The following is a 362,193-nucleotide window of genomic DNA, read 5'->3' on the forward strand; positions in this document are numbered from 1 at the left end:
AGGTCCTGGAAACGTCCTTTCAATGCGTAGATCGACACGATCTGAACCCGCTAATCCTTGGCAGTGCGGGCACAGCCTACCTGATTGCGACAGCGCCACATATCGAATTGCGCCCAATGCCGGCCCATGCAGGTGCTGCCGGGCGGACCAGGACAGGAGTCGGCACCGGCCAATTTCCCCCACCAGCGCCCGCCACCGGCCCCCACCGCCTACAATATCGGCCCCGCTCCGCTGCCGATTGCCCTGTCCCCATGACCGCTGATCTGTTGCCCGTCCGCCGGGCCCTCCTCTCCGTTTCCGACAAGACCGGCCTGGTCGAGCTGGCCACCGCGCTGGCTGCACGCGGCGTGGAGCTGCTGTCCACCGGCGGTACCGCCAGGGCGATCCGCGATGCGGGCCTGGCCGTGAAGGACGTCGCCGAGGTCACCGGCTTCCCGGAAATGATGGATGGCCGGGTCAAGACCCTGCATCCCATGGTGCATGGCGGCCTGCTGGGCCGCTCCGGCCTGGACGACGCGGTGATGGCCGAGCACGGTATCGGTGCCATCGACCTGCTGGTGCTGAACCTGTACCCGTTCGAATCGGTCACTGCCAAGGCCGACTGCACCCTGGCCGACGCGGTGGAGAACATCGACATCGGCGGCCCGGCGATGCTGCGCTCGGCGGCCAAGAACTTCGCCCGCGTGGCGGTGGCCACCGACCCGTCGCAGTACGCCGAACTGCTGGCCTCGCTGGATGCCAACGACGGCCAGCTGTCGGCCGGCACCCGTTTCGCATTCTCGGTGGCCGCATTCAACCGCGTTGCCCAGTACGACGCGGCGATCAGCAACTACCTGTCGGCGGTCACCGCCACCGACGCCGCCGTGCCGGTGCGTGCCGAGTACCCGGCGCAGATGAATTCCACCTTCGTGAAGGTGATGGACCTGCGCTACGGCGAAAACCCCCACCAGAGCGGCGCGTTCTACCGCGACCTGCATCCGGTGCCGGGCACGCTGGCCACCTTCCAGCAGCTGCAGGGCAAGGAGCTGAGCTACAACAACCTGGCCGATGCCGATGCAGCCTGGGAATGCGTGCGCCAGTTCGACGCGCCGGCCTGTGTCATCGTCAAGCATGCCAACCCGTGCGGCGTGGCCGTTGGCGCCGGCAACGGCGATGCCTACGAGCTGGCCTACGCCACCGACCCGACCAGCGCCTTCGGCGGCATCATCGCCTTCAACAAGCCGCTCGATGCAGCCACCGCGCAGGTGATCCTGGACCGCCAGTTCGTTGAAGTCCTGATTGCGCCGGACTACGAGCCGGCCGCGCTGGAATACGCGCAGAAGAAGGCCAACGTGCGCGTGCTGCGCATCCCGCACGGCGACGGCCTGAACAACTTCGACAACAAGCGCGTGGGCTCGGGCCTGCTGCTGCAGTCGTCGGACAACCGCGGCATGACCCGCGACGAACTGAAGGTGGTCAGCAAGCTTGCACCGACCGACAAGCAGTTCACCGACCTGCTGTTCGCCTGGAAGGCCGCCAAGTTCGTCAAGTCCAACGCAATCGTCTACGCCAAGGACAACCGCACCATCGGCGTGGGTGCCGGCCAGATGAGCCGCGTGTACTCCGCACGCATTGCCGGTATCAAGGCGGCCGATGCGAACCTGGTGGTCGAAGGTTCGGTGATGGCCTCCGATGCGTTCTTCCCGTTCCGCGATGGCATCGATGCCGCTGCCGCCGCCGGCATCAAGGCAGTGATCCAGCCGGGCGGTTCTATGCGCGATGCTGAAGTGATCGCCGCCGCCGACGAACATGGCCTGGCCATGGTGTTCACCGGCGTCCGCCACTTCCGCCACTGATTGCTGGAGCGACACGGATGTCTGCCGTCTCTTTGAAACCGCTTGCCGTGCTCGCCTTCGCTGGCACGACCCTGCTGGCCGGCTGCAGGCCGGCTGCCGAGCCCGCACCTGCCCCGCAGGCAGATGCGGCAAAGCCCGCCGCCAGCGAACCGGCGGCGCATGTCAGTCGCACCGCGCGTCTGCAGGCCTTCCTGACCGGGCGTTACGGCAAGGACGCCAAGCTTTCCGGCCAATGGCGCGGCAGCTGGACCCAGGACGATGAAACGCGCGCGATCGACTGGCAGGTCTGCGCCGAGCAGCCGGTGGTGACCGGCGACAGCTGGCAGCAGCTGCTGGCGGTGTGTGGTGCGCTGGTCGATGGCGCGCATATCGACCCGGGAACGATCGAGTTCTTCGTGCTGCAGCCCAGGGGCGATGGCTTCGGGGTGACCAGCGAGCTGACCGGCGAGCGCTTCGGCAGTGGTGGCCAGCCCGGCACCGCCAGCATCATCCGCGCCGGCAGCGATTTCTACGGCTTCCGCGTCGAGGATGGCTGGTTCGGCCAGGGCTTCTCGCTGCTCTCGCAGACCCTGGTGCTGCCGGGCCCGAAAGGCCTGACCAGCACCGGCAACGTGCGCAGCCACATCGACAACGACGCCCAGTACGAATGCGAGAACGTCGATGCGGCCGCCGATCCCGATGCCGCCGAAGACTGCCGCACCCGCCGCTTCAGCATCGATTTCGCGCTGCGTTTCGACGACAGCGACCGCAGTGCGCGCATCTGGCCACTGCTGATCGAGGAATCCGGCAACACCTGCGGCGGCAAGCGGGTGCGTCAGGAGCACCGCTTCACCCTGGACCCGAAGTCCTGGACCTACTCCTTCCCCGAATCACTGCGACGCGAAGGCTGCGAATGACGCACACGCGCCGCCGGGGACCTCGAACTTCCCTTCCCACGCAATCTGGAATCTCGTGATGAACGTACTTGTCATCGGCTCTGGCGGCCGCGAACACGCCCTGGCATGGAAGCTGGCCCAGTCCTCCCGTGTCACTGAAGTGCTCGTGGCGCCCGGCAATGCCGGCACCGCCAACGAAGACAAGTGCCGCAACGTGGCGGTGAAGGTCACCGACATCGATGGCCTGCTCGCCCTGGCCCAGGCCGAAAGCGTGGCGCTGACCGTGGTCGGCCCGGAAGTGCCGCTGGTGGCCGGCGTGGTCGACCGCTTCCGCGCTGCCGGCCTGCGCATCTTCGGGCCGACGGCGGCGGCCGCGCAGCTGGAAGGCAGCAAGGCCTACGCCAAGGATTTCCTGGCACGCCACAACATCCCCACCGCGTTCTATTCGGTGCACACCGAGATCGAGCCGGCACTGGCCTACCTGCGCGAGAAGGGCGCACCGATCGTGGTCAAGGCCGACGGCCTGGCCGCCGGCAAGGGCGTGATCGTGGCCATGACCCTGGCCGAGGCTGAAGACGCAGTGCGCGACATGCTCTCGGGCAACGCCTTCGGCGATGCCGGCGCACGCGTGGTGATCGAGGAATTCCTCGACGGCGAGGAAGCCAGCTTCATTTCGATGGTCGATGGCGTGCATGCACTGCCGATGGCCACCTCGCAGGATCACAAGCGCGTCGGCGACGGCGACACCGGCCCGAACACCGGCGGCATGGGTGCGTACTCGCCGGCCCCGGTGGTCACCCCGGACGTGCACGCCCGCGTGATGCGCGAGGTGGTGAACCCGACCGTGCAGGGCATGATCGCCGACGGCATCCCGTTCACTGGCTTCCTCTACGCCGGCCTGATGATCGATGCCAGCGGCGCGCCGAAGGTGATCGAGTTCAACGTGCGTTTCGGCGACCCGGAAACCCAGCCGGTGATGCTGCGCCTGCAGTCGGACCTGGTCGACCTGGTGGACGCGGCGATCGATGGCCGCCTGGACCAGGTGGACGCGCAATGGGATCCGCGCCCGTCGCTCGGCGTGGTGCTGGCCGCCAGGCCGTATCCGGAAACGCCGATCACCGGTGAGGTGATCTCCGGCCTGGATGATGTGCCGGCAACGGCCAAGGTATTCCATGCAGGAACGACGCTGGATGCGCAGGGCCAGGTGCTCAGCGCCGGTGGCCGCGTGCTGTGCGTGGCAGCACTGGGTGACAGCGTGCGCGAGGCGCAGGCGAACGCGTACGCGGGCGTGGCGAAGGTGACCTGGGCCAACGAGTTCCACCGCACCGACATCGGCTGGCGCGCGATCGCGCGGGAAATCTGAGACCGCGCTGATCCACGCGTGGCGTGGATCTACTGGATCGCGAAGTAGATCCACGCCATGCGTGGATCCAGCAGGAAAAAAAAGGCCCGGCAATGCCGGGCCTTTCCATTACTCAAACGCTTCGCCGCCTTATGCGGTGAACAGCGCCTTCATCTTCTTCAGCGCGTTCGCTTCAACCTGGCGGATACGCTCGGCCGATACGCCGTACTCGTCCGCCAGCTCCTGCAGCGTCACCTTGCTGTCCGCATCCAGCCAACGGCGGCGGATGATGTCGCGCGAACGCGCATCCAGTTCCGCCAGGCCTTCGCGCAGCAGCTGCATCTGGTTGTCTTCGCTGTCCTCGCGCTCGTAGGCCATCGACGGATCTTCGTCATCGGCCACCAGATACGCAGCCGGCGACGGCGGCGCGTGGTCGTTGTCTTCATCGGTGGGGGCATCGAAACCGATATCGCGGCCGGACAGGCGCGATTCCATTTCCAGCACCTCGCGCTCGGACACGTTCAGGTCCTTGGCCACCGCACTGACTTCGGCCGCGTTCATCCAGCCCAGGCGCTTCTTCGACTTGCGCAGGTTGAAGAACAGCTTGCGCTGCGCCTTGGTCGTGGCGACCTTCACGATGCGCCAGTTCTTCAGGATGAACTCGTGCATCTCGGCACGGATCCAATGCACGGCGAAGGACACCAGGCGCACGCCCATGTCGGGGTCGAAGCGCTTGACCGCCTTCATCAGGCCGATGTTGCCTTCCTGGATCAGGTCGCCCAGCGCAAGGCCGTAGCCGTTGTAACCGCGGGCCACGTGCACCACGAAGCGAAGGTGCGAGTGCACCAGCTCACGGGCAGCGTCCAGATCGTTGCCGTCGCGGAAGCGACGGGCCAGGTCCTGTTCGTTATCGACCGACAGCACCGGGATCTGGTGCACGGCACCGATATAGGCGTCCAGCGAACCGAGCGCACTGGGAATCGGCAGATTGTTTGCCACAAGGGCAGTAGAGGTGTTCTGGCTCATAGGCACCCATCTTAGCAGTCCGGGATTTGGACTGCTAAAGGAGGAAAAAGTTCCAGCATTCCACTGATGAAACACTGGTCCCAAACAGAAGCCTACCGTAGCGCGATTTGATGACAGTGGCGAGCGCGCTTTTCGGGATACACAATCCCTTGCAATTCAACCCACTAGCCAGGAAAACCGGGCCTTTCCAGGTCAAAGGCAGCTGAACGGGCGGTGGTTTTACCCGTTCGACACCGGGCAGCGTTGCCCGCCGTTCAGGCCGATGGCGCCAGCGTCGCCCGCGGCGGCAGCGACCAGTCGATCGGCGCCTGGCCACGGCGCTGCAGGTACTCGTTGGCCATCGAGAAATGACGGCAGCCGAGGAAGCCACGGTGGGCCGACAGCGGCGAAGGATGCGGTGCTTTCAGCACCCGATGGCGGCCGCTATCGATCACCTTGCCCTTCTGCTGCGCGTAGGCGCCCCAGAGCATGAACACCAGGCCCTCGCGCTCACGGTTCAACACGTCCACCACATGGTCGGTGAAGCCTTCCCACCCGCGCCCCTGGTGCGCACCGGCCTTGCCCTCTTCCACCGTCAGCACCGCGTTGAGCAGCAGCACGCCGCGCCGCGCCCACGGGATCAGGCAGCCGTGGTCCGGGCGGGCTATACCGAGGTCACCCTCGATTTCCTTGTAGATGTTCAACAACGACGGCGGCACCGGCACGCCCGGCTGCACCGAGAAACTCAGGCCATGGGCCTGCCCACGGCCGTGGTACGGGTCCTGGCCGAGGATGACCACTTTCACCTGATCGAACGGGGTCGCATCAAAGGCGGCGAAGATCTGCGGTCCAGGCGGGAACACCGCCGCACCGCTGGCCTTGCGCTGCCGCAGGAAGCTGGACAGCTCGCGCATCTGCGGCTGCAGCAGGTAATCGCCCACACGCTGCTTCCAGCTCGGTTCCAGCTGGATCGCCGGGGTGTCCACTACTTCATCGATCATCGCAACACGTCATCGCAACAGGGGTCCATCATTCAACCGGGCCAGCCGCAGCTGGAACAGCACCTTGGTGATCAGCAGGCGCTCTTCGATCGGCTTCAGCACCAGATCGTTGGCGCCAGCCTGCAGCAGGCCGGTCTGGTTGTGCGGATTGCCATCGCCGGTCATCACCAGCACCGGCAGGCGACGCTTGCCGTAGCCGAAGTCCACGCGCACGCGCTGCACCACGTCGCGGCCGCTCAGCTCTCCCTTCAGGGTCACATCGGTCAGCACCAAGTCGATGCGATGGCGGCTGCGCCCCAGCGATTCGGCGGTGAGCAGGGTAAACGCTTCTTCGGCGCTGACCACATGCATCACGTTGAGCTGCTGGCGCTCGAGCATGCGCTTGGTCGCCTCGGCCACCACCCGGCTGTCCTCGATGTAGAGGATGGTCGCGCCGGGAATGGTCTGCGGCTGCACGTAGCCGCGCACGAAGGTCGCCAGGGCCTCGTGGCCCAGCGATTTGTCGAAGTAGTCGGTGACGTACTCGGTGAAGCGGCGCTGCTCCAGGTGCTGCTGGGCGTCGCCGGAGACCACGATCACCGGCACATAGGCCTGCCCTGCCGCTTCGCGCACCATCCGCGCCAGCGCCAGGCCGTCGCCATCGCGCAGGGTCAACGAGGTGGTGACCAGATCGACCGGCCCCTGCGCCAGCGCATGCTGTGCGTCTTCGATGCTGTCGCAGCCGATCACCTCCACGCCCGGCAGATCGCGCTGCAGGACGTCGGCGATCAGCTTGCGCACCAGCTTGGAGCCGTCAACCACCATCACCCGCGTCGCGGGCCCTTCAAGGTGCTTCAGCGCTTGCGGTTGCATGCCGGTCTCAGGTGTCGGTCGGGCGGGTCTGGCGGAGGAAGTGGCCGGTCACCAGCCATGCACCCAGCCAGCCCAGCAACAAAGTGCCAAGCAGCACCAGGCTGCCATGCAGCAGGTCCAGGCCATGCAGCACGAACGGGCTGCCGTAGCTGCGCGACAGCTCGGCCAGCGGCGCGCGCAGGGCGGCACCGGCAATGCCGATCAGGCCCAGCGCAACCGCACCGGCGCCCAGGCCATACCAGGCGCCCAGATACAGGAACGGGCGGCGGATGAAACCATCGCTGGCGCCGAGCAGCTGCAGCACGCCGATTTCCTCGCGGCGGGCCTGGATGTCCAGGCGCACGGTGTTGCCGACCACCAGCGCGGCACCGGCGCCGAGCAGCGCCGACAGCACCTGCACCAGCCGCGCACCGAAGGCCAGCCAGGCATCCAGGCGTTGCCGCCACAGGGCGTCGTGCTGCACCAGGTCGGCACCGGGCAGGCTTTCCAGCGCGCGTGCCAGCCGTGCATCGTCCTGGCCCTGGCCGGGGGTGACCACCAGCAACGAGGGCAACGGGTTGTCGTTGAGTGCGTCGATGGCTTCGCCGAGGCCGGCCTGGCGCAGTTCCTCCAGGCCCTGTTCCGGCGTGCGCACGGTGACACTGGCCACGTCCGGGCGATCGCGCAGCTCCCCGGCCAGGCGCAGCGCACCCGGGCCGTCGACGTCCGCCTTCAGGAAGACGTTGATGTCGCGCGACTGCTGCACGCTGCCGGCAAACTGCTTGAGGTTGTCCAGCGCGATCGACAGGCCCAGCGGCAGCGCCAGGGCCAGGGCCATGACCATCACGGTCAGCAGCGTCGCCCACGGTTTGCGGCAGGCGCGGCCGAGGCTGAACACCACGCTGTGCACGTGATGCTGGAACCACACGCCCAGGCGTGACGGCGCAGCGGCTTCGGTGTTTTCGTTCTTGGCCATGGTTACTCCGCCAGATCCTGCGGCGAGATGTCGTCCACCAGCCGGCCGTGGTCGAGGATCAGCACACGCTTGCGCATGTGGCGCAGCAGCGGCAGGTCATGGCTGACCACCAGCACGCTGGTGCCGCGTGCGGGCAGCTCGGCGAACAGGGACATGATCTCGGCCGCCAGGGTGGGATCGAGGTTGCCGGTCGGCTCGTCGGCCACCAGCAGCTTGGGCTCGCCGACGATGGCCCGGGCGATGCCGACGCGCTGCTGCTCACCGGCCGACAGCTGCGAGGGCAGCGCCTTCTCGCGGTGACCAAGGCCCATGCGCTCGAGCACCGAACGCACGCGCTTGTTGATGTCGCCACGGCGGGTACCGCGCAGGATCAGCGGCAGGGCCACGTTCTCGGCGATGGAGCGGTCCATCAGCAGGCGGTGGTCCTGGTAGACCGCGCCAACCGCGCGACGATGCCGCGGCACATCACCGCCGCGCACCTTCAGCAGGTTGCGCTCGTCGAACATCACCGCGCCGCGGCTGGGCCGCTCATCGAGGTGGATCAACTTGAGCAGGGTGCTCTTGCCCGCCCCGGAGTGACCGGTGACGAACAGCATTTCGCCCGGCGCGACCTCGAAGCTGACATCGGTCAGGGCTTCGTGGCCACCGGCGTACTGTTTGCTGACATTGTCGAAGCGCAGGACACTCATGCCCCGATTATGCAGGACCGGCGCGACGGATCGGTAGCGCCGGGTCATGCCCGGCGAAAACCTTCCGGCATCGCGGCCCCGGACGGAGGCCGCTGCGCTCGCCGGGCATGGCCCGGCGCTACCGGCTTAATTGCCCGACAGCATCCGGCGGATCTTGCGGCCGATACGGGTCAGGAACGAGTCGCCGGCATCGGCGCTGGTACGCACCGGCTTGGCCACCACCTGCACCGGGGTAACCGGGCTGGCGCCGTTGCCGGCGTTGCTTGCCACAGCTTCGGCGCCCTCGACCGGACGGCCGTGGCGACGACGACGGCGCTTGCGCGGCTTGCGCTCGCCATCCACCGCACCTTCCGGCGCAGCTTCGGCGCGCGGCGGACGCGGGGCCTGCACGGCAGCAGCTTCAGCCGTCACCGCACCCTCGGCTGCGGCGGCAGCAACCTGCTCACCTTCCACACGCGGCTTGCGCGGGCCACGCGGACGGCGTTCGCCGCTGCGCTCGCCATCGCGGCCGCCACGGCCACCACCGCCACTGCCGGAACGACCGCCACTACGGCCGCCGCCACGACGCTCTTCCTCGGCGGCGCGCGCTTCGCGTGCTTCGCGGAAGATCTGGCCGACGCTTTCGTTCTCGTCGCCTTCCTCGCCCGGTGCCGGGGCGGCACGCTCAGGGCGCGGCAGCGACGTCAGGATCTCGCTGGTGACCGCTTCGACCGGGATCTTCTGTTCGATGTAGGCCTCGATGTCCGGCAGGCCCATCGCATAGCGCTCGCAGGCGAAGCTGATGGCATCGCCTTCCTCGCCCAGGCGGGCGGTACGGCCGATGCGGTGCACGTAGTCTTCGGCGTCGAACGGCAGGTCGTAGTTGTAGACGTACTTGATGCCGTCGATGTGCAGGCCGCGGGCGGCCACATCGGTGGCCACCAGGATTTCCAGCTGGCCCTTCTGGAAGCGGTTGAGCAGGCTCTCGCGCTTCTTCTGCGGCACGTCACCGGACAGCACGCCGACGCGGTAGCCGGCACGCTCCAGCGAACGGGCCACGCGCTCGACGAACACCTTGGTGTTGACGAAGACCATGGTGCGCGCGCCTTCGCTGCGCGACAGCAGGCCCAGCAGCAACGGGATCTTCTCTTCGTCGGCCGGGAAGTAGATGCGCTGGCGCACGCGCGCGGCGGTGATGGTCTCGGCTTCGACCACCAGCTTCTGCGGCTCGTTCATGTGCTCATAGGCCAGCTCGAGCACGCGGTGGCTCAGGGTGGCGCTGAACAGCAGGGTCTGCCGGGTGGAGCGCTCGGGCATGCGGCGCAGCAGGAAGCGGATGTCCTTGATGAAGCCCAGGTCGAACATGCGGTCGGCTTCGTCCAGCACGCAGATCTCGCAGGCGTGCAGCGACACCACCTTGTGCTGCTTGACATAGTCGATCAGGCGGCCGGGGGTGGCGATGATCACGTCCACGCCCTGCTGCAGCAGCTCGCGCTGCTTGTCGTAATCCACGCCGCCATAGACCAGCGCGAAGCGCAGGCCAAGCTCGGAACCGAACTTCACCGCATCCTTGTGGATCTGGATGGCCAGTTCGCGGGTCGGCGCCAGGATCAGTGCGCGCGGGTCTTCCGGCTTGCGGTCGGCCAGTGCCGGGCGGGTCAGCAGGCGGTTCACGACAGCGACCAGGAAGGCCAGCGTCTTGCCGGTGCCGGTCTGGGCCTGGCCGGCGACATCGCCACCGGGCAGCGCGACCGGCAGGGTCAGCGCCTGGATGGGCGTGCAGCGGGTGAATCCGGCTCCTTCAAGACCGGCCTGCAGGGCCGGATGCAGATCAAAGGAGGAAAAAGTCAAATCGGTCAGCGGTTTGTCGCTCATGTGTCCGTCTTGGTATGGCCACGCGCCTGCGGGCGGCGGCACTGGAATCTGTCTGGGGCTCCGTCGCAAACTGCGGCCCCTGCGGCGGGTCGGGCTGGCCGGGACCCCTCGGGTCCGCGCGCCGCACAATGCCCCAGTTTACCGCACTCGGGCCGGCAAACCGGAACCCAGCGTCTCACACCAGAGGGAGACGCCCCTCTTCACACCGCAGTACCGCGCTTGAACAGCGGCGCTGGCCTCCATGGCCTATCGCACCGGCACCCCCATTTCAGGCAGGGACAGTGAAACCGGAGACCTACCGTGCTCACCCCCGATCACGATACGCTGGGTTCCAGCCAGCACCTGTCCCCGCCCTGCGATAGGGGTACACTGCCGGCCGTGAGCGTCCAGGCATCCCGCCGAACGCACCGTGGCAGTCGGCCGCGAGGCAACGACGAGGGTCACGCCACCGGGCATGGCCCAGTTCACCCACCTCCGGCCTGGCCGGGTGCAATCCAAGACGAGAAACCAAGATGAGCGACAAGGTTGTACACGTCGGCGATGCCGACTTTGATAGCGCCGTACTGAATTCCAAGGAACCGGTGCTGGTCGATTTCTGGGCCGAATGGTGTGGCCCGTGCAAGATGATCGCCCCGGCACTGGATGAACTGGCCGATGCCTACCAGGGCCGCGCCAAGATCGCCAAGGTCAACGTGGACAACAACCGCGCCCTGGCCGCCAAGTACCACGTGCGTTCGATTCCCTACCTGGTCGTCTTCAAGGACGGCGAAAAGGTTGGCGAGCAGATCGGTGCCGTTGGCAAGGCCCAGCTGGCCGGCCTGCTGGACAAGGCCCTGGCCTGATCCCGCATGTTACCGGCAGCCGTTTTCCACGGCTGCCGGGCGGGCGCCCCCGCGCCTGACTGAATACCGTACCCGGCGACCCTTGCGTGGCGCCGCAGGCCGATGATAGTGTCGGCATATCCGGCCGCGTTCGCGTGCCGCATCTTCTGGACGCAGTCTCTTCCAGACCCATTCCCAATGTTCGCCGCCCCAGCCGGGCGCTCGCACCTTCAAGCGAGGAATAACGCTCTTGTCCGATAACACTTCCGAAACCGGTAGCGCTGAAGCGCCCGCCGAAAAGCGCGTGCGCAAAGCCCGCGTGACCAAGGCTGCCGCTCCGGCCGCCGCCGAAACCAGCGCCGCCCCGGCGCAACCTGCCCTGCCGCTGGCAACCGCGCCCGAAGCGCCGGCACCGGCTGCAGCGCCTTCCGCGCCGAGCGCACCCGCCGCCGAGGCCCTGCCAGCAGTGGCGGCGGCGAAGGGAGCGAGGGCCGCGAATCCGGCCAGCCACGGCAGTCGCAGCAGAACAACCAGGGTGGCGGGCAGAACCAGAACCAGAACCCCTACAACCAGGGCGGCCAGCAGGGCCAGCAGGGCCAGGGCAACCGCCGTGACCGTTTCCGCAACCGCCGCGACCGTGATCGCAATGGTGGCGGCGGCGGTGGCAACGGTGGTCGCTTCCGCGACGACGGCATGCCCAACGACAACGGCGAACAGCAGCCATTCGTACCGCGCCCGCACGCCAACGTGCCCGAAGGCTTCCCGGTCTATTCGCTGAGCGACCTCAAGCGCATGCCGGCCCAGAAGCTGCTGGAGATCGCCGAGCAGCTGCAGATTTCCGAAGGCGTGGCCCGTGCCCGCAAGCAGGACGTGATCTTCGCACTGCTGAAGGTGCTGACCCGCCACGGCGACGGCGTTGCCGCCGACGGCGTGCTGGAAATCCTGCCGGACGGCTTCGGCTTCCTGCGCGCGGCCGAGGCCAGCTACCTGGCCGGCCCGGACGACACCTACATTTCGCCCAGCCAGATCCGCCGCTTCAACCTGCGTACCGGCGACCACCTGTCCGGCCGCATCCGCTTCCCGAAGGACGGCGAGCGCTACTTCGCGCTGTCGATCGTGGACACCATCAACGGTGAGCCGCTGGAAGCGTCGAAGAACAAGGTGCTGTTCGAGAACCTGACCCCCCTGTTCCCGCGTCGCCGCTTCACCCTGGAGCGTGGCAACGGTTCGTCGGAAGACATCACCGGCCGCATCCTCGACCTGATGGCGCCGCAGGGCAAGGGCCAGCGCTCGCTCATCGTGTCCCAGCCGAAGGCCGGCAAGACGATGATGATGCAGCAGGTGGCCACGGCCATCACCACCAACCATCCGGACGTGCACCTGATCGTGCTGCTGATCGACGAGCGCCCGGAAGAAGTGACCGAAATGCAACGCACCGTGCGCGGCGAGGTCATCAGCTCGACCTTCGACGAACCGGCCGCGCGCCACGTGCAGGTGGCCGAAATGGTCATCGAGCGAGCCAAGCGCCTGGTCGAGCACAAGAAGGACGTGGTGATCCTGCTCGACTCGATCACCCGCCTGGCGCGCGCCTACAACAACGTCGTGCCGAGCTCGGGCAAGGTGCTGACCGGCGGTGTGGACGCCAACGCCCTGCATCGCCCCAAGCGCTTCTTCGGTGCCGCGCGCAACGTGGAAGAAGGTGGCAGCCTGACCATCATCGCCACCGCGCTGGTCGATACCGGCTCGAAGATGGACGAGGTGATCTACGAAGAGTTCAAGGGCACCGGCAACAGCGAAGTGCACCTGAGCCGTCGCATCGCTGAAAAGCGCGTGTTCCCGGCCATCGACATCAACCGTTCCGGCACCCGTCGCGAAGACCTGCTGATCGAGCCGGAGCTGCTGCAGAAGATCTGGATCCTGCGCAAGCTGCTGCATCCGATGGATGAGATGACGGCGATGGAATTCCTGCTGGACAAGATGAAGAACACCAAGTCCAACGACGAGTTCTTCGGTTCGATGAAGCGCTGATCGCGCGGCATTGATGGAATACGGAAAGGCCCCGCAATGCGGGGCTTTTTCTTTGGGTGGCGGCAGGACAAGCGGCTTCACTTCGCGGCCCTGTGATTTGGCGATAATCTGCGGGACAAATGCCTGACTCTCCGTCCCGACCGCGCTGGCCGGGCCGCCGATTTCCGCTGTTGCCCCATCCGGAGGATCCGGCGGGTCCAGCCCTGCACGATTCTTCAACCGCATGCGCACGCTGTCCCCCCGCCTCAACCTGGGCAAGCTGATCCTTGCCCTGGCCCTGCTCAGCGCCGTCATCGCCCTGGCCAACACGCTGCTTGCCAGCTATCGCGTACAGCGCGACCAGCTGGTGGGCAACACCCTGGAAGCCAACCGCGTTTACGCCACCAAACTGGCCGAAACCACGCAGGACTTTCTGCTGGCCGCGCAGCAGCAGCTTGCCTACGCCGCCACCCGGCTTGGCAACAGCGACATGGATCCGGCCCAGGCGCAGGATGAGGCCCGTCGCCTGCAGCTGCAGTCCAGCAGTTTCAACTCTTCGCTGGTGGTGGCCAATGACGGGCGGGTGATCGCGACCTCGCCGCAGAGCCTGCAGCTGCAGGGCGAGATCCTGCGCAGCGCTGGCAACCAGGCAGCATTGGAACGGCGCCAGCCGATGATCAGCGATCCCTACCAGTCGGCCACCGGCAAGCTGCTGATCTCGATCTCGCACCCGGTATTCGACCGCAGCGGCCAGTACCGCGGCTATGTCAGCGGCACGCTGTACCTGCGCCAGCGAAGTGCGCTCAATACCCTGCTGGGTACGCACTACTACCGCGACGGTTCCTACCTGTATGTGGTGGACCGCCATGGCCGCCTGATCTACCACATCAATCCCCAGGAAGTGGGCACGTATGCGCTCAGCAACCCGGCCGTGAAAGCGGTGATGCGCGGCCAGCGTGGTGCGCAGCAGGTGCGCAACAACCACCGGGTAGCGATGCTGGCCGGTTACGCGCCCGTCGCGGCAACCGGCTGGGGCATCGTCGCGCAGCGCCCGACCGAGGCGACGCTGCAGCCGCTGTCACGGCTGATGTCGGCGGTGATCTGGAATGCCATTCCGCTGGGCGTGTTGTCGCTGCTGATCACCTGGTGGTTCGCCCGCCGCATTTCGTTGCCGCTGTGGCAGCTGGCGCGCAACGTGCAGGACGGCGAAGATACCGGCAACGCGATCAGCCACGTCAATGGCATCCGCGCTTGGTACTTCGAGGTGGCGCAGCTGAAACAGGCGGTGCTGTACAGCTTCAATGCGCTGCAGGACCGGATCGGCACGCTCAACCGCGCCAGCCGCACCGATCCGCTGACCGGACTGCTCAACCGCCGCGGGTTGCAGCAGGCGCTCGACGTGCTGCAGGCGCAGGGCCTGCCGTTCGCGATCCTGGCGCTGGACATCGACCGTTTCAAGTCGATCAATGACGGCCACGGTCATGACATCGGAGATGCGGCCATCGTGCACATCGCCGAACAGATGCGCCGCCATTCGCGCGAGACCGATGTGCTGTGCCGTGCCGGTGGCGAAGAGTTCCTGGTACTGCTGCCGGGCGTTGGCATCGAAGCGGCCCGGCAGACCGGCGAGCGCCTGCGCCAGGCCATCGCCGGCGAACCGTTCGCTCCGGTGGGCACCATCACCGTGTCACTGGGCGTGGCCCACTTCCCCAGTTTCCACACCGATCCGGAACAGGCACTGCGCTTGGCCGACAAGGCCCTGTACCTGGCCAAGGAACAGGGCCGCAACCGGGTGGTGGTGTACCCGCACGCCGATTGAGCACATCGATTCAAGCGGGATGCGCCCGGCAGGCCCGGTGCATCCCGCAGCCACGCATCAGCCCAGCGGGGTGAGCAGGCGCGGGCCTTCCTGCGCACGACCCACCATGTACACCCCGCCTTCGGGCAGCAGGTCGGTTCCGGCGACCAGGGTTTCCTCGCCGGTCTTCCACGGCGCCTGCTGGCGCGGGCCGGGAATGTACGCGGTCCAGCGGCCGTAACGCTCACGCGAATCCTGGAAGGCGTAGCGCACCGGTACGCGCACGGTCCAGAAATCGCGATTCTTGTCCTCGCCGGTAGGGGGCGGGGTGAACGTCCAACGCTTGGCGCTATTGACGCTGGCCTTGGCCAGGATATCGCGCAGCTGGTTCATCGCGCGCGCGGTGCCAATCACGGTCAGATTGGTCTGCTCGGCGATCACATCAGCCACCCTGCCATCGCGGCCGACATTGACCAGCAGCATGACCGTGCCCTCCCCCTGCATGGTCACCGCCTGCGGTGGGTAATCCGGTCCCCGCAGTCCATTGCTGGTCACCCTGTCGGTGCTGACCTCACGCTCGCCACCCACCTTGCTGAAACTGGCATCGACCAGGCGGACCCGCATGGTCCCTTCGGCAGCACTGTCGGCCATAAGCCGCAGGCGCACCGCAGTGCGTGCCTGCACGGCGCGCCATTGACCAGCACCGGTTCGAAACGCCAGCCCTGCACGGCCTTGTCCACGAAATCGGCAATACCCGCGTCGATTTTCTCGCGACGATCAAGCTGGAACCCTTCAACCTGGCCTTCGCCGCCGATGTCGATGACACCGCTGAGGGTCATGCTGGCCTCGGCCTGCCTGCGTACCTCGCGCGCGGTCTGCGCATCGGCGCTATCGATCAGGGCGGCACCGCCAGACACCGCAAAGGCCAGTGCCATGAAAAGGGAAGAACGCATCACAGCCACTCCTTGTGCATGAAGATGATGACGTCTGCCCCCCGGGCGGGGGCCGATGAAACGTGGCGGCGGTTGACCGGCATCATTGCTCGGCAAGCGGCGTCAACAGGCGCAGCCCGCGGCTGGCGCTGTCGACCATGTACACACCACCGGCCGGCAGCAGGTCGCTGCCGACCTGCGCGGCATCCTCCGCAGTGCGCCACGGTGCCCGCTGGCGAGGGCCGGGAATATGGGCCTGCCAGCGACCATAGGGTGTGGGGGGCAGCCTGCTGCTGTTGCTCAGCGCGAAGGTGACCGGCACGCGCACGGTCCAGAACAGGTCGCCTTCATCCTGCCCGGAGGTCGGTGGCGTGAACGTCCACTTGCGCGCCTGGTTGATGCTGGCCTTGGCCAGAATGTCGCGCATCTTCTGCATGTCCCGCTCGGGTGCGACCACGCCCATGTTCACCTGCTCGGCAATGACATCGCCGACCGAACCATCACGCTCGACCTTGACCAGCAGCATCACCTCGCCCTGTGCGCCGATGCGGAACGCTGCCTCCGGATAGCGCGGAGGCCTGATGCCGCTGGCGGTTACCGCGTCGGTGGCCTTGTCGTCATACTCGCTGAAGTCGACGCTGGTCATGCGCACCTGCATGCTGCCATCGGCGCCGGGCCTGCCCAGCAGGCGTACGCGCAACGGTGCATGTTTTGCCACAGGCCTGCCATCCACCAGGGTGGGTTCGAACAGCCACTTGCGGATGGTGCCGTCCACGAACGCGGCGATGGCCGGTGTGATCGACGCCCGCTGGTCAAGCACCAGGCCGCTGACCGTACCATCTGCGGCAACATCGATGGTACCGGTCAAGACCATGCTGGCTTCGGCAGTGGCACGCACCTCGCGCACGGTCTGCGCTGCGGCGTCGGCGCTGGGCAGGGGACCGGCCGTACCGATCACCAGCGCGAAGGCGAGAAACAGGGAGGAGCGCATCATTGTCCAGTCCTTGGTGATGAAAGCACCGAGATTACCCGAGTTCTTCGCCGTCGGCGCGGTCGATCACGCCAATCGCTGCGCAGCCGAGTACGGTGGTGTGTCCGGATAGTCGCCCGCCGCAAAGCGCGCCTGCAGCCCCTGCCACCAGGCGGGATCGAACAGGTGGCGATAGTGCTCGCGCACCGCCGCCAGTTCCTGCGCGGGCAAGCCCATGAACGGTCCGAACCGCTCAGGGAAAACATCGCGCGGCCCCACATGGAACCAGGGCTCATCGGCCATCGCTTCCTCTGCGGAGCTTGGCTTGGGCCAGGCCCGGAAGACGCAGTCGCTGACCAGACACAATTCGTCGTAGTCGTAGAACACGGCACGGCCGTGGCGCGACACGCCGAAGTTCTTCGGCAGCATGTCACCGGGGAAGATGTTGTTGCGCGCCATGTCGGTGATCGCCTGCGCGTAGTCGAGTACGGCTGCACGCACCGCCTCGCCAGCCTGTTCGCGCAGATAGAGATTCAGTGGCCGGAAGCGGCGCTGCACGTAGCACAACGCGATCTCCACCTCGTCGCCATCCACGCGCACGCTCTGCGCGCACTGCTGCAGCAGTTCGTCCAGCAACGCCGGAGCGAAGCGTTCGCGCGGGAAACGCAGGTGCCGGTAGGGTTGTGCGTCAAGCAGGCGACCGACGCGGTCGAGGTTGAACACCAGGGCGTACTTTTCCTCCACCTGCTGACGCGACATCGCCTTGGGCCAGGCGAAACGGTCGCGGATCAGCTTGAACACCAGCGGGTAGCTGGGCAGGGTGAACACCGCCATGACCATGCCCGGCGTGCCTTCGGCATGCGCCAGACGCTCGTTGGGGTGTTCATTGAAGTGGCGGAAGAACGTCCGGTAGCGCTCGGTCTTGCCCTGTTTGGCGCGTCCGAGCACGGTATAGATCTCGTCGATCGGCTTGCCCGGCAGCAGGCTGCGCAGGAACACCACCGCATCGCCAACCGTGCCCAGATCGGCCTGGAAATAGCTGCGCGACACGCCGAACAGATGGGCCACATCGCGCCGCCGGGTCAGCACGGCATCGGCGCGCAGGCCCTGGTCGTCGTTGACCAGCGCGATCACGCACGGCGAGAAACGGTGTTCACCGAACACGCGCCCGACCAGATAGGCGCGACGCTCGCGGTAGAACACGGTGTCGAGCAGTTCGATGCTGCGTACCGGCGTGTCGCCCCAGTGCGCCAGGTCATCCTGCAGGCGCACGGCAATGGCGGCGGCACAGCGCAGCTGGTGCGCATACGGAACATCGAAGCGGTAGTCGGCCAGCACCCGTTGCAGCGCCTCTACCGGCCGCGTCGGCGATACCGCGTAGGTGTGCCGCGCCACCGGATGGGTGATCGCATCGGAGGGCTCGACATCGAAGGCGATGAACTCCACTTCCGGGTCCACACCGCGGATGGCGAACAGCCGCCGCGACAGCGTGTTGTAGAAGGTCTTGTAGAGCTCGGCGTCGATCAGGCCCGGCAGCAGGGCACTGAAGTGCGCGTGCACCTGCAGCCACAGCGCGCGTTCGCTGATGGCGTCACCGGCCAGCCGCCGCAGCGCATCCATCTGCTCGGCGATGCACTGGTCGTACAGGGCGATGCGCTCGACCGCATCGTGGCGCGCCGCCGCCCAGTCGCGCTGCTGGAAACGCACCCGGGCACGCGCCGTGATCGCGGCGAAGCGGGCGTGATACTGCTCGAAACCATCGCGGATGGCCTCGGCGATGCGCGGTGCCAGTTCGGTTGCAGTGACAGGATCGGACATGCACGACGTATCCGGGGGAACCGACCTCACCATACGCTGGCGTGTGTGATGTCGTCGAGCGTGCAGACGGCGCCGGCCGCTGGCCGGCACCGTCTGGGCACCCCGAGGATGCAGGCAGTTGCCGGCAAGCGGCCGGCACTACCCTTCAGATCGCCAGTTCGGCCTCCACGTCCTGCACCTTGCGCCGCGCCAGGGCAAGGTTGGACTTGGCGCGGTCCAGTACGATGTAGAAGAACAGGCCCTTCTTCTTCGCCACCGGGCGCATGATGTGGTACGCCTTGCCGAGCGAGATCAGGATGTCCTCGATGCCATCGTTGAGGTTGAGCGAGGCGGCGGTTTTCATCTTCGCGCGGATCACTTCAGTGTTGCCGGCCGCCGCCACTTCCATGTCCATGCCCGAACCGGCCTCGCCCAGCAGCATGCCGCTTTCGTAGTCGACCAGCGCCACGGCCTGCGCGCCATCGATACCCATCAGTGCAGTCAACGAATCATTCAATCCAGCCACGTTGCACCCCTTTCAATGTTGGTTCGAGCCCCTCGTTCCCCCGCGGCCGGGCTCACGATCCGCTGAGTTCGGCCAGGATCGCCTGGCCACATTCCCTGCTCTGCCACAGCACCTGGCCGATCACGCTGCGCTGGTCGCAGGCGGCCATCAGCAGCAGCGGCGCGCGCGCCTCGGCCTGGATGGCCAGCATCAGCACCTTGCCGCCGGCGGCCTCCAGCATCAGTGTCTGCAGATCGCCCAGTGCCAGTTCGCGCCCCACTGCTGCGGCCAGGGCCAGCATCGCGCTGGTCATCGCCGCCAGGCGTTCGCCACGCCCCTCCGCACCTGCGCTGACCAGGGCAAAGCCATCGACGCTGGCCAGCACCACGGTGCGCACCCCTTCCACCCGCTGCTGCAGGTCCTGCAGCAGCGGCCGCAGGCGCTCGCGCTGCTGCGCGTCCGGCAACGGCGTGCCTTGTCCATCAGCCATGTGCGGCCACCAGTGCATGCGCTTCCATTTCGCTCATCAGTACGTCCATCAGCAGCAGTCCTTGTTCGCGATCACGGGCATCCACCGCCAGCAGCGGCAGCGGCTGGCCATCGAGCCGGGCACGCTCGGCCCAGTCATCCAGTGCCGCTGCCGGCACCTGGTCAAGATGGGTCACCGCCACCACCAGGGCCAATGCAGGGCCGAACGGGCGCAGCACCTGCAGGTAGGCGTCCAGCTCAGCGGCCACCCCGGCGCGGCGCGCGTCCAGCAGCAACACCGCGCCGCGCGCACCCTGCAGCAGGATCGGCCACAGGAAATCAAAGCGCTGCTGGCCAGGCGTGCCATACAGGCGCAGCCTCTCGCCGTTGGGCAGGTCGATATCGGCGTAGTCCAGCGCCACCGTGGTCGAAGCCTTGTCGGCACCCGCGCGGTCGCTGTTGGCTACGTCGGTGTCGACCACCGCACCGGCGGCGATGCTGCGTACCAATGTCGACTTGCCGCTGCCCATGCCACCGAGCACCACCACTTTGTGCTCACGCATCGCGATCACTCCCGCGCAGCGTGCGCCACAGGCGTGCGAGCAGGCCGTTGTCAGCAGTGTTGGCACGCGCACCCGCCAGCGGTACTGCAGGTGCGACCTGCAGCTGCGCATAACCGCACAGGTAGGCGGCATGGATGAAATCGCGCACGGCGGCGGCGGGAAGATCCAGCAGCATCGCGCATTCGTCCACCGTGCAGGCACGCTTGAGCAGCAGCGAACAGAGACGGAAGCCATCGTGATCGTGGCCGAGCACGCGGAAGTCCGGCCAGCGCAGCAGCTTCACCGACGCCCCGCGCAGGCGCTCATCCAACGCCTGCCAGTGACGGCTGCGCTGCGCCCATTGCCACAGCAACGGACGCAACGGCAGTCGCGTGCGGTCACCCGCCAGGGCCTGCAGCTGCGCCGGCAGCAGCGCATCCAGATACAGGTGCTCGAAGCCCTGCGCCAGCCGTTCCACCAGCACCGTAGCCGGCTCGTGCAGCAGCACCGCCTGGTCCTGTTCCAGATCCAGCAGCAGCAGCGGCTCTGCGCCCTCGCCCAGCAGCGCCTGGCCCTGCCGCGATGGCAGCCGCTCGCGCAGCAGGCGGGTGATGGCGTGCGCGCCGTCAGCCAGGCGGATCGGTGTCGCTTCGGTGCCGGTCTGCATGCCGCGCAGCGCCCGTCCTATCGCGCCATCATCCAGTACGTCCTGGCCGCCATCGCCTTCGCGCAACTGGCCGCCGAGGTCCTCGATCCAGCAGTGCAGGCGGGGGCGCTGCTGGCGCATGCGCAGTGCCGCGTTGCGCAGCGCCGGCGTATCGCGGATCACCAGCAGATCGCAGTCGTCCAGGTCCTGGCTGCGGCGGATCTGCCCGTCCGGCAGCGCCGAGGCCAGCCGCAGCCTCTGCAGCAGGGCCTGTTCGCCCTGGATGTCGGTCCCCACTACGAGCACGCGTGCCATCCGTGTTCCCCGTGCGACCACCTCCCCGGCGGTCTCGCATCGCCAAGGCTAGGCCATGGCTTGCCGCCATCGTCGTGATCGACTGCTCATATTGGTGGCAGTGGTGAACATGCATGCATCCGTTCTGCGACGGCCATCGCGGGCAAATTTCATGCCGTGTTGACAGCATTCCGACAGCCGATGGATTTCACGGTTTTGTGCAGCTCCCGCCCGCGCGTGGACGGGCATCGGCCGCATACGGGCAAAAAGAAACCCGCGCCGAGGCGCGGGTTCCTTCCAGGTCTCAACCGGGCGGCGATGAATCAGCCGCGCAGCTGCTCCAGCGCGGCATTGAAGGTCGCGCTCGGACGCATCGCGGCAGCGGCCTTGGCCACGTCCGGACGGTAGTAGCCGCCGATGTCCACGGCCTTGCCCTGCACCGCGATCAGCTCGTCAACGATCTTCTGCTCGTTGTCGGCCAGCGCCTTGGCCAGCGGAGCGAAGCGTGCCTGCAGTGCGGCATCTTCGTTCTGCGCTGCCAGGGCCTGCGCCCAGTACAGGGCGATATAGAAGTGGCTGCCACGGTTGTCGATGCCACCGAGCTTGCGCGACGGCGACTTGTCGTTGTCCAGGAACTGGCCGTTGGCCTCGTCCAGCGCCTTGGCCAGCACGCGGGCGGCAGCGTTGTCGTAGCGGTTGCCCAGATGCTCCAGCGACGCGGCCAGGGCCAGGAACTCACCCAGCGAATCCCAGCGCAGGTAGTCCTCTTCGACGAACTGCTGCACGTGCTTCGGCGCCGAACCGCCAGCACCGGTCTCGAACAGGCCGCCACCGGCCATCAGCGGCACGATCGACAGCATCTTGGCGCTGGTGCCCAGCTCCATGATCGGGAACAGATCGGTGAGGTAATCGCGCAGCACGTTGCCGGTCACCGAAATGGTGTCCTCGCCCTTGCGGATGCGGGCCAGCGAGAAGGTGGTCGCTTCCACCGGCGGCAGGATGCGGATGTCCAGGCCGGTGGTGTCGTGGTCCTTCAGGTACGTCTCGACCTTGGCGATGACCTGCGCATCGTGGGCGCGGGCGGCGTCCAGCCAGAACACGGCCGGGGTGCTGCTCAGGCGCGCGCGTTCGACGGCCAGCTTGACCCAGTCCTGGATCGGCGCGTCCTTGGTCTGGCACATGCGCCAGATGTCACCGGCTTCCACGGCGTGTTCGAACACCACGTTGCCGGCCTCGTCGGTGACCTTGACCACGCCGTCGGCAGCGATCTGGAAGGTCTTGTCGTGCGAGCCGTACTCTTCGGCCTTCTGCGCCATCAGGCCGACGTTGGGCACCGAGCCCATGGTGGCCGGGTTGAAGGCACCGTTGCTGCGGCAGTCGTCGATGACAGCCTGGTACACGCCGGCATAGCAGCGGTCCGGAATGACCGCCTTGGTGTCCTGCAGCTTGCCTTCGGCATTCCACATCTTGCCGGAGTCGCGGATCATCGCCGGCATCGAGGCGTCGACGATCACGTCGCTCGGCACGTGCAGGTTGGTGATGCCCTTGTCCGAGTTGACCATGGCCAGGCCCGGACGCTGCGCGTACTCGGCCTGCAGGTCGGCTTCGATGGCGGCACGGGTGGCTTCGGGCAGCGACGGCAGGCGCGCGACCAGGTCGCCGATGCCGTTGTTGGCATCGAAACCGGCCTGCTTGAGCGTGTCGGCGTGCTTGGCGAGCACGTCCTTGTAGAACTCGTTGACGACCACGCCGAACATGATCGGGTCGGAGACCTTCATCATGGTCGCCTTCAGGTGCAGCGAGAACAGTACGCCCTGCGACCTGGCGTCTTCGATCTGCGCATTGATGAAGGCGGCCAGCGCCTTGCGGCTCATCACTGCCGCGTCGACGATCTCACCGGCCTTGACCGCTGTCTTTTCCTTCAGCACGACGGTGCTGCCGTCCTTGCCGTGCAGGGTGATCTTCAGCGCGCCGGCGTTGGCCAGGGTGGCCGACTTCTCGCTGCCGTAGAAATCACCCGCGTCCATGTGCGCAACGTGCGACTTCGAATCGGACGCCCAGGCGCCCATGCGGTGCGGGTGCTTGCGGGCGTAGTTCTTCACCGACAGCGGCGCGCGCCGGTCGGAGTTGCCTTCGCGCAGCACCGGATTGACTGCGCTGCCCTTGACCTTGTCGTAGCGCGCCTTGTAGTCGCGCTGCTGGTCGTCGGCCGGGGTTTCCGGGTAATCGGGCAGCGGATAGCCCTGGTCCTGCAGTTCCTTGATGGCGGCCTTCAGCTGCGGCACCGAGGCGGAGATGTTCGGCAGCTTGATGATGTTGGCGTCGGGGGTGGTCGCCAGCTGGCCCAGCTCGGCCAGGTCATCGTTGACCTTCTGCGCATCGCTCAGCAGTTCCGGGAACAGCGACAGGATGCGGCCGGACAACGAGATGTCACGGGTTTCCACTGCGATGCCCGCGGTGGAGGTATAGGCGTCGACGATCGGCAGCAGCGACTGGGTGGCCAGGAACGGTGCTTCGTCGGTCAGCGTGTAGAGGATCTTGGACATGGGGGACTTGGACTCTGTAGCAGTGCTCAGGGGAAGGCCGGCGCCAGCGCCGGGCCACGTGCAACCGTGTCACTTTCCCCGCCGCCGTCAGGGTGGGCGCGCGCCGGGGAAACCCCTGCATTGTCGCGTTTTCAGCCGCGCGGGGCAAAGCCGTGCCATACGCGGCGGTACTGCATGCCGGCAACGCTGTGATCCATCCACGCATGGCGTGGGTCTGCGGAAACATCCCCGCGCGAGGATCGGCCAGGTATCCGCACCCGTAGATCCACGCCATGCGTGGATGAGGCCTTCCCGCAAAGCCGCCAACAAAAAAGGACGCAGCCTCGCGGCTGCGTCCATCGTGAGTCCAACCGGGAGAGAGTCGGCGGGACTTACTTGACCTCGAACTCCTGCGGCGTTCCGGCCGCCTTGCCATCAACCATGACTTCGGCGCGGTACTTGCCGGCCGGCCAGCCGTTGGCATTCTTGAAGGTGATGTTGGTGGTCTCTGCACCGCTGGTGTTCAGGGTCGCGTTCTGCTCGCCGGCCACCTGGCCATCCTGGAAGGTCAGCTTGGCGCCGACGGTGACATTGTTGGCCGCGCCATCGGTCTTCACCGAGACGATGACATCGTCCTTCGGCGCGAACAGGGCGGCGGTGGTCACCGACTTGTCAGCTGCGGCAGTCTTGCCGACAGTGACCGCCGATACCGCTACGGCCGATGCAGCCATCGGCGGCGGTGCGCCGGTCATCGGAGCGGGCGCCTCGGCCGGCGTGGTTGCCGCCGGAGCCGCGTTGTTGTCAGCGGTTTCTTCCTTCTTCTTGCAGCCCACCAGGGCGACGCTGCCCAGCAGCGCGGCCAGCAGGGCATTCTGAAGCGGGGTCGTCTTGATCATGCGGGGTTCCTCCAAGGATTGTTCGGACGGCGATGGGATCGCCGGTATTACTTCGGCGGCAGTTTCAGGGTCTGGCCCGGGAAGATCTTGTCCGGGTCGTCGAGTACATCGCGGTTGGCTTCGAAGATCTTCTTCCAGGCGTTGGCATCGCCCAGGTGCTGCTTGGCGATCTTCGACAGCGAATCCCCCTTCTGCACGGTGTAGGTGCCACCGCTGACCACCTCGGCGGTACTGTCCACCGAAGCACTGACGCCGGAAAAGTCCGCCTTGGGGACCTGCTGGGCGGTACTCTCGACGCTGCCACTGACGCCGGAGAAATCGGCTTTCTTCTCGGTACTCATCCACACACTCCCGTCTGTATGACTACATGGCTGGCACGGTGTCATAGAGGTTGTTAAATGGGGATGGTGCCGATGTGAAGCCGCCCCCCGGGGTGGCTGAACAATCGGGGCCCAACCGGTAGCGCCGGGCCATGGCGGGCGGCTCTGCATATGGCCGCTGCGCTCGCCGGGCATGGCCCGGCGCTACCTGTAAGGGCCGCTGCGCTCGCCGGGCATGGCCCGGCGCTACCTGTAACCGCCTGCGGCGGTTACTGCCGCAGTTCGCGGTAGGTCGCGGCCGGGGCGGCGATGCCGGGGCTGGCGCGCCACGGGTTGATGTCCAGGCCACCGCGACGGGTATAGCGGGCTTCGACTTCCAGCCACTGCGGCCGGCAGCGCGCGGACACTTCACTGAAGATGCGCTCAACGCACTGCTCATGGAACTCGGCGTGCTCGCGGTAGCTGACCAGGTAGCGCAGCAGGCCGGCACGATCGATCTGCGGGCCGCGGTAGCGCAGGCTGACGGTGGCCCAGTCCGGCTGGCCGGTGACCGGGCAGTTGGACTTCAGCAGCGCCGAGACCAGGGTCTCCTCCACCAGCGCATCGGCGTTGGCCGACAGGTAGTCCGCCTGCGGCGGGCCATAGCAGTCGATGTCCACCTCGAGGCCGTCGATCGACTCGCCCAGCGGTGATTCGCGCAACGCCGGCAGGCCGAACGTGACCTGGACCGGGGCGCCGGCGCAGGCCGACAGGTCGGCGACGAGGCGCTCGCGCAGGGCTTGGGCACTGTCGATGCGGGTGCTGTTGAGGGAGTTCAGGTACAGCTTGAACGACTTCGACTCGATCAGCCGCGGCGAGGTGCACGGCACCTGCACGGTGGCGACGGCGACCTGCGGTTTGCCACGCAGGTCGAGCCAGCTCAGTTCGAAGGCGTGCCAGCGGTCATGGCCGACGAAGGGCAGCGCGGCCTCGTCCAGACCGATCTCGGCGCGGGCGCCGACGCGCGGGATGGGAAACAGCAGGCCGGGATCGTACTGCGACGGGTAACTGACCTCGCGACCGAGGCTGGAATCCTGTGGGGTGTTCATGGTGCTTATTGTATCGCGCGCAGAGCGGGCCTTCGGCCGGGTCGGCCAACGGCGGAGCCCCTCCGTGGTGGGTGGGTTGGTCGGCAGAGCGGTCTATCGGGTTGGCCGGGAAGGTGGGTTGGCTGGGGGGACGCCGTGAATACGTCCTTGTAGGCTCGGGCGCCGCTTGCTCGTGTGCGCTGTCCTGCGCACACGGCAAGACCGGGGTTGGGCGTCCTGCCCAACCCGCCCGAGGCATGCCTCGGGCCCATGGCGCTTACGCCCCCAGCCAACCCACCCTCCCGGCCACGGTCAATTTCCCGCGCCACCACGGGAAAGATCAGGAAAGAATCAAAATCAAAAACAGGATCAAAAACCGATCCTTCAGCCATTCATGGCATCTGCCATCCACGCATGGCGTGGATCTACCGTGTCGACCAAGGGCGACACCCACCAACAGCCGCACAGAACGCCGTTCCGACAGATTGCGCAAACCTGTCGAAGGCGGGGTGGGTCCGGTTGCGGGGGTGTCCGCGGCATGGATGCCGCGGCCAAGCCCCCAGGGATGGGTTTACGGCGTCCCCCGCAACCGGACCCACCCCGCCGTCCCACGGATAGCCCGCTTCTGCTGTTGCTGTTGCTGTTGCTGTTGCTGTTGCCGGCCAGCGGCCGGCACTACCGCTTCGGCGGGCGCAGGGCGCAGCCCTGCCGGAAACCCTCAACCCGCCGGGGTGCCCGCACCATGCAGATAATCCAGGCTCACCTGCAGCAGCGCGCGGAATCCGACATCCAGCGCCTTCTCATCCAGCAGGAACTTCGGCGAATGGTTGGCCGGCGCCGTCGCCGGGTCGATGCCCACGCTGGTGGAGCCGACGAAGAAGAACATGCCCGGCACTTCCTTGGCATACAGCGAGAAATCCTCCGCGCCCATCTGCAGCGGCGGCTCGTACACGTTGTCCTTGCCCACCACCGCCTGCAGGCTCGGCAGCATCTTCGCGGTCAGCGCCGGGTCGTTCACCGTGGCCGGGTTGCCTTCCGATTCGTAGATGTCGGTCACCGCCTTGGCCCCATGCGCGGCAGCGGTGTGGTCGGCCACGTTGCGCAGGTCGGCGAAGATCTGCTGGCGCATGCCTTCGTCGAAGGTGCGGATGGTGCCGACCATCTCCACTTCATCGGGAATGATGTTGTAGCGGATGCCGCCGTTGATCGCGCCGAAGGTCAGCACCGCCGGCTGCTTGGACAGGTTGGCGCGGCGGCTGACGATGGTCTGTGCGGTGCCGATCAGGTCGGCAGTGGCAACAATCGGGTCTACGCCGTTCCATGGGGCCGAGCCATGGGTCTGGCGGCCGATCACCTTGATGCCGAAACGATCGGATGCGGCCATCAGCGGCCCACCACGCACTGCGATCTGCCCTGCCTGCACGCTGGAGAACACATGCAGGCCGAACACCGCCTCGGGCTTGAAGTCGGCAAACAGGCCTTCCTTCAGCATCAGCGCCGCCCCACCCTCTTCCGGCGGCGGTGCACCTTCTTCGGACGGCTGGAAGATCAGCATCACCTGGCCCGGCAGGTCCTTCTTCATCGCCACCAGCGCTTCGGCCACGCCCAGCAGGGTGGCGGTGTGCGCGTCATGGCCACAGGCGTGCATCACACCCACGGTCTGCCCGCGGTACTGCGCGGTGGCCTTGGAGGCGAACGGCAGGCCGGTCTGCTCGGTCACCGGCAGTGCGTCCATGTCCGCGCGCAGGGCGATCTTCGGGCCCGGCTTGCCGCCTTCGATGATCGCCACCACGCCGTGGTGGGCGATGCCGGTCTTCGGCTTCAGGCCCATCGCGCGCAGCCGCTTGGCAACCTCGGCGGAGGTGCGTTCCTCACGGTTGGACAGTTCCGGGTGCTGGTGGAAATCGCGGCGCCATTCAACCACCTTGGCCTGCAGGCGTTGTGCTGCGGCGGTCACTTCCGGGCGCTGCGCGTCCTCGGCGTGGGCAAGGGCCGGCAGGGCCAGCAGCAGGGCGGACAGCAGCAACGAACGGCGCATCTCGATCTCCACGGAAGGGGTCTGCACCTGAATGTAGGGCAACCTTGCCGTTACGGGAACCTCCAGCGTCGTCCATCTGTCTGAGCGCCCGTCCCATCCGTCATGCAGGAAACCCGGTGGGCCACAGGTATGCTTTGCGCATTGTCACCCGGGGTCTGCCCCGGCCAGCCCTCTTGGAGTCTTGAATGTCACGTGTTTGGAAGATCGTGCTGCTGGTCGTGGCGGTACTGGTGCTGGCCGTGGTGGGCCTGCGCGTACTCGGTGGCGGCAAGGACAAGGCTGCCGGGCAGCAGGCAGGCGCCGGCCAGGGGGGTGAAGATCCCGATGCCGGCCCGGTGCCGGTGACCGTGGTCGAGGCCGCGCGCCAGGACGTGCCGGTGTATGCCAGCGCACTGGGCACGGTGACCGCGATGAACACCGTGACGGTCAGCCCGCAGGTGGGTGGCCAGCTGATGAGCCTCAATTTCCGCGAAGGCCAGGAAGTGAAGAAGGGCGACGTGCTGGCGGTGATCGACCCGCGCACCGCCCAGGCCAGCTATGACCAGGCCGTTGCATCCAAGCGCCAGAACGAAGCCCTGCTGGCCACCGCACGTTCGAACTACCAGCGCTCGAACGCGCCGGAGTACCGCCAGTTCGTGGCCAAGACCGATCTGGATACACAACGAAACCAGGTGGCACAGTACGAAAGCGCAGTGGCAGCCAATGAAGCCAGCATGCGTTCGGCGCAGGTGCAGCTGCAGTACACCAAGGTCACCGCGCCGATCACCGGTATCGCCGGCATCCGCGCGGTCGACGCCGGCAACGTGGTCAGCGCCGGTACCGCACTGGTCACCCTGACCCAGATCCATCCGATCCACGTGCTGTTCAACCTGCCCGAACGCCAGCTCGGCGACGTGCGCCAGGCGCAGGCCGCCGGCAGCGTGCCGGTCGCAGCGCTGGACCGCGCCGATTCGCACGTGCTCAGCGGCGACGGCAAGCTGGATGTGGTCGACAACCTGATCAGCGCCGACAGCGGCACCTTCAAGGCGCGTGCGGTGTTCGACAACACCGACAACGGCCTGTGGCCGGGCCAGTTCGTCAATGTGCGCATGCAGCTGCGCACCATCGGCGGCGGCGTGGTGATCCCGACCCAGGCAGTGCTGCGTGGCCCGGACGGCGAGTACGTCTACGTCGTGCAGGGCGACAACACGGTGAAGATGCAGACCGTGCGCAGTGGCGTGGAAGTGGGCGACAGCCAGGTGCAGATCGCCGAAGGCCTGAAGGGCGGCGAGCGCGTGGTCAGCGAAGGCCAGTTCCGCCTGAAGCCGGGCAGCAAGGTGACCGCGCTGAAGCCGGGTGAAACCCCGGCCGCACCGACCGAGGCCGAACTGAAGGCCGCCGAACAGAAGAGTGGCGGCGGCCGCCGCGGTGGTGGCCCGCGCTGAGCGCAGGCCCCTGCTCTTCCCCGCGCCGGCGATCCCGCCGGCGCTGCCATTGAAGTGCCAGCAAGGATCAGTCCGTGGGCTTTTCGACGATCTTCATCCGCCGCCCGATTGCCACCTCGCTGTTGATGGCGGGCTTGTTGCTGCTGGGCATTCTCGGTTACCGCAAGCTGCCGGTGTCGGCGCTGCCGGAAATCGATGCGCCCAGCCTGGTGGTGACCACGCAGTACCCCGGTGCCAACGCCACCACCATGGCCTCGCTGGTGACTACGCCGCTGGAGCGCCAGTTCGGGCAGATCTCCGGGCTGGAACTGATGACCTCCGATTCCTCGGCGGGGTTGTCGACGATCATCCTGCAGTTCTCGATGGACCGCGACATCGACATCGCCGCACAGGACGTGCAGGCGGCGATCCGCCAGGCCACCCTGCCCTCGTCGCTGCCGTACCAGCCGGTCTACAACCGGGTGAACCCGGCCGACGCGGCCATCGTCACCCTCAAGCTGACCTCCGATACGCGGCCACTGCGCGACGTCAACAACTACGCTGACTCGATCCTCGCCCAGCGCCTGTCGCAGGTGCAGGGCGTGGGCCTGGTGTCGATCGCCGGCAACGTGCGTCCGGCCGTGCGCATCCAGGTCAATCCGGCGCAGCTGTCCAACATGGGCTTGACCCTGGAAGAGCTGCGCAGCGCGCTCACCCAGGCCAACGTCAATGCGCCGAAGGGCTCGCTGAACGGCAAGACCCAGTCCTACAGCATCGGCACCAACGACCAGCTGGCCAGCGCCGCCGAGTACCGCGACACCATCATCAGCTACAAGAACGGCCGCCCGGTGCGGCTGTCCGACGTGGCCGAAGTGATCGATGGCGTGGAGAACGACCAGCTGGCGGCATGGGCCGACGGCAAGCCGGCCGTGCTGCTGGAAGTGCGCCGGCAGCCGGGCGCCAACATCGTGCAGACCGTCGAGCGCATCCGCGCGCTGCTGCCGCAGCTGCAGGGCGTACTGCCGGCCGACGTGCACCTGGAGGTGTTCTCCGACCGTACCGAAACCATCCGCGCCTCGGTGCATGAAGTGCAGTTCACCCTGATCCTGACCATCGGCCTGGTGGTGGCGGTGATCTTCGTGTTCCTGCGCCGGTTCTGGGCCACCATCATTCCCTCGGTGGCGGTGCCGTTGTCGCTGGCCGGCACCTTCGCGGTGATGGCGTTTACCGGCATGTCGCTGGACAACCTCTCGCTGATGGCGCTGGTGGTGGCCACCGGCTTCGTGGTCGACGATGCGATCGTGATGATCGAGAACATCGTGCGCTACATCGAACAAGGCAAGAGCGGCAAGGAGGCGGCCGAGATCGGTGCGCGCCAGATCGGCTTCACCGTGCTGTCGCTGACGGTTTCACTGGTGGCGGTGTTCCTGCCGCTGCTGCTGATGCCCGGCGTCACCGGCCGCCTGTTCCACGAGTTCGCCTGGGTGCTGAGCATCGCCGTGGTGCTGTCGATGCTGATCTCGCTGACGCTCACCCCGATGATGTGCGCCTACCTGCTCAAGCCCGATGCACTGCCCGAGGGCGAAGACGCGCACGAACGTGCGGCCGCGGCCGGCAAGCAGAACCTGTGGACGCGCACCGTCGGCCTGTATGAGCGCAGCCTGGACTGGGTGCTGGAACACCAGCCCCTCACCTTGGCCGTGGCCGCTGCCGCGCTGGTACTGACCGTGCTGCTGTACGTGCTGATTCCCAAGGGCCTGCTGCCCGAACAGGACACCGGCCTGATCACCGCCGTGGTCCAGGCCGACCAGAACATCGCCTTCCCGCAGATGGAGCAACGCACCCAGCAGGTGGCCGAAGCGCTGCGCAGGGATCCGGACGTGACCGGCGTATCGGCCTTCATCGGTGCCGGCAGCATGAACCCCACGCTCAACCAGGGCCAGCTGTCGATCGTGCTGAAAGAGCGCGGCGAACGTGACGGGCTGGAAGACATCCTGCCGCGCCTGCAGAAATCCGTCGCCGGCATCCCCGGCGTGGCGCTGTACCTGAAGCCGGTACAGGACGTGACCCTGGACACCCGCGTGGCCGCCACCGAGTACCAGTACTCGCTGTCGGACGTGGACAGCGCGGAAGTCGCGCTGCAGGCCAACCGCCTGACCCAGGCGCTGCGCCAGCGCCCGGAACTGGCCGACGTCGACAACAACCTGTCCAACCAGGGCCGCGCACTGGAACTGAACATCGACCGCGACAAGGCCAGCGTGCTGGGCGTGCCGATGCAGACCATCGACGACACCCTCTACGATGCGTTCGGCCAGCGCCAGATCTCGACCATCTTCACCGAGCTCAACCAGTACCGCGTGGTGCTGGAAGTGGCGCCGCAGTTCCGCACCAGCACCGCGCTGATGGAACAGCTGGCGGTCGCCTCCAACGGCGCCGGCGCCCTCACCGGCACCAACGCGACCAGCTTCGGCCAGGTCACCTCGTCCAACTCGTCCACCGCCACCGGTATCGGTGCGCAGAACACCGGCATCACCGTCGGTGCGGGCGGCATCATCCCGTTGTCGGCGCTGGCCGAGGCGAAGGTCTCCAGCGCGCCGCTGCTGGTCAGCCACCAGCAGCAGCTTCCTGCGGTGACGGTCTCCTTCAACGTCGCGGCGGGCTATTCGCTGTCCGATGCGGTCAAGGCCATCGAAGAGACCAAGGCCAGCCTGGACATGCCGGCGCACGTGCATGCGCAGTTCATCGGCAAGGCCGCTGAATTCACCGGCAGCCAGACCGACGTGGTGTGGCTGCTGCTGGCCTCGCTGGTGGTGATCTACATCGTGCTGGGCGTGCTGTACGAGAGCTACATCCACCCGATCACGATCATCTCGACCCTGCCGCCGGCCGGCGTCGGTGCGCTGCTGGCATTGATGGTCTGTGGCCTGAGCCTGTCGGTGGACGGCATCGTCGGCATCGTGCTGCTGATCGGCATCGTCAAGAAGAACGGCATCATGATGGTCGACTTCGCCATCGAGGCGCGGCGCACCGGCGCCAACGCGCGCGAAGCCATCCGCCGCGCCTGCCTGCTGCGCTTCCGCCCGATCATGATGACCACCGCTGCAGCCATGCTTGGCGCGTTGCCGCTGGCGCTGGGCACCGGCATCGGCTCGGAACTGCGTCGGCCGCTGGGCATCGCCATCGTCGGCGGCCTGCTGCTGTCGCAGCTGGTAACCCTGTACACCACGCCGGTGATCTACCTGTACATGGAACGCTTCTCGGAATGGCTTGCCCGTCGCCGTGAACAGCGTGCGCTGCGCGATGGCACGGTGCAGGAGCCGCAGGCATGACCCTGGCCCCGCACCTTCGGGGGGCTGCACGATGAACCTGTCCGGCCCCTTCATCCGCCGCCCGATCGGCACCGCCCTGCTGGCCATCGGCTTGTTCATGGTCGGCGTGATCTGTTACCTGCGGCTCGGCGTGTCGGCACTGCCGAACATCGAGATCCCGGTGATCTTCGTGCACGCCAGCCAGTCCGGTGCGGATGCGGCGACCATGGCCTCCACGGTGACCGCGCCGCTGGAGCGCCACCTCGGCCAGCTGCCGGGCATCGACCGCATGCGTTCGTCGAGCTCGGAAGGCAGCTCGCTGGTGTTCATGATCTTCCAGAGCGACCGCGACATCGATTCGGCCGCGCTGGACGTACAGACCGCGATCAATTCGGCGCAGGCCGACCTGCCCTCGGGCATGGGCTCGCCGATGTACCAGAAGGCGAACCCGAACGACGACCCGGTGATCGCCATCGCGCTGACCTCGCAGACGCAGTCCGCCGATGAGCTGTACAACGTCGCCGATTCGCTGCTGGCCCAGCGCATCCGCCAGATCGGCGGCGTCGCCTCGGTGGATATCGCCGGTGCCTCGACGCCGGCGGTGCGTGTGGACGTCAACCTGCGCCTGATGAACGCGCTGGGACTGACCGCCGACGACCTGCGCAATGCCGTACGCGCGGCCAACGTGACCTCGCCCACCGGCTTCCTCAGCGATGGCAACACCACCACGGCGATCATCGCCAACGATTCGGTTGCACGCGCCGCCGACTTCGCCGATCTGGTGGTCAAGACCCAGGGCGATGGCCGGGTGATCCGCCTGAAGGACATCGCCAACGTCTACGACGGCCAGCAGGACGCCTACCAGGCCGCGTGGTTCGACCACAAACCGGCCGTGGTGATGTATGTGTTCACCCGCGCCGGCGCCAACATCGTCGAGACCGTGGACCGGGTGAAAGCGCAGATTCCCGCGTTGCGCGACTACCTGCAGCCGGGCACCACGATGACGCCCTACTTCGACCGCACCCCGACCATCCGGTCGTCGCTGCATGAAGTGCAGATCACCCTGCTGATCAGCCTGGCGATGGTGGTGCTGACCATGGCGCTGTTCCTGCGCCGGTTGGCGCCGACGCTGATCGCGGCGGTCACCGTGCCGCTGTCGCTGGCCGGCGCCGCGCTGGTGATGTACGTGATGGGCTTCACCCTGAACAACCTGAGCCTGCTGGCGCTGGTGATCGCGATCGGCTTCGTGGTCGACGATGCGATCGTGGTGATCGAGAACATCATGCGCCACCTCGACGAGGGCATGCCGCGGATGCAGGCGGCCTTCGCCGGTGCGCGCGAAATCGGCTTCACCATCGTCTCGATCACCGCCTCGCTGGTGGCGGTGTTCATCCCGCTGCTGTTCGCCAGCGGCATGATGGGCGCGTTCTTCCGCGAATTCACCGTCACCCTGGTGGCGGCGATCGTGGTGTCGATGATCGTTTCGCTGACGCTGACCCCGGCGCTGTGCAGCCGCTTCCTCAGCGCGCACGACCACACGGCGGCACCGTCGCGCATCGGCCGCTGGCTCGATGCCGGTCACGAGCGGATGCTGCGCATCTACACCGTGTTCCTTGATTTTTCGCTGCGCCATGCGCTGCTGCTGTCGTTGACGCCGTTGATCCTGATCGGCGTCACCATCTTCCTGTTCGGTGCGGTGAAGAAGGGCGCGTTCCCGCCGCAGGACACCGGCCTGATCTGGGGCCGCGCCAATTCCAGTGCGACGGTGTCCTTCGAGGACATGGTCAGCCGCCAGCGCCGCATCACCGACATGCTGATGGCCGACCCGGCAGTGAAGACCGTGGGCGTACGCCTGGGCAGCGGCCGCCAGGGCTCCAGCGCGCAGTTCAACGTGGAACTGAAGTCGCGCAAGGAAGGCCGCCGCGAAACCACCGCACACGCACTGGCACGGCTGAGTGCGAAGGCCGACCGCTACCCGGACCTGCAGCTGCGCCTGCGCGCGATCCAGGACCTGCCCAGCAACGATGGCGGTGGCAACAGCCAGGGCGCGCAGTACCGCGTCTCGCTGCAGGGCAACGACCTGGCCGCACTGCAGGAATGGCTGCCCAAACTGCAGGCGGCATTGAAGAAGAACCCGAAGCTGCGTGATGTCGGCACCGACGTCGACAACGCCGGCCTGCGCCAGAACATCGAGATCGACCGGGCCAAGGCCGCGCGCCTGGGCATCTCGGTCGGCGCCATCGACGGTGCGCTGTACGGCGCCTTCGGCCAGCGCCAGATCTCCACCATCTACTCGGACATCAACCAGTACAGTGTGGTGGTCAACGCGCTGCCGTCGCAGACCGCTACGCCTGCGGCGCTGGACGAAGTGCATGTGCGCGCACGCAACGGCGAGATGGTGCCGATCACGGCGGTGGCCCGCCAGGCGCCGGGCCTGGCGCCCTCGCAGATCACCCATGAAAACCAGTACACGACGATGGACCTGAGCTACAACCTCGCCCCCGGCGTCAGCATGGGCGAGGCCAAGGCCATCATCGACAGCACCGTGGCCGGCATGCGCATGCCCGGCGACATCCGCTTGGCCGACGACGCCGGCTTCGGCTTCAACTCCGACCCCAGCGACATGCTGATCCTGGTGCTGGCAGCCATCCTCACCGTCTACCTGGTGCTGGGCATCCTGTACGAAAGCCTGATCCACCCGGTGACGATCCTGTCCACCCTGCCGGCCGCCGGCGTCGGTGCGTTGCTGGCGCTGTTCGGCACCAACACCGAACTGTCGGTGATCTCGATGATCGCGCTGGTGCTGCTGATCGGCATCGTCAAGAAGAACGCGATCATGATGATCGACTTCGCCCTGGTGGCGCAGCGCGAACATGGGCTGACTCCGCGCGATGCTGCCCGTGAAGCCAGCATCGTGCGTTTCCGGCCGATCATGATGACCACGATGGTGGCGATCCTGGCGGCGGTGCCGCTGGCGATCGGCCTGGGCGAAGGTTCAGAGCTGCGTCGCCCGCTGGGCATCGCGATGATCGGCGGCCTGCTGTTCTCGCAGAGCCTGACCCTGCTCAGCACGCCGGCGCTGTACGTGATCTTCTCGTGCCTGGCCGAGCGCTGGAAGGCGCGGCGCGCGCGCAGGCGTGAAGCGAAGCTGCTCAGGCGCGCACAGCGGGCCTGACTTCGGTAGCGCCGGGCCATGCCCGGCGGCCTTTCAGCAGTCCGCGCTGCGCGCTCGCCGGGCATGGCCCGGCGCCACCGGCCTCTGGTGGGTGCGGACCGTTCGTCCGCATACCGTTGCCATTTGACGCGCTGTAACGAAAAGAGAACAATTCTCATCCAGCCATGGTCCTGCGCCCCCTTGTGGCGCCCCGCTGCCGTTCCCGGCACGCCTGCGTGATCCCAGCCACCGACCTTTCCCCCTGCATGGGCGGATGGCCCGTGGCCGCCCGCCGAGGATCTCCAACGATGTTGCCGATTCGCTCCCCCCGCCTGGCCGTACTGGCCGTCGCGCTGTCCGCCGCCTGCACTGCACACGCCGAAGCCCCGGCCGGATCCCGCAGCGCCACCGATCTGGACGCGGTCAAGGTCATCGCCGAGCGTACCCACACCGAGGCTGGCGCCCTCGGCGATCGCGCCCTGCGTGATACCCCGTTCGCGATCACCGCCGTCGGCCGTGAGCAGATCGAACAGCGCCAGGTCGTGTCGCTGGGCGAAGCCTTCCTGCTCGACCCCTCGGTCACCACCCAGGTCAGCGCCTATGCCAGTGGCTGGAGCTCGCCGATCCGCAACCGTGGCATCGACCTGAATTTCGACAGCTACCGGGTCAACGGTCTGCAGGTCTCGTCCTGGGGCACCGAATGGCCGCTGGAAGTGATGGAACAGGTCGACCTGCTGAAGGGTCCGGGAGGTTTCCTGTACGGCTTCGGCGCGCCGGGCGGCATCGTCAACTACATCACCAGGAAACCGACCGACGTACCGACCTTCTCCGCCCAGCTCGGCTGGCGCGAGCAGGGCATCGTCAGCGGCGGCATCGACGTCGGCGGCCGCTTCGGCAACGCGCAGATGTTCGGCTACCGCTTCAACGCATACCAGGAAAAGGGCGAAACCTTCAACGGTGGCCATGTCGATCGCAAGGTCGGTGCACTGTCGCTGGACGCGCGCCTGAGCGATGCGCTCACCTGGACCTTCGACGGCGTGTTCCAGTCGCGCGACCTGCGCGAGGAATCACCGCAGTACTACTTCCGTGGCCTGACCTCACTGCCGCGGCCGATCGCCGGCGATGTCGACAACAGCGTGCCCGGCACCTACTACGACACCCGCTCCAGCCTGCTGTCCACCGCACTGGACTGGCAGATCAACAGCGACTGGAAGGCCAGCCTGAGCTATGGCGTCACCACCTCGTGGAACGACGTCAACAAGATCTTCGCCTACATCGACGACACCAACGGCGACTACGCCGTCAACGTCTATGAGCTCGGCGGCAAGAGCGAGTGGAAGCTGGCACAGGCACTGGTGCAGGGCCGCTTCGGCACCGGCCCACTGCAGCACCAGCTGGTGGCCGGTGTCAGCCACCAGACCGGGCTGGGCTGGGACCGTCCCTACGAGTTCAGCCTGATCGGCCGCGCCAACCTCTACCAGCGCCATGGCATCCGTCACGACGCGGTGGGTTCCCGGGTGATGACCCGCGGTGACGAGACCGTGCAGCAGGCGGTGTTCGTCAGCGATACCGTCGATCTCGGCCATGGCTGGTCGGTGCTGGCCGGTTGGCGCTACAACGACTTCGAGACCAAGGGCGCCTACCACACCTATCCGGTCACCCCGACCTATGCGGTCATGTTCAAGCCCAGCGAGGCCGTCACCCTGTATGCCAGCTACATCGAGTCGCTGGAAGCAGGCAGCCGCGTAGGCAACAGCTACATCAATGCCGGCGATGTGCTCGACCCCACCATCAGCAAGCAGTACGAGATCGGCGCCAAGGTGGAAGCGAATCGCTGGAACGCGAATGTCGCTGCGTTCCGCTTGGAACGTGGCGCCAACATCGATCAGCTGACCGATGCAGGCAAGCGCCTGGTGCAGGACGGCATCACCCTGTACGAAGGCGTCGAAGCCAGCGCCGACCTGCACCTGACCGATGCGCTGACCGTGGGCGGTGGCGTGACCTGGCTGGACCCGACCTACGACAAGCTGTCACCGGGCAGCGCGGCGCAGGAAGGCAACCGTACCGTCGGTGCTGCGCGCTGGAGCGGCGTGCTGCACGCCACCTGCCAGCTGCCGTGGGTGGAAGGGCTGGAGACCTATGCCGCCGTGCGCTACTACGGCGATGTCTGGTACAACGCCGACAACACCCTGAAGCTGCCCGACTACACCCTCGTCAACGCCGGCGTCGGTTACCGCCTGCTGGCCTCCGGCCATCCGGTGACCCTGCGTGCCAGCGTGGAGAACCTGGCCAACCGCAGGTACTGGTCCAATGCCGGCGTCGGCCTGCCGCGCACCTTCGCGCTCAGCGTGCGGTTCGACATGTAACGGGCCTCGGTAGCGCCGGGCCATGCCCGGCGGCTGCATGCCACGCCGCGCCGCGCGCTCGCCGCGCATGGCGCGGTGCTACCGGATTTCACGCGTGGCCCGTAATAATGGTGGCCGATCCTTTCGCCGAGCCTGCATGTCCGCACGCGAATCCCGCCTCAGCCGCCTGTGGGCCCACGAGAAGGCCAGCTATGGCCTGCGGGTGTTCATTGCCCTGACCGCGGCCCTGGCCGTGTGCTGGCACCTGGATGCGCTGACCGCGCTGCCCGGCGTGTTCCTCGGCATCATCGCCAGTGCGATTGCCGAGACCGATGACAACTGGTGGGGCCGGACCAAGGCCGTGCTGCTGTCGCTGTTGTGCTTCTGCCTGGCGGCGGCCTCGGTGATCTGGCTGTTCCCCTGGCCGTGGATATTCATCGCGGCCCTGGCGCTGTCCACGTTCGGCCTGACACTGCTCGGTGCACTGGGCGAGCGCTACGCGTCCATCGCCCAGGCGACCGTCACGCTGGCCATCTACACCATGATCGGCCTGGAACAGCATGGCGCCCATGACCTGCACAGTGCGCTGGATGCGGTCAGCCACCTGCTTGCGGGTGCGGTCTGGTACGGGCTGCTGTCGATCCTGTGGACCACGTTGTTCGCCAACCGGCCGGTGCGCGAGCGCGTGGCCCGCCTGTACGTGGAACTGGGCCGTTACCTGCAGCTCAAGGCCGCGCTGTTCGAACCCGTACGCGAGGCGGACCTGCAGCGCCGCCAGCTCGACCTGGCCGAGCAGAACCGCCGCGTGGTCGGCGCGCTGAACGAAGCGAAGACGGCAATCCTGGCGCGCTTTGGCCGCTCCGGACGGCCCGGCGTCAACTCCGGCCTGTACCTGCGCCTGTACTACATGGCACAGGATTTCCATGAGCGCGCCAGCTCCTCGCATTACCCGTACGGCGCGCTGGTCGACGCGTTCTTCCATAGCGACGTGCTGTACCGCTGCCAGCGCCTGCTCGACCTGCAGGGCCAGGCCTGCGCACGGCTGGGCGAAGCGATCCGGCTGCGTCGTCCGTTCGTCTACGGCGAGAGCAACCAGCAGGCGGGGCGCGATCTGGCCGATGCCCTGGCCTACCTGCGCGACCAGCAACGCCCGCAGTGGCAGCGCCTGCTCGGCTCGCTGGACCTGCTGGTGCACAACCTGCGCAGCATCGAGCGCCGCCTGCTCGATGCCGAACGATCCGACGCCAGCCTGGACAACGTCGACACCCGCCTGCGCGACAGCAACCCGCACACGCTGCGCGAAATGGGCGTGCGCCTGCGCCAGCAGCTCACCCCGGGCTCGGTGCTGTTCCGCCATGGCCTGCGCATGGCGCTGGCACTGATCGCCGGTTTCGTTGCCATCCGTCTGTTCAATGCACAGAACGGCTCGTGGGTCCTGCTGACCATCGTATTCGTGTGCCGGCCCAGCTTCGGTGCCACCCGCCAGCGCCTGGCCCAGCGCATCGTCGGTACGCTCGCCGGCCTGGTGCTGACCTGGGCGCTGCTGCAGCTGTTCCCAACGCTGGAGATCCAGCTGCTGATCGCACTGCTGTCGGCACTGCTGTTCTTCTTCACCCGTACCGACCGCTATCTGGTCGCCTCGGCCGCCATCACGGTGATGGCGCTGACCTGCTTCAACCTGATCGGCGACGGCTTCGTGCTGATCGTGCCGCGCATGGTCGATACGATTCTGGGGTGCGCGATCGCCGCAGCGGCCGCGTTCCTGATCCTGCCGGACTGGCAGGGTCGACAGCTGCACCGCGTGCTGGCGCGGGTGCTGGATACCGCCGCCCGTTATCTGGAATCGGTGCTGGGCCAGTACCGCAGCGGCATGCGCGACGACCTGGCCTACCGCATCGCCCGCCGCGACATGCACAACGCCGATGCCGCACTGTCCACCGCATTGTCGAACATGCTGCGCGAACCGGGCCACGTGCGCCGCAACCTCGATTCGGGTTTCCACTTCCTGGCGTTGTCCAACACTCTGCTCGGGCATCTGTCGGCGCTGGGTGCGCACCGCGACCAGGTCGATAGCTACGCGGGCGATCCACTCGCGCTGGCCGCCGGCGAGCGGGTGCGTAAAGCGCTGCAGCAGCTGGTGTCGGCATTGACGGCGCAGCAGCCGGTGCCAGAGGAAGACAACGACGCCGATCGTGCGGTGGCTGCGGAACTGGAGCAGCTCGATGAGACGATGCCGCCGAAGCTGCAGTTGATCCGCACGCAGATGGCGCTGGTGCTGCGGATGCTGCCGAAGGTGAGGGCAGCGGCCAATGGCGCGGTGCGCGGCCTGGCTTGAGCGGACGGCATCCACGCATGGCGTGGATCTACTGCAGCGGCATCCACGCATGGCGTGATCTGCTGGAGCGGCGTGCGTCCACGGCGGCATCCAATACCCCCCGGAACGACGGTCCCGTCGTCCCTGCATACGGGCAGGAATGCTAGGCTGCGCCGGTCCAAGGAGGTTCCATGTCCGGTCACAACCAGTTCGCCCTGCTGCGCCAGCGCCGTTTCCTGCCGTTCTTCATCGTGCAGGGCTTGGGTGCCTTCAACGACAACGTGTACCGGCAGGCGATCATCGGCCTGCTGTTCTATCTGGGCGTGGCCGAGAGCGAGCGCACGCTCTACACCAACCTGGCGCCGGCGCTGTTCATCCTGCCCTACTTCCTGTTCTCTGCCTTGGCCGGGCAGATCGCCGAAAAGCTGGAGAAGTCGCGGCTGATCGTGATCACCACCACCATGGAGATCGTGATCATGACGCTGGCTGCGGTGGGCTTCCTCACCGAGAGCCTGCCGGTGCTGCTGGTGGCCCTGTTCTGTACCGGCCTGCAGTCCACCCTGTTCGGCCCGGTGAAGTACTCGGTGCTGCCCTCGGTGCTGCGCCCGGAAGAACTGACCGGTGGCAATGGCCTGGTCGAGATGGGCACGTCGATGTCGATCCTGACCGGCATGATCGTCGGCGGCCTGGTGTTCACCCTGGCCGGCAGCCATGGCCCGATCGTGGCCGCCACTGCGGTCATCGCGCTGGCGATCTGCGGCAACCTGGCCGCGCGCATGATCCCCAAGGTGGATGCCGGCGCCCCGGACCTGAAGATCAACTGGAACCCGGTCCCCGAATCGCTGGCCGTGCTGCGCATGGCCAGGAAGCAGAAGGCGGTCCGCAACGCCATCCTCGGCGTGTCCTGGTTCTGGTTCGTCGGCACCATCCTGACCGCGCAGCTGCCGTCCTATGCGGTCACCAACCTCGGTGGCGAGCCCACCCTGTACATCTTCGCCCTGGCGCTGTTCTCGATCGGCACCGGCGTCGGTTCGCTGCTGTGCGAAAAGCTGTCGGCGCGCACCGTGGAGATCGGCCTGGTACCGCTGGGTGCGTTCGGCATGACTGCCTTCCTGCTGGACCTGTACTTCGCACGCGCCGGTGAAGCCACCGCGCAGGGCCTGTCGGTCACCCAGTTCGTGCACCAGGCCGGCAGCATCCGCATCATCATCGACCTGCTCGGCATCGGCCTGTTCACCGGCTTCTTCGTGGTGCCGCTGTTTGCGTTGATCCAGAGCCGCACGCCGAAATCGGAGATGTCGCGCGTATTCGCCGCGCTGAACATCCAGAACTCCGGCTTCATCGTCGCTGCGGCCGTACTCGGCCTGCTCACCCAGCGGCTGCTCGGCTGGACCATCCCGCAGCTGTTCCTGGCACTGGCCATCGCCAATGCCGTGGTGGCGATCTACATCTTCACCATCGTCCCCGAATTCCTGATGCGCTTCCTCAGCTGGGTGATGGTACGCACGCTGTACCGGCTGCGCCCGCACGGCATCGAAGCGAACGTGCCCGATGAGGGACCCGCGCTGCTGGTCTGCAACCACGTCAGCTACATGGACGCGCTGATCCTGTCGGCGACGATTCCGCGCCCGGTGCGCTTCGTCATGTACTACAGGATCTTCAACATCCCGGTGATGCGCTGGATCTTCCGCACCGCCAAGGCGATTCCAATCGCCGGTGCGCGCGAAGACCCGGCCCTGATGCAGCGCGCGTTCGATGAAGTCGATGCCGCACTCGCCGAGGGCGAGCTGGTGTGCATCTTCCCGGAAGGCGCACTGACCCGGGACGGCACGATGGCACCGTTCAAATCCGGCGTGGAGAAGATACTTGAACGCCGCCCGGTGCCGGTGGTGCCGATGGCGCTGCGCGGCATGTGGTCAAGCATGTGGAGCCGCCGCGATACCCGTCTGGGGCGCATGCGCGTACCGCGCCGGTTCCGGGCGACAGTGGAGGTGGTCGCCGCCCCGGCGGTGGATGGCCGTTCAACCGATGCCGCCGCCCTGGAAGCGCAGGTCCGCACCCTGCGCGGCGACCTCGCCTGACGCAATCGCCCCCTTCCGCGGGCGATGACGGGTCGCCGCATACGCCGCCGTCCAGAGGCGATGCACGACCCAACGGGGCTGAAAACGCATACATGCGTCGTCGGTTGCGGTAGATTACGCACCCACAGGGGGGAGGTTCGGCCCGTTCACACGGCCGGCCACCAAGGAATGGAGTCTTGCTTTGAATCAACCGCCACCGCTCAGCCGTCCGGTCTACATCCCCAACCATCTGGTCTGGGCGATCCTGACGACGCTGTTCTGCTGCCTGCCGTTGGGCGTGGTGTCGATCGTGTATGCCGCCCAGGTCGATGGTCGCCGCGCGGCCGGAGACCTGCCGGGGGCCTATAGCGCGTCGCGCAAGGCGGGCTGGTGGGCGGTGGCTTCGGCCGTCGCCCTGCCGGTCCTGTTGCTGTTGTGGTTCGGGCTGTTCGGCGGCTTGGCCGCGCTGGGCGCTCTATCCGACCTTTGATTCACCACCACCACCCATCGAGGAGCTTGAACCATGAACACCACCACTGCGCAGGTCCCCAACAATCTGGTCTGGGCCATCCTGTCCACCCTGTTCTGCTGCCTGCCGGCCGGCATCGTGTCGATCGTCTACGCCGCCCAGGTCAACGGCAAGCTGGCTGCCGGCGACGTCGCCGGTGCCCGTGAGTCGGCCGACAAGGCCAAGAAGTGGGCCATCTGGTCGGCTATCGCCGCCGTCGTCGTCATGGTGCTGTACTTCATCATCATCATGGCCGTTGGCGGCCTGGGCGCCCTGAGCGGCGGCAACGGCAGCTACTGATGCCCGCGACGGGGTCCGGCCATGCGCCGGATCCCGCCCCCGCATGTCCGCACTTCCTGCTCGATCCCGACTCAGCCGCTGGGCTCCGCTGCTGGCCGCATCCGGTCTGGCTGCGGGTGCCGCCGTGGTCCTGCGCCACGTCAATCCGTATGTCTCCGGCAATCCGCTGCCGGGTTGTCCGCTGTACGCACTGACTGGCTTCTACTGCCCCGGCTGCGGCAGCACGCGCTGCCTGTATTCACTGGTCCACTTCGACCTGCCCGGCGCGATGGCGATGAACCCGTTGCTGGTCATCAGCCTGCCCTTCCTGTTCCTGATGCTGCTCAACACCGCCGGCGTGCGCCCGCGCGTGCTTGATCCACTGATGCGGGTACTGGCCAGCCCCACGTTCTGGCTGTGGCTGCTGCCCGGCTATGCCGTGCTGCGCAACCTGCCGTGGGCACCGTTCACCGCGCTGGCCCCGGTGTAGGTTTCCCGCCAACGGCGCAGCCCCTCGTGGTGGGCGGCAGAAGCTGGGGTTGGCCGGGCGGGTGGGCTGCGCAGGGGCCGCTGCAAGTACGTCCATGTAAGCTCGGTCGCGCCATCCATGGCGCTTACGCCCCTGCGCAACCCCCCGCCCGGCCACGGACAATTTCCGTGCGCGTCCACCACGGAAAAGAAGGAGAAGATCAAAAGCCGAAGCGGGTCGCTCCGCTCGGCATCCACGCATGGCGTGGATCTACTGTCCGTCATCGGAAACTGTCGGGGGGGCGGTGTGGGGCTGCAGGACCGTTGGCGCCATGGGCCCGAGGCATGCCTCGGGCGGGTTGGGCAGGACGCCCAACCCCGGTCTTGCCGTGTGCGCAGGACAGCGCACACGAGCAAGGCGCCATCGAGCCCCCATGGATGGGTTAACGGCGTGTCCTGCAGCCCCACACCGCCCCGCCAAACCCACAGAAATCCAGAGCCGCTGTTGCAGTTGCTGTTGCAGTTGCGGTTGCGGTTGCGGTTGCAGTTGCTTCCAGCGGGTGCAGGGCAGCAAGCCCTGCAGAAAGAACAACTAAGTCACCCAGCCCGCGATCACCAGCAGGGCCAGCACCGCCAGCCACAGCAGCAGCATCCGCCACACCAGGCTCATCGCATCCCGCAGGTCCGGCAACCGCTGCCACACCGGCAGCAGGCCGGCTTCGGTGTAATCGTGAGCGTCTTCGCGAAGCTCGGCATTGACGCTGGCACGCGCCACCGCGCCCAGGAAACCAATGCCACCGGCCAAGCGCTCACCATGCGCCTGGCGCCATGCCTTCCAGGCCGTGTCGAAGTTGCCGACCAGGGCCATCGAGAACGCCATCAATTGTGCCACCGGCCACTCGATCCAGCCCAGCAGCCGCTGTGCCAGCGCCAGCGGCTCCACCGGCACGCGCGCACGCATCGGGCTTTCCGCCATCAGTGCCAGCAGGCGATAACCGAGAGCCCCCACCGGGCCCAGCAGCAGGAACCAGAACAGCACCGCGAACCAGCGCCGCAGGGCGTTGAGCACGGTCGCCTCGACCAGTGAAGGAACATCCTCGCGCAGGCTGCCACCGGCCGACTGCAGGTTGCGTACCGCCGCCTGCCGGGACGGCGCATCGTCGGCATCGATGATCGCCTCGATGTCGCGGTCCAGATCGCGCGGGCCCCAGCACCAGGCCAGCACGGCCACGCCCAGCAGCAGCGCCGGAAGGCCGAACAGCACCCCGCGCAGCAGCCAGGCGACCAGCGCCATCAGCAGCAGTGGCGGTACGATCGCCAGCGCCACGCCGGCGGGCCCCTGCCAGGCCCGACCACCGCGCGCGTCCAGCCAGCCCAGCCAGCGCCGGAAGCCGTCGAAACGGCGCAGCGACGCGGCAGCGGCCGGGGCGACATGGCCAAGGGCCAGTGCCACCAACACGGCGACCAGGGTGGTGAACATGGCAGGTCTCCCTACGAGCAAGCGTTCGGCGTCGCTACCTTACCTGTCGCAGCGTCGCCGTCAGCGGTGAACCGTACTGTAACCGGCAGCGTGTTCAGGTGGCGGCAATGCTGGCGCCGCCGGATGCCGGTTGCTGGCGGTACCAATGCTCGATCAGGCCCCGCGAAATGGAAATCGGCGGTGACAGACGGATGCCTTCACCATCGTCCTCGACGTCACGCGCGAGGGCCGCGCCAACTTCCTCGGCGCTGAACCAGCGCGCGTCTTCCAGCTCGCCATCCACGGTCGGCACGTCATCGTGTGCCTGCGCGCGGAAACCGACCATCAAGGCGCCGGGGAACGGCCAGGGCTGCGAGCCCAGGTACTGGCAGGCGGTCACCCGCACCTTGCTCTCTTCGTGCACTTCGCGCGCTACGGTCTGTTCGAAGGTCTCGCCCGGCTCGACAAAGCCGGCCAGCACCGAATAGCGGCGCGGCGCCCAGTTGGACTGGCGGCCCAGCAACAGCCGGCCCTGGTTTTCCACCGCGACGATCACCGCCGGGTCGACGCGCGGATAGTGCTCGGTCCCGCACTGCGGGCAGCGGCCGACGAAGCCACCCCGAGCGAACGTCACGGCGCTGCCGCAGACACCGCAGAAGCGGGTACGCGATTGCCAGTAGGACATGCCACGGGCGTAGCTGAAGGCGGTCGCATCGGCCACGGTCCACAGCAGCGCGGCCTGGCGCAGGTCGAGCCGGCGTGGCGCGGTGACGGTCACGCTGGCCGCTTCCACCGAGAACCACGCCTGCTCGCCACGCAGGCCGAGGAAGATCGCCACACCCGGCCCGCCACCGACATCGGCGCCGGTCAACGCCAGCGGCTGGTCGTCATCACCGGTGAAGGCGGTGCCGTCCTGGTCCAGGACAAGAATGCGCGCATCGGGCCACAGGCGCGCCAGGGCATCGGCGTCTTCGCGCATGGCATCAGCGCGCTCCAACGGTTCACCCACGAAGGCAAAACCGGAAAGCGGCGAAGGAGGATTGAGCATCCAGCTAGCCTGCCGCCAATCACGGCAAGTGGCAAGCCGCAGACTGTGCAGAAACCCGCCTGTGGTTGCAGCAACGGTCATCCACGCATGGCGTGGATCCAGCGAAGGCAGCGCGCGGGGGCATGCCCCACGCCCTGCAATTACATGCTGAAACTGCTGCCGCAGCCGCAGGTGGTCTTGGCGTTCGGATTGCGGATCACGAACTGCGCACCGGTCAGGCTCTCGGTGTAATCCACTTCAGCACCCATCAGGTACTGCAGGCTGAGCGGATCGACCAGCAGGGTGACCCCGCTGGTCTGCACCGCCAGGTCATCGCCGGCACGGTTCTCGTCGAACTCGAACCCGTACTGGAAGCCCGAACAGCCGCCACCCTCGATGTACACACGCAATGACAGGTCGGGGTTGCCCTCGTCCTGGATCAGTTCCTTGACCTTGGCCGCAGCGGCCTCGGTGAAGTTCAGCGGCCGATCCAGCGACTGGTAGTCGGGCGCGGCGGCCGGCGTGGCGCCGGGGAGGGAGACGAGCGTGTTCATGGGCTCAGCATGGGGGCGCCGGCGCTGGCTTTCAAGCCATCGCCTCGGCCAGCTTGCGACGGGCGGCGGTGTCGCCCTTGCCGTCAGCGGACGCTTCGCCTTCCGGCGCCGGCAGGGCCTGCATCGGGGCGCTGGCATGGATCAGCCGGCCGTTCAGCTGGGCACCCGCATTCATTTCCACCACCTGGTAGTGAACATTGCCGTTGACCCGCGCACTCGGGGTCAGTTCGACCTTTTCGGTGGCATGGACATCGCCGTCCAGGCGGCCACTGATGACCACCACCTGGGCGCGGATCTCGCCTTCGATCACGCCATGCTCGGCGAGGGTCAGGGTCGCCGCGCTGGCGCCCTCCTGGGCAATCACCTTGCCGTGGATGCGACCTTCCACGTACAGGCCACCACTGAATTCCACATCGCCACGGATCACCACCTGGTTGCCGATCAGGGCATCCACCACCAGTTGGCCATCACGGCTGGATTTGCTGCTTCCGAACATCTGCCTACTCCCCTTTGCTGGCCGGTGCGCCGGCCTGTTTCCAGTCGAATACCTGCGTGGTGCCCCCCGCACCACTCCCCAATGTCACCTTCACCCGTTGCGGGGTGAAGTCAGCCGGCAGCATCACGCTGCCGGTGAGCTGCTGGAAGTACCGGAACGAGTAATCCTGTCCCGGCACCTTGCTGCGCTGGTGCAGCTCGTCCCAGCTGATGGTGGCCAGCTTGCCGTTCTTCACGCCTTCCACCGTGAAACGCATCTGCCCTTGGCTGATCGCTCCGCGGTTGAGGTTCTGCGTCAGCACCACGCTGTACTGCCAGGTGCCGGCCGATTCCGGGCTGAATTCAATCGAATGGGTGTTCAGGCCCTTGCGCTGGCTGGTCGAGCCCACCAAGCGTTCGTAGAAGGCGACGTCAGCGCGCAGGCCGGCGATCTCTTCATCGCGCTCGGCCAGAGAGGACTGCACTTCGTTGTTGGCGGCGCGGCTGATGCGGTCCGACGCTTCCAGCGTGGCCTGCTTCTGGCGCAGCTCGGTCAGCTGCGTCTGCAGCGTATCGGCGCGCTTCTCGGCAGCCTGCACGCGCTGGCCCTGTTCACCGCGCGGCGTGCCCAGCCAGCAGCCACCCAGCACCGCAAGCACCAGGCTCAGCAGCCAGATGCCGGCGATCACCAGCAGGCGACGGCGGTCGGCGGGTGGTTGCGCCGCACCGGGAAGGCGGACCTGCACGCGCATGGGAGGGCGGTTGTTCATGGGTAGTCTCCGTGGCAGCGCCGAAGCGCCGCCAGTACGGCCCCTGGGGCAAACGACGGGCTAGTGTATGACAGGAACGGCAGGTTTCCCCGGTGCCGGCCGGTACCGGGCGGTGGCATTCAGCCACTCCATGGTCGATAGTGTGGCACCCCGCACAGTTCCGCCGCCGGAGCCCGCCATGACCGAAGCCCACCTGTTCGTGATCGGCATCCTGCTGGCCTGGCTGGCCGGCATCCGCGTCTACCTCACCGTATTCGGCGTCGGCATCGCCGGCCTGCTCGGCTGGGTCGACCTGCCACCGGCGCTGCAGGCCACCGAGTCGTGGTGGGTGCTCGGCACGTCGGCGGCGCTGGCCATTGCCGAATTCTTCGCCGACAAGATTCCCGGCGTGGATTCAGCCTGGGACCTGGTGCAGACCCTGGCGCGCGTGCCCGCCGGCGCTTTCCTCGCGGCAGCGACACTGTCGCCCGATGGCGACCTGGGCACCGGTGCACTGGTCGCCGGCGCGGGCGTTGCGCTGGCCAGCCATGGCCTGAAGGCCGGCACCCGCGCCCTGCTCAATACCTCACCGGAACCGGCCAGCAACTGGGTCGCCTCTGCGGCCGAAGATACCGTGGTGATCGGCGGCTTGGCGCTCGCGCTGGCGCATCCATGGATCGCGCTGGTGGTGGTGCTGGCCTGCAGCCTGGCCGGCGCATTGCTGGTCTGGCTGGTCTGGCGCACCCTGTGGAAAAGCGTGCGCTGGTTGGCACGTGGCGGCAGCCACGACGGACAACGGCAACCGCGTACCGGCTGATCGGCAGGCTTGTCGCATAATGGCCGCGAACACCAGGAGCATCGATGGCCGCAAACGAATCCGCCGCGGGCCCCCGCCCGGGACGCGCTGAAACCCCTCCGGCCGATCATTGGCAACGTTGGGCCGCCCCCTTGGCTGCGGCAACGCCTGCCGAAGCAGTACCGGCGGTGTCAGAGACACCCGCCCTGTCGGTGCCCGGCGACGGCGCCCGACTGGCGGCTCCGCCGCCCCTGCCCTCCACCGCGGCACTGCCCGAGGCGGGCAACAGTGACATCCCGCCTGTCGATGCCGACTCGCCCTACCGCGTGCTGATCGTCGAAGACGATCGTGCCCAGGCGCTGTTCGCACAGAGCGTGCTGCATGGCGCCGGCATGCAGGCGATCGTGCTCGGCGATGCCGATGGCGTGCAGCAGGCCATCCGCGAGCAACGCCCTGACCTGATCCTGATGGATCTGCACCTGCCCGGGCTGGATGGCATGCGGCTGACCGCGATGATCCGCCAGCAGCCCGGCATGCAGCTGCTGCCGATCGTCTTCCTCAGCGGCGACCCGGATCCGGAGCGCCAGTTCGAAGTGCTCGACTGCGGTGCCGACGATTACCTGAGCAAGCCGATCCGGCCGCGCCACCTGATTGCCGCGGTGGCCAACCGTATCCGCCGCGCACGCGCGCAGGCAGCGACCCTGCCCGGTGCCAACGGTGCACCGGCCACCAGCAACCCGGAAACCGGGCTGCCCACGCGCCACCACGTGCTGCAGCAACTCAACGCGACGCTGGCGCAGCACGACCGCGGTGGCGTGTTCTTCGTGGAAATCTCCAGCGCGCTGGGCCTGCGCGAGCGCTATGGCTATGCGGCCTTCGAGCGGCTGATGGTGCAGGCCGGGCAACGCCTTGCAGAGGCTGGCCATCCGCACCTGCTGGCGCGCCTGAACGACAACAGCTTCCTGTTGCTGGCGCGCAACGCCGATGAGGACAGCCTGGAAGCGATCGCCGGCACCCTGCGCGAGCAGCTGTCGGCGCGTGCCTTCGTGATCCGCGACGACGAATCGGTACACCTGCGTGGCGTGGTCGGCTACGCGCCGCTGTCGCCGGGTTTCGACGATGCCAGCAGCGCCCTGGAAGCAGTCGAACGTACCACCCTGCAGGCACGCCTGCTCAGCGCCGGCGTGGCCGGCCACGTGCATCGCCAGGTCACCACCGAGCAGGAGCACCTGGCGTTGCTGGAAGGCCAGCTCGAGCTCGCTTACCAGCCGATCGTCGCCGTCGCCGGCGGCAGCAGCGCGCAGTACCAGTTGCTGCTGCGCCTGCGCCGGACCGATGGCAGCGTACTGACCGCCGGCCAGGTGATTCCGGCCGCCGAGGCGGCCGGCCGCATTGCCGACCTCGACCAGCAGGTGCTGGAGCATGCGATGGGCCTGCTGGACCTGTATCGCCACGCCACCCAGCCGCTGAACCTGTTCGTCTCGCAGTCGCTGCGTACCCTGCAGCGCGATGCCTTCGCCGACTGGCTGCTGGAGTCACTGCAGCAACGCCGGCTGCCCGGCAGCGCGCTGGTGATCGACGTGCGCCTGCCCGATGCACTGATCCACACCGTGCCGTTGCAGCAGTTCTGCCAGCGCATGGCCAGCGTCGGCGTGCGCTTCTGCCTGAGCCAGTTCGAACCGGGCAGCGAAGCCCTGGCCCTGCTCACCCAGCTGCCACTGTCGTTCGTGCGCATGGCCGCACGCTTTTCCAGCAGCCACTCCAACCCCGATACGCGCGAAGAACTGCGCCGATCGATCGAGCAGGCGCATGCAGCCGGCCTGCAGATCATCGGCCAGCAGATCGAGGACCCGCAGGCAGCGGCCGCGATGTGGGTCGGCGGTGTCGATTACATCCAGGGCAACATGGTGCAGTCGGCCGGCAGCGACCTGAACTTCGACTTCCACAACGCGGTGCTCTGAGTGTCACCGACGGTCGCGCTGTTGGCGGTACTGGTGCTGGCCATCGTCGCCCTGCTGGTACTGGGCCTGCGATTGCGTTCGCGCAATCGCGCGCTGGCGACACTGCAGCGCGAACGCATCACCCTGACCAGTGAACGCGACCAGCTGCGCCGCACCACCGAGCGCCAGGGCCAGCTGGAACATCAGCTGCTGCAGGCCAAGCAGGCTGCAGAAGCAGCCGTGCTGGCCAAGGGCGAATTCCTGGCCACCATGAGCCATGAAATCCGCACCCCGCTCAACGGCATCCTGCCGATGCTGGAGCTGATTGCCCGCGGCCCGCTCGGCGAAGACCAGCGGCAGATGCTGGCCACCGCCTCGGCCAGCTCGCAGCAGCTGCTGCGCATCGTCGATGACATCCTCGATTACTCGCGCCTGGAAGCCCAGGCGCTGGAGCTGGAGATCACCAGCTTCAACCTGCGCGAACTGCTCGACGGCGTGGTGCAGCTGCTGCAGCGTGCCGCCGAAGCCAAGGGCCTGACGCTGAGCCTGCAACTGGATCCGGCCGTGCGCCTGCCGGTACGCGGCGACCCGGTTCGCCTGCGCCAGGTCCTGGGCAACCTGCTGGCCAATGCCATCAAGTTCACCGCACGCGGCCAGGTGCAGTTGCGCGTGCAGCGGCTGGGCGAAGGCCCCGCCCAGCACCAGCTGCGCTTCGAAGTGATCGACACCGGCATCGGCATCGATGAGGCCCTGCAGGCGCGGCTGTTCCAGTCCTTCAGCCAGGCCGACGCGTCCACCACCCGCATCTACGGGGGCACCGGCCTGGGGCTGGCCATCTGCAAGCGCATCACCGACCTGATGCATGGCGACATCGGCGTGCATTCCACCCCAGGCCAGGGCGCGACCTTCTGGTTTGAAATACCGCTGCTGAAGGTTCCCGGCGACCTGCCGGCGCTGGCCCGCTCACCGGCAGCGCTGCTGCTGTACACCGCCGATGCGCAGCTGCAGCCACGCGTCGAACGCATCGCCGCGCACCACGGCCTGCAGGTGCAGCCGCTGGCCAGCATTGATGAGGCAATGGAACGCCTGCGCGCAGCACCACGCCCGGGCCAGAGCACACCGGCATGGCTGCTGGTCGACGCGCGCCACCGCCGCAATGGCGAGGCAGCCCTGCAGCGGGCCTTGGCCGAGCGCGGTGCCGACGACGCACTGCAGGTGCTGTGGCTGCAGGATGATCCGGTTGCTGCCCGGCCGCGCCAGCAGCAGCTGCACAGCACCTTCAACGATGCCGACCTGCACGCGCTGCTGGCACAGCCAACCGCCACCGCGCGCCCCGCAGCGCTGCTGGCCAACGCCGAAGACGCCAAGCCAGCCGCCGCGCTGCCGCCACTGGATCTGCAGGTGCTGCTGGTCGAAGACAATACTGTCAACCGGATGGTGGCCGAGCACCTGCTGCGGGTCTTCCAGTGCCAGGTGCGCAACGCGGCCGATGGCGAGCAGGCCCTCGCACTGCTGCGCGAAGGTGGAATCGACGTGGTGCTGATGGATTGCCAGATGCCGGTGCTCGACGGCTACAGCGCGACACAGCGCTGGCGCACGGAGGAAGCCGAAGCCGGGCGCACGCGGTTGCCGATCATCGCGATGACCGCCAACGCCATGGCCGGTGATCGCGAACGCTGCCTGCAGGCGGGCATGGACGACTATCTTTCCAAGCCGATCACGCGTGAAGCGCTGCATGCGCTGCTGCAGCGCTGGGGCCGGGTTTCCGTGGATCGCGGACATGCACCGCTGCCGGACCCCGTGCAACCTGCCGCAACCCCGGGCGTGCCCGACGGCGAAGGCCTGGACGATGAACGAACGCGCGCGATCCCGATTCCACAGCCGGTGCTTGATCGCAGCGTGCTGGATGAACTGCAGGCGGTGATCGGCGATGCCGCCGCGCAGATCGTAACGGTGTTCCTGGAAGACGCACCGCAGCTGGTGCAGCAGCTGCAGCAGGCGGCGCAGGGCAACGACATCGAACGCCTGCAGGCGCTGTCGCACAGCCTGAAATCCTCCAGCGCCAACGTCGGCGCGCTGTCGCTGTCAGCGGTGGCGCGACGGATCGAACTCGAAGCCCGCAGTGGCAGCCTGCAGCGCCCTGCCGTGGCAGTGGCGCTGCTGGTGGCGGAGTTCGCCCGCGCGCGCGTAGCGCTGACCGGCTACCTCGCCGGCCAGGCCCGTTGAATCACTCTTCGAGCTTGCTCAGCAGGTACTTCGGCTCACCGATGCGCTCGATCAGCTCCAGCTGGGTTTCCAGCCAGTCGATGTGTTCTTCCTCGGAATCGAGGATCTTCACGAACAGCTGGCGGCTGACGTAGTCACCGACCGAGTCGGCATAGGCCACGGCCTCGCGCAGGGTGACCACGCCATCGCGTTCCAGCGACAGATCGCACTGCAGGATCTCGGTCGGGTTCTCACCGATGCGCAGCTTGCCCAGCGCCTGGAAATTCGGCAGGCCTTCAAGGAACAGGATGCGATCGGCAAGCATGTCGGCATGCTTCATTTCCTCGATCGATTCCTTGTACTCGTGTTCGGCCAGTTCCTTGATGCCCCAGTTCTTGAGCATCTTGGCGTGCAGGAAGTACTGGTTGATCGCGGTCAGCTCGTTGTAGAGGACCTTGTTGAGGAATTCGATGACCTTGGTGTCGCCCTTCATGGGGATGCTCCTGCACGCTGAAATCGCGGGCACTGTAACGCCTTGCGCCTGCGCGTGAAGGAACGCGAATCGTGTGCATTGACCACTGCGGCCAGCAATGAAGACCAGGAGAGCGCGGCGTCAACGCGCCGCGAAACGACTCAAGCGACCTGCGCCAAGCCCAGTACCGGCAACGGCAGATCGTGGGTGGCACGCGCCTTGGCCAGCAGCTCGCCGGCCATGTCCAGGCAGGAACCGCAGGTGGCGCCGCATCCGGTGCGCATGGTCAGCTCGGCCACCGACGTGACGCCATGGCTGGCGGCTTCGCGGATCTGGTGGTCGGTAACACCATTGCAGATGCAGACGTACACGGGCAGGAACCAAGGCAGCAGGCCAGTAGCGGCCTGGGCACTATTCCAATGGAAACGAGAATGGTTGTCAATCAGGGACCTGAACCATTCTCGATAAGGTTCAGCCTCCAGTCCAACCGGCCCGCCGTAGGGCGGCTACAGATACAACAGCGCCAGCACCGGCGTGCCAAAGAAGACGATCAGCCAGCAGCGCTCGCCGCCTGCTGCCCTCCGCCGAATCAGGTGATCCGCCAGGAACAGGGCACCGGCACCGGTGGCCAGAGCCAGGACCACCCCCAGCGCAAGCGGCATCCATGCGATGTCGGCGAGGATCACCACGCACAACAGCAGCCAGGGCAGGCTTGCCAGACGGACAGCCAGTTGCTGACGGAAACAACCGGCAGGGGGACGTTGTGACAGCTCGCTCCGCGCTTTGCGCAGCTTCCCCGTCAAACGGCCCCCGGCTCACCCTTCGCCTTGCGCGGCCAGTATCCGCCGCGCTTGGGCGTGCGCTTGCGTGGCCTGTCATGGCCAGCGGCATGGCCGGGCATCCAGGCCTCGGCAGCGCTCTTGGGCATGGCGCTGATGCCCTGCCCGGCCACTCCCTGGGCCAACGGCGCCAGATGTCGCAGGGCGCGCGCGTAGACGCCACGCTTGAACACCACCACATGCTCCACCGGGTACCAGAAGTCCACCCAGCGCCAATGATCGAACTCGGGCGAGTCGGTATGGTCCAGGCTGACGTGGGCCTCATCACCGGTCAGGCGCAGCAGGAACCAGACCTGCTTCTGGCCGATGCAGACCTGGCGTTCGTTGCGGCGGATGGCACGCGCCGGCAGCTTGTAGCGCAGCCAGCCCGGTGTCGCCCCAAGCACTTCAACGTGCTCCGGCAACAGCCCGGTCTCTTCCTGCAGTTCACGATACATGGCCTCGACAGGCGTCTCGTCGGTGTTCATGCCACCCTGCGGGAACTGCCAGCCATCCCGGCGCACACGTCGTGCCCAGAACACCTGCCCGTCCTGCCGCATCAGCACGATGCCGACGTTCGGTCGATAGCCGTCCGGATCGATCACGATGCGGACTCCTAAGAAAATCTACTGGTTGGGACTATCCCATGCCGTCTGTCGGGCCACAAGCACGATACAAAGGTGTTGACAGTCCTCGTACACATCAGCAGAATAGCGGGCTCACCAAGGCTATGTAGCTCAGCCGGTTAGAGCACAGCACTCATAATGCTGGGGTCGGTGGTTCGAGTCCACCCATAGCCACCACGTTGAAGTTGTTTTTCAACGTGAAAAGTGAGAAAATGGTTACACGCGACATTGCCCCGTCGCCAAGCGGTAAGGCACCTGACTCTGACTCAGGCATTCGGTGGTTCGAATCCATCCGGGGCAGCCAAACAAAAAAGAAAAAAGCCTGATCGAAAGATCAGGCTTTTTTCTTTTTTGTCTGGTCACGCATCCCACCTTATCCCCGCGCCTGTCGGCGTGCCCCCTTGAACAACAAGGGGGCTCTTCTCCAGAAAGGGATCCGGGGGCGGATCCTTTTCCAAAGGAAAAGGCCCTGACCCCACCCCATCGCCAGCCACTGGCCGGCAACCTGGAAATGCATGGCCCCGGAACGACAAAAGCCCGGCCGAAGCCGGGCTTTTGCTTTTCCATCCAGCGGGCTCCCGAAGGAGCCCAACCAGGCGCGGTAAATCAGCGCTTGGAGAACTGGGTGGCGCGGCGGGCCTTGTGCAGACCGACCTTCTTACGTTCGACTTCGCGGGCGTCGCGGGTCATGAAGCCAGCCTTGCGCAGCTCGGACTTCAGGGTCTCGTCGTACTCGACCAGAGCACGGGCGATGCCCAGACGGATCGCACCGGCCTGGCCGGTGGTGCCGCCGCCAGCGGCGGTGACCAGGATGTCGAAGCTCTCGGTGTTCTTGGTCAGCTCGAGCGGCTGGCGCACGATCATGCGAGCGGTCTCACGGCCGAAGAACTCGTCCAGCGGACGGCCATTGACGGTGATGTTGCCCGAACCCTTGCGCAGGAACACGCGAGCGGTGGAGGACTTGCGGCGGCCAGTGCCGTAGTTTTGAGTGATAGCCATGATTAGATATCCAGAACCTGCGGCTGCTGTGCGGCGTGCGGATGCTCAGTGCCGGCGTAGACCTTGAGCTTGCGGTACATCTGGCGACCCAGCGTGCCCTTCGGCAGCATGCCCTTGACGGCGGTCTCGATCACGCGCTCCGGGTGGCGCTCAAGCGCCTGGGCGAGGGATTCGGTCTTCAGGTTGCCGATGTAACCGGTGAAACGGTGATACATCTTGTCCTGCAGCTTCTTGCCGGTGACGACAATCTTTTCTGCATTGATGACGACCAGGTAGTCGCCGGTATCAACGTGCGGGGTGTAGACCGGCTTGTGCTTGCCACGCAGACGGCGGGCCAGCTCGGTGCAGAGACGGCCCAGGGTCTTGCCCTCGGCGTCGACGAGGTACCAGTCGCGCTGGACGGTCTCGTTCTTGGCAGTGAAAGTGCTCATGAAGAACTCTTGGTTAGGTCGGGCTCATTGCGGCGAAGGACTCGCCGGAACTCTGCCACGCGTTGTGAAAGGTGGAGCGTAAGGGGCGGCATTGTACGCAGCTTGGCTGGCGGGTGCAACCTGGCTCCTGCCCCGGGTTGGCAGGGGACCGGGGCCGGGCGAGAATCGGGCCTCCCCCGCTCCACGCCGTGCCGCCATGACCGTGCTTCGCCAGACCACTCCGCTGGACCACCTGCTGACCGAGGCGCAGCGCGCCCTGGACACGGTGTTCGGCAACCCGCCGGCCAGCCGCCCCTATCCGGCCGCGGACACCGGCGAGCCCGGGATGGACCGCGCCCAGCGGCGCCACGCGGCCGGGCTGATGCGCATCAACCATGTCGGTGAGGTCTGCGCCCAGGGCCTGTACTTCGGCCAGGCCGCGGTGGCGCGCGATCCGGCGACCCGCGAACATCTGCTGGAGGCGGCCCAGGAAGAAACCGACCACCTGGCCTGGTGCGCCACCCGCCTGGGCGAACTGGACAGCCGCCCGAGCCTGTTCAATCCGCTGTGGTACGCCGGCAGCTACACCATCGGCACCCTGGCCGGTCTGCGCGGCGACGGCTGGAACCTGGGTTTCGTGGTCGAGACCGAGCGCCAGGTGGAAGCCCATCTGGACGAACACCTGGTCGACCTGCCGGCCGGCGACCTGCGCAGCCGCGCGGTCATCCGGGTGATGAAGGAAGACGAGGCCCGGCATGCCGAGCATGCCGAACAGGCCGGCGCACGCCGCCTGCCGTTCCCGATCCCGGGCGCGATGGCGCTGGCCTCCCGGGTGATGAAGACCATTGCCTACCGGCTGTGAGGCCAACTGACGGTAGTGCCGGCCGCTGGCCGGCAGCCCCGCATGGGTCGCCGCAGGTCATGAGGTTGCCGGCCAGCGGCCGGCACTACCAGGGCTTAGTTGGGTGACACCAGCTTCAGGCCGATCACGCCGGCCACAATCAGGCCCACGCAGGCCAGGCGCGCCGGGGAAGCGCTGTCGTTGAACAGGTAGATGCCCAGCACCGTCACGCCCATGGCGCCGATGCCGGTCCAGATCGCATAGGCCGTGCCGACCGGAATGTTCTTCATCGCCTGGCTCATCAGGTACAGGCTGATCAGGGCCGACACCACCGTCAGGGCGGTCGGCACGGGTTTGCTGAAACCTTCGGAGTACTTCATTCCAAGGGCGAATCCGATCTCGAACAGACCGGCCAGCAGCAGATAGATCCAGGGCATGGGTGGGGGCTCCTTACCTTTTTGGGAAAAACGAAACGGCCCGGTGTTTTCACACCGGGCCGTAAGTCGGTACATCGCCGTGGAACTGAATATTGCGCAGCGCGCCTGTTCCACGGGGCGGGACGTCCCGCCTGGGTGGCGATGCCTGCCGGCATCGCGCATGGGTTACTCGGCCAGGTTCCGCCCGTGGAACAGCTCTTCGATCTCACGACGCAGCAGCGCCTCGATCTTCATGCGTTCCTTGAACGAGATGTTCTTGGCCTTCTCTTCGAACAGGTACTGGTCCAGGTCGAAGTCCTTCAGGTGCATCTTCGTGTGGAAGATGTTTTCCTGGTAGACGTTGACGTCGAACATCTCGTAACGCGACTTGATGTTCTTGGCCAGGAAGTTCTGGATCGAGTTGATCTTGTGATCGATGTAGTGCTTCTTGCCCTTCACGTCACGGGTGAAGCCACGGACGCGGTAGTCCATGATCACGATGTCCGATTCCAGGCTCTCGATCAGGTAGTTCAGCGCCTTCAACGGCGAAATGACGCCGCAGGTAGCCACGTCGATGTCGGCGCGGAAGGTGGCAATGCCTTCCTGCGGGTGCGTTTCCGGATAGGTGTGCACGGTGATGTGCGACTTGTCCATGTGCGCGACCACGGCATCGGAGATCAGCTCCTTGCCGGCCTGCTTCTTGTCGATCACCGGTTCTTCGGAGATCAGGATCGTCACCGAGGCACCCTGCGGATCGTAATCCTGGCGGGCCACGTTGAGGATGTTGGCGCCGATGATCTCAGCGACATCGGTCAAGATCTGAGTCAGCCTGTCGGCGTTGTACTCTTCATCGATGTATTCAATGTAACGCTGACGCTCCTCTTCGGTGCGCGCGTAACACACGTCATAGATGTTGAAGCTCAGCGCCTTGGTGAGGTTGTTGAAACCCTGCAACCTCAGGCGAGGCAACGGCTTGACCACGGCGGTCGATTCCTGTGTAAGAAGGGAAAGGGGGAATTATGCGGCATAAGTGTCTCCAGGGGGAACGTGAAGACGCTCAGGTTCTGGCACACTGTTTGCCCTTAACAATTGCGCTGGTTAAGCTCCGCTATCGACCCCGTGAATCCGTTCATGCGCAGAGGGAGCGCCCCTATCGTGTCAACCGTGCGCCTAGCTAGCAGCCCATTGGCCTTGGACATCGCAACAATCGACCGCTTCCTGGCACACAGCCACCGGCGGCGCTATCCCACCCGTACCGACGTCTTCCGACCCGGTGACCCGGCGGGAACCCTGTATTACGTGATCAGCGGCTCGGTTTCGATCATGGCCGAGGAGGAAGAGGACCGCGAGCTGGTACTGGGCTATTTCGGCGCCGGTGAGTTCGTCGGCGAGATGGGCCTGTTCGTGGAGTCGGACCGCCGCGAGGTGATCCTGCGCACCCGCACCGCCTGTGAGCTGGCCGAAATCAGCTATGAGCGCCTGCACCAACTGTTCCTCGGCCCGCTGTCGGCCGATGCCCCGCGCCTGCTGTACGCGCTGGGCCAGCAGATCTCCAAGCGCCTGCTGGACACCAGTCGCAAGGCCAGCCGCCTGGCGTTCCTGGATGTCACCGACCGGATCGTGCGCACCCTGCACGATCTGGCGCAGGAGCCGGAGTCGATGAGCCATCCGCAGGGCAGCCAGCTGCGCGTCTCGCGCCAGGAACTGGCCCGTCTGGTTGGCTGCTCGCGCGAAATGGCCGGCCGGGTGCTGAAGAAGCTGCAGACCGACGGCCTGCTGCACGCCCGCGGCAAGACCGTGGTGCTGTACGGCACCCGTTGACCACCCGGCGTCCGCCGGGCATGGCCCGGCGCTGCCACACGACCTGGGCCGGTAGCGCCGGGCCATGCCCGGCGGATCGCCGTACGTGCGACGTACCATCGCATGTTCCGCACACCCGCTTCCGCTAGGCTCGATCCATGGAACTGAGCAGCGAATTCTGGTGGTTCATCCTCATCGGCCTTGGCGCACAGCTGGTCGATGGTGCGCTGGGCATGGCATTCGGGCTGGTTTCTTCTTCGGTGCTGCTCAGCATGGGGCTGCCTCCCGCACAGGTCAGCGCCAGCGTCCATACCGCTGAAGTGTTCACCACCGGCGCGTCCGGTGTGTCGCATCTGGTTGCGGGAAATGTCGACAAACGCCTGTTCTTTCGTCTCGCTCTGCCCGGCGCTCTAGGCGGTGCACTCGGCGCGTACGTCCTGACACAGGTCCCTGGCGACCTGATCCGCCCGCTGATCTACCTGTACCTGCTGGTGCTGGCCATCATCATCCTGGCGCGCGCGGCCGGCCGCTGGATGCCCAAGGGCGAGATCCGCCGGGTGCCGGTGCTGGGATTCTTCGCTGGCCTGCTCGATGCCAGCGGCGGCGGCGGCTGGGGTCCGGTGGCCACCTCCACCCTGCTCGCCCGCGGCGGCCAGGCCAGGACCACGATCGGCACCGTCAACGCGGCCGAGTTCGTGGTCACCTTGACCATTTCGGCCACGTTCCTGCTGTCGATGGGGGTGCAGCACCTGCAGATCGTCGCCGGCCTGCTGATCGGCGGCATGATGGCCGCGCCGGTGGCGGCGGTGCTGGTGAAGCGGGTGAAGGAACGCTGGGTGCTGGTCGCGGTGGGCGTGCTGGTGCTGGGCATCAGCCTGTTCCAGGTGGGCCATGCGCTGTTCGGGTACCTGCACCGCTGACCGCTCGCCGAGCGTGGCCCGGCGCTACCCGCGTGGGATCCGGTAGTGCCGGCCGCTGGCCGGCAACCTCATGAACTCCGGAAACGCGTGCAAGGTTGCCGGCCAGCGGCCGGCACTACCGGGTCCCTGCCCGGCGGGCAGGCGGGATCGATTACGCCTTGTCGCCGCCGCGGTCCACGCAGCCCCAGTTGAGAATGCGGGTGCCGGCCGGCAGCACGCGGCGGAAAAACTCCACCTTGGCCGGCTTCGGGTTGACCACCACCGGCGCTTTCGCCGCCAGCAGCAGCGGAAGGTCGGCGGTGCTGTCGGAATAGGCGATGTCGATGTCGCCGTAGCCGCGCTCGCGCAGCATGCGCATCTTCTCTTCGTTATGGCAGTGGCGGGTCGGCCCTACCCCGCCCAGACGCGGCCCCACCTCGGTTCCGATCACCGGCACGTCCTGGTGAGCGACGAAGGCCAGGATCGCGCGCGCCAGCTCCGGCGGCGCACCGGTGGCCACCACCACGCGGTCGCCCCTGGCACGGTGCGCGGCGAACACCTCCAGCGCCTGCGGCAGCAGCTTGGCGCGCATCTGCGCCTCGTTGCGCAGCACGTAGGCATCGATCACCTTGTTGAACTCACGCGCGCGGTGCAGCCCGAAACTGCCGATCCAGACATAGACCGAGATGCCGGCACGGCGGGTCGGCAGCATCGCCACCATCGGCCCGGCGATCGGGGTGACCAGCAGCGCCGCCAGCATCCGCAGCGGGTTGCGCTTGATCAGCGAGGCGAACAGGTGGGTGCCCGAATCGCCGTCATACAGGGTGTGGTCGAAGTCGAAGACCACCAGCGGCGCATCCTCGCGCGGCGTTGGATAGTGCGTTTTCATGCCGCGAAGAATAGCTGACGCAGACCCTCGCCCGGCTCTTCCACGCGCATGAACGCCTCGCCGACCAGGAACGCGTGAATGCCGGCATCGCGCATCAATGCCACGTCCTGAGGCCCGAGGATGCCACTCTCGGTGACCAGCAGGCGGTCGCGCGGCACGGCCAGGCGCATGTCCAGCGTGGTCTGCAGCGACACCTCGAAGGTGCGCAGGTTGCGGTTGTTGATGCCGATCATCGGCGCCGGCACCTGCAGCGCACGCTCCAGTTCGTCGATGTCGTGCACTTCCACCAGCACGTCCATGCCCAGCGACATCGCCAGTTCGGACAGCGTGGCCAGCTGCGTATCGTCCAGCGCGGCGACGATCAACAGGATGCAGTCGGCACCGAGCACTCGCGCCTCATACACCTGGTAGGCGTCGATCACGAAGTCCTTGCGCAGCACCGGCAGCGTGCAGGCGTCGCGGGCCTGCTGCAGGTAGGCGTCGGCCCCTTGGAAGAAATCCACGTCGGTCAGCACCGACAGGCAGCTGGCGCCGCCGAACTCATAGCTGACCGCGATGTCGGCCGGGCGGAAGTCGGGGCGGATCACGCCCTTGGACGGACTGGCCTTCTTCACTTCGGCAATCACCGCCGGATCGCCATTGGCCACGGCGGCCTGCAGCGCGCGCACGAAACCGCGCACCGGTGGCGCATCGGCCAGCGCGGCCTGCAGCTCCTCAAGCGGCCGCTGGGCGCGGCGCTGGGCTACTTCTTCGGCCTTGCGGGCCAGGATCGTCTGCAGGATATCGCTCATCGTCGTCGGGTCGGTGCTGGGGCGGTGAGGACGACCATTATCGGCCATCGGGTGGGTCAGGCTGAACCGCGCGCTCAGGCAACCAGCGCGCGGGTGGTATCGACGTACTGCTGCAGGCGGGCACGGGCGCTGCCGTCGGCGATGACCGCGCGGGCACGGGCCAGGCCGTCGCCGATATCGCTGGCTACGCCGGCCACGTACAACGCTGCGCCCGCATTCAGGGCGACGATGTCCAGCGCCGGACCCGGCTCGTTGTCGAGCACCGCGCGCAGCATGGCAATGGATTGCTCCGGGCCGTCCACGCGCAGGTTGCGGCTGGCCGACATGGCGATGCCGAAGTCTTCCGGATGGATCTCGTACTCGCGCACCTTGCCGTCGCGCAGTTCACCCACCAGGGTGCCGGCGCCCAGCGAGATCTCGTCCATGTTGTCGCGGCCCCAGACCACCATGGCACGCTCGGTGCCCAGCTCGCGCAGCACGCGCGCCTGGATGCCCACCAGGTCGGGATGGAACACGCCCATCAGCACCGACGGTGCGCTGGCCGGGTTGGTCAGCGGGCCGAGGATGTTGAAGATGGTGCGCACCCCCATCTCGCGACGGACCGGCGCCACCACCTTCATCGATGGATGGTGGATCGGCGCGAACATGAAACCGATGCCGGTCTGTTCGATGGCTGCGGCCACCTGCGCCGGCTGCAGCTCGATGGCCGCACCCAGTGCCTCGACCGCATCGGCGCTGCCCGACTTGGACGACACGCTGCGGTTGCCATGCTTGGCCACGCGCGCGCCGGCGGCAGCGGCGACGAACATCGCGCAGGTGGAGATGTTGAAGGTATGCGAGCCATCGCCACCGGTGCCGACGATGTCGACCAGGTGGGTGGTATCGGCTACCGGCACGGCCAGCGCGAATTCGCGCATCACTGTCGCCGCGGCGGCGATCTCGTCGATGGTTTCCTTCTTCACGCGCAGGCCGGTGAGGATGGCGGCGGTCATCATCGGCGAGACATCGCCGCGCATGATCTGCCGCATCAGGTCGACCATTTCGTCGAAGAAGATCTCGCGGTGTTCGATGGTGCGTTGCAGGGCTTCCTGGGGGGAGAAGCTCATCGGAATACTCCTTGGATCAGGCAGCCGGGCGCTGCAGGAAATTGCGCAGCAGCGCGTGACCATGCTCGGTGAGGATCGATTCGGGATGGAACTGCACGCCCTCCACCGGGAACTGGCGGTGGCGCAGGCCCATGATCTCTTCGATCGAGCCATCCTCGTTCTCGGTCCAGGCGGTCACTTCCAGCGCGTCGGGCAGGCTGTTCTTGTCCACCACCAGCGAGTGGTAGCGGGTGGCCTGGTAACCGTCCGGCAGCCCGGCGAACACGCCCTTGCCTTCATGCCGGATGGGCGAGGTCTTGCCATGCATGATGTTGCCGGCGCGGATGACCGTGCCGCCGTAGACCTGGCCGATGCCCTGGTGGCCCAGGCACACGCCGAGGATCGGCGTGGTCGGGCCCAGGCGCTGGATCAGCTCCAACGACACGCCCGCTTCGTTGGGCGTGCACGGGCCGGGCGAAATGACGATGCGTTCGGGCTTCTGCGCGGCGATCTCGTCCACGCTCATCGCATCGTTGCGCACCACCTTCACTTCGGCACCCAGCGTCTGCAGGTACTGCACGAGGTTGTAGGTGAAGCTGTCGTAGTTGTCGATCATCCACAACATGGTCAGGTTCCGTCGCTTATCAGGAAAATGGCGTACACGTTTTCGGTGTAGGTGATGGGGCCGGCTTCGATGGATTCGCGGCCGCGCGAGCCGGTTGCCTCGACGCTCGTCTGTGCCGGAGCTGGCGGGCTGGGCGGGGTGACCATGTCAGCGCTGCGCGGCCAGCTGCCTGCCTGCACGCCGTAGGCGAAGTTCGGGGCCACGTCGGAGATGCTGTAGAGGCCGGTGATGCGCGCGCCATAGGCCCCGGCAAGCTGCTTGGCGGAGGCGCGTGTCTGCATTGCCGCTTCAGCCTTGAGTTCGCCACGCAGTGCTGCCTCCTTCGAATAGCCGGGCCGCATGCTGCTGATCTGCAGGTCATCGCTGGCATCGACCGCGCGCAGGAAGGCCTGCAGGTCGCCGGTGGTGCCGAAGCTGCCTTTCAGGCGCCGGCTCACCCGCGTGCCGAGGTACTCCTGCTTGCCCTGCACGCTGTAGCGGTAGTCCGGCTGGATGGTCAGGTTGTCCGCCACCACGCTTGCCGGCAGTGCATGGTTGCGCTTGAACGCAGCCAGCACCGCCTCGACATTGCCCTGCACGCGCGAGCGCGCTGTATCCGGCTGAAGATCGGTGGACTTGACCAGCAGTTCAACGGTGAACCGGTCCGGCATCACCGTTCGCGCGCCCTCGCCCTTCACCAGCAGGTGCGGCTGCGAGGGAATGGTGTTGGCCTGCGCCCAGGCAGCCGGGGCGGCTGGCAACAGCAGCGACAACCACAGCGATGCACTCAGCAGCTTCATCGTCTACTCCTTGCTGGAAATGGGCTCGGGCAGGCCGGCGGCAACCAGGTCGGCGGCATGCCGCTTGGCCAGTTGCTGGCCCATGTAGCGCGCGTAGCCCAGCGACAGGTGATGCTGGTCATAGAAGGCCGGCTCGCCGTTGGCCTCCATCACGCAGCCCTCCATCGCATTGCCACCGCACAGCAGTTCGTACTTGCTGATGTACAGGTACGGCAGCGACTTCACCTGCGGGATGGTCGACTTGGCGCGCTCATCCGGGTTGAAGTAGTTCACCAGGTCAGGGCGTTTGCATGCATCGAAGCTTCCGTAGCGGTTGTAGAGCGACGCACAGTCGGACGTGGTCTGCAGGAAGGAGCCGATCGCAATGATCTTCAGCTGCGGGTTGCGCGTCTTCAGGATCTCCAGGATCCGCCACAGATCGGCGGCAACCGGGTCAAAGCCCTGGTGCGTGTTGTAGACGACCACGTCCAGCGCCTGTACCAGACGATCATCGTCGAGTGCGGCGAAGCGGGTATCGCACGCCAGCTCGGGCGTGGGCGATGCAATGCGATCCCGCTCCAGCACGACCTTGCAGTCATTGACCGTGCCGAAATTGATCAGGTTGACGCGACGGTCATGCCCGTAGATCTGCGCGAAGGCGTTGAAGCCATCGGGCTCATGCGAATTGCCGAACAGCAGCACCTGCACCGGTCGATCCATGGGGCAGCGCGCTGGATCCTGCAGCGACTGCACGTTGCAGGCCGCGGCAAGGCCTTCGAACCGGCGTCCCTTGCCGGCTTCGATGTCGGCGGCCGCCAGCGGCTGGAACACCGGCGCCTGGGCGTGTGCTACAGCGCCCTGGCCAAGGGCGCTGGCCGTCGTGCCCGGCCCCACCCTGCCGGGGGTGAAGTACTGGTAGCGCCAGACCATGCCGTTGGATGCCAGTACCGTCACACCCAGCGCACAGCAGAACAACGAGACGCCGAGCGTACGGCCCACCAGCGCCCCCTTGGGCGCTGCCGGATCGACATAGCGGAAACGCACTTCGACCCAATGATGCAGCGCCACCGCCGTCAGCAGCGACAACACCACCATCAGGCCGAACTGCACCGGCCACGGCGAGTGCGGCATGAACTGGGTGACGAAAACCACCACCGGCCAATGGGTCAGGTACAGCGAGTAGCTGATCTTGCCGAACCATACCGCCAGCGGGTTGGCCAGCAGCAATGTGGTAGCGCGCGAGCGGTTCGATGCGATGACCAGCAGCGTGCCCACGCAGGGCGCGATGGCGTTGGTGTACGGGAACACATCGCCTTCCACCAGGGTGATGATCGAATGGACGATCAGCGCCGCGCCGACAGCGAACATGCCTTCATGCAGCCAGCGCGACGACGGCAGCCGCGCGGCGATGAAACAGCCGGCTGCGCCGATGGCGAACTCGAACACGCGGAACTGCGGCAGGAAGAACAGATCCGACGCGAACCCCAGGCTCTGCCCGGCCACGGCCAGGTGGTTGGCCAGAAAACTGACGACCCCTGCGACGACGATGCCCCAGGCGATGCCGCGGCGGCCGCCGAACCGGTAGCAGAGGAACAGGAACGCGGGCCAGACCAGGTAGAACTGCTCTTCCACGCTCAGCGACCAGGTGTGCAGCAGGGGCTTGGTCTGCGAGGCCGCATCGAAGTAGCCGCTTTCCGACCAGAACAGCAGATTGGATACCGACAGCGCCGAGGCCAACAGGGACTTGCCGTACGCGACCAGATCGGCAGGAGTGAGGCTGAGCACGGCCAGCACGGTGGTCGCCAGCAGGGTGGCGATCAGCGCGGGCAGGATGCGCCGGACCCGACGCGCGTAGAAATTGCCGAAGCGGAAACCACCGGTCTCCACCAGCTCACTGCGGATGATGGAGGTGATCAGGTAACCGCTGATCACGAAGAAGATGTCCACGCCGACATAGCCACCGCCCAGTCCAGGCACGCCGAAGTGGAAGAGCAGGACCGCCAGCACTGCGACGCAGCGCAGTCCATCGATGTGCGGCATGTACCGGGAAGTGGCGCTTTTCATGATCTGCAGAAACCCATTCAAGTGGGCGCGGCGCATCCCATGCACCGCGTGACGGACAGCCTTGGACGACGGGGAGAGGTTACAGGCCCTTGGCGGCCTGGGCGACGGCACGGAACAGCGCGCGGCCCTTGTTCATCGTCTCGTCCCACTCCTTGTCGGGGTCCGAGTCGTAGACGATGCCGGCGCCGGCCTGCACGTACAGGCGGCCGTCCTTGATCACGGCGGTGCGGATCGCGATCGCGGTATCGGCATCGCCGTGCCAGCCGATGTAGCCGATGCTGCCGGCGTAGACATTGCGCTTGATCGGTTCCAGTTCGCGGATCACTTCCAGCGCGCGGATCTTCGGCGCGCCGCTGACCGTACCGGCCGGGAAGGTGGCGCGCAGCACGTCGGCGTAGCTCAGGCCCGGCTGCAGCTGCCCGGTCACTTCGCTGACGATGTGCATGACGTGGCTGTAGCGTTCGATCACGAACTGCTCGCCCACTTCCACGGTACCGGCTTTGGACACGCGGCCGGCGTCATTGCGGCCCAGGTCGATCAGCATCAGGTGCTCGGCGCGTTCCTTCGGATCGGCCAGCAGTTCGGCCTCCAGCGCCTGATCCAGCTCCGGCGTGGCGCCGCGCGGGCGCGTGCCGGCGATCGGGCGCACGGTCACTTCGCCCACGCCTTCATGGGTATGCTGCAGACGCACCAGGATTTCCGGCGACGAGCCGACCACCTGCAGGTCGCCGACATCGAGGAAATACATGTACGGCGACGGGTTCAGTGCCCGCAGCGCGCGGTAGACATCCACCGGCCGCGCCTTGAACGGCACGCTCAGGCGCTGGCTGAGCACCACCTGGAAGATGTCGCCGGCACGGATGTACTCCTTGCTGCGCTGGACCGCATCGACAAAGCCCTCGCGGGTGAAACCGGAAACGAAGTCGGACTCGTCCAGCACATCGCTGGTGAGCGGTGCCGGATAGCCTGCCCCCGGCGCGCGCAGCCTGGCCGCCAGCGCGTCCAGGCGCGCCTGCGCCTGCTCGAAGGCGCCCGCTTGGCGCGGGTCGGCGTGCACGATCAGGTACAGCCGGCCCTTCAGGTTGTCGAACACCGCCAGCTCATCGGAGTGCAGCAGCAGGATGTCCGGCGTGCCCAGTTCGTCGCGGCCGGCCGGCGACGCCAGGCGCGGCTCGATGTAGCCGATGCACTCGAACCCGAACCAGCCGACCAGGCCACCGGTGAAGCCCGGCAGGCCTTCCAGCTTCGGCACCGAGTGGGCGCTGCGCAGCGCCTCGACCTCGGCAAACGGATCGGCCACCTCGCGGGTTTCCACCACCTGGCCGTGCTCGCGCACCGTCAGGGTGTGGCCGTGGAAGGCGTACACACGGCGTGCCGGCAGGCCGATGATCGAGTAACGACCAAAGCGCTCGCCGCCTTCGACGGATTCAAACAGGTAGGTATTGGGGCCGTCGGCGAGCTTCAGATAGACCGAAAGCGGCGTGTCCAGGTCGGACAGCACTTCGCGGACAACGGGAATATGGGTGTGGCCTTCAGCGGCCTGCTGCTGAAACTGGGCGTGCGAGATCAAGACGACTTTCCTTCCGGGACACAGCGTTATGGGAGCGGACGACGGCAACAGGCCACCATCGCCACCAACGGCGTGCGGAAGAAAGGGTATGCGGGGTCGTCAGGCTGGACACGCCTTGACTGTATCGCAGCTTTGGCCGCAGGGAAACCCTTTGGCGACGGGCGGTTTGTCTTCCCCCTGGCCCATCCGCCGTGCCTGCCCCCGGATTTCCTGTACCTGCTGCGGGACCGCGATCTCCCCGCTCCTGCTTGCGACCGGCGTCGATCGCGTCCCTCGGCCGGTCCTCGCGCGCTCAGCGTTCCGACAGCAACGCACAGTCATCGGGCAGATGCATCCGCACCCTGCCCGCCACGCAGTCGATGCGGAAGCGGCGTGCCTGCACCGGTTCGCCGTCCAGGTTCAACGTCAACGGCTGCGGTGCGTCGATCTGCAGCCACGGCAGCTGCGCGCGCGTGGCGACACGTTCAAGCGCCGCTTCCTTGCCGCCGGTCAGCATCTGTCCAAGGGTGGCTGCGACTTCACCCTCCAGTTCCGGCACCACGGTGACATCCAGCAGGCCATCATCGATCAGTGCCTGAGGGCACAGCTGCTGGCCACCACCCGCCTGACGGCCATTGCCGACGCCCAGTGCGATGAACCCGCCTTCCCACTGGAAGTCCGGCCCGCTCAGGCGCGCGATGATCGGCTCGATACGCCCGAGCTTGGCGATACCGGTGATGACATAGGCCAGTCCGCCAAGCATCTTCTTCAAGCCGGCATCGGTTTCCACCGTGACCTGGGTGCCGAAGCCACCGCTGGCGAGGTTGGCGCACCACCATGGCTTGCCGTCGGCATCGACGCGCAGCAGATCCATCGGGCGTGGGTGGCCGCTGGCAACCAGTGCGAAGGCCTCCTGCGGCTCCACCGGAATGCCGGCAGCAGTGGCGAAATCGTTGGCGGTGCCCATCGGCACCAGCGCCAGCGAAGGCAGCGCCTCAGCCGGCTCGTCGCGATGGGCCAGCGTCTCGGCCACCGCGCTCAGCGTTCCGTCGCCACCGGCCGCCACGATCACGTCCACGCCGTGATCGATGGCCTCGGCGACGTAGCGCTCGGCATCACCGTCTTCCCAGGTCACCCGCACTTCCAGCTGCACACCGCGTTCGCGCCAGTGGCCCACGGCCTCGCGCAGGTCATCGTTGCCTGCGGACTTGCCGTTGAGGATCAGGCGCCAGCGCGGTGTGCTCATGCGGTGCTTCCAGGTAAGGGCGGCACAGGCTAGCAACCGCGCGTTCGGGGCCAGTGAAAGGCAGCGGCCACCGTTCAGGTCAGGGCGCTGGGCTCGCCCGCGCGGCATGTCATGCAGGTGTCATCGGCCACCGGGAGAATGGAAGGCCATAGCAGGGACGACGGATGGAGGCAGGATCAGCCTCCCACGCATGCAGCAAAGCCACGCCAGTGTTTGGCGTGGCTTTTTTTTACCCATCGCGCGGGTGTAGATGCCGGCTTACAGGTAAGCCTCGATGGGACCGTGCAGGAGGCAGCTGTCGAAGGCATCGATGCTGCACAATATCGCCTCATCAATTGCGTACTCCTGCAACAGAAGCTTGAGCGCCGGAATTCCGGTCACGAACCTGCGTTCCACCCGCGTCTGCGCGTCCTGCATGGCGTAGTCGTAGTCGAAGCCATAGGCGGTCTCGGTGAAGCGTACGGCATGGGTGATCAAGCGCAGCTCGTAGGTGTCTTGTTCGCCAGGAATGACATGGGCGAAGCAGCGCAACCCGGCGCCCACCGAAGCCAGCTCCGCTGCCAGCGCCCATCCCTTTTCAAGCGCCGCAAATGGCCGCGGCGGCGGCGATGGGTGGCGGCGACGCCAAAGCATCATGGCGCGTTCCACGTCATGGCCAGCGGCCTGCAGCTCGATGGCGGCCTCGGCGGCACCCAACCCTGTGCGGTGCCCGTAATCGGCCACGAGCTGATCAACCACCAAGGCGTGCGCCTGTGACAGGTCACCGCCGGAAGCCTCCAGCGCCTGCCTGCAGACAGCAATCGAGGCCGGCAGCCGCTGTCGGAGTGCGGCAATGGCGTATTTCATCGGCACACCAGTCACCAGGACACGGACTACCCGGCGAATGCCTTCAGCGCCTCACCTTCCAACCGGTACACCGTCCACTCGTCCTGCGGTCTGGCGCCAGCTGCGGTGTAGAACGCGATGGCCGGCGTGTTCCAGTCCAGCACCGACCACTCGAAGCGCCCACAACCTTCAGCTACCGCCTGGCGGGCGATGTACTTCAGCAGCGCTTTGCCCGCGCCGGAGCCGCGTTTTTCCGGGCTCACGTACAGGTCTTCCAGGTAGATGCCCTTGCGCCCCAGCCAAGTGGAATAGTTGTAGAAATACACCGCGTAGCCGATGGCTTCGCCGTTGGCCTCGCAGACCAGCGCGCGGGCGGTGGCGTCGGCGCCGAACAGGCTTTCGGCGATGCCGATCTCATCGGTCTGCACCGACTGCTCGGCCTTCTCGTAGATCGCCAGTTCGCGGATGAAGCGAAGGATCAGGCCGGCGTCGGCGACGGTGGCCGGGCGGATGTTCAGGAGTGCCATGAGCGGAAAAAAGGGGACGGAGGGGGATTAAGCGAGCTTAATCCCCTCCGTCCGCATTTTGTCAGCGTGCCGCAGCGACGTTGGCGCGCATCTGCGCGATCACGTCCTGGTAGCTGGTCTTGGCGTTGAAGATGGCCGAGCCGGCCACGAAGGTGTCGGCACCGGCAGCAGCGATCTCGCCGATGTTGTCGGCCTTCACGCCACCGTCGATCTCCAGGCGGATGTCACGGCCGCTGGCATCGATCTTCTGGCGCACCACGCGCAGCTTGTCCAAGGCCGACGGAATGAAGGCCTGGCCGCCGAAGCCCGGGTTGACCGACATCAGCAGCACCAGGTCGAGGTCGTCCAGCACCCAGTCGAGGATGTCCACCGGGGTGGCCGGGTTGAGCACGATGCCCGGCTTGCAGCCCAGCGAGCGGATCAGCTGGATGGTGCGGTGTACGTGGCGGCTGGCCTCCGGGTGGAAGCTGATGTAGGTGGCACCGGCCTCGGCGAAGTCCGGGATGATGCGGTCGACCGGCTCGACCATCAGGTGCACGTCGATCGGCGCGGTGACGCCGTGCTTGCGCAGCGCCTGGCAGACCATCGGGCCGATGGTCAGGTTGGGCACGTAGTGGTTGTCCATCACATCGAAATGGACCCAGTCGGCACCCGCGGCCAGGACGTTGTCGACTTCCTCGCCCAGGCGGGCGAAGTTGGCCGAGAGGATGGAAGGAGCGATGAGGCAGTTGGACATGGCCGGGGCCTTCGGAACGGGGAAAGGGGTCTCCCGCCCGCAGGCGGGGCAATGGGGTCAGCGCTTGCGCAGGGTCTTGATGCGGTCGTAGGCGGCGTTGATGCGCCGCGACTTCTGCTCGGCCTGCTGCTGCAGCTCGGGGGCGGCGCCGCCCAGCTTGTCGGGGTGGTACTGGGAGATCAGCTTGCGGTAGGCGCGCTCGACCTCGGCATCGGTGGCCTCGGAGGTCAGCCCCAGCTCGCGGTACGGGTTCTCCTTGTTCAGGCGGAACCAGTCGCTGTCGAAGGCATGCCCCAGCAACAGGCCGACCACCGCGCCGAACAGCGGATTGGGCCGGAACAGCAGGGCGCCGGCGATGAAACCGAGCAGTTTTCCGTACCAGCGCATGGCGCTCCGGGGTCGGCCGACGAAATGGACGCTCATTTTACGTCACAGCGGGCCCGGACCGCTTTACACTAGGCCGCCCGCTGACCAGTTGCGGGCCCGCCGGGTCCCCTGGGCAGCCGTCTCGACGAAGCCCCAGGAGTGCCCGTGCCAACCACGCTGTTGCAATCCGATCTCCCCGGCCTGCCCTTGCGCCACCGCGGCAAGGTGCGTGATGTGTTCGATATCCCGCGCGAGCGGCTGCCGGCCGGTACCCCACCGGGGGACTACCTCTTGATGGTCGCCACCGATCGCCTGTCGGCGTTCGATGTGGTCCTGCCCGACCCGATCCCGGGCAAGGGCGAGATGCTCTGCCAGGTGTCCAACTTCTGGTTCGCCAAGACCGCGCACCTGATGCCCAACCACCTGACCGGCATCGATGTGGCCAGCGTGCTGCCCGAGGGCGTGGACGCGGCCCTGTACGCCAAGCGCGCGGTGGTCACCCGCAAGCTGAAGCCGGTACCGGTGGAAGCCATCGCCCGTGGCTACCTGATCGGCAGCGGCTGGAAGGACTACCAGCGCACCGGCAAGGTCAGCGGCATCGAGCTGCCCGACGGCCTGCGCCAGGCCGAGCAGCTGCCCGAGCCGATCTTCACCCCCTCGACCAAGGCCGCCGTTGGCGACCATGACGAGAACATCGACTTCGACGCGATGGTGAAGACGGTCGGTGCGGAAATGGCCGAGCGGGTGCGCGACGCGACGCTGCGCATCTACAAGTTCGCGGCCGATTACGCACGCGAGCACGGCATCATCCTGGCCGACACCAAGTTCGAGTTCGGTACCGACGCCGACGGTCGCCTGTACATCATGGACGAGATGCTGACGCCGGATTCCTCGCGCTACTGGCCTGCCGACGAGTACGAAGTGGGCACCAGCCCGCCGAGCTACGACAAGCAGTTCGTGCGTGACTACCTGGAGACGCTGGACTGGGGCAAGACCGCCCCAGGCCCGAGCATCCCGGCGGAGATCATCGAGCGCACCCGCGCCAAGTACGCCGAGGCGCTGCAGCGCCTGGCCGGGATCAGCATCGACTGAATCCCCTGCGCCCCCTGCCCGCGTGGCGGGGGCGTTCTGAGTGCGGTAGTGCCGGTCGCTGGCCGGCAACCCCGCGAACCTGCAGCCGGGCATGGCCTGGCTCTACTGACGGTTGATGGGGCCGGCCGCTGGCCGGCAACCCCGGCGAAACTGCAGCCAGGCACGGCCTGACTACTGCCGGTTGGTAGTGCCGGCCGCTGGCCGGCAACCTCGGCGAACCTGCAGCCAGGCATGGTCTGGCTCTACTGCCGGTTGGTAGTGCCGGCCGCTGGCCGGCAACCCCGCGAACCTGCAGCCAAGCATGGCCTGGCTCTACTGCCGGCCCCGGCCGGGGTATGCTGGCCACATGCAGACCAGCACCCAGCTTGCGCGTCCGATCGACCGCTATTTCGCCAGCTACTCCGACGACCACCGCAATGTGGTCAACCAGCGCATCCACGTGGTGGCGGTGCCGGCGATCCTGTGGTCGGTGGTGGCCCTGCTGTGGTGCGTGCCGCCGCTGATCACCTGGTTCCAGTACGGCATCTGGTCGGCGTTCGCGATGTTCAGCGCGTGGTGCTTCTACAACAAGCTGTCGCGCCCGCTGGGCATCGGCATGCTCATCCAGTTCTTCGTGTTCGGCTGCCTGTGCCGGCTGTTGGAAGCGGAAATCGGCCTGCACAACCTGCGCTCGCTGGCCATCGGCGTCTTCGTCGTCGCCTGGATCGCGCAGTTCATCGGCCACAAGTTCGAAGGCCGCAAGCCCAGCTTCCTGACCGACCTGACCTACCTGCTGATCGGCCCGGCGTGGGTGATGGCCAAGGCCTATCGCAAGCTCGACTGGCGCTACTGACCAGCGTCGCCGCGTCGACGCCTTCGTTTCCTGAACGGGCAGATCCCGTCACCGACACTGCACGGCGAGCCTGCCAGCCTGCCGCGGTGACCTCCTCACCTTGCCCCGCCCAGCGGCGGCGGTCCCTGTGCGACAGGGGCTGCGCTGTCCCTGCGTGGGCGTAGGGTGGACCTGCCCACCGGGCCCTGATGGGTCATCCGCGCGGCATGCTGCATCGCAGAAAAAATGAATCAGCGCACGTTACATGCAATTGATCGCTGTTCAATGGGTTTCGGCGACATTTGGCAGCCTGTTATGCTCCCTGACCTGCTCGTGAATCATGGATTCCCTGCATGCTCCCCAGCCTGCCCCTGTTGCTGGCCCTGCCGTTCCTGATGGCAGTGGCTGTCGCAGCCTTCCCCCGTAGTTCGCGCTCGACTGCTGCCTGGCTGGCGGCGCTGGCGCCGTTGGGCGGGCTGGCGATCCTCGCCTGGCTGACCCCATCGGTGCTCGATGGCCAGGTGGTGCGCACGATGGTGCCGTGGCTGCCGCAGATCGGCCTGGACTTCACCTTACGCCTGGATGGCCTGGCCTGGATGTTCGCCGGGCTGGTGCTGGGCATCGGCGCGCTGGTGGTGCTGTATGCGCGCTACTACCTCAGCAGCCAGGACAACGCGCACCGCTTCTATACCTACCTGTTGCTGTTCATGGGCGCCATGCTGGGCATGGTGCTGTCGGGCAACCTGTTGCTGCTGATGGTCTTCTGGGAAATGACCAGCATCAGCTCGTTCCTGCTGATCGGTTTCTGGTCGCACCGCCAGGACGCGCGCGAGGGCGCGCGGATGGCGCTGGTGATCACCGGTGGCGGCGGCCTGGCGCTGCTGGCCGGCGTGCTGCTGATCGGCCGCATCGTCGGCAGCTTCGACCTGGACGTGGTGCTGGCCGCCGGCGAGCAGATCCGCGCCAGCGCGCTGTACCCCTATGCCCTGTTCCTGGTGCTGGCGGGCATCTTCACCAAGAGCGCGCAGTTCCCGTTCCACTTCTGGCTGCCGCATGCGATGGCCGCGCCCACCCCGGTGTCGGCCTACCTGCACTCGGCCACCATGGTGAAGGCGGGGGTGTTCCTGCTGGCGCGCCTGCATCCGGCATTGGCCGGCAGCGATCTGTTCTTCTACACGGTCAGCGGCATCGGTGCGATCACCCTGCTGATCGGTGCCTGGAACGCGATCTTCCAGCATGACCTGAAGGGCCTGCTGGCCTATTCGACGATCTCGCACCTGGGCCTGATCACCCTGCTGTTCGGCCTGTCCACGCCGATGGCGGTGGTCGCTGGCGTGTTCCACATCATCAACCACGCCACCTTCAAGGCCTCGCTGTTCATGGCCGCCGGCATCATCGACCACGAGACCGGCACCCGTGACATGCGCAAGCTGGGTGGCCTGCGCAGGCTGATGCCGTTCACCAGCGCGCTGGCGATCATCGCCTCGCTGGCGATGGCCGGCATCCCGCTGCTCAATGGCTTCCTGTCCAAGGAAATGCTGTTCGCCGAAGCGCTTTCGGCGGGCGGCACCGACACCATGCGCACGGCGGTGTCGATCGCCGCGCTGCTGGCCGGTGTGTTCGGCGTGGCCTACAGCCTGCGCTTCGTGCACGACACGTTCTTCGGCAAGGGCCCGCATGGCCTGGACCGCGTGCCGCACGAGCCGCCGCGCTGGATGAAGGTGCCGGTGGAGATCCTGGTGGTGATCTGCGTGGCGGTGGGTATCGCCCCGGCCGTGACCGTGGCCCCGGTATTGCACGCGGCAGCCGCCTCGATCCTCGGCAGCGCGATGCCCGAATACAACCTGTCGATCTGGCATGGCTTCAACCTGCCGCTGGCGATGAGCGCCGCTGGCGTGGTTGGTGGCGTGCTCCTCTACTTCGGCCTGCGCAAGCTGATCGATCTGCACGCGGTAACCAACACCACGCCGGGACGCAACGTCTTCCACCACCAGCTGGACCTGCTGTCGGCCGGTGCGCAGCGGTTGACCGCCGGCATCGCCAACGGCAGCCTGCAGCGCATGCTGCTGGGCCTGGTGCTGGTGGCGATCGTGGTCGCCGCCGCGCCCTACATCGCCAACCCGGCCTCGCCGGAATGGACCAGACCGCAGCCGATACCGCTGCTGGGCTGGGCGCTGTGGCTGGTGATGATGTCCTGCGCGGTGGCGACCCTGCGCATGTACAAGCAGCGCCTGCTGGCCGTGCTGCTGGTCGGCGGCGTCGGCCTGATGGTGGCGCTGACCTTCGTGTTCCTGTCCGCACCGGACCTGGCGCTGACCCAGCTGCTGGTGGAGATGGTGACCCTGGTGCTGATGCTGCTGGGCATGAACTACCTGCCGGCACAGTCCAGCCCGGAGCGGCCACGCTGGCGCAAGCGCCGTGATGCGCTGATCGCTATCTTGGCCGGTGCCGGCCTGGGTGCGCTGGCCTACAGCGCGATGACCCTGCCGCCGAACACCATGGCCGGCGAGCTGCTTGCCCGCGCCCTGCCCGAGGCGTACGGCCAGAACGTGGTCAACGTGATCCTGGTCGACTTCCGCGGCTTCGATACCTTCGGCGAGATCACCGTGTTCGGCATTGCCGCATTGGTCGTGCATGCGCTGCTGCGTCGCACGCGGATGGCGCCGGAGCAGATCATGCCCGGTCCGCCGATCAAGCTGCCGGTGCCGGCCGATCTGGCCCAGATCATGTTCCCGCTGACCCTGACGGTCTCCATCTTCCTGTTCCTGCGCGGCCACAACGCGCCGGGCGGCGGCTTCATCGCCGGCCTGGTGCTGGCGGTGCCGCTGCTGATCCAGTACGTGATCCAGGGCACCGCTTCGGTGGAGTCACGCTTCGGCTTCGACTACATCCGCTGCATCGGGACCGGCCTGCTGATCGCCATCCTCAGTGGCGCCGCGTCGATGCTGTTCGGCGTGCCGTTCCTGACCAGCGGCCACCTGGACCTGCACCTGCCGTTGATCGGCGATGTACCGCTGGCCAGCGCGATTGGTTTTGATATCGGCGTGTACCTGGTGGTGTTCGGTGGCGCGATGCTGATGCTGTCGATGATGGCCACCGTCAAACCCTCGCGGACGCGCACCGCGCGCAAGGGCGAGATCGACCTGCAACGCCGCTCGGCACGAACGGGGGAGATGCACTGATGGAACTGGCCCTGGCCTCTGCGATCGGCGTGCTGACCGCCATCGGCATCTACCTGCTGCTGCGCGCGCGCAGCTTCGATGTGATCCTCGGCATGACCTTCCTGTCCTACGCCACCAACCTGCTGATCTTCGCCGGTGGCCGCGTGGTGCAGGGCAAGGCGCCGGTGCTGCAGGAAGGCGTGGAAAGCCACCTGGGCAATTACACCGATCCGCTGCCACAGGCGCTGGTGCTGACCGCCATCGTCATTGCCTTTGCGATGACCGCCGTCAGCATCGTGCTGGCCATGCGCAGCCGCAGCGACAACCACAGTGACCACGTGGACGCGCACGAGCCGGACGACGATGCACCGCCGCGCCGGGGCGAGGACCGCGCATGAATCATCTGGTGATCCTGCCGATCCTGGTACCGCTGCTCGGCGCTGCGCTGTCGCTGTTCGTTGAACACCGCCGCTATGGGCCGAAGGTGCAGCGCGCCGTGGCGTGGACCGCGCTGGGCGCGCTGGCGGTGGTGGTCGGCCTGTTGTTCGCCGACACCGCTGGCGGCGACATCCGCGTGTACCTGCTGGGTGACTGGCCGTCGCGCCTGGGCATCGCACTGGTGGCCGACCGGCTGTCGGCGTGGATGCTGCTGACCACCCTGCTGCTGGCCATCCCCTGCCTGCTGCATGCGTGTTCGGGTTGGGACCGGCGCGCGCCGCACTTCCATGCGCTGTTCCAGTTCCAGCTGGTCGGCCTCAACGGCGCCTTCCTGACCGGCGACATCTTCAACCTGTTCGTATTCTTCGAGGTGATGCTGATCGCCTCTTACGGCCTGCTGCTCAGTGGCGGCCGTGGCCTGCGCATGCGCATCGGCCTGCACTACGTGGTGTTCAACGTCACCGCCTCGACCCTGTTCCTGATCGCACTGGGCCTGCTGTACGCCTCGCTGGGTTCATTGAACATGGCCGAGCTGTCGCAGCGCATCGCCGAAGTGCCGCCTGCGCAGCTGACCCTGGTGAAGGCGACCATGGGCCTGTTGCTGCTGGTGTTCTGTGCCAAGGCCGCGCTGATGCCGCTGTACCTGTGGCTGCCCGAATCGTATGCGCGTGCGCCGGCTGCGGTGGCGGCGCTGTTTGCGATCATGACCAAGGTGGGCCTGTATGCCGTGCTGCGCATCCAGATGCTGTGGTTCGGCGAGGATGCGGGGGCGATGGCCGGCTATGGCCGCGACTGGCTGCTGTGGGCCGGCGTAGCGACGCTGGTGCTGGGTGGCCTGGGCGCGTTGGCTGCCGCGCGCCTGCGCGTGCTGATTTCGTATCTGGTGATCGTCTCGGCGGCCACGTTGTTCATCGCCTTTTCGGTGGGCACCCCTGAGGTGCTGTCGGCCGGCCTGTACTACCTGCCGCACAGCAGCTTCGTCGCCGCCGCACTGTTCCTGGTCGCCGACCTGATCCGACGCCGCCGTGGCGGCGCCAGCGACCGCAAGGAAGTGATCGCACCGATGCCCGGCAAGGAGACCCCGGCCGTGCTGTTCCTGATCGCAGCGGTGTCGGTGGCCGGCCTGCCGCCGCTGTCCGGCTTCCTGGCCAAGGCCGCGCTGTTGGCCGGCATGCCGGCGCAGTACACCGGCGCGGTGTGGACCGCCGTGCTGGTCAGCAGCCTGCTGGTCATCATAGGCCTGACCCGCGGCGGCATCCGCCTGTTCTGGCGCGTGCCGCTGCCCGATCCCGATGCACCGCCATCGCGCAAGGCACCACTGCGCCGTGTGGAGCTGTTTGCCGCCTGCGCCCTGCTGGCCTACGGCATCGGCATGACCTTGTTCGCTGCCCCGCTGATGCAGCACACCGACGCCATCGCCACCCAGCTGCTGCAGCCGGGCGACTACGTGCAGCAGCTGCGCGCGACCACGCCGGAGATCCGCCAGCCATGACCGCCAAGCGTTCCCCGATCCGCCGCCTGCTGCCCTCACCCGCGCTGAGCGTGATGGTGGTGGTGTTCTGGCTGTTGATGTCCGACAGCTTCACGCTCGGCCAGTTCCTGCTGGGCCTGCTGCTGGGCGTGGTCATTCCGCTGTTCGCCGCGCGCCTGGACCGCGAGTTCGCCCGCATCGGCACCCTGCGGCCGCTGCCGAAGCTGCTGTTGGTGACCCTGTGGGACATCCTGATGTCCAACATCCGCGTGGCCATCCAGGTACTGGGCCCGGAAAAGAACATCCACCCTGGTTTCATCTGGCTGCCGCTGGACATCGCCAACATCCACGGCATCGCCGCGCTGACCAGCATGATCACCCTGACCCCCGGCACGGTGTCGGCTGCCCTCAGCGACGACCGCAAATTCCTGCTGGTGCACGTGCTGCACCTGGACGACCCGCAGGAGCTGATCGATACGATCAAGCGCCGTTATGAAGCCCCGTTGATGGAGATCTTCCCATGACTGGATTCCAGATCATCCAGACCACCCTGGTGGTGTGCATGCACGTGGTCGGCCTGGCCATGCTGCTGGCCACCTGGCGCCTGCTGCGCGGGCCGACCGTGCCCGACCGCATCCTTGCACTGGATACGCTGTCGGTGACCGCCATCGCCGAGCTGATGCTGTTCGGCATGTACCTCAATTCGGCGATCTACTTCGAGGCGGCCCTGATCATCGCCATGCTCGGCTTCGGCAGCACCGTGGTGCTGAGCAAGTTCGTGCTGCGCCGGGACATCGTCGAATGATCACCTTCATCCAGATCGCGCTGTCGATCCTGCTGCTGTTCGGCTGCTTCTTCATCCTGGTCGGCGCGCTGGGCCTGGTGAAGCTGTCCACCTTCTTCAAGCGCCTGCACGCACCGACCAAGGCCAGCACGCTGGGCGTGGGCTGCGTGCTGGTGTGCTCGGTGTGCTACCACATCTTCCTGGGCCAGGACCCGCAGCCGCGCGAGCTGCTGATCACCGTGTTCCTGTTCATCACCGCACCGATCAGCGCGCACCTGATGGCCAAGGCCGCGCTGTCGCTGCTGATGGAAACGCGCCCCAGCCTGCCGGGCAACGAGCGGGCCGAAGACGAGCAGCTGCCCCCGCCGGAACCGGAGCGGGAAGAGGAAACCACCGCGCGTTGACGGTGGGTGCCGACCGTTGCTCGGCACGACCCCGGATAACCGCCAGTAGAGCCAGGCCATGCCTGGCTGCGAGTTCGCCCAGGTTGCCGGCCAGCGGCCGGCACCACCTCAGACCGGTGTGACCAGCGCGATTTCCAGCCCCAGCCAAGCCACGAACGCGCCCAGCAGTACCGCACCTTCGATGCGGCTGATGCGCAGGTCGCCGCGCAGCATCGGGTACAGCACCAGTGCGAAGGCCAGCACCGCCGGCAGTTCCAGGCGCACGAACGAGGCCGGCAACGCCAACGGCTGCAGCAACCCCATCGCACCGATCACCAGCATCAGGTTGACCACGCTGGAGCCGAGCACGTGGCCCAGCACCATGTCGCCGTGACCACGGCGTGCTGCCACGACCGCGGCCGCCACCTCCGGCAACGCAGTGCCGATCGCCACCGGCAGCAGCCCCACCAGCAGCGGCGTCCAGCCCAGCGCGGCGCCGAAATCAGCGGCGGCACCGACCACCAGGCGAGCGCCCCAGTACAGCGCGAGCGCGGCAACCAGCAGGCGCAGCACGTTCAATGGCAGGCTGGTGCGGCTCAGCGCCGACTCGGCGATGATCGCCTGTACTTCGGCGCCCTCATGGCGTCCGCGACGCAGCAGCAGCAACTGCACCACCACGAACCCGGCCACCAGCACGCCGGCCTCCCAGCGCAGCAGGCGGCCATCGAGTCCGAACACTATCAGCAGCAGGCCCGCGGCCAGCAGCCCCCACCACAGCACGGCCTGCAGGCGCGCGCGCAGCAGCAACGGCGCGACCATCGCGGCCACCGCCAGGGTCAGGCCGAGGTTGACCACGCTGCTGCCGACGGCATTGCCCAAGGCCAGCTCCGGCTGGCCCACCACCAGCGCGCGGGCGTTGACCGCCAGCTCCGGCAGCGAGGTGGTGATGCCCAGCAACAGCAGGCCTGCGGTGAATGCACTGGCGCCGAAACGCTGCGCCAGGCCGGACACGGCTTTGACGATGGAGTCCCCACCCAGGGCCAGCAACAGCAGGCCGAGCAGGAACCAGGCAATGGCAATAGCGATCATCGGGCGCTCCCCAGCGGTCGTGGCGCGATTCTACGCTCGGCCCACCCGCGGCGGGTGAGCCGAGGATGGCCGATCAGCCGCAACCTTCGGCGTAGTCCACCTGCGGGGTCCTGCCGACCCGCCAGGCGCCGACCTTGCCGTCAGCGCCGAGGGCGAAATCGATGATCGCCGCTCCCTCCTGCGCCGGGCGCACGCGCAGGTGCTGGGCCTTGTCGTCGTACTTGTCAGGACCGACGTCGGCGCGCTCGGGATAGAGCACCTGCAGCTCGCCCAGGGTCATGCCGACCCGGCCGCCACCGGGAGCGACGATGGACGGGCTGCGTACGTCGTAGCGGACCAGCTTGCGCGCCTCGAACATCAGGCGCGGGTCTTCGGCCCCCTGCGGGCGCAGGAAGTAGCAGCCTTCATTGGCATCGTCGGCAGGCAGCGGCTTGCCCGTGGCGTCGGTACCCAGACCCTGCAAGGGGGTGCCGAAGCCACTGCGGACCTCGGCGATGCCTGCGCCCAGCGTGGCGCCGCCGAAGCCATCCAGGCGTGCCGGGCTGTCGCTGCGCGGATCCACCGGCGAAGCGGTGGCCAGGTCGGCGTCGGCGGGAACGGAGGCATCCTTCGCCGGTGCGGTGGCCGCGGGCGGCGCTGCCGGTGCGGCGGTGTCGGGACTACGGTTGCAGGCGGCCAACGACAACAGCAGCAGGCCGGCCATCGGGAGATGCTTCATCGGTGCGGATCCTTGGCACAGGGTGGGTGCACGCTACCGCAGCCGGCGTGCAGGCGCTGCATTGTCATCGCGGTTTCATCGCCCTCATTCAGGCTGGGCGAGCACCGACTTGGCTGTCCTCCCCATGCAACCGCGCAAGACCGACCTCGCCCGAACCGCGCTGCAGGCCCACCGCGCACCGCTGGACATGCGCCAGCGACGCCTGCTGATCCTGTGTGATGGCCAGCGCAGCATCGCCGAGCTGACCGCACTGCTTGGGCAGGATGCGGCAGCGATGGTGATCCAGCTGATCCAGGGCGGCTACCTGGTGACCGCTGCGGACGCACCCGCCTCCTCGCCACCTGCGCCGGTTGCGATGACGGCTCCACTGGCGCCGTCAGTCACGCCAGCGTCTGCCGCACCGGTCGAGCGCCGCCGCTCGCTGGTCGCCGCGCGCATCTATGTGCTGGGAATCCTGGAGATGCAGCGGCATCCCAACGCAGCGGCGCTGTTCCGCGACCTGCAGCAGGCGCGTGCCGAAGGCGAGGTGCTGCGGGTGATGCAATCGGCGCTGCAGGTGCTGCCGGCGCTGACCTCGGAAGGGTACTGCCAGCGCGTGCGGCAGCGGCTGATGGAGGCGCTGCCGGTGGAGCATTGCAGCGCGTTCGCGGCCATTGCCTGAACCGGTGAACAGCATCCACGCATGGCGTGGATCTACTACATCACGTGCCCGGATGGATCCACGTCACGCGTGCACGCGATATCGCGCTTTCCGGTAGATCCACGCCATGCGTGGATGCGGTATCGCGCTTCCCGGTAGATCCACGCCATGCGTGGATGCGGACGATCAACGGAAATTGTTGCGCAGGCCGTTCCAGCACTGCTGGTAATCGCCCTGCCGGTGGCTTGCTGCCAGCGCCTGCGCGGTCGGGCGGATCACCCCGCGGGTCTCGAACATGAAGGCCATGGTGTCCTTGATCACATCCGGCTTGGACAGGTCCGCATTGGAGGCCTTGTCGAAGGTCGGGGCATCCGGACCGTGGCCGCTCATGCAGTTGTGCAGCGACGCACCGCCCGGCACGAAGCCTTCGGCCTTGGCGTCGTAGGCACCATGCACCAGGCCCATGAATTCGCTGGCGATGTTGCGGTGGAACCACGGCGGGCGGAACGTGTTCTGCGCCACCAGCCAGCGCGGCGGGAAGATCGCAAAGTCCATGTTGCTGGTGCCCGGGGTGTCGCTGGGCGAGTGCAGCACCAGGAAGATCGACGGATCCGGGTGGTCGTGGCTGATCGAGCCGATGGTGTTGAAGCGGCGCAGATCATAGCGGTACGGCGCGTAGTTGCCGTGCCAGGCGACCACGTCCAGCGGCGAATGATTGATCGGCGCACGCCACAGGCGTCCGTCGAACTTGGCAATCAGTTCGAAATCACCGTCGACGTCTTCGAACGCGGCATGCGGGGTCTCGAAATCGCGCGGATTGGCCAGGCCGTTGGAACCGATCGGGCCCAGGTCGGGCAGCTTCAGCAGTGCGCCGAAGTTCTCGCAGATGTAGCCGCGGCTCGGGCCATCCGGCAGTTCGACGCGGAAGCGCACGCCGCGCGGAATCACCGCGATCTGCTGCGGTTCGATCTCGATCACGCCCAGCTCGGTCAGCAGGCGCAGGCTGCCCAGCTGCGGCACGATCAGCAGTTCGCCGTCGGCGTCGTAGAAGTAGCGGCCGACCATGTCACGGTTGGCTGCGTACAGATGGATGCCGACACCGGCATGCGCGTCGGGCGAACCGTTGCCGCCCATGGTGTACAGGCCTTCGACGAAATCGGTGGGCAGTTCCGGCAGCGGCAGCGGGCTCCAGCGCAGCTGGTTCGGCGACGCCGGCTGTGCACTGAAATCGCACTGCAGCTGCGATTGCGCGAAGGGAGTGAACTCGCCGTGGGTAACCGCCGGACGGATCCGGTACAGCCAGCTGCGGCGATTGCTGCCGCGCGGTGCGGTGAATGCGGTACCGGTCAGCTGCTCGGCATACAGGCCATGGGCCGCCTTCTGCGGCGAGTTCTGGCCGACGGGCAGCGCACCGGGCACGGCCTCGCTGGCGAACTCGTTGCCGAAACCGGACTGGTAGCCGCGGGCGGTGATGGAGGAAGACATGGAGGTTCCTGGAAGCCTGGGGAAAGCCGCCGGGCATGGCCCGGCGCTACCGGTGGAGAAGGTGCCGTTGTGGAAACCTTACAGCACGCCGCGGCGGATCTGGTCGCGTTCGATGCTCTCGAACAGCGCGGTGAAGTTGCCTTCGCCGAAGCCTTCGTTGCCCTTGCGCTGGATGATCTCGAAGAAGATCGGGCCGATGCAGTTCTGGGTGAAGATCTGCAGCAGCTTGCGCTGGTGGGTTTCCGGGTCGGCGTCGATCAGGATCTTGTTCTTCGCTAGGCGGGCGACGTCCTCACCGTGGTTGGGCACGCGCTGGTCGATCACATCGAAGTAGGTCTCCGGCGTGTCGAGGAAATCCACGCCCTGCGCGCGCATGGCTTCGACCGTTTCGTAGATGTTCTCGGTGAAGCAGGCGATGTGCTGGATGCCCTCGCCCTTGTACGCATCCAGGTACTCGTTGATCTGGCTCTTCGGGTCGGACGATTCGTTCAGCGGAATGCGCACGATGCCATCCGGCGCGGTCATCGCCTTGGACACCAGGCCGGTCTTCAGGCCCTTGATGTCGAAGTAGCGGATCTCGCGGAAGTTGAACAGGCGCTCGTAATAGTCCGACCACTGCTGCATGTTGCCGAAGTACAGGTTGTGGGTCAGGTGGTCGATGAAGGTCAGGCCGAAGCCCTTCGGGCGCAGCTCGGCGCCGGCGATCAGCTCGTAGTCGCCATCGAAGATGCTGCCGGCGTCGCCGTAGCGGTCCACCAGGTACAGCATGCAGTCACCGATGCCCTTGATGACCGGCGCGTTGACCGCCTTGCTCTCCGGCTTGAAGGCGATGGCTTCGGCGCCATTGCCCAGCGCGGTCTGGTAGACCTCCGCGCCCGGCTTCTTGAAGCGGATGGCGAAGCCGCAGGCGCACGGGCCGTGCTTTTCAGCGAAGTCGGCGGCGAACGAATCGGGGTCTTCATTGACCAGGAAGTTGACGTCGCCCTGGCGATAGACGGTAATCGGACGCTGCTTGTGCTTGAGCACCGCGCTGAAGCCCATCTTGCGGAAGTACTCGTGCAGCTCGGCACCACGGCCGGCCGGTGCGGCGAATTCGACGAACTCGAAGCCGTCGATGCCCATCGGGTTTTCGAAGGTGGTGACCTGCATGCCGGGGTTGGGATGCGAGGCGGAGGGGACTGCGGTATTCATGGCGTGGCTCCGAATCGGTGCCGCATCGGCACAAACCAGGTGCGGGCGGGGTTGGACCCGGCGAGAATGCAGGGTACGGACCCGACACTTATAGTTACACTTGAAACCACCAGCAAGGTGCACCGCAACATGAGCCCCGCCGATCCCGTTTCCACCCGCCTGCGTGCCACCCACGTCCTGCTCGACCTGGAACAGTTCCTGCCGTACCGGCTGAGCGTGCTGTCCAACCGGGTCAGCGGCAACATCGCCAAGCTGTACGGCGACCGCTATGGCCTGGCCATTCCGGAGTGGCGGGTGATCACCATCCTGGCGCTGTACCCCGGGTCGTCGGCCAGCGAGGTCTCCGACCGCACGGCGATGGACAAGGTGGCGGTCAGCCGCGCCGTGGCCCGCCTGCTGGAGCGCGGTTTCATCAAGCGTGAGACGCATGGCGATGACCGCCGCCGTTCGGTGTTGGCGCTGTCGGCGGCGGGGTTCGAGGTGTACGAGACGATCGCGCCGATGGTGATCGAGATCACCCGCAAGTTGATGTCGGTGCTGAGCGAGGAAGAGGAGCAGGTGCTGGAGAAACTGATCCTGCGCCTGGCCGGCGATGGCCTGGAGCGGATGGGCGAAGGGGTCTGACCCCTTCGGGGCGGCGCCCTCGCCGCCCTTGGTAGGTGTCGACCTTGGTCGACACATGGATCCACGCCACGCGTGGATGATGTCGCGGGCTGCGCTGTGAGGGATCCGGCGCAGGCCATTGATGACGTGCAACGCGCGGTGTTCATGGCCCGCCGACGAACGGTCTTTCGGCCGGGTTCGACTCAACGTGTCGCGTTTACCACCTGATGTTTCGGCATCGGGCCGGTAGAGTCCTGACCGACAGAGCGGCTGTATCGACATTCGCGTATCGAGTGGCATTGCCTATTGGACTACCGGTCCCATCGGTCCGAGGGTAGGCGCGCAGCGGAGCACCGCTGCCGGGGTTGAAAGCCCGTCACTCAAACGCGTAACGACGCTGCACCCATGGTGCCCATCTTACGGTGGGCGCCATTCTGCAGCCGGGTCTGCCTTATGGCGGGCGGTGCGTGGGGCCTGGTGCCCACCGTTTTCGCGTTTGAGCGGTCTTTCAACCACGCATCGCCTGCCGCCTTCCCGGCGGCCCGCTACGGAGCTTCGCCATGACACGCCCCCATCACCCCACCACCGGGCCCATCGACCGCGATGCCGACCTGCAGCGCATCGATGAGGCCTTGGCCACATTGGAAACCGTCACCGAGGCCTGGCTTGAGCATCATCGCCTGAAGGCCTGCCAGCCAGGCCTGCTGCTGTCGTTGAACCGGCTGCTTGACCTGACCAGTCTCGCCAAGGGCTATGCCAGTGCGTTGCGGGTGATTGCCGAGCCCTGAACCTGCTGGAAAGCACCTCATGGATGACACACCGCGCCCCACCCTGCCGCATACCAACGACCTGCTGGCTGATATCCGGACACTGATATCCACGGCCCGCGCCGGAATGGTCAGGGCCGTCAATGCCGAACTGACGCTGCTTTACTGGCGTATAGGACGTCGCATCCATGTCGATCAGATGGGTGGACATCGGGCACGCTATGGGGAGGTCCTGTTCAAGCGCATCGCCAGAACGCTGTCTGCCGAGTTCGGCGGCTCGTTCGGTGAAAAAAGCCTGCGCAGGATGGTGCAGTTCTCCATCGCATTTGCCGACGAGCAGATTGTCGTATCACTGCTACGACAATTGAGCTGGACCCATTTCATCGCGCTGATTCCGCTGTCTGATCCACTCAAACGCGACTTCTACGCCCAGATGGCCAGCACGGAAGGCTGGAGTGTCCGCATGTTGCGCCAGCGCATCGATTCGATGCTGTACGAACGCACAGCACTCTCCAGCCAGCCCGAACAGACAATCGCCAATGAGCTGTCGGCGTTGCGCAGGAACCAGCAGCTCTCCCCGGGCCTGGTCCTGCGCGACCCGCACGTACTGGATTTTCTCGGGTTGAAGGACTGCTGGGACGAACAGGAACTGGAAGGCGCCATCCTGGGTGAAATGCAGGGGTTCCTGCTTGAACTCGGGGCAGGCTTCAGTTTCGTCGCCCGCCAGAAACGCATCCAGATCGACGACGATGACTTCCATCTCGACCTGTTGTTCTACAACCGCCGCCTGCGCAGGCTGGTGGCTGTCGAATTGAAGATCGGTGACTTCAAGCCAGCGTACAAGGGCCAGATGGAGCTCTATCTGCGTTGGCTGGATCGTTATGAACGAGAGGAAGGGGAAGAGGCGCCGCTGGGCATCATCCTTTGCACAGGCAAGAAGGCAGGCCAGATCGAGTTGCTGGAGCTGGACCGCTCAGGCATCCATGTGGCGGAGTACCTGACCTCCCTTCCCTCCCGGGAAGTCCTCAAGCAACGACTGCAGGCCGCCACCGAGCGTGCCCGGCAACGCATGGAACTCACTGCTGAAGACATCGATCCCTAGCCTCCACTCAGCAAGGATCGACAGATCCTCGCCATGCGGGGATGACCCACTCGATCAGCTCAGATGCTTGCGCCGCGCATGGATCCACGGCACCGCAAGCGCGCCGATGGCGCCACCTGCAAAGCCCAGCGATGCGGCGACAGTGGCCGCTTCGACTGCCCCGGGCAACGCCAGTGCAGCAGTAACCAGCAGCAGCGACGGCAGGCCGACGAACGTCCCCAGGAAGAACGGCCAGCGCGGCGACCAGGTGTTGAGCTGCAGCAGGCTGACCGGCTGCCACGCTTCGGAAGAGGCATCTTCGGCGATCTTCGCCACCACTCTGCCCAGATCCACTTCCGGCAGCAGCTTGCCCGGACGCGCGGCGGCAATCGCCTCGGCCACGGCCTCGACGGGCGGGAAGCTGCCCGGCCACGCCACCGGTGCCGGCACGCCATAGGCGGTCAGCAGCGGCACGCTCAGCCATGGCGCCACCAGCGGACGCAGCCTGCGCCGCCCATGCACACACCAGATCTGCGGCTGGCCGTGTGCGGTCACGCTGTACAACGCCAGCTCGCTCGGCGGCGGGTAGCCCAGCATGGTCACCCGGGCCGCCAGGCTATCCTGGTCCATCGCACGCAGGAAGCCGGGACGGCTGCGCCCTTCCTGCATCCAAGCCAGGCCAAGCGCGCCGACCAGGTAAGCCTCGGCGACATCCTTGCTGCCCGCGTTGGCGCGGTCATCACTGGCCAGGTACCAGGCCAGTGACTTCGGCTCGGGTACGTCGGCCAGGCCCCAGCGGCTGTCGTCGCCCAGCACATGGCGCACCGGCAGGCGGGCCGGTGCGGTTTCACCGCGCTCAGCGGGCTGCAGGAACGGCAGCACGCCCTGCACGAAACTGGACAGGTCGATCGCACGCACGCCGTTGCCGTGCCATTCCGGCGGCAGCAGGCCGGCCAGCTGTCCTTCGGCGGCGAGTCGATCCAGCCGCGCCTTCTGTTCCACCAGCTTCTGCACCGCGCCTTTCAGCACCACGTTGTCGGGCAGGGCGATCTGCGGCAGCCGATGCCGCGGCGGTGCCAACTCCAGCGTGTCGTCGCCGGTGCCGGCGTCATCCAGCAGGGCTTCCTGCGCAGGCAGGCTCACGCCATCGGGCGCCTCTCCTTCGGCCAACGGGCTGGCAGGTTCGGGCAGGCGTTCGGCGTGGTCGCTGTGCATGGGCGCTCCGGTCGCGCCGGGTGGCGCAGTGAGGTCCTTGCCATTAACGGCCGAAGGGTAATGATCTGTAGATCCACGCCACGCGTGGATGTCCGGGCAGCGGGCGGGAAACGCCGGGTGCTACCGGTCAGGCGCCCACTGCTTGAGGAACGCCATCACGCGTGCGGTCTGCACGGCATTGCCCTTGCGCATCGCTTCGCTGGGCTGCGGCGCCAGCAGGGTGCCGTCGGCATCGATCACCAGCAGGCGCGGGTACTCGCCCTCGAACGGCGGGAACTGGCCCAGGAAGGCCGCGTTCGGGTTCTCGGCGCTGTCGTTGACCTTCACCCACACGTAGTGGGCATCACGGAAGCGGCGCAGATCGCCATTGCCTTCCACGGCTTCATCCAGCGCATGGCAAGGTTCGCACGCGGCGTTGCCCACTTCCAGGAGGATGCGCTTGTTGCCGCGCTGGGCCTCGACCTTGGCCGTTTCCAGGTCGGCAACGGGGTCGCGGGCCGGGTCGAACTGTGCGCCAAGCCCGGCAATGGCGGCGATATCGGCCGCCGCCGGGGTGTTGCCCGAGACCACCGGTTCGCTGGGGTCAGCGACCGGTGGCTCGGTGGGGCGGGTATCGAGGGGCTGCGTGGGCTCAGGGGCCGCGGGAGGTTGAGGCTGCGAACAGGCGCCGATCAGCGCCGCACACACCACTGCCACCACTGCACCACCGAACGTTGTACGCATGCCCACTGCCCTCTCATTACTTCACGCCATGCATCAGCTTGTTGATCAGCGGCGCGACCAGGAACAGGACCACACCCGAACCGATCAAGGCCCAGAAGCCGAAGGTATACCCCTTCAGGGCCGATTCGACCGTCATGCCGCCTTCACCGCTGACCGCACCAGCGAAGATGCCCGACAGGTTGTTGCCGATGCCGGTGGACAGGAACCAGCCGCCCATGCCGAAGCCGACCAGGCGCACCGGGGCCAGCTTGGTCACCATCGACAGGCCGATCGGCGACAGGCACAGCTCACCGACGGACTGGATGACGTAGACCATGAACAGGGTCCAGAACGGGATCTTTCCGTCCACGACCATGGTCGACAGGGCGAACATCAGCAGGGCGAAGGCCGCGCCGTTGAACAGCAGGCCGAGGCCGAACTTGCGCGGAATGGACGGATTGGCGCGGCCCAGGGCCACCCAGATCCAGGCGATGATCGGCGCCAGGGTGATGATCGCCACCGAGTTGACCGACTGGAACCACGCGGTCGGGAAGGTCCAATCACCCAGCTGGCGGTTGACGATGTTCTCGGCCAGGAAGGTGAAGGAACTGCCGGCCTGTTCGAAGAACATCCAGAACATGACGTTGAAGGCGAAGATGATCAGCATGGCGATCACGCGGTCGCGCTGCACCTTGCCCTCGCGGATGCCTTCCACCAGCAGCAGCACGGCCAGCGCGGCAAACATCACGCCGAGGATCCACGCCAGCGCGGTGGCGCCGGTGGCGAGCAGGAAGTAGGCCACCGGAATGGCCACGACCGAGCCGGCCAGCACCATCACGATGCGGCCGAAACCTTCGGCACCGGCCGGCGGTGCGCCGATGCCCTTCAGGCCGGCACGACCGATGTAGAACCACACCAGCGAGATCAGCATGCCCACGCCGGAAGCGATGAACACGACCTTGTACGACGGCATTTCCGAGGTGCCGAAGACCTTGCGGGCCAGGTACTCGGTCAGCACCGGAGCGATCATCGCGCCGATGTTGATGCCCATGTAGAAGATGGTGAAGCCCGAGTCGCGGCGTTCGTCCTTCAGGCCGTACAGCTTGCCGACCATGGTCGAGATGTTGGGCTTGAACAGACCGTTGCCGACGATGATCGTGGCCAGGCCGAGCTTAAAGATGTGCTCCTGCGGCAGCGAGATCATGAACAGGCCGACGGCCATGATGATCGCGCCGGTCAGGATCGAGCGCTGGTACCCCAGAACGCGGTCGGCCACATAACCGCCGAAGATGGCTGCGGCGTACACCAGCGCCAGGTAGGCGCCGTAGATGCGGCTGGCGTCGCCTTCACCGGCGGCGTTGCCGTTGTAGAACTGGGCAACGATGTACAGCACCAACGCCCAGCGGATGCCGTAGAACGCAAAGCGCTCCCAGAACTCGGTCATGAACAGCATCCACAACGGGCGCGGGTGGCCCATCGTGGTGTTGAAGTCCGGCAGCGCCGGCTCTGGGGTGTTCGCAGTGGCGTTTACGCTCATGCGGAATTCCTGGTTCGGTGGATGGAGGCACGTCCGATGTGCGGTGAAGCAACGCGCGAGGATCACCGAATTCTGGCGTTCACGTCAAATACACGCCGTTTGAGGCAGGTCGCAGCCTGCTCGCTGAACTTGCATCTGAAACGATCCAGCCAGCCGCGGGCGGCCAAGCTGAATGGGGATCAGGCCAGATCCGGCGGGGGCGCGGCCTGCAGGGTGGTGCGTACCTGGAACAATTCAGGGAAGAAGGTCAGTTCCAGCGCCTTGGCCAGGAAGCCCACGCCGGACGAGCCGCCGGTGCCGCGCTTGAAGCCGATCACCCGCATCACCGTGCGCATGTGGCGGAACCGCCACAGCTGGAAAGCCGTTTCCAGGTCCACCAGGTCCTCGCACAGCGCGTACTCGCGCCAGTAGCGGTCGGTGTCCTGGTAGATGCGTTCGAAGACCGGCTGCAGGCTGTCGTCGGCCACGTGCGGCTGGGTCCAGTCGTGCGCCTCGTACACCGCCGGTACGGCGTGGCCGAAGCGGGCCAGGTACTTCAGGAATTCCTCGTACAGGCTCGGCGCCTCCAGCACGGTGCGCAGCTGCGCCTGCCCGGCCGTGTCGTGCTCGAACACCTGCAGCATCTGCGCGTTCTTGTTGCCCAGCAGGAACTCGATGTAGCGGTACTGCAGCGACTGGAAGCCCGAGGACGGACCCAGCACGTCGCGGAAGCCCATGTACTCGGACGGGGTGAGCGTTTCCAGCACCGACCACTGCTCGGTCAGCTGGCGCAGCACCTGCTTGCTGCGCGCCAGCACCTTGCGGCACTGCCAGACCTCATCGCGCTGCAGGAAGCCGATCGCCGCACCCAGCTCGTGGCCCAGCAGCTTCAACCACAGCTCGGAGGTCTGGTGCTGGATGATGAAGAGCATCTCGTCGTGATGCGGCGGGTTGGACAGCGGCTGCTGCGCGCTGAGCAGCTGGTCCAGCCGCAGGTAGCCGCCGTAGGTCAGCCGCCCCTGCAGATCGGTGTGGATACCGGCTTCGAGATCGCGTTGGTTGTTGTCGACGGACATGGGCGGGACCAGATCGGGGGCGGCAAGGGTAGCGCGTTGCCGCCGCGCTGGCAGCCGCGATGACCGTACCGGGGCGTGCGGTTCGGGCTGTGGAACGGTGGTTGCGCGTGGAACCGTTTGCGCCGTTCTACTGGCGCTCAGCCCAGGGTCGCTTGTGATGCTTTGCAGCAATGGCTGAATACGTTGAAGTTATTGGCATCATGCACCTGGAAGGGGGTACAAAGGCCGGTGGGCCGTGCTGCGCCGCAGGACGGCTTTTTCGTACGCATTCCTTAACATGGCGATTCATATCATTTGTAACTTCTCTGTCGAAGGTGCAGTACGCAATGACGGTTGCCGCTGAGTTCAAGATCGAATACCTGCAGTATCTGGACACGGACGGCACGCTCGTCCGCGATGACCTGCCCGAAGCCCTGCGCGACCCACGCGCGTTGCTGCCGATGTTCAAGCAGATGCTGTTCGTGCGCGTGTTCGACGGCAAGTCGATCGCGCTGCAGCGCACCGGCAAGCTGGGCACCTACGCGGCCTGCCTCGGCCACGAAGCCGCGCATGTGGGCATCGGCGCCTCGATGCAGAAGGACGACGTGTTCGCACCGTCCTACCGCGAGTACGGCGCGATGTTCATGCGTGGCGTGCGCCCGCACGACGTGCTGATGTACTGGGGCGGCGACGAGCGCGGCAACGACTACGGCGGCAACGCCGCCAAGGACTTCCCGTTCTGCGTGCCGATTTCCACCCAGTGCCTGCACGCCGCAGGCGCTGCGCTGAAGTTCAAGCTCAACAAGGAACCGCAGATCGCGGTGGCCGTATGCGGCGACGGTGGCAGTTCCAAGACCGACTTCTACGCGGCCTTGAATTCGGCCGGTGCCTACAAGCTGCCGCTGATCCTGTGCATCGTCAACAACGGCTGGGCCATCTCGGTTCCGCGTTCGGCCCAGACCGGTGCCGAGACGCTGGCACAGAAGGGCCTGGCCGGCGGCCTGCACTGCCTGCAGGTGGACGGCAACGACCTGATCGCGGTGATGGCCGCCATGCTGCAGGCGCGCGAGCGTGCGCTGGCCGGCGACGGCGGCACCGTGCTGGAACTGATGACCTACCGCCTGTCCGACCACACCACCGCCGATGACGCCCGCCGCTACCGCGACGACGCCGAAGTGAAGGATGCCTGGCAGCGCGAGCCGATGCTGCGCCTGCGCAAGTACCTGACCAACGCCGGTGTCTGGAGCGAGGAAGAAGAAGCTGCCTGGACCGCCGAGTGCGGCAAGCGCGTGGACGAGGAAGTGAACCTGTACCTCAACACGCCGGTGCAGCCGGTCGAGGCGATGTTCGATTTCCTCTACGCCGACCCGCCGCAGGACCTGCTGGCCCAGCGTGCCCAGGCCATCGCCCTGGAGCAGCGCCATGGATGAGATCAAGAACGGCGCGTCCAGCGCGCATACCAACGCCGCCGACAGCGCTGCCGTCGCGCGCGGAGAACAGAACATGACCGACACCCCGATCACCCTCATCGAAGCCATCACCCAGGCGCTGGCCTGGGAGCTGGAGCACGACAAGTCGGTGCTGGTGCTGGGCGAAGACGTGGGCGTCAACGGCGGCGTGTTCCGCGCCACCGCCGGCCTGCAGCAGCGCTTCGGCGCCGACCGCATCCTCGACACCCCGCTGGATGAAACCACCATCGCCGGCCTCACCATCGGCCTGGCCGCACAGGGCATGAAGCCGGTGGCCGAAGCGCAGTTCGATGGCTTCATGTACCCGATGGTCGACCACATCATCTGCCACGCCGCGCGCCTGCGTTACCGCACCCGTGGCCGCCTGCACTGCCCGATGGTGCTGCGCGTGCCGTGGGGTGGCGGCATCCGTGCGCCGGAGCACCACAGCGAGGCCAACGAAGCGATCTTCACCAACGTGCCGGGCCTGCGCGTGGTGCTGCCGTCCTCGCCGCAGCGTGCCTATGGCCTGCTGCTGGCCGCGATCCGCGAGCCGGATCCGGTGATCTACATGGAGCCCAAGCGCATCTACCGCCAGTACAAGGAAGTGGTCGTCAACGACGGCGAAGCCCTGCCGCTGGACGTGTGCTTCGTGCTGCGCGATGGCACCGACGTGACCCTGGTGACCTGGGGTGCGCAGGTGAAGGAAGCGCTGGAAGCGGCCGACAAGCTGGCCGGCGAAGGCATCAGTGCCGAAGTCATCGACGTAGCCACGCTGCGTCCGCTGGACTTTGCCACCATCGCCGAGTCGGTGGCCAAGACCGGCCGCTGCGTGATCGTGCAGGAGGCCCCGAAGACCGCGGGCTTCGGCGCGGAAATCGCCGCACGCCTGGCCGAGGAATCGATCTACGACCTGCTGGCTCCGGTCGAGCGCGTCACCGGTTACGACACCCACATTCCGCTGTTCCGCCTGGAGATGAAGTATCTGCCGAGCGTGGAGCGGATCGTGGCGGCGGCCAAGCGCGCGGTGGCGGCAGGCTGACATGCGGGCCCGCCTTCTCGGGGCTTACCGCAGCCAGTATCCCAACCCGCTCCGGTTCCGCACCGGCCAGATCGTCGAAGTAGGTGTACGTGACGAGGAATGGCCGGCGTTTGCCTGGGTGCGCACCAGCGATGGGCGCGCCGGATGGGCACCGGTAGCGTGGTTGCAGCTGTTGGACGATGGTCGCGCCGAAGCCCTGCGCGACTACGACGCCCGCGAGCTGGATGTGGAGAACGGCGAGATGGTCAAGCTTCATCACGAACACGGCGGGTGGTGGTGGTCCGAGCGCGCCAATGGCGCGACGGGCTGGTTGCCTGCCCGCGAACTGGAACTGCTGGAAGAGAACTGCAAATGAGCCAGACCAAGAACTTCAACCTGCCCGACCTGGGCGAAGGCCTGCCGGACGCGACCATCGTCGAGTGGTTCGTCAAGGAAGGCGATGTGATCAAGCTGGACGAGCCGCTGGTCTCGATGGAGACCGCCAAGGCCGTCGTCGAAGTGCCCTCGCCGTTCTCCGGCACGGTGCTGAAGCTGTCCGGCGCTGCCGGCGACATCATCCCGACCGGCGCGGTGCTGGCCAGCTTCGCGCTGGACCCGAACCTGCCGCAGCGTGCTGACGGCCAGGACACCGGCCACAGCCACGGCCATGCCGCTCCGGCTGCCGCCGCAGCTCCGACGCCGCCGCCGCTGCCGACCGCAGCCGCCCCGGTGGCCGCTGAAGAAGCCAAGCCGGCTGCCGCAGAGCGTGATGACGCCGGCACCGTGGTCGGCGCGATGCAGAGCTCCAACGCTGTGCATGCCGAACAGGCGCTGGCCGTGGGCGGCGTCAAGGCCGTGCCGGCGGTGCGGGCCACCGCGCGCAAGCTGGGCGTGGACCTGAGCCGCGTACGTGCCACCGGCGCCGATGGCGCGGTGACCATGGCCGACGTCAAGCAGGCCGCAGCCGACGGCAGCGCGAAGATCGGCGCGACTCCGGCAGCGGTTGCTGCACCGGCTGCCGCCGCACCGGCGCCGGCCCAGGTGGCCGCACCGGTACAGTCCGACGCACGCACCCCGCTGTCCGCTGCCGGCAAGCCGATGCGCACCCAGCCGCCGGGCGTGGTCGCCAAGGGCCAGCCGGAACCGCTGAAGGGCGTGCGCCGCAACATGGCCCGCGTTATGGCCGATGCGCACAGCAAGGTCGTGCCGACCACGCTGAACGACGACGCCGACATCCACGCCTGGCTGCCGGGCAACGACGTCACCGCGCGCTTGGTGCGCTCGATCGTGGTCGCCGCGCAGAAGGTGCCGGCGATGAACGCCTGGTTCGACGGTGAAGCGCTGACCCGCACCCTGCACGCGCAGGTGGACATCGGCATCGCCGTGGATACCGACGACGGCCTGTTCGTGCCGGCCCTGCGCAACGCCGACATGCTCGACGCGCGTGGCATCCGTGAAGGCGTGAACCGTCTGCGCGAGCAGGTGGAAGCGCGTTCGATCGCGGCCTCGGAACTGAGCGGCTACACCATCTCGCTGTCCAACTTCGGCATGTTCGCCGGCCGCTACGCGACCCCGGTCGTGGTGCCGCCGTGCGTGGCCATCGTCGGTGCCGGCCGTGCCCGCCACCAGATGACCCCGGTGATGGGCGGCGTGGAAGCGCACAAGGTCATTCCGCTGTCGGTGACCTTCGACCACCGCGCGGCCACCGGCGGCGAAGCGGCCCGCTTCCTGCGCGCGATGATGGACGATCTGGCGCTGGCCAGCTGATCGGCCACCACCTCTGAAACACAAGAAACGCCGGGCAATGCCCGGCGTTTTTTTGTGCATGCTCCACTATGTCGCCTAGCCATGCTCGGCTGCTTTTCAGTAGATCCACGCCATGCGTGGATGAAGGCATGAAGCAAGCCGAGCTTGGGCTCTGCTATACGAAATTCCTGGATCAATCGCGCGCGACCATGCCCTCGGCCCGGCTGTAGACACGCAGCCGGTGGCCATCGGGGTCGACACCGACGAAGGTGTGGCCGAATTCCAGCGTTACCGGCGCCTGGGCGATGCGCACGCCAAGCCCGCGCCACTCGTCGTGCATGCGCTGCACCGTTGCTGCATCTGCCACCACCATCGCCAGCTCGGCTGCACCGCCTTCCGCATCCACCGGCGGCTGCACGTCATCGCGCTGCCACAGGCCAAGCGCGGCGCCATCGCCGAGCAGGAACAGGGCAAAGCCGGGTGACTGTTCGACCGGTGACGTGCCGAGGATGCCGCTGTAGAAGGTGGCGCTGGTGGCAACGTCGCGCACGTACTGCAGCAGGGTGCTTGGCTTGAACATGGGAAAGCTCCGTGGTTGGGAGCGGTCATGGTGGCCTCGCCCTGCTGACAGATCCTGTCAGCAGTGTCGACCCTGCTCGACTGCTGCTGCTTCCGCTTTGGTAGATGTCGAGCTTGCTCGACTGCTCTCCGCGAAGAGCAAGAGCGTCGAGCAAGCTCGACACCTACCAAAGCCAGAGCAACGACCAGAAGCGGTCGAGCAAGCTCGACCTCGTCACGAACGATCCAGCCAGTCCGGGGCGATGCCCTGCGCCTTCTGCCAGCGCCGCAGCAAGGTCGCACGTGGCACCAGGTAGTGCTCTTCCAACGCACGCGCATGGCGAATGCGATCCAGGCGGAAATGACGGAAGTCCTCGCGGCCCTCGCACCACGCCGCCAGCATGGGCACTTCATCGAAGTACCCCAGTGCGAACGGCCAGACCACGCGCTCGCTGCGCCTGCCCTGCGCATCTTCATAGGCGAACTGCAGCCGCTGCTGCGTGCCCACCGCTTCGCGTACAGCCTGCAGCCGCGCCGGGGGTACCTTGGCCGTCGTACGCGATGGCCCCACCCGCAGGCCGCTGTCACGCAGCGCATCGCGTCGCGCCGCCGGAAGCACATGCGCAATGCGCGCCAAGGCATCACGTGCGGCCTCGGCCAGGGCCGGCTCGGTGCGTGCCGCCACCCAGCGCAGGCCCAGCACCAGCGCGTCGATCTCGGCCGGTGGCAAGGTCAGCGGCGGCAGCACATCGCCCGGTTCCAGCTGGTAGCCGACACCGGCTTCCCCGCGCAGGTCGGCGCCCTGCTCGCGCAGCGTTTCAATATCGCGGTACAGCGTACGCAGGCTGATGCCCAGTTCCTCGGCCAGCGCCTGCCCGGCCACCGGCCGGCGATGGCGGCGCAGCACCTGCAGCAGCTGGTTCAGGCGCAGCGCGCGCGACATCAGCCGACCAGATCGCGCGACGGCACCACGTGCTCGCCCGGCTTTGCCGCCAGCGCCGCATCCACCAGCGCGTGGGCAATCACCGGTGCCGGATTGATCCGCCAGGCACGTGGCAACACCGGCCCCAGCACACCCAGCACCTGCAGCGCGAAGTGTTCGCCACGGCGGACCTCCTGCCGCTCACCGCCGATCAGCCCCGGCCGCACCAGCGTCAGCGACGGGAAACCCAACGCGCGCAGGTCGCGCTCCAGCTCGCCTTTGACCCGGCTGTAGAAGATCGACGAACGCGGGTTGGCGCCAGCGGCCGAGTTCAGCGCGAAGGCCTGGGCACCCTGCGCAAGGGCCAGGCGGGCGAAGGCCAGCGGGTAATCGTGGTCGATGCGATGGAACGCCTCGCGGCTGCCGGCTTGGGCGATGGTGCTGCCCAGGGCGCAGATCACCGCGTCCACCCGGGCCCAGTCCGGCGCATCGGGCAGCCGGGCGAAGTCGAGCACCGGGTTGTGCAGTTTCCCGTGCGGCGCAGCCAGCGGGCGACGGCTGGGCGCGACCACGGCGCTGCAGCGGGGGTCGGCCAACAGCTGCGACAGGGCGTGGCCTCCGACCAGTCCCGTCGCCCCCAGCAACATCACACGCATACCCACCTCCACTGCGGCATCCTGTCGCCCATCCTATCGGTTCAAGCCACCGCCGGTTGCGCCGATATGCTGTGACCAGCCCCCCTGCCATCCCAGGATGCGTTCCATGACGGACCAGCCCGACCCCCGCCCTGCCCCCGGCACCGCCATCGGGCCGCCTGCGCGCGTGCGCGCGGTGGTCGATGACGGGCGCGGCGATCGGGTGGTACCGCAGGGTGGTGGCACCGTGGCGCTGCAGCAGCTGTTTGCCGGGGCCGATGCCCCCGAGCCGCTGCTGGCCGCCTTCGCCAATGGCATGGCCACCCTGCCGGGTGAGCTGGGCGACATGGGTGATCGCCTGCAATCGGCGCAGGCCAGTGCCGACTGGCCGCGCTATGGCCGGGCGATGCGGCAGCTGATCGATAAATACATCCGCACCATCGACCAGCACTCGCCCGATGGGCAGCCCGACAGCCTGCGCCTGTCCGAGCAGCTGCGGTTGCTGCTGGGCGGCGCGGTGGTCGCGCTGCTGCAGCACGATCCCGACCTGCGCGAGCAGGCCCAGGCCTTGGCCGTACGCCTGCGCCAATGGCAACCGGGCGCGGCACTGGAACCGATCGAACAGGGCGCGCGCGAGCTGGGCCACCAGATCGGCGTGCGCGCCGAAAGCTGGCAGGAACAGCAGGCGTTGCTGCTTGAGTTGTTCGCCCTACTGCTGGAGAACGTCAGCGAGCTGCTGGATGACCGCAGTTGGCTGCAGGGCCAGATCGCGGCCGTGCGCCAGTTGCTGGCCGGGCCGCTGGAAGCCGAATCGGTCGAGCGCACCCGCGCCGAGCTGCGCGAAGTGATCTACAAGCAGGGCCTGCTGCGGCAGGGAATCGACGATTCGAAAGCGGCCATGCGCAGCTTGATGGGCGAGTTCATCGAGCGCATGGATGGCATGGCTGCCAGCACCGGTGAATACCACGACCGCATCGGCAGCTACGCGCTGCAGTTGCGCGAGGCGCGCAGCATCGCCGACCTCAACCACCTGCTGCAGGAAGTGATGCAGGACACCGGCAAAGTGCAGCAGCAGGCGGCGCAGGCGCGCGATCACCTGGCCAGCGCGCGGCAGGAAGTGGAGCGCGCCGAACAGCGCATCAACCAGCTGGAACAGGATCTGCGCGCGGCCGGCGATCTGGCGCGTATCGATCCGTTGACCCAGGCCCTGAACCGGCGTGGCCTGGATGAACTGCTGCAGCGCGAGCTGGCCCGCGCCGCACGCAACCACTCGCCGCTCGGACTGGCGGTGATCGACCTGGATGATTTCCACCGGACCAACGACGAACACGGCCATGCCGGCGGCGACGCGCTGCTGCAGCACCTGGTGGCAGTGTGCCGCCTGCTGCTGCGTGCCACCGATGGCATCGCCCGGCTGGGTGGCGACGAATTCGTGCTGGTGCTTCCCGAAACCCCCGGCGCGGACAGCATGGCCACGGTGCAGCGGCTGCAGCGCTCACTGGCGCATCGCGTGCTGACCCTGCAGGAGCGGCGCATCCCCGTGCATTTCAGCGCGGGCCTGGCGCAATGGCAGCCGGGAGACGATGCCGATACGCTGCTGCGGCGCGCCGATGACGCGCTCTACGCGGCCAAGCGCCAAGGCAAGAACCGGGTACACGCGGGCTAGCTCGCCGGTGGGTGCCAACCTTGGTTGGCGCTTGCGGGAACAAAACCGCCGACCAAGGTCGGCGTCTACCGGGCAAAGCGCCGGAAACCGCTGGGTAGGTGCCAACCTTGGTTGGCACGTGCGGGCAACAAACCGCCGACCAAGGTCGGCCTCCGGGCAACGCGCCGGCGCTTACTTGCCGCGCAGCTTCTGGAACCCGGTCACCGCCGCCAGCACGATGGCACCGGCGATGATGCCGACCACCATGTTGCCCAGCGCGTTGACCAGCCAGCCCCACTGGCCCTCACCGCCCAGCGCCTGCACCGCGTGGTGCAGCGCCGGCACGTTGTGCACCAGGATGCCGCCACCAACCAGGAACATCGCTGCGGTACCGGCCACCGACAGGAACTTCATCAGCCACGGTGCCGACACCAGCAGGCCACGGCCGACTGCCGCCAGCGCCGCGCCCTTGCGCGACAGGTACAGGCCCAGGTCGTCCAGCTTGACGATGCCGGCTACCAGCCCGTAGACGAACACCGTCATCGCCAGCGCGATCACCACCAGGGTACTGACCTGGTTGATGAACGACGCCGTCGCAACCACGCCCAGCGACAGCACGATGATTTCGGCGGAGAGAATGAAGTCGGTGCGGATCGCGCCCTTCACCTTGTCCTTTTCCCACGCGACCATGTCCACCTGCGCATCGGCCAGCGCCTTGCGCAGCTCGGCCTGGTGTTCGGCGTCCTCATCGGCCGAATGCAGGAACCGGTGCGCCAGCTTCTCCACGCCCTCGAAGCACAGGAAGGCGCCGCCGATCATCATCAGCGGCACGATCAGCGGCACGTTCCAGCCGCGGCTGTGCAGCCAGGCTTCCAGCGCGCTGATCGCCAGCGCCGCCGGCACCAGGATCACCTTGTTCACCAGCGAGCCCTTGGCCACCGCCCATACCACCGGCAGTTCACGGTTGGCGTTGACGCCGGTTACCTGCTGCGCGTTCAGCGCCAGGTCGTCGCCCAGCACGCCAGCGGTCTTCTTGGCAGCGACCTTGGTCAGCACCGAGACGTCGTCGAGCAGGGAGGCGATATCGTCGAGCAGGGCAAACAGGCTGGCACCGGCCATGGGGGATCCAGTAAAGGGAATGAGCGGATTCTGACCGATCCGGTGCCACCTGCGGTAGCGGGTTCACCGCGCGCCCACCGGGCGGCAGGGACACTGGAAGCGTAATCCGGTCCCGCCAGCGGCGGGATCACGGACATCGGGTCGTCGTCTTCGAGGAGTGTCGTTTGAGCAATCCGTCCACCGCCACAGGCAATCCGCCGCTGATCAGGGGCATGAACCGGCGCAGCCAGATCCTGCGCCTGCTGATGCGCTACCGGCACTCCGGGGTGTTCTCCGGCATGAACCTGGACGCTGCCGGCAGCCACACCGACGTGCCACCGGACGGCAATCCGGAGCAGTTCGTCAGTGACCTGGAAGCGCTGGGGCCCACCTTCGTCAAACTCGGACAGATGCTGTCGACCCGCCCGGACATGGTGCCGGTCGAGTTCGCCACCGCACTGGAGCGCATGCAGGAGAAGGTGGCGCCGATTCCGGTCGAACGCATCCACGCCATCGTCGAGCAGGAGCTGGGGGCGCCGGTGAACAAGCTGTTCGCCGCATTCGATCCGCAGCCGCTGGGCTGTGCGTCGATTGCCCAGGTGCACCGCGCGGTGCTGCATGACGGCCGCGAGGTGGCGGTGAAAGTGCAGAAACCGGAGGTAGCCGCGCAGCTGCGCTCGGACCTGGAAGTACTGCGCAGCTTCGCCCTGGCCGCCGACCACCTGACCCAGATCGGCCGCCGCGTGCGCCTGCGCGACTGGCTCAATGAATTCGCCAAGACGCTGATGCAGGAACTGGACTACCACGCCGAGGCCGAGAACCTGTCGCGCTTCGGCCGCCATCTGAAGCCGTTCCGGCGCCTGTGGATTCCGCAGCCGCTGTGGGACTACAGCAGCCATCGCGTGCTGACCATGGAACTGGCCACCGGCGTGCGCGTGGATGCCATTCCCGATGTGCGCCGCACCGAACAGGCGATGGACCCGCTGGCGGCGGCGCTGATCCGCGGCTATCTGGACCAGATTTTCGTGCACGGCGAAATCCACGCCGACCCGCACCCCGGCAACCTGCGGGTGATGCCTGATGGGCGCTTGGCCATCTTCGACCTGGGCATGGTCGCGCACATGCCGCCGCGGCTGCGCGAGCGCCTGCTGAAGATCCTGTTTGCCGCCGTCGATGGCCGCGGCGAGGAAGTGGCCGACGACCTGATCAGCATCAGCACGCGGCTGGAGGCGTTTGACGAGGAGCGCTACCTGCGCGAGACCGGACAACTGATCGCACGCTATGCCGCCAGCGCGAATTTCTCCGAAGGGCGTGTGGTGCTGGACATGGTACGCATCGCCACCTCGTCCGGATTGCGTACACCGCCGGAGCTGAGCCTGCTGGGCAAGGCGCTGCTCAACCTTGAAGCCGTATGCCGCCTGCTGGCACCGGACCTGGACACGCGCCGCATCGTCGAGCGCCAGCTGCAGCACGTGATGCGCGCGCGCCTGAAGAAGTCCCTGTCGGCCGCCAATCTGGCCAGCGAAGCAATGGAAATGCAGCAGCTGTTGCGCGACGGACCGCGCAAGCTGTCGGACATCATGGCGCTGCTGGCCGAGAACCGCCTGCAGATGAAGGTGACCGGGCTGGAAGAATCGCGGCTGATGGAGAACCTGCAGAAGATCGCCAACCGCGTGGCGGCCGGCATCATCAGCGCCGCGTTGATCATGGCGGCGGCAATGATGATGAAGATCGACACCGGCTGGCATGTGCTGGGCTATCCCGCCATCGCACTGGTGCTGTTGCTGATCGGCGTGGTGCTTGGGCTGGGCATCGTGACCAGCGCATTGTTGTTCGATCGCCGTGCGCGTTCGCGCGAGGAACGCGGGCATCGATAGTGTCGCATCCACGCTCGACGTGGATCAGCGAAAACAGTGCATTCATGCAGGTTTTTAATGCAATCGAGCGTGAGTTTTCACGCTCGATTTACGTTCGCAGCGTGATATCGCGCGCACGATTTCAACAAACATTTCAGTCAGGTTCGTGCATGCACTATCGGGTCATCGGCCTGTCATGCAGATGTGCTTGCAGCAGCGCCGGTCGGATGGACACGCGTCGGTACGACGTCCATCGCCACCCCGTCACTGCCGAAGCTGCCTATGCTCTGGATTCTGCTGCTGTCGCTGTTGCTGCTGTCCTGGTTGTTCCTCGCCTCCGCAAAGTGGGTGTGGTGGAAAGCAGGCTTGTTCTCGCTGTTGCTGCTGGCGCTCAGTGCCTGGTGGCTGATCGACAAGCTGTCCGGTGACGGACTCAACGCCGCCACCCTGTACCACCTGGGTGCGGACATGGAAGGCGCCGGTGTCGCCGACTTCAAGGGCTATATCGCCGGCTTCATCGTGCTGGCCGCCGTGTCGCTGCTGCCGCTGTTCGCTACGCGGGTGAAGCGCTGGCGCCGTCCCACGGCCGGTGGTGCGTGGTTTGCCGGTTTCGCCGTGCTGTGGGTGGCCACGATCATGATCAGTCCATTGGCACGTGACGGGCAGCGCCTCTATCAGCAGCTGCGCCCGGTGGATTTCGCCCGTATCGCCCCCGAATACCAGGTGCCCACGCAGGCCCTGCAGCGCCCACGCAACATCGTCTGGATCTACGGCGAGAGCCTGGAGCGCACCTATCTGGATGAGGCCGTGTTTCCCGGCCTGATGCCCAATCTCAACCGCTTGGCGGCCAGGTCGCTGGATGTACGCGGCCTGGCCTCGGCCGAAGGCGGTGGCTGGACCATCGCCGGCCTGGTGTCGTCGATGTGCGGCGTGCCGCTGACCACCTCGCAGGGTGATGAGAACAGCATGGACCGCATGGGCAGCTTCCTGCCCAAGGCCGTGTGCCTGGGCGATTACCTCAAGCAGCAGGGCTACACCAACCATTACCTGGGTGGTGCCAACGGCCAGTTCGCCGGCAAGGGCCAGTTCCTGGCCAGCCACGGCTTCGATGAAGTGCATGACCTGGCGTGGTTCAAGCAGCAGAAGAAGATCGGCCGCATCCACTACTCGGCGTGGGGCGTGCATGACGACGTGCTGCTGGACACCGCCTACCAGCGCTTCGAGCAGCTGTCGCGGCAGGATGCGCCGTTCATGCTGACCACGCTGACCATGGACACGCACCACCCCGCCGGGCACCTGCCGGTGGCCTGCAAGGGCGAGCGCTACCAGAGCCAGTACGGCAACATCGGCATGCTCAATGCGCTCAAGTGCACCGACCGCCTGATCTCGCAGCTGGTCGAACGCATCCAGGCCAGCCCCTACGGCAAGGACACGTTGATCGTGATCGCCTCCGATCACCTGGCCATGCCCAATGACCTCAGCCATATCCTGACCAGGCAGAAGCGCGAGAACCTGCTGTTGTTCCTCGGTGATGGCGTCGCCCCGCGCCAGCTGGCCGCTGAAGACGGCTCGACCCTGGATTCCGGGGCCACCCTGCTCAGCCTGCTCGATCCGAACCTGCAGACGATGGGCTTTGGCCGTTCGCTGCTGGACGACAAGCGCGCGCCGAGTGCCAGCGCCGCGGCACGCCGCGATGGCGGCCGCGACTATCCGCAGTACCTGGCCTTCGCCCGCTCGCTGTGGCTGGGTGAGCCGACGCGGCAGCTGAAGATCGACGGCGACGACCAGGTGGTGGTGGGCCTGCAGCACGTGCAGCCGCCGGTGCTGCTGGAATACGACAAGGACTGGGACCTGAAATCGGTGTATCTGGAAAACACCTCGCGCCAGTTCGACGATGCCGACCCGGACAACACGCTCGCCTACGTTGATCGCTGCACCGCGTTCGAGGATGGCTCGGCCGACGGCGACTGGTGCGCGCTGCTGGTGAACCGCGACAACGGCATCAAGCTGTACCGCGATGGCCAGCTGCGCAACGGCATCGACGTGGATGCACCACTGGATGCCTTCCAGGGCCCCCGCCCCAGCGTGCGCCAGGCACACATGATCACGCAGAAGGGCCGCCGTACCCGCGCCGGCCAGTACATGCTGCAGCTGGTGGCGAGCACGCGCCCGGATCGCGGTTTCTGGATCGAAGCGGTGTCCTCGCAGCGCAAGGTGGTGCTGGCCCAGCAGTGGGTGCAGCCCGATGCCGATGGCAAGATCAACGTGTCATTCGGGCTCGACCACGAAGTGGATGATCTGGAAATCCGCGCGTGGTTGAACCATGCCGAGAAGCTGGCGGTGGATACCTTCGCACTGGTGCCCTCGCGCGGCCGACCGCGGGGGTAAAGGGGTTCGGCAGGGCTGCGCCCTGCACCTGCTACGAGCCGAAGCGACAGCGACAGCAACAGCTGGTGTTCCGTGGGATGGCGGGGCGGTGTCGGATTGCGGGGACGCCGCAAGTACGTCCTTGCAGGCTTGGCAGCCGCATCCATGCGGCTGACACCCCGCAATCCGACACCGCCCCACCTCCGACGGATTTCCGCGATCTTCAGTAGATCCACGCCATGCGTGGATGAATCTCTGTCAGATATCGAATCAATCGTGGGGTCAGATCCGTGTCGGCCAAGGTCGACACCCACCAACAGCAACACAGACGCCATTCCGACAGATCGCGGGAATCTGTCGAAGGCGGGGTGGGTCCGGTTGTGGGGCGTGAGCGCCATGGATGGCGCGACCGAGCTTACAGGGACGTACTTGCAGCGTCCCCCGCAACCGGACCCACCCCGCCATCCCTCAGGAAACCCGCTTTTGCTTTTGCTGTTGCTGTTGCTGTTGCTCCTGAGGTTGCCGGCCAGCGGCCGGCACTACCGCTTCGGCGGGTGCAGGGCGCAGCCCTGCCGACCCACCCTCTTACTGCGGCGGATCGCGGGTGATGTGGATGTCGGTCGGCGTGGACAGCGGGATGTGCCGCTCGGCCAGGATCTGCAGCAGGCTGAAATACAGATCGCTGCGCGTGCCGTACACCTGCCGTGGGCTGGCCACGTAGGCGAAACTGTTGATGGTGATCTGGCCACCAGCGATGCCGTCGATGTACACCGCCGGCGCCGGCTGCGGCAGCACCGTGTCGTGGGCTCCATAGGCGTCCAGCAGCGCCTGTCGCAGCCCCGCCACATCGGTGCTGGCCGGCACCGCGAACTGGATCTGGATGCGGCCCTGGTTGTTGCCCATCGTCATGTTGCGGATGGTCTTGGTGATCAGTTCCGAATTGGGCACGATCAACGTCGACTTGTCCCCCACCTGGATCTCGGTGGAGCGCACGTTGATGCGGCGGATGTCGCCTTCCTGATCGCCCAGCTTCACCCAGTCACCGATCTTCACCGGCCGTTCGGCCAGCAGGATCAGGCCGGAGACGAAGTTCTGGATGATCGCCTGCAGGCCGAAACCGATACCTACCGACAGCGCACTGACCAGCAACGCCAGGTTCTTCAGGTTCAGGCCCATCGCGGTCAGTGCCCACAACCCCACCAGGATGATGCCCACGTAGCGGGTGATGGTGCTGATTGAATTGCGCGCGCCCAGGTCCAGCTCGGTCTTGGGCAGGTAGGTGTCGGTCAACCAGCGCTGCAGCAGCTGCGTCAGCCCCAACCCGACCAGCATCACCAGCAGCGCGATGGCGATACGTGCGGGCTTGAGAGTGATGTCGCCGATGGGAATGCCGTTGGCCAGCGAAGCGACGCGCTCGACCACCGAGCCGATGTTGCCGAACGGCGCCGCCAGCGCCAGCAACGCGATCAGCACCACGAACGTGCGCAGCACGGCAGACAGCAGCACACCGGCCTGCTCCAGCCGCGACACGCTCAGGCCGGTGCTGAGCAGGATGGTCTGGCCGACCTTGCTGTCGGCGTTGAGCAGCCAGGTGGAGAAATCGTCGACGAACTTGAACAGCAGCGTCGCCGCCAGCACCACGATGCTGCCGCCGATCAGCTGCTGGTTGACGAACTTGGCGAAGTTCACATAGCCCATCAGGGTGGCGATGATCGCGGCCACCACGGCGATGTTGCCAGCCACACGTGCCAGCACCAGCCAGCTGCTGCGCCGCACCGGAACGGCCGCGCCCTGGCCGTCGGCCTGCGCTTCCAGCTTCGCCTCGGCCTCGGCGGTCTGGCGGCGGTGCAGGCGCGCCAGGGTGACCAGCATGGCCATGATCAGGCCCAGATAGGTCAGCGCGATCACGCCGTCCAGCGCCACCGTAGTGACGTCGCTGGTGCGGGTGGCTTGGTCGACAGCCACCAGCACCGTGCTCAACCAGGCCAGGGCCGCCGCACCCCAAGCGTATTTGCGCAGCTTCAGCGCGGCGGTGTCATCGAGATTCAACAGGCGCCATGACGGGCGCTGGGGCACCAACATGCAGGCACTGAGCGCGGCAATGAAGGCCGCGCGGAAGGTGGCAGTCTCAATTCCCTCGGCCACCACCTGCAGGCGCGGTGCGATCGCATTGATCGCATCCAGTGCCGCCATCAGCACCACCACGGCGTAGCCGGGCAGCAGCGTACCGACCAGCAGCAGCCACATGGCGAGCCCGGAACGGCGCAGTCGGCCGTCAGGCGCACGTTCGGATGCAGCAAACCGCCGACCCAGCGCGCGCAGCCACAGGCGCAGCGGGAACATCATCACCAGTGCAGCTGCCACGCCCAGCAGCAGGGTGCCCCAACCATGGGTACGGATGCCGGCGACCAGCGCGTCCCGGCCCATCTGCGCCAGCGGGGCGACGCGTGCGATATCGATCGGCAAGCGCTCGGCCACCTTGGTCCACAGCGCAGGAGACAGCGGCGAGGCCACCTTCTGCCCCAGTTCCTCCGTGCGCTGTGCCGTGCGTTGCTGGTCGATGTCGGCCGCCATCTGCTGGGCGCGCACCGCGCTGGCCTTTGCCTGCGCCATTGAGGCCATCAGGCCATCGCGCTGGCGGGTAATGGTCCGCCGTTGCGTCACCAGCTCCGGCGGCTCGGTGGTTCCCTCGGCGGGCGTACCCAACTGCGCCAGCTGTTCGTCGAGCCGATCCAGCTGCGGCTGCAGCGCCTTCTCCAGGGCTTCAGCATCGCGTCGCGCCTGCGAAGCCTCCTCGGACAGCATCGACAGGGTTTCCACCGCTGCAGCATCAACGCGCTTGCGCTCGATATCCTTCAGCGTGCTGTCGATCTGGGCCAGCTGCTGCTTGGGCGTGGGGTCGTCATCCTGGGCCAGCGCCGGCACAGCCAGCAGCAGCGTGCAGCACAACAGCAGGGCCAACCACGGGCCACGCACCAGGATCGTTCGGAAGAAGGAAGACAAGCCAGCCATACCGTTTTGCGCGGACCACCGCGCCTGCGCGCGACTATACGGCAGGTACCGTAAACGGCGGATGCGCGGGCGCTGGCCGCTGGCTGCGGCTCAGTACTTCAGGCGCAGCTCTTCAACCTGCGGCTGCTGCAGCGCGTACCAGTCCTGGAATTCTTCCTCGGTGATCTCATCCGGCGCATACACCGCGATCGGGTGCCAGGCGTGGTCGGTCGGCAACGGCTGGCGCGGCCCGGCGCGCAGGCTGTAGGCCACGCCTTCGTAGTCCACCAGATCGTCGACCTGCGGCCACTGCTCGCGGGCGAACTGGGTTTCACTCTTCAACAGGATCACCTGGTACATCGGCACCTCCACTTCGGTTGGATCGAAAAAACGCGGCGCTGGCCGAAGCATACCGCTGCGCCGATGACGGTACGCGCTCCGCCCGGGCGACGGATTGTTCTGGACATGGCCCTCGCCCCGGCTTCACCCGCCCGTGGCAGTGTCCTCGGCATCGTGGAGTTCCTCTCCTGCCACGCCTGACAATGACCGACCTGCCTCCCCTGAAGACCGTCACCGACCTCAAGCTGCCCCGCTACCTGGGCACCTGGTACGAGATCGCCCGCCTGCCGATGCGCCACGAGCCGGAGGGCTGCACCGACGTGTCGGCCCATTACCGGCTGCTGGACAACGGCAACGTCGGCGTCACCAACCGCTGCCGCATGGACGGCGAGATCGAGGAAGCCACCGGCGAGGCCTGCGCGATCGACAATGACAGCGCGCGGCTGGAAGTCAGCTTCCTGCCCAAGGGCCTGCGCTGGCTGCCCTTCGCCAAGGGTGACTACTGGGTGATACAGGTGGCGCCGGACTACAGCGTTGCCCTGGTCGGCAGCCCGGATCGCAAGTACCTGTGGCTGCTGGCACGTGAGCCCCGGCTCGATGCCACCGTGCAGGAACATTATCTGGCCAGCGCACGCCTGCAGGGCTTCGATCTGTCCGAACTGATCCTGACCCCGCATACCGGCAAGCCCACGGCCTGAGCACGACCCCGAATGGACCTGAAGAGTGGTTACCCGTGGTGGGCGGTGCGCAACGGCCTGATCCAGGCCTTTCCGCCGCTGGAACAGGATCTGCAGTGCGATGTGCTGGTGGTCGGTGGCGGCATCACCGGCGCGCTGATCGCCGATGAGCTGTCGGCCCATGGCCACGACGTTGCGCTGATCGAACAGCGTGACATCGGCTGGGGCAGCACCGCAGCCAGTACCGCGCTGCTGCAGTACGAGATCGATACCCATCTGCTGGAGCTGGCCTCGCAGTATGGGCAGGACGCTGCGGCGCTGGCCTACCAGGCCTGTGCGGATGCGATCCCTGCATTGGGCGAGGTCGCGCGCGGCCTGAAGGACGTCGACTTCAGGCAGATGGACAGCCTGTACCTGGCCAGCCGCCGCCGTGACGTACCGCGGCTGATGGCCGAAGGCGAGGCGCGCCGTGGCATCGGCCTGGACGCGCGCTGGCTGGACCGGGATGCGCTGCAGGAACGCTTCAGCGTCGATGCCGGAGGCGCGCTGCTGACCCGCCAGGCCGCACGGGTTGATCCCTACTGCTTCACTTACGGACTGCTGCGGCGGTTGCAGCGGCGCGGCGGCGTGGCGCATGACCGCACCGTGCTGCATGCCCTCACCCCCACCGCGCGCGGCGTAACCGCGCGCACCGAATCCGGCATGCAGATCCGCGCCCGCCACGTGATGCTGGCGATGGGCTATGCCAACCAGCAGTGGCTGGACCCGCGCGTGGCCCGCAACCGCAGCAGCTATGCCTTCATCACCGACCCGATCAACGCCGACGAGCTGGGCTGGCTGCAGCGCACGATGGTCTGGGAGAGCGCACGCCCCTACCTGTACCTGCGTGCCACCGGCGACCGCAGGCTGTTGGTGGGCGGGCTGGACGATGCCATCGATATTCCCGCCCGCCGCGATGGCCGGGTGGACAGCAAGGCCCGCAAACTGATGAAGCAGCTGCTGCAGTGGTTCCCGCACCTGCAGCCGACCCCGGCGTTTTCATGGGCGGGCACCTTTGCCGAGACCGCTGACGGCCTGCCGTTCTTCGGGCCGCATGCGCAATGGGGTCCACGGGTACAGTTCGCCATGGCCTATGGTGGCAACGGCATCACCTATTCGATGATCGGCGCCGGGCTGCTGCGGGCGCGGATCGAGCGGCGCCGGCACCCGCTGCAGGACCTGTTCGGGTTCGCGCGGTTGTAGCGTGAAGCCAGGCATGGCCTGGCTCTACCGCAAACGGGCGCCGACAGGCATCATTCAAGCAACGCCTGCTAGCGTCGGCCTGTACCGCCGCGTGCTGCGCGGCCCCTCTGCGCTGGAGTGCCGTCATGATCCGCCCCCTGACCCTGCTGCTGTGCCTGGCCGCCCTGCCCGGGACCGCGTTGGCGCAGTCCGCCGCCGGCGCCACCGCGCCGCAGGCGTCCGGCCTGGACCTGTCCGTACCACAGACGCCTATGCGCTATCTCAACGATCCGACGCTGCAACAGGATCCGCCCGGCACGTTCTACGGCGACAAGACCGGCCCGCGCGTGCACGGCGACGGCAGGATCGCCGATGTGCAGGACGACAAGGTCAAGGTCTCCGGCAGCTTCACCACCGGCATCGGCTACGCCAAGAACTACGGCAACACCCACTACAACGCCGCCACGCTCAATCTCAGCAAGAACTACACCAACGATGAAGGCAAGACCCGCGGGGTCAACGTCAACATCCACGTGAGCGAAGGCAAGGGCCCGGGCTTCTTCGGGCCGTACGGCGGTGGTGGGTATTACGGTGGTGGCCCGGGCTATTGGGATTACCCGCCGCCTTACGGCTGGTAAGCGCACGGTAGGGCCGGCCGCTGGCCGGGTACCTCCTGATCCCGGAAACACCGTGCAGCAGCCGGCCAGCGGCCGGCTCTACCAGGTAGGTGTCGACCTTGGTCGACACACCTTCCCGAGCAGGCGTCAATCCAGCCAGCCATCGCGCTCGCTGTGCAGGATGCGGCCGTCATGACCGCTCAGGCGCACGTCCACCTTCTGGTTGCGGGCATTGCGCGCTTCCAGCGACCACGTCGCGCCATCGCGTTCCAGCGAATGGATCTCGCGCAGCCCCTGCGCCTGCGCCTTGGCCAGCACCTGCTCGGTGCTCAGCTGCGCACGCCCATCGTGCTCATCGAAGATCTCGCCGGTCTTCGGGTCCACGTAGACCTCGCTGAAGCGACCATCGGCACGGCTGACATCGGCTTCCCACAGGCCATCATCCCGCTCGATTTCATGGATCTGGGTGTAGCCGGCCTTGCGCAGGGTCTGTTCGACCTGGGCCATGCCCAGCGGTGCGGCCTGTACGGTGGGGGCCACGGCCAGGGCGACAACGGTGGCGAGGGTGAGCGACTTCAACATGGGGGTTCTCCTGTTCGTTGCCGGACCATCCCGGCAACGCCACGATGCACGGCGCGGTTAACAGCGGCCTAGCCGGCGCTGTTAGCCAACCGTTAGTCGGCCGCGGCACACTCGCGCCTGTCACTTGTTCCCATGCTCGATGCCACTCACGTGCCGATCCTGCCCTCCCTGTCCCTGCTGCTGGCCCTGGCCAGCGCCCCGACCGCCACCGGCCCTGCCCAGGACCCGGCGCAGCAGGTTGCACGCCGCGCGGTGCAGCAGGGCCGCTACGTGCCGCTGGAAGGCGTGGTGCGCGATGCGCTCAAGCGCCACCCCGGCCAGCTGCTGGAAGTGGAACTGGATGACGGCGTGTACGAGGTGGAGATCCTGCGGGGCGACGGCGTGGTGGTGGAGCTGGACTATGATGCGCGGAGTGGAAAGCTGCTGAAGACGGAACTGGACGACTGATGCGCATCCTGTTGGCCGAAGACGATGCCGCGCTGGCCGAGCGCCTGCAACCGCTGTTGGAACAGGCCGGTTACGTGGTCGAGGTGGTGGCCGATGGTCGCCAGGCCGAGGAGATCGGCCAGGTTGAAGACCTGCAGGCCGCCATCGTCGATCTGGGCCTGCCCGGGCTGGACGGCCTGAGCGTGATCGAGCGCTGGCGCGGCAATGGCCGCGACTTTCCGGTGCTGGTGCTGACCGCGCGCGGACGCTGGCACGACAAGCTGGCCGGCTTTGATGCCGGTGCCGACGACTACCTGACCAAACCCTTCCAGCCCGATGAACTGGTGCTGCGCCTGCGCGCGCTGATCCGTCGCAGCCACGGCCATGCCAGTCCACGGCTGCAGTGCGGTCCGCTGCAATTGGACGTCAATGCCGGCCGATTTGAACTGGAGGGACAGGCGTTGTCGCTGAGCCCGCAGGAGTTCCGCGTATTGAGTTACTTCATCCACCACGCTGGCAGCGTGATCAGCCGCGACCGTCTGGGTGAGCAGGTCTTCGAAGGCGGCTACGACCCCGACTCGAATGCACTGGACATGCTGCTGGGACGGGTGCGCCGCAAACTGGGCATTGACCTCATCCATACCGTGCGCGGCCAGGGCTGGCGGCTGGCCGAGGCATGAGCGCGCGTCAACCTTCACTGCGCCGGCGGCTGCTGCTGGTAGCCGGCATCGGGTTGGTGCTGGTCTCTTTACTGGCCAGCATCCTGCTGGGCGAGCTGTTCGAGCGCAGCGCACGCGACCGCCTGGATGGCGAGCTGCAGCAGGCCATGTTGACCCTGCTGGCGCAGGCCGAGGTGGATCCGGAAGGACAGCTGCGCCTGCGCCAGGAACCGAATGACGCTCGCTTCCAGCGGGTGTTCTCCGGTGCGTACTGGCAGATCGCCGACAGCCACGGCAAGGTGCTGCTGCAATCACGCTCGCTGTGGGACCAGACCCTTGCGACCGCCGCCGCTGGCCCGGCCGAGCGCAACCTGCCCGGACCGATGCAGCAATCGCTGCGCGCCCGCGTTCAGCAGGTACGCCTGCCCCGCGCAGCACAGTCCTATGTCGCCGTGGTCGCCACCGACCGCAGTGCACTGGATGCGGACGTCGCCGCGTTCCGCCAACGCAGCGCAATGGCGTTGGCCGTGCTGGTGGCGGCGTGGCTGGCGGTACTGGCCAGCCAGGTGCATTTCGGTCTGCGCCCGCTGCGTGGGCTGGGCAAGCAGTTGGAGCGCATCCGCCGTGGCGACGCCGAACGCATCGACCGCCGCCAGCTGGATCGGGAAATCGCGCCGCTGGCCGATGAGCTCGACGCACTGCTGGACCACCACCAGCGCATGGTGGCGCGTGCGCGCAGCAGCGCCGAGGACCTGGCACATGCGCTGAAGACGCCATTGAGCGTACTGGCCGCCGAGGCGCAGGGCGAAGGCCGCGATTGGCGCCGCACCCTGCACGAACAGGGCGCACGCATGCGGGCCAGCATCGACCGCTACCTGGCCGCGGGACTGGCCGTGGATCATCGCCAGCGCAGTGAGGTGGCCCCGGCTGCCGAGGCGCTGTGCCGGCTGATGACCCGCGTGCATGCAGGCCGTCGCATCCGCTTCCAGATGGATGTCGCCCCGGGCCTGGCCTTTGCCGGCGCCAGCACCGACCTGGAGGAAATGCTGGGCAACCTGCTGGACAACGCCGGCAAGTGGGCACACAGCGAAGTCCGCCTGCGCGCCTTGGCCCAGAACGACCGGCTGCACATCGAAGTGCGCGATGACGGCCCCGGGCTGGACAAGGCCAAGCTGGAAAGCGTCCTGCAGCGCGGCGTGCGCCTGGACGAACGGGTGGAAGGCAGTGGCCTGGGCCTGGCGATTGCAGCCGACATCGCGGCCAGCCACGGCGGGTCACTGCGCCTGTCGAACGAGAATCCGGGGTTGCGCGCGCGGCTGGAACTGCCGCTGGCACCGGCTGACTGAGTAAAGACGGGGCAGCCCCAAGCGCAGCCGACGTGGGCTCGGCGCTACACAGGGCGCAGGGCGGCCCCCATCAGCGGTGATGCATCCACCAGCAGTCGATGGCATCGAGCACGATGTGGATCATCAGGCCGATGCCCACCAGTCGTGTCTTCTTCGGTACGCACAGCCCGGCATACACGGCAATCGCCGGTGCGGTATGCAGCGGGTGGAAGCCGATGCTGCAGCGGTTCGGGGCGTAGATCGGATCGGCCAGCAGATGGTCCAGGTCGATGATCCAGCCCAGCAGCAGCAACAGCCACGCCGAGGCGAAGCGCTTGCGCCAGAACAGCCATGCCAGCAGGGCTGGCACGGCGGCATGCAGGAACAGATGAAAGATCGCGCGGGCGCTCATCAGCACCGGTAGCGCCGGGCCATGCCCGGCGTTCCCGTCCCCCTTAGATCAGCGGTTCATCGGACAGGTAGGTGTAGCCGGTCAGGCCCGCTTCCAGCGCTTCGGACAGCTCCTGCGCGCGTTCCGGCGACAGGTCCGCCGATGCCACGCGTTCGGCGTAGGCCGCACGCAGGTCATCCAGCCTGTAGCCCACGTAGTCCAGCATCACGTCGGTGGTATCGCCGCGGCGCTGCTGGGTGATGGCATAGCCATCGGCATCGGCCAGCACTTCCACCGCGTCGGTATCACCGAACAGGTTGTGGATGTCGCCGAGGATTTCCTGGTAGGCACCGACCATGAAGAAACCGATGCGATAGCTTTCGCCGTGCTTGATCGCGTGCAGCGGCAGCGAGCTGTCCAGGCTTTCGTTCTCGACGTAGGTCTTGACCATGCCATCGGAATCGCAGGTCATGTCGGCGATGATGCCGCGGCGATCCGGCACCTCGTTCAAGCGCTCGATCGGCACGATCGGGAACACCTGGTCGATCGCCCACGCATCGGGAATCGACTCGAACACGCTGAAGTTGACGAAGTACTTGTCGACCAGGCGCTCGTTCAGTTCATCCAGCGCCGGGCGATGGCTCTTCTCGTCGTAGCTCAGGCGCGCACGCACGCCATGGGCGATGGCATAGAACAGATCGTCGATGCGCGCACGCTGCGGCAGATCGATCTGGCCCAGCGCATAGCTGGCCAGGCCTTCGGCGTGGAAGTGCTGTGCTTCCTGGAACAGCTCCACCGCCGGACGCACGTCCAGTTCTTCGTGGATCTCGCGCAGGTGGCGGATCGAGGCCGGCTCGTCGTCGTGCTGGTCCGGCACGCGGCCTTCCTGCGCCTGTTCCACTTCGGACACGTTGGCGATCAGCACCGCGTGGTGCGCGGTCATCGCGCGGCCGCACTCGGTGACGATGCGCGGCGGGGTCAGGCCGTGTTCTTCGCAGGCATTGGCCAGCGGCTGCACGATGTTGCTGGCGTACGAATTGAGGCCGTAGTTGATCGAGCAGAAGCTGCGCGAACGGGTGCCTTCGTAGTCCACGCCCAGGCCACCGCCCACGTCGACGTGGGTGATCTTCGCACCCAGCTGTGACAGCTCGACGAAGTAACGGGTGGCTTCGCGCATGCCGTTGGCGATGTCGCGCACGTTGGAGATCTGCGAGCCCATGTGGAAGTGCAGCAGGCTCAGGCAATCGGCGTATTCGGTATCGCGCAGCGACTTCCACAGGTCCAGCAGCTGGCGCGGCGACAGCCCGAACTTGGCCTTGTCGCCGCCACTGTTCTGCCACTTGCCGGCGCCCAGCGAGGCCAGGCGCATGCGCACGCCCAGGCCCGGCTTCACGTCCAGCGCCTTGGATTCTTCCAGCACCAGCTTCAGCTCGGACGGCTTCTCGATGACGATGAAGGTCTGCAGGCCCAGCTTGCGGCCGATCAGGGCCAGGCGGATGTACTCGCGGTCCTTGTAGCCGTTGCAGACGATCAGGCCACCCGGGCGCGACATGGCCAGCACGGCCATCAGTTCCGGCTTGCTGCCCGCTTCCAGGCCGAAGCCCTCACCGTGGTGGCTGGCCAGGGTGCCGGCCACGCCGCGGTGCTGGTTCACCTTGATCGGGTACACGGCGGTGTAGCCGCCCGGGTAGTCCCAATCCTGCTGGGCCTGGGCGAACGCCGCCTGCAGCTTGCCCAGGCGCTGGCCGAGGATGTCCGGGAAGCGCACCAGCAGCGGCAGCTTGGCACCGGCCGCGCGCGCGGCATCGACCACCTTGGGCAGCGACACCACCGGGCCATCCGCCCCGGTCGGTCTCACCACCATGTGCCCGGCCTGATCCACGTCGAAATAGCCATCCGCCCAGTGCGGGATCGAGTAGGTCTTGCGGGCTTGGTCGAGGGACCAATCGGTCATTGCAGTCGGCCTTGTGGCAAATAAAAGGGGGGGCATGATAACGCCTATATGCCCACAGGTTCGTTATCATGCGCGCCCGCGCCCGTGGCAGGTCTGAACCTGAACGGGCCGATCCGTCCGGATGCGTGGCACCCCGCCTTCAGCCCGGCTCCATCCCCTCCGAACAGGAATGCTTTCCCATGACTGACAACAGCAACTGGTACATCGAACACTTCGAGCGCACCGGCTCGGCCATCGGCTACCGCATCACCGGCAAGCTGGACGAAGTGCAGTCGCCGTTCCAGAAGATCGAGATCTTCCAGACCACCGACTGGGGCAACCTGATGACCATCGATGGGGCCATCATGCTGACCAGCAAGGACAACTTCTTCTACCACGAGATGATCAGCCACCCGGTGCTGTTCACCCACGCCGCGCCCAAGCGCGTGGTGATCATCGGCGGCGGCGACTGCGGCACCCTGCGCGAAGTGCTCAAGCACAAGGGCGTGGAGAGCGTGACCCAGTGCGACATCGACGAGCAGGTGACGGTGATGGCGCGCAAGCACTTCCCGGAACTGTGCGATTCCAACGACGACCCGCGCGCCGAGCTGATGTTCGACGACGGCGTGGCCTACATGGCCAACTGCCCGGCCGGCAGCGTGGACGTGGTGATCGTCGATTCGACCGATCCGGTCGGCCCGGGTGAAGGCCTGTTCAACAAGGCGTTCTACGAGAGCTGCTTCAAGGCCCTGAAGGACGACGGCATCCTGGTGCAGCAGTCCGAGTCGCCGCTGATGCAGCTGGAGCTGATCAACGAAATGCGCACCGAAATGGGCAAGGCCGGCTTCGGCTCGTTCAAGACCCTGCCGTTCCCGCAGCCGTGCTACCCCACCGGCTGGTGGAGCGTGACCCTGGCGCGCAAGGGCGACAGCAGCTTCGACTTCCGCCAGGCCGATTCGGCCGCCAAGACCTTCGATACCCTGTACTACACCGCCGCGCTGCACACCGGCGTGCTGGTGACCCCGCCGTTCGTGAAGGCGGCGCTGAAGGGTTGACCGGAAAGCGTGCCAACCAAGGTTGGCACCTACCAAAGCAAAAACCCGCGCTGGCGACAGCGCGGGTTTTTTCGTTTTCCGGTAGCGCCGGGCCATGCCCGGCGGCGGTCCGCTTACAGCGCCCAGATACCGGCGATCACCGCCACCACCAGGCCCCACTTGATCACCTGGTAGGCCACCACGCTGCGCTCGCGCAGCGCCTTGGCCTTCAGCCGCACCTTGTACACGCTGCCGAAGGCCTTGTTGACGCCACCGGTCGGGTCGCCCGGCAGGTTCGGCGAGGCGCCACCGGCCAGCAGCGTGGACGCCACCAGACGGTTGAACAGGCCCGGCAGGCCGAAGCGCAGCGGGCGGGCGATATCGCAGAACAGGATCACCCGGTCATCGGGCGTCTCGTTGTGCGCATGGTGGATGTAGGTTTCGTCGAACATCATCCACTCACCGTCGCGCCAGCTCTTCTTGATGCCGTCCACTTCGATGTAGCAGGCATCGTTGTTGGGCGTGGCCAGGCCCAGGTGCAGGCGCAGCGAACCGGCGAACGGGTCGCGGTGCGGGCGCAGCTCGCTGCCTGACGGCAGCTGCGCGAACATCGCTGCGCGCACGTCCGGCAGCGATTCCAGCAGCGCGGTGGTCTTTGGGCACATCGCCTTGGCCGACGGGTGCGAGGGGCCGTACCACTTCAGGTAGAAGCGCTTCCAGCCGCGGCGGAAGAATGAATTGAAACCCGCATCGTTGAACGTGCTGGACGCGGCGATCGCCTGCGCATCGCGCAGTGCCAGTGCCTCGTCGCGGATCATCTGCCAGTTCTGCCGCAACGGCTCCAGCTGTGGAAATTCCTTGCCCGGGTCCAGGAACGGCGTGGTCGGCACCTTGGAGAACATGTACATGACCACGTTGATCGGGGCCATGAAGCTGGAGTGGTCCAGCAGCTGGCGCGACCAGCGCGCACGGACCTTGCCACGGAAGTGGATGTACAGCACGCAGGACACGAACAGCGCCGCAAGTACGATTTTGATGATCAAAGCACTTTCCTCCAGCACGCGCCGGACAGGGAAACAGGGCGATGCGGCCGCAGGGCCGGCATCAGTGGGGGAACGCGGCAGGAGACGGGGACGTGCCGGGTGGGTGCGGCCGTCGATGTCGCGTGTAACAGCTTATGGTCGGCAGGCCGTGCGCCGGGGTCAAGCCAGGCGTGCGTGGGCCGCAGCGCTGCGCCGCGAGCGCTGCCGGCCGCATTTGCAAGCTATTGAAATCAAATTGCTTTTCGAAAAGTGAGACAAAATTGTCCGAAAAAGCGCGACGAACTGTTCCAGCCACGACGCCGACATTTCTCCGACAAATCGTGGAATAGCGAACTTGCCGGTACTAAAATTGGCTTAACGAAAGTTTAGCCAGTTCCCCCCCGTCGTACCGGTTCGCTTGACGCTTCAGCGCCGCCCACCGGGTCGCCCGAGACCCCACATGATCCCTTCCATCACCCCCTCCCCGTCCTGCGGCGATGACGCCGTGGCGCCGCTGCTGCTCAAGCGCGGCGAGCGCTTCCTCGCCCCCGATGTCTACCGCACCTGCCTGGACGGCCGTCCGGCGGTGGTGAAGGACTACTCCCGCTACCGTGGCACCCCGGTGTCGCCGATCGCCCGGCTGATGGTGCGCCGCGAGGCACGCATGCTGGAGCGGCTGGGCGGTTGGAAGCACGCACCGGCCCTGCTCGGCACCCTTGGTGGCCTCGCACTGGGCATGGAATTCATCCCCGGCCAGACCCTCAGCACCGCGCAGGCCGTGGGCAATGAAGTGTTCGAACAGCTGCAGCACGCGCTGAGCCGCCTGCATGCCGCCGGCATCACCCACAACGACCTGCATGGCACCAACGTGGTGGTCAGCGCCGGCGTGCCGGTACTGCTGGATTTCACCTCGGCCTGGCGCGTACCGCGCTGGCTGCGCCGCAACCCGCTGAGCCGGCAGCTGAGCCGCAGCGACATGAAGAACCTGCTGAAGATACGCCAGCGCGTGACCGGGCAGGCGCCGAGCCCTGCGCAGGCGGCGCTGGTGGCCGACCCCGGTTGGGTGGCGGCTGTGCGCCAAGGCTGGAAGCGGTTCTACAAGTGGGCCAAGCGTCGGTAGGCGCTTCGCTTCACCCGCTTTACCGGTAGAGGTCGGGCTTGCTCGACCGCTCTTCGTTCCGGTGACACAAACCCCGCCCTACGCGCGCAACCGGCTTACAACGCGTCCGCGTCCAGCTCACCGGTACGAATACGTACCACGCTGCCCAGGTCGTACACGAACACCTTGCCGTCGCCGATCTTGCCGGTGCCCGCCGCTTTCACGATGGCTTCCACCACCACGTCCACCTGATCGTCGGTCACCGCCACTTCCAGCTTCACCTTCGGCAGGAAGTCGACCACGTACTCGGCGCCACGGTACAGCTCGGTATGGCCCTTCTGGCGACCGAAGCCCTTCACTTCCGTCACCGTGATCCCGGTAACCCCGCGCTCGGCCAGCGCTTCGCGCACGTCGTCGAGCTTGAACGGCTTGATCACCGCCATGACCATCTTCATCGTCTATCTCCTGTATTCCGGCGTGGAGGATAGCGCCTGAACGCGGCCGGTGCGAAACCCGCCGCGCCTGTCCGGCGGCCCGGGGCCGGCAGTATCCTTAGCGCCGAACCGCCGTGGCCGCGCCGGATGCGCAGGCCCACCACCCCACGGAGCACCCCATGATCGACCTGAACCAAATCGATGACCTCGCCCGTCGCCTCAGCGACCTGGTGCCGCCAGGCCTGCGCGAATCGCGCGAGGAACTGCAGGCCACCTTCAAGAGTGCACTGCAGGCCGGCCTGGCCAAGCTGGACCTGGTGACGCGCGAGGAGTTTGAAGTGCAGCGCGCAGTGCTGCTGAAGACCCGCGAGAAGCTGGATGCGCTGGAAACGGCGGTGCGTGAGCTTGAAGGCCGCGGCACGGCAGAATAAAAAAGGAGGCGCACCGCGCCTCCCACTTACAGATTATTTCCTTGATGGGGCCTTGCCGCAAGGCCCGCCCGGCGCCCTAGACTCGCCAGCCTGTCGATCCGGCAGGACAGGTAGGGGCAGTGCCGATGGCACAGCACACCGAATGGACACCCGTATCGCATGACACCTGCGACCAGGTTGCCGGGCCGTTCTATCACGGCACCCGCGCTGACCTCGCGGTGGGCGAGTTATTGAGCGCGGGGTTCCGCTCCAACTATCGCCACAGCGTGGTGATGAACCACATCTATTTCACGGCGATTGCCAAGGGCGCCGGGCTGGCTGCGGTGATGGCCAAGGGTGAGGGGCGACCGCGTGTGTATGTGGTGGAGCCGACCGGGCCATTCGAGGACGATCCGAATGTGACCAACAAGAAGTTTCCTGGGAATCCGACACGGTCGTATCGGAGTGCGGAGCCGTTGCGGGTTGTTGGGGAGATTACGGAGTGGGAGACCTACGACGCGGAGTTCGTTCGGCAGTTGAGGGAGTTCGTTGCGTCGGGAAATGGCGAGATCATCAACTGACCGCCGACCCAACACCTACTTGTGCTCGGCCCCTGCACGCTCGCGCAGGTAACAACGCAATGGACCGACCTCAGTCGTCGAGCTTCGCAACGCCGAACGCATGGCGATACTCACCGCTACGGACCAATTCATGGACGGCCTCCCGAATGGTTTCCTCCCGAAGATCCTCAACGATGACCATGTCTTTCGACCAGAAGAATCTTCCGGCCAGACATTCGCCACTCGACCTATATCTGGCAATGATTGATTCAATATTCTTCATGGTGAAGAACGTCGATGTCCTCACCTCGCCCTGAGGAAATTTGATGACTACATCAACATTGTCATCGAGAACATCGTCCACTTCACCGAGCAGAACCACTTCGACGTCTTCCAGCTTATTTTCCATAGATATCGCGCACCCTCTTGATCACCTGCTCCTGGTTGTCCTTTGAGCTCTTCGCAAGGATTTCCACCGAATTCTCCGACTGCCCCAATTAGACCGAGCGGGCAACTCGGGGCATGGTTCCGCGCGGCCTGATGAGGCATTTCTACCAGAAAGTGCCATGCGTGCACTGTTCGCGTCAGGCCAGTGGATGCCGTCACCGACTGCGTGATGTCGCATCTGACGCTCTTAGCGCCCTTGGCTGAAGGATTTGACGACTCGGTTCCAGAAGCGCTGTTCCTCCCGCAGCACAAGGCTCTCGCACCAACCCGCGCTATGCCAAAATGCCAAAAACGTCTCAGGCTTTGGCGGCTTTGGCCCCAACCCCTTGGCATTCCAAACAACATCAGGCAACTCTGGTAGGGCCACCGAAAAGGGGTGGCCGGGCGTCGAAAACCCGATTGCTGTTGTTGTTTACGCTTGTCAGCCGGCACCACCACGCGTGGTGCCGGCTGGCAATCCGTCTGCCGGCTATGGCGGGCGGTGCGTGGGGTCTTGTACCCGCCGGCCTTACAACAGCAACCGGTTTTCGAGCCACGCATCGTCCGCCACCCTTATCGGTGGCGGCTTCTGCCTGCTTGCACGGAGCCTGCCATGACCAAGCCGCACTCCCCTCCCCGCGCCCCATCCAGGAAGCGCCCTCGCCCGCCCCTGCTCTGGAACCCAACAGCCTCATCGCCATCCTGCACAGCATCGGCGCTGGTGCTGCCGCCGATGGCCAGCCGTGGCCCGAACGCCACCACCTGCGCAGCCGACAGATGGCGTTGTCCGACGCCGACTGCGCGCTGACGGGCCAGCGCATCGTGCAGGAGATCCTGCTGGCGGCCGAGCGCACGCGCCAGAACGGCGAGCCCGACCAGTACGTGGGCGACCGGGTGATGGAGGGACTGGTAATGGCCGACATCGCACTCACGGCCTTCATCCACGAGCGGGTGCGGCCACAGGACTGAGGGCGCACTTGTGGGCGTGACGTTCTGTTTTTGTGCGGAGTGATGAATGAAGAAGCGTGGGCTTGCCGCGGCGGCGGTGTGCATCGTGGTGATCGGCGCGGTATGGGCGGGGTGGCCGGAGCCAGCGGGCGATCAGGTGTGGGCCTACCAGAAGCTGCAGCCAGTCGACTACCGGCTGCTGCACAGTGATGCACTCGGCTTCGTGACCGCCAAAGCAGATGAGGGATTTGAACTGCACACGCGCTATGCCGGGGTGACGTCCTTCGAGATCCGCTGCAAGGGCGTCCTGGTGATGGACGTGGAGAACGCCCCCTCACGCGTGCTGATCCGGGTGCCCGCCGATGCACTTACGCGGGCACCGGATATCGAGCGCCTGCGCCTCAGTTTCGAGCGATGGTTGGACTACCACCAGAGCCAGGGCGCGTTGCTGGTGGAGAGTGCAGGAACATCGTGGATCGAAGCGCTGTTTGGGCGCTTCAGTGGGGCGGTCCCTGATGGGCAGCGGTGTCCAACTAGAGCTTGAACTCCAAATCGCCCTGCTACTCAAAATCGGGGGGACGTCGCTCCATTCATTCATCAAACACGAAGGAGCGAACCTCTTCCAGGTCGAAAAGCGTCCGGTCCTTATCCAGCCTGATCCTCCCACGCATTCTTACATCAGCCGAGGTGTTGCACAGACTGCGTGCGCCGCGCATTAGACAGATACGCTTCTGATCCGAATAGAACCGCCTGACTGAGTCAGAGCCGCCGTGTCTGCCGATATCAAGAATTCGCATTCCCTCGGCGCAACGATGATTGCGAAGGACCTCCTCGTGCGCATTGTCCGTTACATAGCGCGCCGCCAGCTCCACCTCCGCTCCCTCATACTGCGCTGGAACGCTGGCGATGGCGCACAGCAACGCGTCGCCTGGTCCTGCATCCGCCACTCGCCGCGGCGTGGACACCGCACATCCTGCCGACGCCAACAGCACAAGCAAAGCGCAACCGATGGCAGCAGGCATTGTGTTCATGATGTTCTCTCCCCTGAGACAGGATTGGCCAACGCGTAGGCGATGCATCGTCTCCGCTTGCGCGCCGTCGTGCCACGCCAGCGCGCAACAGCATTACCAGCAATCAGCGGCAGTAGTACGGTATTACGGGGAAGTGCAGTTCCTTCCGGGGTTCCGCTGCAATTGCGTTGGCATCCGCAAATTCCCCATAGGTAATGAATCCGCGCAGCACTCCGTGCGGCGCAACACGATGCTCACCGCAGCCCCCCGGGCAATAGATGCTGGAGAGTGCGCTCCTGACCGGTAGCCTGTCAGAGCCGACCTGCAGATATGTGTAGTCCTGCGGTCCGGCAAAGCCGCCTGATTCGCCCGGCCAGCTCTCCTTCGAGACACATATCGCATGATCGTCGAGGGAAGCCAGTGACACATCAAAACGTCGCTCATCGAGGTTGTCGATGATCTCCACCCTGAAGTTCTCCGGGGAAGGACGCGTGACGGCTGTTGAGCACGAACTCTGCAATGCGACCACCAGGAAAAGTACGCACAAGCCGAAGGACGCTCCCAGAGTTCCATTGAAGATGTGCCTGCGTGGCGTAGCCGGACGCATATCCTCTCCTCGTTGATCCCTGCGTTCCTGCGCGAGGCCCTGGCGTCGGCCCCTTCGCGCCATCATGCCACGGACGCGCGGGCTCCGATTCTGCCGGCCGGAATCTCCCTAGTCACTTCACCTGCAAACCCCGATGGTGGCCCGAATGTCGCCCCCTCACCATCAAGCGCCCCTCCGCAGGAATCCACACATGAGCCTGGCGCTGGTCCACAGCCGTGCCCGTGCCGGGGTCGACGCCCCGCTGGTGCGGATCGAGGTGCATCTCTCTGGCGGCCTGCCGGTCACCCAGATTGTCGGCCTGGCCGAGACCAGCGTGCGCGAATCACGCGAGCGCGTGCGTGCTGCCCTGCTCTGCGCGCGCTTCGATTTCCCGCAGCGGCGCATCACCCTCAACCTCGCCCCCGCCGATCTTCCCAAGGAAGGCGGACGCTACGATCTGGCGATTGCCTTGGGCATCCTCGCTGCCAGTGGCCAGGTCGATCCGCAGTCGCTGCTGCAGTACGAGTTCCTCGGCGAACTTGGCCTGACCGGCGAGCTGCGCCCGGTGTCCGGCGCGCTACCCGCCGCCATTGCCGCCGCCGAAGCGGGGCGAATCCTGATCGTGCCGCCTGGCAACGCTGCCGAAGCCGCGCTGGCCCAGCACGCCGATGTGCGCGTGGCGCGTACCCTGCTGGAATGCTGTGCCGGGCTGGGCAATCCACGCCTGCTGCCACAGGTGGAACGCGTGGGCACCACGCCGCTGCCATTGCCGGATCTGGCCGACGTACGCGGGCAGGCGCTCGCACGCCGCGCGTTGGAGGTTGCCGCCGCCGGTGGCCATCATCTGCTGCTGATCGGCAGCCCCGGCTGCGGCAAGACCCTGCTGGCCTCGCGCCTGCCCAGCCTGCTGCCGGACAGCGAAGAAATCGATGCCCTGCAGTTGGCGGCCATCACCTCGGTCAGTGGCGAAGGGCTGGACCCGAAGCGTTGGCGACAGCGGCCGTTCCGGGCGCCGCACCACAGCGCAAGCGCGGCGGCATTGGTGGGCGGCGGTAATCCACCTTGCCCAGGCGAGATCTCGCTGGCGCATCACGGCGTGCTGTTCCTGGATGAACTGCCGGAGTGGAACCGCAGCGCATTGGAAACCCTGCGCGAACCGCTGGAGTCCGGCCATATCCGCATCTCCCGCGCGGCGCGCAGCGTGGTCTACCCGGCACGTTTTCAACTGGTGGCGGCGATGAACCCGTGCCCCTGTGGTTGGGCAGGCGACCGCAGCAACCGCTGCCTGTGCAGCGACGAGCGCATCACCCGCTACCGCGCGCGGGTATCGGGGCCGCTGCTGGACCGCATCGACCTGCACATCAGCGTGAGCCGCATGGATGCGGTGGAGCTGCGCGAGAGCACGCCGCTGGGCGAACCCAGCGCCAGCGTGCGTTCGCGGGTGGAAGCGGCACAGGCGCGGCAACAGGCGCGCGGTGGTCTCAACGCGCACCTGCCGCCTGCTGCCCTGCGTGCGAGCACGCGCTTGAGCGAAGCCGACCAGGATCTGCTGGAACAAGCCATCGAGCGCCTGCAGCTGTCGGCGCGGGCGATGCATCGCATCCTGCGCGTGGCACGCACCATTGCCGATCTTGCCGAAAGCGAGACCATCCAGACCGCGCACCTGGCCGAGGCCATCGGCTATCGGCAGCTGGACCGGGGCAAGCCGGGCACCTAGCGCGCTGCTGCTTGCACGAACGAATCAGATTCATCTGATCTCCGTCACGGCAGCGGGCACGGGCCCCCTCCCCGCCGTGGGCGACGCGTGCGACCATGCAGGGCCCAGTCCCTAGCGGTGCCTGTCTTGCCAGGTGCCCGCCCAGCCATACATGAGCACTCCCCAGCCGCCGCACTTGCCGACCTCCGATGCGTCCACCCCGCTGACACCTGCGGCAACCGGCGGCGGCGGGCCTCTGGGTGAAACGAAGATGCGCGAAATCGCCGTGCGGATCTCGCAGTACTTCCGCGATTTCCTTGAATCGGATTTCAAGCGCGCGCAGGCACCGCGGCGCCGCATCGTGCTGACCAGCGATTCCGGTTTCCGCGCGGGCATGCGCACCGCGCCGTACCCGGCGTTGGACAAGGAGCTGTGGAAGCTGCTCAGCCGGCCCTCCGGCGAGGAGCTGTCGTTCACCATCGGCCCGCGCAGCTATACCCGGCCGATCAGCGCGACGCTGCGCCGCATCGTCGAAGAGCAAGTGAACGCCATCACCGAGACCGCCATCGCCACGGTGCGCGTGGCCGTGCTGGACAAGGCGCGCGCCAGCATGGCCGGTGCGCTGGAAGACCCGGAAGCCTGGGTGGAATCGGTGCAGGGCACCTTGGTGGATGCGATGTGCGTGCAGGTGGTGCGGCCGCTGATCGCGCATCTGGCCGGTCCACTGCAGGGCCAGGCGTACTGGGTGATGGATTCGCTGCACGCGGCTGAGTCGGACCTGGTCACCCGCTCCGTTGTGGATCTGTACCAGACCCTGCCGGAGGTGCTGGCGCGCTTGCTGGCCACCGGTGACGAGCTGCCGCTGCAGCAGGCCTGCGAGCATCAGCTGACCCGCGACGGCACGATCAGCGCGCTGATGGCGTTCTTCGAGAACTTCGTGGCGGCCGATGCCTTCCACGAGTTCCGCGACCTGGAGACCTATGTCGCCACCGGCGATGGTCTGCAGCTGTATCTCTACGTGGGCACGCTCAAGTACGCGGGCGTGCAGTACCCGGTGTTCTACCTGCCGCTGGACGTGGTGCGGGCCAAGGATGGATCGGGTTACACCCTGACCCTCAGCAACCGGCTGTTCGCCAACCGCCGCGCGATCGATTTCGTGCTGCAGGAACTGGCCGTGGGCATGGCCCGCGAGTGGGTGTCGCCGATCCAGGAGCGCATCCAGTACCTCGACCCGGCGCAGAGCCTGTTCGAAGTGGCAGCGTCGCTGTTCCGGCAGGTGGCCAACGCGGTGGATCTGGGCGGCGACGTCTCGCTATCCTCGTCTGCCAGCGAGGCATCCACCGCCACCGTTGCGCTGTCGCCTGCCCTGCACCTGGCTGCGTTCGAGCGTGCCGACGAGGCGCTGTTGAATGATTTCGAGGAGATCATCGACCAGGCCCGCAATGGGGGGTCGAAGCTGGTGGATCTGTTCCACGGCATGGTGGAAGGCGTGCTGATGCGCAACCCCGAGCCCATCGGGGAACGGGTGGAATCGGCCTGGGATGCGCTGCCGCTGGTGGAGCGCATGGTGTTCGATTCGCCCATTCCGTTGAACGAGGAGCAGCGCAAGATCCTGCTGGCCGTGCGCGAGCCACAGGGTCGTATCGTGGTGGTCGAAGGCCCGCCCGGCACCGGCAAGTCGCACACCATCACCGCCATCGCTGCGGACTGCGCGTTCAACAAGAAGAGCTGCCTGGTGCTGTCGGACAAGACCGAAGCGCTGGACGTGGTGTACGACAAGCTGTCCGATGCGATGAGCCGGGTTCGCCATGATCGTGATTTTCCCAACCCCATCCTGCGGCTCGGCCAGCAGGCGGCCAACTTCAAGCGCCTGACCTCCACCGGCACGATCAGCCAGATCTCGGCCTTCGCCAAGGCCATGAAGGCCAACCAGCCCGCCCTTGAGAGCGAGCGCCAGGACACGGCGCAGACACTGCGGCAGGCCATCTCCACTACCGTGCAGACGCTGGGGCGTGTATCGCTTGCTGCAGTGAAGGTCATGCACGAGCAGGAAGCAGAGCTGGGCGAGCGCGCCCCCGCGGTGCTGCAGCAGGTACACGCGGTGATGGATGCCAACGTGCTGACCGAGCTGGAAGCAGTGACCGCGCAGGCGGACGCACTGGAAGCCTATCTTGCCGACCTGTTCGGCAGCACCGACTACACGCCGGCCTCGCTGGACGAACGTATCCGCCGCGATGCGGTGACCACCGCCTTCCTTGCCAACCGACCGGTTGACGGCTGGGCGCTGTTCGAGTCGTTGGATGCCGGGCAGATACGGCTGCTGGGTACGCTGTTGCTGCAGCACCAGCAGCTGAAGATGCCGCTGCTGGGCTATCTGCTGCGCGGCAATGCGGTGCGCGGGCTGGAGCTTCAGCTCAACCAGCTGGGTACCACCCGCCCGCTGCTGCTCAAGCAGGATGCAGCTGCCCTGCAGGACATCGTGCAGGGCGCAAACGCGCTGCGCATGAAACTGGAGGCCGAAGGCCTGGGCACGCAGCTGGCGGCCAGCTACCGGCAGATTGCCCACGGCGCCGCGCCGGGGCCGGGTGCGGCGGTTGCACGGCAGGCGATGACCCTGCTGGCGCGGCTCAATCCGGCCATCGTCGAGGCCCTGCTGGCCGAGCCGAAGGACGACCCCGCGCTGTGGGCGCTGACCCTGCGCTTCCTGCAGGGCTGGATGGCCACGCGCAAGGCCTTCGTCGACGCGCCGCAGTATGACTATGTGGGCACCAAGACCAAGCTGGAACGCTTGAACACCTCGGTGATGAATGCCCATGTGGATGGGCGCCTGATCAGCTTCATGGATCATCACCGCGCCGATGCGCGGGCATTGGCGGGCGTGATCGCCAACCGGCAGAAATTCCCGGTGGACAAGTTCGAGAGCGTGCGCGAGTCGTTCCCGGTGATGATCGCCAGCATCCGCGAGTTCGGCGAGTACATGCCGCTGGCGCCGGACCTGTTCGATGTGCTGGTGATCGACGAAGGCTCGCAGGTCTCGGTGGCGCAGGCGCTGCCGGCGCTGCTGCGCGCGCGCAAGGTGGTGGTACTGGGCGACTCAAAGCAGTTCTCCAACGTCAAGGCCGCCAACGCCAGCATCGCGCTGAACGACAAGTACCGCTCGGACCTGGTCAACTATTTCCGCACCCACGTCAGCCAGCAGGCCGACGTGCTGGAACGGTTGGCCATGTTCGATGTGAAGCGCTCGGTGCTGGAGTTCTGCTCCCTCTCGGCCTCGTACTCGGTGATGCTGCGCAAGCATTTCCGCAGCTATGCGGAACTGATCGGGTTCTCGTCCTCCACCTTCTACAACCACCAGCTGCAGGCGCTGAAGATCCGCAGCCGGCCGCTGCAGGAAGTGATCCGCTTCAGCCAGGTGGATGCCAGCGGGCACCGCACCAGCCGCAGCACCAACGACGCCGAAGCGGCCTTCATCGCCGAGCGCCTGGTGGAACTGCTGGACACGGATGCGCCGCCCACGGTGGGCATCATCACCCCGTTCCGCGAGCAGCAGACGCTGTTGTCCAAGACGCTGTTCAACCATCCGCGCGGCCGCGAGTTCGAAGAGCGGCTTCGCCTGAAGGTGATGACGGTCGACTCCTGCCAGGGTGAGGAACGCGGGCTGATCTTCTATTCGATGGTGGCGACTGCCGGCCAGGATGCGCTGAACTACATCTTCCCGGTCAGCCTGAGCGGCGCGGAGGATGCGGTGGAAGACAAGCTGAAAGTGCAGCGCCTGAATGTCGGCTTCTCCCGTGCGCAGGAGGCGATCTGGTTCGTCCATTCGATGCCGGTGGATGCGTTCCGCGGCGCGATTGGTCATGCGCTGCGTTACTACGCCAGCCAGCTGGACCGTCCCGCGCCCAACGCCGCGCAGACCGATGCGCGCAGCCCGATGGAATCGAAGGTGCTGCAGTGGCTGCAGCAGACGCCGTTCGTGCTTGCCCATGGCGATGCGGTCGAGATCATTCCGCAGTTCCCGGTGGGTGACTACCTGCGCCAGCTTGACCCGACCTATCAGCACCCGGCGTGGCGGGTGGACTTCCTGGTGACCGTGCAGACCGTGCGCGGCGCGCTGCAGATCGTGATCGAGTACGACGGCTTCGAATTCCATTTCCGCCGCGACAAGCCGGTGCATGTGGGCAACCACGAGCGCTATCTGGTGGAGGCCGACGTCGAGCGCCAGCTGACCCTGGAAAGCTACGGCTACCGCTTCCTGCGCATCAACCGGTTCAACCTCGGCAGCGACCCGGTACAGACACTGTCCGACCGCCTCTATCGCCTGATTGAAGTGGCCGGCACGGAGATCCGCTCGGCAGCGGTCGATCAGGTGATCGAGCAGGTGCAGGGGCTGGAATCGAAGGAGAAGAAGGTCTGCAGCCGCTGTGGGCAGATCCGCAGCCACGAAGAGTTCTTCGACCCTGACCTGCGCGCCGGTGCCGGCGGGGTGGGACGGATCTGCATGCCCTGCAAGGCGGGCTAGGCGGTGCTGCCGGGTGCCAGCGTGCGCACGGCCACCGCCGCCAGCCTGCGGCTGACCAGCCCGTAGAGTTCTTCCAGTTCGGCCGCGCGCGCCTCGGTCATGTTGGTACCGAACAGTACCCGCGACAGCGCCGCCTTGTGGGTGTCGGCGGGATAGCGCGCCCGCGCCCGGTACACGGCCTGCAGCACCAGCCAGGCCAGGCGGAACCCGCCCCCGGGCAGGGGGCGGACCACGCGGTCATAGACCTGCCAGAACTGGTATTCGGCCTCCAGGTCGACCGCCGGTGCTGCGAACGGCACCGGACGCGCACGTCCATGGGCGCGCCTGCGGACCGGAGGGAAACGGGGGTTGAGCTGTGCCATGCCTACAGGATGACCCAGCAACATTGTGGGAACCTTGCGTTGGTGCCGGAATATCAGTGCTGATTGTGCAAAGTGCGGCGAAGGGCCCCCGCTTGGGTAGATGCCAACCTTGGTTGGCAAGGCGCGTCGGCGCCGGAGGGATTTCGCCGGGCATGGCCCGGCGCTACCCAGCCTGCCGCGAAGTGCATCCACGCATGGCGTGGATCTACTTAGAAGGTCATCGAGGTGCTGAACATCACCTGCCGGGGGCGCTGCGCTGCAGGGTCTGGTAGTCGCCCGAGAACGACGAGCCGGCGATGGTGGCGGTGCCGATGTTATTGCGGTTGAACAGGTTGCTTACGTCCAGCCGCAGCTCCAGCCCCGGCAGCAGGCTGTCCGGGCCCAGGGTGTAGGCCGTGTACGCGTTGACCTGCCAGAACGTCGGCACGCGGATGTCGTTTTCATAGGTGAAGGGCTGGCGCAGGTACGAGGTGCTGGTGGCACCGAAACGCCAGTCGCCGAAATGCGCGGACAGGTCGCTGACCAGCGACAGCTGCGGGTAGCCCGGCTGCGCGTTGCCCTTGATCGCGTACACGGTATCGCCCACCACGAAATCGCTGTCGTAGTACGAACGCGCCAGTGCGATGCCCTGGTAGAACTGCAGGTGGTCGGTCAGGTCGGCGGTGATGCCGAGGTCGGCGCCGATCACGTGCATCTTCGGCATCAAGCGCACCGTGTTGATCTGCGCGAATTGTGTGCCGATGGCCGCCGACAGCAGGCGGTTGCGGATATCGTTGTAGAACACATCACCGGTCACGGTCAGGCGGTCAAAGCGGTGGCTGGCGCCCACGGTCAGGTTCCAGTTCTTCTCTGGGCGCAGGGTGCCGGCCACGCGGTCGAACTCTTTCTGGTCACTGATGGTCCAGGCCGACGCGGTGTAGCCGATGTTGCCGCGCTGGGCCACGCGATAGCCGTTCATGGTGTTGACCAGGTCGATGAAGGCATCGGTCCGCTCGGTCGGGCTCCAGTACAGCGACACGTGTGGCAGGAAGTTGCTCTTGGCGCGCAGCGTGCCGGACACCGGGCGCTCCGCTGCGTCGCCGATGCCGCCACCGGTGGTAGTGAAGTCCACGGCCTTGAAGCCCAGCCCCAGCACCAGCGTGTCGGTGAGGGCGTAGTTGTCATGCAGGTAGAACTGCCGCGAGCGGGTCACCCAGCTGGATGCGTTGTCGGTCTGGAACGCCGGCCCGTACACATCGAACGGCCCGGTCGCCTTCAGTGGTTTGCCCTGCCCCAGCAGCGGCTGCTGGTACCACTCGGTCTTCGCGGCCGCCTTGCTCTTCTCCTGCCAGAAGCCGGTGGTGAGGGTGTGTGCACCCGTCTCGAACTGCAGGTTGAACATGCCCCCCAAGCGATTGAGGTGCGGCGTCTGCACCTGTTCGGAGAAGGGCGCGCCGTTGGGCGAGGGCACGGTCGGGTCGGTCAAGGTGGCCTGGGTGTGGCTGTTGGCGTTGTACAGCTGCACGTTGCCGCTGAGCGCGGGCGTGATCTGGAAGCGATGGTTGATCGACGCGACACGGTCGCGCGTCACCTGGCCGGTGTCGTAGGGAATCAGCTCGGACAGCTCACCGCAGGTGTAGTCGCCGCAGGACTTTTCGGCGTTCTCCGGCGAGGCCACGTAGTACGCCCACGCATAATCCGGATAGAAGCTGTCGGCCTTCCAGCCCAGCTTGCGGATCATGTCGAAGGAGATGTTGTTGTAGCCCCACACCGCGGCCTTGCTGTCGGACAGGAACACGGTGAAGTCACCCCACGCCACATCCTGCTGCGCCTTCAGGTCACCGCGCAGGAACTTCTGGGTGCCGGCGCCCTGGTACTTGTCGGCCGACACGCGCTGCAGGTCGACCAGCAGCTTCGGGCCGTGCTCGCCCAGCTGGCCGCTCTGGCCCGAGACCGTGGTGACCTGCGTGTTGTTGCTGCCCACGCCCTGCTTGATGCGCAGGCTGGGGGTGTCCTGCAGGTCGCGAAGGCGGTACTCGAGGCTGCCGCCATTGACGCTGCTGGAGAACACACTGACCGGTGCACCACCCGGGCTGACCGTGATCGAGCCGATGCCATCGGGCACGCCGACGTTGACCACGCTGGTGCCGGTAAGCGAGAGGAAGCCGTTGTCGTTCAGCGGCACGCCTTCGAAGGTGATGCCCATTTCATTCATGCGGAACCCGCGCACGAACAGGCTGGTAGCCGAGATGTCCAGGCCGAGACCGTCGGTGGCGGTGTAGCTGGCGCCCGGCACGTTCTTCAGCATCGACAGGCCGTTGTTGCCGGTCACCATCGCATCCAGGTCGGTGGCATTGATGACGTAGCGGTTCGGGCCGACCACCTGGGTGGGCGCGACGGCTGCACCGCGTGGGGTGGCGATGACCTGCAGCGCGTTCAAGGTGGTGGGGGTGTCGTGGGCCGCGTCGGTGGACTCGGCAGCGTGCAGCGGTGCAACGAGGGCGATGCCGATTGCCAGGGCAAGAAGCGTAGGTGGAGTGTTCATGGCCAGATCCAGGGTGCAGGGAGAGGAGGACGCAGGCGTACGCCCAGCGCGATGCAGCGCCGGATGGCGATGCAGTGGCTGGTGACGCGATTGCGTTGAAGGCGGGAACGGCGCAGCGCGCGCCGGTCAGCGGCAGACGAAGACGATCAGCTGCCGAACGATTCGATGGCGTGATTTCGACGTGCGGAAGTGTTGCATCGGACCGCCACATCCGCCATTGCACCGTGGGAAAGCGCGGTTATACGCAGGTATCGCTTTCGATGCCGCGCTATCACCTGCACGTTGCAGCGTGATGTCTGTGCGCTCGGTCAGCCTTTCGACTATTCGTGCCTGGCTCGACTTGCGCCACCCTGGATGCTGAATGATCATGTCGGCGGCGGCCGCGCGGATATCTGCGATGCCTTCCGCACGCACTGCCATGCAAGGCTCCGACGCGTTAACTCGACACTTCAAAGGACGAACGTCATGTTGAATGGATTGAAACCGCTCGCCGCAACTGCACTTTGCCTGCTCGGCCTGTCCGCCTTCGCCGAAAATGCCGCCGCCGCGCAATGGGTCGACAGCGGCCGCACTGCGTACTTCAAGCAAAGCCCCTTCTCCAGCGCATGGGAACACACCTGCACGACCGGCGGCACGCCGATCCAGGACTTCCCGGGCACCTGCGCCAACGATCCGTTCAGCGGTTGGACGACCAACTACAATGCCGCCAGCGCATCGGCCAACAACCAGCTCAATGCCTGCCACTTCGACTCGCAGAAGCTCGGCTCGGCCTGCTACGGCCTGGCGTATGCGATCAATGGGCAGGTCTACGCTGGCGGCCTGCCTGCCGGCTGCAACGTCGGTGCCCGTGCGGTGGTTGTTTCGACCCGCATGGAAACCATCGAGATCCAGAACCATGAGCTCGATGTGGAGAGTGTCCAGTCGGGCAACGAGTACGTCTGCCAGTAAAACCGTTGATGGGACGCCGCCACGGTGCGCGGCGGCGTCCTTCTTCGTATTGCCGGATTCCTACTGCAGCACGAAGCGCTCGATCGCCCTGGCCACGCCTTCATCGGCGTTGGTGGCGGTCTCGAAGCGCGCCACGGCCTTTACCGCATCGATGGCATTGCCCATCGCCACGCTGGTGCCGGCGTACTGCAGCATGGTCAGGTCGTTCTCCTGGTCGCCGATGGCCATCACATTGGCGCGGTCGATGCCCAGGTGCTCGGCAAGCTTCTGCAGGCTCGGCCCCTTGCCGGCGCGGTGGTCGAATACTTCCAGGAAGAACGGCGCGCTCTTCAGCACTGCGAAGCGCTCGGTCAGCGCGGCCGGCAGGCGCGCGATGGCGGCGTCCAGCACGTCCGGTTCGTCGATCATCATCAGCTTGATGAAGGACATGCCCGGGTCCATGTCGGCCACGCGGCGGTACGACAGTGGCATGCGCGAAAGATGCGAGTCGGCCACGGTGTAGATGCTGATGTCCTGGTTGGGCGTGTACATGCGCTGCGCGTCCAGTGCCTGGAAGTGCACGCCGATCTCGCGGGCGACCTGTTCGCAGTACACGAAATCGTCGAAGCTGAGCGGATACTCGACCACGGTTTCGCGCGGGCCGATGCGCTGCACCAGGCCACCGTTGCAGGCGATGCAGTAGTCATCGTCGCCATCGATGCCAAGCTCATGCAGGAACGGCGCCAGCCCTGGAACCGGACGGCCGCTGGTCAGCACGATGTGCACGCCCAGCGTGCGCGCCCGGGCGATGGCCTGCTTCACGCGCGCGGTGAGCTTGTGGGCGGGATCCAGCAGGGTGCCATCCATATCGATGGCGACCAGTTCGATGGTCGATTGCCTGCGACCCATGTCCATCATCTTCAGCCAGTGCGGGGGACGCCCATTTTAGGCCAGGCCGCCTGGCAACGCCGGCCTCATGCATCGTTCACCTCTGCGCGGCGCTGGCCGGGGATACTCGTGGGGCCTGTGCGTCCCCCACCGCAGGACGGCCCTATCGACCGCCCTTCCCTGGACACTACTTTCGACGCATGACCTACCAAGCGCCCGACGCCACTGACACCGCCCCGCTCGCCCAGCAGATTGAAGACCTGATCGACGGCCTGCCCGGCGACCATATCCGCGTCGGCACGCTGCTGCATGCGCTGGGCGACGAAGGCCTGATGCTGGTAGTGATCCTGCTGTCGGCGATCTTCCTGATTCCGGTATCGATTCCCGGGCTGAGCACGGTGTTCGGTGCGTCCATCCTGCTGATCGGCCTGAGCCGCGTGCGCGACCGTCCGTTGTGGGTGCCGCAGCGGTTGGCCGACAAGCAGATCGCCACCGACAAGCTGAAAGCCAATCTGGGCCGTGCGCTGAAATGGGTGCGTCGGATGGAGCGGTTGTCCCGGCCGATGCGGCTGGCGGCAATGGTGCGCTCGAAGAAGATGATGCGGTTGAACAACCTGGCGCTGGTGTTCGCCACGATCCTGCTGATGCTGCCGGCCGGGCCGATTCCCTTCAGCAACACCCTGCCGGCGCTGGCGCTGATGTCCTTCGCCATCGGCTTCATCCAGCGTGATGGCGCGGCAGTGGCGGCCGGCTACGGCTTCGTGGTGGCGTCGGTGGTGTACTTCGGTGTGCTGCTGGGCGGCGTGGGCTTTGCGGCCGAATCGGTGTTCAGTGGGCTGCGCGCGGGCTGGGTCGGCTCAGGGCGTTGGTCGGCACTGGTCTGACCCGTGGATACCCCTGCATCTCATCTGCAATCGGGGAATCGCGCGCCCGTCCACAGCGACGCGGCGATGGGCCGCAGGCTGCCTTCCGGTGAATCCTGCTGGCCGTCCAGGTAACGGATGCGCAACCGGGTGTGCTCGCGCGTCAGGCGGATGACCGGCGGCATGCCCTCCGCTGCAGAGGCGGTGATGATGCCGTCCTGCTCACGCAGGATCAGCAGCTGCGGGGCCAACGCTTCCCCTTCGAACCGCTGCAGCAGCACCGCCGTCCCTCCCGCATAGGGGATGAAGGACAGCGCATGGCCGAGCAGGTCACCCGATTCGGGATGCATGCAGACATTGGAGTAGCTGCCCTGCCAATGCGCGGCTTCGACAGCAACCGCAGCAACCGGGAAGATGAGCGCAGCGGTAGCCAGCACGATCCGTCGGTACATCCTTGTGTCTCCTCAGGTGGGCCATGAAGACCGAGGCGATGCCGCCGGCAGCGGCACCGCAGTACAGTAGCGCAGGTCCGCCCTACTTCGTCGACACCCGCCACACCACGTCGCCGACATCATCGGCGACCAGCAGCGCGCCCTCCGCATCGATGGCCATGCCCACCGGCGCGCCCATCAGCGTCTTCTCATCCTTGGACGCGAACCCGCTCACCACCGCTTCCGGGCGGCCGGCCGGCTTGCCGTCCTTGAACGGCACGTACACCACTTCGTAGCCGCTCAATGGCGAGCGGTCCCAGCTGCCGTGCTCGCCGATGAAGGCACCGCCGTGGTACTTCGCCGGCAACGCCTGGCCGGTGTAGAACAGCAGGCCCAGCGGTGCCACGTGCGAGCCGATGGCGAAGTCCGGGCGGATTGCCTTGGCCACCAGGTCCGGCCGCTGCGGCTGCACGCGCTCGTCCACATGCTGGCCGTAGTAGCTGTAGGGCCAGCCGTAGAAGCCGTGCTCCTGCACCGAGGTGAGGTAATCGGGCACCAGGTCGGCACCGATCTCGTCGCGTTCGTTCACCACCGCCCACAGCTTGCCGGTGCTCGGCTCCCAGTCCAGGCCGGTGGGGTTGCGCAGGCCCGAGGCGTAGATGCGGCTGCCGCTGGTGGCCACGTCCACTTCCAGCACCACCGCACGGCGGTACTCGACGGCCAGGCCGTTCTCGGTGATGTTGCTGTTGGAGCCCACGCCCACGTACAGCTTGCTGCCGTCGCGGCTGGCCAGCAGTTCCTTGGTCCAGTGGTGGTTGATGGTGCTGGGCAGGTCGGTGAACTCGCTGCCCTTGTCGGACATGCGGGTTTCGCCCGGCACGTAGTGGTATTTCATGATGTTGCCGGTGTTGGCCACATACAGCGTGTCACCGATCAGCTGGATGCCGAACGGCGAGTGCAGGTTTTCGATGTACACGTGCTGGGTCCAGGTGCCGGTGCCCGGCGTGCGCCGCAGCAACGTGACCCGGTTGCCGCCCTTGCCGGCCTTGCCCGAGCGCGCCTTCACCTTGCCGGCGATCCACTGCTTGGGCGTGGTGACCGGCTCTTCGCCGGGACCGTTGCCTTCCACTACCAGCACATCACCATTGGGCAGCGACAGCAGCCGGCGCGGGTGCTGCAGGTTGGCAGCGATGCGTTCGATCTTCAGGCCGTCGGCCACCGACGGTGCCTGGCCCTCGGCCCAGCCCACGCCCTTGGGCACCTGCATCGGCGGCAACAGGTAGTTCTCGGGTTTGGGCAACGGCGGTTGCGCGCCGGACTGGTCGGCCGGGTGGTACTCGGCCTTGCCGGCACACGCGGCCAGCGCCAATGCCAGCGAAAGCACGCCCACGGCGGACAGGAAGCGCTTAGCCATGACGGGCTCCTTGCAGCACCGGCTGCTGCAGCGAAAGCACGATGAAGCCGAGCGCGATCAGTGCCACCGTCAGCGCGGAGAGGATGGTGCCCGGGACGGCCGCCGCATAGGCGTCGCGGCTGTGCACGAAGGCGTTCCAGACGGCCAGCACGATGGCGACCAGGTTGAGCAGGAAGTCCAGTCGGTCGGCGCCGGTGGCGGTGCCGTTGCGGCGCCAGACCGCGAACAGGTTGATCAGCCGCGGCAGGATGGCGATCAGCAGGCCGAAGGTGATCAGCCACGCCGCCGACTTGCCCCACATCACTTCAGCGGTGTTGAGGTAGAGGATGTCGAAGATGAGGCCGGCCACGAAGAAGCCGAACGGTATCGGATTCAACAGGCTGAAGAGTGTTGTGCCGAGGCCGCGGTGGGCCTGGGCGACGGGGTTGACCATGGTCGTGCTCCGGGACGGGAAGGGTGCACGGCCTGTAGTAGCACAGGGGGGCGGGAGGGAGTGCGACGGCGCCCGTTGGATCCGTGCCGTGCGTGGATGCGCGGTGACAGCCTACGGTCGGCGCCGGCCGAAGCACATGCCATAGCGGCGTAGTCGTCATTACCGGGCGGAATAAGTGTTTGTGACGCGCTTTGCACATCTGCAGATCGCCTCCGTCAACAGGTAGGGGGTTGTTCGTTGTGTCGCGTTTGGCTCGTTGCGATGGGGCAGATCCGCCCCGCCGTCCTGCCATGCCGATTCACAACAGAAGGATTCGTGTATGAAGCGACACACGCAACGCTCCGCGCCACCGCGCTCTGCGCGCCTGGCCCTGGCCACTGCCCTGGTACTGGGCAGCCTGACCGTTACCGCCCAGGCGCAACAGGCCGACCCACTGGCGGGTATTCAGTGGCATCTGCTCAATACCGGGCAGACGGTGCCGGCCGATACGCTGCCGGTGGCCGGCAACGATCTCAACGTCGATGGCCTGTTCCGCAATGGCATCCGTGGCCAGGGCGTGGTGATCGGCATCGTCGATGACGGCCTGCAGATCGCCCACCCGGACCTGGCCGCGAACGTGGCGGCGGTGGCGGGCAAGAACTTCGCCAACGGCTCCAACAATCCCACGCCGTCCAATCCCGATGCCGACAACCACGGCACGATGGTGGGCGGCATCGCCGGTGCAGTGGGCGCCAACAACCTGGGCGTGCGTGGCGTGGCCCCGGCGGCAACGCTGAAGGGCTTCAACGTGCTGGCCTCCAATGCGCAGGGCAACCAGCAGAGCAACATCGAATACGCCTGGTGGGATGGCGCCGAGTCGGCCGATGTTCAGGTGTTCAACAACAGCTGGGGCGCTGGCCCGGGCAACCCCAACCTGCCCGTGGCCTACAGCCAGAACACGGTGAGTTCGTACGAGCAGGCACTGTCGGGCACGCGCGGTGGCCGCGGCGGCATCTACGTGAAGTCAGCCGGCAACAACTTCAACAACGCCTCGATCAGCCAGACCCAGGACGTCTGCACCACCGATACCAAGAACCGCAACACCGGCTGTGTGCCGGCTGGCCGCGATCCACGCAACAACCTGTTCAACGTGATCACCGTGGGTGCAGTGCGCGCCGATGGCGTGCGTTCGTCGTACTCGTCCACCGGTTCGGCACTGTGGGTGTCGGCCTTTGGTGGCGAGTACGGCCTGCAGGCGCAGTACGCCCCGAACCTGGTGGCACGTGCGTACGATCCGGCCATCGTCACCACCGACGTGACCGGCTGCACGCAGGGCAGCAACAAGAACACCAACCGCCAGAACACGCTGGACAGCAACCTGTCGGCGATCGACAGCACCTGCAACTACACCGCGAAGATGAACGGTACGTCGGCGTCGGCGCCGATGGTGTCGGGCGTGGCGGCGCTGGTGCTGGAGGCCAACCCGAACCTGTCCTACCGCGATGTGAAGTACATCCTCGCCACGACGGCCACCCGCAACCATCCGAACCAGCCGGCGGTGACGCTGGCCGACGGCCGCACGCTGGTGCCGGGCTGGACGGTGAATGCAGCCAACCGCGCTTACAGCAACTGGTACGGCTTCGGTGTGGTCAACGCGGCGCGCGCCGTGCAGGTCGCCGAGAACTTCCAGTCGTTGGGCCCGCTGCTGGATACGGGCTGGCGCACCACCACGCGCACGGTGGCCATCGGCAACACCTCCGCCGCCGCCGCGCGGTTGACCTTCCAGCTGGCCAATGGCGCACGCAACATCGAGTCGGTGCAGCTGGGCTTCCGGGTGAACCACAGCAATACCCGCCAGCTGCAGTTCGTGCTTGTTTCGCCCAGTGGTACGCGCAGCGTGGTGCAGCCGGCCTTCACCGCCATCGGTTCGGGTACCAATGGCGTGCAGCGCAACTTCACCAACTGGGATCTGCTGTCCAGCAATGCCTTCCTGGATGAAAGTGCCACCGGCACCTGGACGCTGGAAGTGACCGACATGGGGCAGGCCGCGAATGCTGCATCGCGCGGCAACCTCGAATTCTTCAAGATCCGCGTTCTGGGGCACTGATGATGAAAACGACCATTCTGTTGAGCACGCTCGCCTTCGCGGCGATGACCTCCCCTGCCTGGGCACAGAGCTCGGGGCAGACCCCACCGGCACGGAGCCTGTCCACCGTGGATGCGCAGGAGCTGAAAGCTTCGGCCACCGGCCGTTCGTTCGACGTGGGCGGCACGCGTTTCCAGCTGTCCCCGTCGACCACGGTGCAGCAGGCTGCGGGCGGCCAGTTCCGGATCACGCCGCAGGCAGCGGCCACCACCAGCTCGCGCAGCAAGCGTTCGCTGGATGGCGCGGCAGCAGCTGGCGCTGATGCCGGCGCCGGCAAGTTCGCCGCTGCGGTGTCCCACGATGGTGCGCCGGTGGTGGCGACCTCGCGGGTGAAGGTGTTCTTTACCGATGCGGCATCTGCACAGCGCGCGGCAAAGGCCACGGGCGGCACCGTGGTGAAGGTGTCCAGGGCTGCCGGTCTGGCCATCGTGGAATACCCGTCGGTGAACGCGGCGCTGGATGCGAGTACCCGGCTGCTGTCGACTGCGGGCGTGCGCGCAGCCGAGCCGGACGTGGTGCAGTGGGAAGAGAAGAAGTGATCTAGGGCGTTGCGTGGTGCCCCCGGCCGGTTGGCTCTCCTGGCCGGCCGGGGGATTGGCGAGCGGGAGGGCGTGCCGACCAACGATCGGCACCCACCACAATCCAATGGCACCCGCCAGATTCACTCATCGCGTGTCGACCAAGATCAACACCTACCAGGGCGATGCATCGTTCAGCGTGCGGCAACGCTCGCGCTGTGTGGCTGCTTGCATGCCGCCAGCGCTTCACTGCCTGCGGCCGGATGTTCCGGCTCCAGCAGCAACCGCTGCACGTCCGAGAACAGCTGCTCCACCGGCATGCCGTAGGGCGCGAACAGGCGCAGGCGGCCCTGTCGGTCGAACACGTAGCCGCCAGCGATGTGGCTCATCGTGTAGGTGTCCGGCAGCTGTCCGGGCTCTTTCTCGTAGAACGCCTTGAAGTCGCTGGCCATCGCCGAGAGCTGTGCCTCGTCACCGACCAGTGCCATCGCCTTCGGGTCGAACGCGTGCACATAGGTGTGCGCGACTTCGGGGGTGTCGCGCGCCGGATCCACGCTGACGAACACCACCTGCAACTGGTCGGCATCCTTGCCCATCAGGTGCTTGACCTGGCTCAGTTCGACCATCGTGGTCGGGCACACGTCCGGGCAGCTGGTGAAGCCGAAGAACAGGTAGGTCACCTGCCCCTGCAGGTCCTTCGGGCCACGCAGGGTGCCGGCGCTGTCAGGCATGGTCCAGTGCTGGCCCAGCTCCTCGCAGGCGATGTCCTTGGAATGGAAATCCATGCGCGACTGCGCGCTGCAGCCGGCCAGCAGACCGAGTGCGAGGCCTGCGGCAAGCAGCGGCAGGCGCAGGGAACGAACAACGGAAGCAACACGCATCACGGGTACCACCAACACGAGGTGGGCGCGGTCTCGGTCAGGCCTGCCCTGGGGGGGAGAGAGGGCTGAGGTGCCAGGGCGATCGCGCACTCCTTGCCGATCGCCCCGGCCACGGTCAGTTGATCATCATGTGGTAGTGCATGCTCCAGATGATCCAGATCGACAACGCGACCACGATGAACAGGATCACCAGGGTGAACACGAAGCTGGCGAGGTTCCAGCCACCTTCGGACTTGCGGTCCATGTGCAGGAAGTACACCAGCTGCACCAGGATCTGCGCGACCGCGAAGCCGACCAGCAGGAACAGGGTGACCGGCCGCGACAGCACCGGGTTCATCACCAGCGCGAACGGCACCACCGTCAGCAGCGCGCACAGCACGAAGCCGATCAGGTAGGACTTGGTGGAACCGTGCGCATTGCCGGCGCGCGAGGTTTCGACGTGGGCCATGTCAGAAGGCTCCGATCAGGTAGACGAAGGTGAAGACGCAGATCCAGACCAGGTCCAGGAAGTGCCAGAACAGGCTCAGGCAGGACACGCGGGTGATGTTGGTCGGGGTGAGGCCGCGGCGATACACCTGGTGCATCACCACCGCCATCCAGATCAGGCCGCTGGCCACGTGCAGGCCGTGGGTGGCAACCAGGGCGAAGAACGCCGACAGGTAGGCACTGGTGCTGGGGCCGGCGCCTTCATGGATGAGGTGCGAGAACTCGTACAGCTCCATGCCGATGAACGAGGCACCGAGCACGAAGGTCACGCCCAGCCAGCGCAGCACCGCCGCCTGGTCCAGGCGATGCATGGCCAGCACGGCCTGGCCATAGGTGATGCTGGACACCAGCAGGATGAAGGTCTCGGCCATCACGAACGGCAGCGAGAACAGTTCCTTGCCGGTCGGGCCGCCGGCGTAGGCGGTGCTGAGCACCGCGTACGAGGCGAACAGCGAGCCGAACAGCACCAGGTCGGACATGAGGTACACCCACATGCCGAACACCTTCATGCCGCCCTGTTCGTGGGCGGGATCGTGCTCGTGATGGTCGTCGTGGACCAGCACATCGCTGTCCAGTTGCGGACGGGTCAACAGGTTCATGCGCCTGCCTCCTGCAGCTTGGCGTGGTTGGCCGCTTCGGTACGCGCCACCTCTTCGGAGCTGACGTAGTAATCCACGTCCTCGTTGTAGGAGCGCGCGATCAGGGTGACGATCATCGCGATGAAGCTGGCACCGGCCATCCACCAGATGTGCCACACCAGGGCGAAGCACAGCACCAGGATCCAGACGTTGAGGATCAGCGGCACACCGGTGTTCTTCGGCATGTGGATCGGTGCGTACTTCTTCGGCGGCGGCGGCAGGCCGCGCTTCTTCGCTTCGTGGAAGGCGTCCAGCTCATCGGCCTTGGGCACCACGGCGAAGTTGTAGAACGGCGGCGGCGACGGCGTGGCCCATTCCAGCGTGCGTGCATTCCACGGGTCGCCGGTGAGGTCGAGGTTGCGCTTGCGGTCGCGCACGCTGACGTAGATCTGCACCAGCATCAGGATGATGCCCGCGAACACGAACAGCGCACCGATGAAGGCGGCGATCAGGTACGGCGTCCACGCCGGGTTGTCGTACTGGTTCATGCGCCGGGTCATGCCCATGAAGCCCAGCATGTACAGCGGCATGAAGGCCAGGTAGAAGCCGATCACCCAGCAGGCGAAGGACCACTTGCCCAGGCGCTCGTTGAGGGTGAAGCCGAACACCTTCGGGAACCAGTAGACGAAGCCGGCCAGGTAGCCGAACAGCGCACCGCCGATGATGGTGTTGTGGAAGTGCGCGACCAGGAACAGGCTGTTGTGCAGCAGGAAGTCCGCGCCCGGGATGGCCAGCAGCACGCCGGTCATGCCACCGATGGTGAAGGTGACCAGGAAGGCGATGGTCCACAGCATCGGCACGTTGAACTCCACGCGGCCGCCGTACATGGTGAACAGCCAGGTGAAGATCTTCACGCCGGTGGGGATGGCGATGATCATCGTCATGATGCCGAAGAAGGCATTGACGCTGGCACCGGAGCCCATGGTGAAGAAGTGGTGCAGCCAGACGATGAAGGACAGGATGCCGATCGCCAGGGTGGCGCCGACCATCGACTTGTAGCCGAACAGCTTCTTGCGCGAGAACGTGGCGGTCACTTCAGAGAAGATGCCGAACGCCGGCAGCACCAGGATGTACACCTCCGGGTGGCCCCAGGCCCACACCAGGTTCACGTACATCATCGGGTTGCCACCCAACGTGTTGGTGTAGAAGTTGAAGTCCAGGTAGCGGTCCAGGGTGAGCGCACCCAGGGCCACGGTCAGGATCGGGAAGGCGGCGATGATGATCACGCTGGTGACCAGCACGGTCCAGGTGAACACCGGCATCTTCATCAGGGTCATGCCCGGCGCACGCATGCGCAGGATGGTGATGAACAGGTTGACGCCGGTCAGCAGGGTACCGATGCCGGAGGCCTGCAACGCCCAGATGTAGTAATCGACACCGACCCCGGGACTGAACTCGATGCCCGACAGCGGCGGATAGGCGACCCAGCCGGTCATCGCGAATTCGCCAACACCCAGCGAGATCATCATCAGCGCAGCGCCGACCACGAAGATCCAGAAGCTGAAGGCGTTGAGGAACGGGAACGCCATGTCGCGCGCGCCGATCTGCAGCGGCACGATGATGTTCATCAGGCCGACCACGAACGGGGTAGCCACGAAGAAGATCATGATCACGCCGTGCGCGGTGAAGATCTGGTCGTAGTGTTCCGGTGGCAGGAAGCCATCGCTGCCCGGCCCGGCCGCCGCCAGCTGTGCGCGCATCATCAGTGCATCGGCGAAGCCGCGCACCAGCATGACCAGCGCGACGACCACGTACATGATGCCGATCTTCTTGTGGTCCACCGTGGTGAACCAGTCGCGCCAGAGCACGCCCCACAGCTTGAAATAGCTCACCGCGCCGAGCAGCGCGAGGCCGCCCAGCACCATGGCCGCCAACGTGACCACGACGATCGGCTCGTGCAGCGGCACGGCCTCCCACGTCAATTTACCCAACATGTTCGTTACTCCTGGGAAACCTGGGCACCGCCGGCAGCGCCCGCCGGGGTTGCAGCAGCGGTGTTCTCACCGACGCCGATGAACTGGTCGATGACCTTCTTGAACAGCAGCGGTTCGACGCTGGAGAAGTGCTGCACCGGCGCGTTCTTCGACGGTGCGGCCAGCGCCTTGAACTGCTTGAAGCTGAGTGCATCCGGCGCGCTGCGCACCTCGGCCACCCAGCGATCGAAGTCTTCGTTGCTGCTGGCGGTGGCGATGAACTTCATGTTCGAGAAGCCATGGCCGCTGTAGTTGCCGGACATGCCACGGAACTGGCCGGGTTCGTTGGCGATCAGGTGCAGCTGCGTGCGCATGCCGGCCATCGCGTAGATCTGTCCACCCAGCTGCGGGATGAAAAAGGTGTTCATCGTCGAGTTGGAGGTGATGTTGAACGCCAGCGCGCGGTTGGCCGGGAAGTTGAGCTGGTTGACGGTGGCGATGCCCAGGTCCGGGTACACGAACACCCACTTCCAGTCGGTGGCGATCACGTCCACGTGCAGCGGTTCGCCGACCACGTCCAGCGGCTTATACGGATCGAGCTCGTGGGTGGACTTCCACACGATCACCGCCAGCACCGCGATGATCAGCAACGGCACGCCCCAGACCACCACTTCCACCTTGGTGGAGTGCGACCAGTCCGGCGTGTACTTCGCCTTGGTATTGCCGGCGCGGAAGCGCCAGGCGAACACGAAGGTCAGCACAATGGCCGGCACGACGACGATCAGCATCAGGCCGATGCAGATCAGGATCAGGTCGCGCTGTGCGATCCCGACCATGCCCTTCGAATCCAGCAGCACCCAATCGCAGCCCGTCAGGGCGATGCAGGCCAGGGCGACCAGCGCCAGGCGGATGCGGTTCCAGCAGATATTCATTGGTGGTCAACCCTGTTGAAGATGCGCGCTTGACCGGCTCGCCTGCGCGCAGCGCCCGGGCGTGGAGCGGCTACACTGTGGGTACGAGGTCGCCTACAAACAGGCGGGCCACTCCAATCAAGCCCATACAAGATAAAGCATTGTATGGACTTGTGCATCTGCACGTATGGAAAAATCCGACCGATGACGCCTCCTGCTGCCGGCCGCCGCCTGAAACACCCCAACCGGACCTGGGTCCGCCCCTTCCGTGAGGGCGCAGGACCGCTGTACCTGCAGATCGCCCAGCAGGTGCGCGAGGCGGTGGACGATGGCGTGCTGCGCCCGGGCGATCGCCTGCCGCCGCAGCGCGACCTGGCCCAGCAGGTGGGGGTGGACCTGACCACGGTCACCCGCGCCTTCGCCGAACTGCGCCAGGCCGGCCTGCTGGACGCGCAGGGCGCGGGCGGCACCTTCATTGCGATGTCCGCCGGCAACCGCAGCACCTCGGTCGACTTGAGCATGAACATCCCGCCGCTGCTCGGCAGCGCGCCGTTCGCACAGGGCATGGAGGCCGGTTTCCAGCACCTGGGCCAGCAGCTGGGCCAGGGCGAGCTGATGAGCTACCACGTCGGTGCCGGCAGCCGCGACGACCGCGCTGCGGCCGTGCAATGGCTGGCGCCGGTGCTCGGCCCGGTGGGCGCCGAGCGGGTGGTGATCTGCCCCGGCGCGCAGACTGCGCTGTGCGCACTGATCCTGGCCCGCACCCAGCCGGGCGAACTGATCGCCGCCGAGCAACTGACCTATCCGGGCCTGCTGGCCGCTGCGCGCGTGCTGCAGCGGGGCGTGGTGCCGGTGGCGATGGACGCCGAGGGCATGCTGCCCGATGCCCTGGACGAAGCCTGCCAGCAGCGCCGGCCGCGCCTGCTGTACCTGGTGCCGACCATCCAGAACCCGACCACGGCGACGATGTCGGCGCAGCGCCGGCAGGCCCTGCTGGCGGTGGCAAGGCGGCACGAACTGACCGTGGTCGAGGACGATCCCTACTGGCTGCTGGCCGGCGATGCCGCCCCGCCGCTGGCCGCGCTGGCCGACGGTGGCTGCCCGGTCTACTACATCTCCACCCTGTCCAAGTGCCTGGCCCCCGGCCTGCGCACGGCCTACCTGGTGGTGCCGGGCGGCGAGCCGATGGAGCCGGTGCTGGACGCCCTGCGTGCGATCGCGCTGATGCCCACCCAGTCGATGGTGGCCGTGGCCTCGCACTGGATCCGCACCGGCCAGGCGCAGGCGATGGTGCAGCGCTTCCAGCAGGAACTGCGCGAGCGCCAGGCCATTGCTGCCCGCTACCTGCCCGCCCGCCGCCAGGCCCACCCGGCCGGCCTGCATGTGTGGCTGCCGTTGCCGCCACGGCTGGACCAGTACCGGCTGATCCAGGCGGCACAGGAACAGGGCCTGGGCATTGCCAGCTCCGACGCGTTCAGCGTGGAGGAACCGCCACCGGGCAACGCCATCCGGCTGTCGCTGGGCGGTGCTGTGGACCAGGAGGCACTGGCCGGCGCGCTGGCCAAGCTGAACGAGATCCTGTCCGAGGCGCCCGACGCGCGGCATTCGGCGATCGTCTGAGCCATCCCGTGGGCCATACCCATACAAGATGATATCTTGTATGCAATGTATGGACGAAGGATATGCCGAAGATGGCCGCCGACAAACTGAAGTTCCACCTGGTGATGGCCGGCTGCGGCGGGTTCGTCGTGCTGATGCTGGCCGCCCTGGCCTGGGTCTGCCTGCAACCGCAGACCGTGGATGTGCAGGCCGCCGAACGCCACGCCATTGAACAGTGCCTGCAACGCAGCGAGGACGCGGCGCGCAGCGAGATCCAGCGCCGCGCCCAGGCCGACTCCTGCCGCGAGATGCGCAAGCAGTACGTGCACAAGTTCGGCGCGGACGGCTCCTGATGGGCGCAGCGGCGCCGCGTCCACGCCGTTCGATGCTGCCGGTGATGATCGCCCTCGCCTGCCTGTTCATGGCCGGCGTGGCGGCGGCACTGTGGCAGTACTTCGGCTATGGCGAGCAGTCCACGTTTGCCGAACAGGCCATCGTCTTCGATGACTCGCAGCTGCGGTTGCCGGCGGAACTGGCCGGCGACACCGGCCGCATCCGCGTGGTGCATTTCTGGGACCCGGCCTGCGGCGTGTGCAACCGCGAAACCGGTGCGCACCTGAGTTACCTGATCAGCATGTATCGCCGCGCCGGCATCGACTTCTATGCCATCCGCCGCCCCGGCACCCAGGGTGAACTGCCCGAGCCGCTGCGCAGCAAGGTGATCACCCTGCCGACCATCGACGGCATCGGGAACATTCCGGCCAGCCCGGCGGTGGCGATCTGGGACCGCCACGGCCACCTGGCCTATGCCGGCCCTTACAGCATCGGCATGGTCTGCAATTCGGCCAACAGCTTCGTCGAACCGTTGCTGGACAAACTGGTGCGCGGGGAAACCGTGCGCCCGAAAGGACTGCTTGCCGTGGGCTGCTACTGCCCCTGGCAGGCCCAGCGCTGAGGACACGCGATGACATCACCGACGGTGGCCGGCGCAGCCGCCACAAACAACAACGGCGGTCACCTGTCCGAACCGACCGATGGTTATGGACAGGCTCCCGCCGTTGGAAGCAACGATACGCCCCGACATCCTCCGTACATGCCGCGACCCGATGTCGCAGGGCCTGGCGTTGCAGGGCTGGGCTGGGTGCAGGACGTGCACGTGCACAGCGGCCCGATCTACCTGCGCATCGTCAACACGCTGGAACGCACCATCAATCGCGGTGGCCTTGCGCCCGGGCAACGGCTGCCCTCGCAGCGCGCGTTGGCGCAGCAGCTCGGCGTGGATCTGACCACGGTGACCCGCGCCTTCGATGAAGCACGCAAGCGTGGGCTGATCGAAGCACGCGGGCCACAGGGCAGCTTCATCGCGCCGCCCAAGGCGGGCTTTGACCAGGCCGTCGATCTCAGCATGAACGTGCCACCGGTACCCGACGCCGATGCACTGGCGGAAATGCTGCGTCGAGGCGCGGCGGCGGTGCTTGCGCGCAGCAATGCGCCGAACCTGATGACCTATCACCTGGGCGGTGGCAACCCGACCGATCGCCACGCGGCGGCGCGCTGGCTGCAGCCGATGCTGGGCACGGTGGACGATGCTCGCCTGCTGCTGACCGAAGGCGCACAGGTGGCGCTGGCGGCGATCCTGCTCAGCCAGGGGCGCGAGGGCGATTCGATCCTCTGCGACCGGTTGGTGTATCCGGGTCTGCTGCAGGCCGCCGCCGCGCTGGGACGGCGGCTGGTCACGGTGGAGGGCGACGAACACGGCATGTGCCCGGAGGCGCTGGCCCGCCGGGCGCGGGAATGTGGCGCGCGATTGGTCTACCTCAACCCCACCTGCCAGAACCCGACGGCGCTGACCGTGCCCACCACGCGGCGCGAAGCGCTGGCGCGGGTGCTGGAGCGCGAAGGCCTGCTGGCGATCGAGGACGATCCGTACTGGCACCTGGCCGTCACCGCGCCCATTCCGCTGGCGACGCTGGCACCGCGACACGTGTTCCATGTCGCCACGCTTTCAAAGGTGATCAGCCCTGGCCTGCGTACCGCGTTCGTGCAATGCCCGGGCGCCGCCCATGCCGAGGCGATGGCCACCGCACTGCGTGCCACGCGGTTGATGGGTCACCCGCTGGTATCCGCACTGGCCAGCCAGCTGCTGCTGGATGGCTCGGCGCAGGCGCTGCTGGCGCAGGTGCGCGAGGAAGCGCGCGAGCGCACGCGGATGGCGCGGTATCTGCTGGCACCCTCGTTGCTGGAGCGCGCCGATGGGCTGCATGCGTGGTGCCGGGTGCCAGCGCCGTGGACCGACGCCACGCTGGTGCGTACGGCGCAGCTGCAGGGCTTGGCGATCGCGCCTTCATCGGCGTTCTGTCCGCCGGGCGCGCCATTCGCGAGCGGGGTGCGGCTGTCGTTGGGATTGGCTGCGGACCGGCGGCAACTGGAAAACGCGCTGCGGCGGATCGATCGGTTGCTGTTGTCCGATGCGTTGCCGGCGATTGACCGCTAGTGGAAGGACATCCACGCATGGCGTGGATCTACTGGTCCCGTTCCGTTCACGCCATGCGTGGATGGGTGTTGCGCCTGGTAGTGCCGGCCGCTGGCCGGCAACATGCACACTACGGTCATGAGGTTGTCGGCCAGCGGCCGGCACTACCCCAGCGCGGCCAACGCCTGCACCAGCGCATCCATCTGCGCGGGGCGGGTGAACACCGATGGTGTCACCCGCACACAGGCGCCGGAGTCCAGGCCATCGCGATGGGTGGTGAATATCCGGTGTTCATCCAGCAGCCGTTTCTGCAGCGCCAGGTTGTCTTCCACCGAGGCATGGCCACGCAGGCGGAAGCTGGCCAGTGCACTGGCCAGCGCCGGATCCGGCGACGACAGCACCTCGATATGCGCCATCTGCCGCGCCGCCACCGTCCAACGCTCACGCAGGTAGCGCAGCCGCGCCTGCTTGTTCGCTGCGCCGATGCGCTGATGCAGCGCGATGGCCTCCGGCAGCGCCAGATAGGCGGCGAAGTTGACCGTGCCGGTGTGCACGCGACTGCCCACGCGGCCGTCGTCGGTCTCACCCATGTACGGATCCAGGTCGGCCACGCGTCCTTTGCGCACGTACATCGCGCCCACGCCCACCGGTGCGCCGATCCACTTGTGCAGGTTGATGCCAACGAAATCGGCCTTCAGGTCCGGCACCGCGTAGTCGATCTGGCCAAAGCCATGTGCGGCATCGACAATCACATCGATGCCGCGCGCACGCGCACGCTCGGCGAGCTCGGCCACCGGCAGCACCAGCCCATGGCGGTGGCTGACCTGGGTCAGCAGTACCAGTTTCAGGCGCGGCAGGCGCGCGAACGCCTCATCGTAGGCCTGCAGGATCTGCTCATGGGTGGGCACCACCGGCAGTGCGATGCGCTCGACCTGCACGCCACGACGCAGCTGCAGCCAGCGCATCGCGTTGATCATGCTGTCGTAGTCGATGTCGGCGTACAGCACCTGGTCGCCCGCGGCCAACCGGTTGTAGCCGCCGATCAGCGCGAGCATCGCTTCGGTGGCGCCACGGGTCAGCGCGATCTCGTCGGCGCCGACGCCAAGCATGTCGGCCACCTGCCGATGCACGGCCAGGTACTGCGCCGGGAACGCGTGGCGACCGTACCAGGCATTGCCCCGGTTCACTTCGGCGGTATGCCGCTGGTAGCTGGCCAGGGTCTGCTTGCCCATCGCGCCCCAGTAGCCGTTCTCCAGGTGGTTCACTTCATCGGTGATGTCGAAGTGGCTGGCGACGGCGGACCAGTACGACTCGTCACGGGCCAGCACATCCGGCGTCGTGGAAGGTGCAGGAATGTCCATCGGCACAGCGTAGCGCGCGGCTGCCGGAGCAGCCAGCGCGGCAAGCGCCGCACTGGCCGGCAGCAGCGCACCTGCGCGCAGCAGGGAGCGGCGGCTGCGGTCCATCAGAAGCTCAGCCGGTACTGCGCGTACACGTTGGCGCCGTCGGTGTCGTACGGCGCGTTGCGCGAATAGATCAGGCCACGGCTGGCCTGGAAGGTGGCTTCGTCCGGGTAGCGGTCGAACACGTTGTCGGCACCCACGCGCAGGATGTGGTGTTCGTTGATGCGATAGCCCACGGCCAGGTCGAGGAAGGTCATCGCACCGAACTGCTGGTAGATGTCGCCGGTGGCATTGCCGGTGGAGTCGGTCCACTTGCCGTAATAACGCACGCGTGCCATCAACGACCAGGCACCGACGTCCCAGCTGCCGGTGAAGCTGCCCTTGTGCTCGGGCAGGCGGTCTTCGAACAGCACGCGCTGGGTTTCGTTGGTGGCCACCGAGGTGCTGCCGTTATCGACGCGGGTCTGGTTGTAGTTATATGCCAGGGTCAGCGTCATCCGCCCTGCGCCGAGGTCGCGCAGGTAGTTGCCGACCACATCCACGCCGGTGGTGGTGGTGTCGAAATCGTTGGTGAAGTAGTTCACCGAGGTATAGCCCAGCGGGTTCGGTGTGCCGGCCGGAATGGCGAAGCTGGCCGACTGGCTGAAGCGGTCGCTGAGCGTGATCCGGTAGACATCGACCGACCCGGACAGGCCCAGCTCGGTGCGCCAGGTCAGGCCCAGCGAGGCCGTGCGCGATTCTTCCGGGGTGAGCGGCTTGGCACCCAGCAGCTGCGCCAACGGATCGCTGGGCGACAGGCGGCCGCTGGTGAAGATCTGCAGCGTGCGCGTGTCCAGGCCCTGGGTGGTGCTGGTGGTGTTGAGCTGGGCCGGCGTGGGCGCGCGGAAGCCGGTGGAGAGCGTGCCGCGCAGCGCCACGTCCGGGGTGATCGCAAAACGTGCCGACAGCTTGCCATCCACCGTGCTGCCGAAGCTGGAGAAGTCTTCATAGCGACCGGCCGCGCCGATGCTCCAGCGCTCGCCCAGCGGCACTTCCATGTCCACGTAGGCGGCCTTGCTGCGCTGGCTCCACTGCCCGGCCTGGCTGGCCGAGAAGCCCGGCGCGCCATTGGAATTGGCTTCCAGGCCCGCCGCAGCGCCACGGCCGACCGCATACGAGGCCGGGTCGCCGGCGCGCACCTGGTAGGTCTCCTGGCGGAACTCGGCACCGAAGGCGACGTTGACCGGTTTCGACAGCGCAGCCACGTCCCATTCGTAGTTGAAGTCCGCATTGGCGTTCTTCTCGGTCTGGGTCAGCCGGCCGAGGTCGAAGGAGGTCGGGCTGTCCGGGCCCAGCGAGGCGTTGATGGAGTTGTCCAGGCTGTAGTCGATGGCATTGCGGCCATACGAGGCGCTCAGGTCCCAGCGCAGCCTAGGGGTGATCTCACCCCGCAGGCCCGCGACCAGCTGCAGGTCGTTCTGGGTGTTGCCGTACTGCGGGCTGAAGCCCAACGGATACAGCGAGCGCAGGTTCCAGCCCGGGAAGATGCTGGTCGTACGGTACGCACCGGTGGTGGTATCGGGGTTGCGCCAGTTGAAATCGCTGACGCCGTCGCTGTGGCTGTACAGGCCGAAGGCATACAACTCCAGGGTGTCGCTGGCATTGGCCTTCAGGTTGAAGCCCACGCGGCGGCTTTCCAGCTCCGGCTGGCCCCAGCGCTGCACCGGGTTGGGCACGTCCAGTTCGGGATGCGCGGCCTGGAAGGCGATGGCGTCGGGACGCTGGCGCGTGCGTGAGGTCGCATCGGAGTTGGACGATTCGGCGAACAGGGCGAGGCTGCCGTAGTCGCCCAGCGCCCAGCCGGTGCGCGCACTGAAGTCGCGCGAGCCGCCATCGCCCTGCGCGTACTGCGAATAGCCCGCAGTGATCTCGGTGCCCGGGCTGTCCTCCAGGATGATGTTGATGACACCGGCGATGGCATCCGAGCCGTACTGCGCCGACGCGCCATCGCGCAGCACTTCGATGCGCTTGATGGCGCTGGTCGGAATCTGCGCCAGGTCGGCGGCCTGTGCGCCGCGGTTGCCAAGCAAGGCACTGCGATGGAAGCGGCGGCCGTTGACCAGCACCAGCGTCTGGTCCGGCGACAGGCCACGCAGCGTAGCTGGGCGTACGAACACCTGGCCATCGGCCATCGGCAGGCGCTGCACCACGAACGAAGGCACCAGCTGCGCCAGCACGTCCTTCAGGTCGGTGGAGTCGACCGACTGGATGTCCTGCTTGGTGAACACGTCCACCGGCGCCAGGGTTTCAAACTGGGTGCGGTTGGAGGCACGGGTACCGGTGACCAGCATCGCATCGAGCTGGGTGGGCGCAGCGGCGTTGCCACTGCTGCTGGTGCCTGCCGTTCCGGCCTCTGCAGCGATCGCGCCTCCTGCGCTGACCAGACCAAGGGCGAGGAGGATGGAACGCGACAGCTTCGAACGATGCACGGCAGGACTCCGGGAAGGCACGACAGGGCCAGGTGGGACCTGGACAAGGCGCGCAGTCTCGGGGCGGGATGTGAAGCAGCGATGACGTGGAGACGACAGTTGACGCCGGCAGGCACGGCCGGAAGTGCGCGGGCAAGGGCGGGTTCCCGTCAGGGCTAAGGCCTGCGCTTTGCAGCAGTGCTGCAGAATCGATGTCCCGCCACCGCAAGAACTGCTAAGCGCCCCACCGCGTCGATCCGGTACGCTGCCCGGCATTCGAACGAGGGACAGCGCGATGAGCGCAGCCGGCAAAGCGTTGTGGTACATCGAAAGCCATGCCGACAAGCCGCTGGCGCTGGCCGACATCGCGGCAGCCGCCGGATTGTCCCCCTTCCACCTGTCACGCCTGTTCCAGGCCCGCACCGGCACCTCGGTGGTGCGCTACCTGCGCGGACGTCGCCTGACCGCCGCCGCGCAGCAGCTGGCCAACGGTGCCGGCGACATCCTGCAGGTGGCGTTGGCAGCCGGCTACAGCACGCATGCCGCGTTCACCCGTGCCTTCTGCGAGCAGTTCGGGCAGACCCCGGAGCGCGTGCGCGAGCGGGGCCTGCAGGAACTGGCACTGGTGCACGCGATCCGCCTCGACGACGCGCCACAGGCCAGCACCGAGGCGCCCAGGCTGATCGACTGCACGCCCTTCCAGGTGGCCGGAATCGGCATGCGGCACAGTCGCGACAGCGGCGGTGCGATTCCCGGGCAGTGGGCACAGCTCAATCGCGAATGGCCAACACCGGCGCCGGTCAGTTTCGGTGTGTGCTGCAACAGCGACGACGAGGGTGGCTTCGACTACATCGCAGCCTTGCCGGTGCATGCACTGCCATCGGTGCCTGCACACTGGCAGCGGGTGGATGTGCCTGCGCGCCGTTACCTGGTGGCCTGGCATGGCGGCCATATCTCCACGCTCCGCTCGACCTGGTTCTGGCTGCTGGACCAGTACCTGCCGGCAAGCGACCTCCACCTGGCCAACGCGCCGGATCTTGAACGCTACGACACCCGCTTCGACGAGCATACCGGCCATGGCGGCGTGGAGATCTGGCTGCCGGTCGATCACCGTCCTGACTGACCCGGAGAAACCGATGATGCGCGCGACACGATGGATGCTGACCCTGCTGCTGGCTGCTCTGGCGCCGATGGCGATGGCGGCCACTGCCAACATTGCCGGTGAACGTCATGGCGTGACAACGCTGAACAGCGCAGCGATCCGCGATGGTGCTCGGCGCGACGTGCTGCGCTTCACCGTGTGGTACCCGGCAATGCCAGGCAGCAAAGAAATGCCGCTGACCATCGGGCCACCGGATGCGCCGCTGTTCGAGGTGGGGCGCGCGGCGAAGGATGCCCCCATTGCCGGCGGGCGCCTGCCAACCCTGTTGCTGTCGCATGGCAATGGCGGCACCGCGCGCATGATGGGGTGGCTGGGCACCGCGCTGGCGCGGTCTGGCTACCTGGTGATCGCCGTGGACCACCCCGGCAACAACGGCGCCGATGAGATGACGCTGGCCGGCAGCGTGCTGACCTGGCTGCGCGCCGACGACCTGAAGGCGGCGCTGGCGGCCGTGCAGGCCGACCCACAGCTGGGGCCACATGTTGATGCGTCGCGGCTGGGCGTGGTGGGTTATTCCGCTGGCGGCTTCACCGCACTGCTCAGCGCCGGCGCACGGCCGGACCTGACGCGGCTGCTGGCGTTCTGCCAGGCGCACCCGGACGACGGCGTGTGCAGGCCGCAGCAGGAAGCGGCCGCGCATACGATGGCGGCGCGTCTTGCTGCGGCGGCGTCACCACAGCTGCAACCGTACGTGCAGCATGCGCAGGATGATCGTTCGATTGCCGGCGTGCGCGCGGTGTTCGTGCTGGCGCCCGCCATCGTGCAGGCGTTTGCACCGAAGCAGCTGAAGGCGTTGCGGCAGCCGGTGATGATCGTGCTGGGTTCAGCGGATGAGGTGGCGTCGCCAGTGACCAACGGTGATGTGGCGGCGGCACTGATTCCGAAAGCAACGCTGCACGCGCTGCCCGGTGTCGGCCACTACGATTTCCTGTCTGCCTGCACGCCGCTGGCAGATGAGCGGCTGCAGGCGCTGTGCATGACTGCGGTACCGAAGGAGCAGACGCATGCCGTGGCGGTGGAAGACGCGGTGCGCTTTTTCGGGGAAGCCTTGCGCTGAAGACAGTCGAGCACGGCTCGATGCCAGGGCTGGCAACAACGATTCGTTGCACAGGTGATGACGCGGCGCAAAGGTGCGCGCGACTACACTGCTCCCAACGCTCCACGGAGGATCGATCATGCGCCTGTTGCATCTTTCTCTGCCGGTATCCGATGTCGCCAGCGTTGCCGCGTACTTCCGCGACGTGCTGCAGCTGGAGGTGGCCGGCGACCAGGTCCGCGTTGGCTGGAGCACGATCCAGCTGCAACCGGCCAATGGCCGTCCGGTAGGCGGCGTGCACCTGGCCTTCAATGTGCCGGACAACCGCTTCGCCGAGGCCATGAGCTGGCTGCGTGCGCGCACGCCGTTGCAATGCAATCCGCAAGGACTGGATTACTTCGCACTGGAAAGCAGCTGGCAGTCGCAGTCGGTGTATTTCACCGGACCCGATGGCCTGATCCTGGAACTGATCGGCCGCAGGCGCTTGCCGGCCAGCGACCGCAGTGGCGCCTTCCATGGCAGCGAACTGACCTGCCTGAGCGAGGTTGGCCTGCCCAGCCATGATGTCGATGCGGTGCGCGAACAAGCCAGCCAACGCTTCGGCCTGCGGCCGATCAGCCCGCCGTCACCCCAGTTCGCGCCGATGGGCGATGACGAGGGCCTGCTGATCGTGGTCGCTGCCGATCGCCGTTGGTTCCCCGAGCAGAGGGACCTGCCCAATGCGCAGGGACTGCAGTTGCAGGTGGGTGATGTGAGCGGCAGCGGTGAACTGCACGATGCTGCGCTGGGCTGGCGGGTACAGGCGGCCTGAGCTACCAGCTGCCCGAGGCGCCACCGCCTCCGCTGCGGCCGCCACCACCGGACCAGTCGCTGGAACTGCTCGAGGACGAACTGGACGAGGAGCTGCTGGACGAGGAGCGGTAGCCTCTGGACGACCTCCGGCCGCCGCGGGCTTTTTCGCCGGGCAGCAGAGTGAACACCCAGATGAAGTACAGGAACAGCGTGCCCATGCTGGACACGATCGTCGCCAGCACGCGGGCGTTCTCGTCGCCGGCACGGTCGATGGCCAGCAGCGCGCCCAGCGCATAGCCACCGGTCAGCAGCACCAGCACCACCAGGCGGATGGCGAAGCTGTTGCGGTTCTTCCGCCAACGCGCGCGGCCGGCCTGCACCAGGAAGAACACCAGCATGGCGGCGATGCCGACCGCCAGGTTCAGCAGCGCGTGCAGCGCAAGGCTGGGCGGCAACTGGCCGCGCACCAGCATCACCGCGAAGAAGCCGGTGCTGACGGCCAGCATGCCGTACAGCACGATGCGTACGCCGCCGCTGCGACGCCAGCACCAGCCCAGCAGGGTTGCCACCGGTACGGCGGGCAGCAGCACGAAGACCAACGCCGGCAGCACGTGGCGCGGCAGCAGCAGCGACGCAGAAAGCCCCCCCGCGGCGATCACCGCCGTCACCAGCAGCGGCCTTCCCCACGCAGGCAATGTCGGCCACGTTGACCTGGGCATCGCCGCATTGGCTGCCAGTGCCTTGCGCCGCCGCTCGCGGCGGTTACCGATGAAATCAGCTTCGGTCCTCGTCGCCAGCAGACGCGGTGGCGATCGCCACAGACCGGCCAGGAAGCCCGCCAGCAACGTCAGCGCGACGACCGAATCCCCCGTGCGCCAGTCCGCGGGCAACACGTTGCGTGCCGACGTATCTTCCCAGGGCGGCAGTTGCTCGCCGTCGACCAGCGCCACCAGCACGTGGGTGCCGTCCAGCACGCCCTGGTCCAGGTCTCCCTCGCGCAGCTGCGGCACGATCGCCTTGTCGATGATGCGCGCGGCATAGGCATCGGGAATGGTGCCTTCCAGGCCATAGCCGGTCTGGATGCGTACACGCCGATCCTGCACCGCCACCAGCAGCAGCACGCCGTCATCGACACCGGCGCGGCCCAGCTGCCATTGGTCGAAGACCCGCTGCGCATAGGCTTCGATGCCTTCCTCGCCAACGCTGGGCACCACCAGCACCTGCAGCTGCGCGCCCTTGCGTGCCTGCAGCTGCAATGCCTGCTCGCGCAGCGCGGCGCGGGTGCTGGCGGACAGCGCATTGGCGGTGTCCACCACCGGGTCATTCAACGCTGGGACCGGGGCTGCCGCCAGCGCCAGCAGCGGCAGCAGGCAGAGCAGCAGTGCAAGCCATGCCCACGGCCTGGCAACGCGCGCCTGCGGCACCGGGCTCATGTGCCCTGCCCAGCCTCTATCCGCGCATACAGCGCCTGCAGCCGGGCAGCGTTCTGCGCGAACACCTGCAGGTCCGCGTCGACCAGTGCCGGCCAGTCCGGCGCATGTCCCAGCAACTGCGCCACCTGTTCCTGCGGTGCGCGATCAAAGCCCTCGCCCAGCACGGTCAGATAGCGCTGGCGGAAACCCTCCGGGTCCTGCTGGTCCTGCACATACAGCTGCACCGCCAGCAGACCGGCGTAGAGGTAGTTGACCAGGTACTGCGGGTCCTCATACATCAGTCGCTTGCTGACCCAGGTACTGCGCAGCTGCGGGTAACGTTGCGGTTGCTGGCCATAGCGCGCCAGCACCCGGCCGGTGAGCGCATCCAGATCGTCGGCGGTGCCCAGGGTGTTGCCCGCCACGCCCTGGTAGATCGACTGCTCCAGCTGCGCTTCCTCGGAGGAGGTGAACAGCTGCATCACCATGTCATCCAGCAGCGATTTCAGGTAGTACGCCTTGGCGCGAGGATCCTGTGCCTGCTGGTACAGCTGGTCACGGAAACGCAGTTCGTTGTAGATGGCGAAGGCCTCGGTCATCCACGCACTGCCATTGAGATGCAATGGCGAGGCATGCCCGTGCAGCATCCACTGCCCATGCATGGCGTGACCTGCTTCATGGGCGATCTCCACGTCGCTCTCCAGCTCCCCGCTGCGCAGCCCCACGAACAGCAGCGCCGGCGTGTCCGGTGCGAACACATGGAATGCGTCTTGGCTGCGGCTGCCCAGTTCTGTGGCCAGGTCCATGCGCTTGTGCGCAGGGTCCAGCAGCGCGCGCAGCTCGGCGACATACTCCGGGCCCAGGTGCTGCATGGCGTCGGCGGCGGTATCGCGCAGCTGCGCCAGCGTCAGCACCGGTGGCGTATAGCCGGCATCCGGTACGGTGGTATCCCAGATCTGCGGCGACGTGATGCCGCTGCGCCCGGCATGCTGCAGCAGCATGTCCTGGTAGGCACGACGGTCTTCCGCGTGGCGCTCGATCGCCGCCAGCGTCGCGTCGACGGTCGCCGCATCCATGCCCATGCGGCGGTAGCCACGTGCGGTGGCCGAGCCATCTCCCTGCAGGCGCGCGGCGGCGTCATTCACCTGCACCAGGCCCAGCAGCACTGAAGCCATCGGCTCGCGGCGCGACTGCAGGCCCTGCCAGTATCCCTTCCAGCCGGCCTCACGCAGCGCACGTTCGGAGTGCTGGGCCAGCGCCTGCTTGTCGGCGCCGGTATCCCAGCTGCGGCCAGCCCCCTCGACGCGTGGAAATGCGGCGCTGTGGAAAATCTGCCGATGCAGGCGCGCGAAGGTATCCAGCGCCGGGTCGGCCAGCGTATCCACGGCATCATCCAGCTGCGCATTGGCCGGCGCCGCACCTTCCTGCAGCGCACGGTCGCGCAGGAACCGGTAGGGCGCCAACCAGGGTGCATCCGCCGGTGCCTCACGCAGAGCGGCCCTGCCAGCGCGGGCGATACGGCCGCACAGCCCCATCACCTGGTCCAGCGCCTGCGCCGGGCGACGATCGCGTGCGTTGCGGGCAGCCTGCAGATGCAGATACGCATGGTGGCGTACGCACTGTGCCTGCAACGCTTCGGCCTGGCGGAAGCGCGTGGCCGGCGCGCTCGCCGTGGCGCCCTGCAACGCCTCAACGCGCTGGCCCAGGGCAATGCGTGCCGTCTGTTCGGCGGCGGCGCTGGGAAAGTAGGCGCGATCGTCAGCGTGCAGCGATTGCGCGTGGGCGCCGAGGGACGTGGTCATCGCCCACAGCGTGGCGATGACCAGGGTAACGGTGGTGGTGCGCATCCTGCGGGCCTGCATCGGCGTCTCCGTGCCTTGAACGTGTCTGGAGCCTAGCAGCCGCCGACGGCCCGCGCCTGTCCCGATCGGGCCTCAGATCGACTCGTCTTCGCGCTTGACCAGCGTCCAGCACGGCCTCTGCGCGAAGGTATAGGTCTGCTGGTCGCTGCTGTCCGGTGTGCGGATCTGCACCTGCATCTGCCCGTCAGCCACGGCCGTCACCTGCATCTGCCGGCCCTGCCCGGCCAACCCTGCCGGATCAGGCATCACCGGCCATTCGACATCGGCCAGTGCCAGCGGGCGTTGTACGGTGCGCGGCTCAGGCTCGGCGCCGGCGTCGACGTAGCTGTCCAGCAGCGGATCGGCCGTGGCCTTTTCCTGCAGGGTGATCTCGTTGCCGAAGTGCTTCAGGAAAGTATCGAACGCGGCATGGGGGCACGCTGCGGTCGCTACTGCGGGTGCGGGCGCCGGTTCCACCGCCGTCGCTGTGCTGGCAGGTGCCGCTGCAGGCGCCGGGGCTTCAGCCAGCGCGGGCTGCGGCGCAGGCGTGCAGGCGGACAACACAAGGCCAAGGACGGGTGCCAACAGCACAGGGGAACGGCGGGGCTTCATGGGATCGTCCTGATTCCGGTTCGGTCGCGCCATCCTACCCTGCCGCCTACAATCGCGGTTTTCCTGCTGTCCGAGATGCCCATGCGCCGCCTTCTGCTCCTGATCGGCCTGCTGCTGCCTGCCCTGTGGCCAGCCATGGCGATGGGCGTCGACGTCCGCGACGGCGACCTGCTGTTCGTCACCGCCGGCCATGGCGGCCTGAGTGCGGCCATCGACGATGCGACCGGAAAACAAGGCGCGCCGAGTTTCGACCATGTCGCGCTGGTGGCTTCCGCACCGCAGGGCTGGGAGGTGCTGCACGCCGATGAGAAAGGCTCGCGCCGGCAGACGCTGGAACAGTTCCGCGAGGACGCGAAAGGCAAGCAGCGGCAGATCGTGGTCTATCGCCTGCGTGCGCCGCCGGACAATGCCATCGCCGATGCCGTCGCCACCGCGCGCACCATGCTGGGCAAACCATACAATACTGCCTACGTGTTGGACGACGACAGCTACTACTGCTCGGATTTCATCGAGCGCGCGTTCCGTGCGCACCATGTGTTCGCACTGCAGCCGATGAACTTCCGCAACCCGCAGACCGGTGAGATCTCCCGGCACTGGGTTGATCTGTATCGCGGCATGGGCATGGAGGTGCCGCAGGGCCTGCCCGGTACCAACCCCAACGACATGGCTGCAGCACCGGTGCTGCAGCGGATCGGCGTGCTGGAATAAGCGAAGCCCCGCGCGGGGCGGGGCTTCGTCGGTGATGGATGGCGGCTGCCAGGATCACTCTTCCTCGTCCTGCCCGCCCTGCTGCTGGTTCTGGTTGCGCTTCTGCTGTTCCTGCTGCTGTTGCTGCTGCTGGTCGCGGCCGCGCCCCTGCTGCTGATCCTGCTGGTTCTGCTGGTTCTGCTGGTTCTGCTGGCCCTGCTGCTTCTGGTTCGGGTTCTGGTTCTGCTGTGCCATGTCCGATCTCCAAATGCCACGCGCGGAATGCGGTGGACGGGGCCATCGTCGGCAGCGATGGGTTAACCATGCGTTGTGAGCGGGCTACACCCATGTGTACGTGCGTGAATGAACCGGCGCCAGCCCTTGCGGCACAAGCGACTGAAGGATTCATGCGGGTTTGGCATGTCGTCATGCTGCAGCCGGAAACGAACGCATTCAGCGTGCCTGCCCGCCGCGGCGCGCGCAGCGGCGGCCTACGCCCATGGTCCCATTTGCAGCATGCAGGGCCGCCGCCTATCGTCGGAATGACGTCACCCCGGAGATGCGCATGGCCCGCGACACTGCAGCACGCCCCAGCTACGAACAGGCACTGGCCGATTTCAGCATCGAGCGCGGACAGCGACAGTTGCACGGTGACCTGCAGACCGGCATCAACGCCTGCGTGGAGTGCTGCGACCGCCACTGCGGCCGCAATGCGCTGGCGCTGCGCTGGGTGGACGCCCACGGTGCCCTGCATCGGTACACCTTCGAGGACCTGCGCGATGCCTCTGCGCGTGTTGCCCAGGTGCTGGCCGCGCAGGGCATCGGCAAGGGCGATGTGGTGGCCGGCCTGCTGCCGCGTACACCGGACCTGCTGGCGACCATCCTCGGCACCTGGCGGGTGGGTGCGATCTACCAGCCGCTGTTCACTGCGTTCGGCCCCAAGGCCATCGAAACACGGTTGAAAACCGGGCGCACCGCATTGGTGGTGACCGACAGCGCAAACCGCAGCAAGCTGGACGAGGTCGATGGCTGCCCGCCGGTCGCCACCCTCCTGGCACCGGAGCAGACACTACGTGTCGGCGACATCGACTGGACCGCACGCACCGCCGATGCCACACCTGATTTCGCGCCGGTGATGCTGCGCGGAGAAGAGCTGATGGCACTGCTGTCCACCTCCGGCACCACCGGCAGCCCCAAGGGCGTGCCGGTGCCGCTGCGCGCATTGCTGGCCTTTGCCAGTTACATGCAGTTGGCCGTGGACCTGCGCCCAGAGGACGTGTTCTGGAACATCGCCGATCCCGGCTGGGCCTATGGGCTGTATTACGCCGTGATCGGCCCGCTGCTGCTGGGCCAGGCCACCACCTTCAGCGAAGCCGGTTTCAGCGTGCAGGGGCTGAACGACATCGTCGCGCGGCTGGGTGTCACCAATCTTGCCGGCTCGCCCACAGCGTACCGGCAGATCATCGCCGCCGGGCCCGAGGCCAGTGCGGCCATCAACGGCAAGCTGCGGGTGGTGAGCAGCGCCGGCGAACCGCTGAACCCGGAGATCGCCCGTTGGTTCGCCGCCCATCTGGGCACCACGGTGCTCGACCACTACGGCCAGACCGAGACCGGCATGGTGATCAACAACCACCACGCACTGGACCACGCCGTGCGGCCGGGATCATCGGGCTTTGCGATGCCCGGTTACCGCGTGGCGGTACTGGATGATGCCGGCAACGAACTGCCGCCGCGCACGCCCGGCATCCTCGCCGTGGACCTTCAGCAGTCGCCGATCATGTGGTTCACCGGCTACTACGGTGCCGACACACCGGCGCTGGGCGATCGCTACTACCTCACCGGTGATTCGGTGGAATGCGAGGACGACGGCTCGATCAGTTTCATCGGCCGCTCGGACGACCTGATCACCTCGTCGGGCTATCGCATCGGTCCATTCGATGTGGAGAGCGTGCTGATGGAACACCCTGCGGTGGCGGAAACGGCGGTGATCGGCGTACCCGATCCAGAGCGCACCGAGATCGTCAAAGCGTTCGTGATCCTGCGCGCTGGGTTCAGCGGCAGCGACACGCTGGCGCAGGAACTGCAGCAGCATGTGCGACGCCGGCTGTCCGCCCATGCGTACCCGCGCCAAGTGGCGTTCGTCGCGGAACTACCGAAAACGCCCAGCGGCAAGCTGCAGCGCTTCCTGCTGCGCAAGGCCGAGATCGAAAAACTGGCGCCGGCTGGCTGAGGGTCTCCGGGGTCAGAGCCCTTCCTTCGAAAGGGATCTGACCCCGGGGTCGGATCCTCTCCAGCGGAGAGGCTCTGACCCCACATGACCCCGTGCTTGCGCTACGGCATCACCGGCGGCACGTAGGCCAGGGTCATGCCCAGCAGCCACAGCAACCCCAGCACCAGCGGGATGTGCACCAGCAGCTGGATGAACGTGAAGCCGACGATGTCGCGGGCCTTCAGGCCGAGCACGCCCAGCAGTGGCAGCATCCAGAACGGATTGATCAGGTTCGGCAGCGCTTCGGCCGCGTTGTAGACCTGCACCGCCCAGCCCAGGTGCGCCTTCAGTTCGTTCGCGGCCTGCATCACGTACGGCGCTTCGATGATCCACTTGCCGCCACCGGACGGTACGAAGAAGCCCAGCACCGCCGAGTACACGCCCATCACCAATGCGAACGTATCGGTGCTGGCCACGTGCACGAACAGGCTCGACAGCCGGTGCGCCAGCGTCTCACCGTCGCCACCGGCAGCGTGGGTGAGGATCATCGCGATGCCGCCGTACAGCGGGAACTGGATCAGCACACCGGTGGTGCTCGGTACCGCCTTGGCCACCGCGTTGAGGAAGCTGCGCGGGCGCCAGTGCAGCAGCAGGCCCAGCGAGATGAACATGAAGTTGTAGGTGTTGAGGTTGGCGATCGCGCTGACCAATGGCTTGTTGGCGAACTCGTTGAACAGCCAGCCGAAGGCCAGCAGCGAAAGCAGCACGGTCAACAACGGGCTGTACTCCAGCCACTCGCCCGGACGGGTACGGCGCTGCAGCGGCTCCGGTTCGGCCTGCGCCGCGCCGGGGAAATCTTCGGCGGTACGCGCACTGCCGGCGGCCGGCGCGGTCAGCCAGGCGATCAGCAGCGAGACCACGATCAACACCGAGGTCAGCGCGATCGACTGCCACAGGAAGATGGTTTCGGTGAACGGCAGCACGCCGGTGATCTCCACCAGCCCCGGCGGCATGCTGGCCGGGTTGGCCTGCAGCTGTGCCGCCGACGAACTCAGGCCCATCGCCCACACCGCGCCCAGGCCCAGGTAGGCCGAGGCACCGGCAGCCCGATAGTCCATGCGCAGCTCGGTGCGGCGGGCCAGCGCGCGCACCAGCAGGCCGCCGAACACCAGCGAGAAGCCCCAGCTGAGCAGCGAGGCCAGCATGCTGACCAGGCCGACGTACACCACGGCACCACGACCGGTGCGTGGCACCCGGGCCAGGTAGTCGATGAAGCGCGCGACCACCGGTGCAGTGGCTACCGCATAACCACCGATGACCACGAAGGCCATCTGCATGGTGAAGGGAATCAGGCTCCAGAAGCCGTCGCCGAAGGCGCTGGCGGTGGCCTGCGGAGTGGCGCCGAAGCCCATCGCCGCCAGCGCGACGATGACCACGCCGAGCACCGCGAATACATACGCATCGGGGAACCACTTTTCCGCCCAGGCGGCCGAGCGCAGCGCGGCGCGCGCCATCCAGCCGTCCTGTACTGCTGCCGTCGAGGCCATCACCTACCCTCCCAGGTTCGATGGCCTGATTCTGGGCGGTGGGGTACGGGCTGTCAGCCACCTATTGGTCGTAGGTGACCGCCCGCCGGGCATGGCCCGGCGCTACCAGTTCGGCCGAGGATTCCGACCCGTGCACATGGCGCGGGGTAGCGCCGGGCCATGCCCGGCGGCCTTCTCAACGCAGCGCCAGATCCACGGCGATACCGGCAAACAGCGCGGCACCCACCCAGTTGTTGTGCAGGAAGGCCTTGAAGCACGGCCCACGCTCGCGGTTGCGGCAGATCCAGAACTCGTACACCACCAGCAGCGTCGCCACTGCGACGCCGGCCAGGTAGTACCCACCCAGCCCGCCGCGCACGCCCACCAGCGCCATCGTGGCCAGGAACAGCGCGTACAGCACGCCCTGGATGACCAGGTCCAGATCGCCGAACAGGATCGCAGTGGAGTGCGAACCCATCTTCAGGTCGTCTTCGCGGTCGACCATGGCGTACCACGTGTCGTAGGCGGTGGACCACAGGATGTTGCCGGCATACAGCAGCCAGCCCAGCATCGGCACCTCGCCCTGCACGGCGGCGAAGGCCATCGGGATGCCCCAGCCGAAGGACATGCCCAGGTAGACCTGCGGCAGATGGGTGTAGCGCTTCAGGTAGGGATAGCTGGCCGCCAGGAACACGCCGATGAAGCTCAGGGCGATGGTCAGGCCGTTCAGGGTCAGCACCAGGCCGAAGGCCACCAGCATCAGCACCGCAAACAGCACCAGCGCCGCCCGGCCGCTGATTGCGCCGGTCGCCAGCGGTCGCGCCTTGGTGCGCTCTACGTGCGGGTCGAGCCAGCGGTCGGCATAGTCGTTGATGACGCAACCGGCCGAGCGGGTCAGCCAGACGCCAGCGGTGAACACGAACAGGGTCCACAGCGGCGGCAGGCCGCCAGCGGCCAGCCACAACGCCCACCAGGTGGGCCACAGCAACAGCAGCGTGCCGATCGGACGATCGGCGCGCATCAGGGACCAGTAATGCCGCCAACGCGGCGTCGGCGCCGGATGCGGCGCGGAAAGGGGGGTATCAGCCATGACACTAGGATACTCCTGTGCCTTCGGACCGACTTTGCCGGCGGGGGGAGATTTGTGCGGCGAAACTGGATAGAATGCCCATCCCGCACCGCCTCATTGCGTTGCGATGCCCGCCCCGGCCCTGGCCGACGGCGCGGCGGTTCCACCACGCGCTCGTAGCTCAGCCGGATAGAGTAGTGGCTTCCGAAGCCATTGGTCGGGGGTTCGAATCCCTCCGGGCGCGCCATCTTCCTGTCGGCTACGGCCTGCCAATCACCGGGCAGATTGGCCCGCGCATGTCTCCGTTCTCAGTTTATGAGTCCCGCAGGGCGCAGAATGTGATTCTGTACTCCAGCTCCATTCGGATTGAGTAGACTCGGCGCCATGGGTATCGCCTTGCCAGCACAGGACAGCCTCGGCGTCGGTCTCTATTCCTACGCCGATGCTGCGCGCTTCATTGGCGGCAGTTCGTCGGAACTGCGCCGATGGCTGAAGGGCTACCAGGGTCGGAAGCACGGGAATCCGGAAGCCCGCCCTCCCCTGTGGAAGTCGCAATGGGCCGATTCAGAGATTGACGGCATTGGCTTTCGCGATCTGATCGAGCTGCGCTTCGTCCGCACATTCGTCGCATGTGGCGTGCCACTCAACCTGGTGCGGCGAACCATTGTCGAGCTGAACGAGCGGCTCGGTAAGGAGTACCCCTTCACCAGCACGAGCTTCAAGACCGATGGGCGCCGCATTTTCATGGAGCTCGTGGGCGACAGCGGCGATGCCGCACTGGTGGATGTGGTGAAGCGCCAGGACGTGATGCGCAAGGTCATCGCACCTTCGCTGCGTGACGGCATCGAACTGGGCATCGATGATCGTGCCGAACGATGGTTCCCACTGAAGGGATCCCGTGCGGTGGTATTTGATCCACAGCGCAGTTTTGGTCAGCCCATCCTTGCCGAATCGGGCGTTCCTACCATCGCCATTGTCGAGGCGCTGCGCGCCGAAGGTGGCGACGAGCGTCGCGTGGCCAGGCTGTATGACCTACCTCTGACTGCAGTGAAGAAAGCACTGCAGTTCGAGAATCGAGCCGCGCCTTGAAGGCGCAGATCGATGAGAATCTTCCGCCCGCGCTGGCCCGGGCCATCGACGCCATTGCAGGAACGGACGAACACGAAGTCTTCCACGTAAGGGAGTTCGTGATGCCCGGCACTACTGACCTGGAGCTCTTCGACGCGGCCACCCAGCGTGGCATCCGCGTACACGTTACACAAGATCATCATCATCGCAAGCCCGCAGAGCGCGAGGCGATCGCACGCCTCGGCCTGACCGTATTCGTTCTGGCCAAGGGCTGGAGCACGCTCAACCACTACGAGCGCGCAGCGCGGCTTCTGGAGTGGTGGCCCAAGATGATGCAGCAGGCCGAACTCGTGCAACCTGGTGCAATGTTCCGCGTACCGCATGCCAGGGCGTCCGGGGGACGGCTGACGCAAATCAAGGTGTCACGGTAACCGCTTCGCGCGTCAACCCTCATCATCCGTGAAACCATGCTGTGCACGCAGCATCGGGTCGGTCTCGATCATGAACATATGGAACAGGTGTTTATGGTCCCGCGACCAGCTCCCCTGCAACAGACGCCACGACGCCACATCCACGCGCGGCAGCTTCCGTTCCAAGTAGTAGACACGGCTGCCATCGCCCGAGAAGTGTCCGCCCAGCAGCCGCCAGCGCGCGTGATCCACGCCGGGCAGAGGCTTCCCGTCGCAGTAGACGCTGCTGTCGTCAACGGCGTACAGCGGGTCCTGCGGGATTGTCTGCAGCAGGTCGCCGCGCCGACAGTGCTTCATCCGCCGGCCGCAGTACCAGCCGCCCTGGTCATCGGCCCCATAGCCGCCGCCGAGATCGCGGAACGTCGTGCAATCCGCCTCGGGTAGCGCTTTCAGCGACGTCTCGTACTGGAAGTACACGTGGTGCTTGTCCACCCAGTAGTCGCCGCACTCACCGAAGCTTTCGCGGTCGATGGCGGTCAGCCGGGTCCACGCGTGGTAGACCGCATGCGCGTCGCGGCCGATGAAATAGTGGGCTGGATTGAACTCGAAACTCGCTGCATCGGCCCTGCGCAGCAATCGGCCCTGGTGGAAGACCTGGCCCTCGTGGATGCGCCAGAACTCGATGCCATACGGACCGATGAACCGCTGGTCCGGCAGGTCGCTGATCTTCTGCCATGCCATGGTCTGGGGCTCCGCCGGTGATGGGGGCCCTAGTGTAGGCGGTAGGAGAAGCAGCCGAGCATGGCTCGGCTCCATGGGTTCGAATGCGCTGGTGCGGGCAGCAACGCCGGGCATGGCCCGGCGCTACCGTTGGTGTACAGGTCAGTACTTGCCGTCGAAGGCGAAGATCGGCTTGCGCTTCTGCCACAGGCCCGCCGTGAAGTCCGGGAACTCCAGCGTCTGGAAACTGTTGGCGATCGACTGCTCGCTCAACGGGGTAATCGCGCTCCACGTCACTGCGTCGTAGATGTCGATCGGCATCGGCGCCTTGGCCTTCAGCGCTTCCACGAACGCATGGATCACGAACCAGTCCATGCCGCCATGGCCGGCGCTGGCAGCGGTGTCGGCATTCTGCTTCCACAGCGGATGTTCGTACTGGTCCTGGTACTTCTTGAACTCTTCCCACTGGTGCGGTGGGCTGCGGCCTTCGATGTGGATCGAATGGTTCACGTCCATCCACAGGCCCTTGGTGCCCTGCACGCGGAAACCCATCGAATACGGGCGCGGCAGCGAGGTGTCGTGCTGCAGCAGGATGGTCTCGCCGTTCTCGCAGGCCAGCGTGGTGGTGACGATGTCGCCGAGCTTGAACTTCACCCTGGTGCTCGGATGGGTGGTGCCGCCGCTCTTGGCTACGGTGTATTCGTGCAGGCCACGCGCCTTGGTGGCGAATGCGTTGATGTGGGTGAAACGGTTGCCGCGGTTGATGCCGGTATACATCGCGCACGGGCCGATGCCGTGGCTGGGGTAGAGCTCACCATTGCGCTCCACCGAGTGTTCGGTGCGCCAGCGTGCTTCGCTCCAGCCCTTGGGGCCGAACTCGACGCCGCTGTCGTAGGGCTGGTTCGGGTCGCCGGAGTTGAACTTCACCCCGCGCAGGTCGTGCTGGTAACCGGCCTGCAGGTGCACCAGTTCGCCGAACAGACCCTGCCGCACCATCTGCAGGGCCGCCATCACGTCACGGCGGTAACAGACGTTTTCCAGCAGCATGTACGGGGTGCCGGTGCTCAGCTGGGTCTTCAGCACGTCCCAGTGGTCCTGCAGGGTGATGCCGGCCACCACTTCGCAGCCCACGGCCACGCCGGCCTGCATCGCGGCAATGGCCATCGGTGCGTGGTACTCCCACGGCGTGGCGATGATCACGCCATCGATGCCCTTCTGCTCCAGCAGGCGTTTCCACGCGTTGATGTCGCGGTCCTGGCCGTAGGTCTTCGGCGCGGGCTTGCCCGCCTTGCTGACCATCTCCACGGCGCGGCCAAGCATGATCGGCTCGATATCGCACAGGGCAACGACCTCCACGTCGTCGCGGCGCACCAGTTCCTTCAGCAGCACCAGGCCACGCATGCCGGTACCGATCACGGCCAGGCGTACCTTGCGGCCACGTGCCCATGCCGGGGTCTGCGGCAGCAGGCTGCTGGCGGCGACAGCGGCGCTGGCCGCGATGAATTCCCTACGCTTCATGGCAAACACTCTCCTCTTGAAGGCGCGCCAGCCTTGGCCGGCGCGCCTGGTCACGCAAACGGAATTACTTGAACCGGTAGCCGATGGTCACACTGTAACCACGACCGAAGATGGTGGCGTAGTCACTGGAGTCACCCAGGAAGCTGTTGGGATCGTAGAACGGCAGGCGGTTGAACAGGTTCTTGACGGTGAAGCTCAGGTTCCACGCATCGTCCGGGCGCCAGGTGACGCTCATGTTGGCGGTCCACCACGACGGTGCACCATCGCATTTGCTCTTTTCCAGGGCCAGGTAACCGCCGGTGCAGGTTTCCTTGTTGTTGTCCTCTTCGTCGATCTGATCGGTGGCCCACTTGGTGCCGCCCACGTAGTTGACGAACATGCTGGTGGTGACCTGCTTGTAGGTCCAGTCGGCATTCAGCGTCGCGCGCAGGCGCGGGTTGTTGTAGTAGCCCACCACGTCGCCGTAGTACCAGCCGTTCTGTTCATCCATGTAGAAGCGGTTGCGGTTGGCGATGGTGGCGGCCAGGCCGATGTTCAGCCCGCCCCACTCACCCAGCGAGAAACGGCTGCGCGCATCGATGTCGAAGCCATCGATCAGGGTCTTGCCGCGGTTCTTGTACTGGCCCACCACGCTGGCCACGTTGCCGGCCGAGTAGCCCGGCAGCGTTCCCGGGCAGCTCACACCGCTGGCCGGGTCGGCGCACATCGCCGCCAGCTGCGCCAGGTTGGCGCGGTCGCTGTCGGTGATCGGCGAGCGGGTGGACGAGATGATGTCCTCGGCGCGGCGGTAGTCCGGGGCAACGATTTCGTTGTCGCGGTAGATGAACCAGTAGTCGGCCGACACCGACAGCCAGGTGGCCGGCTCGTAGACGAAGCCCAGCGTGGCGATCTTCGCCTTCTCCGGCTTCAGGTCCTGGTTCGGCTGGGTCATGCGGGCCACGGTGCGGCTGCAGTCCACGTTGAGCAGGCTCTTGCCCAGGTCGACATCGCCGCCGCGCTGCGATTTCAGCAGCAGGTTGGCGATGGCGTTGGTCTCGGCGCAGCGCAGTTCATCACGGTAGCCGCCCAGCTGCGCGTACACGCCGCCGTTGCCGGACTCGGCCAGGCTGGGGGCGCGGAAGCCGGTGGAATAGGTACCGCGCAGCATCAGCTGGTCGAATGCCTGGTACTTGAAGCCGATCTTCGGCGCGACGTTGGCGCTGAAGTTCGGGTACTTGTCCACGCGCACGGCCGCATCCAGCTCCAGCTTCTCGGTGATCGGTGCCACCGTTTCAGCAAACAGCGCATAGGTGTTGCGCGCGCCATCGAACCACGAGCCACCCTGCTGGGTGATCAGGCCGGCGGCCGCGTCGGCGTTGCCGGGGGTGTAGAAGGTTTCGCGGCTGGCGTTGAAACCGAACGCGGCGCGCATGTCACCGGCCGGCAGCTGGAAAAGCGGGCCTTCGATCTTGCCGTCCAGGGTATGCAGGCGCGTCCACGACTGGATGTCGAAGGTCGGGAACGCTTCGCGGATCAGCGCGGCGTTGGCCTCGCTGATCTGGCCGAACTTGTACGCCGGATGATCGGAGATGATCACACGGCCCGTGCCCGGGTCGATGCTGTAAGGACCGAAGGCCTTCTCGAAGCCCTTCACGTTGACGTTGATCGTCTGGTAGGTGGTCGAGTGCGTGCCGGCGGTGGCGAACGCGGTCTCCCAGTTCCAGTCACCAAAGTTGCCACGCGCGCCGGTCAGCACGCGGTAGCTCTTGTCGGTGTTGCGCTGGCCGAAGTAGTTGGCGCCGGCATCCTGCAGCAGATACTGCAGGCCGACCACGCCACCCATCATGGCCTTCAGCTCGGGGCTGGCGTGGTTGTACTCGTTGTTCGGGCCCAGGAACGGATACAGGAACTGGTTGACGTTGTTGCCGGTATCGCGCGAGAACCAGCTGGTCGGGTTGCCGGTGGTGGTGCCATAGCTGCGCGGGGTACCGCCGTTGGCACGCAGGTCGATATCGGTATAGGTGGCCTCGGCGAAGATCTCGGTGCTGTCGCCCACCAGGAAGGTGCCGTTGAGGTAGGCGGTGTTGCGTTCGGATTTGGCGCCGGCGTCGATCTCGTTGTTCATCCAGGTTTCCCAGACGCAACGCGGGCCGGCCGCTTCAGTGGTCAGCACGTTCCTGCAGCCCGGCGCGGCTTCCTGCACGCGGCGGCCGGTGACCGGATCGAACGCGAAATAGCTGCCCGGGTTGAACTCACCCGGCTTGCTGCCCACGCCCAGGCGCAGGTTGTTCAGGTAGTTGGGGTTGTTGACGTAGTACTGGTCCGGGCGCTTGTCATAGAAGTCGGCCAGCGGAATCGCGTCGCGGCGGTACATGTTCACCGCGCCGTAGATGTTGAAGCGGTTCTCGGTGAGGTCACCGAAGCCGGCGGTGATGCTGGCCTGGCGCTCGCCGTAGGAATCGATGCGCGAGGAGGTGTCGTTGGTGAAGCTGATCTCCGCGCCCTGGAAGTTGCGCTTGGTGATCACGTTGATCACGCCGGCCACTGCGTCGGTGCCGTACACGGCCGAGGCGCCGTCGGTCAGCACTTCCATGCGTTCGATGGCGGCGGCGGGAATCGCGTCGATGTTGACGAACTGGGTCTGGAAGCCCGCCGGCGCACCGTAGTACGACAGGCGACGGCCATTCAACAGCACCAGCGTGCCCTGTGCGCCGAGGCCGCGCAGGTTGGCCTGCGACGCGCCGTCGGAGCCGGTGAACAGCGAGCGCGAATCCTGCTGCGCTGGCCGGGCGGCCGGCAGGTTGTCGAGTACCTGCAGCAGCGTGCGCGCACCCATGTTCTGGATGTCCTGCTTGCTGATCACCTGCACCGGCGAGGCGGTTTCAACGTCGGTGCGGCGGATGTTGGAACCGGTGACCTCGATGCGGGCCAGGTCGGTGGCCTTGTCCTTGCTCTCCTGGGCGAAGGCAGGAACGGCGACCGACAGCAGCACGCCGGCGATGGCCAGCGACAACGGTGCGATCGAACGACAGGGGGGGCGGTGGTGGCGGGCGGGCAACATCGGGGTTCTCTCCTGGCAGGGGTGCGGCGCGAATGGTGGATCGGCGGGCAAAACGCTCCCGGGCCACGGCTCCCACCGTCGTGGTGAAGCCGTAGTCGGAATGGGCGGGGGAGGAGCGGTGTTACGTGGCGGTCATGGGGCGACGATGCTGGCGGAGTCGCCCTCCTGTCCGATCAGCACGGCGTTGGCCCAGTTGGCACAGACCTGTGCGGGTTGGCTGCCCTGCGCACCCAGCGTGCGCAGGCTCAGGGTGGAAAGGCCACGGATGTCCAGCTCCGGCTTGACCACGCCGGGCGCCTTCACCAGGCCACTGTCATACAGCAGGCGGTTGTCGCCCCAGACCTGGAACTGCAGGCCACCGGCCGTGCGGCAGGCGTCGTCAATGCCGAGGTCGGCACGCAGCAGGCGCCAGCCCCCCTGCAGGCGCAGGTCGATGCGGCTGTTGGCGGACACGCCCAGGCCGCGGCGGAACTGCAGGCCGTTCATGCGCATGCCGGCGTCGCCGCTGAACGCCTTGTCGGCGTGCACCTGGCTGGCCAGCGCGGCCGGCACCGGCAGCTCGGAGAGATAGCGCTGCCGGGCCGGTCGCTCCGGTTCCTGGTGTTCGAGGATGTGGAAGGTGGACAGCGCAATCGGGCCGACGTCGCGCGGTTGCAGCGCGTCGAAGGCACGCGCACTGCCCTGTGCAGCGGTCACCATCGGATCGGTGCTGGAGGCACCGTCACCTTCGGGGTTCTGCACGCTCAACACGCGGAAGCGCAGCAGGCGGCCGGCGTGGGCCGGGAAGTCGATGCGCTGCGTGCCTTCCTTCAGCTGCAGGTGGCCGCGGGCAATCGGTTCACCCCACTCGCCATTGCTGTCGCCCAGGTACACCTCGTAGTCGCGCACCTGGCCGTGCTTCCAGTTCTTGTCGTTGCGCGGCGCGATGTCGATGCCATCGATCATCTTCCGTTCGCCGAAACCGATCACCCACTCATGGGCACCGGTGCGCACGGCCTGGTTGCGCACGCTGCGGAACCAGGTGGCCGGATCATCATCGAAGGCATTTTCCAGCGCATGGCCGGGTTCTTCGGCCGGGCGGTTGACCACCAGCAGGCTGTCGGCCGGCAGTTCGCGGCCCAGCACCGGTGCGGCCGGATAGGCATCGTCGGCGGCCGCTGCGGTGACGGCGAAGTCCAGCTGCAGCTGCAGCGGCTGGCGGATGTCCTGCGCCGCGGTGCGTACATGCAGGGTGCCGCGACGCTCCTTGGCATCGAAGTACCAGCCCTCGCTGGCGTTGTTGAATGCGGTCGCGTCGGCCAGCGCCGGCAGCGCGCGGCCAGCGGCCTGCACCGCGCGCGGCGCCTGCCGGCTGAGCACGCGCAGGCCATAGCGGCGCTGTGCCAGCTGGCCGTTGTACTGGCCCTGCACCGCATCGACCTGCACCTGCACCGGGCCACTGCCCTGTGCCGGCGCCTGCACACTGATCCGCTGCGTGCTCGATTCGCCCTGCTGGTAGCGGCGGGTGTTGCCGTCATCTTCGTACAGCGTGTACTGAGAATCACCCTGCGGGTACAGGTCGAAGGTCACTTCATCGAGCGGTTTCTCGCCGTCGAACAGCATCGACGGGTACATCGGCAGGATCGCACCGGCACGCACGAACACCGGCAGCGTGGCCAGGTCCACCTGGCGGTCCAGCTGGCGGCCATCGGCGGCGGCCTGCACGCGGCGGCCATCCCAGTAGTCGATCCAGCCGCCGGCGGGCAGGTGGATGTCGCGGCGCCAACCACGGCTGGCAGCCTGGCTGCGGTACACCGGTGCAACCAGCAGGTCGCGGCCGAGCAGGAACTGGTACTTGTAGGTTTCATCCTGCGCGTGCGGATCGCGCGGGTTGTCCCACATCAGGCCACGCACCGGCGGTGCACCGGTCTGCGCAGCCTCATGCACCAGCCCATACATGTACGGGGTCAGGCGCATCTTCAACTTCAGGTAATCGCGGTTGATGCTGCGGTAGGGCTCGTCGTACCACCACGGGTGCTTGCGCGCATTCGACGACCAGCCGCTCATGCCCATCAGCACCGGGGTGAACGCCTTCCACTGCAGGTCGCGGGTGAAGGTCTCGGCGCTGCCGCCGAAGATCGCGTCCACATCGCCGCTGGCGTAGGCCATGCCGGAAAGGCCCGAACCCACCAGGGTCGGCACATGCCAGCGGATGTAGTCCCAGCTGCTGCTCTGGTCGCCGGTCCACGCCACGGCATAGCGCTGGATGCCGGCCCAGCCCATCACCGTCCACAGGAACGGGCGCGAATCGGAATTGTCGAGGATGCCGTTGAATGCTTGGCGGTTGGCATCCATCGCGAACTGGTAGCCCTTGCCGGTCCAGGCCACGTCCAGTTTCTGCACGCGGCTGCCGGCCTTGCCCACTTCCCAGGCGATCTTGTCGACGCCGTTCTCGGTCCACAGGCCGGTGCGGAAGCCGTACCCGGCCAGGCCCTTCACCGTCTCCGGCAACTGCTTGTAGCCGCAGCCATAGCCATCGTTGGGCAGGATCCAGCCGCCGGGCATGTCGTTGGCCCGGTACTGCTTGGCCACGCTGTTGATCACATCGGGGGTGGTGCCAGTCGGGCCGTCGCTCCAGCCCTCGGGCACGGTGCCGGGCTTCTTGCTGTTGTCGCCGTCGTTGTAGCAATCGGCATCGCCGTAGGACAGCGCCCAGCGCGCGACCATGTTCGGGCGGCCGGTCAGCTGGGTGTAGCGCTCGATCAGCTTCGGCAGGTCAGCGCCAACGAAGTAGTACGCATCGAAGCGGTCTTCGCGATGCAGCAGGGTGGCCTGGTCGCTCTGCCGCAGGTCGTAGCTGCCATCGCTCCACGTATTGCGCAGCATGCCCCAGCCACGGCTGCTCAGCAGCATCGGTGCCGGGCTCGGGCGATCCCCCTCTTCCCAGCCGCCGGAGTACGAGACGTCCAGTTCGCGGCCCTTGAACTGGTAGCGGCCGTTCTGCTGGCCACCGCCGTAATAGCCTTCATCGGCCTGCGAGGACAGCACCTGCACGCTCTGCGCGGCATCCAGGTCCAGCGGCTGCAGTTCCTGCCACAGCGCGGTGGGCTGGCCGTTGTCCAGGCGCTCCAGGCGCAGGCGCAACGGCTGCCGCTGCACATGCAGCACGAGTGCAGCGGTACGCACGCGGATCTCCTGCGCGTCTTCTTCCAGCTGTGCCTGCACGTTGGCCTTGGGCTGCGGCAGCACGATCGGCGCGGCCTTGTCACCGGCGCCGGTCAGCTTGCCGTTGCGGCCGGCCTGTACGCGGATGATGTCGGTGGCCGGCAGTTCAATGCGGATGCGCGTGCCGTTGTCGGTCTGCAGGTCCCAGCCATTTACACCGTCGGTGCTGGCACTGGCGCTGACCGAGCGCAGGTTGCCGACCGGCGCGGCCTGGGCCGACAGGGACGCCGACAGCAGTGCCGGCAACAGGGCCAGCAGCAGTGGCGAACGACGAACGCAGATTTCCACACGGACTCCCAACCCGTTCACCGGGCGTTTCGAAAGCGGTTGGGCCGACTCTAGGGCAGCGATTCGAAAGATGTCAACAAATTGAAAGGAAAAAGGAAGATATATTTAGATGAAACGAAAGTTGTTGCGGCGCAATACTTTGTGTAACCGCTTGCAGGCGCCTGTTAAGCATTGTGCGATACGGCATCCGGCGGTTTCTTTCGTTTCCGGAGTGATGCCGCACGAGGAAAGTCATCACCGCGATATCTTTCTTTTTACTTTCGGTATTTGACATTTCGAAAGAAAACGCAGATGGTGCGCTGGCCCAACTGGAACCTCCGAATGGACGTCACCCTGCTTTCCGATGTGTCCGCCTGGCAGCGCCGCGGCGGAGCCGATACCGCTACCGAAATCGCCCAGCAGCCGGCGCTGTGGGAAGCCCTTGCACAGGATCTGTCGCGTGCCCGCGACCGCCTGCAGGCCTTCCTCGGCGACAGCCTCAACGACCCGAACCAGCGCGTGCTGTTCACCGGCGCCGGCAGTTCCGGCTTCATCGCTGAAATGGTGGCCGATGCCATCAACGCGCAGTGGTCGGCCGAGGTGCGCGTGGTGCATACCACCAGCCTGCTCACCCATCCTGCGCTGTACCTGCAGCGCGATCGTCCGACCCTGCTGGTGTCGTTCGGCCGCAGCGGCTCCAGCCCCGAAAGCGTTGCCGCCGTCGACCGCGTGCGCAGTGACGTGGACGACGCGCGCTTCCTGGACATCACCTGCAATGCCGAGGGCGAGCTGGCCCGCCGTGGCGCCGGCCGTGCCGACACCTGCACCCTGCTGATGCCGTCGGCCAGCTGCGACCGTGCATTCGCCATGACCAGCAGCCTGACCTGCATGCTGCTGGCGGCATTGACCGTGTTCGACCGTTCGCCGTGGGATGCGCGCATCGCGCGCCTGCAGCAGATTGCCGGTCTGGCCCGCGAAGGCCAGGCGCAATGGGATGCAGCTGTGGCCGCGCTGGCGCAGCGCCCGTTCAACCGGGTCATCTACCTTGGCAGCGGCCCGCTGGAAGCACTGGCGCGCGAGGCTGCGCTGAAGGTGCTGGAGCTCACCGCCGGCCGCGTGCTGGCGCTGGCCAACACCCCGCTCGGCTTCCGCCATGGACCGAAGTCCACGCTGGACGGCAGCACCCTGGTGGTCGTGCTGCGCAGCGTGCAGCCGCTGGCGCGCCGCTATGAGCAGGACCTGCTGGAAGAACTGCGCCGCGACGGCGTGGCCGGCCAGGTGCTGTCGATCGGCCCGCATTCGGATATCGGCGCCGACGATGACTACACCCTCACCGTGCCTGCCCTGGATGACCCGTGGCTGGCGCCGGTGTGGCTGGGCTTTGCGCAGCTGTACGCGCTGCAGCGTTCGGCCGCACTCGGCCTGACCCCCGACAATCCGTTCCCGGACGGCACCGTCAACCGCGTGGTCAAGGGTGTCACCATCCACCATGGCTGAACTGATCGCCAACGCCTGCTACGGCATCGACATCGGCGGCACCAAGATCGAGCTGGTGGTGTGCGATGCGGCGATGCAGGTCACCTGGCGCCGCCGCGTGGCTACCCCGCAGGGCGACTACGACGGCTTCCTGCAGGCGGTGGTGACATTGGTTGCTGAAGCCGATGCTGCGCTGGGTCGCAGCGATGCAGCCATCGGCATCGCCCTGCCCGGCGTGCGTGATCGTCGCAACGGCCGCCAGCTCAGCGCCAATGTGCCTGCGCTGACCGGTCAATGCGTGGCGGCTGATCTGCAGGCACGCTTGCAGCGCCCGCTGCATTTCGGCAACGACCTGCAGTGTTTTGCGCTCTCCGAGGCGCACGGTGGCGCCGCCGATGGCTATCCCAGCATGTTCGGCGCCATCCTCGGCACCGGTGCCGGGGGCGGCTTCTGCCTGCAGGGGCGCCTGCTGTCCGGCTTCAACGGCCTGGCCGGCGAATGGGGCCACTGGAGCGTGCCGGGTCACCTGCTGCAGCGTCATGGCCTGCCGCTCATCGATTGCGCCTGTGGCCTGCAAGGCTGCGTGGAGCGCTACGTGTCCGGCAGTGGCCTGGCGATGATCGAGCGCCACCTCGGTGGCAGCGCTGCCGATGCCAGCGCGGTGGTCGCCCTGGCCGAGGCCGGCGATGCACGTGCACGGCAGGCACTGGACATCCATCGCGACCTGCTTGGCCACAGCCTGGCCGCCCTGGTGCTGGCACTGGACCCGCACGTGATCGTGCTCGGTGGCGGCCTGTCCCAGTACGCACCGCTGTACCAGCTGTTGCCGGCGGCCATCGCCGCGCATCTGTTCAACGGCGTGCAGGTGCCGCCCATCGTGCCGCCGCGCTTCGGCGATGCCGGTGGTGCACGCGGTGCCGCCCTGCTGGCCTGCCAACCCTCGTTTTCCTGATGTCCGGAGCTTGACCATGTCCCCGTTGCAGACCCTGCTTGCCTCCCACCGCGCCGGCCACAACGTCGGCCTGTACAGCGTCTGCTGCAGCAACGAACAGGTGCTGCGCGCGGCCATGCACGTGGCGTTGGCGCACGATACCGTGCTGCTGATCGAAGCCACCTCCAACCAGGTCGACCAGTTCGGCGGCTACACCGGCATGACCCCGCCGCAATACCGCGACTACGTCGGCACCCTGGCCGATGAGGAAGGCTTCCCGCGCGAGCGCTTGATCCTCGGCGGTGACCACCTTGGCCCGAACGCCTGGCAGAAGCGCCCGGCCGCCGAAGCGATGACCCATGCGCGCGTGCTGATCGAGGCCTACGTCGCCGCGGGTTTCCACAAGATCCACCTGGACTGCAGCATGTCCTGCGCCGATGACCCGGTGCCGCTGCCCGATGCCATCGTTGCTGCACGTTCGGCCGAGCTGGCCGAGATCGCCGAGCGCACCGCCGCCGAGCACGGCCTGCCGCCGCCGGTCTATGTCATCGGTACCGAAGTGCCGATTCCCGGTGGCGAAGCCTCGCTGGCCGGTGGCCTGCAGGTGACCACCCCGGCCGCCGCTGCGCAGACCCTGGCCATCCACCGGCAGGCCTTCGACACCCCGCTGCTGCGCGATGCATGGCAGCGTGTACTGGCCATGGTGGTGCAGCCGGGCGTGGACTTCGACCACAGCAGCGTGCACGAGTACGACGCGGCCGCCGCCAGCGAGCTGGCCGACTTCCTCGAACAGCAGCCGCGCATCGTGTTCGAAGCACATTCGACCGACTACCAGCGCGAAAGCGGCCTGCATGCGCTGGTGCGCGACCATTTCGCCATCCTCAAGGTCGGCCCCGCGGCCACCTTCGCCTACCGCGAAGCGCTGTTCGCACTCGCTGCCATCGAAGCCGAGCTGCTGCCGGCCGCGCAGTGCTCGCGCCTGCCGCAGGTGCTGGACGAGGTGATGGTGGCGCAGCCGAAGTCCTGGCAGTCCTATTACCAGGGCGACGAAGCGACCCTGCGCCTGCTGCGCAGCTATTCCTTCAGCGACCGCTGCCGCTACTACTGGGGCGAGCCGGCGCTGGTGCAGGCCGTGCACACCCTGTTCGCCAACCTGGAACAGCACGCGCCGCCGCTGGTGCTGCTCAGCCAGTACCTGCCGGAGCAGTACCGCGCCGTGCGCGAGGGCACCCTGGCCAATACGCCTGCCGCCCTGGTGCAGCATCGCATCGGCCTGTGCCTGGGCGAATACGCCCGCGCCTGCAGCGCCAACCAGGCTGGAACCCGCAAGCACAACGCAAGTCCGGCTGCCGCCGATCTTGCGAACGGCTAATCTCTACCTTTCCCTGCGAAACCGAGAATGGCCATGCGCAACACCCGCTCCCGCCGGCAACAGATCCTGCAGCTGCTGATCGAGCACGGCTCGGTGCAGGTGGCCGATCTGGTCGAGCGCTTCGGCGTGTCGGCGGTGACCATCCGTGCCGACCTGACCCACTTCGAATCGCAGGGGCTGGCCACGCGTACCCACGGCGGTGCCACCCTGGTGCGAACGCCGCCGCAGGAACAGGACATCCATGAAAAGGATGCGCTGAACCTGCCGCTGAAGGACTCCATCGGCACGGCGGCCGCGCGCCTGGTGCAGGCCGGTGACAACATCATCATCGACTCCGGCTCCACCACGATGACCCTGGCCCGCCACCTGCGCGGACACCGCGATGTGACGGTGATGACCAACGGCCTGAACATCGCCTGGGAACTGGCCAACGCCGCCGGCATCACCGTTCTGCTGACCGGCGGACTGCTGCGCCAGCAATCGCTGTCGCTGCAGGGCAGCCAGGCCGAAGCCAGCCTCAACTCCTACAGCTTCGACACGCTGTTCCTGGGCGTGGATGGCCTGGACCTGCAGTTCGGCCTGACCACCCACGACGAAGCCGAAGCCCGCCTCAACCACCGCATGGTCGAACGCGCGCGGCGCATCGTGGTGCTCACCGACGCCTCCAAATTCGGACGCGTCAGCCTGCACCGCATCGCCCGCCTCGATCAGATCCACGCCATCATCACCGACGCCGGGATCGACGACGCGACCCGCGAGGGGCTGCAGCGGCTGGGCATCGAAGTGATCATCGCCGAGCCCCCCGCATGACCGACACCCGCTCCCTGCACGGCCGCATCCTCACCCCGTTGGGCTGGCGTCGCGGCCAGGTCCAGTTCGATTCACACGTGCGCCAGCTGCAGGTAGATGACCACAGCGGCGGCGATGACCCGCAACTGTCGGTGATCCTGCCCGGCTTCATCGACCTGCACGTGCATGGCGCGGCCGGCGTCGACCTGATGCAGGGCGGCGACGTGGCCCGCACCATCGCCCGCACCCATGCGCGCTTTGGTACCACCACGCTGCTGGCAACCACCATGACCGCTGGCCTGGACGAAATCGAATACGCGCTGCAGGGCGTTGCGGCAACGATGGCAGCGCCCGATGCCGATGCCGCCTGCATCGCCGGTGTGCACCTGGAAGGCCCCTTCATCAGCCCGCAGCGGCTGGGCGCACAACCCAATCGTACGATCGAGGCGACGATGGCGCTGGTGCGGCAGCTGCACGCGCTGGCACCGATCCGGGTGATGACGCTGGCGCCGGAGATCGGCGAGCACACCGCACTGATCCCCGCGCTGTCCGCACTCGGCATCCGCGTGCAGCTCGGCCACAGTGCCGGCACCTACGAGGAAGGCGTGGCCGCATTGCAGGCCGGCGCTTCCGGTTTCACCCATCTGTTCAACGGCATGACCGGCGTCGACCACTACCGGCCGGGCATCGCCGCCGCTGCCCTGGCGCATGCGCAGTACGCCGAGATCATTCCCGACCTGCAGCACATCCATCCCGGCGTGATCCGTCTGGCCGCACGCGCGATTCCGCGCCTGTATGCGGTAACCGACGCGACGGCCGCCACCGGCATGCCCGATGGCGAGTACGCACTGGGCGAGCAGCGCGTACACAAGTGCGGCGGCTGCGTGCGCCTGGCCACCGGCTCGCTGGCCGGCAGCGCGCTGACCATGGACCAGGCGCTGCGCAACCTGGTGCAGGTGGGATTGGATCTGGCTGACGCATCGCAGCGCGTTTCCACCTTCCCGGCCGATTACCTGGGCTTGAGCGATCGCGGCCGCATTGCGCCCGACGCCCGCGCCGACCTGGTGGTACTGGATGCGGAACTGCGCCTGCAGAAAGTGGTGGTAGGCGGTCGATTGATCGATCTGGACTGACACACGCCATGCGGCCCGGATGCCGCACTCAAGGCGCGCAAGCGCATTGCATCAGCCACGCACCCTCCCGTTAGTCCAGGAACGAGCCGATGACCGCAGCCACTGCACCTGCCGTACCCGCTTCCACCGCCCCGCGCTGGCCCGTACGTTACCTGCTCTTCATCGGTGGCCTCGGTGGCCTGCTGTACGGCATCGACATCGGCATCATCGCCGGCGCCCTGCCCTATCTTGAAGCCACCGCCAGCCACGCCTGGCAGCTCAGCAGCCAGCAGCTCGGCTTCGTCGTCGCTGCGGTGCTGCTGGGCAGCGTGCTGTCCTCACTGTTCGCCGGCATGATCGCCGACCTCATCGGCCGCCGTGGCGCGATGCTGCTGGCCGGCGTGCTGTTCACCGCCAGCATCCCGATCATGGCGCTGGCGTCGGGTTACACCCCGCTGCTGCTGGGCCGCCTGTTGCAGGGTGTCAGCGGCGGCCTGATCGGCGTGGTCATTCCCCTGTACCTGGCCGAAGTGCTCAGCCCGGAACGACGCGGCCGCGGCGCGGCGATGTTCCAGCTGCTGCTGACCGTCGGCCTGGTGCTGGCCGCGTTGATCGGCCTGTACCACGCCCATGCCGTGGACGCCGCCGCAGAGTCGGTGCGCTCGCTGCCGGTCGCACAGCAGGCGCAGGAGCTGTTCACGGTGAAGGACCACGCCTGGCGCACCATCTTCTGGACCTGCCTGGCACCGGGCCTGCTGTTCTGCGCCGGCATCTTCTGGCTGTCCGAATCACCGCGCTGGCTGGTGCGTCGTGGCCGCATCGATGATGCGCGCCGCAGCCTGCAGCGCGTGCTGCCCGCTGCCGACATCGAGCCCACCCTGGCGCAGATCCAGGCTCCGGAATCGAGCAGCAGCAGCGGCAAGCGTGACCCGCTGCTCAGCCGCCGCTACGTAGTGCCGTTCGTGTTGGCCTGCGTGGTGCTGGCCTGCACCCAGGCCACCGGCATCAACTCGGTGCTGGCCTATGCGGTCAACATCCTCAACCAGGCAGGCCTGTCCGGCTCGGTGGCCAACGGCGCCGACGTGGCGATCAAGCTGCTCAACGCGGTGATGACCGTGGTCGCGCTGCTGCTGGTCGACCGCAAGGGTCGCAAGTTCCTGCTGATGCTGGGCAGTGGCGGCATCTGCGTGGCCCTGCTGGCCGCAGCAACGCTGTTCTTCCAGGCCGAACGGGGCCGCGTCGACGTGCAGCCGCACCTGCAGGCCGCAGTAAGTGGAGATGGCCTGCAACTGGTACTGGATGACGCGCAGTGGCAGCGGCTTGCCGGTGGCATCGACCGCGAGGGCCGGCCACTGCAGCTGACCGTGTCCTACGCCTATGGCGACTTCACCAACGTGCGCGCGCTGCGCAGCGACAACCTGACCGACCGCGAGCTGCGTATCGAGCGCGCCGGCACCGTGCAGCCGGACAGCGTCATCGGCGCGTTCTTCCGCACGATGCACCTCAATCCGTTCGCCGACCCGGCCAGCGCCGTGCAGGCACCGCTGCGCATCGAACAGGCCCGTATCGGCCCGATTCCGCCGCCCGCGCATGGCTGGGCCGTCGCTGCCTGCATCCTGGTATTCGTGGCGTTCTTCGCGGTTGGCCCAGGCGTGTGCGTGTGGCTGGCGCTGTCCGAACTGATGCCCAACCGCATCCGCTCCAACGGCATGAGCATCGCGCTGCTGATCAACCAGTTCGTGTCCACCACCATTGCCGCCATCTTCCTGCCGACGGTGGGACACTACGGCTACGCCAGCATGTTCCTGTTCTGGGCGGGCTGCACGTTCGTGTTCTTCCTGGTGGCCGCATTCTGGCTGCCGGAAACCAAGGGGCGCTCGCTGGAAGAGATCGAAGCCGGGTTTGCAGGAAAGCAGCGCTGATTCAGCGCTGCTGTGGCGGCGCAGGGCCGCCGTGCACGATGTAGCGCGCCATGTCGTGCACTTCGGCCACGCTCATGTTGGTACCGGCCACCTGCATGGACTCGCCAAAAGGGCCCGCGATGGTGGCCACGGACAGCACGTGGTCATCGACGGTAAGCGCCACCTGCTTGCCCACCAGGGCCTCGGTCGCGTGCAGCAACCGGCCGGCGGACTCCTTGCGGAATGTCAGTTCCAGTACGGGTTGGTGCGCGGCGTCCAACGCCGCTCGCACGTCGACGATATCGGCACTGGTGAGCATCGGCGGCGCTTTCACGGCGATGCTGCGCCCTTGCCACTGCAGGGTAGCGCGGCCATCGGGATCGACCTCACGCATCTGCACCTGCACCCCCTCCCGCGGCGGATGCCGTGTCTCCGCCGGAAGCAGCCGGTTGCAGCCCGCCAGCAGCACCACCGCGAGGCCGCCGCCGAGCAGCGCCCCTCTGTTCCAGGCCCGCATCAGCGCAGCTTCCTCAGCTTGAACGCCACCAGCACCTGCAGCACGCCGTACAGCAGGCTGCCGATGCCGATCCACAGCGTGGTCACCGCCACGCCTGCATAGGGGTTGGCCGCGAACAGCAGGCCCAGCACGATGGCCAGCACGCCGCTGAGAATCAGCAACCACTCACCCTGGATCTGCCTGCGCACGCGGATGGCGAAGACGATGCGATAGATGCCTGCCACCAGCAGCCATGCCGCCAGCAACAGCACCAGCACGCTGGCGGTGGCCAGCGGATTGATCACCGCCAGGATGCCGAAGCCCAGCGAGGCGACCACGTACAGCAGCAGCCAGCCACGCGAGGCGCCGCTGCCGCCAGTGATCAGCGCCAACAGGCTGATGACGCCCTCCACGATCGCCATCACGCCCAGCGTCCACGCCAGCGCGATGGCCGCTGACATCGGCCAGCCGATCGCGATGACGCCGAAGCCCAGCGCGACCAGACCGTACAGCAGCAGGATCCACCAGCTGCGTCCTACGGCCGACAACAAGGGAGACAAAGGGGAATTCATGACCACTCCTTCGATCCGGGTAGGTGATCATCCTAGCCCCTGGGGATGAAACGGGCGATCACGGCACCCGCGCGCAGACCCATGCACGTACTTCTTCAGCCCCCACCAGCCGCAGCGTTTCTGCAATCTCCAGCACGGTACTGCCGGTGGTCATCACGTCGTCGACGATGGTCAGCCGCGCCGGCACGGCGCCGCGCACATCGAAGGCGTCGAACAGGTTGTCGCGGCGCTGCTCGGCGCTGCGTTCGGACTGCGGTGCGGTATGGCGACGACGATACAGCCCGCGCCACATTGGCAGGCGCAGCAGCCGGCACAACTCGGCTGCCTGATCGTACCCGCGCTGGCGCAGTCGCTTTCCGTGCAATGGCACGGGTACCAGTGGCGCGCACGACCATGGCGGCGGGTTGCGCAGCATCAACTGCGCAAGCAGGCGTCCGGCAGCCAGGTCCTGGTGGAATTTGTAGCGGACCAGCAGCTGGTCGACCGGCGGCAGGTACAACAGACTGGCGTGGGTAGCGGTCTGCGACGGCGGCTCGTCACGGCAGGTGCCACAGATGGGCAGGGCTTCGTCCGGTAGCGGCAGCGCGCAGCGAAGGCAGGCGCGGCCCGCCCACGGTAGATCGGCGAGACAGGCGACGCAGAGGTCCAGGGTGTCGTGGCCGGGCTCGCTGCAGACCAGGCAGCGCAGGGGCAGCAGCAGGCGAAAGGCGGCCTGCAACGGTTCGCCAAGCGTAAAGGTTGTTGGGATGCGCATGCCGCAGCTTCACCCCGCAGGTGGATGCTGCCCATCGGCGAAGCAAGCACATGCGCGTAGGTGAACGGCGCGCTCCGCGCCTGGCCATTTGCGGCCGGCAGTGGCGGGTTGGGTGAATCGTCCGCTGCTTGACAGGCTGCCGCGATGTCAGGACCCTTCGCGGCATGAAAATCGACGTCGAACACCTGAGCCTGCGCGAACTGAACGCCCTTGTGACTGCGGCCGAGCAGCGGCGGGCGCTGGTCGCCAGCCGCCGCCCGGCGGCCGTTGTCCGACGCAAGCTGATCGCCTTCGCCGCGCAATGCGGCTACACGATCGAGGAACTGATCGGCACCGCGCCCGCCGAGACCACGGCGCCGGCCCGCAAACGAGGCACGCGGCGCAAGCTGGGCAAGGTGGCGCCCAAGTACCGCGATCCGGACAACAAACGCAACACCTGGTCCGGCCGTGGCCGGATGCCGCGCTGGCTTGCCGAGAAGACCCGGCATGGCCGCAGCCCTGCCGATTTCCTGATTCCCGGCCTCGGCCGGTCGGACGCCAGCAAGACCCGTACGATCGGCCAGCGAACCGTCTTCAAGCAAAGCTGACCCGGCACACTTCGCTGCAGCGCTCGACCAGCGCACACACCCTGCGTAGATCACACCTGGAATTCCCGGCTGACGGCCGGGGTCCAGCGACATCGCTGTGCCCACGACACGGGCAACGTTGCGGAACTGACCGTCACACCGGGAAAGCTGCTGCTGATCGATCCACGCGATGTCCTTATCGGTCAGCGCCGCGATGCGATGCCGCTCTTCTTCGCGATGCGTGTCCATGCGGATTCTCACCGCCCGGGCGTCGCGGCGAACGTGGCGCCATCGCCTTTGATCCGGGCGATGGCGCACTGTAAACTGCCGTTTCGTTACTTGGGTTGACAGTGTTTGCGGCCCCACCCAAACTGCGCCCTCGCTCCAGCCCTTCCAAGGTCCCGCCATGGCAACCGCCATCCGCCACGACTGGCACCACGACGAACTGCAGGCGCTGTTCGACCTGCCTTTCCCGGAACTGCTGTTCCGCGCCGCCGCCGTCCACCGCGAGCACTTCGACCCGGCCCAGGTGCAGGTCTCCACGCTGTTGTCGGTGAAGACCGGTGGCTGCCCGGAAGACTGCGCGTACTGCCCGCAGGCGCAGCGCTACAGCACCGGGGTCAACGCACAGAAACTGATGGACACCGATGCGGTGCTGGCCAGGGCCCGCCAAGCCAAAGCGGCCGGTGCCTCGCGTTTCTGCATGGGTGCAGCGTGGCGTTCGCCGAAGGACCGCGACATCCCCAAGGTGGCGGCAATGATCGCCGGGGTGAAAGCGCTGGGCCTGGAAACCTGCGCCACGCTGGGCATGCTCAGTGGCGAGCAGGCGCGCGCGTTGAAGGACGCCGGCCTGGACTACTACAACCACAACCTCGATACCGCGCCGGACTACTACGAGTCGATCATCCACACCCGGCAGTACCAGGATCGCCTGGATACGCTGGGCCATGTCCGTGATGCGGGGTTGAAGACCTGCTGCGGCGGCATCGTTGGCATGGGCGAAACGCGCGCGCAGCGGGTCGGCCTGCTGCTGGCGCTGGCCACCTTGCCGGCGCATCCCGATTCGGTGCCGATCAACAAGCTGGTGCAGGTGGCCGGCACGCCGCTGCATGGCAGTGCCGAGCTGGACCCGTTCGAGTTCGTGCGCATGATCGCTGTGGCCCGCATCGCCATGCCGCGTTCGATGGTGCGGCTGTCGGCCGGCCGCGAGGCGATGAGTGATGAGCTGCAGGCGCTGTGCTTCCTGGCCGGCGCTAACTCCATCTTCCATGGCGACAAGCTGCTGACCACCGGCAACCCGGAGAGCGAGCGCGACATGGCCCTGTTCGCACGCCTGGGCCTGCAGCCGATGGCGGTGCAGGTGGACGCCGACGGTCATGACCATGTCGGCACCGTGCATGCCGATATCAGCGCCGATGCCCCCGGCTGCGGCTGCGCCCACGCGGCCTGAGCCGGCGGCCAAGCAGGCGTCGCGGCAACGCGCTACCCTAGCCGCCCCGTCGCCGCATCCAGCCGCCATGGCACGCCCCGACCTGACCGCCCGCCTCCAAGCCCAGCGCGCGTTGCGCGATGCACAAGGCCGTCGCCGCCCGCGGCGCACGGTCACCCGTCGCGATGGTGTGCGCCTGGAAGTCGATGGGCGCTGGCTGACGGGCTTCTGCAGCAACGATTACCTGGGCCTGGCCCAGCAGTTCAGCGTGGTCAACGCACTGCAGGATGCCGCCGCGCGCGAAGGTGCCGGTGCCGGTGCTTCGCACCTGGTCTGCGGCCACCACGCGCTGCACGACGCATTGGAACGCGAAGTGGCCGAGTGGCTCGGTTACCCGCGTGCCTTGCTGTTCGGCAGTGGCTTCACCGCCAACCTGGCCGTGCAGCAGGCGCTGCTGGGCGAAGAGAACGATGTCTGCGTGCAGGACAAGCTCAACCACGCCAGTCTGCTCGATGCCACCCGGCTGGCCGGCGCGCGCCTGCGCCGCTACCCGCACCTGGACGCGGAAGGTGCGATGCGCCAGCTCAAGCATGCGCCCGATGGCGCAGCGATGCTGGCCACCGACGGCGTCTTCAGCATGGATGGCGATATCGCGCCGCTGCGTGCGCTGTCGCTGGTCGCGCGCCTGCAGCAGGCGCTGTTCTACGTGGACGATGCGCATGGCGTGGGCGTGCTCGGCGATGGTCGTGGCGCGGTCGCCACCGCCGGCCTGGACGTGGACGATGTGCCGCTGCAGCTGGTCACCCTGGGCAAGGCGCTCGGCGGTTCCGGCGCGCTGGTGCTCGGCCGCGAAGACCTGATCGAGCACCTGGCCGAAACCGCACGCCCCTACATCTACACCACCGCCATGGCGCCGGCGCTGGCGGCATCCGCACTGGAAGCGGTGCGCCTGGCCCGCCGCGATCATTGGCGGCGGGCGAAGCTGTCCGATCTGATTGCCCTGTTCCGCAGCGAAGCGCGACGTCATGGGCTGGATCTGATGGCATCGGAAACGCCGATCCAGCCGCTGTTGTGTGGCGACGACCACACTGCCATGGCGATGTCGCAGGCGCTGGAACAGGCCGGCTGGCTGGTCGGCGCGATCCGCCCACCGACCGTGCCGGAAGGCAAGGCGCGCCTGCGCGTCACCTTGTCCGCGCTGCACACCACCGAGCAGGTACGCGGCCTGGTCGAAGCCATCGCCGTTGCACGCGACCGCGTGGCCTTTGCCGCGCGTGAAGTGCTGCCGCCGTCGTTGCCGGCGCTGGCCTGAGTGATCGTGTAGTTCCCCATGCATATTGAAGTGACCGGCCATGGGCCGGACCTGGTACTGATCCACGGCTGGGCCCTGCAGGGCGGCGTGTTTGCGCCGCTGGTGCAGCGCCTGGCCGATCGATTCACGCTGCATCTGGTCGACCTGCCCGGCCATGGCCACAGCCGCGATGACAGCACCCCGCTGCGCCTGCCGTTCGTGGTCAACGCCATTGCCGCGGCCACGCCGCCGGCGGTGTGGTGCGGCTGGTCACTGGGCGGCCTGTTCGCGCTGCACGCGGCGGCCACGCTGCCGAAGGTGCGTGGTCTGGCGATGATCGCCGCCACGCCGCGCTTCGTGCGCGGTGATGACTGGCCGCATGCGGTGGAGCCCTCGGTATTCGAGCAGTTCGGTCGTGACCTCGCGCAGGACTTCAGTGGCACCCTGGAACGTTTCCTGGCACTGGACGTGATGGGTTCGGCGCATGCCCGCGAGGAACTGCGCACCCTGCGCCAGCGCCTGGTCGAACGCGGAGCGCCCACCGAACGCGCACTGCACGAGGGCCTGCAGCTGCTGGAGAACACCGACCTGCGCGGTGCCCTGCCCGCACTGGGCAAGCCCAGCCTGTGGATTGCCGGCCAGCGTGACCGTCTGGTCTCGCCGGCGGCGATGCAGGCCGCTGCCGCGCTGGCGCCCGGCGGGCAGTCGCTGACCGTCGGCCATGGCGGCCACGCGCCCTTCCTCGGCCATGCCGATGACGTTGCAGCCGCCCTGCAACACTTCGTTGCCGGCCTGTCACCGGCCGATGGCGGACAATGAGCCTTCCTAAGCTTGTGCAGGACTGACGCATGGATCTGGGCATTTCCGGCCGCTGGGCACTGGTCTGCGGCGCCAGCAAGGGGCTTGGCCTGGGCTGCGCGCGCGCATTGGTGCGCGAAGGCGTGAACGTGGTCATCGTCGCCCGCGGTGACGCTGCACTGCAGGCCGCGGCTGAAGAACTGCGTACGCTGCCCGGTGCCGCTGAAGTGCGTGCGATCGCCGCCGACGTCACCACCGAGGCGGGCCGCGCCCAGGCGCTGGCCGCCTGCCCGCAGGTCGACATCCTGGTGACCAACGCCGGCGGTCCGCCGCCGGGCGACTTCCGCACGTTCGAGCGCGACGACTGGATCGCCGCGCTGGACGCCAACATGCTGGCACCGATCGCGCTGGTCCGCGCCACCGTGGACGCGATGATCGAACGCGGCTTCGGCCGCATCGTCAACATCACCTCGTCATCGGTGAAGGCACCCATCGACGCGCTGGCGCTGTCCAACGGCGCGCGCAGCGGCCTGACCGGCTTCGTCGCCGGGCTGGCGCGGCGCACCGTCGCCCACAACGTCACGATCAACAATCTGCTGCCCGGCCAGTTCGATACCGACCGCCTGCGCGCCAACTTCGCCCACGCCGCCGGCCAGGACGGGGACGTGCAGGCGGTGGCCGAACGCCGCCGCCAGCAGATCCCCGCCGGCCGCTTCGGCACGCCGGACGAATTCGGCGCCGCCTGCGCCTTCCTGTGCAGTGCACAGGCCGGTTACCTCACCGGGCAGAACCTGCTGATCGACGGCGGCGCCTACCCCGGTACGTTCTAAGAGACTTCTGCAATGCCGTCCCACTTCGATGCCCGCCATGTCCGCCGCGCCTTCGCCCGCGCCGCCTCCAGCTACGACGCTGCCGCCGCCCTGCAGCGCGAGGTGCAGTCGCGGCTGCTGGAATCGCTGGACTACCTGGAGGCACGCAAGCCGGCGGTGGTGCTGGATATCGGTGCCGGCACCGGCCATGCCAGTGCGCTGATGAAGAAGCGCTGGCCGAAGGCGCAGGTGATCGCGCTGGACGTGGCACTGCCGATGCTCGACCAGGCCAAGCGCCAGGCGGGCTGGTGGAAGCCGTTCCAACGCGTGGCCGCCGATGCCACGGCGCTGCCGTTGGCCGACAACAGCGTCGATGTGATCTTCAGCAACCTGTGCCTGCAGTGGGTGAACGACCTGCCGGCGGTGTTCGCCGGTTTCCGCCGCGTGCTCAAGCCCGGTGGGCTGCTGGTGTGTTCGACGTTCGGGCCGGAAACGCTGGTCGAGCTCAACGAGGCCTTCGCCGCCGCCGACGACCGCCCGCACGTGAGCCGCTTCGCGCAGATCGCCCAGTTCGGCGATGCGCTGATGATGGCCGGCTTCCGTGATCCGGTTCTGGACCGCGACCTGTTCACCCTGACCTACGACGACCTGCCCTCGTTGATGCGCGAGCTGCGCGCGATGGGCGCGACCAACGCACGGGTCGATCGCCGCCATACGTTGACCGGCCGGGGGCGGTTCGCGGCGGCAGCGGCAGCGTACGAACCGATGCGCCGTGCCGATGGCAAGCTGCCCAGCAGCTGGGAAGTGATCTACGCCCACGCCTGGGCGCCGGATCCGGGGCGCCGATCCGCGAAGGTGGGCATGACATTGCGTCCGTGCCGGTGTCGGCGATCCCGATCCGGCGCAAGCAGACCTGATTCGAAGGCGCCGCCGGGCATGGCCCGGCGCTACCAGGCGCGCGTTATGGGTAGCGCCGGGCCATGCCCGGTGAGCGCAGCGGCAGCCGCTCAGGTATTGGCCGGTGAACTCAACGGCGGCCGTACGAGGTCGCGGTGGAAGAAGTAGATCTCCTGCACCAGGAAGCGCCAGCTGGTATGGAAGCTGCGGAAGCGCGTGCTGGGCGTGGACGAGGCCAACGCCTGGATGCCCAGCGCCTTGCTCAGGCGCAGCGCGCGCGCCATGTGCAGCGGGTCGCTGACGATGATCACCGAATGCAGCTTGCGCTGGTCCATCAGCCGCTTGGCCTCGACCAGGTTCTGCACGGTATTGCGCGAGGCGGTCTCGATGAGGATCGCCTCATCGGGAATGCCGTGCTTGAGGGCATAGCGCCGGGCCACCTGCGATTCCGAGAAGCGCGCACCGGTGCCGCCGTAGCCTCCGGTAAAGATCAGCAGTGGCGCGTAGCCGGCGTCGTACAGATCCAGGCCGTGGCGGATGCGCTCTTCAAACACCGGCGAGGGCTTGGCATCGTAGGCCGCCGCACCCAGCACGATGATCGCGTCCGCCTTGGCCGCCTGGTCGCGCTCGCCGACCCAGACGATCCAGGCGGTCACGCCCAGCAGCCAGATCACCAGCAGTACGAACAACCGCCACACCCAACCGAACGGGCCGGTGCGTTCGCGATGGCGGCCACGGCTCATGGCGCTCCCCAACGCAGCGCAGGCAGATCGACATTGCCGCCGGACAGCACCAGTCCAACGCGCAGGCCGGCGAAGCGTGCAGGCTGAGCAAGCACCGCCGCCAGCACGATCGCCGAGGACGGCTCGACCACCTGCTTGAGCACGTCCCACAGCAGGCGCATCGCCGCCACGGTGGCGGCATCGTCAACCACGATGACCTCGGCGCCCGCGGCCTGCAGCAGCGCGAAGTTGGGTGCGCCGATCAGCGTGCGCAGTCCGTCGCAGATCGTGTCCGGGGTAAATGCCTCCTGGCGCTTGCCGGTCGCCAGCGAACGGGCGGTGTCGTCGGCACCGGCCGGCTCGGCCAGCACCAGCCGCGTACCCGGGCTGGCGTGCTGCAGGGCCAACGCAGTGCCACTGGCCAGGCCACCACCGCCCACCGGCACCACCAGCACGTCGAACGGCCCCTCGCTGTGCAGCAGCTCCAGCGCGGCCGTGCCCTGCCCGGCGATCACCGCGGGGTTGGTGTACGGATGGACCAGAGTGGCGCCGGTATCGGCCTGCACCTTGGTGCAGGTGGCCTCGCGGTCGGCAATGGTGGCCGGGCAACGCCAGAGGGTGGCGCCATGCCGGGCGATATTGGCCAGCTTGGCGGCCACAGCCCCTTCGGGCACCACCACATGGCAGGGAATGCCCCGTGTGCGCGCAGCCAGCGCCAAGGCGGCACCGTGATTGCCGGAGGAATGGGTCACCACACCGGCACCGGCGTGGTCGGCATGCAGCGACCACACCGCATTGCACGCACCGCGGAACTTGAACGCGCCGCCACGCTGCAGGTGCTCGGCCTTGAACGCCAGCTGCGCACCGGCCAACGCATCCAGCGTGCGCGAGCGCAGCACCGGGGTCACGCTGGCATGGGGCGCGATCCGCGCGGCGGCGGCGAGGACGTCATCAGCGCGGGGCAACAGTGAATCGCTCATGACGCAAGATTAACGTATGGCTCCGCGCTGGCGAGGGCGCCATCGGTCATGCCAGCATGCATGCCTACACCGCCATTCATCCTGGCCGGCGGAATTAAGGGCTGATTCAACGCCGGCGGCTGAAGCTGCCTGCATACCCGTCCTCTGGGGGGACCCATCATGAAAACGCGCCTGATGCTTGCCGGTGGCCTGCTGCTGGCCCTGACCGGTTGCACCACCTATGACTATGTCGGTGGTCGCGGCGGCGGTTACTACCACGGCGCGCCGTCGGTGGAGTACCGCTACCCTTATGGCTACCCGTCCGGCTACGGCTATCCGTATTACGGCGGCGGTGGCTATTACGGCTATGGCGGCCCGTACTACCAGCGGCCGATCTACCGCCCGCCGCACCACAACCACCGCCCGCCACCGCGTCCCGGCAATGGCGGCGAAAACCGCCCGCCACCGCCGCCGCGCCAGAACAATGGCGGCTCGCCCTGGCGCAACATGGATTCGATGCGTCGACCGCCCCAGCCCGCACAGCGGGTCGAGCGTCCCTCGCCGCCGCCGCAGGCGCGCCCGGCTCCGGCTCAGCGTGCGCCGAGGATGAACAGTTCCCCTTGGCGTGCCATGGATCGTGAGAGATAGCGCACAGTTGACGCTTGTTCCATCTTGCATTTCACACGGTCCAAGCCTCAATCTACGCAGGTGGTGACGGCCAGCGTCACAAAGTGACAAAAGCGTTAAGGGCCCGTCCCAAACAGCTCTACGTCGATATCCGACAGGAACATCTGGATCCCCCCTGTTCCGGCCCTGTCGGATGTCGGCACCTTTAAGGACGAACGGCCCCGCACTGCGGGCCGTTTGTTGTTTGGGACACCAGAGCGCGCGGGCAGTAGATCGCCGCCATGCGTGGATGCCGCGTTCCTGGCCGCCCCAAAAACAGGGCCGGACAGTCCCCGACTGCCGGCCCCTCTGCTTCCCCACCGTGCGCCTGTACCGGCCCCTGTTCCAATTCCGGTCACCAGCGCCTGCGGCGCCAGCCACGGTGGGTGCTATTGGGTTATCTGCAAAAATCCTGCCAACTTTAGGGTTGATTTCGACGCCGGCCAGCCGGCGCCAGCGTCCCCGCCCGATTGGCGCTAAAATCGCCACCCCGGCGCCGTCTCCGGCTGCGCCTGCCCCTTGCTGAACAGCCCCCATGATCGATTCCTTCCATCGTTACGACGTCATCGTCATCGGCGGTGGCCACGCCGGCACCGAGGCCGCGCTGGCTGCGGCCCGTACCGGCGTGCGCACCCTGTTGCTGACCCACAACATCGAAACGGTGGGGGCGATGAGCTGCAACCCGGCCATCGGTGGCATCGGCAAGGGCCATCTGGTCAAGGAAATCGACGCCCTCGGCGGTGCGATGGCGCATGCCGCCGACCGCGCCGGCATCCAGTGGCGCACCCTCAACGCCTCCAAGGGCCCGGCCGTGCGCGCCACCCGCTGCCAGGCCGACCGCAACCTGTACCGCATGGCGATCCGCGCCATCGTCGAGGGCCAGGCCAACCTGACCGTGTTCCAGGCGGCGGTGGATGACCTGGTCATCGAGGGCGACCACGTGCGCGGGGTCATCACCCAGACCGGCCTGCGTTTCGATGCCGAGGCCGTGGTGCTGACCGCCGGCACCTTCCTGGCCGGCAAGATCCACGTCGGCCCGACCCAGTACGCAGCCGGCCGCATGGGCGATCCGCCCGCCACCACGCTGGCTGCACGCCTGCGCGAGCGGCCGTTCCAGGTGGACCGCCTGAAGACCGGCACGCCACCGCGCATCGACGGCCGTTCGCTGGACTACAGCGTGATGGACGAGCAGCCCGGCGACACGCCGCGCCCGGTGATGTCCTTCCTCGGCTCGGTGGATGAGCATCCGCAGCAGGTCAGCTGCTGGATCACCCACACCAGCGAGCAGACCCACCAGATCATCCGCGACGCCCTGCACCGCTCACCGCTGTACAGCGGCCAGATCGAAGGCATCGGCCCGCGCTACTGCCCCTCCATCGAGGACAAGGTGGTGCGCTTTGCCGAGAAGGCCAGCCACCAGATCTTCGTCGAGCCCGAAGGCCTGGGCATCGTCGAGATCTATCCCAACGGCATTTCCACCTCGCTGCCGTTCGACGTGCAGCTGGAGATGGTGCGCAGCATCCGTGGTTTCCAGAACGCGCACATCACCCGCCCCGGCTATGCCATCGAGTACGACTTCTTCGATCCACGCGGGCTGAAGGCCTCGCTGGAAACCAAGCTGGTCAACGGCCTGTTCTTCGCCGGCCAGATCAACGGCACCACCGGTTATGAAGAAGCTGCCGCACAGGGCCTGCTGGCCGGCCTCAACGCCGCTCGCCAGGTGCGTGGCCTCGAGGGCTGGTGCCCGCGTCGCGACGAAGCCTACCTCGGCGTGCTGGTGGATGACCTGATCACCCACGGCACCAACGAGCCGTACCGCATGTTCACCAGCCGCGCCGAGTACCGCCTGCAGCTGCGCGAAGACAACGCCGACCAGCGCCTGACCCCGTCCGGCCGCGACATGGGCCTGGTCGATGATCGTCGCTGGCGGGCCTTCGAAACCAAGCAGGCTGCCGTGGCCGCCGAGCGCACGCGCCTGGGCGCGCTGTGGGCCACGCCGGCCAATGCGCTGGGCCGCGAAGTGCAGGAAACGCTGGGCGTGGCGGTCAGCCGCGAAACCAACGTGCTGGACCTGATCAAGCGCCCGGAACTGGATTACGCACAGCTGATGCGGGTGCCCTCGCTCGGCCCGGCCGTGGCCGATGGCAAGGTGGCCGAACAGGTGGAGATCGGGGTGAAGTACGCCGGCTACCTGGATCGCCAGCGCGAGGAGATCGAGCGCCAGCAGCGCCATGAAGCAACGCCGATTGCTGGCGATTTCGACTACGCCATCGTGCGCGGGCTGTCGGCCGAAGCGCTGCAGAAGCTCGAGCGCGTGCGTCCGCAGACCATCGGCCAGGCCCAGCGCATTCCGGGCATGACCCCGGCGGCGATCTCGCTGCTGCTGGTGCACCTGGAGCGCGCACGGCGCGGACGCGTGGCATGAAAAAACGGTAGTGCGGGCCGCTGGCCGGCAACCCGATGCACCTTCGGCAGAACCTCTGCGGTTGCCGGCCAGCGGCCCGCACTACCGGCAGGGCTGCGTGCTGCACGCGGTATCATCATCGCGATTGCCCCGCTCTTCCGGAGATTCCGATGACCCCGCTGCGCCCCTTCCGCGACAAGATGCCGGTACTCGGCCAGCGCGTGTATGTCGATCCGGCCTGCACGATCATCGGTGATGTCGAACTGGCCGATGACGTGTCGGTCTGGCCGGGCACGGTCATCCGTGGCGACGTCAATTTCGTGCGCATCGGTGCACGCACCAATGTGCAGGATGGCACGATCATCCACGTCAGCCACCACAGCCCGTACAACAAGGCCGGCTACCCGACCTTGATCGGCGAAGGCGTCACCGTCGGCCATGGCTGCATCATCCACGCCTGCAGCATCGGCGATTACAGCCTGATCGGCATGGGCGCGTGCATCCTCGACGGTGCCCGGGTCGAGCGCCATGGCTTCGTCGGTGCCGGTGCGGTGGTCGGCCCCGGCAAGGTGGTGGACGAAGGCGAACTGTGGGTGGGCAACCCTGCCCGTCCGGCGCGCACGCTCAGCGACAAGGAGATCGAGTCGCTGCACTATTCGGCCGACCACTACGTGCGGCTGAAGGACGAATACCTGGGCTGAGGCCGCTTCGCCGATGGCCGGGCTCTGCTAAAGTCTGGGCCCGACCAGGAACCGTCGAGACCCCCATGCCCGTGGCTGCACGCCGGAGAGGACTCCAGCGCCCACTTCGGCGGCCATCGCGCTGATGGCCGCGCCGATGCTCGATACCTACCGCGAGGTGGTAACGCCGGAAGGCGTGCCGCTGCAGTTGCCTGCGGCCGGGCCGATGCCGCGTGCGCTGGCCTGGCTGATCGACCTGGCCGTCCGCTTCGGCGCGCTCACCGTGCTGTCCATTCCGCTGGCCCTGCTCGATGAGTTCGGCCGCGGCCTGTACATGGCGCTGATGTTCCTGCTGATGTGGGCCTACCCCATCGTCTGCGAAGCGCTGTGGGGCCGTACCCTCGGCAAGCGCGTGCTGGGCCTGCGGGTGCTCGCGCAGGATGGCGCGCCGGTGGGCTGGATGGCCTCGATCACCCGCAACCTGCTGCGCACCGTGGACATGCTGCCTTTCGGCTACGCACTGGGCCTGATCAGCAGCCTGTTCGATCCGCATGGCCGCCGCCTGGGCGATCTGGTTGCCGGCACGATGGTGGTACATGCACCGCCGCATTACCTGCCGCCGCCGGCCACCATCGACAGCGCGCTGGCGCCGCCGCAACCGCTGCGGCCGGAGGAACAGGCGGCGGTGATGGCCTTCGCCGAGCGCGCGCCACGCCTGTCACCCGCACGCCAGCAGGAACTGGCCGGCATCGCCGAGCCGTTGACCAGCGCGTCCGGCCAGGTCGGCGTGCTGCGCCTGTATGCAATGGCCAACTGGTTGCTGGGACGACGATGAAGCAGGAGCAGTTCGTCGCCCGCCATCAACAGGAATGGCATGACCTGGAGCAGTGGCTGCAGCATCGCGCCGGTGCCTCGCGGCGGCGCCGGCGCAGGCCGGGCGCGGAAGAAGCCGGCGATGTCAGCTTCCCGCAGCGTTACCGACGGCTGTGCCAGCAGCTGGCGCTGGCCCGCGAACGCGGCTACAGCCCGCAGCTGGTGCAACGCCTGCAGCAGTTGATGCAACACGGCCATGGCGTGCTGTACCGCACGCCGCCGACCCGCTGGCGGCGCGCGCTGGAATTCCTGGTTGCTGATTTTCCGCTGCTGGTGCGCAGCCAGGCGCGCAGCATGTGGGCAGCGCTGGCGATGTTCGCAGTGCCGGCGCTGGCCTGCTTCGTGCTGGTGCAGGTGTACCCGGACAGCATCCACCTGCTGATGGACAACGGCCAGATCGCCGAGATGGAGCGCATGTACGATCCATCCGCCGAGCGCCTGGGCCGCGACAGCGGCACCGACTGGATGATGTTCGGCTACTACATCATGAACAACATCAGCATCGCCCTGCGCACCTTCGCCAGCGGCCTGCTGGCGGGGTTGGGCACGCTGCTGGTGCTGCTGTTCAATGGCATCACCATCGGCGCGGTCGCCGGCCACCTGCAGCACATCGGCCATGGCGGCCCGTTCTGGCGCTTTGTGGCCGGCCACGGTGCGTTCGAGCTGACCGCGATCGTGATTGCCGGCGGCGCCGGCCTGCAGCTGGGTATGAAACTGCTGGCTCCCGGGCGGCGGCGCCGCCTGGATGCACTGGTCGAAGGCGGGCGCATCGGCGCGCGGCTGTGCCTGGGCGTGGCCTTCATGCTGCTGCTGGCCGCGTTCGTGGAAGCGTTCTGGTCCTCCATCGCCGACATTCCGGCCGCAGTGAAGTTCAGCGTGGCCGGGGTGCTGTGGGCCGGCGTGCTGCTGTGGCTGTGGCGCGGTGGACGCGGAGGTGGCCATGCGGATTGACCATCTGGACGTGGTGCTGCGCGCGCGCAGCAGCTGGGAAGCGATGGAGCTGGGCAGCGCGCTGGTCCGCCGCCACGCACGCGGTGTGTGGGGCAGCTGGCTGCTGGCCAGTGCACCGTTGTTCGTGCTGTTCAATGCACTGGCCTGGTGGCTGGATGCCTTCGGCTGGGCGTGGCTGGCGATGTGGTGGTGCAGACCGTTGTTCGAACGCGCACCGCTGTACGTGCTCTCGCGCGGCATCTTCGGCGAACGGGTCGGCCCGCGCGATGCGCTGCGCGCACAGCGGCAGTGGGGCGGCAGCGGCTTCTGGGGCTATCTGGGCTGGCGCCGTTTCAGCGGCCTGCGCAGCCTGTGCCTGCCGGTCAATCTGCTGGAGGGCAATGCGCCCGCCCAGCGTGGCCCACGCCGGCGTGCAGTCGCCGCCGGCGCTGCGGGCCCTGCGCTGGTGCTGGCGGTGATCTGCCTGGCATTCGAGCTGGTGCTGGTGGTGGGCGCGATCGCCACTATCTTCATCTTCATCCCGCTGGAACTGCTGCCCGAATCCTGGCGCGCAGCGTGGGCGATGGTCAGCGTGGAGGCGCCTGCGTGGGCCAAGCTTGGCCTCAACCTGTTGTGTTGGCTGGCGGCGGCGCTGATCGGGCCGTTCTACGTCGGCGCCGGCTTCGGCCTGTACTTGAACCGACGCACGCAGATGGAAGCCTGGGACGTGGAAATCGCCCTGCGCCGCCTGCGCGAACGCCTGCTGCCGGTCGCCTCTTCGTTGGTGCTGCTGTTGTGCCTGGCGCTGCCGTTGGCGCCCGTGCACGCACAGGACGCCGACACGCCGGACGCCGCGCAGACCGCCACGGCCAACGCCGCTGAAGACGACGACGAAGACGCGGAAGACGCTGAAGAAGCGGCCACTGCGGAAAACGATCCGGCCAATACACCGCTGGTGATCTTCGGTGACAAACCGGTGGATACCGCGGGCTTCCGCCAAGCGGTGAACCGCGCCTACGAAGACCCGCTGCAGCGGCCGACGCGGCAGGTCAGCCGATGGAAGCCGATCGAAGACGGCGCCGAAAAGAAGAAGGACAAGAAGGATCTGCAGAAGGACAGCGGCAGCAACGCGGACCGCAAGGCACGCAGGAGTGGCCAGTTGTGGCTGGCCCGGCTCGCCGAATGGGGCCTGTGGGGGCTGTTGGGGGTTCTGCTGCTGGTGCTGCTGTTGACCGCGCGGCTGTGGCTGCCGTGGTTGCGCGGTTCCGGCCGCCGCAAGGAAAAGCAGGCACCGCAGATCACCGAAGAGCAGGTGGAAATGCCGGTGGTGCTGCCGCCGGATGTGGCGACCCAGGCCGGGTTGCTGTGGGACCAGGGACGGCCGCGGCAGGCGCTGGCGCTGCTGTATCGCGCCAGCGTGCGCACGCTGGTGGAGCGCACCGGCATCGCGTTGCCGCCCGGTGCCACCGAAGCACAGTGCCTGCGCGCCTCGCGACGGATGTCCGACAGCACCGACCGTGAACTGTTCGCGCGCGTCGTGCGCATGTGGCAGTACGCCGCCTACGGTGGGCGCCTGCCCACCCGCAGCGATTTCGACGCGTTGGCCAGCACGCTGCGCCAGCAGTACGGGTGGCAGGCATGAGCCCGCGCCTGTTCTGGTCGTTGCTGCTCGGCGCGCTGGTCCTGTTCGGGGTGCCGCTGACCATCCTGTTCCTGCGCACGCACGAAAAGGTGACCGAGACCGTCGTGCTGCCGCCGCAGGGCGAAGCCAGCTACAACCCGCTGTATGTGCTGGGCCAGGCGCTGCGCGCCGACGGCATCGAGGTGCAGTCCCGGCAGCGGCTGGACCTGGCACAGATGCCACTGGCCGCCACCGATACGGTGGTATTGCTGCAGGATACCGCCGACATGCCGCCGCGCACTGCGCAGGCCCTGCTGGACTGGGTCGCCACGGGTGGCCATCTGCTGCTGCGCACGCAGCCACCGGCCGAGGACGATGCCAGCAGCACGCAGGGCCCCCTGCTGGACAGGATCGGCGTGGACAGCCTGTTCCATGGCAGCGACTGCCAACCCTTCCACGTGGTGGATGATCCCAGCCACGTCGAGTTCTGCGGCGGCCGGCGCTTCAGCCTGGGCTTCCAGGCCAACGCCACGGCCGAGCGCCGCTGGGGTGGCCAGGAAGGACTGGTGTTCGCGCGCCTGCCGCATGGCAAGGGCCGCATCGACGTGCTGGCGGACATGGACGTCATGCGTGGTGAAGGCCCGTCCGCAGCAACACGCCGCCGCGCTGTCGACGCCGATGCCGTTGCCCGCGATGGCCTGCATGACCTCTCCCACCGCGACCTGACACGCTACCTGCTCGATCCCAACTATGGGCGCGGCACGATGTGGCTGGTGTACGGCAGCCGCCCGCCATCGCTGGGCGCGCGCATCTTCTACCAGGGCTGGCCACTGTGGGTGCCGCTGCTGCTGGCGATCCTCGGCTGGCTGTGGTCACGCGCGCAACGCTTCGGCAGTGCCCTGCCCGCGCCGGTGGTCGAACGCCGTTCGTTGCTGGAACACGTCCGCGCCAGTGGCGAACTGCTGCTGCGCTTCGGCCATGGCACGCGCCTGTACCTGGCCGTGCAGGCGCTGTTCCTGCACCGCCTGCGCCTGCGCGCGCCCGTCGCTGCAGCACTCGACGGTGCTGCGCGTGACCAGGCCATCGCCGCGGTGCTGCAATGGCCCGTCAGTCGAGTCGCCAGTGCACTCACCCCGCCTTCGCCGCATGATTCCTCCGCCCTGCGCGAGCGCATCCGCTTGCTGCTCCAGATGAGATCCCTGCTATGACCGATGCCCCTGAACTTCCGGCGGCCGCCACCGCCCGCCTGATCGAACGCGTCGACGCCATCCGCCAGGCCGTCGGCCACGCCTTCATCGGCCAGGCCGATGTGCTCGACCAGATCCTGGTCGCCCTGCTGGCCGGTGGCCACGTGCTGATCGAAGGCGTGCCCGGCCTCGGCAAGACCCTGCTGGTGCGCGCGCTGGCGCAGGCACTGGAACTGGACTATGGCCGCGTGCAGTTCACCCCCGACCTGATGCCCAGCGACGTCAGCGGCCATGCGGTGTACGACCCGAAGAGCGAGAGCTTCAAGATCCGTCGCGGCCCGGTGTTCACCAACCTGCTGCTGGCCGACGAGATCAACCGGGCCCCGGCCAAGACCCAGTCCGCGCTGCTGGAAGTGATGCAGGAAGGCCAGGTCACCATCGAAGGCAAGGCCTTCACCCTGGCACCGCCGTTCATGGCGCTGGCCACGCAGAACCCGCTGGAACAGGAAGGCACCTATCCGCTGCCGGAAGCGCAGCTGGACCGTTTCCTGCTGAAGGTGCTGATCGACTATCCGCAGCTGGAGGACGAGAAGCGCATGGTCGCGGCGATCACCAGCGGCCGTGCCGCCAGCGATTTCGACCTGAGCCAGGTGCCGCGCGTGCTCGGTGCCGGCGAACTGCTGGCGTTGCAGCAGGCCACCGCGGCAATCACCGTGGATGACGAAGTGATCGACTACGCGGTGCGCATCGTCGCTGCCACCCGGCAGTGGCCGGGCATCGCCGTCGGTGCCGGCCCGCGTGGCAGCATCGCCCTGGTGCGTGCCTCGCGCGCGCAGGCGGTGCTGGCCGGTCGTGACTTCGTCACCCCCGATGATGTGCGCGATATCGCCCGCCCTGCCCTGCGCCACCGCATCGCATTGGCACCGGAGCTGCAGATCGAAGGCCAGGGTGCCGACGACGTGCTGGGTGCGCTGCTGGCCAAGGTGGAAGCGCCGCGCCGATGAGGCCTGCGCCGCTGCTGCTGGCGTTGTTGTTGGCCTGGGCTGCGCTGGGCGGCGTGGTGCTGGCCGGGCTGCTGCCACGCTGGAGCTGGGCGCTGGCCGGCGCACTGGTTGCGGTGCTGGCACTGGTTGATCTGTGGCGGCAGCGGCGACGACCATCGCCCAGCGTCGAGCGCGACGTGCCCGAAGCCCTGGCACTGGGCGTGCGCCGCGAGATCGGCCTGCGCCTGCAGTCCGGGCAGGCCATGCAGGTACAGGTATTCGATCTGGTGCCAGGCGGTTGGCCACTGGAATCACTGCCGCAACGCGTGCAGTTGCGGGCGGGCCATGCCAGTTCGCTGCATTACCACGTGCAGCCGCAGCAGCGCGGTCGCTTTGCCTTCGAAGGCGTGCAGCTGCGCATCCGCTCGCCGTGGCGGTTGTGGTGGCAGCAGCGCACGCTGCCACCGGCGCTGGAGGTGCGGGTCTATCCCAACTTCGTGCCACTCACCCGATTTGCGCTGTTCAGTGCCGACCAGGCCTCGCGGCTGGTCGGTGCCCATGTGAAGCGCCGCCGTGGCGAAGGCACCGACTTCCACCAGATGCGCGAGTACCGCATCGGCGACAGCCTGCGCCAGCTCGACTGGAAGGCCACCGCCCGCGCGCGCAAGCTGATCTCGCGCGAGTACCAGGACGAGAAGAACCAGCAGCTGCTGCTGATGCTCGACAGTGGCCGGCGCATGCTGGCCAGCGAAGGTGGGCTCTCGCATTTCGACCATGCCTTGAACGCCTCGCTGGTGGTGGCCTACCTGGCATTGCGCCAGGGCGATGCTGCCGGCCTGTTCGCGGTAGGCGGCGAGCGTCGCTGGGTGGCGCCGCAGCGCGGCATGGACACGGTGCAGCACCTGCTGCGCGCCAGCTACGACCTGCAGCCACAGGCCGTGGCCACCGATTACCTGGCTGCCGCCACCGAAGTCTCACTGCGCCAGCCCCGGCGCGCGCTGGTGATGCTGGTCAGCAACGTGCGCGACGAGGACATCGAAGACCTGCTTGCGGCGGTGCGCCTGCTGCAGCGCCGTCATCTGGTATGCGTAGCCAGCCTGCGCGAGCGCGAACTGGATGCTGCGATGGAAGGTGAGGTGCACACGGTGGAAGATGCCGCGCAGGCCGGTGCCGCCGCGCTGTACCTGCAACAGCGCGCGCAGGCGCATGACGCGCTGCGTGCCGAACGGGTGATGGTGCTGGACGTCACGGCCGATGCCCTGCCCGCCGCGCTGGTGGAGCGCTATCTGGCGGTGAAGCGCGAAGGGCTGCTCTGACCTGTGGGACCGCTGCGCTCGCCGGGCATGGCCCGGCGCTACCGACACGTCGCCTTGGTAGGTGCCAACCTTGGTTGGCACACGCACCACAGCGCCGACCAAGGTCGGCCTCTACCAACGGCGGTTGCCGACCAGCGGCCGGCACTACCCCTGCAACAACCGCCGCTGCAGACGCTCCACCGCGCGCTGCAGCAGCACGCGATGCCGCGCCAGTTTCATCCACTGCGGCAGCCGCGAGAACATCGAGCGATGATGCCCTTTGGTTTCACGCAGTGTCGCCACAGCGTACTCATGAAGCGCCTGCAGATGCTCGGCGTTGTAGGCCCAAAGCAGACCTGCGCGGGTCGGCTCGACCAGATGCAGCGGCAGGCCGAAATGTGGATCGGCCGGCTCGGCATCGCGCAGCGGACGCGTCACGACCGTGACATCGCTGCTGCGACCGCATTGCCCGCATCTGGACGAAAACGTTGGTGGTGCGGGCACGCCAGCGGGAATCCTCCGATGTACATGCAACCATTGGTGCCCGCAGTACCCACACGGCCGACGCCCCTGCATGCACACCGCGCCCACCCAGTCGCCACTGTCCAGCGCAACGCTGCAGCCGGTGCAGCGGAAACGCACCGTCCAGCGGTAGGGCTGCCAGCTCGCCAGCACCCAGCCCGGCGTATCGCAGCGGTGGCAGCGCACCGCGATGCGGTCGGCGAACGCATTCAGGCCGCGACCATCGTCGAAATGACGGCCCGGTACGGGAGCAGGACGCCCGCGCCGACCGGGCGGGCGTTGCACCGCCATCAGACGTAGATCCGCGTCGGCGCTTCGTCGATGATCGCGTGCGGCACGAAGCGCGCACTGTCGCGGGTGATCGCGCTGTCGTCCTCGCGGATGCCGATGCCGCAGGCGTGGTCGCCGATCACCCAGCTGCCGATCAGCGGGTAACCGCCTTCGAAGCGGGTGAGCGGATGCGCACGCTGGAGGATCGCCGGACCGTCGTACGGACCGTCGCTGCGCTGCGTGCTGCCGTCGGCCAGGTGCATCTCGATGTTGGCACCTTCGCGCGAGAACAGCGGCTTGCGCACCCAGCCCGAGGCCAGCGCGCTGCCGTCATCGAAGTGTGCTTCCAGCAGGTTCGGATGCCCGACATTGCGCTGCCACAGCAGCGGCAGGATGCCCTTGTTGCTCAGCACCGCCTTCCACGCCGGTTCCAGCAGCTGCACGCCCGAGCCCGGCAGCGCGCGACCGAACTCCTCGGCCATCAGGTCTTCCAGCGGGTACAGCTTGAACAGCGTGCCGATCACCGTATCGTCCAGCGCGGTGAAGCGCCCGTCTTCGGACAGGCCGATGTCCTCGATGGCGATGGCCTGGCCATGCAGGCCGGCCTGCGAGGCGCAGTCGCGCAGGTAGTCGACAGTGCCACGGTCTTCTTCGGAACTGCCCACCGCGCTGAAGTAGAGCGGCGGCGGCAGCTGCGTGGCCAGTTCGCCGAAACGCTCGACCAGCGCTTCATGGATCGCGTTGAACTGGTCGGCGTGCTGCGGCAGGCGGCCGGCGTTGCGCTGGTCCTCCAGCCACTGCCACTGGAAGAAGCTGGCTTCGAACAGCGAGGTCGGCGTGTCGTAGTTCAGTTCGTACAGCTTGGCCGGCCCGGTGCCGTCGTAGGCCAGGTCCAGGCGCCCGTACAGGTGCGGCTGGCGCTGGCGCCAGCTGTCGGCGATCCAGTCTCGGTAATGCGCGGGGATCGCCAGCTGGTCCATCAGGCGCTCGCTGGCGATGACATCGCCCACCAGGTCCATCGCCATCTGGTGCAGTTCGGCGCTGGGGTCTTCGATGTCCTGTTCGATCTGGCGCAGGGTGAACGCGTAATACGCGCTTTCATCCCAGTACGGCTGGCCGTCGATGGTGTGGAAGCGGAAACCGGCTTCCTCCGCGCGCGCCCGCCACTGGGCGCGCTCGGCAATACGGATACGTTGCATGGGTCGATCAGCCGCCGACGCTGCTGCCGCTGCGGCGCGCACTGGTGCTGCCGAAGCCGCTGCGGCTGGCGGTCACCGCACGGTTCGGTTCGCTGGTGACCGGGGCCAGCCCGGCCTTGCCCGCGCCGATGCCGCTGGCGGTGTTCAGGCCGCCGCTGCCGCCCGGGGCAGGACGCGCCCAACCGGCACTCTTGTCCTGGTAGGCCGGTGCCGAAGCCGGCGCCTGCGGGGCCAGGCCACCGCGGTTGCTCAGCATCTGCGACATGAAGAAGCCCATCATCATCGGACCGATGAACGAGGTGCCGGCCGAGGTGTGCTGCTGCACGCACTGCTCAGGCTTGTAATCCTGTTCGCAGGCTTCCTTGGTCGCGTACTTCGGCGCTGCGTCGGCAGACTTCTTCTGCGCCTCGGCAAACGCATTGCGGCACGCCGAAGGATCAGCGGTAGCCGCGGTGCAGGCCTCCACCGAGGTATACAGGCCTTCCTGCACCTGCACCTGCTCTTCCTTCTGGCAGGCAGTGAACAGCAGCGGCGCAGCGCTCATCAGCAGCAGCGCGGTGGTGCGGGAACGTTTCATGGCCTCATGCCTTCAAGTCGGAACAATGCCCCATCATGCCAAATCCGGGCCAACAACCGGAATCGGCAAAGTAGGAAAGATGAACGGAATTTCATTTTCGTCGTTCCTATCGAGCTTCATCCACGCATGGCGTGGATCTACTGGCCACGGCCACCTGTCGAAGGCAGGCTGGGTCCGGTTGCGGGGCGTGAGCGCCATGGGCCCGAGGCATGCCTCGGGCGGGTTGGGCAGGACGCCCAACCCTGGTCTTGCCGTGTGCGCAGGACAGCGCACACGAGCAAGGCGCGACCGAGCCTACATGGACGTATTTACGGCGTCCCCGCCACCGGACCCACCCGCCATCCCGCGGATAGCCCGCTTTTGATTTTGACGTTGACGTTGATTCGGCAGGTGCAGGGCGCAGCCCTGCCCAACCCCACCCGGTGGTTGCAGCAGCAACCGAAAAACTCCGCCATGATCAACCGACCCCCACGTCGTACGGCCCGCCCGTTCCGCCAGCCATGCCCGAATACCGCTCCCGCACCTCCACCGCCGGCCGCAACATGGCCGGTGCCCGCGCCCTGTGGCGTGCCACCGGCATGAAGGATGGCGACTTCCACAAGCCGATCATCGCCATCGCCAACTCCTTCACCCAGTTCGTGCCCGGCCACGTGCACCTGAAGGACCTTGGCCAGCTGGTCGCGCGCGAGATCGAACAGGTTGGCGGCGTCGCCAAGGAATTCAACACCATCGCCGTGGACGACGGCATCGCCATGGGCCACGACGGCATGCTGTACTCGCTGCCCAGCCGCGAGATCATCGCCGACGCCGTTGAATACATGGTCAACGCCCACTGTGCCGATGCGCTGGTGTGCATCAGCAACTGCGACAAGATCACCCCCGGCATGCTGATGGCGGCGCTGCGCCTGGACATCCCGGTGGTCTTCGTCTCCGGCGGACCGATGGAAGCCGGCAAGACCAAGCTGTCCGAGCACAAGCTGGACCTGGTCGACGCGATGGTCGTCGCTGCCGATGACAGCGCTTCGGACGAGAAGGTCGCCGACTACGAGCGCAGCGCCTGCCCCACCTGTGGTTCGTGCTCGGGCATGTTCACCGCCAACTCGATGAACTGCCTGACCGAAGCACTGGGCCTGTCGCTGCCGGGCAACGGCACCACCCTGGCCACGCATGCCGACCGTGAAGCACTGTTCCGTCGCGCCGGCCGCCTGATCGTCGAACTCTGCCACCGCTGGTATGGCGGCGAAGACCCGCGTGCGCTGCCGCGCGGCATCGCCACCCAGGCCGCGTTCGCCAACGCCATGACCCTGGACATCGCCATGGGCGGCTCGACCAATACCATCCTGCACCTGCTGGCCGCCGCGCAGGAAGGCGAGGTCGACTTCGACCTGACCCACATCGATGCACTGTCGCGGCGCGTGCCGCAGCTGTGCAAGGTGGCACCGAACACGCCGAAGTACCACATCGAGGACGTGCACCGCGCCGGTGGTGTGTTCGGCATCCTCGGTGAACTGGATCGCGCCGGCCTGCTGGATACCTCGGTGCCGACCGTGCACAGCGCCACGCTCGGTGAAGCACTGGATCGCTGGGACGTGATGCGCAGCGACAACGACACCCTGCACACCTTCTTCAAGGCGGGCCCCGCCGGCATTCCCACCCAGGAAGCCTTCAGCCAGGCCACGCGCTGGCCGTCGCTGGACCGGGATCGCGCCGAGGGCTGCATCCGTGCGCTGGAACATGCCTATTCGCAGGAAGGCGGGCTGGCCGTGCTGCGCGGCAACCTCGCCGTCGACGGCTGCGTGGTGAAGACGGCAGGCGTGGACGAATCGATCCACGTGTTCGAAGGCAATGCGCGCGTGTTCGAAAGCCAGGACGCCGCCGTGGCCGGCATTCTTGCCGATGAAGTGAAGCCCGGCGACGTGGTGGTGATCCGCTACGAAGGCCCGAAGGGCGGCCCGGGCATGCAGGAGATGCTGTACCCGACCAGCTACCTGAAGTCGAAAGGCTTGGGCAAGCAGTGCGCATTGCTGACCGACGGCCGATTCTCCGGTGGCACCTCGGGCCTGTCGATCGGCCACGTTTCGCCGGAAGCGGCCAGCGGCGGTGTGATCGGACTGGTGGAGGATGGCGACCGCATCCGCATCGATATCCCGGCCCGCCGCATCGACCTGCTGGTGGATGAGGCGACGCTGGCCCAGCGCCGCGCCGACGCCGATGCACGGGGCTGGAAGCCGCGCGCACCGCGACCACGCAAGGTCACCAGCGCGCTGAAGGCCTATGCCCTGCTGGCCACCAGCGCCGACAAGGGCGCCGTGCGCAACACCGCCCTGCTCGGCGACTGAAGACGATAGTGCCGGCCGTTGGCCGGCAGCCTCCCTCGTAGTCCGCTAAGGTATCCCAATATCACCGACACGGAGGTTGTGATGACGTCACTTTTCCTCGCCCTGGCCGTGGCCATGGGCGCGAGCGCCGAACCGCCGCAGGCCCCTGACTGCAGCTACGACCGCGCGGCGATGCTGGCGATGGAACCGGGCATGTTCGACCAGGACATGGACGGGGGCTGGCGCCCGCTGGCCGATCGCGGCTGCACCCAGGAAGCCGCGGACCTGCTGGCCGCGTATGCGGCATTGCCCAAGGCGACGGGCAACACCACCCTCATCTGGCACGAAGGGCAGCTGCGCGCGGAGCTTGGGCAAACCGCGCAGGCGATTGCGCTGATGCAGCGCACCTACAAGCTGAAGGACACCGACCCCGGCTACTGGAACGCCTACGTGGACGGCACGATCGCGTTCCTGCGGCGTGATCGCAGCGGACTGGAAAAGGCACGTGCCGCGCTGGTCGCGATACCGACGCCACCCACGATGGCGGAGAACATCAAGAACGGTCGTTTCCGCTTCACTACCAAAGGCGGGCAGCAGGTGGATGCCCCTTGGCCGCCGAATCTCGATGTGCTCGATGCCTTCCTGCGCTGCTTCGACCGCGATTACCACAATGCGATGGGCAACCCGGCCTGCCGGAAGCCGGAAGGCGGTTGAGGCTCTCCGCCGGGCATGGCCCGGCGCTACCAGCGCGCGGGCTCAGCCGATGCTGCGCTTGAACGGCGGCAGCGCGTCGATGATGCGCTTGCCGTAACGGCGGGTCAGCAGGCGAGAGTCGAGGATGATCACCCGCCCGGTGTCGGTGGAGGTGCGGATCAGGCGGCCGGCGAACTGGGTCAGCGTGCGCAGCGCATGCGGGATCGCGATCAGGTTGAACGCATTGAGCCCACGCGCTTCCACCCATTCGCTCAGGGTGGCGGTCTGCGGATCGGTCGGCACCGCGAACGGCACCTGGGTGATCACCACCGTGGTGCAGGCCTCACCGGGAAGATCCAGGCCTTCGCCGAACGAGTTCAGCCCGAACAGCACCGATCCCTCGCCGGCGGCGACACGGCGCAGGTGTTCATCGATCATGCGCGTCTTCGACATCTCGCCCTGCACCAGCACCTGCTTGCGCTTGGCGGCCGGCATCAGGCCCGCCACCTTCTCCATCTTCCAGCGCGAGGTGAACAGCACCATCGAGCCCTTCGTCCAGTCCAGTTCCTTGCCGATGTAGCGCGCCACTTCGCGCGGATGGCCTTCGCGGTCATCGGGCGTGACCGGGAACGGCGGGACGATCAGCTCGGCCTGGTTGGGCAGGTCGAACGGCGAGGACAGCGAGACCATCTCGGCGGTTTCGGGGATGCCGTTGTCGATCGCCAGCGCCTGGAAATCGCCGCCACCGGTCAGCGTCGCCGAGGTCATCACCACCGAATCCACTTCATCCCACAACAGCTTGCGCAGCACGTGCGCGGCCGACACCGGCGAGCCATGCAGCACCAGGTCGCCATCGCGGGTGGCGGTCACCCAGCGCGCCATCGGTGGCGCGCCTTCCTTGTCCTCGCGGCGCCAGACCTGCCACAGGTTGTACTGCTGCTCGATCATCTCCAGGGCCATGCCGAGGTTGCGCTGCAGGCGCTCGCGCGCCGGATCGTCCGGCTTGCCCTTGGCGACCTGCGCGGTGGCCGCGTGCGCCCAGTTGTAGAGGCTGCGGGTATCGTCGGCCAGCGCCTCGATCGGCTCGCGCCAAGCCTCGGGCAGGCGTCCGTTGGCCGCGCGCCACATCGGCTCCTCGTCGGCCGGCGCCGGCATCCATACCGCCTCGACGTGGTCGCGGAACGCACGCAGGCCCTTGGCCACGTTGCTGGCCGCGTCGATGGCTTCGTTCGGCAGCAGGTTGCCGAGGCGATCCTTGTCGACTGCGCGGTAGGCACCGGCGATCAGGATCTGCAGGCGGCCGGTGCGCTTGGCCATTTCATCCAATGCCAGGCTGGCCGCGCCCTGGTCGATGGCCACGTTGCCCACGTGGTGGCCTTCGTCGAGCACCAGCAGCATGTCCGACGGCGCAGCGATCATCGGCTGGCCGTTGTCGCTGTCACCAATGGACAGCGCCGACAGCAGCAGCGCGTGGTTGGTGACCACGATCTGCGCATCGCGCACGGTGTTGCGCGAGCGCAGCACCGCGCACTGCGCCGAATACGCGCAGCGTCGCCCCGCGCAGCCTGAGGCCGGGGTGGTGATGCGGCTGCGCAGGCCAGGACTGATGGTTTCCGGTGCGTTGTCGATGTCGCCGTCCCAGCTGCCGCTGGTGAAGGCCACGGTGAGGCGCTTGGCGATGTCCATCTCGATCGGCGCCAGCGGGCGGTCGAACAGCGGCTGCTCGTCCTCGAACATGCCGTTCTGCGCGCCCTCGCCGTGCGCCTCGGCGGCGTTGCGCGTGCACAGATAGCGGGTGCGGCCCTTGGCCAGGGCAACGGTCGCCTCCAGGCCGGTGGCCTTGAGGAAGTTCGGAATATCGCGCTCGACCAGCTGCGACTGCAGCGCCACGGTACCGGTGCTGATCACCAGCTTCTTCTTGCTGGCCAGGGCAATCGGCACCCCGGCGGTCAGGTAGCCCAGGCTCTTGCCAACGCCGGTCGGCGCCTCGACCACGCCCACGCCACCGCTGGTGGACAGCGCACGCGACACCACGCCGATCATCTGGCTCTGCGAGCGGCGGGTGGAGAAGCCGGGGGTGTTGGCCTGCAGCGTCGTGTACGCCTTGCGGATCGCGTCCTTCAAGGTGTCATCGAGCTTGCGTGGAGCGGCGACGGTTTCGGTCACGCCAGAACTACCGTAGCGGGGTCAGGCCGGCCATTGTCGCATGGCCGGCCACAGGCTCCGAGGCGCGGGCGCTGAACAGGGTCAGCCGCGTCGCGCGATGGCTGGATGCACGCCCCGCAACACTACCGACGCGGCCAAGGCCGCCATCGGAGTCAGGGTGTAGCGGCGCGCAGCCGCAGCAACCGTACCAGCGCCCAGACCAGCAGGACAGTGCCGACGGCATCCAGCATCGCCAGGCCGAAGTGCACCACGCCCAGCACGGTGCTCAGCTGCGAGATCGCGCCGAAGTCGCCGTTGCTGACCATCCACATCGGCACCAGGTTGGCCAGCAGGCTGCCCAAGCTGGACGCCAGCAACAGCAGCAGGCCGGTCAGCGCACCGGTACGTGCCGGATCGCGCGGCGCGCCCATCACCCAGACCAGGCCGACGCACAGGGCAATCAGCACCGGCAGGCGCACGCCGACCATGGTCAGCAGGGAGACCATCAGCGCCTGGGTATCCATCGATCAGTCCTGCCCGGCGAAGGCGCCGGCACCAGCGCGCAGCTGCTGGTAGACCTCGTCGGTCTGCGGGCGTACGGCATGCCACTGCAGGAAGCTCTCCGCCGCCTGCTCGACCAGCATGCCCAGGCCATCGACCGTGTTGCGGCACTGCGCGGCGCGCGCCCAGGCTAGGAAGGCGATGGCGGCTTCGCCGTAGTTCAGGTCGACGGCCGTGGTCATCGAATTGACCAGCGACAGCGGCAGCTTGAACTCGGCGTCGCGATCGCGGCCGGCCGAGGTGGCGTTGAGGATCAGCTCGAAATCGCCGAGGTCGCGCAGATCGTCCCAGTAGCGGCTGAGCGCGCGGCCCGGCTCGCCCATGGCATCGATCAGTTCATCGGCACGTTCCGGCGTGCGGTTGACCACCACCAGTTCGGTGATGCCGGCATCCAGCAGCGCCGGAGCGACGCTGCGCGCCGAACCACCGGCGCCCAGCAGCAGCACGCGGCGTCCGCGCAGGTCCAGGCTGTGGCGGTCGGTGAGGTCACGCACCAGGCCGATGCCATCGGTGGTGTCACCGTGCCAGCGGTCGCCCTTGCGCAGCAGGGTATTGACCGAGCCGGCGCGGCGCGCGCGTGCGGTCAGCGTAGTGCACACCGAGAACGCCGCTTCCTTGTGCGGTGAGGTGACGTTGGCACCGACACCGCCTTCGGAGGCGAACGCCTCCAGCCCGGCCAGGAATGCGTCCGGGGCGAGATCGATGCTGCGGTAGTCGAGGGAGATGCCTTCCTGGCGACCGAACGCCGCATGGATCTGCGGCGACTTCGAGTGGGCGACGGGGTGTCCGAAGACGGCGTAACGATCGGTCATGGAATCCTCAAGCTGGCTAGACTGGTGCTCTTTCGTGCATGGACCTGGATGATGCGTATCGCCCCGACCCTGCTGGTGCTCGCCGCCAGTCTACTCTCTGCCCCGGTGGCGATGGCGTTGAACGAGTACGGCATCGAAGGCATGGGCGTGGTTTCCACCCGTGCCGATGAAGGCCGGGCCACGATCAGCGCCGATGGCCAGCGCATCGTCTTCGCCCGCCGTGGCGAGGCCGGCTGGGGGCTGTGGCAGGCGCGCGTGGTCGACGGCCGCTGGCAGCAGGCGCAGGCGTTGCCGCTGGCGGTGTCCGGCGAGGTGCGCGATCCGTATTTCAGCCGCGATGGACGTTGGCTGCTGTTCGCCGCAGGCCGCGAGGGCCGGTCGGGGCTGTACCGGGCGGCGATCGCCGCCGATGGCAGCGTAGGGGCGCCGCAAGCGCTGGCAGGCGATGGTGGCCGCCATGAAGAGCGCGGGCCGGCATTGAGCGCGGACGGGCGACAGCTGCTGTTTGCCCGCCAGCAGGGCCGTGGTGCCGGCTGGGACCTGTTCGTGGCCGCGCTGGACGCGCAGGGCGTGCGAGGCCCGGCGACGGCATTGCAGGCATTGAACAGCCCCGCCGATGAAACCGATGGCGACTGGCTGGGCAGCGCTGGCGCGGTGGCCTTCAGCCGTGGCAGCGGTGACACCGCGCAGGTCTGGACCAGCGGTTGTGCATGGACGGGCGCTGCGCCGCAGCCGATCGGACTGTCGTTCAACCAGGCCAGCGGCTGGACCGGCGCGCCGGTGGTCGACAACGCCAAACCGGGCGAAATGATGGTGGCCAGCAGCGCGGCGAAGTCGCCCCGCGCCGGTGGCGTGGATGTATACCGGCTGGCCGTGCCGAAGGTGGCGGCAGTGCCCGGGTGCATGCAGTAGATCCACGCCATGCGTGGATGAGCGTTCGGTGGATACCGACCGCCCCCCGCTCCGGTAGGTGCCGACCTTGGTCGGCACAGAAACAAGACCGCCAACCAAGGTTGGCGACTACCGGTAGATCCACGCCATGCGTGGATGGCCCGGGTCCCGGGCCACGGCGCTCAGCGCGACAGCACCTTCGCGCGCTGCTGTTCGTACTCCGCTTCGCTGAGCTGGCCGTTGTCCTTGCGCCGGTTCAGTGCGGCCAGTTCGGCCTGCACGCTTTCCGGCACGGCCTGCTCGCGGGCGACCCGGGCGGCAGCGGAGAGCTGCTCGGGCGGGCGCCGCGCGGCGCGCCAGGCGGCAACGAACACGCCGACGATGATGGCCCCGAACACCAGCGTACCGGTGCCCCAGATCAGCCATTGCATCCAACCCATTTCAGGTCCCATCGCGTGTTCCTCCGTCCGTCGTGGGCGCTATTGTCAGCGCTCGCGCAGCCAACGCGCCACCTGCGGCGCGAAATAGGTCAGCACGCCATCGGCGCCGGCACGCTTGAAGCCCAGCAGCGATTCCAGCACGCAGGCGCGCTCGTCCAGCCAGCCGTTGGCGAACGCCGCCTTCATCATCGCGTACTCGCCACTGACCTGGTAAGCGAAGGTCGGAACCCCGAAGGTTTCCTTCACCCGCCGCACCAGGTCCAGGTACGGCATGCCCGGCTTGACCATCACCATGTCCGCGCCCTCCTCCAGGTCCAGGGCGATCTCGCGCATCGCCTCGTCACCATTGGCCGGGTCCATCTGGTAGGTCTTCTTGTCGGCCTTGCCGAGGCTGGCCGCGCTGCCCACCGCATCGCGGAACGGACCGTAGAACGCCGACGCGTACTTGGCCGAGTAGGCCATGATGCGCACGTTGAGGTGGTGGTCGGCGTCCAGCGCACGACGGATCGCGCCGATGCGGCCATCCATCATGTCCGACGGCGAAATGATGTCCGCGCCTGCCTCGGCATGCGACAGCGACTGCTTGACCAGCGCTTCGACGGTGATGTCGTTGAGCACGTAGCCCTTGTCATCGATGATGCCGTCCTGGCCGTGCGTGGTGTACGGATCCAGGGCCACGTCGGTCATCACCCCCAGCTCCGGGAAGCGCGACTTCAGCGCGCGGATCGCACGCTGCGCCAGGCCGTCCTCGGCCCACGCCGCCGAGGCGTCCAGCGACTTCTGCGAGGCATCCAGCACCGGGAACAGGTCGATCACCGGGATGCCCAGTTCCAGCACTTCCTCGGCCACCTTCAGCAGCTCTTCGATCGACAGCCGCTCCACGCCCGGCATCGAGGGCACCGCAACGCGACCGGCCGGTTCGTGCACGAACACCGGATAGATCAGGTCGTCGGTGGTCAGCGTGTTCTCGCGCATCAGGCGGCGCGAGAATTCGTCATGGCGCATGCGCCGCGGGCGGTAATGGGGATGAGGCATGGCAGGCTCCGGGGAGTGGCTATTGCAACAGGTAGCCCTGCGGCAGCAGGGGTGCGGGCAACGGGCGTTCGCCGAGGGCGTCGAGCTGGTCGATCTCGATGGTGCGCACCAGCGCGTCCAGCGGCAGGTCGTTCGGCTCCAGGCCGAACGGGTCTTCCATTTCTTCACCCAGCTGGTCCAGGCCGAAGAAGGCGTAGGCCAGCACCGCCGACAGCACCGGCGTGGCCCAGCCCAGCGAGCTGGCCAGGCCGAACGGCAGCAGCACGCAGAACATCCACGCGCAGCGGTGCAGCAGCAGGGTGTAGGCGAACGGCAGCGGGGTGGTCAGGATGCGTTCGCAGCCAGCCTGGATCGAGGACATCGCGTGCAGGCGCTCTTCCATCTGGACGTAAAGAATGGAATCGAGCGTGCCGGCGCGACGGGCCTGGGCCAGTTCGGCGGCGATCATCGCCAGCAACGCATCGGGCACGTTCCCGCGCTGGGCGAGCTGCCCGCGCTGTTCCTCGTCCAGCCATGGCACCGCCGCCAGCGCGACGTCGCGGGCGCGCAGGCGCGCGGCCAGTGCATGGGCGAAGGCGGTGGTCAGGTAGCCGATGCGCTGGCGGCGCGGTGCGTCATCGGCCAGCAGCACCTGTACCTGCCGCGCCAGCGAGCGCGATTCGAAGACCAACTGGCCCCACAGCTTGCGGCCCTCCCACCAGCGGTCGTAGCAGGCGCTGTTGCGGAAGCTGAGGAAGATCGACAGGACCAGGCCGAGCAGGGTGAACGGGGTGACCGAGACGCGCTCGATGCCGATCGGCGGCGCCAGTTCCACCACCGCGGCGACCGCGATGGACAGGACGAGGATGGCCAGCATCTTCGGCGCGATGGCCGGAACGATCGAGCCACGCAGGATGTACAGCAGTTGCCAGCCGTGGGGACGGGAACGAATGATCATGGGAGCAGCCGCGCAGGGCGCGGTTCGACAGGCACGCGGGGGGCTCGCGCAGCCGCCCATTCTACTCCCTGCCCGGCCGGCGGCCGTGTCCCTGCGACGCCCGGTCGCACCGGCCCGGCCGGCTCAGATCACGCCGCCGCCCAGCCCCAGGCGCAGGATTCCGACCACCACCACGATGCCGTTCAGGATCAGCCCGGTCCACGCCCGGCCGCGCTTGCTGGGGTGGGTGAACAGGATGCCGAGCGCGGCGATGATCGCGCCGACCGCGGCGAACGGGATCAGGAACCAGTTGCCCCAGCCCAGCAGCGGTATCAACGCCAGGATCATCCACAGCAGCGCCAGCACGCCCCACAACAGACTGATCACACCCATAGCGCCCTCCCGTGGTTGTTCATGCGCCAACCATAGCCGTTCCCGGCAGCGCCGCCTACCGCCGTTGCCGTCAGCCTCACCGGCCCCGTGCTAGCGTGCGGCCATGGGTCGAGCCCCGATGTTGGCGCCGATTCAGAGTGCCCGGCTGATGATCCGAACCAGTCCTACAGGGGTATACGCCATGAACATCCGTTGGGTCGCCTTGGCGGCCATGCTGCTGACCGTTGCCGGTTGCGCCAGTACCTCCAAGGTCATGCTGGGCCGCGCCCGCGCGCCGATCGATCCGTCCCAGGTGCAGATCTATTCGACGCCGCCCGCCGGTTCGCAGGAAATCGCCCAGCTGGAATCGTCTTCGGCGGTGGGCTTCGGCACGCAGGGACAGACCGATGCCGCCGTGGCTCGCCTCAAGCGCGAAGCGGCTGCACTGGGTGCCAACGGCGTGATCCTGATGGGCGTGGGCAGCAGTGGCTCGCCGGTCGGCATGTCGGTGGGTGCCGGCAGTTACGGTTCGCACGTGGGCGGCGGCGTGGGCATCGGCATACCGACGACGCAGAAGCGCGCCGCAGGCGTGGCGATCTGGGTACCGGATCCGGCGCCGCCGGCACGCCTGCCGACGCAGACGATCACCCCGCAGCGCTGAGCGGCGGCGTCACCGCGGGTAGCGCCGGGCCATGCCCGGCGTCTCTTCCGCTGCGCTCGCCGGGCGTGGCCCGGCGCTACCGGTACTTCGGAACGAACTGCTGCTGCACGGCTTCGGCTAGCTGGTCCGGCGGCAACAGGCCCTGGTCGAGCAGGAAGTTGTTGAACGCCAGGCGGTCGAACTTCGCGCCCAGTGCCAGCTCGGTCTGCATGCGCAGTTCGAGGATGCGGGTGTAGCCGTAGAAGTAGCTGCCCGCCTGGCCCGGCATGCGCACCATGTAGCGGTCCAGTTCCTGGGTGGCCATCGCCTTGGACAGACCCACCTGCTCGATCAGCACGCGCTCGCCGTTGGCACGGTCGGTCAGGCCGAGATTGAGCATCGGGTCCAGCATCGCGCGGGCGGCACGCAGCAGGCGGAACTGCAGCGCGATCATCTGCCCGTCCAGCGGCTCGTACGGCACCATCTCCGCCTCGGCATACAGCGCCCAGCCTTCCACGTTCACCGAATTGAACGCGAACATGGTGCGCGCCAGCGACACGCCACGCTCGACCATCGCGGTGAACTGCAGCTCGTGGCCCGGGCGGCCTTCATGCGCGCTCAGCGTCCAGGCCGCCGAACCGAAGTTGAAGTCGTCGTACTGCGCACCCGCACCGGCAGCCGGGTTGCCCAGCGGCAGCACGAAGGTGCCCTGCTGCCCGGTGTTGTTGACCAGCGGCGCAGGCAGGAAGTGCGGTGCCGGGCTGGCAGCGCTTTCGGCAGCCGAGCCCAGGCGCATCTGCATCGCGCGCTGCGGCACGTCGACGATGCGGTGTTCGCGGATCAACGGATCGATGGCATCGATCACCTTGCGGTAGTGGCCTTCAAGCTGGTCATCGGCAATCTTCTCTCCCTTCAGCGCGCGGATCACCGCTACCGGGTCGCTCGGATCACTGACCTTCAGGCCCTTCTCTTTCACCACCAGCGGCGCCAGCTGGCGCATCGCTGAGCGGGTTTCCATGAACTCCAGCTGCGCGCGCTGCATCAGCAGCTTCGGGTCGATATCAATGCCGACCTGCTTGAGCTGGTAGGCGTATAGCGGAGCCGGCAGGCGCGCATCGGCACGAGCCTTCGGCAGCACCTCCTTGCGGGTCCATGCGGCGTAGTCCTTCATCTGTGCGGCAAGCGCCTTCATCGCCTCGTCGGCACCAGTGACCTGGTACTTCTTCAGCAACGACTCGATGCCGGTGATGTAGGTCTCGACGTTGTCCAGCGACTGCTGCACTTCGATCTTCGTCGGTTGCAGCAGCGTGCTGTCCTTCAACCGCTCTTCGTAGCGCTGGCGGGCCAGCGTGGTGAACGCGGTGCCGCCCGGCTGCAGGCCCGCATACGCCTTGAGGCGATCGACCGCCTTGGCCCGGCGCTCGGCCGGCACCTGGTCGGACAGCAGCAGGTTGAGGCCGCTGAACACGCTCTGCGGCGCATCACGCCACGGCAGCAGGTACTTCTGGTTGAGCTCGCTGCCTTCGATGCTCTGGTTGGCGGCGGCGATCATGATCTCCAGGTCCTGGCGGACGTTGGGATCCTTCTCGCTGGCCAGCTTGGCCTTCAGTTCGTCGCGGGCCTTGGCCATCGCGGCGCGGTAGCGCTGGTCGTTGTCCGGGCCGAGGTCGGCGACCTTGTCGTCGTAGCCGGGCACGCCGAAGAAGCCGGTCTCCTCGGGCTGGAACGGCCCCTGCGCATCAAGCAGGATCTGCGCCAGTGCATTGCTGCGCGCGACCCAGGCCGGGCTGGCCGGCGTGGAGGCCTTGGCGGCCGGTGGGGCCGACAGCAGCGGGGCGGCGGTCAGGGCCAGGGCGACGGCAAGCGCGATCGGCTTCATGGAGCACTCCAGGAAAGGGTTGCCCGCACCCTACGCGCTCACGGCGGTGGCGACAATCGGCCGGAGGTCACGCCATCTACAGCGCTGCCGTCAGCGCGCATTCGCCACGATCGCGGCAGGCCTGCAGTTCGCATTCGCCGGCCGCCTCGGCATCATCCAGCGCGCTCAGGTCGAAGGTCTGCTTGTCTTCGGCCAGCACGTACATCACCGGGTAATCCCACACGTCGTCGCTGCGGGTGCCCTTCACGAACAGGCGGCCGTGTGCATGCGGCCCTTCCAGCGCCACGGTCAGGCCAACGTCGCGCTCGCCGTTGATAGCGGTCTGCATGCTGCCCAGCGGCAGCGTGCCGGCCTGCAGCGGTTCGCCGAATACCTGCACCAGTTCGACGCTGCAGCCGGCACGGCGCATGGCCTCGCGCATCGGCGCACTGTCGTGCGCGGCCTCGGTCCAGCGCAGCACGCTCCAGGCGATGGCGCCGCCCAGTGCGGCCAGGAACAGCAGCACCGCCAACGGCATCGCCCAGCGCCAATGCCGGCACCACCAGCCGGAAGCCAGGGTGGAGGGCGCAGGAATCGGCGGCGGCAGGGTCATGGGCGGGCTCCTTCCCGGATGGTGATCAAGGCTTCAGGCAACGTCCCAGGAAAGCTTCGGCAACGCGGTAGCGATGCAGTGCGTCGGCACCGGACAGGCCGTGCTTGGCACCGGGGTAGGTCATCAGTTCAAACGGCTGGCCGCGCTTCTGCAGCGCGCTCATCAGGCTGGTCGAATTGGTGAACAGCACGTTGTCGTCGGCCATGCCGTGGATCAGCAGCAGCGGCGAGCGCAGGCCCTCGATGTGGGTCAGCACGCGTGCTTCGCGGTAACCGGCATCGTTGCGCGACGGCAGGTCCATGTAGCGCTCGGTGTAGTGGCTGTCGTACAGGCCCCAATCGGTGACCGGTGCGCCGGCCACGCCACAGGCGTAGCTGTCCGACGCCTTGGCCAGCAGCATCAGGGTCATGTAGCCGCCGTTGGACCAGCCCTGCACGCCGATGCGCGCCGGGTCCACCCACGGCTGCTGCTTCAGCCACGCCACGCCGCGCAGCTGGTCGGCCACCTCCACCGTGCCCTGCTTGCCATACAGCGCGCCACCGAAGTCACGGCCGCGGCGCGGCGTGCCGCGGTTGTCCAGCGAAAACACCACATAGCCCTGCTGGGCCAGGTACTGGTTGAACAGATGGTCGCCACGGCCAGGCCAGCTGTCGGTGACGGTCTGGCTGGCCGGGCCGCCATACACGTACACCGCCACCGGGTAGCGCTTGGCCGGATCAAAGCCTGCCGGCTTGATCACGCTGTAGTTCAGCGGCGTCCTGCCGTCGGCCGCGGTGAGCGTGCCGAATTCGACCGGGCGCTGCGCGTCGCGGTAGCGCGCATACGGATGCTTGGGATCGGCCAGATCGTTCTCGACCAGGGTAGCGATCTTCTCGCCATTGGCGCGGAACAGTTCAATCTGCGGCGGCGTGCTGCTGTTGGACCAGCTGTCCACGTACACGCTGGCGTTGCGCGCGAAGCTGGCGCTGTGCATGCCTGGCGCCTTCGACAGGCGCTGCGGCTGGCCACCCTGCAGCGGCACGGCGTAGATCTGGCTTTCGCGCGCCGATTCGATGCCGGCACGGAAGTACGCCAGGCCGGCCTTTTCATCCACCGCCAGCAGTTCATCCACCGACCAGTTGCCGTGGGTCAGCGCGGTGGCCTTGCCCTTGCTGTCGATGCGGTACAGATGCTGGAAGCCGGTGCGCTCGGACGACCACAGCACGCTGCCGTCATCGAGGAAACGCAGGCTGTTGTGCAGCGGCACCCAGGTCGGGCTGGTCTCGTGGGCCAGCACGCGCTGCTGGTTCGAGGCCAGGGTGACTTCCACCAGGTCGAGCTTCTTCTGGTCGCGCGACTGGCGCTGGAAGCTCAGGTGCTGCGGATCACGCCAATCGACGCGGGCCAGGTAGATGTCCTGTTCCTTGCCAAGGTCGATCCACTGCGTCTGCGCATGTTCGGCCGGCGAGATCACGCCCAGCTTCACCTGCACGTTGGCATCGCCGGCGGCCGGGTAGCGCTGTTCGATCACATCGGTGCGGTCGGCATAGACCTCGTAACGCTTCTGCACCGGCACCGGGCTTTCATCGATGCGGGCGTAGGCGATGGCCGAATCGTCGGGTGCCCACCAGTAACCGGTATGGCGATCCATCTCCTCGTCGGCGACGAATTCGGCGACACCGTTGCCGATGGTCGTGCTGCCATCACCGGTCAGCTGCATCTGCTTTCCGCTGGCCAGGTCGATCACCCACAGGTTGCGGCCGCGGATGAAGCTGACGAAGCCGCCCTTGGGCGACAGCTTGGCGTCGGTGGCAAAGCCCTCGCCGTGGGTCAGCTGGCGCACCGCGGCCGTGCCTTCCTGCTTGAGGTCGTACAGGTACAGCTCGCCGCCCAGCGGGAACAGCAGGCGCTGCGCGTCCGGCGACCACTGGTAGTCGACGATGCCGGTCATGGCGGCGATGCGCTGGCGCTCGCGGCGGGCCTTTTCCTCGTCACTGAGGGTTTCGGTGCCGGGCAGCACCACCTTCGAATCCACCAGCAGGCGGGTCTGGCCGCTGCCGATGTCATAGCTCCACAGGTCCAGCTGGTTGCGGTCGCTGTCCTTGCCGCGCAGGAAGGTCACGCGCGAACCATCCGGCGCCACCTTCGGCTTCATCAGGGTCGGGCCGGACAACGGCAGCGGGCCGGTGATGGCTTCCAGGGTGAGTTTTTCAGCGTGGGCGACGGTACTGGTGGCAAGCATGAGGGCGAGCGAGGCGAACAGATGGCGCATGGAGGATCCCGGCAAACGGCAGGTCCGCCACCGCGACAGGCGCGGGACGGTCAGCGTCCATCCTAACCAAGGCGGTGCAGGAAGACAGCATGACCTTCTGCCCATGAGGTGTTGCCATAATGCGTGCCGACCAACGGTCGGCACCCACCGTCCCGGGTCAGCGCTTGCCGAACAGGTGCCTGCGCTCTTCGTCGCTGAGCGGCTTGCCTGCGTCCGGGTTGACCTGCTGGCGCAGCGCATAGGCGCGCTGGGTCGCCGGGCGGGCGGCGATGGCCTGGTGCCAGCGCTTGAGGTTCGGGAACGCGTCGAAGTCCGCCGGCAGCTTGTCGTAGGCGCCAACCCACGGGTAGCTGGCCATGTCGGCGATGGTGTACTCCTCGCCGGCCAGGAAGGCGTGCTCGGCCAGGCGCTTGTCCATCACCCCGTGCAGGCGGCGCACTTCATTGTCGTAGCGCTCGATCGCATACGGGATCTTCTCCGGCGCGTACACATTGAAGTGGCCCATCTGCCCGCTCATCGGGCCCAGCCCGGCCATCTGCCAGAACAGCCATTCCAGGGTGGTGACGCGGCCACGCGGGTCGGCCGGCAGGAAGCGGCCGGTCTTCTCGGCCAGGTACAGCAGGATCGCACCGGACTCGAACACGCTCTGCGGCGCACCGCCGTCGGCCGGAGCGTGGTCGACGATGGCCGGCATCTTGTTGTTGGGGGAAATGGCCAGGAATTCCGGCTTGAACTGGTCGCCCGAACCGATGTTGACCGGGTGGATGCGGTACTCCAGGCCGGCTTCTTCCAGCAGCAGGGTCACTTTGTGGCCGTTCGGGGTAGGCCAGTAATACAGGTCGATCATGGCGGCGGCTCTGGGTACGGAAAGGAACCTGAAGTCTAGTGCGTGCGTTGGCTTGGCACCGTCATGGCGGGTCGGTAACCTCGCCTCTCCCCGAAACGCAGCATCCTCCGCATGAGTGCAAACCGTCCGCCGCTCTCCCCGCTGTCCACCCTGATCTTCGCCTCGCGCTGGCTGCAGCTGCCGCTGTACCTGGGCCTGATCGTGGCGCAGTGCGTCTATGTGTTCCTGTTCGGCAAGGAACTGTGGCACCTGATCTCGCACTCGGTGTCGATGGGCGAGCAGCAGATCATGCTGATCGTGCTGGGGCTGATCGATGTGGTGATGATCTCCAACCTGCTGGTGATGGTGATCGTCGGCGGCTATGAAACCTTCGTCTCGCGCCTGCGCCTGGAAGGCCACCCGGACCAGCCGGAATGGCTGAGCCACGTCAACGCCAGCGTGCTGAAAGTGAAGCTGGCGATGGCGATCATCGGCATCTCCTCGATCCATCTGTTGAAGACGTTCATCGCAGCCAGCCCGCTGAACGGCCTGCCGCTGTGCAAGCCGGAGCAATGGGCTGCGGCGGCTTCGTCGGCATCGGCAAGCTTCTACAACGCCGGCGCCGAAACCTGCACCACCCTGACCCCCGATGGCGTGCTGTGGCAGACCATCATCCACTGCGTGTTCATCCTGTCGGCGATCGGCATCGCCTGGACCGACAAGCTGATGTCCAACAGCCACAGCAAGGCCGCCGCGCACTGACGCGAACGCCGGCGGCGGCACGGTTGCCGCCGCCGGCCCCGCTCCCGGCCCTTGTGCGCAAGGGTGGCCAGGATGCTAGATTGCACCCTCGCTACAGGCGACGGTGACGCTGGGAAACGTCCCCCGCCACGCCCGGACCTTGCGTCCCGGCCATGCGTATCTACGTTTTTCGTAACGTCGTCTTCTTAGAGGGGAGCAGGATGTCGCACGTCGCAATGATCGCTGCCGCGCGCCGGTGGTTGCCGGTCGCTCTGGCTTTGGCCCTGGCTGCCTGCTCGGGCAAGGATGAAACACCGGCTCCGGCCGCGCAGGGCGCCGCTGCCCCCACCGCTGCAGCACCAGCCGCACCGGCAGTGGCCGCCAAGGTGCAGTCGATGGGTACCGAGCAGCTGCGCGAATCGGCCAGCCAGGCACTGCGCGAGAACCGCATGTACGCCCCGGCCGGCGACAATGCCATCGAGTACTACCTGGCACTGCGCGACAAGACGCCGGACGATGCCTCGGTGAAGAGCGCGCTGACCGATCTTCTGCCCTACACCCTGATCGCCGCCGAGCAGCATCTGGGCCGCGAGGATTTCACTGAAGCGCAGCGGCTGGTCGCCCTGATCGAAAAGGTCGATGCCTCGGCCCCGGCCCTGCCGCGCCTGAAGGAAGGCCTGACCAAGGGCGTGCAGGTTGCCGCCAAGCGCACCGAAGACGAGACCGAGAAGGTCAAGAAGGACGCTGAAGACCGCACCAAGCAGCTGGCCGAGCAGCAGCGCCTGACCGAACAGCGTGCCAAGGAAGCCGAAGCGGCCAAGCAGATTGCTGCGCAGCAGGACGTTGCCCGCCGTGACAGCGAGCGCCAGGAAGCCGAGCGCCAGGCTGCCGCGCGTCGCGATGCCGAGCAGAAGCAGCAGCAGGCCGCTGCGCAGCAGGCCAACGCCGCCCGCCAGGCCGCGACCGCCGCTGCACCAAGCCTGCGCCCGGTCAGCACGCCAGCCCCGCGTTACCCGGCCGAAGCGCTGCGTTCGGGTACCTCCGGCGAAGTCCTGGTGGAGATCACCGTCGGCACCGACGGCTCGGTGACCAATGCGCGCGTACTGCGCGCCACGCCATCGCGTGTCTTCGATCGCGAAGCCCTCAACGCGGTCAAGCGCTGGCGCTTCGAGCCGGTCACGGCCCCGGTCACCACCCGCCGCACGCTGGTGTTCGCACCGGGCGGCTGATGCCCACGGCGGTAGCGCCGGGCCGCGCCCGGCGGTTCTGGAGCAAGGCCCGGCATGTCCGGGCCTTGTGCGTTTCAGGCTGCGCTGTCGATCAGCCGTTGCAGTGCTGGATCACGTGCGCTCAGCACCTGGAACAGGCCCAGCGCGTGCAGCCCGGGCAGCAGGCTGCGCAGATCGGCTTCGGCGGTGGCACGGAGGTCGGCATCACGGGCCGGGTCCTGCCACTCCCGCACGGTGGCGAGAAAGGCGCCGACGCTGCCCTTGCGCACGGTGAGGCCGTTCACCTGCACCTCGTTCTGGTCGTCGGGAAGGATGTCGTGCGGCTGCATGGCGTGCTCCTGGGAGGTGGACGCCCAGTGTCGACGCTCGTCACCGACCGTTCTGCCGTATAACTGCCAATGGATATGGCAGAACAGACATTGCAGACACCACTGATCGATCCTGCGTTGGTTGAGGCCAGCGGCGGGCCGGCCCTGCTCGGCGCGCAGCTGACGATGCCGGGTTCACGGCGCACCGCCCGCCACCAGCACGCGCGCGGGCAATTGCTGGGTGCCCACACCGGCCTGTTGCGGATCGAGGTGGGCGACACCCACTGGCTGCTTCCGGCCGGGCACGTGGCGTGGCTTCCGCCACAGCATCCGCATGCGCTTTCCAGCATCGGCAGCTTCGATGGCTGGAGCCTGTACTTCAGCAAGGCGGCCTGCGCGGACCTGCCCACCGCACCGCGCATCTTCCAGCCCAGCGACGTGTTGCAGGTGGCGGTGCCGCGGGCACTGCACTGGTGCGGGCAGGCGTTGGATGCGCGGCAACAGCGCTTGGCCGGGGTGATCGCCGATGAAATCGCTGCAGGCACGCCGTTGCCACTTGCGCTGCAGCAACCCGGTGACCGCCGCCTGCGCCGCATCGCCGCCGCCCTGGCGCGTGCGCCACATGACACCCGCACCGTCGAGGACTGGGCAGCCGCCAGCGGCCTGTCCAGTCGCAGCCTCGCCCGCCACTGGCAGGCCGAAACGAACATGACCCTGACCCGCTGGCGGCAGCGCCTGCGCGTGCTGCTGGCGCTGCCGCGATTGCTGGCCGGTGAATCCGTCACCACCGTGGCGCTGTCATTGGGCTACGACACGGCCAGCGCCTTCATCGCGGTATTCAAGCGCGAGATGGGAGTGACGCCGGCGCGGTATGCAGACGGAAGCGCTTCACGGCGCTGAAATGCACGAGACCCGGAATGACCGGGCCTCGTTTCACATCCGCCGGGCGTGGCCCGGCGCTACCGGTTACGCTCAGCCGGAAATCGCCAGCCGCTCGTTGTGGTAACGGCGCACGGCGGCGAACCACAGCACGGCGGCCAGCGCCAGGCTGGCGCCGAGGTAGATCGCCCAGATGGTCGGGCTGATCACCTCGTGGCGGATCACCTTCAGCAACATCTGGTTCTGCGACAGGAACGGCACCGCGTACTGCCACAGCTCGCTCTTCACCGGATACGCCATCAGCGCGTAGCCGGGCAGCATCGGCAGCAGCACCAGCCAGGTCATGTGGCTCTGCGCTTCCTTCATGCTCTTGGCCGCGGCCGAGAGGAAGGTCAGCAACGAGGTGCCGATCAGCAGCATCGGCACCATCACCAGCAGCATCTGCAGCATCGAGCCGATGTTCATGTTGAGCTGCCGGCCGACGTTGCCGGGCGCGATCTGTGCGCTGGCCTTGAACGCGATCAAGGTCAGCAGCAACGAGGCGAAGCCGACCACGCAGGCGGCGGCGATCTTGCCGCTGACGATGGCGCTGCGCGAACCCGGGGTCGCCAGCAAGGGCTCCAGCGATTGCCGTTCGCGCTCGCCGGCGGTGGCATCCATCACCAGGTAGGCGCCGCCGATGAACGAGGTCAGCGTCAGCAGCACCGGCAGCAGCATCGACAGCATCATGCCGCGCTTGGCCTCGGCACTGGCCATGTCCTGGGTAGCTACATCCAGCGGTCGTGCAACCTGTGCGTCGACGCCACGCGCCATCAGCCGCAGCGCACCAACCTGGCCGTTGTAGGTTGCCAGGGCCGCCTGCAGGCGCGCACTGGGCACTTCGGCGGCACGACGGGTGCTGTCACGGATCACTTCCACCAGCGCAGGCTTGCCATCGGCCCAGTCCTTGCCGAACTCAGGGCTGATGCGCAGGGCCACGTCGATCTCCTGCGAGCGGATCGCTTCGGCCAGATCCTTCGGTGCCGGTGCGGCGTTCAATCCCTGCGCCGCCAGGAAGCGCACCAGGTTCGGCGCATTCTCCGCACCGATGGTCGGGATCTGCAGCGGCTGTTCGATCTGGATGCGCACGCGGCTTTCCGCCAGCTTGCCCATGCCCAGGATCAGCAGCGGGTACAGCACGGGGCCGAACAGCAGGGTCAGCAGCAGGGTGCGGCGGTCACGCGAGAGGTCGCGCAGTTCCTTGCGCATCACCGTCATCAGGGTCGACATCATGCTCATGCGTGCAGGCCCTCTTCGCTGCCGATCAGTTTCACGAACGCATCTTCCAGGTTGGGCTCGCCGGACTGCGCGCGCAGTTCATCGGCACCGCCGGCGGCCATCACCGTACCCTTGGCGATGATCACGATGTGGTCACACAGCGCACCGACCTCCTGCATGATGTGGCTGGACAGGATCACGCAGCGCCCTTCCTCGCGCAGGCCCAGCAGGAAGCGGCGCAGCGCGCGGGTGGTCATCACGTCCAGGCCATTGGTGGGTTCATCAAGGATCACGTTGCGCGGGTCGTGCACCAGCGCGCGGGCAATGGCGGTCTTGGTGCGCTGGCCCTGCGAGAAGCCATCGGTCTGCCGATCGAGGATGTCGGCCATGTCCAGCGCATGCGACAGCACTTCGATGCGTTCGCGGATGCGCGACGCCGACAGGCCATGCAGCTCGCCGAAGTAGGCGATGTTCTCGCGTGCGGTCAGCCGCTTGTAGACGCCACGTGCATCCGGCAGCACGCCGAGGTGGCGACGCACTTCCACCGGATCGCGGGCTGCGTCGATGCCATCGACGGTGATGCTGCCTTCATCGGGCGTCATCAGCGTGTACAGCATGCGCATGGTGGTGGTCTTGCCGGCGCCGTTCGGCCCGAGCAGGCCGGTGATGCGGCCATCCTCGGCGCGGAAGCCGACATCGGCCACCGCCTGGATGCGACCGGTGCGGGTATTGAAGGCCTTGTGCAGGTTGTCGGCGACGATCATGGGGCCCATCCGTTGAACGAGGTGAACGCCGGCACGTAGCTCAGCGTGTCCAGGCAGCTGGCATCCAGCGCCTTGGCATCGGTGGTGTCGATGAACTGGCCGAGCAGGCGTGGCATGCAGCCGGCGGTGAGGGTGCCGTGGCCTTGGCCGCGGGCAACCAGCGCGCGTCCGTTCGGCAGGCCCTTGAGCACCTGCTCGGCGTAACGCGGCGGCGTCACCGGGTCCAGTTCGCCGGACAGCAGCAGCACTGGCAGGTCGCTGTGCAGCGGCACTGCCGCAGCCGCCGCAGCCGGTTGGTGCGGCCACACCGGACAGGCGGCGAAGAACGCGCGCGCCACTTCCGGGCCGACCAGGCTGTCGCTGCTTTCGACCGGCGCCTGGTAGCGCGGAGCGTCTTCGCTGCAGATCACCGACCACTGCATGCCGCGGTTGATCTGGAAATCCATGCTGCGGGTCGCACCGCGCGCCAGCGACGCCAGTGGTGCATAGCGACCCTGTGCCGCTTCATCCAGCACCAGTGGCAACAGCGAGGAGTACTGCGGTACGTAGGAGAAGGCGAACGCCAGGCCGACCACGCTGTCCGGGGTCAGCACCTCCTGCCGCGGTGCGTTGGTGCCGGGGTCGCGGTAGTCGACCGTGACCGGCGCGCGGCGCAGGGTTTCCACCACGCTGCGCAGCTGCGCACGGGTGTCGACCGGGAAGCGCTTGCTGCAGACAGCATCCTTGCGGCACTGCTCGGACTGCAGGGTGATCGCGTTGTCGAAAGTCGTGGCGAAATCGCCGCCGACCACCAGCTCGTTCGGTACCACGCCATCGATCACGATGCTGCGGGTGTGCTGCGGATACGCGGCCGCGTAGCGCTGGGCAACGCGGGTGCCGTACGAGCCACCGACCAGGTTCAGCGTGTTGGCGCCCAGCGCCTGGCGTACCGCGTCCAGATCGGCGATGGCTTCGGCGGTGGTATAGAAGCGCGGGTCGGCACGGCCCTTCAGCGACGCAGCGCAGCGCTCCGCGTACTCGCGCAGCAGCGCCTCGCTGGGCGCAGCGTCTTCATCCATCGGCAGCTCCTTGCCGTCCGCGCCCAGGCAGCTGAGCGGATTGGAGCCGCCGGTACCGCGCTGGTCGATCAGGAAGATGTCGCGCTGCTTGCGCACCTGGCGCAGTGCCGTATCGACGATGACGGCCACCTCGCTGGCCGCCTGGCCAGGTCCGCCGGCCAGGAAGAACACCGGGTCCGGCAGGCCCGAACCGCTGTTGCCCGACTCCAGCCAGGCCACGCGCAGATCGATCCTGCGGCCATCCGGCCTGCTCCGGTCTTCGGGCACCTGGAACGTCGCGCACTGCGCCTCGACGTTGGCATTGGCGCCTTCGGTGGCCAGCGTGCAGGGGCGGAAATCGATCTGGCCGTAGCGGCGGCTGGGTGTATCGCCCGCGCCGTCGGACCCTGCCTGCGGTGGCGCACTGCAGCCGGCAATCAGCATGCTGGCCAGCAACCCGGCCCGCGCGAAATGGTGTCTTTGCATCGTGCGTGATTCCCCTGGGAACGTTCCTGTCCACCACGACGGTCTGTCGCGGCAGATGTGACCAATCGAATGTGACCCAACTTACACGCGCCGGACGCTGGCGGCGACAGGCGGATGTCCTGGGTCGGCGTCGGCACGGCCACCAGACGGTTGCGACCCTCGGCCTTTGCCCGGTACAGGGCGGTATCGGCCAGCGCGATGAGGTGGCGGAAAATGGCGAGCAGGCGCCTCGTGGCGGCGACAGAATGCGAGCAGAACCGGGAGACATTCATGCATCCGTGGCAACTCAGTGGCATCGACCACCAGCCGTTCGAGGCGCTTTTCGAATCCAGCGACGATGCGCTGGCCGCGCGGGGAATCATGCGCCGGCGCGCTGGCGACAGCGGCGGCTACCCCTGCAGGGTCAGCCTGACCGACGCGCCTGCCGGTGCAGAACTGCTTCTGCTGCCTTACACCCACCTGGCCACGCTGTCGCCTTACCGCGCCTCGGGCCCGATCTTCGTGCAGCGCGGTGCAACCCGCTGCGTGCTGCCCGTGGGCGTGGTACCTGCCTACGTGCAGCGTCGGCTGATCTCGGTGCGCGCCTATGACAGCGCGGACTTCATGCTGAGCGGCCTGGTCTGCCAGGGCACCGAGGTTGCCGCGCACCTGGACCGGCTGTTCGCCGATACGACGGTGGCCTTCGTGCAGCTGCACAACGCAGGACATGGATGCTTTTCGTGCCAGGTGGATCGGGTCGGCCACCCGCGGCAATGACGTTGCACAGGAACGTGATCGTCGCCGCGCCGCAGGCGTGACCGCCAGCGTGTTCGTTCAGTGTGGCGTGAAGCCTGCGGGAAGGGCTTCACACGCGTAGTCACGGATCGGCGTTGACGTGGTTTCCCACTGCGTATTGCAGCTCGATACTCGCGGCGGTACCGCTCATCGTCCGTCGCGCGATACGGCGTGGGTGCTGCGGTCACCGCTCCCTTCGACGACCACAAGGATGCGCCATGTCTCTGCGATACACCCCATTGCTGTTGGCCACCGTCTTCGTTGGCGCCGGTGTTGGCGTTGCCGGCAACGCCGCTGCACACGGCACGATGATCACCCCGGCCAGCCGCGTCTATGCCTGCTTCCAGGGCAACCCGGAGAACCCCACCAACCCGGCCTGCGCGGCCGCCAAGGCAGTGGCCGGCTCGCAGGCGTTCTACGACTGGAACGGCATCAACCAGGCCAACGCCAACGGCAACCACCAGGCCGTGGTGCCCGACGGCAAGCTGTGCAGCGGCAACAACCCGACCTTCCGCGGCCTGGACCTGGAGCGCAGCGACTGGCAGACCACACCGATCCAGCCCGATGCGAACGGCAGGTTCACCTTCGTGTTCAGGGCGACCGCCCCGCACGCCACGCGCGACTGGAAGTTCTTCGTCACCCGCGCCGGCTGGCAACCGGGCAGCCCGCTGCGCTGGGCCGACCTGCAGGAATTCTGCTCGCTGGGCAACACGCCGCTGTCGGCCGATGGCACCTACAAGCTGCAGTGCACGCTGCCGCAGCGCAGCGGCCAGCATGTGATCTACAACACCTGGCAGCGCGCCGATTCCACCGAAGCGTTCTATACCTGCATGGACGTGCGCTTTGAAGGCGGCGGCGGTACCACGCCGGTGCCGCAGTGGCAGGATGCCGGACCGGTGACCGCGCGTACCGAGCTGCCGGTGGGCACCACCCTGGCGCTGCGTGTGTTCAATGCCAACGGCAACGACGTCGAACGCGTGGAAGCCACCTTGGCCGCAGGCCAGACCACGCCGGCGCAGTGGCCATTGGCGCTTGCGCGCAAGGTCAACGCCAGTGCCCAGCATGCGCGCGTCGGCGTACTCAGCAACGGCGCGATCACGCCGACCGCCTCGGCCACCGACAACCGCGTGTACCTGAAGGACGGCAACCGCTTCCAGCTGGACACCAAGGTGCCAGACCCGGGTACGCCGTCACCCGGCGGTGATTTCGACCATGTGTATCCGGCCGGTATCGGCAGCTACGTGCCCGGGCAGACCGTGGTGAAGGGCAGCGACGGCAAGCTGTACGCCTGCCGCCCGTTCCCGGAAGGCGCGTGGTGCAACGTCAATGCCGAGGCGTACCGGCCGGGCGTGGGTTCGGCCTGGCGCGATGCCTGGGTGCCGTACTGAGGCATGGCCCCGGGGGCGGCGTTGTGCCGCCTCCGGTGTGCGGGGTTGCCGGCCAGCGGCCGGCACTACTTGCTGCTGACGTACTTCTCGCGGCGGATCTGCGGATTACCCAGGCCCGCCGCCTTCAGCGCTTCGGCGCAGGCGTCGACCATGTCCGGGTTGCCGCACAGGTAGGCGATGTCGGTGGCCGGGTCCGGCGTGAAGGCCGCCAGCGCCTGCTGCACATAGCCATGGTGTACGTCCGGGTGCGGCGCGGCCGGCAATTCCCGCGACAGGCAAGGCACATAACGGAAGTTCGGGTGCTTTTCGGCGAAGCTGTAGAAGTCTTCGCTGTACAGCAGCTCGCCAGGGCTGCGTGCGCCCTGCAGCAGGACCACCTGCACGCCACGCTCGACCATCGCCGTTGCCAGCAACGGCAGCATCGAGCGGTACGGGGTGACGCCGGTACCGGTGGCGATCAGCAAGTAGCGGCCGTTGTGGTCGCCCGGGTTCAGGCAGAACCGACCGTAGGGACCGGACGCGCTGACCTGGCCGCCGATGTCCAGCGCCTCGAACAGCGCCGTGGCGGCGCCACCGGGTACGAAACTGACCGCGATATCCACCGCCTCGCCTGGCCCCAGCGCGTGGTCGTGGATGGTCGCCAGCGAGTAGCTGCGCTTGGTTTCGGTGCCATCGGCGTAGCTGAAATGGACCTGGATGAACTGGCCGGGCTGGAAATCCAGCGGCTGGCCGTCGTCACGCACGAACTGGTAATGGCCGATGGAGGGCGCCAGCATGCGGCGGTCGACCAGTTTGATGGGGAATTGGACAGGCACGACTTTTCGGGACAGTGTGTAGCCGGGGCAAGCCCTCGGGGTCTTCTATAATAGACCTTCCCCGCCCCTCTCCAGCGCCAGCCCATGGGCGCGAAGGCTTCGAGCTTGGCTTCCCTGAACGATACGGCGCCCGCCCTGCGCGTGCGCGACCTGCGTAAAACCTATGACAACGGCACCCAGGCCCTGAAAGGGGTCTCGCTGGAAGTGGCCCCGGGCGACTTCTTCGCCCTGCTGGGCCCGAACGGTGCCGGCAAGTCCACCCTGATCGGCATCATCAGTTCCCTGGTCAACCTCAGCGAGGGCCAGGTGGAAGTGTTCGGCAGCGACCTGGTGCGCAACCGCAGCGCCACCATGCGCCTGATCGGGCTGGTGCCGCAGGAGATCAACTTCAACCTGTTTGAAAAGCCCTTCGACATCCTGGTGAACTACGCCGGCTTCTACGGCGTGCCGCGCGCCGAAGCCGAGCAGATGGCCGAAGTCGAGCTCAAGCGCGCCCACCTGTGGGAGAAGGCGCAGGTGATGAGCCGCACCCTGTCCGGCGGCATGAAGCGCCGGCTGATGATCGCCCGCGCGATGATGACCCGGCCGCGCCTGCTGATCCTGGACGAACCGACCGCTGGCGTGGACATCGAGATCCGCCGCGACATGTGGCGGGTGCTGAAGGAGATCAACGCCGCCGGCACCACGATCATCCTCACCACCCACTACCTGGAAGAGGCCGAGCACCTGTGCCGCAACCTGGCCATCATCGACCACGGCCAGATCGTCACCCAGGGCCCGATGCGCGAACTGCTGGCCAAGCTTGACGTGGAAGGCTTCCTGCTGGACATCGACGGCACCCTGCCCGCCCAGTTGCCGGTGATCGAGGGGGCAACCCTGACCGCCACCGACGGCCATACGCTGGACATCGACATGCCACGTGCGATGGACCTCAACCGCGTGTTCGAGGCACTGAACGCGGCGGGCATCCGCGTGCGCTCGATGCGTACCAAGAGCAACCGCCTGGAGGAACTGTTCGTGCGCCTCACCGGCAACCAGGAGACGTCCGCATGAGCAGCACCCCGACCCCGGTCCTGACCGACGGCCAGCGCAACCGCATCGCACTGATGACCATCGTGCGCCGCGAAGTCGCCCGCATCATGCGCATCTGGGGCCAGACCCTGGTACCGCCGGCGATCACCATGACCCTGTACTTCCTGATCTTCGGCGGCCTGATCGGTTCGCGCGTGGGCGACATGGGCGGCTACACCTACATGCAGTTCATCGTGCCGGGCCTGGTGATGATGAGCGTGATCCAGAACAGCTACGGCAACATCAGCTCCTCGTTCTTCGGCGCCAAGTTCGGCCGCCACGTGGAAGAGCTGCTGGTCAGCCCGATGCCGAACTGGGTGATCCTGTGGGGCTACGTGGCCGGTGCGGTGCTGCGCGGCCTGATGGTGGGCGTGATCGTGCTGATCATCGCGATGTTCTTCACCCCGGTGCGCATCCCGCATCCGCTGGTGACGCTGACCACGGTGATCCTGGGCGCGACGATCTTCTCGCTGGCCGGCTTCATCAACGCGGTGTATGCGAAGAAGTTCGATGACGTGGCGATCGTGCCGACCTTCATCCTGACTCCGCTGACCTACCTGGGCGGCGTGTTCTATTCGGTGAAACTGCTGCCGCCATGGGCGGAGGCGGCCACGCACGCGAACCCGATCTTCTACATGGTCAACGCGTTCCGCTATGGCCTGCTGGGCAGCAGCGATGTGCCGGTGGTGGTGGCGTATGCGCTGATGATCGGTTTCGTGGTGGTGCTGACGGCGCTGGCGCTGTGGTTGTTGCGCCGTGGCGTGGGCATGCGCAGCTGAGGATGTTCTGCAGGGCCTGCGGCCCTGCACCCGCGTTGGTAGTGCCGGCCGCTGGCCGGCAACAGCAACGTCAACGTCAACGTCAACGTCAAAGGCGAGCTATCCGTGGGTTGGCAGGGTGGTGTCGGGTTGCGGGGACGCCGCAAGTACGTCCTTGTAGGCTTGGCCGCGCCATCCATGGCGCGGACACCCCGCAACCCGACACCACCCCGCCTTCGACAGTTTTTCGCTGCTGTCGGAACGGCGTCTGTGCTGCTGTTGGTGGGTGTCGACCCTGGTCGACACAGTAGATCCACGCCATGCGTGGATGAAGCATTCGCGATGGAGCCGAGCATCTGCTCGGCTCTTTTCGTTTGTGAACTGATGGATGGGGATCCATCGGAAAGATGATCGCGTGGAACGAGCGAAGCGACCCGCTGTTGCTTTTGATTTTCTTCTTTGTTTTCCGTGGTGGACGCACACGGAAACCGTCAGGGGTCGGGCGGGGTGGGCTCGCGGGGGTGTCCGCGCCATGGATGGCGCGGCCAAGCCTACTCGGACGTACTTGCGGCGTCCCCCGTGAGCCCACCCCCGCCCGACCCAAACACAGCTTGCGCTTCAAACCACCACGAGGGGCTCAGCCGTTGACCGCAAACTCCGGCACAATCGCTGCAGTGAATCCCCCAACTGCAGTGAGCGTGCAATGCGTATCCTGATCCTCGGCGCCGGCGGTACCGGCGGTTACTTCGGTGGTCGCCTGGCCCAGGCTGGCGTGGACGTGACCTTCCTCGTGCGCCCCGCGCGCGCCGCGCAGCTGGATCGTGATGGCTTGGTGCTGCGCAGCCCGGTGGGCGATGTCACGTTCCCGGTGCAGCACGTCACCGCAGATGCCCTGCCTGCGCTGGCTGCGGACAAGCCGTTCGATCTGGTGATCCTCAGCTGCAAGGCCTACGATCTGGACAGCTCGATCGATGCCATCGCCCCGGCGGTGGGCGCGGGTACCACCGTGCTGCCGATCCTCAACGGCCTGCATCACTACAACGCGCTCGACGCACGCTTCGGTCGTGACGCCGTGCTCGGTGGGCTGTGCTTCATCAGTGCGACCAAGGCGCCTGATGGGGCCGTGCTGCACCTGGGCAAGCCGGCCAAGCTGACCTTCGGCGAGCGCGATGGCGGTGCGATCTCCGCGCGCGTGCAGGCGTTCGCAGCAGCCTGTGCGCAGGCCAATCTGGATCATCTGGCCAGTGCGCACATCGGCCAGGAACAGTGGATCAAGTACACGTTCCTGACCGCGCTGGCGGCGGCCACCTGCCTGCTGCGTGCGGACATCGGCACGATCGTGGCCACCGACGACGGCGACGCCATCGTGCGTGGGCTCTATGACGAATGCCTGGCGGTGGCCGAAGCAGCGGGTGAGCCGGTGCCGCAGGCGGCGCAGGACACCGCGCGTGGCACCCTGACCCAGCCCGGTTCGGCGTTGAAGGCGTCGATGCTGCGCGACCTGGAAGCAGGCCAGCAGGTGGAAGCGGCCCAGATCGTCGGCGACATGCTGGCGCGTGCGCGCGCCGCGGGCCAGGAAGCGTTGCTGCTGCAGGTGGCCTACAGCAGCCTGCAGGCCTACCAGGCCCAGCGCGCGGTGTGATCCGATGAACATGCCTGGCCCGTTGCCGAAGCGCGTACTGATCCTCGGCATGGGCTGGAGTGGACGCGTGCTGGCCGCGCGCCTTCAGGCCCAGGGCGTACACGTGGAAGGCACGGTGCGCGATCCGGCGTCGGCACCCGACGATGGCCTGCTGCGTCATCAGCTGCGTGCCGACGCCGCGCCTGCCCCGAGCCTGCTCGCTGCGATTGCCCATGCCGACGCGGTGCTGTCCAGTGTCCCTCCCGATGCCGAGGGCGACCCGGCGCTGCGCCTGCTGCATGCCGCGTTGCGCGACAGCAGTTCACTGCGTTGGCTCGGTTACCTGTCGTCGACCTCGGTCTACGGCGACCGCGACGGCGGCTGGATCAATGAGCACAGCGTGGCCGATGCCGCCGGGCCGGCAGGCATGCAGCGTCGCCTCGCCGAAACGCAATGGCGTGCGCTGGCGGAGGCGCGCGGTATCGCCTCGGCGATGTTCCGCCTGCCGGGCCTCTATGGACCCGGGCGCAACGCGCTGCTGCAGCTGGCGCAGGGCCGCGCGCGGCACGTGGTGCGGCCAGGGCTGGTGTTCAATCGCCTGCACGTGGACGACCTGGCTGCGGTGGTGATCGCCGCGATGCAACGCCCCACGGCCAATGCGCTGTATCTGCCGAGCGATGACGAACCGGCGCCGCCGCAGGATGTACTGGCCTTCGCTGCGCAGCTGGGGGGATTCACCCTGCCGCCCGTGGTGGCCTGGGACGATCCATCAGTGAGCGCGACATTGCGGCGCTTCTACCAGAGCAGCAAGCGCATCGACAGCCGCAGCACGCGCGACGCGCTGGGCTGGACGCCGCGCTTTCCAACGTATCGGGAAGGGCTGACGGATCTTGCCGCTTCGCTCGCCGGGCATGGCCCGGCGCTACCGGATCCGGACGCTCCCGGCTGACGGATCTTGCCGCTTCGCTCGCCGGGCATGGCCCGGCGCTACCGGATCCGGGCGCGGCCGGCACTACCGTTTGCCGATCAGGCGGCGTCCGGCAACCGGAAGAACGCACGCGTGGCAGCCGTGGCGTTTGCCGCCGTGGTCTGCACATCCTCACCACGGTCGCGCGCCAGCTCTTCCACAATGTGCGACAGGAACACCGGTTCGTTGCGGCGGTCCTTCGGCATCGGCTTCAAGGTGCGCGGCAGCAGGTACGGTGCGTCGGTCTCGATCATCAACCGGTTGGCCGGAATGTTCTTCACCAGCTCGCGCAGGTGGCCACCGCGTCGCTCGTCGCACAGCCAGCCGGTGATGCCGATGTACCAGTCCTGGTCGAGATAATCGAACAGCTCCTGGCGCTCGCCGGTGAAGCAGTGCACCACGGCCGGACCGATGCGGCCTTCGAAGTTCTTCATCTGTGCCATGAAATCGGCATGCGCGTCGCGCTGGTGCAGGAACAGCGGCTTGCCATTGTCTGCGGCCAGCTGCAGCTGGCGCTCGAACGCGCGATGCTGTGCCGGGCGCGGGGAGAAATCGCGGAAGTAGTCCAGCCCGCACTCACCCACCGCCACCACTTCGGCATGGGCGTGCAGCGCGCGCATCTCCGCATCGCACTCGTCGGTGTACTCCACCGCGTGGTGCGGGTGCACGCCGGCGGTGGCGTACAGGAAGCCCGGGTGCTGCTGCGCCAGCTGCAGGGCCAGTGGCGAATGCTCGCGGCTGGCACCGGTGATGATCATCTGCACCACGCCGGCCTGGCGCGCGCGGTCCAGCACGGCGTCGCGGTCGCGGTCGAAGGAGTCGTGGGTCAGGTTGGCGCCGATATCGATCAGATGCATGGGGGCAGCAGAGGCAGGAAAACCCGCGCATTGTACCCGTGCCCGCCATGGCCCCTTATCCTTTGCAGATGAACGCCCCGCAATTCCCCATCTCTCCGCTGCTGCCGCAGATCCAGCAGCACCTGGCCGTGCACCCGCGGCTGGTGCTGGAAGCCCCGCCTGGCGCGGGCAAGACCACCCAGGTGCCGTTGGCGCTGCTCGATGCGCCGTGGCTGGAGGGCCGCAGGATCATCCTGCTGGAACCACGCCGGGTGGCCGCGCGCAGTGCCGCGATGTTCATGGCGCGCCAGCTCGGTGAGGAGGTCGGCGGCATCGTCGGCTACCGCATCCGCTTCGAGAACAAGATATCGGCGCGCACGCGCATCGAGGTCGTCACCGAGGGCATCCTGACCCGGATGCTGCAGGACGATCCAATGCTGGAAACCGTGGGCGTGATCCTGTTCGACGAATTCCACGAGCGCCACCTCAGTGGCGACCTGGGCCTGGCGCTGGCGCTGGACGTGCAGTCGCAGCTGCGCGATGACCTGCGCTTGCTGGTGATGTCGGCGACGCTCGATGGCGAGCGCCTGGCGCGCTTCCTCGATGCACCACGACTGAGCAGCGAAGGCCGCAGCTATCCGGTGGCAATCAGCCACTTCCCTGCCCGGCGTGACGAGGCGCTGGAACTGCAGGTGCGGCGCGCGGTACAGCAGGCGCTGGCCGAGCACCCCGGTGACCTGCTGGTGTTCCTGCCCGGCCAACGTGAGATCGCGCGCGTGCAGGCAGGCCTGCAGGACAGTCTTGCTGGCGCTGCGGTGGACGTACTGGCCCTGCACGGTGAACTGCCGGTGGAACAGCAGGCGCGCGTGCTGCAGGCCGCCGCCGACGGCCGCCGCCGCGTGGTGCTGGCCACCAACGTCGCCGAATCCTCGGTGACCCTGCCCGGCGTGCGCGTGGTGATCGACAGCGGCCAGGCGCGCGAGCCGCGCTACGACCCCAACAGTGGATTCACCCGCCTGGACGTGGTCGCCATTGCGCAGGCCTCGGCCGACCAGCGTGCCGGCCGTGCCGGGCGCGTGGCCGAGGGCGTGGCTTGGCGGCTGTGGCCGCAGTCGCAGCGGCTGGAACCGCAGCGTCGCGCCGAGATCGACCAGGTTGAACTGGCCGGCCTTGCGCTGGAACTGGCCGCCTGGGGCAGCAGCGACCTGCGCTTCCTTGACCCGCCACCGACCGGGGCGATGGCCGCCGCACGCGAACTGCTGCAGCGCCTGGGCGCGTTGTCCAGCAGCGGCGCGATCACTGCACTCGGCCGTCGCGTGCTGGCGCTGGGCACCCATCCGCGGATGGCCGCGATGCTGCTGGCCGCAGCTGATGCCCGCGCTCAGGCGTTGGCCGCCGATCTGGCGGCATTGCTGGAAGCTCGTGACCCATTGCGCCAGGGCGGTGATGCACTGGCCGCACGCTGGCGCGCACTGGCGGCCTTCCGCAACGGCCGTGCGCCGGCCGATGCCAATCGCAGTGGCCTGGCCGCCATCGATGCCGCTGCCAAACAGTGGCGCCGTCGCCTGCGTTGTGACGCCGCACCGCCCGCCAGCATCGAGGCCCACGAACTGGGCGACCTGCTGGCCCATGCCTTCCCCGACCGCATTGCCTTCCAGCATCCGAACGACCCGCTGCGTTACCTGCTGGCCAACGGCCGCAGCGCCCGCCTGCATGAACTGAGCGACCTGCGGGGCGAACCGTGGCTGGTGGCCAGCGAGCTGCGCTTCGAAGCCCGCGATGCGCTGCTGCTGCGCGCCGCACCGGTGGATGAAGGCTATCTGCGCAGGCACTGGCCCGAGCGCTTCGTAACCGAAGACGCGGTGCGCTGGGATGACACCCGCCGCGCCCTGGTCGCGCTGCGCGAAACACGCTTTGATCGCATCGTGATGGACAGCCGTTCGGCTGGCCGGGTGGATCCGCAGCTGGCGGCGCAGGCGCTGACCGACGCCGTTGCCGAGCTCGGCCTGCAGGCATTGCCCTGGACCGACGGTCTGCGCCAGTGGCAGGCACGGGTGGAATCGCTGCGGCGCTGGATGCCCGAGCTGGGCCTGCCCGACTGCAGTGATGCCGCATTGCTGGCCAACCGTGCGCAGTGGCTGCAGCCGGCGTTCGCGGGCAGGACACGGCTGGATGCACTGGACGAGGCCAGTTTCGGCGAAGCGCTGAAGTCGCCACTGGAATGGTCGCAACGGCAGCTGGTCGAGCGCCACGCGCCCACCCGGATCACCGTGCCGTCGGGGCTGGAGCGGCCGATCAGCTACGCGCTGGACGGCGAAAGCGGCGAGCCGCTGCCGCCGGTGCTGGCGGTGAAGCTGCAGGAGTTGTTCGGCCTGGCCGATACGCCACGCATCGCCGATGGCCGGGTGCCGCTGACCCTGCACCTGCTGTCGCCGGGTGGCCGGCCGTTGCAGGTCACCCAGGATCTGCGCAATTTCTGGGAGAACACCTACGCCGAGGTGAAGAAGGAGATGAAGGGCCGTTACCCGCGCCACCCGTGGCCGGACGACCCTTGGACGGCTACGGCGACCCACCGGGCCAAGCCGCGCGGGACGTAATGCGCGCCGACACCCCGCCCGTTCCTGAATGGCTGCGGTAGAGTCACACCACGCGCCCGCCTGACTGACATACCGTTTACGGGCAACAGGCGACACTGGACTTCGACCCGAGGCAAGGACACCCCCGCATGAGCAAGCTGACCGTAATCACCGACCGCGCCCTGGAGCGCGCCCTCGACCTGGCCCATACCGCAGGTGATGGCCTGAAGAGCGCGGGCGGCAGCCTGCGTCACCTCGGCCCGCAGGCCAGCGACTGGATCAAGACCGGTGCCGCCCTTGGCGCGGTGAAGACCGGCGGCAAGGTCGCCACCAGGTTCGCCCGCCGCAATCCGGCGGTGACCATTGCGGCAGCTGCCGTGGGCGTAGGCCTGCTGGGCTATGCGCTGTACCGCAAGCAGCAGAAGAAGAAGGCCGCCAATGGCCATGTGGTCAACGGCCAGGCCCAGCGCATCAACGCGCGCGATCGCCGCAACGACACCGTGGTCGACGAGCACAGCGATATCGGCAGCGACGCCTGATTGACCGGGGTCGGATCCCTTCCGCAGGAAGGGCTTTGACCCCATGACGCTGCACGAGGGTCGGACGCCGCAAGGCCTCCGGCCTTTTTTTTCAGCCGATCTGCCGCCACTGCCCGGGCTGCAGGTCATCCAGCCGGTAAGGCCCCATTGCAGCGCGTACCAGGCGCAGCGTCGGCAGGTTCACCGCAGCGGTCATCCGCCGCACTTGCCGGTTGCGCCCCTCGCGGATCGTGATCGCCAGCCAGCTGTCGGGCACCGTCTTGCGGAAGCGCACCGGCGGATCGCGCGGCCACAGTTCAGGCGCAGGATCGAGGCGCTCGATTTTCGCCGGCAGCGTCGGCCCATCATTGAGCACCACGCCATCGCGCAGCTGCTGCAGCTGCCCGTCGCTGGGCGTGCCTTCCACCTGCACCCAGTAGAGCTTGTCCGCCTTGTGCTTCGGGTCGGTCAACTTGTGCGCCAGCGTACCGTTGTCGGTCAGCAGCAGCAGGCCTTCGCTGTCATGGTCGAGGCGGCCGGCAGCGTAGACGCGCGGCGGCAAACCGAAGCCGGCCAATGTCGGCCGCGGCGGCACGCTGCGGTCGGTGAACTGGCAAAGCACGTTGAACGGCTTGTTGAAGGCAATCAGCATCGCGGGGACGGCAGGCGGCGGGCAGGGCATTGTCCCATGCCACGCCGCGTGCTCGCCGGGCATGGCCCGGCGCTACCGGGTCACGGCTTCACGAAACGCAGGGTCATGCGGTCGCTTTCACCAATGGCCTGGTACTTGGCGTCGTCCGCCTTGTCATGCTGGTTGGTCGGCGGCAGGGTCCACACGCCATTCGGATGGTCCTTGGTATCGCGCGGGTTGGCATTGACCTCGGTGCGCGCGTCGAGCTTGAAACCGGCGGCCTCGGCCATCGCGATCACCTGCTGCTGGCCCACATAACCGGTGTCGTCAGCGTCGGCCACGTCGGCCTTGGCGCGGTGCTCGACCACGCCGAGCACGCCGCCCGGCTTGAGCACGTTGAAGAAGCCCTGGAACATGCCCTGCGCCTGGCCGGCCTTGCGCCAGTTGTGCACGTTGCGGAAGGTCAGCACCACATCGGCCGAGTTGGCTGCACCGAACACCGGCTTGGCCGGGTCGTAGGCAACCACGGTGGTTTTGTCGAACTGTGCCGGTGCGGCGGCGTACTTCTTTTCCAGGCTGTCGCGGCTGCGCTGCTGGTAGTCGCGGCCACGACCTTCAGCCACGGCCTGCGGATCGACCACCGCAGCGATGTAATGACCCTTGTCGCGCAGCAGCGGCGCCAGGATCTCCGAGTACCAGCCATTGCCCGGGGTGATCTCGATGACGGTCTTTTCCGGCGCGACGCCAAAGAAGCCCAAGGTCTGCGCAGGATGACGGAAACCGTCGCGCTTGACGTTGGCGGGGTCGCGGGTCGAGGCCTTCACTGCGGCATTGATCGCGGGCGACACCTGGATCTTTGCCGGTGCGACCGTGGCCGGCGCGGCGAATGCGGGAACGGCAACCAGCAGGGCCGAAGCAAGCAGCAGGCGGCAACCATGCAGGGATGAGGCAGCAATCATCGGGGCGACTCCAGCGGAAGATGCGGCGAGACTAGCAGCCGCCACGCCGCAGGTGTTCACAAAACGTTAGCCGCGTGCGCGGTGCGGAACACAGTTTTGTGGTCAGCGCCGCAGCGCGGTCACACATCGCGTTCTATCCTGAAGGACTTCCCCCAAGGAGTCCGTGCCCATGACGGCAAACCGCGAACTGGGCCGTTCAGGCCTGCATGTAGCTCCGCTCGCCTTCGGTGGCAACGTGTTCGGCTGGAGCGCCGATGAGAAGGCCAGCTTCGCCCTGCTGGATGCCTTCGTCGATGCCGGCTTCAACCTGGTCGACACCGCCGACGTGTACTCGGCGTGGGTGCCGGGCAACCAGGGTGGCGAGTCGGAAACGCTGCTGGGCAAGTGGTTCGCGCGCAGCGGCAAGCGCGACAAGGTGGTGCTGGCGACCAAGGTGGCCAAATGGGCCGAGCGCCCCGGCCTCACCCCGGACAACATCAATGCGGCGGTGGAGGATTCGCTGCGTCGCCTGCAGACCGAGGTGATCGATCTGTACCAGGCTCACGAGGACGATGAATCCACGCCGCTGGAAGCGACCCTGGCCGCGTTCGGTCGCCTGATCGAGGCGGGCAAGGTGCGCGCGATCGGCGCGTCCAACTACAGCGCCACGCGTCTGGCCGATGCCTTGAAGGTCTCTACCGACTACGGGCTGCCGCGCTATGAAACCCTGCAGCCGGAGTACAACCTGTACGACCGCGCCGGCTACGAGAAGGAACTGGAACCGCTGGTGCAGCGCGAGCAGATCGGCGTGATCAACTACTACGCACTGGCCAGCGGCTTCCTCAGTGGCAAGTACCGCACGCCGGACGATGCCGGCAAGAGTTCCGCGCGCGGCGCCACCGTGGTCAAGCGTTACCTGAACCCGCGCGGCCTGCGCATTCTGCAGGCTCTGGATGACGTGGCCAGCAAGCACAACGCCACTGCCGCGCAGATCGCGCTGGCTTGGCAGATCGCACGGCCATCGATCACCGCACCGATCGTCAGTGCCACCAGCGTGGAGCAGCTGCACGACCTGCTGGCGGCGGCGAACGTGGCGTTGAGCGTGCAGGACGTGGCACAGCTGGATGCGGCCAGCGTGGAAGGTTGAAGGCGGAGGGTGCCGGCCAACGTCGGCACCCTTCAACGGTTCCGCGCCATGCGTGGATGCATTGCCTCAGCGCGGCAGGCTGTCCTCGGCCACCAGCGCATGGTGCATGCCGATGCCCGCGCGCACGCCTTCGGCCATGGCCAGGGTGATGTTGCCGACCGTGGTCGCATCACCGGCGGCGTACACGTTCGGCACCGAGGTCTGTTTCATCATGTCCACCTCGGCCAGCACGCCCAGCGGACTCTCCACCAGCGCGCAGCCCAGCTGCTGTACCAGCGGCGTGGCCATCTGCTGCATGGCCGGCACGAACAGTGCACGCTGGGCAACACGGCGACCGTCGGCAAGTTCCACTTCCAGCCACGTCGGCTGCTCGCCGTGCACACCTACCACCGGCGTGGTTTCCACCTGCACAGCGCGCTGCTGCATGGCGGCCAGCTCCTCGTCGCTGATCGGCAAGCCCTGGCTGAAGAAGGTGACGTTGCCCCAGTCGGCGAACAGCGGCGCCTTGCCGGCCGACATCGGATGGCCGCCGAGCAGGCCGATCGAACCGCCACCCACTTCATAACCATGGCAGTACGGGCAGTGCAGCACGGTGCTGCCCCAGCGCTCGGCCAGGCCGGGCAGATCGGGCAGCTGGTCGGCGATACCGGTGGCCAGCAGCAGCTTGCGCGCGGTCAGTACCTGGCCGTCAGCCGTACGCACCTCCACACCTTCGGTGCGGAGCGTGGCCTGCACCGCTTCGGCATTCAGCCAACGCACGCTCGGGTAGTCCAGCAGTTGCTGGCGCGCGTTCTTCAACAGCTCGGCGCCACTGATGCCGTCCAGGCCCAGCACGCCGTGCGAATGGCTGGCGAAACGGTTTCGCGGCGAACCCGCATCGATGACCGTGACCGGCCGGCGCGCACGCGCCAGGATCAGTGCGGCGGCGATGCCGGCGTAGCTGCCGCCGACGATGAGGACATCAGGATTCATGGTGACCTTCCAGGGAACGGTGATGGGCAAGATGGCGGGCGAAGTCGGCGCCAAGCTGGTCGAGGGTGGTTGCCTGCAGCCGCTGCTCGAGCAGGCGCTGCGCTTGGCGGGCACTGTCCAGCAGGGCCTGGTTGACCAGCTGCTGGATCGGGCAGCCGCCCCTGCCTTCGCGGGTACCGACCTGGACCATCGGCGGCGCGCCGATGGCCTGGTAGACGTCGTGCAGGGTGATCGTCGCCGCATCGCGGGCGAGCTGGCTGCCGCCACCGTGGCCGCGCGTGCTGCGTACCAGGCCGGCCTTGTGCATCTGCGCCAGCAGGCGGCGGATCACCACCGGGTGGGTCGGCAGGCAGGTCGCCAGCTGTTCGGAGGTTCGCGGCCCGTGCTGGCCGACCAGATGGGCCATCACGTGCAGGGCGTCGGAAAGCGGATTCGCGGATTTCATGTAACTACAGTAGTTACATTTAATCCGCCTGTCGAGGGTCTGCTTTTGTTCCAAATGGACACATTTGTCCAAGTAAACATAGCCTTCACATGGCTAAACAGAACGGTAATGTGACAGGCATCGCACTTCAGAGCGCTAAAGGACGGTCGATACCGCATCGCACCCCTTCCGAGATCTCGTCCCATGAAAGCCTCTTCCCATGCGCCGCGGCTGCAGTCGAAGCTGCTCGGTGCCGTTTCTGTTGGTCTGGCTGTTGTCCTGGTATGCGCCCTGGCGGGCCTGGCGTCGGCTTGGTTGAAGCTGTCCACCGACGTACCGCCGGAGGTTGCCCACAGCCGCGATGCCGAGCGCCTGCAACGCGAATTCCGCGGACAGGTACAGGAGTGGAAGAACCTGCTGCTGCGCGGCCACGATGACGCGCTGCGCCAGCATCACCTGCAGGCCTTCGACAACGAAGGCCGCGTCGTTGCCGAACTGGCCACGGGCCTGGCCGCCAGCCCCGATGCGCGCACGCGCGAACTGGCGCAGGCGTTTTCCGGCCTGCACGCACAGTTGCAGCAGGACTACCACGCCGCACTGCAGGCCTTCGCTGACGCCAGCTACGACCCGGCGGTGGGCGATTCCCTGGTGCGCGGCAAGGACCGTCCGGTGGCCAGTGCGCTGGATGCCTTGAGCGTGCGTGCCACCGAGGTGGCCGAGGCTGCAGTGACCGCGCGTTCGCAGGATTCCCGACAGGTGCTGGTGGCGTGCGCCGCGCTGACCATCGGCGCCGCCGTGCTGCTGCTGATCGCCCTTGGCTGGTGGCTGCGGCGCGCCGTGGTGCAGCCGGTGCTGGCGGTGGAAGCGGCCGCGCGTGCGGTTGCCGCCGGTGACCTCGACCACGTGGTGCAGGTGCGCAGCCGCGACGAGATCGGTCGCCTGGCACAGGCGATGCAGGCCGTGCAGAGCACCCTGCGTGGCGTGCTTGATGCGCAGACCGCGATGGCGAGGGCACACGACGCCGGCACGATCAGCCACCGCATGGACAGCAGCGCCTTCCCCGGCGCCTACGGCACGATGGTGGCCGACACCAACACCCTGGTCGATGCGCACATCCAGGTGAAAATGCGCGCGATCACTATCATGGGCCGCTATGCCGTGGGCGATCTCAGCCTGGACATGGAGCGCCTGCCCGGCGAGAAGGCCGTGATCACCCAGGCGCTGGATGCGGTCAAATCCAACCTGGGCGCGATCAACGGCGAGATCCGCCGCCTGGCCGAAGCCGCTGCCGCAGGCGACTTCAGCCAGCGTGGCGACAGTGCGCGCTTCGAGCATGATTTCCGCGCGATGGTCGATGGCCTGAACCGCTTGATGCAGACCACCGAACAGAACCTGGGGGAGGTCTCGGCCATGCTGCGTGCCATTGCCGATGGTCGCCTGGGTGCGCGTATGGACGGCGACTTCCAGGGCGTGTTCGCCCGCATTGCGGGGGATGCCAACGCCACCGCCGCGCAGCTGGCGACGATCGTCAGCGACATCAAGCACGCCTCCGGCAGCATCCACACCGCCGCTGCGGAAATTTCCGCCGGCAACAACGACCTGTCGCGCCGCACCGAACAGCAGGCGGCGAACCTGGAAGAAACCGCCGCGTCGATGGAGGAACTGACCTCCACCGTGCGCCAGAACGCCGAGCATGCGCGGCAGGCCAACCAGCTGGCGATCGGTGCGCACAGCGTGGCCTCGCACGGCGGTGAAGTGGTCGGCCAGGTCGTGGCGACGATGGATGCGATCGAAGGCTCGTCGCGGCAGATCGCCGACATCATCAGCGTCATCGACGGCATCGCGTTCCAGACCAACATCCTGGCGCTGAATGCCGCGGTGGAAGCGGCGCGTGCCGGCGAGCAGGGCCGTGGATTCGCGGTGGTCGCCAGTGAAGTGCGTACGCTGGCACAGCGGTCGGCGGCGGCGGCCAAGGAAATCAAATCGCTGATCGAGGCGTCGGTGGAACAGGTTGGCCACGGTGCGCAGCGCGTGCGCCAGGCCGGCGACACCATGGCCGAGATCGTCGCGTCGGTGCAGCGCGTGACCGACATCATGGCCGAGATCTCCGCTGCGTCGCAGGAACAGTCGGCCGGCATCGAGCAGGTCAGCCAGACCATCATCCAGATGGATGGCACCACCCAGCAGAATGCCGCGCTGGTGGAAGAAGCGAGCGCCGCGGCACGCAGCCTGGAACAGCAGGCGGATCGCCTGATCGAAGCGGTGGATGTGTTTGATCTGTCCACCACGGCGACAGCAACGGGTGCCTTGGCGCGCGCGGCCTGACGGAACCACCGGGCAGTGTGGGGGTTGCCGGCCAGCGGCCGGCACTACCATGCGTGCGATTCCCGGTAGTGCCGGCCGCTGGCCGGCAACCCGGACACTCCATCAGCGCAGGTAATCCGAGGCGGCCATCGCCTCGCCCAGGTAATCCAGAAACGAGCTGATCCGTGCCGATACGGCCGTGTTGCGGTAGTACACGGCATGGATCGGCTGGTACACATCCAGCGTCTGCGCGGCCAGCACCGGCACCAGGGTGCCGGCCGCGCGGTCGCGTTCGGTCACGAAGTCGGACAGGCAGGTGATGCCCACGCCCTCCACCGCCAGCGTGCGCAGGGTCTCGCCGCTGGACACCGCGATGTCCGGGCGCACCAGCAGCTGCCCCTCGGCATCGCCCGGCAGCGGCCAACGGTTCAATGACTCCGGCTCGTTGAACCCCAACAGCGTGTGCTGACCCAATGCCAGCACGCTGGCCGGCTCGCCACGCGTGGCCAGATAGGCCGGGCTGGCCAGCACCTGCAGCCGGCAGCGCCCCAGCGGCCGCGCATGCAGGGTGGAATCGGCCAGCGGGCCGATACGGATCGCCAGATCGGTGCGCCGTTCCAGCAGGTCGATGTAGCGCTCGGAACTGTTCAACTCCAGCTGCACGTCCGGATAGCGCGCGCGGTAACCAGCGACCAGCGGCGCGATCACGTGCAGCACGAACGGCATCGCTGCATCCACCCGCAGCCGGCCGGCCGGACGCTCGCGCCGCGCCGCCATCTGTTCCTCGGCCGATTCCACCGCATCGATGATCGCCCGCGCATGGCGCAGATAGGCCTCGCCCTCGGCGGTCAGGTGCAGGCGGCGGGTGGTGCGGGTCAGCAGGGTCGTGCCCAGCTTGTCCTCCAGACGGCCCAGCGCGCGGCTCACACCCGAAGGTGTCTGCCCCAGCTGCTCGGCAGCCGCGCTGATCGAACCGCTGTCGATCACCGCCAGGAAGGCCTGCATTTCGTCGAGGGTGGTTTTCATGGCGTCATTATTGACCAGGCGGCAAGAGTGATTGGCGTGAAGACCGGTTTTTCGGCAAAGGTCGGCCGCGCACACTGCGCGCCTTCCTTCCCTCTGGACACTGTCATGATCCGTGGCATTCCGCTCGCCCTGCTGGCGCTGACCCTCGGTGCCTTTGCCATCGGCACCACCGAATTCGTCATCGTCGGCCTGATCCCGACCATCGCCGCCGACCTGCAGGTCAGCCTGCCCTCGGCCGGCCTGCTGGTCTCCCTGTATGCCTTGGGCGTGGCCGTCGGCGCGCCGGTGCTGACCGCGCTCACCGGCCGCGTGCCGCGCAAGACCCTGCTGGTGGCGCTGATGGTGCTGTTCACCCTCGGCAATGTCATCGCATGGATGGCACCGGGCTACACCTCGCTGATCGTCGCCCGCATCCTCACCGGCCTGGCCCACGGCGTGTTCTTCTCCATCGGCTCGATCATCGCCACCGCCGTGGTGCCGAAAGAGAAGGCCGCCAGCGCGATCGCCATCATGTTCACCGGCCTGACCGTGGCGCTGGTGACCGGCGTGCCGCTGGGCACCTTCATCGGCCAGCACCTGGGCTGGCGCGCGACCTTCCTGGCCGTGGCCGGCCTGGGCGTGATCGCGCTGCTGGGCAGCCTGCTGTTCGTGCCGCGCGGGCTGGCGCAGAGCGCGCCGGCCACCTTCCGCCAGCAGCTGGGCGTGCTGGCGCAGCCGCGCCTGCTGATGGTGTATGCCATCACCGCGCTTGGCTACGGCGGCACCTTCCTGTCCTTCACCTACCTGGCGCCGATCCTGCAGGACGTCACCGGCTTCTCGGCCAACGCGGTCAGCCTGGTGCTGCTGGTGTATGGCGTGTCGGTAGCGATCGGCAACCTGTGGGGCGGCCGCATGGCCGACCGCATGGGCCCGATTCCCGCGCTGAAGCGCATCTTCGCGCTGCTGGCCATCGTGCTGCTGGTCATGACCTTCACCGCCCACAACACCTGGCTGATGCTGCTGACCGTGCTGGCACTGGGCGCGGTGGCGTTCGGCAACGTGCCCGGCCTGCAGGTGTATGTGGTCAAGCAGGCACAGCGCTACGCACCGCAGGCGACCGATGTGGCCTCGGGCCTGAACATCGCCGCCTTCAACATCGGCATCGCGCTGGGTGCGTCGCTGGGCGGCCTGGTGGTCGAGCACATCGGCCTGATGCATACGCCGTGGCTGGGTGCGCTGGTGGTGGTCGGTGCGTTCGCACTGACGGCACTCAGCGGCCGCCTGGACCGTCGCGACGGTATCGACGATCGCGCCGAAGGCATTGCGGTGAGCGCGCACTGATGCATGCAATGCACCGTTGCCGGCATGCACACGGCCCCTGCCCTACCCTTTGCGATCACCTCCTTCCCCCGCTTTGGAGTTCTCCATGACTGTCCCCGCTTTCGGCCTCGGCACCTTCCGCCTGAAAGACCAGACCGTGATCGACTCGGTGCGCAACGCGCTGGACGTCGGCTACCGCGCCATCGACACCGCGCAGATCTACGGCAACGAAGCCGAGGTCGGCCAGGCCATCGCCGAGTCGGGCGTGCCGCGTGACGAGATCTACCTGACCACCAAGGTGTGGATCACCGAGTTCAAGCGCGATGCGCTGCTGGCCAGCCTGCGCACCAGTCTGGAAAAGCTGCGCACCGACCATGTCGACCTGGCGTTGATCCACTGGCCGTCACCGAACGACAAGGTCGATACGCCGATGGAGGAATACCTGCCTGCCCTGGCTGAGGCCAAGGCACAGGGGCTGACCCGGGAGATCGGTATCTCCAACTTCACCATCGCCCAGACCCGCAAGGCGATCGAGATCCTCGGCGCCGATGCCATCGCCACCAACCAGATCGAGATCCACCCCTACCTGCAGAACCGCCTGCTGGTGAAGTTCCTGCAGGACAACGGGATCCGCGTCACTGCCTACATGAGCCTGGCCTACGGCGAGGTGATCAAGGACCCAGTGATCCAGGCCATCGCCGGCCGTCATCAGGCCAGCCCGGCACAGATCGCGCTGGCATGGGCGCTGCAGCAGGATTACGCGGTCATTCCGTCGTCGACCAAGCGCGAGAACCTGGCCAGCAACCTGGAAGCCGCCGCGATCCGCCTGACCGAAGACGACATGGCGCAGATCGCCAAGCTGGACCGTGGCCACCGCCTGGCCAATCCGGAAGGCATCGCACCGGCTTGGGATTGAAGAACGGCCGCCGGGCGTGGCCCGGCGCTACCGGATGACGGTGGGTAGCGCCGGGCCATGCCCGGCGGATCCATCAGTACTGCAACAACCATCCGCGCATTGCCGCACTCACCTCGTCCGGCTTCTCCATCGGTGCCAGGTGCCCGCAATCGGGCACCACCACCAGCTGCGAATGCGGCACCAGCGCGTGCATCTCCTCGCTCACCGGCAACGGCGTGATGCGGTCGTTCGCACCACAGACGATCAGCAGCGGATCGCGGTAGCCGGCCAGCACATCGTGGCCATCACTGCGCTCCAGCGCGCTCTGGCGCAGGAACACCTCCGCACCCAGCCGTGCGGTCATGTCACGCACGCGCTGCACCAGCACGTAGTCGTCCAGCCGCGAGGCGTCGATATAGCTGCGCATCAGCGCGTCACCAAAGCCGTGGAATCTGCCGGGCAGGCGCACGCTGGCGCGCTGGCTGCGGCGCTGTTCGGCACGTTCCGGGGAGTCGGCATGGATCGAGGTGTCGATCAGGGCCAGCTGCAGCACACGCTCCGGCGCGGTGCGCAGGATCTGCTGGGCGACAAAGCCGCCCAGTGAGAAACCGGCCAGCGCAAACCGCTCCGGCGCCTGCGCCAGTACCTCCTCGGCAACGGCCTGAAGGGTCTCGCCGTGGGTCTGGTCGCCCACGGTGCAGTCGGCGATATCGGCCAGGTCGGCCAGCTGCGCGCGCCAGAGTTCGGCGTCGTTGAGCAGACCCGGGAGGAGGAGCAGGGGAATGCGGTCGGTCATGGCGGTATTGTGGCGTCTTCAAACCCACAACACGACCAGACACCCATGGCCGACCCCTACAACAGCGGTGCCCCGACCACGTCCGCAGCGCGCTTCGATGATTCGATGGTGACCACCGCCTTCGAGCTGCCCGGCTACCGCATCGCGCGCAACTTGGGCGTGGTACGCGGCATCACCGTGCGCTCGCGCTCGATCGTGGGCAATTTCCTGGGCGACATCCAGACGATCTTCGGCGGCAACATCACCATCTACACCGAGCTGTGCGAGCAGGCGCGCGAGGAAACCTATCGTGACATGGTCAAGCATGCGCGGCAGCTGGGTGCCAACGCGGTCATCGGCATGCGCTACGACGCCACCGATGTGATGACCGGGCTGACCGAAGTGCTGTGCTATGGCACGGCGGTGGTGGTCGAGCCGCTGCGTTGAATCCGACGGTCCGCCGGGCATGGCCCGGCGCTACCGTCACGGTCACGCCACCGGCGGGACGTCGGGGACTTCCACCTGCTGCACCGGCAACGTCACCATCATCACCGTCGGGTCGTCCGGGTCCAGCCGGGTCTTGAAGCCCAGGCTCTGGCACATCGCCAGCATGGTGCTGTTCTCGCGCAGCACCTGGCCTTCCACCACGTCCAGGCCCAGCCACTTGGCGTACTCGATCATGATCGCCATCAGGCGCCAGCCGATGCCGTGTCCCTTCAGATCCGAACGGATCAGGATGCCGTACTCGCCACGGTGGTAATCCGCATCGGCATGCAGTCGCACCGCGCCGAGCATTTCGCCGCTGCGCGGTTCGAGCGCCACCAATGCGATCGAGCGGGCGTAGTCCAGCTGGGTCAGGCGGGCGATGAACTCGTGGCTGAAATGCTTCACCGACTGGAAGAAACGCAGACGCAGATCCTCGTCGCTGACACGCGCGAAGAACGCACGGAACAGCGCGTCATCTTCCGGCCGCACCGGGCGCACGAACGCGCGACCGCCGTCGGACAGCTCGATGGTGCGCTCCCACTCCTTCGGATACGGGAACACGGCGAAGCGTGGATGGCCACGTCCCTTGTGCAGGATGCGCGACGGCGCGACCGCCACGCGCGCGTCCAGTGCGAGGATGCCCTTGCTGTCCACCAGCAGGGGATTGATGTCCAGCGTGCGCACTTCGGGAATGTCCGCCGCCAGCTGCGCCAGTTTGACCAGCGCCAGTGCCAGTGCACGCTCATCGGCGGCGGGCACATCGCCATAGGCCTTGAGGATGCGCGAGGCCCGCGTCTGGCCGATCAGCTCGTGGGCCAGGCGCAGGTCAAGCGGCGGCAGCGCCAGTGCCTTGTCGTTGATCACTTCCACCGCCGTGCCACCGCGCCCGACCACGATCACCGGTCCAAACGTGGCGTCGTCGGCGATGCCGACGATGATCTCGCGCGCCTTCGGGCGGACGATGGTCGGTTGCACCAGCAGGCCGTCGATGCGCGCGTCCGGCCGTAGCTGGCGTGCACGGGCAAGGATCGCCTTGGCCGCACTCTGCACCGCCTGCAGCGTCGCCAGATTCAGGCGCACGCCATCCACTTCGGATTTGTGCGGAATATCGGGCGACAGGATCTTCAGCGCGACCGTCGCACCACGCTCCAGCAAGGGTTGCGCCAGGTCCATCGCCTCGTGCGCATCGCGCGCATGCATCACCGGTGCAGAGGGGATGCCGTAGGCCTTCAGCAGTTCATGGGTGGCCAACGGGTCCAGCCAGCCCTGGCCATTGGCCAGCGCGGCTTCGACCAGCGCGCGCGCACGCGCGGTATCCACGCTGAAATCCTGCGGCAGGCTCGGCGGCGTTTCCATCAACGCACTCTGTGCCTCCCGGTAACGCACCAGATGCTGGAAGCCGCGCACGGCCTCCGCTTCGGTGGGATAGGTCGGCACGCGTGCGGCATTGAGGGTGGCGGTGGCCTGGTCGTCGTTGCCCAGCCACACCGCGAATACCGGCTTGTCACGGTGATGGCGCGGGCGCAGGCCGAGCGTGCGGGTCAGCGCCTGCGCCGCATCGGCCGACGAGGTGAACGCGGTAGGCACGTTGACCACCAGCACCGCATCGTTCTCGCTGTCCGCCAGCAACGCTTCGATGGCGGTGGCATAGCGATCACCATCGGCGTCGACCACGATGTCGACCGGGTTGCTGCGCGTCCAGCCCTGCGGCAGTACCGCGTCCAGCTTCTGCACGGTGCTGTCGGACAGTTGCGCCAGCGTGCCCTGCAGGGCGATCAGCTGGTCCACCGCCAGGTGGCCGACGCCACCGCCGTTGCTGAGGATGGCCAGGCGACGACCGGGGAAGGTGCCAAGCCGGCCCAGCGACTCGGCCGCGGTGAACAGTTCGTCCAGCGCGCTCACCCGCAGCAGGCCGGCACGGTTGAATGCCGCGCCGTACACATCATCGGCGCGCGCCAGTGCCTGCACGTGGGTATCGGCGCTGCCCGGCTGCGCCCGTTCGGCGCGCCCGGACTTCACCACCACCACGGGTTTGGCACGCGCAGCGGCGCGCGCGGCCGACATGAACTTGCGCGCGTCCTTGATCTGCTCGACATAGAGCAGGATGGCGCGGGTACGGTAGTCGGTAGCGAAATAATCCAGCAGATCGCCGAAGTCCACGTCCATGGTGTCGCCCAGCGAAACCACGGCGGAGAACCCTACCGAGCGCGCCACGCCCCATTCCACCAGGGCGGCGGCAATCGCCGAGGATTCGGAGATCAGCGCGAGGTCGCCGGCCTGTGGGAAATGCGCGGCGATGCTGGCATTGAGCCGTGCATGTGGCGCGATCACGCCCAGGCAGTGCGGGCCAAGGATGCGCAGGCCATGCGCGCGCGCGGCGGACTCCACCTGTGCCCATGGCGAGCCCGGGCCTTCTCCCAGGTGCGCGGTGAGGATGATCGCGGCCTGCACGCCCCGTTCGGCAGCGGTGCGTACCACCTGCGGCACGATGGCGGCTGGCGCGGTGATCACCACCAGATCGGGCACCCAGTCCAGGTCCTTCAGCCGCTTCACGGTGCGGATGCCATCGATCTCGGCGTGGCGAGGGTTGATCCACGCCACCTTGCCGGGGAAGCCGGTGCCGCGCAGGTTGCGCATGACTGCGCGGCCCGCCGAGCGCTCACGCGGGCTGCCGCCGATCACCGCGACCGACTGCGGACGGAACACGGACTGCAGGTGGTAGGTACTCATGTGCCTACGTTACACGGACCGGCGCTGCGGCGGCATGATCGTGTGCAGGAACCTGGCATCGCATCCACGCCATCACGGGTTGCACGATCCAGTAGATCCACGCCCTGCGTGGATGACGCCGCCGTTACAGCAGCGTCCCGTGCAGGATCATCGCGGCGATGCTGAAGTAGATGACCAGGCCGGTCACATCCACCAGGGTGGCCACGAACGGGGCCGAGGCGCTGGCCGGGTCGAAGCCCAGCCGCTTGAGGATGAAAGGCAGCATCGACCCGGACAGCGAGCCAAAGGTGACGATGCCCACCAGCGCGGCGCCGATGGTGATCGCCAGCAGGATCCAGTGCTCGCCGTAGTCATGGAAGCCACCGAGCTGCCAGATCACAATGCGTACGATGGCCAGGCAGCCGAGGATGGCGCCGAGCACCATGCCGGTGGGCACTTCGCGCAGGGCCACCATCCACCAGTCGCGCAGGCGCAGTTCGCGCAGCGCCAGGCTGCGGATCAGCAGCGAGGTCGCCTGCGAACCGGAGTTGCCACCCGAGCTCATGATCAACGGAATGAACAGGGTCAGCACCACCGCGCGCGCCAGTTCGTCCTCGTAGTGCTGCATCGCGCTGGCGGTCAGCATCTCGCCGACGAACAGAACGCTCAGCCAGCCGGCGCGCTTGCGCAGCATCTCGAAGAAGCCGATCTGCATGTATGGCTTGTCCAGCGCTTCCATGCCGCCGAACTTGTGCGCGTCTTCGGTGGATTCTTCGATCAGCGCATCGAGGATGTCATCGACGGTGACGATGCCGAGCATGTGCTGCTGCGCGTCCACCACCGGAATGGCCAGCAGATCGTGGCGACGGATCAGCCGCGCCACGTCTTCCTGGTCCATCTGCGCATCCACCATCACTGGCGGATTGACCTGCGCCACCTCCAGGATCGATTCCTCCGGCAGCCCGGTGATCAGCCGGCGCATGGTCACCACCTGCTGCAGCTTCTGGTTGGCCGGGTCGAGCACGTAGATCGCATACACGGTCTCGCGCGTGCGTTCGACCTGGCGGATGTGCTGCAGGGTCTGGGCCACGGTCCAGGTGGCGGGCACGGCGACGAACTCGGTGGTCATCAGCGCACCGGCGGTGTTCGGCGGGTAGCTCAGCAGCTTCTGGATGGTCTGCCGGGCTTCGTTGCCCAGCAGCGGAATCAGCCGCGCGCGTTCTTCTTCATCCAGCTCGTGGACGATATCGGTGGCACGGTCGTCGGCCATCAACCCCAGCAGCGCGGCGGCGCGTGCCGGCGGCAGTGCGGCAACCAGCTCGCCACTGCGGTGCAGCTCCGGCGCCTCGAGCATCTTCACTGCACGCGGCAGCGACAGCGCGGCCAGCGTCTCGGCGGCGCGCTCCAGTTCGAGCGTGTTGAGGAATTCCACCGCATCGGCGGTGTTGTAGTTCGCCAGCGGTGCCGACAATGCTGCGGCATCGGCCACCGGACGCAGCAATTGCTTCTGGTTCATGGTGATTCGCCTTCATGGGGTGCGACCTCGCGCAACGCCAACGCAGGCAAACCGTCCCGGTGTCAGGCGGTGGCCATCGCTGGCGTCGACCGAGGTCGACTTCTACTGTCGCTGGACATGGGTTGGGGACTCCGGAGGGGTGTACTGCCGGACACGCCGGCAGCGGCGGGCAGTCTGGACCTGCGGTCGGTGCAGGTCAACCCGCCACGCTGACCGGACAATGGGCCCGCTGCCGTTCTCGTGCGTACACAGCGGCGCGCGCATAATGCCCAGGTGGTATCCGCCGCGCTCCCCTCCCCGCCGAACGGACGCACAGCCGGCCTCCCGATGACCAGGTATTCCCATGCATAGCGGTGGTCTGGAACTGGCACTGGTGCTGCTGCTGGCCGCGGTGATCGCGGTGCCGGTGTTCAAGAAGTTCGGCTTCGGCGCGGTGCTGGGCTACCTGGCGGCCGGCGTGGTGCTCGGGCCGGACGGTCTGGGCTTCGTACAGGACGCCGACCGCATCCTCGGCGCGGCCGAGATCGGCGTGGTCATGCTGCTGTTCGTGATCGGGCTGGAGCTGTCCCCGGCCCGGCTGAAGGTGATGCGGCGCTCGGTGTTCGGTGCGGGCGCGGCGCAGGTGGCGCTGTCCGGGCTGGTGCTGGGCGGCCTGCTGCTGCTCGATCACTTCCAGTGGAAAAGCGCGCTGGTGGTGGGCGTGGCGCTGGCGCTGTCGTCGACTGCGGTCGGCCTGCAGCTGCTGTCCGAACACAAGGCGATCAACAGCGACCATGGCCGGCTGGGGTTTGCCATCCTGCTGTTCCAGGACCTGATCGCCATTCCGCTGCTGGCCGCGATTCCGCTTCTGGGCGGGGTCAAGAACGAGACGCTGCGCTGGGAAGATGCGGCCGTCGCGCTGGGTGCGCTGGCGGTGGTGATCCTGTGCGGGCGGCCGGTGCTGCGCCGGGTGTTCGGCATCATCGCCCGCACCCGCAGCCCGGAGGTGTTCACCGCCACCGCGCTGCTGGTGGTGCTGGGCACCGCCTGGTTCATGCAGGAAGCCGGCCTGAGCCCCAGCCTGGGGGCATTCCTGGCCGGCGTGCTGCTGTCCGATTCGGAATTCCGGCATGAGCTGGAATCGCAGATCGAGCCGTTCAAGGGCCTGCTGCTGGGCCTGTTCTTCATTGCCGTGGGCATGGGCATCGACCTGGACCGCATCGCCGCCGAACCGTGGATGATCGCCGCGGGCGTGGCGATCCTGCTGGTGGTGAAGTTCAGCCTGCTGTACGCCATCGGCCGCATCGCCAGACTCAGCTCGCGGCAGTCGTTGCTGCTGGGCAGCGTGTTGTGGCTGGGCGGCGAATTCGCCTTCGTGGTGTTCAATGAAGCCCAGCGTGCGCATCTGCTGGGCAATGCCAACCATGACCGGCTGGTGGCGATCGTCGGCCTGTCGATGGCGATCACCCCGTTGCTGATGATCGCCCTGATGCGCCTGCTCGGCGAGGAGAAGGTCGCGCCCCGCCAGGCGGCGGAGGCCGACAAGGTGGCGCCGGACAATCGCCCGAAGGTGCTGATTGCCGGCATGGGCCGCTTCGGCCAGGTGATCGCGCGCCTGCTCACCGCGCAGAAGGTGCCGTTCGTGGCACTGGAGGCGAACCCGGACACGGTGGCCGACCTGCGCCGCTTCGGCAACCAGCTGTACTACGGCGATCCGACCCGGCCGGAGATGCTGCGCGCCGCCGGTGGCGAGCACATCGACGTGTTCGTGATCACCGTGGACGACCCGGAAACCAACCTGCGGGCGGTGCGCATGGTGCGCCGCCTGTACCCGGACGCGACGGTGCTGGCGCGTGCGCGCAACCGCCAGCATGCCTGGCGGTTGATGGACATGTCGGCCGAACCGTTCCGCGAAGTATTCGGTACCAGCCTGGAAATGAGCGGGCGCGTGCTGACCGCGCTGGGCGTGGCACCGAACGTGGCCGAGCGCCATGTGCAGCAGTTCCGCGAACACGACGAGAAGCTGCTGCGCGACCAGTACCTGGTCTACGACGACGAGGCCGCCGTGATCCAGACCTCGCGCGATGCCCGCAACGACCTGATGCACCTGTTCGAAGCGGACGCGGAAAGCGACGGCGACAAGGAGCGCTGACCGACGGGGTTGGGTAGTGCCGGCCGCTGGCCGGCAACCTCATGAACCTCGCCAGGATTGCGAAGCTGCCGGCCAGCGGCCGGCACTACCGCGCCTTGGGGTCAGCCGTTGTCGCGCAGGAACCTGGCCATCGACGATACGCCCGCCACGCGCGGCTCGAACGCGGAAAGCGGCGGCGACAAGCAACGCTGATCGACGGGGTTGGGTAGTGCCGGCCGCTGGCCGGCAACCTCATGAACCTCGCCAGGATTGCGAAGCTGCCGGCCAGCGGCCGGCACTACCGCGCCTTGGGGTCAGCCGTTGTCGCGCAGGAACCTGGCCATCGACGATACGCCCGCCACGCGCGGCTCGAACGCGGAAAGCGACGGCGACAAGCAACGCTGATCGACGGGGTTGGGTAGTGCCGGCCGCTGGCCGGCAACCTCATGAACCTCGCCAGGATTGCTAAGCTGCCGGCCAGCGGCCGGCACTACCGCGCCTTGGGGTCAGCCGTTGTCGCGCAGGAACCTGGCCATCGACGATACGCCCGCCACGCGCGGCTCGAACTCGGCGGCGACGTCGATGAAACCGCGCATCACCGCGATCTCGCGCGGGCTGCGGTTCAAGCCATCGCGCGCTTCCGGATCGGCACCGGCGCGCAGCAGGCGCTGCACCAGCAGCGGCAACCCGTGCAGGGCGGCCAGATGCAGCGGGCCGAAGCCACGCGGATCGCGCACGTCCAGGCTGACGTCTTCATCCAGCAGGCGCTCGACGGCGGCCATCACCACCTGCTCGTCGCAGGCGGTTCCCGGTTCGGCGCGCGCGCCCAGCAGCAGCAGCAACGGCGTGACCGCACCGGCGGCGGCCTGGTCTGGCTCTGCACCAGCCAGCAGCAGGGTATCGAGCAGCGCCAGCAGGCGCGAACGGTCGCGCGCACTGAAGCCATACAGTGCCGCGCAGTGCAGCGGCGCCAGCTGCTGGGCATCGCCGGCGTGCACATCGGCACCGGCGGTGAGCAGGCGCGCCACGATGTCCGGCAGGCCCAGCGCCGAGGCCAGCATCAGCACGGTGACCCCGCCTGGCAGGCGGTGTTCGAGCTGCGCACCGGCGTCGAGCAGGGCCGAGACGATCTCGACCTGGCGCATGCTGACCGCCGCTGACAACGGCGTGGCACCACTGGCAGCGGCATGCTGCGGATCAGCGCCGCGCGCCAGCAGCAGGTCGACCACGGCCAGGTGGCCACCGCCGGCAGCACGCAGCAGCGCGGTGCAGCCCTGCGCATCGACGGCGTCGATGGCAAAGCCAAGATCATTCAGACGACGCACGGCGTCGACATCACCGGCCATCGCGGCGGCCGGCAGATCGCCTTCGCGCAGGGTCCGGCGCGGCAGCGGCCAGACGCGCCAGTCCAGCCAATCAGCCAGATCACGACGACCGATCGACAACGCTACGCCCAGTGGTGTCTGCCCATCGGCAGCACGCGCTTCCGGCGAGGCGCCGTGCTGCACCAACAGCTTCAAGGCGCTTTCGCGCGCCAGTGCGGTGGCCAGATGCAGTGCGGTCATGCCATGGCTGTCGCGTGCTTCGCGGTCCACGCCGGTGGTGAGCAGGGCCTGCTGCAGGCGCAGCCAGCCCAGGCGCACCGCAAGCGACAACGGCGGATCACCGGCCGGCGAGGCGGCAAACGGATCGGCGCCCCGCTCCAGCAGTTCCAGCGCCAGCTGCTCAAGGCCACGCGCCGCCTGGTCGTGCTGCGCACAGGCGGCCAGGAAACGCGCCAGGCCACCACGCCCGGCCGGCGACAGGCCGTGCTGCAGCATCACCTGCAGGGCTGGCACGGCATCGATGCCACGCGAAAGCAGGGCGAACATCGGCGTATCTGCGCAGGCGTCGCGCACGTACGGATCGGCACCATGGGCGAGCAGCCAGTCGACCGCACGCGGCTCCAGCGCCAGCTCCGGATCGAGCAGCAGGCCACCCAGTTCTTCGGGCTGGCACAGCCTGGCCAGTGCGGCCATGCCATCGGTATTGCCGAACCCCAGCGCCTCGCGCAGCAGGGTCAACGGCGGGCGGTCGGGCAACAGGCCGCTGGCGCTGGCCGTCTCACCGCGCTCGGCCAGGCCATCGCTGACGGCGGCGGGCAGCGGGTAGAACGGGTCCAGCAGGGCAACGATCGCCCAGCGGCCGGCTTCGGCGGCGTAGTCCACCGCGCGCCGGCCGGCCGGATCGCTGCCGTCGGCGGCGATGCCCAGTTCCAGCAGGCGCTTGATCAACAGCGGCGAAACGTCCTCGGCCATCGTGGCCAGCAGCACCGCGTTGCGGCCATCGGCGTCGACCGCAACCAGGTCGGGTTTGTGCGGCAGCAGGTGCTCGACCACGGCAGCGCGGCCGGCGCGTGCGGCTTCCAGCCACGGGGTGCGGCCCAGCGCATCGCGCGCTTCCAGGTTGGCACCGGCGGCCAGCAGCACGCCGATGATGTCCACGTGGCCGGCCAGTGCGGCTTCATGCAGCGCGCTGCGGCGCTGGCGGTCGCGCGCGTCGGCACGTGCCTTGTGCTTGAGCAGCAGCTGCACCCCGGCCGGATCGTCGTCCTCGGTGGCGGCCGCGGCCAGCAGCACCGGGGTGCCGTCAGCCGGTTCGCTGCGCGCGCCACGCTCCAGCAGGAAGCGCGCCAGGCGCCAGTTGCCGACCTGGCAGGCCACCGCCAGCGGTGACCAGCCATCACGGTTCAGTGCGTCCACTTCAGCCGCCGCATCCCGCAGCAGTGCGGCCACGCCCGGGTCGGAACTGCGCGCGGCGTGGTGCAGGGGCGTGTTGCCCTCGCTGTCGGTGGCGCGCGAATCGGCGCCGTTGGCCAGCAGGGTCATCACCGCTTCCGGACGCCCATGCCAGCTGTCGCGGGTCGCGGCCAGCAACGGGGTCATGCCGCGGTGCGGCGCGTTCACATCGACGCCGCGGCCGATCAGCTCGCGCAGCAGGCGCAGGTCCGGCAATACTGCGGCCAGTACAGCCAGGCTGCGCTGGTCGCGCCAGTTCGGGTCAGGCAATGAATGCGGATCGGCGCCGGCCTGCAGCAACTGCAGCGCGCGGTCGATGCGGCCGTGGCGTGCGGCTTCGTACAGGGCCGGGGTCAGCTCCTGCGGCGCCAATGCTTCCAGCGGCGTGGTGTCCACCGCAGCGCTGAACAGCGTTTCGCGATCGACCGGCAGTTCAGCGCCAACCGGGCCGCGCAGCGAGACCAGCGGCGCCGGTGCGATGCGCTGCAGCAGCAGGTGCAGCAGCGGCGACAGCAGCAGCACCGCCAGCGCCGACGGCCAACGCGCGCTTTCCGGCAGCAGGCCCGGCCAGGTCGGCAGTACCACCAGTGCGGCCAGGGCCATCACCAGTGCAGCCACGCCAAGGCCACGCCAGGCGCTGAGGTCGCGGCCGGCCAACGCCTGCCAATGCTGGGCCAGGCCACCTTCGAGGCGCTCGACATCGTTCCACAGCGGCCAGGTGCGCCAAGCCGCCAGCAGGCCAGCGCTGACCAGCACGCTCAGGCCCAGCACCGCAGCCAGGCTGCCGCTGTCGCGCAGCGCGGCCAGGGGCCAGGCCAGCAACAGGGCCAGCAGCAACGGCGCGGCGGTCCACAGTGCCAGCAGCGCCGGCAGGTCCTGGCGGGCGATCACCTTCGGCGGCAGCAGCGCGCGGCTGCGCCGCCACCACGAGATCCCCAGTGCGAACGCCGGTTGTGCCAGTGCCGCCAGCACCGCACCGGGCAGGCCGCCCAGCGCCGAACCCAGTGCCAGCAAGGCACCCAGGGTGAAGGCCAGCGACAGGGCGCGGGATCGGGAAAGCTCAGTCATAGTGGCGCAGCATCATGCTGCTCACCGATGGCGGCACCTGCAGGTAGAACCCGCGCTCGGTCAGTTCGCTGCGCACCTTGGCCGGGTCGGCCTGGGCCAGCCGGCGCTCCGCGCCGAGGGTCACGTCCAGCACGAAGACGAGCGGACCCAACGACGCCGACAGCGGCGCAGGCAAAGCGCTGAAGTCATCGCGTCGGGCGAGATAGACGTAGGTGTCCGGCTTGAGTTGGCTTTTATAGACGTAGGCGTGCATGTCCACGGGACGATAACCCGGGAAGAGCCGTGATTGTGTCGGAAAGCCGACACCGGGGAAAGCCGTCACGCGACGATGGCGGCGCGATCGACGGCGTTTCCCCGTTGGGGTTCAGCAATGTGGCGACGCCGTTCAGGCTGCGCCACCGGTCGGCAGCGCTTACTTGACCTTGGCGTAGGTGCCCTTCAGGGCCACGCCGGCGACGAAGGTGCCGGCCCAGCACTCGTAGTTGGTCGCGCTCTTGAACTCGTTCTTCTTGTAGTAGCTGACGATGTCGACCACGGCGTTGGCGCCGCGCGACTTGGCACCGTCCTGCAGGGCCAGCAGTGCCGACAGGGCAACCCAGTTGCAGGCCTCGACGTCGCTCTTGTTGGCGGCGTTGGTCTTCTTGTTGGTCACGTCCTCGCCCAGGCGCTGCTGCACGCTGACCGGCTGGCCGGCCAGGTAGAAGCGCACGCTGCCGTCGATGCCGGCATCTTTGGCGGCCTGCGAACTGATCAGCTCGCGCAGGGACTGCTCGACGCGGGTATCGCGCGCCGAAGCGGTGGAAGTCAGGGCCAGCAGCGCGGTGGCAGTGGCGATCAGCAGGGTGCGGCGCATCGGAACGTCTCCTTGTTGGTGTGCGGGTACAGCGGGATCACGCGCTCCAGCGGCGGAACACCAGCGAGGTGTTGATGCCGCCGAAGGCGAAGTTGTTGCTCATCACGTACTCGGCCTGCAGCTCGCGGCCTTGCCCGGTGATGAAGTCGAGCTGGCCGCAGCGCGGGTCCACCTCGACCAGGTTCAAGGTGGGCGCGAACCAGCCGGCGCGCATCATCTCGATGCTCATCCAGGCTTCGAACGCACCGCAACCGCCCAGCATGTGGCCGACGTAACTCTTCAACGAGCTGATCGGCACGCGGCTGCCGAACACCTGGGCGGTGGCCTGGGTCTCGGCGATGTCGCCGTGGTCGGTGGCCGTGCCGTGGGCGTTCACGTAGTCGATCTGCGCTGGCTGCAGACCGGCGTCTTCCAGCGCCAGGCGCATGGCCTGGGCCATGGTGTCGGCGCTGGGCTGGGTGACGTGCTGGCCGTCGCTGTTGGTGCCGTAGCCGACGATCTCGGCGAGGATGGTCGCGCCGCGTGCCTGTGCGTGTTCCAGATCCTCCAGGATCAACGTGCAGGCGCCCTCGCCCAGCACCAGGCCATCGCGGCCGGCATCGAACGGACGGGGGGTGGTGTGCGGTGCGTCGTTGCGCGTGCTGGTGGCAAACAAGGTGTCGAACACCGCCGCAGCCGTGGCGTCGAGCTGTTCGGCACCACCGGTCACCATCACCGTCTGCTTGCCGCTGCGGATCGCTTCATAGCCGGCGCCCACGCCCTGGCTGCCCGACGTACAGGCGCTGGAGGTGGTGTAGACACGCCCGGACAGGCCGAAGAACACACCGATGTTGACCGGCGCGGTGTGGCTCATCATCTTCAGGTAGGTGGTGGCGCTGATGCCGTCGGTGGTGAACTCATGCAGCATGCGGCCGAATTCGCCGGTGGCTTCGTGGCTGCCCGACGACGAACCATAGGCCACCCCGGTACGGCCACTGCGCAGCACCGGGTGCTCGAACAGGCCCGCCTCACGCAGGGCGACCTCGGTGGCGCGCACCGACATGATCGCCACCTTGCCCATCGAGCGGGTGGTCTTGCGGTTGTAGTTCGGCGGCAGCTCGTAGTCCTGCGCCGGCGCGGCAAGCTTGGTGTTCAGGCCCGCATACACATCCCATTCCGGCATCGAACGCACCGCATTGCGGCAGCTGCGCAGATGGGCCTGGATGGTCGGCCAATCGTGGCCGAGCGGACTGATGGCAGCAGCACCGGTGACCACCACGCGACGATCGGCGGCCATCAGATCATCCCTCCGTTGACCGAGATCACCTGGCGGGTGATGTAGCCGGCCGGCTCGGACAGCAGGAACGCGACCGTGGCCGCCACTTCCTCGGGACGGCCGACGCGGCCGGCCGGGATCAGCTTCAATGCGTGTTCGACCACTTCTTCGTTGAGCATGTCGGTCTCGATCAGGCCCGGGGCCACGCAGTTGACCGTGATCTGGCGGCTGGCCAGTTCCAGCGCCAATGCCTTGCTGGCACCGATGATGCCGGCCTTGGCCGCACTGTAATTGACTTGGCCACGGTTGCCGGCCACCCCGGACACCGAGGACAGGGTGACGATGCGGCCCGGCCTGCGCCGCCGCACCATCGGCATGATCAGCGGATGCAGCACGTTGTAGAAACCGTCCAGGTTGGTGTGGATCACCTGGTCCCAGTCGTCCTCGGACAGTGCCGGGAACGCGCCGTCACGGGCGATGCCGGCATTGCACACCACGCCGTAATAGGCGCCATGTGCCTCCACGTCGGCCTCCAGCGCAGCACGCGCGGCAGCACGGTCGGCCACGTCGAAGGCCAGCACGCGGGCCTGCCGGCCCAGCGCCTGGATCTCGTCGGCCACCGCCTGTGCTTCTTCCACACGGCTGCGGCAATGCACCACCACGTCGAAGCCATCGCGCGCGATACGCAGCGCAATGGCCCGGCCGATGCCCCGGCTCGCGCCGGTCACCAGCACGCTTGGATTCCCTGTCATGCCTGTCCACTCTCCAGATAGGCCATCGAGTCGGCCGGTTCGAACACCGACACGTTGGCAACCGCCCATTCTTCTTCCCCTGCCAGGATGCGGCAGGCGAACATCCCTAATCCATTGTCGCCCAACAGCTCGCAACGCGCCTGTACCTGCAGGCGGGTGCCACTGGGGAAACTGCTGCGCGTGCTGGTGTAGCGCCGGCTGCCAAGCAGGAAGCCCAGCTGCGGCGGGTTGCCGGCCGTGCGTGCGCGGCAGCCGGCCCAGGCAGCGATGGCCTGGGCCATGTATTCGATGCCAACCCATGCCGGGACCGCACCGTCTTCGATGAACAGGCCGGCCTCGGGCACCACCAGTTCCGCCTCGATGCTGTCCTGGTCCCAATGCAGGATGCGGTCCAGCAGGCACATGTCCTGGCGGTGCGGCACCACCTCCTCGATGGCATACAGCGGCATGTTCATCGGCGCTCCAGTGCCAGCACGGCATTGCTGCCGCCGAAGGCGAACGAACTGCTCAGCACCCGCCGCGGCGGCGACGGCAGGAACGTTGCCGGCGCCACCAGCGGCAATGTCGGCAGCGCCGGATCGGCGACGCCGTCCCACCAGTGCGGCGGCAGCTGCTGCTGCGGATTCCCGGCCAGCACGATCCAGCACAGCGCCGCTTCGATCGCACCGGACGCCCCCAGCGTGTGGCCGGTCAGTGGCTTGGTCGAACTGGCCGGCACGGCGGTGCCCAGCACCTGCGCCACGGCGTGGCTTTCCATGGCGTCGTTGTGGCCTGTCGCGGTGCCATGCAGGTTCACGTAATCCACTTCCGAAGGTGCCCAGCCAGCACGCTGCAACGCCTGCTGCAGGGCATCGATGGCACCCAGACCCTGCGGGTCCGGTGCCGACATATGGTGCGCGTCGGCCGACTCACCCCACCCCGCCAGGCTGACCGGGCCTGCATCGCGGGTCAGCAGGAACAGCGCGGCGCCCTCGCCGATGTTGATCCCGCAGCGATGCTGCGAGAACGGATTGCAGCGCACTGCGGAGACCGATTCCAGCGCGCTGAACCCGGCGACGGTGAACCGGCACAGGGAATCGGCACCACCGGCGATGACGGCATCGACGATGCCCGAACGCAGCATGCGCGCGGCCGACATCAACGCCTTGGCGCTGGACGAACAGGCCGTGGACAGCGTCCAGGCCGGGCCCAGCGCACCGCTGCGCTCACGCACGAACTGCGCGGCGGTGCCCATTTCCTGCTGTGCGTAGTCGAACCCTTCAGGCCAATGGCCGTGTTCGGCGCGGGTACGCAGCGCCTGTTCGGATTCACCGATGCCCGAGGTACTGGTGCCCAGCACCACCGCCACGCGCTCGGCACCGTAACGGTTGATGGCATCGGCAACGGCCGGCGCGATCTGCGCCAGTGCCACGTCCAGCAGGGCATTGTTGCGGCCACGCAGGGACACCGGCAGTTCTTCCAGCGTCGGCAGCGGGCTGCGCACTTCGCCCAGCGCGAGCGTGCGACCTGGCAGCAGGCTGGCGTTGTCGCTCAGGCCGCCGGGCGCATCGGCAAACAGCGCAGCAGCCACCGCGGTGCGGCCCTCGCCCAACGCGCAGACCACGCCGAGGTCGTTCAGGAAAATGGGAGCGCTCTTCATTCCTGGCCGGCCATGTCGATCGATTCGATGCGCAGGGTGTAGCCCTCGGCGCGGTTGTCCAGCTGCACGCTGCCATCGCCCACGCGCTGCAGCTGCAGCCACACGGTGCCGTCGCGGGACAGGCTGCGCTGGCGGCCGTCGTCGCTCACCTGCCACCCGGCCGGCAGCGCGGCGGCAATGGCGTCAGTCGGCCACAGCGCGAACTGCAGGTCATCCAGTACGCGTTCGGCACGTACCTGTGGCGGCAGCCACGGTGCACGCTGCTGGGTCAGCTGCTGGCCGTCCCACTGCAGGCGCACGCCGGTCTGGCCCATCGCCTGCACGGCCAGCCGCACCTGCTGCGCGTCGGCTTCCAGCAGCGCATCCAGATCACGCTCGTGGCTGCCGAAGCGGAAGTGCAGTTGCTGCTGCAGGGCCAGCGGCGCCGGCAGGCTGGACGGTGCCAGCCGCAGCGGCGGTAGGTCGACCAGCGGCCGCGGCATGCGGCTGGCACAGGCAGCCAGCAGCAGGCACAGCAGGACCGCGGAGAGGCGGACGATCAGGCGCTGCACAGTTCCTCCAGCACGCGCATGCGGCGGCCGCTGTCGTCGGCCACATACGGATTGTTGGTGTCCCAGGCGTAGCCGGCCAGGATGGAGCTGATCATGTCGCGTACCTGCGGCTGCTGGTCGGGGTGGTAGATGATCTTCTGGAAGCCGCCCTGGTACCAGCTTTCGACGAAGCGGCGGAAGGTTTTCACACCGGCGCGCAGCGGAATCGAGAATTCGCTTTCCCAGTCCACGGTCTCGCCCGCGTAACGGCGCTTGAGGCATTCGCTGGCCAGCTGCGCCGACTTGAACGCGATGGTGACGCCGGAGGAGAACACCGGGTCGAGGAACTCACCGGCGTTGCCCAGCAGCGCATAGCCCGGGCCCCACAGCGAGCTGACATTGGCCGAATAGCCGGTGATGCGGCGCACTGGCAGCACCGCCCATTCGGCATTGGCCAGCAGCGAGGTCAGGTTCGGATCCTCGCCGACGATGGCCTGCAGCTTCTGCAGGTCGTCGCCTTCGTAGCGCTCGAAGAACGATGGCTCGGCGACCACGCCCAGCGAGCAGCAGCCGTTGGAGAACGGAATCGTCCAGTACCAGACGTCGATGTGCTCGGGATGGGTGGTGATCAGGATCTTGTTGCGGTCGAATTCCGCTTCGGCCGGGATGTTGTCGCGTACGTGGCAGAAGATCGCGCCGCGCACCGGGAAGTTGGACGGTGATTCCAGGTCCAGCAGGCGTGGCAGCAGGCGCGCGAAGCCAGAGGCGTCGAGGATGAAATCGGCTTCGATGCGGTACTCGCTGCCATCGGGGCGGCGCACGCTTACCAGCGGCTGCTCGCCCGGCTCGACGGACAGCACTTCGTCGCCGAAGCGCAGGGTCGCGCCCATGCGCTCGGCGCCACGCGCCAGCACGTTGTCGAAGTCGGCGCGCTGCACCTGGTAGGTGGTGCCCCAGCCCGGCGAGAACTTCTTCCTGAAGTCGAACGCGGTGCGCGCTTTCCCGTGCACGAAGGCCGCGCCGTTCTTGTACTGGAAGCCCGCCTCGACCACGTCCTGCAGCAGGCCCGCCGCTTCGATGTATTCCATGCTCTGCGGCAGCAGGCTCTCGCCGATGGAGAAGCGCGGGAACTGCTGGCGCTCCAGCATCAGCACCTTGCGGCCCTGCTGGCGCAGCATCGCCGCGGCCACCGAGCCGGCCGGGCCGGCGCCGATGATCAGGATCTCGGTACGTTCCACGTCTTCGTGGCGGGAAGAATCAGCGGCATCCACAGCAGTAGTCATCGGTGCGTCCTTGTTGCTCGATCAGGTGGAAAAGCGGAGGAATCGGAATGAAGCGTGCCCGGTCAGGCCGGCGGAGCGTCATGCGGTGGCGGCCGGAACAGCGGCGAGATCAGCCACACCAGGCCGATGCCGAACAGCAGGGTGAGCCCGAACGCGCGCAGCGCCGGCGTCTGCGAAAGACCCAGCAGGCCGAACGACAGCCAGGTGCTGGCCGCACCCACGCATACCGCCAGCCAGGCGCTGGCATCGCCGCGGTGCTCGATCAGGAAGATGCCGTAGTCGATGCCCATGCCCAGCAGCAGCATCAGCGCCAGCACGTTGAACAGCTGCAGCGGCTGGCCGAACAGGCCGAGCAATCCAAGGGTGAGTGCACCGGCCACCAGGGTCGGTGCGAATACGCGCCAGGCCTGGCGCCGGTAGCGCAGCCACAGGGCGCCGAACACCAGCACGATGCCGACCAGCAGCAGGCCGCCCATCAGCTTGCGGTAGTGGCCCAGCAGCTGCGAGAAATCGGCCGTACGGTCGACCCAGCGCACGCCGTCCAGGCCTTCGGCAGCGCCGCGCAGGGTGGCCAGTGCATCGGCACGCGACAGGTCATCGACCATCACCACGCTGATCATCTGCCCGCCCACGTTGCCGACCCACAGGTGGCGGAACGGCTGCGACGCCGGCGAGGCGAGGAAGGCCTCGGCGCTCAGCGGCGCCGCTGCGAATGCGGGGCGCTGCAGGGGCTCGCCCACCGCTTCGCCCACGGCGGCCAGCACGCCGGGTTCCAGCCTGGCGGTCAACGCCGCATCGGCCTGCTGCCGCGCGGGCGATGGCAACCAGTCACTGATTGCGCGGTAACCGCCGATGCGCTTGTCGTGGGTCAGTTCACGCAGGCGCGTGGTCAGCGCTTCTTCGCGCTGCAGCAGTTGTGCGGTATCGCTGCCCTGCACCAGGTAGAACTGCGCCGGGCTGGGCATGCCCAGCAACTGGCTGAGACGGATCTGCTGGGCCATCAGCGCCGGCGGCGAGGACTGCAGGCTGCGCAGGTCGTCGTTGCTCTGCAGGCGGGCGATGCCGATGACCGACACCAGCGCGGCCACGCCGAGGAAGATCGCCACCGGGCGACGCCCGTGCAGGCGCGGGAAACGCTCCAGCGTGTTGCCCAGCCACTGCGCGAAGCGGGTGGTACGGATCTCGCCACCGTCCAGCCACGGGAACCAGAAGATCACCGTGAGGAAGGCAGCGGCCAGCCCCACCACCGAGAACAGCGCCATCTGCCGCAGGCCGGGGAACGGCGCCAGGCCCAGCGCCAGGTACGCCAGCGCACTGGTCAGCAGCGCCAGCCACAGGCCCGGCAGCAGATGCCGCAGCAGCTTCCAGCGACGGTCGGCCGGCTCGGCCTGGCGCGAAGCGAACCAGTGGATGCCGTAGTCCTCGGCCACGCCAACCAGCGAGGCACCGAACACCAGGGTCAGCACATGCACCTTGTCGAACACCAGCACGGTCACCGCCAGCGCCACGCCACAACCGATCAGCAACGAAGCGGCAACCAGCAGGATCGGCCGCAGCGAGCGGAACGCCAGCCACACCAGCAGCAGCACCGCCGCCAGCGAGCCCCAGCCGATGGTGTTGATCTCCTGGTTAGCCTGCACGGCAGCCGCTTCGGCGTGCAACGGCACGCCGGCATGCAGGATCTCCAGATCCGGCGCAGCGGCCTTGGCCGCCTGTCCGGCGCGTTCGAGCAGGCCATCGAGATGACGCTCGCCATCGAGCCTGAAGGCCGAGCCCGGCGTATCGAACTGCAGCGCCGCCCAGTGCTTGCCTTCGGCCTCGAGCAGGCCGTCATCGCCCAGGCGCAGGCCGGAGCCCTGGGCCTGCTGCTGCCACCACTGCGGCCACAGCAACAGCGGATCCTGCCGCCACTCGGTCAACTGCGGCGCGCCCATCGGGCCGTACAGCGCGCCGAGTGCCTGTTCGGCCAACGCACCGGGTTCGGCCTGCTGCAACTGCTCGCGCTGGGCCGGGGTCAGCAGGCGATCGCGGTACGGTGCGTAGAACGCACGCGCCTCATCGAACCAGCCTTCGATCGAACCACTGGGCACCAGCAGCGCGCTGTCGGCATCACTGGCCATCGCCGCGGCGAACGCGGCCTGCGCGCGCTTGGCAGCGGCACCGTCGGTACTGCCGAGCAGCACCACCACCTGCCGCGAGCTGCCATCGGCGATGCGCCGGGTGACGTCGCTGAGCAGGCGGTCGTGCGCGTCCTGCGGCAGCAGGGCAAGGATGTCGGTGTCGATCCGCGACTCCTGGCTCCACAGGCGCCACTGCTGCGCACCCAGCACCAGCAACAGCAGCAGCCAGGCGATACCCAGCCAGTGCCACCCGCGGCGCAGGCGATCCGGTGCGGCGCTGTCACTCAAAGCGGCGCGCCTCGTCGGCGTTCAACGTGGCCGGCGCTTCGCTCAGCGCAGTGAACTGGATGCGGGTGCGATCCTGGTTGGCTTCGATGATCTCGACCTGGCGCACGTAGCGGTCGCCCTGCAGCGTCAGCGACTGGAAGGCCTTGGCCAGCATCGCCGACTTCGGCGTCAGCTTCAGGCGCCAGCCCTGCCCTTCACGGGTGGCCTCGACGTTGAACTGGCTGGACAGTGCCTGCACGTCACCGCTCATCAACGCGAACATGATCGCGTTGACCGAGCGCATCGCCGGCTGCTGGCGCGCGTCCAGTTCGACGCGGGTGCTGCCATCGCGCTGGCGGCTGAGGATGCGGTCGGCAGTGACCACCACCTCCGACGGGAACGGCTTGAGCGTGGACCAGATCACGCCGTGCTTGCGCGCGACCACGAACTGGCCCTGCGAACGCAGCGGGTTCTTGAAACCGCTGACCTGCTTTTCCTGGGTGAACTGACCGCGCAGCACGTCCGGTCGGGCGACTGCCTGGGTGATGGCATCGACGGCAGCATCGGCCGCCTGCACCAGCGGTGCGGCCACCAGCAGCAGCGCGCACAGCAGCACGCGCGGAAGACGAGGGGACCGGTTCACGGGGCAGGCACTCCAAGACGCTGCCACAGCACCGGCGGGCACTGGTACAGCATTTCCTTGCTGGCCGCGTCGACCGCGACCTGGATGGTCATTGCGCGGGTCAGCACCTGGCCGCTTTCCGCATCGAGGATCTCGTAGTCGATCTTCAGCCGGTTCTCCCACTCGACGATACGCGAGCGCACGCGCAGCGCCTGGCCGAACAGCAGCGGCCGCACGTACTTCACCCGCGCATCGACCACCGGCCACAGGTAGCCCGATTCGAGCATCTGCGGATAGTCGTAGTCGTAGCGCTTCAGCAACGCGCAGCGTGCGATCTCGAAGTACTTGAAGTAGTTGCCGTGCCAGACCACGTTCATCGGATCGCAGTCATGGAAAGCAGGGGCCAGCTCGACCTCGCCGACCAGTTCGTTACCTTCATTCACCGACATACAGCTCCCAGCGTTGCGCGCGGATCTCCACCAGCAGTTCCCGCAGTTCGCGATCCAGCGCGCGGTCTTCTTCGACCAGGGCGATGCGCTGCCCCAGGTCGGCGTACATGTCGGCCAGACTGCCATGCAGCTGCGCGTTCATGCCAACCCGTTCGCGCAGCGCCAGGCCTTGGCGGGCGGCGATCAGCATGGCCGCCACCACCTGTTCAGTCAGCTCGATCACGCGCAGGCAGTCGCGCGCGGCGATGGTGCCCATGCTGACCTTGTCCTGGTTGTGGCATTCGGTGGACCGCGAGAACACCGAGGCCGGCATGGTCTGCTTCAGGGCCTCGGCCGTCCACGCCGACACGCTGATCTGCAGCGCCTTCAGGCCATGGTTGATCGGCGCGCGCGGGCCGGTGGCCGCCGACAGGTTGGCCGGCAGGCCGTGGTTGTAGCGGGCGTCGACCACCAGCGCCAGCTGCCGGTCGAGCAGGTCGGCGATGTTGGCAACCGTATTCTTCAGCGTGTCCATCGCCAGCGCGATGTGCCCGCCGTAGAAGTGGCCACCGTGCAGGATGCGCTCGCCGTCGGCATCGATCAGCGGGTTGTCGTTGGCGCTGTTCAGTTCGGTTTCGATCAACTGGCGCAGGAACGGCAGGGTGTCTTCCAGCACGCCGATCACGTGCGGCGCGCAGCGCAGCGAGTAGCGGTCCTGCAGGCGCTGCTCGTTGCGCGGCGGACGCTCGCTGTGCAGGTCGCTGCGCAGGCGTGCGGCAATGCGCGACTGCCCGGGGTGGGGCTTGGCGGCGAACAGGGTTTCATCGAAATGGTGCGCGTTGCCGTCGCTGGACAGCACGTTGAACGCGGTCAGGCGCGTGGCCATGCGCGCCAGGTAATCGGCGCGCTGCCAGGCCAGGCAGGCCAGGCCGGTCATCACCGCCGTGCCGTTCATGATCGCCAGACCTTCCTTCGGTCGCAGCTTCAGCGGCGTCATGCCGATCTTCGCCAGCACCTCGGCAGCCGGCTGCACGCGGCCGTCGTGCAGCACCTCGCGTTCGCCGCACAGCACGGCCGCCACGTACGACAGCGGGGTCAGGTCGCCACTGGCGCCCACCGAGCCTTCGGCCGGGATCAACGGCAGCACATCGTGCTGCAGCAGCGTGGCCAGGCCTTCCAGCAACGGCACGCTGACGCCGGACATGCCACGCACCAGCGAGGCCAGGCGCGCGGCCAGCACGGCGCGGGTCTCGGCCGGGTCCAGGTAACGGCCCAGGCCGCAGCCATGGTAGGTATACAGGTGGTGCGGCAGCTCGGCGACCAGTGCCGGTGGGATGTTCACCGTGCACGAATCGCCGTAGCCGGTGGTCACGCCATAGATGACGCCATCCTCGCGCAGCAGGCGGTCGAGGAAGTCGGCACCCCGCTGGATATGTGCGCGGAACGCCGGCACATCACTCAGCGCGGCCTCGCATTTGCGCTGGGCCAGGGCGACCACGTCTTCGATGGTCAGCGGTGCATCGCCGAAACGGCACACGGGTACGGCGTCAATCGTCATGAGGAGCCTGATCCCAGAAGGGGAAGAAATTGAACCAGTCCAGCGGGGACTGGATGACCTGGAGTTCCAGCCAGCGCGCGAAGCGCTGCGCCTGTTCGGCCAGTGCGGCATCGCGCAAACCGCGCGGCAGCACCACGCGGTCGGCGAACTGTTCGAAGGCCACCCGATAGCCGTCGCCCTGGTGCAGGCACGACATCGTGTAGACCGGGCAGCCGAGCGCGGCCGCCAGCACGTAGGCGCCGATCGGGAACGGCGCGCGGTGGCCGAGGAAATCCGCCATCACGCTGCGCCCGCCCTGCACCGGCACGCGGTCGCCAACGATGGCGACGAAGCCACCCGAGGCGACCTTGTCGGCCAGCATCATCGCCGTGGCCGGGCCCATCTCGGTAACCTGCACCAGCTCCACCGCGGCCAGCGGGTCCAGCCGCTGCAACAACCGGTTGAAGCGCTGCGCGTGCGCGGTATGCACCAGCACGGTGATGCGGAAGCCCGGCACCTGCTCGGCCAGCACCTGGCACAGTTCCAGGCAGCCGATATGTGCGGTCAGGATCAGGCCGCCTTCACGGCGCGCGATCCTGCCCAGCACCAGGTCACGCTGCAGGCGGATGCGCTCGGGCGGATAGCGGCCGCCGAGGCCGAGAATCTTGTCCAGCATCGTGTCGGCGAAGCTGAAGAAGTGGCGCAGGCTGTCGCGCCGGGTGGGCGCATGGCCCAGCGCACCGGCATGGGTCTGCAGCCGCTGCAGGTACTGCATCGAGGCCTGGCGACCGACGCGGTTGCCCAGCCAGTGGCAGGCCACGACCGGCCACACGCAGAGGTGGAACGGCCAGCGCCCGAACCAGCGGTGCACCCAGCACAGGAACAGCACGCCGGCCACCGACGTGGACTCGCCGATGTCGGCCCAGTGCGGGGCGTCGTGCGCGCGGCTCATCTCAGCCCTGCCCCTGCAGGCGGCGCCACAGCAGGCGCGGCGCGCGCCAGAGCATGCCGAAGAACAGCCGGGTATGCATGCGGCTGATGCGCACGTTGTCGCGCCACACATCGAAATGCGAAACGCCGTCGGCGGGATAGGTCACCCGCGTAGCCAGGTGGTCGACCGGTACCTGCCGCCAGTACAGGCGCACCATCACTTCGGTGTCGAAATCCATGCGCCGGCCGATGGTTTCCTCGCCGACCAGGCGCAGCACCGGCGGCAGCGGATACACGCGGAATCCACACATGGTGTCGCGCAGGTGCAGCGACAGCGTGTTGATCCACACCCAGATGTGGGTGGCGTAGCGACCATACAGGCGCGCCTTCGGCACACTGGCATCGTAGGCGGGAATGCCGCAGATCACGGCGTCCGGCCGCGCGCGGGCGGCGTCGATGAAGCGCGGCAGGTCGCCGGTATCGTGCTGGCCGTCGGCATCGATCTGCAGCACATGGGTATACCCACGACGCTGCGCTTCAGCGAACCCGGCCAGCATCGCACCGCCCTTGCCCTGGTTCACGTCCAGCCGCAGCAGGTCGACCCCCGCTCGCTGCGCCAGTTGCCGCAGCACCACCGCGCAGGACGGCTGCGAGCCATCGTCGACCAGCAGGCAGGGCAGGCCCGCAGCCTGCACGCCATCGACGACCGCGCCGATGGCGTGTTCGTGGTCGTACACGGGAATGACCACCAGCGGCGCGAACGCGCCGCCAGCGATGGCCGGCTCAGTGCGCATCGGCGAAAACCACCCTGCCGCTGGCGTGTACGCCATGCACGGAGGTGTAGCGGAATGTGAGCAGGCCGCGCCCGGTGTCCCACTCCAGGTGCAGGGTCAGCTCGTCGCCGGGTCGGGCCACGTGCTGGAACTTCACTGCATCCATGCGCTGGAAACCAACGGGCAGCACGAAGGCCTGTCGGCCGAAGCGCACCGCCCAGTCCAGCTGGGCCACGCCAGGCAGGATCGCCGCCTGCGGGAAATGGCCCTGGAATGCGCGCAGCGCGGGATCCAGCGTCATCCGCAGGGTGGCCGCCGCCTCGTCGCGATTGTCCCAGACCGGCACCGGCATCGTCGGCTGGAACAGCGCCACCAGCGCAGCCTGGGTGACCTTGCCCTGGGCATTGATCGGCAGCGATTCGACCAGGCGCCAGCGCCGCGGCCGGGTGACCGCATCGTGGCCCTGCGCCAGCCGCGCGCCGAGCCGCTGCCCCAGCGCTCGCCGGGCGCTGTCACCGGCGTGTGCCAACGCCGGATCGGCCGGCACTACCACGGCCGCCAGCTGCTCGCGCTGGCCCTGCAGCACCAGCACGCGCACGTCCTCGACTTCTGGATCCTCGCGCAGCGCGCGCTCCAGTGCATCCAGCGAAACGCGGCGTTCTTCGATCTTGACGATGCGGTCGGCACGGCCCAGCAGGCGGAAGCGGCCATCGGCCACTGCTTCCACGCGATCCTGGGTGCGCCACCAGTCCAACGTCTCCAGGTGCGGCGAGGCCACCGCCAGGCAGTCCTCCTCGATCCGCCACTGCACGCCCGGCAACGGCTGCCACGGCGGTGCATCGGTGTCCCAGCGGCGCCAGGCGATGCCACCGGTTTCACTGCTGCCGTAAACCTCGGTGGGCGCTACGCCCAACCATTGGCGGACCTGGCGCGCGGCGTCCTCGGGCAGCGGGCCGCCGGAGGAGAACACCGCGCGCAGGCGGCCGTGCAGGCTGGCCCAGTCGAGCTGCTCGGGCAGGCGCTTGAGATGGGCCGGGGTCGCCACCAGCACCGTGTCGGTACCGGCCAGCGCGCCCACCAGGTCTTCGTGGAAGAAGCGCCGGGGCTGGATCGCACGGCCGGCAGCCAGCGGCCACAGCACGCGGAACAGCAGGCCGTAGATATGCTGGTGGGACACGGTGCCGTGCACCTGGGCCCCATCGAGCTGGGCGCCGAAGGCGGCCTGCAGCGCATCGACTTCGCGCGCCAGCTGGTCCAGCCGCTTGCTGATCGCGCTGGGCTGGCCGGTGCTGCCGGAGGTGAACACGCACAGTTCGCAGGCGCGCTCGTCCAACGGCAGCAACGCCACGTCGGCGGCGACGCTGTTGGTGGCCTGCAACGGCTGGTAATCCACCGACAGGTCACCTGCGAAGCCACTCACCTGCGGCTGCAGCGCCTGCAAGGTCGCAGGCAGGTTGTCGGCGGCCAGGAACACCCGCTTGCCGGCATGCCAGGCACCGAACAACGCCGCAGCGAAGGCCACGGTGTCATCGAAGTAGAGTGCCCAGTCACGACCCTCGGCAGCACTGAAAGCGTCATGCCAGGCCAGTGCGCGATGGCGGAAGGCGATGTGGTTGAGGGCACTGCCATCGCAGATCCCGATCTCACGGCCGGGCTGCGCCGCGATCAGCAGCCGATCCAGGGCAATCCAGTCAGCCATGCGCGTGCGCTGCCTTGACCCGACGCCGTACCAGCCATTCGCCCCCGAACAACAATCCCATCATCACGTACGCCAACATTCCGTTGTAGAGCATCCAGACCCGGTCCGACGCATACAGCGCGGTGAGCAGGGCGAGACCACCATTGAGAACGAAAAAGCCGCACCACACCTGGGTGACGCGGCGGGTATAGGCCACCGCGAACGGTGGCAGGTCCGGCTCCTGCAGCCGCGCCAGGCGTTCCACCAGCGGCGGACCGAAGCGCAGGCTGGTGGCGAACACCGTCAGCATCACCACGTTCACCAGCGCCGGGTACAGCTTCAGCGGCAGGGCCTGGTTGAGCACGGTGGCCAGCCCGGCCAGCAGGCCCGCGCCGGCCGCGGCAGCCCACCACAGGGGCTGGCGGCTGCTCAGCGCGCGCAGCAGGGCCAGCGCGAACAGCAGCAGCGACAGCCAGCGCGGCTCGAAGCGGCCCATCGCCACGTAGACCAGCACCGGATAGGCAAGCGAAATCGCTGCCACCACGACCATGCGTGCCCGTGCCATGGTCGCGGCGTCCGTGCTGCTGTCAGGCAGCGGCCTGACCGGGCAGCAGGCCATGCACGACATCAACGATGTCCTGCACGGTGCGCACGGCCTTGAACGCTTCAGGCTGCAGGTTGCGGCCGAGCAGCGGCTTGAGCTGCACGATCAGGTCCACGGCATCGATGCTGTCGATGTCCAGGTCGTCGTACAGGCGCGATTCCGGGCTGATCCGCGCCGGCTCGATCTCGAAGCTGTCGGTCAGGATGCGGACGATGCGCTCGAACAGTTCATTCTTGGTCATGGCAGTTCCTGGCGCCTTACGACTGGCGGGCGGCGACGAACTCGCCGAGCGCGCGCACGCTGGAGAAATGGCGACGGGTTTCTTCCGAGTCGGCCGAGAGGCTGACACCGTACTTCTTCTGCAGCGCCAGGCCCAGTTCCAGCGCATCGATCGAGTCCAGGCCGAGGCCTTCCACGAACAGCGGCGCGGTCGGATCGATGTCCTCCGGGGTGATGTCCTCCAGTGAAAGCGAGGAAATGATCAATTCCTTGATCTCGTGCTCAAGTGCTTGCACGGGTCGGATCTCCAGACAGGTCGAAATAACGAGTGAGGTGGTCGGTGACGCGACGGGCCGCCAGGGCATCCCCCCTCGGCGAGTCATCTTCGGCCAGGAACGGCGCGATCGGGATATCTTCGCCGATCTGCAGCTGAACGTGAAAACGACGTGAGGGCACACGATACCACTTCTGGCCCTTGGTCAACGTCGGCGGGGTGCAGGTGATGCGCACCGGGGTGATGTCCAGGCGCCCGCGCACGGCGATGTTGGCCGCGCCGCGCTGCAGCCGCAGCGGCTGTCCCGGCACGCTGCGGGTGCCTTCCGGGAAGATCACCAGGGTGCCGCCGGCATGCACGGCGGCCGCGCAGTCATCGACCAGCCCAGCGCCGTCGTCATTGGAGATGTAGCCGGCGGCACGTACCGGCCCGCGCATGAACGGGTTGCAGGCCACGGCGCGCTTGACCACGCAGTCGGCGTTGGGCAGCAGGGCGATCAGGCAGACCACGTCGATCAGGGTCGGGTGGTTGGCCAGCACCAGCAGGCCGTCGCGCTGCAGGCGTTCGCGCCCGTCGACCTGCAGGGTCATCACCCCCAGCCGGCACATCAGCCACACGTGGCTGGCGAAGGCGCGCTGGACCAGCCGGCGGGCCCGGCGGCGACGCGCCACCGGATCACGCATCAACAGCAGCACCGGCATCACCAGCACGCCCAGCAGCAAGCCACCAATACCGAACGCGGCGAAGCTCAGGCCGGTGCCGAACACCCGCCAGGCATGGTCAAGGCGGCGCAGCGCCTCAGCCACGGCGGCGCCAGGACCAGCGCTGGCCTTGGCTCACATGCTGCAGCGCCGGGTCCCCGGCCAGCAGGAAGCGGTGCAGGTCCAGCGCATGCGGCAACAGGCCCGGGGCGGTCGGATCGGCGTCGCCGGCGACCTGCCAGGACAGCGAAAGATCGGTGCCACCGGCAGTACCGGCGGCTGCCAGGCGCCAGCACCAGGCGAAGAACGGGTCGGGTTCGTCGGCGAATTCAGCGTAAACGTCAGGCAACGGCGACTCATAGATCACGATCCGGACTTCACTGGCACCATCACCGAGCAGGCCGACGGCCTCCAGGCAGGCTGCTTCCACCGTCGACTGGCCAGCGGACAGCGCCAGGTAGTTGCCACGGTGGCCGCGGGCGATCGAATACAGCGCGGCGATCGCGTTGTGCACCGACAGGCCGAATCCGGTGGGCGACAGCGGCTGATCGGCCGCCAGCGAGCCCAGCAGGTCCATCGAACGGGCGACGTCGCCATGGCGGCTGGCAAACACCAGCGGCACCTGGCTGTCAGCGCCCTGCCCGTCCTCGCACCAGCACGCGGCCTGGATCGCCATGCGCCCCAGCCGTTCGATGCGGCGGCGCTGCATGGCCGGAATCTCGGCCAGGGCCGGCGTGTCCTCGCCCTGCGGCAGGAACGGCGCTCCGGCCCAGCCGATCCATTGGCTACGCTCGGTCAGGCCAGGCGCCCAGGCGGCCCAGTCGACAACGGAAAATTCGATCATTACCGGTGATGTTTCAATGGGCGAACGAGAGTCTCGAGCCATTACGGCGACACGCGGCTGCCCCCCATTCCTGCAGCCATGCATCCGTCCAGGACGTCGCCGGCTGCCCCCCTGGCTGCCGGAAAGGAGCGCACGCTAGCACGTCCGACACAGGGATGACATGTTTCACAAAGCACAACGGGGAGCGGTCAGCGACCGCCCCCGCTTGGACCGATCCAGCGAGCCGGGTCAGTGGTAGCCGGCGTCGGCACGCACCTTGCCGCGGAACACCCGGTAGGACCACGCCGTGTAGCCGAGGATCACCGGCAGCAGCACCACCAGCCCCACCAGGGTGAAGCCCAGTGACGAGGCCGGCGCGGCGGCCTGCCACAGGGTCATCGACGGCGGCAGCAGGTACGGCCACATGCCCAGCACCAGGCCGGCGAAGCCGAGCACGAACAAGGCCAGGCTGAGCAGGAACGGCGGCAGGTCGCGACGCGGATGGGTGGCACTGCGCCACAGCGCGATGGCCACCGCCAAGGTCAGCAGCGGTACCGGCGACAACCACCAGAAGTTGCCGTCGCTGAACCAACGGTCCATCAGGCGCGACTGCAGGAACGGCAGCCAGCTGCTGACCAGGCCCATCGCCGCGATCACCGCCACCACCAGCGGGCGGGTCATCTGCCGGGCCAGCGCCTGCACGCGGCCTTCGGTCTTCAGGATCAGCCAGGTACTGCCCAGCAGTGCGTAACCGGCCACCAGCGCGGCACCGGTCAGCATCGCGAACGGGCTGAACCAGCCGAACGGTCCGCCCTGATAGACGCCGTCCACCAGCGGGATGCCCTGCACCAGGGTGCCGAGGATCACGCCCTGGGCAAACGTGGCCAGCAGCGAACCGAGGCCGAACGCCACGCTCCACAGCCGGCGCGATCGATGCGCCTTGAAGCGGAACTCGAACGCCACGCCGCGGAACACCAGCGCCACCACCAGCAGCAGCACCGGCAGGTACAGCGCCGACAACAACACCGCATAGGCCTTCGGGAACGCCGCCAGCAGGCCGGCGCCACCCAGCACCAGCCAGGTCTCGTTGCCGTCCCAGATCGGCGCGGCCGTGTTCATCATCAGGTCCAGTTGTTCCTCGTCCTCGGCGAACGGGGCGAGGATGCCGATGCCGAGCACGAAACCGTCCAGCACCACGTACATCAGCACGCCGAAACCGATCACCGCGAACCATGCCACCGGCAGCCAGGTCATCAGGTCCATGTCAGCGCTCCTCCAGCGGTTCGTCGGCGGCCGACAGCGGCCGCGCCGGGGTGTGGCTGCCATGGTCCAGCGACGGGCCTTCGTCGTACGGCTGCGGGCCATGGCGCAGGATCTTCACCAGGTACCAGATGCCCCAGCCGAACACGAAGGCATAGCCGATCACATAGACACCCAGCGACAGCGCGGTCATCCATGCACTCTGCGGGCCAACGGCATCGGCGGTGCGCAGCACGCCATAGACCACCCACGGCTGCCGCCCCATCTCGGTGACGAACCAGCCCGACAGCAGCGCGATGAAGCCACTGGGCAGCATCCAGTTCCAGCCACGCAGCAGCCACGGCGAGGCCAGCAGCTTCTTCCGCCACAGCTGGAAGGCCGAGACCCAGGCCAGCACCAGCATCAGCGTGCCCAGCCCGACCATGATGCGGAAGGCGAAGAACACCGGCGTCACCGGCGGCCGTTCGCTGGCCGGCACCGACGTCAGCGGATCGAACGTACCGTCCAGGGTGTGGGTGAGGATCACGCTGCCGAGCTTGGGAATGGCGACCTCAAAATCGTTGCGCTCCTCCTTCTCGTTGGGCAGCGCGAACACCACCAGCGGCACGCCCTCGCCTTCCTTGGTCTCATGCCAGTGCGCTTCCATCGCCGCGATCTTCATCGGCTGGTGCTTGAGCGTGTTCAGGCCATGCATGTCGCCGACGAAGATCTGCACCGGCACGGTCAGCGCCGCGAATGCCACCGCCGCGATCAGCATCCGCCGCCCCGCTTCCACGTGCGTTCCCCTGCGCAGATACCACGCGCCCACACCACCGATCACGAAACAGGTGGTGATGAACGAACCCAGCGCCATGTGCGCCAGCCGGTACGGGAAGGACGGGTTGAACACCACCTGCCACCAGTCGACCGGATGCACGATGCCGTTGACCATCTCGTAGCCGGCCGGCGTATGCAGCCAGCTGTTGGACGAGAGGATCCAGAAGGTAGAGAACAGCGTGCCCAGCGCCACCATGCAGGTGGACAGGAAATGCAGCCGCGGCGACACCCGGCCCCAGCCGAACATCATCACGCCGAGGAAGCTGGCTTCCAGGAAGAACGCGGTCAGCACTTCGTAGGTCAGCAGCGGTCCGATGACCGTACCGGCCACTTCGCTCAGCCGCGGCCAGTTGGTGCCGAACTGGAAGGCCATGACGATGCCGCTGACCACGCCCATGCCGAAGGACACCGCGAAGATCTTCTGCCAGAAGAAATACAACTCGCGCCAGACGGGCAGCCTGGTGCGCAGCCAGCGCCATTCGATGAAGGCCAGCCAGCTGGCCGTACCGATGGTGAAGGCCGGGAACAGCACGTGGAAACTGATGACGAATCCGAACTGGATCCGGGACAACAACAACGCGTCCAAGGGACGCCTCCTGCCAGGTGCCGGTGGGATACCAGACCACTTTAGGGGGATATCGTTAAGCCGGGATGCGACCGGGTGACGCGCTGCTTCACTTTGTCGCAGGCGCCGGTGAAGACCCGGCGCAGGAAGTACCGGGCCAAGCCCGACGAGCGCACTGTTCGACCACTAGTGCCGCCCTTCCGCGCAGCAGGTTGAGCGCTGCGCAAAGCGCCTGGCTGCGGAGCTGTGCCGGATGCGCCCCTCTCGGCTAGTCTTCCGCGAGGCGAAAGGCCCCAGCCATCCGATCTTGCTCGCGCGCTGGAAGCCCCAGCTCTCTGGCCAGCGTTCGCCACTGACGGACTATCCCCTGGAATTCATCAATGATGTCGTCGGCCTCATCCAGACTCAATCGGTAATACGCAGCGACTTCGCGAGCAAGCTCCAGATCCAGGGCGTTGTCCGCTTCAGTGATGTTGAGCTTCAGGCCGTCAGCAAGGGGCACCGGGTTCATGTCATAGGCCTCCGACAGGCGCCAACCCGACCCGGGCACCAGGATGAAGCCATGATTTCTCAGGTGGTCATCCGTGTTCGAGACGAGAATGTTGAAGACGATTCTCGACCATAGTTCACGAAGATCGGTATTGGTTTGCGAACCATGCCTGATGAGCACCTCGGCCAGCTCCAGGTAGCTGACACCCGTCGAGGCATCATCGCCATCGACGTGACCAGTCATCGTCATGGCTGAGGAAAAGTGCAGACGTTTTCCATCATCGGTGCGATCAAACCGTCGAACCATGAAGCAGTGGTGGTCACTGGCAAATTTCCGTGCCTCGGCAACAGCAACGTTCAGGCCGCAACCAACAGCCAAGGCGTTGGCGACCATTTCCCAGCCTCCGACGTCGTATTCATCACGCGAGCTCGGGAACTTGGCGATGTACAGATGTCCCTGTTCATCAGTCACGCTCGCCTTGGGCCTGGCACCGCCAAGTGAGCCACCGGGAGCGATAAGCATCCTCAGCCACTGCTGGCCCTGCTGGGAGACGTTGTCTGGATCTTCTTCCAGCGCCCGGCTTGCTCGTTCCAACGCCCGAATCCCGGCAAAGGGCGGGGCGGCCAGCCCAACGGAGTCATCGAGAAATTCCCCTTGATCGTCCCGCTTGTAGCGCAATGCACCCACGCGATAGAGGTCGTGTACGCCCAGCAGGTAGTCGGTCTCGTACAGCCGTGTGCCGGCAGGCTGGGCGCCCGCGCGGATATCACGTTCGAGCCGACGTTTCATCAGCAGACGGCCCCATCGATCAGGGCTGGAATCGGAAAACACGCCGAACCTGTCTCGCGGTGCGGACGGATACTGTGGACCTCCGAAGAGAAGGATCTTCGGGTCGAGTACCAGCTGCCCAAGGACGGGGTCCGCCAGCGCCGCAGGGTCATACTGGAATTCAAATGTTTCTTGCTCGCGCGTCCTGCGCGAGTTCAGAAAGCCCAAGCGCTTGGGTTGCTGCAGGCCTTCCCAATCCGCATAAACGGCGATCATCGTCATTCCTTCTTGCCCTTGTCGCGTTTCCTGGCAGAAGGCTTCAAGAGCGAGACCAGGCTTGCCGACGTGGTTGCAGAGGGCCTGGCAGATGCGTTTTCTGGATCGACGCAGCTGTCATCGCGCAGTTCGTTGCCTCCACTGGCCATTGCCTGTCCGCCAGCCGTCTTCCTGCTGGCCTTGGGCAGAGCCTGTTTCAGGACGCCGGCCCCGACAAGGCGTGAGTCCTGAATCCGGCGACCAAGCTCATCCTCGGCCGCCAGCAGAGCAAGGTCTCGTTCAATACCAAGCACCTGCATCACTGAAAGATAGGCGCCCATGGTGACTCCCGATCCACCGGATTCCAGAGAGCGCAGTGTCATTGGCGACATTCCGGAGCGTTCTGCCACCTGCTTGGCCGTGAGCCTGCGCCGTAGACGCGCAAGCTTGAGCCGCGCCCCGAATTCGGCGAGCAGCTTCTCTGTCCCAGGCAGGAGGGGGGCGGTCTTCTTTGCCATAGCGCCAATATTTCTTCTTTTTCACAAAGAAAGAGCAAAAATATTATCTCTTTTGGCTCCAAAAGTCAGTAAAGCGCCAAAAAATACTTCATCAACCTCCAAAATGCCAATATTACACTTATTTACTACAGAAAAAGAAAGAATATTAGCACTTTCGATGTCGGCGAAAGCATGGTCATGCGACCCGAGAGGTCACCGTCCAGGGGCACTTGCCAGCGCCCAGGCACGCTTGGCGATCCGCTCAATGCCAGAAATACCAGACACCTCCGGCCACAAGCGCCCCCAGCAGCACCACCTGCACCACCGCATAGCCCACGCTGCTGTCGCGCGACTCGGACGCAATCCGCTTCTGCAGCGCTTCGCTCACATCCGGCATCTCGTCCTGCCGTGCCTGTTCATGCAAGGCCTGCGAGAGCGCACGCTCGTCGGGTTCGCGGGAATCGGTTGGTCGGCTCACAACAGTTCTCCGGCGGTGGCGTGCTTCACCAGCTCCTGTTTCAGGACCTGGCGCGCACGGTGCAGGTGGCTCTTGATGGTACCCCGGGCCAGCCCGGTCACCTGCTCGATCTCGGCCAGATCGAAATCCTCCAGGTAGTGCAGGCCGACGATCAGGCGCTGCGGCGCACTCAACCGCTCCAGCGCTGCTCCCAGGTGGCTGCCAGCCTGCAATGCCTCGCTGAGCTCGGAAGGGCCCGGACCCTCGTCACCGGCCCCCAACTTCTCCGGCGCTTCCACCGCCACCATCCACTGCGCTTCCAGTCGCCGCCGCCGCAGGTGCTGCAGCGCGGTGGTGTAGGCCACGCGCGAAATCCAGGTCCGCAACGAAGATTCAAAACGGAACCGGTGCAGCTGGCGGAACACGGCCAGGAAGGTTTCCTGCAGCAGGTCGGCCACCTGGTCGCGGTCGCCGACCATGCGCCCGATCACATGCGCGCAGGTGCGCTGATGTGTTTCCACCAACTGCGCGAAGGCCGCTTGCGAGCCGTCGATGATCGCGCCCACCAGGGCGCGGTCGTCCGACCACGCAGAGGGCTCCTCCACGGGGACATTGCGCCGCCGCCCCCGCAGTGCAGCCAGCGCTTCCCCCAGCAGGCTCATGCGTGGGGCTCCCCCTGTACCCGCAGCATGCGCCGGCTCAGCCCTTGCGCGTGGCGGGGCGGGTGAAGTGCCAAGCCAGCAGCTGGCCCAGCCCTGCACTGCCAACCAGCGCGGCAGCTGCGCCGAACGTCAGGTCGCGTGCACCGATGGCTTCCAGCAGCGCCATGGCCAGCGCCAGGCAGACCAGGCTGATGCCCCAGCGCAGGGCGCCCTGGCGGCGGCGTTCCTCCTCCAGCACCGCCAGCGAGCGGATGACTTCCTCCGGCACGTGCGGCGCCACCAGCTTGCTGCGCGCACGCGCATCGGCGATGGCATGGATCGCATAGGCGATGCAGATGAAAAGGGTGATCGGGATGAGTTCCTGCATGGTCGTGCTCCTGTCCGGTGGATGATGCGGGTTCAGGAGATTGGATGCGCGACCCTGCCGACCGGTTGCACCGCTTTGCCGATTCCGCTGCCATGACCTGTGGCCCCTGCCCGGGGCCGGGACGGCTGCTACGCTTGCCCGGTTTCCTCTTCTGGTGCCGTCCGCCCATGTCCCGAGTGCTGCCCCTGTCCCTCCTGCTGTCTGCCGTGCTGGCCGCTCCGGCCGCGCAGGCTGCGCCGACACCGATCACCATCGAACAGGCCATGGCCGACCCGGACTGGATCGGTCCGCCGGTGGAGAAGGCCTGGTGGTCGTGGAACAGCCAGCAGGTGGAGTACCAGCTCAAGCGCAACGGCAGCCCGGTGCGCGACACCTTCCGCCAGCCGATCGCCGGTGGCGTGGCCGCGCAGGTGGCCGATGACCAGCGCGGCAGCCTGGACGTGGCCGATCCGGTGTACGACCGCAGCCGCACGCGCAGCGCGTTCGTGCGCAACGGCGACGTGTTCGTGCGCGACCTGCGCAGCGGCGCACTGACCCAGCTGACCCGCAGCAACGAGCGCGCCAGCGGCGTGAACTTCGCCGCCGACAATGGCGTGATCTGGCGCGTGGGCCAGAACTGGTTCCACTGGACCGCCGCCAGCGGCGTGCAGCAGGTGGCCAGCCTGAAGGCCGAAAAGGATCCCAGCACGCCGCCGAAGGCCGACGTGCTGCGCGACCAGCAGCTGCGCACGCTGGAAACCCTGCGCCGCGACCGCGAACAGCGCGAGGCGCTGAAGGACCAGGACCAGCGCTGGCGCCAGGCCGACCCGACCCGCGCACCGGGTCCGGTGTTCCTGGGTGCCGACGTGGAGATCGTCGACAGCGTGCTGTCGCCGGACCTGGGCCACCTGATCGTGACCACCAAGCCGAAGGACTTCGATGACGGCCGCGGCGGCAAGATGCCGCTGTACGTGACCGAGTCGGGCTATGAGGAAACCGAGGACACCCGTCAGCGCGTCGGCCGCAACGGCTTCGAGCCGCACACCCTGTGGTTCGTGGATGTACGCAGCGGCAAGGCCGAGAAGCTGTCGCTGTCCAGCCTGCCGGGCATCGGCACCGATCCGCTGGCCGAGCTGCGCCGCAAGGCCGGCAAGGACGCGCTGAAGGGCGACCGCAGCGTGCAGGTGATGAGCGACTTCATGGGCGGTGGCATCCGCTGGAGCGCTGACGGCCAGCAGGCCGCGGTGATGCTGCGCGCCAACGACAACAAGGACCGCTGGATCGTCAGCGTTGCTGCCGCCGACGGCCGCGTGCAGAACCGCCACCGGCTGACCGACAACGCCTGGATCAACTGGGGCTTCAACGATTTCGGCTGGATGGCCGATGGCCGCACGCTGTGGCTGCTGTCCGAGGAATCCGGCTTCTCGCACCTGTACACCCAGGCCGGTGGCGGCAAGCCGCAGGCGCTGACCAGCGGCAAGTGGGAAACCTCGGCGCCGGTGCTGTCGGCCGACGGCAAGGGCTTCTACTTCCTGTGCAACCAGCAGGCCCCGCATGACTACGAAGTCTGCGCGGTCGATACCGCTGCCCGCCAGGTGCGCGAGCTGACCAGCCTCAATGGCGTGGAAGATTTCTCGCTGTCGCCGGACGGCCAGCAGCTGCTGGTGCGCTATTCCGGCGCCTACCTGCCGGCGCAGCTGGCGGTGGTGCCGAGTACCGGCGCTGGCCAGGCGCGCGTGCTGACCGATACCCGTACCGCCGAGTACAAGGCGCGCCAGTGGATCCAGCCGAAGCTGGTGGCGGTGCCGTCCAGGCATGGCGCCGGCGTGGTCTGGGCCAAGTACTACGAGCCGGAAAACAAGGAACCCGGCAAGAAGTACCCGATCGTGATGTTCGTGCACGGCGCCGGCTACCTGCAGAACGTGCACCAGCGCTACCCGGCCTATTTCCGCGAGCAGATGTTCCACAACCTGCTGGTGCAGAAGGGTTACATCGTGCTGGACATGGACTACCGCGGCAGCGAGGGCTATGGCCGCAACTGGCGCACGGCGATCTACCGCAACATGGGCCACCCGGAGCTGGAAGATTACAAGGACGGCCTGGACTGGCTGGTCGACACCCAGCAGGGTGACCGTGACCACGCCGGCATCTACGGCGGCTCCTACGGCGGCTTCATGACCTTCATGGCCCTGTTCCGCTCGCCGGGCACGTTCAAGGCCGGCGCCGCGCTGCGCCCGGTGGTCGACTGGCACCAGTACAACCACGGCTACACCAGCAACATCCTCAACACGCCGGACATCGATCCGGAGGCGTACCGCGTGTCCTCGCCGATCGAGTACGCACAGAACCTGCAGGACAACCTGTTGATCGCCCACGGCATGATGGACGACAACGTGTTCTTCCAGGATTCGGTGAACCTGACCCAGCGCCTGATCGAGCTGCACAAGGACAACTGGTCGATCGCGCCGTACCCGCTGGAGCGCCATGGCTACGTGCGTGCCGATTCCTGGCTGGACCAGTACAAGCGCATCCTCAAGCTGTTCGAGCAGAACCTGAAGTGAGTGCTGCCGCGGCCACGATCCACATCGTGGCCGCGGTCATCCTCGATGACCGTGGCCGGGCACTGGTGGTGCGCAAGCACGGTGCCAGCCGCTTCATCCAGCCGGGCGGCAAGCCCGACCCGGGCGAGGCACCCCTGCAGGCACTGGCACGCGAGCTGGACGAGGAACTGGGCGTACAGCTGCACACCGCTTCGGCCATCGCACTCGGCAGTTTCGAGGACTGGGCGGTGAACGAACCCGGCCATCGCGTGCAGGCGCAGGTCTGGCGGGTGTGGATCGAAGGTGAGCCGTGCGCGCGTGCGGAGATCGCCGAACTGGCCTGGGTACCGCTGCAGCCGCCGCACGGCCGGCCCTTGGCACCCTTGAGTGAACACCATATCCTGCCGGCGGTCGCTGCCCTGGCGACGGCCCGCTGACCCGGCGGGCATCGCTCACCCGGACAACGGATGTCAGCTTCGATTCCCTCGATTCCAGCACCTGCCCCACCGCCACCCAGCAACTGGGTCGGCGCAGTGGCGCAGGGCTCGTTCTGGCTGAGCCTGCTGGTCACCGTCTACTTCCTCGCGCAGGCGCTGGTCGCTGCGGTACTGGCCCGCACCGGATTCTGGACCACGCTGGTGACACTGGCATGGGAACAGCAGCTCGACGGCAGCCTGTGGTGGATGCTCAAACACCCGGCGGCCACCTCGCTGCTGGTTGCCCTGCTCTGCCTGGTCTCGACCCTGGCCAGCTGGGGCCTGTGGCGCGGGCGGCGATGGGGCTTGTGGGCCTATGTGTGGATGCTGGGCCTGAGCGCGCTGGCCAACTTCGTGATCGCCTGGTGGATGGACCGCCTGCTGCTGGTGTTGATCGCGCTGCTTGCCAGCGACCCCACGGCGCAGCATGAGCTGCAGGTGCAGCGTGTGCTGTTCACCCTGACACTGGTCGGTACCTCGGTGCTGTTCGCGGGGCTGCAGGGCTGGCTCGGCTGGCGCCTGCTGCGGCCGGACATCCGCGCGCGCTTCCGCTGAGTCGCCTCCACTCCCGCACGACAAGGATCGTCGCATGCGCTTGTTGAACTTCCTGCCCACCTTGTTCCTGCTCATCGCACTGCCCGCCGGTGCCGATGCGCTGCGGTGTGGCAAATACCGCAGTACCGATGGCGGCATCGCGCTCGTGTTCACCACCCCCAGCACCGGCTACCGCCACAACGACATCAGTGAGCCGGAGCCGCTGTGGATCGATCGCAGTGCGGCACAGACCCGCATGGTCATGCTCGACGATGGCGTGGCGCAGCCGATCCGGATCAGTGCCGATGGGCAGCGCATCGAGGACGACGTCGTCGTGGTCTACACGCTGCGCCAGCCCCGCGCCTGCGCCATCGAACCCAGCGCGATGGACGGCAGCTGCCGCGCCGCCGGCAGCCACTGCATCGCGCAGCTGCCCACCGCCTCGCCCGGCCAGGCACAGCGCGCGTGCAACGAAGGCGTTGGCGCGGGCTGCTCGGCGGTGCTGCGACAGCTGCGCGATGCAGTGACTGCGGTGGGAAGCGACGACATCGGCCCCGCGCGCTTCGAGCGCCCGCCCGTCTGCCGCGAACACACGCCCGGACATGACCCACGGGCCTGCGAGGTGCTGACCGACGATGCGCTGGCTGAAGCCATGCAGCGGGTAGGTGAACGCCTGCAACAGGAAGACGAAGATACGCTGGATCCGCGCCTTACGGCCGCTGCACGCGATCATCTGCAGCAGCTGTGCCTGCAGCACCGCAGTGGCCGCTTCTGCGTCGAAGTGGCCGGACAACAGTTGATCGCCCTGCAACCTGCGCTGGCGGTGCAGGCCCTGCAGGTGGTCTGCGATGCAGGGCGCGTCAGCGCCTGCGAACGTACCGCACCATTGCGTGAACTCGGTGCCGATCTACGCCTGGTGCCGCTCCTGCAGGTGCCGTGCGGCCGCTATCAAGCCGATGGTGGCGTGATCGAGACGCTCGACTTCGGCGATGGCGCACGCGCCCGCTTGCGCGAAGGCGCCATCCACCTGCAGCAGGACGGTGAAACCCTTGTGCTGCGCCAGCTCGGCAACGGCGACCTGCTTGGCATGGACGTGCAGACCGGCTACCAGCGTTACCAGCCGGTGCCCGGCACGGCACAATGCACGCCCCCGCGCGAGGGCCGTGGTTCGCCCTAGCGCCTGGAGTTTCCCGTTCGATCGTCAAGGAGACGACATGCCTTCATCCGCACCACACCGCCGCTGGCTGGCCTGGGCGTTGCTGCTGGCCACGCCGATGGCTGCTGCACAATCGCCACAATGTGGCCTGTTCAAGGCCGATGAAGGAAGCAGCACGCTGCATATCAGCTCACCCAATCGCGGCGAGCAGAAGCATTTCGGCAGCGCGCCGTCTCCGGTCGCCTTCCAGCAGATCGACGGAAAGCTGCAGCTGGTGAGCCTGGAATACGGCCTGCCCAGCGCGCTGCAGGTGCGCGATCGTGGCCGCACCGTCGAAGTGGATGGCACGGTCTACACCCTGCAGACGCCGGCACAGTGCGCTGCGGCAGCCACACCTGCCGCTGGCAGCTGCCTGGCCGATGCGGCGGCGTGCCTGGACAATCGCACCATCGCCCCGCTTTCCGTTCTTGAATCGGCCTGCCAGGAAGGCGTGCCGGGCATGTGCCTGCAGTTGGCTGATCGTTGGCACGATGAGGCCAAACCTGCGGTCGACGCCGATCCTGCCGTGCAGAAGGTCGCGCTCGACGCGGCCCTGTCCGGCATCACGCTCCCTGCCGCCTGCCACGACGGCGGCTTCGAGCAGGGAACCCCGGCCTGTGCCGCAGCCCTGGAGGCCGCCCCTGCGGTGCAGGAGCAGCTGGTCAAGGCAGCGATGACCGCAGCCATGACCGAAGCAGTGGTGACGATGGCGGCGCCGACGGCGCCGGTGATCGTGCCGGCTGAGCGCCGCCAACAGCTGCTGCAGCTGTGCCGGAAGGTACCGCACGGCGGCTTCTGTACCCGCGTGGCTGAGCTCTCCTGGGAAGCGGGAGATCCCCTGCAGGCGGTGCAGGCACTGGCTGCGGCCTGCACACCCGGCAATGAAACCACTGCCTGCGAGCGCCTGCCTGCGCTGCAGGCGGTGGGCGCATCGCTGCGACCGCAGCCCGCAACGGCCCTGCCCTGTGGCAACTACCGGTCCGACGGCGGCCTGATGGACACGCTGGATTTCGGTGACGCTGGTCTGGTCGGTGTTGGCTGGAGCAGCCAGCTGCGTGCGCGTGTCGAGAGCGGCGACATCCGTATCCGCCATGACAAGGGCGGTGACTTCGTGCTGCGTCCGCTGCCTGGCGGCCAATTGCTGGGCCTGGACAGCTGGACCCGCTTCCAGGTGTTTGCCCCCACGGGTGAGGGCGCAACCGGCTGCAGCGGACCGAAGCAGTACACGGTGCTGCCGCTGCCACAGGATTGCCCGCTGGCACTGGCCGATGGCGGTGGTGCCGAGGCCTGCTGCGCACAAGGCAAGCTGCAGGGCTGCAACATCCTCGGCAACCGCCTTGCGCTGGCCGGGAACTGGCTGCAGGCCGCCGAACACTACACCACGGTCTGCCGCGCCGGTGTCCGCGAGGGGTGCGAGAACCTGGTCACCGCGCAGGGCAACGGTGCCGGTGTGGACGCACGTGCAACCCTGGAACAGCTGTGCAAGGCCGACCGCAACGGCCTCCACGTGGCCTGCGACGTGCTCGAAACACAGAACTGGAAGCTGATCGTTCTGGGGGGCGCCCTGCAGAAGGCGGCCGATGAGGCGGCAGTGGACGACACCCCGGCGCCACGCAGTTCCAACCGCAAGCGCTGAGTCCGCCAGGGCCTGCCCGTAGCTTCGGGCAGGCCCTGCGGTAAAGTACGCGCCATGAACGAATTCGAGCGCGTTCGCGCCTACCTCACCGACCTGCAGGATCGCATCTGTGCGGCAATCGAGTCCGTCGATGGCCGCGCACGCTTCCAGGAAGACCTGTGGCAGCGCGCCGAGGGCGGCGGTGGCCGCACCCGTGTGCTGCGCGATGGCGCAGTGTTCGAGCAGGCCGGCATCGGTTTTTCCGATGTGGCGGGCAGTCGCCTGCCGCCCTCGGCCTCGGCCAACCGGCCAGAACTGGCCGGCGCCTCGTGGCGTGCCACCGGGGTGTCGCTGGTGTTCCACCCGCTCAATCCCTACGTGCCGACCACCCATGCCAACGTGCGCTTCTTCCAGGCGCAGCGCGATGGCGAAGTGGTGGCCCGCTGGTTCGGTGGTGGCTTCGACCTGACCCCGTTCTACCCGTTCGACGAGGACGTGCTGCACTGGCATCGGGTGGCGCGCGATCTGTGCGCGCCGTTCGGTGAAGAACGCTACGCCGCGCACAAACGCTGGTGCGATGAGTATTTCTTCCTGCGCCATCGCAACGAAACACGCGGCGTGGGCGGTCTGTTCTTCGACGATCTGCACGGCGATTTCGAGCGTGACTTCGCCTACCTGCGCGCGGTCGGCGATGGTTTCCTCGATGCGTATCTGCCGATCGTGCAGCAGCGCAAGGACACGCCCTACGGCGAACGCGAACGCGAGTTCCAGCTGTACCGCCGTGGCCGCTACGTAGAGTTCAACCTGGTCTACGACCGCGGCACGCTGTTCGGCCTGCAGAGCGGCGGCCGCAGCGAGAGCATCCTGATGAGCCTGCCCCCGCGCGTGCGCTGGGAGTACGGTTTTACCCCGGAAGACGGCAGCGCCGAAGCGCGCCTGGCCGATTTCCTGGTGCCACGCGACTGGCTGTAGGCGCTTCCGGTACCGGGCGCTGCACGCGTTGCCGCTGCGCAATCCCTGCGGTTGTGCGGACCGCCGCCCGCGCGGCGGTGGCCCGGCTGCGGCGTGCTCTGCGGCGGTGTGTTCCGCTTCATTCCCCCTCTTGTCTTGAATCAAGGAAGACCGTGATGCCCGTTGTTGTTTCCCCACGCCGCCGGATGAGTACCTGGCGCACCATGCTGCTGCTCGCGCTGGCCGTACCCAGCCTGCCGGTGGCCGCGCAGTCGATGGCCTGCGGCACCTACCTGCAGGACGGTGGCAACGCCAGCCTGACCATCGAAAGCGAAGCCCACGGCTTCCTTTCGGGCCCCTACCAGGCCACGGAACGGCTGCGGCTGGTACGCCAGGACAACCTGCTGGGCACTGGCAACCTGTCCACCGGCCGCTTGGAGAACTGGGAGTTCAGCGACAACGACCGCACGGTCACCGGCGGATACCACACGTTCCACCTGAAAGCAGCGGCCGCCTGCAAGCCGGTACCGGAGATGGTCGAAGGCAGCTGCATGGCCGACACCAGCGCCTGCCTGGAGGCACTGCCCGAGGCCGCGCCCACGCAGCTGCACGCCTGGTGCAGCGAGGGCGTGGAGGCGGCCTGCACCCAACTGCAGGAGACCTACCAGCGCCAGGCCGAGGAGGCGCAGCCGCAGCGTGCCCGGGCCGAGCCGCAGATGCCGCCCTACTGCCGCGATGACGCATCGCCCGAGGAGGGGGAAGCCTGCATGGCCGTCATGAAGGCCATGGCCGGCGAGCTGATGGGCAGGGCGGTGATGGGCCTGGAGCAGACCCTGGACGCACCGCTGCCAGCAGCGCAGCTGGATGAACTGGCGGCGCTGTGCGCGCAGCAGCAGGGCGAGTCGTTCTGCAGCAACGTGGCCGAGGCGCTGTGGAACGGCGGACGCCTGCAGCAGGCGCAGCAGGCCCTGCACCGCTCGTGCGCGCAGCGCGAGGGCACCTACGCCTGCGGCCCGGCCAAGGGCCTGGCGATGCTGACCCCGCTGGCGCCGTCGGCGCTGACCCCGGTCGCAGCTACCGCGCTTCCCTGCGGCCGCTTCGAGGCCGAGCTTGGCCTGCTGTCGTCGCTGCGGTTCCTGGATGCCGGCCTGGTCGAAGTGGAGGGTGTCGGCACCCGCCTGCGCGCACGCGTGCAGGACGGCAGGATCCTGATCCGTCGTGACGTCGGCAGCGATTTCGTACTGCAGCCACTGAGCAACGGAACCCTGGCCGGGATGGACAAGGACAACCGCTACGGCTACTACCAGCGCATGGACAAGTCCGCGACGAGCTGCCAGCCGCCGCCGGCATTCGTGGAGATCCCGCAGCCGCTGGACTGCCCGACCCTGGCCCGCAAGGGCGGCGCCGCGTCATGCTGCAACGACGGCAAGCTGCTTGGTTGCAAGGTCGCGGGTGAGGAACTGCACAGCGCGGAGAAGTGGGCGCAGGCCCAGCCCTATTTCATCAAGCTGTGCAGCGCCGGCGTGCGCGATGGCTGCCTGGGGCTCGCCGCAGGCTATGCACACACCGCCGACCCCAAGGTACCGCAGACGATGGCGGCGATCTGCGCCAAGGACGGCAAGGGCACCCATGTAGCCTGCGATGTGGACGCGACGCGTGACTGGGCAGGCATGAAGGCGCAGGCGGCCGAACAGTAAACCGTGTCGGCGTGGGTCGCAGGAGTCAGGAGTACTGCCTCCGGCCCACGCTGTGGCGCGCGTCACCCGTCCTTGCGCTTGGGAATGATGGTGATGTGGCCGTTGGTTTCCAGCAGTGCCAGTTCCACTTCTTCCACGCCGATGCAGCTCTGCTGGCGCATGGCGACATCGAAATCGGCGCGGCTGACCAGCTCGCGCCGCAGCACACTGTCGAAGAGCTTGCCGTTGCGCGCGATCACCACCGGTTCGCCCTCGATCAGCCGTTCCATGCGGCGGCTGCGGGCGGTGATCCAGCCTACGCCATAGTTCAGCAGGATCAGCGTGGCGGCCAGCAGCAGGCCGCCGGCCAGCGAGGTGTCGGTACCCAGCAGTGCGTTCTGCACCGCGTTGCCCAGCAGTACGATCAGCAGCACGTCGAACGGGGTGACCTGTCCCAGCGCGCGCTTGCCGCTGAGCCGGACCATGCCCAGCACGACTGCGTAGACCACCACCGCGCGCAGGACGAATTCCCACCACGGCATCGCCAAGTCGAACAGATTGGGCATTGCGGGTTTCCCTGCCGGGCGGTGGCCCAGCGTGGCGCAGCAGCGCACAAATAAAAAGCCCCGCTGACCAGGGGGAGGTCAACGGGGCCGGGGAACGGGCGCTTGGGGAGGAGCCCCCGTTCCGAGATCTGCTCCAGGGGATGGGAGAGATCCACGACAGGCATTGCGCCTGTCGGGAGTTATAGAAGCACTCCGAACACTAACGGTTCGTGAAGGGGCCCAATTTAATAAGCACCCATCAGGGAAACATTCATGTTTGAGTCAGAAATATCATGCAAATGAACGAATTCACGGCGTTTTCGGCCTGAATGCGACTCAGTGCGCCTCATCCCAATTGCTGCCAGTACCGGTATCGACCACCAACGGCACCCGCAATTGTGCCGCTTGCGACATGCGCTGCACGACATTGCTACGCAGTTCTTCGATGAAACCGGCCTCGGCTTCGAACACCAGTTCATCGTGCACCTGCAGGATCATCCGCGCCGGTGCGCCGCTGTCACGCAGCCATTTGTCCACATCGACCATGGCGCGCTTGATGATGTCGGCGGCGGTGCCCTGCATCGGTGCATTGATCGCCGCACGTTCAGCGCCAGCACGCAGGCCCTGGTTACGTGCATGAATGTCGTTCAGGTACAGCCGGCGACCGAACAGGGTCTCCACGTAGCCCTGCTCGCGGGCCTGCTCGCGCATGCGCTCCATGAAGTCACGCACGCCCGGATAGCGGCTGAAGTACAGCGCCACGTAATCCTGCGCCTGGCCGCGGTCGATGCCGAGGTTGCGGGCCAGTCCGAACGCACTCATGCCGTACATCAGGCCGAAGTTGATCGCCTTGGCCGCGCGACGCTCGTTGCTGGTCACTTCTTCCAGGGTGCGGCCGAACACCTCGGCGGCGGTGGCGCGATGCACGTCGGCGCCCTGCTCGAAGGCCCGCACCAGGCCCGGATCTCCGGACAGGTGGGCCATGATCCGCAGCTCGATCTGCGAATAGTCGGCCGCCAGCAGCTGGAAGCCTTCCGGGGCGATGAACGCACGGCGGATGCGGCGGCCATCCTCGGTGCGGATCGGGATGTTCTGCAGATTCGGATCGGACGAGGACAGGCGGCCGGTGGCGGCACCGGACTGGTGGTAGCTGGTGTGCACCCGGCCGGTTTCTGAGTTGACCATCTCCGGCAGCTTGTCGGTATAGGTGCTGCGCAGTTTGGCCAGGCCACGGTACTCGAGGATCACCCGGGGCAGCTCATGCTGTTCGGCAATCGCCTCCAGCGCCTCTTCATTGGTGCTGGGCTGGCCCTTGGGGGTCTTCACCACCGCCGGCAGCTTCAGCTCATCGAACAGCACCGCCTGCAGCTGCTTGGGCGAATCCAGGTTGAAGCTGCGCCCGGCCAGTTCGGTGGCCTTCTGCTGCGCGGCCAGCATGCGCGAGGACAGGTCCTGGCTCTGCCGGCGCAGTTCGTCGGTGTCGATCCGCACGCCATTGGCTTCGATGCTGGCCAGCACCGGCACCAGCGGCATCTCGATGCTGCGGTACACGCTGTCCAGGGTCGGTTCGGCCAGCAGCTGCGGCTGCAGCGCGTGGTGCAGGCGCAGGGTGATGTCGGCGTCTTCGGCGGCGTAGCGGCCGGCCTCGTCGATGCCCACCTGCGAGAACGAAATCTGCTTGGCGCCCTTGCCTGCCACGTCCTCGAACTTGATGGTGCTGTAGCCCAGGTAACGCAGGGCCAGCGAATCCATGTCGTGGCGGGTGGCGGTGGAATTGAGCACGAAGCTCTCAAGCATGGTGTCGTCGTGGTAGCCCTGCACGTCCACGCCATGGCGGCGCAGCACGTGCAGATCGTACTTGCCATGCTGGCCCAGCTTCTTCTTCGCCGGGTCCTGCAGCACCGGCCGCAGCGCATCGAGCACCTGTGCCAGCGGCAACTGTGCCGGCGCGCCGGGATAATCATGGCCGACCGGGATGTAGGCGGCCTTGCCCGGCTCCACCGCCAGGCTGATGCCGACCAAGCGTGCACGCATCGCATCCAGTGCGTCGGTCTCGGTGTCAAAGCTGACCAAGTCAGCCTGCTGCACGCGCGCAACCCAGGCCTGCAGCTGCTCGGTGGTCAGCACGGTCTCGTACTCGCCGGGCGCCGACAGCGCTGGATCGAGTTCGCCGACGGGCGGCGCTTCGGCGCTGCCACGGGCAAAGCCGGCCGCGGTGCCACGCAGGCTCGGCGTCGCATCGTTGGCCACTGCAGGCGCCGGTACCGGCCCGCCCAGCTCCTTCAATGCCTGGGTGAAGCCGTAACGCAGGTACAGCTCGCCCAGGGTGGGCACATCCGGATCGCGCAGGGCCAGCGTGGTCGGGCTGGCGTCCAGCGCGACGTCGGTGCGGATGGTCACCAGCTCCTTGTTCAGCGGCAGGCGCTCCAGCGCGGCGCGCAGGTTCTCGCCGATCTTGCCCTTCATGGTCGGCGCCGCCGCCATCACCCCGTCCAGATGCTGGTATTCGGCCAGCCACTTGGCGGCCGTCTTCGGCCCGCACTTCTCCACGCCGGGCACGTTGTCGACCGCGTCGCCCATCAGCGCCAGCAGGTCGACGATCTGGTCGGCGCGCACGCCGAACTTGTCCATCACCGCCGCGTCCGAATCCATGCGGCTGCCGGTCATGGTGTTGACCAGTTCGATGCCCGGGCGGACCAGCTGGGCGAAATCCTTGTCGCCGGTCGAGATGGTGACCTTCAGGTCCTGTGCCACGCCCTGCAGGGCCAGGGTGCCGATCACATCGTCGGCCTCCACGCCATCGATGCGCAGGATGCTGATGCCCAGCGCCTCGACGATGCGGCACATCGGCTCGACCTGGCTGCGCAGTTCATCGGGCATCGGCGGGCGGTTGGCCTTGTACTGGTCGTACAGGTCATCGCGGAAGGTCTTGCCGGGGGCATCGACGACGAAGGCGACGTAGGCCGGGCGCTCCTTCAGCGTCGAGCGCAGCATGTTGACCACGCCGAACAGCGCGCCGGTGGGCTCACCCTGTGCATTGGACAGGGGCGGCAGCGCGTGGAACGCGCGGTACAGGTAACTGGACCCGTCGATCAGGACTAATCTGCTCATGTGTCGATTCTACGCGCCTGTTCCTGCATCGCGGCGACACGGCAGCGACGCGGCGTTGGGGCATAATCAAGGCTCTTTCCAGGCAAAGGCCCCGCCGATGAAGACCCTGATGCTGGCTTCCCTGCTCCTGCTTGCTGGCTGTGCCAGCATGGGCGGCGCGGGCGCTCCCCCGGTGGACGTCAAGGGCGCCGATGTTTCCAAGCGCACGATGGACAACGGCGACACCATCGAGGAATACCGGGTGTCCGGCCAGTTGCGCATGGTCAAGGTGACGCCGGCACGTGGCGCCCCGTTCTACATGTATGACAAGAACGGCGATGGCCGCTTCGACAATGACAAGGATGGCGTGTCGCCGGTGTACTGGAAGCTGTACAGCTGGTGATGTGGTTGCGGTAGGTGCGCGCCATCCACGCATGGCGTGGATCTACCGGGCATTGCGGTGGCCCCATCCACGCATGGCGTGGACCTTTGACGGTGAACTGGAGTAGATCCACGCCATGCGTGGATGCTCTTCGGGCCGCCGGAAAAAACAACGCCGGCGCGCATCCTGCGGCCGGCGTCGGGTCCCCTCCCCGGGAACGCTTCCGTATCAGCGGATGACCAGCACCGGCAGCGTGCTGCGCGCCAGCACCTCGGCGGTCTGGCTGCCCAGCAGCACGCGGGTGACGCCGCGGCGGCCGTGCGAGGTCATTACGATCAGATCGCTGTTGCGCTGCCCCGCCGTCTCGATGATGCCGTCGGCCGCGTAGCGGTCCAGCACATGCACCGGATTGGCGGTGATGCCCTGCTCGGCCGCCTTGGCCAGGGCCGGCTGCAGCACCTTCTGCGCGCCTTCCTCGCGGTCGGCCTTGTACTCCGGGCTGTTCATGTAGCCCACGCTCCAGCCCATGGCGTCGTACATGCCGACGGCCCAAGGCTCGGAGACGGTGACGATGTCGACCTCGGCGTTGAGGTCCTTGGCCAGCTCCAGGCCCTTGGCCAGGCCCTTGTCGGCCAGCTCAGAGCCATCGGTGGCGATCAGGATGCGCTTGTACATGGTGGGGCTCCGCGGTGATCCAGCCAGTGGGAACGACACCATTACACAGCCTGTGTGGAGATCGTGCCTTGCGCAGGATCAATCCGGCAGCGCGCAGCGATGCCTGCGCAGCGCGGCATGATCGGCGCAGGCGCCACCAGCTTGCTCATCCTGACCACTGCGGCGCATGCTGGGCGGGCGGCACCGCGCCGCCTTCAGGGATGACAGACATGCAGAACAACAGACCACCCGCCCACAGCTCCGGGAAGTCCATCCTGATCGCCGCGATCATCGCGTTGGCGGTGCTGTTCGGTGCCTATCACGTCGGCAAGGACATGGCGCTGCGCGACAACGCCCGCCAGTCAGCGGGCCGCTGACACGCACCTGTAGAGGCGAGCCCACGCTCGACTGCTCTCGACGCTACCCGCATCCGTCAACGGCGCTGCGCAGACTCAGTATCCGGAAGGCCAGAAGGCTCCTTCCGCCACGGCCTCCGGATCGATCTGCGCAACCGCCTGCAGGAAGGACTGCTTGCTTTCCACGCCGTAGGGAAACTCGCACAGGCATTCGGCAAAGCGAAGCAGATCCCGGTTGACGAACATGCGCGCGTCGCCGTTGTCGTGATCCCACAGCACCACTTGGCCACTGGCCGCGTCGATGGCCAGCAGGTTGCCGCCGCCATCATGGCCGAGCGCCCTGCCGGGCTCCGGGAGCAGGGCAGAGACCTCGACCGCACGCTCGGCCTCGAAGAACGAGAGATGCGGTGCCGCCTGGCGCGGCAGACCCTGCTCGCTGAGCAGCCGCCGTGCATCCGGGCCCAGCCACGCCGGCAGGGTCTCCAGTGGGTGCCGTTGGAAGGCGAAGAGATCGGCCAGATCCGGCTCTTCCTCCAGCAGCTCGGCCGGCACCGCCGGCAGCAGTGCCGTCAGCATCTCCACGAAATGGGTCACGACCACGGGTGTACCACCGCAGGCCGGATCCGCGTCCTCCATGGTCATGAGGCACAGCCCTCAGGCGATCTGCACCACACGTGCGTTCTGGCACAGCGGGTAGCTGCCGACGAATTCAGCGATCGCATCACGCATCGCCTCGAACGACTGGCCGTACATGTACAGCGCGGTCTCGCTCGGGCCCTGCCACCAGCTGCAGATCTCGCCCAGGCCATCGATTCGCTCGGACAGCTGCTCGAACACGTGGTTCGAATCGCACTGCTCGTACACCTCGTCGGGCAGGGTCAGGCCATCCAGGTAAATGCCAAGACCCTCGGTCACGCCGAAGCTTCGGTCAGCCTCGCCTGCGCCCTGTACCTGCGAACCCTTCGGTGCCCCTAGCTGCTCCAGCAGGTCGACCAGCTTCGGCACGCCCGCGGCATCGACCAGCGCCACTTCGATATCGCCGTACTCGACTTCGCCTTCGTCGGACATCGCAGTACCGCCTCCGGTGATCCCGCCCAGCTCGGCCGCCTGCAGCAGCGCGTCCAGCGGATCCTCGAACAGCTCATGGCGATGCTCGGGCTGCAGCCTGGCGTTCAACTTCACGGTGACGTGCAGCGTGGGTTCGGTCATGAGGGCGTTCCTGGGAGATGTGACCGCTATTGTAGAGCCGCGCCATGCCCGGCTGCCTTCCACCGCACCGGTGGTCGGCGCCCTCCCTGCGGGAGGACTCCGCCCCCTCGACGGTGATCAGATCACCGTCAGGTTGGCATACGCCATCACCAGCCACTTGCTGCCGGCGTCGGCGAACTCGATCTGCACGCGTGCGTGGGCACCGTTGCCTTCGTAGTCGGTCACCATGCCTTCGCCGAACTTGGGATGGGTGACCAGCGCGCCGAGCTTAAGCGGCGGCGCCTCGATCGAGGCGTGTCCCATCACCCGGCTTGCGCCCATCGACGCCGGCCGCGAGACCTGCACCTTGGGCCGCACTTCGTGCAGCAGCTCGCGCGGGATCTCGCGCAGGAAGCGCGAGGGCAGGCTGTAGTTGTCCTGGCCGTGGATGCGCCGCGATTCGGCGTAGCTGAGCACCAGCTTCTGTCGCGCGCGGGTGATGCCGACGTAGGCCAGCCGACGCTCTTCTTCCAGCCGCCCGCTTTCCTCCAGCGACCGTGCACTGGGGAACAGCCCCTCTTCCACGCCGGCCAGGAACACCAGCGGGAATTCCAGGCCCTTGGCCGAGTGCAGCGTCATCAGCTGCACGCCTTCCTCGCCGGCCTGCGCCTGGCCCTCACCGGCCTCCAGCGCCGCGTAGGCCAGGAACGCAACCAGCTCGTCCATGTCCTCGCCTACTTCCTCGATGTCGTCGGCACGGCGCACGAAGCGCGAGGCCACCGACACCAGTTCGTCGAGGTTGTCGGTGCGCGATTCCGAATCCAGCGCGTTGCGGCTTTCCTTGCTCCAGTGTTCGCGCAGCTGCGAGCGGGCCAGCACGTGGTCCACGCGCTCGGCCAGGGTCATGTGCACGGTCTGCGCCTGCAGCTCGTTGACCAGCACCAGGAAGCCGGCCAGCGCATTGCGGGCACGCGCCGCCAGCGCGCTGCCCTGGGTCACCAGCATGGTGGCTTCCCACAGTGAGATGCCCTGGGCGCGCGCTTCGCGGCGCACTTCGTCCAGCGTGCGGTCACCGATGCCACGCGTGGGCGTATTCACTGCGCGCTCGAATGCAGCGTCGTCGTTGCGGTTGGACAGCAGGCGCAGGTAGGCCAGCGCATCCTTCACTTCGGCGCGCTCGAAGAAGCGCATGCCGCCATACACGCGATACGGCACCTGCTCGCTCAGCAGCGCTTCTTCCAGTGCGCGCGACTGCGCGTTGCTGCGGTAGAGCACGGCCACTTCGGTGTAGCTGCCGCCGTCGCGCACCCACTGCCGTGCGCGCTCGACGATGTAGCGCGCCTCGTCCATCTCGTTGTATGCCGCGTACAGGTCGATCGGCTCGCCGTCACCACTGTCGGTCCACAGCTGCTTGCCGATGCGGTCCGGATTGTGCGCGATCACCGCGTTGGCGGCGCTGAGGATGTTGGCGGTGGAACGGTAGTTCTGCTCCAGGCGGATGGTCTGCGCGCCCGGGAAGTCGCGCAGGAAGCCCTGCACGTTCTCGACCTTGGCGCCGCGCCAGCCGTAGATGGCCTGGTCGTCATCACCGACCACGAACACGTGGCCCTCGTGCCCGGCCAGTACCCGCACGAAGGCGTACTGGATGGCGTTGGTATCCTGGAATTCGTCCACCAGGATCTCGCGGAACCGCGCGCGGTAGTGCGACAGCAACGGCGGATTGTCGCGCAGCAGTTCGTGCGCGCGCAGCAGCAGCTCGGCGAAATCGACCAGGCCGGCACGGTCACACCGCGCCTGGTACTCGGCGTAGGCCTGGCGCATGGTTTCCAGCCACGCATCGTTCGGCTCGGGCTGGATGTGCTGCGGGCGGCGGCCCTCATCCTTCTGCGCGTTGATCCACCAGGCAATCTGCTTGGGCGGGTACTTGCCGTCATCCAGCTCCAGCGCCTGCACCACGCGCTTGACCAGCCGCAGCTGGTCGTCCGAATCCATCACCTGGAAGCCTTCAGGCAGCTTGGCATCCTGCCAGTGCAGGCGCAGCAGGCGGTTGGCCAGGCCGTGGAAGGTGCCGATCCACATGCCGCGGCTGCCATGCGGCAGCTGCGCGTCGATGCGATGGCGCATCTCGCCGGCGGCCTTGTTGGTGAAGGTCACCGCGAAAATGCCGTGGGTCGGCACGCCTTCGACTTCATGCAGCCAGGCAATGCGGTGGGTGAGTACGCGCGTCTTGCCCGACCCGGCACCGGCCAGCACCAGGTGGTGACCGAGGGGAGCGGAGACGGCTTCGCGCTGGGCCGGGTTCAGGCCATCAAGCAAGTGGGAGACATCCATGCCTCCATTTTACGGCATCGACGTCGCAGCTCCTGCGACCACCTGCGTGGCAAGTGCCTGCGCCTGCTGACGCAGTTCAGGCACCGCCAGGCTTTCCCACAGGCTGCCGATGCGCAGGCTGCCGAGTACCCCCAGGCGCGCCTGGGGCTGGCCACCCGCTGCATACAGCCGGTCGCCCGGCACACTGCTGTCCAGGCCCAGCCCATGCGGCCCGGGACGCGCAAGACCCTCGGCCTGCAGCTGCTGCAGCAAGGGATTGCGCAGTGCCGAGGCGCGGGTCTCCACACCGGTGGCATTGACCACCGCAGCGATCGTCCACTGCACGTTGCCGCCGCCCGCCTCGCGACCCGACAGCCGCAGGGCATCACCTTCGCGCCACACCCGTTGCAGACGGGCGCGGTGAACGCGCAGCTGGCCGCTGGCCTGCAGCGCCTGCAACTGCTCGGACACCGGTTCAGCAATGCGATGGCGGTGCACGTCCCAGTAGCGCACCACGTGGCGCAGGAAGCGGCGCTGGTCGGCCTCGTCCATGCTCTGCCACAGCGCCTGGCCGTGCGGGCGGATGCGGTCCATCACGCCCTGCCACGGCATGCCGTCGGCCTGTGCCTTGCGCGCGTGCTGGCGCAGTACGCGCAGGCGCTGGCGCAGGGTCATCGGCAGCAGATCCTGCGGATCGAACGCCGGCAGACCGCCGTGGGCGTGCGGCAATGGCAGCAGACCATGGCGCGAGATCACATGCAGCGGTCCGCTATGGCCGCCGGCCACCAACGCCAGCACGGTGTCGGCCATGCTCAGCCCGGAGCCGACGATGGCCAGGGCATGGTCACTGGCCAGCGTGCGTACGCCGTCGTAATCCCAGGCCTCGACCACGTCATCGGCAGATAGTGCGTCGACGCCGTCCACCGGCAACGGCCGCATGCTGTTGCCGGTGGCGATCACCACCTGCGCTGCATGCAGTGTTTGGCCATCGCCCAGCTGCAGCTGGTAACCGTGGTCATCTGGCTGCGTCGCCAGCACCGGTTGGGCGATGACCTGCAATCGCGCCGCACTGGCTGCTTCGGCCTCGCGCAGGCGCTGCTGCAGGTAGGCAGCGAAATAGTGGCGAGACACATAGCGTTCGCCCAGCACTTGGCGCGCCTCGCCCGGGTAGGCGTTGGCGGCCTGCAGGAAATCGAGGAAGTCGCCGGGCTGGTCGGCAAAGGCGCTCATTTTCGCCGCCGGCACGTTCAGCAGGTGCTCCGGCCACGGCGTGGCATAGGCAATGCCCTGTGCCAGCTGCGAGGCGGGTTCGAAAATGGCCAGTGCCAGCGGCGCCTGGGCCTGGCGCAACACCTGGATCGCCACCAGCACGCCGGCCGCACCACCGCCGATGATCGCAAGGTCCAGTTCGCCACTACGCGGTGAATCAGTCATGCGCCGATTGTAGGCCATCGGCCCTGCCCGGCTGGCGCTGGCCTACATCAAGGCATCGGCCAGGCGCGCGATGCCCTCGCGGCTGCGCAGCCACGCGGGACGCTTGCGCCACTGCGCCAGGTCCAGCAGGCGCGACTGGCGCAGGTAGTCGTCCTCGATGGCGCGCAACTGCGTGAGCAGCTGACGGTCGTAGCAGATCAGGCCGATTTCGGCATTCAGCGCGAACGAGCGGATATCCATGTTGATCGACCCGAGCACGGCAATGTCCTCATCCACGCTCATGTGCTTGGCATGCAGGAACTGCGGCTCGTACAGCGCGATCTGCACCCCGCAGCGCAGCAGCTCATCGTAGTAGGCCTCCTGCGCCCACGAGGTCAGCCGCTGGTTGTTGCTGGCCGACAGGATCAGCTGCACCTGCACGCCGGACAGCGCGGCGATGCGCAGTGCACTCAGCGTTGCTTCGTCGGGCACGAAGTACGGCGTGACCATCACCAGCCGGCGCCGGGCAAGATGGATCAGCGCGGCCACCGCATCGCGCGCGTTGCTGTACGGGTAGGCCGGGCCACTGGGCAGCAGCTGGGTGGCGATGTCCTCGCTGCACACCGGCACGTCGGCGATGACCTCCAGGCGCTGCCCGGTTTCGATGTACCAGTCGCTGGCGAACACCGCTTCAAGGTGCGCCACCGCAGGCCCGCGCACGCGCGCCACCAGCTCGCGGTTGGGGTGGCCGGCAACGAATTCAGGGCGCGCCAGGTTCTGCGAACCGACATAGCCTACTTCGTTGTCGATCACCGCGATCTTGCGATGGTTGCGCAGGTCCATGCGTCCGCTGCGGCGCCAACGCAGGCCGCCGGGCAGCATCGCGCGCACTTCGATGTCACGTGACCGCAGCCGCTTGCTGTATGCGCGCAGGCCCCGCTTGGCGCCGACCGCATCCAGCAGCACGCGGCACTGCACCCCGCGCGCTGCGGCACGCTGCAGGGCTTCGACGATGGCCTCGCCCACCGTGTCATCGAACATCAGGTAGTACAGCAGGTGCACCCGGTCCTGGGCCTGGTCGATGTCGGCGATCAGGGTGTGCAGTGATTCGTCATAGTCGGTCAGCAGGTCGATCGCGTTGCCGTGCACCGGCATGAAATCGCCCTGGCGCTGCACCAGCGGCACCACTTCGGCGCTGGCCGAATCGGGCTGCGGCGTCCAGCGCAGGCGGCGCTGCAGCGCCTGTTCTTCACGGATGACCTGCGAGGCCTCGGCCTGCCGGCGGATGCGCTCGCGCGACAGCCACGGATGCCCGAACAGCAGATAGAGCGGCAGGCCCAGCAGCGGCACGAAGCCGACCAGCAGCAGCCAGCTGCGCGCCGCGCCCGGCGTGGTGCGGGTGGGGATCCAGCACAGCGCCACCAGCCGGATCAGCCAGTCGATCAACAGCAGGTACGAGCCCAGCAGCCACTCGAACAGCATCGCGTCGCCCGTTGGGAGGTGTGGGGCCATTCTGCCCAGCGGGGTGTGCAGAGTCGAGCAGCGCTGGGGACAGCGTGCCGACCAACGGTCGGCACCCACCGGGGTCGGAACGTGTCGACCAAGGTCGACACCTGCCGGGGGCGGGCACAAAAAAACCCGCCACGAGGGCGGGTTTTTTCGGAAGCGACCCGCAATCCTTGCGGATTACTTGATCTTGCCTTCCTTGTACGGGACGTGCTTGCGCACGACCGGATCGTACTTGGAGAATTCCATCTTCCCCGGGGTGTTCTTCTTGTTCTTGTCGGTCGTGTAGAAGTGACCGGTACCAGCGGTCGAAATCATACGGACCTTATCGCGCTTGCCTGCCATGATCGTCTACTCCTCAGACCTTTTCGCCGCGCGCACGCAGCTCAGCCAGAACGGAATCGATACCGTTCTTGTCGATGGTGCGCAGTGCATGCGCGGAAACACGAAGCTTCACCCAGCGGTTCTCGCTGGCAACCCAGAAGCGGCGCTCGTGCAGATTCGGCAGGAAACGACGACGGGTCTTGTTGTTGGCGTGCGAGACGTTGTTACCCGTCTGCACTCGCTTGCCGGAAACCTGGCATACGCGGGACATGGCGCACCTCGATAGTAAGTTGTGTCTCCCCGTAGCCCGGGGGACGGCGGCCTCGGTGGTTGCCCACCACACGTCAAGAGAATCAAAGGGTTACGCTGGCGTTGGGCGGCCGGGGACGTGCTCCCGGGGGCGCCGCCCGGCACGAAACCGGACACAGCGAGCCGCGCATTATGCACGCAATCAAGACCTTGCGCAACTTACCCACAGGCCACGCCTGAACACGCTGACGGCGCCCTGCCCTCAGCGCAGATGCGGCACCACCTGGGCCAGCAGGTGGGCATCCTTCAGCGCGCCATGCAGGCCGCGGGTGCCGGGAATACGCAGGCGCTGCAGCACATCGTCGAGCTTGTTGGGCATGCCCGGCCAACGGCTGCGGGCCAGCTTCAGGCTGCAGGTCACGCGGCAGTGCTGGGCCAGCCCACCGGCCAGCCCCGCCAGGCGCAGCTCGTTGTCGAGGAAACCGACGTCGAAGGTGGCGTTGTGCGCGACCATCTCGCTGCCACGCAGGAACTCCAGCAGTTCGGCGGCCTTGCTCGCAAACAGCGGCTTGCCCACCAGCATGGCATCGCTGATGCCGTGCACGCGCTGCGCGCCCCAGTCCACCTTCCGCTGCGGCTGCAGGTAGGTGTGGAACTGGCGACCGCTGAGTTGTCCATCGACCAGTTCCACCGCCCCGATTTCAATCACCCGATGGCCCAGGCGATGCGAGATACCGGTGGTTTCGGTGTCCAGTGCGACGACGCGGCTCACGGCGCACGCCGGTATGCAGCGGCCGGCAGGCGGCAGACAAGGGACGGTAGGGATGGCAGTGCGGTCATGCGGTGCTGGATCCTGTTGCGCGCGCCCCGTGCGGCGGGGGCAGATGAGGCGGGATTGTCCCACGCGGTGCGTCGGCAGGAGCGCGGACGAACACAGCGATGTCGGCATACTGGTGATTCACTGCGGAGGCTCCAATGCGACTGCTGGCCCTCACCTACGGCACCGAAGGCGATACGCGCCCGCTGGTCATGCTCTGCGATGGGCTGATCGCGGCCGGTCACGAGGTCATGCTGCTGGCCGACGGCGGCACCCTCGACAGCGCGAAGGCCTTGGGCGTCCCGCACGCCGCGCTGGAAGGCGACATCCACGACGAAGTGGTGGCGCTGGTCTCACGCGGCAATGGCGTTGCCGCCGCCAGCACCGGGCTGGCACGGATGGCGCTGCAACACGTCGCCGGCTGGATGCGCCAGGCCGATGCTGCAGCCGACGGCTGCGATGCGATCCTGACCGGTGGGCTGGCTGCGTTCGTCGGCATGAGCGTCGGCGAGCGTCGCGGCCTTCCGGTGATCGGCGCCGGCATGATTCCGCTGACGCCGACACGCGCGTTCCGCTCGCCCTTCCTGCCGCCCGGACGCTCGCCGGGCTGGTTGAACCGGGCCAGTTATGGCCTGGTCAACGGCCTGATCTGGCGACAGTTCCGCGGCCCGATCAACACGGCCCGCCAGCACGCCGGGCAGCCACCACGACGCTCCCTCTGGGCTGGCCTGCCGATGCTGTATGGCATCTCGCCACAGCTGCTGCCACCGCCTTCGGACTGGCCGGCCGACCACCTCGTGTGCGGCCAATGGTCGGCCCCTGCTGCGCCGTGGCAACCGTCGTGCGAACTGCAGGCTTTCCTCGATGCAGGACCGCCGCCGGTCTATCTGGGCTTCGGCAGCATGACCGGCTTCGAGCGCGAGCGTGTGCTGCCGGCGCTGTTGTCGGCGCTGGCGCCACGCCGCGTGCTGCTGTTTCCCGGTTGGGTCGGCGTGCCCGACATGACGCTGCCCGACTCGGTACGGGTGATCGGCCCGACCCCGCATGAAGCGTTGTTGCCGCGCTGCGCGCTGGCGATCCACCACGGCGGCAGCGGCACCACGCATTCGGCATGCCGCGCCGGCACACCGTCGTTGGTGATGCCGTTCGCCGCCGACCAGTTCTTCTGGGCCGATCGCCTGCAGCACCTGGGCGTAGCACCGGCGCCACTGTCACCCAAGCGGTTGCAGCCGAAGGTGTTGGCCGATGCATTGGCGTTCGCCGAGCATGCCGATACACGCGCCCGGGCGGCCGCGCTGGGCGCTGCAATGGCGAACGAGGATGGAGTGGCATGCGGCGTGGCCGCACTCGAGCGCTGGCTCAGCCCAACGTCTCCACCACCCAATCAATGAACACCCGCAGCCGCTGGCTCATGTGCCGGTTCGGCGGGAACATCACGTGCATCGGCATCGGCGGCAGCTGCCAGTCGTGCAGCACGGGCAGCAGCTCGCCGCGCGCCACATGGGGTTCGGCCATGTAGCTGGGCAGCGCGACCACGCCGAGGCCGGCCAGGCCAGCGGCCAGATAGGCGTTGCCATCGTCGAAGCCGATTGAATAGCGCCCCTGCACCTCGACGCGCTCGGCGCCACGCTGCGCGGTGAACACGCGGGCGCGGCCACTGCGTGGGCTGAGAAAACCGACCGTGTGGTGGTACGGCCCTTCCAGCGCGCGCGGGTGTTCCGGCACACCGAACCGCTGCACATAGCCCGGGCTGGCATGGAAGCCGATCGGCAGGCGCGCCAGCGGTCGTGCCACCAGCGCGGGATCGGCAGGCGCGCCACCACGGATCACGCAATCGACGTTGTCGGCGATGACATCGACCTCGCGGTCGCTGACGCCGATGTCCAGCTGGATCTCCGGATAGCGCGCCTGGAAATCCGGCAATGCCGGCACCAGCCGCAGGCGCGCATACGGCCCCGGCACGTCGACGCGCAGGCGCCCGCGCGGTTGTGTGGCGGCCTCGCCCAGCCCCCCTTCAACCTCTTCCAGCTCGGCCAGCAGGCGAACGATGCGCGGGTAATACGCCGCGCCATCGGCAGTGACGCTGACCCGGCGCGTGGTGCGGTTGAGCAGCCGCAACCGCAGATGCGCTTCCAGCTGCTGCACCAGCTGGGTGACCGTGGTGCGGCTGAGCTGCAGGGTATGCGCGGCGCGGGTGAAGCTGCCGGTCTCCACCACCCGGGCGAACGCGCGCATCGCTTCGAAACGGTCCATGGCCGTGGCTGTGATTATTTGGAATGTGCAATCAATCTAGACCGATCATCACGGTTTATCCAGACAGCGACAGCGGGGAGGATGGTCCGCTCCCGTCTGGAATCCGTCCCATGTCCCACCGTGATGTTGTCTTTCCCGCCGGCCGGCAGGCGCTGTACGAGCGAAACCGCTATTCGCCGGCGATCCGATCCAATGGCTTCCTGTTCGTTTCCGGCCAGGTCGGCAGCCGCGAGGATGGCTCGCCCGAACCGGACTTCGAGACCCAGGTCCGCCGCGCCTTCGACAATCTCAACGCGGTGCTGGCCGCGGCCGGCTGCACGTTCGATGACGTGATCGACGTGACCGTGTTCCTGGTCGACCCGGAAACCACCTTCGAAAAGGCCTGGGCGATCGTGCCCGAGTACTGGGGCCAAGCGCCGCACCCGACCCTGACCGGCATCGGCGTGACCTGGCTGTATGGGTTCCAGTTCGAGATCAAGGTGATCGCCAAACTGCCCGCAGACCGGTAGTGCCGGCCGCTGGCCGGAAGCGCATTGCGCCAGCAGGGTTCATGGGATTGCCGGCCAGCGGCCGGCACCCCGGACACCCGCCTGAACGGAACACGCCGACAAATTCCCGAGGTGGCCATTGATATTGTATCCACCGAAAACCGCTTGCTAGCCTCCCCTCCATGCGCCGGATCGCCCGCCACCTTCGTTCGACCCTGCTGATGCTGCTGATGGCGGCATTCGTGGTCGTGCCGGTGGCCGATGTGCTGGCGTGTGCGGTGGAACCGCACGACAGCGCGGTGGTGCATGTGGAATCCGGCGCCGAAGATGCCGACGGTGACACTGACAACGACGGCAAGCACGCCGCTGCCTGCAGCCACAACCACTGCCACCACTCCAACCTGAGCCTGCCGGCGAGCACCTTCGCCGCCTTTGGCACGCCGCAACCGGCGCGCTGGATGAATGCAGGCGACGCGGCGACCTATGCGGTCGCCCAGGACGAACTGGCACGTCCTCCCCGGGCGTGAGTTGAGCGCGTCCCGCAATCGCGGGCTCCCGTTTCACTCACAACCGGAATCCCCCTATGTCGATCCTGACACGTCGGTCGCCGCGCGCGGCCGGGCTGGTCGTCGCCGTGCTGCTGGGCCTGATCCCCGCCGCACAGGTCGCCGCACAAGCCGCACCTTCGTACGACACCCTGCTTGAACGCCTGGACCAGCTGCCCGGCGCCCGCGTCGGCGCGGCATTGGCCGAGGCGGCCGACGCCCGCGCCGACCAGGCCGGGGCGCTGCCCAATCCATCCCTTTCCTGGTCCGCCGAAAACGCCTGGGGCACAGGCTCCTACGGCGGCATGGGCAGGGCCGACACCGTGCTTACCCTGTCCCAGCCTCTGGAGGTCTGGGGCCAGCGCGGCGCGCGCGTCCGCGCCGCCCGCGCCGAGGCACAGGCCGCTGCCCTGCGGGGTTCGCAGAGCCGCAGCGATGTCGCCAGCCAGTTGGCGGCGATCTACGCACAGGCTGAAAGCGCCCTGCGTCGCTACACGCTGGCCGAAGAAGCGCTGAGCCTCACCCGCGACGATGCGGCGGCGGTCACCGCGATGGTCAAGCATGGCCGCGAGCCGCAGTTGCGTGCCGTGCAGGCACAGAGTGAAGTGGCCAATGCCAGCGCCGCGCTGGATGAGGCGCAGGCCTTCCGCGACGCCGCGCTGGCCCGCCTGGCCGGTGCGGCCCTGCTGGATGCACCGGTGCAGACCATCGACAACAGTCTGCTCGATCGCGCACCGCCAGCACCGCGTGGCGCCACCGATGTGGCTCTGGCCGTGCGTGTTGCCGAAGCCGAAGTTGATGCGGCCGGTCGCCTGGTCGACGTCGAGCGCAAGCGCGCCCTGCCCGACCTCAGCGTTACCGCCGCGCAGACGCGTTTCCGCGAGGACCGCGAACAGGCCTACACGCTCGGCGTCAGTCTCTCGATCCCGTTGTTCGACCGCAATCGTGGTGGCATCCGCGCCGCCAGTGCCGAACAGCGCGCGGCCGAAGCGCGCTTGGACCAGCAGCGGCGCAACAGCGAAGCCGAACGCTTGTCGGCGGTGGCGGGCCTGAAGGCCGCCGGCAGCCGCACCCGCGCCGCGGACGAAAGTGTGGTCGCCGCCGAGGAAGCCTATCGGCTGGCGCGCATCGGCTTCGACGCCGGGCGCATCTCGCAGCTGGAACTGCGCAGCACCCGCAGTGCCCTCATCGCCGCCCGCGGCACCGCCGTGGACGCGCGCCTGTCGCGCGTTGGCGCGGAAATCGATCTCGCCCGCCTCGAAGGGCGCGCACCCTTTGTGGAGGCCCGATGAACCTGTCCCGTTCTTTCCCGCTGGTTGGCGGCTTGTTGCTGACTGCATTGCTGGCCGGTTGTTCTGGTAACACGCAGGCCCCGGCCGTCTCGGAGCCCGCCGGCAAGGCAACGGCCGACGATGGCCATGGCCACGCCGCCGACAGCACCGACGCCAAGGCCGAAACAAGCAAGGTGCCCGATGCCGATGAAGGCGTAGTGCAGTTGACGCCAGAGCAGATCAAGGCATCCGGCATCGACGTGGTGGCCGTCGGCCGCGGCGGCGGTGGTTCGACGCGGCTGTCCGGCCGGGTGGAACCGTCGATCGGTGCACGTGCCTCGGTCGCTTCCACCGTGACCGGTCGCGTGGAGCGCGTGCTGGTCGCACCGGGCACGGCAGTGAAGCAGAACCAGACGCTGGCGATCGTGGTCAGTGGCGAGGCGGCGGTGTTCCGCGCCAATGCGGTTGCCGCCGCCGCGGAGGCCGAGGCGGCGCGCTTGGCCCACGGCCGCGACAAGGCGCTGGTCGAACAGGGCGTGGTCGCTCGCCAGGAACTGGAAACCTCACGCGCGCGCTCGCTGGCGGCGCAGGCGCAGGCCGCCGCCGCGCAGGCACAGGCCGCCGCCAACGGTTCACCCGACAGCAGCGGCCGCGTGCGCATCACCAGCCCGGTGGCCGGCATCGTCGGCAACGTGCAGGTCACGCCCGGCGGCGTGGTGGCGGCCGGCAGCCCGGTGGCCGACGTCGCCGATCCGTCGATGAACGAGCTGGTGTTCACCGCGCCACCGGCGCTGGCCGCGCAGGTCACGCCGGGCATGACGCTGGAAGTGACCGTGCCGGGCGGCAGCTTCAGTGCCACCGTCACCGGTTCGGCCGCCGATGTGCGCCAGCAGGGTGGCGTGGCGGTGATCCGTGCCATGCCGGTGGATGCCGCATTGCCACCGGCCGGTTCGCCGGTGTCGGCGGTGGTGGTCACCGACGGCAAGGACGGCGCGTTGAGCGTGCCGGCTGATGCGGTACAGAACGTCGGCGGCAGCAGCGCGGTATTCGTCGCCGTCCAGGGCGGCTTCAAGGTGCAGCCGGTACTGGCCGGCCGACGTGCCGGTGACCGCATCGAGATTCTCGGCGGCTTGAACGGCGACGAACGCATCGTCGGCGCCAACGCGTTCCTGCTCAAGGCCGAACTGGCCAAGGGCGAAGCCGAGCACGGGCACTGAGGACCTTCCATGTTCAAGCTCATCATTGAAACCGCGGTACGCCACCGCTGGCTGGTCGTGGCCCTGGCTGCACTCGTTGCCGCCGTGGGCCTGTTCCAGCTCGGCAAGCTGCCGATCGATGCGGTACCGGACATCACCAACCGCCAGGTGCAGATCAACACGGTGGCACCGGCACTGACGCCCGAGCAGATCGAGCGGCAGGTGACCTATCCGCTGGAAACCGCGCTGGCCGGCATCCCCGGCCTGACCACCACCCGTTCGCTGTCGCGCAATGGCTTCTCGCAGGTCACCGCGATCTTCACCGATGCCACCGATATCTACTTCGCCCGCCAGCAGGTGGCCGAACGCATGCGCGAGGCCGCCGAAGCGCTGCCCGAGGGTGCCTCGCCGATGCTGTCGCCGGTCACCACCGGCCTCGGCGAGGTGTTGATGTGGACGGTGGACTTCACCGCGTTCGACCCTGCGAAGCTGGCCAAGCCCGGTGAAGCTGGCTGGCAGGCCGGCGAGGTCTACCGCACGCCGGAAGGCAACCTGCTGCGCACGCCGGAAGAACGCGCCACCTACCTGCGCACCGTGCAGGACTGGATCATCGCGCCACAGATGCGCTCCAGCCCCGGGCTGGCGGGCGTGGACACCGTCGGTGGCTACGTGAAGGAATACGGCGTGCATCCGGACAGCGCGCGGTTGGCCGCGCATGGCCTGGGCCTGGCCGATCTGGTGACGGCCCTGCAGCGCTCCAACGTACAGGCCGGTGCCGGCTTCGTGCAGCGCGCCGGCGAAGGCCTGGTGGTGCGTGCCGACGGTCTGGCACTGACCACCGACGATCTGGCCCAGGCGCCGGTAGCTACCCGCAACGGCGTGGTGGTGCGGGTGGCCGATGTGGCCGATGTCGGCCTCAGCCGCGCACCGCGCCTGGGGGCGGCCAGCCGCAACGGCCACGAGGCCGTGCTCGGTACCGCGCTGATGATCGCCGGCGGCAACAGCCGCACCGTGGCCCAGGCGGCCGCCACACGGCTGCAGCAGGTGAATGCCTCGCTGCCGGCGGACATCGTGGCCGCGCCGGTGCTGGACCGCAGCGTGCTGGTCAATTCCACCATCAAGACCGTGGCCAAGAACCTCACCGAGGGCGCGCTGCTGGTGGTGGTGGTGCTGTTCCTGCTGCTCGGCAACCTGCGCGCGGCGACGATCACCGCACTGGTGATCCCGCTGTCGTTCCTGTTCGCGGTGATCGGCATGAACCGCTTCGGCATCAGTGGCAACCTGATGAGCCTGGGTGCGCTGGACTTCGGCATCCTGGTGGACGGCGCGGTGATCGTGATCGAATCGACGCTGCTGATGCTGGGCCAGCGTCGTGCCGAACTGGGCCGCGCGTTGACCGCGATGGAACGCCTGCGCGTAGCGGCCGATTCGGCGCGAAAGATGGCACGCCCGGCAGCGTTCGGCCAGCTGATCATCCTGCTGGTGTTCGCACCGATCCTCACCCTGGAAGGTGTGGAGGGCAAGACGTTCCACCCGATGGCCGCCACGTTCATGCTGGCCCTGGTGGGTGCCTTCATCTTCTCCTTCACCTTCGTGCCGGCGATGGCCGCGCTGATGGTGCGTGAGTCGAAGCCGAAGGAAGGCGAGGCACACCGTGATGATGGCCAGCACGAAACGAAGCTGATCCGCATGCTGCGTGGACGCATCGAGCCGATCATCCGCCAGGCCGTCGCGCGGCCGCGCGCAGTGATCGCCGGCGCAGCGCTGATGCTGCTGGTGGGCATTGGCTCGTTCGGCCTGCTCGGCCGCGAGTTCATGCCTACCCTGGATGAAGGCAACGTGGCGATGCAGGCACTGCGCGTGCCATCCACTTCGCTGGAGCAGTCGCTGGCGATGCAGCTGGCACTGGAGAAAGCCATTGCCCAGCAACCGGAAGTGGAAACGGTGTTCTCGCGTACCGGCACCGCCGAAGCGGCAATCGACCCGATGCCGACCAACATCTCCGACAGCGTGATCGTGCTCAAGCCACGTGCGGACTGGCCCGATCCGACGCTGGGCAAGGAGGCGCTGGTGGCCCGCTTCGAAGAACTGGCCGGCCAGCAGCTGGGCAACAGCTTCGAGTTCAGCCAGCCGATCGAGCTGCGCTTCAATGAGCTGATTTCCGGCGTACGCACGGACCTGGCGGTGATGATCTTCGGCGATGACTTCAGCCAGCTGCAGAAGGTGGCCGACCAGGTGGCGCTGAAGCTGCGCGCGGTGGAGGGCGCGGCCGATGTGCGGGTGGAGCAGATTTCCGGCCTGCCCACGCTCAACGTCAAGATCGACCATGTAGCGGCAGCGCAGTACGGGCTGACCGCCGCCGACGTCAGCGATGCGCTGTCCACCGGCATCGGCGGCACGGCAGCCGGCAAGATCTTCGAGGGCGACCGTCGCTTCGATGTGGTGGTGCGTCTGGATGACAGCGCACGCAACGACCCGGATCAGCTGGCCTCGCTGCCGATCGCCACGCCGGCCGGCGTGGTGATTCCGCTGTCCTCGGTGGCACGCATCAGCGTCAGCGAAGGGCCGAACCAGATCAGCCGCAACAACGGCAGCCGCCGGGTGGTGGTGCAGGCCAACGTGCGCGGCCGCGACCTCGGCGGATTCGTTGGCCAAGCACAGGCCGCCGTGGCCGACGTGGCGCTACCGCCCGGTGCGTACCTGACCTGGGGTGGCCAGTTCGAGAACCTGCAGCGCGCGGAAAAGCGCCTGGCCACGGTGGTGCCAGTGGTATTCCTGCTGATCGGCAGCCTGCTGTTCATGGCCCTGCGCAGCGGCAAGGAAGCGGTGCTGGTGTTCAGCTGCGTACCGCTGGCGCTGGTCGGCGGCATCCTCGCCCTGCTGCTGCGCGGCATGCCGTTCTCGGTGTCGGCCGCGGTGGGCTTCATCGCCGTGTCCGGCGTGGCCACGCTCAACGGCCTGGTGCTGATGCAGGCGATCCGCGAGCGCCTGGACGCCGGTGACGTGCCGATGATGGCCGCGATCAACGGTGCATCCAGCCGTATCCGCGCGGTGCTGACCACCGCACTGGTGGCCATCGTCGGCTTCATTCCGATGGCGATCGCCAGTGGTTCCGGTGCGGAAGTGCAGAAGCCGCTGGCGACGGTGGTGATCGGTGGCCTGATCACCGCCACGGTGCTGACCCTGCTGGTGCTGCCGACCTTCGCCGCGCGCGTGGCCAAGGTGCGGACGGCTGGCTGAAAGTTCACGGGGTCGGATCCTGTGATCCGACCCCGTCTACCGCGCTTCGCGCTCGCCGGGCATGGCCCGGCGCTACCACCGCACGTTCCGGTAGCGCCGGGCCATGCCCGGCGGCACGGCGATCAGGCCTTCTTGCGCTCGGCAATGTACGCCTGGATCTGCTGCTCCAGCACCGGCAACGGCACCGAACCCTGCTTCAGCAGGGTGTCGTGGAAGCCCTTGACGTCGAACTTGTCGCCCAGCTCCTTCTCGGCCTGCGCACGCAGGCGCACGATGGCGATCTCGCCGAGCTTGTAGCTCAACGCCTGCCCCGGCCAGGAAATGTAGCGATCAACTTCGGTGGTCACTTCGTGCTCACTCAGCGCCGTGTGGTCACGCAGGTAGGCCAGCGCCTGCTCGCGGCTCCAGCCCTTGCTGTGCACGCCAGTGTCGATCACCAGGCGCGTGGCGCGCCACATCTCGTAGGTCAGGCGGCCGAAATCCTCGTACGGGGTTTCGTAGATGCCCATTTCCACGCCCAGCTTCTCGCAGTACAGCGCCCAACCTTCGCCATAGGCGGAGATGTAGGCATTGCGGCGGAACTCCGGCAGGTTCTTCTGCTCGGCAGCGATGGCACCCTGCAGTGCATGGCCCGGGTCCGACTCGTGCAGGGTCAACGCCGGCAGGTTGTACAGCGGGCGCGACGGCAGGTTGTAGGTGTTGAGCCAATAGGTCCCCATGCCACCACGGCCGGCGGTCCAGAACGGCGCGATGTCCGGCGGCACCGGCACGATGGTGAAGCGCGCGCGCGGCAATGTCATGTACTTGCCGAGCTGGCCATCGGCGCGCTTGGAGATCCATGCGGCACGCGACAGCAGTTCTTCCGGCGTCTTGGCATAGAACTGCGGGTCGGTACGCAGGAAGCTCAGGAACTCGGCAAAGCTGCCCTTGAACTTCACCTGCTTGATGATGTCGTTCATTTCCTTCTGGATGCGTGCCACTTCATCCAGGCCGATGCGGTGGATCTCGTCCGGCGACAGGTCCAGCGTGGTGTATTCGTGGATCTGCTGCTTGTAGTACGCCTTGCCGTCAGGCATCGCTTCGGCGGCCAGGGTGGTACGCGCCTGTGGCACGTATTCGTTGACGAAGAAGGTGCGCAGTTGCTGGAACGCCGGCACCACCTTGCCGCTGATCGCCGCGCGGGCCTGTGCCTGCAGCTTGGCCTGCTCCGCAGCCGGGACGGTGTTGGGCAGCTTCTTGAACGGCGCGTACAACGGCGATTCGGTCGGGTCCTTCAGTTCGGCGACAGTGGCGATGGACACCTCGCGGCCATCGAGCACCGCACGCGGCACGCTGAAGCCGCGCTTCAGGCCGGCACGCATGTTCCCGGTCTGCTGGTCGAAGTAGCGCGGCACATCATTCAGGCGCGCGATGTAGTTCTGGTAGTCCTGCACGGTCTTCATTTCGCGCCGGGCCATGAAGGACAGGTTGGACCAGAACGAGGAATCGGCGTTGAACGGCATCTCGTAGCCGCGCAGGCGCACTTCTTCGGCCAGGTTGAACACCTGGTCGCGGTAGATCGCGTAGTTGACCTGGTTGTCGGGCGAAAGGGTCTTCGGGTCGATCTTCTTCAGCGCGGCCAGGGTCTGGTCCCATACCTCCAGGCGTGCCTGCTGCGCGGCCGGGCCGACGTCGGGCATGCGGGTGGCATTGGCCGGCGCGTCTTCGTCCTCGCTGGCCTCGCCGCCGCCTTGCTGGCGCCACTTCCATTCCTTCTCGTACAGCGCGCGGAAGGCGGCATCGGCGGGCGACTCGGTAGCCACGCCGGCCGGCGCGGCGGCGGTGGGCGGTGCGGCCAACGCCACGGCAGGGGCGGACAGGGCAATCAGCAGGGCAACGGCAAGACGGGTTTTCACAAGCACAGGTTCCCGGAAAGGCAGGCCCCGATCATGGCACCCCGCACCGCCCATGGCATGGGACGAAGGTCCTGCCTGGGCCTAGCCCTGGCAGCTGCCAACCTTGGTTGGCAGGCGGGGAGACCCAGCGCCGAAGGCGCGTGGTAGCGCGGGGCCATGCCCCGCGAGCGCACAGCGCGGCCGATGTTGGTCGCCATCCCGCAGCCGCCGGGCATGGCCCGGCGCTACCACAGCGGTGCCTGCGTGGCCGCTCTGGTAGCTGCCAACCTTGGTTGGCACCCGGAGAAAACCAGCGCCGACCAAGGTCGGCATCTACCGGGGCGTCAGTGACTGGCCTTGTCCCGCTTCCAGCCGCGATGCTTGATGTCCAGCTGCAGGCTGTACAACGCGGTGAACGCCGGGAACAGGTTCTGCAGCACGCCCACCGAGTCCTGCTTGGCCGAGAACAGGAAGTAGCTCAGCGTCATCAGGCTGCCGACCACGCTCATGTACCAGAACAGACGCGGGATCACCGGCTTGCCGGCGCGCTTGGAGGCAACGAACTGGACCAGCCAGCGGCCACCGAACATCAACGCGCCGGTGTAGCCGATCAGCTTCCAGCCGGTCACATGCAGGCCGGTCCAGTACAACCAGGTGAGCGGCTGGTCCAGCCAGTGCAGCTCCAGATCCATCAACGCTCCTCCACCGCGGTGCGCTTGCTGCGGGTGATCAGCCAGGCCACGCCGCGCAGGTCGCGGATGCCGACCAGCGCGCGGCCCAGGTTGTTGTACTTGGACACGCCGGCCGTACGGTGGCGATGGTTGACCGGCACGCTGATGGTCTTCCAGCCGGCGCGCTGCATCAGCGCCGGCAGGTAACGATGCATGTGGTCGAAGTACGGCAGATCGAGGAAGGCGCTGCGCTCGAACAGCTTGATGCCGCAGCCGGTATCGGGGGTGTCATCGCGCAGCATGCGCGCGCGGATGGCATTGGCCCACTTGCTGGCCCAGCGCTTGCTGCCGCTGTCCTGGCGGTTGACGCGCCAGCCGGCGAACAGCTTCACCTGGGCATCGGCCGCATCACGGGCGTCCAGCAGCCTGGGGATGTCGGCCGGATCGTTCTGGCCATCACCGTCGAGGGTGGCGATCCACGGCGCACGCGCGTGCTTGACGCCGGTACGTACCGCGGTGCTCTGCCCGCTCTGCGAGACGTGGTGCAGCACGCGCAGCTCCGGCGTGGTGGCCTTCAGGCCCTGCAGCACGGCCAAGGTGTCATCACGCGAATGATCGTCGATGTAGATGATCTCGAACGGCAGCCGTCCGCGCAGTGCAGCGGTGATTTCGGCCACCAGGGGCGCGACGTTGTCGCGCTCGTTGAATACGGGGACAACGACGGACAGCTCGGGTTGGCTCATGGGGGGACTCGGCCAAGGAGGGACAAAGACCGCGCATTTTCCGACGCCGAGGTTATCCGAAGATGAATCCGGCAGTGTGAGGATGCGTTCTCACGCGCGATCAGCAAAATACTCGCGGCACCACTGCACCACCGGTGGCAGGCCCTGTTCGATGGGCATGACCGGTTCGTAGCCAAATGCGTCATGTGCGCGCCGGGTATCGGCCATCGTGCGCACCATGTCACCCGGCTGCATCGGCTTGTAGACCTTCTGCGCGGGGCGACCGGCGGCCTGCTCGATCACGCCGATGAAGCGCTCCAGCTCGACCGGCGTGTGGTTGCCGAGGTTGAACACCCGGTGCGGCACCGGACCGTCAGCCGGATGCGCGAGGGCGCCGAGAATACCGGCCACGATGTCGGAGACATGTGTGAAATCGCGCTGCATGCGGCCTTCGTTGAACACATCGATCGAACGACCGGCCAGCACCGCGCGCGAGAACAGCAGCGGCGCCATGTCCGGCCGGCCCCACGGGCCATACACGGTGAAGAAGCGCAGGCCGGTGGCACGCAGGCCATACAGCTGTGCGTAGGTGTAGGCCATCAGTTCATTGGCGGCCTTGGTGGCGGCATACAGCGAGCGCGGCTGGTCCACGCGCTGGTCTTCGGAAAACGGCGGCGTGGCCGAATCGCCGTACACCGAACTGCTGGACGCATACACCAGATGCTGCACGCCACGGTGGCGGCACAGTTCGAGCATGTTGACGAAGCCGACCAGGTTGCTGTCGACGTAGGCGTGCGGGTTTTCCAGCGAATAGCGCACGCCGGCCTGCGCGGCCAGGTGGATCACCGCGGTCGGCTGTATTTCGTCGAAAAGCGCGGACAGGCCGTCGCGGTCGGTCAGGTCCAGCGTGCGCAGATCCAGCGTCGGGCACAGCGCGGCCACGCGGTCGCGCTTGATCTGCGGGTCGTAGTAATCGTTGAAGTTGTCCAGGCCGACCACCGACTGGCCCGCATCAAGCAGGGCACGGGCGGTGTAGGCACCGATGAAGCCGGCTGCGCCGGTGAGCAGGATGGTCATTGCGGTGTGCCTGGAATTCAACGGTCAATTCAGTAGTGATGGCGTCTGATGGTACGCGCAGGGCCTAGAACAGGCCGAAACGCTTCTTGGCCACATTGGTGCGCCCCGGCTGGATGACATCCTGGATGTTCTTCGCATCGAAGCGATCCAGCAGGGTTTCCGAGTCCTTTTTCAGCTTCAGGTCCATTTCTTCCGGGTACAGCGGCACGATCGCCATGAACTCGATGGTGGTGCCGTCTTCCAGCGCCAGCGTGCCGAAGTCGTCCGGAGTCGTGACCGGCGGCAGCACGATGGCCCCATCGAACCCCACGCCCGGTGCATAGGGCTCGGACGGATGGCCGTTGGGAATGGTGTGGCCGAAGCCCAGCCAGGTGTCGTACTCGTGCGGCAGTCGCGCCAGGGTCTTCAACAGGCGCACCGGCCAATAGTTGCGCTCATCCTCGAAGGCATCCTGGGTGATCGGCCAATCCGCCGGCAGGGTCACCATCAGTTCCATGTGCCGGGGGGCGTCCACCTCGTCGGGCACCGCCATCGGCAGATCGCTCATGCCCGAGGTCACCAGCCGCAGGTACGGGCACTCGTTGGTGGCGGGCACCACATGCACGTCGATGTGCACGATATCGGAGATGATTTCGTGGAAAACACCGGAGATCGGGCCAAGATGGCGCTCGATGTGCGCGCTGATCTCCTCGATGTGCGACTCGCCCTGGGCCGGGGTGAAGTCCTTCTCGCGGCTGTGCACGAGGATCGGGCTGCCGCCCGGGCTGACGTCGTCTGCTTCAATGGTCATGTCCTGCTCCCTGGATGAGCCACGGGGCGGAGCGGCCCACCTGCGGTGGACGACGCGGCCTCCGGCACGCGCGGCGGTGCGTTCCCTGCAATCGACGGCACACGGCAGGAACGGGCCGTGCGCCCATGAAGATGCGCCGGGGTCAGCCCTGGCGCGTGCGCAGCCGCTCCAGCACGCCATCGAGCGTGTCCAGGTTGGCGTAATGGATGATCAGCTTGCCCTTGCCGCCGCGGCCATGATTGATGGCAACCGAGGTACCCAGCACTTCGGACAGCTCGGTCTCCAGCGAGGCGATATCGGCCTGCTGCACCTTGGCCACCGGCTGCGGACGGTTGCTTGGCACCTTGCCGGCGGCAAACGCCTGCGCACGGCGCTCGACCTCGCGCACCGACCAGCCTTCATCGGCCGCTTCCTGGGCCAGCTTGCTGGCCAGTTCCGGGGCCAGCGTCAGCAGCGCGCGGGCGTGCCCCATCTCCAGCCGGCGCGTTTCCAGCAGCAGGCGGATGGCGATCGGCAGCTCCAGCAGGCGCAGCAGGTTGGACACCGCCGCGCGCGAGCGACCGACGGCCTCGGCGGCCTCGGCATGGGTCAGGGTGAATTCGCTGATGAGGCGCTGCAGCGCTTCGGCTTCTTCCAGCGGGTTGAGGTCTTCGCGCTGGATGTTCTCGATCAGCGCCATCGCGATGACGGTGCGGTCTTCCAGCTCGCGCACCACCACCGGCACTTCGTCCAGGCCGGCCAGCTGCGAGGCGCGCCAGCGACGTTCACCGGCAACGATCTCGAAGTTGCCTGCCGGCAGCTGGCGCACCAGGATCGGCTGGATCACGCCCTGCGACTTGATCGAGTCGGCCAGTTCGGACAGCTTGCCCTGGTCCATCTCGCGACGCGGCTGGTACTTGCCCGGCTGCAGCTGGCCTACCGGCAGCTTGCGCAGCACTTCACCGGGCAGCGGCTCGATCACCGCCGTACTGGCCTGCACCTGGCTGACCGCGCCCTTCGGACCGAGCAGTGCGTCCAGGCCGCGGCCGAGGCCTCGCTTCTTGGCTGCAGGCTTGCTGCTGGTCATCAGACGGTCTCCACGGCCTTGGTGGCCTTGTTGCGTTCGTTGTTGCGACGGATGATCTCGCCGGCCAGGCCGAGGTAGGCCACGCCGCCGCGCGAAGCACGATCGTAGCCGACGATGCTCTGGCCATGGCTGGGCGCCTCGGCCAGGCGCACGTTGCGCGGCACGATGGTGCGGAACACCCGGTCGCCGAAGTGCTCGGTGAGCTCGGCCGACACGGCATTGGCCAGGTTGTTGCGCACGTCGAACATGGTGCGCAGCACGCCTTCGATCTCCAGCGCCGGGTTGAGGTTGGCACGCAGCGCTTCGATGGTTTCCACCAGCGCGCTCAGGCCTTCCAGTGCGTAGTACTCGCACTGCATCGGCACGATCACCGAATCGGCGGCGGCCAGTGCGTTGAGGGTCAGCAGCGAGAGCGCCGGCGGGCAGTCGATCAGGATGTAGTCGTACTCATCGCGGATCGGCGCCAGCGCGCGCTTCAGGCGCTGCTCGCGCTCGCTCTGCGCCATCAGCTGGATCTCGGCCGCGGTCAGGTCGATGTTGCCCGGCAGCAGGTCGTAGCCTTCGGCGGTCTGCACGCGCACGTCGGCGGCGCTGGACTCGCCCAGCAGCAGGTCGTAGGTGGAGGAGACCAGCTCGCGCTTGTCCACGCCACTGCCCATGGTCGCGTTGCCCTGGGAATCCAGGTCGACCAACAGCACGCGCTTGGGTGCGTTGGCCAGGGAAGCGGCCAGGTTGACGGCGGTCGTGGTCTTGCCGACGCCACCCTTCTGGTTGGCGATGGCGATGATGCGGGCCATGCGGGTGTGCCTCGTCGACGTGTGCTGGGACCGGTCATTATGCGTACAACCGGGCCCGTGCGGAAATCGTGGATCGCCAACCGCTTGTTCCACAAGGGGCGGGCGGCGGGGTTCAGGGACCTGTGACGGTGACCAGATGGCGTTCACCGGCCAGGCCGGGCACGCTCAGCGGGACCACCTCGCGCACCTGCCAACCGGCCGGCAGCGCTGCGATTTCCTCATGCGGGTAAACGCCTTTCATGGCCAGCAACACGCCGCCGGGGCGCAGCAGGTGGCCACCGACGCGGACGATGCCGGCCAGGGTGTCCATCGCGCGCGCGGTCAGCTGGTCGTAGCTGCCCGGCTCGGCCAGCGCTTCGGCGCGCGATTCGGCCACGCGGGCATTGCCCAGGCCCAGCTGGCGCACGGCCTCGCGCATGAAGCGGGCCTTCTTGCCGTTGCTTTCCACCAGGGTGACCTGCAGGCCCGGGCAGGCGATCGCCAGCGGGATGCCCGGCAACCCGGGGCCGGTACCGAGGTCGGCCAGGCTGCCATCGGCCACGAACGGCTGCATCGCCAGCGAATCGAGCAGATGGCGGGTGACCATTTCCTGCGGATCGCGGATGGCGGTGAGGTTGTAGGTGCCGTTCCAGCGGTGCAGCAGCGCCAGGTAGCGCAGCAGCGGCGGGGCCAGCTCGGCGGCCAGGCCCATGCTGGCCAGGCCCTGCTGCAGCGTGGTCGCTACGCCGGCGGGAAGATCGTGTTCGCTCATACCGGCATTATCGCCGGTTTTCGCCGTTGATTCGCCGATTCACTGCGGATACCAGGCCAATGCGGCGCGGAATTGTCCGCTGGCCTGCCATTCGTGCAGGTGCCAGCGCGCGGCCTCGCCCAGCTCCGGGTCGCACCAGCGCAAGTGCAGGGCGCCATCGGCGGCCGGGGCCAGCTGCAGGCGGTGCAGGCCGAAGGAAATGCCCTGCCCGTGCGCCTTCAGCATCGCTTCCTTGGCACACCAGACGCGGAAGAACCAATGTTCGCGGTCGGCCTCGTCCAGGCCCTGCAGCCAGGCCACTTCGTCGGGATGGAAGAAGCGCTGGATGATTTCCAGCATGCGCGGGCGCGGCCGCAGCAGTTCCAGGTCCACGCCCAGCCGCACGCCCTCGCCCAGCGCCACCAGCAGCACCTCGCCGCTGTGGCTCCAGCCGGTGCCGTAGTGGGCGAGCGCGCCGCTCAGTTCCGGCCGGCCCTTGTCGTCGCGCACCAGCGGCAGCGCATCCGGCTCGCCGCCCAGGGCCTGTGCCAGCACCTGCCGGGCCTGCGGCTCACCGCGCTGGCCAGGGACGTGCGGGCAGCGCCAGACGGTAACCGGACCAAACCGCCAGGGGCCCTCAAGGGTGGCTGGCAGGCTCATCCGCACGCGCCCGTCACAGGATTGCACAGCGGGTTCACGGCATTGCGCGTCAACTGGACGCGGTTATCCACCGGAGAGTCGATCATGGGCATCATCATCTGGCTGATCGTCGGCGGCATCGTCGGCTGGCTGGCAAGCATCATCATGAAGCGCGATGGCCAGCAGGGCATCATCCTCAACATCGTGGTGGGCATCGTCGGCGCACTGATTTCCGGCTGGCTGTTCGGCGGCGGCATCAATGAAGCGATCACCCTGCGCACGTTCCTGTTCTCGCTGATCGGCGCGGTGATTCTTCTGGCCATCGTCAACCTGTTCACCCGCAAGAGCATACGCTGACGCGGCGGTAGTGCCGGCCGCTGGCCGACAGATGCATCGCAACGGGCCCGGCAATCGCCGGGCCCCATTCGTTCAACCCAATTCCACCCACGCCGGTGCATGATCGCTGGGACGTTCCCAGGTGCGCGGCTCGCGGTCGATGCCCGAGGCCACCGCACTTCCCTTCAGCGCATCGGAGACCAGGGTGAGGTCGATGCGCAGGCCGAGGTTGCGGCGGAAACCCGCTGCGCGGTAGTCCCACCAACTGAAGGTGCCGGCCTCATCGTTGTGCAGGCGGAAGCCATCGTGCAGGCCCAGCTGCAGCAGCTTGTTCAGCGCGCCGCGCTCGGCAGTGGAGGTCAGGATGTGGTTTTCGTTCCACACCTCCGGGTCATGCACATCGCGCGCATCGGGGGCGATGTTGAAGTCGCCCATCACGATCAGCTTCGGATGCCGCTGCAGTTCTTCGGCGATCCACGCGTGCACCGCCTCCAGCCAGCGCAGCTTGTACTCGTACTTGTCGGTGCCCACGTCCTGGCCGTTGACCACGTACAGGTTGATCACCCGCAGGTCGCCGAAGGTGCCGGCGATGACCCGCTTCTGCTCGTCCTCGAAGCCGGGAATGCCGATCTGCACGTCCTGCGCCGGTTCGCGCGACACCAGCGCCACGCCGTTGTAGGTCTTCTGCCCGGCGAACACGCTGCGGTAACCGGCGGCGACCAGTGCCGAGTCCGGGAACTTGTGGTCCTCCAGCTTGGTTTCCTGGATGCCGACGATGTCCGGGCCGAAGTCCTTGAGCCACTGCTCCAGGTGCGGCAGGCGGACATTGAGCGAATTGACGTTCCACGAGGCGATCTTCATGCGCGCATTCTACCCGGGTGGGCTTTGGTAGAGGCCGACCTTGGTCGGCGCCGTGCTTCCCGCTGTTGCCTTGGTAGAGGCCGACCTTGGTCGGCGCTTGGGGTTCACGCGTGCCAACCAGGGTTGGCCCCTACCGGAACGGGCCGCGCGGGTTGGCGCCTACCGGTAGTGCCGGCCGCTGGCCGGCAACCCAGGAACCCCTGGCAAGACCCTGCAGTTGCCGGACAGCGGCCGGCACTACCGCAAGAGGAACTTCAACAACCCCGCAATCTTCGAATACGGCGGCCGCAGCCGATCACTGGCCGCCCAGCGCGACTGCCACAGCACCGGCAACAGCTTGCTCATCGCATCAAACCCGGCCCGCCCGTGGTACGCCCCCATGCCACTGGCGCCCACCCCACCAAACGGCAAACCGTCGGCGGCGAAGTGCAGCAGGGTGTCGTTGACCGTAACCCCGCCGGCCAGCACCTGGCCGAGAATGCGCTCCACCGTGGCCGTGTCGTGGCTGAAGGGATACAGTGCCAGCGGCCGGTCGCGGGCCACGATGTCGGCCAGCGCCGCATCCAGGTCCGGATAGGCGCGCACCGGCAGGATCGGGCCGAAGATCTCATCGCGCATCAGGTCCAGGTCATCCGGCGGATCCAGCACTACCGTCGGCACCAGCAGCCGCTCGCGATCTGCGCGCGCGTCATCCACCTGCGCCAGCGGAATCACCGGCACCCCGCGTTCGCGGGCCTGCGCCAGATAGCCCTGCAGGCGTCGGTACTGGGCCTCATTGATGATCCGCGTGTAGTCGTCGGCATCGCTGAAATCGCCATAGCGCTCGCGCACCTGCTGCTGCAGCGCCTGCACGAACTCACGCTGGCGCACGCTGTCGATCAGCACATAATCCGGCGCGATGCAGGTCTGGCCGGCGTTGAACCACTTGCCGGTGGCCAACCGCGCGGCGGCTTTGTCCAACGGGAAATCGCGGCAGACGATCGCCGGCGACTTGCCACCCAGTTCCAGCGTCAGCGGCACCAGATGCTCCGCCGCCGCCGCCATTACCTTGCGGCCGACCGCGGTGGAACCGGTGAACACGAGGTGGTCCAGCGGTAGCGAAGACACCGCCGCAGCCACGTCCGCCCCACCCTGCACCACCGCCACGCGATCGGGCGGGAACACGCTGGCCAGCAGATCGGCCAGGAACGCGCTGGTGCGCGGGGTGTGTTCGGATGGCTTCAACAGCACATGGTTGCCAGCGGCAATCGCGGTGGCCAGCGGCACCAACGCCAGCGTGACCGGATAATTCCACGGCGAGATCACCCCGACCACACCCAGCGGCATCGGCCGCAGCTGCGCGCGCGCCGGCCATAGTCGCCAGCCGGCGCCCACCCGCTGCGGCTTCGACCAGCGCCGCAGGTGGCGACGCAGGTGGTCGATGGCCGACAGCACGCTCATGCCGTCGGCCAGCTTTGATTCCACGTGGGCACGATGGCCGAAGTCCTCGGCGATGGCCGCAGCCATTTCGTCCATGCGGTCCTTCAACGCCGCGCGCAGGCGACGCAGGTCGGCTTCGCGCTGGTCGAGCGAAGGGCGCCGAGCCTGCCAGGCGCTGCGCAGGGTGTGCAGGATGGCGGGGAGGTCGGCTGGGACGGTGGTGGTCATGGGCCGACTATACGGCGTGCTGTGCAATGTAATGGTAGTGCCGGCCGCTGGCCGGCAGCCTCATGGATCTCCGGCAGACATCGTGCAGTTGCCGGCCAGCGGCCGGCACTACCAGGGTGCGGGCCGGATAAGCGCCCCCACAAACAGAAAGGCCGCGGTCTGCACCGCGGCCTTTCCTTCATGCAATGAAAACCACGGGTTACTTGGTGATGTCCACGTTCTTCGTCTCGCGCAGGAACAGGCCGCCAATCACCACCGACATCAGCGCGATGATGATCGGGTACCACAACCCGTAGTACAGGTTGCCGGTACCGGCCACCAGCGCGAACGAGATCGCCGGCAGGAAGCCACCGAACCAGCCGTTGCCGATGTGGTACGGCAACGACATCGAGGTGTAGCGGATGCGGGTCGGGAACAGTTCGACCAGGTAGGCGGCGATCGGGCCGTAGACCATGGTCACGTACAGCACCAGCAGCCACAGCATCAGGATCGTGCCGGCGTAGTTGATGCGCGAGCCATCAGCCTTGGCGGGATAACCAGCGCCGGTCAATGCCGTCTTCAGCTCGGCACCGAATGCATCGGCCTTGGCCTTGCCTTCTTCCTTGGTCAGGCCGGCGGCCTCGTACGAGGTGACGCTGGCGCTGCCCACGTTGACCATCGCCAGCGAACCGGCAGCAGCCGGCTGCACGTCATACGGCACACCGGCCTTGGTGAGCGCGGCGGTGGCGACGTCGCAGGAGCTGGTGAACTTGCGCAGACCCACCGGATCGAACTGGAAGGAGCAGGTGGTCGGGTCGGCCACGACCAGGGCCGGCGAACTGCTGCGGGCCTCTTCGATGGCCGGGTTGGCGAAGTGGGTCAGGCCCTTGAAGATCGGGATGTAGGTGATTGCGGCCAACAGGCAGCCGGCCAGGATGATCTTCTTGCGGCCGATACGGTCGGACAGCCAGCCGAAGAAGATGAAGAACGGCACGCCCAGCGCCAGCGCGGCGGCGATCAGCAGGTAGGAGGTGGTGGCGTCGACCTTCAGCATGCTGCTGAGGAAGAACAGCGCGTAGAACTGGCCGCCATACCAGACCACCGCCTGGCCCGCTGCGGCGCCGAGCAGCACCAGCAGCATCAGCTTCAGGTTGCCGCCCTTCAGGCTGTCACGGAACGGCGTCTTGGAACCCTTGCCCTCCGACTTCATCTGCTGGAACAGCGGCGACTCGCTCAGCTGCAGGCGGATCCACACCGACACGCCCAGCAGCACGATCGAGACCAGGAACGGAATGCGCCAGCCCCAGGCTTCGAACGCTTCGTTGCCGAGGAAATAGCGGCAGGCCAGGATGATCAGCAGCGACATGAACAGGCCGAGGGTGGCCGTGCACTGGATGAAGCTGGTGTACAGGCCGCGCTTGTCGTCCGGCGCGTGTTCGGCCACGTAGGTCGCCGCACCACCGTACTCGCCGCCCATGGCCAGGCCCTGGGCCAGGCGCAGGATGATCAGGATCACCGGCGCGGCAAAGCCGATAGAGGCGTAGTTGGGCAGCACACCGACCAGGAAGGTCGAGATGCCCATGATCAGGATGGTGACCAGGAAGGTGTACTTGCGGCCGATGCGGTCGCCGAGGCTGCCGAAGAAGGCCGCACCGAACGGGCGCACGAAGAAGCCGGCCGCGAAGGCCAGCAGGGCGAAGATCATGCCCGTGGTTTCATTGACGCCACTGAAGAACTGCTTGGCGATGATCGCCGCAAGCGAGCCATACAGGAAGAAGTCGTACCACTCGAAAACGGTGCCCAGGCTGGACGCGAAGATGACCTTCTTGTGTCCCTGGGTTAGTTGGGCTTTCGCCGGTGCAGGTGTTGTGGACATGGGACGCTTCCCCTCCGAAGCAATCGTTGTTGGTGGGTGCCGACCGTTGGTCGGCACTCATTCTTGGTAGGTGCCGACCGTTGGTCGGCACTCGGTCAGAAGCTGTACTTCGTAGTGAACTGCAGACGGGTGATATCGCCCTTGTTGCCGTTCTCGATCTCGCGCTTGCCGTACATCAGCTCGGCACCGACATCGACCTTGGGCAGCGGCGAGTAGAAGATGTTGCCGCGGATGCTCTGCACGCTCTTGGTCACCAGCGGGCCGAGGATGCTGTCGTTGTCGTAGTCGCTGCGCGCATAGATCAGGTTGGTGCGCAGCTTCGGCGAGAACGCATGGCGCCAACCGACGTAGCCGGCGATCACACCGGTCGGGTTGAGCTCGTCACGGGCCACGTCATAGGCCGAATCGGCGGTGATGCCCAGGCCGATGTAACGGGCGATGCCCTCGCCACCGGTGAACTGGTAGTGCAGCGAATCGCTGTCACCCATCACCCACTTGCCGCCCAGGGTCAGGCCACCGGCCACCTTGTCGGCCTTTGCGCCGGTGGCCTGGTTGTCGACCTTCAGCTGACGGACGATACCGCCAACACCGAACGTGCCCCAGTCACCCTTCCAGCCATAACGCAGGGTCAGGTCCGGCAGGCTGCCGCGATCGGAATTGGCGCTGGCATTGGTCCAGGCGCCGGTGACCGGATTGCGCGTACCGGTGAGGGTGGTCGTTTCCGGATTCTCCAGCGCGACGCTGAAGCCGCCCTGGGTATAACGCACCTGCGCCTGGCGCACGAAGATCACGCCATCGGTGGGACCGACGAAGTCGACCGCTTCCGGCAACGACGCCGCATCCATGAAGTTCGACCAGGTCTGGCCGGCCATCCAGTTGTTCCAGTACATGTACGCATGGCGCAGGGTCACGCCATAGGTGTTGGTGGCGGTCTGGTTGCCCAGCGAGTTGCCGAAGAAATCCATCTCGAAGAACGCGCCGGCCTTGTTGCCCGACTCGCTGACGTTGTCGATGCCCAGGTTGAAGCGCGAGAACTTGGCGTGGGCGTTGTAGTCCACGTCCGAGCGCTTGCCGCTGCCGCCGGCGCCTTCCACCGGGGTCTGCCCGGGCAGGTACAGCGAGCGGCCGGTGGCGTCGTCGGCCAGCTGGCCATCGCTGGTCTGGGTGGCCAGGAAATCGGCCTTGATGAAACCGCCGATCTTGACCGTGGTGCCCGGCGCCGCGCCGGGGGTGATGGTGGTGACCTGGATCGGCTGCTTGCCCGCAGGCACCGCCGGCTTCTGTTCGGCCTGCAGCGTGCGGACGTCGGTGACCGCCTGCTGGGTCTGCACGATCTGGGTCTGTTGCTGCTGCTGCGACGCCAGCAGCGCCTGCACCTGCCGCTCCAGTTCGGCGACGCGTGACTCCAGTGCCTTCTCTTTGGCGGTCTCGGCGAACGCCATGCCCGGTGCGACCAGGGCGACCAACAGGCAGGCCGCCAAAGGTGTGCGCACGGCTTTCAACGTACGGTGGCTCATGTTGCCCTCTCTCCCAAGTGGCAAGGTGATGCCGCGCGTGGGGCACGGTCGAGCCGAGACTGCGGGGCGTTTGCACGCACCGGCTATTGGCCATTGGTCGAACCCGGGCCTGCAGGGGCCCGACTTTCGACCAAGGTCTAACCGAAGTGGTGACGCGACCGGGGGTGGATGGGGCAAACTGAGGGGGAACGGCTGCTGCAATGCTGCGGCTGCACACACAAAGTCAACGTGCAAGTGAGGGTGCCATGGCTGATCTCTACCCTGTCGATCCGCAGTTCGCCGCCAAGGCGCGTATCGACAAGAACACCTATGAACAGCAGTACCAGGCCTCGGTGTCCGATCCGGATGCGTTCTGGGGCAAGGCCGCCGGGCGGCTGGACTGGTCGCGCAAGCCGACGAAGATCAAGAACGTCAGCTACGACCTGTCCGACTTCCACATCAAGTGGTTCGAAGATGGCGAGCTCAACGCCAGCGTGAACTGCCTGGACCGCCAGCTGGAAAAGCGCGGCGACAAGACGGCCCTGCTGTTCGAGCCGGACAGCCCGGACGCGCCGGCCCAGCACGTGACCTATCGCGAGCTGTACGAGCGCACCTGCCGTCTCGGCAACGCGCTGCGCAACCTGGGCGTCAAGAAGGGCGACCGGGTCACCATCTACCTGCCGATGATCGTCGACGCTGTCGTGGCCATGCTGGCCTGCGCGCGCATCGGTGCGATCCACTCGGTGGTGTTCGGTGGCTTCGCCCCGAATTCGATCGCCGACCGTGTCAGCGACTGCCAGAGCAAGCTGATCATCACCGCCGACGAAGGCCTGCGCGGTGGCCGGAAGATTCCGCTGAAGGCCAACGTCGATGCGGCGCTGAAGCTGCCCGGCACCAATACCGTGGAAACCGTGCTGGTGGTGCGCCACACCGGCGGTGCGGTGGACATGCAGGCCCCGCGCGACCGCTGGTTCCATGATGTGGTCGACAGCCAGCCGGCCAGCTGCGAGCCGGAACCGATGAACGCCGAGGATCCGCTGTTCATCCTCTACACCTCCGGTTCCACCGGCAAGCCGAAGGGCGTGCTGCACACCACCGCCGGCTACCTGCTGTACGCGGCGTACACCCATGAAGCGGTGTTCGACCTGCGCGAGGACGACATCTACTGGTGCACCGCCGACGTCGGCTGGGTCACCGGCCACAGCTACATCGTGTACGGCCCGCTGGCCAACGGCGCGACCTCGCTGATGTTCGAAGGCGTGCCGAACTACCCGGACACCTCGCGCTTCTGGAACGTGATCGACAAGCACAAGGTGTCGATCTTCTACACCGCCCCCACCGCCATCCGTGCGCTGATGCGCGAAGGCGAGGAGCCGGTGAAGAAGACCTCGCGCGCCTCGCTGCGCCTGCTTGGCAGCGTCGGCGAACCGATCAATCCGGAAGCATGGCGCTGGTACTACGAGGTGGTCGGCGACAGCCGTTGCCCGATCGTCGATACCTGGTGGCAGACCGAGACCGGTGGCATCCTGATCTCGCCGCTGGCCGGTGCGATGGATCTGAAACCGGGTTCGGCCACCCTGCCCTTCTTCGGCGTGCAGCCGGCCCTGGTCAATGCCGATGGCGAGATCAAGGAGGGCCCGACCGAAGGCAACCTGATCATCCGTGACTCCTGGCCGGGCCAGATGCGCACGGTGTACGGCGACCACCAGCGCTTCATCGACACCTACTTCCGCACCTACCCGGGCAACTACTTCACTGGTGACGGCTGCCGCCGTGACGAAGACGGCTACTACTGGATCACCGGCCGCGTGGACGATGTGATCAACGTGTCCGGCCACCGCATCGGCACCGCCGAAGTGGAAAGCGCGCTGGTCTCGCACCCGAAGGTGGCCGAAGCCGCCGTGGTCGGCTTCCCGCACGACGTGAAGGGCCAGGGCATCTATGCCTACGTCACCCTGGTGGCCGAAGAAGCGCCCAGCGACGAGCTGCAGAAGGAGCTGGTCGCCTGGGTGCGCAAGGAGATCGGGCCGATCGCCACGCCCGACCACCTGCAGTGGGCGCCGGGCCTGCCGAAGACCCGTTCGGGCAAGATCATGCGCCGCATCCTGCGCAAGATCGCCGAGAACGCACCGGACCAGCTCGGCGACACCTCGACCCTGGCCGATCCGTCGGTGGTGGCGTCGCTGGTGGACGAGCGCAAGGTGCGCTGACGTACGACCCGGGGTCGGATCCCTTTCCACAAGGAAAGGGCTCTGACCCCAGGGGCTTCGGCCCCGAACAGTTCCCCCCTACGGTTCCCCCCGACCATGACCACCCTCCTGATTGCCGATGACCATCCGTTGTTCCGCGAAGCCCTGCGGGGTGCCGTGCAGCGGGTCATTCCGGGCGTTCAACTGTTCGAGGCCGACAGCGTGGAGGCGCTGTATGCGCTGGCCGACCAGCACAACGACGCCGACCTGGTCCTGATGGATCTCAACATGCCCGGCGCACAGGGCTTCAACGCGCTGGTGCACATGCGCTCGCTGCATCCGCACCTGCCGGTGGTGGTGGTCTCCGCACGCGAAGAAGCCACGGTGATGCGGCGTGCACTCGACCATGGTGCGCTGGGTTTCATTCCGAAATCCGCCGACTCGGACACCATCGGCCATGCACTCGGCACCATCCTCGATGGCGAGACCTGGGCGCCGCCGGAAGCACACAACGTGCCGCCTACCGGCAGCGAAGAACGCGAAGTCGGCCAGCGACTGCGCGAGCTGACACCGCAGCAGTTCCGCGTGCTGCAGATGCTGGGCGCTGGCCGCTTGAACAAGCAGATCGCCTACGACCTCAACGTCTCCGAAGCAACGATCAAGGCGCACGTGACCGCGATCCTGCGCAAGCTGGGCGTAACCAACCGCACCCAGGCCGTGCTGATGGCCGGCAAGCTGGCGATCGACGACGACGCCATCGTGCTGCCGCCGGAAGAAGACTGAGGGTTCGTGCCGGCCGCTGGCCGGCAATCGCCTGTACCTGTATCACCGCTGCGCTCGCCGGGCATGGCCCGGCGCTACCGGAAACTGCTTTGGTGGGTGCCACGCTTGCTTGGCACTGTCACCCGGCACGCCGATGACGTAATTGGCTCTGGCGGCATGATGGATTCGATATCAGGCTGAAGGTTTCTGCTTTCCAGCTGCAACCATGGACGTCTGGACACTCATTGATATGGACGGTTTGAGGATAGGCACCGTCCAGCGCTTCAGCTACCGAGACTGCCGCGTGAGTGGCCGTTTCGTACCTGATGTGGCCTTTTCAAGACACCAGAAGATGTTCGCTGCTCTTGAGCATGCGGCGGATGCTCAGCTTTTCGTCCATGTCGATGATCTCGAAAGAAGCATCGCTGCACTGCGCATTCGTGCAATTCCACCAGGCGGCGAGAGCGATCCACAGCTGATCTCGGATCTGCAGATCATGCAGGACTGGTGTCAGTTCCAGATTGGTTCAATGACGAGCCCGGCCGACGAACACTCTTTATGCGCGTGATGTAGCCGGTAGTGGGTGAAGCGCTGCCGGCCGGCGGCCGGCACTACCGGATTCTGGTTCGCCACTGCGCTCGCCGGGCATGGCCCGGCGCTACCGAATCACTCTTGGTATAGCCATCGCTATACAAACCAGCCGTGCCTGCGCGTTTCGCACGAAATGCGCCACGCGCGGATCGCGGTGCTAAGCTTCGCGTCCCCTTGGGGAGTAGCCGGATTCCTACGCAGGAATCGTCCACGTCAACATACTCGGCCAGTGCGCCGTGGCGTGGACAACCATGATGGTTGGCGAGACCAGCGGCCCGCGCGCGCAACGTCAGGTTGGGCGCGAGCGCGAGCCGTGCGTCCGTCCTTGCCCGACCTTCTGCTGCCGCCCATGTCTCCTGTTTCGATCCTGCTGATCGGCTTTGCCATGTCCACCGATGCCTTCGCCGCGGCGATCGGCAAGGGTGCCGCCATGCGCAGGCCGGTGTTCCGTGATGCGCTGCGCGCCGGCATCATCTTCGGCGTCATCGAGGCGATCACGCCCATCATCGGCTGGCTGCTCGGTCGTGCCGCCCTGCAGTACGTCGAAGCCTTCGACCACTGGATCGCCTTCGGCCTGCTCGGCGCACTGGGCATCCACATGATCTACAACGGCCTGCGCCCTGACAGCGGCGAGGACGATGAGGATCCGTCGCAGCATCATGGCTTCTGGAAGCTGGCACTGACCGGCTTCGCCACCAGCATCGACGCGATGGCGGTGGGCATCGGCCTGGCCTTCATGGACGTGCATATCGGCGTGATGGCGGCGGTCATCGGCCTGTGCACGCTGACCATGGTCACCGCCGGCATCATGCTTGGCCGCGCACTCGGCAGCATGGTCGGCAAGCGCGCCGAAATCATCGGTGGCGTGATCCTGGTGATCATCGGTGCGACGATCCTGTACGAACATCTGCACGGCGTGGCGTAACCTGCCGGCGATTGCGAGGTTGCCGGCCAGCGGCCGGCACTACCGGGCGTCCCGCAGCGCGCCGAGGAAGGCGCGCAGCGAGGCCGGCTTGATCGGCTTGGTCAACAGGCGATAGCCACGCTCGCGAGCCATCCGCTTCAGTTCATCGCGGCCATCGGCGGTAAGCAGCGCACCAGGCAACGGATAGCCTGCCGCTTCGCGCAATGCCACCAGCGCATCCAGGCCATCCATGCGATCGTGCAGGTGGTAGTCCACCAGCATCACCTGCGGACGTTCGGCGATCTTCTGCAACGCCTGGTCCACCGTCGATGCGGTGATCACCTGCACCTGCCAGCGCCCCAGCAGCGCGCGCATGCCATCGAGGATTTCCTCGTCGTTGTCCACGCACAGCACGCGCAGGCCGGCCAGCGAATCGCTGCGGATCGGCGGTGCGGCCTGCGCCACGGTGAGCGCTTCGGTATATCCCGGCAACGGCGCTACCCGCGGCAGGATGATCGAGAACATCGATCCACTGCCAACCCGGCTGCGGGCATTCAAGCGATGGTCAAGCAGGCGCGAGATGCGCTGGCAGATCGACAGGCCCAGCCCCAGGCCCTGCTCGCCCCAGTCGAACGGCTGCTGGTAGCGGTGGAACTCATCGAAGATCTGCCGCATGTGGTGTTCGGGAATGCCGGGGCCGGTATCCCATACCTGCAGCTCCACTTCGTCGCCGCGCTGGCGTACGGCCAGCACGATGCGCCCCTGCCGCGTGTAGCGCAGCGCATTGGCCAGGAAGTTCTGCAGCACGCGGCGCAGCAGGCGGCGATCACTGCGCACCCAGGTGGTGCGCGCGAACAGATCCAGCCGCAGCCCACGCCCGGCCGCAACCGGCGTGTACTGCGCGGCCAGCTCGCGCATCAACGCACTGACATCGAATTCGCCGATCACCGGATGCAGGCCACCAGCATCCAGCCGCGACACGTCCAGCAGCCCATCCAGCAGCTCTTCGGCCGCACGCAGCGACGCATCCACGCGTTCGGCCAGGTGCCGCTGCTCGTCACTGACATGGTCGCTGTCGCGCAGCGCCGAAGCGAACAGCCGCGCCGCATTCAACGGCTGCAGCACGTCATGGCTGATCGCCGCCAGGAAGCGGGTCTTCGATTGCTGCGCGACTTCCGCTTCGTGCGAGCGCTCGGCCACGCGCTGTTCCAGTGTTTCGTTGGCTTCCAGCAGCGCCCGTTCGGCGTGCTTGTAGTCGGTGATGTCGTTGTAGCTGGTGACGTAGCCGCCACCGGGCAGTGCCTGGCCACGCATTTCGATCACCTTGCCATCGCTGCGGGTGCGCTCGAACACGTGCGGCGAACCGGCGCGCATGTAGCCGATGCGGCGGTTGATCTGCACTTCGATGTCGCCCTCGCCCAGCTCGCCACGCTCGGCGTTGTAGCGGATCAGATCCGCCACCGGGCGGCCGACGTAAAGCATGCCGTCCGGGTAGCCGAACATGTCCTGGTAGCGCCGGTTCCATGCGGTCAGGCGCATGTCCGGGTCGACCACGCTGACGCCGGCGCTGATGTTTTCCAGGGTGGTCGACAGGATCTCGCGGTTGAAGCGCAGCTCCTGCCCGGCTTCGTCCAGCACCGCCACCACTTCGCCCAGGTCCATGCCCGAGCCACGCAGCAGGCTGGTCAGCAGCAGACGCGCGGACGCTGCGCCGATGGACGCCGCCAGCAGGCGCTCGGTGAATTGAACCCAGGGCCGGTCGGCAGGCGCAGAGGATTGCAGCTCGCGTCCCAGCGACTGCGCCTGTTCGAAGAACGAGCGCCGTGCATGGCGTTCGCCGACCACGCGCGAGGCCAGTGCCAACAGGTCACCCACGTGTACATGGCCCGGCCAACCACCGGCCACTGAAGGCCGCTCGGCATAGGGATCGAGGAAGGGCGCAGCGCGCAGGCGCTCATCCACACCCGGACGCCAACGCGCCGATACCAGCATCATCGTCGCCGCGTTGACCAGCAGCGACCAGAACGTGCCGTGGGTCAGCGGGTCCCAGCCGGTCATGCCGAACAGCTGTTGTGGCCGCAGCCAATCGATGCCGAACGGACCATGCTGTACCCAGCCTGCATCCATCCAGCCGGCCATGGTCATCGCCGGCAGCAGCAGGGTGTACAGCCAGGTGGCGAAGCCAAGCAGCATGCCGGTCTCGACGCCGCGACGGCTGGCGCCACGCCAGTACAGGCCACCGATCAGGCCCGGCGCGAACTGCGCCACCGCGGCGAACGCCATCAGTCCGTACGAGGCCAGCGTGCTGTCGTTGCTGCTGCTGCGGTAGTAGCTGTAGGCCATCAGTGCCAGCAGCAGGATCGCCAGCCGGCGGATCCACAGCACCCGCGAGGCGACATCGGCCGCTTCCTGGTGGTCGCCACTGCGACGCAGCAGCACCGGCATCACCAGATCGTTGCTGACCATCGTCGCCAACGCGATCGAGGACACGATGACCATGCCGGTGGCGGCAGAGAACCCGCCGATATAGGCGATCAGTGCCAGCGCGTTGCGGCCCTCGGCCAGCGGCAGGGCCAGCACCATCGAGTCGTCGGCCACGCCGCTTCCGGTACCGAACAGGCTGATGCCGGCCGTGGCGATCGGCAGCACCATCGCCGAGATCAGCACCAGGTAGCCGCCGAACATCCAGCGCGCGCGGCGCACGTCGCGCACATCGCCGCACTCCACCACCGCCACATGGAACTGGCGCGGCAGGCAGATGATGGCCAGGAAACTGAGCAGCGTCTGCGAGATGAACCCCACCGGCGGAAGCCCGGTGAACAGCGTATGCACCGACTCCACCACCGCCTCGTTGCGGTCGCTGAGCCAGACGTAGGCGAACACACCCACCGCCACCATCGCCACCAGCTTGATCACCGACTCCAGCGCGATGGCCAGCATCATGCCGTGGTGGTGTTCGGTGGCGTCCACCTGGCGGGTACCGAACAGGGTGGCGAACAGCGCCATCAGCAATGCCACGTACAGGGCCGGATCGCTGAAGAACCCGGTCGGGCCGGTGTTGCCGGTCAGTACCTGCAGGCTCATCGCCACTGCTTTGTACTGCAGGGCGAGGTAGGGAATGATGCCGATCAGCGCGATGATCGCCACCAGTGCCGCCAGCCGCCGCGAGCGGCCGAAGCGCGAGGAAATGAAATCAGCGATGGAGACCACGTTCTGGCTGCGCGCGATCAGCGCCAAGCGCTCAATGATGCGCCAGCCGAACAGCAACAGCAGCAACGGGCCGATGTAGATCGGCAGGTAGCCCACACCGTTGCGCACGGCGGTACCGACTGCGCCGTAGAAGGTCCACGACGAGCAGTACACCGCCAGCGCCAGGCTGTAGACGACCGGCCGCAGCCACGGCCGGTCCGGGTACATCGGCCGACGGTCGCCCCACCACGCCACGCCGAACAGCAGCGCAGCGTAGGCAACCGAGACCAGCAGCAGGATCCAGCTGGAGACCAAGCGCGTGTTTCCGTCGGAGGAGGGGCCAGTAGATCACGACCGTTGATCGTGATGGTAGGTCACGACGGGGGGTCGCAAAGGTGGGTCACGACCGTTGGTCGTGGCAGAGGCGTCCGTGCCCACCTACGGTGGGCACCCACCAGGAAACGGTGGGGACCTACCGGGAACCGGCGTTATTCCGCCGGAACGCCCATTTCCTTCAGCAGTTCAGGTGCCGGGTAGACCTTGGCCAGCAACCAGCGCAGGTAGCGCATGTCCACGTGCACGGCGCGCTTGTAGCGGGGGTCGAACCACCAGCTGGCACTGACCGACTCCCAGTTGCTGTCGAAGTTCAGGCCGATCAGTTCGCCCTTGGCGTTGAGCACCGGCGAGCCGGAGTTACCGCCGGTGGTATCCAGGTTGGTCAGGAAGTTGACCGTCTGGGTCTTCAGCGCGGGATCGGCGGTGCTGCCGAAGTCGCCCTTGGCAATTGCGGCCAGCAACGGCTTGGGTGCATCGAACGGATAGGCGTTGGTGTTCTTCTCGACGATGCCGGCCACGGTGGTCACCGGCGAATAGGTCACGCCATCACGCGGGTGCAGCGCTTCCACCTTGCCGTAGCTGATGCGCAGGGTGCGGTTGGCATCCGGGTACACCGCACGGCCCTGCTTGGCACGCCAGGCGAACAAGGCCTGCATGTAGGCCGGGCGCAGGCGCAGCTGTTCGCCTTCGCGGGTCTTGCTCTCATTTTCGATGCGCAGCTGCGCGGCCACCAGCGGGCCGGCCACGGCAATCAGCGGATCGGCGGCCAGCGCCTTGCCTTCGCGGGCAGCGGCGAAGCGGGACAGGCGCTGCGCTTCGTCACCCAGCTGGGTGCCGGCATACAGCGCGTCCAGCGCCTGCGCCAGCTGTGCCGGGGTACGGCCGAAGGCCGTGTCGAACTCGGCCACGCGCTGCGCATCCGGCAGCTGCTGGTAGCGCGTCAACAGGGTGGTCAGCAGCGCCTTCTCGACCTCGGGTGCATAGCGGCGCTGCACCTGCTTCAGCACGCCCTCGATCATCGCCTGGTCGCGCTGCTGGTAGCCGGTCTCGCGCTGCGCATCCGGCTTGGCCGATTCAATGCGCAGGCGTTCCAGCAGCAGCGCCGAGCGCAACAGCTGGCTCTGGCCGGCCATCTGCTCCAGCAGCAGGTCGCGCTCGCCCACCGCCGCGCTCTGCGACAGGTTGGCCAGCAGCGCCTTGATGTCGCCCTGGTACCTGCGGTCGGTGGCGGCCAGCATCGCCTGCTCGTCGGCCGCACGCTGGGCCTTGGCATCGCTGCGCAGCAGCCCTTCCAGTTCACCGGCAGCGCGCTTGCGGTTGTTCTTCAGCGACTGCAGCTGCGAGGCATAACGGGTACGTGCCTGCGCATCCTTGGCACTGGCCGCTTCGATGGTGTCGATCATCTGCTGGAACACCGACACCCGGCGCGGCAGCACGGTATCGATCTGGCCAGCGAACTCGGCGGCGGTGCGATGGCGGTAGGTGATGCCCGGGTAACCGGCCAGCATCGCGTAGTCGCCCTCCTTCGGGCCTTCCACCGACATCTGCAGGTGCGCCGGGGCTTGGTAGGGCACGTTGTCCTTGCTGTAGGCGGCCGGCTTGCCGTCCTTGCCCACGTAGGCCCGCAGCAGGGTGAAGTCGCCGGTGTGGCGCGGCCACATGAAGTTGTCGATCTCATCGCCGTAGTTGCCGATCGCGCGCGGCGGCGCATAGACCAGGCGCACATCGCTCAGCTCAAGCTGGGCGATGCGGTAGAAGTCGGTGCCGTAATACATGTTGGCCACCGAGCAGCGCACGCTGCCGTCCTTCTCGCACTCGGCCACGATCTGCTTGCTGGCTGCATCCACCGCGTCGAAGTACGCGCGGCCGGTCTTGCCCTTGGCCTGTGCCAGCACCTGGTCGGTCACCTTGTCGAAGCCGACGGTGACCAGCACGCGGAAGTCCGGATTGGCCGGACGTTCGTCGGCGCGCCCCTTGGCGATGAAGCCATCGTTGATGAAGTTGTGCTCGGGCGAGCTGTTGTACTGGATCACGCCCATCGCCACGTGGTGGTTGGTCAGCAGCAGGCCATCAGCCGACACGAACGAGCCGGTGCCACCGCCGGCACGCACGACCGCACTCAGCGGCGGCGCGGTCACGTTGGCCAGATCGGCCGGGTTGCCCTTGAAGCCGGCCGCCTGCAGCGGCTTGGCCAGCTCCGGCAGCTGCGTCGGCATCCACATGCCTTCGTCGGCATGGGCGCCAGCGGCGAGGGTCAGGCCCAGGGCCAGGGCGGTGGGAAGGGCTTTGCGTGGCGACATGAGGCAATCCGGTACGACAGAACAGCCCGGGACCATAGCCGCTGGGGCCGGATGGGGCAACGGCCGATGGTTGGGTCTGCGTGCACGGTAGTGCCGGCCTGTGGCCGGCAACCCACCGAACCCGGGAAATACGGTGCAGTTGCCGGCCAGCGGCCGGCACTACCACACCGTTATTTTTCCCGCCGCCAGTTCAACGAGCCACGGTTTTCCACCGTGCTCGACTCCACTTCCACGTCGAAACCGCGGCGCAGCAGGTACTTCAGCGTGATCACCGAACCGGCACCCACCAGCGACACGCCGTAGCCCACGTACAGCTTGGGCGAAATGTACTTGCCCACACCGATCACCGAGCCGCCCAGCGCGCGCGACTGGCTGACGCCGGCATCGTCCAGGCCGAGCTTGGCACCCAGCTGCGAAGCCAGCAGCCCGCTGCCGGCCGACAGCGCAGCCGATGCGGCGTTCACCTGCTGGGTCTGGTCGCTGCTGGCACCGGTCAGGCTGCGCCCCAGCACCAGGTAACCCAGTGCTTCGGACTGCGACATCGCCGGATCGGACCAGACATCGGCGCGCGGTTGCTGCGCGCGCCCGGTCACGTCGATGCCGGCGGTGACATCACCGATCCGGCGCTCGGCGCGGATGTTGATGCGCGGGTCGGACACCGCGTTGTAGTTCCAGTTGAGGTTGCCGCGGGTGATGGTCAGGTCCTGGCCATAGGCCTTGTAGCGGCCACTGACTTCCAGGCCACCGTTTGCGGTCATCTCGCGGCCGGGCTTGGCCCAGACCTGCATCCTGCCGGTCAGCGCGCCCTTCAGGCCGAAGCCGCTCATCTTGACCTTGTCGCCCAGGCTGACGGCCAGCTCCATGTCCAGCGGCGAGGTGCGCGACTCTTCCGGATCGGCCGGGTCCAGCACCACCACGTCCTCGGACACCGAGGTGCCACGGTCCAGGCGCTCCAGATCGATGTCGGCCTCGGGCACGTGCACCGTTCCGCGCAGCTCCATCGCGGCCTTGGCCAGGGTGAAGTCCAGGTTGGGATTGGCGATGATGCGCAGCTCGCTGGTGTTGGACAGCAGCACATTCTCGCCGTGGATCTTCAGCTGCAGCGGCTGTGCATCGCCGAACCAGGACAGGCCGCCGTCGACATACAGCGTGCCCTTGCCCGAATTGGCCTGCGCGGTGATCTTGGCCGACCCGTCGGGCTGGGCGACGAAGCTGCCCTTGCCCTGGTCGAAGGTCAGGCCCAGCGCCGGGAACTCGCCCTTGAAGTTGCTCAGCTGCGCATCACCGCCCAGCGACGGCTGGCCGCGCGTGCCACGCAGGCTCACGTGGCCTTCGATCAGGCCGGTCGGGCGCACCACATCCGGCGAGAACAGTTCCAGCCAGTACAGGCGCGACATGTTGAGGTAGAGCTCGCCGTTGAGCGGCGCACTCGGTTCCCAACCCGTCTGCATCTTCGCATCGACGAAGCCGTTGCCCTGGAAGCCCATGCCCAGGTAGCCCTTGATGCTGGCCGGGGTCATGTCCAGCTTCAGCGAGAACTGGTCATAGCGCACCAGCTCGCCACGGTTGGCATCGCCCGCGCCGGTGTTGCGGTTCTCGCCCAGACGTACGCCACCTTCGGCCGAGCGGACTTCCACATGCCCTTCCCATGCGTTGCCACGCGGACGGATCTGCGCGTCCAGGTTGAGTTCGCCACGCAGGTAGATGCGCCGGCCGGACTGTGGCGGCAACCACGGCTGCACCAGCGCCAGCGGCAACGCATCGCCGCGCACCACCAGGCCTTCGCGCGGCCAGTTGGCATGCGCGCACAGGGCGCCACCGGTCGCAGCGCCCAGGCAGGTTTCGCCCAGCGTGTAGGTGCTGCCGTTGATGGCGAATGCCGCGGGCGCGCGCAGTGCCCACGCATCGCCCTTCACCGGTGCGATGCGCAGCGTGGCCAGTTCGCCACGCCATTGTTCGCCTTGCTGGCGAACGCTGCCCTGCAGCTCGATCGCGCCCAGTTCGTTGCGTGTCTGTGCGGCCAGGCGCAGGTTGGAGACACTGCCCTGTGCATCGATGTTCAAGCGCTCCAGCAGCATGCCGGCATTGACCTGCTGGCCCTGTATCGCCAGCGTGCCACTGTCGCCACGCCACGGCAGGCGGCCCTTGATGCTCAGGCTTTCAGCGCCATAGCCGTCCCAGTCGAGATTGTTGCCGACCAGATCTGCAGTGATGTCTGGTGCATCGCGCGGGCCTTTCACCTGCACCTGGCCACGCAGGCCGCCATCGGCGCCGGGCAGCAGATCGCTCAGCTGCAGCGGCTCGAAGCGCGCGTCGATGTCCAGGCGGTCGCCGACCTTGCCCGAGGCGGTCACCCGGCTGCTGCCGACGGCCAGTTTCAATTCACCCTGGCCCTGTTCACCCTGCAGGGCGAACTTGCCTTGGGCATCCACATTGCGCTGGCGCAGGATGCCCTTCAGCGACGGCAGGTCCACCGTGGCCTCCAGCGTGCCCGCAGTGCCCGGCGGCGCATTGGCCGGCGGCGGCAGCTGGCGTCCCTTGGACGCGAGATTGCCGGACAGACGGCCATCCCAACCCGGCGCGAAGTAGCCCGGGTCGAAATCCTTCAGCGTGGCCTTGGCATCCCAGTCCAGCTGCGGTGCCCAGGCCACCTTGCCTTCCACCTGCAGCTGGCCACCCGGGGTCTGCGCCTGCAGTTCGCGGATCTCCGCAGCCTGATCGTTGCCACGCACATCGAAGCGCAGCTGCGCCTTCTGCTTTTCGCGCTCGACATCTGCACGGCCGATCGCCGCCCACGCCTTCAACGTACCGGCCAGGCCGAAGCGCGCTTCCTTCAGCGTCACCGGCACCGGCGAGCTGCCGGCGGTGTTCGGGTCCGGTGCCGGCACCCAGGTCAGGTCCTGCGCGATCACCGAGAAGTTCAGCTTCTGCTGCTCTTCCTGGCTGAAATCGGCGGTACCTTCCAGGCGTGCTTCGCCGCCCAGGCCCTTGACCACCAGCGGCGAGACCTTCAGCACCTGGTCCTGCAGCGAAACCACCGAGGGCGCCAGCTCCAGTTCCTGCTCACCCTGCTTCACCCGGCCATGCAGGTTGGCGTTGCCGCCCTTGCCGGAGGCGGAGAAGTCCAATGCCAGCGGCGCGATGGCCGAGCTGGCCAATGCCGGCGACAACAGCGCCAGGTCCAGCTCGTCGCTGCGTACGGTCGCGTTCCAGGTCGGATCGGTGCGGCCATCGAACACCAGCATCGCGTGCAGCGGCTTCGGTGCGCGACCGGCCAGCGCCACTTCCATATGCGCCAGGTCACCGCGCGCGACCAGGCCGACCGTGGCCGCGGTACGCCCGCGCGGCGCCGGCAGCACCGCGGTGACGGTGACGTCGGTGTCGTAGTCCTTGGCCGGGATGTAGCGGCCCTGGGCAGTGAAATTGCCCATGTCGCTGTCCACCACCAGCTTGCGCGCCTGGAACTCGCCATTGGCGATCTCGATGCCACCGCGCACGCGGCTGATGTCGATCACCGGCTCGTTGGCCTGGCTGATGCGGAAACTGTCGATGGTGATCACATCGGCCTGGATCGCCAGCGGCATTTCGATCTGCGGCAGCGAATCGGGCCACGACGGCAGCTTGAACGGCTCATCGCTCTTGGCCAGGTTGAGCGTGGCGTTGGTCAGCTCCAGCTTGTCCAGCAGCAGCTTGCGGCCCAGCAGCGGGCGCAGGTCCGGCTCCAGGTGCGCGCGCTCGGCGTGGAAATGGATGTCGTCGTAGCGGAAGTCGACGTTGTACAGGGTCAGCGGTCCGGCCACCGGGCCCTCGACCTTGTCCCAGGTAAAGCTGGCACCCACCGGCAGGCGCGCCACCACCTGCGCCAGCAGCACATCGCGGCCGGCCACCGTCTGCAGCAGCCAGTACACGGCCAGCAGGGCGACCAGCACCAGGCCGACCACGCCCGCGCCGGACCATGCCCAGAAGCGGCGACGACGGTAAAAGCGCACGCGCCGCGGCGGCGTGTTCGGCGACGGAGTCGGTGCGGGCGTGCTCACAGGTCCGCTCCGATGTTGAGGTACAGCTGGAACTGCGAATCAGGGTTGTTCAGACCGTGCGCGATATCGACCCGCACCGGGCCCACCGGCGATTTCCAGCGCACGCCGAAGCCGACGCCGGTGTGCAGGTCGATGTCGGTATCGAAGGCGCTGCCGGTGTCGACGAACACCGCTGCACCCCACGGACCGCCATTGAAGTAATGCTCGTACTCGGCCGAGCCGACCACCAGGTGCTTGGCACCAAGCGCGTACTTGTCCGGTTTCGGCGTGCGCGGGCCGACCTCACGGTAGGCATAGCCGCGGATGCTGCGGTCGCCACCGGCGAAGTAGCGCAGGCTGGGCGGCATCGCCACCAGGTCGCTGGTCCAGGTGGTGCCGCCTTCGCCGCGCAGGATCAGGCGGTTGGTCGGCCCCACCGGAATGTACCAGCGCAGCACGGCATTGGCCTGCACGAAGCTGGTGTCCGAACCGGCGCCTTCGACGCCGGCACGCACCGTCGCGGTGCCACTGATGCCACTGCGCGGGAACAGCTCGTCATCCACCTTCACGTAGTCGGCCACGATCTGCGGGTAGACCAGCGTGGACGTGTTGTAGACCGCATCGGTGAATTCGGTGCCCGAGGCATAGCGCCAGCGCTCGCGCAGCGCGTTGATCGAGGCGATGGCGGTCCAGTTCTCGTTGATCTCGCCGCTGCGGCTGGCAATCAGCTTGAAGTTGCGCAGATCGATGTAGTCGGTCTGCTCGTCGTAGGCACTGGCGGCGAAGGTGTACCAGCCATCCAGCCAGTTGAACGCCGGAATGCGGTAGCTGGTGATCAGGCTCTTGCGCTTCTGCGCATAGTCCAGCTGGGTGTTCATCTTGTGGCCGCGGCTGTTCAGGTAGCGCCGTTCAAGGCCACCACGCACACCGGCGCCACTTTCGCTGCCGTAGCTCAGGCCGTAGGAATAGATGCTGCGCTTGGCCCGCGTCAGCTTCACATCGACCGGCACCTCGCCATTTTCATCGGCCTGGTCCGGGCGCGGCTGGATGTCGATCACGCTGAAGTAGTCGAGCTTGGTCAGCGACTCGCGCAGGCGGTCCAGCTTGCCTTCGTGGAAGTAGCTGCCCTGGTCCCAGTACACCAGCGGATCGAACAGCTTGTCGTCGAAATAGTTCTGCTCGAAGGTCACCGGGCCCATGTTGTAGCGGCGGCCGCTGTCCCAGGTCAGGTCGATGTCGGCAGCGTTGTCCGCACGGGTGATCTGCACCTGGCGCTGGGTGTAGTCGGCGTCGAAGTAGCCGCGCTCGGCCAGGCGCCGGGTCACGGTGATCTTGCTGGCTTCGTACTGGGTATGCTCGAAGCGCTGGCCCTTGCGCGGCTTGAACGCGGCCAGGTCGTCCTGCAGGTACTGGTCGTACATCGCCGGACCGGTGATGTCGATATGCTCGCGGCGCACCAGCACCGGCGGGCCCTTGTCGACATGGATCAGCACGGTGACGTGCTCGTCCTGGCGTGGCGCCTCGACCTTGATCACCGGGTTGTAGTACCCGAACGGTTCCAGCGCTTGGCGGGTCTGCCGCTCGGCCTGCGACAGCAGGTATTCCAGACGGGACTCACCCTGCTCCTTGCCGATCGTGTCGAACAGCGTCAGCGATTCCTGGATGTTCTCGATGATCGCGGCGTCGTCGCCCTTGTCCAATCCCTTGATGTCCACCTTGTCGATGGTGCCGCGCGCATGGGCCACGGAAGTGGCGGCAAGCGACAGGACCATCAGCGGCAGGGCGTATTTCGTTGGCTGCATGCGGCACAGCATACCGACCGGAGGTGACGATGCGAAATGCATCACGTCAATCCGGATCGGTTGTTAAGTGGTGGTCAAAATACGCACCTGTGTGGCGATCATCGCGACCGCACGCGGAAATATCGGCATCGCGTGCGCGGCCGGCGATGACTCCGATGGACATCACCGGGTAGCGCCGGGCCATGCCCGGCGAGCGCGCAGCGCGGCCTGCAGAAAAACCGCCGGGCATGGCCCGGCGCTACCCATCGCGGGCGATCAGCTGGACAGGTGCTCGATCGCCGCGACCTTGCCCAGGCGCTCGCCCAGCATCGTCAACAGCGCCAAGCGGTTGCCGCGCAATGCCGGATCCTCGGCATTGACCATCACCCCGTCGAAGAACGCATCGACCTGCGGACGCAGGCGGGCCAGGCGCGCCAGCACGGCCACGTAGTCCTTCTGGTGCAGGCTGGCGCCGGTATCGTCGATGGCGGCAGTCACAGCTTCGGCCAGCGCGCGCTCGGCATCTTCCTGCAGCAGGGCCGCATCGATCTGGCCCGGGACATCGCCTTCGGCCTTGCGCAGGATGTTGCGGATGCGCTTGTTGGCCGCAGCCAGCGCCTCGGCTTCCGGCAGCGCCGCGAAGGTTCCGATCGCATCCAGGCGGCGGTCGAAATCGTACAGCGAGGCCGGCTTCAGCTCGGCCACCGCGTTGAAGTGACTGGCCGGCACGCCCTTGTCGCTGTAATAGCCCTTCAGGCGGTCGAGGATGAAGTCGTACAGCTCAGCCACGTCGGCCTGCACGTTGCGCGCGGCCAGCCCGGCGTTGGCGCTGGCCAGCAGCGCGCGCAGGTCCAGCTCGAAGCCGCTTTCGATGATCGTGCGGGCCAGGCCCAGCGCGTTGCGGCGCAGGGCGAACGGGTCCTTGTTGCCGGTCGGCTTCAGGCCCGCAGCGAAACCGCCGGCCAGGGTGTCCACACGCTCGGCGATCGCCAGCACCTTGCCCAGCGGCGACAGCGCGATGTCATCACCGCCGAAGCGCGGCTGGTAGGCCTCGTCGATGGCCAGCGCCATCTCCGGCGACTCGCCACCGGCCACCGCGTAGTGTCGACCGGCGATGCCCTGCAGTTCCGGGAACTCGTTGACCATGCGCGACTGCAGGTCGTTCTTGGCCAGCTGCGCGGCACGCTTGGCCAGCAGCGGATCGGCGCCGACCTGCGGCGCGATCACCTCGGCCAGCGCCACCACGCGCGCGACCTTGTCGGCCACGCTGCCCAGCTTGGCCTGGTAGGTCACCGTCTTCAGGCCCTCACCCATCGCCTGCAGGCCCTGCTTCAGGTCTTCGTCGAAGAAGAACTTGGCATCGGCGAAGCGCGGGCGGATCACCCGTTCATAGCCCTTGGCCACTTCGGCCACGTCCTTGGACTCGATGTTGGCGATGCCGATGAACTTCTCGGTCAGCTTGCCGCCGTCATCCAGCACCGGGAAGAACTTCTGGTTGATCTCCATCGTCTCGATCAGCGCTTCCTGCGGCACCGCCAGGAACGCGCGCTCGAAGCTGCACAGCACCGCCGACGGCCACTCGACCAGGTTCACCACCTGCTCCAGGTTGTCCTCGCTGATGCGCGCGCTGCCACCGGCGGTGGCTGCAGCGGCTTCCACCTCGGCGACGATGCGCTGGCGGCGCTCTGCCGGGTCAACCAGCACGAAGGCGGCGCGCAGCGATTCCACATAGTCCTGCGGCTGGGTCAGCCACACGGTCTTGTCGTGCAGGAAGCGGTGGCCGCGGCTCATGCGGTCGGCCTTCAGGCCGAACAGTTCGGCCTCGACCACGTCACCGCCGTGCAGCAGCACCAGCCAGTGCACCGGGCGCGCGAAGCCCCAACTATGGTCGCCCCAGCGCATCGGCTTGGGAATGGGCATGCCGGCGATGGCCTCGCGCAGGATCTCCGGCAGCAGCGCAGCGGTGCGCGCGCCCGGGGTCACCGCACGGTGCACGAAGCGCTCACCCTTGTTGTCGGTGGTCTTTTCCAGTGCGGTCCAGTCGATCCCGGCCTTGGCCGCGAACCCCTGCAGCGCCTTGGTCGGCTGGCCTTCGGCGTCCAGCGCGATGTTCAGGTACGGGCCCAGCACTTCACTGTGCTGTTCCGGCTGCTCCAGGCCAACGCCCGGCAGCAGCACGGCCAGGCGGCGCGGGGTCGACAGCGGGCGTGCATCGCCCAGCTCCAGTTCCACGCCGCGCTTGCGCAGGCCGTCGACAACACCGTCGAAGAAGGCCTGGGCCAGGCCCGGCAGTGCCTTGACCGGCAGCTCTTCGGTGCCCAGTTCAATCAGCAGGGGAGACAAGTGGCTCATCGGTTCGATCCTGTGGTGGGGGCGCAGCGCGCGACGCGGCCGGCGCCCCTGGGGGTAGTAGGTGAAACGCGTGATGGGAAAACGGGCCGTCAGGCCTTCTTCGCGCCCGGGAAGCCCAGCTTCTCGCGCTGCTCGTAGTAGGCCTTGGCCACCGCCTGGGCCAGCGCGCGCACGCGCAGGATGTAGCGCTGGCGTTCGGTCACGCTGATCGCACGGCGCGCATCGAGCAGGTTGAAGGTGTGGCTGGCCTTCATCACCTGTTCGTAGGCCGGCAGCGGCAGGTTCACTTCCACCAGCTTCTGCGCTTCGCGCTCGCAGGCATCGAAGCGGTGGAACATTTCTTCCACGTCGGCGTATTCGAAGTTGTAGGTGCTCTGCTCCACCTCGTTCTGGTGGTAGACGTCGCCGTAGGTCACCGGCTGCCCATCCGGGCCGTAGGTCCAGACCAGGTCGTAGACGTTGTCGCAGTTCTGCAGGTACATGCACAGGCGCTCGAGACCGTAGGTGATCTCGCCCAGCACCGGCCGGCACTCCAGGCCACCGGCCTGCTGGAAGTAGGTGAACTGGGTCACCTCCATGCCGTTGAGCCAGACTTCCCAGCCCAGGCCCCAGGCGCCCAGGGTCGGCGATTCCCAGTTGTCCTCGACAAAACGCAGGTCGTGCACCAGCGGATCGATGCCCACCGCCTTCAGCGAATCCAGGTACAGCTGCTGGATGTTGTCCGGTGCCGGCTTCATCGCCACCTGGTACTGGTAGTAGCGCTGCAGGCGGTTCGGGTTCTCGCCGTAGCGGCCATCGGTCGGGCGCCGCGACGGCTGCACGTAGGCCGCGTTCCAGGTTTCCGGACCAATCGCACGCAGGAAGGTGGCCGGGTGGAACGTACCGGCGCCCACCTCCAAGTCGAGCGGCTGGATGAGCACGCAGCCCTGCTGGGCCCAGAACTGGTTCAGGGTCTGGATCAGGCCCTGGAAGGTGATCGGAACGGTCGGGGTCGCGGACATGCGGACGAGTCTTGGCCGGCAAAGGGGTGCGCTAGTATAACGGCCGACCTGCGGGGCATTCCGTACCCGGAAGGAGCAGGTGGATGGAACATCGGCTGCCCACGGGCACGCCCGGCGAGCCTGGCGCGGCACCGTTGCCGCCCGGTCGCCTGCAGTTCGAACAGGTTGCGGCGGCCCTGCTGGCCGACGGCGTGGTGGCTGCGCACGAGCGCGAGCGCATCCGTTTTTCCGCACAGGGCGCCCGCAATGCCAGTGAAGTGCATCCACTGGTGCTGCTGTCCAACCTCAAGCTGGCCGCCAGCGACGGCGGCGACCTCAATCTGGAACGCCTCACCGAGTGGCTGGCCCAGCGCACCGGCAGCCGCTACCTGCGCATCGATCCGACCCGGGTCGACGTCGCCTCGGTCACCGCCGTGGCCTCGCACGCCTACGCGCGCCGCCATCGCTTCCTGCCGCTGGCGGTGGATGGCGAACGCGTGCTGGTGGCCACCAGCGAGCCGCTGGCACAGGAATGGCTGCGCGACCTGCAGCACCTGACCCGCCTGCGCATCGAACTGGCGGTGGTCAATCCGCTGGACCTGCACCGCTACACCATGGAGTTCTTCGGCGTCACCCGCTCGGTGCGCGGTGCCCGTGGCGACGTACGGGGTGAGGCCAACACCACCCTGCCCAGCTTCGAGCAGCTGGTGGAACTGGGCCGCACCGGCGACGTCAATGCCGACGACCAGCACATCGTGCACATCGTCGACTGGCTGCTGCAGTACGCCTACGAGCAGCGCGCCTCGGACATCCACCTGGAGCCCCGCCGCGAAATGGGCCGCATGCGCTTCCGCATCGACGGCGTGCTGCACAAGGTGTTCGAAGTGCCACCGGCGGTGATGACCGCCGTGGTCAGCCGTATCAAGGTGCTCGGACGCATGGACCTGGCCGAGCGCCGGCGCCCGCAGGATGGTCGCATCAAGACCCGCTCGCCCGGCGGCCGTGAAGTGGAAATGCGCCTGTCGACCATGCCGACCGCCTTCGGCGAGAAATGCGTGATGCGCATCTTCGACCCGGAAGCGGCCTTCAAGAGCATCGACCAGCTCGGCTTCAGCCCGCAGGAAGCGGCCGGCTGGACCGCCCTGGTCGAGCGCCCGCACGGCATCGTGCTGGTCACCGGCCCGACCGGTTCGGGCAAGACCACCACCCTGTATTCCACCCTGAAGCGGCTGGCCACGCCGGACGTCAACGTATGCACGGTGGAAGACCCGATCGAGATGATCGCGCCGGAATTCAACCAGATGCAGGTGCAGGCCAACATCGACCTGGATTTCGCCAGCGGTGTGCGCACCCTGCTGCGGCAGGACCCGGACATCATCATGATCGGCGAGATCCGCGACCTGGAAACCGCGCAGATGGCGGTGCAGGCCTCGCTGACCGGCCACCTGGTGCTGTCCACCCTGCACACCAACGACGCGCCCTCGGCCATCACCCGCCTGCTCGACCTGGGCGTACCGCATTACCTGCTGTCATCCACCGTCAACGGCATCCTCGCCCAGCGCCTGGTGCGCACCCTGTGCCCGCACTGCAAGCAGCCGCACACCCTCGGCCGGGCCGATTGGGCAGTGCTGGCTGATAGCGAAGCTGCATATCCAGATGCCGCCACGCCCTGTCGGCCGGTCGGTTGCCTGGAGTGCCGGCGCACCGGATTCCTCGGCCGCATCGGCCTGTATGAGCTGCTGCCATTGGGCTCGCGCCTGCGCGGGCTGATCCGTGCGGACATGGATCTGGCCGGTTTCAACCGTGCCGCGCGTGCTGAAGGAGTGCGAACCCTGCGCCAGGCCGGGCTTGAAAAGGTGGCACAGGGGCTGACTACAATCGAGGAAGTCCTGTCCGTACTGCCTCCCCCGGATGAATCCAGCGCCCTTCCTGATCCTTGAAACCGGCCGCCCCGTGCCGTCGTTGCGCCGCTACGGGCGCTTTCCGCACTGGATCCGGGTTGCCGCCGGCCTGGAAGAACACGAGACCGTCGTGGTCGACGTCGAGCATGGTGCCGACCTGCCCGATCCACGCCAGTTCGCCGGCGTGCTGGTAACCGGCTCGGCCGCCTTCGTCACCGACCACGCCGAATGGAGCGAACGCAGTGCCGCCTGGCTGCGGCAGACCGCGCACGACGACGTGCCGGTGTTCGGCATCTGCTACGGCCACCAGCTGCTGGCCCACGCGCTGGGCGGCGAAGTGGCCTACAACCCCGCCGGGCGCGAATCGGGAACGATTGAGCTGGCACTGGACCCGCAGGCCGCGCAGGACCCGTTGTTCCAGGGCCTGCCGAGCCACTTCGCGGCCCACGCCACCCATCTGCAGACCGTACTGCGCGTACCCGAAGGTGCCGCCGTGCTGGCGCGCTCGCCGCTGGATGGCTGCCATGCCTTCCGCTGGGGCCGCCAGGCCTGGGGCGTGCAGTTCCATCCGGAATTTGCCACCCACCACATGCGTGGCTACGTGCGCGCCCGCGCCGACTGCATCGGCCGTCATGGCGGTTGCGCGCGCAGCATCGAGCGCGCGGTCAGCGCCGCGCCGCTGGCGCGCCAGCTGTTGCGGCGCTTTGTCCGCCAGGCCCGGCTGTCTTCAGCCCAGCCGGTGGCAAAACAGGGATAATCGGCAGCACGGGCACACCGCCCGGCCCCTCCTGTCCCTCCCCGGATGTCCATGAAAGAGATTCGCAAGCTGCCAGCCTCGGCGGGCGCCCAGTGGTTGCTGGATACGTTCTCGCTGTATCGGCGTGCGCCGCTGCAGCTGGCCCGGATCGGCCTGACCTGGCTGCTGGTGAACTGGGTGGTCACCCTGCTGGGGACGATGCTGCCCGGCACCGCCGGCCTGGCCCTGCAGATGATGACGCTGGTGATTTCACCGGTGATGTTCGGCGGCATGCTGTACGCCATGGGTGAGATCGACCAGGGCCGTCCCGGCCTGGCCACCCATCTGCTGCAGCCGATCCGCGACCGTCGTGTCAGCCACCTGCTGGTGCCGCTGGCGATCCAGGTGCTGGCCGTGCTGCTGCTGGGCGCGCTGCTGTACCTGATGATCGGCCGCGAGGGCTTCACCGCCTTCAGCGACACCATGACCAAGATGCAGGAACTCGGCCGCAGCGGGCAGCAGATCAGTCCGGAAACCGCCGCCGAACTGGTCGCCAACCTGCCCGCGCAGCGCATCGCGCTGTGGATGCTGCTGGTGTTCTGCACCGCCGTGGCGCTGACCCTGGCGATGTTCACCCAGCCGGCACTGGTGGTGTTCGACCGCCAGAGCGGCATGCACGCGCTGCGCCTGAGCCTGCAGGGCTGCATCGAGAACATCGGCGCCACCGCCGTGTTCACCGTGCTCGGCCTGATCGCCGCGTTCTGCGTCTATGTGCTGTTCGTGATCGTGGTCCAGCTCGGCATGCTGCTGGGCGGCCCGCTGGCGGCGGCCTTCATCGCGCAGCTGGTGTTCACCACGGTGCTGATGCCGCTGTATGTCGGCGCCGTCTATGCGGCCTGGAAGCAGATGTTCGTGCATCGCGGCAGCCGCGGCGCACCGCCGGTACCGCAGTCACCGCCTGCCAACGACGTCTTCCACGCTTGAGCGGGGCTCAACGGTAGCGCCGCCGGGCCATGCCCGGCGGATGGATGTCACCTCCCCACGAACGCCGGGCATGGCCCGGCGCTACCGGGGATCAGGCCGCAGGCTTCTTGACCACCGAAGACGGCACCAGCCAGCGCGCGGCGTGGATGCCCAGCTCGTACAGCAGGCACATCGGGATCGCCAGCATCAGCTGCGACACCACGTCCGGCGGAGTCAGGATCGCAGCGAGCACGAAGATGCCGACGATCGCGTAGCCGCGTCCTTCCTTGAACTGCTGCGGCGTGATCCAGCCCAGCAGCACCAGGATCACCATCGCCACCGGCAGCTCGAAGCTGCCGCCGAAGGCGAAGAAGATCGCCAGCACGAAATCCAGGTAGGCATTCGCATCCGGCGTGATCGCGATCACTTCCGGGCTGAAGGTGGTGAGGAAGTGGAAGACCGCCGGCAGCACCAGGAAATAGGCAAAGGCGCAGCCGGTGTAGAACAGCAGCACCGAGGAGACCAGCAACGGCATCGCCAGGCGCTTCTCACGTGCATACAGGCCCGGCGCGACGAAGGCCCACAGCTGGTACAGCAGCCATGGCACGGCCACGAACAGGGCCACGAAGAACGTCAGCTTCAACGGCGCGAAGAAGGCGCCGGCCGGGTTGGTGGCGATCATCGTCTGCCCATTGGGCAACTGCGAGATCAGCGGCTCGGCCAGTGCGTTGTAAAGCTTCTGGGTAAACGGCAGCAGGCCCAGCAGCACCACGCCCAACCCCAGCAGCGCACGCACCAGGCGCGAGCGCAGTTCAACCAGGTGTTCCACCAGCGAACTTTCGCCGAAGTCGTGTTCGCTCATGACGGGCGCTCCGTGCGCGCGGGCGTTTCGGTCGCGGTATCAGCAACGGCATCGCCCGCAGCTTCAGCGGTGGCGGGCGCAATGGCTGCGCCTTCAGTCGACGCCACCCCCGGCTCGGGCGCATCCGCCAGATGTGGGGGCTGTTCGGCCGGGGCCGGTGCACGCACCTGCTGCGCCAGTGTGTCGCTGTGCTGTTGCATCTGCTCGGCTTCGCGGCGCATGGCTTCGCCGCTGGCACGCAGCTGGTTCTCGGTGTCCTGCATGCCCTGGCGCACGTCCTGCATCTGGCGCTTGATGTCTTCGGCCTGCAGTTCGCGTTCCAGTTCCTGCTTGACCGAATCCCATTGATTGCGCGCGCGGCGTACCCACAGCCCGGCGAAGCGGGCCGCCTTGGGCAGGCGCTCAGGTCCGAGCACCACCAAGGCGACAACCGCGATCACCAGCAGTTCGCTGAAGCCGATATCAAACACCGCAACCGCTCCGGATCAACGCGGCTTGCGGTCGTGCTCGTCCTGCGCGGTGCGCGAGGCGTCCTGGCTGCGCGACTCGTCGCCCAACTGCGCGTTCGGCTTGTCGTCGTCGTGCATGCCCTTCTTGAATTCCTTGACCGCCGAGCCGAGGTCCTTGGCACCACTGGTCAGGCGCTTGGTGCCGAACACCAGCAGGACGATGGCGAGCACGACCAACCAATGCCAGATGCTGAAACTGCCCATAAGTCGCTCGTTACGTTAGTGATCAGATTGCCGAGCATAGCGCACCGGCTGTTAGCCGGCGCGCGTGACGAAAGTCAGTTGTTGCCCAGTGCTTCAGTGCGGATTTCACCGTCGTTGACCGGCTGGAAACCCTGCTGGGCCGGCGGCGGGGTCTGCGGCACGGCCTGCAGCGGCGACGTGGTCGCTTCAGCAGGGGCTGCCGGCGCTGCCTGAACAGGCTGCGGGGCAGGCGCTGCAGCGGCCGCCGGACGCGGTGCGTCATTGCCACCATTGCGGTTGTTGCGCGCCGCGTAGGTCGCCTCTTCCAGGCGATCACGGAAAGCGACCACATCCATTGACGGCGAGCCAGCCGCGCGGCCCTCGAAGATCATTCGCGGGGTGGTGTTGCTGCCGTAGGCGTCAAGGTTGGCAGCATCGTCGATCTGCAGGATCGCACCATCCAGGGCGACGCCGGCGAACAGGCCACGGGCGCGCGACCACGACCAGATCTCGGCCTTCAGCTGGCCATCGGTGGCGGCCGCGGCATTGCGGCCCACCGGACCGGCGGCCACGCCGGCATCGGCGCCGAGGGTGAACTTGCCGTTGACGAGGTTGTCCAGGCTGCGGTCGTTGCGGAACACCAGCACCACGTCGGAGGACTGCACACCGGCCTGGAAGCCGATGCTGCCGCCGGTGAGCTTGATGAATACCGGGTTGGACCACGCACCATTGGGCATGCGCACCGACATCAGGCCGTGGCCACGACGGCCGCCGATCACCAGACCGGCCTTGATCGTGTCGGGAATGACGATGACCGCGCGGCCTTCGTCGAGCAATTTGTCCGGAATGCCCTGTTCAGGGATTCCCTGGATTTCAGCCAGTACACGCACCGCGTTGCGGGCGCGCTGGTCTTCCTGCGGCCCGGCCATGGCCTGGCTGGACAGCAGGCTGGCGGCGATCAGCAGGGCTTGGATCGGGCGACGCATGGCAGGCTCCAGAAGTCAGTCCATAGGAAGATATAGCAAGTGACTGAAATTAGTAGTGTTGTGATGAATCCCCAATGAGCGTTGCCTGCTCATATTGGCCTCATCGATGACATCCATCCGAACCCTGCATGCCGACGTGACGATGGAATCGGCGACAATACCGCCCATGCTCGACGCACCCGATACCGCCGTACTGGTGGTCAACCTAGGCACGCCCGAGACGCCGACGGCTCCCGCCGTTCGCCGTTATCTGGCCGAATTCCTGTCCGACCGGCGCGTGGTCTCGCTGCCGGCACTGCTGTGGCAGCCCCTGCTGCGCGGTCTGATACTGCCGCTGCGCAGCAGCCGTTCAGCCGCCAAGTACGCCCAGGTGTGGCTGCCGGAAGGCTCGCCGCTGATGGTCCACACCCGCCAGTTGGCGCAGGCGATGCAAGCATTGCTGCCGACGCTGCGCGTACGCCACGCGATGCGCTACGGCGAACCCGCGCTCACCACCGAACTGGATCGGCTGGCCACCGAGGGCGTGCGCCGCATCGTGGTATTGCCGCTCTATCCGCAGTATTCGACCACCACCACGGCCTCGGTCGAGGATCGCGTGGATGCCTGGCAGCGCAGGAACCCACAGGTCACCGTGAGCCTGGTGCAGGACTATTCGATCGATCCGGACTGGGTCGCCGCCGTTGCCGGCTCGATCCAGCGCTACTGGCAGCAGCAGGGTCGCGGCCAGAAGCTGATGTTCTCCTTCCATGGCATTCCGCAGCGCCTTGCCGATGCCGGCGATCCCTATCCGCAGCGCTGCGAGGCCAGTGCACGCGCGATCGCCGCAGCACTGGGCTTGGGCGCGGACGACTGGCAACTGGGTTACCAGTCGCGCTTCGGCCGCGAACGCTGGCTGCAGCCCTACGCCGAGCCCAGCCTGTGGGAGCTGGCCGAAGCGGGGGTGAAGCAGATCGACGTAGTCTGCCCCGGGTTTGCCACCGACTGCCTGGAGACACTGGAAGAAGTCGCCATGGGTTTCACCGAAACACTGGCCGAGCGTGGCGCACAGATGCGCTACATCCCCTGCCTCAACGCCGCACCGGAACACGCCCGCGCACTGGCTCGGCTGGCCGTGGCCTCGCTGGCATGAGCCTGCAGCCGTTTGAGCTGCAGGTCGCGGGCGTCCGCGTCGCCGGCCTGCGCCGCCGGCCGGGCGAGGGTCCGCGGGTGCTGGCCCTGCACGGCTGGCTCGACAATGCGGCCAGCTTCGTTCCGCTGGCGCCGCATCTGCCGCACCTGGACCTGGTGGCGATCGATCTGCCCGGGCACGGCCACAGCGCGCATCTGCCGATCGGGGCGGTGTACACCACGCCGGCAGCGATCACCCATGTCCTCGATGTCGCCGATGCACTGGGCTGGGACCGGTTCACCCTGATCGGCCATTCGATGGGTGCCGGCATCGCCAGCCTCACCGCAGCGGTCAGTGACCGCATCGAACGGCTGGTCGCCATCGAGGCACTCGGCGGCCTGCGCGGGCCGGAGGAAGAAACCGCCAGCCGCCTGCGCGAGCACGTCGACGCCAGCCGAGCACTGGCACGCAAGCAGCTGCGCGTGTTCCCGGATCTGGCTGCACCGATCCGGGCGCGGATGATGACCAACCAGCTCAGCGAAGGCTGCGCACGCCTGCTGGTCGAACGCGGTGTCGAGCCGGTCGAAGGCGGCTATCGCTGGTGCAGCGATCCGCGCCTGATGCTGCCCACCGCGATCCGCCTCAGCGAAGGCCAGATCGACAACCTGCTGCAGGCCATCACCTGTCCTACCCAGGTGATCTATGCCACGCCTGCACAGTCGTACTATCCCGAGCCGATGCGCAGCGAGCGCCTGCAGCATCTGCGCGATGGCCGCCTGGCGGTATTCCCCGGCAACCATCACCTGCACATGGAACACCCGGCGCGTATTGCCGCCGTCATCGATGCGTTCCTGAGCGAAAACGCCAACGCACGCTGACCATCGTCGGCCGCGCGCACTTCACTCTGCGCCAGTGCGGCCGATAGAACGGTAGTGGGCCCCTGCGTCCACAGCGCGCAGGCCCTTTGTGCCTGCGGCTCGTTCCTGGTTCTGCAAGGAAGACCGCATGTCCCGTCTGCTGCACCGTCATCCACAGGATGTGGTCACGGTGTCCGTCCTCCGCGTCGCTTCCTGCGCCGCATTCCCCGAATTCCCCGACCGTGCCGTCGTTGCGCTCATCCGCGCAGCGCGTTGCAGGGCCGCTGCCGTCCGTTGATCCAGGAGTTGCCGATGTCCATTGCGTCCTCCCGCCCGCCCGACCAGGGCCGTCTCCCCTATCTGCAACAGCTGGCCGAGCGAGGCGATCGTCGCCTGCTGCTGGGCAGCGTGGCGTTCGCAGCGATCGGCCTTGTACTGGCCGTGCGCGGCACGTCGGTGCCCGCTGCGAGCGCCGTTGCCGCCGCAGTGCTGCCAGCCGCCTGGCTGGGCTGGCACCAGGCCGGCCATCCGCTCGCGCGCAACGGGCTGGCCGTAGTGCTTTCACTGCAGTTGAGCGTGCTCTGCCATATCAGCGGATTGAATGCCGCATTGCCCATCGCGCTGCTGCTGGGCGTGCTGCTCATCCAGCGTGACCGCATGCCGTTGTGGCTGGCCGGCGCCGTGGGTGTCGGTGCGTTGCTGGCGCCGTTGCTTGATGGGGCGGCCGTCCTGCCGCCGCTGTTGAATGCCATGGCCCTGGCGGTGCTGACGCTGGTGCTGGGCCAGACCGCCGCGCGCCTGCGCCAACAGAGCGAAGCGCTGGGTCACGGACCGCACCGCCTGGCGGCATTGGCACGCGACATCGCCACGGGCGCCGACCTCGGCGCACACAGCGATGCACGCAGCTACGCACCCGGTTCCCTGGCCCACGCGCTGGCCGATACCGCACGCCATGTGCAGGCGCAGCGCGGCCGCGAGGCCGAAGCACATGCCGAGAACGCACAGATCCGCCAGGCACTGGATGCCTCGCGCACGGCGATGATGATCGCCGACAACGATCACGTCATCCGCTACGTCAACCGCTCGGTGGTGGCGCTGCTGCGCAACCAGCAGGCCACGCTGCGCCAGGCCTTCCCCGATTTCGACGCCGAGCGGCTGGTCGGCAGCAGCATCCATCGCTTCCATGCCAACCCTGACCGCATCCGCGGCATCCTCAATGAGCTGCAGGCGACACACAACGGCAAGGTGCGGATTGGGCCGGTGCACTTCGCCCAGGTCGTCACCCCGGTGTTCGACGCACAGGGCGCGCGCCTGGGTTTTGCGGTGGAATGGCATGACCGTACCCACGAACTGACGCTGGAGAATGCCGTCGCCGGGATTGTCGATGCCGCCGCGCAGGGTGATCTGGAACAGCGCCTGCAGGCCAGCGAAGGCGCCAGCTTCCTCGACGGCCTGACCGGGGGCATCAACCAGCTGCTGGACACACTGGGCAGCACGGTCGACGAAGTTCGGCAGATGCTTTCGGCGATGGCCAACGGCGATCTCGACCGTCGCATGCAGGGCGAGTACCACGGCGCGTTCGCCGCCATCCAGCGCGATGCCAACGCCACCGCCGGCCAGCTGGCGCGCATGGTCGGCCACATCCAGCACTGCGCCACCACCATCAGCACGGCCGCCAGCGAAATCGCCGCCGGCAACGGCGCGCTGTCCGAGCGCAGCGAGCGACAGGCCGCTCATCTACAGGAAACGGCCGCCTCGATGGAGGAGCTGACCGCCACCGTGCGCCAGAACGCAGCGCATGCGCGCCAGGCCAGCGAGCTGGCCGCCTCCACCCAGGGCGCAGCAAGTGATGGCAACCACGCCATGCAGCGGGTGGTCGACACCATGCAGGCCATCGAAGGCGCGTCGAAGCGGATCGGCGACATTACCGGCGTGATCGACGGCATTGCCTTCCAGACCAACATCCTCGCGCTCAACGCAGCGGTTGAAGCGGCACGCGCCGGCGAACAGGGACGCGGGTTCGCGGTCGTCGCCAGCGAGGTCCGTGTGCTCGCGCAGCGATCGGCGGCGGCGGCCCAGGAGATCAAGGTCCTCATCGACGAGGCAGGACGTCAGGTCGGCGAGGGCGCCCAGTTGGTGGCCGATGCCGGACAGCGCATGCAGGGCATCGTCGGTGGCGTTGAGAACGTAAGCCACCTGATGCGCGAGATCTCGGCGGCGTCACAGGAGCAGTCATCCGGTATCGAGCAGATCAACCAGACGGTGGTGCAGATGGACCAGGCCACGCAGCAGAACGCGGCGCTGGTGGAAGAAGCCACTGCGGCGGCACGTGAACTGCAGTCGCAGGCCGGTGCACTGAACCAGGCGGTATCGGTGTTCCGCCGGCGCGAGGCCGCGTTGATCGACTGATCCGGGCCTGCGTCTGCTACATGGAAGGCGGCGCCCGCAGGGCGCCGCCTTTTTGTTGGGCGTGGTTCGCGGCGGGGTTGTTTCACTCAACGGGTACGAAGGCGGTCCGTTTGAGGCTGCATGCGACACGATGATAAGTAAGAAGGCCAGAGCACCTGCCGCTGCAGCGGAGTATGTCGGCCAGCTGCTGTGCTCCACATAATGCGGCACTCCCTGGGCGCCGCATCTACGCGTGGGTATTGAGTTCCGGTAGTGCCGGCCGCTGGCCGGCAACCTCATGAACATCACGCGGCTGCACGTGGTTGCCCGCCAGCGGCCAGCACTACCCTTGGTTTCCCGCGCACAAAGAAAAACCCCGCTGCGTGAGCAGCGGGGTTTTCGGGTATAAACCCTGGCGATGACCTACTCTCGCATGGCTTAGGCCACACTACCATCGGCGCAGCTACGTTTCACTTCCGAGTTCGGGATGGGATCGGGTGGTTCCATAGCGCTAATTTCACCAGGGAGGCGGTTGGAGTGTCGCCTGGGCGTCGTGTCCTTGCAGGGGCGGGCATGGTGATGCCAGCGATGCAAAGAGACGCGCCTGAGCGCCTGCCTCTCGTTTGGTCTTGTGACGTAGCGTGCACCTGGATCTATCGACATGTCATGTCGGCCAAGGCAACTTGAGGTTATATGGTCAAGCCTCTCGGATCATTAGTATCAGTTAGCTCAATACATTGCTGTACTTACACACCTGACCTATCAACCACGTAGTCTACATGGTTCCTTCAGGGGCTTGTGCCCCGGGAGATCTCATCTTGAGGCGCGCTTCCCGCTTAGATGCTTTCAGCGGTTATCGCTTCCGAACATAGCTACCCGGCAATGCCACTGGCGTGACAACCGGAACACCAGAGGTTCGTCCACTCCGGTCCTCTCGTACTAGGAGCAGCCCCTCTCAAATCTCCAACGCCCATGGCAGATAGGGACCGAACTGTCTCACGACGTTCTGAACCCAGCTCGCGTACCACTTTAAATGGCGAACAGCCATACCCTTGGGACCGACTACAGCCCCAGGATGTGATGAGCCGACATCGAGGTGCCAAACACCGCCGTCGATATGAACTCTTGGGCGGTATCAGCCTGTTATCCCCGGAGTACCTTTTATCCGTTGAGCGATGGCCCTTCCATACAGAACCACCGGATCACTAAGTCCTAGTTTCCTACCTGCTTGATCCGTCGATCTTGCAGTCAAGCACGCTTATGCCTTTGCACACAGTGCGCGATGTCCGACCGCGCTGAGCGTACCTTCGAGCTCCTCCGTTACTCTTTAGGAGGAGACCGCCCCAGTCAAACTACCCACCATACACGGTCCCCGACCCAGATAATGGGCCCAGGTTAGAACGTCAAGCACGACAGGGTGGTATTTCAAGGATGGCTCCACCACAGCTAGCGCCATGGTTTCATAGCCTCCCACCTATCCTACACAGACGAACTCAACGTTCAGTGTAAAGCTATAGTAAAGGTTCACGGGGTCTTTCCGTCTTGCCACGGGAACGCTGCATCTTCACAGCGATTTCAATTTCACTGAGTCTCGGGTGGAGACAGCGCCGCTGTCGTTACGCCATTCGTGCAGGTCGGAACTTACCCGACAAGGAATTTCGCTACCTTAGGACCGTTATAGTTACGGCCGCCGTTTACTGGGGCTTCGATCAAGAGCTTCGCCTTGCGGCTGACCCCATCAATTAACCTTCCAGCACCGGGCAGGCGTCACACCCTATACGTCCACTTTCGTGTTTGCAGAGTGCTGTGTTTTTGATAAACAGTCGCAGCGGCCTGGTTACTGCGACCCTCTTCAGCTATAGCTCGCACGAGCCACCAAAAAGGGTGCACCTTCTCCCGAAGTTACGGTGCCATGTTGCCTAGTTCCTTCACCCGA

At 67.1% G+C, this 362,193-nt stretch carries 320 protein-coding genes, 3 tRNA genes, 2 rRNA genes, 4 pseudogenes and 1 riboswitch (2 of these 330 only partly in view); of the genes and pseudogenes, 140 read left to right on the plus strand and 189 right to left on the minus strand.

Annotated features, from left to right (window positions below; all coding sequences use genetic code 11):
• A protein-coding gene (locus D0Y85_RS18565) for a CDP-alcohol phosphatidyltransferase family protein (RefSeq protein ID WP_117311555.1) crosses the window boundary here: on the minus strand, positions 1–38 show its start. The gene continues 583 nt to the left of window position 1, outside the view; the window shows 38 of its 621 coding nt (coding positions 1–38); it begins with the start codon at positions 36–38; its stop codon lies beyond the left edge, outside the window.
• Between the two features lie 213 nt (positions 39–251).
• Here D0Y85_RS18565 and purH point away from each other — a divergent pair, with 213 nt between their 5' ends.
• From purH to purD, 3 genes are read left to right on the plus strand one after another with little or no spacing between them, the layout of a single operon-like run.
• On the plus strand, positions 252–1,835 hold the full coding sequence (purH, locus tag D0Y85_RS18570) for a bifunctional phosphoribosylaminoimidazolecarboxamide formyltransferase/IMP cyclohydrolase (RefSeq protein WP_117311556.1): 1,584 nt from the start codon (positions 252–254) through the stop codon (positions 1,833–1,835).
• Between the two features lie 17 nt (positions 1,836–1,852).
• Positions 1,853–2,731, plus strand: coding sequence for a hypothetical protein (locus D0Y85_RS18575; protein WP_117311557.1), 879 nt, complete (start codon positions 1,853–1,855; stop codon positions 2,729–2,731).
• Positions 2,732–2,789: 58 nt separating this feature from the next.
• Positions 2,790–4,073: a phosphoribosylamine--glycine ligase gene (gene purD, locus D0Y85_RS18580; RefSeq protein WP_117311558.1), complete on the plus strand. Its 1,284-nt coding sequence runs from the start codon at positions 2,790–2,792 to the stop codon at positions 4,071–4,073.
• A 129-nt stretch (positions 4,074–4,202) separates the two neighbouring features.
• On the opposite strand, the gene rpoH is transcribed toward purD, so the two are convergent.
• The 6 genes from rpoH to rhlB form a co-directional block, all read right to left on the minus strand.
• Entirely contained in the window at positions 4,203–5,078 is an 876-nt protein-coding gene (gene rpoH, locus D0Y85_RS18585) for an RNA polymerase sigma factor RpoH (RefSeq protein ID WP_117311559.1), read from the minus strand.
• A gap of 254 nt (positions 5,079–5,332) precedes the next feature.
• Positions 5,333–6,058, minus strand: a complete 726-nt coding sequence (ung, locus tag D0Y85_RS18590; protein ID WP_117311560.1) for a uracil-DNA glycosylase — start codon at positions 6,056–6,058, stop codon at positions 5,333–5,335.
• Positions 6,059–6,067: 9 nt separating this feature from the next.
• A complete protein-coding gene (locus D0Y85_RS18595; protein ID WP_025878611.1) occupies positions 6,068–6,910 on the minus strand; it encodes a response regulator in 843 nt (280 codons plus the stop codon).
• Positions 6,911–6,917: 7 nt separating this feature from the next.
• A complete protein-coding gene (ftsX, locus tag D0Y85_RS18600) occupies positions 6,918–7,865 on the minus strand; it encodes a permease-like cell division protein FtsX (RefSeq protein WP_117311561.1) in 948 nt (315 codons plus the stop codon).
• Positions 7,866–7,867: 2 nt separating this feature from the next.
• Positions 7,868–8,554, minus strand: coding sequence for a cell division ATP-binding protein FtsE (gene ftsE, locus D0Y85_RS18605; protein WP_025878609.1), 687 nt, complete (start codon positions 8,552–8,554; stop codon positions 7,868–7,870).
• 126 nt (positions 8,555–8,680) lie between these two features.
• A complete protein-coding gene (rhlB, locus tag D0Y85_RS18610; RefSeq protein ID WP_117311562.1) occupies positions 8,681–10,408 on the minus strand; it encodes an ATP-dependent RNA helicase RhlB in 1,728 nt (575 codons plus the stop codon).
• 512 nt (positions 10,409–10,920) lie between these two features.
• On the opposite strand from rhlB, the gene trxA reads away from it, so the two are divergent.
• The 3 genes and pseudogenes from trxA (at position 10,921) to D0Y85_RS18625 (ending at position 15,055) form a co-directional block, all read left to right on the plus strand.
• A complete protein-coding gene (trxA, locus tag D0Y85_RS18615; RefSeq protein ID WP_025878607.1) occupies positions 10,921–11,250 on the plus strand; it encodes a thioredoxin in 330 nt (109 codons plus the stop codon).
• Between the two features lie 229 nt (positions 11,251–11,479).
• Positions 11,480–13,257: pseudogene (gene rho, locus D0Y85_RS18620) on the plus strand (transcription termination factor Rho).
• Between the two features lie 223 nt (positions 13,258–13,480).
• Complete coding sequence (locus D0Y85_RS18625) at positions 13,481–15,055, plus strand: sensor domain-containing diguanylate cyclase (protein WP_117311563.1); 1,575 nt, start codon at positions 13,481–13,483, stop codon at positions 15,053–15,055.
• Between the two features lie 57 nt (positions 15,056–15,112).
• Here the strand turns inward: D0Y85_RS18625 and D0Y85_RS20945 are convergent, their stop codons facing one another.
• The 13 genes from D0Y85_RS20945 to D0Y85_RS18685 form a co-directional block, all read right to left on the minus strand.
• On the minus strand, positions 15,113–15,658 hold the full coding sequence (locus D0Y85_RS20945; RefSeq protein WP_240329285.1) for an energy transducer TonB: 546 nt from the start codon (positions 15,656–15,658) through the stop codon (positions 15,113–15,115).
• A complete protein-coding gene (locus tag D0Y85_RS20950; RefSeq protein ID WP_240329286.1) occupies positions 15,586–15,987 on the minus strand; it encodes a hypothetical protein in 402 nt (133 codons plus the stop codon). The genes D0Y85_RS20945 and D0Y85_RS20950 overlap by 73 nt, the downstream gene beginning before the upstream one ends.
• Before the next feature lie 82 nt (positions 15,988–16,069).
• On the minus strand, positions 16,070–16,960 hold the full coding sequence (locus tag D0Y85_RS18635) for an energy transducer TonB (RefSeq protein WP_117311564.1): 891 nt from the start codon (positions 16,958–16,960) through the stop codon (positions 16,070–16,072).
• A gap of 63 nt (positions 16,961–17,023) precedes the next feature.
• Positions 17,024–18,754: a bifunctional isocitrate dehydrogenase kinase/phosphatase gene (gene aceK, locus D0Y85_RS18640; protein WP_117311565.1), complete on the minus strand. Its 1,731-nt coding sequence runs from the start codon at positions 18,752–18,754 to the stop codon at positions 17,024–17,026.
• A gap of 145 nt (positions 18,755–18,899) precedes the next feature.
• Complete coding sequence (locus D0Y85_RS18645; RefSeq protein WP_089237314.1) at positions 18,900–19,259, minus strand: hypothetical protein; 360 nt, start codon at positions 19,257–19,259, stop codon at positions 18,900–18,902.
• 52 nt (positions 19,260–19,311) lie between these two features.
• On the minus strand, positions 19,312–19,728 hold the full coding sequence (locus tag D0Y85_RS18650; RefSeq protein ID WP_117311566.1) for a roadblock/LC7 domain-containing protein: 417 nt from the start codon (positions 19,726–19,728) through the stop codon (positions 19,312–19,314).
• Positions 19,721–20,269 (minus strand): ATP/GTP-binding protein, encoded by a 549-nt coding sequence (locus D0Y85_RS18655; RefSeq protein WP_025878599.1) that lies wholly within the window; start codon positions 20,267–20,269, stop codon positions 19,721–19,723. Before D0Y85_RS18655 ends, D0Y85_RS18650 begins: the two co-directional genes overlap by 8 nt.
• On the minus strand, positions 20,262–21,209 hold the full coding sequence (locus D0Y85_RS18660) for a hypothetical protein (protein ID WP_117311567.1): 948 nt from the start codon (positions 21,207–21,209) through the stop codon (positions 20,262–20,264). Before D0Y85_RS18660 ends, D0Y85_RS18655 begins: the two co-directional genes overlap by 8 nt.
• A 302-nt stretch (positions 21,210–21,511) precedes the next feature.
• On the minus strand, positions 21,512–23,734 hold the full coding sequence (locus tag D0Y85_RS18665) for an NADP-dependent isocitrate dehydrogenase (protein WP_117311568.1): 2,223 nt from the start codon (positions 23,732–23,734) through the stop codon (positions 21,512–21,514).
• 371 nt (positions 23,735–24,105) lie between these two features.
• Positions 24,106–24,609: a hypothetical protein gene (locus tag D0Y85_RS18670; protein WP_025878596.1), complete on the minus strand. Its 504-nt coding sequence runs from the start codon at positions 24,607–24,609 to the stop codon at positions 24,106–24,108.
• Between the two features lie 47 nt (positions 24,610–24,656).
• Positions 24,657–24,950: a LysM peptidoglycan-binding domain-containing protein gene (locus D0Y85_RS18675; protein ID WP_117311569.1), complete on the minus strand. Its 294-nt coding sequence runs from the start codon at positions 24,948–24,950 to the stop codon at positions 24,657–24,659.
• A gap of 248 nt (positions 24,951–25,198) precedes the next feature.
• Positions 25,199–26,017 carry an NADPH-dependent 7-cyano-7-deazaguanine reductase QueF gene (gene queF / locus D0Y85_RS18680; protein ID WP_117311570.1) on the minus strand — a complete coding sequence of 273 codons (819 nt, stop codon included), beginning with the start codon at positions 26,015–26,017 and terminating at the stop codon, positions 25,199–25,201.
• 697 nt (positions 26,018–26,714) lie between these two features.
• The gene (locus D0Y85_RS18685; RefSeq protein ID WP_025874644.1) at positions 26,715–28,034 is read right to left on the minus strand and encodes a M20 family metallopeptidase; all 1,320 of its coding nucleotides are present in this window, start codon (positions 28,032–28,034) and stop codon (positions 26,715–26,717) included.
• Between the two features lie 185 nt (positions 28,035–28,219).
• On the opposite strand from D0Y85_RS18685, the gene D0Y85_RS18690 reads away from it, so the two are divergent.
• The 9 genes from D0Y85_RS18690 to D0Y85_RS18730 all read left to right on the plus strand — a co-directional run bounded on the left by D0Y85_RS18690 (position 28,220) and on the right by D0Y85_RS18730 (position 43,895).
• Positions 28,220–29,458, plus strand: coding sequence for an efflux RND transporter periplasmic adaptor subunit (locus tag D0Y85_RS18690; RefSeq protein WP_117311571.1), 1,239 nt, complete (start codon positions 28,220–28,222; stop codon positions 29,456–29,458).
• Positions 29,459–29,532: 74 nt separating this feature from the next.
• Positions 29,533–32,766, plus strand: a complete 3,234-nt coding sequence (locus tag D0Y85_RS18695) for an efflux RND transporter permease subunit (RefSeq protein WP_025874642.1) — start codon at positions 29,533–29,535, stop codon at positions 32,764–32,766.
• Between the two features lie 31 nt (positions 32,767–32,797).
• A complete protein-coding gene (locus D0Y85_RS18700; RefSeq protein WP_117311572.1) occupies positions 32,798–35,920 on the plus strand; it encodes an efflux RND transporter permease subunit in 3,123 nt (1,040 codons plus the stop codon).
• A gap of 287 nt (positions 35,921–36,207) precedes the next feature.
• Positions 36,208–38,265, plus strand: coding sequence for a TonB-dependent receptor (locus D0Y85_RS18705; RefSeq protein ID WP_117311573.1), 2,058 nt, complete (start codon positions 36,208–36,210; stop codon positions 38,263–38,265).
• A 136-nt stretch (positions 38,266–38,401) separates the two neighbouring features.
• Positions 38,402–40,579, plus strand: coding sequence for a YccS family putative transporter (yccS, locus tag D0Y85_RS18710; protein ID WP_117311574.1), 2,178 nt, complete (start codon positions 38,402–38,404; stop codon positions 40,577–40,579).
• A 170-nt stretch (positions 40,580–40,749) separates the two neighbouring features.
• Positions 40,750–42,639: an MFS transporter gene (locus D0Y85_RS18715; protein WP_117311575.1), complete on the plus strand. Its 1,890-nt coding sequence runs from the start codon at positions 40,750–40,752 to the stop codon at positions 42,637–42,639.
• A 181-nt stretch (positions 42,640–42,820) separates the two neighbouring features.
• Positions 42,821–43,108 (plus strand): CD225/dispanin family protein, encoded by a 288-nt coding sequence (locus tag D0Y85_RS18720; protein ID WP_117311576.1) that lies wholly within the window; start codon positions 42,821–42,823, stop codon positions 43,106–43,108.
• 33 nt (positions 43,109–43,141) lie between these two features.
• Positions 43,142–43,426, plus strand: coding sequence for a CD225/dispanin family protein (locus tag D0Y85_RS18725; protein WP_117311577.1), 285 nt, complete (start codon positions 43,142–43,144; stop codon positions 43,424–43,426).
• Between the two features lie 43 nt (positions 43,427–43,469).
• Positions 43,470–43,895, plus strand: a complete 426-nt coding sequence (locus D0Y85_RS18730; protein ID WP_117311578.1) for a DUF2752 domain-containing protein — start codon at positions 43,470–43,472, stop codon at positions 43,893–43,895.
• Positions 43,896–44,465: 570 nt separating this feature from the next.
• Here D0Y85_RS18730 and ampE read toward each other — a convergent pair.
• The 5 genes from ampE to D0Y85_RS18755 all read right to left on the minus strand — a co-directional run bounded on the left by ampE (position 44,466) and on the right by D0Y85_RS18755 (position 48,157).
• On the minus strand, positions 44,466–45,353 hold the full coding sequence (gene ampE / locus D0Y85_RS18735; protein ID WP_117311579.1) for a regulatory signaling modulator protein AmpE: 888 nt from the start codon (positions 45,351–45,353) through the stop codon (positions 44,466–44,468).
• Positions 45,354–45,447: 94 nt separating this feature from the next.
• Positions 45,448–46,380 (minus strand): NAD(+) diphosphatase, encoded by a 933-nt coding sequence (nudC, locus tag D0Y85_RS18740; RefSeq protein ID WP_117311580.1) that lies wholly within the window; start codon positions 46,378–46,380, stop codon positions 45,448–45,450.
• 140 nt (positions 46,381–46,520) lie between these two features.
• Positions 46,521–46,913 (minus strand): iron-sulfur cluster insertion protein ErpA, encoded by a 393-nt coding sequence (gene erpA, locus D0Y85_RS18745; protein ID WP_025874631.1) that lies wholly within the window; start codon positions 46,911–46,913, stop codon positions 46,521–46,523.
• A 31-nt stretch (positions 46,914–46,944) separates the two neighbouring features.
• A complete protein-coding gene (locus tag D0Y85_RS18750; protein ID WP_025874630.1) occupies positions 46,945–47,409 on the minus strand; it encodes a polymer-forming cytoskeletal protein in 465 nt (154 codons plus the stop codon).
• A gap of 4 nt (positions 47,410–47,413) precedes the next feature.
• Positions 47,414–48,157, minus strand: a complete 744-nt coding sequence (locus D0Y85_RS18755) for a DUF6776 family protein (RefSeq protein WP_025874629.1) — start codon at positions 48,155–48,157, stop codon at positions 47,414–47,416.
• A 178-nt stretch (positions 48,158–48,335) separates the two neighbouring features.
• On the opposite strand from D0Y85_RS18755, the gene D0Y85_RS18760 reads away from it, so the two are divergent.
• Genes D0Y85_RS18760 through D0Y85_RS18770 form a run of 3 tightly spaced genes read left to right on the plus strand, consistent with a single transcriptional unit; the run spans position 48,336 to position 53,098 of the window.
• Positions 48,336–48,953, plus strand: coding sequence for a DUF4126 domain-containing protein (locus tag D0Y85_RS18760; protein ID WP_117311581.1), 618 nt, complete (start codon positions 48,336–48,338; stop codon positions 48,951–48,953).
• Positions 48,954–48,997: 44 nt separating this feature from the next.
• Positions 48,998–50,893 carry an EAL domain-containing protein gene (locus D0Y85_RS18765; RefSeq protein WP_032976658.1) on the plus strand — a complete coding sequence of 632 codons (1,896 nt, stop codon included), beginning with the start codon at positions 48,998–49,000 and terminating at the stop codon, positions 50,891–50,893.
• Positions 50,894–53,098 carry an ATP-binding protein gene (locus tag D0Y85_RS18770; RefSeq protein ID WP_117311582.1) on the plus strand — a complete coding sequence of 735 codons (2,205 nt, stop codon included), beginning with the start codon at positions 50,894–50,896 and terminating at the stop codon, positions 53,096–53,098.
• Position 53,099: 1 nt separating this feature from the next.
• Here the strand turns inward: D0Y85_RS18770 and bfr are convergent, their stop codons facing one another.
• The 4 genes from bfr to D0Y85_RS18790 all read right to left on the minus strand — a co-directional run bounded on the left by bfr (position 53,100) and on the right by D0Y85_RS18790 (position 54,972).
• Positions 53,100–53,570, minus strand: coding sequence for a bacterioferritin (bfr, locus tag D0Y85_RS18775; RefSeq protein WP_025874625.1), 471 nt, complete (start codon positions 53,568–53,570; stop codon positions 53,100–53,102).
• Between the two features lie 140 nt (positions 53,571–53,710).
• Complete coding sequence (locus D0Y85_RS18780; protein WP_032951724.1) at positions 53,711–53,920, minus strand: bacterioferritin-associated ferredoxin; 210 nt, start codon at positions 53,918–53,920, stop codon at positions 53,711–53,713.
• Between the two features lie 135 nt (positions 53,921–54,055).
• The gene (locus D0Y85_RS18785; protein WP_229290361.1) at positions 54,056–54,238 is read right to left on the minus strand and encodes a hypothetical protein; all 183 of its coding nucleotides are present in this window, start codon (positions 54,236–54,238) and stop codon (positions 54,056–54,058) included.
• 110 nt (positions 54,239–54,348) lie between these two features.
• Positions 54,349–54,972, minus strand: coding sequence for an RNA pyrophosphohydrolase (locus tag D0Y85_RS18790; RefSeq protein ID WP_049466578.1), 624 nt, complete (start codon positions 54,970–54,972; stop codon positions 54,349–54,351).
• Positions 54,973–55,093: 121 nt separating this feature from the next.
• Here D0Y85_RS18790 and D0Y85_RS18795 point away from each other — a divergent pair.
• Both D0Y85_RS18795 and D0Y85_RS18800 read left to right on the plus strand, forming a co-directional pair.
• Positions 55,094–55,170, plus strand: a tRNA-Met gene (locus tag D0Y85_RS18795).
• Between the two features lie 52 nt (positions 55,171–55,222).
• Positions 55,223–55,297: transfer RNA gene (locus tag D0Y85_RS18800), tRNA-Gln, on the plus strand.
• A 302-nt stretch (positions 55,298–55,599) separates the two neighbouring features.
• Here D0Y85_RS18800 and rpsI read toward each other — a convergent pair.
• Entirely contained in the window at positions 55,600–55,992 is a 393-nt protein-coding gene (gene rpsI, locus D0Y85_RS18805; protein ID WP_005411311.1) for a 30S ribosomal protein S9, read from the minus strand.
• Positions 55,993–55,994: 2 nt separating this feature from the next.
• A complete protein-coding gene (rplM, locus tag D0Y85_RS18810; RefSeq protein ID WP_025874623.1) occupies positions 55,995–56,423 on the minus strand; it encodes a 50S ribosomal protein L13 in 429 nt (142 codons plus the stop codon).
• A gap of 196 nt (positions 56,424–56,619) precedes the next feature.
• Here rplM and coq7 point away from each other — a divergent pair, with 196 nt between their 5' ends.
• Positions 56,620–57,264 carry a 2-polyprenyl-3-methyl-6-methoxy-1,4-benzoquinone monooxygenase gene (coq7, locus tag D0Y85_RS18815; protein ID WP_117311583.1) on the plus strand — a complete coding sequence of 215 codons (645 nt, stop codon included), beginning with the start codon at positions 56,620–56,622 and terminating at the stop codon, positions 57,262–57,264.
• A 95-nt stretch (positions 57,265–57,359) separates the two neighbouring features.
• Here the strand turns inward: coq7 and sugE are convergent, their stop codons facing one another.
• Together sugE and speD are read right to left on the minus strand one after the other, a co-directional pair.
• A complete protein-coding gene (sugE, locus tag D0Y85_RS18820; protein ID WP_025874621.1) occupies positions 57,360–57,680 on the minus strand; it encodes a quaternary ammonium compound efflux SMR transporter SugE in 321 nt (106 codons plus the stop codon).
• A gap of 165 nt (positions 57,681–57,845) precedes the next feature.
• Entirely contained in the window at positions 57,846–58,640 is a 795-nt protein-coding gene (gene speD, locus D0Y85_RS18825) for an adenosylmethionine decarboxylase (protein WP_025874620.1), read from the minus strand.
• 150 nt (positions 58,641–58,790) lie between these two features.
• Here speD and crp point away from each other — a divergent pair, with 150 nt between their 5' ends.
• Positions 58,791–59,480, plus strand: a complete 690-nt coding sequence (gene crp / locus D0Y85_RS18830) for a cAMP-activated global transcriptional regulator CRP (RefSeq protein WP_025874619.1) — start codon at positions 58,791–58,793, stop codon at positions 59,478–59,480.
• A gap of 137 nt (positions 59,481–59,617) precedes the next feature.
• Positions 59,618–60,379 carry a sulfite exporter TauE/SafE family protein gene (locus tag D0Y85_RS18835; RefSeq protein ID WP_117311584.1) on the plus strand — a complete coding sequence of 254 codons (762 nt, stop codon included), beginning with the start codon at positions 59,618–59,620 and terminating at the stop codon, positions 60,377–60,379.
• A 151-nt stretch (positions 60,380–60,530) separates the two neighbouring features.
• On the opposite strand, the gene D0Y85_RS18840 is transcribed toward D0Y85_RS18835, so the two are convergent.
• The 12 genes from D0Y85_RS18840 to D0Y85_RS18895 form a co-directional block, all read right to left on the minus strand.
• Positions 60,531–61,247: a haloacid dehalogenase-like hydrolase gene (locus tag D0Y85_RS18840; RefSeq protein ID WP_117311585.1), complete on the minus strand. Its 717-nt coding sequence runs from the start codon at positions 61,245–61,247 to the stop codon at positions 60,531–60,533.
• The gene (gene trpC / locus D0Y85_RS18845) at positions 61,244–62,038 is read right to left on the minus strand and encodes an indole-3-glycerol phosphate synthase TrpC (RefSeq protein WP_117311586.1); all 795 of its coding nucleotides are present in this window, start codon (positions 62,036–62,038) and stop codon (positions 61,244–61,246) included. Before trpC ends, D0Y85_RS18840 begins: the two co-directional genes overlap by 4 nt.
• A 74-nt stretch (positions 62,039–62,112) precedes the next feature.
• Entirely contained in the window at positions 62,113–63,144 is a 1,032-nt protein-coding gene (gene trpD / locus D0Y85_RS18850) for an anthranilate phosphoribosyltransferase (RefSeq protein ID WP_025874615.1), read from the minus strand.
• A 16-nt stretch (positions 63,145–63,160) separates the two neighbouring features.
• The gene (locus tag D0Y85_RS18855; protein WP_088101793.1) at positions 63,161–63,748 is read right to left on the minus strand and encodes an aminodeoxychorismate/anthranilate synthase component II; all 588 of its coding nucleotides are present in this window, start codon (positions 63,746–63,748) and stop codon (positions 63,161–63,163) included.
• 2 nt (positions 63,749–63,750) lie between these two features.
• Positions 63,751–64,527: an SIMPL domain-containing protein gene (locus D0Y85_RS18860; RefSeq protein ID WP_117311587.1), complete on the minus strand. Its 777-nt coding sequence runs from the start codon at positions 64,525–64,527 to the stop codon at positions 63,751–63,753.
• A gap of 3 nt (positions 64,528–64,530) precedes the next feature.
• Positions 64,531–66,570 carry an acyltransferase gene (locus D0Y85_RS18865; protein WP_162887705.1) on the minus strand — a complete coding sequence of 680 codons (2,040 nt, stop codon included), beginning with the start codon at positions 66,568–66,570 and terminating at the stop codon, positions 64,531–64,533.
• Between the two features lie 79 nt (positions 66,571–66,649).
• On the minus strand, positions 66,650–68,140 hold the full coding sequence (gene trpE, locus D0Y85_RS18870) for an anthranilate synthase component I (protein ID WP_117311591.1): 1,491 nt from the start codon (positions 68,138–68,140) through the stop codon (positions 66,650–66,652).
• A gap of 292 nt (positions 68,141–68,432) precedes the next feature.
• Complete coding sequence (gene yegS, locus D0Y85_RS18875) at positions 68,433–69,365, minus strand: lipid kinase YegS (RefSeq protein WP_117311592.1); 933 nt, start codon at positions 69,363–69,365, stop codon at positions 68,433–68,435.
• A 258-nt stretch (positions 69,366–69,623) separates the two neighbouring features.
• Complete coding sequence (locus D0Y85_RS18880) at positions 69,624–70,211, minus strand: hypothetical protein (RefSeq protein ID WP_117311594.1); 588 nt, start codon at positions 70,209–70,211, stop codon at positions 69,624–69,626.
• 26 nt (positions 70,212–70,237) lie between these two features.
• Positions 70,238–70,717, minus strand: a complete 480-nt coding sequence (locus D0Y85_RS18885; RefSeq protein ID WP_117311595.1) for a GNAT family N-acetyltransferase — start codon at positions 70,715–70,717, stop codon at positions 70,238–70,240.
• A gap of 61 nt (positions 70,718–70,778) precedes the next feature.
• Positions 70,779–71,453, minus strand: coding sequence for a ribulose-phosphate 3-epimerase (gene rpe, locus D0Y85_RS18890; protein WP_025874606.1), 675 nt, complete (start codon positions 71,451–71,453; stop codon positions 70,779–70,781).
• 57 nt (positions 71,454–71,510) lie between these two features.
• Complete coding sequence (locus tag D0Y85_RS18895; protein WP_025874605.1) at positions 71,511–71,840, minus strand: DnaJ domain-containing protein; 330 nt, start codon at positions 71,838–71,840, stop codon at positions 71,511–71,513.
• A gap of 144 nt (positions 71,841–71,984) precedes the next feature.
• Here D0Y85_RS18895 and D0Y85_RS18900 point away from each other — a divergent pair, with 144 nt between their 5' ends.
• The 8 genes from D0Y85_RS18900 to D0Y85_RS18935 all read left to right on the plus strand — a co-directional run bounded on the left by D0Y85_RS18900 (position 71,985) and on the right by D0Y85_RS18935 (position 79,980).
• Positions 71,985–72,911 carry a phosphoribosylaminoimidazolesuccinocarboxamide synthase gene (locus tag D0Y85_RS18900; protein ID WP_162887706.1) on the plus strand — a complete coding sequence of 309 codons (927 nt, stop codon included), beginning with the start codon at positions 71,985–71,987 and terminating at the stop codon, positions 72,909–72,911.
• 346 nt (positions 72,912–73,257) lie between these two features.
• Positions 73,258–73,743: an Mpo1-like protein gene (locus D0Y85_RS18905; protein ID WP_025874603.1), complete on the plus strand. Its 486-nt coding sequence runs from the start codon at positions 73,258–73,260 to the stop codon at positions 73,741–73,743.
• A 332-nt stretch (positions 73,744–74,075) separates the two neighbouring features.
• Positions 74,076–76,904, plus strand: coding sequence for a monovalent cation/H+ antiporter subunit A (locus D0Y85_RS18910; RefSeq protein WP_117311598.1), 2,829 nt, complete (start codon positions 74,076–74,078; stop codon positions 76,902–76,904).
• Complete coding sequence (locus D0Y85_RS18915) at positions 76,904–77,281, plus strand: Na+/H+ antiporter subunit C (protein ID WP_025874601.1); 378 nt, start codon at positions 76,904–76,906, stop codon at positions 77,279–77,281. The genes D0Y85_RS18910 and D0Y85_RS18915 overlap by 1 nt, the downstream gene beginning before the upstream one ends.
• Positions 77,278–78,813 carry a monovalent cation/H+ antiporter subunit D gene (locus D0Y85_RS18920; protein WP_117311599.1) on the plus strand — a complete coding sequence of 512 codons (1,536 nt, stop codon included), beginning with the start codon at positions 77,278–77,280 and terminating at the stop codon, positions 78,811–78,813. The genes D0Y85_RS18915 and D0Y85_RS18920 overlap by 4 nt, the downstream gene beginning before the upstream one ends.
• Positions 78,810–79,316, plus strand: a complete 507-nt coding sequence (locus D0Y85_RS18925) for a Na+/H+ antiporter subunit E (RefSeq protein WP_117311600.1) — start codon at positions 78,810–78,812, stop codon at positions 79,314–79,316. The genes D0Y85_RS18920 and D0Y85_RS18925 overlap by 4 nt, the downstream gene beginning before the upstream one ends.
• Positions 79,313–79,597: a K+/H+ antiporter subunit F gene (locus D0Y85_RS18930; protein WP_025874598.1), complete on the plus strand. Its 285-nt coding sequence runs from the start codon at positions 79,313–79,315 to the stop codon at positions 79,595–79,597. Before D0Y85_RS18925 ends, D0Y85_RS18930 begins: the two co-directional genes overlap by 4 nt.
• Positions 79,594–79,980 (plus strand): Na+/H+ antiporter subunit G, encoded by a 387-nt coding sequence (locus D0Y85_RS18935; protein WP_025874597.1) that lies wholly within the window; start codon positions 79,594–79,596, stop codon positions 79,978–79,980. Before D0Y85_RS18930 ends, D0Y85_RS18935 begins: the two co-directional genes overlap by 4 nt.
• A gap of 108 nt (positions 79,981–80,088) precedes the next feature.
• Here D0Y85_RS18935 and D0Y85_RS18940 read toward each other — a convergent pair whose 3' ends face one another.
• Both D0Y85_RS18940 and D0Y85_RS18945 read right to left on the minus strand, forming a co-directional pair.
• The gene (locus D0Y85_RS18940; protein WP_117311602.1) at positions 80,089–81,048 is read right to left on the minus strand and encodes a sodium:calcium antiporter; all 960 of its coding nucleotides are present in this window, start codon (positions 81,046–81,048) and stop codon (positions 80,089–80,091) included.
• A gap of 73 nt (positions 81,049–81,121) precedes the next feature.
• Complete coding sequence (locus D0Y85_RS18945) at positions 81,122–81,766, minus strand: hypothetical protein (protein WP_049467575.1); 645 nt, start codon at positions 81,764–81,766, stop codon at positions 81,122–81,124.
• Positions 81,767–81,890: 124 nt separating this feature from the next.
• Between D0Y85_RS18945 and D0Y85_RS18950 the strand changes: the two genes are divergently transcribed.
• Entirely contained in the window at positions 81,891–82,427 is a 537-nt protein-coding gene (locus D0Y85_RS18950; RefSeq protein WP_093818198.1) for a hypothetical protein, read from the plus strand.
• Positions 82,428–82,592: 165 nt separating this feature from the next.
• Here D0Y85_RS18950 and hmgA read toward each other — a convergent pair whose 3' ends face one another.
• Positions 82,593–83,891: a homogentisate 1,2-dioxygenase gene (gene hmgA, locus D0Y85_RS18955; protein WP_117311604.1), complete on the minus strand. Its 1,299-nt coding sequence runs from the start codon at positions 83,889–83,891 to the stop codon at positions 82,593–82,595.
• Between the two features lie 78 nt (positions 83,892–83,969).
• The gene (hppD, locus tag D0Y85_RS18960; RefSeq protein WP_170919610.1) at positions 83,970–85,082 is read right to left on the minus strand and encodes a 4-hydroxyphenylpyruvate dioxygenase; all 1,113 of its coding nucleotides are present in this window, start codon (positions 85,080–85,082) and stop codon (positions 83,970–83,972) included.
• A 129-nt stretch (positions 85,083–85,211) separates the two neighbouring features.
• Between hppD and D0Y85_RS18965 the strand changes: the two genes are divergently transcribed.
• The 3 genes from D0Y85_RS18965 (at position 85,212) to D0Y85_RS18975 (ending at position 87,554) form a co-directional block, all read left to right on the plus strand.
• Complete coding sequence (locus D0Y85_RS18965; RefSeq protein WP_117311606.1) at positions 85,212–85,706, plus strand: MarR family winged helix-turn-helix transcriptional regulator; 495 nt, start codon at positions 85,212–85,214, stop codon at positions 85,704–85,706.
• A 539-nt stretch (positions 85,707–86,245) separates the two neighbouring features.
• The gene (locus D0Y85_RS18970; RefSeq protein ID WP_033832409.1) at positions 86,246–86,473 is read left to right on the plus strand and encodes a hypothetical protein; all 228 of its coding nucleotides are present in this window, start codon (positions 86,246–86,248) and stop codon (positions 86,471–86,473) included.
• A gap of 19 nt (positions 86,474–86,492) precedes the next feature.
• Positions 86,493–87,554: a PDDEXK nuclease domain-containing protein gene (locus tag D0Y85_RS18975; RefSeq protein ID WP_117311607.1), complete on the plus strand. Its 1,062-nt coding sequence runs from the start codon at positions 86,493–86,495 to the stop codon at positions 87,552–87,554.
• Positions 87,555–87,608: 54 nt separating this feature from the next.
• Here D0Y85_RS18975 and D0Y85_RS18980 read toward each other — a convergent pair whose 3' ends face one another.
• From D0Y85_RS18980 to D0Y85_RS18995, 4 genes are all read right to left on the minus strand, one after another.
• Positions 87,609–88,748, minus strand: coding sequence for a hypothetical protein (locus D0Y85_RS18980; protein ID WP_033832410.1), 1,140 nt, complete (start codon positions 88,746–88,748; stop codon positions 87,609–87,611).
• A gap of 120 nt (positions 88,749–88,868) precedes the next feature.
• Positions 88,869–89,471 carry a thioredoxin family protein gene (locus D0Y85_RS18985; RefSeq protein ID WP_117311993.1) on the minus strand — a complete coding sequence of 201 codons (603 nt, stop codon included), beginning with the start codon at positions 89,469–89,471 and terminating at the stop codon, positions 88,869–88,871.
• A gap of 16 nt (positions 89,472–89,487) precedes the next feature.
• Positions 89,488–90,987, minus strand: a complete 1,500-nt coding sequence (locus D0Y85_RS18990; RefSeq protein WP_117311609.1) for an oligopeptide:H+ symporter — start codon at positions 90,985–90,987, stop codon at positions 89,488–89,490.
• Between the two features lie 179 nt (positions 90,988–91,166).
• Positions 91,167–92,042 (minus strand): tryptophan 2,3-dioxygenase family protein, encoded by an 876-nt coding sequence (locus tag D0Y85_RS18995; protein WP_025874586.1) that lies wholly within the window; start codon positions 92,040–92,042, stop codon positions 91,167–91,169.
• Between the two features lie 326 nt (positions 92,043–92,368).
• On the opposite strand from D0Y85_RS18995, the gene pdhA reads away from it, so the two are divergent.
• Genes pdhA through D0Y85_RS19015 form a run of 4 tightly spaced genes read left to right on the plus strand, consistent with a single transcriptional unit; the run spans position 92,369 to position 96,257 of the window.
• Entirely contained in the window at positions 92,369–93,451 is a 1,083-nt protein-coding gene (gene pdhA / locus D0Y85_RS19000; RefSeq protein ID WP_032976633.1) for a pyruvate dehydrogenase (acetyl-transferring) E1 component subunit alpha, read from the plus strand.
• A complete protein-coding gene (locus D0Y85_RS19005; RefSeq protein WP_025874584.1) occupies positions 93,444–94,511 on the plus strand; it encodes an alpha-ketoacid dehydrogenase subunit beta in 1,068 nt (355 codons plus the stop codon). The genes pdhA and D0Y85_RS19005 overlap by 8 nt, the downstream gene beginning before the upstream one ends.
• A 1-nt stretch (position 94,512) precedes the next feature.
• A complete protein-coding gene (locus tag D0Y85_RS19010; RefSeq protein ID WP_025874583.1) occupies positions 94,513–94,866 on the plus strand; it encodes an SH3 domain-containing protein in 354 nt (117 codons plus the stop codon).
• Positions 94,863–96,257: a dihydrolipoamide acetyltransferase family protein gene (locus D0Y85_RS19015; RefSeq protein WP_117311611.1), complete on the plus strand. Its 1,395-nt coding sequence runs from the start codon at positions 94,863–94,865 to the stop codon at positions 96,255–96,257. Before D0Y85_RS19010 ends, D0Y85_RS19015 begins: the two co-directional genes overlap by 4 nt.
• Positions 96,258–96,429: 172 nt before the next feature.
• On the opposite strand, the gene D0Y85_RS19020 is transcribed toward D0Y85_RS19015, so the two are convergent.
• From D0Y85_RS19020 to D0Y85_RS19030, 3 genes are all read right to left on the minus strand, one after another.
• Positions 96,430–96,816 carry a VOC family protein gene (locus D0Y85_RS19020; RefSeq protein WP_117311613.1) on the minus strand — a complete coding sequence of 129 codons (387 nt, stop codon included), beginning with the start codon at positions 96,814–96,816 and terminating at the stop codon, positions 96,430–96,432.
• Positions 96,817–97,029: 213 nt separating this feature from the next.
• Positions 97,030–97,737: a YafY family protein gene (locus D0Y85_RS19025; RefSeq protein ID WP_117311614.1), complete on the minus strand. Its 708-nt coding sequence runs from the start codon at positions 97,735–97,737 to the stop codon at positions 97,030–97,032.
• Positions 97,737–98,372, minus strand: a complete 636-nt coding sequence (locus D0Y85_RS19030; RefSeq protein ID WP_117311615.1) for an NAD-dependent epimerase/dehydratase family protein — start codon at positions 98,370–98,372, stop codon at positions 97,737–97,739. The genes D0Y85_RS19025 and D0Y85_RS19030 overlap by 1 nt, the downstream gene beginning before the upstream one ends.
• Positions 98,373–98,478: 106 nt before the next feature.
• On the opposite strand from D0Y85_RS19030, the gene D0Y85_RS19035 reads away from it, so the two are divergent.
• Entirely contained in the window at positions 98,479–100,017 is a 1,539-nt protein-coding gene (locus D0Y85_RS19035; RefSeq protein WP_117311617.1) for a GGDEF domain-containing protein, read from the plus strand.
• Positions 100,018–100,188: 171 nt separating this feature from the next.
• Here D0Y85_RS19035 and D0Y85_RS19040 read toward each other — a convergent pair whose 3' ends face one another.
• On the minus strand, positions 100,189–101,115 hold the full coding sequence (locus D0Y85_RS19040) for a DUF808 domain-containing protein (protein ID WP_117311618.1): 927 nt from the start codon (positions 101,113–101,115) through the stop codon (positions 100,189–100,191).
• 212 nt (positions 101,116–101,327) lie between these two features.
• Here D0Y85_RS19040 and D0Y85_RS19045 point away from each other — a divergent pair, with 212 nt between their 5' ends.
• Together D0Y85_RS19045 and D0Y85_RS19050 are read left to right on the plus strand one after the other, a co-directional pair.
• A complete protein-coding gene (locus D0Y85_RS19045; RefSeq protein WP_240329290.1) occupies positions 101,328–102,971 on the plus strand; it encodes an AarF/UbiB family protein in 1,644 nt (547 codons plus the stop codon).
• A gap of 261 nt (positions 102,972–103,232) precedes the next feature.
• Complete coding sequence (locus D0Y85_RS19050) at positions 103,233–105,338, plus strand: phosphoglycerol transferase I (protein WP_117311621.1); 2,106 nt, start codon at positions 103,233–103,235, stop codon at positions 105,336–105,338.
• 564 nt (positions 105,339–105,902) lie between these two features.
• Here D0Y85_RS19050 and D0Y85_RS19060 read toward each other — a convergent pair.
• Both D0Y85_RS19060 and D0Y85_RS19065 read right to left on the minus strand, forming a co-directional pair.
• Positions 105,903–108,329, minus strand: coding sequence for a DUF3772 domain-containing protein (locus tag D0Y85_RS19060; protein WP_117311624.1), 2,427 nt, complete (start codon positions 108,327–108,329; stop codon positions 105,903–105,905).
• Positions 108,330–108,419: 90 nt separating this feature from the next.
• Positions 108,420–108,668: a hypothetical protein gene (locus D0Y85_RS19065; RefSeq protein ID WP_025874572.1), complete on the minus strand. Its 249-nt coding sequence runs from the start codon at positions 108,666–108,668 to the stop codon at positions 108,420–108,422.
• 182 nt (positions 108,669–108,850) lie between these two features.
• On the opposite strand from D0Y85_RS19065, the gene D0Y85_RS19070 reads away from it, so the two are divergent.
• The 3 genes from D0Y85_RS19070 (at position 108,851) to D0Y85_RS19080 (ending at position 111,183) form a co-directional block, all read left to right on the plus strand.
• Entirely contained in the window at positions 108,851–109,345 is a 495-nt protein-coding gene (locus D0Y85_RS19070) for a lipocalin family protein (RefSeq protein WP_117311625.1), read from the plus strand.
• Positions 109,346–109,357: 12 nt separating this feature from the next.
• Positions 109,358–110,566: an FAD-dependent oxidoreductase gene (locus D0Y85_RS19075; protein ID WP_117311627.1), complete on the plus strand. Its 1,209-nt coding sequence runs from the start codon at positions 109,358–109,360 to the stop codon at positions 110,564–110,566.
• Positions 110,567–110,691: 125 nt separating this feature from the next.
• Entirely contained in the window at positions 110,692–111,183 is a 492-nt protein-coding gene (locus D0Y85_RS19080) for a hypothetical protein (RefSeq protein WP_025874569.1), read from the plus strand.
• Positions 111,184–111,309: 126 nt separating this feature from the next.
• On the opposite strand, the gene D0Y85_RS19085 is transcribed toward D0Y85_RS19080, so the two are convergent.
• Positions 111,310–111,744: a PepSY domain-containing protein gene (locus D0Y85_RS19085; RefSeq protein ID WP_117311628.1), complete on the minus strand. Its 435-nt coding sequence runs from the start codon at positions 111,742–111,744 to the stop codon at positions 111,310–111,312.
• 156 nt (positions 111,745–111,900) lie between these two features.
• On the opposite strand from D0Y85_RS19085, the gene D0Y85_RS19090 reads away from it, so the two are divergent.
• From D0Y85_RS19090 to D0Y85_RS19100, 3 genes are read left to right on the plus strand one after another with little or no spacing between them, the layout of a single operon-like run.
• Complete coding sequence (locus tag D0Y85_RS19090) at positions 111,901–112,191, plus strand: PepSY domain-containing protein (RefSeq protein ID WP_117311994.1); 291 nt, start codon at positions 111,901–111,903, stop codon at positions 112,189–112,191.
• On the plus strand, positions 112,191–112,850 hold the full coding sequence (locus tag D0Y85_RS19095; RefSeq protein WP_117311629.1) for a response regulator transcription factor: 660 nt from the start codon (positions 112,191–112,193) through the stop codon (positions 112,848–112,850). The genes D0Y85_RS19090 and D0Y85_RS19095 overlap by 1 nt, the downstream gene beginning before the upstream one ends.
• Entirely contained in the window at positions 112,847–114,175 is a 1,329-nt protein-coding gene (locus D0Y85_RS19100) for an ATP-binding protein (protein WP_117311630.1), read from the plus strand. Before D0Y85_RS19095 ends, D0Y85_RS19100 begins: the two co-directional genes overlap by 4 nt.
• 70 nt (positions 114,176–114,245) lie before the next feature.
• Here the strand turns inward: D0Y85_RS19100 and D0Y85_RS19105 are convergent, their stop codons facing one another.
• Both D0Y85_RS19105 and speA read right to left on the minus strand, forming a co-directional pair.
• Entirely contained in the window at positions 114,246–114,566 is a 321-nt protein-coding gene (locus D0Y85_RS19105; RefSeq protein ID WP_033832425.1) for a DUF6122 family protein, read from the minus strand.
• A gap of 43 nt (positions 114,567–114,609) precedes the next feature.
• Complete coding sequence (gene speA, locus D0Y85_RS19110; protein WP_117311631.1) at positions 114,610–116,499, minus strand: arginine decarboxylase; 1,890 nt, start codon at positions 116,497–116,499, stop codon at positions 114,610–114,612.
• A 179-nt stretch (positions 116,500–116,678) separates the two neighbouring features.
• Between speA and speE the strand changes: the two genes are divergently transcribed.
• Positions 116,679–117,533, plus strand: coding sequence for a polyamine aminopropyltransferase (speE, locus tag D0Y85_RS19115; RefSeq protein WP_032977218.1), 855 nt, complete (start codon positions 116,679–116,681; stop codon positions 117,531–117,533).
• 113 nt (positions 117,534–117,646) lie between these two features.
• On the opposite strand, the gene D0Y85_RS19120 is transcribed toward speE, so the two are convergent.
• Positions 117,647–118,552 carry an aspartyl/asparaginyl beta-hydroxylase domain-containing protein gene (locus D0Y85_RS19120; protein WP_049465655.1) on the minus strand — a complete coding sequence of 302 codons (906 nt, stop codon included), beginning with the start codon at positions 118,550–118,552 and terminating at the stop codon, positions 117,647–117,649.
• A 442-nt stretch (positions 118,553–118,994) separates the two neighbouring features.
• Between D0Y85_RS19120 and D0Y85_RS19125 the strand changes: the two genes are divergently transcribed.
• On the plus strand, positions 118,995–119,654 hold the full coding sequence (locus tag D0Y85_RS19125; protein WP_117311632.1) for an RIO1 family regulatory kinase/ATPase: 660 nt from the start codon (positions 118,995–118,997) through the stop codon (positions 119,652–119,654).
• A gap of 95 nt (positions 119,655–119,749) precedes the next feature.
• Here D0Y85_RS19125 and D0Y85_RS19130 read toward each other — a convergent pair whose 3' ends face one another.
• The gene (locus tag D0Y85_RS19130) at positions 119,750–120,088 is read right to left on the minus strand and encodes a P-II family nitrogen regulator (RefSeq protein WP_025874559.1); all 339 of its coding nucleotides are present in this window, start codon (positions 120,086–120,088) and stop codon (positions 119,750–119,752) included.
• A gap of 158 nt (positions 120,089–120,246) precedes the next feature.
• Between D0Y85_RS19130 and D0Y85_RS19135 the strand changes: the two genes are divergently transcribed.
• Positions 120,247–120,498, plus strand: a complete 252-nt coding sequence (locus tag D0Y85_RS19135; RefSeq protein ID WP_012512353.1) for an accessory factor UbiK family protein — start codon at positions 120,247–120,249, stop codon at positions 120,496–120,498.
• 125 nt (positions 120,499–120,623) lie between these two features.
• Complete coding sequence (gene arr, locus D0Y85_RS19140) at positions 120,624–121,058, plus strand: NAD(+)--rifampin ADP-ribosyltransferase (protein ID WP_117311633.1); 435 nt, start codon at positions 120,624–120,626, stop codon at positions 121,056–121,058.
• A 70-nt stretch (positions 121,059–121,128) separates the two neighbouring features.
• Here arr and D0Y85_RS19145 read toward each other — a convergent pair whose 3' ends face one another.
• Entirely contained in the window at positions 121,129–121,446 is a 318-nt protein-coding gene (locus D0Y85_RS19145) for a hypothetical protein (RefSeq protein ID WP_117311634.1), read from the minus strand.
• 630 nt (positions 121,447–122,076) lie between these two features.
• On the opposite strand from D0Y85_RS19145, the pseudogene D0Y85_RS19150 reads away from it, so the two are divergent.
• Positions 122,077–122,432, plus strand: a pseudogene (locus D0Y85_RS19150) (hypothetical protein).
• 46 nt (positions 122,433–122,478) lie between these two features.
• The gene (locus tag D0Y85_RS19155) at positions 122,479–122,955 is read left to right on the plus strand and encodes a cold-shock protein (RefSeq protein ID WP_117311635.1); all 477 of its coding nucleotides are present in this window, start codon (positions 122,479–122,481) and stop codon (positions 122,953–122,955) included.
• A 46-nt stretch (positions 122,956–123,001) separates the two neighbouring features.
• Here the strand turns inward: D0Y85_RS19155 and D0Y85_RS19160 are convergent, their stop codons facing one another.
• Together D0Y85_RS19160 and D0Y85_RS20680 are read right to left on the minus strand one after the other, a co-directional pair.
• The gene (locus tag D0Y85_RS19160; RefSeq protein ID WP_162887707.1) at positions 123,002–123,442 is read right to left on the minus strand and encodes a hypothetical protein; all 441 of its coding nucleotides are present in this window, start codon (positions 123,440–123,442) and stop codon (positions 123,002–123,004) included.
• 103 nt (positions 123,443–123,545) lie between these two features.
• Positions 123,546–123,887, minus strand: coding sequence for a hypothetical protein (locus D0Y85_RS20680; protein ID WP_162887708.1), 342 nt, complete (start codon positions 123,885–123,887; stop codon positions 123,546–123,548).
• Between the two features lie 331 nt (positions 123,888–124,218).
• Here D0Y85_RS20680 and D0Y85_RS19165 point away from each other — a divergent pair, with 331 nt between their 5' ends.
• On the plus strand, positions 124,219–125,724 hold the full coding sequence (locus D0Y85_RS19165) for a YifB family Mg chelatase-like AAA ATPase (RefSeq protein WP_117311637.1): 1,506 nt from the start codon (positions 124,219–124,221) through the stop codon (positions 125,722–125,724).
• A gap of 151 nt (positions 125,725–125,875) precedes the next feature.
• Positions 125,876–130,222 (plus strand): AAA domain-containing protein, encoded by a 4,347-nt coding sequence (locus D0Y85_RS19170; protein ID WP_162887709.1) that lies wholly within the window; start codon positions 125,876–125,878, stop codon positions 130,220–130,222.
• Here D0Y85_RS19170 and D0Y85_RS19175 read toward each other — a convergent pair.
• The 3 genes and pseudogenes from D0Y85_RS19175 to D0Y85_RS20685 all read right to left on the minus strand — a co-directional run bounded on the left by D0Y85_RS19175 (position 130,219) and on the right by D0Y85_RS20685 (position 133,528).
• Entirely contained in the window at positions 130,219–130,521 is a 303-nt protein-coding gene (locus D0Y85_RS19175; RefSeq protein ID WP_229655644.1) for a hypothetical protein, read from the minus strand. The genes D0Y85_RS19170 and D0Y85_RS19175 overlap by 4 nt on opposite strands.
• A 272-nt stretch (positions 130,522–130,793) precedes the next feature.
• Positions 130,794–133,108: pseudogene (locus D0Y85_RS19180) on the minus strand (TonB-dependent receptor).
• A gap of 126 nt (positions 133,109–133,234) precedes the next feature.
• A complete protein-coding gene (locus D0Y85_RS20685) occupies positions 133,235–133,528 on the minus strand; it encodes a hypothetical protein (protein ID WP_162887710.1) in 294 nt (97 codons plus the stop codon).
• Between the two features lie 45 nt (positions 133,529–133,573).
• Between D0Y85_RS20685 and D0Y85_RS19185 the strand changes: the two genes are divergently transcribed.
• A complete protein-coding gene (locus D0Y85_RS19185; protein ID WP_105164802.1) occupies positions 133,574–134,056 on the plus strand; it encodes a hypothetical protein in 483 nt (160 codons plus the stop codon).
• A gap of 60 nt (positions 134,057–134,116) precedes the next feature.
• Here the strand turns inward: D0Y85_RS19185 and yidA are convergent, their stop codons facing one another.
• Positions 134,117–134,950: a sugar-phosphatase gene (yidA, locus tag D0Y85_RS19190; protein ID WP_117311640.1), complete on the minus strand. Its 834-nt coding sequence runs from the start codon at positions 134,948–134,950 to the stop codon at positions 134,117–134,119.
• 173 nt (positions 134,951–135,123) lie between these two features.
• Here yidA and D0Y85_RS19195 point away from each other — a divergent pair, with 173 nt between their 5' ends.
• Positions 135,124–135,807 (plus strand): exopolysaccharide biosynthesis protein, encoded by a 684-nt coding sequence (locus tag D0Y85_RS19195; protein WP_117311641.1) that lies wholly within the window; start codon positions 135,124–135,126, stop codon positions 135,805–135,807.
• Between the two features lie 20 nt (positions 135,808–135,827).
• Here the strand turns inward: D0Y85_RS19195 and D0Y85_RS19200 are convergent, their stop codons facing one another.
• The 3 genes from D0Y85_RS19200 to D0Y85_RS19210 form a co-directional block, all read right to left on the minus strand.
• Positions 135,828–136,238 (minus strand): hypothetical protein, encoded by a 411-nt coding sequence (locus D0Y85_RS19200; protein WP_117311642.1) that lies wholly within the window; start codon positions 136,236–136,238, stop codon positions 135,828–135,830.
• An 82-nt stretch (positions 136,239–136,320) separates the two neighbouring features.
• On the minus strand, positions 136,321–137,631 hold the full coding sequence (locus D0Y85_RS19205; RefSeq protein WP_117311643.1) for a sorbosone dehydrogenase family protein: 1,311 nt from the start codon (positions 137,629–137,631) through the stop codon (positions 136,321–136,323).
• Complete coding sequence (locus D0Y85_RS19210) at positions 137,624–138,064, minus strand: DUF2231 domain-containing protein (protein ID WP_049466392.1); 441 nt, start codon at positions 138,062–138,064, stop codon at positions 137,624–137,626. The genes D0Y85_RS19205 and D0Y85_RS19210 overlap by 8 nt, the downstream gene beginning before the upstream one ends.
• 319 nt (positions 138,065–138,383) lie before the next feature.
• Here D0Y85_RS19210 and D0Y85_RS19215 point away from each other — a divergent pair, with 319 nt between their 5' ends.
• On the plus strand, positions 138,384–140,150 hold the full coding sequence (locus D0Y85_RS19215; protein ID WP_117311644.1) for a S8 family serine peptidase: 1,767 nt from the start codon (positions 138,384–138,386) through the stop codon (positions 140,148–140,150).
• The gene (locus D0Y85_RS19220) at positions 140,150–140,728 is read left to right on the plus strand and encodes a DNA breaking-rejoining protein (RefSeq protein WP_117311645.1); all 579 of its coding nucleotides are present in this window, start codon (positions 140,150–140,152) and stop codon (positions 140,726–140,728) included. Before D0Y85_RS19215 ends, D0Y85_RS19220 begins: the two co-directional genes overlap by 1 nt.
• Before the next feature lie 173 nt (positions 140,729–140,901).
• Here the strand turns inward: D0Y85_RS19220 and D0Y85_RS19225 are convergent, their stop codons facing one another.
• The 5 genes from D0Y85_RS19225 to cyoA all read right to left on the minus strand — a co-directional run bounded on the left by D0Y85_RS19225 (position 140,902) and on the right by cyoA (position 145,557).
• Positions 140,902–141,588: an SCO family protein gene (locus tag D0Y85_RS19225; protein WP_117311646.1), complete on the minus strand. Its 687-nt coding sequence runs from the start codon at positions 141,586–141,588 to the stop codon at positions 140,902–140,904.
• Positions 141,589–141,703: 115 nt separating this feature from the next.
• Complete coding sequence (gene cyoD, locus D0Y85_RS19230; RefSeq protein WP_025877422.1) at positions 141,704–142,036, minus strand: cytochrome o ubiquinol oxidase subunit IV; 333 nt, start codon at positions 142,034–142,036, stop codon at positions 141,704–141,706.
• Between the two features lies 1 nt (position 142,037).
• Complete coding sequence (gene cyoC / locus D0Y85_RS19235) at positions 142,038–142,673, minus strand: cytochrome o ubiquinol oxidase subunit III (protein WP_117311647.1); 636 nt, start codon at positions 142,671–142,673, stop codon at positions 142,038–142,040.
• On the minus strand, positions 142,670–144,646 hold the full coding sequence (gene cyoB, locus D0Y85_RS19240; protein ID WP_117311648.1) for a cytochrome o ubiquinol oxidase subunit I: 1,977 nt from the start codon (positions 144,644–144,646) through the stop codon (positions 142,670–142,672). The genes cyoC and cyoB overlap by 4 nt, the downstream gene beginning before the upstream one ends.
• A gap of 5 nt (positions 144,647–144,651) precedes the next feature.
• Positions 144,652–145,557, minus strand: coding sequence for a ubiquinol oxidase subunit II (cyoA, locus tag D0Y85_RS19245; RefSeq protein ID WP_117311649.1), 906 nt, complete (start codon positions 145,555–145,557; stop codon positions 144,652–144,654).
• Between the two features lie 183 nt (positions 145,558–145,740).
• Between cyoA and D0Y85_RS19250 the strand changes: the two genes are divergently transcribed.
• From D0Y85_RS19250 to D0Y85_RS19265, 4 genes are all read left to right on the plus strand, one after another.
• Positions 145,741–147,156, plus strand: a complete 1,416-nt coding sequence (locus D0Y85_RS19250) for a PLP-dependent aminotransferase family protein (RefSeq protein WP_025877430.1) — start codon at positions 145,741–145,743, stop codon at positions 147,154–147,156.
• Between the two features lie 71 nt (positions 147,157–147,227).
• Entirely contained in the window at positions 147,228–147,488 is a 261-nt protein-coding gene (locus tag D0Y85_RS19255; protein ID WP_025877432.1) for a hypothetical protein, read from the plus strand.
• Positions 147,488–148,090, plus strand: a complete 603-nt coding sequence (locus D0Y85_RS19260; protein WP_117311650.1) for a DUF6436 domain-containing protein — start codon at positions 147,488–147,490, stop codon at positions 148,088–148,090. Before D0Y85_RS19255 ends, D0Y85_RS19260 begins: the two co-directional genes overlap by 1 nt.
• Before the next feature lie 9 nt (positions 148,091–148,099).
• Positions 148,100–149,629 (plus strand): PLP-dependent aminotransferase family protein, encoded by a 1,530-nt coding sequence (locus D0Y85_RS19265; RefSeq protein ID WP_117311651.1) that lies wholly within the window; start codon positions 148,100–148,102, stop codon positions 149,627–149,629.
• A 143-nt stretch (positions 149,630–149,772) separates the two neighbouring features.
• Here D0Y85_RS19265 and D0Y85_RS19270 read toward each other — a convergent pair whose 3' ends face one another.
• Together D0Y85_RS19270 and D0Y85_RS19275 are read right to left on the minus strand one after the other, a co-directional pair.
• Positions 149,773–151,074 carry an aminotransferase class V-fold PLP-dependent enzyme gene (locus tag D0Y85_RS19270; RefSeq protein ID WP_117311652.1) on the minus strand — a complete coding sequence of 434 codons (1,302 nt, stop codon included), beginning with the start codon at positions 151,072–151,074 and terminating at the stop codon, positions 149,773–149,775.
• A complete protein-coding gene (locus D0Y85_RS19275) occupies positions 151,074–153,479 on the minus strand; it encodes a TonB-dependent receptor (protein WP_117311653.1) in 2,406 nt (801 codons plus the stop codon). Before D0Y85_RS19275 ends, D0Y85_RS19270 begins: the two co-directional genes overlap by 1 nt.
• Before the next feature lie 274 nt (positions 153,480–153,753).
• Between D0Y85_RS19275 and D0Y85_RS19280 the strand changes: the two genes are divergently transcribed.
• The 3 genes from D0Y85_RS19280 to D0Y85_RS19290 all read left to right on the plus strand — a co-directional run bounded on the left by D0Y85_RS19280 (position 153,754) and on the right by D0Y85_RS19290 (position 156,467).
• On the plus strand, positions 153,754–154,581 hold the full coding sequence (locus D0Y85_RS19280; protein WP_117311654.1) for an AraC family transcriptional regulator: 828 nt from the start codon (positions 153,754–153,756) through the stop codon (positions 154,579–154,581).
• 16 nt (positions 154,582–154,597) lie between these two features.
• Entirely contained in the window at positions 154,598–155,677 is a 1,080-nt protein-coding gene (locus D0Y85_RS19285) for an alpha/beta fold hydrolase (protein ID WP_117311995.1), read from the plus strand.
• 118 nt (positions 155,678–155,795) lie between these two features.
• Complete coding sequence (locus D0Y85_RS19290; RefSeq protein ID WP_117311655.1) at positions 155,796–156,467, plus strand: VOC family protein; 672 nt, start codon at positions 155,796–155,798, stop codon at positions 156,465–156,467.
• 1 nt (position 156,468) lies between these two features.
• On the opposite strand, the gene D0Y85_RS19295 is transcribed toward D0Y85_RS19290, so the two are convergent.
• The 3 genes from D0Y85_RS19295 to D0Y85_RS19305 form a co-directional block, all read right to left on the minus strand.
• Positions 156,469–157,881, minus strand: a complete 1,413-nt coding sequence (locus D0Y85_RS19295; protein WP_117311656.1) for a TPM domain-containing protein — start codon at positions 157,879–157,881, stop codon at positions 156,469–156,471.
• Positions 157,878–159,722: a M3 family metallopeptidase gene (locus D0Y85_RS19300; RefSeq protein WP_117311657.1), complete on the minus strand. Its 1,845-nt coding sequence runs from the start codon at positions 159,720–159,722 to the stop codon at positions 157,878–157,880. The genes D0Y85_RS19295 and D0Y85_RS19300 overlap by 4 nt, the downstream gene beginning before the upstream one ends.
• Positions 159,723–159,794: 72 nt before the next feature.
• The gene (locus tag D0Y85_RS19305) at positions 159,795–160,313 is read right to left on the minus strand and encodes a hypothetical protein (RefSeq protein WP_117311658.1); all 519 of its coding nucleotides are present in this window, start codon (positions 160,311–160,313) and stop codon (positions 159,795–159,797) included.
• A gap of 81 nt (positions 160,314–160,394) precedes the next feature.
• Here D0Y85_RS19305 and D0Y85_RS19310 point away from each other — a divergent pair, with 81 nt between their 5' ends.
• Positions 160,395–161,021 carry a YiiX/YebB-like N1pC/P60 family cysteine hydrolase gene (locus tag D0Y85_RS19310; protein WP_117311996.1) on the plus strand — a complete coding sequence of 209 codons (627 nt, stop codon included), beginning with the start codon at positions 160,395–160,397 and terminating at the stop codon, positions 161,019–161,021.
• A gap of 54 nt (positions 161,022–161,075) precedes the next feature.
• Here the strand turns inward: D0Y85_RS19310 and D0Y85_RS19315 are convergent, their stop codons facing one another.
• On the minus strand, positions 161,076–161,255 hold the full coding sequence (locus tag D0Y85_RS19315; protein WP_117311659.1) for a hypothetical protein: 180 nt from the start codon (positions 161,253–161,255) through the stop codon (positions 161,076–161,078).
• 310 nt (positions 161,256–161,565) lie between these two features.
• Between D0Y85_RS19315 and D0Y85_RS19320 the strand changes: the two genes are divergently transcribed.
• Positions 161,566–163,230, plus strand: coding sequence for an AMP-binding protein (locus D0Y85_RS19320; protein ID WP_205420716.1), 1,665 nt, complete (start codon positions 161,566–161,568; stop codon positions 163,228–163,230).
• A gap of 101 nt (positions 163,231–163,331) precedes the next feature.
• Here D0Y85_RS19320 and D0Y85_RS19325 read toward each other — a convergent pair whose 3' ends face one another.
• Positions 163,332–164,756, minus strand: a complete 1,425-nt coding sequence (locus D0Y85_RS19325) for a TIGR00366 family protein (RefSeq protein WP_177177048.1) — start codon at positions 164,754–164,756, stop codon at positions 163,332–163,334.
• Positions 164,757–164,931: 175 nt separating this feature from the next.
• Positions 164,932–165,825, minus strand: coding sequence for a 4-hydroxybenzoate octaprenyltransferase (ubiA, locus tag D0Y85_RS19330; RefSeq protein ID WP_025877458.1), 894 nt, complete (start codon positions 165,823–165,825; stop codon positions 164,932–164,934).
• Between the two features lie 149 nt (positions 165,826–165,974).
• Here ubiA and D0Y85_RS19335 point away from each other — a divergent pair.
• From D0Y85_RS19335 to D0Y85_RS19345, 3 genes are all read left to right on the plus strand, one after another.
• A tRNA-Arg gene (locus tag D0Y85_RS19335) sits at positions 165,975–166,051 on the plus strand.
• Between the two features lie 137 nt (positions 166,052–166,188).
• Positions 166,189–166,893 carry a DUF433 domain-containing protein gene (locus D0Y85_RS19340; protein ID WP_065198275.1) on the plus strand — a complete coding sequence of 235 codons (705 nt, stop codon included), beginning with the start codon at positions 166,189–166,191 and terminating at the stop codon, positions 166,891–166,893.
• Positions 166,890–167,303 carry a DUF5615 family PIN-like protein gene (locus tag D0Y85_RS19345; RefSeq protein ID WP_117311661.1) on the plus strand — a complete coding sequence of 138 codons (414 nt, stop codon included), beginning with the start codon at positions 166,890–166,892 and terminating at the stop codon, positions 167,301–167,303. Before D0Y85_RS19340 ends, D0Y85_RS19345 begins: the two co-directional genes overlap by 4 nt.
• Before the next feature lie 12 nt (positions 167,304–167,315).
• Here D0Y85_RS19345 and D0Y85_RS19350 read toward each other — a convergent pair whose 3' ends face one another.
• From D0Y85_RS19350 to D0Y85_RS19365, 4 genes are all read right to left on the minus strand, one after another.
• Positions 167,316–168,023 carry a DKNYY domain-containing protein gene (locus D0Y85_RS19350; protein WP_117311662.1) on the minus strand — a complete coding sequence of 236 codons (708 nt, stop codon included), beginning with the start codon at positions 168,021–168,023 and terminating at the stop codon, positions 167,316–167,318.
• A gap of 141 nt (positions 168,024–168,164) precedes the next feature.
• The gene (locus D0Y85_RS19355; protein WP_117311663.1) at positions 168,165–169,520 is read right to left on the minus strand and encodes a Gfo/Idh/MocA family oxidoreductase; all 1,356 of its coding nucleotides are present in this window, start codon (positions 169,518–169,520) and stop codon (positions 168,165–168,167) included.
• Positions 169,521–169,584: 64 nt separating this feature from the next.
• Positions 169,585–172,560 carry a TonB-dependent receptor gene (locus D0Y85_RS19360; protein ID WP_117311664.1) on the minus strand — a complete coding sequence of 992 codons (2,976 nt, stop codon included), beginning with the start codon at positions 172,558–172,560 and terminating at the stop codon, positions 169,585–169,587.
• Between the two features lie 132 nt (positions 172,561–172,692).
• Complete coding sequence (locus tag D0Y85_RS19365) at positions 172,693–176,052, minus strand: TIM-barrel domain-containing protein (RefSeq protein ID WP_117311665.1); 3,360 nt, start codon at positions 176,050–176,052, stop codon at positions 172,693–172,695.
• Positions 176,053–176,373: 321 nt separating this feature from the next.
• Here D0Y85_RS19365 and D0Y85_RS19370 point away from each other — a divergent pair, with 321 nt between their 5' ends.
• The 6 genes from D0Y85_RS19370 (at position 176,374) to D0Y85_RS19395 (ending at position 183,633) form a co-directional block, all read left to right on the plus strand.
• Positions 176,374–177,528, plus strand: a complete 1,155-nt coding sequence (locus D0Y85_RS19370; RefSeq protein WP_117311666.1) for an SIS domain-containing protein — start codon at positions 176,374–176,376, stop codon at positions 177,526–177,528.
• On the plus strand, positions 177,521–178,459 hold the full coding sequence (locus D0Y85_RS19375) for an ROK family protein (protein WP_117311667.1): 939 nt from the start codon (positions 177,521–177,523) through the stop codon (positions 178,457–178,459). Before D0Y85_RS19370 ends, D0Y85_RS19375 begins: the two co-directional genes overlap by 8 nt.
• Positions 178,460–178,475: 16 nt before the next feature.
• Positions 178,476–179,810 (plus strand): D-tagatose-bisphosphate aldolase, class II, non-catalytic subunit, encoded by a 1,335-nt coding sequence (locus D0Y85_RS19380; protein ID WP_117311668.1) that lies wholly within the window; start codon positions 178,476–178,478, stop codon positions 179,808–179,810.
• A gap of 33 nt (positions 179,811–179,843) precedes the next feature.
• Positions 179,844–180,620 (plus strand): DeoR family transcriptional regulator, encoded by a 777-nt coding sequence (locus D0Y85_RS19385; protein ID WP_049465791.1) that lies wholly within the window; start codon positions 179,844–179,846, stop codon positions 180,618–180,620.
• Positions 180,617–181,732, plus strand: coding sequence for an N-acetylglucosamine-6-phosphate deacetylase (gene nagA, locus D0Y85_RS19390; RefSeq protein ID WP_117311669.1), 1,116 nt, complete (start codon positions 180,617–180,619; stop codon positions 181,730–181,732). Before D0Y85_RS19385 ends, nagA begins: the two co-directional genes overlap by 4 nt.
• 89 nt (positions 181,733–181,821) lie before the next feature.
• Positions 181,822–183,633, plus strand: coding sequence for an MFS transporter (locus tag D0Y85_RS19395; RefSeq protein ID WP_117311670.1), 1,812 nt, complete (start codon positions 181,822–181,824; stop codon positions 183,631–183,633).
• 1 nt (position 183,634) lies between these two features.
• Here D0Y85_RS19395 and D0Y85_RS19400 read toward each other — a convergent pair whose 3' ends face one another.
• The 3 genes from D0Y85_RS19400 to D0Y85_RS19410 are packed head-to-tail and all read right to left on the minus strand — an operon-like array spanning position 183,635 to position 185,434.
• The gene (locus D0Y85_RS19400; RefSeq protein ID WP_162887711.1) at positions 183,635–184,129 is read right to left on the minus strand and encodes a hypothetical protein; all 495 of its coding nucleotides are present in this window, start codon (positions 184,127–184,129) and stop codon (positions 183,635–183,637) included.
• Positions 184,129–184,680 carry a DUF308 domain-containing protein gene (locus D0Y85_RS19405; RefSeq protein ID WP_117311671.1) on the minus strand — a complete coding sequence of 184 codons (552 nt, stop codon included), beginning with the start codon at positions 184,678–184,680 and terminating at the stop codon, positions 184,129–184,131. The genes D0Y85_RS19400 and D0Y85_RS19405 overlap by 1 nt, the downstream gene beginning before the upstream one ends.
• A gap of 58 nt (positions 184,681–184,738) precedes the next feature.
• Positions 184,739–185,434: a ComF family protein gene (locus D0Y85_RS19410; protein WP_117311672.1), complete on the minus strand. Its 696-nt coding sequence runs from the start codon at positions 185,432–185,434 to the stop codon at positions 184,739–184,741.
• Between the two features lie 164 nt (positions 185,435–185,598).
• On the opposite strand from D0Y85_RS19410, the gene D0Y85_RS19415 reads away from it, so the two are divergent.
• From D0Y85_RS19415 to bioC, 6 genes and pseudogenes are all read left to right on the plus strand, one after another.
• A complete protein-coding gene (locus D0Y85_RS19415; RefSeq protein ID WP_100462080.1) occupies positions 185,599–186,021 on the plus strand; it encodes an H-NS histone family protein in 423 nt (140 codons plus the stop codon).
• A gap of 385 nt (positions 186,022–186,406) precedes the next feature.
• Complete coding sequence (bioB, locus tag D0Y85_RS19420) at positions 186,407–187,450, plus strand: biotin synthase BioB (RefSeq protein ID WP_117311673.1); 1,044 nt, start codon at positions 186,407–186,409, stop codon at positions 187,448–187,450.
• Positions 187,451–187,517: 67 nt separating this feature from the next.
• Positions 187,518–188,741, plus strand: a complete 1,224-nt coding sequence (bioF, locus tag D0Y85_RS19425; protein ID WP_117311674.1) for an 8-amino-7-oxononanoate synthase — start codon at positions 187,518–187,520, stop codon at positions 188,739–188,741.
• A gap of 18 nt (positions 188,742–188,759) precedes the next feature.
• On the plus strand, positions 188,760–189,539 hold the full coding sequence (gene bioH, locus D0Y85_RS19430) for a pimeloyl-ACP methyl ester esterase BioH (protein ID WP_059065511.1): 780 nt from the start codon (positions 188,760–188,762) through the stop codon (positions 189,537–189,539).
• A 29-nt stretch (positions 189,540–189,568) separates the two neighbouring features.
• Positions 189,569–190,348, plus strand: coding sequence for an SDR family oxidoreductase (locus tag D0Y85_RS19435; protein ID WP_117311675.1), 780 nt, complete (start codon positions 189,569–189,571; stop codon positions 190,346–190,348).
• 12 nt (positions 190,349–190,360) lie between these two features.
• Positions 190,361–191,244: pseudogene (gene bioC, locus D0Y85_RS19440) on the plus strand (malonyl-ACP O-methyltransferase BioC).
• Between the two features lie 90 nt (positions 191,245–191,334).
• Here the strand turns inward: bioC and D0Y85_RS19445 are convergent.
• Together D0Y85_RS19445 and D0Y85_RS19450 are read right to left on the minus strand one after the other, a co-directional pair.
• Positions 191,335–191,967 (minus strand): YdcF family protein, encoded by a 633-nt coding sequence (locus D0Y85_RS19445; RefSeq protein WP_117311676.1) that lies wholly within the window; start codon positions 191,965–191,967, stop codon positions 191,335–191,337.
• The gene (locus D0Y85_RS19450) at positions 191,964–192,926 is read right to left on the minus strand and encodes a pyridoxal-phosphate dependent enzyme (protein WP_117311677.1); all 963 of its coding nucleotides are present in this window, start codon (positions 192,924–192,926) and stop codon (positions 191,964–191,966) included. Before D0Y85_RS19450 ends, D0Y85_RS19445 begins: the two co-directional genes overlap by 4 nt.
• Positions 192,927–193,085: 159 nt before the next feature.
• Here D0Y85_RS19450 and D0Y85_RS19455 point away from each other — a divergent pair, with 159 nt between their 5' ends.
• The 9 genes from D0Y85_RS19455 to D0Y85_RS19495 all read left to right on the plus strand — a co-directional run bounded on the left by D0Y85_RS19455 (position 193,086) and on the right by D0Y85_RS19495 (position 203,565).
• A complete protein-coding gene (locus D0Y85_RS19455; protein ID WP_117311678.1) occupies positions 193,086–193,553 on the plus strand; it encodes a hypothetical protein in 468 nt (155 codons plus the stop codon).
• A gap of 553 nt (positions 193,554–194,106) precedes the next feature.
• Positions 194,107–195,996: a tRNA uridine-5-carboxymethylaminomethyl(34) synthesis enzyme MnmG gene (gene mnmG / locus D0Y85_RS19460; protein WP_117311679.1), complete on the plus strand. Its 1,890-nt coding sequence runs from the start codon at positions 194,107–194,109 to the stop codon at positions 195,994–195,996.
• Between the two features lie 149 nt (positions 195,997–196,145).
• A complete protein-coding gene (locus D0Y85_RS19465; RefSeq protein WP_117311680.1) occupies positions 196,146–196,676 on the plus strand; it encodes a gamma carbonic anhydrase family protein in 531 nt (176 codons plus the stop codon).
• A gap of 124 nt (positions 196,677–196,800) precedes the next feature.
• A complete protein-coding gene (locus tag D0Y85_RS19470) occupies positions 196,801–197,490 on the plus strand; it encodes an RDD family protein (RefSeq protein WP_117311681.1) in 690 nt (229 codons plus the stop codon).
• Positions 197,487–198,479 (plus strand): stage II sporulation protein M, encoded by a 993-nt coding sequence (locus D0Y85_RS19475; RefSeq protein WP_032976855.1) that lies wholly within the window; start codon positions 197,487–197,489, stop codon positions 198,477–198,479. The genes D0Y85_RS19470 and D0Y85_RS19475 overlap by 4 nt, the downstream gene beginning before the upstream one ends.
• Positions 198,469–200,100, plus strand: coding sequence for a DUF4129 domain-containing protein (locus D0Y85_RS19480; RefSeq protein WP_117311998.1), 1,632 nt, complete (start codon positions 198,469–198,471; stop codon positions 200,098–200,100). The genes D0Y85_RS19475 and D0Y85_RS19480 overlap by 11 nt, the downstream gene beginning before the upstream one ends.
• Positions 200,097–201,287: a DUF4350 domain-containing protein gene (locus D0Y85_RS19485; protein ID WP_117311682.1), complete on the plus strand. Its 1,191-nt coding sequence runs from the start codon at positions 200,097–200,099 to the stop codon at positions 201,285–201,287. The genes D0Y85_RS19480 and D0Y85_RS19485 overlap by 4 nt, the downstream gene beginning before the upstream one ends.
• Entirely contained in the window at positions 201,284–202,270 is a 987-nt protein-coding gene (locus tag D0Y85_RS19490) for a MoxR family ATPase (protein WP_025877520.1), read from the plus strand. Before D0Y85_RS19485 ends, D0Y85_RS19490 begins: the two co-directional genes overlap by 4 nt.
• The gene (locus D0Y85_RS19495) at positions 202,267–203,565 is read left to right on the plus strand and encodes a DUF58 domain-containing protein (protein WP_117311683.1); all 1,299 of its coding nucleotides are present in this window, start codon (positions 202,267–202,269) and stop codon (positions 203,563–203,565) included. Before D0Y85_RS19490 ends, D0Y85_RS19495 begins: the two co-directional genes overlap by 4 nt.
• Before the next feature lie 144 nt (positions 203,566–203,709).
• Here the strand turns inward: D0Y85_RS19495 and D0Y85_RS19500 are convergent, their stop codons facing one another.
• The 3 genes from D0Y85_RS19500 to D0Y85_RS19510 are packed head-to-tail and all read right to left on the minus strand — an operon-like array spanning position 203,710 to position 206,112.
• A complete protein-coding gene (locus tag D0Y85_RS19500; RefSeq protein WP_117311684.1) occupies positions 203,710–204,357 on the minus strand; it encodes a hypothetical protein in 648 nt (215 codons plus the stop codon).
• Positions 204,357–205,535, minus strand: coding sequence for a glutathionylspermidine synthase family protein (locus D0Y85_RS19505; protein WP_117311685.1), 1,179 nt, complete (start codon positions 205,533–205,535; stop codon positions 204,357–204,359). The genes D0Y85_RS19500 and D0Y85_RS19505 overlap by 1 nt, the downstream gene beginning before the upstream one ends.
• 7 nt (positions 205,536–205,542) lie before the next feature.
• Positions 205,543–206,112 (minus strand): DUF1190 domain-containing protein, encoded by a 570-nt coding sequence (locus D0Y85_RS19510; protein ID WP_117311686.1) that lies wholly within the window; start codon positions 206,110–206,112, stop codon positions 205,543–205,545.
• A gap of 500 nt (positions 206,113–206,612) precedes the next feature.
• Here D0Y85_RS19510 and ilvD point away from each other — a divergent pair, with 500 nt between their 5' ends.
• Together ilvD and D0Y85_RS19520 are read left to right on the plus strand one after the other, a co-directional pair.
• Positions 206,613–208,451 carry a dihydroxy-acid dehydratase gene (gene ilvD, locus D0Y85_RS19515; protein WP_117311687.1) on the plus strand — a complete coding sequence of 613 codons (1,839 nt, stop codon included), beginning with the start codon at positions 206,613–206,615 and terminating at the stop codon, positions 208,449–208,451.
• An 18-nt stretch (positions 208,452–208,469) separates the two neighbouring features.
• Positions 208,470–209,144 carry a hypothetical protein gene (locus D0Y85_RS19520; RefSeq protein ID WP_240329294.1) on the plus strand — a complete coding sequence of 225 codons (675 nt, stop codon included), beginning with the start codon at positions 208,470–208,472 and terminating at the stop codon, positions 209,142–209,144.
• A 42-nt stretch (positions 209,145–209,186) separates the two neighbouring features.
• Here the strand turns inward: D0Y85_RS19520 and dinG are convergent, their stop codons facing one another.
• The 3 genes from dinG to aroE form a co-directional block, all read right to left on the minus strand.
• Positions 209,187–211,289: an ATP-dependent DNA helicase DinG gene (gene dinG / locus D0Y85_RS19525; protein WP_117311689.1), complete on the minus strand. Its 2,103-nt coding sequence runs from the start codon at positions 211,287–211,289 to the stop codon at positions 209,187–209,189.
• 152 nt (positions 211,290–211,441) lie between these two features.
• A complete protein-coding gene (locus D0Y85_RS19530; RefSeq protein WP_117311690.1) occupies positions 211,442–211,792 on the minus strand; it encodes a hypothetical protein in 351 nt (116 codons plus the stop codon).
• 3 nt (positions 211,793–211,795) lie between these two features.
• Positions 211,796–212,641 carry a shikimate dehydrogenase gene (gene aroE, locus D0Y85_RS19535; protein WP_033832490.1) on the minus strand — a complete coding sequence of 282 codons (846 nt, stop codon included), beginning with the start codon at positions 212,639–212,641 and terminating at the stop codon, positions 211,796–211,798.
• Between the two features lie 48 nt (positions 212,642–212,689).
• Between aroE and D0Y85_RS19540 the strand changes: the two genes are divergently transcribed.
• Positions 212,690–213,553: a PD40 domain-containing protein gene (locus D0Y85_RS19540; RefSeq protein ID WP_117311691.1), complete on the plus strand. Its 864-nt coding sequence runs from the start codon at positions 212,690–212,692 to the stop codon at positions 213,551–213,553.
• Positions 213,554–213,714: 161 nt separating this feature from the next.
• On the opposite strand, the gene D0Y85_RS19545 is transcribed toward D0Y85_RS19540, so the two are convergent.
• The 4 genes from D0Y85_RS19545 to D0Y85_RS19560 form a co-directional block, all read right to left on the minus strand.
• On the minus strand, positions 213,715–213,984 hold the full coding sequence (locus tag D0Y85_RS19545; protein ID WP_025877541.1) for an SHOCT domain-containing protein: 270 nt from the start codon (positions 213,982–213,984) through the stop codon (positions 213,715–213,717).
• Positions 213,985–214,017: 33 nt separating this feature from the next.
• Entirely contained in the window at positions 214,018–215,007 is a 990-nt protein-coding gene (hemB, locus tag D0Y85_RS19550) for a porphobilinogen synthase (protein ID WP_117311692.1), read from the minus strand.
• 19 nt (positions 215,008–215,026) lie between these two features.
• Positions 215,027–215,944 (minus strand): bestrophin family ion channel, encoded by a 918-nt coding sequence (locus D0Y85_RS19555; protein ID WP_117311693.1) that lies wholly within the window; start codon positions 215,942–215,944, stop codon positions 215,027–215,029.
• A gap of 123 nt (positions 215,945–216,067) precedes the next feature.
• Positions 216,068–216,316: a hypothetical protein gene (locus D0Y85_RS19560; protein WP_032952021.1), complete on the minus strand. Its 249-nt coding sequence runs from the start codon at positions 216,314–216,316 to the stop codon at positions 216,068–216,070.
• A 181-nt stretch (positions 216,317–216,497) separates the two neighbouring features.
• Here D0Y85_RS19560 and D0Y85_RS19565 point away from each other — a divergent pair, with 181 nt between their 5' ends.
• Positions 216,498–216,956, plus strand: coding sequence for a hypothetical protein (locus D0Y85_RS19565; RefSeq protein ID WP_025877548.1), 459 nt, complete (start codon positions 216,498–216,500; stop codon positions 216,954–216,956).
• 76 nt (positions 216,957–217,032) lie between these two features.
• Here the strand turns inward: D0Y85_RS19565 and D0Y85_RS19570 are convergent, their stop codons facing one another.
• The 4 genes from D0Y85_RS19570 to D0Y85_RS19585 form a co-directional block, all read right to left on the minus strand.
• Positions 217,033–218,814, minus strand: coding sequence for a DUF885 domain-containing protein (locus D0Y85_RS19570; RefSeq protein ID WP_117311694.1), 1,782 nt, complete (start codon positions 218,812–218,814; stop codon positions 217,033–217,035).
• 76 nt (positions 218,815–218,890) lie between these two features.
• Positions 218,891–219,406 (minus strand): cytochrome c oxidase assembly factor Coa1 family protein, encoded by a 516-nt coding sequence (locus D0Y85_RS19575; RefSeq protein WP_080149602.1) that lies wholly within the window; start codon positions 219,404–219,406, stop codon positions 218,891–218,893.
• A gap of 25 nt (positions 219,407–219,431) precedes the next feature.
• Positions 219,432–221,657 (minus strand): DPP IV N-terminal domain-containing protein, encoded by a 2,226-nt coding sequence (locus D0Y85_RS19580; RefSeq protein WP_117311695.1) that lies wholly within the window; start codon positions 221,655–221,657, stop codon positions 219,432–219,434.
• Between the two features lie 157 nt (positions 221,658–221,814).
• Positions 221,815–222,504, minus strand: coding sequence for a glutathione binding-like protein (locus D0Y85_RS19585; RefSeq protein ID WP_033832494.1), 690 nt, complete (start codon positions 222,502–222,504; stop codon positions 221,815–221,817).
• Positions 222,505–222,615: 111 nt separating this feature from the next.
• On the opposite strand from D0Y85_RS19585, the gene D0Y85_RS19590 reads away from it, so the two are divergent.
• Together D0Y85_RS19590 and D0Y85_RS19595 are read left to right on the plus strand one after the other, a co-directional pair.
• Positions 222,616–223,245 (plus strand): TIGR00645 family protein, encoded by a 630-nt coding sequence (locus D0Y85_RS19590; RefSeq protein WP_117311696.1) that lies wholly within the window; start codon positions 222,616–222,618, stop codon positions 223,243–223,245.
• 200 nt (positions 223,246–223,445) lie between these two features.
• Positions 223,446–224,453: an energy transducer TonB gene (locus tag D0Y85_RS19595; RefSeq protein WP_117311697.1), complete on the plus strand. Its 1,008-nt coding sequence runs from the start codon at positions 223,446–223,448 to the stop codon at positions 224,451–224,453.
• A 74-nt stretch (positions 224,454–224,527) separates the two neighbouring features.
• Here D0Y85_RS19595 and D0Y85_RS19600 read toward each other — a convergent pair whose 3' ends face one another.
• Positions 224,528–224,782: a hypothetical protein gene (locus D0Y85_RS19600; protein WP_117311698.1), complete on the minus strand. Its 255-nt coding sequence runs from the start codon at positions 224,780–224,782 to the stop codon at positions 224,528–224,530.
• Between the two features lie 75 nt (positions 224,783–224,857).
• On the opposite strand from D0Y85_RS19600, the gene D0Y85_RS19605 reads away from it, so the two are divergent.
• Positions 224,858–225,661: a helix-turn-helix transcriptional regulator gene (locus D0Y85_RS19605; protein ID WP_117311699.1), complete on the plus strand. Its 804-nt coding sequence runs from the start codon at positions 224,858–224,860 to the stop codon at positions 225,659–225,661.
• A 72-nt stretch (positions 225,662–225,733) separates the two neighbouring features.
• Here D0Y85_RS19605 and D0Y85_RS19610 read toward each other — a convergent pair whose 3' ends face one another.
• Genes D0Y85_RS19610 through D0Y85_RS19620 form a run of 3 tightly spaced genes read right to left on the minus strand, consistent with a single transcriptional unit; the run spans position 225,734 to position 229,184 of the window.
• Positions 225,734–226,918 (minus strand): ABC transporter permease, encoded by a 1,185-nt coding sequence (locus tag D0Y85_RS19610; protein WP_059065550.1) that lies wholly within the window; start codon positions 226,916–226,918, stop codon positions 225,734–225,736.
• Positions 226,915–227,661 carry an ATP-binding cassette domain-containing protein gene (locus D0Y85_RS19615; protein ID WP_117311700.1) on the minus strand — a complete coding sequence of 249 codons (747 nt, stop codon included), beginning with the start codon at positions 227,659–227,661 and terminating at the stop codon, positions 226,915–226,917. The genes D0Y85_RS19610 and D0Y85_RS19615 overlap by 4 nt, the downstream gene beginning before the upstream one ends.
• Positions 227,658–229,184 carry an alpha/beta hydrolase gene (locus D0Y85_RS19620; RefSeq protein ID WP_117311701.1) on the minus strand — a complete coding sequence of 509 codons (1,527 nt, stop codon included), beginning with the start codon at positions 229,182–229,184 and terminating at the stop codon, positions 227,658–227,660. Before D0Y85_RS19620 ends, D0Y85_RS19615 begins: the two co-directional genes overlap by 4 nt.
• A gap of 270 nt (positions 229,185–229,454) precedes the next feature.
• Between D0Y85_RS19620 and D0Y85_RS19630 the strand changes: the two genes are divergently transcribed.
• On the plus strand, positions 229,455–229,940 hold the full coding sequence (locus tag D0Y85_RS19630) for a DUF1203 domain-containing protein (protein ID WP_117311703.1): 486 nt from the start codon (positions 229,455–229,457) through the stop codon (positions 229,938–229,940).
• Between the two features lie 236 nt (positions 229,941–230,176).
• Positions 230,177–231,346 (plus strand): lytic polysaccharide monooxygenase, encoded by a 1,170-nt coding sequence (locus D0Y85_RS19635; protein WP_117311704.1) that lies wholly within the window; start codon positions 230,177–230,179, stop codon positions 231,344–231,346.
• A gap of 65 nt (positions 231,347–231,411) precedes the next feature.
• On the opposite strand, the gene D0Y85_RS19640 is transcribed toward D0Y85_RS19635, so the two are convergent.
• Positions 231,412–232,161 carry a ferredoxin--NADP reductase gene (locus D0Y85_RS19640; protein WP_117311705.1) on the minus strand — a complete coding sequence of 250 codons (750 nt, stop codon included), beginning with the start codon at positions 232,159–232,161 and terminating at the stop codon, positions 231,412–231,414.
• A gap of 84 nt (positions 232,162–232,245) precedes the next feature.
• Here D0Y85_RS19640 and D0Y85_RS19645 point away from each other — a divergent pair, with 84 nt between their 5' ends.
• The 4 genes from D0Y85_RS19645 (at position 232,246) to D0Y85_RS19660 (ending at position 236,560) form a co-directional block, all read left to right on the plus strand.
• A complete protein-coding gene (locus tag D0Y85_RS19645) occupies positions 232,246–233,214 on the plus strand; it encodes an ABC transporter ATP-binding protein (protein WP_051501690.1) in 969 nt (322 codons plus the stop codon).
• On the plus strand, positions 233,211–234,011 hold the full coding sequence (locus D0Y85_RS19650) for an ABC transporter permease (protein ID WP_088101854.1): 801 nt from the start codon (positions 233,211–233,213) through the stop codon (positions 234,009–234,011). The genes D0Y85_RS19645 and D0Y85_RS19650 overlap by 4 nt, the downstream gene beginning before the upstream one ends.
• Positions 234,012–234,693: 682 nt before the next feature.
• Positions 234,694–235,632, plus strand: a complete 939-nt coding sequence (gene panE / locus D0Y85_RS19655; RefSeq protein ID WP_117311706.1) for a 2-dehydropantoate 2-reductase — start codon at positions 234,694–234,696, stop codon at positions 235,630–235,632.
• Between the two features lie 4 nt (positions 235,633–235,636).
• The gene (locus tag D0Y85_RS19660) at positions 235,637–236,560 is read left to right on the plus strand and encodes an NAD-dependent epimerase/dehydratase family protein (protein ID WP_117311707.1); all 924 of its coding nucleotides are present in this window, start codon (positions 235,637–235,639) and stop codon (positions 236,558–236,560) included.
• 77 nt (positions 236,561–236,637) lie between these two features.
• On the opposite strand, the gene D0Y85_RS19665 is transcribed toward D0Y85_RS19660, so the two are convergent.
• On the minus strand, positions 236,638–237,435 hold the full coding sequence (locus D0Y85_RS19665; RefSeq protein WP_025877584.1) for a TatD family hydrolase: 798 nt from the start codon (positions 237,433–237,435) through the stop codon (positions 236,638–236,640).
• A 68-nt stretch (positions 237,436–237,503) separates the two neighbouring features.
• Between D0Y85_RS19665 and hrpB the strand changes: the two genes are divergently transcribed.
• Both hrpB and D0Y85_RS19675 read left to right on the plus strand, forming a co-directional pair.
• A complete protein-coding gene (hrpB, locus tag D0Y85_RS19670; protein WP_117311999.1) occupies positions 237,504–240,011 on the plus strand; it encodes an ATP-dependent helicase HrpB in 2,508 nt (835 codons plus the stop codon).
• A 128-nt stretch (positions 240,012–240,139) separates the two neighbouring features.
• Positions 240,140–240,529, plus strand: a complete 390-nt coding sequence (locus D0Y85_RS19675) for a hypothetical protein (protein WP_093819471.1) — start codon at positions 240,140–240,142, stop codon at positions 240,527–240,529.
• 91 nt (positions 240,530–240,620) lie between these two features.
• Here the strand turns inward: D0Y85_RS19675 and D0Y85_RS19680 are convergent, their stop codons facing one another.
• Positions 240,621–241,160 (minus strand): pseudouridine synthase, encoded by a 540-nt coding sequence (locus tag D0Y85_RS19680; RefSeq protein ID WP_025877589.1) that lies wholly within the window; start codon positions 241,158–241,160, stop codon positions 240,621–240,623.
• An 80-nt stretch (positions 241,161–241,240) separates the two neighbouring features.
• Complete coding sequence (locus D0Y85_RS19685) at positions 241,241–242,098, minus strand: class I SAM-dependent methyltransferase (protein WP_117311708.1); 858 nt, start codon at positions 242,096–242,098, stop codon at positions 241,241–241,243.
• A gap of 169 nt (positions 242,099–242,267) precedes the next feature.
• On the opposite strand from D0Y85_RS19685, the gene D0Y85_RS19690 reads away from it, so the two are divergent.
• Positions 242,268–243,224 (plus strand): aldo/keto reductase, encoded by a 957-nt coding sequence (locus tag D0Y85_RS19690; RefSeq protein ID WP_032976826.1) that lies wholly within the window; start codon positions 242,268–242,270, stop codon positions 243,222–243,224.
• 66 nt (positions 243,225–243,290) lie between these two features.
• Here the strand turns inward: D0Y85_RS19690 and D0Y85_RS19695 are convergent, their stop codons facing one another.
• Entirely contained in the window at positions 243,291–244,196 is a 906-nt protein-coding gene (locus D0Y85_RS19695) for an NAD(P)/FAD-dependent oxidoreductase (RefSeq protein ID WP_117311709.1), read from the minus strand.
• On the minus strand, positions 244,186–244,641 hold the full coding sequence (locus tag D0Y85_RS19700) for an Rrf2 family transcriptional regulator (protein WP_117311710.1): 456 nt from the start codon (positions 244,639–244,641) through the stop codon (positions 244,186–244,188). Before D0Y85_RS19700 ends, D0Y85_RS19695 begins: the two co-directional genes overlap by 11 nt.
• Before the next feature lie 183 nt (positions 244,642–244,824).
• Here D0Y85_RS19700 and D0Y85_RS19705 point away from each other — a divergent pair, with 183 nt between their 5' ends.
• Positions 244,825–246,945 (plus strand): methyl-accepting chemotaxis protein, encoded by a 2,121-nt coding sequence (locus tag D0Y85_RS19705; protein ID WP_117311711.1) that lies wholly within the window; start codon positions 244,825–244,827, stop codon positions 246,943–246,945.
• Positions 246,946–247,047: 102 nt separating this feature from the next.
• Here the strand turns inward: D0Y85_RS19705 and D0Y85_RS19710 are convergent, their stop codons facing one another.
• Positions 247,048–247,950: a LysR family transcriptional regulator gene (locus tag D0Y85_RS19710; RefSeq protein ID WP_117311712.1), complete on the minus strand. Its 903-nt coding sequence runs from the start codon at positions 247,948–247,950 to the stop codon at positions 247,048–247,050.
• Positions 247,951–248,055: 105 nt separating this feature from the next.
• Between D0Y85_RS19710 and D0Y85_RS19715 the strand changes: the two genes are divergently transcribed.
• Together D0Y85_RS19715 and dkgB are read left to right on the plus strand one after the other, a co-directional pair.
• Positions 248,056–249,270: an MFS transporter gene (locus D0Y85_RS19715; protein WP_059065570.1), complete on the plus strand. Its 1,215-nt coding sequence runs from the start codon at positions 248,056–248,058 to the stop codon at positions 249,268–249,270.
• Positions 249,271–249,355: 85 nt separating this feature from the next.
• Positions 249,356–250,165 carry a 2,5-didehydrogluconate reductase DkgB gene (gene dkgB / locus D0Y85_RS19720; RefSeq protein WP_033832513.1) on the plus strand — a complete coding sequence of 270 codons (810 nt, stop codon included), beginning with the start codon at positions 249,356–249,358 and terminating at the stop codon, positions 250,163–250,165.
• A gap of 73 nt (positions 250,166–250,238) precedes the next feature.
• Here dkgB and D0Y85_RS19725 read toward each other — a convergent pair whose 3' ends face one another.
• A complete protein-coding gene (locus tag D0Y85_RS19725) occupies positions 250,239–250,940 on the minus strand; it encodes an alpha/beta hydrolase (protein WP_117311713.1) in 702 nt (233 codons plus the stop codon).
• Positions 250,941–250,985: 45 nt separating this feature from the next.
• On the opposite strand from D0Y85_RS19725, the gene D0Y85_RS19730 reads away from it, so the two are divergent.
• The gene (locus D0Y85_RS19730) at positions 250,986–251,366 is read left to right on the plus strand and encodes a YbjQ family protein (RefSeq protein ID WP_117311714.1); all 381 of its coding nucleotides are present in this window, start codon (positions 250,986–250,988) and stop codon (positions 251,364–251,366) included.
• 42 nt (positions 251,367–251,408) lie between these two features.
• On the opposite strand, the gene D0Y85_RS19735 is transcribed toward D0Y85_RS19730, so the two are convergent.
• Together D0Y85_RS19735 and mgtE are read right to left on the minus strand one after the other, a co-directional pair.
• Positions 251,409–254,135: a bifunctional acetate--CoA ligase family protein/GNAT family N-acetyltransferase gene (locus D0Y85_RS19735; protein ID WP_117311715.1), complete on the minus strand. Its 2,727-nt coding sequence runs from the start codon at positions 254,133–254,135 to the stop codon at positions 251,409–251,411.
• A 124-nt stretch (positions 254,136–254,259) separates the two neighbouring features.
• Positions 254,260–255,630: a magnesium transporter gene (mgtE, locus tag D0Y85_RS19740; protein WP_117311716.1), complete on the minus strand. Its 1,371-nt coding sequence runs from the start codon at positions 255,628–255,630 to the stop codon at positions 254,260–254,262.
• Between the two features lie 343 nt (positions 255,631–255,973).
• Between mgtE and D0Y85_RS19750 the strand changes: the two genes are divergently transcribed.
• A complete protein-coding gene (locus D0Y85_RS19750) occupies positions 255,974–257,761 on the plus strand; it encodes a monovalent cation:proton antiporter-2 (CPA2) family protein (protein WP_032976814.1) in 1,788 nt (595 codons plus the stop codon).
• 485 nt (positions 257,762–258,246) lie between these two features.
• Here the strand turns inward: D0Y85_RS19750 and D0Y85_RS19755 are convergent, their stop codons facing one another.
• From D0Y85_RS19755 to D0Y85_RS19890, 28 genes are all read right to left on the minus strand, one after another.
• Positions 258,247–261,585, minus strand: coding sequence for an ankyrin repeat domain-containing protein (locus D0Y85_RS19755; RefSeq protein ID WP_117311717.1), 3,339 nt, complete (start codon positions 261,583–261,585; stop codon positions 258,247–258,249).
• Positions 261,578–261,838, minus strand: a complete 261-nt coding sequence (locus D0Y85_RS19760) for a YcgL domain-containing protein (protein ID WP_117311718.1) — start codon at positions 261,836–261,838, stop codon at positions 261,578–261,580. The genes D0Y85_RS19755 and D0Y85_RS19760 overlap by 8 nt, the downstream gene beginning before the upstream one ends.
• 159 nt (positions 261,839–261,997) lie before the next feature.
• Positions 261,998–262,438 (minus strand): hypothetical protein, encoded by a 441-nt coding sequence (locus tag D0Y85_RS19765; protein WP_025877987.1) that lies wholly within the window; start codon positions 262,436–262,438, stop codon positions 261,998–262,000.
• Positions 262,439–262,475: 37 nt separating this feature from the next.
• On the minus strand, positions 262,476–263,714 hold the full coding sequence (locus tag D0Y85_RS19770) for a beta-ketoacyl-ACP synthase (protein ID WP_117311719.1): 1,239 nt from the start codon (positions 263,712–263,714) through the stop codon (positions 262,476–262,478).
• Positions 263,714–264,445 carry a 3-ketoacyl-ACP reductase FabG2 gene (locus D0Y85_RS19775; protein ID WP_117311720.1) on the minus strand — a complete coding sequence of 244 codons (732 nt, stop codon included), beginning with the start codon at positions 264,443–264,445 and terminating at the stop codon, positions 263,714–263,716. Before D0Y85_RS19775 ends, D0Y85_RS19770 begins: the two co-directional genes overlap by 1 nt.
• Entirely contained in the window at positions 264,442–264,900 is a 459-nt protein-coding gene (locus D0Y85_RS19780) for a hotdog family protein (RefSeq protein WP_117311721.1), read from the minus strand. Before D0Y85_RS19780 ends, D0Y85_RS19775 begins: the two co-directional genes overlap by 4 nt.
• Complete coding sequence (locus D0Y85_RS19785; protein WP_117311722.1) at positions 264,897–266,084, minus strand: beta-ketoacyl-[acyl-carrier-protein] synthase family protein; 1,188 nt, start codon at positions 266,082–266,084, stop codon at positions 264,897–264,899. Before D0Y85_RS19785 ends, D0Y85_RS19780 begins: the two co-directional genes overlap by 4 nt.
• Positions 266,081–266,635, minus strand: a complete 555-nt coding sequence (locus D0Y85_RS19790) for a DUF3261 domain-containing protein (RefSeq protein ID WP_117311723.1) — start codon at positions 266,633–266,635, stop codon at positions 266,081–266,083. Before D0Y85_RS19790 ends, D0Y85_RS19785 begins: the two co-directional genes overlap by 4 nt.
• Positions 266,623–267,897: an NAD(P)/FAD-dependent oxidoreductase gene (locus tag D0Y85_RS19795; protein ID WP_032976809.1), complete on the minus strand. Its 1,275-nt coding sequence runs from the start codon at positions 267,895–267,897 to the stop codon at positions 266,623–266,625. Before D0Y85_RS19795 ends, D0Y85_RS19790 begins: the two co-directional genes overlap by 13 nt.
• A gap of 62 nt (positions 267,898–267,959) precedes the next feature.
• Positions 267,960–270,305: an MMPL family transporter gene (locus D0Y85_RS19800; RefSeq protein ID WP_117311724.1), complete on the minus strand. Its 2,346-nt coding sequence runs from the start codon at positions 270,303–270,305 to the stop codon at positions 267,960–267,962.
• On the minus strand, positions 270,298–270,927 hold the full coding sequence (locus tag D0Y85_RS19805; protein WP_025878001.1) for an outer membrane lipoprotein carrier protein LolA: 630 nt from the start codon (positions 270,925–270,927) through the stop codon (positions 270,298–270,300). The genes D0Y85_RS19800 and D0Y85_RS19805 overlap by 8 nt, the downstream gene beginning before the upstream one ends.
• Positions 270,924–271,355, minus strand: coding sequence for an acyl-CoA thioesterase (locus D0Y85_RS19810; RefSeq protein ID WP_117311725.1), 432 nt, complete (start codon positions 271,353–271,355; stop codon positions 270,924–270,926). Before D0Y85_RS19810 ends, D0Y85_RS19805 begins: the two co-directional genes overlap by 4 nt.
• Entirely contained in the window at positions 271,342–272,892 is a 1,551-nt protein-coding gene (locus tag D0Y85_RS19815) for an aromatic amino acid ammonia-lyase (RefSeq protein ID WP_117311726.1), read from the minus strand. The genes D0Y85_RS19810 and D0Y85_RS19815 overlap by 14 nt, the downstream gene beginning before the upstream one ends.
• Complete coding sequence (locus tag D0Y85_RS19820; protein WP_117311727.1) at positions 272,882–273,823, minus strand: acyltransferase; 942 nt, start codon at positions 273,821–273,823, stop codon at positions 272,882–272,884. The genes D0Y85_RS19815 and D0Y85_RS19820 overlap by 11 nt, the downstream gene beginning before the upstream one ends.
• 1 nt (position 273,824) lies before the next feature.
• Complete coding sequence (locus tag D0Y85_RS19825) at positions 273,825–274,595, minus strand: glycosyltransferase family 2 protein (protein WP_117311728.1); 771 nt, start codon at positions 274,593–274,595, stop codon at positions 273,825–273,827.
• Positions 274,585–276,273, minus strand: a complete 1,689-nt coding sequence (locus D0Y85_RS19830) for an AMP-binding protein (protein ID WP_117311729.1) — start codon at positions 276,271–276,273, stop codon at positions 274,585–274,587. Before D0Y85_RS19830 ends, D0Y85_RS19825 begins: the two co-directional genes overlap by 11 nt.
• Positions 276,266–276,817, minus strand: a complete 552-nt coding sequence (locus tag D0Y85_RS19835; RefSeq protein ID WP_117312000.1) for a hypothetical protein — start codon at positions 276,815–276,817, stop codon at positions 276,266–276,268. The genes D0Y85_RS19830 and D0Y85_RS19835 overlap by 8 nt, the downstream gene beginning before the upstream one ends.
• A 22-nt stretch (positions 276,818–276,839) precedes the next feature.
• Positions 276,840–277,097: an acyl carrier protein gene (locus D0Y85_RS19840; protein WP_025878014.1), complete on the minus strand. Its 258-nt coding sequence runs from the start codon at positions 277,095–277,097 to the stop codon at positions 276,840–276,842.
• A 16-nt stretch (positions 277,098–277,113) separates the two neighbouring features.
• Entirely contained in the window at positions 277,114–277,371 is a 258-nt protein-coding gene (locus tag D0Y85_RS19845) for a phosphopantetheine-binding protein (protein WP_005411610.1), read from the minus strand.
• On the minus strand, positions 277,358–278,155 hold the full coding sequence (locus D0Y85_RS19850; protein WP_117311730.1) for a lysophospholipid acyltransferase family protein: 798 nt from the start codon (positions 278,153–278,155) through the stop codon (positions 277,358–277,360). The genes D0Y85_RS19845 and D0Y85_RS19850 overlap by 14 nt, the downstream gene beginning before the upstream one ends.
• Positions 278,148–278,894, minus strand: coding sequence for a beta-ketoacyl synthase chain length factor (locus D0Y85_RS19855; RefSeq protein ID WP_117311731.1), 747 nt, complete (start codon positions 278,892–278,894; stop codon positions 278,148–278,150). The genes D0Y85_RS19850 and D0Y85_RS19855 overlap by 8 nt, the downstream gene beginning before the upstream one ends.
• 228 nt (positions 278,895–279,122) lie before the next feature.
• Positions 279,123–280,136, minus strand: coding sequence for a cytochrome d ubiquinol oxidase subunit II (cydB, locus tag D0Y85_RS19860; RefSeq protein ID WP_117311732.1), 1,014 nt, complete (start codon positions 280,134–280,136; stop codon positions 279,123–279,125).
• Position 280,137: 1 nt separating this feature from the next.
• Complete coding sequence (locus D0Y85_RS19865) at positions 280,138–281,535, minus strand: cytochrome ubiquinol oxidase subunit I (RefSeq protein WP_117311733.1); 1,398 nt, start codon at positions 281,533–281,535, stop codon at positions 280,138–280,140.
• A gap of 247 nt (positions 281,536–281,782) precedes the next feature.
• Complete coding sequence (locus D0Y85_RS19870) at positions 281,783–283,048, minus strand: HipA domain-containing protein (RefSeq protein WP_240329295.1); 1,266 nt, start codon at positions 283,046–283,048, stop codon at positions 281,783–281,785.
• Between the two features lie 2 nt (positions 283,049–283,050).
• Positions 283,051–283,545 carry a helix-turn-helix domain-containing protein gene (locus D0Y85_RS19875; protein WP_117311735.1) on the minus strand — a complete coding sequence of 165 codons (495 nt, stop codon included), beginning with the start codon at positions 283,543–283,545 and terminating at the stop codon, positions 283,051–283,053.
• Positions 283,546–283,786: 241 nt separating this feature from the next.
• Complete coding sequence (locus tag D0Y85_RS19880) at positions 283,787–284,002, minus strand: hypothetical protein (RefSeq protein ID WP_117311736.1); 216 nt, start codon at positions 284,000–284,002, stop codon at positions 283,787–283,789.
• Positions 283,999–284,643 (minus strand): sigma-70 family RNA polymerase sigma factor, encoded by a 645-nt coding sequence (locus D0Y85_RS19885; RefSeq protein ID WP_117311737.1) that lies wholly within the window; start codon positions 284,641–284,643, stop codon positions 283,999–284,001. Before D0Y85_RS19885 ends, D0Y85_RS19880 begins: the two co-directional genes overlap by 4 nt.
• Before the next feature lie 37 nt (positions 284,644–284,680).
• Positions 284,681–285,010 (minus strand): hypothetical protein, encoded by a 330-nt coding sequence (locus tag D0Y85_RS19890; protein ID WP_025878030.1) that lies wholly within the window; start codon positions 285,008–285,010, stop codon positions 284,681–284,683.
• A 167-nt stretch (positions 285,011–285,177) separates the two neighbouring features.
• On the opposite strand from D0Y85_RS19890, the gene D0Y85_RS19895 reads away from it, so the two are divergent.
• From D0Y85_RS19895 to D0Y85_RS19925, 7 genes are all read left to right on the plus strand, one after another.
• On the plus strand, positions 285,178–287,550 hold the full coding sequence (locus D0Y85_RS19895) for a S9 family peptidase (protein WP_117311738.1): 2,373 nt from the start codon (positions 285,178–285,180) through the stop codon (positions 287,548–287,550).
• Positions 287,547–287,966: an NUDIX domain-containing protein gene (locus tag D0Y85_RS19900; RefSeq protein WP_117311739.1), complete on the plus strand. Its 420-nt coding sequence runs from the start codon at positions 287,547–287,549 to the stop codon at positions 287,964–287,966. The genes D0Y85_RS19895 and D0Y85_RS19900 overlap by 4 nt, the downstream gene beginning before the upstream one ends.
• Positions 287,967–287,996: 30 nt before the next feature.
• The gene (locus D0Y85_RS19905; protein WP_117311740.1) at positions 287,997–288,560 is read left to right on the plus strand and encodes a hypothetical protein; all 564 of its coding nucleotides are present in this window, start codon (positions 287,997–287,999) and stop codon (positions 288,558–288,560) included.
• A gap of 34 nt (positions 288,561–288,594) precedes the next feature.
• Positions 288,595–289,716 (plus strand): hypothetical protein, encoded by a 1,122-nt coding sequence (locus D0Y85_RS19910; protein ID WP_117311741.1) that lies wholly within the window; start codon positions 288,595–288,597, stop codon positions 289,714–289,716.
• 37 nt (positions 289,717–289,753) lie between these two features.
• Positions 289,754–291,370 carry a hypothetical protein gene (locus D0Y85_RS19915; RefSeq protein WP_117311742.1) on the plus strand — a complete coding sequence of 539 codons (1,617 nt, stop codon included), beginning with the start codon at positions 289,754–289,756 and terminating at the stop codon, positions 291,368–291,370.
• Positions 291,371–291,424: 54 nt separating this feature from the next.
• The gene (hemF, locus tag D0Y85_RS19920) at positions 291,425–292,321 is read left to right on the plus strand and encodes an oxygen-dependent coproporphyrinogen oxidase (protein WP_117311743.1); all 897 of its coding nucleotides are present in this window, start codon (positions 291,425–291,427) and stop codon (positions 292,319–292,321) included.
• Positions 292,322–292,476: 155 nt separating this feature from the next.
• The gene (locus tag D0Y85_RS19925; RefSeq protein WP_117311744.1) at positions 292,477–293,997 is read left to right on the plus strand and encodes a hypothetical protein; all 1,521 of its coding nucleotides are present in this window, start codon (positions 292,477–292,479) and stop codon (positions 293,995–293,997) included.
• Positions 293,998–294,059: 62 nt separating this feature from the next.
• On the opposite strand, the gene D0Y85_RS19930 is transcribed toward D0Y85_RS19925, so the two are convergent.
• Together D0Y85_RS19930 and polA are read right to left on the minus strand one after the other, a co-directional pair.
• Positions 294,060–294,542, minus strand: a complete 483-nt coding sequence (locus tag D0Y85_RS19930) for a YetF domain-containing protein (RefSeq protein ID WP_117311745.1) — start codon at positions 294,540–294,542, stop codon at positions 294,060–294,062.
• A gap of 315 nt (positions 294,543–294,857) precedes the next feature.
• Positions 294,858–297,632 (minus strand): DNA polymerase I, encoded by a 2,775-nt coding sequence (polA, locus tag D0Y85_RS19935; protein ID WP_117311746.1) that lies wholly within the window; start codon positions 297,630–297,632, stop codon positions 294,858–294,860.
• 97 nt (positions 297,633–297,729) lie between these two features.
• Here polA and D0Y85_RS19940 point away from each other — a divergent pair, with 97 nt between their 5' ends.
• A complete protein-coding gene (locus D0Y85_RS19940) occupies positions 297,730–298,014 on the plus strand; it encodes a DUF2782 domain-containing protein (RefSeq protein WP_025878043.1) in 285 nt (94 codons plus the stop codon).
• A gap of 207 nt (positions 298,015–298,221) precedes the next feature.
• Here the strand turns inward: D0Y85_RS19940 and D0Y85_RS19950 are convergent, their stop codons facing one another.
• A complete protein-coding gene (locus tag D0Y85_RS19950) occupies positions 298,222–298,668 on the minus strand; it encodes a universal stress protein (RefSeq protein WP_025878044.1) in 447 nt (148 codons plus the stop codon).
• Between the two features lie 209 nt (positions 298,669–298,877).
• Here D0Y85_RS19950 and D0Y85_RS20690 point away from each other — a divergent pair, with 209 nt between their 5' ends.
• On the plus strand, positions 298,878–299,024 hold the full coding sequence (locus tag D0Y85_RS20690) for a hypothetical protein (protein WP_162887712.1): 147 nt from the start codon (positions 298,878–298,880) through the stop codon (positions 299,022–299,024).
• Positions 299,025–299,099: 75 nt separating this feature from the next.
• On the opposite strand, the gene D0Y85_RS19955 is transcribed toward D0Y85_RS20690, so the two are convergent.
• From D0Y85_RS19955 to dnaQ, 8 genes are all read right to left on the minus strand, one after another.
• Positions 299,100–299,645 carry an SUKH-4 family immunity protein gene (locus D0Y85_RS19955; protein WP_117311748.1) on the minus strand — a complete coding sequence of 182 codons (546 nt, stop codon included), beginning with the start codon at positions 299,643–299,645 and terminating at the stop codon, positions 299,100–299,102.
• Between the two features lie 12 nt (positions 299,646–299,657).
• On the minus strand, positions 299,658–300,212 hold the full coding sequence (locus tag D0Y85_RS19960; protein ID WP_025878052.1) for a hypothetical protein: 555 nt from the start codon (positions 300,210–300,212) through the stop codon (positions 299,658–299,660).
• 117 nt (positions 300,213–300,329) lie between these two features.
• Positions 300,330–302,522, minus strand: a complete 2,193-nt coding sequence (gene uvrD, locus D0Y85_RS19965) for a DNA helicase II (RefSeq protein ID WP_117311749.1) — start codon at positions 302,520–302,522, stop codon at positions 300,330–300,332.
• A gap of 9 nt (positions 302,523–302,531) precedes the next feature.
• Positions 302,532–303,953, minus strand: a complete 1,422-nt coding sequence (locus D0Y85_RS19970) for an FAD/NAD(P)-binding protein (protein ID WP_117311750.1) — start codon at positions 303,951–303,953, stop codon at positions 302,532–302,534.
• A gap of 24 nt (positions 303,954–303,977) precedes the next feature.
• Positions 303,978–305,396, minus strand: a complete 1,419-nt coding sequence (cls, locus tag D0Y85_RS19975; protein WP_117311751.1) for a cardiolipin synthase — start codon at positions 305,394–305,396, stop codon at positions 303,978–303,980.
• 204 nt (positions 305,397–305,600) lie between these two features.
• Entirely contained in the window at positions 305,601–305,768 is a 168-nt protein-coding gene (gene rpmG, locus D0Y85_RS19980) for a 50S ribosomal protein L33 (protein ID WP_170272460.1), read from the minus strand.
• A 10-nt stretch (positions 305,769–305,778) separates the two neighbouring features.
• Positions 305,779–306,015 carry a 50S ribosomal protein L28 gene (gene rpmB, locus D0Y85_RS19985; RefSeq protein WP_005411638.1) on the minus strand — a complete coding sequence of 79 codons (237 nt, stop codon included), beginning with the start codon at positions 306,013–306,015 and terminating at the stop codon, positions 305,779–305,781.
• Positions 306,016–306,255: 240 nt separating this feature from the next.
• Entirely contained in the window at positions 306,256–306,765 is a 510-nt protein-coding gene (gene dnaQ, locus D0Y85_RS19990) for a DNA polymerase III subunit epsilon (protein ID WP_025878062.1), read from the minus strand.
• 203 nt (positions 306,766–306,968) lie between these two features.
• Here dnaQ and D0Y85_RS19995 point away from each other — a divergent pair, with 203 nt between their 5' ends.
• The gene (locus D0Y85_RS19995; RefSeq protein WP_117311752.1) at positions 306,969–308,201 is read left to right on the plus strand and encodes a glycosyltransferase; all 1,233 of its coding nucleotides are present in this window, start codon (positions 306,969–306,971) and stop codon (positions 308,199–308,201) included.
• Here the strand turns inward: D0Y85_RS19995 and D0Y85_RS20000 are convergent.
• On the minus strand, positions 308,170–309,063 hold the full coding sequence (locus tag D0Y85_RS20000; protein ID WP_117311753.1) for a LysR family transcriptional regulator: 894 nt from the start codon (positions 309,061–309,063) through the stop codon (positions 308,170–308,172). The genes D0Y85_RS19995 and D0Y85_RS20000 overlap by 32 nt on opposite strands.
• A 110-nt stretch (positions 309,064–309,173) precedes the next feature.
• On the opposite strand from D0Y85_RS20000, the gene D0Y85_RS20005 reads away from it, so the two are divergent.
• The 5 genes from D0Y85_RS20005 to D0Y85_RS20025 all read left to right on the plus strand — a co-directional run bounded on the left by D0Y85_RS20005 (position 309,174) and on the right by D0Y85_RS20025 (position 315,803).
• Positions 309,174–309,572, plus strand: a complete 399-nt coding sequence (locus tag D0Y85_RS20005) for a RidA family protein (protein ID WP_025878068.1) — start codon at positions 309,174–309,176, stop codon at positions 309,570–309,572.
• A gap of 161 nt (positions 309,573–309,733) precedes the next feature.
• Positions 309,734–310,078, plus strand: coding sequence for a hypothetical protein (locus D0Y85_RS20010; protein WP_117311754.1), 345 nt, complete (start codon positions 309,734–309,736; stop codon positions 310,076–310,078).
• A gap of 56 nt (positions 310,079–310,134) precedes the next feature.
• Positions 310,135–311,388: a TolC family protein gene (locus D0Y85_RS20015; protein ID WP_117311755.1), complete on the plus strand. Its 1,254-nt coding sequence runs from the start codon at positions 310,135–310,137 to the stop codon at positions 311,386–311,388.
• Positions 311,385–312,584, plus strand: a complete 1,200-nt coding sequence (locus D0Y85_RS20020) for an efflux RND transporter periplasmic adaptor subunit (RefSeq protein WP_117311756.1) — start codon at positions 311,385–311,387, stop codon at positions 312,582–312,584. Before D0Y85_RS20015 ends, D0Y85_RS20020 begins: the two co-directional genes overlap by 4 nt.
• Positions 312,585–312,593: 9 nt before the next feature.
• Positions 312,594–315,803, plus strand: coding sequence for a CusA/CzcA family heavy metal efflux RND transporter (locus D0Y85_RS20025; protein WP_117311757.1), 3,210 nt, complete (start codon positions 312,594–312,596; stop codon positions 315,801–315,803).
• 122 nt (positions 315,804–315,925) lie between these two features.
• On the opposite strand, the gene D0Y85_RS20030 is transcribed toward D0Y85_RS20025, so the two are convergent.
• The 9 genes from D0Y85_RS20030 to D0Y85_RS20070 all read right to left on the minus strand — a co-directional run bounded on the left by D0Y85_RS20030 (position 315,926) and on the right by D0Y85_RS20070 (position 324,190).
• Positions 315,926–317,698 carry a DUF885 family protein gene (locus tag D0Y85_RS20030; protein WP_117311758.1) on the minus strand — a complete coding sequence of 591 codons (1,773 nt, stop codon included), beginning with the start codon at positions 317,696–317,698 and terminating at the stop codon, positions 315,926–315,928.
• 323 nt (positions 317,699–318,021) lie between these two features.
• On the minus strand, positions 318,022–318,369 hold the full coding sequence (locus D0Y85_RS20035) for a lipid-A-disaccharide synthase N-terminal domain-containing protein (RefSeq protein ID WP_025878793.1): 348 nt from the start codon (positions 318,367–318,369) through the stop codon (positions 318,022–318,024).
• Complete coding sequence (locus tag D0Y85_RS20040; protein WP_117311759.1) at positions 318,369–319,091, minus strand: glycosyltransferase family 2 protein; 723 nt, start codon at positions 319,089–319,091, stop codon at positions 318,369–318,371. The genes D0Y85_RS20035 and D0Y85_RS20040 overlap by 1 nt, the downstream gene beginning before the upstream one ends.
• 90 nt (positions 319,092–319,181) lie before the next feature.
• Positions 319,182–320,147, minus strand: coding sequence for an NAD-dependent epimerase/dehydratase family protein (locus tag D0Y85_RS20045; protein WP_117311760.1), 966 nt, complete (start codon positions 320,145–320,147; stop codon positions 319,182–319,184).
• A gap of 64 nt (positions 320,148–320,211) precedes the next feature.
• Positions 320,212–320,937: a suppressor of fused domain protein gene (locus tag D0Y85_RS20050; RefSeq protein ID WP_117311761.1), complete on the minus strand. Its 726-nt coding sequence runs from the start codon at positions 320,935–320,937 to the stop codon at positions 320,212–320,214.
• Between the two features lie 142 nt (positions 320,938–321,079).
• Positions 321,080–322,003 (minus strand): ParB/RepB/Spo0J family partition protein, encoded by a 924-nt coding sequence (locus D0Y85_RS20055; protein WP_025878789.1) that lies wholly within the window; start codon positions 322,001–322,003, stop codon positions 321,080–321,082.
• A complete protein-coding gene (locus D0Y85_RS20060; RefSeq protein WP_025878788.1) occupies positions 322,003–322,800 on the minus strand; it encodes a ParA family protein in 798 nt (265 codons plus the stop codon). Before D0Y85_RS20060 ends, D0Y85_RS20055 begins: the two co-directional genes overlap by 1 nt.
• A 112-nt stretch (positions 322,801–322,912) precedes the next feature.
• On the minus strand, positions 322,913–323,551 hold the full coding sequence (gene rsmG, locus D0Y85_RS20065; protein ID WP_033832551.1) for a 16S rRNA (guanine(527)-N(7))-methyltransferase RsmG: 639 nt from the start codon (positions 323,549–323,551) through the stop codon (positions 322,913–322,915).
• A gap of 39 nt (positions 323,552–323,590) precedes the next feature.
• Positions 323,591–324,190, minus strand: coding sequence for a 4'-phosphopantetheinyl transferase superfamily protein (locus D0Y85_RS20070; RefSeq protein ID WP_117311762.1), 600 nt, complete (start codon positions 324,188–324,190; stop codon positions 323,591–323,593).
• Positions 324,191–324,274: 84 nt separating this feature from the next.
• Here D0Y85_RS20070 and D0Y85_RS20075 point away from each other — a divergent pair, with 84 nt between their 5' ends.
• Positions 324,275–324,526 carry a GlsB/YeaQ/YmgE family stress response membrane protein gene (locus D0Y85_RS20075; protein WP_025878785.1) on the plus strand — a complete coding sequence of 84 codons (252 nt, stop codon included), beginning with the start codon at positions 324,275–324,277 and terminating at the stop codon, positions 324,524–324,526.
• 72 nt (positions 324,527–324,598) lie between these two features.
• On the opposite strand, the gene xth is transcribed toward D0Y85_RS20075, so the two are convergent.
• From xth to D0Y85_RS20095, 4 genes are all read right to left on the minus strand, one after another.
• Complete coding sequence (gene xth, locus D0Y85_RS20080) at positions 324,599–325,366, minus strand: exodeoxyribonuclease III (RefSeq protein WP_117311763.1); 768 nt, start codon at positions 325,364–325,366, stop codon at positions 324,599–324,601.
• A 237-nt stretch (positions 325,367–325,603) separates the two neighbouring features.
• Positions 325,604–327,013: a coniferyl aldehyde dehydrogenase gene (locus tag D0Y85_RS20085; RefSeq protein WP_117311764.1), complete on the minus strand. Its 1,410-nt coding sequence runs from the start codon at positions 327,011–327,013 to the stop codon at positions 325,604–325,606.
• A 199-nt stretch (positions 327,014–327,212) separates the two neighbouring features.
• The gene (locus tag D0Y85_RS20090; protein WP_025878778.1) at positions 327,213–328,868 is read right to left on the minus strand and encodes an MFS transporter; all 1,656 of its coding nucleotides are present in this window, start codon (positions 328,866–328,868) and stop codon (positions 327,213–327,215) included.
• A gap of 95 nt (positions 328,869–328,963) precedes the next feature.
• Positions 328,964–330,385 (minus strand): DcaP family trimeric outer membrane transporter, encoded by a 1,422-nt coding sequence (locus D0Y85_RS20095; RefSeq protein WP_025878777.1) that lies wholly within the window; start codon positions 330,383–330,385, stop codon positions 328,964–328,966.
• A 245-nt stretch (positions 330,386–330,630) separates the two neighbouring features.
• Here D0Y85_RS20095 and acs point away from each other — a divergent pair, with 245 nt between their 5' ends.
• The 4 genes from acs (at position 330,631) to D0Y85_RS20115 (ending at position 334,831) form a co-directional block, all read left to right on the plus strand.
• Entirely contained in the window at positions 330,631–332,574 is a 1,944-nt protein-coding gene (gene acs / locus D0Y85_RS20100; RefSeq protein ID WP_117311765.1) for an acetate--CoA ligase, read from the plus strand.
• 96 nt (positions 332,575–332,670) lie between these two features.
• Positions 332,671–333,336 (plus strand): response regulator transcription factor, encoded by a 666-nt coding sequence (locus tag D0Y85_RS20105; RefSeq protein WP_006477308.1) that lies wholly within the window; start codon positions 332,671–332,673, stop codon positions 333,334–333,336.
• A 205-nt stretch (positions 333,337–333,541) separates the two neighbouring features.
• On the plus strand, positions 333,542–333,883 hold the full coding sequence (locus tag D0Y85_RS20110) for a hypothetical protein (protein WP_117311766.1): 342 nt from the start codon (positions 333,542–333,544) through the stop codon (positions 333,881–333,883).
• A gap of 193 nt (positions 333,884–334,076) precedes the next feature.
• A riboswitch (yybP-ykoY riboswitch) is annotated at positions 334,077–334,244 on the plus strand.
• A gap of 11 nt (positions 334,245–334,255) precedes the next feature.
• A complete protein-coding gene (locus D0Y85_RS20115) occupies positions 334,256–334,831 on the plus strand; it encodes a manganese efflux pump MntP family protein (protein WP_032976929.1) in 576 nt (191 codons plus the stop codon).
• A gap of 39 nt (positions 334,832–334,870) precedes the next feature.
• Here D0Y85_RS20115 and D0Y85_RS20120 read toward each other — a convergent pair whose 3' ends face one another.
• From D0Y85_RS20120 to glyQ, 6 genes are all read right to left on the minus strand, one after another.
• The gene (locus tag D0Y85_RS20120) at positions 334,871–338,314 is read right to left on the minus strand and encodes a PAS domain-containing hybrid sensor histidine kinase/response regulator (protein ID WP_117311767.1); all 3,444 of its coding nucleotides are present in this window, start codon (positions 338,312–338,314) and stop codon (positions 334,871–334,873) included.
• A gap of 173 nt (positions 338,315–338,487) precedes the next feature.
• Positions 338,488–340,635: a S46 family peptidase gene (locus D0Y85_RS20125; protein WP_117311768.1), complete on the minus strand. Its 2,148-nt coding sequence runs from the start codon at positions 340,633–340,635 to the stop codon at positions 338,488–338,490.
• Between the two features lie 170 nt (positions 340,636–340,805).
• Positions 340,806–344,672, minus strand: coding sequence for a translocation/assembly module TamB domain-containing protein (locus D0Y85_RS20130; RefSeq protein WP_117311769.1), 3,867 nt, complete (start codon positions 344,670–344,672; stop codon positions 340,806–340,808).
• On the minus strand, positions 344,669–346,465 hold the full coding sequence (locus tag D0Y85_RS20135) for an autotransporter assembly complex family protein (RefSeq protein ID WP_117311770.1): 1,797 nt from the start codon (positions 346,463–346,465) through the stop codon (positions 344,669–344,671). The genes D0Y85_RS20130 and D0Y85_RS20135 overlap by 4 nt, the downstream gene beginning before the upstream one ends.
• A gap of 243 nt (positions 346,466–346,708) precedes the next feature.
• Positions 346,709–348,784 carry a glycine--tRNA ligase subunit beta gene (glyS, locus tag D0Y85_RS20140; RefSeq protein WP_117311771.1) on the minus strand — a complete coding sequence of 692 codons (2,076 nt, stop codon included), beginning with the start codon at positions 348,782–348,784 and terminating at the stop codon, positions 346,709–346,711.
• A gap of 89 nt (positions 348,785–348,873) precedes the next feature.
• Entirely contained in the window at positions 348,874–349,785 is a 912-nt protein-coding gene (gene glyQ / locus D0Y85_RS20145) for a glycine--tRNA ligase subunit alpha (protein ID WP_025878768.1), read from the minus strand.
• An 83-nt stretch (positions 349,786–349,868) separates the two neighbouring features.
• Here glyQ and D0Y85_RS20150 point away from each other — a divergent pair, with 83 nt between their 5' ends.
• The 3 genes from D0Y85_RS20150 to D0Y85_RS20160 are packed head-to-tail and all read left to right on the plus strand — an operon-like array spanning position 349,869 to position 353,385.
• Positions 349,869–351,704 (plus strand): GspE/PulE family protein, encoded by a 1,836-nt coding sequence (locus tag D0Y85_RS20150; RefSeq protein WP_117311772.1) that lies wholly within the window; start codon positions 349,869–349,871, stop codon positions 351,702–351,704.
• On the plus strand, positions 351,676–352,422 hold the full coding sequence (locus D0Y85_RS20155; protein WP_025878766.1) for a glutamine amidotransferase: 747 nt from the start codon (positions 351,676–351,678) through the stop codon (positions 352,420–352,422). The genes D0Y85_RS20150 and D0Y85_RS20155 overlap by 29 nt, the downstream gene beginning before the upstream one ends.
• Before the next feature lie 51 nt (positions 352,423–352,473).
• The gene (locus D0Y85_RS20160; RefSeq protein WP_025878765.1) at positions 352,474–353,385 is read left to right on the plus strand and encodes a BPSS1780 family membrane protein; all 912 of its coding nucleotides are present in this window, start codon (positions 352,474–352,476) and stop codon (positions 353,383–353,385) included.
• A gap of 91 nt (positions 353,386–353,476) precedes the next feature.
• Here D0Y85_RS20160 and tatC read toward each other — a convergent pair whose 3' ends face one another.
• The 4 genes from tatC to D0Y85_RS20180 all read right to left on the minus strand — a co-directional run bounded on the left by tatC (position 353,477) and on the right by D0Y85_RS20180 (position 355,904).
• On the minus strand, positions 353,477–354,226 hold the full coding sequence (gene tatC, locus D0Y85_RS20165; RefSeq protein ID WP_025878764.1) for a twin-arginine translocase subunit TatC: 750 nt from the start codon (positions 354,224–354,226) through the stop codon (positions 353,477–353,479).
• A complete protein-coding gene (gene tatB / locus D0Y85_RS20170) occupies positions 354,223–354,696 on the minus strand; it encodes a Sec-independent protein translocase protein TatB (RefSeq protein ID WP_117311773.1) in 474 nt (157 codons plus the stop codon). Before tatB ends, tatC begins: the two co-directional genes overlap by 4 nt.
• Positions 354,697–354,711: 15 nt before the next feature.
• Positions 354,712–354,939, minus strand: a complete 228-nt coding sequence (gene tatA / locus D0Y85_RS20175; RefSeq protein WP_025878762.1) for a Sec-independent protein translocase subunit TatA — start codon at positions 354,937–354,939, stop codon at positions 354,712–354,714.
• Positions 354,940–355,013: 74 nt separating this feature from the next.
• Positions 355,014–355,904 carry a YSC84-related protein gene (locus D0Y85_RS20180; protein WP_117311774.1) on the minus strand — a complete coding sequence of 297 codons (891 nt, stop codon included), beginning with the start codon at positions 355,902–355,904 and terminating at the stop codon, positions 355,014–355,016.
• A 166-nt stretch (positions 355,905–356,070) separates the two neighbouring features.
• Here D0Y85_RS20180 and hemH point away from each other — a divergent pair, with 166 nt between their 5' ends.
• From hemH to D0Y85_RS20195, 3 genes are all read left to right on the plus strand, one after another.
• Positions 356,071–357,033, plus strand: a complete 963-nt coding sequence (gene hemH, locus D0Y85_RS20185; RefSeq protein ID WP_117311775.1) for a ferrochelatase — start codon at positions 356,071–356,073, stop codon at positions 357,031–357,033.
• Positions 357,030–357,890: an alpha/beta hydrolase gene (locus D0Y85_RS20190; RefSeq protein WP_117311776.1), complete on the plus strand. Its 861-nt coding sequence runs from the start codon at positions 357,030–357,032 to the stop codon at positions 357,888–357,890. The genes hemH and D0Y85_RS20190 overlap by 4 nt, the downstream gene beginning before the upstream one ends.
• Positions 357,891–358,181: 291 nt before the next feature.
• Positions 358,182–360,278, plus strand: a complete 2,097-nt coding sequence (locus D0Y85_RS20195) for a methyl-accepting chemotaxis protein (protein WP_117311777.1) — start codon at positions 358,182–358,184, stop codon at positions 360,276–360,278.
• 389 nt (positions 360,279–360,667) lie between these two features.
• Here the strand turns inward: D0Y85_RS20195 and rrf are convergent.
• Both rrf and D0Y85_RS20205 read right to left on the minus strand, forming a co-directional pair.
• Positions 360,668–360,782: ribosomal RNA gene (gene rrf / locus D0Y85_RS20200) — 5S ribosomal RNA — on the minus strand.
• Between the two features lie 168 nt (positions 360,783–360,950).
• Positions 360,951–362,193 (minus strand): 23S ribosomal RNA (locus D0Y85_RS20205); it runs 1,635 nt beyond the window's last position.

The sequence above is a fragment of the Stenotrophomonas sp. G4 genome, assembly GCF_003428825.1.
Lineage (GTDB): Bacteria > Pseudomonadota > Gammaproteobacteria > Xanthomonadales > Xanthomonadaceae > Stenotrophomonas > Stenotrophomonas indicatrix.

Excerpts from the sequence above, each read along its gene's own strand:
- D0Y85_RS20690 (WP_162887712.1), top strand. The coding sequence starts at position 298,878 with ATGCAGAACAACAGACCACCCGCCCACAGCTCCGGGAAGTCCATCCTG.
- D0Y85_RS19785 (WP_117311722.1), bottom strand. The coding sequence starts at position 266,084 with ATGAAGAGCGCTCCCATTTTCCTGAACGACCTCGGCGTGGTCTGCGCG.
- acs (WP_117311765.1), top strand. The coding sequence starts at position 330,631 with ATGGCTGATCTCTACCCTGTCGATCCGCAGTTCGCCGCCAAGGCGCGT.
- rsmG (WP_033832551.1), bottom strand. The coding sequence starts at position 323,551 with ATGAGCGAACACGATCTTCCCGCCGGCGTAGCGACCACGCTGCAGCAG.
- D0Y85_RS20110 (WP_117311766.1), top strand. The coding sequence starts at position 333,542 with ATGGACGTCTGGACACTCATTGATATGGACGGTTTGAGGATAGGCACC.
- hemB (WP_117311692.1), bottom strand. The coding sequence starts at position 215,007 with ATGCCTCATCCCCATTACCGCCCGCGGCGCATGCGCCATGACGAATTC.
- D0Y85_RS18675 (WP_117311569.1), bottom strand. The coding sequence starts at position 24,950 with ATGAGTACCGAGAAGAAAGCCGATTTCTCCGGCGTCAGTGGCAGCGTC.
- D0Y85_RS18840 (WP_117311585.1), bottom strand. The coding sequence starts at position 61,247 with ATGAAAACGCACTATCCAACGCCGCGCGAGGATGCGCCGCTGGTGGTC.
- D0Y85_RS19960 (WP_025878052.1), bottom strand. The coding sequence starts at position 300,212 with ATGACCGAACCCACGCTGCACGTCACCGTGAAGTTGAACGCCAGGCTG.
- polA (WP_117311746.1), bottom strand. The coding sequence starts at position 297,632 with ATGAGCAGATTAGTCCTGATCGACGGGTCCAGTTACCTGTACCGCGCG.
- D0Y85_RS19725 (WP_117311713.1), bottom strand. The coding sequence starts at position 250,940 with ATGACCGACCGCATTCCCCTGCTCCTCCTCCCGGGTCTGCTCAACGAC.
- mgtE (WP_117311716.1), bottom strand. The coding sequence starts at position 255,630 with ATGAACCAGAAGCAATTGCTGCGTCCGGTGGCCGATGCCGCAGCATTG.
- D0Y85_RS19070 (WP_117311625.1), top strand. The coding sequence starts at position 108,851 with ATGACCGACCTGCCTCCCCTGAAGACCGTCACCGACCTCAAGCTGCCC.
- D0Y85_RS19770 (WP_117311719.1), bottom strand. The coding sequence starts at position 263,714 with ATGGCCGCCGATCGTCGCGTGGTGGTCACCGGTGCTGCTGCCATCAGT.
- D0Y85_RS20035 (WP_025878793.1), bottom strand. The coding sequence starts at position 318,369 with ATGGATCTGGAGCTGCACTGGCTGGACCAGCCGCTCACCTGGTTGTAC.
- hrpB (WP_117311999.1), top strand. The coding sequence starts at position 237,504 with ATGAACGCCCCGCAATTCCCCATCTCTCCGCTGCTGCCGCAGATCCAG.
- glyS (WP_117311771.1), bottom strand. The coding sequence starts at position 348,784 with ATGAGCCACTTGTCTCCCCTGCTGATTGAACTGGGCACCGAAGAGCTG.
- speA (WP_117311631.1), bottom strand. The coding sequence starts at position 116,499 with ATGACCGATTGGTCCCTCGACCAAGCCCGCAAGACCTACTCGATCCCG.
- D0Y85_RS19475 (WP_032976855.1), top strand. The coding sequence starts at position 197,487 with ATGAAGCAGGAGCAGTTCGTCGCCCGCCATCAACAGGAATGGCATGAC.
- D0Y85_RS18660 (WP_117311567.1), bottom strand. The coding sequence starts at position 21,209 with ATGGCACGCGTGCTCGTAGTGGGGACCGACATCCAGGGCGAACAGGCC.
- D0Y85_RS19765 (WP_025877987.1), bottom strand. The coding sequence starts at position 262,438 with ATGCGCCGCACCCTGCTGATCGCCACTGCCACCGCGCTGCTGGCCCTG.
- D0Y85_RS19395 (WP_117311670.1), top strand. The coding sequence starts at position 181,822 with ATGACCGCAGCCACTGCACCTGCCGTACCCGCTTCCACCGCCCCGCGC.
- D0Y85_RS19315 (WP_117311659.1), bottom strand. The coding sequence starts at position 161,255 with ATGGCACAGCAGAACCAGAACCCGAACCAGAAGCAGCAGGGCCAGCAG.
- D0Y85_RS19930 (WP_117311745.1), bottom strand. The coding sequence starts at position 294,542 with ATGCCCAATCTGTTCGACTTGGCGATGCCGTGGTGGGAATTCGTCCTG.
- D0Y85_RS19215 (WP_117311644.1), top strand. The coding sequence starts at position 138,384 with ATGAAGCGACACACGCAACGCTCCGCGCCACCGCGCTCTGCGCGCCTG.
- D0Y85_RS20070 (WP_117311762.1), bottom strand. The coding sequence starts at position 324,190 with ATGAGCCTGCCAGCCACCCTTGAGGGCCCCTGGCGGTTTGGTCCGGTT.
- D0Y85_RS20055 (WP_025878789.1), bottom strand. The coding sequence starts at position 322,003 with ATGACCAGCAGCAAGCCTGCAGCCAAGAAGCGAGGCCTCGGCCGCGGC.
- D0Y85_RS19260 (WP_117311650.1), top strand. The coding sequence starts at position 147,488 with ATGGGCGCAGCGGCGCCGCGTCCACGCCGTTCGATGCTGCCGGTGATG.
- D0Y85_RS19950 (WP_025878044.1), bottom strand. The coding sequence starts at position 298,668 with ATGTACAAGCGCATCCTGATCGCCACCGATGGCTCTGAGCTGGCCGAC.
- uvrD (WP_117311749.1), bottom strand. The coding sequence starts at position 302,522 with ATGGATGTCTCCCACTTGCTTGATGGCCTGAACCCGGCCCAGCGCGAA.
- trpD (WP_025874615.1), bottom strand. The coding sequence starts at position 63,144 with ATGAGCTTCTCCCCCCAGGAAGCCCTGCAACGCACCATCGAACACCGC.
- D0Y85_RS20945 (WP_240329285.1), bottom strand. The coding sequence starts at position 15,658 with ATGCGGGTCCGCCTGGTCGATGCCAGTTTCAGCAAGGTGGGTGGCGAG.
- D0Y85_RS20060 (WP_025878788.1), bottom strand. The coding sequence starts at position 322,800 with ATGGCCCGCATCATCGCCATCGCCAACCAGAAGGGTGGCGTCGGCAAG.
- D0Y85_RS19615 (WP_117311700.1), bottom strand. The coding sequence starts at position 227,661 with ATGATCGTCGCCGACAACCTGCACAAGGCCTTCAATACCCGCACCGGT.
- cls (WP_117311751.1), bottom strand. The coding sequence starts at position 305,396 with ATGCTGTTCGAGTGGCTGCTGGGCTCGTACCTGCTGTTGATCGACTGG.
- D0Y85_RS19255 (WP_025877432.1), top strand. The coding sequence starts at position 147,228 with ATGGCCGCCGACAAACTGAAGTTCCACCTGGTGATGGCCGGCTGCGGC.
- ubiA (WP_025877458.1), bottom strand. The coding sequence starts at position 165,825 with ATGGCTGATACCCCCCTTTCCGCGCCGCATCCGGCGCCGACGCCGCGT.
- yidA (WP_117311640.1), bottom strand. The coding sequence starts at position 134,950 with ATGGACATGGGTCGCAGGCAATCGACCATCGAACTGGTCGCCATCGAT.
- D0Y85_RS18905 (WP_025874603.1), top strand. The coding sequence starts at position 73,258 with ATGCAGACCAGCACCCAGCTTGCGCGTCCGATCGACCGCTATTTCGCC.
- rpmB (WP_005411638.1), bottom strand. The coding sequence starts at position 306,015 with ATGTCCCGCGTATGCCAGGTTTCCGGCAAGCGAGTGCAGACGGGTAAC.
- D0Y85_RS19060 (WP_117311624.1), bottom strand. The coding sequence starts at position 108,329 with ATGGCTGGCTTGTCTTCCTTCTTCCGAACGATCCTGGTGCGTGGCCCG.
- D0Y85_RS20685 (WP_162887710.1), bottom strand. The coding sequence starts at position 133,528 with ATGGCAGTGCGTGCGGAAGGCATCGCAGATATCCGCGCGGCCGCCGCC.
- D0Y85_RS19195 (WP_117311641.1), top strand. The coding sequence starts at position 135,124 with ATGACCTACCAAGCGCCCGACGCCACTGACACCGCCCCGCTCGCCCAG.
- hppD (WP_170919610.1), bottom strand. The coding sequence starts at position 85,082 with ATGAATACCGCAGTCCCCTCCGCCTCGCATCCCAACCCCGGCATGCAG.
- D0Y85_RS19380 (WP_117311668.1), top strand. The coding sequence starts at position 178,476 with ATGTCCCCGTTGCAGACCCTGCTTGCCTCCCACCGCGCCGGCCACAAC.
- D0Y85_RS19825 (WP_117311728.1), bottom strand. The coding sequence starts at position 274,595 with ATGCGCACTGAGCCGGCCATCGCTGGCGGCGCGTTCGCGCCGCTGGTG.
- yegS (WP_117311592.1), bottom strand. The coding sequence starts at position 69,365 with ATGAGCACACCGCGCTGGCGCCTGATCCTCAACGGCAAGTCCGCAGGC.
- D0Y85_RS19610 (WP_059065550.1), bottom strand. The coding sequence starts at position 226,918 with ATGAGCATGATGTCGACCCTGATGACGGTGATGCGCAAGGAACTGCGC.
- D0Y85_RS19435 (WP_117311675.1), top strand. The coding sequence starts at position 189,569 with ATGGATCTGGGCATTTCCGGCCGCTGGGCACTGGTCTGCGGCGCCAGC.
- D0Y85_RS19940 (WP_025878043.1), top strand. The coding sequence starts at position 297,730 with ATGAAGACCCTGATGCTGGCTTCCCTGCTCCTGCTTGCTGGCTGTGCC.
- D0Y85_RS20015 (WP_117311755.1), top strand. The coding sequence starts at position 310,135 with ATGTCGATCCTGACACGTCGGTCGCCGCGCGCGGCCGGGCTGGTCGTC.
- D0Y85_RS19155 (WP_117311635.1), top strand. The coding sequence starts at position 122,479 with ATGAAGAAGCGTGGGCTTGCCGCGGCGGCGGTGTGCATCGTGGTGATC.
- D0Y85_RS18625 (WP_117311563.1), top strand. The coding sequence starts at position 13,481 with ATGCGCACGCTGTCCCCCCGCCTCAACCTGGGCAAGCTGATCCTTGCC.
- D0Y85_RS19025 (WP_117311614.1), bottom strand. The coding sequence starts at position 97,737 with ATGTCGCGCGCGCTGCGCCTGAACCAGCTGCTGCAGGTGCTGCGCCGC.
- trpC (WP_117311586.1), bottom strand. The coding sequence starts at position 62,038 with ATGAGCGATATCCTGCAGACGATCCTGGCCCGCAAGGCCGAAGAAGTA.
- D0Y85_RS19665 (WP_025877584.1), bottom strand. The coding sequence starts at position 237,435 with ATGCATCTGATCGATATCGGCGCCAACCTGACCCACGACTCCTTCGAC.
- D0Y85_RS19815 (WP_117311726.1), bottom strand. The coding sequence starts at position 272,892 with ATGACGATTGACGCCGTACCCGTGTGCCGTTTCGGCGATGCACCGCTG.
- D0Y85_RS19685 (WP_117311708.1), bottom strand. The coding sequence starts at position 242,098 with ATGATTGCTGCCTCATCCCTGCATGGTTGCCGCCTGCTGCTTGCTTCG.
- D0Y85_RS19830 (WP_117311729.1), bottom strand. The coding sequence starts at position 276,273 with ATGGCTGACTGGATTGCCCTGGATCGGCTGCTGATCGCGGCGCAGCCC.
- coq7 (WP_117311583.1), top strand. The coding sequence starts at position 56,620 with ATGACCGTGCTTCGCCAGACCACTCCGCTGGACCACCTGCTGACCGAG.
- D0Y85_RS19565 (WP_025877548.1), top strand. The coding sequence starts at position 216,498 with ATGAACATCCGTTGGGTCGCCTTGGCGGCCATGCTGCTGACCGTTGCC.
- D0Y85_RS19680 (WP_025877589.1), bottom strand. The coding sequence starts at position 241,160 with ATGCTGATTGCCTTCAACAAGCCGTTCAACGTGCTTTGCCAGTTCACC.
- D0Y85_RS19510 (WP_117311686.1), bottom strand. The coding sequence starts at position 206,112 with ATGAAACGTTCCCGCACCACCGCGCTGCTGCTGATGAGCGCTGCGCCG.
- D0Y85_RS19415 (WP_100462080.1), top strand. The coding sequence starts at position 185,599 with ATGAAAATCGACGTCGAACACCTGAGCCTGCGCGAACTGAACGCCCTT.
- D0Y85_RS19065 (WP_025874572.1), bottom strand. The coding sequence starts at position 108,668 with ATGTACCAGGTGATCCTGTTGAAGAGTGAAACCCAGTTCGCCCGCGAG.
- D0Y85_RS18665 (WP_117311568.1), bottom strand. The coding sequence starts at position 23,734 with ATGTCCAAGATCCTCTACACGCTGACCGACGAAGCACCGTTCCTGGCC.
- D0Y85_RS19895 (WP_117311738.1), top strand. The coding sequence starts at position 285,178 with ATGTCCCGAGTGCTGCCCCTGTCCCTCCTGCTGTCTGCCGTGCTGGCC.
- D0Y85_RS18705 (WP_117311573.1), top strand. The coding sequence starts at position 36,208 with ATGTTGCCGATTCGCTCCCCCCGCCTGGCCGTACTGGCCGTCGCGCTG.
- D0Y85_RS18685 (WP_025874644.1), bottom strand. The coding sequence starts at position 28,034 with ATGCGCCGTTCGTTGCTGCTGTCCGCCCTGCTGCTGGCCCTGCCGGCC.
- speE (WP_032977218.1), top strand. The coding sequence starts at position 116,679 with ATGACTGACAACAGCAACTGGTACATCGAACACTTCGAGCGCACCGGC.
- D0Y85_RS18885 (WP_117311595.1), bottom strand. The coding sequence starts at position 70,717 with ATGGCACTCCTGAACATCCGCCCGGCCACCGTCGCCGACGCCGGCCTG.
- trxA (WP_025878607.1), top strand. The coding sequence starts at position 10,921 with ATGAGCGACAAGGTTGTACACGTCGGCGATGCCGACTTTGATAGCGCC.
- ampE (WP_117311579.1), bottom strand. The coding sequence starts at position 45,353 with ATGTTCACCACCCTGGTCGCCGTGTTGGTGGCACTGGCCCTTGGCCAT.
- cyoA (WP_117311649.1), bottom strand. The coding sequence starts at position 145,557 with ATGAATATCTGCTGGAACCGCATCCGCCTGGCGCTGGTCGCCCTGGCC.
- bioF (WP_117311674.1), top strand. The coding sequence starts at position 187,518 with ATGGCACGCCCCGACCTGACCGCCCGCCTCCAAGCCCAGCGCGCGTTG.
- D0Y85_RS19495 (WP_117311683.1), top strand. The coding sequence starts at position 202,267 with ATGAGGCCTGCGCCGCTGCTGCTGGCGTTGTTGTTGGCCTGGGCTGCG.
- D0Y85_RS19955 (WP_117311748.1), bottom strand. The coding sequence starts at position 299,645 with ATGACCATGGAGGACGCGGATCCGGCCTGCGGTGGTACACCCGTGGTC.
- D0Y85_RS19490 (WP_025877520.1), top strand. The coding sequence starts at position 201,284 with ATGACCGATGCCCCTGAACTTCCGGCGGCCGCCACCGCCCGCCTGATC.
- D0Y85_RS19285 (WP_117311995.1), top strand. The coding sequence starts at position 154,598 with ATGCGCGCGACACGATGGATGCTGACCCTGCTGCTGGCTGCTCTGGCG.
- cyoD (WP_025877422.1), bottom strand. The coding sequence starts at position 142,036 with ATGGCCCACGTCGAAACCTCGCGCGCCGGCAATGCGCACGGTTCCACC.
- D0Y85_RS18670 (WP_025878596.1), bottom strand. The coding sequence starts at position 24,609 with ATGATCAAGACGACCCCGCTTCAGAATGCCCTGCTGGCCGCGCTGCTG.
- D0Y85_RS18715 (WP_117311575.1), top strand. The coding sequence starts at position 40,750 with ATGTCCGGTCACAACCAGTTCGCCCTGCTGCGCCAGCGCCGTTTCCTG.
- ftsE (WP_025878609.1), bottom strand. The coding sequence starts at position 8,554 with ATGAGTGTCCTGCGCTTCGACAATGTCAGCAAACAGTACGCCGGTGGC.
- D0Y85_RS19735 (WP_117311715.1), bottom strand. The coding sequence starts at position 254,135 with ATGAGTACCTACCACCTGCAGTCCGTGTTCCGTCCGCAGTCGGTCGCG.
- hemH (WP_117311775.1), top strand. The coding sequence starts at position 356,071 with ATGCTCGACGCACCCGATACCGCCGTACTGGTGGTCAACCTAGGCACG.
- rpe (WP_025874606.1), bottom strand. The coding sequence starts at position 71,453 with ATGTCCAACTGCCTCATCGCTCCTTCCATCCTCTCGGCCAACTTCGCC.
- D0Y85_RS19540 (WP_117311691.1), top strand. The coding sequence starts at position 212,690 with ATGATGCGTATCGCCCCGACCCTGCTGGTGCTCGCCGCCAGTCTACTC.
- D0Y85_RS18935 (WP_025874597.1), top strand. The coding sequence starts at position 79,594 with ATGATCACCTTCATCCAGATCGCGCTGTCGATCCTGCTGCTGTTCGGC.
- D0Y85_RS20025 (WP_117311757.1), top strand. The coding sequence starts at position 312,594 with ATGTTCAAGCTCATCATTGAAACCGCGGTACGCCACCGCTGGCTGGTC.
- D0Y85_RS19320 (WP_205420716.1), top strand. The coding sequence starts at position 161,566 with ATGGCCCGCGACACTGCAGCACGCCCCAGCTACGAACAGGCACTGGCC.
- D0Y85_RS19530 (WP_117311690.1), bottom strand. The coding sequence starts at position 211,792 with ATGGATACCCAGGCGCTGATGGTCTCCCTGCTGACCATGGTCGGCGTG.
- D0Y85_RS18595 (WP_025878611.1), bottom strand. The coding sequence starts at position 6,910 with ATGCAACCGCAAGCGCTGAAGCACCTTGAAGGGCCCGCGACGCGGGTG.
- D0Y85_RS19250 (WP_025877430.1), top strand. The coding sequence starts at position 145,741 with ATGACGCCTCCTGCTGCCGGCCGCCGCCTGAAACACCCCAACCGGACC.
- D0Y85_RS18655 (WP_025878599.1), bottom strand. The coding sequence starts at position 20,269 with ATGCGTGAGCACAAAGTGGTGGTGCTCGGTGGCATGGGCAGCGGCAAG.
- D0Y85_RS18690 (WP_117311571.1), top strand. The coding sequence starts at position 28,220 with ATGTCACGTGTTTGGAAGATCGTGCTGCTGGTCGTGGCGGTACTGGTG.
- queF (WP_117311570.1), bottom strand. The coding sequence starts at position 26,017 with ATGAACACCCCACAGGATTCCAGCCTCGGTCGCGAGGTCAGTTACCCG.
- D0Y85_RS20045 (WP_117311760.1), bottom strand. The coding sequence starts at position 320,147 with ATGACCATCCTGCTCACCGGCGCAGCCGGCTTCATCGGTGCCTACACC.
- tatC (WP_025878764.1), bottom strand. The coding sequence starts at position 354,226 with ATGAGCGAACACGACTTCGGCGAAAGTTCGCTGGTGGAACACCTGGTT.
- D0Y85_RS18945 (WP_049467575.1), bottom strand. The coding sequence starts at position 81,766 with ATGAAGCATCTCCCGATGGCCGGCCTGCTGCTGTTGTCGTTGGCCGCC.
- D0Y85_RS18985 (WP_117311993.1), bottom strand. The coding sequence starts at position 89,471 with ATGCGTACAACGTTCGGTGGTGCAGTGGTGGCAGTGGTGTGTGCGGCG.
- D0Y85_RS19715 (WP_059065570.1), top strand. The coding sequence starts at position 248,056 with ATGATCCGTGGCATTCCGCTCGCCCTGCTGGCGCTGACCCTCGGTGCC.
- D0Y85_RS19890 (WP_025878030.1), bottom strand. The coding sequence starts at position 285,010 with ATGCAGGAACTCATCCCGATCACCCTTTTCATCTGCATCGCCTATGCG.
- D0Y85_RS18975 (WP_117311607.1), top strand. The coding sequence starts at position 86,493 with ATGGATGACACACCGCGCCCCACCCTGCCGCATACCAACGACCTGCTG.
- D0Y85_RS19500 (WP_117311684.1), bottom strand. The coding sequence starts at position 204,357 with ATGGCGGTGCAACGCCCGCCCGGTCGGCGCGGGCGTCCTGCTCCCGTA.
- D0Y85_RS19465 (WP_117311680.1), top strand. The coding sequence starts at position 196,146 with ATGACCCCGCTGCGCCCCTTCCGCGACAAGATGCCGGTACTCGGCCAG.
- rpoH (WP_117311559.1), bottom strand. The coding sequence starts at position 5,078 with ATGAGCCAGAACACCTCTACTGCCCTTGTGGCAAACAATCTGCCGATT.
- D0Y85_RS19405 (WP_117311671.1), bottom strand. The coding sequence starts at position 184,680 with ATGAATTCCCCTTTGTCTCCCTTGTTGTCGGCCGTAGGACGCAGCTGG.
- D0Y85_RS19580 (WP_117311695.1), bottom strand. The coding sequence starts at position 221,657 with ATGCGCCATCTGTTCGCCTCGCTCGCCCTCATGCTTGCCACCAGTACC.
- D0Y85_RS19410 (WP_117311672.1), bottom strand. The coding sequence starts at position 185,434 with ATGCGCATCCCAACAACCTTTACGCTTGGCGAACCGTTGCAGGCCGCC.
- D0Y85_RS18700 (WP_117311572.1), top strand. The coding sequence starts at position 32,798 with ATGAACCTGTCCGGCCCCTTCATCCGCCGCCCGATCGGCACCGCCCTG.
- D0Y85_RS19505 (WP_117311685.1), bottom strand. The coding sequence starts at position 205,535 with ATGCAACGTATCCGTATTGCCGAGCGCGCCCAGTGGCGGGCGCGCGCG.
- D0Y85_RS19040 (WP_117311618.1), bottom strand. The coding sequence starts at position 101,115 with ATGGCCGGTGCCAGCCTGTTTGCCCTGCTCGACGATATCGCCTCCCTG.
- D0Y85_RS19620 (WP_117311701.1), bottom strand. The coding sequence starts at position 229,184 with ATGCAAAGACACCATTTCGCGCGGGCCGGGTTGCTGGCCAGCATGCTG.
- D0Y85_RS19570 (WP_117311694.1), bottom strand. The coding sequence starts at position 218,814 with ATGAAGCCGATCGCGCTTGCCGTCGCCCTGGCCCTGACCGCCGCCCCG.
- D0Y85_RS19160 (WP_162887707.1), bottom strand. The coding sequence starts at position 123,442 with ATGAACACAATGCCTGCTGCCATCGGTTGCGCTTTGCTTGTGCTGTTG.
- D0Y85_RS20950 (WP_240329286.1), bottom strand. The coding sequence starts at position 15,987 with ATGCGTTCTTCCCTTTTCATGGCACTGGCCTTTGCGGTGTCTGGCGGT.
- D0Y85_RS19125 (WP_117311632.1), top strand. The coding sequence starts at position 118,995 with ATGATCCCTTCCATCACCCCCTCCCCGTCCTGCGGCGATGACGCCGTG.
- xth (WP_117311763.1), bottom strand. The coding sequence starts at position 325,366 with ATGAAGATCGCCTCGTGGAACGTCAATTCGCTCAATGTCCGCCTGCCG.
- D0Y85_RS20150 (WP_117311772.1), top strand. The coding sequence starts at position 349,869 with ATGGAACATCGGCTGCCCACGGGCACGCCCGGCGAGCCTGGCGCGGCA.
- D0Y85_RS19045 (WP_240329290.1), top strand. The coding sequence starts at position 101,328 with ATGAACCGGCGCAGCCAGATCCTGCGCCTGCTGATGCGCTACCGGCAC.
- D0Y85_RS19755 (WP_117311717.1), bottom strand. The coding sequence starts at position 261,585 with ATGACTGAGCTTTCCCGATCCCGCGCCCTGTCGCTGGCCTTCACCCTG.
- D0Y85_RS19635 (WP_117311704.1), top strand. The coding sequence starts at position 230,177 with ATGTCTCTGCGATACACCCCATTGCTGTTGGCCACCGTCTTCGTTGGC.
- ftsX (WP_117311561.1), bottom strand. The coding sequence starts at position 7,865 with ATGGCCAAGAACGAAAACACCGAAGCCGCTGCGCCGTCACGCCTGGGC.
- D0Y85_RS19220 (WP_117311645.1), top strand. The coding sequence starts at position 140,150 with ATGATGAAAACGACCATTCTGTTGAGCACGCTCGCCTTCGCGGCGATG.
- rplM (WP_025874623.1), bottom strand. The coding sequence starts at position 56,423 with ATGAGCACTTTCACTGCCAAGAACGAGACCGTCCAGCGCGACTGGTAC.
- D0Y85_RS18895 (WP_025874605.1), bottom strand. The coding sequence starts at position 71,840 with ATGCGCTGGTACGGAAAACTGCTCGGTTTCATCGCCGGCGCCCTGCTG.
- D0Y85_RS18925 (WP_117311600.1), top strand. The coding sequence starts at position 78,810 with ATGACCGCCAAGCGTTCCCCGATCCGCCGCCTGCTGCCCTCACCCGCG.
- D0Y85_RS19400 (WP_162887711.1), bottom strand. The coding sequence starts at position 184,129 with ATGCGGGCCTGGAACAGAGGGGCGCTGCTCGGCGGCGGCCTCGCGGTG.
- aroE (WP_033832490.1), bottom strand. The coding sequence starts at position 212,641 with ATGACCGATCGTTACGCCGTCTTCGGACACCCCGTCGCCCACTCGAAG.
- cyoB (WP_117311648.1), bottom strand. The coding sequence starts at position 144,646 with ATGTTGGGTAAATTGACGTGGGAGGCCGTGCCGCTGCACGAGCCGATC.
- D0Y85_RS18965 (WP_117311606.1), top strand. The coding sequence starts at position 85,212 with ATGAGCCCCGCCGATCCCGTTTCCACCCGCCTGCGTGCCACCCACGTC.
- cyoC (WP_117311647.1), bottom strand. The coding sequence starts at position 142,673 with ATGAACCTGTTGACCCGTCCGCAACTGGACAGCGATGTGCTGGTCCAC.
- D0Y85_RS20090 (WP_025878778.1), bottom strand. The coding sequence starts at position 328,868 with ATGTCCACAACACCTGCACCGGCGAAAGCCCAACTAACCCAGGGACAC.
- D0Y85_RS20050 (WP_117311761.1), bottom strand. The coding sequence starts at position 320,937 with ATGACCATTGAAGCAGACGACGTCAGCCCGGGCGGCAGCCCGATCCTC.
- D0Y85_RS18940 (WP_117311602.1), bottom strand. The coding sequence starts at position 81,048 with ATGATCGCTATTGCCATTGCCTGGTTCCTGCTCGGCCTGCTGTTGCTG.
- D0Y85_RS19970 (WP_117311750.1), bottom strand. The coding sequence starts at position 303,953 with ATGGCCTACAATCGGCGCATGACTGATTCACCGCGTAGTGGCGAACTG.
- D0Y85_RS19925 (WP_117311744.1), top strand. The coding sequence starts at position 292,477 with ATGCCCGTTGTTGTTTCCCCACGCCGCCGGATGAGTACCTGGCGCACC.
- ung (WP_117311560.1), bottom strand. The coding sequence starts at position 6,058 with ATGATCGATGAAGTAGTGGACACCCCGGCGATCCAGCTGGAACCGAGC.
- cydB (WP_117311732.1), bottom strand. The coding sequence starts at position 280,136 with ATGGACCTGATGACCTGGCTGCCGGTGGCATGGTTCGCGGTGATCGGT.
- D0Y85_RS19100 (WP_117311630.1), top strand. The coding sequence starts at position 112,847 with ATGAGCGCGCGTCAACCTTCACTGCGCCGGCGGCTGCTGCTGGTAGCC.
- D0Y85_RS18920 (WP_117311599.1), top strand. The coding sequence starts at position 77,278 with ATGAATCATCTGGTGATCCTGCCGATCCTGGTACCGCTGCTCGGCGCT.
- erpA (WP_025874631.1), bottom strand. The coding sequence starts at position 46,913 with ATGAACACGCTCGTCTCCCTCCCCGGCGCCACGCCGGCCGCCGCGCCC.
- D0Y85_RS20190 (WP_117311776.1), top strand. The coding sequence starts at position 357,030 with ATGAGCCTGCAGCCGTTTGAGCTGCAGGTCGCGGGCGTCCGCGTCGCC.
- D0Y85_RS19105 (WP_033832425.1), bottom strand. The coding sequence starts at position 114,566 with ATGAGCGCCCGCGCGATCTTTCATCTGTTCCTGCATGCCGCCGTGCCA.
- purD (WP_117311558.1), top strand. The coding sequence starts at position 2,790 with ATGAACGTACTTGTCATCGGCTCTGGCGGCCGCGAACACGCCCTGGCA.
- D0Y85_RS19205 (WP_117311643.1), bottom strand. The coding sequence starts at position 137,631 with ATGGCTAAGCGCTTCCTGTCCGCCGTGGGCGTGCTTTCGCTGGCATTG.
- D0Y85_RS19835 (WP_117312000.1), bottom strand. The coding sequence starts at position 276,817 with ATGGCACGGGCACGCATGGTCGTGGTGGCAGCGATTTCGCTTGCCTAT.
- D0Y85_RS19675 (WP_093819471.1), top strand. The coding sequence starts at position 240,140 with ATGAGCAAGCTGACCGTAATCACCGACCGCGCCCTGGAGCGCGCCCTC.
- D0Y85_RS19300 (WP_117311657.1), bottom strand. The coding sequence starts at position 159,722 with ATGCAGGCCCGCAGGATGCGCACCACCACCGTTACCCTGGTCATCGCC.
- D0Y85_RS19445 (WP_117311676.1), bottom strand. The coding sequence starts at position 191,967 with ATGAGCCGTGGCCGCCATCGCGAACGCACCGGCCCGTTCGGTTGGGTG.
- D0Y85_RS18915 (WP_025874601.1), top strand. The coding sequence starts at position 76,904 with ATGGAACTGGCCCTGGCCTCTGCGATCGGCGTGCTGACCGCCATCGGC.
- D0Y85_RS20160 (WP_025878765.1), top strand. The coding sequence starts at position 352,474 with ATGAAAGAGATTCGCAAGCTGCCAGCCTCGGCGGGCGCCCAGTGGTTG.
- D0Y85_RS19695 (WP_117311709.1), bottom strand. The coding sequence starts at position 244,196 with ATGAATCCTGATGTCCTCATCGTCGGCGGCAGCTACGCCGGCATCGCC.
- D0Y85_RS19010 (WP_025874583.1), top strand. The coding sequence starts at position 94,513 with ATGCGGGCCCGCCTTCTCGGGGCTTACCGCAGCCAGTATCCCAACCCG.
- D0Y85_RS20125 (WP_117311768.1), bottom strand. The coding sequence starts at position 340,635 with ATGTCGCCACGCAAAGCCCTTCCCACCGCCCTGGCCCTGGGCCTGACC.
- D0Y85_RS19780 (WP_117311721.1), bottom strand. The coding sequence starts at position 264,900 with ATGAACATGCCGCTGTATGCCATCGAGGAGGTGGTGCCGCACCGCCAG.
- D0Y85_RS20010 (WP_117311754.1), top strand. The coding sequence starts at position 309,734 with ATGCGCCGGATCGCCCGCCACCTTCGTTCGACCCTGCTGATGCTGCTG.
- D0Y85_RS19555 (WP_117311693.1), bottom strand. The coding sequence starts at position 215,944 with ATGATCATTCGTTCCCGTCCCCACGGCTGGCAACTGCTGTACATCCTG.
- D0Y85_RS19885 (WP_117311737.1), bottom strand. The coding sequence starts at position 284,643 with ATGAGCCTGCTGGGGGAAGCGCTGGCTGCACTGCGGGGGCGGCGGCGC.
- D0Y85_RS20105 (WP_006477308.1), top strand. The coding sequence starts at position 332,671 with ATGACCACCCTCCTGATTGCCGATGACCATCCGTTGTTCCGCGAAGCC.
- D0Y85_RS19820 (WP_117311727.1), bottom strand. The coding sequence starts at position 273,823 with ATGAGCCGCGCGCACGACGCCCCGCACTGGGCCGACATCGGCGAGTCC.
- D0Y85_RS19310 (WP_117311996.1), top strand. The coding sequence starts at position 160,395 with ATGCGCCGCCTTCTGCTCCTGATCGGCCTGCTGCTGCCTGCCCTGTGG.
- ilvD (WP_117311687.1), top strand. The coding sequence starts at position 206,613 with ATGCCCGAATACCGCTCCCGCACCTCCACCGCCGGCCGCAACATGGCC.
- mnmG (WP_117311679.1), top strand. The coding sequence starts at position 194,107 with ATGATCGATTCCTTCCATCGTTACGACGTCATCGTCATCGGCGGTGGC.
- hmgA (WP_117311604.1), bottom strand. The coding sequence starts at position 83,891 with ATGTCTTCCTCCATCACCGCCCGCGGCTACCAGTCCGGTTTCGGCAAC.
- D0Y85_RS19225 (WP_117311646.1), bottom strand. The coding sequence starts at position 141,588 with ATGCGTGTTGCTTCCGTTGTTCGTTCCCTGCGCCTGCCGCTGCTTGCC.
- D0Y85_RS19350 (WP_117311662.1), bottom strand. The coding sequence starts at position 168,023 with ATGGCATGGCAGAAGATCAGCGACCTGCCGGACCAGCGGTTCATCGGT.
- D0Y85_RS19645 (WP_051501690.1), top strand. The coding sequence starts at position 232,246 with ATGGGCGCGAAGGCTTCGAGCTTGGCTTCCCTGAACGATACGGCGCCC.
- glyQ (WP_025878768.1), bottom strand. The coding sequence starts at position 349,785 with ATGTCCGCGACCCCGACCGTTCCGATCACCTTCCAGGGCCTGATCCAG.
- arr (WP_117311633.1), top strand. The coding sequence starts at position 120,624 with ATGGCACAGCACACCGAATGGACACCCGTATCGCATGACACCTGCGAC.
- D0Y85_RS19130 (WP_025874559.1), bottom strand. The coding sequence starts at position 120,088 with ATGAAGATGGTCATGGCGGTGATCAAGCCGTTCAAGCTCGACGACGTG.
- D0Y85_RS19810 (WP_117311725.1), bottom strand. The coding sequence starts at position 271,355 with ATGTCGGTGAATGAAGGTAACGAACTGGTCGGCGAGGTCGAGCTGGCC.
- D0Y85_RS19050 (WP_117311621.1), top strand. The coding sequence starts at position 103,233 with ATGCTCTGGATTCTGCTGCTGTCGCTGTTGCTGCTGTCCTGGTTGTTC.
- aceK (WP_117311565.1), bottom strand. The coding sequence starts at position 18,754 with ATGTCCGATCCTGTCACTGCAACCGAACTGGCACCGCGCATCGCCGAG.
- D0Y85_RS19470 (WP_117311681.1), top strand. The coding sequence starts at position 196,801 with ATGGCCGCGCCGATGCTCGATACCTACCGCGAGGTGGTAACGCCGGAA.
- purH (WP_117311556.1), top strand. The coding sequence starts at position 252 with ATGACCGCTGATCTGTTGCCCGTCCGCCGGGCCCTCCTCTCCGTTTCC.
- D0Y85_RS20115 (WP_032976929.1), top strand. The coding sequence starts at position 334,256 with ATGTCTCCTGTTTCGATCCTGCTGATCGGCTTTGCCATGTCCACCGAT.
- D0Y85_RS19485 (WP_117311682.1), top strand. The coding sequence starts at position 200,097 with ATGAGCCCGCGCCTGTTCTGGTCGTTGCTGCTCGGCGCGCTGGTCCTG.
- D0Y85_RS19560 (WP_032952021.1), bottom strand. The coding sequence starts at position 216,316 with ATGGGTGTGATCAGTCTGTTGTGGGGCGTGCTGGCGCTGCTGTGGATG.
- D0Y85_RS19370 (WP_117311666.1), top strand. The coding sequence starts at position 176,374 with ATGGACGTCACCCTGCTTTCCGATGTGTCCGCCTGGCAGCGCCGCGGC.
- D0Y85_RS18995 (WP_025874586.1), bottom strand. The coding sequence starts at position 92,042 with ATGTCCGTCGACAACAACCAACGCGATCTCGAAGCCGGTATCCACACC.
- nudC (WP_117311580.1), bottom strand. The coding sequence starts at position 46,380 with ATGCTCAATCCTCCTTCGCCGCTTTCCGGTTTTGCCTTCGTGGGTGAA.
- D0Y85_RS18575 (WP_117311557.1), top strand. The coding sequence starts at position 1,853 with ATGTCTGCCGTCTCTTTGAAACCGCTTGCCGTGCTCGCCTTCGCTGGC.
- D0Y85_RS19650 (WP_088101854.1), top strand. The coding sequence starts at position 233,211 with ATGAGCAGCACCCCGACCCCGGTCCTGACCGACGGCCAGCGCAACCGC.
- D0Y85_RS19760 (WP_117311718.1), bottom strand. The coding sequence starts at position 261,838 with ATGCACGCCTACGTCTATAAAAGCCAACTCAAGCCGGACACCTACGTC.
- D0Y85_RS20155 (WP_025878766.1), top strand. The coding sequence starts at position 351,676 with ATGAATCCAGCGCCCTTCCTGATCCTTGAAACCGGCCGCCCCGTGCCG.
- D0Y85_RS19660 (WP_117311707.1), top strand. The coding sequence starts at position 235,637 with ATGAACATGCCTGGCCCGTTGCCGAAGCGCGTACTGATCCTCGGCATG.
- D0Y85_RS18910 (WP_117311598.1), top strand. The coding sequence starts at position 74,076 with ATGCTCCCCAGCCTGCCCCTGTTGCTGGCCCTGCCGTTCCTGATGGCA.
- crp (WP_025874619.1), top strand. The coding sequence starts at position 58,791 with ATGCGCAGAGGGAGCGCCCCTATCGTGTCAACCGTGCGCCTAGCTAGC.
- D0Y85_RS19705 (WP_117311711.1), top strand. The coding sequence starts at position 244,825 with ATGAAAGCCTCTTCCCATGCGCCGCGGCTGCAGTCGAAGCTGCTCGGT.
- D0Y85_RS18635 (WP_117311564.1), bottom strand. The coding sequence starts at position 16,960 with ATGATGCGCTCCTCCCTGTTTCTCGCCTTCGCGCTGGTGATCGGTACG.
- D0Y85_RS19270 (WP_117311652.1), bottom strand. The coding sequence starts at position 151,074 with ATGGACCGCAGCCGCCGCTCCCTGCTGCGCGCAGGTGCGCTGCTGCCG.
- D0Y85_RS20005 (WP_025878068.1), top strand. The coding sequence starts at position 309,174 with ATGTCCCACCGTGATGTTGTCTTTCCCGCCGGCCGGCAGGCGCTGTAC.
- D0Y85_RS19005 (WP_025874584.1), top strand. The coding sequence starts at position 93,444 with ATGGATGAGATCAAGAACGGCGCGTCCAGCGCGCATACCAACGCCGCC.
- bfr (WP_025874625.1), bottom strand. The coding sequence starts at position 53,570 with ATGAAGGGCGACACCAAGGTCATCGAATTCCTCAACAAGGTCCTCTAC.
- tatA (WP_025878762.1), bottom strand. The coding sequence starts at position 354,939 with ATGGGCAGTTTCAGCATCTGGCATTGGTTGGTCGTGCTCGCCATCGTC.
- D0Y85_RS20085 (WP_117311764.1), bottom strand. The coding sequence starts at position 327,013 with ATGACCACCACCGTCCCAGCCGACCTCCCCGCCATCCTGCACACCCTG.
- D0Y85_RS20020 (WP_117311756.1), top strand. The coding sequence starts at position 311,385 with ATGAACCTGTCCCGTTCTTTCCCGCTGGTTGGCGGCTTGTTGCTGACT.
- D0Y85_RS19095 (WP_117311629.1), top strand. The coding sequence starts at position 112,191 with ATGCGCATCCTGTTGGCCGAAGACGATGCCGCGCTGGCCGAGCGCCTG.
- D0Y85_RS20075 (WP_025878785.1), top strand. The coding sequence starts at position 324,275 with ATGGGCATCATCATCTGGCTGATCGTCGGCGGCATCGTCGGCTGGCTG.
- D0Y85_RS19035 (WP_117311617.1), top strand. The coding sequence starts at position 98,479 with ATGACGGACCAGCCCGACCCCCGCCCTGCCCCCGGCACCGCCATCGGG.
- D0Y85_RS19585 (WP_033832494.1), bottom strand. The coding sequence starts at position 222,504 with ATGATCGACCTGTATTACTGGCCTACCCCGAACGGCCACAAAGTGACC.
- D0Y85_RS19915 (WP_117311742.1), top strand. The coding sequence starts at position 289,754 with ATGCCTTCATCCGCACCACACCGCCGCTGGCTGGCCTGGGCGTTGCTG.
- yccS (WP_117311574.1), top strand. The coding sequence starts at position 38,402 with ATGTCCGCACGCGAATCCCGCCTCAGCCGCCTGTGGGCCCACGAGAAG.
- D0Y85_RS19020 (WP_117311613.1), bottom strand. The coding sequence starts at position 96,816 with ATGTTCAAGCCAAGCACCCTGCTGCAGTACGTGCGCGACGTTGCCACC.
- D0Y85_RS18765 (WP_032976658.1), top strand. The coding sequence starts at position 48,998 with ATGGCCGCAAACGAATCCGCCGCGGGCCCCCGCCCGGGACGCGCTGAA.
- D0Y85_RS18980 (WP_033832410.1), bottom strand. The coding sequence starts at position 88,748 with ATGCACAGCGACCACGCCGAACGCCTGCCCGAACCTGCCAGCCCGTTG.
- D0Y85_RS19450 (WP_117311677.1), bottom strand. The coding sequence starts at position 192,926 with ATGAGCGATTCACTGTTGCCCCGCGCTGATGACGTCCTCGCCGCCGCC.
- D0Y85_RS19600 (WP_117311698.1), bottom strand. The coding sequence starts at position 224,782 with ATGCAGCCGCACGACATCCTTCCCGACGACCAGAACGAGGTGCAGGTG.
- D0Y85_RS19340 (WP_065198275.1), top strand. The coding sequence starts at position 166,189 with ATGGGTATCGCCTTGCCAGCACAGGACAGCCTCGGCGTCGGTCTCTAT.
- D0Y85_RS19080 (WP_025874569.1), top strand. The coding sequence starts at position 110,692 with ATGATCCGCCCCCTGACCCTGCTGCTGTGCCTGGCCGCCCTGCCCGGG.
- D0Y85_RS19015 (WP_117311611.1), top strand. The coding sequence starts at position 94,863 with ATGAGCCAGACCAAGAACTTCAACCTGCCCGACCTGGGCGAAGGCCTG.
- D0Y85_RS19995 (WP_117311752.1), top strand. The coding sequence starts at position 306,969 with ATGCGACTGCTGGCCCTCACCTACGGCACCGAAGGCGATACGCGCCCG.
- bioH (WP_059065511.1), top strand. The coding sequence starts at position 188,760 with ATGCATATTGAAGTGACCGGCCATGGGCCGGACCTGGTACTGATCCAC.
- D0Y85_RS19145 (WP_117311634.1), bottom strand. The coding sequence starts at position 121,446 with ATGGAAAATAAGCTGGAAGACGTCGAAGTGGTTCTGCTCGGTGAAGTG.
- D0Y85_RS19870 (WP_240329295.1), bottom strand. The coding sequence starts at position 283,048 with ATGATCGCCGTTTATGCGGATTGGGAAGGCCTGCAGCAACCCAAGCGC.
- dkgB (WP_033832513.1), top strand. The coding sequence starts at position 249,356 with ATGACTGTCCCCGCTTTCGGCCTCGGCACCTTCCGCCTGAAAGACCAG.
- D0Y85_RS18725 (WP_117311577.1), top strand. The coding sequence starts at position 43,142 with ATGAACACCACCACTGCGCAGGTCCCCAACAATCTGGTCTGGGCCATC.
- D0Y85_RS18950 (WP_093818198.1), top strand. The coding sequence starts at position 81,891 with ATGCAACCGCGCAAGACCGACCTCGCCCGAACCGCGCTGCAGGCCCAC.
- D0Y85_RS19840 (WP_025878014.1), bottom strand. The coding sequence starts at position 277,097 with ATGACCAAGAATGAACTGTTCGAGCGCATCGTCCGCATCCTGACCGAC.
- D0Y85_RS19545 (WP_025877541.1), bottom strand. The coding sequence starts at position 213,984 with ATGGGACCTGAAATGGGTTGGATGCAATGGCTGATCTGGGGCACCGGT.
- D0Y85_RS19910 (WP_117311741.1), top strand. The coding sequence starts at position 288,595 with ATGCGCTTGTTGAACTTCCTGCCCACCTTGTTCCTGCTCATCGCACTG.
- D0Y85_RS19290 (WP_117311655.1), top strand. The coding sequence starts at position 155,796 with ATGCGCCTGTTGCATCTTTCTCTGCCGGTATCCGATGTCGCCAGCGTT.
- D0Y85_RS19690 (WP_032976826.1), top strand. The coding sequence starts at position 242,268 with ATGACGGCAAACCGCGAACTGGGCCGTTCAGGCCTGCATGTAGCTCCG.
- D0Y85_RS19455 (WP_117311678.1), top strand. The coding sequence starts at position 193,086 with ATGAAAACGCGCCTGATGCTTGCCGGTGGCCTGCTGCTGGCCCTGACC.
- D0Y85_RS19355 (WP_117311663.1), bottom strand. The coding sequence starts at position 169,520 with ATGAAGCGTAGGGAATTCATCGCGGCCAGCGCCGCTGTCGCCGCCAGC.
- D0Y85_RS19360 (WP_117311664.1), bottom strand. The coding sequence starts at position 172,560 with ATGTTGCCCGCCCGCCACCACCGCCCCCCCTGTCGTTCGATCGCACCG.
- D0Y85_RS19075 (WP_117311627.1), top strand. The coding sequence starts at position 109,358 with ATGGACCTGAAGAGTGGTTACCCGTGGTGGGCGGTGCGCAACGGCCTG.
- D0Y85_RS19605 (WP_117311699.1), top strand. The coding sequence starts at position 224,858 with ATGGCAGAACAGACATTGCAGACACCACTGATCGATCCTGCGTTGGTT.
- D0Y85_RS19480 (WP_117311998.1), top strand. The coding sequence starts at position 198,469 with ATGCGGATTGACCATCTGGACGTGGTGCTGCGCGCGCGCAGCAGCTGG.
- D0Y85_RS20180 (WP_117311774.1), bottom strand. The coding sequence starts at position 355,904 with ATGCGTCGCCCGATCCAAGCCCTGCTGATCGCCGCCAGCCTGCTGTCC.
- pdhA (WP_032976633.1), top strand. The coding sequence starts at position 92,369 with ATGACGGTTGCCGCTGAGTTCAAGATCGAATACCTGCAGTATCTGGAC.
- D0Y85_RS19905 (WP_117311740.1), top strand. The coding sequence starts at position 287,997 with ATGTCAGCTTCGATTCCCTCGATTCCAGCACCTGCCCCACCGCCACCC.
- D0Y85_RS20135 (WP_117311770.1), bottom strand. The coding sequence starts at position 346,465 with ATGCTGTGCCGCATGCAGCCAACGAAATACGCCCTGCCGCTGATGGTC.
- nagA (WP_117311669.1), top strand. The coding sequence starts at position 180,617 with ATGACCGACACCCGCTCCCTGCACGGCCGCATCCTCACCCCGTTGGGC.
- D0Y85_RS18755 (WP_025874629.1), bottom strand. The coding sequence starts at position 48,157 with ATGAACAACCGCCCTCCCATGCGCGTGCAGGTCCGCCTTCCCGGTGCG.
- D0Y85_RS19590 (WP_117311696.1), top strand. The coding sequence starts at position 222,616 with ATGAGTGCAAACCGTCCGCCGCTCTCCCCGCTGTCCACCCTGATCTTC.
- D0Y85_RS18835 (WP_117311584.1), top strand. The coding sequence starts at position 59,618 with ATGGAACTGAGCAGCGAATTCTGGTGGTTCATCCTCATCGGCCTTGGC.
- D0Y85_RS18970 (WP_033832409.1), top strand. The coding sequence starts at position 86,246 with ATGACACGCCCCCATCACCCCACCACCGGGCCCATCGACCGCGATGCC.
- D0Y85_RS18860 (WP_117311587.1), bottom strand. The coding sequence starts at position 64,527 with ATGAAGCTGCTGAGTGCATCGCTGTGGTTGTCGCTGCTGTTGCCAGCC.
- D0Y85_RS19170 (WP_162887709.1), top strand. The coding sequence starts at position 125,876 with ATGAGCACTCCCCAGCCGCCGCACTTGCCGACCTCCGATGCGTCCACC.
- D0Y85_RS18650 (WP_117311566.1), bottom strand. The coding sequence starts at position 19,728 with ATGGCTGATGGACAAGGCACGCCGTTGCCGGACGCGCAGCAGCGCGAG.
- D0Y85_RS19875 (WP_117311735.1), bottom strand. The coding sequence starts at position 283,545 with ATGGCAAAGAAGACCGCCCCCCTCCTGCCTGGGACAGAGAAGCTGCTC.
- D0Y85_RS19855 (WP_117311731.1), bottom strand. The coding sequence starts at position 278,894 with ATGATCGAATTTTCCGTTGTCGACTGGGCCGCCTGGGCGCCTGGCCTG.
- D0Y85_RS19135 (WP_012512353.1), top strand. The coding sequence starts at position 120,247 with ATGATCGACCTGAACCAAATCGATGACCTCGCCCGTCGCCTCAGCGAC.
- D0Y85_RS18855 (WP_088101793.1), bottom strand. The coding sequence starts at position 63,748 with ATGTTGTGGATGATCGACAACTACGACAGCTTCACCTACAACCTCGTG.
- D0Y85_RS19575 (WP_080149602.1), bottom strand. The coding sequence starts at position 219,406 with ATGACCCTGCCGCCGCCGATTCCTGCGCCCTCCACCCTGGCTTCCGGC.
- sugE (WP_025874621.1), bottom strand. The coding sequence starts at position 57,680 with ATGCCCTGGATCTATCTGCTGCTGGCCGGTCTGTTCGAGATCGGATTC.
- D0Y85_RS20040 (WP_117311759.1), bottom strand. The coding sequence starts at position 319,091 with ATGAGCCAACCCGAGCTGTCCGTCGTTGTCCCCGTATTCAACGAGCGC.
- D0Y85_RS19700 (WP_117311710.1), bottom strand. The coding sequence starts at position 244,641 with ATGAAATCCGCGAATCCGCTTTCCGACGCCCTGCACGTGATGGCCCAT.
- D0Y85_RS19750 (WP_032976814.1), top strand. The coding sequence starts at position 255,974 with ATGCATAGCGGTGGTCTGGAACTGGCACTGGTGCTGCTGCTGGCCGCG.
- rhlB (WP_117311562.1), bottom strand. The coding sequence starts at position 10,408 with ATGAGCGACAAACCGCTGACCGATTTGACTTTTTCCTCCTTTGATCTG.
- D0Y85_RS19265 (WP_117311651.1), top strand. The coding sequence starts at position 148,100 with ATGACATCACCGACGGTGGCCGGCGCAGCCGCCACAAACAACAACGGC.
- panE (WP_117311706.1), top strand. The coding sequence starts at position 234,694 with ATGCGTATCCTGATCCTCGGCGCCGGCGGTACCGGCGGTTACTTCGGT.
- D0Y85_RS19795 (WP_032976809.1), bottom strand. The coding sequence starts at position 267,897 with ATGACTACTGCTGTGGATGCCGCTGATTCTTCCCGCCACGAAGACGTG.
- hemF (WP_117311743.1), top strand. The coding sequence starts at position 291,425 with ATGAACGAATTCGAGCGCGTTCGCGCCTACCTCACCGACCTGCAGGAT.
- rpsI (WP_005411311.1), bottom strand. The coding sequence starts at position 55,992 with ATGGCTATCACTCAAAACTACGGCACTGGCCGCCGCAAGTCCTCCACC.
- D0Y85_RS19030 (WP_117311615.1), bottom strand. The coding sequence starts at position 98,372 with ATGCGTGTGATGTTGCTGGGGGCGACGGGACTGGTCGGAGGCCACGCC.
- D0Y85_RS19325 (WP_177177048.1), bottom strand. The coding sequence starts at position 164,756 with ATGGCCTCGACGGCAGCAGTACAGGACGGCTGGATGGCGCGCGCCGCG.
- D0Y85_RS19280 (WP_117311654.1), top strand. The coding sequence starts at position 153,754 with ATGAGCGCAGCCGGCAAAGCGTTGTGGTACATCGAAAGCCATGCCGAC.
- D0Y85_RS19730 (WP_117311714.1), top strand. The coding sequence starts at position 250,986 with ATGGCCGACCCCTACAACAGCGGTGCCCCGACCACGTCCGCAGCGCGC.
- D0Y85_RS19165 (WP_117311637.1), top strand. The coding sequence starts at position 124,219 with ATGAGCCTGGCGCTGGTCCACAGCCGTGCCCGTGCCGGGGTCGACGCC.
- D0Y85_RS19295 (WP_117311656.1), bottom strand. The coding sequence starts at position 157,881 with ATGAGCCCGGTGCCGCAGGCGCGCGTTGCCAGGCCGTGGGCATGGCTT.
- D0Y85_RS19385 (WP_049465791.1), top strand. The coding sequence starts at position 179,844 with ATGCGCAACACCCGCTCCCGCCGGCAACAGATCCTGCAGCTGCTGATC.
- D0Y85_RS19305 (WP_117311658.1), bottom strand. The coding sequence starts at position 160,313 with ATGAAGCCCCGCCGTTCCCCTGTGCTGTTGGCACCCGTCCTTGGCCTT.
- D0Y85_RS18880 (WP_117311594.1), bottom strand. The coding sequence starts at position 70,211 with ATGAAATACGCCATTGCCGCACTCCGACAGCGGCTGCCGGCCTCGATT.
- D0Y85_RS18865 (WP_162887705.1), bottom strand. The coding sequence starts at position 66,570 with ATGAAAAGCGCCACTTCCCGGTACATGCCGCACATCGATGGACTGCGC.
- D0Y85_RS18730 (WP_117311578.1), top strand. The coding sequence starts at position 43,470 with ATGTCCGCACTTCCTGCTCGATCCCGACTCAGCCGCTGGGCTCCGCTG.
- D0Y85_RS19630 (WP_117311703.1), top strand. The coding sequence starts at position 229,455 with ATGCATCCGTGGCAACTCAGTGGCATCGACCACCAGCCGTTCGAGGCG.
- D0Y85_RS20095 (WP_025878777.1), bottom strand. The coding sequence starts at position 330,385 with ATGAGCCACCGTACGTTGAAAGCCGTGCGCACACCTTTGGCGGCCTGC.
- D0Y85_RS19210 (WP_049466392.1), bottom strand. The coding sequence starts at position 138,064 with ATGGTCAACCCCGTCGCCCAGGCCCACCGCGGCCTCGGCACAACACTC.
- D0Y85_RS18930 (WP_025874598.1), top strand. The coding sequence starts at position 79,313 with ATGACTGGATTCCAGATCATCCAGACCACCCTGGTGGTGTGCATGCAC.
- D0Y85_RS19085 (WP_117311628.1), bottom strand. The coding sequence starts at position 111,744 with ATGTTGAAGTCGCTCACCCTCGCCACCGTTGTCGCCCTGGCCGTGGCC.
- D0Y85_RS18990 (WP_117311609.1), bottom strand. The coding sequence starts at position 90,987 with ATGAGCGTAAACGCCACTGCGAACACCCCAGAGCCGGCGCTGCCGGAC.
- D0Y85_RS19710 (WP_117311712.1), bottom strand. The coding sequence starts at position 247,950 with ATGAAAACCACCCTCGACGAAATGCAGGCCTTCCTGGCGGTGATCGAC.
- D0Y85_RS20195 (WP_117311777.1), top strand. The coding sequence starts at position 358,182 with ATGTCCATTGCGTCCTCCCGCCCGCCCGACCAGGGCCGTCTCCCCTAT.
- D0Y85_RS19200 (WP_117311642.1), bottom strand. The coding sequence starts at position 136,238 with ATGTACCGACGGATCGTGCTGGCTACCGCTGCGCTCATCTTCCCGGTT.
- D0Y85_RS19185 (WP_105164802.1), top strand. The coding sequence starts at position 133,574 with ATGTTGAATGGATTGAAACCGCTCGCCGCAACTGCACTTTGCCTGCTC.
- D0Y85_RS20000 (WP_117311753.1), bottom strand. The coding sequence starts at position 309,063 with ATGGACCGTTTCGAAGCGATGCGCGCGTTCGCCCGGGTGGTGGAGACC.
- D0Y85_RS19775 (WP_117311720.1), bottom strand. The coding sequence starts at position 264,445 with ATGACAGGGAATCCAAGCGTGCTGGTGACCGGCGCGAGCCGGGGCATC.
- D0Y85_RS19595 (WP_117311697.1), top strand. The coding sequence starts at position 223,446 with ATGTCGCACGTCGCAATGATCGCTGCCGCGCGCCGGTGGTTGCCGGTC.
- bioB (WP_117311673.1), top strand. The coding sequence starts at position 186,407 with ATGGCAACCGCCATCCGCCACGACTGGCACCACGACGAACTGCAGGCG.
- D0Y85_RS19375 (WP_117311667.1), top strand. The coding sequence starts at position 177,521 with ATGGCTGAACTGATCGCCAACGCCTGCTACGGCATCGACATCGGCGGC.
- D0Y85_RS18760 (WP_117311581.1), top strand. The coding sequence starts at position 48,336 with ATGACCGAAGCCCACCTGTTCGTGATCGGCATCCTGCTGGCCTGGCTG.
- D0Y85_RS18750 (WP_025874630.1), bottom strand. The coding sequence starts at position 47,409 with ATGTTCGGAAGCAGCAAATCCAGCCGTGATGGCCAACTGGTGGTGGAT.